This window comes from Achromobacter pestifer (assembly GCF_013267355.1).
GTDB classification, from domain to species: domain Bacteria; phylum Pseudomonadota; class Gammaproteobacteria; order Burkholderiales; family Burkholderiaceae_B; genus Achromobacter; species Achromobacter pestifer_A.
Genome location: NZ_CP053985.1, coordinates 2,476,561 through 2,924,952, shown reverse-complemented (window position 1 = coordinate 2,924,952; position 448,392 = coordinate 2,476,561). Strand labels below are relative to the sequence as shown.

The following is a 448,392-nucleotide window of genomic DNA, read 5'->3' as shown; positions in this document are numbered from 1 at the left end:
ACAGCATCGAGGCGCAGGCCGCCGCGATCCGCCACTTCGAGGCCATGCTGGCCGCCGAAGGCGTGCAGATCGTCAAGCTCTGGTTCCATTTGTCGGCCAAGGCGCAGAAAGAGCGGGCCGAGCGCCTGCTGGCCAGCCCCGAGACCTCCTGGCAGGTCAGTCCCATCGACCTGAAGGTCCACAAGAAGTACGACCGCATCCGCAACGCCGGCCAGGTGGTGCTGAACCGCACGGACAGCGGCCACGCCCCCTGGGTCGTGATCCCCAGCGCGGACGAGGGCATGCGCGCGGCGCGCACGGCCGAAGCGGTGCTGGCCGCCATGCGCCAGCGCGGCGTGCCGCGCATCCCGGCCGCCTTCGTGGCGCACGCCCGCTCCACGCGCGTCGTCGACCGCCTGGGCGAGCTGGACTACGACGCCAAGACCGACAAGGACGACTACGAATCCGAGCTGGGCCTGCTGCAAGGCCGGCTGGCGCGGGCGGCGCGTTCAAAGAAGTTCCAGGAGCGCTCGCTGGTGCTGGTGTTCGAAGGCCAGGACGCGGCCGGCAAGGGCGGCGCGATCCGGCGCGTGACGCATGCGCTGGATGCGCGCCAATTCGACATCACGCCCGTGGCCGCGCCCAACAGCGAGGAACTGGCCCGGCCCTATCTGTGGCGCTTCTGGCGCCACGTGCCGCGCCACGACCGCATCGCGATCTTCGACCGCTCCTGGTACGGCCGCGTGCTGGTCGAGCGCGTCGAAAAACTGACCGCGCCCGCCTGCTGGCGCCGCGCCTACGCCGAGATCAACGACTTCGAGGGGCAACTGGCCGCCAGCGGCGCGCTGGTGCTGAAATTCTGGCTGGCCGTGACGCCGGAGGTGCAGCTGGAGCGCTTCAAGGAGCGCGAGAGTTCGCCCTTCAAGAACTTCAAGATCACGGCCGACGACTGGCGCAACCGCGACAAATGGAAAGACTACGCGGATGCCGCCAACGAGATGCTGGCGCGCACCGACGTTGCGCATGCGCCGTGGCATCTGGTGTCGGCCAACGACAAGCGCTACGCTCGATTGCAAGTGCTGCGACACATCGTCGAAGCCATGGAAGACCAACTCTGAATCCCGCCTGGAGGCCGCAAGCCATGAGTACCGCAGAAATCCGCCCCATCGTCGCCGCCGACTTCGAAGCTTGGCTGCCGCTGTGGAAGGGCTACCAGGACTTCTACCGCGTCAGCATCGACGACGCCGTCACGCGCAACACTTGGGCGCGCTTCCTGGACCCCGCCGAACCCATGCACGCCGCGCTGGCCTACGACAGCGGCCGAGCGGTCGGCATGGTGCACTGGATCTTCCACCGCTCCACCTGGACCGCGGGCGACTACTGCTACCTGCAGGACCTGTACGTGGACCCAGACGTGCGCGGCACCGGCGCCGGCCGCAAGCTGATCGAACACGTGTACGCGCAGGCCGCCGCCGCCAACTGCTCGCGCGTGTACTGGCTGACGCATGAAACCAACGCCACCGCCATCCAGCTCTACGACCGCATCGCCGACCGCTCGGGCTTCATCCAGTACCGCAAGGTGATGCCGTGAGCGCGCGCGACCCCAACTGTCCGCTTTGCCAGGAAGACGGAGGCACGCTGCTGTGGCGCGGCCCGCACCTGCGCATCATCGAGGTGGACGACGCCGATTATCCGGGCTTCACGCGGGTGGTCTGGAACGGTCACCTGGCCGAGATGACCAGCTTGTCCACCCATGGCCGCGATCTGCTGATGCGGGCCGTGTATGTGGTGGAGGAAGCGCAGCAATCGGTCCTCGCGCCGGACAAGATCAACCTGGCTTCGCTAGGCAACATGGTGCCCCATCTGCACTGGCACGTGATCCCGCGCTGGCGCGGCGACCGCCACTTTCCCGATCCGATCTGGGCGGCGCCGCGCATCGCCGCCGGCGCGGAATCCGCCGAATGGCAGGAACGCCAGGCGCGCGTGCAGGCACTGCTGCCGCGCTACCGCGACCGGCTGGTCGAGGCCATGAACGCCCTGCTCTGGCACTGAGCCGCCGCCCGCCTCAGGCGGCGCGCGCAGCCCCCCGCAGTTCCGCCAGCCAGCCGGCATAGGCCTGTTCAACCAGACCGGCTGTGCGTTCGGCGGAAAACAGGCCTTGCCCCCGGATCAGCTCGCGGCCCGCATCGCCCATGCGGCGGCGCAACCCCGGGTCGGCCAGCAGGCTTTCCAGCGCCGCCGCCAGCGCCGCAGGATCGCCGGGCGGCACCAACAGGCCGGTCACGCCCGCCTGCATGGTTTCTGGCACGCCGCCCACGTCGGTGCCAATGACCGGCACCCCCATGGCCGCGGCCTCGATGAAGACGGTGCCCAGAGCCTCGCGCAGCGTCGGCAGCGCAAACACGTCGAAGGCGGTCAGGACATTGCCGATGTCGTCGCGTCGGCCGGTGAAATGCACGCGCCGAGCCAGGCCCAATGCCTCCACCTGCGCCTGCAGCTGCCCCGCCATGGGCTGGCCCTCGCCCACCAGCACCAGATGCGCCTGCGCAAACGTGGCGGCGATACGGTGAAAAGCGTCGATCAGGTCGCAATGCCCTTTGTCCGCCCGCATGACGGCCACGCAGCCGACCACCAGCGCATCCTCCGGCAGGCCGAGTTCACGCCTGACGCAGACGCCGCTATGCACCTGGGGCAGCACCACGGGCGAATGGATGGTGGCGATGGCCTCCGGCCGCGCGCCGCCGTCCAGCAGCTGGCCGCGCACGTAGCGGCTGACGGCGATGACGCGATGCGCCAGCCAGGTATAGGCGTAGAGGGAATTGATGGGCTTGGCCAGATGCCGCGTGCGCACGATGAGAGGCGTGCCGGCCAGGCGTGCCGCGATGGCGCCCAGGACCGTGTCGCGGCGGCTGTGCGTATTGACCACGTCGAAGCGCCCGCGGCGCAACAGCCGGCGCACGAACGCGACGCCGCGCGTGAAGTTGAGCGGGCCATCCATGGGAATGAGGTGCACCGTGAAACCGGCCTCGCGCAAGCGCGTGCCCAGTTCCGCCTCCGGCTGGCAGACCGCTTCCAGATGATGGCCGCGCTCGCGCATGGCTATCATTTCCTTATAGATGCAGAACTCCTGGCCGCCGAACGAGGTGGCCGCTTCGGTGTGCAGGATGCGCAGGCGCGCGTCGGGGCCGGGCCGGCCCTGGTGGGATTCAATGGGATTCGGCATGATCAGGTTTGGCCGCCTTGGGTGGCGTCCGCGTCGCTCCAGCAACGGCCCTGCGACAGCAGGTAGGCTTCCAGGTAGGCGATGTCTTCCTGCTCCAGCGCCGCCGCGCCCACGCTGGCGCAGTCGCGCGGGCATTCGGCAGCGTGCAGCCGGCCATCGGACCAGACGCGCGCGGAACCGGTGCGGGATAGATCGAAGCGCGCCCCGGCCCGCGCCCAGCCCAGCAGGCGTGTGCTGGGGATCAGTTGCCGGGTCTGATAGACGCCGTGAGGGCTCTGGGTCGCAGGCGCCATGAGCGCATCGCCGACATCCACCAGGCGGCTCGCGGCGCCGGGCGTGGCGGGCGTGTAGGTCAATACCGTAAGAGGGCGTAATGGCATTTGGCTAGCAAGAGTCGCCAGGCGGCCTTGCAAGCCACGGACTGGTCGGGATTCGAGGGAGAGTTTGGTCGCCGGACAAGCAACGCCAACAATTCGACGCTGATGAGCTGTTTTTTCAAATAAATGAAAGAAGTTCGACGAAGTAGAAGAATCCCGAAAAAATAATTCAGGTAAAATTCAGGAATGAAACGCGCATCTTATCAAAACGTAAGCAAGGGCGGTACTGCATGAGTTTCCAGGCCGTCCCTCCCCAAAAGCCGGTCTCGTTCCTGCAATCGTTCCTCCGCTCCGAAGCGCTGGGCGGCTATGTCCTGATGCTGGCCGCGCTGGTCGCGCTGGTGGTGGCCAACAGCCCGGCCGCGCCCGCCTATTTCAGCCTGCTGGAAACCAAGCTCGGCTTCCAGGCGGGTCCGGTCCTGCTCAAGGAAACCGTGCTGCACTGGATCAACGACGGCCTGATGGCGGTGTTCTTCCTGCTGGTCGGGCTCGAGATCAAGCGTGAAGTCCTGGACGGCCAGTTGCGCGGCGCCGCCCGCATCGTGCTGCCCGGCATCGCCGCCCTGGGCGGCATGGCGCTGCCGGCGCTGATCTACGTGCTGATCAACTATGGCAGCCCCGGCACCTTGCGCGGCTGGGCCATTCCGGCCGCGACCGACATCGCCTTCGCGCTGGGCATCCTGGCGCTATTGGGCAGCCGCGTGCCGACCTCGCTGAAGATCTTCCTGACGGCGCTGGCCATCCTGGACGACCTGGGCGCCATCGTCATCATCGCCTTGTTCTATACCGCCGAACTCAATGTGTTCGCGTTGAGCATGGCGGGCGCCCTGCTCGCCTGCCTGTTCTGCCTGAACCGCGCCGGCGTGCTGCGCCTGACGCCCTACCTGCTGATCGGCGCCGTGCTGTGGTACTTCGTCCTGAAGTCCGGTGTGCATGCCACGCTGGCCGGCGTGGCGCTGGCGCTGACCATTCCGCTGCGCCCGCAGAACCAGGGCCATCCGGGCGCGCATTCGCCCCTGCATGCGCTGGAACATGCGCTGCACAAGCCGGTCGCCCTGCTGATCGTGCCCATTTTCGGCTTCGCCAACGCTGGCGTGTCGTTCGCCGGCATGGGCCTGGGCAGCCTGGCGCAGCCCGTGCCCATGGGGGTGGCGCTGGGCCTGTTCCTGGGCAAGCAGCTGGGCGTATTCGGCTTTTCCTGGCTGGCCATCAAGAGCGGCATCGCCACGCTGCCGCGCCATGCCAGCTACATGCAGCTGTATGGCGTGTCGCTGCTGTGCGGCATCGGCTTCACCATGAGCCTGTTCATCGGCGCCCTGGCGTTCACCGATCCGGCCGCCATCGACGCCACCAAGATCGGGGTGCTGACGGGTTCGCTGGTGTCCGCCGTGGTCGGCTTCCTGGTGCTGCGCGCCTGCGGCAAGCGCGCCGGCGCCGCGGAAAATCCTTGAGCGCGGATTGAATATGGACGGCGGGCGCTAAAGTAGCGGGATCCGCCACCCGCCCTGGAGCCGCCATGAAACCGTCCGCCATCGCCGTGCAACGCGTCTACGAGGGCTTGGGCCCGGAAGGCAGCTACCGGGCGCTGGTGGACCGCATGTGGCCGCGCGGACTGCGCAAGGCGGACCTGCACCTGGACGAATGGGCGCGCGACATCGCGCCCACCCTGGAACTGTGCAAATGGTTCAGCCACATCGAGGATCGCTGGGAAGAATTCCGCCAGCGCTACCAGGCCGAACTCGCTGAACCCGAACAGCAGGCCCGCATGGCCGCCTTGCTGGAAGCCGCTGGCGAGCGCCCACTGACGCTGCTGTACGGCGCCCGCAACACCGAACACAACCAGGCCGTCGTGCTGCGCGACGTCCTGCAGGACTATGTCCGGCATCACCGCAGGCGCAAGCAGGCCTGAGCCGCCGCCCGCGTTGCGTTCAGCCTGCTCTAATCCTGCGGCGCTACCATCAAGCCATGCTCCCCGCATCCGTGGGCCACAGGGCACGGCCCGGCCCACCGGCAATCCCAACCCGGAGGTTCCAGCATGCATAACCTGAATGGAAAAGTCGCCGTCGTCACCGGCGCTGCCAGCGGCATCGGCAAGGAAATCGCCCTCACCCTCGCACGCGCCGGCGCGGCCGTCGCCATCGCGGACCTGAACCAGGCGGGCGCCGACGCCGTCGCCCGCGACATCGAGCAGGCCGGCGGCAAGGCCATGGGCGTCGCGATGGACGTCACCAGCGAAGAGGCCGTAAACCAGGGCATCGACCGCGTTGCCGCCGCCTACGGCAGCATCGACATCCTGATATCGAACGCGGGCATCCAGATCGTGAACCCGATCGAGAACTTCGCATTCTCGGACTGGAAGAAGATGCAGGCGATCCATGTGGACGGCGCATTCCTCACGACCAAGGCGGCGCTCAAGCACATGTACAAGGGCGACCGCGGTGGCGTGGTCATCTACATGGGCTCGGTCCATTCGCACGAGGCCTCGCCGCTGAAGTCCGCCTACGTGGCCGCCAAGCACGCCCTGCTGGGCCTGGCGCGCGTGCTGGCCAAGGAAGGCGCGGCGCACAACGTGCGCTCGCACGTCATCTGCCCGGGCTTCGTGCGCACGCCGCTGGTGGAAAAGCAAATCCCCGAACAGGCGAAGGAACTGGGGATCAGTGAAGAAGACGTGGTGAAGAAGGTCATGCTGGGCGACACGGTCGACGGCGTGTTCACCACGGTCGAGGACGTGGCGCAGACCGCCCTGTTCCTGGCCGCCTTCCCCAGCGCCGCCTTCACCGGCCAGTCCTTCGTGGTCAGCCACGGCTGGTACATGCAGTAGTGCGGCAAGCAACGCCTCTTGCCCCGCGGTCTTTGATACCCTAGCCCGCTTTGTGGACCGGCGCGCAATCGCGCGCCGGCAGCCTGCCTTGAGGAACCTCATGTCTTTCAGCTCCGACGCCTGGACGCGCAACGCCGCGCTGTACGAAAAAACACGCGACATGCCGTTCAATCAGGAACTGGCCAGCGGCCAGCTCGACGAGAACGCATTCAAGCATTACATGATCCAGGACGCGCACTACCTGGTGGCCTTCGGACGCGCGCTGGCCATCGCTTCGGCCAAGGCCGACGACGCCGACGGCGTGGTGCAGTTCGCGGACGCGGCCAAGGGCGCCGTCGTCGCTGAACGCACGCTGCACGCCGGCTTCCTGAAGCAGTTCGGCATTGATAGCGCCACCTTCGAAGCCACGCCGCTCACACCGGCCTGCCACCACTACACCAGCTTCCTGATCGCCACCGCCTGGAGCGCCCCATACCCGGTGGCGCTGGCGGCCCTGCTGCCGTGCTTCTGGATCTATGCCGAAATCGGCCGCGAGATCCATGCGCGGGCGGCGCAACCCAATCCCTACGCGGCCTGGATCGAGGCCTATGCCTGCGAGGATTTCCACGCCCTGGTGCGCCGGGTCATCACCACGGTCGACCGCGTTGCCGAAAAGGCGTCCGCCGAAACACTGGAACAGATGCACGCTGCCTACACCCGCGCCGCGCAGCTGGAATGGATGTTCTGGGATTCGGCATACCGGCAGGACGGCTGGCCAGTCTGAGCCGGCACAGCCCTCGGGCGCGCGTTTTCTTTTCGTACGCGCGCGCCCCCGCATCTAGAACTGATAGCGCGTGCTCAGCAGGAAACTGCGCGGCGTGCCGTAGTAATTGCCGCCATTGTTGCCCTCCAGCGAATCGAAATAGCGCTTGTCGAACAGGTTGTTCACGTTCAGCTGGAAGTCCAGCTGGCGGTTCACCCGATAGCCCGCCACCAGGTCGACCACCGCATAAGGCGATTGCGTGATCACGTACCCGGCGCTGCGGGTCAGCGACTGCGTCGTGATCTTGCTTTGCGCGCGCACCGCTGCGCCGACCCGCCACTTTTCAAACTCCCCCGGCAAGTGATACATCGCCGACACTTTGAACTGGTGCTGCGGGATATAGCTGGCGTATGGCTGGCCGGACGCGCTGTCCACGCCGCCGCTTGAGACCTTGGCCCGGGTATACGAATAGCCGATCCCCACATTCAAGCGCGGCAGCAATTCGCCGTTGATGTCGATCTCCACCCCTTCGCTCTTTACCTCTCCAACGGCGCGGTAGCAATTGGTGGCCACAAAGCACGATGGGATGTCCGTGACGGCTTGCGGCAGGTTCGTCTGCGTGGTCGAGAACAGCGCAATGGCGGCGTTGACGCGTTCATCCAGGTAGCTGCCCTTCAGGCCGATTTCGTAATTGGTGCCTTCCACCGGCTTGAGCACGGTACCGGACGTGTCCAGGTAGTACTGCGGCTTGAAGATGCTGGAATAGCTGGCGTAGACCGAATGGTTGTCGTTCAGGTCATAGGTCAGCGCGGCATAGGGCGTGAAGTGGGCATCTTCGCCGAACTTGCGCTGGCTGCTCCAGCTGCCTTGGGTCTGCTTGTTGTCGAAGTCGAACCAATCCATGCGGGCGCCCAGGATCATGCTCAATGGATCGGCCAGGCGGAAGCGGCCCGTGGCATAGAGCGAGGTCAGCTCGGAGCGCTGGTCACGCCGCCACATCGTATCTTTGACGAAGTCCTGGCGGCGAATGGAATCCGGATCCCAGGTGGAGGGGTCGACGCCCGAGACCATCAGGTAGCCGCCTGGCTCGTTCAGGTAGCTGTAGCCGTTGTCGAGCCAATGATCGTTGCGGTAGCTCGCGCCCACCGCGATGTCATGCTCGCGGCCGAACAGCATGATCGGGCCTTGCGCGGACAGGTCGAAGCTGCGCTGCTTCTTGTCGTAGTCATAGCGGCCTCCCATCACGTCGTACACGTTGCCGCTCAGGCCGCTGTCGCTGGCGACGAAGTACGCGCCGTCCAGCGACGATTTGCCATTGACGCCCCGGGCCGCCGCGCGCGCGATCCACCCGTTTTCGAAGGTGTGCTTCAGTTCGGCGAACAGGCTGTATTCGCTCTTGTCCCAATAGCTCCATGACGGCGAAAAGCGGCGCGACCGCCGGATATCCAGCGGCGACCCATCCACCGCGGTGGGCACGCCCATCCATTCGGAGCCGGGGTTGTCTTCGCGGTTGGAATGCCCACCCAGCGTCAGTACGGTGTTCGCGGTCAGGTCGATGTCCACCACGCCGTAGTACAGCTGCTTGCGGCTGCTGTAGCCGTCGGTGAAGTAGTCCCGGGATTGCTGCGACGTCACGAAGCGTCCGCGCACCGAACCGCTGTCGTTCAGCGGTCCGCTGGCGTCGAATTCGCCCGAGAAGTTGTTCCACGAGCCCGCGCGCGCGGTGGCAATGAATTGCGCGGCGTCGGTCGGCTGCTTGCGCACGAAGTTGATGGTGCCGGAAGGGTCGCCCATGCCGGTCATCAGGCCAGTGGGGCCGCGCACGACTTCCACGTGGTCGTACATGGCCGTGGTGCTGTAGGTGGACGTGTCCGTCTCGTACGACAGGGGCAGGCCGTCCATCAGGAAAGTGTTGATGGTGAAGCCGCGCGAAAAATAGCGCGACCGGTCATTGCTCCAGTGGTTGACCGTGATGCCGGTGGTGCTGTTGGCGACGTCGTCGATCGTCTGCATGGCGAAGTCGTCCAGTTTCTGCCGGGTGACCACGCTGACGGATTGCGGCGTTTCCTGGATGGTCAGCGGCAGCTTGGTCGCCGTGCTCATGGCGCCGGTGGTGTAGGAACCCGTGTCCTCGGTGATCGAATTGCCTTTGCCCACGACGGTGATGGTGTTCATCATCACGCTGTTGGCGTCCTCGCCGCGCGACACCGACACATTGCTGCCCGACCGTTCAAACACCAACCCGGACCCTGCCAGCAGCGCCCGCAAGGCCTGGTCCGGCGTCAGTTGTCCCGCCACGGCGGGCGCCTTGAGTCCCCGCACCGTATCGGGCGCATACGCCAGTTCCAGCGAAGCCTGCGTCGCCAGTTGCGTCAAAGCGCCTTCCAAGGATTGCGCGGGGATGTTCACGGACAGCGGCGCTTCCTGCGCGTGGGCCTCACGCTGCGGCATGGCCAGCGCCAGCATCAAGGACAGGGCCAGCACAGTCAGCCCGCGCGTCGGCGCGACAAGGCGCGATGTGCCGCGCAGGGTGGATCCAGAGGGTATACGGTTCACGGGACTAGCGTTCCTGGAGGGGTCTTGAGACAAGGCGCGCCAGTCAGCCCGTTACGGAAGACGCTGGCGTAGCCACGGCATCGGATCGATGCCCTTGGAGGACAAGACGCCTGTCGCGGACAAATCCCTGATGGAGAAACGCGATTGAATGGTAACCATTCGTAATTGAACCAGCTGGCGCAAGGCCTGCAGGAAGCTAGCGGCGCACGATCAGGGCCGAGCCGTCCGCGCCGCTTTGCACGCGCACAGGCGCAATCGCGGGCAGCAAATCCAGGAAGGCACCGGGATTATCGACACTGAACACGCCTGAAATCCGCATCGCGGCCACATCGTCCCCCGACACGCGGATCGGCGCGTGGCCGTAGCGGTTCATTTCGGAAACGGCTTCCGACAACGGCACGTCGCGGAATACCGCCCTGCCGCGCTGCCAGGCCAGCAGATTTGCCACGTCCAGTTTTTCGGACGGCGACAAGCGGCCATCCTGCTCCATGCGCGTGCCCTGCCCCGCAGCCAGCAGTACCTGGCTGCGGTTCCACCAAGGGCCGGCCTGGACCGCCACCGTGCCCGAATCCACGGCCACGCGGACAACGTCGCCGTCACGCCGGACGTTGAAGCGCGTGCCCGTCACGCGGATCGTCGCGCCGCCGGCCTCGACGTAGAACGGCCGGCTGGCATCCGGCGTCACCGAAAACGTCGCCTCTCCCGCCTTGAGTTCCACCACTCGCCGATCGGCATACAGCGCCACCGACAATTGCGTGGCCGTGTTCAGATCGACGAGGGATGCATCAGGCAACGACACTTGCTGACGTTGCCCCGCCCGTGTTGCGTATTGCGCCGCATAGCCGGGATCGTCTCCGCCCCATCGCGGCAACACCACCCCCGCGACCACGGCAGCGGCACCGGCCACGGCCAACCCTGCCACCAAGCGCCGGCGCCCCGGCGTGCGCCGGCGGGCCGCGGCTTGCGGCTCCCCCGTCAGCGCGCGCAGCCGATCCTGCCCCAATTGGGCGCTGGCATTCCAGATGCCGCGCGCGCGGCGCAACTCCAGATCGTGCGAGGGATGCGCCTGCCGCCATGCTTCGAACTGCCGTCGCTCGGCCTGGCTCATCTGTTGCGAATGCTCGCGGGCGAACCAATAGGCGGCCGCGTCCCGAGGATCGGTCAAGGTGTCTGGGTCGATGGGATCTGTCATTGCGCGGCGGATCAATCCGGGCAGAAGTGTTTCAGCTGTTCGCGGACTTCTCGCGTGGCGTCCATGATATAGCGCTCGACCGTATTGAGCGCCAGCCCCATCCGCATTGCGACTTCGGGCTGCGAGTAACCCTCGAGCCGGCACCAGACATAGGCTTGCCGCTTCTTCAGCGGCAGGCTCGCCAGAGCGCATTCCAGCGCGTCGGCCAATTGGCGGGCACGCACGCTGGACTCCGGGTCATGCCACTGCGCCGGATCGTCGGCCGCCCATGCCTCCAGCGACACTTCGTCCTGGCGCGTCTGCCGCCGGATCTCGCTGATCAACCGGTTCTGCGCCGCGCGGCGCAAATAGGATTTGCCATTCACCACGCCGCTGCTGCCGCCGCTCAGCAGGCCGGCCATCACATCCTGCGCGGCGTCCTCTGCATCGCTAGGTCGTGAATTGCGCTTGGCCCACGCGCCCATCAACTCGCCGTAGTGGGCGAGCCAAGCTTTCAGGCTGCTGGGGGGACGGGACATGGCGGCAAGCGCGGCGGATGTGGACGGCCGCAATATTAACAATGATTCTCACTTCGAATTTACTGATGTTGCCGCTGTGCACCGTCGGCGCGCAGTGCCTGCTATGCCAAAATCGCGCCCATGCCTACCGATAATCGCCTCATCCCGAACGCCCTCGGCGCCCAGACGTCGCAACTTCCCGACGCCTGGGCCGCCGCCTTTGCGCCTCGCGCGGTCGCCGAGGCCCTGGCCGCCGTGACCGCTCATGTGGAAAAGCGCCTGGGCGAAGGCGCGACCGTCTATCCCGCCACACCGTTCCGTGCCCTGCACGGCCTGGCTCCGGCCGACGTGCGGGTGGTGATCCTGGGACAGGACCCGTACCATGGCCCCGGCCAGGCCCAGGGCCTGGCCTTCTCGGTGCCGGACGACTGCAAGCGGCCGCCCAGCCTGCGCAATATCTTCAATGAGATCGCCCAGGAATATCCAGGCAGCCGCGTGCCCGCCGGCAACGACCTGAGCAGTTGGGCGGATCAGGGCGTGCTGCTGCTGAATACCGCGCTGACCGTGGAAGACGGCCAGCCCGCCTCGCATGCCAAGCGCGGCTGGGAAACGGTGACGGACGCGTTGATCGCCCTGGTCGCGCGCGACCCGTCGCCCAAGGTTTTCATGCTCTGGGGCGCCCATGCCCAGGCCAAGCGGGCGTTGCTCCCTGACAACAGTGGCCACTTGGTCCTGATGTCCAACCATCCCTCCCCTCTGTCCGCCAGAAGGCCCCCAGTGCCCTTCCTGGGCTGCGGCCATTTCCTGGCCACCAATCAGTGGCTGACCAACCAAGGGAAAAACCCTATTGATTGGGAGCTGGACAAAAAAATAATTCCCATGCAGAGTGAATTCGGGTTATGATCGCCGCACTGCACAAAACGAGTTCGGCATTTACCGCCTTGATTTAGCGGAAGTTTTCGCAGTTTGCCGGGTAACACAGCCCCGGCCCCATGCCGAACTATCATCGATTCCTGACCTCCTTTCCTTTCGCCCTGCGTTCCACTCAGTACACGAGAACGCGCCACGCGCACGGTTGATTCGGTCGGCACGATGCTCCATCAACCGTCGCCTGGATCCGGCCGCCTAATCCTTTGGCCCGACCAAGCACTGCGTCGCATTGATTGCGGCAAGGGAAAGTAATGTCTTTCGAAAACCTGGGTCTTGCGCCCGCTCTGTTGTCGGCCGTCCAAGAAGCTGGCTTCTCCACCCCCACCCCCGTCCAAGCGTCCGCCATTCCGCAAGCGCTGGCTGGCCACGACCTGATGGTGTCCTCGCAAACGGGTAGCGGCAAGACCGCGGCCTTCATGCTGCCGGCCCTGCACCGCATCGCCCAGATGCCCGCCAACAAGGGCGTCGGCGTGCAAGTGCTGGTGCTGACCCCGACCCGCGAACTGGCCCTGCAAGTCACGGACGCCACCGCCACCTACGGCCGCAAGCTGGCCGACCTGCGCACCGCCACCGTCGTGGGCGGCATGCCCTACGGCGCGCAGCTGAAGGCGCTGTCGCGCCGCGTGGACGTGCTGGTCGCCACCCCCGGCCGCCTGATCGACCACCTGAACTCGGGCCGCGTCAAACTGAACACCGTGCACACGCTGGTGCTGGACGAAGCCGACCGCATGCTGGACATGGGCTTCATCGAAGACATCGAAACCATCGTCGGCCGCCTGCCGGAAGACCGTCAGACGCTGCTGTTCTCGGCCACGCTGGACGGCACGATCGCCAAGCTGGCGGCGCGCATGATGCGCGATCCGCAGCGCATCGAATTGGCCAGCGCCAAGGAAAAGCACACCAACATCACGCAAAGCCTGCTGTACGCGGACGATGCCAGCCACAAGATGCAATTGCTGGACCACGTGCTGCGCGATGCCGCGCTGGATCAGGCCATCGTCTTCACGTCGACCAAGCGCGGCGCCGATGACCTGGCCGACCGCCTGGCCGACCAAGGCTTTGCCGCCGCCGCCCTGCACGGCGACATGAACCAGCGCCAACGCACCCGCACGCTGTCGCAACTGCAGCGCGGCCAACTGCGCATCCTGGTCGCCACCGACGTGGCCGCCCGCGGCATCGACGTGCAAGGCATCAGCCACGCCGTCAACTTCGACCTGCCGATGCAAGCCGAAGACTACGTGCACCGCATCGGCCGTACCGGCCGCGCTGGCCGCAGCGGCCTGGCCTTCACGCTGGCCACGCACTCCGAGCGCCACAAGGTCCGTCGCATCGAGCACTACATCGGCCAATCGATCACCCCTGAAGTGATCGCCGGCCTGGAACCCAAGCGCACCCCGCGTCCCTCGACCGGCGGCGGCAAGCCCTCTTTCGGTAAGCGTCCCGGCGGCGGCTATCAAGGCAACCGCGAAGGCCGTTCCTTCGGCGGCCCGCGTGGCGAATACAAGCCGCGTGAAGGCGGTTACCAAGGCAATCGCGACAGCGCCCCGCGCGAAGGCGGCTACCAAGGCAATCGTCCGTTCGGCGATCGTCCGGCCCGCTCCTTCAGCGATCGCCCCAGCTTCGGCGACCGCCCGCAGCGTGAAGGCGGCTACCAGGGCAACCGTCCCTTCGGTGACCGTCCCCAGCGCGAAGGCGGCTTCCGTGGCGGCGACCGCGATTCGCGTCCCAGCTTCGGCGACCGTCCCAGCTATGGCGACCGCCCCCAGCGCGATGCCCGTCCGTTCAACGAACGCGGCCCCCGTGAAGGCGGTTTCCGCGGCGGCGACCGTGACTCGCGCCCCAGCTTCAGCGATCGTCCGAGCTTCGGCGACCGCCCCAGCTTCGGCGACCGTCCGCAACGTGAAGGCGGCTTCCGCGGCGGCGACCGCCCCGAAGGCGGTTTCCGTGGCAAGCCCACGTTCGACAAGCGCCCCGGCGGCCCCGCCAAGCGCTTCGCCAAGCCGGCCGATCGCCGCGGCTAATCCGCCCGCTTGAGCCCAACGCAAACCCCGCGCCTGTCGCGGGGTTTGTTTTTTGGGAAAATGTCCGCTTGTCCACGCTCCACCCGACCATGCAACGATCCGCCCCCGCCAACCTGCCCGCCCTCGCCCCCGCCGCCCAGGAACACAGCGCCGCCGCCGCCGCGCATCTGCGCGCCACGGTCGCCGCCCATGGCGGCTGGCTGTCGTTCGACCATTGGATGGCGCAGGCGCTGTACGCGCCCGGACTGGGCTACTACGCGGCCGGCAACGTCAAGCTGGCCGAGGCCGACGGCGACGTCCGCGCGCCCGCCGGCGACTTCGTCACCGCGCCTCAGCTGACCCCGCTGTTCGCCCGCACGCTGGCGCGCCAGGCCGCCCAGGTGCTGCGCCAGACGCAGACCGACACCGTGCTGGAGTTCGGCGCCGGCACCGGCGCCCTGGCCGAAGGCGTGCTGCGCGAATTGGATGCGATGGGCCTGGCCCAGACCCGCTATCTGATCCTGGAAGTGTCGGCCGACTTGCGCGCCCGCCAGGCCGAAAGGCTGGCGGCGTTTAGCGGCCGCGTGCAATGGCTGGACGCGCTGCCCCAGCGCTTCGCCGGCTGCGTGCTGGCCAACGAAGTGCTGGACGCAATGCCGGTATCGATCTTCCGCTGGAGCGACGCAGGCGAGGTGCTGGAGCGCGGCGTGGCGGTGGACGCCTCGCAAGACTTCGTCTGGGAAGACCGTCCCGCGCCGCCCACGCTGGCGGCCGCCGTCGCCGCCCGCATGCCGGCCCTGCCGGGCTACGTGTCCGAGATCAATCTGCAAGGCGAAGCCTGGATCGCCGCCATGGGCGGCTGGCTGGAGCGCGGCGCGGTCCTGTTGCTGGACTATGGCTTTCCGCGCAGCGAGTACTACCATCCACAGCGCGCCGGCGGCACGCTCATGTGCCACTTGCGCCATCACGCCCACGGCGACCCGTTCACCGCGCCGGGCCTGCAGGACATCACCGCCCACGTCGATTTCACCGCCATGGCGGACGCCGCGCTCGAGGCCGGCATGCAGGTCCTGGGCTACACCTCGCAAGCCCGCTTCCTGATGAACGCGGGGTTGATGGATCTGCTGGCGCAGCTGGATCCGAGCGACGTGCAGCAATACGCGCAGGCCGTGGCGCCCGTGCAGAAGCTCTTGTCCGAATCGGAGATGGGCGAACTGTTCAAGGTGCTGGCGGTGGGACGCGGCATCACCGAACCGCTGGCAGGGTTCTCGCGCGGCGACCGGCTGGGCAAGCTGTAAAGATCAGGCGGCCCGACCGGGCCGCCCGGCATCACTGCGCCCGCAGGCGCTCCAGGCGCGCGACGCGCACCTGTTCCTTGATGCGCGCCGGCTCGCCGGCGCAAGCTTTGGCGATGGCCCCCGCGTCCACGCCGCGCACGACCGCCACGCGCGACTGCCAGGCCGCGCGATCCACGGAACGCAGCACGGCAGCCGCGTCCAGCAGATCCAGAAAACGTTCCGGCTTGCGCAGCGCATCGGCGCGCTCCATCAGCGCCAGTTGCGCGTCGGCGGGGTCACCGCCCTGTTCCGCGGCATCCAGCCCCGCCAGCACGTCCGGCAACAGCCGCGCGTAATCGTTGCATTCGGTAGGCACGCGCAGGCGGCGGCCCATGGCGTCGCGCTCAGGGCTAAGCCGGCACAGCAAGGCATAGCGGCCCGGCAACGACAAGCCCCGCGCGGCCGCGCGGTCCACGTCCGCCATGATCTGGTCCACGCCTTGCAACTCGGGCATCACGCGGGCCAGCGCGCCGCATTGTTCCAGGATGCGCAACATGCGCGATGGCGACCCCGCCATCAGGCCGCGCGACAATTCCTTCCAGACCCGCTCGGCCACCAGCGCATCGGCCTCGCCGGCCTCGACCATGCGGCGGCACAGCGCCAGGGTCTCGGGCGCCACGGAAAAATCGGCAAAGCGCGCCGCGAAGCGGGCCAGCCGCAGGATGCGCACCGGATCTTCTTCGAAGGCCTCGCCGACGTGGCGGAAGATGCGGTCGCGCACGTCAGCCGCGCCGCCCAGAGGGTCGACCAGTTTGCCGTCCTGCGTCTGCGCGATGGCATTGACGGTCAGGTCGCGGCGGCGCAGGTCTTCTTCGAGCGTGACGTCCGCGCCGGTATAGAACGTGAAGCCCTTGTAGCCCCGCCCCGACTTGCGCTCGGTGCGCGCCAGCGCGTATTCCTCTTTGCTGCGCGGATGCAGGAAGACGGGGAAGTCGCCGCCCACGGGCACGAAGCCGCGCCGCGCCATGTCCTCGGGCGTGGCGCCCACCACGACCCAGTCGTGGTCGCCGGGCGTCAGGCCGAGCAGCGCATCGCGCACCGCTCCGCCCACGATATAGACCTGCAGGCCGTCCGTGGCCGGATCCCGCGTCATGGAATCGAGGTGCTTTCCGCGCCCAGCGGCACGATGTTGCCCAGGCGTTCCTTCAGGGACTGGGGCTGGCCGGTGAACATGGCCGCGTAATACACCGAGTTGGACATTACGTTCTTGACGTAGGTACGCGTCTCGTTGAACGGGATGGTCTCGGCGAAGATGGCGCCTTCCACCGGGTGCGTGAAGGTCGAACGCCAGTTGTGCGGACGGCGCGGGCCGGCGTTATAGCCTGCGCTGGCCAGCATCTGCGAACCGTTCAGGTCGCGCAGCACCATGTTCAGGTAGTTGGTGCCGAGTTCGGTGTTGGTGTCGAAATCGTTGACGCTGTCGGGCGTGAAGTTGCTCATGCCGATCTTGCCCGCGACCCATTTGGCCGTGGCCGGCATCAGCTGCATCAGGCCGGAGGCGCCCACGTGCGAACGCGCGTCCATGATGAAGCGCGATTCCTGGCGGATCAGGCCGTAGACCCAGGCCGGGTCCAGGGCGATGGCGTTGGCCTTGGCGGTGACGCGGCCTTCGAAGGGCGCGATGAAGCGCTGGCTGAAGTCGAACTCTTTTTCGGTGCGGTCGGAGGTGTTGACCACGCGGTCGTAGATGTTCTCGGCGCGCGCCAGTTCGGCGGCGGCCATCAGTTGGCGGTCGCTCATGCCGCGCAGCGTGAAGTTCCATTCCGGCACGGCTTCGGCGCGCCAGCCCAGGCGGAACAGCTGGATCGCGCGGCGCAGGCCGGGATTGGCGCGGGCCTCGGTGATTTCCTGGTCGCTGATGGGCGCGGGGCGCGGCGGCACGGTGATGCGGCGGCCCAGTTCCTCGGCGGCCAGCTGGCCGTAGAAGTCGAAGCGGTCGGCAATGCTGGCGTAGGCGGTGGCGGCCTGTTCCTTGTTGCCGCGCGCGGCCTGGCCGCGCGCCTTCCAATAGATCCAGGACGAATCGGCCTGCTGCGAGGCAGGCATCTGGTCGATGGCGTCCATCACCCACTTCCAGTCGATCTTGGGCTGGCGCAAGGCGGCGCGCACCTTCCAGGCGGCGTTGTACTCCGTCATGCGGATGTGGCCGGCCTCGTGGTACCAGTCGTCGGCGCGACTGTCGAGATTCAGCGCGGCGACCAGCGCGTATTGGCCGCGGACCCAGGCCAGGTTCGACTTGGCCATGGACTTGGACCAGTCCCCGGACTTGCCCCATTCGCGGCGCAGGTAGGAATCGGCCACGCTGACGTCGGAACGCGCCAGGCGCGCCAGGGCGATGGTCACCAGTTCCTTCTCGTTGCGGCCCACTGGCTGACGGCTCTGGCGCGTCAGCCACTTCATGGGATCCTTCATGAGCAGGTCATAGGTTTTCAGGTCGCCCGGCTCGAACATGTACTGCGCAAACTTGCGCGCATCGGTCGTCTTGTTGGCCTCGATGGCGTCGCGCAGCTGGGGCTCCAGCTGTTCCCAGCCCATGATGCCGTCGGCGACCAGTTGGTCGTACAGCGCCCAGCAGGCGCCGCCCGGCGCGAACACGGCCGCGGCCTGCGCCGCCGTGGCACGCTGCCCGGTCATGTGCTTGGCATCGAGGATGGCGCACTCGATCTGCGCATTGCTGTTCTTCACGGGCGCGAGCTTGCGCACGGTTTCGAAGTCCCCGCTGCGGGCCGCGGCCAGCAGCCAGTCGCCGCGCAGGCGGTCGGCCAGATAGGCGTCGGAATTGCCGCTGATGAACTTCTGCAGGTCGGCGGTGGGCCGGCCGGTGGCGGGCGGGGTCCACAACTGGTAGCGCAGCAGCCAGTATTCGGGATACATGCCCAGCGGATCCGGCTTGGCCTGCGGCACCAGCGCGCCCAGCACGGACCATTGCTTGCGGTTCATGGCTTCGCGCGCCGCGACCACGGCGGCCAGCGCGGGCGTCTGGGAAGTCGGCGGCAGGCCGGCCAGCACCGCAGGCGGCACGGAAATGGCGGGTTGCGCAGCCTGCACGGCCGCCTGAGGCTGGGGCTGGGTGTTGACCGCCGCGCTGCGCTGCTGCGCGTCCACCGGCGCACAGGCCGCGGTGAACAGCGCCAGGAGCGGCAGCCAGCGGCGCAGGCCGGGAGCGGCTTCCAGAGTGGTGGCGGACCCGGATTTCCGCACGGTTTTCTGATACCGTCCGGGTTGCAGAGTCTGTGTCATGCCCTGTCCCTCATACACTGGCCCAGCACGGCGGCAATCCGCAAGTTCGTCCACGTTTTCGCCATCATTTGTCCATCCCTCTTACAGCCACCGCATGACTACGCAAAATACTCCAGAGGATACCGCAGTACCGCTACGCGCGCGATTGCGAAAACTGCGTGCCGAACTGCCGGAAGACCAGCGTAGCCGCGGCGGCCTGCTCATGCGGGCCCGCCTGTTCACTTGGCTGAATGTGGCGCGCGACGAAGCCGTGCGCGCGGGCCGCCCCGCGCCCGCCACCGTGGCCGCCTTCTGGCCCATGGCCGACGAGCCCGACCTGCGCCCCCTGCTCGAGCAATGGGTCGAAAACGGCGTGGCCGTGGCGCTGCCGGTGGTGCGCGAACGCAACGCCCCGCTGGCCTTCCTGCCCTGGACGCCGGACGCCGAATTGCGCGCCGGCCCCTACGGCATCCAGGAGCCGGTCGCCGGCGCCGAACTGCTGCCCGACGTGGTGCTGGTCCCCACCCTGGGCTATACCGAACAGGGAGACCGCCTGGGCTATGGCGGCGGCTATTACGACCGCACCCTGGCTGCGCTGCGCGAGCGCGGCCACCCCTTCATCGCCATCGGCATCGCCTGGAGCTGCGGCGAACTGGACGCCGGCTATGAACCCGCCGCCCACGACTTCCCGCTGGACGCGGTGCTGACCCAGGACGGCTGGGTGCCCCAGGCGCCGCTGGAACAAGGCGGCGCCAGCGGCACCACGCTGCACAGCTACCGCATGAACTGACGCACCAGCTTTGCTCCGCCGGCTTGCACCAAAACGGTGCACGGCCTAACATAGATAGCTAAGCCGGGTTCCATCCCGGCCCCATCACGCAGCACCCGCGCACCGTTGCGCGGCCCGCCTCGGCAGCGGCGCCCCCGGCGTCGCCCACCCATTCCCCCTGGCCAGGCTTTTCCGCGCCAGCCCGACTGACCCCGTTCCACCCGCCAGCCCCGGCCAGTCCGCGCCTGGCGCCCGCGCCATCCCCTGGCCTCAGCCGCCGCGGCGATGGCGCCGCGACGCCCTTCGGAGGATATTGGTCCTCAGGGGCGTCCCCGCCCATGCCGGCCAAGCTGGCACGCGGGTTGCTTAATCCATTGCAACCGGCCGGACATCGGCCGGACGGCGGCCGCGCGCAAGCCGGCTGCCGGCACCTGTACCGGAGGAGCCATGAAGGACAGATCAACCCGTCCCGCCGCCTATGACGAAATGCGCGACAGCGCTGGCGGCATACGCTCCCACTGCCAGGCTTTCGAGCGCTGGCATGACGAGCAGTCCGCGCAGGCCATGGCCGCGCGCCGCCTGGAGGCGGACCTGAGCTTTCGCCGGGTCGGCATCACGTTTTCGGTGGCGGGCGACGCGGCCGGCACCGAACGCCTGATCCCCTTCGACCTGATCCCGCGCATCATCCCCGCCGCCGAATGGCGCTTGCTGGAAGCCGGTCTGAAGCAGCGGGTGCGCGCGCTCAACATGTTCATCCATGACATCTACCACGGGCACGACATCGTGCGCGCGAACATCGTGCCGGCCGAACAGGTATTCCTGAATGCCCAATACCGCCCCGAGATGCAGGACGTGGACGTCGCCGAGGACATCTACTGCCATATCGCGGGGGTGGACATCGTGCGCGCCGGCGCGGGCGAGTTCTACGTGCTGGAAGACAATCTGCGCGTGCCGTCCGGCGTGTCCTACATGCTGGAAAACCGCAAGATGTCGATGCGGCTGATGCCAGACGCCTTCAGCCGCATCAAGGTGGAGCCGGTGGCGCACTACCCCGACCTGCTGCTGGACAACCTGCGCGAAGTGGCGCCGCACGGCGGCGACGATCCCACCGTGGTGGTGCTGACGCCGGGCATGTACAACTCGGCCTACTTCGAGCACGCCTTCCTGGCGCAGCAGATGGGCGTGGAACTGGTGGAAGGCCAAGACCTGTTCGTCGAGCAGAACACCGTCTACATGCGCACCACGCAGGGGCCCCGCAAGGTGGACGTGATCTACCGCCGCCTGGACGACGACTTCCTCGATCCGCTGTCGTTCCGCGCCGATTCCGCGCTGGGCGTGCCCGGCCTGCTGTCGGTGTACCGCGCCGGGCGCGTGACACTGGCCAATGCCATCGGCACGGGCATCGCCGACGACAAGTCCACCTACCTGTACGTGCCCGACATGATCCGCTTCTATCTGGGCGAGGAGCCGATACTGTCCAACGTCCCGACCTGGCGCTGCAACCGGCCGGACGAGCTGTCGCACGTGCTGGCCCACATGCACGAACTGGTGGTGAAGGAAGTCCACGGCTCGGGCGGCTACGGCATGCTGGTGGGGCCGTCGGCCTCGCGCGCGGAGGTCGATGCGTTCAAGGAACGGGTGCGCGCCAACCCCGCCAACTACATCGCGCAGCCCACGCTGGCGCTGTCCACCGTGCCGACCTACGTGGAATCGGGCGTGGCGCCGCGCCACGTGGACCTGCGCCCCTACGTGCTGTGCGGCAAGGACATCCGCACCGTGCCGGGCGGCCTGTGCCGCGTGGCGCTGACCGAGGGCTCGCTGGTGGTCAACAGCAGCCAGGGCGGCGGCACCAAGGACACCTGGGTGCTGGAGGAGAACTGAACATGCTGAGCCGAACCGCCGACAATCTGTTCTGGATGTGCCGCTACACCGAACGCGCCGAGAACACCGCCCGCATGCTGGACGTGAACCTGCAGATGTCGCTGCTGCCGCAGGACGCGCAGCGGCGCGAAGGCTCTTGGCTGGGCGTGCTGCGCATCTCCGAGCTGCAGGGCCTGTACCAGAGCAAGTACGCCTCCATCTCGCCGCACGACGTGCTGCAGTACATGGTGCGCGATCCCGAGAACCCCTCGTCCATCTACTCCTGCATGCGAGCCGCCCGCGAGAACGCGCGCGCCGTGCGCGGCAGCCTCACCACCGAGGTCTGGGAAACCTACAACACCACCTGGCTGGAATTGCTCAAGCACCTGCATACGGGCTTGCTGGAACGCAACCCGGGCGAATTCTTCGAATGGGTCAAGTTCCGCTCGCACCTGGCGCGCGGCGTCACCATCGGCACCATGCTGGAGGACGAGGCCCTGTACTTCCTGCGCATCGGCATGCACCTGGAGCGCGCCGACAACACCGCGCGCATGCTGGACGTGAAGTTCCACGAGCGCGGCGCCAACGGCCACGACGGCCGCGCCGAGCCCGCCGGCGCGGCCGCGCTGCAAAGCGAGTTCTACCGCTGGTCGGCGCTGCTCAGCTCGGTGTCGGGCCTGGAGATCTACCGCAAGGTGTACCGCGACGTCATCACCCCCGACCGCGTGGCCGAGCTGCTGATCCTGCACGGCGACATGCCGCGCTCGCTGCTGGCCTCGATGCGCGCGGTGGCCGGCGACCTGGCGCGCGTCTCCAACCAGCGTTCGACCGAAACCGAAAGGCGCGCCGGCATGCTGTGCGCGGAGCTGCAATACGGGCGCGTCGAAGACATCCTGGGCAGCGGCCTGCATCAGTACCTGGACCACTTCCTCGACCGCATCAACGATCTGGGCAACCGGATCAGCCAGGACTTCCTGGTGCCGCTGTCGGCCTAGACCGGAGACCGGAATGAAACAGATCATCACCCACCTCACCCACTACCGCTATACCGCCCCGGTCACCTACAGCATCCAGACCTTGCGCCTGACGCCGCGCGACGACGAGCACCAGCGCGTGCTGCGCTGGCACATCGAAGCCCCCGGCGAACTGGACAAGCAGGTGGACGCCTACGGCAACATCACGCACACGCTGACGCTCAACCAGCCGCATACCGACATCGAACTGCGCGTGGTGGGGCAGGTGCTGGTCGCGCCGCTTGCGCGCGGCCTGCTGGGCAGCGAGGACAGCCGCCTGCCAGTGCACGCCTATTGCGTGCAGACGCCGCTGACCCAGGCCGACGCCACCGTCATGGCCTTTGTGCGCGAGGCGCTGCCCGGCGGCCTGCACACGCCGGACGACATCCTGGCCCTGGCCACCGCGGTCAGCGACCGCGTCGCCTACGAACCCGGCACCACCGATGTCACCACCGCGGCCAACCAGGTGCTGGCCATGGGCCACGGCGTCTGCCAGGACCACGCCCACCTCTTCCTGGCCTGCGTGCGCGGCCTGGGGGTGCCGGCCCGCTACGTCAGCGGCTACCTGTACACCACCGCCGAACACGCGGCCAGCCATGCCTGGGCGGACGTCTGGCTGCCCGACGTGGGCTGGACCAGCGTGGACATCACCAACCGCCAGTTCGCCTCGGACTGCCACTGCCGGCTGGCGGTGGCGCGGGACTACGACTCGGCCTCGCCGGTGCGCGGCGTGCGCAGTGGCGGCGGCCAGGAATCCATGGAGGTCAGCGTGCAGGTCCAGACCAGCGCCCAGCAGTAACATCCCGCCGGCCGCGCCGCAATACAATGCGGCGTGGTTTTCCCTATTTCTGATCATGACCTACTGCGTAGCAGCCCGCCTTGATTCCGGCCTGGTGTTCCTGGCCGACTCCCGCACCAATGCCGGAGTCGACCAGATCAGCGTCTTCCGCAAAATGACCGTGTTCGAGCGCCCGGGCGACCGCGTCATGGTGCTGATGAGTTCGGGCAACCTGGCGGTCAGCCAGGCGGTGCTGAACGCGCTGGCCCGCCAGCACGACGAAGGCGGCGAAACCGTCTGGAACGCGCCCGACATGTTCGAGGCCACCCGCCGCGTCGGCGCGGCGGTGCGCGACGTCTATCACCACGAAGCCCCGGCACTGCGCGAGCAGGGCGTGGACTTCAACGTCAACCTGATCTTCGGCGGCCAGATCGGCGCCGAGCGCTGCCGGCTGTTCCAGGTGTATTCGGCCGGCAACTTCATCGAAGCCGGCCAGGAATGCCCGTACTTCCAGATCGGCGAAGCCAAATACGGCAAGCCCATCCTGGACCGCGTGCTGCGTCCCGACACCTCGCTGGACGAAGCCGCCAAGTGCGCCCTGATCTCCATGGACTCCACGCTGCGCTCGAACATCTCGGTGGGCTTGCCGCTGGACCTGCTGGTCTACGACACGCACTCGCTGCGCGTGACTCACTTCGCCAGCATCGACGAGCACAACGAGTACTTCCGCATGATCCGCGGCACCTGGGGCGAACGCCTGCGCCAGGTCTTCGCCGAAATCCCGGACCCGCTGTGGACCAACCCAGACGCCCCGGAATCCCTGGTGCCGCTCAGCCGCGTGCACCAGCCGTTGCGGGCGGAACCGGTGGACACGCTCGCGCCCAGCTACGCCGCGCCGCAGGTGTTGGCTGAGGATCCGGGCAAGGATCAGGCGAATTAGGGACGGGCTTTCACCTGCAGTTCTCGAAGGCCCGCGCGCAACTTGTTGCGGCGGGCTTTTTCACATGAAGGGCCACGCTTCCGTGTAAACCCTCCTTTCCATCAACCGAAACCCGGCTTGCGGAACCGCGAATTCTCATCCGGGCACGAGCGCGCCACACTGGTGTCCGGCCGTCATGCTTTGCCTTGGGGGCCCCGACAACACCACAAGGAGCGAGACATGCCCCCTACCTACGCGCGCGCGCTCAAGCGTGCGGCCTGGCCCGCGCTGGCCCTGTCCTGCCTGGTCTCTGGCACCGCCGGCGCGCAAGGCGCCTATCCCAACCATCCCATTTCGCTGGTCGTGCCGTTCGCGGCGGGCGGGCCGACCGACGTGGTGGCGCGCAGCCTGGGCGCGTCCATGTCCAAGACGCTGGGCCAGAGCATCATCATCGAAAACCGCACCGGCGCGGGCGGCACACTGGCATCGCAGCACGTGGCGCGCGCCGCGCCCGACGGCTACACCTTCCTGATCCACCACAACGGCATGGCCACCGCGCCAGCGCTGTACCGCAAGCTGTCGTTCAATCCGCTGACGGACTTCGCCTATGTCGGCCAGGTGGCCGACGTGCCCATGACGCTGCTGGGCCGCAAGGACCTGCCGGCGGACGGCATGAAGAACTTCATCCAGTACGCCAAGGAAAACGGCAACAAGATCAACCTGGCCAACGCCGGCCTGGGCGCGGTATCGCAGCTGTGCGGCATGCTCTTGCAGGAGGCGCTGGGCGTGCAGTTCACCACCGTGCCCTATGCCGGCACGGCGCCGGCCATGACCGCTTTGCTGGGCGGCCAGGTGGATGTGCTGTGCGACCAGACCACCCAGACCATTCCACAGATCAAGGCGGAACGCGTCAAGCTGTACGGCGTCACCACGCTGGACCGCATCAAGACGCTGCCCGATGCGCCGACCTTGCAGGAAAACGGTCTGAAGGGCTTCGAGGTCAAGGTGTGGCACGGCGTCTACGCGCCCAAGGGCACGCCGCCCGAAGCCGTCGCCAAGTTCAACGAAGCCTTGCGCGCCGCGCTGAAGGACCCCGCCTTCACGCAGAAGATGGCGGAACTGGGCGCCGAGATCGTGCCGGAATCCAAGCAGACGCCGCAGGGCCTGCAGACCTGGCTGCAATCCGAGGTGGACAAATGGGGTGGCATCATCCGCAAGGCGGGGGTGTACGCGGACTGACGGCACGGCGGGCGGTGGCGGTTGCCGCTGCCCGTTCATGAATATATATTCCCGTGCATGAGTACGAACGACGTAAAAAGCGCCAGGCGCGTCCTGGACATCCTGCAGTTCTTCGCCGCGACGCGGGCGCCGGCCACGCTGTCGCAGCTCGCCGCCGGGCTAGGCATCCCCAAGTCCAGCTGCCTGGCCTTGCTGGACACGCTGGAAGGCGACGGCTACGCGCATCAGACCGCGGGCCGCTATTACCTGACCCGCCGCTGGCTGAACGAGGCCCGCACGGTCGCCGAACATGACCAGTTGACCACCCGCATCCGGCCCACGCTGGAGGCGCTGCGCGACGAGCTGGGCGAGACCCTGATCCTGGCGCAACGGTCAGGCGACCACGTGGTCTACCTGGACGTGGCCGAACCCGAGCGCATCGTGCGCTTCACGGCCAGGGTCGGCCAGCAGAAGCCGCTGCACGCGTCCGCTTCCGGGCGGGCGCTGCTGGGCGCGATGCCGACCGCCGACCGGGAAGCGCTGGCCGCAAGCCTGACCCTGGACCGCTACACCGGCAAGACGGTCAAGACGCACAAGCAGCTGCTGCAATTGATCGAAGCCGAAGCCAGCCGCGGCTGGCATGTCAATCTGGCGGAACACCAGGCCGACACGCTGTCGGTCGCCGCGCCGCTGGTGCTGTACGGCGCGGTGCTGGCGCTGGTCGTGGGCGCTCCGCTGGACCGGTCCGCCGCCCGGGCCGACCTCATCGGCCAGACCCTGCTCGCGGCCAGCCGCGAACTCACGCAGCGCATCGACAGCCCGACGCCCCCCGTGCCGGCGTACTAGGCAAGTTCACAGACAACGGGGCCTTCAGCAGAGGCCCCGATCCCGCCCAGCGTCCTCCGCTGGCGGCGCCGTACTCCCCGCCCCCGCCTTCCGTCCCCCTTCCCTCTCAGGCTCAGCTGCGCAACCTGCACGCGCGGCGCAGCGCCGTGTCCGCCATCCGCTGCTGCGGGTTTACGACTAGCAAAAACCATTGCCCGCTTTCGTTCATGTCTATAAACTTTTGTTCAAGAGTACGAACGCAGACCGAATTTCCGGGTAGCGATCGCTCAAAATCCGGGTGACCGCCCGGCGCTCTCTTCTTGAAGGAAGGAACATGGCTGGCCTTTTTTACGAACAGTTTTCGCCCGGGCAGGCGTTCGAACATGCCTGGACCCGCACCCTGACCGAAATGGACAACGTGCTGTTCAGCTCCCTGACGATGAACGTGCAGCCGTTGCATCTGGACGCGCATTTCGCGGCGCAGACGGAGTTCGGCAAGCCCCTGGTCAACAGCCTGTTCACGCTGGGCCTGTTGATCGGCATGACGGTCAACGACACCACCCTGGGCACCACCGTGGCCAACCTGGGCATGACCGACGTGAACTTTCCCAAGCCGGTTTTCGCGGGCGACACCCTGCACGTGCGCACCCGCGTGCTGTCGGTGCGCGAGAGCAAATCGCGGCCCAACGCGGGCATCGTCGAATTCGAGCACACCGCACTGAACCATCGCGACGAAGTCGTGGCCACGTGCAAGCGTTCGGCCCTGATGCGCAAGCGCCCGGCCTGAGCCCGCCGCCCAGGAGGACCACAATGACCCGCTCCCTGTTGTTCGTGCCCGGCGATTCCGGGCGCAAGTTCGATCACGCGGCCGCCAGCGCCGCCGATGCCCTGATCCTGGACCTGGAAGACTCCGTCGCTCCCGACCAGAAGCCTACGGCGCGCAAGGAAGTCCGCGCCATGCTGGAGCGCCGCGCCGCGGCCAAGCAGCTGTGGGTGCGCATCAACGCGCTGGACGGCGGCGACGCCCTGGCCGATCTGGCCGCCGTGATGCCCGCCGCCCCCTACGGCATCGTGCTGCCCAAATGCGCCGGCCGCGATGGCCTCCTGCAACTGTCGCACTATCTGGACGCCTTCGAGGCCGCGGCCGGCACGGCGCCGGGCGCCACCCGCATCCTCGCCATCGTCACCGAGACCGCGCAGTCCCTGTTCGGCCTGCACGACTACCGCGACGCCACGCCGCGCCTGTGGGGGCTTTCCTGGGGCGGCGAAGACCTGGCCGCCGACGTCGGCGCGCTGCGCAACCGAGAGGCGGGCCGCTACACGGAGCCCTTCCGTCTGGCGCGCTCGCTGTGCCTGATGTCGGCCGCCGCCGCCGGCGTGCGCGCCATCGACACGGTCTGCGTCGACCTCGACGCCCCCGAAATCCTGGCAACCGAGGCCGCCGAGGCCTTCCGCGACGGTTTCGTCGGCAAGATGGCGATCCATCCGCGCCACGTCGACGCCGTCAACGCGGCGCTGAGTCCGGACGACAGCCAATTGCAGTGGGCCCGCGCGGTCATCGCGGCATTCGCCGCCAACCCGGGCGCGGGCACCCTGCGGTTGGACGGCAGGATGATCGACCGCCCGCACCTGCGCCTGGCGCGCCGCCTGCTGGGGGAGGACTGACCATGGCCGGACCGCTGCACGGCATACGCGTCATCGACATGACCAGCGTCGGCATGGGGCCCATGGCGACCCAGATGCTGGGCGACATGGGCGCCGACGTGATCAAGGTGGAATCCGCGGAGGGCGACGTGTTCCGCCACGTCACGCCGCAACGCCACGCCGCCATGAGCCATACCCATCTGAACCTGAACCGCAACAAGCGCAGCGCGGTGATCGACGCCAAGACCGCCGAGGGCCGCGCGCAGCTGGAAGCGCTGATCGGCGGCGCCGACGTGTTCATCTCCAACATGCGCGCGCCGGCCATGCGCCGCCTGGGGCTGGACTACGCCACGCTGCAGGGGCGCTTCCCGGAGCTGGTCTATTGCGCCTGCTACGGCTATTCGGAGCAAGGCCCCTACGCGGGACGCGCCGCCATCGACGACACCATCCAGGCCGCGTCCGGCATGGCCTGGCTGCAAGGCGGCGCGGGCGCCGAGGCGCCGCGCTACGTCAATTCCGTGGTCGCCGACAAGGTGGTGGCGCTGTACGTGGCCAACGCCGTGACCAGCGCCCTGCTGGCGCGCGAACGCGGCGCGGGCGGCCAGGCCGTGGAAGTGCCGATGTTCGAATGCATGGTGGCCTTCCTGGCGCCCGAGCATCTGGCCGGACTGACCTTCGTGCCGCCCGAAGGGCCGGCGGGCTACACGCGCCTGCTCAACGAGTACCGCCGCCCCTTCCGCACCCGCGACGGGTTCATGAGCGTGGTGCCCTACACCACGCCGCAATGGCAGCGCTTCTTCGCGCTGGCCGGCAATCCCGAGATGGCGCAGGACCCGCGCTACCTGACGCTCAACAGCCGCAGCCAGCATTTCCCCGAGCTGTACCGCTACGTCGAAAGCGTGTTGGGCGAGCGCACCACGGCGCAATGGACCGAGCTGCTGGCGACCGCCGACATTCCCTACGCGCCGGTCAACGGCTTCGAGGAATTGCTGGCCGATCCGCATCTGCGCGCCACCGGTTTCTGGCATGAATCCGAGCACCCCACCGAAGGGCGCCTGATCCAGGCGGGCCTGCCCGTCAGGTTCAGCCGCACGCCGGCCGAGATCCGGCGGCATCCGCCCGGGCTGGGCGAACACACGGCCGAGATCCTGGTTGAAGCCCAGGCCGGCCGGAGGTCCTGAGTCCAGGCCCCAAGCACGAGGAGACAAACATGAAAAACACCATTCAAACCACCCTGATCGCCGCCGCGCTGTGCCTGCCCTCGCTGTCGGGCGCGGCCCCTGGCTATCCGCAGGCGGACAAGCCCATCCATTTCGTGGTCGGCTTTCCCGCCGGCAGCACCATCGACAACGTTTCGCGCGTGGTGGTCGACGATATCCGCGCCCGCACCGGCGCGCAGATCGTCGTCGAGAACAAGCCGGGCGCGCTGGGCGTGCTGGGCGTGGACACCGTGGCGCGGGCCGCGCCCGACGGCTACACCATGATGCCGAGCTCCAGCGCCACCAGTTCGTCCGGTCCCTACCTGTCCAAGGCCTTCCAGCGCTACGACGCCATGAAGGACTTCACCCAGGTCGGGCGCGTGGTGCGCTTCGACGTGGTCATCGTCACCCGCGCCGCCGGCCAGCATGGCGATGCGCGCCAGCTGGTGGCGGCGGCCAAGGAAAAGCCGAACTCGGTGACCAGCGGCTATGGCTCGGGCACGGGCCAGGTGGTCGCGGCGGCGTTCAGCCGCGCAGCGGGCGCCGAAGTGCTGGCCGTGCCCTACAAAGGCCAACCAGCCGCCATCACGGACCTGCTGGGCGGGCGCATCGATTTCGTGGCGGCCGATCTGGGGGCCGTGCTGCCGCAGATCCGCGCCAAGAACCTGAACGCCGTGGCCCTGGTTTCCAGCAAGCGTTCGACCATCCTGCCGGCGGTGCCCACCGCCCAGGAACTGGGCATGGGCAGCCTGGACCTGACTGGCTGGATCGGCGTGGCCGGCCCCGGCGGCCTGGCGCCCGAGGCCGCGAACTGGTGGTCCGAGCAACTGACGGCCACGATGCAGCAACCCGCGATCCAGGAGAAGCTGCGCGCCATGGGCATGGAGCCCGATCTGGCCACGGGCGATCCCTTGCAGCAGTTCGTGCGCAGCCAGTACGACGCCTGGGGCCAGCAGATCCGGCAGGCGGGCATCCAGCCGGAGTGAGCGGCAGGCTTGCCCAAAGAAAAGCCCACCCTTGCGGGTGGGCTTGGCCTTCATGGTGGCGTGCAGCCGTTACGCCTGCACCGCCAGTTCCTTCCACACCGCCAGCGGCGCTTCCGCGTGGTTCAAGGTGTAGAAATGCACGCCCGGCGCGCCGTTGTCCAGCAGCGTCTGGCACAGCTCGGTCACCACGTCCACGCCGAAGGCGCGGATGGAGGCCTTGTCGTCGCCAAACTCGGCCAAACGCAGGCGGATCCAGCGCGGCACTTCCGCACCGCACATTTCCGAGAAGCGCAGCAGCTGCGTATGGTTCGTGATGGGCATGATGCCCGGCACGATGGGCACGTTCACGCCCTTGGCCTGGGCCCGGTCAACGAAGTCGAAGTAAGCGTCGGCATTGAAGAAGTACTGCGTGATGGCCGCGTCGGCGCCAGCTTTCACCTTGTTCACGAAATGGTCCAGGTCGGCCGAGGGATTGGTCGCCTGGGGATGCATTTCGGGATAGGCCGCGACTTCGATGTGGAACCAGTCGCCCGTTTCCTCGCGGATGAACGACACCAGCTCGTTGGCATGGCGCAGCTCGCCCGCGTCGCCGCCCATGCCCGAGGGCATGTCGCCGCGCAGGGCCACCACGCGCCGCACGCCGTCGTTCTTGTAGGCCTGGAGGATGTCCCGCAGGTCCTGGCGCGATGCGCCGACGCACGACAGGTGCGGCGCCGCATCGCAGCCCAGGTTGCGCAGCGTGCGCACGGCGTCCGCCGTGCCGGCGCGGGTGGAGCCGCCCGCGCCGAAGGTCACGCTGACGTACTTGGGCTGGATGGCCAGCATCTGCTTGGCCGCGCGCACCAGCCGTTCCTGGCCGGCCAGGTCGCGCGGGGGGAAGAATTCCAGACTGAAAGCGGGAGTAGTCGAGTCAGACATTAGGGAATCAGCTTCGTGAGCAGGCCAGAGATGATGCTGTACAGGATCGCACCACCCACGGCCCACCAGAACCCGTTGACCTGGAAGCCCTTCAGCACGGAGCCGACGAACCAGAACAACAAGGCGTTGATGACAATGAGGAAGAGACCGAGAGTGACGATCGTGATGGGCAGCGTCAGCAGCACCAGCACCGGCTTGACCAGCATGTTGACCAGGCCCAGCACCAGCGCGGCGATGAGCGCCGATCCGAAGCTGGCCACGGTGATGCCGGGCAGCAGATAGGCAACGGCCAGCAAGGCCACCGCGTTCAGGATCCAGACGAGTATCAATGCCATGTTCGACCTCCTGTTGTGAGCCCGCTGGCCCTGCCGCGGCGATACGTTCGCGGCAGAGGTCCTGCAGACCGGAAAGCCCGCGCCGACATGGCGCGGCACTTTCCTATTTTGCTACAACCATCAATAGCGGTAGTGCTCGGGCTTGTAGGGGCCTTGCACCGGCACGTTGATGTAGTCGGCCTGGTCCTGGCGCAGGGTCGTGAGCTTCACGCCCAGCTTCTTCAGGTGCAGGCGCGCGACCTTCTCGTCCAGGTGCTTGGGCAGCACGTAGACCTGGCCCGAGGTGTAGGCTTCGTTGCGCGTGAACAGTTCGATCTGGGCGATGGTCTGGTTGGCGAACGAGGACGACATCACGAACGACGGGTGGCCGGTGGCGCAACCCAGGTTCACCAGGCGGCCCTGGGCCAACAGGATGATGCGCTTGCCGTCCGGGAAGATGACGTGGTCGACTTGCGGCTTGATCTCTTCCCACTGGCAGTCGGCCAGGCCGGCGACGTCGATTTCGTTGTCGAAGTGGCCGATGTTGCACACGATGGCCTGGTCCTTCATGGCGTTCATGTGCTCACGCGTGATGACGTGGTAGTTGCCGGTGGCGGTGACGAAGATGTCGCCATGCTTGGCGGCCTCTTCCATGGTCACGACCTTGAAGCCTTCCATGGCGGCCTGCAACGCGCAGATCGGGTCGATTTCCGTGACCCAGACCTGGGCGCGCAGCGCCACCAGCGCCTGGGCGCAGCCCTTGCCCACGTCGCCGTAGCCGGCCACGACGGCGACCTTGCCGGCGACCATCACGTCGGTGGCGCGCTTGATGCCGTCGACCAGCGATTCGCGGCAGCCGTACAGGTTGTCGAACTTGGACTTGGTGACCGAGTCGTTGACGTTGATGGCGGCGAAGGCCAGCTCGCCCTTCTGCGACATCTGGTACAGGCGATGCACGCCGGTGGTGGTTTCTTCCGTCACGCCCTTGATCAGGGCCAGGCGGGTCGAGTACCACTTGGGATCGCGCTTGAGGGTTTCCTTGATGGCGGCGTACAGGATGCGCTCTTCGTCGCTGCCCGGGTTAGCCAGCACCGAGATGTCCTTTTCGGCCTTGGTGCCCAGGTGCAGCATCAAGGTGGCGTCGCCGCCGTCATCCAGGATCATGTTGGCGTTTTCGCCATTGGGCCATTCGAAGATCTTGTGGGTGTATTGCCAGTACTCTTCCAGCGTTTCGCCCTTGACGGCGAAGACCGGCGTGCCCGACGCGGCGATGGCGGCGGCGGCGTGGTCTTGCGTGGAGAAGATGTTGCACGAGGCCCAGCGCACTTCGGCGCCCAGCGCCACCAGCGTTTCGATCAGCACGCCGGTCTGGATGGTCATGTGCAAGCTGCCGGCGATGCGCGCGCCCTTGAGCGGCTGCTTGGCGGCGAATTCCTCGCGGATGGCCATCAGGCCAGGCATTTCGGTTTCGGCGATGGCGAGTTCGCGGCGGCCCCAGCCGGCCAGCGACATGTCGGCGACGAGGTAGTCGGAGAAGGATTTATCAGTCACAGCGTTCATGGTGTGTAGGCTCCACGTGAAATACGAACGGCGCACGATATGGCCGGACAACGCGAATACACCACGACAGTCGAGTGCTCGCCTTTCCCGCCATATGCGACAAAGGTGAGCGCCGTTGCTGTAGCGCCGCGCAAGGCGCGCCGCTTGAACAAGGATTCCTGAGCCTGGCGAGCCTGGTTCCACCGCCGTACTGGCTGGAGGGAACCGCAGGGTCGTCGCAACGCTCCTCAGGATTGCCGGGCATTGTACCCGGGAACCGTCCCGCAAGGATCAAACCCCTGGCTCCCTGGCGGGCATTTCACCGCCGGGCCGCCTGGCTGGCGCCGCCTCTTCGGGCACGCAAAACATCTCCGCGCCGCGCGCGCTCCCGTCCAGCGGCACCAGTGCAGCCAGCAGGGTCGAGGCGACCGAGTCCCAGCTGCGCGTCAGCGCGTGTTCGCGCACCGCATGACGGTCCAATGCCTGGGCCGCGCGGCAGGCGTGGCCCAGGTCTTCATCCAGGAAACCGGTGACGCCCTGGGCCACCACCGCCAGCGGCGCTTCGCTGCGGAAGGCGGCTACCGGCGTGCCGCAGGCCATGGCCTCCAGCATGACCAGGCCAAAGGTGTCCGTCAGGCTGGGAAACACGAAGACGTCGGCCGACCCGTACAAGGCGGGCAACGCCTGGTCGTGCCGCATCCCCATGAAAATGGCGCCGGGAAAGCGCTTCTTCAGCCGCGCCTCATCCGGCCCCGCGCCCACCACCACCTTGCTGCCCGGCAGGTCCAGCGACAGGAAGGCGTCCAGATTCTTTTCGCGCGCCACGCGGCCCACGCTCAGGAATACGGGACGGGGCAGATCGGGGAACGCCTGGTCGGCGCCCGGCTGGAACTTGCGCGGATCCACGCCGCGCGACCAGATCTGCAGATTCGCCAGGCCGCGCCGCGCCAGCACGTCGCGCACCGTGGGCGTAGGCACCAGCACCCGCTGCGAAGGCCGGTGGAACCAGCGCAGATAGCGCCACGGCAAGGCGGCGGGAATGCCCATGCGCGCCTGCAGGTAGTCCGGGAACATGGTGTGGAACGAGGTCGTGAAGCGCCAGCCCCGCGCCAGCGCCATGCGGCGCGCGGCCAGGCCCAGCGGACCTTCGGTGGCGATGTGCAGGGCGTCGGGCACGATGTCGCCCAGAATGCGGCGCAATTGCCGGCCGGGCTGCAAACACAGCCGCAGGTCCGGCTCGGAGGGCGCCGGCACGGTGCGGCTGCCCTGCGGGTTCACCACGATCAGCTCGTGGCCCCATTCTTCAAGGATCTGCTGCATGGTCGTCCAGGTGCGGACGACGCCATTGACTTGCGGATGCCAGGCATCCGTGACCAGGACGATGCGCATGATGGAGCCGGAAGTGGGCGATAAGCGCGATTTAGCCCGCGCCATGTGACATGCCCAAGACGGCCTGCGCGGCCGGATGCTAGTTGTTGCGGCGGGGATACCCTTGCGCCGTGATGCGCACCCAGACTTCGCGCTTTTCCTCTTCCGTCATGAAGACCCAGTTGGCGACTTCCATGGCGGTGCGGCCGCAGCCGCGGCAGATGTCGTCAAACAGCGTGGAGCAGACGGCCACGCACGGCGAATCCGTGGCCTTGAAGGCGCGTTGCGCGTCTTCGGGGTCTGGCAGTTTGGAGAGGTCGACGTGGTGCTGATTCATCGACCGTAGGTTAACACCGGCAGTATGTCCCTTTTTGGAAGGCCCTATGCCCCGCCCGGGCTTCAGCGCCAGCCCGCAGCTGGGGTGCTACACCCCGGCGGCGGCCCCGTCAGCGCCAGCCGAAAAACGCCCCCGCCTGGGCCAGCAGCGCGTCCGGGCACTCTTCCGCCAGGTAGTGCGCGCCCGGCAGCGGACCGCCGGACACCTCGTCAGCCACCGCGCGCCACAGCGCCAGCACGTCGAAGTTCCGGCCCACCGCGCCGCGCTCGCCCCACAGCACGCGCAGCGGCAGCCGCAAGCGCTCGCCGGCGGTCCGGCCGGCGCGGTCGTGCTCCAGGTCCAGCGTGGCGGAGGCGCGGTAGTCCTCGCAGAGGCCCGCAGCCCAGCCGGGCAGGCGCGCGGCGCGTTCGTATTCGGCCATCGCCTCGGCGGAAAAATGCGCCAGCCCGCCGGGCCGTCCGCCCATCACGGAACGCAGGTAGAACACCGGGTCGCGTTCGATCATGGTTTCGGGCAGCGGCGCCGGCTGGATCAGCCAGAACCAGTGGAAATAGGCCTGGGCGAAGGCGCGCGTGGTGCCTTCGTACATGTCCAGCGTGGGCGCGATGTCCAGCAGCATCATGCGGCTGACGGCGGCGGGATGGTCCAGCGCCAGCCGGTGCGCCACGCGCGCGCCGCGGTCATGCGCCAGCACCTCGAAGCGCTCGTGGCCCAGGGCGCGCATCAACCCGGCCATGTCGGCCGCCATCTCGCGCTTGGAATGGGCTGAGTGGTCCGGCGACGCGGCGGGCTTGTCGCTGTCTCCGTAGCCGCGCAGATCCGCCGCCACGCAGCTGCGGTAGCGCGTCAGTTCCGGCCAGACGCGGTGCCAGATGGCGTGGGTCTGGGGATGCCCGTGCAGCAACAGCAGCGGCGGGCCCGAGCCGTCCACGCGCGCGGCGATCTCGATGCCGTTGGCGGCGATGCGGCGCACGGGCAGGTCGAAAAATGTCGTCATACGGCCTCTCGGTCCAGGCGGTCGCGCACGCGGCGCGCCAGGTCTTTCATCCAGGGATGCCGCGCCCAATGGCGCGCCTCGAAACGTTCCACCTCGTCCAGCTGCTGCAATGATGCGCCCACCATGTCCTGCCCTTGCACATACATGCGGCGGTGCCGCTCGGGCAGCGTGAACGCCGCGGTCCAGCCGTCCGCGGCTGTGACGCGCCCAGCCGCCACGTCGATGCCGACGCGGTTGGTGGCCGTATTGGACACCCTGGCGAGCAAGGCGTCGATCTCGGCAGGCGCCAGGCTGATCAACAGCAGGCCGTTGTTCACGGCATTGAAGTAGAAGATTTCACCGAAACTGGGCGCGATCACCGCACGGATGCCGAACTGCTGCAGGCCCCATACCGCATGCTCGCGGCTGGAGCCGCAACCGAAGTTCGGTCCCGCCACCACGATGGATGCGCCGGCATAGGCGGGTTGGTTCAGCACGAAATCGGGCCTGGGCGCGCCGGCGGCGTCGAAGCGCAGGTCGTGCAGCAGGCCACGGTCCAGCCCCGCCTTGTCGATGATGCGCAAGAACTGCTTGGGCATGATCTGGTCGGTGTCCAGATTGGAGAAAGGCAGCGGCGCGGCGACGCCGTTGATGGTTGCGGTCATGCTTGTTGCTCCCAGGCGCGGACGTCGACGATGCGGCCGGCCAGCGCGGCGGCGGCTGCCATGGCCGGAGACATCAGGTGCGTGCGGCCAGCGCGCCCCTGGCGGCCTTCGAAATTGCGGTTGGTGGTGGAGGCGCAGCGCTCGCCCGGACTGAGCACGTCGTCATTCATGGCCAGGCACATGGAACAGCCGGGCTGGCGCCACTCGAAGCCGGCCTCGATCAATTGCGCCGCAATGCCCTCGGCCTCGGCCTGCGCGCGCACCGCGCCCGATCCGGGCACCACCATGGCCCGCACGCCCGCCGCGACCTTGCGGCCGCGCACGACCGCTGCCGCCGCGCGCAGGTCTTCGATGCGCCCGTTGGTGCAGGAGCCGATGAACACGCGGTCTATCGGCACACCGGCTATCGGCATGCCAGGCGCCAGGCCGATGTAGTCCATGGCCTTCTCCAGCGCCAACCGGGCCAGCGCATCCGGCTCCGCCTGCGGATCCGGCACCACGCCGTCCACCGGCATGGCTTGGTCCGGACTGGTGCCCCAGGTGACGAAGGGCGCGATCGCGGCAGCGTCCAGCGCGTGCTCCGCATCGAACACGACGTCCGCGTCCGACCGCAGCGTGGCCCAATAGGCGCGCGCCTGCGACAAGGTCTCGCCATGCAGTTCGGGCGCATGCGTGATGACGTAGGCCTCGGTGGTGGCATCCGGCGCGATCAGCGCGGCGCGGGCGCCGGCCTCCACCGTCATGTTGCACAAGGTCATGCGGGCCTCGGCGGACAGCGCGGCGATGGCCTCGCCGCAGAACTCCACCGCGTGGCCGCGCGCGCCCTGCGCGCCGATGCGGTGCACGATGCAGATCACCAGGTCCTTGGCCGTGACGCCGGCGGACAGCGAGCCGTCGACGCGGATGCGCATGTTGCGCGCCACCCGGTACGCCAGCGTCTGCGTGGCCAGCACATGTTCGACTTCGGACGTGCCGATGCCGAAGCCCAGCGCGCCCAGCGCGCCATAGGTGGTGGTGTGGCTGTCGCCGCACAGCACCACCATGCCCGGCAGCACCATGCCATGCTCGGGCGCGATCACATGTTCGATGCCTTGCAGCGGATCGGTGGTGTCGAACAGCGCGATGCCTTGCTCGTCGCAATTGCGCTTGAGGTTGAGCGCCTGGCGCGACGAGGCATCGTCGGCGATCACGCGCAGCGCCGCCGGCACCGGATGCGTGGGGATGATGTGGTCCACCACCGCCATCTGCTGCCCGGGACGCAGCACGCCGCGCCCGCGCGCAGCCAGGCCGCTGAAGGCTTGCGGGCTGGTGTATTCGTTCATGATGTGCAGGTCGACGTAGAGCAGGATGTGCTCGTCGTCGATCCGGGCCACCTCATGGCTGGCCACCAGTTTGTCGTACAGCGTCATGCCGGGCATGTCTTGCGTCCTTCGAAGTTGGGGTCTTGCGGCCCGGTCAGTTGGCCTGGATGCCGGCGTCCTTGACGATGCCGGCCCAGCGCGTCATTTCGGCGGCCACCATGGCATCGGTCTTGGCGGGCGAGGAGATCAGCGGATCGAAGCCTTCGCGGCCCATGCGCTGCGCCAGCTCCGGCGAACGCAAGGCCTGTTCGAGCTTGGCGTTCAGCGTGTCGATCACGGATTGCGGCGTGCCGGCAGGCGCACTGATGACGAACCAGGTGTTGAACTCGTAGCCGGGCAGTCCGGATTCGGCGATGGTCGGCACATCGGGCAAGAGCGGCGAGCGCGTGGTGCCCGTCACGCCCAGCGCCTTGAGCTTCTTGCCGTCGACCTGCGGCTTGGCCGCGGACAGCACCGGAAAGCTCATCTGCACCTGGCCGCTGATCGTGTCCACCATGGCGGGGCCACCGCCCTTGTAGGGCACGTGCAGGATCTGGGTCTTGGACACCGACTTGAACAGTTCCGCGGCCATGTGGAAGGTGCTGCCCGTGCCCGCCGAGCCGAAGCTCAGATCATTGGCGGGGCGCTCGCGCACATAGGCCAGCAGCTCGCTCACATTGGCCACCGGCAGCTGGTTGGTCACCGTCAGCACATGCTGAGACGTGCCTATCGTGCCGACCGAACGCAGGTCCTTTTTCGTGTCGAACGGCATGGTCTGGAACAGCGCCGGGTTAATGGCCAGCGACATGGTGTTGACGGCCAGCGTATAGCCGTTGGGCTCGGCGCGCGCCACCGCGGCCATGCCGATGTTGCCGGAGGCGCCGGCGCGGTTCTCCACCACCACGCTCTGCCCCAGGGCGCGGCCCCAGGCGTCCGAAATCAGGCGCGCGGCGATGTCCACGCTGCCACCGGGCGCGAAGGGCACGATGAGCGTCACGGCGCGCTGGGGAAAGGCGTCGGCGGCGGCCGGCTGGGTCCAACAGGATGCGGCGATGGCCGCGCACAAGACGCCGGCCGCTTTGTTGATCTTCATTCCTGGTCTCCTCGTTTGGCCGCGCCAGGCGGCTCTGTAGTGGTGAGCCCAGTGTATAAGCCGGTATTGTTCTTATAATTAATGATTCAAATAAAGCTTTATTAAATTCAATTTATAAATAAGCGCATGGATGCCCTCTCCGATCTCGCCTTCTTCTCGCTGGTGGTCAAGCACGGCAATCTGTCCGCCGCCGCCCGCGAACTGGGCCTGACCCCGCCCGCGGTCAGCACGCGCCTGGCCAAGCTGGAGCAGCGCCTGGGCGTGCGGCTGCTGAACCGCACCACCCGCCGGATCAGCGTCACGCAGGAAGGCGAGCTCTACCTGGCCGAAGGCGCACGCATCCTGACAGACCTGGAAGCGCTGGAACGTTCGGTATCGAGCGCCCGCGCCCGTCCCCAAGGCTTGTTGCGGCTGAACGCGACCTTCGGCTTCGGCCGCGCCCACATCGTGCCCGCGGTGTCGGACTTCGCGCGCCAATACCCGGAAGTGGAAGTGCAGATGCGCCTGACCGACAGGCCGCTGAACCTGATCGAGGAAGGCTTCGACGTCGCGGTGCGCTTTGGCGACCTGCCCGACGCTCGCCTGACCGCGCGCAAGATCGCCTCCAACCGCCGGCTGCTGTGCGCGTCGCCGCGCTATCTGGAAATTCATGGCGAGCCGCGCGCGCCGGGCGACCTGCAACGCCACCGCTGCATCGTGGTGCGCGAAAACGACGTGGCCTACGGCACCTGGCGCCTGGAATCGGGCCTGCGCGCGGAAACCGTGAAGGTGCGCGGACCGCTCAGTTCCAACGACGGGCAAAGCGCCTTGGAATGGGCGCTGGACGGCCACGGCATCGTCATGCGTTCGGAATGGGAAACGGCCGAGCACCTGCGAGCCGGCCGCCTGCGGGCGGTACTGGCTGACTGGCGCACGCCGCCCGCCGACATCCACGCGCTCTATCCCGAACGGCTGAACCTGCCCGCCAAGACGATAGCGTTCGTGGAGTTCCTGTCGCAGCGCTTTGCCCGGCATCTGCGCGCGCCGGGCTCGGACGACGCGGTCTGGTGAACAGGCGCTCGCGTCCCGCCCCGCCGCTGGCGGGACGGAACGTTAAGCGTCCACCCCCAACCGCGCGCCCGCGCGCACGATGCCGCAGCGCTTGTGCGCCCGCATCACCACGCCGACTTCGCTGTTCAGCACGCCGTCGAGCTCGCCCAGGCGGCGCGTCACCACGTCCCACAAATGCAGGCTGTCGCGGCACAGCACGTGCCAGAACAGCTGGGACGCGCCACTGGTGCCGAACAGGCAGCGGGTGTTGGGATCCAGCGCCAGGTGCGCGGCCAGCGCGTCCACGGCTTGCGGGCGCACCTGCACGGAGATCACCGCCTCCACCGGAAAGCCAACCAGCGCCGGCTCCACTTCCACGCGGAAACTCAGCGCGCGGCGCTCCACCATGTTGTGCAAGAGGCGCTGCGCGGTGGGTTCGCTGACGCCGGCCTGCTCGGCCAATTCGGCCAGGCTAGCGCGGCCGTCGCGCATCAGGTAGGCCACCATGCGCTGCTCGGCGTCCGTCAGCGCGGCGGGCGGCTGCGCCGCTGTGGCCTCGGCCGCAGCGCAGCCGGTCTGGGCCTGGATGCGCCATTGGCCGGCGCGGCGGAACGGCCGCAGCACCAGCCTCGCCTCCACGTGTTCGACCCCGTCTATGGAAGGCAGCACGCGCGTCACAACGTCTGGCATGTCGGCCGCGTCCGCCAGTGTCAGCTCGGCCATCAGGTCGGCCGAACCGGCCAAGGTGACCACGAGCTGGCTGATGTCCAGCCGCGCCAACTGGTCCGCCACCTCCGGCACGCGGCCCGAACGGCAGCGCACCCAGGCATGCAGCACCACGCCGCGGCCGGCGGCCAGCGGATCAAGTTCGGCGATGACACGCAAGGCGTCGGCATCCATCAGGCGCTTGATGCGGCGCGCGACGGTGCGCTCGGCAATGCCGGTGGCCGCGCCCAGCTCGCGCCAGGACGCGCGCGGGTCCGCCTGCAGCGCGATCAGGCAGGCGAGGTCGGTGTCGTCCAGCCCCGGAGCTAGGGACTTACCCTTACTTGACGTGTCCATATTCATTAAATTAACGTTCGCGCATTGATAAAAACATAAAATTAAACGGTCTTTTTGACCAAAAATAAATTCTTATTTGAGGTTTTCATGAGCAGCACATCAGCATCCCTGCGCAAGCCGCAGGGGGCAGCCGCCTCGGCCGGCCCCGCGCCCGTCTCCCGTGCACGCACCATCCTGGCCGGTAGTGTAGGCAATGCGGTCGAATGGTTCGACTGGACCATCTACGCGTCCTTCGCCATCTTCTTTTCCAGCCAGTTCTTTCCCGAAGGCAACGAAACCACGGCCCTGCTGGCGACCTTCGGCATTTTCGCCGTGGGCTTCTTCATGCGCCCGGTGGGCGGCTGGATACTGGGCATCTTCTCCGACCGCTACGGCCGCAAGGCCGCGCTGGGCCTGACCATCCTGATGATGGCCGGCGGCTCGCTGATCATCGCCCTCACCCCCACCTACGCCGCCATCGGCCTGGCCGCCCCGCTGCTGCTGACCGCCGCGCGCCTCCTGCAAGGCCTGTCGCTGGGCGGAGAGTATGCCTCGGCCACGACCTTCCTGGCGGAAATGGCGCCGCCCGACAAGCGCGGCTTCTATTCCAGCTTTGTGTTCTTCAGCGCCGCCGTGGGCATCCTGGCCGCCTCGGCCATCGGCTGGCTGCTGACCTCGACCCTGACCAAGGCCGACATGGCCGCCTGGGGCTGGCGCATTCCGTTCTTCCTGGGCGCCCTGGGCGGCCTGGCCGGCATGTGGATCCGTCGCTCGATCCCCGAAACCGAGGCGTTCTCGCACGCCAAGAAGGCCGGTGTCGAAAAGCAGCCGCTGCGCACCCTGCTGCGCGACCACCCGCGCGAAGTGCTGCGCATCGTGGGCTTCTCCATCCTGACCACGTTCGCGTTCTACATCTTCGTGGCCTACGTGCCTACCTACGCCATCCGTCAGGTGCATGCCGATCCCAAGACCGCCTTCGCCGCCAACACCGTCGCGCTGATCGTGTTCATGCTGGTGCAGCCGCTGTTCGGCATCCTGTCCGACCGCATCGGCCGCAAGCCGCAGCTGATCTTCTTCGCCGCCGGCTACCTGGTGTTCTTCTATCCGCTGATGACCACGCTGGGCCCCTCGTTCGGTTCGATCCTGGCGGTGGAACTGTTCGGCCTGGTGCTGTACGCCATGTACACCTCGATCGCGCCGGCCATCATGTCCGAGCAGTTCCCCACCAGCGTGCGCGCCGTCGGCATCGGCACGCCGTACAACCTGGTCGTGGCGCTGCTGGGCGGCACCACGCCCTATCTGCTGACCTGGCTGCAAAGCAAGGGCATGGAGCGCTGGTTCTTCTACTACGTGCTGGCGGGCGCCGTGATCACCCTGATCACCTTCATCCGCATGCCCGAGACCAAGGGCCAGACCCTGAAATAAGCAACCCCGAGCGTCACGTCCAAACGCTTTCCGGCCCGCTAAGGACCGGAGAGCTTTTTCATTTCCGATGAGACCCATGCCAGCACAAGACACCGCCCTGCACTTCCAAGACGCCCAGGCCCTGGCCGGCGCCATCCGCCGGCGCGAACTGAGTTCGCGCCAGGTCACCACTCACTTTCTGGACCGCATCGAGCGCGCCTCCACGCTGGCCGCCTACAGTGAAGTCACGGCCGAGCGCGCACTCGCCCAGGCCGATGCCGCCGACCGCCTGCTCGCCGCGGGCATTGTGCTGGGTCCCCTGCACGGCGTGCCCGTGGCGGTGAAAGACAGCGTGCAATGGGAAGGCGTCAGCGCCTGTCTGGGTTCACTCGCCCTGCAGGGTCGGATCAGCGACGTAACGGCGGCTCCGCTCTGCAAGCTGGCCGCGCAAGGCATGGTGGTGCTGGGCAAGACCCGCATGACCGAGTTCGCCTTCGGCCTGTCGGGACAGAATCCCACGCAAGGCACGGCGCGTAATCCCTGGGATGCACAGGCCGCGCGCGCGCCGGGCGGCTCGTCCAGCGGCGGCGGCGTGGCCGTGGCCGCCGGCTTGGCGCCGCTGGCGCTGGGCGGCGACACCGGCGGCTCGGTGCGCGCGCCGGCGGCCCTCAACGGCCTGGTCGGCTACAAGCCGTCCACCGGCGTCATCAGCCGCGGCGGCTGCCTGCCCCTGTCGGACACACTGGACGTGCTGGGTCCGATCACGCGCAACGTAGCCGACGCCCGCTTGCTGACGCAATTGCTGGCCGGGCCGGACATCGACGACCCGGCCACGCTGGACTTTCCCGCGAGCGCCATCGCCGCCCTGCACCAGCCGGCCCGGCGCGGCCCGGGAACGGTGGCAGTGCTGGCGCCCGACGCCTGGCCCGCGCCCCTGGCCGAAGCCGGCCTGCGGGCCTGGCGCGAGGCCGAGGAGAACCTGGCGCGGGCCGGCTACACGCCCACGCCCTGGCATCCGTCCGCGGCCCTGTCGTTTGCCCGCATGGCGGACGACAACTCCGTGGTCCTGGCCTACGAGGCCTATCGCTATTACGGCGCGCTGGCCGAAGACCTGGCCCAGCCGCTATGGGATGTGGTGCGCAAGCGCATCGCGGCTGGCGGCCGCATCGCGCAAGCCGACTACGAGGCCGCGCTGCAACGCCGCGCCGCCGACATGGCCGCGTTCGCGCAGGCCATGCAGGGCCTGGATGCCTTGCTGATGCCCGCCTGCGACCAGGCGGCGCAAACGTTGGACGCCGACGACACGCGCCACGCCGGCCTGGGCAAGCTGCTGCGCCCCGCCAACTTCCTGGGCGCTGCCGCCATCTCCCTGCCTGTGGGCTTCGATGCCGAAGGCATGCCCATGGCGGTGCAGCTGCTGGCGCCCGCGGGCGGCGACGCGGCCCTGCTGGATTGCGCCGCGGCGCTGGAGCCGGTGCTGGCGCCGGCGCCGCGCCGCCCGGATCTGTCGGCCTGGGGGCTGTAAACCCTTGCGGCAACGAAAAAGCCCCCGCAGTTTGCGGGGGCTTTGCTTTGCAGAACCAGGCAGGCTTACAGGGCCTTCTTCAGTTCCTGCACCTTGTCCGTGGCTTCCCACGAGAACTCCGGCTCGGAACGGCCGAAGTGGCCGTAGGCGGCAGTCTTGGCGTAGATCGGGCGCAGCAGATCCAGCATGTTGACGATGCCCTTCGGACGCAGGTCGAAGTGCTCGCGCACCAGCTTGGCGATCTGGTCGTCGGGGATGACGCCGGTGCCTTCCGTGTACACGGTGATGTTGATGGGCTCGGCCACGCCGATGGCATAGCTGACCTGCACCTGGCACTGGCGCGCCAAGCCGGCGGCCACGATGTTCTTGGCCACGTAGCGGGCGGCGTAAGCGGCCGAGCGGTCGACCTTGGACGGATCCTTGCCCGAGAACGCGCCGCCGCCGTGCGGGCAAGCGCCGCCGTAGGTGTCGACGATGATCTTGCGGCCGGTCAGGCCGCAATCGCCTTGCGGTCCGCCGATGACGAAGCGGCCGGTCGGGTTGACCAGGAACTTCGTTTGCGGCGTGATCAGGCCTTCGGGGAAGCTGGGCTTGATGATGTCTTCGATCACCGCTTCGCGGATGGTCTCTTGCGAGACCTCGGGCGCGTGCTGGGTCGACAACACCACGGTGTCGACTTCAGCCGGGCGGCCGTCGATGTAGCGGAACGTCACTTGCGACTTGGCGTCGGGACGCAGCCACGGCAGGCGGCCGTCCTTGCGCAGCTCGCTCTGGCGCTGCACCAGGCGGTGCGCGTACCAGATCGGGGCCGGCATCAGGTCGGGAGTTTCGTCGCAGGCATAGCCGAACATCAGGCCCTGGTCGCCCGCGCCCTGGTTCAGGTAGTCTTCGGAGCTGCGGTCCACGCCCTGGGCGATGTCCGGCGATTGCTTGTCGTAGGCGACCAGCACCGCGCAACCCTTGTAGTCGATGCCGTATTCGGTGTTGTCGTAGCCGATGCGGCGGATCGTGTCGCGCGCGACCTGGATGTAGTCGACGTTGGCGGTGGTGGTGATTTCGCCCGCCAGCACTACCAGGCCGGTGTTGCACAGCGTCTCGGCTGCGACGCGCGCATTCGGATCCTGGGTGAAAATCGCGTCCAGGATCGAGTCGGAGATTTGGTCCGCAACCTTGTCGGGATGCCCTTCGGAGACGGATTCGGAAGTAAAGAGAAAGTCGTTGTTGGCCACAGATGCGTCCTTGGTGGCCGGCGTTGCCGGCGCATAGGTTCACGAGGCGCGTTGCACCCCCGACCGCATGACATACGCAAATCTGGGCGCGACGCTTTAGCGGATTTGGCAAAAGCTGCGCAAAGCGCTACACCCTTGCCGTCGCCCCGCAAGTTGTCGGTTAACTCGGCGACTGACTTATTTTAAGCGAAAATGCGGTTCTGCCGCCAAAGCCGGGGGACGTATGCATATTCCTCCTGGCCCAGACCCACTTCCAGCCCGTCCCACTTTCCTGCCGCATGCTGCTCTTCCTGTTCAGATTGTTCGCCGCCCTACCCCTCTCCGCCGCCCACGCCGCGGGGCGCCTCGCCGGGCGGGCGATCTACGCCTGGCCGGGCAAATACCGGCGGCGGCTGCAGGCCAACGCGGCCCAGGCCGGCTATCCCGATCCAGCCTTTGCGCGCCGCGCGGCGGGCGAAATCGGCGCCATGATCCTGGAGAGCCCGCGCGTCTGGTTCCGCAATGAACAAAGCTTGGCCCAGGTGATTTCGGACGACAACGACGTGGTCAACGCGGCCCGCGCCGAGAACCGCGGCATCCTGTTCCTGACGCCGCACCTGGGCTGCTTCGAGATCACCGCGCGCTATCTGGCGCGCCAGATGCCCATGACCGTGATGTTCCGCCCCCCGCGCAAGGACATCCTCGCCCCGCTGCTGGAAACCGCGCGCAACACCTCGGCGGTCAATGCCGTGCCGGCCACCATGCAGGGGGTGCGTGAATTCGTGCGCGCCCTGCGCCGCGGCGAATCCGTGGGCATGCTGCCCGACCAGGCGCCCAGCGTGGGCGACGGCGTCTGGGCGCCGTTCTTCGGGCGCATGGCCTACACCATGACGCTGCCCGGCAAGCTCGCCACGCAGACAGGCGTGCCCATCATCCTGACCGCGGGCGAACGGCTCCCCGGCGGCCGGGGCTGGCGCATCCACTACGTGCGCGTGCCCGAACCGCTGCCCGCCGATGCCCAAGCGCAGGCCGCGCTGCTCAACGCCGCCATGGAAACGCTGATCCGCCGCTGCCCGGAGCAATATCTCTGGAGCTACAACCGCTACAAGACGCCGCGCGGCGCTCCCCCGGCGCCTGCCGCCGACACCGCGTCCCCGGCCAACTGAACCGCCGCGCTCCCGACCGCTTCACTTTCCTCACTATGACTAACTTCAAAACGCGTTCGCTGGTATCCCTGATGAAATGGTTCGCCCGCATCAAGCCGTCGACGCGGCTGCGCATCGGCGCCGGGCTGGGCTGGCTGGCGCCACGGCTGGTCAAGTCGCGCGCGCGCATCGTGCGCCGCAATCTCGAGCTGTGCTTTCCCGAGCAACCCGAACAGGTCCGCGAACAGTGGGTCGCGGACCACTTCCGCGCGCTGGCGCAATCCATCGTCGACCGCGGCGTGCTCTGGTACGGCACGCCCGAAGCTGTCAGGGAGATGGTGACGCTAAGCGGCGTGGACGAGGTCAACGCGCTGATCGCCCAAGGCCGGTCGGTGATCCTGCTGGCGCCCCATTTGATCGCCATGGACGCGGGCGGCACCCGGCTGACGATGGATATCCCCAGCGCCGCCACGATGTACACCCCGCAAAGCGACCCCAACATCGACGCCGTCATGGCCGCCGGACGGACTCGTTTCAATGAGTCCTTCGTGGTCAGCCGCAAGGACGGCGTGCGCGAACTGATCCGCCACCTGCGCGCCCCCCGCCCTGTCTATTACCTGCCCGATATGGACTTCGGCCGCCAGGGCGCGGTGTTCGCGCCCTTCTTCGGCATCCCGGCGGCCACCCTGCTCTCCACCGCCCAGCTGGCCAAGAAATGGGATGCGGTGGTAAAGCCGGTCCTGGGCTTCTGGAATCCGGATACCGGCCGCTATCACATCGAAGTGCTGCCGCCGCTGGCCGACTTCCCGGGGACCGATACGTTGGAAGACGCCACGGCGCGCCTGAACCGCGAGCTGGAATCCTGGATCCGCCGCTGCCCCAGCCAGTACTACTGGGTCCACCGCCGCTTCAAGACGCGTCCGCCGGGCGAACCCAAACTCTACTGAGTCCGCGGCTCGCGCCCCAATATGGGCGATAATCCAGTGATGAACTGGAACTTCACCAAAATGCATGGCGCGGGCAACGATTTCGTCGTGCTCGACGGGGTCCGCCAGACCATCGACATGACGCCCGAGCGCGCCCGCGCCTTGGGCGACCGGCATTTCGGCATCGGCGCCGACCAGATCCTCCTGGTCGAACGCGCCACCCGGCCCGACGCGGATTTCCGCTATCGCATTTTCAATTCCGACGGCAGCGAGGTCGAACACTGCGGCAACGGCGCGCGCTGCTTCGTGCGCTTCGTGCACGAGCAAGGCCTGTCCGACCGCAACCCGCTGCGCGCCGAGATCGCCACCGGCATCCTGGTGCTGGACCAAGGCGACGACGAACAGGTCACCGTCGAAATGGGCAGCACGCGCTTCGAGCCCGAGGCCCTGCCGTTCGACACCGCCGGCCTGGCCGCGTGCGTCCAAGGCCAGGACACGCTGTGGGAACTGGAGCTGGATGCACCCGCCGGCCTGCCGCGCACGGTCGCGCTGTCCGCCGTGGCGATTTCCAATCCGCACGCCGTGCAGATCGTGGACGACGTCGACACCGCACCCGTGTCCGTCCTGGGCCCCTTGATCGAAACCCATCCGCGCTTTCCACGCCGCGTCAACGCCGGCTTCATGCAGATCGTGGATCGCAACAACATCCGCCTGCGCGTGTTCGAACGCGGCGCCGGCGAAACCCTGGCCTGCGGCACCGGCGCCTGCGCCGCCGTCGCGGCCGGCATCCGCCGCGGCCTGCTGGACTCGCCGGTGCGCGTGCAAGCGCGCGGCGGCGTGCTGACCGTCGCCTGGAACGGCGAACAACTGCGCATGACCGGCCCGGCCGAGTCCGTTTTCACGGGGCAGGTCGATATCGACAAGCTCGTCTTCTCCATGGGGCTGAACCGATAAGCCATGACTGATACCGCTTTTACCGCTCACGACATCGCCGGTTTCCTGCAAGAGAACCCTGGCTTCTTCGACGACCACGCGGACGTCTTCGCCACCCTGCAGGTGCCGCACCCGCACGGCTCGCGCGCCATTTCGCTGGGCGAACGCCAGATCCTGACGCTGCGCGAACGCAACCGCGAACTCGAATGGCGCCTGAACGAACTCGTGCGCAACGCCACCGCCAACGAAAGCATCGGCACGCACGTGGCCAAATGGTGCTGCCGCCTGCTGTCCGAGTGCGATCCGCAGCATGTGCCGGGCGAAATCGCCCTGGGGCTGGCTGAACAGTTCGAGCTGAACCACGTGGCGCTGCGCTTGTGGGACCTGTCGGAGCTGCCGGCGACCGGCTATGGCGAACCCGTCACGCAAGACATGCGCGCCTTCACCGACAGCCTGAAGACGCCGTACTGCGGCACCGACACCGAATTCGAAGCGGCCGGCTGGCTCGACGCCAAGCCCAAGTCGCTGGCGCTGGTGCCCCTGCGCCTGGAAGCGGACGGCGCCGCCGTCGGCCTGCTGGTGCTGGGCTCGGACGACGCCGAACGCTTCACGCCCGAAATGGGCACAACCTTCCTGGAATCCATCGGCCAGCTGGCTTCGGCGGCGCTGCATCGCCTGAATCCGGCCTCGCCCAAGGCCTAGCGGCGACACGGGCGGACGCCATGCCGAAAACCACGCAAGCGCTAGACGCGGCACCGCCCGAAACGCCCCTGCCGGACGCGATGAGCGCCTGGCTGCGCCATCTGGAAACCAACCGGCGTTACTCGCCCCACACGCTGGACGGCTACCGCCGCGAACTGCATTTCCTGCGCGAGCTTGCCGCTAACGCCAAGCTGCCGCTGGACAAGATCGGCAACGGCCACATCCGCCAATTCGTGGCGCGCCTGCACGCCCAGGGCCGCGGGCCGCGCAGCCTGGCGCGCACCCTGGCCGCCTGGCGCGGCTTCTATCAATGGTGGGCGCCGGCGATCGAACTGGCCGGCAATCCCGTGGCCGGCGTGCGCGCCCCCAAGGCGCCGCGCGGCCTGCCCAAAGCCCTGTCGGTGGAACAGACCCAGGCCCTGCTGGACCGCGCCCCCGCGCAAGTGGCGACCGAACCCGCCGCGCTGCGCGACCAGGCCATGCTCGAACTGCTCTATTCCAGCGGCCTGCGGCTGTCGGAGCTGGTCGGGCTGGATCTGCGCTATGAACGTTCCGGCAGTTACGAATCGCGCGGCTGGCTGAGCCTGGAAGAGGCCGAGGTCACCGTGTTGGGCAAGGGCGGCAAGCGCCGCTCGGTGCCCGTGGGCCAGGCCGCGCTGGAGGCCCTGCGCAAATGGATCGCGGTACGGTCGCAGCTGGCGCCCTTCACGGCGCAGCCCGAAGACGCGGCCGCGCTGTTCCTGGGCGCGCGCGGACGCCGCATCTCGCCACGCGTGGTGCAGCTGCAACTGGCGCGCATCGCGCAACAGGCCGGCGTGCCCACGCACGTGCATCCGCACGTGCTGCGCCACAGCTTCGCCAGCCACGTGCTGCAGTCGGCGCAGGATCTGCGCGCCGTGCAGGAAATGCTGGGCCACGCCAATATCTCCACCACCCAGATCTACACGCGGCTGGACTTCCAGCACCTGGCCCGCGCCTACGATCAGGCGCATCCTCGGGCCGGACGCAAATCCTGAACGCGCCGGGTCCGGCGCGTTCAGCGAAAACGGATACTCAAGCCCGCTCGGCTGGCCCCTAGCCGCCTCCAGCGATCACGCCGCCCAACAACATCACGCCCAGCAACAACACGGCCAATGCCGCCAGCGCTTCCACGCCGTAACGCAGCCGCGCCGCGCCGGCGCTGGACAGGCGGCTGCCGATGCGCGTGGCCGCGCCGCCGGCCGCGACCGCCAGGCAGGCCAGCGCCGCCACCGTCAGCCCGGTACCCAAGCCCATCGCCAGGGCCGAGGCCACGCCCGCCAGGAAGAAACCCTGCGCCAGGGCGAACACCAGCACGATCAGCGCGCCGCTGCAGGGGCGCAAACCCACGGCCAGGATCGCCGTTCCCGCGCGGCGCCAATTCAGCGGACCCGAGACCTGCTCTGACGCGGGCGCATGCGCGTGGCCGCAGCCGCAATCGTGGCCGTGTCCATGCCCATGGCCGTGATCAAGCATGGCCCCCTCGGCCGCACGTCCTGCCCGGGTCCGCAACAGCGGACGGATAGCCTTGACCCACACCAGCCACGCGCCCAGCAAGGTCACCAACGCATAGGAGCCGAGCTCCAGCCAGCGCGTGGCGTTGTTCATCGTTGCCGCGGTGGCGTTGAAGATCAGCGCCAGCACGGCCACCAGCGCGATCGCCACCAGCGCCTGGATCAGCGCGGACGCCAGCGCCAGCAGCGCGCCGTTGCGCGCGGTCTGACGATTGGCCAGCACGTAGGAAGAGATCACCGCCTTGCCATGCCCGGGCCCCAGCGCATGGAACACGCCGTAGGCGAAAGACAGCCCGATCAAGGCCCAGGCCGCGCCGCCATCGGCCTGCCAGGCGCGCACCGCGCCCGTCAGTTGGCGATAGAAATGGCTTTGCCAGGCCGACACCTGACCGAAGAAGCCAGCCAGCCAGCCCGGCCCGCCCATGCCCGCGCCGCTCTCCGGAACCCCGAAGGGATGCGCGCCCTGGGCCGCGGCCGCACCCACGCCGCCCAGCAGCAGCACGGCCAACAGCGCAAGCGCTACGGGCAGCGCACCTCGATGCGGTGCGTCAGCCCCTTGGTGATGGCGAAAAGCTCGTCCGGCAAGGCGTCCGGGTCGGCCGGGATCGCGGCCAGTTGCTGCATGGTTTTCCAATCCAGTTCCTTGGGCTTGCGGTAGGCGGAGGTGCAGGCCCGGGCGTCCTGCCCGCCCAGCGATACCGCGCCGCTTTCATCAAAGGCGTAGGCCACGAAATAGGTGGGATCGTAGATGTCCACCTGCGCGCCGGCGGCACCCGGCGCCACGGGCGTGGCCAGCGGCAAAGTGAAGGACAGCGTCAGCCGCGTGGTCTTCGGATTCCAGTCGACGCGCGCATCGCGCGGGGCCGCGAAGACCGCTGTCTTGCCGTCCACGGTGACGCGGGTGAAGTAGTGCGAGATCGGCTCGCCCAGCGCCCGCATCCAGTCCTGCGCCATGCCCTGCAAGGTTTCGGCAGACAGCGAGCCGTTCTTGCCCTTTTTCAATCCCTGCGTGGCGTAGGCGCCGAACATCTCATCAAACATCCAGACCTGCCGCAGCGCCGTGATGCGCTGCTGTCCATCGATATCGATCACCGCGCGGGCATCGATCCACATATGCGGGTGCGCGCTGGCGGCGCCCGCCGCCAGCAGCATCGCCGCCGCGGTCAGGGCTGCATGGCCGCGGCAAGCTGACGTGCGTTCCATTCAAACATTTCCAGATAGATGGCGCCGGGCTGTCCGGGCTTGGACAGGGCATCGGAATAAAGCGTACCACCCACCTTGGCGCCGGTTTCGCGGGAGATCTGCTGGACCAGTTTGGGGCTGCTGATGTTCTCCACGAACACCGCCGGCACGCGCTCGCGTTTGACCTGTTCGATGATGCGCGCCACCTCGCCGGCCGCGGGCTCCGCATCCGTGGACACGCCCATCGCGGGGATGAACGTCACGCCGTAGGCGTCGCCGAAGTAGCCGAAGGCATCGTGCGAGGTCACGATCTTGCGGCGCTCGGCCGGAATCGCGGCGAAGGTCTTGCGGACCTGGACGTCCAGCGCCTTCAGGCGCGCGATGTAGGCTTGGGCGCGCTGGCGGTAGGCGTCGGCATGCTCGGGGTCGGCAGCGGCCAGTCCTTCGGCCACATTGTGGGCGTAGATGACGCCATTGGCCAGGTTCTGCCATGCATGCGGATCGGCGCCGCTGTGATGATGGCCATGTCCATGGTCGTGGTCGTGGTCGTGGTCGTGGTCATCATCATGCCCGCCGCCCGCGAACGTGCGCGGCTTCACGCCCTGGGACGCGGCCACGGTGGCGCCGGCAAAGCCCGACGCCTTCGCCAGGCGCGGCATCCAGGTCTCGAAATCCAGGCCGTTGACGAACAGCACCCGCGCGGTGGCCAGCTTCTTGGCATCGCCCGGCGTCGGCTCGTATTCGTGCGCATCACCGTCGGGCCCCACCAGCGTGGCCACGCTGACGTCGGCGCCGCCGACTTCCCGCACGATGTCGCCCAGGATGGAAAAGCTGGCCACGGCCTTCAGCGGCTCGGCGGCCTGCGCGGTTCCGAACAGCGCCGACAGGCACAGGCCTGCCATGGCGAGCAGCGCGCGGCGGCGCGCCAGGGGATGGAAACGCATGGCGTATCTCCTATAGGATGAGTCAGGCCCGGCGCATGCGGCGCCGCGCCGGCAGCAGCCCGCCTTGCGGGCCGCCCACGATGGAAAACAGGTAGCAGGCGCCCGCCGCCAGGATGATCGCGGGCGAGGCCGGCACATTGAAGTGGTACGAAATGAGCAGGCCGGCCGCTGAGGCCACCACGCCCAGGCCCGCGGCCAGCGGGATCTGGCGGGCGGCCGAGCGGACCCAGAAGCGCGCGGCGGCGGCGGGCAGCATCATGATGCCGACCACCATCAAGGTGCCCAGCACCTGGAAGCCCGCCACCAGGTTCACCACCACCAGCACCAGGAAACCCATGTGGACCCAGCCCCCGCCGCCGCCGCTGGCGCGCAGGAAACCCGGATCCAGGCATTCGGCCACCAGCAGCCGGTAGATCGCGGCCAGCGCCAAGAGGGTCACGCTGGCCGTGGCCGTGACCAGCAGCAATGCCGCGTCGTCCAGCCCCAGCACCGTGCCGAACAGCACGTGCAGCAGATCCATGTTGGAGCCCCGCAGCGACACCAGCAGCACGCCCAGCCCCAGCGATATCAGATAGAACGCGGCAAAGCTGGCGTCCTCGCGCAGCGGCGTCAGCCGCGCCACCAGCCCCGCCAGCAGTGCCACGGCCAGCCCCGTGGCGATGCCGCCCAGCATCATCGCGCCCAGCGACAGGCCGGCCAGCAGAAAGCCCGCCGCCACGCCGGGCAGGATGGCGTGCGACATGGCATCGCCCATCAGGCTCATGCGCCGCAGCACCAGGAACACGCCCAGCGGCGCGGCGCCCAGCGACAGGGCGCAGGCGCCAGCCAGCGCGCGCCGCATGAAGCCGTAGTCCAGGAAGGGCGACAGCACCCATTGCGCCAGGCTCATGCGTGACTCTCCGCGTGCCATTGACGCGCCCGCTTCAAGTGCGCATCGTTCAGGGTCTCTTCGGTGTCGCCCCAAGCCACCACCGAACCGGACAGCAGCAGGCATTCAGGGAAATGATCGCGCACCAGATCCAGGTCGTGCAGCACCGCGATCACGGTGCGGCCCTGCCCGTGCAGGCCGCAAAGCAGGGCCATCAGGTCGTCCGCCGTGTGGCTGTCCACCGCGGCAAAGGGCTCATCCAGCAGCAACACGGGCGCGTCCTGCACCAGCATCCGCGCAAACAGCGCGCGCTGCATCTGTCCGCCCGACAGCGCATCCACGCCGCGTCCGGCCGCGTCGGCCATGCCCACGGTCTCCAGCGCGTCCATGCAGCGGTCGAGTTCCTGGTACGCATACCGGCGCCATCCCCCCACGCGGCGCCAGGCGCCCATGGCCACCAGATCCAGCACCGACACCGGAAACGAACGGTCGAGCTCGGCGGCCTGGGGCAGCCAGGCCAGCTCCGAACGGCCCGCGCCACTGATGCGCACGCAGCCGGCCATGGGGCGCAGCACGCCCATGATGCCCTTGATCAAGGTGGACTTGCCCGCGCCATTGGGCCCCACCACGGCGGTCATGCCGCCCGCGGCAAAACGCCCCGACACCGATTTGAGCGCTGCATGCCCGTGCCAGCCGAAGGACGCGTCGGCCAGCTCGATGGTGACCGGCGCGTTCATCGCGGCCACCAGTCCAGCGCCCAGCCGGTCAAGGCCCACAAGACGGCCGCCGCGGCCAGGGCGGCGGCCATGCGGCGCCAGGCGGAAGCCAGGAAGGCGGAACGCGGCGGGAGGTCTTGCCGGGGCGCGGCATCGGGCCGCCGGGGCAAAAGCGTGAAATGAGACATGGAAGAAATGCGCAGACGGAAAGCGGTATAGCCAAGTTTTATTATGTTATATCATAACCAATCGGCTTGATTCCACGGCGGTCGCCCGCATCTGGATGTTTTCTGCTACCTTCCAGGCATCTCGCGCGCATCGCGCGCGTTTTCCATAGAGATAAAGCCAGCCATGTCCGCACCGCCCCGCACCCCTCGCAGCGATACCGTCGGCGCCCAGCTCAGCGTCGCCGAAACGCTGTGCGAGCAGCGCGGACGCCGCCTCACCCCCATCCGCCGCAAGGTGCTGGAACTGCTGCTGCGCCACGGCCGCAGCCTGAAGGCCTATGAACTGCTGGACGCCATGCGCGCCGTCCATCCGGGCGCCGCGCCACCGACCGTGTACCGCGCCCTGGACTTCCTGATGGACGAGGGCCTGATCCACCGCCTGGACGCGGTCAACGCCTGGAGCGCCTGCCACGACGCGGGCGGCGCGCCCCATGACCTGCTCGTCGTCTGTACGGGCTGCGGCGCGGTCGCGGAAGTGTCCGACCCCGCCATGAGCCGCCAACTGGCCGAACGCGTCGCCCAGACCGGCTATGCCTTGGCCACGCACGAAACCGAAATCCGCGCGCTGTGTCCCCAGTGCCAGCAGAAACAGCCCGCTGCGGACGCGGGCCATGGCCACCACCATCATTAAGATCTAGTGCCGGTGGGCTGCCCGCGCCGCGGGCTCTCCACCCTCTGACGCAAGCCCGCACACGGCCTGTCATCCAGATGCGCGCATCGCGCTCTTGAAATCTGGCAAACCGCCCCCAAATAGTGGTATCGCCCGATACTTGACGGCGTACGGACGCCATCTGGATGGCTACGGCCCCAGGGTTGACCCTGGGTTTGCCCCCTGCCCCCGACTGTGCTGTAATCCTGCGTCCGGCCGCTGCAGGCGGCCCATGCAGCCTGCGGCAAACACCCTCCGGCAAAGACTGGGAAACCCCATTGAAGCGTCGCAAGACGGCGTTGCAAGACAGGGTTGCGATCCCCGCCGAGAGTTCCTGTTTAACGCCTTGACTTCACGCTAGCAGCTTCGCCATGAACACCCCGCGCAGTTTGGACAAAATGGTTCCCGTCACCATCCTCACCGGCTTTCTCGGTGCGGGCAAGACCACCCTGCTCAAACGCATCCTGACCGAATACCATGGCCGCCGCGTCGCGGTCATCGAAAACGAGTTCGGGCCGGAAAGCATCGACAACGACCTGCTGGTGCAGGACCGCGACGAAGAAATCATCGAACTGTCCAACGGCTGCGTCTGCTGCACGGTGCGCGGCGACCTGATGCGCACCCTGTCCGAGCTGCGCGCCAAGCGCGAAGCCGGCGAACTGAATTTCGAACGCGTCATCCTCGAGACGACCGGCATGGCCAACCCCGGCCCGGTATGCCAGACGTTCTTCATGGATGACGACATCGCCGAGTACTACCGCCTGGACGCGGTGGTGACGGTGGTCGACGCCAAGCACGGCATGGCCACCCTCGACGCCCAGCCCGAAGCCCAGAAGCAGGTCGGTTTCGCCGACCGCATCCTGATCTCCAAGCGCGACCTGGTCAACGAAGTCGACTACGAAGCGCTGCGCCACCGCCTGGTTCACATGAACCCGCGCGCGCCGATCACGCCGGTCAACTTCGGCGAAGTCGACCTGAAGTCCATCATCGACATCAGCGGCTTCAACCTGAATTCCATTCTGGACATCGACCCGGACTTCCTGGCCGATGAGCACCCCGACGCCGCCCACGACCACGGGCACGATCACGGCCATGACCACGATCACGGCCACGATCATGACCACGAAGGCGACTGCGGGGCGCATTGCAATCATGCCCACCATCATCACCACCACCAGCACGACGACGAAATCGGCGCGTTCGTGTTCCGTTCCAACAAGCCGTTCGATCCCGCGCGCCTTGAGGAATTCCTGGGCGGCGTGGTGCAGGTCTATGGTCCCGACCTGATGCGTTACAAGGGCATCCTGTACATGAAGGGCATCAACCGCCGCATGTTGTTCCAGGGTGTGCACATGATGATGGGCGCCGAACCCGGCAAGCCGTGGACCGCAGCCGAAAAACCGTCCACCAAGATGGTTTTCATCGGCCGTAAGCTGCCCCAGGAGATTTTCACCCGGGGCTTGGAGCAGTGCCTGGCGGGGTAATCCCCCTTCCTGACGTGACGTGATGCGACGAAGGCAGTACTGTGAGGTACGAATAGCGTAGGCAACAAGTAATACGGACCGGGAATGGACGCCCGCGCCAGGATCGATTCATAGTGGAGTGTTTTCATGGCTACCAAGGCAGCAACCAAGAAATCAAGCAAGTCGACGAGCGATACGGCGATTGATCTGCCCAGCGAGAAGGAATTGCTGGCCATGCCCGAGTCCGACTATATGAACGAACGCCAGTTGGCTTTCTTCAAGGAACGGCTCAAACAACTCGAGCAGGACATCCTGGCCAACGCCGGCGAAACCACCGAGCACCTGCGCGAAACGCAGTTCGTGCCCGATCCCGCCGACCGCGCCACGATCGAGGAAGAACACGCCCTGGAACTGCGCACCCGCGACCGCGAGCGCAAGCTGCTGAAGAAGGTGCAGCAGTCCATCGCCCGCATCGACAGCGGCGAATACGGCTGGTGTGAAGAAACCGGCGAGCCCATCGGCGTTCCGCGCCTGTTGGCCCGCCCCACGGCCACCCTGTCGCTTGAAGCGCAGGAACGCCGCGAGATGCGCCAGAAGCTCTACGGCGACTGATCCGTCCCGTATTCATGCCCTACGCTGAAAGGCTATGCTGGTTTCCAGCATGGCCTTTTTTTCTTTGGCCGGCATCCAAATGGGACGCAAGCGTCCAGCCTTGATTTCTTCGGAGTCGCCCCCAGCTATTCCCTTCATAGGAAGGAACGCATGGAACAATTTCACGCCACCACCATCGTGTGCGTGCGCCGCGGCAACCGCGTCGCACTGGGCGGCGATGGCCAGGTCACCCTGGGCAACATCGTCGTCAAGGGCACGGCCCGCAAGATTCGCCGCCTGTATCACGACAAGATTCTGGCCGGCTTCGCCGGCGCCACCGCCGACGCGTTCACCCTGCAGGAACGCTTCGAAGCCAAGCTCGAAAAGCACCAGGGCAACCTGATGCGCTCGGCAGTCGAACTGACGCGCGACTGGCGCACCGACCGCGTGCTGCGCCGCCTTGAAGCCATGCTGATCGTGGCCGACGTCGAGCACACGCTGGTGCTGACCGGCAACGGCGACGTGCTGGAGCCGGAACACGGTCTGGCTGCCATCGGCTCCGGCGGCGCCTATGCCCAGTCGGCGGCGCTGGCGCTGCTGCGCAACACCGAACTGTCGCCCGAGGTCGTCGTCAAGCAATCGCTGGAAATCGCCGGCGACCTCTGCATCTACACCAACCAGAATCACATCATCGAAACGCTGGGCGACTGACGCCCGCCATGCGGCGCGCCCGTCGCGCCGCGGCCGCCCCCCAGCCCGCCCTAGCTTCAAGGATCCGCCCTCATGTCCGCATCCAACATGACGCCCGGAGAGATCGTCTCCGAACTCGACAAGTACATCGTCGGCCAGAACCGCGCCAAGCGCGCCGTGGCCGTGGCGCTGCGCAACCGCTGGCGCCGCCAGCAGGTCGCCGAACCCCTGCGCCACGAGATCCACCCCAAGAACATCCTCATGATCGGCCCCACCGGCGTGGGCAAGACCGAAATCGCGCGCCGCCTGGCCAAGCTGGCCAACGCGCCCTTCATCAAGATCGAAGCCACCAAGTTCACCGAAGTGGGCTACGTGGGCCGCGACGTCGACACCATCATCCGCGACCTGACCGAATACTCGATCAAGCAGACGCGCGAACTGGAAATGCGCCGCGTGCGCACCCAGGCCGAAGACGCCGCCGAAGACCGCATCCTGGACGCCCTGGTGCCGCCCCCGCGCGGCGCCTCTGGCGAGCCGGAACGCGGCGAGGACAACAGTGCCCGCCAGACCTTCCGCAAGCGCCTGCGCGAAGGCAAGATCGATGACCTCGAGATCGAAATCGAGGTCGCCCAGGCCGCGCCGCAGATGGACGTCATGACGCCCCCCGGCATGGAAGAAATGGCCGAGCAGCTGCGCGGCATGTTCGCCGGCATGGCCCGCGACAAGAAAAAGCCCAAGAAGATGAAGGTGCGCGAAGCCTTCAAGCTGATCGTCGACGAAGAAGCCGCCAAGCGCGTCAACGAAGAAGACCTGCGCACCGTGGCGATCAACAACGTCGAGCAGAACGGCATCGTCTTCCTGGACGAAATCGACAAGATCGCGGCCCGCCAGGAATCCGGCGGCGCGGACGTCTCGCGCCAGGGCGTGCAGCGCGACCTGCTGCCCCTGGTCGAAGGCACCACCGTCAACACGCGCTACGGCATGGTCCGCACCGACCACATCCTGTTCATCGCGTCCGGCGCCTTCCACCTGTCGCGCCCCTCGGACCTGATCCCTGAACTGCAGGGCCGTTTCCCGATCCGCGTCGAACTCGAATCGCTGACCGCCGAGGACTTCGTGCGCATCCTGTCCGACACGGACGCGTCGCTGACCAAGCAGTACACGGCGCTGATGGCCACCGAGGACCTGCAGCTTGAGTTCACGGAAGAAGGCGTGCGCCGCCTGGCGGAGCTGGCCTTCGAAGTCAACGAAACCACCGAAAACATCGGCGCCCGCCGCCTGTACACGGTGATGGAGAAACTGCTGGACGAGCTGTCCTTCGACGCCACCGCCAGCAGCGACAAGAGCGTGAAGATCGACGCCGCCTACGTCAACGCGCAACTGGCGGAAGCCGCCAGCAGCCAGGACCTGGCGCGCTACGTGCTGTAAACCCCGCAGGCGCGCTTTGCGCGCCCAGCAAAACGCCGTCCGCAGCCACCAGGCCGCGGACGGCGTTTTCATTTGGCCGGCACGCCTGGCGTGCGCGCGGCGCCTTCCAGGGATGCTAGTTGCTGATCGCGGTCACGATGTACTTGCCGTCCTTGCGGACCGCGGTAAAGCGCACCTTGTCGCCCGCCTTGATCTTGGCCAGCAACGCCGGATCCGCTTCATAGACCAGCGTCATCGCGGGCAGGTCCAGCGGCTTGATGGCGTCATGCTTGATCGTGACCTTGCCGCCGGCCGGATCCACCCGCCGCACTTCCCCGCTGGCCTCGGCCTGCTGCGCGAACGCCAGCGGCGCGGCCAGCGTGACGACGGCCACCGCCGCGGCTGCGGCCATGGGCATTGCATACTTGCGGTCAAAAATCATGCAGATATCCTCCGATTGCAGGAACGCGTGGAACCGACGTCCCCGCTTTCCATAGTGCTAGGATACCGCCCTTGTGCAACAGTTCCCCCGTCCTGACGCAACAATTCTGACAGTTGATTGCGGAGTCCGCGGGTCGCGCCGCCGCAATTCATGGTTGGACGCAAAACCCCTACCTTTCGTCACTCATTTCAGGAGTTCCCATGGCCAACCGCTTATCCGTCATCGCCACCCGCACGGGAGACGACGGCACCACGGGTCTTGGGGACGGATCTCGCACACCCAAGGACGCCCCGCGCATCGCAGCCATCGGCGACGTCGACGAACTGAACAGCGTGATCGGCGCGCTGCTGACCGAGGACCTGCCCGCCGAGATATCCGCCGACCTGCTGGCCATCCAGCACGACCTGTTCGACATGGGCGCGGAGCTCTGCATACCCGGCCACACCGCCCTGACGGACGCACACATCGCCCGCCTGGATACGCGCCTGGCCCACTACAACGCGGCCCTGCCGCCCCTGCGCGAATTCATCTTGCCCGGCGGCTCGCGCGGCTCGGCGCAGGCACATGTGGCGCGCACCGTCTGCCGCCGCGCCGAGCGGGCCGTGGTGGCGCTGGCTCGGGTCGATGCCGTGAACCCGCCGCTGCGGCAATACCTGAACCGGCTGTCGGATCTGATGTTCGTGCTGGCGCGTTGTATAAACCAGCATGCGGGACAGAAAGACACGTTCTGGGCGGGCGCCCAGGCGCGCAAGTAGTCTCGCGGCCAGCCGCAAGCGGCGCGGTTGGACCTGAGAACGCTACGAAACTGGGCAAGGGCTGCGTGAAGATCTTATTGCTAGGCAAGAACGGCCAGGTCGGCCGCGAACTTTGCCGCTCCTTGCTCCCCCTTGGAGAGGTCGTGGCGCTGGGGCGCGACGGCGCCGATCTGCGCGACCAGGATGCCCTGCTCGAGGTCCTCTCGTCGTGCCGGCCGCATGTGATCGTGAACGCGGCCGCCTACACGGCGGTGGATGCGGCCGAAACCGATTGCGGCACCGCCGCCCAGGTCAACACCTTGGCGGTCGCCATGCTGGCCCGCCATGCCCGGGCAGCCCGCGCCTTGCTGGTCCATTTTTCGACCGACTACGTGTTCGACGGCTCGCAGCAGCGAGCTTATCTGGAAACCGATAGCCCCAACCCCCTCAACGTATACGGCAGCACCAAGCTGGCGGGCGAGCAGGCCATTCAGGCCGCCGGCTGCGACGCGCTGGTGTTCAGAATCGGCTGGGTGTATTCGACGCATGGCCGGAATTTTCTGAAAACCATGCTGCGTTTGGCGCTGGAGCGGGAAGACCTGGACGTGGTTTGCGACCAGCAGGGCACGCCCACGTCGGCCGAGCTGGTCGCCGACGTTACCGCCTTGGCGATCCGGCAACATCAGGCCGGGCTGTTGCCCGCGGGCACTTACCATCTGGCCGCCAGCGGCTCGACCGACTGGCATGCCTACGCAAAGTACATCGTTGCCGGGGCCGCTGCGCGCGGCGCCAAGCTGGCGTTGAGCCCGCAGCGGATACGCGCGATTGCCGCGCAGGACTATCCCGCAGCCGCGCAACGGCCGTGCAACGCCACGCTGGATACGGCCAAGCTGTCGCGTGCGCTGGAACTGCGCATGCCATCATGGACCGAACACGTCGACCGCGCCCTGGATCAACTCATTCACCCTGGCAACCCGCCTGCATCCTGATGAAAGCCACTCCACTCGCCATTCCCGACGTGTTGCTTCTGGAGCCCAAAGTACTGGGTGACGAGCGCGGCTTTTTCTTCGAGAGCTTCAATCAGGCCGTATTCGAAGCGGCAACGGGACTTCAGCGCCGCTTTGTTCAGGACAACCATTCACGCTCGATCCAGGGCGTGTTGCGCGGACTGCATTACCAGGTGGAACAACCCCAGGGCAAGCTCATGCGTGTATGCGCGGGCGAGATCTACGACGTGGCGGTGGACATGCGGCGCGGCTCGCCGACATATGGGCAGTGGGTGGGCACGCTGCTCAGTGCGGAAAACAAGCGTCAGGTGTGGATCCCCGAAGGCTTTGCCCACGGCTTCCTGACGCTGTCCGATCATGCCGAGGTCCTGTACAAGACCACGGACTATTACGCGCCGCAGCACGAGCGCTGCATACGCTGGAACGATCCGCAACTGGCGATTGCCTGGCCCTGCCAGCAGCCGCCGCAGCTGTCCGAGAAGGACCGCAACGGCGCGTCGTTCGCCGACGCGCCGGCCTGCTGACTCAGTTCACGCCGGCGGCGTGAGCCTGTTCGTCGGCGTGGTACGAGGAACGCACCATCGCCCCCACCGCCGCATGCGAGAACCCCATCGCATAGGCTTCACGCTCGAACATGGCGAAGGTGTCCGGATGCACGTAGCGCAGCACGGGCAAGTGATGCTCCGAGGGCTGCAGGTACTGCCCGATGGTCAGCATGTCCACGTTGTGCTCGCGCATGTCGCGCATCACCTGCAGGATTTCCTCGTCGGTCTCGCCCAGGCCCAGCATCAGGCCGGACTTGGTGGGAACCTCGGGATGCAGCTGCTTGAACTCGGCCAGCAGCTTCAGCGAGTGCATGTAGTCCGAGCCCGGACGCGCCTGCTTGTACAGGCGCGGCACGGTCTCCAGGTTGTGGTTCATGACGTCCGGGGGGCCGGCGTTCAGGATGGTCAGCGCGCGGTCCAGGCGGCCGCGGAAGTCAGGCACCAGCACCTCGATGCGGGTGGTGGGCGACAGTTCGCGGATGTGCGTGATGCAATCGACGAAGTGGCCCGCGCCGCCGTCGCGCAGGTCGTCGCGGTCCACCGAGGTGATCACGACATAGGACAGCTTCATCGCGGCGATGGTGCGCGCCAGGTTCAGGGGCTCGTTGGTGTCCAGCGGATCCGGGCGGCCGTGGCCCACATCACAGAAGGGACAGCGGCGGGTGCACTTGTCGCCCATGATCATGAAGGTGGCCGTGCCCTTGCCGAAGCATTCGCCGATGTTCGGGCAGGACGCTTCCTCGCACACCGTGTGCAGGTTGTGCTCGCGCAGGATGCGCTTGATGTCGTAGAAGCGCGAGCCGGGCGCGGCGGCCTTGACGCGGATCCATTCAGGCTTTTTCAGGCGCTCGGCCGGAACGATCTTGATGGGAATGCGCGCGGTCTTGGCCTGCGATTTCTGCTTTTGCGTCGGATCGTAGACCGCTTCCGCGGGCGCAGCGGCGGATTCGTTCGAGGGGACAGGAGACTCGGCGAGCGTGGACATGGAGCACCTTCATGACCGGCGCGCGGACACGCCGGGTCTGAGACAAAAACGGCATTTTACCCTCCGCCGCCCGGATCCGCCCGGCGAGGGCCCGCCCCCGGGCGGCGCGCGTCCTCGGCCAAGGCCTGGCTGGGTTATCGTCACGCCTGACGAATCTGCCGGTTTTGCCCATGTCTTCCCTGCCCCCGCCCCGCCCCATCGCCCTGATCGCACCCCGACTGGACTGGGCGCCCGCGGCCCGCGCCATCCAGGCCTGCGCCGAATTGCTGCTGCCCGCCGGCTACTACCTGGCCGCCGGCCCCTGGCATGAAGCCCAGTCCCTGCCTCTGCTCGGCGACCTGCGTCCCGCCGCCGCTCTCACCATCGGCCCCCTGGACGATCCCGCCCTGCGAACCGTCCTGGCAGCGCTGGAAATCCCCGTGGTGGAAACCTGGAACGCGTCCCCCCAGCCGCTGGACGGCGCCGTGGTGGTCGACAACGCGGAAGCCGGCCGCATGGCGGCGCGGCATCTTGCCGCCAAGCGCCATGCGCAGGTCGCCTGCATCAGCGCCGACAATGCCTGGGAGCGCGCCCGGCGCGAAGGCTTCATCGGCAGCGCGGCCGCACTCGGACTGGACCTGGTGGCGGACATCGTGCAACCCGAGGTCCAGCACATGAACGACGGCCGCATGGCCTTCCTGCGTCTCTTGGCCACCAACACGATCTTCGACGCGGTGTTCTGCACGACCGACCTGCTGGCCGCGGCCTCGGTCTCGGAAGCCCACAACCGCGACCTGCAAGTGCCGCAAGACCTGGCGGTGCTGGGCTACTCGGACGACGGCAGCGCCGCGCAATGGGCGCAAGGGCTCACCACCCTGGGCGCCGACGCAGCCATCCTGGGCCGGCGCGCCGGCCAGCTGCTGCTGGACCGCCTGGACGGCGAACGCGGCACGGGCGAACGGGTAACGGTGGAAGTGGTTTTTGAGGAAAGGCTGAGCACGTAGGCCGGAAAACCCCGCCTACCCCTCATACAGCGCAGGAAAGCCGCTGTCCCGCAGCATGGCGTTGGCTTCCCGCAGGAAGGCAGGCGTGGCGGTCTCCGGCACGCGCGCGAGCCATTGCACGGCGTCCTGTTTCTGCCCGCGCAGCAACAGCAGCCGGCCCAGGTGGAACATGCCGCGGAAATCGCCGCCTTCGGCGCAGCGCCGGTAGCAGTCGAAGGCGCGCTCCATGTCCTGCTCGACCACCTCGCCGGCCTCGTAATAGCGCCCGACCACCCCGATGGACTTCACGTGCCCGGCGTCCGCCGCCTTCTGGTACAGAGCCAGCGCCGCCGCGGGGTTCTGCGCCACGCTGCCGCGGCCGCTGCGCAGCATGTGGGCGTAGTTGTACATGCCCCAGTCCAGGCCGCGGTCCGCCGCCAGCCGGAACCAGTAGGCTGCGACCGTGTCGTCCCGCGCCACGCCCCAGCCGTTCTCGTAGCAGCGGCCCACCATGTTGATGGCCATGGGGTGATCGGCATGGGCCGCGCGCTTGAACCATGTCAGCCCCAGCTCCGGATCGCGTTCGACGCCGGCGCCGTCCAGCAGCATCTGGCCGTAGATGGTCTGGGCTTCGATCAGCCCCAGTTCGGCGGCCGCGCGGATCCAGGCCGCGTAGTCCTCGGCCGGCCCCGCTACGCGCAGGCGCGCCAATGCTTCCGGTGTGGTCGCGGCCACGTCGGCCGCGCTATAGGTCTTCATATCTTGTTCCTTGCGCGGTCCCAGGCCTGCGCCAGATTGCGTGCGAGCGCCTCGCCGGTTTCGGTGGGCTCGCGGCGCACGCCACAGGCCGCCATGTCCACGGTGCGCAGTCCGGCATAACCGCAGGGATTGATGCCCAGGAACGGCGCCAGGTCCATCTGCACGTTCAGCGATACGCCGTGGTAGGCCCGCCCGTTGCGGATCTTGATGCCCAGCGCGGCGATCTTGGCCAGTTCGCCCCCGTCCGGGTCGGGCACGTAGACCCCCGGCGCGCCGGGCTTGCGGCAGGCGTCAGCCACGCCCATCTGCGCCAGCGTGTCGATGACCGCGCCTTCCAGCAGATTGACGTATTCCTTGACGTAGATGTCGGCGCGGCGCAGGTCGAACAGCGCGTAGGCCATGACCTGGCCGGGGCCGTGGTAGGTCACCTGCCCGCCGCGGTCGCAATGGACGATGGGGATGCCGCCAGGGTTGAGCACGTGCTGGGGCAGGCCAGCCTGCCCCAGGGTGTAGACGGGCGCGTGTTCGCAGAGCCAGATCTCGTCAGGCGTATCGGCGCCGCGCAGATTGGTGTACGCCTGCATGTCGTGCCAGACCGATAGGTAGTCGGCCGGCCGCGCGAGCCACTTGATCACAACTGTCTTGCTCTTGCGCTAGAGGACGATGGACACCATCGGATGGCCGTGCAGGGCGCGGTAAAGCGCGTCCAACTGCTCGCGCGAGGTCGCGCGCACCGTGAAGGTCAGGCCCATGTAGTTGCCGCCCTTGCTGGGCCGCATTTCCACCGTGGCGGCGTCGAACTCAGGGTCGAACTGCAGCACGACGTCGGTCAGCGTCTGCGCGAATTCGGGATGCTGCTTGCCCATGACCTTGATGGGAAAGTCGCTGGGATATTCGATGAGGGAGTCTTCGGGCGGGATCTGTTGCATGATGTGCCTATAAGGTGTTGCCCCCCAGGGCGCGGCCACTGCTCGATATTGCACCCGAGGGTGTCTGCCACGGGGCGGCCAGATCCTGGATATATGGGGGCAAACCGCCAGCCGGCAAGGCCGCCGGGGCGGCCCCGCGGGTGCCGCCCGGTGACGCCAAGCTTAGAGCGCGGCGATGCGGGCATCATAACCCGCCCGCAATTGCGCAAAAACGGGGCCGGGCTTGCCCGTACCCACTGGCTTGCCATCCAACGACACGATGGCCAGCACTTCCTTGGTGGCCGAGGACAGCATCAGCTCGTCGGCCTGTTCCACCTCTTCTCGCGAGATCGGACGCGACTCGAACGGAATGCCGGCCTCGGCGGCCAGTTCACCCATCAGGCCGTAGCGGATGCCTTCCAGGATCAAGTTGTTCTTGGGCGGCGCCAGCAGCTTGCCGCCGGACACCACCCAGATATTGGTGGACGAGCCTTCGGTCAGGTAGCCATCGCGGAACTGCACCACTTCATCGACCTGCGCATCGACCGCTTGCTGCTTGGCCAGCACGTTGCCCAGCAAGGACACCGACTTGATTTCGCAATGCAGCCAGCGTTCGTCCGGAATGCTGATGGCGCTCAAGCCGCGTTCGCGCTGCGCCGCGGGCGGCGGCGCCCAGGCCGAGATCATGCCGAAGACCGTCGGCGCCACGGGCGTCGAGGGGAACTGGTGGTCGCGCTTGGCCACGCCGCGCGTCACCTGCAGGTAGACGATGCAGGTTTCCAGCTTGGTGCGCGCCAGCAGCTGCTGGATCAGGTCGATCCAGCCTGCGCGGTCGAAGGGCTGGGCGATCCGCAAGGCGGCCAGGCTGCGGTCCAGGCGGTTGAGGTGTTCGGCCATGCGGAACGCATTGCCTTGGTACACGGGGACGACTTCGTAGATGCCGTCGCCGAAAATGAAGCCGCGGTCCAGGACGGAGACCTTGGCCTCGTCCACGCGCAAAAACTCACCGTTGAGATACACCTGGCTTTCGCCCGGCACGCCCGGAATCATGAGGCACTCCTGAGTATGAAATGGAGAGGGACGAACCGCCCGGTCCGTCCCGTGAATAGAGTACGGGCGTTTCATGCGAAACGCCCGTCGCTAGCTTACACCTGCTTGCCGCGCCCGCGGCGCGGCAGGCTTATTCGAACCAGCGCTTGACGGTGTCGACCATGCGGCCGAAGAAGCCCGCGCGCTCGACCGCGTCCTGCACCACCAGCGGTTCGCTGCGCAGCACCTTGCCGTCCAGCGTGAACTGCAGCGTGCCGACCTGCTGGCCCTTGGCCAGCGGGGCGATCAGCGGATCCGTGCGTTGCGCCACCGGCTTCAAGTCGCCAGCCTTGCCGCGCGGCACCGCGATCGACACCGGGTTGGGCGGGCCCAGCTTGACGTTTTCAGCCGTGCCTTCCCAGACGCGCGCATCGATGCCGGGCTGGCTCTTGTCGAACAGCTTCACGGTGTCGAAGTTCTGGAAGCTCCAGTTCAGCAGCTTCAGGCTTTCCTCGGCGCGCGTGGCTTCGCTGTCCGTGCCCACCACGACCACCAGGATGCGGCGGTCGCCGCGCACCGCGGTCGACACCAGGCAGTAGCCGGCCGAATCGGTGTGGCCGGTCTTCATGCCGTCCACCGACGGGTCGGCCCACAGCAGGCGGTTGCGGTTGGGCTGGGTGATCTTGTTGTAGGTGTAGCTCTTCTGCTTGTAGTAGTGGAAGTGGTCCGGGTGATCGGTGATCAGGTGCGACGACAGGATGGCCAGGTCGCGCGTGGACGTCATGTGCTGCGGGTCGGGCAGGCCCGTGGCGTTCATGAAATGCGTGTTGCGCATGCCCAGGCGCTCGGCTTCCTGGTTCATCAGCGAAGCGAACGAAGCCTCGCTGCCGCCCACGGCCTCGGCCAGGGCCACGGAGGCGTCGTTGCCGGACTGCACGATCATGCCCTGGTTCAGCTCATCGACAGTAACCGGCTTGCGCGGTTCGATGAACATGCGCGAACCGCCCGTGCGCCAGGCGCGGTCGGACACCGGCACGGTCTGCTCCAGCGTCAGGCGCTTTTCATCCAGCGCATTGAACACGACGTAGGCCGTCATGATCTTGGTGAGCGACGCCGGCTCCACCTTCATGTCCGGGTTGGAGGCGGCCAGGGTCTGGCCGCTGTTGACGTCCATCACGATCCAGGCCTTGGCCGCGATCGTGGGGGCCGGCACGGCCGAGACGTCGCCCACCGGCACCACCGCCGAAGCATTCGGAGCCGGAGCCGCGGCGCCGGTAGCTGCGGCGGGCGCCGCGGCGGGAGCCTGTTGCGCCCAGACCGGCATCGAGGCTGCCAGCATGGCTGACAGCACCGCGCCTGACAGCAGGCGGCGGGTGAAGACAACGGGGGAGTGAGCGGAGTAAGGCAAATTCTTCATCGGCAACGTGGGTCCAGTAATGACGCCCGCCGGCGCGGGGCAAGTGGCTGACAATTATAGGCAGTCGATCAGACCCGTCCGGCCCGCCCGGGGTTCCCCTGCCACTAAAACATGCAACCTGATGCAACCTGCCGGCCTCGGGGCGCGCAAACGGATCAATCAGAATCGCCGCCGTGATGCCGGCGGTACACAGCCGGCGAAACGCCCACGTGCTTGACGAAGGCGCGGCGCAAGGTGTCGACGTTGGCAAAACCGCATTGCGCGGCCGCCTGCTTGGGCGTGGCCACGCCCGCCTCCAGCAGCGCGCGGGCCGCGGCGATCCGCGTCATCTCGACCCACGCGGCCGGCGTGACGCCGACCTCGGCGTGGAACAGCCGCGCAAAATGCCGCGGACTCAGGCCCGCATGTTCGGCCAGCGCATCCACCGACAGCGGCAGCCCGGGATTGCCGGCGACCCAGCGCTGAACCTCCTGCAGCGCCGAGCGCCCGACCGGGCCGGCTTGTCCCTTGCGGCTGAACTGCAGTTGTCCGCCCGGCCGCTTGAAGAACATCACCAGCTGGGCAGCCACGTTGGCGGCCACCTCCCGGCCCAGGTCCTCCTCGACCAGCGACAGCGCCAGATCCAGGCCGGCCGTGACGCCGGCGGAGGTGCGCACCTTGCCGTCGCGCACATGCAGGGCATCCGCTTCGACGGTCACCTTGGGATAAGCCAGACGCAGTTGCGCAGCCGCGTTCCAATGGGTGGTCACGCGCCGCCCGTCCAGGAGGCCGGCCGCGGCCAGCATGAAGGCGCCAGTGCAGACGGAGCCATAGCGCCGGGCGGCCCGGGCCGTCGCGCGCAGCCATCGCAAAGCGGAGCTGCTGAGCATTGCGCTGGCGGCCTGCGGCGTGCCTGCGACAAGCAGGGTATCCAGGCGCGGCGCCGGGTCGCCAACCGTCAGGTCGGGCAGCAGGCGCGCGCCCGACGAACTGCGGATGGGCCCCGCCTCGTAGCCCACCACGCGCAGCGTGTAAAGCTCACGCCCGAGTTCGGCATTGGCCTGGGCGAACACGTCCAGGGGCCCGGAGACGTCGAGCATCTGGACGCCGGGCAGCGCAAGAATGGCTATGGTCTTGGTCATGGAATCGCGCCTGGCCACCCGGCGTCGGGAAATCGCGTATTTTGGCGGAATCTGGCGTATTGCGGTAATTGAAGCCATTCTAGTGCGGCGGGAGAATTTCTCGAACCCCTCCCCCCACCTGCAAGGACTCCCGCCATGAACCCTGTCATCGACGGCATTCAAATCCCCGACAGCAAGCTCGCCCGTGAAATCACGGAGCTGGTGCGCGACACCGCCACGCCGCTGCTGTTTCACCACTCCAGCCGGGTCTACTACTTCGGTGCGCTTGCCGGCAAGCAGCGCGGACTGAAGTTCGACCCGGAGCTGCTCTATTGCGGCTGCATGTTCCACGACATGGGCCTGACGCATCGGCACAGCAGCGACTGCTGCCGCTTCGAAGTGGACGGCGCCAACGCGGCGCGCGATTTCCTGAAAAGCCGCGGGATTTCCCAACAGGACATCGATCTGGTGTGGACCGCCATCGCGCTCCACACCACGCCAGGCATTCCGGAATTCATGCATCCGGTCGTTGCGCTGGTGACAGCAGGCGTGGAGATGGACGTGTTGGGCTTGACCTATGGCGACTATGGCGACGCCCAGCGCGAAGCCGTGGTGGCGGCACATCCGCGCGGCCCGGGCTTCAAGGAAGAAATCATCCAGGCGTTCTACGACGGCATCAAGCACAAGCCGCAGACGACCTTCGGCAACGTCAAGGCCGATGTCATCGCCGACAAGGAGCCGGCGTTCAGGCCCGGCAACTTTTGCAGCGTCATCCGCGGTTCGCGCTGGCCGGGCTGAAGCCGCTGGCGCCGCGCAAGCGGCGCCCCCGTTTCAATCCAGCGCCACCTTCAGCCGCGCCTGCACCAATTGGCGCAGCACCAACAGCTTGCCGTGGAAGAAGTGCGATGCGCCCGGCACCACCACCACGGGAATGGAACGCGGGCGCGCCCAGTCCATGGCCTCGGACAGCGGCACGACTTCGTCCTCCTCGCCGTGCACCAGCAAGGTGTCGTCCGGCACCTGCACTTCGTGCGACTGGAAGCGGTTCACGGCCGGGCCCATCAGCATCAGGGCGGACGGCAGCACCGTGTCGCCCTGCTCCGCCAGCGCGGCATAGGTCTGCGCCGCGACAGCGGTGCCGAAAGAAAAACCGGCCAGCACCCACGGCGCCTGGGCCAGTTCCGGATGCAATTCGCGCATCTGCGCGACGACCGCCAGCATGTCCTGGGTTTCGCCCACGGATTTGTCGAACGCGCCCTCGGACTGCCCGACGCCGCGGAAATTGGGCCGCACCGCGACCAGGCCGTGCTGCACGCAGGCGCGCGACAGGGTCGTGACCACCTTGTTCTCGCGCGCACCGCCCTGCAGCGGATGCGGATGCAGGACCAGCGCCCAGCCTCGCGGCGTGCCCGCCGGCCAGTCCACGGCGCAATCGATGCGGCCGGCGGCTCCAGTGAATGCGTGGGTTTCAGTGCGTGCGGACATGGAGGAACTCAGGATGCGGGAAAAACAGCGATCTTAACCGCCCGCCCTGGAGGCGGGTTTCAGCGTCGTGGCGAGCCACTGCGCCAGTTGGTCGGCAGCATCGTCGGTGGCCTGGCGCAACGCCGCCACCCCGCCTTGCGCGTCCTGCGTGGGCGCAGGCGCGCGTGCCTCGATGCGGGTCTGACCCAGCACGCTGCGGCCGCTGAGCAGCACCGCCTGCAGCAACACGCGGCCTTCGCTGGATTGGCCGTCGGCCGCGAATACCTGCTCGAATTGGGACAAGGACACCTGCAGCTGCGGCGTCTGCAGGGTAACGCGCTCGTCCAGCACCGGCCCCTGGCGCGACAGGCGTTCCGTGAGGCGCTGACGCACCAGGTCGGCCGGCGGCGAGGCCCAGCGGTAGCTGGCATAGGCCTTGGGCGCGGCGCTGTCGCCCACGCGCCAGATCACGCCGGTATCGGACAGGCTGGGCACGGCCTGAAAGACCAGCGCGATCGTCTCGCGCGCGGGCAAGGCCGGCGCCGCACGGGAGTCCAGGCCCAGGTCGAACACCGAGGGCGGAGCGGCCACGCGGCCGATGCCGCAGCCGGCCAGGGCCAGCGTCAGGAGTAGGACGGCACTACGCATCTTCATCATTTGGGCGATCTCCCGAAGCCTGCAAAGCCGGCCTCGCCGGGCCCGGGCTCGCGGGGCGCCGGGCCGAACAGGAACGATTGCGGCGTGTTGTCCACACGGCGCAGGGTAACGGTGGCGCCGCGCGCGGCCGCGCTGACGTTGGTGGCCATGCTGGTGATGGCGGGCAGGGTCTCGCCATCCAGCCGCGCGGCGGCCAAGGCGATGTCGTTGAGGCTGCTGGTGGCGGCGGACAGGGGACCGTCCGGCGCGTTCAGGCGCGCCAGCGACTGGCGAGCCTGCGCCGCCAGGTCGCCGACTTCCCGCGCGGCGCGGTCGGCCTGGCGCGAAGTCTTGTCCAGCGAATCAATCAAGGGACCGAGCTTGGCCAGCGTCGGCGCCAGATCCTGGCTGGCGCCCCTGAGCGACTGGGTGATGTCGGTGGCGTTCTGCAGGCTGGCCGTAAGCGCCTGCACGTTCTGCTCGCTCAGCACGCGCCGCAGTTGCTCGGTGACTTCCTCCACGTTCGAAATCAGCTTGCCGCCGCGCTGTTCGATGCGGTCGAGAAAACCAGGGCGCAGCGGAATGGCGGCCGGATGGGCGGCCGACGACGCCAGCCGCTTCATCGACGTGCCGTCGTCGCGCAACTCCACGTTGGAAATGCCGGTCACGCCCTGCACGCCCAGTTCGGCCCAGGTGGACTCCGTGATCGGCGTGTTCGGCGCCACGCCGATGCGGATGCGCACCTGCCCGGGCTTGTCCGGGTTCAGGGCCAGCGACTGCACCTTGCCCACCGGCACGCCCTGGTAGCGCACCGTGGACTGCGGATTCAGGCCGCTGACCGCCGTGGCGGAGATGATTTCGTATGGCTGCAGCTGAGTCCGGTCGCGTCCGATCCAGATGGCCACCAGCGCGGCTGCGGCCAGCAAGGCCAGCGTGAAGATGCCGGCCATGAGCGCATGACTACGGTTTTCCATGATGCAATCCCTTCGGCGCCAGATCTCCCAGCGCGCGCAGGCCGCGCTCGCCCAGGAAGAACGTGTGAATGAACGGGTGATCGACCTTCAGTACTTCCGGCACCGTGTCGCACACGATCACCCGTTTGTCCGCCAGCACGGCAACGCGCGTGGCCAACGCCAGCAGCGTGTCCAAGTCGTGCGTCACCATGACGACGGTAAATCCCAATTGCCGGTGCAGGCTGCGCACCAGATCCACGAATTCGTCGGAGCGCAGCGGGTCCAGGCCCGCCGTCGGCTCATCCAGGAACAACAGCTCCGGGTCCAACGACAGCGCGCGCGCCAGCGCCACGCGCTTGACCATGCCGCCGGACAGGTCCGAGGGCCGTTTATCGGCGTCGCGCGCCGACAGGCCCACCATCGCCAGCCGGCACATGACGACATCGCGCACCAGGTCTTCCGGCACCGTACGCAGTTCGCGCAGCGGCAAGGCCACATTGTCGAACACCGACAGCGCGGAAAACAACGCCCCCGCCTGGAACAGCATGCCCCAGCGATAGGACAGCCGCCGGCGTTCGGCCGCCGTCAGTTCGAACAGCGCATGGCCCAGCACCCGCACCGTGCCCGCGGCCGGCCGGTCCAGCCCGATGATCTGCCGCAGCAGCACCGTCTTGCCCGTGCCCGAGCCGCCCACCAGCACCAGGATCTCGCCTGGGAAGACGGTCAGGTCCAGATTGTCATGCACCACGTGGTCGCCGAATGCCGTGCGCAGCCCGCGCACCGTGATGACGGGCTCTACCGTGACGCCGTCCTCGGCGAACAACTTGTGCTGGGTGGCGCTGTTCATCAGATGCCCACCGAGCTGAAGATCACGGCGTAGAGCGCATCCAGCAGGATCACGCCAGTGATGGCAGTGACCACGGACGTGGTGGTGCCGCGTCCCAGGCTTTCCGTGTTGGGCTGGATGCGCAGGCCGAAATGGCAGGCGATCAGCGCGATCAGCATGCCGAAGGTCACGCCCTTCAGGATGCCGATCCAGTAATTGGTCAGCGAAATCGCGTCCGGCAGCGACTGCAGGAACCATTGCGCCGACACGCCCAGCTGCATCTGCGCGGCAAGCATGCCGCCCAGCAGCGCCATGGCATCCGTCCACAGCACCAGCAAGGGCATGGTCACGGCCAGCGCCACCACCCGCGGCAGGATCAGGCGCTGCCCATGCGAAATGCCCATGACCAGCATCGCATCCAGCTCCTGCGTCACCCGCATCACGCCGATCTGCGCCGTGATGGCCGAACCCGAGCGGCCCGCCACCAGGATGGCGGCCAGCACCGGCCCCAGTTCGCGCACGATGGATACACCCAGCAGGCGCACGATGAAACGGTCGGCGCCAAACATCTGCAACTGTTGCGCCGACAGGTAGGACAGCACCACGCCAATCAGGAATCCGACCAGCGCCGTGATGCCCAGCGCCTGCGCGCCGGTGCGGTACACCTGCGCCGAAATCTCGCGCCACGGCGCGAGCCGCGGGCGCAGCAGCATGCCGCCCAGGTCCAGGACCAGTTGCCCCAGCATGATGAGCAAGGCGCGGCCATTGTCGATAGCCTGGAAGATCGCCTCGCCCACCGCGCGCGGCCAGCTCCATGGGTCACGCTTGGGCGCCGCGGCCGGGGTCTCGCCCTTGTTCAGGGCCAGCGCATTGAAAACGTCCTGCTGGCCGGCGGACCAGCGCACGCGCTCGGGCAGCTTATGGCCCCAGGCTTCCCAGATCAGCAGCGCGCCTATCGTGTCCAGCCGGCCGATGCCGTGCAGGTCCCAGCGCGCGCCGCCATCGGTGGCGCAGGCCAGCGCCTCGCGGCGGCGCTGCACCTCGCCGGGCTCCGCCAGCGCCAGCACGCTCCAGTCGCCGGCCACATGGCATACGCCTCCTTCGAAACGGAAAGGCGCGGCGGCAGGTGCGGACGAAGCAGAAAGCGGCATAAAGGCGATACCGATGCAAAATGTATCGCCAATCATAAACGCTGGCGCCGGCCGACCGCGAGCCCGGGCTGCGTGCCCTACAATCGCCGCCATGCCCGCTCAAGCCAGCCCCATCGACCTGCCCGCGCCGGAAACCCTGGCCCGTACGCTCAGCACGCGCCTGCCCGCCTTCCAGGACATCTCCTGGATCGGCAGCACCGGATCGACCAATGCCGATCTCCTGGCGCGCGCGCGCGCAGGCGCCGGCGGCAAGCCCTGGCTGCTGGGCACGCACCTGCAGGAAACCGGCCGTGGCCGCGCCGGCCGTCCCTGGCAGAACCGCACGGGCTCCACGCTGATGTTCTCCTGTGCCTTCGACGTGCACCTGCCACCCGCGCAACTGCCCGCGCTGTCGCCGCTGGCCGGCATCGCCGCCTGCGAGGCCCTGCGCGCCGTCGCCGGCCCGCAGGCCGCCGGGCTCTGCATGAAGTGGCCCAACGACGTGCAATGGCACGACGCCAAGCTGGCAGGCGTGCTGGTCGAGACCACCCGCAATCCCGGCGGCAGTGAAGCCGGCCATACGGTCGTCATCGGCATGGGCGTGAACCTGACCGACGCCGCCCGGCTGTCGCTCGCGCTGGAGCGCGAAGTCGCCGACTGGAGCCTGGTGCAGGCGGGCGCCGCCCGCCAGGCTGCCGCCGCCGACCTGGTCTGCGCCAGCGCGATGGCCTGGCTGGAAGCGGTCCGGACGCTGGAACGCGAAGGCTTTGGCGCCTTCAGGCAGCGTTTCGATCAGGTGGACGCTTTAGCCGGCCGCAAGGTCAACGTACTGGACAAGGGCGCTATTCTTCTAGGCGGCACCGCGAGCGGCGTGGACGAGCAAGGCCGCTTGCTGGTGCAAACGCCCGAGGGCATCCAACCGATCCTGGTCGGTGAAATCTCGATTCGACGCCAAGCATGATTATTCTCATCGACTCAGGCAACAGCCGTCTCAAGGTGGGTTGGCTGGACGCCAGCAACCCCGACACGCCGCGCGAGCCCGCGGCGGTCGCCTTCGACGGCCTGGACCTGGACGCCCTGGACCGCTGGCTGGCCGCCCTGCCGCGCCGCCCCTTGCGCGCGCTGGGCGTCAATGTGGCCGGCGAGGCCCGCGGCGCGGCCATCGCCGCCATCCTGCAGAAACACGGCTGCGCGGTGACCTGGTCGCCGTCGCAGGCGATCACGCTGGGCTTGGTCAACCGCTACAAGACGCCCACACAGCTGGGCGCCGACCGCTGGGCCTCGCTGCTGGGCGTGCTGTCGCGCCTGCCCGAGGCGCACCCGCCTTTCGTGCTGGCCAGCTTCGGCACCGCCACCACCATCGACACCGTCGGCCCTGACAATGTCTTCGCCGGCGGCCTGATCCTGCCCGGCCCGGCCATGATGCGCAGCGCCCTGGCCCACGGCACCGCCAATCTCCCCATCGCCAACGGCCAGGTCGTGGCCTATCCCACGGACACACACGAAGCCATCGCCTCCGGCATCGCCGCCGCGCAGGCCGGCGCCGTCGTGCGCCAATGGCTGGCCGGACGCCAGCGCTACGGCCAGACGCCCCAGATCTATGCGGCGGGCGGCGGCTGGCCCGAAGTGCACCAGGAAATCGAACGCCTGCTGGCGGACGCGGGCGGCACCTTCGGCGCGGCGCCCGTGCCCATCTATCTGGATCACCCCGTCCTGGACGGCCTGGCCGCGGTCGCGCGCGCCACCCTGGACGCCGAAGCCTGAACGGGAGACCCCGGCCATGCGCGTGCTCTTCATCCTCATCCTGCTGGCGAATCTGGGGGTCTATGCGCTGGGCCAGGGCTGGCTGGGCACACGCCCCGAGGACGAAGGCCGCGATCCGCGCCGCTTCAACCAGGAACTGAATCCGGGCGCGGTGACCTTGGTCCCCAAGACGGCGCCTCCCCGCGCCGCGCCCTGAAGCCCCATCCGGCACGCACGCCTGCGGAAACGGGCGCTAACCCGCCTTTCCTGCCCTCAACCAAGGCGCCAGCGCGTCCAGCGTGCGCCCAGTGGCGCCGGAATGCATGCGGAACCACGCCAGCGCCGCCTCTGCCGCGCGCTGGCGGCGCGACTCGTCGGCCAGCAGCGCCATTGCCGCATCCACCGCCTGGCCGGCATCGGCCGCGCGCAACGCGGCGCCCGCCGCGATCGCGTCTTCCGCCGCCTGCTTGAAATTGAAGGTATGCGGGCCGACGACGACCGGTACGCCCGCCGCGCAGGCCTCGATCAGGTTCTGCCCGCCCAGCGGCGCGAAACTGCCCGCCACGATCGCAACATCCGAAGCGGCATAGTGGAACGCCATCTCGCCCAGCGTGTCGCCCAGCAACACCGCCGTCTGCAGCCCGGGTTCCAGGCCCTCGGAGCGCCGGACATAGGGCAGCCCGGCCTCCGACAGCAGGCGCGCGGCCTCGTCAAAGCGCTGCGGATGGCGCGGGATCAGCAGGAATAGCGGCGCGCCCGGCATGGCGGCATGGCGCTTGATGGCCTCGATGAAACCGCTGTCCTCGCCCTCGCGCGTGCTGGCCACCGCCACCACGCGCCGGCCCAGCCGTTCGCGCCAGGCCTGCCCCGCGGCAACCTGGGCTGCCGGCAGAACCAGATCGAATTTCAGATTGCCCGTCACGACGGGCGGCGGCGCCCCTGCCTGCACGAGCCTATCGGCGTCCTCGGTGGTCTGCGCCAGCACCGAGTCCAGTCCGCCCAGCGCTTCGCGCATCACGCTGCCCATCCTGCCCGCCTGCCGCAACGACGACGCCGAAAACCGGGCGCTGACCAGCGCCATGGGCACGCTCGCGCCACGCGCGGCCGCCAGCAGGTTCGGCCAGATCTCACGTTCGATGAGCAGGCCGCAGCGCGGCCGGTAGGCCGCCATGAATCGGCGGGTGGCCCCGGGAAAGTCGTAAGGTAGCCATGCTTGGTGCAACTGCCCGCGGGCGATGGCCTCCGCGTATTGGCGCGCGCCCTCGGTCCGGCCGGTGGCCGTCATGTGCGTCAGCAGCACCGGCAGCCCCCGGTCCAGCAAGGCCTGCAGCAGAGGCTGCGCGGCGCGCGTCTCGCCCAGGCTGACGGCGTGCACCCAGACGGGAGCCGTCCACGGCGCGGTAACCGCGTCAGCGGCAACGGCAGGCGCGGCGTGGCCGAAGCGTTCCGAAGAGAAGATCTCCCATTGGCCGCCCGCGCGCCGGGCGCGGTGACCCATCCAGAGCCAGACCAGCGGTGACAGAGCCCTGAGCGCCAGAGAGTAGACGCCGCGGTTCATGTCACTGGGCGGCCAAGGCCTGCTCCACCGCCGCCATCACGGCCTCGCGCGATGGCGAAGCCCCGCGGTCGCCCAGGCTGGCGGTGTAGCTCGAACCGACCAGCGGCGTGCGCACCGGCGTGGAGGCACGGTAAATGCCGATGGTGGGCCGGCCCAGGGCGGCCGACAAATGGGTCAGGCCGCTGTCCAGCCCCACCATCAGGCGGGACCCGGCCAGCAGGCGCGCCACCGCGCTCAGGTCCATGCGGGGCATCACCTCGGCGCCATCCATGCCGGCAATCAGCAACCGGGCGCGCTCGGCCTCCTGCTCGTTTCCCGCCAGCAATTTCAGGGTGCAGCCGGCCTCGCGCAGGCGGCGGAACACAACGCGCCAGTCTTCTTCCGGCCAGAGTTTGTCGTCGCGGCTGGCCGACGGCATGATCACGGCGTAGCCGCGGTCCGTATCCAGGTGGTGCAAACGCGGCAGATCGCCGACGTTCAGGCCCTCGCTGCCGACTTCCAGCACGGGGTCCGCCGCGGCCTGCGTCGCCTGGCGCGCAAAGGCCTGCAAGCCAAAATCGGGCGCGCCGGCGTATTGGTAGCCGAACGTCAACGCGGCAAGCTTGCGCTGGCGGATCACCGCCGGCTGCCAGAACTCCACCCGGTGCCGCACGTTGTAGAACAGCGACGCCAGCGGCTCGCGCGCCGAACGCCAGTCCAGCCCATGCCGCACGCCACGAGTCTGGCGCACCAGCCAGGCGGATTTCAGCAAGGCCTGCATGTCGAGCACGATGTCGTACTGTTTGGACCGCAGGCGTTCTTTCAGCGCGCGGCGCTCGGCCCGTACCTGCGCCGACCACCAGGCCTTGCGCCAGCGCCGATGGGCCACCTTGATGACTTCATTGACTGCGGGATGCCATGCCGGGATGTCCGCGAAAGCTTCTTCTGCAATCCAATCGATCTCCGCGTCCGGCACATGCCGGGCGATATCGGATATGGCGGGCAGCATGTGCACCAGATCGCCTAGCGAAGAAGTGCGAACAATAAGGATGCGTGTTGGCATTGACAAAAGCACAAAAGACCGCATGACGCGGAGTCGGAATCATCCGCCGATGCAGGGCGGCATCCGCAGCGAAGAATTTCGGCAATTTACAACAAACTGCACCAGTCATGCGGCCGCGTTTCATCAGGCCAAGAGCCGCCCTCCAGACAGGAACGCCTTGGAAAAAAAGCCGAATATCTATTTCCCTGCCGGCTCAGACAACTTCGAACGGCAAGGATCTGGGCATGAATTGCAGCGTTTTGCGGATGGAAGCGTCGTCGACCTGCAAGGTGCCCGTAAGCTGCTCATATGCGCCACGCTGGCCCGCAGCCTGCGCCAACATACGCAACATGAAAGACGGGAAGGGAATCAAACGCACTGGCCGACCGACATCCTTGGCCACGCCACGCAAAATATCCGGCGTCGAATAGTCCTGCAGATCTCGCACATGGAATACATGGCCAGGCGCATCAGGATGCTGCAAGCAAGCCAATAGCGCGGCCGACAGGTTATCCACATGCACCAAGCTGCGTTGGTTGCGCACGTTGCGCAATGGCAGCGGCACGCCGGCCCGAACCCAACGGGCCATCCGCGCCATATTGCCCGGCGCGCCCTTGCCGTAAACCAGCGGAGGCCGGACGATCACCAATTCGGCGCCATGGCGCTGCGCCAGCTCGGCCAGCTTCTGCTCCGCCTTCAATTTGGACTTGCCGTAAGGCGTAGTCGGTCGGCATTCCGTCTGCTCGGTCAACGGAGCCCCCATCTCGCTGGACGTTCCCACCGCGCCAATCGAACTGACAAACACGAAGCGCTTCACTCCGGAACGAAAGGCGGTGTCAGCCAGCCTGCAAGTCCATTCCACGTTCACCTGCTCAAACAGAAGTTCGTGGTCGGCAGGTGGGGCGCCCAGCACGTGGGCTCTCCCCGCAAGATGGCAGACCGCCTCCATCCCCGACATGGCCTCCATCAGCGCAGCTTCATCCTCCATATCCGGAATATTGCGCACTTCGACCCGCTCGTCGTCCAGAGGCCGGCGTGTCAACAAGCGCAACGAGTGCCCTTGCGCCAACAGATCCCGCACCACCCGTTGCCCGACAAATCCCGTGCCGCCCGTGACTAATATTTTGCTCATCATATTTTCGTAAGTTGTTGTTCAAAAAAATGGCACGCCTCGCCCATTGCCAATAGGACATTCGAACTTGCCGGACCGTCTCGCCGGATCTCTGCCTGCCGGCAATCCCAAGAACGAGTAATACGCCCCCATTTAATTTGCGCATCCCACTTTCCTTGATCGCCGCATATTGCAGCACCTTGGATGCCCACGTCGCGCTAGCAGTTCTAGACGCCCACGCCCGCCTGCGGCGCAGGCGCGGTTACTCTACCCCGACGGCGTGTTGATACAATCACGCACCCCCAAACTCTCTTTATCAGTCGGTGTGACTTTGCGTACCTCAATCGGTGCAGTTCGGCAAGCCCTCGTTGACCTCCCGAGATCAGCCAAAAGAGCCCTTGCCATTTCGCTGGACGCGCTGATTCTGTTTGGCGCATTCCAGTTGGCATTATGGCTTCGTTTCGAGCTGTTTTTTACGACACCAGACTATCTTTTGCTGTCATTTGCCGCCTGCGCCAGCGGCATCTTCGCGCTCATCGTATTCGGCACGTATCAATATGTGCTGCGGTACATGACGGACCGCGTAGCCCTTGTCATTGTAGGGGGCGTCCTGGTTTCGATCATGACGGTCACCGCCTGCAGCCTCTTTCTGCAGATGTCCTCGGGGCTTTCGCGCGGCGTGTTGACCATTTACGGCGTCGTGTCCCTGGTGCTGCTGCTGGGCGTACGGCTGGCGGCCATCAAGACCTTGTTTCCGCGCCACCGGCTTGGCGATGTACCGCGGGACAGCGTCGTGCGCGTGCTTATCTATGGCGCAGGTCCGGCTGGCAGCCAATTGGCGCTCGCCTTGCGCAACAGTTCGCACTACCGCCCGATCGCGCTGGTCGACGACGACCGGGATAAAACCGGCCTGATGGCCGCTGGCCTGCGCACCTACCCGACGAGCGACGTGGGCGAACTCGTGGAACGCCACAATATCGGTCAGATTTTGATTGCCAAGCCTACGGCTTCGCGCGAACAAATCAACAACATGGTGGAGATCGGTTCGCAGCACAGTATCCGGGTCCGGATTGTGCCGAATCTGCACGAAATGGTCGACCAGGCCGGTGGCCTGAAAGCTCGCGATCTTCAGATCGAAGACCTCCTGGGCCGCGATGCCGTGGCGCCGCTGCCTGCACTGCTGGGCCGATATGTAACTGGGCATGTGGTCATGGTGTCCGGCGCAGGCGGCTCCATCGGCTCCGAACTATGCCGCCAGATCCTGGCGCTGCAGCCCCGCCGCCTGGTCTTGCTGGAAATCTCTGAACCCGCCCTGTACACCATCGGCCAGGACCTCGCCGGGATCAACTCGCAGAATGTGGAGATCGTGCTGCTGCTGGGTTCCACGGGCGATCAGCGGAATTGCGCAGAACATATGCGCAAGTATGGTGTCGAGACCATCTATCACGCAGCAGCCTACAAGCATGTTCCCCTGGTCGAGCACAACATCCGCGAGGGCATACGCACCAATGCCTTCGGAACCCTGTCCTTCGCCCGCGCCGCCATCGAATCCGGCGTCAAGGATTTCGTGCTGATTTCCACCGATAAGGCTGTCCGGCCCACCAATGTCATGGGCGCAACCAAGCGCCTGGCCGAATTGGTGCTGCAGGCACTGGCGGACATTCAGACCGGCACCCGTTTCTCGATGGTGCGGTTCGGCAATGTGCTGGGTAGCTCGGGCAGCGTCGTCCCCCTGTTCAATCGCCAGATCCAGAACGGCGGACCGGTCACCTTGACACATTCGGACATTACCCGCTACTTCATGACCATCCCGGAAGCAGCACAATTGGTGCTGCAGGCAGGAGCCATGGGCGCCTCGGGCTCGGTCTTCGTCCTGGACATGGGGGAACCGGTCCGGATATACGACCTGGCCAAACGCATGATTCAACTGCATGGCCTGACCGTCCGTACGCCGGAATTCCCCGACGGCGACATCGAAATCCGGATCACGGGCCTACGCCCCGGAGAGAAACTCTACGAAGAGCTCCTGATCGGTGGAGATGTCTCGCCTACGCAACACCCTCGCATCATGCAGTCGAAGGAACATAGCATTCCTTATGACGAATTGATGAAAGAACTCGAAAGCATGGAAAATTCTTTCACTTCGGGCGATGAGATGGCCCCCAAGGCGATGCTCAAAAAGCTCGTGATTGAATATACTCCGTCCTGAATTCAATTAGACAAACCCGCTGCCATAATTAGTATATATAAGCCATGAGCAATAAAACTTTCTGCGACAAGACCTTGCTAATAACCGGAGGCACGGGTTCTTTCGGCAATGCCGTTCTGAAGCAATTCATTAATTCCGATATCGGCGAAATCCGCATTTTCAGCCGCGATGAAAAGAAGCAGGACGATATGCGGAAGCGCTTCAACAATCCGAAGTTGAAGTTCTACATCGGCGATGTGCGCGACTACACAAGCATCCTGAACGCCACTCGCGGCGTCGATTTTATTTTTCATGCCGCAGCGCTCAAGCAAGTCCCTTCGTGCGAATTCCACCCGATGGAGGCTGTGCGGACCAACGTCCTGGGCACCGAGAACGTACTCGAAGCAGCCATTGTCAATAACGTCAGCCGCGTCGTGTGCCTGAGCACCGACAAGGCCGTTTATCCGATCAATGCCATGGGCATCTCCAAGGCAATGATGGAAAAAGTGATGGTTGCCAAGTCGCGCAACCTCGACGGCAAGGGCACCGTGATCTGTGGGACCCGCTATGGCAACGTCATGGCGTCGCGCGGATCGGTCATCCCCCTCTTCTTCGACCAGTTCCGCGCCGGTACGCCGTTCACGATCACCGATCCCGACATGACGCGTTTCATGATGACGCTGGAAGATGCGGTGGATCTGGTGCTGTATGCGTTTGAGCATGGCACGAACGGCGATATCTTTGTCCAGAAGGCCCCCGCCGCCACGATCGAAACCCTGGCCGAAGCCCTGCTCGCCATCCTTAAGAAGCCTGAGCATCCGATCAACGTCATCGGTACGCGGCATGGTGAAAAACTCTATGAAACGCTGTTGAGCCGCGAAGAAATGGCTGCCGCCGAGGACCTGGGCGGGTACTACCGCGTGCCGCCCGATCTGCGCGACCTCAATTACGGCAAGTTCGTCGAACAAGGCGAACCGAAGATTTCGCAATACGAAGACTACAACTCGCACAATACCGAGCGTCTGGACGTCGCCGGCATGGTGGCCTTGCTGCGCAAGCTCGATTTCATCCAGGCCATCGAGCGCAACGACATCCCCGAAGCCGAGGGCTAAATGAAGCTGCTTATCACCGGCGCCAACGGATTTGTCGGCAAGAACCTGCGCGTATTGCTGGGCGAACGCAAGGAATTCGAAGTGCTCGCATTCACGCGCGAGCATACGCTGGGCCAACTGGAAGCCATGGTCCAGGAAGCGGATTATGTCTTTCATCTGGCCGGCTCGAACCGCCCCAAGGATCCTGCCGAGTTCAAGGAAATCAACCTGGGATTGACGCAGTCGCTGATCGATTTCGCCGCCAAGCGTCAACGCCCCTTGCCGATCGCCTACACCTCATCGATCCAGGCGGAGCTTGAAAACCCCTACGGCGCCAGCAAGCTGGCGGCCGAAGAAGCGCTGCAGGCCTATGGGCGCCAGACTGGCTCGTCGGTTCGCCTGTTCCGCCTTCCCAATGTGTTCGGCAAATGGTGCCGCCCGAACTACAACTCCGCAGTGGCAACCTTCTGCCATAACATCGCGCACGACCTGCCGATCAGCATCAATGATCCTGCGGCCAAGGTGCGCCTGGTGTACGTGGACGACGTCTGTAAGGCCCTGATTGCCTTGCTCGCAGAAGAGCCGGGACTTAACGGGTACGTGGAAGTCGAACCGGTCTATTCCACCACCGTGGGCGACATGGCCGACGAGATCCGCGGTTTCAAGGAAAGCCGCCAGACGCTCATCACGCCTCGCGTGGGCACCGGGTTCACCCGCGCGCTGTATTCGACCTACATGAGCTATCTGGAGCCGGCGCAGTTCGCGTACACCGTACCCAAATACGGTGACCAGCGCGGCGTTTTCGTCGAGATGCTGAAGACGCCCGACGCTGGCCAGTTTTCGTTTTTCACCGCGCTCCCCGGCATCACGCGCGGCGGCCACTATCACCACACGAAGACCGAGAAATTTCTGGTCATCAAGGGTTCGGCTCGTTTCGGTTTCCGCCATATCGTCACGGACGAAACGTTCGAAATCCTCACCAACGGCGACGAGCCCACCATCGTCGAGACCATTCCCGGCTGGGCACACGACATCACCAATATCGGCGAGGGCGACATGGTCGTCATGCTATGGGCGAACGAGATCTTCGACCGGCAGAATCCCGACACCATCGGCCACAAAGTTTAATTATCCAAGATGACCAAGAAACTCAAAGTCGTTACCGTCCTTGGTACGCGCCCCGAAATCATTCGCTTGTCGCGCGTCATGGCCAAGCTGGACGAATACTGTGACCACATCATCGTCCATACCGGCCAGAACTACGACTACGAACTGAACGAGATCTTCTTCAGTGATCTCGGCGTCCGCCGCCCGGACCATTTCCTCAACGCAGCGGGAGGCACCGCCGCCGAGACGATCGGCAACGTCATCATTGCCGTCGACAAGGTTCTGGCCGAAACGCAGCCCGAAGCCGTCCTCATCTTGGGTGACACCAATAGCTGCTTGGCCGCCATTCCTGCCAAGCGCCGCAAGATTCCCATTTTCCACATGGAAGCCGGAAACCGCTGTTTCGATCAGCGCGTGCCGGAAGAAACAAACCGGCGTATCGTCGACCATACTTCCGACATCAACCTCACTTACAGCAGCATTGCCCGCGAATACCTGCTGGCCGAAGGTTGCCCTCCGGACCGCGTCATCAAGACCGGCAGCCCGATGTTCGAGGTGCTGACGCACTACGCGCCGTCCATCGACGCCTCGGACGCTCTCTCGCGGCTGGGTCTGACCGAGGGCGAGTACTTTGTCATCAGCGCTCACCGCGAAGAGAACGTCGATTCCGAGGTTAATCTGCGCAAGCTCGCGGACATCTTCAATGGCCTGGCCACGACCTACGGCAAGCCCGTGATCGTTTCCACGCATCCGCGCACGCAGAAGCGTATTGACGCGCAACAGCTGCAGTTTGATCCGCTGGTGCGTCTGCTCAAGCCTCTTGGCTTCCACGATTATGTCAAACTGCAGAAAGATGCCCGCGCGGTGCTTTCCGACAGCGGCACCATCACGGAAGAATCTTCCATCCTCAATTTTCCTGCACTTAATATCCGCGAAGCCCACGAACGTCCTGAAGGCTTCGAGGAAGCTTCCGTCATGATGGTCGGCCTGGAGCTGGACCGCGTGCTGCAAGGGCTCTCCATCCTGGAGAATCAGGGCCGAGGTGCCGAGCGCAGCCTGCGTCAGGTGGCCGACTACAGCATGCCTAACGTGGCGGAAAAAGTGGTGCGGATCATCCATAGCTATACGGACTATGTGAACCGTACCGTGTGGAAAAAATACTGATCGAGCTGCTGGCGGGCAAACGGCATCGGGGCAGCCTGCCCCCAGATACCCCAGCACCTGGTTAGTTTGTCCTTCCAAGCACGACGCCACTACCAATCAGTATTTGCCCAGGCTTGTTTCCATGGACGTCGCCACGCCTCCTCAGTCCCCCCGGGCAGTCAAGAACGTATGCGATGTAGCCCTGCTGCTTTGTATCGGCTTGCTGCCGGTCCTGACCGTCAGCACTAGCCGCGGGGGCAGCGTTGCGTTCTACGCAGCCTGCGTCTTCAGCCTGGCCGGCCTGTGCCTGGCGGCGCGCCAATCCGAACCATCCCGTACGCCGTATTGGCATAGCTACTGGCCGCTGGTTGCGTCGCTGGCACTGGTTCCGCTGACGCCGCTACTCAGCTCTGCCTTGTTGGATGCGAGATTGCATGGGTCGGATCTTGAACGCGGCCTCCGCTTCTGGGCGATAGCATTGATCGTCGCCAGCCTGACGCAAATCGACCGCGAAAGGCTCAAGCTCGCTTTGTGGGGCATCGCAACAGCCGCCTGGATCGCCAGCATCAGCATCATCCATCTGGCCTGGACCACCGGCCAGCGGCCAGAGCCCGAGGAGTACAACGCTGTCTCCTACGGCAACCTGACCTTGCTCATGGGCGTGCTCATGCTGTTCGCGCTGGGATTGCGCACGACACGCTGGCCCAGGCTTGAAGCCGCCGCAAAACTTGTCACTGGCGGTGTGGCGATCTATGCCTTCGCGCTGACGTTGACCCGCGGTGGTTGGCTGGCGGTCCCCGTCTTTTCCCTGGTGGCGCTCGCGCTGGTCAGCCAACGACGCTGGATCCTGAAGGCGGGCATATTTGCCGCGGTCGTTGTGGGCTGTGCGGCTGTCCTCTACGCCAATCACGATTTGCGCAGCCGCGTGAAGCTGGCGGCCAACGAAGTCGTTCAATGCCGGAACGACAGATTGGCTGATACTTCGATATGCACACGGCTTCAGCTATGGTCTGCCGCCTGGAGAATGTTCCGCGCCGCTCCGCTTACCGGCAATGGAAGCGGCGGCCTGTTCCCAGACAAGTTGCAGGAACAGGCCGCGCGCGGCCAGGTTTCGCCGACGGTTGCGGCGAACTTTGGCGAGCCTCACAATGATCTGCTGTATGCCATGGCCAACTATGGTCTGCCAGGGCTTGCTGCGCTGCTCGCCATATATCTTGCGCCTAGCGCCTATTTCCTCAGGCGCGTGCGCCAGGGCAGCCCCGACGGCAAATGCGCTGCCGCCATGGGTCTTGTCGTCTGCCTGGGGTTTGCGACATTCGGCCTCACCGAACTGATGTTCCGGGGCATGCGCACCATCGGCCTATATGCGACATTGGCCGCGTTGTTCCTGGCCATGTCTGCGCCGGGCGGTTTCTCCGCGCATTCCGCGCACAAATCCATACCCTGAATGCGATAACGGAAAAAATCGTGTCTGAAAAAAAGCGATTGCTGCACCTGGGTTTCTTTTGCCCCCAGGCGTATTTCGACCTGCACGACAAGGCGGAGAAGAACCATCAGTACGCCGCGCGCAAGCTCGAATCCCGGATCGTAGACGGTCTGCGGCAAAACGACGTCGAGGTCGAAACGATCGGCCTGTACCCCGCGCGGATCTTTCCGCGCAACCGTACCGTCTTGCTGAAGGCATTCAAAGGCGTCGATGCCCACGGACAACAAGCCCAGGCTGTCGGCTACATCAACATGCCCTTTCTCAGCCACATGTCGCGCACCATCTCCATCCTGAGCGCGGGCTGGCGGTGCCTGCGCCAAAAACGTGAGCGCCCTTCGGCAATCCTGGTGTACTCACTGCACACTCCTCTGGTGCTTTCTGCGGCGATCCTCTCCAAGTGGTTCCGAATCCCCTTCTACATCTATGTCCCTGACCTGCCGCAATACATGAACGTCGGCGTCAAGCGCAGCCGTCTATTCAACTTCCTGAAGCGGATCGACACATCACTGGTGTTGAGCCTGAGCGACCGGGCGACGGGCATCATAGGAATCACCTCCGAGCTGGTCCAATCGCGCCCATCCTGGAGCGGCAAACGAACGGCAGTCCTGGAAGGTGTGGCGGAGGCCAGCGATGCGCCTGATGAAGCACAGAAGCAGCACGATTCCGAGACTCTGAACAAATATGGGCTGACCAAGGGCTTTGTCTTCTACGCGGGCGGGCTGGCTGAACCTTATGGCGTAGGCATTCTCATCGAGGCCGTGAAGCAACTGGGCGGTCAGGTCCACCTGGTCCTATGCGGGGCAGGCTCCATGAACGCAGCCGTGCGCCGGGCCGCGAGCGAACATCCCCAGATACACTACCTGGGGAGCATCCCACCCGAAGACGTCAAGGCGCTGTCGCGCAGCGCCAGCTTTCTGGTCAATGCGCGCATCCCGGGCGACGCCTATCTGCAATACTCCTTTCCATCCAAGCTGTTGGAATACATGGCCACGGGCGTTCCCGTAGTCTCTTCCCGCCTGCCTGGCATCCCACAGGAGTACTATGCACACCTGCTCGTTCTGGATGACGTCACCGCAGAAGGCTTGGCTGAATGCCTGCGAAGCAACGCAGGCGTGAATTACGGTGCCGCCCAGCTCTCCGCGCAAGGCGCAGCCGCCTTCTGTCGGCAGCATAAGACCGCCCTGCAACAAGGAAAAAAACTGGTCCGAACAATTTTTCAGGGTTCGGAGCAGCAAGGCCACCCGTGATGTGCGGGAGCCGCGACGACCATCGACCCTTCTTTTTTACCTAAATAGCTTTGGCATGATACGGGGCCTCTTCCTATACCTCGCAGTGAAAGTTTTCCCGGCTCTGTCCATGATCGTGTACATGGTCGCCATGTACATGAGCTTTCCGCCCACCGATTATGTAACCTATTCCGCCGCGATTGCCGCTGGCGTGATCGGCGCACAGATAGCTTCGAGCTGGATTGCCAGCGCGATCATCTTTTACTTCCCCTTGCGCAAAGGGAAAGCGGCATTCGTCACGCAGGTGATGCGGATAGCCATTATTTCGGCCTCGCTGACGGCCCTGATCACCTCCGGAATCTTTCTATCGCTGTTTCATGATCGGGCGCTGAGCACGAGCGTCTTGTTCCTGACTGCTGCGCAAGGGCTATTCTACGTAGCCGTCGCCCTATTCCAACCGGAGCGGCGAATGCGCAGTCAGGTCATCAGCGCGATCACCCTCAGCATTACTCAACTGCTGTTCGCCGCCTACGCGATCCTGTCCAACACCCATTCGCTCGCGCTGTCCGTCGCCGGTTATGGCGCGGGGTTTCTGGCCGGCCTCATTACGCTGCTTCTGTATATTCACTGGACCTGGTTTACCAGCGTGTTGCGCAAGCGCCAGCGCCGCCTGGCAGCGAAGGAACCTGCGCTTGAGAATTCCAAGCTTCTGGCCTATGGCGGCCCCATGTTCATCTGGTTTTCGCTGATGCTCGTCAACAGCTACACCGACCGCTTCTTCCTTGGGCGCGTGGAAGGGCCGGGCGTGGCGGGCTATGCTTTCACGAAAGACCTTCTGATCGGCATTTCAGGGTTCATTTCCATGCCGATCATGCTGATAGCCCATTCCATGATCTTCCGGTTGTTCCGCGAGAAAAAGCAGGAGGAGCTCTCTCAACTGATCAGGTTCTCGACCACGCTTCTGGTCGTGCTGTTTCTGTTCGCGATATTCGTCTATGCGTCATTCGCAAAAATACAATTAGCGCACTTTTCGCCTGACCTGCAGCATGTATCATTTTTCCGAGCGGTTCTCATTGGGCTCGGTATCATGTTAAGCACCCTGGCACTCTATTCGCAGAAGAAATTCGAGGTACTCGGACACCTGAAGCAATTGGTCGTGCTGGCAGCCATCAGCAATAGCGCCGCGTTTCTTGCCTACATGTACTCGTCCAGCAGCCATTCGCTCGACTATTTCGCAATTTCATATGCGGCGAGCACGCTCCTTTACTTCTGCCTGACGCTCTGGACCGGGTCGAACGCGATCCGGTTCACGATCAACTTGAAAATGATCGCCTTTGTCCTGGCCGTGCTGATCGCCATGCATTTCCTGGCACCGCCATCCATCTACAACGGACAAATGGACTGGGTAGCCGCAGGATGGGCCGTGGCCTGGCTCGGAGCCTTGGCGGCAGTCCTGATGACCTGCTTGCTCAGGCTGTATCGGTCATTGGGATCCGGCCTCATCCAGGGTTGAACTGCCCAGTCTCAAGTATCCGGAACGACGCCTTATTTGTTGCTGTGACGCACAACAGGCCCGCTTGATGCGCAGTCAGCTCGTAAAAATCTGATTTTTCAGGCCCAACTAAGTTACGTAGTTCTACAATACGCGTCACAATTTCGCGTGATACTTCCGCTTACTGTCAACTCCCCACTTTCTTAGTTCACTGTCCCGCGGGAAGGTAGTAAGGGATCACGCCCGCAACGCTATATAAAGTAACATTTAGAAGTATTTGGTAGGAATATTGAGCTTTGCGTAGCGCTCATATATTCCAAAACTCAATGGAAAGGCATCAACAGATGTTAGGCAATTTCTGGAAGCACGGAAACTTGGCGTTAGAGAGAAAAATAACTATCTCGCTGCCAACGGTTCTATATTTGTTCTCGTACTTCGTCACCACGGTTTTGGCTGCCACTGTCTATTTGATGCCTGGCGGGGCGGAATATATTACAAACAGATGGGGACCGATGGCGGCGAAGGCCTATGAGTCGATCGGTTCACCTACCTATCTTGCCCTTCTTTATCTGCCTCTCATTGTCGTCCCCATTGCGGCCTGGTTGACGGTCAAATTCATGAAGCGCCCTCTCCCGCTCTTGGAGAAAGTGGCCTCATACGATCTGAGAATTAATACCTCGGTGCTCTGGCTAATCGCGCTCACGAGCGCCGCTTATTGCCTTTTTACCCTGAACGCGGCAGGCGCCTTGGATCTTGGCTTGCTATCCAGCGGCGACTACATTGCAAAAACCACCCGGCGCCTGAATCTGCTGGAAAATACTGGCTTCGTCTTTTTTGCGTTCGCCTACGGAATTAATCTTATTATTCCGATACTGGCGTTCATCGCATACGTAAAGCAGGGTGGCAAGGCGCAAGACTTGATCCTCTTCGTGGTGACATTCGTTTTCTTCCTGTTCATCATCACTGCCACCTACTCGAAGGCTCAAATACTAATTTACCTGATCATGATGGTCGCTGCGTTCATTTTGACGCGGGCCAAATTGAAATACATGATCATCGTCACCGTAGTTTCGGTTCTCGCGTTTGTCCTCACCGGCTACGCGATGTACCCAGCCCCGCCAGAACCGGTGGAGGTAGAACTGGCCAGCACTCATCAGCAACCGGAATCTACGTCAAAAATAGAAGAACTCCCTCAGGCGATGGCGCCGATTGATATCCCGGAAACGCCCTCGGAAGCGCCTGAAGACAGCCCGCCCCCTCCAACTGCCCCTCCCGTGCCTACGCTCGTTCAACCGGCCGTCAAGCTAGATACGAACCTGCTCGCGTCCTACATAAAGCGGCTGTCCGGTGACGCACTGCATCGCATGGCGGCAGCCATGCCCTTTTACGTAGCGATTTTCGACGATGAATCGGAGCGTTGCGGCATCCAGGGAAATCTGGTCCGCAAGCTCCTGCATATGCCGGAGGCAAATTGCGTGCTACCCATCAAGGTCTTCAACGCGATGTATCCTGAGGTAGATTGGGCGCAAGGCCAGCAGCCGGCACCGGCGACGTTATCTGCATACGGTGAATTGGGAATGTTCTGGTCGATTTGCGTGATGATCCTGAGCGGCGTGTTCCTCGGGATTCTCGGCACTGTCGGCGCCGCCAGCGGCAGCCCGTTGTTCCTTGGTTTCACGGTAGCTGCTTGCTCGTTTTCCTACTACCTTACCCAAGTGCCGTTGATTGCAAGCTTCACCTACCCTCACGGCATTTTCGCCTTCATGATTCCTATTGCGATCCTGCTCTTCGTCGCCATCGGCCAACGCCGCAAAGGGGGACAAGGCGTCGACCGCCATCTGGCAAAGCTGGATGCCTGACTAGACACCTAACGCCTCGCGCCGGATATCAACTCCGGCAAAACGAAGGGGTCATCTCGCCGATGCGAGATGACCCCTTCGTTTTGCGCATGCGCTACCAGGGTTGTAACGGACTCGATAGATCCTGCGGCGCGCGCCAGAAGGTCAAGTACCTCCACCTGAGCCTATGCACCAAACCGGGGCTCCTCGAAACAAGGCCAGAATGACATCAGGATCTGACTACACACTTCGGATGGCGGGTCGGGGGTCTGGCGGGTTAGGCAAACGGGATGCTTGCGTCTGATAGCTGATCAGCCTATCTTAAGCTTCACACTTCGCTACAGTTTAGGACTTATGGACAGTACGCGGCGCGACAGCATTTGCCTATACTCCTGCAAAGACCTAGCAATCCATGGACTATAGATTGAAGAACGACACGCTACGACCCTGGATTATCAGGAACATGTCGCCCGTTATTTTTTTGGCGGCATTCTTCCTCACTGTTGTTCTTGGGAATTTGCTTTTTGCCACTCCATTCGGCCGAGAACAACTACAAAAAATTCCCAGCTACGCCATCATATACAACTTCCCGACAATATTTACGCCACTATATTGGTTATTGCTGTTTTTGCCATTCCTGATGACCCCCATTGTGGTAATTCTGGTGCGGCGCTACCTCGAAAAACCTGTGCATCGGCTTTGCGCCCGCGTTCCGGAAATCCGACGCATTGATTATCTGGTAATAACCGGCCTCGCGCTGGGCCACGTGGGATACCACTTGTGGAAAGCCAACGCATTTTCGCTCTATGGCACGGGCACCGACGCGGTCTCGTCGGTCGAAATACGGTTTCAAATACTTAGCGGACTGCGCTTCTGGACCATGGCTGTCCTGATGTCCATCCTGCCGTTCCTGGCCGTATATGCCCAAATCCGATGGATCCGTTCCTCGGCCCTGTTCTGGAAGGTGACCACGGTAGTCGTAGCCAGCTTGGTGGCTCTCTACATGGTCCTGTTGAACATGAAATGGCCGTTCTTGGTCTTTGCCGCCGCTCTGATTCTGACAGTCTTCGCGCACAGCCAGAAACGCCCATACATCAAAGCTGGAATCGGTACCATTGCGCTGTTCGCGACTTATCTGGTGATTTCCAGCCACGTATTCCGCTACGCGGACAGTTCCAGCAACGCGCCTCCTCCCGAACTCGCTGCCCCCTCGGTAATCGCGCCAGAAACATCGGCACCCGGAACACCGCCGCGCACACTGCCAGAAGTCCGCCCCGACAAAGGGGTATTGAGCGAGGCTCTGGATACTCCCAAGCTGGCATTCACCCGAGCCCCGGAAACACTATTCTCCGGCCTGACCCGCATGGCGATCCTGTACCCGTTCTACTATCAGGTGTTCACTGAAGAAGGCTATGTATGCGGCGGCATCCTAGCTCAGGCCCGCATGGGACCGGCTTGTCGCCCCAGCACCTACATCTATACCCGGGTCTTCGGCCGCGATGGCTTCGAAGGGCGTGGCACCGCACCTGCAGCCGTCCACATCTCGGGTTACTCGCTTGGAGGGTGGCCGATTGCACTCTTCGCCATGGTTTGTGCGTCCATGGTCATGGCACTGATCACGTGCCTGCCGATTACCGCAAGCGCAACGGTGGGTGCCTTTGGCATTATGGGCGCCGTTGCCGGATATCATTTTTCTCAGGTGCCCGGCGAGGGCCCCATTTTTTATGACCACGGATTGATCTGGACCTTGATTCCCGTGGTTATCTACTCAATCTTGCGATGGATCTTCAGAGACAAACGCTCTGAGAAAAGAGGCTTGCCCGAATCAATGTGAAACGCCGTCCCGGCGCAGCACCTTGACGAAAGTCATCCAGAGAATGCGGATATCGAACCATACGGACTGCCTTTCCATGTACTCGATATCCAGGCGGACCTTATCGGGGATCGGCAATTCATCGCGGCCGTTGACTTGGGCCCATCCCGTCAATCCAGGCGTGAGCGCGTCCACGCCGGCCTCGGTACGCAGAGCGATCAGATCATCCTGATTGAACAGTGCAGGACGCGGCCCGACAAAACTCATGTCGCCGACGATAATGCTCCACAGCTGCGGCAGTTCGTCCAGGCTGCTTTTGCGCAAGAAGCCTCCGACAGGCGTCAGACATGCCGCGGGATCCGGCAGCAAATGTGTCGCAACAGCCGGCGTATCCACTTTCATGCTGCGGAATTTTGGCATCTTGAAAATGCGGTTGTTGCGGCCCACCCGGTTGCTCCAGTACAGCACGGGGCCGGGCGAAGTCAGCCTGACCAAGAGCGCGACGATAATCACCGGTATCAGCAGCACAAGTGCGGCAAACAGGCTGAGCAATAGATCAAATACTCTCTTCACAATTTTCTCTTGCAGAATCGATATTGCCCGGGTGCTGGTCGCACCCGGGCGCCTTTGTCATTCAGGTTTCGGCGCCACCGAGGCGTGGCCTTTGCTTCCGTGGCCTGACAGCATCAGACAGCAGGGTCACGCCGATTTTGAGTTTTCACGCGATACCGTTTCAAGCACCTCGACCAATTGATCCACCAGCCGCTCATGGTTGAAATGCTCTTCGTAGTAGCGCCGCCCATTTTCACCCATGCGCGCACGCGCCTCTTGCGGCATATCGGCAAGGCGTCGGATGGCCGCAGCCAAGGCCTGTGCATCCTCGGCGGGCACTGCGATGCCTGCCTGCGCCTTTTCCACCAGCCGCCCGCCTTCGCCATTGAGGCACGCCAGGATAGGCTTGCCCGACGCCATATAGGCCTGCACCTTGTTGGGAACGGTAGCCGCGAAGATTTCCTGGTCGGCCAGCGTGACCAGCAATGCCGAAGCACGCTGCATGAATGCAGGCATGGTTTCCACCGGAAAGCGGCCCGGCAAGTGCAGGTTTTCCAGGCCCAGCGCCACCACCTGCTGCTGCATCCACTCCCTGCGGCTGCCTCCCCCCAGAACAACGAACTGGATCCCCTGGTGCTCGCGCAACAGCGCGGCGGCAGCGACTATCACTTCCACAGCCTGCGCAGCGCCGATATTACCCGCGAACATGACGACAAATTCACCGTCTAGCCCAGGCACCTCGGGCGGCGCCTCCGTTGGCGCCCGCGAAAAACTGTCGTCGACCGAGTTGGGATAGTACTCAATGGGTTTGCCCGGCGCGAGCTTGCGTATCGGCTCGACAAACGCTTCCGACTGGACAAGTATCAAGTCGGCCCGGCTATAAATGAACCGCACGATCCGCTCGACCACGCCCAACACAAAGCGGTTTTTGACATGGCCCGTCGCCGACAGGCTCTGCGGCCAAAGATCCAGTACCCAGATCACAACCGGCGCGCCTTTGATCTTCGCCAACAGCAGGCCAGGTATGGCCAGCAACAACGGCGACAAGGCACAGATGAAAACCGCGTCGTAGGACTTGCGGCGCATGAGCCACGGTCCGAACAACAAGCCCGAAAAAATGAACGACAGGTAATTCAGCGTCAGGCGGACTGGCCCCTTGCCTCGGGGAATCAAGGGCACCCGCGTGATATTCACATCGTGAAACTTCTCATGCTGCACGCCGAACATCCGGTACCCTGAATAGATCTTTCCTTCCGGATAGTTCGGCTTCCCCGTCAGAACATCGATTTCCATCCCGCGCTCGGCCAAGGTGCTGCTGATCTCATTGATCCGGAAGCCCTCCGGCCAGAAATACTGACTAACGATCAACGTGCGCAAACTGCACCTCCCGCGAGGGAAATGGGGCAATCGGGTCGTCCAATATTCATGTCGATGTTCATCAAGGATACAAAACTCAGGGCATTCCAGCTTCTGCGCAGCGGACGCATCGTACTGCGAAAGCCACCGCGCATGCAGGTGCGGAGCGCCCTGGCCTCGCCGGTATAATCGCGCCAGGCCAGTGACTCCATCCCCTCCGCGCATATGATAGCCAATAACAGTACGGCGCCCCGGCCTGCAGACCGCCTGGTCGCGGCGGGGGATCTGCTTTCCCTCCTGGTTCTTGGCGTCTTCGTCGCGCTTCTGATCGCGGGTTCGGGTCTGCCGCTGTACTCGGATGAAGTTGTCACCAAGTGGGGCCAAGCCCGGTTCTTCGAACCTGATGGCGTACTAGTCTCCTTCTTCCCTCAATGCCGGGCGGTGTTCAATTCCCCCCTACCTTGGGCGTTTTACCCGGGCGCCGCATTTTTTTCCGTTCTGTACGGCAACCTTTCCCCCCTGGGCCTACGGCTGGCGGGAGTCGCCACGGCGCTGGCGATAGTGGCCTGCTTCGGCCTGTGGGCGCGGCGCAGCACTCACAACGCACGCGCCACCTTGAGTCTGCTGTCCGCGCTCATGGTGCTGCCCGCCCTGGGCGTACTTCCCTTCCTCTGGGTGATGGCCCGGCCCGAACAATGGCTCACCCTGGGCCTGATGTTCTTCTGCATGACGGCTACGGCGAACCAGCAGAACGATGGAAAAATCTCATGGGTATGGCCCATGCTGTACTTTCCCGTAGCCTCCGCCTTCTTTTTTGTACATCCGAAGAGCATTTTCTTCGCTCCTGCGGTGCTGCTCGCGACGTGGTTCGTGACCCGACATCGTTCTTCGGCTATCCGCTGGCTGCTCATCACCTTTGTGTTGTGGGCCGCCTACACCACATACCGCTGGGGATCGACGCTATCCAATTGCCCGGAAGCGCCTGGAGTGCAAGCCACCTTGGCCGGCAACATCCTGAATCCCTCGCTGCTGTTCCACGCCCCGGCGGCCTTCCTGCTGGAGGGAATCGGCAATCTGTTGAGCGCGCCCGGCAAGATCGCAGAACATGTCATGTTTGCTGCGACCTTCCAATCGGGTTGGCTGCCTCCCATGGTCGTGCCATCCATGGCGACTTGGATGAACCCTATCATCCGACTCCTGATCGAGGTCGCCATTTTTGCCGCCCTGGCCGCCAGTTTGCTATGGCTGCCGGCGACCTGGCTGCGTCAAAAAGTGGCAACGCCGCAGGCGCTACTCGCCGCTGCCTTGGCCGTGGGACTTTGCGCCAACCTGTTTTTCTACAAATATTGGTTTTTCTACGGCGCCGCGCAGGTCTTGCCGCTGGTCCTCATGATGCTGTTGCTCGCATTGCCCGCGCATACGCCCAAATGGTTGCTGCGGCCTGGCCTGCAATTTGCACGTTGCGCATGCTTGTTGTTCGCGCTGGCCAGCATGTCGATCTTCGCCGCGTACCTCGCACCAGAGGTGTGGAAGCGTTCCGATCCTCCCGACGCCACAGTATCCGACCAATGGCTGTCGGTCCCTGCACTGGACTTCGACAAGCGGCGTGAAACCATCCGGGAGCTGACGAACCAATGCGGCATACGTGGCGACGGCGCGGCGCACCTGGTCGTGGACCATTTGACCTACTATGCGTTCAGCCACCTGCGTCGGCCGATACACGCGCTCTATGTATCAGAACTGGCATATGGCGGCGATCTGCCTGGCGACAAGCTCGTACGCTTTCTGCAAGCGCTCGAATCGCCAGGCGCGATCACGCAGTGCAATTACCTGCCGGCAGCGCTTTCCAGCCTTCACGTCATCCGCAAGGGCGGGTACTGCTGTGTTGCGATACCGCCCGCAAACTGATCCTGCGCTCCCGAAGGCCTGCCCGATGAACAGCACGTCGGGCCGGACAGTCCGCAGGAAAGCTACTCGGCGTAATGTGTGTCAACCCAATTTCGATGGTAGGCGCCGTTGACGATATCCTCCACCCACTGACCATTGTCGAGATACCACCGCACGGTCTTGCTCAGACCGGTGGCGAATGTTTCCGCTGGGCGCCAATCCAGCTCATCGCTGATCTTTGATGCATCGATGGCATAGCGACGGTCATGGCCAGGCCGATCCTTGACGAACGCGATCTGTTGCGTATATGAAGCGCCGTCCGCCCGAGGCCGCAACTCGTCCAGCGAGGTGCAGATTTCCTGGACCACCTCCAGGTTCTGACGCTCGTTCCAACCGCCGATGTTGTAGGTTTCACCCACGCGGCCTGCCTCTAGCACCCGGCGCAAGCCACTGCAATGGTCCTTCACGTAAAGCCAGTCCCTCACTTGCCGGCCATCGCCATACAACGGCAAGGGCTTGCCGGCCAGCGCGTTGGCGATTACCAAGGGAATCAGTTTCTCCGGAAACTGGAAGGGACCATAGTTGTTGGAGCAATTCGTCGTCAGTAACGGCAAACCATAGGTGTGGTGATATGCGCGCACAAGATGGTCGCTGGCAGCCTTGCTCGCCGAATATGGGCTGTTGGGTTCATACCGGTGCGTTTCAGTAAACGCAGCGCCATCCGCGGGCAATGAGCCATAGACCTCGTCCGTCGACACGTGCAGAAAACGAAAGCTGGCGCGCGCCGCGGAATCCAATTCGCTCCAATAGGCCTTTACCGACTCCAGCAATCGAAACGTGCCAACGATATTGGTCTGGATGAACGCTTCCGGCCCATATATGGAACGGTCCACGTGCGATTCCGCCGCCAGGTTGATGACCGCCCGCGGCCGATGGCGCTTCAACAAATCGTTGAAGAGCAAGGCATCGCCTATGTCGCCAACAACCAGCTCATGCCGTTTGTCCCCATGCAGCTCCTGAAGGCTCTGCGGGTTACCTGCATAGGTAAGCTTGTCCAGGTTGATGACGGGCTCGTCGCTGCGCGCCAGCCAATCGAGCACGAAATTGGCTCCAATGAAACCGGCACCTCCGGTAACGAGGATAGTCATAGGCAATATGCGTAAAAAAAAGGGCACCGACCGAGGACGGTGGAGAGCCTCTGATTTTACTCCGCGCACCCTGCCTGTTCGATGGGGATTCGGATCCTATCAGGCTGATATTGGCGTTTTGCGCGGATTGGGTCCACAATGAAGACGGGACTGTACCAAGCAAGGAGACAGCCATGCGCATTGCAGATGCCCAGTGGATTCCTTCGACCCAGCACCAGACTTGGGATGCTCTGACCGACCCCGCCGTATTGCAGCGATGTATTCCGGGCTGCGTGGAGGTCGCCCGCCTCAGTCCGACCGAGTACTCCGTCAAGCTGCACGCCAAGGTTGCCGGCATCGACACGGACTACGATGGCGAAATCCTGATGTCCGACATCGACCCGCACAACAGCTGCACGCTGGTCTTCGAAGGCAAGGGCCGCGCCGCCTGCCTGGCCATCGGAACCGCGCAAATCAATCTCAGCACCAAGGACCAAGGGACGCGGGTCGCCTATACCGTCGCCTGCATGACCGGCGGCAAGCTGGCGGAATACGGTGAAGGGATGTTGCTCAAGGCCGGCGACAAGATCATCCAGAAGTTCTTCGCCACCTTCATCGACTATATGGCCGACCAGCCTCGTCTTGCGCCGCCGCCCCCTCCCCCCGAACCCGAACCGCGCGGACTCTCCAACTCGCGCTGGTCCTGGATCATGGTGGTGCTGGTCATCGCGGTTTTCTGGGGCTATCACACCTTCTATAAGTGAAATCCCTGACGCGCCGGTGATATGCTCTGCGGCATGACGCCGCCACCCGCCTCACCCACGCCACCAGCCCCGCCCGCCCATACACGACGCGACCTGTTGATGGGCATGGCGGGGGTTTCGGCGACCGTCGTCCTGGCCGCGCTGGATTCCACCATCATCAGCACCACCCTGCCGCGCGTGGCCGAGGCGCTTAACGGCATGGCGTTGTATGCCTGGGTCGGAACGGGATACCTGCTGGCCACCGCGGCGTCCATCATGATTTTCGGCCGCCTGGGCGACATGTTCGGCCGCAAGCCCCTGATGCTGCTGTCGGTGCTGATCGTCGCGCTGGGCTCCATCGCCTGTGGCCTGTCGCAGACCATGACCCAGCTGATCATTTTCCGGTCGTTGCAGGGCATAGGCGGCGGCATGATGATCGCAACCGCGTTTGCCGCGCCGGCGGACCTGTTTCCCGACGCCAAGCAGCGGGTGCGCTGGATGGCGCTGGTATCGGCGGCGTTCGCCATGGCCAGCGGCATCGGCCCGGTCCTGGGCGGGGCGGCGACGCAGGCGCTGGGCTGGCGCGCGGCCTTCTTCATCGCGCCGATCGCGGCCGTGGGCGCGTTTTTCCTGCTGGCCCGCTACTTTCCCCGTATCCGGCCCATCCACGACGGCAGCCGCAAGATCGACTGGCTGGGCGCCATCCTGCTGGTGCTGGCGGTAGGCGCGCCGCTGGCCGCGTTGGAGCTGGCGTTTGCCAGCGGCGACCACGCCCACCCCATGCTGGGATTGGCGCTGGCCGTGGTGGGCGTGGCGGCCATCGCCATCCTGATTCCCACGGAACGGCGCGTAAGCTCACCCATTTTTCCGCTGCGCGTGCTGGGCGGCGCGGAATCGCGGCTGCTGAACCTGGCGGCGATGATGGTGGGCGCAGTCATGTTCGTGCTGATCTTCTACAGCCCGCTGCTGCTGCAGCAGGTGCTGAACTACACCCCCAGCGAGGCTGGGCTGCTGCTCACGCCCCTGGTTGCCGCGATTTCGGTCGGCAGCATCATCAACGGCCGGCTATTCCCCAAGCAGAACGAACCGCAGCGCCTGATGGTGTTCGGCGGCTGCCTGCTGGCGGCCGGTTCGCTGATGGTGCTGCTGATCTCGCCGGGCACCTCCGCCTGGTGGATCCTGGCCGCCTTTTTCGTCAACGGCTGTGCGCTGGGCTTTCTGCTGCCGAACCTGACCTTGTTCATGCAGATGCTGAGCGAGCGGCGCGACGTGGGCGTGGCGTCGGCGCTGGTCCAGACCACGCGCGCCATCGGCAGCGCGCTGGGGACGGCCGTGGTCGGCATCATCATTTCCCATAGCACGGTACTAAACGGAGTGCGCGCGGGTCTGGTGCTATGTATCGTCCTGTCGCTGACCTGCGCCCTGCTGGCCTACCGGGTCAAGATGAAGAACCTGGCCACAAACCGCAAATGAGCCCCACGCGGGACTGAATATGCGTCAACGCAACTTGCTGGATCTGCTGCTCCTGGCCGCCGTCTGGGGCGGCTCCTTTCTGTTCATGCGCCTTGCGGTTCCGGAATTCGGGCCGATCGCGCTGATCGAGCTGCGCGTGGGCCTGGCCGCGCTGGTCCTGCTGCCCGCCGCGCTGTGGCGCGGCAAGCTGCCTGTCATCGCGCAGCATTGGAAGGCCCTGCTGATGGTGGGCGTGCTCAACGCGGCCGTACCGTTCCTGTTGTTCGCCTACGCGGCCCAATCCCTGGGTGCGGGCTTCCTGTCGGTGGCCAATGCGGTAACGCCGGTATGGGGCGCGGTCATCGGCTGGCTGTGGCTCAAGGACAGGCTGCCCTGGATGCGATCCCTGGGGCTGATGATAGGCGTGGTCGGCATCGTGGTGCTGGTGTGGGACAAGCTGAACTTCAGCGACGGCGGCACCGGGCCGGCGGTCCTGGCGGCCGTGTCCGCGCCGGTGTTCTACGGCATCGCGGCCAACTGGACCAAGCGCTTCCTGACCGGCGTGGATGCCCTGGCCAGCGCCACCGGCAGCATGATAGGCGCGACGCTGGTGTTGCTGCCCCTGGCGGTCACCCATTGGCCCGAAGCGCCGGCATCGATGCAGGCCTGGATTGCCACCATCCTGCTGGCCGTGGTGTGCACGGGCGCGGCCTACATCATCTTCTTCCGCCTGATCGCCAACGTCGGTCCGACCGGCGCAGTCAGCGTCACTTTCCTGGTGCCGATCTTCGGCGTGCTGTGGGGATCGTGGTTCCTGGACGAGAGCATCACGCCGTCGATCGCGGCGGGCGCCGCCATCATCCTGGTCGGCACCGCACTGGCACTGGGATTGCTGCGATTTCGCCGCTCTGTCGGCTAAACCTGCTTGCGCAAAGCCGCCTCAAGCACCTCGGCCACCATATCCTGCTGCGCGGGCTTCAGGCCCACCCAGAACGGCAAGCGCAGCAGCCGCTCGGAATACTGATCGGTGACTGCCATGCTCCCTGCCACGCGCCCATAGCGCAGACCTGCCGGCGCGGAATGCAATGGCACGTAATGCGATACAGGGTAGATCTGACGTGACCGGAACTCTTCGATCACCTGCCGGCGATCGACCGAGGCCGGCAGCAAGACGTAATACATGTGCGCGTTATGCTCGCAACCGTCGGGCACGATGGGCCGCCGCAGCAGTTCCAGGGCTTCCAGCGGCCCCAGAGCGTCGTGATAGCGATCCCAGATGGCCAAGCGCTGCTCGGTGATGTCGCGCGCCGATTCCAGCTGAGCCCAGAGAAACGCCGCAATCAGTTCGCTCGGCAGATAGGACGATCCCGCTTCCTGCCAGGTGTACTTGTCCACCTCGCCGCGGAAAAAGCGGCTTCTGTCCGTTCCTTTTTCACGAATGATCTCGGCCCGCATCGCCAGTTCGGGGTGATTGACCAGCAACGCCCCCCCTTCTCCGGAGATCACGTTCTTGGTTTCGTGGAAGCTGAAGGAACCCAGATCGCCAAGGCTACCCAGCGGGCGGCCTTTGTAGTTCGCCATGATGCCCTGCGCCGCGTCTTCGACCACCCGGATCCCATGCTGCCGCGCGATAGCCAAGATCGTGTCCATCTCGCAGGCGACGCCTGCGTAGTGAACCGGCACGATCACCTTCGTTCGCGGGGTAATGGCCTGTTCCAACAGTGTTTCGTCGAGATTCATCGTGTCCTTGCGCACGTCGACGAACACCGGCACCCCGCCGCGCAAGGCGAATGCGTTCGCCGTGGACGCAAAGGTGTATGAGGGCATGATCACCTCGTCGCCAGGTCCCACGTCGCAAAGCATGGCTGACATTTCCAGGCTGGCGGTGCAGGAATGCGTCAGCAACCCGCGCGCGCATCCTACGTGCCGCTCAAACCAGTCGTGGCACAACCTGGTGAACGCGCCATCCCCGGCCAGCTTCTGGTTGGCCAACGCCTGGGCTATGTATTGCGTTTCCTTGCCCGTCAGGTAGGGTTTGTTGAAATCGAGCCGCTGCGCGCTCATTGTGCGCCTCCAAACCGTTTGGTTTCGTCCGCAACGCTGCGGAGGTAGTCCCGATACTGGCAATTGGGCAATTCGCTCACCAACTTTTCGAATGCGCTCAGGCTCAGGAATCCGCGCACGAGCGCGGCCTCTTCCGGACAGCCGATCTTGACGCCCTGGCGGCGCTCGACGGCTTCGATATAGGCGGACGCTTCCTGCAGCGCGGAGCTGGTGCCGGCATCCAGCCACGCGAAACCGCGGCTGAGCCTGTTTACCTTGAGCTTTCCCCGGCGCAAGTATTCGATGTTGACGTCGGTGATCTCGAGCTCGCCGCGAGCCGATGGCTTCAAGCCCCGCGCGATGTCCACGACATCCTTGTCGTAGATATATACGCCGGGCACCGCATAACTGCTGCGCGGCTTCACCGGTTTCTCTTCGAGTGAAAGCGCATTGCCCTTGGCGTCGAACTCAACCACGCCATAGCGCTCGGGATCCCTCACATGGTAGGCGAAAATCGCCGCACCATCGTGGAATTCCGCCATTGCCCGGGGAAAGTCACCGCCCCCCGAAAAGATATTGTCCCCCAGCATGAGCACCACATCCCCTCCGGCGATGAAATCCTCGGCGATGAGGAAAGCCTGCGCGATGCCCTCCGGCTTGGCCTGCTCCCGGTACTCGATGCTGATTCCCCAGTTGCGGCCATCTCCCAGGAGATTCTCGAACTTGGGCAAATCATGCGGCGTGGAGATCAGGCAGAACTCGCGTATCCCCGCGGCGATCAGAACGGTCAGGGGGTAGTAGATCATCGGCTTGTCGAAGACCGCCTGCAATTGCTTGCTGGTTACCTGGGTCAGCGGATACAGCCTGGAGCCGGTCCCGCCCGCAAGAATAATTGCCTTCATTGCTTTTCAATCCGTTGAGCAATCACAAAGCGGGACCCGCCCGCCGCAAAATCGACACCCGCCTTGATCAGCGAGGCCTCCCCCTTCATCACGCGGTACAGGATGGAGTTCAACTTGGGCGAAAGCTTGAACTCGTCGGTGACATCGAATTCACCGCCCTGCTTGCGCTTCTTCAGGCGCGACGCCATCATCAAGGGCAGCAACAGGGACACAAAGGAAGTGCTGCGCACGATATGGAATCCTGCCGCACGCAGCTTGGCATGGCAATCGCGGGCCGAATAGCGGCGAACATGGCAAGCATAATCATCGCTGGGACTCCATAGCCAATCGTGCTGAGGCACCGTCAGCAGGAGCATGCCCTTGGGCTTGAGCGCTTGATGAATCTGCCGCAGCACGGCCTCATCTTCCTGGATATGTTCCAACACATCGAACGCGCCGATGACGTCGAATTCCTCGGAAAACGGAATCTTGCGGGCATCCATCTGGATGAAGCTGGCCTGTGGCACACGCTGCGCCGCGAAATGCAGGCCCTGGGAGAAAATCTCGCTGCCCAGCAGCCTGGCGAATGAAAACCGCCTGGCCATGCCGGACAGCACGAATCCCGTGCCGCATCCGATTTCGAGGAAGCTCTCGCGATCAGCACAGTATTTTTCAAGGGCCCAGGCTATCAGTTCGTTCCGCGCCTCGAACCAGAAGTGCCCTTCCTCGAGGCTCGCGAGTTCGGAAAAATGGCTTTCCTTGAAGCCCCCGCCCTCGCGGGCAAGCTCCGGCGCGTAGGCTTCGAAGCCATCGACAAGAACGGGTTTCGCGTGGCACGACGGACACCCTGGCTGCTCCCGGGGAAATACGGCGCTGCACGCCAGACATTGCTTCATCCCATCTACCTTTTCGCCGTATCGGCGAACACAAACCAGCGAAGCGCGCAGAACATGAACCCGGCGACGATAAAGACGGCGGCCAGCTGAACCCATTGATGGGGTATGCCGAGGCGATCGGCGAATAGCGCCAACAGGCCAATATTGATCAAGTACCCCACGCCGTGGGCGCACACATACCGCAATGCCGGTCCGAGCATACGGCCGCTGCTCTGGAAGGTCAGGCGCCGATTTCCGAAAAATGCCAATGCCGCTGTTACGGCATAGAGCAGCGTAACCGTTATCTTGGGCGCCATGCCCAGGTGCGTGACCAGCAGATAGACCGCATATCCCAGGGCATTGCTTACCAGGCCGACCAAGGCATAGCGCAACAACTGAAAGCGGTAGCCGGATCGTCCGGAGCGCCGGTCCGGATTCAGCACGAGGACGGATCCCCTGCGGGTTGCGCCTTCACTTCCTGCCAAAACGCCTCGTCCTCCCATTCGATGCCGACGGTACCGAATGGATTGAACATGATGTCCCTGCCACATAGCCGCAGCACGCGTGCACGGGCATGCCCAGCAATACCCAGTTGGCCTCTCAAGGTCTCGAGCAATGCCAAGCAACCGGCGCGGAACACCACATCCATGACGAGATCGACACCATCGCCCGGCTCCACCGGAATCGCCGCCTGCACCAGCGGCCGGCCCGCATCGACTTCCGCCGAGACCCGATGCGCGGTCACTCCCAGTAACGTGGCCCCGTACTCCAGCGCGCGCTTGACGGGCTCAACCCCGATCACCCCGCCGAACGCCGGCAATAAGGAATAGTGCAGATTGAGCAGGGCATTCTCGTACTCCGTCACAAATTCCGGCGTCAAGATCTTGTGGACGTTCGTCACCACGGCATCGGCGGCAAGGCGTCTCAGTTCAAGTTGCACGTCCGCCTGACCCGATCGCGAAAAATCCATGCAACGCGTGGGCAAACCCTTGCTGCGGGCAAACTCGCTGGCGCCACATTCCCGGTCGGTCAGTACGCCCACAAGCCGTGCGCCTGGCAACCACCCGCGCTGCATGGCCGCATACACGAACCTGAGATTGCCGCCGCCGCCCGAGCATAGAAATACGACGCTCTTCATGGCGCGCCGTTCCGATAGACATCGCGGACTATCGTGTACGGACGTCCCTTCGCTTCCGTGTAGATTTTGGCTACGTAAATGCCGAGAACGCCAAGCGACGACATCAGCAGCCCGCCCAGCAGCCAGATGGAAGCCATGACCGATGTCCAGCCCGCCATGGAGGTGTCCTCCAGCCACCACCGCAATACCAGGAAGACGATATAGCAGCCGGCCACCAGCGATATCAGCAGCCCCAGATAGAAAATGCTGACCAAGGGCGCATTGCTGAACGCAGTGACCGAATTCACGAGCAGGGACATTTTCTTGCGCAGCGTATAGGTCGACGTCGAATTGCTCAGCTTTTCGACCTCGCAAGCCAACTGCCTGAAGCCTGTGATGAACCAAAGCCCTGCGATGAAGACTTCGCGCTCCTGATGCTGTAACAACGCCTGCACGTAGCGCCGTGACATCAGGCGCGCGGTGGTGACGTTGCCTGGCAAGGGCATGCCGGTCAGCTTCTTCAGCGTATACCAGAACAGCCGGCCCGTGATCCGTTCGAACCATGCGCCCTTGCGCTGCCGCTGCACCCCGTACACCACGTCGCTGTCGCTCTCGGCGCGCAGGGCGGCAAACTCAGCCAGCCATTCGGGGGCCTCTTCGAGGTCGGTATCGATAAGGAAAACCTCATCGCCGCCGGCATGCGCCAGGCCGGTCATCATGGCTTTGTGATGGCCGAAATTGCGCGACAGGTCCACCACGACGATCCTGGAATCAAGGGAGGCGATCTGCCTGGCGATATCCAGGCTCTCGTCGGGCGAACCATCGTTGACGAGAATGATCTCGTAGTCATCGCCAGCATGTTCTCTCGCCGCCTGCCGGATTCGACGGCAGAACTCGTCGATATAGGGCGCGGACCGATACAGAGTGGCGACAACGGAGAGCTTCATTTCACGTATCTCATGTACTGGGGGGACCCAGCGCCACAGTTGAACAACAGATCCAATACGGACACCGCATGTTCGAATTTTCCCCACAATTGAGGGTATTCCGGATACCCCGCATAGTCGAACCATTCAACGCGTATGCCTACTGCCGAAAACTCGCTTTCATCAAGATAAGCCTTGGCGGCTGGACCCGATATGTAGCGCTGCGCACCTGCCTGGCGGCAAAGGCCGACCAGTCTTCCAGTCTTGCCGGGCGTATGCTCGAAATCCGAGGAATCGCTGATCTTCGTCCCGATGCCCAGATATCCGCAGATGGCCTTGATGAAGGCGACGTTCAATTCCGATAGACGCTGATAACGCCTTTCCAGATACAAGGGTTTCAGCCAGCGCGCGACATCGTCAAAATAAGGGGCGCGCCCGTAGTTCGCAGCGAGGGTTTTCCAGTGCTTTTCAGGCCATGGGCCCGCAGGCAATTCCACTTCGCAAATGCGCCGCTGGATATCCGCGCCGACGGGAATGGAGAGCCACTGCGTACCTTGCGGTGTCTTGATCTGGTTCCGGTTGCGCCAGTCATTCTTGGTGAACTGAACCTCATCATAAATGACGAATTCATCCACCGCGGCGATCAGGTCAAAATACCCCTTCCACGGCACGTAATTCGACTGCAGGATTGCCACTGTTTTCATGACCGCGTCGCCATCGTCGGCAATCAACCGTGGTGTAGCTGTTTCCGACTCGTGTAATTTGAGGCGAATTCTACTCCAACGCCCCGCCCTCAGTACTTATCCGAAGTCCCCGTCAACGCCACTCCGATGCGCAGCAGGGTGTAGGAAACCGCGTCGACCCAGCGTCGTATCCACCCCCGGCGCTGGTACTCCAGCGGCCGGATGAAGCGTCCGCCCTCCCGGATGGCCGTCTCCAGGCGTTCCTGCAGGTCCCAGGAGAAGGGCTGGTCGTCGACGACCACGTTGGCTTCGCGCGCCAGCAGCAGGCTGAAGGGGTCCAGGTTGGACGAGCCCACCGTCGCCACGTTGTCGATGACCGCCACCTTGGCGTGCAGGTAGCTCGGCATGTATTCGTAGATCTCGATGCCATCACGCAGCAGCTGGTCGTACAGCGAGCGCGTGGCGTGGTACTGCATGCGGTATTCGACCTTGCCCTGCAGCAGCAGGCGCACGCGCACGCCGCGCGCGGCGGCCTTGGCCAGCGCCCGGCGGAACTGGCGGCCGGGGAAGAAATAGGCGTTGGCGATCAGGATGTCGCGGCGCGCGTGCGCGATGCCGTACAGATAGGCGCGCTCGAAGGTCTGGCGAAAGCGCAGGTTGTCGCGCAGCACCAACGCGGCGCGCAGGTCGCCACAGGGCGCAACGGCGGCGTGGCGCGGCTTGAGCAACCGCATGCGGTTCCAGTCGCGCGGATGGCGGCGCAGGCGCGCCCAGTTCAGCCGCACCCACAGCAGCTCCTGGGCATAGGCGGCCTCGGTGACCAGCGGTCCCTGCACCTGGACCGCGAAATCGAAGCGCGGGCCGGTGATGCCGTCCGTCGGATCCTGGTCGTCGTAGTCGTCAAGGATGTTGATGCCGCCGATGAAGGCGACGCGTCCGTCCACCACCGTGACCTTGCGGTGCAGCCGTCGCAAGCGGCTGCGCGACGGGATATAGCGCGCAAACCAGCGCGGCTCGGGGCGGAAGATGCGGCATTGAGCGCCGGCGTTGGTCAGGCGCGTGCGCAAGGGGTCGACGAACTCGGCGCTGCCGAAGCCATCCAGCACCACGCGCACCTTGACGCCACGGCGAACGGCCGCCTCCAGGCAGTCCAGCACCTGGGAGCCGGTGCGGTCCGGCGTGAAGATATAGGTTTCCAGGTGCACGCTGACCTGGGCGGCGTCAATGGCCGCGCATAGCGCGGGAAAAAAGTCGGCGCCGTTCTGGAGCAACTGGATGTCGTTGCCCACCGTCCAGTCCAGCTGGGACTGCTCTGCCCTCACGGCAGTTCCAGCTCGGCCAGTAAGGGGGAATGATCGGAAAGCCTGGCCCATTCGCGGCCGCGCAGCACGCGCGCGCTGCGCACGGCGAAGCCACGCTGGTAGATGCGATCCAGGCGGAACCACGGGAACACCGCGGGGAAGGTGCGTGGCGGCGGCAGCAGCAGGCGCGAACTGTCGCCCATGCCCAGCTGATTGGTGCGCTCCATCACGGACACGCCGCCATTGGGCAGCCCGCGCAGGGCATTGCTCAGGCGCTTGACCGAATCGCGCAGGCGCGGCAGTTCGCCGCCATGGCTGCGCGGGGCATGCGAGAACACTTCGTACAAGCCCAGCTGCTGCACGAACAGGGGCGCCAGGCGATCGCCCCAATCGTTGAAATCGCCCGCGATCAGGATGGGTTCGCCATCCGGCACCATGCGCCGGATCCGTTCGGTCAGCGCCAGGATCTGGCGGCTGCGGCTGCCGGCGAACAAGCCCAGGTGCACGACGAAGCAATGCACCGCGCGTCCGCCCAGTTCTATGCGGGCGTGCAACAGTCCACGCTGTTCCAGCCGGTGATCGGAGATGTCCAGGTTTTCGTGGTCAAGAATGGGAAAGCGCGACAACAGCGCATTGCCGTGGTCCGTCTCATGGCGGATGGCATTGCGGCCATAGGCCACGTCCAGCCGCAAGGCGGCGGCGAGGGATTCGTGCTGGGCGTCGAGCAGGGACTTCTGCTCATTGCGGCCCTGGACCTCCTGCAGGAAGACCAGATCCGGACGCAGGCCATAAAGGCCCAGACGCAATTCGTTCAGGGAGTCGCGCCGGCCCAATGCCGAGCGGCCCTTGTGTATGTTGTAGCTGACGACGCGGATGAGCGACATGGAAAATGGCGCCTTTCAAAACCGGGAAACCGCCGGCCGCAGAAAAAAAGCCCGGCCAGCGCCGCCAGACCAGGCGGCGTTTGCCAGATTACTCCAATTCAGAAGACCGTTCCCACCGTCGCGACGCCATACAGGCAACAGCCCCGTTCATTCGAACGATGCGCGCCGCAAGCAAGCAACGCCCCCCAAGCGGGGCCGCACGGATCCGGGCTCCGCCGGTCCGTAGCGGCGCCCCCCGGGGGGAAGCGCCTCCGGCGCTTCGGGGGGGGCCTTACTTCGGTTCTACGTTGCGCAAGCGGATGTGCAGTTCGCGCAATTGCTTCTCGTCGACTTCCGAGGGCGCCTGGGTCAGCAGATCCTGGGCGCGCTGGGTCTTCGGGAAGGCGATCACGTCGCGGATCGACTCGGCGCCGGTCATCATGGTGACGATGCGGTCCAGGCCGAAAGCGATGCCGCCATGCGGAGGCGCGCCGTACTGCAGCGCGTCCAGCAGGTAGCCGAACTTCTCGCGGGCTTCCTCGGCGCCGATCTTGAGCGCGCGGAACACCTTGCTCTGCACTTCCTCGCGATGGATACGGACCGAGCCGCCGCCGATTTCCCAACCGTTCAACACCATGTCGTAAGCCTTGGCGAAGGCCTTGCTGGGATCGGTTTCCAGGAAGTCTTCGTGGCCATCCTTCGGGCTGGTGAAGGGGTGGTGAGCGGCGGTGTAGCGGCCGTCTTCCTCGTCGTATTCGAACATCGGGAAGTCGACCACCCACAGCGGCTGCCAACCGGCTTCGAACAAGCCGGTCTTTTTGCCGAATTCGCTGTGGCCGATCTTCACGCGCAGCGCGCCGATGGCGTCGTTGACGACCTTCTCGCGATCCGCGCCAAAGAAAATGATGTCGCCATCTTGCGCGCCGGTGCGCTTGACCAGTTCGGCCAGGGCAGCGTCGTGCAGGTTCTTGACGATGGGCGATTGCAGGCCGTCGCGGCCCTTGGCCACTTCGTTGACCTTGATGTAGGCCAGGCCCTTGGCGCCGTAGATGCCAACGAACTGGGTGTAGCCGTCGATCTCGCTGCGCGACATCTCGGCGCCGCCGGGCACGCGCAAGGCGACCACACGGCTGCCGGGTGCCGTCGCAGCGGCGGCGAACACCTTGAAGTCCACGTCGCGCATCACGTCGGTGATGTCGGTGAACTCGAGCTTCACGCGCAGGTCCGGCTTGTCCGAACCATAGCGGCGCATCGCTTCGGTCCACGGCATGATCGGGAACGGCGACGCCAGCTCGACGCCCTGCACCACCTTGAACACATGGCGGATCAGGTTCTCGAAGATTTCACGGATCTCGAATTCGTTCAGGAACGAGGTTTCGCAGTCGATCTGGGTGAATTCAGGCTGGCGGTCGGCGCGCAGGTCTTCGTCGCGGAAGCACTTGGTGATCTGGTAGTAGCGGTCGAAACCGGACACCATCAGCATCTGCTTGAACAGCTGCGGTGATTGCGGCAGCGCGAAGAAGTGGCCGGCGTTCACACGCGAGGGCACCAGGTAGTCGCGCGCGCCTTCGGGCGTGCTCTTGGCCAGCATCGGGGTTTCGATGTCGATGAAGCCCAACTGGTCCAGGAACTTGCGCGTTTCGATCGACACGCGGTAGCGCAGCATCAGGTTGCGCTGCATCTGCGGACGGCGCAGGTCCAGCACGCGGTGCGTCAGGCGGGTCGTTTCCGACAGGTTGTCGTCGTCCAGCTGGAACGGCGGCGTGACCGACGCGTTCAGGATCTCGACTTCCTTGCAGAGCACTTCGATTTCACCCGAAGCCAGCTCGGCGTTGGCGGTGCCCGCCGGACGCTCGCGCACCAGGCCGGTGACGCGGATGCAGAATTCGTTGCGCAGGCGCTCCGCGGTGGCGAAGGCGGCGTTGTCCGGATCGAACACGATCTGCGCCAGGCCCGCGCGGTCGCGCAGGTCGATGAAGATGACCCCGCCGTGGTCGCGGCGGCGGTTCACCCAGCCGTACAGGGTGACGGTCTGGCCGAGATGGTCACGGCAAACCTGGCCGGTGTAGCAGGTACGCATGCGGGATGACTCCGTTTATGTGCTTGGTTGTAGCGTAAGGGTTACGAATCGGCGCGAGGCGCGTCTTGCGCGCCGGGAGCCGGGACGGGAGCGGCCGGCCGGTCCGCGGGCGTCGCCGCCTGGACCGGGGCGACCACGCCCATGGAAACGATGTACTTCAATGCCGCGTCCACGCTCATCTGAAGATCCATCGCGTCAGCGCGCGGGACCATCAGGAAAAAGCCGGACGTGGGATTCGGCGTGGTCGGCACGTACACGCTGATGTGGTCGCCGGGAAGCCGGTCGGCCACTTCGCCGCTGGGCGTGCCGGTAACGAAAGCAATGGTCCAGCTGCCGGCGCGCGGATACTGCACCAGCACCGCGCGGCGGAATGCCTGACCGTTGGGAGCAAGCACGGTATCGCTGACCTGCTTGACCGAGTTGTAGATCGAACGCACCAGCGGTATGCGGCCCAGCAGGTTTTCCCACTGGTCCACCATGGTGCGGCCGATCAGGTTGGCCGCGAATACGCCCGTCAGCAGCACCACCACCACGACCAGGACGAAGCGGAAGCCGGGGATGTCGATGCCGAACAGCGATTCGGACGACAAGAAGCCAGGCACGAACCCTTCGAGGGTCGCGACCAGCAAGCCCAGCACCCACACCGTGATGACCAGGGGAACCCAGATCAGCAGGCCGGTGATGAAGTACTTCTTGATGACGCGCATACGCATCGCGTGTGCTCTAGGAAGCGGCGCTACCGGCAGCGGGCGCGGCAGGGGCGGCCGGAGCTGCCGCGGGCGCGGCGGCGGGCGCGGTACTTTCAGCAGACGCCGGCGCGGCGGCCGGAGTGGCGCCTTGGCTGCCGCCGTTGCCGTTGCCACGGAAATCCGTGACATACCAGCCGGAGCCCTTGAGCTGGAATCCAGCCGCGGTCACCTGCTTGGAGAACGTGCTTTGGCCGCATTCGGGGCAAACCGAAAGCGGCGCATCGGAAATCTTCTGCAAGACGTCTTTGGCATGGCCGCAGGCGCTGCACTTGTAAGCGTAAATGGGCATCTAGGACTCCCAGGCGCGGGCCCGGCGTATCAAGAACCGCTGTGGCCGGACGCAATGTCCGGGGCCGGACCGGGTCGCAAGACCTGGTCCGAACGGAAGCGGCGGGTGGGCGAGGCCGGAAAAAATACGGGAAAGTCTTGAATTTTAGCGGTTTTTCGTGAACGGCCGGTGTCCGGCCCCGGCGGCCCGCCTCGGAGGAGGCCAGGAAGCCGCCGCCCGGGGCTTTGCCGGCCCCGCCGCCCTATACAGGAAGCAGGAACATGACCGCCGCCACCAGGGTCGGCGCCAGGGCCGACAGGAACAGCCGCCCCGACGAAATGCTGCCGTCCGGGAAGTGGTTCTTCAGGATGGCGAAGCCGGCCGGGTTGGGTGCGTTGGCGATCACCGTCAGCCCCCCGCCCGTGACCGCCCCAGCCACCAGCATGTAGCGCCAGGCCTCGTTGGTGCCTTCGACCAGCGATCCCAGGTAGGTCAGCGCGGCGTTGTCGGTGATGGCGGTGAGCGCGGTCGCGCCCCAGAACAGCACGAAGGGTTCAAGCCCGCCCAGCAGGTCCTGCAGCCACCACTTTTGCAAGCCGCCCAGCACCACCAGCCCGGCCAGGAAGAAGCCGACCATCAGGCCTTCCTTGATCATCAGGCGGCTCTGGTGACGCTTGTAGGCTTCGGTGAAGCCGATGAACATCATCAGGAGGCCCATGAAGATGGCCGGATGATGCGCGCTGAGCACCACGGCGACCAGGAAGACCAGGTGCACCAGCATGACCAGCAGCGGCACCGGCCCGCGCGCATCGCCGCTTTCGGGCGCGTCCACGCCGCCGCCCGTGCCCACCGAGCGCTCCAGCAGCGCCTTGCGGCAGACGAAGGTAAGCAGGGCCGCGTTCAGGCAGACGGCGATCGCGGCGCGCCAGCCGAAATGCTGCGCCATGAAGGTGGAATCCCAGCCGAAGGTGGTGGCCACCATCAGCACCGGCGGCGCGGCATAGGAGGTCAGCACACCGCCGATGGAGACGTTGACGAACAGCACGCCGAGCGTCAGGTATTTGAAGCCCGCGCGCCCGCTGCTGCGGAAGTAGGCGTCGCGCAGCAGGATGGCGGCCAGCGTCATCGCGGCGGGTTCGGTGATGAAGGAGCCGCCCAGCGGCACCAGCGACATCACCACGAAGAAGGTGGCGAGTTCGCGCGGCAGCGGCAGCACGCGCGCCACCAGCCGCACCAGCGTTCCCACCAGTTCCAATATGGGCCGGCTGGCCGCCACCACCATGATCACGAAGACGAAGAGCGGCTCGGTGAAGTTGCGCGTGTCCATGTATTCGATGGCATGCGAGGGGCCCGACAGCGCGGCCATCGCCACGATCAGCACGAAGGCCCAGACGCCGAACACGGCCTCGACTTCGGAGAACAGATGCCAGATGCCCGCATGCGGTCCGCCACGATGCGCGAGCCGCGCGAAGAAGGGAACCGAGAAGGTATGAAGAACCGCCACGGCGAACAGAAGAGTGGCGATGACTTCAAGTGTCTGGGGCATGTAAACGACTTCCGGAATGGGGATTCGACAGCGCGGACGCCGCCCGGCGGGCTTGCGGGACAAGGGTCGCAATATAGCGCAAGGCCCTTGCCGTGTAACGCAGGGTCAACACCAAGGCGCGCGGGTCCGCGCCGCTATTTCCGCAGGTCTTGCACCCCGGTCAGTGCGTCCTGCGCGCATGCCGGAACGGCAGCAGCCTCAGATCCAGCGCCGCCGGTCCGGGCGCGTCGACGTCGATGATCGCGGCGCACAGCGGCAGGAAGGCCGCGCGGAAGTGGTTCTTGGCCTTCACGCACAGCAGCCGCACCTGATCGAGATCGACGCCGTGCAGCGCGAAGAAGCCCGGATCGTTGGCCGGCGCCACCAGTTCGGTGACGATGACCCGCACATTGGGGCGGTCGCGCAGCGACAGCAGCACGGTGCGTCCGCAACTCGTGCGCACGCCCGTTTCCATCGGACCGGTATTGCTGAATTCACCATCGGTATAGCGTTCGACGCGGAACGCCGCGTGCACCGGCGCACCGAAGTCGCGGCTCACGCGGCCGCCCAGGGCCAGTTCGCAATCGCCGCCCAGCCCTGCCTCATAGGCGCGCCTGACCGCGTCCGGGTCCGCGAAGCTGGCGAACACGCAAGGCAGATCGATACGCGCATCCAGCAAGGCGCGGAACAGCGCCGGCGTGTCGCACACGCCGCCAGACAGCGGGTTGTCGCCCGGATCGGTGACGGCCACCAGGCCGCCCGCGCGCGCCGCTTTCACGGCTTGCGCCAAGCCCTCTTGCGGCGTCGGCAGGATGACCGCAAACGCAGGCGCCAGGCGCCGCATTGCGGCCATCATGGCCTCGGCCGCGGTCTGCGCCAGCTTGCCCGCGGCATCGCGAGCCGTGTCGGCCACCACGAGCACCGATGCGCCGGTATCGGCGGTATCCGCATATGGAAAGCCGCCGAACACCGAGACTTCGGCCACGCCTTCGCCCATCTGAGCGGCGGCGAGATCCTGCAATTCACGCATGGGGCCGGCATCGGTGCGCATGTTGAAGCTGGACAGCAGCAGGTCCGGCTTGGCCACCAGCACCCGCGGCGACAGCGTGCCGGCCTGCGTGCGCAACAGCATGTCGAGCACGCGCTGTGCAGCTTCCCGCATGTCGATGTGGGGATAAGTCTTGTAGCCGCTGGCGCAATCCAGCAGGCCGCCCAGCTCAGGAGCCAGGTTGGCATGCAGGTCGAAGCTCGCGCCCAGGGGTACCTCGGGCAGCAGAACCCGCAAGGCCCGCACGAAGTCCAGGTCGGGGGTCTGGCGCCGGTCGGTGATGGCGGCGCCGTGCAACGACAGGTAGACAGCATCCCAGCCGGCCTCGTCCGCGGCCAGCCCGGCCAGCACCTCTTCGGTAAAGGCACGGTGCACGGCGTCCTCTATCGGCCCGCCAGGCAGGGCGGACGCGCAGCGCAAGGCCACGACCTCCCAGTCCGGATGCGCACGGGCGAACTCGGCCACTTCGCCGAGTTCGGTGGCCGTGCCAGCGGCGGCGGCCAAGGCGTCGTCGCCCTTGCGCCACTCGCGCCGTTCGAAATCCGCCATGGTGCAGGGCACCGGGCAGAAGGCGTTGCCTTCGTACCAGAAGCGCGCCACCGCCAGCCTTTTCTTCATGCCCTTGCCCATGCGTTTCCCCGCTTATTCCGGACGGATGTCGGTGCCTTCGATCACCACACGGTACTTCTCGCGCTCCGTCTGCAGATGCTGCGCCAAGGCTTGCGGCGTGCCACCCATGGGCTGCGCGGCCAACGCGGCCAACCGTTCGCGCGTGGCGGGCGCATCCAGCACCCGCTGAGCGGCGGCGTTGAGCTTGTCGATGACGGGCTGCGGCGTGCCGGCGGGCGCCATCACCACGAACCACGAGGTCAGCTCGAAGCCCGGCACGGACTGCGCGATGGCGGCCACGCCCGGCGCCGCGGCGACCGGCTGGGCCGAGGTCACGCCCAGGGCCACCAGCTTGCCCGCCTTGATCAGCGGCAGGGCGGTGGGCAGGTTGTCGGCCGACAGGTCGATCTGGCCGCCCAGCAGGTCATTGTTGGCCTGGCTGGCGCCCTTGTACGGCACGTGGCGGATGTCCACCTTGCCCATGCGCTTGATCATCTCCAGCGCCAGATGGCCCGAGCTGCCCACGCCGGGCGACCCCCAGTTCAGGCGTCCGGGCTCGGCGCGCGCGGTGCGCAGCAGGTCGTCCATGGTCTTCAGGCCCGAACCGGGATGCGTCAGCACCACGTTCGGCACCTGCGCCACGTAGGCGACCGGCGCGAAATCCTTGACCGGGTCGTAGCCGATCTTCTTGTAGACGTAGGCGTTGATGATCTGCGTGCCGGGCGTGCCCAGCAGCAGGGTGTAGCCGTCCGGCTGCGCGTGGGCCACCTCGGACGCGCCCAGGCTGCCGCCCGCGCCAGCCTTGTTGACCACCACCACGGACTGGCCGAGTTCGGCGCCCAGCCCTTCCGCCATCAGGCGGCCCAGCAGATCGGTGGTGCCGCCGGCGGCGAATGGCACCACCAGCCGCAGCGGCTGCTCCGGCCAGGCGGCGCCGGCCTGCCCGGCCGCGCCCAACGCGGCAGCCGCCGCAATCCCGACAGTCCAACGACGCAACAGATGGGAAAACTTCATGACGCCCCCTTGAGCGAATGATGACGATGCAACGGCCTACGCGACAATAAAACCGTTTGGTTTATTTTTACAATAAATATACCATGTGTTTTATTTGACAAACCAGACCGCGAACCGCCGCCCCACACCATGAGCCGCATCATCCATCGCAACTCCAGCCCCCTGCCCGTCGCCATCAAGGGCGAAGGCTGCTTCATCGTCGACCAGGAAGGCCGGCGCTACTTCGACGCCTCGGGCGGCGCGGCGGTCTCGTGCCTGGGACACGCGCACCCCGAAGTGCGCGCCGCGGCCGTCGCGCAGCTGGACGCGCTGGAATACGCGCACACCAGCTTCTTCACCACGCCGGCGGCCGAAGAGCTGGCCGAGCTGCTGGCGGCCAACAGTCCCGCCGGCCTGGGCAACGCCTATTTCGTTTCGGGCGGTTCGGAAGCGGTGGAGACCGCCCTGAAGATGGCGCGTCAATACCACGTGGAGCGCGGCGAGCCAGAGCGCTACCGCTACATCGCGCGGCGCCAGAGCTACCACGGCAACACGTTGGCGGCCTTGTCGGTGGGCGGCAACGCCGGCCGCCGCGCGCTGTACCAGCCCGTGTTGATCGAAAGCCATCACGTCTCGCCCTGCTTTGCCCTGCACTACCGCGAGGCTGGCGAAACGGACGAGCAGTACACCGACCGCCTGGCCGCCGAACTGGATGCCGAGATCCTGCGGCTGGGTCCGGATACCGTGTCCGCCTTCATCGCCGAAACGGTGGTCGGTGCAACTGCCGGCACGGTCGCGCCCGTGCCCGGCTACTTCCGCAAAATCCGCCAGGTGTGCGACCGCCACGGCGTGCTGCTAATCCTGGACGAAGTCATGTGCGGACTGGGCCGCACCGGCAGCTATCACGCCTTCGAACAGGAAGGCGTGATACCGGACCTGCTGACGCTGGCCAAGGGCTTGGGCGGGGGCTATCTGCCGATCGGCGCGGTGCTGGCGCACGACCGGGTCATCGGCGCCATCAATGCGGGCTCGGGCGCGTTCCAGCACGGCTACACCTATGTCGGCCATCCGGTGGCTTGCGCGGCGGCGCTGGCGGTGCAGCGCATCGTGCTGCGCGACAAGCTGGTGGCGCGCGTGGCGGACATGGGCGCGCAGTTCGGCGCCATGCTGGCGGCGCGCCTGGCTAAGCATCCGCACGTCGCCGACATCCGCGGCCGGGGCATGTTCTGGAGCGTGGAGCTGGCCGAGGATCCCGGCAGCCTGCGCGCATTCGCGCCGCAGCGCCGCCTGCATGCGCGCATCAAGGCCCAGGCGCGCGAGCTGGGCCTGCTGTGCTATCCGGGCGGCGGCACCGTGGACGGCAAACATGGCGACCACGTGCTGCTGGCGCCCCCATACATCAGCAGCGCCGACGAACTGGCCTTCGCAGTGGACGCGCTGGCCCGCGCCATCGACCTGGCGCTGGCGGACGATACGCCATAATACGCGGCACCTTACCCGGAGCGCAGATGGATAAAGCCGCCATCGACAAACTGATCGAAGCCCAGTTTTCCGCCCTGCCGCCCAAGTTGCGGCAGGCAGCCCGCTATGCGATCGATCATCCCAAGGACATCGCCCTGGAGTCGATGCGCGCCGCGGCCGGCCATGCCGGCGTGCAAGCCGGCGTCATGCTGCGCTTGGCGCGCCAGCTGGGCTTTGACACCTACGAGGCGTTCCGCCAGCCCTACCGCGACTGGCTGGCCGCGGGCGGATCCAGCTTCGCGGGCCGCGCCACCGCGCTGCGCAAGCGCCCGCAGCACGACGCCGACGCGGGGCTGGTCGCCGACATCCTAGATGCCGAAGTTCGCAACCTGGGCAGCAGCCTCGGTCCCGCCGCCCTGCCCGCGTTGAAGGCCGCACATGGCCTGCTGGCCGACGCGCGCCGCATCTATGTCATCGGCCTGCGCAGCCTGTATCCGGCGGCCTATCACTTCAGCTATGCCTGCGGCATGTTCCTGGACAAGGTGACGCTGCTTAGCGGCGTGGGCGGCACGCTGGCCGACGAGTTGCGCCGCATCGGGCCAGACGACGCGTTGGTCGCCTTCAGCCAGGCGCCCTATGCGCAGGCAGCGGTCACGGCGGTCGAATTCGCCCGCGAGCGCGGCGCCGGCGTCATTGCGGTCACCGACAGCGCGGTGTCGCCCATCGCCCCGGGTGCCAAGGCGTTGCTGCTGGTGGCCAACGATACGCCCTCGCTGTTTCCGTCGGTGGTGCCCGCGCTATCCATCGCGCAGACGCTGGCCGCCCTGCTGGTGGCGCACAGCGGCGAGGAAAGCCTGCGCGAAATCGCCAATAGCGAAGCCCAGCTGCAGCGCTTCGGCGTGTACGCGGAAAAGCGCTGAGACCTCAGGCGATCGGCGCGGGCGCCTCGCCGCCTTGCTGCGCCTCTTTCATTTCCATCAGCAGGCTGTGCAGCATCTCGGTGGACAGTCCATGCAGCACCAGCCGGTAGCCCGCGCGCAGGGTCGACATCGGCACCAGCGGATGGTTGTTGTTGACCAGGATCAGGTGCTGCGGCGCGCCCAGCAGCTTGGCCGCATAGATGCCGATGGTCTCGTCCAGCTGCAGCGAATTGGCCGCGCGCCAGAAGTCGTTGTCGGTCAGCATCAGCTGGTACAGCGGCGTGAACAGCTCGATGGCGCTTTGCAGGTCCAGGAAATTCAGCTTGCCCTGCGGCATGTCCTCGAGCAGCAGGTCCGGATCGCGGATCATCGAGAAATCGACCCGTTCCGGCGCATGCATCTCCACGCCGGCATCACGCAACGCCTGGTTCAAACGGATGACGAAGTTGAACAGGTTCAGGTCGTGCTTAACGAAGAGTTCGTCCTTCAGATCATCGATGTTGCGCGGCTCCAGCGGCGTGGTCGCAATGCGCACCGGCGAATTAGCGGCGATGAAGGACAGGATCTGCGCGCCCAGGTGGAAGTGGCGCAGGATCAGCCAGTTGGCCTCGGGCGACACGAAGCGCTTCAGGCCCCAGGCCAGGATGCGGTGCAACAGCTTCGAATGCGACCAGCGGCGCGGCAGGAAGGTCTTGATGACCTGGATCAGGATGATGAAGGCGCGCGCCAGCGGCCGCAGAAAGGGCAGCAGGTACTGGCGCGAGGCGCAGCTGGAATCCGTCAGCCAGGCCTTCTTCACCTTGTCGGGCAAGGGCGTGCTGCGGTCCAGGTACAGCGCCAGCCAGGGACTGGGATCGGCGGGATCGTGTGGCTTGGCAAGGAATTCGGGCTCTTTGCTCATCACGCGTCGCCTTCCATCACGTGGTGGAACTGCATCAGGTACAGCGCGGCCGTGCGGCGCGCCGTGTCGACGATGCGCTGCTCGGCGCGGCCGTCCTCATCGCAGTCCAGCGCCAGCTCCACCGCCGACAACCAGCGCGCCAGGTGATGCTCGTCGTTATGGCCGTGGTATTCCAGGAAGCGGAAGGCGTCCGGCGGCAGCGTCAGGCTGGCCTTGAGCAGCGGCAGCAGCGCCGGCACGATGCGCTGGCCCGTGCCTTCGATGATGTAGATGGCGCCCAGCAGGCCGATGGGGTCGCGCGTGGCGGCCAGGCCATGCAGATAGGCGTTGAGCGCTTCGCCGCCGGGATTGCGGCGCAGGGCGTCGATGTCGGCGACCGCGCCGCCCGCGGTGCGATAGTCCTGGAACAGGATCTGGAAGTCGTTCTGCTCTTCGCCCGCATGCGTGTCGATCAGCGCCGCGAGCGGTGCGTATTGCTCCGTCAGCGAGGCCGCGCCTTCGCGCATCCACTTGCTGCCCTCGCGCACCTGCGGAATCCAGTTCTCCATCCAGTTCAGATAATCGGCGGTCTGGAATTGGCGATTGCGCAGGCGCCGCACCACGGGCGTGCGCCACACGCGCGAGCGGTAGTCGTGCCAGATCGCCGCCAGTTCGGTCAGCAGCTGGCCCAGGCCCTGGGGTGCCATGTCGGGATCGTGCGGCGGCGCGATCGCCGCGGCGTCATCGCTGTTGGCGTCCTCGCGCGGCGCTGCCGCGGAGGCGGCAGGCGCGGCCACGGCGATTTGCGGGGCGTGGACGGCCTCGGCTTCCAGCAACATGTAGGCAGCCATGAAGCGGCCCGATTCCGGGATGTAGCAGAAGATCTGCTCGCCCGGCTTCACTTCGCGCGTTTCCAGGAACTCCGCCAGCATGATCAGGATGGACGCCGCGCCGGTGTTGCCGCGCCACGCCAGGTTGCTGAACCAGCGTTCGCGCGGGATCACCAGGCCAGCCTTCTCCATCAGGTCTTCCACCACCGGGATAAACTTCTCCGACGAGTAGTGGCACAGGAAGTGGTCCACCTGATCCGGGTCCAGCCAGCCGTCGCGCACCAGCTTGGCGTACTCATGGATGCCGATGTCGAACAGGTGCGGCAGCAGGCGGATATCCTGGCGCAAGGACAGCGCACCGTCGGCCTCGGCCTCGTTCCACGAGGGATAGTCCAGATGTCCCTTGGAGCGGTCGGCCGACAGGCCGAGCTGCATGCAGACCGGATAATCGCCCGAGAACGAGCGCTGGTGCACCCACTTCAGGCGCAGGCGCACGCCTTGCGAGGCGCCCGGCAGGGGCCGTCCGGTATTGCCCAGCAGCACCGCCCCCGCGCCGTCCGACAGCATCCAGCGCAGGAAATGCGCGTCGAAGTCGGCGTCATAGCCGCGCGCCGCGAAACGCGAACGCTTGAAGAGCCGCGACGGCAGCTCGCTGGCCACGGCCAGGGCGCTGGCATGTCCGCCCAGTTCCACGCCCTGCGCGGCCGTCTGGATGGCCGATACGCCGGCCGCGCAGATGCCGTGCACCGACAGGGTTTCCATCGGATGCGCGGCCAGCTCGCCCTGGATCATGTTGGAGAAGCCCGGCATCAGCGCGTCCCCGCCCGACGAGCCGCTGGCCAGCAGCGACACGGCGGACAGGTCGCTGTCGTTGCGCCGCAGGCAATCGCGGATGGCATTGGCCGCCAACTGCGCGTTGGAGAACACCGTGGCGCCTTCCGGGTCGATCGCGTAGTAGCGCTGCTTGATGCCGTTCTCCGCCAGGATGCGGCTCTTGATGCGGCTGGACATGCGGTTCAGCGGCGCGATGTAGCTGTCCATGGCATCGTTGGACACGGGTTCGCCCGGCATGAAATAGCCGGCGCTTTCCAGGTAGACACGATGAAACGCGATGGGCATGAGTGGCCTCTGGTGGATGTATGGGGTGCGGCGCTAGCGGATATGCTCGGGCGCCATGCATGAGCGGCTGCGAAAGCGCGGCATGACGGCGCCCAGCACGAACACGCGGAACATATAGGGCGTCAAGCCGGGCTCGTTCAAGACCGGATTCACGCGGCTGCGGTATTGCTCACGGTGCAGGCGCACCAGTTCCGACCAGTGCGCCCGCGGATGCTCGTGGTGCGCCGTGTGCAGGCCGATGTTGAAGAGCAGCGGATTGACCAGGCCCTCGAAATTGCGCGCATAGTTCAGGCCCGCGACGGACCGGGGCCCGCCGTCGGCATGGGCGTGCTGCAGGTAGTTGGTGGCCAGCAGCCAGTGCAGGCCGTGCAGTTGCGGCACGATGACGAACACCAGCGCCTTCATGGGATTCACGGCCAGCAGCCCGCCCCACAGGCCCAGCCACACGCCGTACTGCGCCATGCAATAGCGCCAGGCGCCCGGCCAGTGCCGGCGCAGACGGCCCAGCCAGGCGAAGAACAAGGGGTACAGCACCCAGCCCGCCTGCAAGGGATGGAGCAGATAGCCCCATAGGTGGTTGGTGTCGCCACCGAACCGATAGGTGCGCGCCACGTCGCGCGCGCCATGCTTGTAGCGGTGATGGTTGGCCACGTGCGCCGGATAGAACACGAAGGTCGGATGGCCTTGCAGCAGCGTGATCCAGAAGTCGGTGGCGCGATTGGTCCAGCGCCCCCGCCACATGCGGATGTGCGTGTGGTTGTGGTGGATGACGCCCACGCCCAGGGTCAGGAACAGCATCAGGCCGTACAGCGGCCACCAGAACCCGTGCACCCACTGCCAGCCCGCCAGCGCGGGCAGCGCGGCCAGGTAGGCCAGGCTTTGCCAGTCGCGCCGGTTGCGCAGCGACGGCAGCCGGCGCTGTCGCTTAAGCGCGCCCGCCAAGCGATTCTCGCTGCCGGAATGCATTCAGCTGGGACTGCGCCGCCTCGGCCTTGAGGCGGGTGCGGAACAGGCGGTCCATGAAGGTGAACTGGAAACCGTAATTGCCGTTGTAGCAGGCGTGGTGCAGATGATGGCGGCGGCTGGCGGCGAACCAGTGCGCGTAGGACACGTTGGGAAAGAAATCGTAGTTGGCGTGCCCGATGCAATTGAAGAACAGGCTGAACAGCGGCACCGACGCCAGCGACCAGAAGCTGAAGTCGTGCAGCACCATGGGCAGCATGATCACATTGCCCAGCATCAGCGCCTCGATCGGATGGAAGCTGTAGGTCGAGAATGGCGTGGTCACGACCGAACGGTGATGCGGCAGGTGGAAGCGGCGCAGCAGCTTGGTGTGCAACAGGCGGTGGTTGATCCAGAAGTGCACATCGTTCCAGGCCACCAGCACCAGGATCTCGAGCGTGATCTTTTGCCAGCTGGCATCCGGGTCCAGGTGCGCCCAGCCCAGTTGCAACAGGCCCCACGGAAAAATCATGCCCGTGCCGAACAGCAGGATGGACAGCCCGGACTGCGCGAACTCGCGCCGCAGCTGGCCCGGCGCCAGCGGACGCGGATCCAGCGGGCGGCCAATGCCCAGCGCGGGCAGGATGTGCTGCGTCAGCAGCCAGGTGGCCGCGCCGAAGACCAGGTAGATGCCGGCGAAGAAGAGCAGGCCCGCCAGCATGACTTGCCAGGCGGACAAGGCTACAAAAGCTTGGGCCATGAACGTTTTGTTTCACCCGAAGAATGGCCGCATGATAAGCAATCCGTCAGCTTCCCGGTAGGACATTTATTACTAAATGAATCCGAACACCACAAAGCTGGCGGACTGCTCACCAAGTTCGGCCTACTGGCAGGGATATTGCCGGTTCAGCCCCGCCACGGCGGCGTCCATGCGCGCGGCCAGAGCCGTGCTGGCGGACGGCATGGGCATGCGCAGTTCCTCGCTCAGCAGGCCCTGACGTCCCAGCTGCGCCTTCAAGGGACCAGGATTGGGCTCGGCAAACGTCAGCTGGATGATGGGGACCAGCGCATGGAACAGCTTCCTGGCCAGGTCCAGCTGCTGCGCCTTCACCGCCTGGTGCATGGCCACGAACAGATCGGGGCGGATGTGCGCCGCCGCCGCGATCATGCCCGCGCCCCCCAGACTCATCACGGACAGCGCCTGCAGGTCCTCGCCCGCCAGCACGTTCATGTTGCCGTCGGCGATCAGGGCAATCGTCTTCTCCAGCGAGCCGCCGCAATCCTTGATGGCCGCGATGTTCGGGTGCGCGGCCAGCGCCAGCAGGGTCGCTGTATCCAGCGTCGTGCCGGTGCGATAGGGAATGTCGTAGAGCACCAAGGGAAAGCGCGAGGCATCGGCCAGGCAGCGGAAATACGTGGCGGCGCCTTCCTGGCCGGGGCGCACGTAATACGGGGCGGGCGCCAGGATGCCGGCCAGCGGGCGCGTGCCGAAGGCGGCCAGGCGCTGCATCACGTGTCCGTGGTGGTTGCCCGCCAGGCCCATGATGACGGGCAGCCTGCCCGCCTCGGTCAGCACGGCGTCCAGCACCGCCAGCTGCTCGGCGTCGTCCAGCGACGCGGCCTCGCCGGTGCTGCCGCACACGACCAGCCCGTCCACGCCCGCTGCGGCGTAATGGCGCACCAGACGGCGCAAGGCCCCACCGTCCACGGCGCCGCCGGCAAACGGCGTGACCAGAGGCACCCAGACGCCCTGGATCGGAGATTGGTGATGAGATTGCATGAGAACACTCCTTCGGTGTAAGCGGACCGTGGTTGAGGACCGTACAGAAGTGCTCGGGATACTAGGGGATGCGCGGACGGCGCAAAGCGCCGCCAGGAGGCCGCTGTTCCGTCGCCCATCTGACGGAACAGCATGCTCCGGTCAGATGAGCGGCTGTTTTTTGGATTTCAGGCCGACGCAAGCCAGCACCACGCCCAGGGCGCGGAACGGGAAAGCGGATTGAATGGCCTGATGAATCATGAATGAATTGGGTGCAGTGGCCTGCAAACGCAGATGCGGGAATCTACCGGGAGCCCGCAATGCTGTCAACGCCGCGCCTCAGCCCAGACTGTCCAGGAACACCGCGCACAAGGCTTCCATGCCCTGGCGGTCGTCTTCGTCGAAGCGGTCCGGCAGCGGGCTGTCCACGTCCCATACGCCGATCAGTTGGCCCTGGTGCACCAGCGGCACCACGACCTCGGAACGTGAGGCCGCGTCGCAGGCGATGTGTCCGGGAAAGGCGTGCACGTCGGGCACCAACTGGGTCTGGCGCTGGCTGGCGGCCGCGCCGCACACGCCGCGGTTCAGCGGGATACGCACGCAGGCCGGCTTGCCCTGGAAGGGGCCCAGCACCAGTTCCGTGCCGTCGTAGAAATAGAAGCCCGCCCAGTTCAGGTCGGGCAGGGCCTGATAAGCCAGCGCGCTCAGGTTGGCGGCATTGGCGATGCGGTCATGCTCGCCCTCGAGCAGGGCGCGGGCCTGGGCAACCAGCCCGGCGTACAGGGCGGCCTTGGAATCGGCGACGATGGGAGCGGCTTCGAACATGGGAAATGTAACTGTACAGGCGGTTATCGATGCAGGTGATTTTAGGGCTTGGCGCCATTAAGGGGGCCGGGCCGCTGCCGTGTGGGACAATAGTTTTTTGCCGAATGTTTTTTCCGCCGGGCAACCCAAGGGATTAGCCGCCCGTATTTTCCTACCCTTCTTGATCAAGAAGCACTCCATGGACAAGCCTCTCGAACCTGCGTTTTCCTTTTCGGAACGCGCCCAGCAACTCACCAGCTCCGCCATCCGCGAGATCCTCAAGGTAACCGAGCGCCCCGAAGTCATCTCGTTCGCCGGCGGCCTGCCGGCGCCCGGCGGCTTCCCGGTAGAGGTAGTTCGCGCGGCATTCGACAAGGTACTGTCCACCAACGGCCGCGCCGCCCTGCAGTACGGCCCCACGGAAGGCTTTGCGCCCCTGCGCCAATGGGTCGCGGACGATCTGAACAAGGCTGGCGCCAGCGTCGCCGCCGACCAGATCCTGATCGTGTCGGGTTCGCAGCAAGCGCTGGACCTGTTGGGCAAGGTGCTGATCGACAAGGACAGCAAGGTGCTGGTCGAAGACCCCAGCTACCTGGGCGCGCTGCAGTCGTTCAGCCTGTACCAGCCCAACTTCGTGCCGGTGCCCACCGACGAAGGCGGCCTGATCCCGGAAGCCATCACGCCTGAACTGGCCGACGGCGCCCGCTTCCTGTACGCCCTGCCCAACTTCCAGAACCCCACCGGCCGCACGCTCAACCTGGAGCGCCGCATCGCGCTGGTCAAGCGCGCCGCGGAGCTGAACCTGACCATCGTCGAGGACGATCCCTACGGCGAACTGCGCTACGCAGGCGAGCCGCAGCCCGGCCTGATCGCGCTGGCCGCCGAGTACGGCGCCAACGTCGTGCGCCTGGGCACGTTCTCCAAGGTGCTGGCCCCCGGCCTGCGCCTGGGCTACATCGCCGCCGCGCGCCCGCTCATCAACAAGCTGGTGCAAGCCAAGCAAGCCACCGACCTGCACACGCCCACGCTGACGCAGATGGCCGTGCATGAGATCGTCAAGGACGGCTTCCTGGAAGAACATTTGCCCAATGTGCGTGAAATCTACCGCGCCCAGGGCAGCTGCATGCTGGAAGCCATCAAGCAGGAATTCCCTGACACCGTCAGCTGGACCAAGCCGGAAGGCGGCATGTTCATCTGGCTCACGCTGCCCGAGCACATCGACAGCACCAAGCTGCTGGAAAAGGCCATCGCGCAAAACGTGGCGTTCGTGCCCGGCGCGCCGTTCTATTGCGGCGCCGGCAAGACCAACACGCTGCGCCTGAGCTTCGCCACCGTGCCGGAAGACAAGATCCGCCGCGGCATCGCCATCCTCGGCAAGCTGCTAAAGGCCGAATAAAGGATCCCTCCCCGAAGCGCCTCTGGCGCATCGAAGCGGCGGCCGGGCGCGATGCCCGGCCGCCGTTGTTTTATGCTCTTGGTTTTCCCATTCCGTTTCGCCGTGACAGTGAGCGCCCCCCAACCATCTCCCGTCGACCTCAGCGACATCGTCTTCACCGACTGGGTCGAACGCTGGCTGCCCAAGTCCTGGCGGCCCTACGCCCGCCTGTGCCGCCTGGACCGCCCCATCGGCACCTGGCTGACCCTGCTGCCGGCCATCGCCGCGCTGGTCCAGGCCGCGGGCGGCCTGCCGGACCTCGGGCGGCTGATCGTGTTCTCGCTGGGCGCGCTGCTGATGCGCGGCATCGGCTGCACCGTCAACGACATGTGCGACCGCAACTTCGACAAGCACGTCGAGCGCACGCGCTTCCGCCCCCTGACCAGCGGCCAGCTGACGATGAAGAACGCGGTCTGGTTCCTGCTCGGGCAGTTGCTGGTCTGCGGGTCGCTGCTGTTCTTCCTGAATGAAATGAGCCGCTGGCTGGCGCTGGCCGTGCTGCCCTTCGTCTTCGTCTATCCGCTGTGCAAGCGCGTCACCTACTGGCCGCAAGTGGTGCTGGGCATCTGCTTCAACTGGGGCATGCTGATGGCGTGGTCGGACACGCAGAACCACGTGCCGCTGGCCGCCATCGCGATGTGGGCGGGCGCGGTGCTGTGGCAGGTCGGCTATGACAGCATCTACGCCTACGTGGATGTGCGCGACGACCGCAGCCTGGGCCTGCATTCCACTGCCATGCGCTTTGGCGACCAGGGCAAACTCTGGATCGGCGGCTTCTATCTGGCCACCATCGTGCTGTGGGCCTGGGGCGGCTACGCCATCGGGCTGTCGTGGGCCTACCAGGTCGGCATGGTGGCCGTGGCGGCACACCTGGCGTGGCAGCTGAAGGTCTTCGACATCCAGCGCCCTGACCGCAACTTCATGCTGTTCCGCGCCAATCTCTGGCTGGGCGCCCTGCTGGTCGCCGCCGCGCTGGCGGGTACGCTGATCCGCTAAAAGCCGCATCAGCGCCGCACGGGTGGCCGCGCTGATGCCCCGTTGACGCCGCGCATTGCCGGCGGCGCCGACTGGGGCCATGATGTAGCCTCCGCAACGCACTACGGAGACCACGCATGCCCTCACTGCTCAAATCCCTGGCCTTGACGGCCGCCGCAGCCGCCGCGTTCGTGGCCATTCCGGCACAGGCCGCCAGCGATTGTTCGGCCCAGCGCGGCTGCGCCGCCAAGTTCTGCGCAATCGAAAACGACATCGCCGCTGCCAAGGCGCAGAACAATACCCGCCGCGAGGCCGGGTTGCGCAAAGCCCTGGCCGAAGCCAAGGCGAACTGCACCGACAGCCGCCTGCAATCGCAGCGTGAAGCCGAAGTGCGCGACAAGCAAAACAAGGTCGCCGAGCGCGAAAGCGAGCTCAAGCAGGCCCGCGCCAAGGGCAAGCAGGACAAGATCGACAAGGCCCAGCGCAAGCTGGACGAAGCCCAGGCGGAGTACAACGCCGCGCTGGTCGAACTGAACCGCTGATTCCCCTCCATGCCAGCCCCCGGGGCATTCCCGGGGCTGCGCGCACCATTCCCCCCGCCGCCAGACCTCCGCCCCTCCCGGGTGGACTACCTCCTATGGTGTCATCAAATGGAAATTCCACCATCCATGGTGCCATTTGGTTAAATAGAAACCTATTAGTCTTCTTTTTGGAAAGATGTTTTCAGAGAATCAGGGTTTATCCGGAGATGATTTGCGCCCAGAATGCATCTCATCGGGACACAGCAAGCGAACCCCAGGCAGTTAGGCCAGCGGTTCGGCTCCCAAGCTCAAGACACCGGAGGTCTGCTATGAAAACCCTTGCTACCGCTTTGATGCTGTCCATGTCCGTTCTGGCTGCCGGCGCCCAAGCCGCCGAGGCTGATCAGGGCCCGACCCGCGCTCAAGTCCAGGCCGAACTGCAACAAGCCAAGATTTCGGGCCAATACACCTTCGGCGAAGAAGGCTACCCCGCCGCCATCGCCCCGAAGTCGACCCTGACCTCGCAGCAAGTGCAAGCTGAACTGCAACAAGCCAAGAACGCCGGCGAAGTGACCTTCGGCAACCTGGACTACCCGCCCGTCGCCGCCGCTGAACAAGCCACCTCGCTGACCCGCGCCCAAGTCCGCACCGAACTGGCCCAGGCCAAGTCGGAAGGCCTGGTCACCTTCGGCAACCTGGACTACCCGCCCCTGGGCAGCTGATCCCCCCCTGGCCTCCCCGGCCAGGCAGCGCCCCGAAGCCCTCCGGCCCCAAACCGGAGGGCTTCGTTTTGACGTTTCGACATTAATTTAAGTCGATTTAACGTTACCTACAGCCGATTCGACTATTTAGTCTCTACACATCGACAGCGCCCGCGCATAGGATGAGCTCACCCACTCTCCCTTCCATGCAGGAGCCGCACCATGTCCACCGCCTCTCGCCGGCCCGTCCTACTCCTGGGCGCCGGAAAAATCGGTTTCGCCATTGCCCTGATGCTGGAACGCAGCGGCGGCTACTCGGTGCTGGTTGCCGACCTGGACCCCGAGCGCCTGCGCGTCGTGGCCGAACTGGGTTGTGAAACTCGCCAGATTTCCGATGACGACAGCGTGGCGCAATGCATCGAAGGGCGTTACGCGGTGATCAACGCACTGCCCTTTCACCGCGCCGCCGCGGTGGCCGGACTGTGCGCCAAGGCTGGCGTGCACTATTTCGACCTGACCGAAGACGTGGCCAGCACGCACGCCATCCAGGCGCTGGCGGAAAACGCCCGCAGCGTGCTGATGCCGCAATGCGGCCTGGCCCCGGGTTTCATCGGCGTGGTCGGCAACGCGCTGGCGCGCCGCTTCGATACCCTGCTGGATCTGCGCATGCGTGTGGGTGCGCTGCCACGCTACCCCTCCAACAGCCTGCGCTACAACCTGACCTGGAGCACCGAGGGGCTGATCAACGAATACTGCAACCCCTGCGAGGCCATCGTCGACGGCCAACTGACCAGCGTGCCCGCGCTGGAAGGCTACGAGACCTTCGCGCTGGATGGCGTGGAATACGAGGCCTTCAACACCTCGGGCGGACTGGGCACCCTGCCCGCCACGCTGCTCGGTCGCGCCCGCAACGTGGACTACAAATCGGTGCGCTACCCGGGCCACTGCAGCATCATGAAACTGCTGCTCAATGACCTGCGCCTGCGCGACCGCCGCGACCTGCTCAAGGAAATCTTCGAAGCCGCCATCCCCACCACCGAACAGGACGTGATCGTGATCCAGGCCTCGGCGTCCGGCCGCCGGCATGGACGCCTGGAAGAAGAGTCCTACCCCATCCGCATCTTCGGCGCGGAAGTCGACGGCCATCGCCTGAGCGCCATCCAGCTATCCACAGCGGCGGGCATCTGCGCCGCGCTGGACCTCGTGGCACAGGGCGCCTTGCCGCAGCGCGGATTCGTGGGGCAGGAGACTATCGACCTGGATGCGTTCGTCAACAACCGCTTTGGCCGGGTCTACGCGGGCAAGCCGCTGGCGCTGGCGGGCAGCGGCGCCATGGCCGACCGCTGAACCAGGACGCGCGCCCTCTGGCGTCCTGCCCCGCAAGAGCACGGGACGCTAGCTCCAGCCTTCCAGCCGCAGCGTCGCGCGCACCAGGCGCTGCTCTTCCTGCTCGATATCGGCCAGGCTCTGGCGCACGCTGTCGACGTGGTCCGCGGCCGCCTTGCGCGCCTGCTCGGGCTGGCGCGCCGTCACGGCATTGAACAGCCGCGTGTGCTGCCGGTCGATCTGGCGCTTCTCGGGTTGGCGGTGGTACAGGTTGTTGACACAGGCAAAGACCGAGCCCAGCAGCAGGTCCGTCAGCGATTGCAGCGTGTGCACCAGCACCGGATTGTGCGAGGCCTCGCAGATGGCCAGGTGAAAGGCGTGGTCCAGATGCGCGTGCGTCGCCGTATCGGTGGCCGTGCCCTGCGCCGCCACCATTTCGTCATAACGGCGGCGGATCATGATGAAGTCCGCCTCGGTGCCGCGTATGGCCGCCAGCCTGGCGGACTCGGCCTCCAGCAGCGAACGCACTTCCAGCAGATCGTAGAGCGTGCGCGGCTGGGAATTGAACAGGTGCATCAAGGGGCCCGCGTCCACCTTGGAGATGTGCGCCACATACGAACCCTTGCCCTGCGCGGTATGGATGATCTCGCGCGCGCGCAGCAGCTTCAGCCCTTCGCGCAAGGCTGTGCGCGACACGCCCAGTTTCTCGGTCAGGCGCCGTTCGGAAGGCAGCGCCTGGCCCGCCTTCAGCACTCCGTCCAGAATCAGGCGTTCGATCCGCTCGGCGACCTCGTCCGCCACCTGGCGGGGCTTTTCTTCAATTTCCGCGTACATGCACTCTCCGCACCAGTGGTATGACCAAGCGCAGCCCCAATTGGAACCCTTGCATCACACCCCCGTAAGTAGCTGATATAAAACCATAAAAAATACGGTTTTGCCCATACGGCAGTGCACAAACTGGTATGACCAGTGGGTTTTGATATGGACATTGCGGCAGGCGCGAACGATGATGTCGGGACCAGATATACGCCCGGCGCGCGGCGTCGGCCAGTCCCTTACCGCTAGAGAACCGCATGACTCAACGCATCCAGCACCACGGCCTGCAAGTGGCGGCCAATCTCAACCAATTCATCGAACAGGAAGCCCTGCCCGGCACCGGCCTGGATGCCGACGGCTTCTGGCAAGGCTTTGCGGCCCTGGTGGACGACCTGGCCCCCAAGAACCGCGCCCTGCTCGCCGAACGCGACCGCCTGCAAGCCGAACTCGACGCCTGGCACCGCGCCCACCCCGGCCCCATCGCCGACCCGGCCGCCTACCGCAAATTCCTGGAAGGCATCGGCTACCTGCTGCCGCAGCCGGCCAGCGTGCGCGCCACCACCGACAACGTCGACACCGAGATCTCGCAGCAGGCCGGCCCTCAGCTGGTCGTGCCCATGTCCAACTCGCGCTACGCGCTGAACGCCGCCAACGCGCGCTGGGGCAGCCTGTACGACGCGCTCTACGGCACTGACGCCATCCCCGCCACGCCCGGCGACACCGGCCGCGGCTACAACCCCGAACGCGGCGCCGCCGTCATCGCCCGCGCCCGCGCCTTCCTGGATACCGCCGCCCCGCTGGCCCAGGGTTCGCATGCCGACGCCCGCGGCTACAGCATCGAGAACGGCCAATTGCGCGTGGCGCTCGCCAACGGCTCGACCGGCCTGAAGAATCCCGCGCAGTTCACCGGCTACCAGGGCGAAGCATCCGCGCCCACCGCCATCCTGCTCAACAACAACGGCCTGCACTTCGAAATCCAGATCGACCGCAGCCACAGCATCGGCGCGACCGACGCCGCCGGCGTCAAGGACGTGCTGGTGGAAGCCGCGCTCACCACCATCATGGACTGCGAGGACTCCATCGCCGCCGTGGACGCCGACGACAAGGTCCACGTCTACCGCAACTGGCTGGGCTTGATGAAGGGCGACCTGACCGAAGAGGTCACCAAGGGCGGCAAGACCTTCACCCGCAAGCTCAACGCCGACCGCGACTACACGCGTCCCGACGGCTCGCCGTTGACCCTGCACGGCCGTTCGCTCATGTTCGTGCGCAACGTCGGCCACCTGATGACCAACCCCGCCATCCTGGACCGCGAGGGCCGCGAGATTCCCGAAGGCATCCTGGACGCCGTGGTCACCAGCCTGGCCGCGTTGCAGGACCGCAAGCACAAGCTGAACTCGCGCACCGGCTCCGTCTACATCGTGAAGCCCAAGATGCACGGCCCCGTCGAAGCCGCCTTCGCCAGCGAGTTGTTCGATCGCGTCGAAGACCTGCTCAAGCTGCCGCGCAATACCCTGAAAATGGGCATCATGGATGAAGAGCGCCGTACCAGCATCAACCTCAAGGCCTGCATCGAAGCCGCCGCCGCGCGCGTGGCCTTCATCAACACGGGCTTCCTGGACCGCACCGGCGATGAAATGCACTCCAGCATGGAAGCCGGCCCGATGCTGCGCAAGGGCGACATGAAGTCCACCGCCTGGATCGCCGCCTACGAACGCAACAACGTGCTGGTCGGGCTGGACGCGGGCCTGCGCGGCCGCGCCCAGATCGGCAAGGGCATGTGGGCCATGCCGGATCTGATGGCCGCGATGCTGGAACAGAAGATCGCCCATCCCAAGGCTGGCGCCAACACCGCCTGGGTGCCCTCGCCCACCGCCGCCACGCTGCATGCGCTGCACTACCACCAGGTCGACGTGCAGGCGGTGCAGCAGGAACTGGAACGCACCAAGCTCGACAGCGTGCGCGACGACCTGCTGGGCGGCCTCTTGACCGTGCCGATCGGCGACCCGTCCAAGTGGTCCGCGCAGGACATCCAGCAGGAACTGGACAACAACGTCCAGGGCATCCTGGGCTACGTGGTGCGCTGGATCGACCAGGGCGTGGGCTGCTCCAAGGTGCCGGACATCCACAACGTGGGCCTGATGGAAGACCGCGCCACGCTGCGCATCTCCAGCCAGCACATCGCCAACTGGCTGCGCCACGGCGTGACCAACCGCGAGCAGGTCATGGAAACCTTCAAGCGCATGGCCAAGGTGGTCGACGGCCAGAACGCGGGCGACGCGCTCTATCGCCCGATGGCCGGCAACTTCGATACCTCGCTGGCGTTCAAGGCGGCTTGCGCGCTGGTGTTCGAAGGCCTGACCCAGCCCAACGGCTACACCGAGCCGCTGCTGCACAAGTACCGCCTGGAGTTCAAGGCCGCCCAGGCCTGATTCCGGCGCGCTTGCCACAACAAGACCGGACAGCCAGGCTGTCCGGTTTTTTTTCGGGGCGTGACCCTGAAAAATAATAGCCGAATTTTCGCACGATCGTGCTAAATTCGCCGCATGACTGCCAAAACCGAGAAAAGCGAGCTGACCTTCGCGGCCATTGTGGACGCGGCCCTGGACATGGCCGCGGCGCAGGGCATGGAAAGCCTGTCGCTCGGTCAGGTCGCCAAGCGGCTGGGCATCAGCAAGAGCGGCGTGTTCTCGCGCGTGGGTTCGCTGGAAGCCTTGCAGCAGGCGGTGCTGGACGAATACGACCGCCGCTTCGTCGAGGCCGTCTTCACGCCGGCCATGGCTTTTCCCCGCGGCCTGCCGCGCTTGAACGCCCTGGTCTCGCTCTGGATCGAGCGCGCCAGCAATGTCGAAACGCTGACCGGCTGCATCTATGTGGCCGGCGCCTTCGAGTACGACGACGTGGAATCGCCGCTGCGCTCAGTGCTGGAAGGCAATCTGCGGCGCTGGCGCGCCGCCATGCTGCGTACGGTCAACCAGGCACTGGAGGCCGGCCACGTCAGGCCGGACACGGATCCCGAGCAGCTCGTGTTCGAGGTCTACAGCCTGATGATCGGACTGATGCACGACGCCCGCTTCCTGCGGGATCCGATGGCCCCTCAGCGCGTGCGCGCGGCTTATGAACGATTGATTTCCACCTACCGCAGTTTCAAGTACCTCGAGTAGTTGTATTTCCTAGCGCCGGCCTGTGCCGGCAATTCTTCACTTTAATTTCGCACGATCGTGCGAAATTATAAGGAGCCTGACATGTGGATCGTTATCGCAGTGATCGCAGTTTCAGCGGGGGCCAGCGTCTGGCTGCAGTGGCGCGCACTGCTCAGGCAGTTGCCGGACTGCGCCGAGCATCTGGTACTTTTCTAGAATGACATGGCCATCCCGTTCTATATTTCGAGTTCGCCTGTCCCGAACGTCGTCATGCCGCGCTCCAATCACCTCCTGATCATCGATCCGCAGAATGACTTCTGCGATCTGCCTGAGTCCTACCTGCCCACGGATCCCGTGACAGGCGCGGCGCATGCACCCGCCCTGCCGGTGGCCGGCGCCCACGCCGACATGCAGCGGCTGGCGCGCTTCATCGACGCCACCGCCCTCACCCTCACGTCGATCACGGTGACGCTGGATTCGCACCACCGCCTGGACATCGCCCACCCGACCTTCTGGTCCACCGGCGACGGCCAGCCCGTGGCCCCGTACACGCAGATCACGGCGGCGCAACTGCGCGCGGGTGCATACCGGCCGCGCCACGACGACGACCTGCCGCGCACCCTGTCCTACCTGGACGAACTGGAAGCCCGCGGCCGCTACACCCTGATGGTGTGGCCGCTGCATTGCGAGATCGGCACCTGGGGCCACAACGTCCACGCGGACGTGCGCGCCGCCTACAGCCGCTGGGAAGACGAACGCCAATTCATCGTGCGCAAGGTGCCCAAGGGCATGAATCCCTGGACCGAGCACTACAGCGCGCTGATGGCCGAAGTCCCCGACGCCGACGATCCGCGCAGCCAGCTCAACCGCAGCCTGCTGGATTCGCTGGACCGCGCCGAACTCATCCTCATCGCCGGCCAAGCCGGCAGCCATTGCGTCAAGGCCACCGTCGAGCATCTGGCCGAGCACTTGCCCGGCCGCGACCTGTCGCGCCTGGTGTTGCTGACCGACTGCATGAGCCCGGTCGCGGGCTTCGAAGAGGCGCAGGCGACATTCCAGCGACGCATGCGCGACTTGGGGCTACAGGCGCGCACCAGCGTCGACATGGCGCGGGCGCTGCTCGCGGCCTGATCCCGGCGCGTAAAGACAACGGCCGCCTGCTTGCGCATGGCGGCCGTGGTTGATGGGCTGCTTGGATCGGGAAGGAACGATCAGGCTGCGCCGCCGTGCTTGCCGTCGCACTCCACGTACAGGGCGCCGATGGCCTCGCACAACGCCGCGGGCTGTTGGAACAGGCGCGCAATCAGTATGCAGCCCTGCACCGTCGCAAACACCGCGCGGCCGGCCGCCTCGGGAGTGCCGGAGAACTTCATCGTGCCCTGCGCCGCGCCTTCTGCCAGCACTCGGGCCAGCCAGGCTTCGTGCGCGCGGAAGAACCCTTGCAATGCGCCGCGCACGCGTTCCGGCAGCGAATTGACCTCGGCCGCCAGCATGCCGGCCAGACAGAGTTCGCCCGAACCGCAGGCGCGCGACTCCATCATCGACAGATATTGATCGAGCTGCTCTTGCGCCGACAGCGAGGCATCGATGGCGCGCACCGCAGCCAGCGCCCGTGCGCTATAGCCTTCGACGGCCTCGTAGAGCAAGTCGTCCTTGCCCGGAAAGTAATAGTGGATGCTGGACGTCTTCACGCCCACGTGTTCAGCCAGGTCGCGGTAGCTGAAACCGTTGCATCCGCGCGTGCGGATCAGCTTCTCGGCATGGGCCAGAAGCTGCTCGCGAGTGGTGTTGGAAGTAGGAGTGTCCATGGCTGAATATTACCTACTAATAGGTTGATTCGTCATCGGTTCCGGCAGCGTTGCCACTGCTCCAAAACCCTTGCGGACCCCGGCCGGGAATCATCCCGCCCCCCGGGATCCGCATGTACCGGCATGAAGCTCAGCCTTGCACGGGCGGGTAGTCCAGCTCGCCGCTGCCCGTCAGGCCATGGGCGCGGGCGGCCGCCAGTTCCTGCTGCACTTGCTTGCGGGTCTTGTCGCCGGCCGCGGCAAACATCGTGGCGGCGTAGCCTTCTTCGCCAGATACCAGTTCGCCATTGGCGCGGGCCTGGGCCAACTCTTGCTGCACCTGAGCGCGGGTCACCGTGCTTTCGGTGTTCAGGGGAGGCGGATAGTCCAACTCGCCGGCTTGGGCGGCGCCGATGAAGGAAGCGGACAGGATCAGGGCGGATACGAGGGTCTTCATGGTTGATCTCCAGTAAGGATCGGATGCTGCATCAGGGTTTCGATGGAGCTATCTACTTATAGATAGATATCGAGGAAAAAAACTCAGCCTTGCACGGGCGGATAAGCCAGTTCGGCGCTGTCGGTCAGGCCTTGGGCGCGGGCGGCGGCCAGTTCCTTCTGGACCTGAGCGCGGCTCTTGTTGCCGGAATCGGCAAAGATCGTGGCGGCGTAGCCTTCTTCGCCAGACACCAGTTCGCCATTGGCGCGGGCCTGGGCCAGCTCTTGTTGCACCTGGGCGCGGGTCACCGTGCTTTCGGTGTTCAGGGCGGGCGGATAGTCCAGTTCGCCAGCTTGGGCGGCGCCAATGAAGGAAGCGGACAGGATCAGGGCGGATACGAGGGTCTTCATGGTGGATCTCCAGATAACGATTGCGTAGCGGTTCGAAAAACTATCTACTTATAGGTAGATGACTGGGGAAATAAAAAAGCGGTCCTACTGTATTTCTGGTTTCGACGTCGGCGGGTGTTTGGTTTGCTGCGTCGATGGATGAATCTTATCTACTACTAGGTAGATAGCGCAAGAGGGTTTTGTGAAACAAAATAATTCAGGCGCCGTCAGGGACGTCATTTCACCCTGCGCCTGAATGGGGCGCCCTGCCCGCCAATCGGCCTCTGGAACGCCTCGGCCCGCGCTGCCGTCAGGGCAACAAAAAACCCGGTAAATCAGGAAGTTACCGGGTTTTTGTTGAAGCCTGATGCCAGGCTGCGGCTTAGAACGGAATATCGTCGTCCATGTCCGCCAAATTAGCGCCGCTGCTGGCCGGAGCCGCCGCGGGAGCCGGGCGCTGCTGCGGGGCCGGGCGTTGGGCCGGGGCGCGTTGCTGCGGCGGACGCGAGGGCGCGTCGTCGTAGCCGCCACCGCCGCCAAAGCTTGCGCCACCGCCACCGCCGTCTTCGCGGCCGCCCAGCATCTGCATCTGGTCGGCGACGACTTCGGTGCTGTAGCGGTCGGCGCCGGTGTCCTTGTCTTGCCACTTGCGCGTCTTCAGGCGGCCTTCGATGTAGACCGAGCGGCCCTTCTTCAGGTATTCGCCGGCGATTTCAGCCAGGCGGTTGTACATGACGACGCGGTGCCATTCCGTTTCTTCGCGGCGTTCGCCCGAAGCCTTGTCTTTCCAGGTGGAGGTGGTGGCAATGGACATATTGCAGATTGCCGCCCCTTCGGGGCTGTAGCGGACTTCCGGGTCGCGCCCCAGATTGCCCACGAGTATGACTTTGTTAACCGATGCCATGCCGTTGTCCCTCTGTTGTTGACAGCCTGCGTGTGCGTTGCCGCGGACGCGCCGGCAACAACATAAAAGCGATGTTGAAGACCGGCTTCATGAAACACGCCGGTCACCGCAACGATGACCGGCGACGCCAGGTTGAAGCCTGAGTGAAGCCCTAATTTGGTACGTATTATCGACGAAAAGCGCCTGTCGCGCCAAACCGGAATGTGACAAAGCCATCCACCCCGGCTATGGGATTTTCGCGTCTGTTGGGCGCTTTTCGAGGTGGGATCCCGACTTTTCAGCTGGCCCGCGCCGACGCCTGGCGGTCCGGCTCGGGCAGCGGCCGCAGCGCCCAGGTCACCGCCAGCCAGATCGCCGACAGGACGGCGGCGGCGATGAAAACGGCGCTGGACCCCGAGCGGGCGGCCAGCCAGCCGCCCAGCGCCCCGCCCGCGAACAGGCCGGCGGCCTGGGCGGTGTTGTAGAAGCCCAGCGCCAGGCCTTTGTAGGCCTGTGGCGCGACCCGCGACACCAGCGACGGCTGCAAGGCTTCCAACACGTTGAAGGCCACGAAGAAGCCCGTCAGGGCGGCGGCCAGGGTGTAGAAGCCATGGCTGGCCGCGGGCAGCAAGGCGCACACCAGCACCAGCCCGGCCACGGCCGCGCGCAGGGCGCCGCGATGGGCGCGGCGCTTTTCCGCGACGAACACCACCGGCACCATCAGCACGAAGGAAACCAGGATGACCGGCAAATAGACCTTCCAGAGTTCGCGCGCGTCCAGGCCGCCCACCTTCGCCAGCAGGGCCGGCACCACCACGAACAGCGCCACCTGGATCAGGTGCAGCACGAAAACGCCGAAGTTCAGACGCAGCAGGTCGCTGTGGGTCAGGACTTCGCGCGGCCTGGCTGCCTGCATGGTGCGGGCCTGGGTCAGCGGCACCACGGGCACGACCCAGCCGGCCACGGCCAGGCAGATCACGCCCAGGCAGGCGATGGTCCAGAACAGGCCGGACAGGCCCCACCAGCCCACCAGCACGGGCGACAGGACCAGCGAAACGGCAAAGGACAGGCCGATCGACCCGCCCACCATGGCCATGGCGCGGGTGCGGACCTCGTCGCGGGTGGAGTCCGCCAGCCAGGCCGTGACCGCGGCGGAAATCGCGCCGGCGCCCTGGATGGCGCGGCCAATGGTGATCCAGTACACGTCGGACGCCTGCGCACAGACGATGCTGCCCGCCACGAACAGCAGCAGGCCGAACAGCACCACGGGGCGGCGGCCCCAGCGGTCGGACGCCAGGCCGAAAGGAATCTGCATGAAGGCCTGGGTCAGGCCGTACATGCCCAGCGCCAGGCCGACGCGGGCGGGATCGTCCCCGCCCGGCATGCCGGCCGCGGCCACGGCGAAAACGGGCAGCAACAGGAACAGCCCCAGCATCCGCGCGGCGAACAGGCCGGCCAGCGCCACGCTGGCGCGGCGCTCGGACGGGGTCAATTTCAGTTTTTTATCTGCCTGCATGCGAAAAATTCAACGATGACTAGGGCTCGTTCGCGCGCGTGGATGTCACACGCTCACGGTCTGATCTGGCGGTGCGGCGCCGCCCCCGGGGCTATCCAGGCTGAAGTACTGCCCCGAACGCTAGGGGATTCGGCGCGCTATAGTACCAAGTTGGCCTTTGAAACCGCTTAAAAGAGCCCGATGGACGTGACAATACGCATTCGGGGTGCGCGCACCCATAATCTCAAGAACGTCTCGCTCGACCTGCCACGCCACAAGCTGGTGGTCGTCACGGGCTTGTCCGGCTCGGGCAAATCCTCGCTGGCATTCGACACGCTGTACGCGGAGGGCCAACGCCGCTACGTGGAAAGCCTGTCCGCCTACGCCCGGCAGTTCCTCCAGCTGATGGACAAGCCGGACGTGGACCTGATCGAGGGCCTGTCCCCGGCGATTTCCATCGAGCAGAAGGCGGCGGGCCACAATCCCCGCTCCACCGTCGGCACCATCACCGAGATCCACGACTACCTGCGCCTCCTCTACGCGCGAGTCGGCACGCCCTACTGCCCCGACCACGGTCTGCCGTTGCAGGCGCAAAGCGTCAGCCAGATGGTGGACGCGGTCCTGTCCTGGACGCCCGAGACCCGCCTGGCCGTGCTGGCGCCGATCGCGCGCGGCAAAAAGGGCAGCTACGAGGACGAGTGCGCCAGCCTGCAGGCGCAGGGCTACGTGCGCCTGCGCGTGGACGGTCAGATGACCGAAATTGACGGCATGGCGCCGCTGAAGAAGACCGAGAAGCACGATATCGACGTCGTCATCGACCGGCTGCGCATCAAGCCCGAGAGCAAGCAGCGCCTGGCGGAAAGCTTCGAGACCGCGCTACAGCTGGCCGAAGGCCGCGCCCTGGCGCTGGACATGGACAGCGGCCGCGAACAGGTCTTCTCCAGCCGCTACGCCTGCCCGGTATGCAGCCACAGCCTGCCCGAGCTGGAACCGCGCCTGTTCAGCTTCAACAACCCCATGGGCGCCTGCCCCAGCTGCGACGGCATCGGCCAGGTCGGCTTCTTCGACCCCAAGCGGGTAGTCGCCTTCCCGGAACTGAGCCTGGCGGCCGGCGCCATCCGCGGCTGGGACCGCCGCAACGCCTTCACCCATTCGCTCCTGACCAGCCTGGCGGCGCACTACGAATTCGACATCGAGGCGCCCTTCGAGGAACTGCCCGAGGCGCTGCGCGACAAGGTGCTGTACGGCTCCGGCGACGAAGAGATCTCGTTCCTCTACCTGAACGAGAAAGGCCGCAGCACGGTCAAGCGCCATACCTTCGAGGGCGTGATCCCGAACCTGGAACGCCGCTGGCGCGAGACCGATTCGGCTACGGTGCGCGAAGAACTCGGCAAGTACCGCAACATCAAGACCTGCCCGGACTGCGGCGGCTCGCGCCTGCGGCCCGAGGCCCGCAACGTGCTGATCGGCCAGGATCCGCGCGGCGGCGAACGCCACGGCCAGGCCATCTACGAGGTCGAGGCCATGCCGCTGTCGACCTGCCTGACCTGGTTCCGCGACCTGAGCCTGACGGGCGCCAAGCAGGAAATCGCGCAACGCATCGTGCGCGAGATCGAGGCGCGCCTGAGCTTCCTGAACAACGTCGGCCTGAACTACCTGTCGCTGGACCGCAGCGCCGACACCATCTCGGGCGGCGAAGCGCAGCGCATCCGTCTGGCCAGCCAGATCGGCTCGGGCCTGACCGGCGTCATGTACGTGCTGGACGAGCCCTCCATCGGCCTGCACCAGCGCGATAACGACCGCCTGATCGGCACCCTGCAACACCTGCGCGACCTCGGCAACAGCGTCATCGTCGTGGAACACGACGAAGACATGATCCGCATGGCCGACTGGGTCGTGGACATGGGGCCAGGCGCGGGCGAGCACGGCGGCCAGGTGGTGGCGCAGGGCGACCCGGAGACCGTGCAGCGCGACCCGAATTCGCTGACCGGCCAGTATCTCAGCGGCGCGCGCGCCATCGCGATTCCGGCGCGCCGGCCCGTCAACGACGAACTATCCTGGCTGACCCTGTCGGGCGCCAGCGGCAATAACCTCAAAGATGTGGAACTGCGCATCCCGTCGGGCCGCCTGGTGTGCGTGACCGGGGTGTCCGGATCGGGCAAGTCCACGCTCGTCAACGACACGCTAGCGGTCGCCGTATCGCGGCAACTGCATCACGCGCAAAGCGAACCCGCCCCCTACGTGTCGATGCTGGGACTGGAGAACTTCGACAAGATCATCAGCGTGGACCAGAGCCCCATCGGCCGCACGCCGCGCAGCAATCCGGCCACCTACACCGGCCTGTTCACGCCCATCCGCGAACTCTTCGCGGGCGTGCCGGAGGCGCGCACCCGCGGCTACGACCCGGGTCGCTTCAGCTTCAACGTCAAGGGCGGGCGCTGCGAAGCCTGCCAGGGCGACGGCGTGGTCAAGGTCGAGATGCACTTCCTGCCTGACATGTACGTGCCTTGCGACGTTTGCCACGGCAAGCGCTACAACCGCGAAACGCTGGAAATCCGCTATCGCGGCCGCAACATCAGCGAAGTGCTGGATCTGACGGTCGAGCAGGCGCTGGAGTACTTCGAGTCCGTGCCGGCCATCGCCCGCAAGCTGCACACGCTGATCGATGTGGGCCTGTCCTATATCCGGCTGGGCCAGAGCGCGACCACCCTGTCGGGCGGCGAAGCGCAGCGCGTGAAGCTGTCGCAGGAACTGTCGCGGCGCAGCACCGGCCGCACGCTCTACATCCTGGACGAACCCACCACCGGCCTGCACTTCCGCGATATCGAGCTGCTGCTGCAAGTGCTGAACCAGCTGGTCGACAGCGGCAACACGGTGCTGATCATCGAGCACAACCTGGACGTCATCAAGACCGCGGACTGGGTGGTCGACATGGGCCCGGAAGGCGGCGACGGCGGCGGCCACGTGGTGGCGCAGGGCACGCCGGAAGACGTGGCCGACACGCCCGCCAGCCACACGGGACAGTATCTGGGCAAACTGCTGCGCCGCGGCGCGGGCGCGTGAACCATCACATCAACGGTTAGAGAGGATCGTCGCATGTACACCTTGATCATCGGCAACAAGAACTACTCGTCCTGGTCCCTGCGCCCCTGGATCGCCTTGCGCGCCGCGGGCATCCCGTTTACCGAGCAAAAGCTCGGCTTCTTCACCGAGGAATTCTCGCGCCGCGTGAACGCGGTATCACCGGCGGGCCTGGTGCCGGTGCTGCTGGATGGCGAATTCGCGGTTTGGGACACGCTGGCGATCTGCGAATACCTGGCCGAGCGCCATCCCGAAGCCCGCCTGTGGCCGCAGGCTCCCAAGGCACGCGCCCGCGCGCGCTCGCTCACCGCGCAGATGCACAGCGGCTTTGGCGCGCTGCGCCAGGCGCTGCCCATGAACGTCGAGGCGCGGCTACCCGGCATCGCGTTCCCCGAGGCGGCGCTACAGGACATCTCGCGCCTGCAGGCCATCTGGCATGACACACGCGCGGAATTCGGCCAGGGCGGACCGTTCCTGTTCGGCGACTTCTCGATCGCCGACGCCTTCTTCGCACCGGTGGTCTCGCGCTTCAACACCTATGGCATCGCGGCGGCGGGTCCGGTGCGCAGCTACATGGACGCGGTACTGGCGCTGCCCGCCATGCAGGAATGGACCCGCGACGCGCTGGCCGAAGCCACTTTCGTGCCCGAGGACGAGCCCTACCGCAAGCACCGCTAACGCGCGTTCAATCGCGCAGGCGCTGGGCCACGAATTCGCGCACCAGCGCCATGGCGGGCGCCTCGGTGCGGCCCGTCAGGGTCACCATCGCGAACAGCGCGTGGCTGCGCAGCGGCGGGTCGGTAGGCAGCTCTGTCAGCTCGCCTGCGGCGATGCCGACCCGCGCCGCGCCCACGATGCCCAGGAACACCGCGTCCGACACGCGTACCGCTTCCAGCACGCTGCCGATTTCATCGCAGCGCAGGCGCATCGAGGTCTGCGGGTCGGCCTCGACGCCGAAATGGTCGACCACGATGCGCACGGTATCGGCCGCGAGAAACGTGGATGCCAGGGGATAGGCCGCAACCTCCGCGAAGCGCGCCGGCCGCCCCGCCTGTGCCAGCGGATGGCCGCGGCGGCAGATGAACCCGGCGCGCATCTCCGAGATGGGCTCGATGCGCAGGTCGGCCGCCGGCACGATGCCCCGGGTATCGACCACCAGCGCATCCAGGCGCCGCTGGCGCAGCAGCGCCAGATGGGCTTCTGGCGAGCCGCGCATCACGTCCAGCCGCAATTGCGGATAGTGCTGCGCCACGTGCGCCAGCAGCGGCGTCATGAGCATGACGCCCGGCCCCGATCCCAGCCCGATGCTGATGCTGCCCTGGTCTCCCTGGGTCAGCAGTTCCGCGCTGCGGCGCAGCTCGCCGGATTCGAACAGGATGCGCCGCGCGCGGCTGGCGACGGTCAGGCCCAGCGGGGTCAGCTCCGTGCGCTTGCCCATGCGGTCCAGCAGCCGCGCCCCCAGGTCATCTTCCAGCAGGCGGATGCTGCGGCTGAGCGCCGACTGGGTCAGATGCAGATGTTCGGCCGCACGGCTGAAGGAACCGGCCTCAGCCACCGCCAGCAGATGTTCGAGCTGCTTGAGGTTCATGCCCGAGCCCCCGTACAAGTATGAGTTTTTTTTCTAGCTTCCAGAATAACAATTCGTTAGACAACTAGCGAGGCCTGTCCCTAGCATGCGGATCACGACTAGATCATTCCAAGGGGAATTTCGTGAGCATGCTTTCCAATGGTCTGCGCCTGGCCGGCTGTGCGCTGGCGCTGGGCGCGGCACTGCTGGGCCAGGGCGCCCGGGCCGCAGACTATCCCGACCGGCCCGTCATGATGATGGTTCCCTACCCGGCCGGCGGCGCGTCCGATTCCATCGCCCGGGTCGTGGCCTCGCCCGTGTCCAAGCAACTGGGCCAGCCCGTGCTGGTGGAAAACCTGGGCGGCGTCAGCGGCGCGCTGGGCGCGCAGAAGGTGCTGGGGGCCAAGGCCGATGGCTACTACCTGTTCCAGGGCTCGCCCAATGAGCTAATCCTGTCCCCCATTGCCAACCCGGCGGTCAAGCTCAAGAGCGAGGATTTCCGCCTGGTGCAGATGATAGGCATGGCGCCCCTGGTGATCGTGGCGCGCGCCGACCTGCCCGCCAACAATGCGGACGAGCTGGTCGCGCTGGCGCACTCGCGCTCGGCCACCCAGCCGCTGACATTCGGCAGCGTGGGCGTGGGTTCGCTCTACCACGTGCTGGGCGAACACATGGCCCGCACCATCGGCGCCAACATGATGCACGTGCCCTACAAGGGCGGCGCGCCGCTGATGCAGGACATCGGCGGCGGCCAGGTGGACCTGGCCATCCTGCCGCTGTCGCAGCAGCAGGTGGCGCTGGCCGAGCAAGGCCGCATCAAGCTGCTGGCCACCCTGGAGCCGCAGCGCAGCCAACTGCCCTCGCTCAAGAGCGTGCCGTCGGTCAACGAAGGCCAGCTGCTCAAGGGCTTCAACTTCACCACCTGGACCGGCTACTTCGTCAAGCGCGACACGCCGCAAGACGTGGTGTCGCGGCTCAATGCCGCGCTCAACGCCGCGATGCAGGATCCCACGGTGAAGGACAGCCTCGCGCACCAGAACATCGAAGTCTCCGCCCCCATGAGCGCGGAACAGGCCGACGCCATGTACCGCGCCGAGACCGAGCGCTTCCGCGAAATCTCCAGCCACATGAAACTGGCCGGCAGCCAATGACCCGATTCCAGGACCTATCCGACATGCATCCCATCCTGCAGGCCATGACCGCCCAGGCCGGCGAGTTCGTCTCGATCCGCCGCGACATCCACCGCCACCCCGAACTCGGCTTCCAGGAGTTCCGCACCAGCGACCTGGTGGCGCAGTGCCTGACGCAATGGGGCTATGAAGTGGAACGCGGACTGGGCGGCACCGGCGTGGTCGGGCAGCTGCGCCGCGGCAGCGGCGGCAAGCGCCTGGGCCTGCGCGCCGACATGGACGCCCTGCCCATCCAGGAAGCGACCGGCCTGGAGCACGCCAGCTGCAACGAAGGCGTGATGCATGCCTGTGGCCACGACGGCCACACCGCCATGCTGCTGGCGGCCGCGCACCACCTGGCCAGGCATGGCGACTTCGACGGCACGCTCAACCTGATCTTCCAGCCCGCCGAGGAAGGCCTGGGCGGCGCCAAGCGCATGATGGAGGACGGGCTGTTCCGCAAGTATCCCTGCGACGCCATCTTCGCCATGCACAACATGCCGGGCCATCCGCAAGGCCGCCTGCTGCTGCGCGATGGTCCCGCGATGGCCTCTTCGGACAACGTCACCATCGTGCTGGAAGGCGTGGGCGGGCACGGCGCGATGCCGCATTGCGCCGCCGATCCGGTGGTGGCTGGCGCCGCGATCGTCATGGGCCTGCAAAGCATCGTCGCCCGCAACATCGATCCCCTGCACATGGCGGTGATCACGGTCGGCGCGTTCAACGCCGGCCGCGCCAACAACGTGATTCCGCAGACCGCCACGCTCAAGCTGAGCGTACGCGCGCTGGATCGCGGCGTGCGCGACACGCTGCAGGCGCGCATCACCGAACTGGTGCACAGCCAGGCCGCCAGCTACCAGGTGCGGGCAACCATCGACTACGGCCGCGGCTATCCCGTGCTGGTGAACACCCGCGAAGAAACCGATTTCGCGCGCCAGGTCGCGGTGGAACTGGTGGGCGCCGACCAGGTGGAACCGCAGACCCGGGCGCTGACGGGCAGCGAGGACTTCGCCTTCATGCTGGAAGAGGTGCCCGGCTCCTATCTGCTGGTGGGCAACGGCGATGGCTCGGCGGAGGGCTTCAACAGCGGTCACGGCGCCTGCATGGTGCACAACCCTGGCTACGACTTCAACGACCACAGCCTGCCCGTGGGCGCGGCCTACTGGGTGCTGCTGACGCAGCGCTATCTGGCCGGCTGAAGCGCCCGCGGCCTGCGCCCGCACCTTTGCGGGCGCGGGCCTCAAGCCATCTCGAACAGGCGCTTGTGTTCGCGGATGGCGTAGCGGTCGGTCATGCCGGCGATGTAGTCGGCGATGGCGCGGGCCTGCTCGTTGAACGCCGGCCGGCGGTAGTCGGGCGGCAAGAGGCGCGGATCGTCCAGGAATGCGGCGAACAGCTCGCGCACGATGCGCCGCGCCTTGGTCGTCATGCGCAGCACGCGGTAGTGGCGATACAGGTTGTCGAAGAGGAATTTCTTCAGCTCGTCGGCCTCGCGCCGGATCTCGGGCGAGAACGTCGCCAGCAGCGGCGCACGGCGCACGTCATCAACGGTGGCGGGCGCGAACTCGCGGATGCGCGCCAGCGAGGTCCGCGTCAGGTCGACGATCAGCGTGTTGATCATGCGGCGTATGGTTTCCGCCACGGCGCGGCGCGCCGCCAGCCCGGGATAGCTTTCCAGCACATGGGCGTGGTGGCGCTCGAAGATCGACACTTCCTTCAGCTGTTCCAGCGTGATCAGGCCCGACCGCAGGCCGTCGTCGATGTCGTGGTTGTTGTAGGCGACTTCATCCGCCAGGTTGGCCAACTGCGCTTCCAGCGAGGGTTGGGTGCGGTCCAGAAAGCGCTGGCCCACGTCTCCCAGCTGGCGGGCATGCGCGGCCGAGCAGTGCTTCAGGATGCCTTCCCGCGTTTCGAAACACAGGTTCAGGCCGTTGAAGTCCGCGTAGCGTTCTTCCAGTTCGTCCACCACCCGCAGGCTTTGCAGGTTGTGCTCGAAGCCGCCGGCCTCGGGCGCCAATTCGCGCATGCAGGCGTTGAGTTCATCCTGGCCGGCATGGCCGAACGGCGTGTGGCCCAAGTCATGCGCCAGCGAGATGGCTTCGGTCAGGTCTTCGGACAGGCCCAGGCTGCGCGCCAGCGTGCGCGCGATCTGCGCCACTTCCAGGCTGTGGGTCAGGCGGGTACGGAACAGGTCGCCTTCATGGTTGACGAAGACCTGGGTCTTGTATTCCAGGCGCCGGAAGGCGCCGGAATGGACGATGCGATCACGGTCGCGTTGGAACTCCGTCCGATTTTCCGGCGGCGGCTCGGCGTAGGTCCGCCCGCGCGATTGAGACGGGTGGGATGCATAGGAAGCCAGTTCTTTCATCTGCAACACCGTCTCCTGCGTGTCTATTGGGTGGTGCGGGCCAGGACGGCGCGCACGGCGTCGTCGGGAGCCGCGCGCATCACGGCCTCGCCGATGCGGGGCATGAGCACGTAGCGGATCGAGCCGCCTTCGGTCTTCTTGTCGACCTGCATCAGGTCCAGCCAGCGGTCGGCGCCCAGGTCGGGGGCCACCACGGGACAGCCGATGGCCGTGACCAGCGCCCGCACGCGTTCCACGTCGGCGCGCTCAAAGCCCGCGACGTCGGCCGACAGCTCGGCCGCCTGCACCATGCCGCAACCCACCGCTTCGCCATGCAGCCAGGCGCCGTAGCCCAGGCCGGACTCGATGGCGTGGCCGAAGGTGTGGCCCAGGTTCAGGATGGCGCGCAGGCCGGACTCGCGTTCGTCCTTGCCCACTACCTGCGCCTTCAGCTCGCAGGAGCGGCGAATGGCGTAGGTAACGGTGTCCGGATCCAGCGCGCGCAGCTTCTGCGCGTTTTCCTCGCACCAGGACCAGAAGGCCGGGTCCAGGATCAGGCCATACTTGATCACTTCGGCCAGGCCCGCGGAGACCTCGCGCGCCGGCAGCGTGTTCAGCACGTCGGTATCTATTTCGACGGCGACCGGCTGGTAGAACGCGCCGATCATGTTCTTGCCCAACGGATGGTTGACGGCGGTCTTGCCGCCCACCGACGAATCGACCTGCGACAGCAGAGTCGTGGGGACCTGCAGGAAGCGCACGCCGCGCATGTAGACGGCGGCCGCGAAGCCGGTCATGTCGCCGATGACGCCGCCGCCCAGCGCCACCAGCACGCAGCGGCGGTCCAGGCGGTTGCCCAGCAGCGCGTCGAAGATCAGGTTCAGCGACTGCCAGTCCTTGTAGGCCTCGCCGTCGGGCAGTTCGATGCGCAGCACCCGCTTGCCGGTCCGGGCCAGCGCCGCCTCGGCGCGCTCGCCGTACAGGGCGGCGACGGTCGGATTGGTCACCACGGCGATCGCGGTGGCGTCGGCGGGGATGCTCTGGTCCAGGGCGTCCAGGCGGCCGGGACCGATATGGATCGGGTAGCTTCCGCCCGGGGTGTCCACGTGTACTACGTTCATATGCGCTTCTCGAAGGCTTGCAGTTGCGGCAGCAGCGCCTTGACCAGGGTGTGTATGGGCATGGCGCCCGTCTCCACCACCAGGTCGGCCACTTCCTTATAGAGGGGTTCCCGCAGGGTCATGAGGTCGCGCAGCGTGCCGCGCGGATCGGCCGTGGCCAGCAGGGGACGGTTGCGGTCGCGGCAGGTGCGGCGGAACAATTCGTCCACGCTGGCTCGCAGGTAGACCACGATGCCGCGCTCGCGCAGGCGCTGGCGGTTTTCCGGCGCCAGGATGGCGCCGCCGCCGGTGGCAAGAATTATGTTGCGCCGTTGGGTACACTCTTCCAAGGCGGCAGATTCCCGGCGACGAAAACCGGCTTCGCCCTCGATTTCGAAGATTACCGGCACCCGCACGCCGCAACGCGCCTCGAGCTCATGATCCAAGTCCATAAACTCGCGCCCCAGCGCACGCGCCAGGCCACGCCCTATGGTGGTCTTGCCCGCGCCCATCATCCCGACCAGGAAAACCGGCAGGTCATGCGGCAACGTGACGGCCTTGCCTGTGCACTCGAGCGTGCAAGGCAGGTTTTCGGGCGTCTCGCCGGAGGACGCCGGGTCCGGGTCAGCCTCCGGACATGAGTTAGCGGAAAAGTTCATGACGGCATTATCACATCAGCCGCCAGTTGCCCGCCTACCACACTGAACGATTTTGTTACAGAAACCGGTACCCCGTGCCAAGACGGACCCGGAGATACCCGTAAAATCGCCGCGATGAGCAAGCCCCAGAATTCCTCCAAGAAAGACAAGCCCGCCAAGAGCGGTTCCCCGATACTGCGATTCTTCGTAAAGACCGGCATTTTCTTTGCCGGCCTGTTCCTGTGCGGCGTGCTGCTGGCTGGAATGGCGTTGGCGCTGGCCTGGCCCAATCTGCCCGACCTGAACGCCATGACGGACTACCGCCCGCGGGTGCCGCTGCGCGTCTTTACGGCGGATCGCGTCCTGATCGGCGAATTCGGCGAAGAGCGCCGCAACGTGCTGCGCTTCAACGAAATCCCGGACGTGATGAAGTCCGCGGTGCTGGCGGCCGAGGACGACCGCTTCTACCAGCACGGCGGCATCGACTGGATGGGCGTCGCGCGCGCGGGCCTGACCAACCTGGTCAACATGTCGAAGACGCAGGGCGCCAGCACCATCACGATGCAGGTGGCGCGCAACTTCTACCTGTCGTCGGAAAAGACCTATTCGCGCAAGTTCTATGAACTGCTGCTGACCTTCAAGATCGAGTCGGAGCTCTCCAAGGACCAGATCCTCGAGCTCTACATGAACCAGATCTACCTGGGCCACCGCGCCTATGGTTTCGCCGCCGCTTCGCGCACCTATTTCGGCAAGCCGCTGGCGGAAGTCACGCCCGCCGAGGCCGCCATGCTGGCCGGCATCCCCAAGGCGCCGTCGCGCTTCAATCCGATCGCCAACCGCCCGCGCGCCGAGCTGCGCCAGCGCTACGTGCTGGGCCGCATGCACTCGCTGGGCTACCTGACCGAACCGGAATACCAGCAGGCGCTGGCCCAGCCCATTGTCATGAAGTCCGCGGAAGGCACGCCGGCCGGCGGCTATTCCGTCCATGGCGAATACGTGGCGGAACTGGCGCGCCAGCTGCTGTTCAACGTGTACCAGGACAACGTCTATTCGCGCGGCATCAACATCTACACCACCGTGCAGTCCAAGGACCAGGAAGCGGCCTACCGCGCCGTGCGCGAAGGGGTGCTCGAATACACGCGCCGCGCGCCCTACCCCGGCCCCGAGGAACAGCTGGACCTGCCGCCGGGCACCGAGAACAACCCGCAGGCGCTCGACGAATTCCTGGACGGCGTATTCGACAAGTTCAGCGACAGCGGCGACCTGCTGACCGCGCTGGTGCTGTCGGCCAGCCCCACTGAAGTGAAGCTGGCGCGCAGCTCGCGCGAGATCATCACCGTCACCGACAAGAAGGTGCTGGGCGTCGTGGCGCGCGCGCTGAACGACAAGGCCAAGCCCGAGCAGCGCATCAAGCGCGGCTCGGTGGTCTACATCCGCAAGTTCGGCGACAACTGGGAAATCATCAACCTGCCTTCGGTGCAGGCGGCCTTTGTAGCGCTGTCGCCGCAGGACGGCGCCATCCGCGCCATGGTCGGGGGCTTTGACTTCTACCGCGGCAACTTCAACCGCGTGACGCAGGCGTGGCGCCAGCCGGGCTCGAACATCAAGCCCTTCATCTATGCCGCGTCGCTTGAGCGCGGCCTGACCCCAGGCACGCAGATCTCGGACCAACCCTTCGAGCTGACGGCCGCGCAGACCGGTTCCAAGGCCTGGAACCCGAAGAACTACGGCAACCAGTACGAACCCATGCTGACCCTGCGCCAGGGTCTGTACAAATCCAAGAACATGGTGTCGATCCGTATCCTGCAGGCCATCGGCCCGCAATATGCGCAGGACTACCTGACCCGTTTCGGCTTCGACAAGGCCCGCCAGCCCGCCGTGCTGCCGCTGGCGCTGGGCGCGGGCTCGGTCACGCCGCTGCAGCTGGCCGGCGCCTTCTCGGTGTTCGCCAATGGCGGCTACCGCGTCACGCCCTACCTGATCGACCGCGTCACCGACAGCAACGGCAAGGTCATCATGCAGTCCAAACCGGTCGTGGCCGGCGACGCCGCGGCCCGCGCCATCGATCCGCGCACCGCCTGGGTCATGGACGACATCCTGCGCGGCGTGGCCACCTTCGGCACCGCGGCGCGCGCCCGCGTCCTGCTCAAGCGCAACGACATCGCCGGCAAGACCGGCACCACCAACGAATCCGTGGACGCCTGGTTCTCCGGCTACACCCCGTCGCTGGTCGCCACCGCATGGCTGGGCTTTGACCAGCCGAAGTCCCTGGGTTCGCGTGAAACCGGCGGCGGCGTCGCCATGCCGATCTGGGTCGATTACATGCAGACGGCGCTCAAGGGCGTGCCCGAAGAGAAACCGCGCCCCCGTCCCGACGGCCTGCTGGTCGAAAACGGCGAGTTCTACTTCTCCGAATTCCCGCCCGGACAGGCGGTGGCGCGCCTGGGCCTGCCCGAGGCCGACACGCTGGGTGAGTTCCTCAACGGCCTGAACGGCAGCACCAGCGAGGAAACCAGGATCAAAGTGGCTCCGGGCGTGGGCACGCAAGGCAACACGCCCTGGTCCCAGAAGATCCCGTTCTGACGCACAAATGACAAGGCCGGCCCGATGGGCCGGCCTTTTTTTGCCTGAGCCTGGCGTTTTACAGGCGTATCGTCACGGGCACGCCAGCTGCAGCGGAACAGATCTGCGACAGGGCATCCGGCAACTGCGGGCCGCCTCGGGTATCGTTCCAATGCTGGCCGTCATAGCGGTAGTGGAAGCCGCCGGTGCGCGCCGCGACCCACAACTCCTGCATGGCAGCCTGGCTATTCACCACCACGTGGGTGTTGTCTTCGAAAACCATCGTCAGCACATTGCCGCTGCGGCTGGTTTCGACATCGACATCGAGCGAAGCCGCCCAGTCATCGGCCTGGCTTTCGATGCTGTCCAGCACCTGGTCGATCAACGCAAGAAATTCGGTTTCGGTCATAATCGAGCCTGCAAGATTTAGGAGTTCCCAGTGTTCCACTTGGCATTTCGCCGCATGGTTCTTCGCATTGTAGCCACGCTGTTGGCGACCGGCATGGTTGCGGCCTGCGGGTACAAGGGCCCCTTGTACATGCCCACGCCGGACGGCAAGCCGCCCTCGCGTACGCAGTCGCAACCGCAGCCGACGGTCATCCCGCCGGCGCCATCGCTTCCATGACTTCCCGATTCCCCGCGCAGCCTGAACTGGCCGGTCACCCGTACTTCCAGTTCCGCAACAATGTCCTGTACGCCGAGGACGTGCCGCTGGATCACCTGGCCGAAAAGCTGGGCACGCCGCTGTACGTGTACTCGCGCGCCGCGCTCAAGGCCGCCTGGGAATCCTACCGCAACGCCGTGGGCCAGCATCCCGTGCTGGTCTGCTATGGCATGAAGGCCAATTCCAACCTGGCCGTCCTGAAGGAATTCGCGCGCCTGGGCGCGGGCTTCGACATCGTTTCCGGCGGCGAGCTCAAGCGCGCCCTGGCGGCGGGCGCGGACCCGTCCAGGATCGTGTTTTCCGGCGTGGGCAAACAGGCCTGGGAGATGCGCGCAGCGCTGACCGCCAAGGTCAAGTGCTTCAACGTCGAATCCGAAGCCGAACTGCGCCGGCTGTCGGAAATCGCCCATGGCATGGGCCTGCGCGCGCCCGTCTCGTTGCGGGTCAATCCGGACGTGGACGCGCAGACGCATCCCTACATTTCCACCGGCCTGAAGGAAAACAAGTTCGGCATCGCCATCGAGTCGGCGCTGGACGTCTACCGCAGCGCCCAATCGCTGCCGGGACTGGACATCGTGGGCGTGGACTGCCACATCGGTTCGCAGCTCACCGATATCAGTCCCTATTTCGATGCGCTGGAAAAGCTGCTGGACCTGATCGAAAAACTGGACCAGGCCGGCATCAAGATTGCCCACCTGGACCTGGGAGGCGGCCTGGGCATCCGCTATACGGATGAGATCCCGCCCTCGCCTCAGGCCTTGTTGGACCGCGTCTTCGAACGCCTGAACGCTCGCGGCTTCGGCCATCTGCACCTGGTGCTGGAACCCGGCCGCTCGCTGGTGGGCAATGCCGGCGTGCTGCTCACCCGGGTCCAGTACCTAAAGCACTCGGAAGCGCGCAATTTCGCCATCGTCGACGCCGCCATGAACGACCTGCTGCGTCCCGCGCTGTACGAAGCCTTCCACGGCGTGCGCCCCGTGCATCCGCGCGCAGGCGACGAAACCCTCTACGACATCGTCGGCCCGGTCTGCGAAAGCGCCGACTGGCTGGCCAGGCAACGCAAGCTGGCCATCCAGCAAGGCGACCTGCTGGCGGTGGAGTCCGCGGGCGCCTACAGCATGGCCATGGCCAGCAATTACAACGCCCGTCCTCGCGCGGCCGAAGCCATGGTCGACGGCGACAAGTACTATGTCGTGCGCCAGCGCGAAACGTTGGACGACCTGCTCCGGGGTGAATCCACCCTGCCCTGAGGCGGCTGGCCCTCAAATGAAAAATGCCCCGAAAGGGGCATTTTCATTGCACGGGCGGACTATTGCGTCACAGTTCGCCGTAGGAGTGCAGCCCCGACAGGAACATGTTCACGCCCAGGAAGGCGAAGCCGGTGATGAGCAACCCCATCAGCGCCCAATAAGCCGCCATGGTGCCGCGCAGGCCCTTGATAAGGCGCATGTGCAGCCAGGCCGCGTAGTTGAGCCAGACGATCAGCGCCCAGGTTTCCTTGGGGTCCCACTGCCAGTACGCGCCCCAGGCATCCGCCGCCCACAACGCGCCCAGGATGGTGGCGACCGTGAAGAACGCAAAGCCGATCGCGATGGCGCGATACATGATGTCGTCCAGCACTTCCAGCGAGGGCAGCGCCGCGGCGATGCGGCGGCGGCCCAGCAGGATGGCGCCCACGATCACCGCCCCCACGCCAAAATACAGCATCCAGGTGGCCGACAGGCCGTCGGTGCGGAACACCATGGGCTCGGCGCACAGCAGCACGCCCAGCACGAACAGCGGCGCCAGCTTGGCCCAGGACGTGGTCTGGCCATGCTGCTTGACCAGGTAGGCGAAGCCCACCATGGCGGCCAGCGAGAAGGTGCCGTAACCGATGAAGTTGGCCGGGACGTGCAGCTTCATCCACCAGCTCTTGAGCGCCGGCACCAGCGGCTGGATCTGCCCGGCGTCGCGCGTGAACGAGTACCACAGCAGGAACACCACGGCCGAGGTCACCACCAGCATCACGAAGCCGCCCAACGCGCGCGTGGCGTACTTGCGTTCGTAGTACAGGTAGAACAGCGCCGTGATCAGCGCAAAGAGCACGAACACTTCATACAGGTTGCTGACCGGGATGTGGCCCAGGTCCGGACCCATCAGATGTCCTTCGCGCCAGCGCACCAAGAGGCCGGTGACGCCAGCGAACACCGCGCCCCAGCTCAGTGCCGTGCCCAGCCACGCGGCCGTGGGGCTGAAGAAGCCGATCCAGTAGCAGGCCATGGCCAGCGCGAACAGCGCACACATCCACAGGATCGCCGATTGCGACGAGAACAGGTACTTCAGGAAGAACACCTGTTCGGCGCGGGCCAGGTCGTTGCCGTACAGCATCAGCGCCAGCCCGGCCGCGATGGCACAGGCGATCATCAGATGGCGCAGCGGGCGCCACAGCCAGCCCATCCAGGCCAGCACCGGCACGGTGCCGCACAGGATGATCTTCTCGTAGTAGTCCATCGCGTTGCTGTAGCGGGTCAGCGCGAAGCCCGCGCCCACCGACAGCAGCAGGAAGAAAACGACGTCGGTCCAGTCCGGCCTGCCGCGCTGCGCGCGGCCGTCGCCGGTTTCGGACAGGGCGTCCTGCCAAAGCTGTTCGGGCGGGGCGGCCAGCGCCTGCGGCGACGAGGGATGCGTGGTGGTCGTAGTGGACATAGAAAACCTTAAGACCTTTTCTGGCGCAGCAGCGCCTGCTTGAAGCGTTCAAACTCCTGGTTGAAGTCGAGTGTACGCTTCTGGGACGTCATGGCCGCCAGGACGCTGCTGCCGCCGCCTTGCGGCTTGATCCAGATCCAGATGCGGCGGTCTCGAATATAGAACATCGAGAACACGCCCAGGACCAGCAGCAGGCTGCCCAGGTAGACGGTGTTCTTGCCCGGCGTGCGGCTCACCTGGAACACGCTGGCCTGCACATGCTTGAAATCCGCCAGCGACAGGAACACCGGCGCCGGGTAGACGGTCAGGTCCGACAGCGCCGCCACGGACAGGCGCGACCACACGGCCGCGCGTTCCGCCTCCGGGCCCTCGGTGGCCACGGGGGGCAGGCCGGCGCGCTCGCGCTCGATGGCGCGCAGTTCGCTCATGCTGGCGCCGATCAGGCGGATCACCACGTCGGCCGCCCGCTCCAGGTCCTGGGGCGGGGTGTTGGCCTGCAGGAACGCCGCCACGGCTTGCAGGCCGCCGGAAGCAAAGGTTTCCAGAGCGCGCTCGGCGGCGGTTTGCAGAGGCTGGCGATCCGTCCCCGCAGGGCTGTTGCGTTCCGCGAAGCGGCGCGCGGCTTCCTGGCGCGCCGCAGGGTCGGCCAGGGTGGCGCGCAGGCGCATGAATTCGGCGATCGAGCTGTCGTCGTCCGCCGGAATGCGCAGGTAGCGGAACGGTTCGGAGGCGTTGTTGCGCACCCCGGCCAGGAACACGGCGGCGCCGTCCAGTTCCACGGGCAGCATGTAATTCTGGAATTCGTGGGCCTGGCCCGCGTCGTCGATCAGCTTGTATTCGACGCTGGGGCCGACGTTACGCAGATTTTCGTTCTTCTTGCCGGCGGCGCTGCCGGACACCGACGCGACGTGGTCGGCGAAGCTCTGATTGCCGCCCTTGGGATCGCCGCGGGTCAGGTCCTCGACGTTGATGGGCCGCAGGGCCGTGATCTCGATGCCCAAGCTGCGCGCGCCACGAGCTGTGTGAGCAGTTACTTCGCTGGTCTTGCCCACCGTGCCGTCAACCGCGAAGGTGGCGGCCTCAGATCCTACTAGCGGATAGCCTTTCAGCGTCACCGCGCTGCCGCCGTCGTCGAAGCTGGACTGGTAGACCGTCATGCCCTTGAAGCGCAGCGGCTCGTTGACCTCGATGGTGGAATCGAAACTCTTGCCGGTATCCGGGTCGGTGACCTCGACCTCGCTGGCAAAGCGGCTGGGCATGCCCGTGGAGTAATAGTCGACCACGAACTTCTTTAGCTTCAGCGTGAAGGGCATCGGCTGCACCAGGGCGCCGTCGCCCACCATCACCACCGCCGTGCTGGCCTGGCCGCCTTCGGGCACCAGCACGCTGGCGCGGAAGCTCGGGTTGTCGACCGACAGGCGGCCGCTTTCCGGCACTTCCGAGATCAGCATGTTCTCGACGATGGGCTTTTTGCCGCCGAACATGACCTGCAGGCGCACCGGCAACTCACTGTCCAAGAGGCCGCCAATGCAGATGATGACCATGGCCGCGTGGGCGAACACGTAGCCCAGCCGGTTGGCGCTGCCCTTCTTGGCCGCCAGCAGCACCCCGTCCGCGCCCTGGCGTTCGCGCACGGCATAGCCCAGCCGGCCCAGCAGGGATTTCAGGCCCGCGGCCGTCTGCGGCACGTCGGTCGGCTCTTCGGTCTCGACGCGATGCGGGAAGGCGCGCAGGCTGCTGGCCCGCACATGTTCGCGGAACGAGCGCGCATCGCGCAGCATCTTGGGCGCGTTGCGGATCAGGCAGACCGAGGTCGACACGACCAGGAACCCCATGATCAGCAGGAACCACCAGCTGTTGTAGACGTGCCAGATGGAGAACTTGTCGAACACTTCGAACCAGAACGGCCCGAACTGGTCGATGTAGTTGTTGGACGAGCGGTTCTGCTGCAGCACCGTCCCGACCAGGCTCGCCACGCAGATGAACATCAGCAGGCTGACGGCAAAACGCATCGAACCCAGCAATTCGAAGAAATCGCCGGGCAGGCTGCGCAGGGAGGGACGGGAGTGTGTACGGGTCGAATTCATGAAAAAAGGGGGGCCGCGCTATCGGCTACCCCCCTCATAGACAGCGCGCGGCGGAACCAGGTTCCGCTGCGCCAGGTTTTCAGAACGCGGACCAGCCGCGCGCGTGGCGGGCTGGCGCCTACCGCAGGCCGGCGGCGTAATCCGACACCGCCTTGATGTCGGCGTCCGACATGCGGTCCGCGATGGCGAACATGACGTCGTTCTTGCGGTCGCCGCTGCGGAACAGCTTCAGCTGCTCTTCGATGTACATGGGGAACTGGCCCGACAGCCGGGGGTACTGGCTGGGAATGCCGGCGCCATTGGCAGAATGGCACGAGGCGCAGGCCGGAACCTTGCGATCCGGCAAACCGCCACGCCAGATCTTTTGACCCAGATCAACCAGCTTCTCCTGGCCGGCCGTGGCGGGCTCCTTGAGCGGCTGCTGCGCCAGGTACAGCGCAATGTTCTGCATGTCGGCGGGCGTCAGGTTCTGCGCCATGGCCGTCATCGGGGTGGGATTGCCGCCCGCGCCATTGCGCACCGGCAGCTTGGCGCCAGGCTTAATCTGGAAGTCCGCCAATTGCTTGGCCAGATATTCGTGGGACTGCGCGGCCAGGTTGGGGTTCACCGGTATGGTGCTATTGCCCGCCGCGCCATGACAGGACGCACAGGCGATGATGCCCCTGGCCGCATCGCCCTGGTCAAACAGCTGTCCGCCCTTGGCGGCATCTGGTTTTACCGGGCCCGCAGCGCCTTCGGCGGCGAAACTCGTAGTAGATAAGGCGGAGGCGCCGAGCAACAGCCCGCTCGCAACCAACATCCGGGACAGCACACGCTTCATGAAGACCTCGACGATCGCATCGATCAAGGCGCAAAAAGGCGCCCACGCCTGCCCGCACACCCTGGAATACCGTATCGAACCTGTTTTGCCTATCCTGTCTGCGGTGTTGCTGCGAACTTGCCGGATAAAGCGTTCAGCAAGCTAAACAGTAAGCAAAAAAGACGGCTCCGCGCACGGGGACCACTCTTGCAAACGCCGGATTATACAATAGGGCTCGAAACCAACCGTATCCAAAGCCATCCGTGTCCCTCCTACATCGCGCCTCTTTCCTCACATCCGCAGCTCGCCTCGACCAGTTGCCGGCCGCCGGCGCTCCCGAGGTCTGCTTTGTCGGCCGCTCCAACGCCGGCAAATCCACGGCCATCAATGTGCTGTGCAACCAGCGCCGTCTTGCCTTCTCCAGCAAGACGCCGGGCCGCACGCGCTTGATCAATATGTTCGGCCTGCCCGACCCTCTGGATCCGGAAGGCCACATCGGTTTTCTCGTCGACCTGCCCGGCTACGGCTACGCGTCCGTGGCCCGCAACGAAAAAGAAAAGTGGGCCGACATCCTGGGCGGCTACCTGCGCGACCGCGAATCGCTGGTCGGCATCGTGCTGCTTATCGACATCCGCCGCGGCGTCACCGAGCTGGACCGCCGCCTTGCCAATTTCATCGCCCCCACCGGACGCCCGGTGCTGGCGCTGCTGACCAAGGCCGACAAGCTGCCCTACGGCCAGCGCATGCGTACCGTGTTCTCCGTGCGCAAGGACCTGGCCGACATCGGCGCCTTGCACACCATCCCCTTCTCCGCGCCCGAACGCATCGGCCTGGAAGAGGCCGGCGCGCATATAGAAAACTGGATTTCTCCCAAGGTCGTACCATGAACCCGCAGATCATTTCCCCTGAATTCCCGGTATCCCGCCCGCGCCGCCTGCGCCGCGACGACTTCACCCGCCGCCTGGTGCGCGAGAACGCCCTGACGGTCAACGATCTGATCTACCCCGTGTTCGTGGCCGAAGGGTCCGGCCTGCAGCAAGCGGTGCCGTCCCTGCCGGGCGTGGTCCGCTATTCGCTGGACACGCTGCTGCCCGTGGCCAGGGAATGCGTGGAACTCGGCATCCCCGTGCTGGCGCTGTTCCCCGCCATCGACCCCGCGCTCAAGACGCCCGACGGCATCGAAGCCACCAACCCCGACGGCCTGATTCCGCGCGTGGTGCGCGAGCTGAAGAAGCACGTCCCCGAGCTCGGCATCCTGTGCGACGTGGCGCTGGATCCGTACACCAGCCACGGCCAGGACGGCGTCATCGACGAGGACGGCTACGTGATCAACGAAGCCACCGTCGAGATCCTGGTCAAGCAGGCGCTCACGCAGGCCGAGGCCGGCGTCGACATGGTCGCCCCCAGCGACATGATGGACGGCCGCATCGGCGCCGTGCGCCGCGCGCTGGAAGCCAACGGCTACATCCACACGCAGATCATGGCCTACTCCGCCAAGTACGCCAGCGCCTTCTACGGCCCGTTCCGCGACGCCGTGGGCTCGGCCACCAACCTGGGCAAGTCCAACAAGATGGCTTACCAGATGGATCCCGGCAACCTCGACGAAGCCCTGCGCGAAGTGGCCGCCGACCTGCAGGAAGGCGCCGACATGGTCATGGTCAAGCCCGGCATGCCGTACCTGGACGTGCTGCGCCGGGTCAAGGACACGTTCCGCGTGCCCACCTTCGCCTACCAGGTCAGCGGCGAGTACGCCATGATCAAGGCCGCCGCCGCCAACGGCTGGCTGGACCACGACAAGGTCATGATGGAAGCGCTCCTGGCGTTCAAGCGCGCCGGCGCCGACGGCATCCTGACTTACTTCGCGATCGAAGCCGCGAAGCTGCTGAAAAACCAGCGCTAAACGCTTGCGGCATCGCGGGCCGGGCCACCATGGGCCGCCCGCGACGCTTGCCGCGGATCAGGTCTTGGCGGCCGCGCTACGGCCCGCCGCCGGCGCCCCGCGCCGCAATCCCAGCCAGGTCCCCCCCAGCACGCAGGCCAGCCCCGCGACGTGCGTCGGCGTGACGTGCTCGTCCAGGAACAGGGCTGCGAACAGCAGCCCGAAGATCGGCAGCCAGTTCACGAACAAGGCCGCGCGGCTGATGCCCAGCCGCGCGATGCCGGCATTCCAGACGATATTGCTGACGCCCGAGGCGATCACCGCCGAAAACAGCAGCACCAGCCACGGCCACCACGTCATCTGCCAGGTATCGCCCTGATAGGACGCTGGCGTCAGCGCCGCGTGCACCACCAGCATCAGACCGCCGGCCAGGTACATGTACCAGAGCATGCCCAACGGATCCATGCTGCGCGACATGCGCTGGATCACCAGCCCGCCGCACACGAACACCAGCACCGCCACGAACACGATGGCGTCGCCCCAGCCCGTCAGCCCGATCTGCGCACCGCTGCCGACCACCACCATGCCCACGCCCAAGAGGCCCAGCAAGGCGCCGGAAATGCGCACCAGCGTCAGCTTCTCGCGATAGAAGATGGCGGCCAGCAACGCCGACAGCAAGGGACTGGTCGCCATGATGAGCGTGCCGTTTGCGGCCGAGGACACCCGCAGGCCCGTCACCAACGCCATCTGGTGCGCGTACACCACCAGGAAGCCCGCCAGCGCAACCCAGCCCAGCTCCGCACGGCCCAGCCGCGGAATGCGGCCGCGGCGGGCCTTGATGATGAGGGTGACGGTGATGAACGCGATGACGATGCGCACGGCAGCCAGGGCCTGCACATCCATGTGCAGCGTCAGGTACTTGACCGAGACGATGTTCAGGCCCCATGTGGCCATCACGAACATCAATTGAAGATAGATAAGACCTGTGCGGTCCTGGCTTGCATCAACTGTCGGGGACGTCACGGGCGCCGGCCTGGAAGGGAAATGGGACGCGCCGCCCACGCGGCGCCGCGGACATGGTATCGCGCTTGCGCTCCCGACTCAATGCGCGCCGAGGTATGCCGCCCGCACGTTGGGATCGCGCAGCAATTCCGCGCCAGAACCGCTCAGCGTGATGCGCCCCGTCTCGAGCACATAGGCGCGGTCCGCGACGCCCAGCGCCTGGTTGGCCATCTGCTCCACCAGGACGATCGTCAGGCCGTCGTCACGCAGCTTGCAGATCGCCGCGAAGATGTCCTGCACGATCAGCGGCGCCAGGCCCAGCGAAGGCTCGTCCAGGCACAGCAGGCGCGGTTCGCTCATCAGGGCCCGCGCCATCGCCAGCATCTGCTGCTCGCCGCCGGACAAGGTGCCGGCCAGCTGCTCGCGCCGTTCGCGCAGCCGCGGAAACAGCCGGTAGCCGCGCTCCACGCCTTCGGCCACCGCCGCGGGATCGCTGCGCCGGATGTAGCCGCCCAGCACCAGATTGTCGTAGACCGTCTGGTCCGCGAACACGCCGCGCCCTTCCGGCGACAGCGCCAGGCCCAGGCCCACGCGCTGGTGCGCCGCCACCTGCGTGATGTCGCGTCCGTCGAAGGTCACGCGTCCGCCCTGCAGGGGCTCCAAGCCCGCCACGCCCTTCAACAGCGTGCTCTTGCCCGCGCCATTGGCGCCGATGATGGTCACGATCTCGCCCGCGCGGATCTCCAGCGACACGTCGCGCACCGCCTGGATGGCGCCATACGAAATCTGCACGGATTCTAGTTTCAGCATCGTCTTACGGCCCGTTCCTACGCCTATGGCCTGGCCTCAGGCCATGCCGGTTCCGAGATACGCCTCGATCACCCGTTTGTCCGCCTGCACCTGGGCCGGCCTGCCTTCGGCAATCTTGATGCCGTAGTCCAGCACGATCACGTGGTCGGAAATCGCCATCACCAGATCCATGTGGTGCTCGACCATCAGCAGCGTGATGCCGCAGGACGCGCCGATGCGCACCAGCAGCTGGCCCAGTTCCGCGGTCTCCTGCGGGTTCAGCCCGGCCGCCGGCTCGTCCAGCAACAGCAAGGTCGGTTCGGTCGCCAATGCGCGCGCCAGTTCCACCCGCCGCTGCAGGCCGTAGGGCAGGCTGCCCGCCGGCGTGTCGGCCAGATGCTCCAGTCCCACCATGCGCACCAGCCGATAGGCGTGCTCGCGCGCGCGCTCCTCCTCGGTGCGCGCGCCGGGCAACCCCAGCAGCGACGCCCAGAAGCCGTTCTTCATGCGGCTATGGCGGCCCAGCAGCACGTTGTCCAGCACCGACAGATCGCCGAACAGGCGCAGGTTCTGGAAGCTGCGGCCTATGCCCAGCTTGCAGATCACGTGCGGCCGCTCGCCCGCGATGTCCGTGCCCTGGAAGCGGACCACCCCCGCATCCGGCAGCACCACGCCACTGAGCATGTTGATGAGCGTGCTCTTGCCCGCGCCGTTCGGCCCGATCAGCGCGTGCACGTGGCCGCGCCGCAGGCAGAAGGAAATGTCCTGCGCCGGCTTCACGCCACCATAGGCCTTGGAGAGGCTCTCCACCACCAGCAGCAGGTCTTCCTGCGCCGGAACTGCCTGCCTGGCCACGACCGACGCCACCGCCTCGCCCCCGCCTTGCGGCCGCGCATCCGCGGCCCGGCGGGTACGGCGCGAGAACAGTCCCATCACGCCGCCCGGCATGAAGTACAGCGCAAACAGCAGCAGCGCGCCGTAGAAGAAGTGCTGCACAGACGGCCAACGCGCCAGCATGGCATCGATGATGGTCAGCGCAATCGCGCCCACGGCCGGCCCCGCCTTCGAGCCCGCCCCGCCGAACAGCACCAGCAGCAGGATGAAGATGGACAGGTTGAAGCCGATGAAATCCGAGTTGATGTACTGATTCTGCTGCGCCACCAGCGCGCCCGCGACGCCGCAGGTCACGGCCGCCACCACGAACGCGATGACCTTGGCGCGATACACCCGCACGCCGACGGAAGACGAGGCAATCTCGTCGGCCTGCACCGACAGCAACGCGCGGCCGAACCGTCCGTCCAGCACGTTACGCAATAGCAGCTGCGTCGCCACGCACAGCACCAGCGAGAACCACACCCACTGCTGGTTGGTGAACGCGTTCCCGCCCCAGGTCAGCGGCATGATGCCGAACAGGCCGGAAGGCCCGCCGAACACGTCCACCCATTCGGTGACGATCTTCTCCATGACGATGCCGAACGCCAGAGTCACCATGGCCAGGTAAGGCCCTTTCACGCGCAGCGACGGCAAGGCGATCAGCACACCGAACACGCCCGCCACCACCGGCGCTGCCGCCAGCGCCAGCCAAGGATCGACCTGCCAGCGCGAGGTCAGCAAGGCCGCGGTATAGGCGCCGGCGGCGAACAGGCCCGCCTGGCCCAGCGACTTCTGCCCCGCATAGCCCACCAGCACGTTCACGCCCGCCGCGCACAGGTAGTACACGCAAGCCATGAACACGATGCGCAGGTAGTAATCGTTGTCCACCAGGGCGGCAAATACGGCGAGCGCCGCCGCCAGCGCCACGGTGATCAGGGTCTGCCCGTGGCGCTTCATACCTTCTCCACCAGACGCTTGCCGAACAGGCCAGTGGGCTTGACCGCCAGCACCAGGATCACCAGCCCGAAGATCGCCACTTCGCGCCATTGCGATTGCCAGAGGTTCACGTAGGACTCCAGCAGGCCCAGCACAAAGCCGCCCAGCACGCAGCCGCGCGGATTCGACAGGCCGCCTATCATCGCGCCTGAAAAGCCCTTCAGGCCGATCGCCAGGCCCATGAATATCGAGGCCGATGTGATCGGCGCAACCAGAAAGCCCGCCAGCCCGGCCAGCGCCGAACTGGCAAAGAAGGCCCCCGTCATCACCGCGTTCACATTGATGCCCATCAGATTGGCGACCGCGGGATTGGCGGCCACGGCCCGCATCGCCTTGCCCAGCACGGTCCGGTTCATGACGCGGTCGAACAGCACCATGACAGCCACCGCCACCGCGAGCAGCAGCAGCTCCTGGCTGCGCACGCCCGCGCCGAACACGCGGATCACCTCATCACCGAAGGGCGCGGGCACGGTGACGGGCGCCGGTCCCCAGACCGCGAACGCGGCGCTCTGCAACAGGATGCCGAAGCCGAGCGTGCTCATGACCCATGCCATGCCCGGGCGCGAGGCGAACGGCCGCACGCCGAACACGTACAGCAGCACGCCCAGCAAGCCCATCACCAGCACCGCCGCCAGCCCGGCCAGCAGGTACTCCCAACCACTCAGTTCCAGGCCTGTGAAGGCCGCGGTGGTGACCGGCTTGCCGGCAAACAGGAACAAGGCGCCTACGCCGATGAACGCGCCCACGGACACGAACTCCCCATGCCCAAAGTTGAGCGTGCGCGTGGTGGTGAATGTGATGCTGAAGCCCAGCGCCACCAGCGCATATGCGCCCCCTACGGCTAGCCCGCTGACCAGCGCCTGCAACAATGTCGCCAACATGATGGCCTCCTGTCCCTGTCGCCTTCCTGCTTCTACTTGGCAACGGCGACGGTCACGTCATCCGCGTAGGGAACCAGCTTGCCGTCCTGCCAGTGCGCCCACTTGTAGTCGCTTACCAGCAGCGCGTCATGCACCGTGGCCGAGAACGGCTTGGTGTAGGTCTTCATCGCGCCTTCGTAGGTGCCATCCAGGTTCTCCAGCGCCATACGCACCTTGTCGCCATCGGTGGAGTTCGCCTGCTTGATCGCCATGCCCAGCAGGTTCATGCCGTCGTAGGCGTGCGCCAGGAAGCCAAACGCGGTGGGCGAAGTCATCTTGGCCGACACCCGGTCATACAGCTTCTGCTGCGCCGACGTACGGTTGTCGGTGATGGTGCGCAGGAAGAAAGGCTTCTCCGACAGCGTCTTGCCCGCCGTGTCGTAAAAGGCGATGTTGTCCGCCGCCCACGAGGTCAGCGTCAACGGGAACCAGTTGATCTTCTCCATGCTGCGGAACACGTGGGCAATCGGCGTGCTCTGCGCCCAGATCACCACCGTGTCCACGCCCGCCGCCTTGAGCTTGTTCAGCTGCGAGGTCATGTCGGTGTCGGCCACGCCGAACTTCTCGACCGCGACGGCCTTGATGCCCTGCGCCGCGCCCACTTCCTCAAGGTCCTTGAGCGCGCTCTGGCCATATCCGGTGGTCTCGATCATGAAGCCCACGTTCTTGACCTTGGGATTCTTCTTCAGGTAGCCGATCACGCCGTCCACCTGTTCGCGGTCCACCATGCCGACGCGGAACATGTAGTTGTCCGCGCCTGCGCGCATGGGCTTGGTGATGTCGGTGCCCGACCCGATGGCGCCCATGACCGGGATCTTCTTCTGGTTCGGGATGTGTTTCCAGGCCAGCGCGTTGCCCGAGTTGGTGGGACCGACGATGGCCACGACCTTTTCGTTGTCGATCAGGTCCGCCATATTCTGGATCGACTTGGGCGGCTGCGACAGGTCATCGCGCACCACCAGCACCAGCTTGCGCCCGAGCAGGCCGCCATTGGCGTTGATGTCGTCGATGGCCGTGCGCAGGCCCAGCACCGCGGCCTGCCCGCTTTGCGCGGACGGCGAGGCCGACAGATCGCCGTTGAAGCCGATCTTGATGTCCTGGGCATAGGCCTGCGCGCCAACCGCCAGCGCGCACAAGACGGCCGCCTTGGACAAGGTGGAAAAAATCCCCGTTGCTTTCATCGTTGTCTCCTGTGTTTTTCAGATGTGCTGCACGTCGATGATTCTTCTTCCTGCCCCTTGCCCGTGGAGTCTGGCGCTATACCGCGAGGTAGCCGCCATCCACCGGCAGGGACACGCCAGTCACGTACTGCGCCATCGGCGAAGCCAGGAACACGGCGGGGCCCACCAGGTCTTCGGGCTGTCCCACCCGTCCCAGCGGTATGCGTTGCATGAAATTCGCGAGGCGCGCGGGATCGTCCCGCGTGTACTGCGTCATCGGCGTTTCGATGACGCCCGGCGCGATCGCGTTGACCCGTATGCCGTCGGGCGCGAGGTCGCGCGCCATGGCCTGCGTCATCATCTTCACCCCGCCCTTGGATGGCGAATAGCCCAAGGTGGCGCCCACCCCGGCAAACGACGCGATGGAGCCGACGTTGATGATGACGCCGCGCGTGGCGCGCAGCGCCCCCAGGAAGGCATGGATCATGTTGAAGCTGCCGTTCAGGTTCACGTCCAGCACGCGACGCCAGTTCTCCGCGGCGCGCGGGCTATCTATGCCTTCACGGATGAGGAGGCCGGCGTTGTTGACGAGCACATCGATCGGCCCCACTTCCAGCTGGACTTGCGCCGCAATCGCCGCGCAGGCCTCGGGGTCCGTAACGTCAAGCGCGTGGCTCCAGGCGAGTCCGCCCGCCGCGATGATGGCGCTTGCCGTCTGCATGGCGTTGCCGGCCTGCAGGTCGGTCGCCACCACGCGCGCGCCCGCGGCCGCCAGGCCCAGCGCCAATGCCCGTCCGTTGCCCTGCCCCGCTCCCGTCATCAGGGCAAGCTTGCCCTGCAGCAGCCCCGCCGGCGCCGCGCTCATGCGGCCGCCTGCGCGGAAGCGTCCGAAGCCGGCACGTCCGCGGCCGGTGCGCCCGCGGCCGGTATGCGCGCCGCGGCCTTGCCGGTGGCGGCGATGCTCTGGCCCGCGATGTAGCCGAAGGTCAGCGCCGGGCCCAGAGTGATGCCAGCGCCGGGATAGTTGCCGCCCATGATGCTGCAGGCATCGTTGCCCACCGCATACAGGCCGGGAATGACAACGCCGAGTTCGTTCAATGCGCGGCCCTGGCCGTCGACCTTCAGGCCGGCGAAGGTGCCGATGTCGCCGATCATGACCTTGATCGCGTAGTACGGCCCCTTCACGATGGGCGCCACGCAGGGATTCGGGCCGTGCAGCGCGTCGCCTTGATAGCGGTTGTAGGCCTTGCTGCCCTTGCCGAACTGCGGATCACGTCCCAGCGCGGCCTCGCGGTTGTACGCTTCGACCGTCTGGCGCAGGCTGCCGGCATCGATGCCGGTCTTCTGCGCCAGTTCCGCCACCGACGCGCCGCGCGTCAGATAGCCCGTGTCCAGGTAGCGCTTGATGGGCAACGGGAACGGCGCAACGCTGCCCAGGCCGTACTTGCGCAGGGCCTTGTGGTCGCAGATCAGCCAAGCGCAGGTTTCGCCCTGCCCCCCGCATGCGCGCACCATCTCCTGCACGAAGTCATGGTACGAACTGCCTTCGTTGGTGAAGCGGCGGCCATTGCGCGTGACGGCGATGACGCCCGGCTTGGCGCGGTCGATGAAGTGCGGCATGTAGCCCGGACTGCCATCCTTGCGCGTCACCACGGACACCGGCACCCATGCGGCGGCATTGGGCAAGGCGGTGTTGACCTGGCCGCCCGCGCTCTCGGCCAGGCGCAGCCCGTCTCCGCTGTTGCCCGTGGGTGATGGCGAATAGTGTTCCGTGCCATTGGGCGCGTGCGCATACAGCTGCTTGCGGCGTTCGATGTCATAGGGAAAGCCGCCGGAAGCCAGCACCACGGCGCGCGCGGCGCGCACGCGCACGGTCGCGCCATCGCGCTGCACCACCGCGCCGCGCACGGCGCCGTCTTCGATGATGAGCGACCTGGCCGGTGCATTCAGCCACAGGGGCACGCCCAGCTTGAATGCGGAGGCAGCCAGCCGGCCCGCCAGCGCATTGCCGTTGGTCAATGTCATGCCGCGCCCATGCTTGGCCACGTCCAGGAAATGCCGTGTCAGGCGCTTGGCCACATACCAGGCCGAAGCCAGCGAGCGCGTGGCGCGCATGAAGTGCACGATCTCCTTGCCCGAGCCCAGCATCATGCCGAACACGGTCAGTTCCGGCAGCGCCGGCGCCAGGTCCCTGACGTGGGCGCCGAGCTTGCGGCCGTCGTACGGCCGCGCCACCATCGAACGCCCGCCCTGCTTTCCGCCGGGCGCTTCCGCGTGATAGTCGGGGAACACCAGTGGCATGTCGAACTGCACTTCGGTGTTCGACGTGAAGAAATCCACGGCGCGCGGACCATGCTCCAGAAACGCGTCCACGCGTTCGGCGTTGTAGCTGTCGCCGGCTTCGTGGCGCAGATAGGCGCGGCCTTCGTCCGGCGTTTCATGGATGCCCTGCACCTTGGCCAGCGACGTGCCTGGAATCCACAGCCAGCCGCCCGAACGCGCGGTGGAGCCGCCGAATCGCGGCTCTTTTTCAACGATAAGGACCTTCAGGCCGGCGCTGGCCGCGGTGATTGCGGCGGCCATGCCCGACGCGCCCGACCCGACCACCAACACGTCGCAGTCGTATTGACGAGAATCTTCCACGTTGTCTCCATACCCTTGGGGCGACCTGCTCCCGATCGCGAAACCGGGGCGGCCTTCTTATTCATTCGACTGTAGATAAGGCATTTGATAATGTCAATATGGTTCACGATTAGCGAAAGTACTAACATAGGCAACCTCATTCGATTAAAGAAAATGGCCACCAGATCCAGCTCCGGCAAGCGCAATGCCGATCACACTCCCGCCGCGCCGCCGCGCAGGCGCGGCATCCAGTCCATCGAAGTCGGCGGCAAGATCCTGTTGGCGCTGCTGGAACATTCGTCCTCGCTGCCGCTGGGCGCGCTGGCCAAGGCGGCCGGCATGTCGGGCGCCAATGCCCACGCCTATCTCGTCAGCTATGGGAATCTGGGCCTGGTCAGGCAGGACCCGAACAGCGGCGAGTACGAGCTGGGGCCGCTCGCGCTGCAGTTGGGACTGGCGGCGCTGCACCGGCTCGATCCCATCAAGATCGCCATCCCGATGACGCGCGAGTTCGCCGAAAGAACCGGGCAGACCATCGCCATCGCGGTGCTGGGCAACCTGGGGCCGGTCATCGTGCACCTGCACGAATCCAACTACCCCATCCACGTCAACATGCGCACCGGCACGGTCATGTCGCTGACCAACACGGCGACGGGCAAGGTGTTCGCGGCGCTACTGCCGCCGAAGAAGATCGAAAGCCTGCTGCACGAAGACCATCTGCGCCTGGGCGCGGTGCCTTCCTTGGGCCAGACCGAGAAGTTCGAACGCACCCTGCGGGAAGTCCGTCAACGAGGCGTGGCCCGCGCCGTGGGCGATCCCATCCCCGGCATCAATGGCCTGAGCGCACCCGTGTTCGATTCGAACGGCAACGTCGTGCTGGCGATCACCGCAATTGGCGCGGTGGGCGTATTCGACGTGCGTTGGACCAGCCCGCTGATCGGCGACATCAAGCGTTGCGCCGACGCCATCTCGGCGGAGCTGGGCTGGCAGAACCGCGACGTGCGCGCAACGCGCCAGGACTAGTCCCGGCCAAGACAAAATGGCCACACGGCAAAAGGCCGCTGCATGGATGCGTCCGTGCAGCGGCCTTCGTGTATTGCGGGTCAGCCTTGCGGCAGGAGTCTGGCCTTCAACGCAGCAACACCTTGTCCAGCGATTCGGTGAAGCGCTTGGCGTCCTGGAAGCCCACCACGCGAGCGTCGGGCAGCTCCTTGCCGCCCGGTTCGAAGAACATGATGCCCGGCGGGCCGAACAGGCGGAAGCGCTTGAGCAACGCGCGGTCGTCGGCGTTGTTCGCGGTCACGTCGGCCTGCACCAGCAGCATGCCCGACATGCGCTGCGCGACACCCGGATCGGTAAAGGTGAAGCGCTCCATCTCGCGGCACGACACGCACCAGTCGGCGTAGAAATCCAGCATCACCGGCTGACGGCTTTGCGCCAGCAAGGCGTCCAGTTCGGCGTTGTTGCGCACGCGCTGGAAATGCACTTCGCCGCTGCTGGCCGCCACGCCGGCGGGCGCAGCGCCGCGCGCCGCCAAATGCGACAGCGGCTGCAACACGTCACGGCCGCCGCTGGCCGCGCCGATGAGCCAGGCCGCGGCCGCCAGCGCCAGCAACAGGCCCAGGCCCTTGCCGAACATGCGCGCCGCGCCCGCGCCTTGCGGCAGGGCATCGAAGGCCCGCAGCATCACGGCGGCAACCACGGCCAGGAAGGCCCAGCCCGTCATCTGCACCCAGGTCGGTACCACCGGTATCAGCATCCACCAGGCCGTAGCCAGCAACAGCATGCCGAACAAACGCTTCACGCCGTCCATCCAAGGCCCGGCCTTGGGCAGCAAGGCGCCCGAGGACGCACCCACGATCAACAGCGGCACGCCCATGCCCCACGCCATTGCGAACAGCGCCGATCCGCCCAACACCACGTCGCCGGTCTGCGAGATATACAGCAGCGCGCCCGCCAATGGCGCCGCCACGCAGGGGCCGACGATCAAGGCCGACAAGGCGCCCATCACCAGCGCGCCGGTGTAACGCCCGCCGGGGATGCGCGCCGAGCGTTGTGACAGCCAGCCCTGGATGCCCGCTGGCATCTGGAACGTAAAGGCGTCGAACATGGCCAGCGCCAGCACGGCCAGCAGGATGGCGAACAGGGTAAGGATCCACGGCGTCTGCAGCCAGGCGGCGAGCCCCGCGCCGCTCAGCCCCGCTGCCACGCCCAGCGCGGTGTAGACCACGGACATGCCCAGCACGTAGGTCGCCGCCAGCGCCAGGCCGCGGCCGCGCGACGGCTTGGCCTGCGCCGCGCCGCCCACCACGATGGACGACAGGATGGGAATCATGGGCAGCACGCAGGGCGTGAAGGCCAGCAGCAGGCCCAGCACCAGGAATACGCCCGCGGTCTTGACCCAGCCCAGTCCGCTCAGGGCGTCCGCCAAGCCGGTATCGCCGGCATTGACCAGCGCGCCGAGCCCGCCTGACGCACCAGACGCGGCTGCCGGGCTGCCACCCGGTCCGGCCACGGCATAGCCGCCAGCCACTGGGGTGAGCTTCACGCTGCTGTCCATGGGCGGGTAGCACAGCCCCGCATCCGCACAGCCTTGCGCGGTCAGTGTCAGGGTGAAGGGTTGTCCGCCCGCGGCCACCGGCACGCGTATCACCACGTCCTGGTGGAAGACTTCCATGTCCTTCTCGAAGGTCGGGTCGTACTTGACCTCGCCCTTGGGATAGACAGCTTCGCCCAGCGTGGCGGCGCCGATGGGACTGATGGTGATGCCGAAGCGCTCGCGGTACATGTAGTAGCCGGGCGCAACGCGATAGCGCAGTTCCAGCGTTTCAGGCGCCACCATCTCGGCGCTGAAAGCGAAGGCCTTCTCGGGCTCCAGGAACTCGGCCTCGGCGCGCGCAGCGGCTTGCCAGCCCAGCAACAGCAGCATCATGGCCAGCAAGGCCAACCACTGCCTGAAGAAGGCGCGCGACGCGCGGGACTCGCGCCGAAGCGCGCCGAAACCGGCTAGTTGCAACATCAGTCTCTCTTGTTCTGCGTGACGGCCGTCTGCTCACGCACCCAGTCCAGATAGGGCGCCGCGCCGCCGATGACGGGCAGCACGATGATCTCGGGCACATCGTAGGGATGCATCTGCGCCAGGGCCTGCACTACAGCCTGATGGCGCGCGTAGGTGGTCTTGATGTGGATGGGGATTTCCTCCGCCCCTTCGACTTCTCCTTTCCACATGTAGATGGACAGGCCCGGTGCGCCAAGGTTCACGCAGGCGGCCAAGCCGTCTTCGACCAGAACATGCGCAATCCGCTTGGCCAGCAGCAGGTCGGGCGCATTGCTGATGACCAGCACAACGTCGTCATCTCGCAACATGGAGGCTCCTCGGAATACCCGTATGGGATGTAACTCGGGGTATTTTATCGGTATTGCGGCCAGCGTCCGGATCCGCCGGGTCAGAACGCGCCGCCATGCAACCCGCTTTCACCGAGGCACGCATGTCCGATAACTGCCTGTTCTGCCGCATCGCCCGCCACGAAATCCCCGCGCACGTGGTCCACGAGGACGAACGCCTGCTGGCCTTTCTCGATATCCACCCGGTGCGCCCCGGGCACGTGCTCATCATCCCGAAGCAGCACTATCCCTATTACGAGGACATGCCGGCCGATCTGGCGGGCAGCATCCTCAACCTGGGCCAGAAGCTCGGGCGCCACATGAAGCGCCTGTACGACGTGGAGCGCGTGGGCTTCGCCTTCACGGGCATCCACGTGGCGCATGCGCACGCCCACGTCATCCCCATGCATCACCCGCAGGACGTCACGTCCACCCAGTACATCGAGCAGCAGGACCTGACTTTCAAGATGCCGCCTCAGCCCGCCGCCGAAGCGCTGGCCGCGACCGCCGCGCAATTGCGCAACGAACTGCACGCCTCATAACGCATCGCGGACGCGCAAAAAACAAGGGCGGGTCCGAAGACCCGCCCTTGTCGCTTATCGAGCTACCGAAATTATTCGGCGCTGCCCTCAGCGGCTTCATCGACTTCCGGACGGTCAACCAGTTCCATGAAAGCCATGGGAGCGTTGTCGCCTTGACGGAAGCCCATCTTCAGCACGCGGGTGTAGCCGCCGTTACGGGCCGCGTAGCGCGGGCCGATTTCGGCGAACAGCTTCACCACCGCGTCGCGATCGCGCAGACGGGCAAAAGCCAGACGCTTGTTCGCGAGCGTGGGCTCCTTGCCCAGCGTGATCAGGGGTTCGATGACGCGGCGCAATTCTTTCGCCTTCGGCAGCGTGGTCTTGATGGCTTCGTGGGTGATCAACGAAACGGCCATGTTGCGGAACATGGCAAGACGGTGACTGCTGGTGCGGTTGAGCTTACGCAAGCCATTACCGTGACGCATGATAAGTTTCCTTTGAATCTAAAGATGGCGTCAGCCATCGGGTTGCCGGCTCTTCTATCAACCTGCAATCAGGCCGCGGTCCGGTAGAAAACGGTGCATTTTACGACGATTTCGCAAACCGGCCGGCGCAAGGCCGGCTGCCTGCGGGAACCGCCCCTTTTCAGGAGCGGCACCCTTTCAAGACTTAGGGACGCTCCAGGCCCAGGGGGGGCCAGTTTTCGAGCTTCATGCCCAGCGTCAGGCCGCGTGCGGCCAGGACTTCCTTGATCTCGTTGAGCGACTTGCGACCCAGGTTCGGGGTCTTGAGCAGCTCGTTTTCGGTACGCTGGATCAGGTCGCCGATGTAGTAGATGTTTTCGGCCTTCAGGCAGTTGGCCGAACGCACGGTCAGCTCCAGGTCGTCGACCGGGCGCAGCAGCACCGGATCGATCTGCGGCGTGCCGCGGACCGGGGCTTCGTAGGAATCGCCAGCGCCTTCCAGGGCGGCGAAGACCGAGATCTGGTCCATCAGGATGCGAGCCGACTGGCGCACCGCTTCCTCGGGCGAGATCACGCCGTTGGTTTCGATGTCCAGGACCAGCTTGTCCAGATCGGTACGCTGTTCCACGCGGGCGCTTTCAACGGCGTAGCTCACGCGGCGAACCGGGCTGAACGAGGCGTCCAGAACGATGCGGCCGATGGTGTGGGTGCGGTCTTCCGACAGCGCGCGCACGTTGCCCGGCACGTAGCCGCGGCCCTTTTCGACCTTGATCTGCATTTCCAGCTTGCCTGCGTCCGTCAGGTTGCAGATGGCATGGCCGGGGTTGATGATCTCGACGTCGTGCGGCAGCTCGATGTCGCTGGCCAGCACGGTGCCCGCGCCGGTCTTGCGCAGAACCAGGGTCACTTCGTCGCGATTGTGCAGCTTGAAGACCACGCCCTTCAGGTTCAGCAGGATGTCGACGACATCTTCGCGAACGCCCGGGATGGTCGAGTATTCGTGCACCACGCCCGTCATCTGGACTTCGGTCGGCGCGTAGCCGGTCATCGAAGACAGCAGGATGCGGCGCAGGGCGTTGCCCAGCGTGTGACCGTAGCCACGCTCGAACGGCTCCATCACGATCTTGGCATGGTGCGTGCCGACCGGTTCGACTTCAATGGAGCGCGGCTTCAGGAAACCTTGAGTGGACATTTACTGTGTTCCTTTTCAATACCCTCGGCTCGTTACACCGATAAGGCTGATGGACAGGGTGAAACTTGAAACGCGGACGGCGCGAAAAACACCGGCCGATACTTACCGCAAAGCCCGCTCCGCCAAAAAGCGGAAAGCGGGCTGCTGCGGGGCGTGCAAACGGGTCGCGAGACCAGCTCGCCGGCGCACTGCGAAGGTAGCGCCGGCAGGCCTGATTAACGCGAGTACAGTTCGACGACCATCGATTCGTTGATGTCGCGAGCGACGTCAGCGCGATCGGGGGCCGACTTGAACGTACCGGTCAACTTGGTCGTGTCGACTTCCACCCACTGGGGGATGCCGATGCTGGTAGCCAGGTCGAGCGATTCCTTGATGCGGCCTTGCTTCTTGGCCTTTTCGCGGACCGACACGACGTCGCCAGCCTTGACCAGCATCGAAGCGATGTCAGCCGTGTGGCCGTTCAGTTCGATGGCGCGGTGGCTCACCAGCTGGCGAGCTTCGGCGCGCGTCGAGCCGAAGCCCATGCGGTAGACGACGTTGTCCAGGCGCGATTCCAGCAGCTGGATCAGCGTTTCGCCGGTGTTGCCACGGCGGCGCTCGGCTTCAGCGAAGTACTTGCGGAATTGCTTTTCCAGCACGCCGTACATGCGCTTGAGCTTTTGCTTTTCGCGCAGCTGCAGGCCGTAGTCGGAAGTGCGGGCACCCGAAGTGCGGCCGTGTTGGCCAGGCTTGGAATCCAGCTTGCACTTGGAATCCAGCGAGCGGCGGGCGCTCTTCAGGAACAGGTCAGTACCCTCGCGGCGCGAGAGCTTGCATTTGGGTCCAATATAACGTGCCATGTGGATTCCCTTTAGATACGACGACGCTTCGGCGGACGGCAGCCGTTGTGCGGAACGGGCGTGATGTCGGCGATGGACGAAATCTTGATGCCCAGCGCGTTCAGAGCGCGGACCGACGATTCGCGACCAGGACCGGGGCCCTTGATACGCACTTCCAGCGTCTTGATGCCGTACTCCAGCGCGACGCGGCCAGCCGTTTCAGCAGCGACCTGCGCGGCGAACGGGGTCGACTTGCGCGAGCCCTTGAAACCAGCACCGCCCGACGTGGCCCACGACAGCGCGTTGCCCTGACGATCGGTGATGGTGATGATGGTGTTGTTGAACGAAGCGTGAACGTGCGCGATGCCGTCCGAGACGTTCTTCTTGACCTTTTTGCGCACGCGCGAAGCGCCGCTGGTGGAAGCTTTCGCCATAATCCAGTTCCTCGATTATTTCTTCAGGGACGCAGCAGCACGACGCGGGCCCTTGCGGGTCCGGGCGTTGGTGCGAGTGCGCTGGCCGCGCACGGGCAAACCGCGCTTGTGACGCATACCGCGGTAGGTTCCCAGGTCGATCAAACGCTTGATCGAGAGCTGTACTTCACGACGCAGGTCGCCTTCAACCGTGAACAGACCAACATGTTCGCGGACGCGTTCCAATTCAGCGTCGTTCAGATCCTTGACCTTCTTGTCAAAGGGTACGTTTGCCGCTTCGCAAATCTTGCGAGCGCGCGTACGACCAATGCCAAAAATGGCGGTCAGTCCGATCTCGGCGTGCTGTTGCGGCGGGATGTTAATGCCAGCAATACGGGCCATGACTATTCCTTGAATAAATCTGTTGCGTAGTCGCTAACCCGAGTTAGCCTTGACGCTGCTTATGACGCGGGTCGGTGCAGATAACGCGCACCACGCCGTGACGTTTGATAACTTTGCAGTTGCGGCAGATCCGCTTAACCGATGCCATTACTTTCATGGTTGACTCCTAATTTTCCGTAATCCGGTTCCGCTCATTTGGAGCGGAAAACTATCCTGGCTCGCGTCAGATCATAGGGCGTGAGCTCCACTGTGACCTTGTCACCCGGCAGGATCCGGATGTAATGCATACGCATCTTGCCGGAAATATGGCCCAACACCACGTGGCCGTTTTCGAGCTTGACGCGAAATGTCGCGTTCGGGAGGTTCTCAAGAACCTCGCCTTGCATCTGAATGACGTCGTCCTTGGACATTCTTTTGCTTACCGCATCGGCAAACCCGCGCCCTTGAAGTTAGCCTTCTTGAGCAACGAGTCGTACTGGTGAGACATCATGTAGGCCTGAACCTGTGCCATGAAATCCATCGTCACCACCACAATAATCAACAGGGACGTACCACCGAAGTAGAAGGGAACGTTCCAGCGCATCACCAAGAATTCCGGCAACAGGCACACCAACGTGATGTAGATGGCACCTGCGAGCGTCAGACGCATCAGGATCTTGTCGATGTAGCGCGCTGTTTGTTCGCCCGGACGGATGCCCGGAACAAACGCACCACTCTTCTTCAGGTTGTCCGCCGTTTCGCGGCTGTTGAACACCAGAGCCGTGTAGAAAAAGCAGAAGAAAATAATCGCGACCGAGTACAGCGTGATGTAGAGCGGTTGACGAGGCGACAGGGCCGCAGCCAGGTCGCTAAGCCAGCGCATGTTCTCACTGCTGGAGAACCAGCTCGTGATCGTGGCCGGGAACAGAATGATCGACGACGCGAAGATCGGCGGAATCACCCCTGCCATGTTCAGCTTCAGCGGCAAATGCGAGCTTTGACCACCGTAGACCTTGTTGCCGACCTGACGCTTGGCGTAGTTCACCGTGATCTTGCGCTGTCCGCGTTCCACGAACACCACAAAAGCGGTAACCAGCACCACCAGAGCCACGATGAACAGTGCCGAAAGCACGGACATCGAGTTGGTGCGGACCAGGTCCAACAGTGCAGCCAGCGCCGCGGGCAGACCCGCAACGATACCTGCGAAGATCAGGATGGAAATCCCGTTGCCCAGACCACGTTCCGTGATTTGCTCACCCAGCCACATGACGAACATGGTGCCGGTGACCAAGGTCACGACGGTCGTGAAGCGAAACAGCATGCCCGGATCGATCACCAGTCCCTGCTGGGACTCCAACGCTACCGAAATGCCCACAGCCTGCACCAGCGCCAGCACGACCGTGCCGTAGCGGGTGTATTGGGTGATCTTCCGACGGCCGGCTTCGCCCTCTTTCTTGAGCGATTCCAGCGACGGCACCACCACAGACATCAGCTGCATGATGATGGATGCCGAAATGTACGGCATGATCCCCAGGGCAAAAATCGAGAAGCGCGAGAGCGCCCCGCCCGAGAACATGTTGAACAGGCCCAGGATCCCGCCCTGGTTCTGACGGAACAAGTCCGCCAGCGCATCCGGGTTGATGCCCGGTACGGGGATGTGTGTACCCAAACGGTAAACCACCAGGGCGAGCACCAGGAACACGAGGCGGCGCTTCAAATCGCCGTACCGTGCTCCGGTTTTACCCAATGCCTGCGCGTTAGCCACTCGTCACCTCGTGATCAAGCAAGCGAGCCGCCCGCGCCTTCGATGGCGGCGCGAGCGCCAGCCGTCGCGGTAATGCCCTTGAGCACGACCTTGCGCGAGAGTTCACCCGACTTGATGACCTTGGCGTAACGAACCGCCTGGCCAATCACGCCAGCCGCCTTCAGCACTTGCACGTCGACTTCGTCGATGGGCAGGGCTTGCAGGTCCGACAGACGGACTTCGGCGTACAGGTGCTGGCCGAGCGGGGTGAAACCACGCTTGGGCAGGCGACGCTGCAGCGGCATTTGACCGCCTTCGAAGCCAACCTTATGGAAACCGCCCGAGCGCGACTTCTGACCCTTGTGACCACGGCCGGCGGTCTTACCCAGACCCGAACCGATGCCACGGCCGACGCGGCGCTTGGCGTGCTTGCTGCCCTCAGCGGGCTTCAGCGAATTAAGTTGCATATCCGACATGGTGATTCCTTAGGCTTCCGAGACGGAAACGAGATAATCCACCTTACGGATCATCCCACGCACCTCGGGCGTATCGACCAGCACGCGGCTGCTGTTGATGCGGCCCAAGCCCAAACCGCGAACCGTATCACGGTGCGATTGCTTGGTACCGATCACCGAGCGCACGAGGGTCACTTTGATCTGCTTCTGAGCCATGATTTACCCCAGGATTTCTTCGACTGACTTGCCGCGCTTGGCAGCAACATCAGCCGGGGTCATGGAGGCGCGCAAGCCGTTCAACGTGGCGCGAACCATGTTGTAGGGATTGCTCGAGCCCAGGCTCTTGGCAACCACGTTACGCACACCCATCACATCAAAAATAGCGCGCATCGGGCCGCCGGCGATAACGCCGGTACCTTCAGCAGCGGGCGAGATCAGCACGGTAGCGGCGCCATGCTTGCCAACCACGGTGTGGTGCAGCGTGCCGTTCTTCAGAGCGACCTTGAACATGCCGCGGCGGGCCTGTTCCATAGCCTTCTGAACGGACACCGGCACTTCACGCGCCTTGCCCTTACCCATACCGATGCGGCCATCGCCATCGCCAACCACGGTCAGCGCGGCAAAGCTCATGGTGCGACCACCCTTGACCACTTTGCTCACGCGGTTGACCGCGATCATCTTTTCGCGGAGGCCGTCATCGTTCTCTTTTTCCGCGGCGTTCTTGCCTTGTACTTTAGCCATTTGACAGATCCTCGCTTAGAACTTCAGGCCGGCTTCACGCGCGGCATCGGCCAGCGCTTTCACGCGGCCATGGTAACGAAAGCCCGAGCGATCGAAAGCGACCAGTTCGATACCGGCAGCCTTGGCCTTTTCGGCCACGCGCTTGCCAACCAGCGACGCAGCGGCTTTGTTGCCGCCCTGACCGGTTTGGCCGGCCAGTTGCGCGCGCACTTCGGCTTCGACCGTCGAGGCGCTGACCAGAACGCGATCGCCTTCCGGCGAAATGATGTTGGCGTAGATGTGCTGGTTCGAGCGGAAAATCGAGAGGCGATGAACGCGCAGCTCGTTGATCTTCCGGCGGGTCGGAACCGCACGACGCAAACGGGAAACTTTTTTGTCCATGATTCGTCCTTGCGTGCGCCGTTATTTCTTCTTGGTTTCTTTGATGACGACGCGTTCGTCCGAGTAACGCACGCCCTTGCCCTTGTAGGGTTCGGGTTCGCGGTACGCGCGGATTTCAGCGGCCATCTGACCGACGACTTGCTTGTTGGCGCCCTTGATGACGATTTCCGTCTGGGTCGGGCACTCGGCCTTGATGCCGGCCGGCAACTGGTGCAAAACGTCGTGCGAGAAACCGAGCTGCAGCTTAACGGCATCGCCTTGGATCGAGGCGCGGTAACCCACGCCAACCAGGGTCAGCTTGCGCTCGAAGCCCTTGCTCACGCCGGTAACCATATTGGCCACCAGAGCGCGCACGGTACCCGACATGGCGTTGGCGTGACGGCTTTCGTTGGCGGCGACAAACGTGAGTTTGCCGTTGTCCAACGCAACCGTGACGTCGCCGGTCAGGGCTTGGGTCAAGGAACCCAGCGGGCCCTTGACGGTGATCTGATCCTGCTTGATGTCAGCTTCGACACCCTTGGGCAGTTCGACCGGATACTTAGCGATACGTGACATTCGAATTTCTCCTTAGGCCACGTAGCACAGCACTTCGCCGCCGACGCCATTGGCGCGAGCCTTACGGTCGGTCATGACGCCGCGCGAGGTCGAAACGATAGCCACACCCAGGCCGTTCATGACCTGAGGAATGCTGGTACGGCCCTTGTAGATACGCAGACCGGGGCGCGAGACGCGTTCGATGCGCTCGATGACCGGACGGCCAGCGTAGTACTTCAGGGTGATCTCGAGCTCAGGCTTGGCCTGGGTGCCCTTGATTTCAAAGCTGTCGATGTAGCCTTCGTCCTTCAGCACAGCGGCAATGGCCGCCTTCAGCTTCGAGGAGGGCATGTTCACCGTAACTTTGTCCACTTGCTGCGCATTGCGAATGCGGGTCAGCATATCGGCGATGGGATCGCTCATGCTCATATTGTTTCTCCTACCAGCTGGCCTTGGTGATGCCGGGGATTTCACCCTTCATCGCCATTTCACGCAGTTTGTGGCGCGTCAGGCCGAACTTGCGGAACACACCGCGCGGACGACCGGTGACCACGCAACGGTTACGTTGACGCGTCGGGTTGGCATTGCGCGGCAGCTGTTGCAGCTTGAGCCGAGCTTGGTAACGATCTTCGTCGGTCTTCGACTGGTCGTCGATGATCGCCTTCAACTCAGCGCGCTTGGCAGCGAACTTGTCAGCCAGCTTGGCGCGCTTGATGTCGCGATTGATGAGGGAAAGTTTAGCCACGTCATCAGCCCCTTAGTTACGGAACGGGAAGCTGAAGGCCGTCAACAGCGCCTTGGCTTCTTCGTCGGTCTTCGCGGAGGTGGTGATGCTGATGTTCAGCCCACGCAGCGCGTCGATCTTGTCGTACTCGATTTCGGGGAAAATGATCTGCTCTTTCACCCCGATGTTGTAGTTGCCACGGCCGTCGAACGCACGACCCGAGATACCGCGGAAGTCGCGCACGCGAGGCAGCGCAACCGCCACCAGGCGATCCAGGAATTCGTACATGCGTTGACCGCGCAGCGTGACCATGCAACCGATCGGGTAGTTTTCGCGGATCTTGAACCCGGCGATAGCCTTCTTGGTCTTGGTCACGACGGGCTTCTGGCCGGCGATCTTGGTCAGGTCGCCAACAGCGTGCTCGATGACTTTCTTGTCCGACACCGCTTCCGACACACCCATGTTCAGGGTGATCTTGGTGATGCGCGGCACTTCCATCGTGCTCTTGTAGCCAAACTGGGCTTGCAGGTCGGCAGCGACCTTGCTCTTGTAGAGATCTTGCAAACGAGACATGTCTATCGCCCCTTACGCCTTGGCGCCGACAACGGCACCATTGGAACGGAACACGCGAACCTTGCGGCCTTCGACCTCTTGCACGCCCACGCGGTCGCCACGGCCGGTGGCCGGGTTGAACAGCGCGACGTTCGAGACGTGAATCGGCATGGTCTTTTCGACAATCCCGCCCGGGTTGTTAGCCATCGGGTTGGCTTTCACGTGCTTCTTGACGACGTTGACGCCTTCGACCAGAACGTGGTCGGCATCGACGCGCGCCAGCACGGTACCGCGACGCTTCTTGTCGCGGCCGGTCAGGACGATGACTTCGTCGCCTTTACGAATATTGTTCATCGTAGGGCTCCTTACAGCACTTCCGGGGCCAACGACACGATCTTCATGAACTTCTCGGTACGCAGTTCACGCGTAACGGGTCCGAAGATGCGGGTGCCGATGGGCTCCAGCTTGGCGTTGAGCAACACGGCGGCATTGCCACCGAAACGAATCAGCGAACCGTCTTTACGGCGCACGCCCTTGGCGGTACGAACCACCACGGCATTGTAAATTTCGCCTTTCTTGACGCGTCCGCGCGGAGCCGCATCTTTGACGCTCACCTTGATGATGTCGCCGATACCGGCATAACGGCGCTTGGAGCCACCGAGCACCTTAATGCACATGACATGACGCGCACCAGTGTTATCGGCCACATCCAGCGTGGTCTGCATTTGGATCATGATTTTTCCTGTTCCAACTTAACTGGAAATACGGTTTTCCCAACAAGGGAACACTGCAATTCCTGCCAGTTTTGGTCCCGTCAGGTCTGCCGCCCTGCTTTAGTGTTGGCATGTCTCGAGCTTTCGCCCTACTCATGCAACTGGTTGGCAACGCAACGACCCTGGGTTGAAATCCTGCGGGTATTCCCCCAACACGTCGGGCTAACCTGCATAGGCGCGGGCCAACTCGATCGACAATCTGGGAAAGCTGATAATTCTAACGTGGTTAATATTTGAGCGCAAGCACTTTGTGTGGATAACCCACAAAAGCGACGCTTTCCCCCGCGAAGGGGACACCGAAGCTATCCGCCCCCCTATTTCTGGCGGTAGTAGCCCTTCTCCCAGGCGTCATGATTGGCCTTCCCGCGACGGATCTCGTCCGTGAACGGGGCGGCCATGAGCACCAGGCGGTTCAGCCATTTTACAGGAGCGCGGCAGGGACGCTCGAAGTCCACGAAAAGCACGGCACGCAGCCCCGAGGTGTCGTTATGGACCTGGTGCGGATATAGGTCGTCGAACACCACCGCCCGGCCTTCGCGCCAGCTGTAGCGCTCGCCCCCGACCTCGATCCAGCATTGGGCGGCGGGCTCCGGCACCACCAGCCCCAGATGCAGGCGCAGGACGCCGTTGTACGGGCCTGTGTGCAGGGGGATGCGCTTGCCAGCCTCCAGGATGGAGAAAAACGCCGTGCGGATGCCCGGGATCCCCTGCAGCGCCTGGGCGGTCTGGGGGCAACGCGCCAGGTTGCGTTCGGAGCGCAGGCCGTAACCCATGAACACGAAAGTCTTCCATTGGTCGTCCGAGGTGATCTGGCCGACGTCAGGGGAAATTTCATGGAAGGCAGGCAGATGCTGGCGCTCGGAGAGCAGATCGGCCAACTCGGCGCGGATGGCGGGCGCTTGGGCCTCGAGCGCGGCGACCCAGGGAAACTGGCCGTTGTCGAAAATGGGACGGTCACCGACCAGCGAGGCCTGGGCGATGCGGTTGCGCAACCAATCTATGAAGCGGAAAAAGACGCGCGAGTAGAAACTGGGCTTGCTGGGCGGACGCGCATCGACAGGTTGCACAATAAGTAGCCGGATAGACAGCCAAAGATGCACCATTTTGTCCATGCCGGCGCAGGCACGCAAGACTTGCGCCGGCATATTGGCTCCAATGCGCCGCCGGGCATTGGCCCTCCCCGCCGCGGACAAGCTGGTTTAGACTGGCGTGGGCGACAGTGATCGCTATCCACTCCTATTTCGCAAGGGAAGACAGGCATGTATGAACAGTTGGCGCTGTATATCGACGGCGAATTCGTCGCCGGAGAGGGCAGGCGCACCCAGGACGTCATCAACCCGGCCACGCTGGAAGTTCTCGGCCAGCTGCCCCACGCCACCGAAGCGGATCTGGATCGCGCGCTAGCCGCCGCCCAGCGCGCCTTCGAGTCGTGGAAGAAATCCTCTCCCATGGACCGCTCGGCCATCCTGCGCAAGGTCGCGACGCTGTCGCGTGAACGCGCCCAGGAAATCGGCCGCAACATGACGCTGGACCAGGGCAAGCCGCTGGCCGAAGCCGTGGGCGAAGTCACCTCCTGCGCCGAGCACGCCGACTGGCACGCCGAGGAATGCCGCCGCATCTACGGCCGCGTGGTCCCGTCGCGCAATCCTGATGTGCGCCAATTCGTGGTGCGCGAGCCCATCGGCGTCTGCGCCGCGTTCACGCCCTGGAACTTCCCGTACAACCAGGCCATCCGCAAGATCGCCGCCGCCCTCGGCGCCGGCTGCACGGTGGTGCTGAAGGGGCCCGAGGATTCGCCCAGCGCGGTGATGGCAATCGCCCGCATGTTCCACGACGCCGGCCTGCCCAAGGGTTGCCTGAACATCGTCTGGGGCGAGCCCGCCAAGATCTCGGACTACCTGATCCGTTCGCCCATCGTGCGCAAGGTGTCGTTCACCGGCTCCGTGCCGGTGGGCAAGCAGTTGGCCGCGCTGGCCGGCGCCCACATGAAGCGCGTCACCATGGAACTGGGCGGCCACTCGCCCGTGCTGGTGTTCGACGACGCCGACATTGACCGCGCCGCCACCATGCTGGCCAAGTTCAAGGTGCGCAACGCGGGCCAGGTCTGCGTATCGCCCACCCGCTTCTACGTCCAGAACGGCGCCTATGAGCAGTTCCTCGCGCGCTTCTCGGAAGTGCTGAAGAACATCAAGGTCGGCGACGGCCTGGAAGCCGGCACCGACATGGGCCCGCTGGCGCACGAACGCCGCGTCCCCGCCATGAGCGCCTTCATCGACGACGCCAAGAAGCATGGCGGCAAGGTCGTGGTCGGCGGCGGCCCGCTGGACCGCAAGGGCTTCTTCTTCGCCCCCACGGTCGTGACCGATGTGCCCGACAACTCCATGCTGATGACCGAAGAGCCCTTCGGCCCGGTTGCGCCGGTGGTCCGCTTCACGGATACCGATGAAGTGCTGCGCCGCGCCAACAGCCTGCCCTTCGGCCTGTCGTCCTACGTGTTCACGAACTCGCTGCAGACGGCCACCAAGGTCTCCAACGGCCTGGAAGCCGGCATGGTCAACATCAACCATTTCGGCAGCGCCCTGGCCGAGACGCCCTTCGGCGGCATCAAGGACAGCGGCATCGGCAGCGAAGGCGGCCTGGAAACGTTCGACGGCTACCTGGTCACGAAGTTCATCACGCACATCTGACCTGGCATTGAAACTAAGCCCCGCAGAAATCCTGCGGGGCTTTTTTTTTTGCCTCTCGCCCGACAACCAGGCGGACCATCCGCGGACAAGAGCCGCTCAGGAACTTGCCCGCAAATCGCGCGGCGTCATGCCGAAGCGGCGCTTGAACAGGCGGCTGAAATGCGAGGGGTGCGAGAAACCCACCTGATAGGCCAGCTCGGCGATGCTGCGGTGGCGATGCTGCGGATTCAGCAACAGTTCGCGGCACTTGTCGAGCCGCTGGTCGAAGATGAAGGACTCCACCGACAGGCCGCCGGCGCGCAGAATACGGTGCAGATAGGCCACCGACAAGCCGCAGCCCTGCGCCACCTGCTGCGGCGACAGCGCCGGATCCGCCAGATGCTGGCGGATGTAGGCCAGCACGCGCTGCCGGTGCGCCAGCGTGACGCTGCTGTCCGACTCCGATGCGTGCCCTTGGCCTGATTGCACCAGGAACAGCACGATCAGGTCGATCAGGCGCTCGCCGAGTTCCGCCGCTTCGACGTCCGACCAGCCGTCCACCCCTTTGAACAGGTGGTCCATATAGCTGGCCAGCAGGGCGCCTCGCGGCGAACCGTCATCGACGCGCAGCTTGTAGAAGGCGCCGACGCGGGAATCGCGCTGCAATAGCGCGCTGCGCGGAAAGGACACGCTCAGGCTGCGGTAGCCCGCCGCGCCCTGCGCCGTGGCCTGGTAGGGCAGGCTCTGGTTCATCAGATAGACGCAACCGGGTTCGACCTGGAACTCCCTGCCCTGCTGCTGCACGGCCAGTGGTCCGGCCAGCGGCAGGCCGAAGGTATAGAACTCCTGGTCCAGACGCGACACATTGCCGACGGTGCGCTCCAGCTTCTGCCCCTGGTAATGGAGGTCGTTGAACTGCAGGCTGCCCCGGCGCACATAGCGCACATGTCCGGCGAAACTGTCTGGCCGGCCGCGATGTACCTCGAACGGACCGAACGCGTGCGACAGCGCCGCGCGCCATTCGTCGCGCCGGTCAGCGCCAGCGCTGGCCGAAATGGCGAATTCCGTATCGGACATGGCTAGGTCTCCTTGGACGCCGGCGCCGCCACCGGGCGCTCGTGATCCTGCGTCTACATATTCTTGACTCACCCTGCTGCGGGGTGTCCGGCGCCTTGAAGGCGCGCTTGGCGCAAGTCTATATTCAGCCCGATAAGCACACAACCTGGACAACCCGGGAGGAGACCCATGGCACCAGCGCCCGCACCGGCCGGCCGCCACGCGCCGGCTTCGCGCTATCTGCGTTGCGCAGGCCGCGAGCTGCACTACACCGAATGGGGCGCCGCGGACGCGCCCCCCGTCATCATGTGGCATGGCCTGGCCCGCACCGGCCGCGACTTCGACGACCTGGCGCAGGCACTGGCGGACGACTACCGCATCATCTGCCCGGACGCGATCGGTCGCGGCCTGTCGCAATGGAGCGCCGACCCGGCTGCCGAGTACCAGCTGGATTTCTATGCAACGCTGGCCCGCGCCCTGGTGGACGGGCTGTCGCTGGCCCGCGTGCGCTGGGTGGGGACGTCCATGGGCGGCGCCACCGGCATGCACGCCGCCGCCACCACCTTGCGCGACCGGATCTCGCACCTGGTCGTCAATGACATCGGCCCCGAACTGCCGCAGGCCGCCATCGACCGCATCGTGGCCTACGTCGGCGCGCCGCCGGCCTTCGATACGGTCACGGAACTGGAAGCCTGGCTGCGCGTCGCCTACAAGCCCTACGGCTGGCAAAGCGACGAGCAATGGCGCCGGATGACTGAAACCTCGGTGCGCCGGCTGCCGGATGGCCGCATCACCCTGCACTACGACCCGGCCATCGTCGGCCAGTTCAATAACCATCCAGCCGACTACAACCGCTGGAGCGGCTATGACTCGCTGCGCATGCCGCTGCTGCTGCTGCGCGGCGCCGATTCGGACCTGCTGCTGCCCGAGGTCGCCGACGCCATGACCCGTCGCGGACCGCGCGCGCAGCGCATCGACTTCCCCGATTGCGGCCACGCCCCTGCCCTGAACGTGGCCCCGCAAATCGACGCCATCCGACTATTCCTTGCCACGCCGGACCATACGGCGGCTGCCCGCCCCCAATAACAGGAGACTCCCATGAAACGCGTCCTGCTCGCCGCGCTCGCCGGCCTCTGCATGAATTCCGCCATAGCGGCCAAAGACTTCGTCGTGGCCCACGTCTACGACAAGACCGGCCCCCTGGAGGCCTATGCCAAGCAAACCCAGAACGGCCTGATGCTAGGGCTGGAATATGCGACGCAAGGCACCATGACGGTCGCCGGCCGCAAGATCCGCGTCATTGAAAAGGACAACCAGGGCAAGCCTGACGTGGCGCGCGCCCAGCTGGCCTCGGCCTATGCGGACGACAACGCCGACATCGCGGTCGGCCCCACCTCGTCCGGCGTCGCGTTGGCCATGCTGCCCATCGCCGAGGAATACGAGAAGATCCTGCTGGTCGAGCCTGCCGTGGCGGATTCGATCACCGGCGACAAGTGGAACAAGTACATCTTCCGCACCGGCCGCAACTCGTCGCAGGACGCCATCGCCAACGCGGTCGCCTTCGACCAGGCCGGCACCTCGATCGCGATGCTGGCGCAGGACTACGCCTTCGGCCGCGACGGCGTGAAGGCGTTCAAGGGTGCCTTGAAGAACGCCAAGATCGTGCACGAGGAATACCTGCCCGCCAACGCCACCGACTTCACCGCCGGCGCGCAGCGCCTGTTCGATGCGCTGAAGGACAAGCCGGGCCGCAAGATCATCTTCATCCTGTGGGCCGGCGCGGGCAATCCGTTCAAGATCGCCGATCTGGACCCCAAGCGCTTCGGCATCGAGATCGCCACCGGCGGCAACACGCTGGCCGCCATGACGCCGCTGAAATCGCTGGCGGGCATGGAAGGCGCCACCTATTACTACTACGGCATCCCCAAGAATCCGATCAATGACTGGTTGGTGGCGGAGCACCAGAAGCGCTACGGCCAGCCGCCGGACTTTTTCACCGCGGGCGGCATGGCCTCCGGAATCGCGATCGCCACCGCGCTAGCCAAGACCAACGGCAATTCCGACACCGACACGCTGATCAAGGCCATGGAAGGCATGAGCTTCGATACGCCCAAGGGCAAGATGACCTTCCGCCCCGAGGACCACCAGGCCATGCAGTCCATGTACCACTTCCGCATCAAGAACGATCCGTCGGTGCCTTGGGCCGTGCAGGACCTGGTCAAGGAAATCACGTCGGACCAGATGTCGGTGCCGATCCAGAACAAACGCTGAGCGCACCGTCCATACATGCTGGAAACCCAATCGCTCACGATCCGTTTCGGCGGACACGTGGCTGTCAACGAGGTCAGCTGCAGCTATGCGCCTGGCACCCTGACCGCCATAGTCGGCCCGAACGGCGCGGGCAAGACCACCTACTTCAACCTGATCTCCGGCCAGCTGCGCGCCAGCGCCGGCACGGTGCGCCTGAACGGGCGCGACCTGACCTCGCTGGCCGCGCCCGCGCGCATGCATGCGGGGCTGGGCCGCGCCTTCCAGCTGACGCAGCTGTTCCCGCGCCTGAGCGTGCATGAGAACGTGCGCCTGGCCCTGCAGTCGCGTCAGCAAGGCATGGGCTGGCGCCAGATCCGTTTCTGGCGCACCTGGAGCGACGACCGCGGCCTGATCGAACGCGCCGACGCGCTGCTGGAACGCACCCGCCTGTCCGCGCGCCGCGACCAGTCCGCCGCCGACTTGCCGCACGGCGACCAGCGCAAGCTGGAGATCGCCATGCTGATCGCGCTGGAGCCGCAGGTATTCATGTTCGACGAGCCGACCGCAGGCATGAGCGTGGACGACGTGCCTGTCGTGCTGGAGCTGATCCGCGAGATCAAGAACAATCCGACGAAAACAATCCTGCTGGTGGAGCACAAGATGGACGTGGTGCGCGAACTGGCGGACCGCATTGTGGTGCTGCACAACGGCCAGCTGATGGCCGACGGCGACCCGGCGGCGGTGATCGCCTCGCCCATCGTGCAGCAGGCCTATCTGGGCGTCAGCCCGGCGGAGAAGGCGGCATGACGCAAGCGCTGCTGGAATTGAAGGACGTGCACACGCACATCGGCGCGTACCACATCCTGCACGGCGTGGACCTGGCGGTCGCGCCGGCGGCCGTGACCATGCTGCTGGGCCGCAACGGCGCCGGCAAGACCACCACGCTGCGCACCATCATGGGATTGTGGCGCGCCTCGCAAGGCCAGGTGAACTTCGACGGCGCGCCCATCGGCGGTCCCGGCACGCGCACCTCGCCGCCCGACATGGCGCGCATGGGCATGGCCTACGTGCCCGAGAACATGGGCATCTTCGCCGACCTGTCCGTGCAGGAAAACATCCTGCTGGCGGCACGCCAGGCCAGAAACGCCAGCCAGCTGGACACGGCGCGGCTGGAATGGATCTTCGGTTTCTTTCCGGCGCTGAAGAAGTTCTGGCTGCATCCCGCCGGCAAGCTGTCGGGCGGACAAAAGCAGATGCTGGCCGTGGCGCGCGCCATCATCGAGCCGCGCCGCCTGCTGTTGGTGGACGAGCCCAGCAAGGGCCTGGCGCCGGCCATCATCCAGAACATGATCGACGCCTTCATCGAACTGAAGCAGGCGTCCACCACCATCCTGCTGGTCGAGCAGAACTTCAACTTCGCGCGCCTCGTGGGCGATCACGTCGCCGTGATGGACAACGGCCGCGTCGTCCACGCCGGCGGCATGGCCGAACTGGCCACGGACGACGAACTACAGACGCGCCTGCTGGGCCTGTCGCTGGGAAGCCACCAATGAGCACGCTCGAAATCGATACCCCGCTGCCGCGCGTGCGCGCGGACCTGCGCCCCGTCCTGCTGGTGCTGGCCCTGGCCGCGCTGGCCCTGCCCCTGGTGGGTTCCTTCTCTACCTGGGTCACCCTGACCCTGGCGGGGCTGGCCATGGGCATGATCATCTTCATCGTGGCCTCCGGCATGACCTTGGTGTTCGGCCTGATGGACGTGCTGAACTTCGGCCACGGCCTGTTCATCGCCATCGGCGCATACATGGCCGCGACCGTGCTGGGTTCGATGGCCGACTGGACCCAGTCCGGCAGCCTGTGGATCAACCTGGGCGCGGTGTTGCCGGCCATGATCGTCGGCATGCTGGTCGCAGGCGCCGTGGGCCTGGCGTTCGAACGCGTCATCGTGCGCCCCGTCTATGGCCAGCATCTGAAGCAGATCCTCATCACCATGGGCGGCATGATCATCGGCGAAGAGATCATCAAGATGCTGTGGGGTCCGCAGACGATTTCCCTGCCGCTGCCCGAGGCGCTGCGCGGCGCGTTCCTGCTGGGCGATGCCGCCATCGAGAAATTCCGCATCGTCGCCCTGTTGACGGGTCTGCTGGTGCTGGGCGGCATGCTGTGGCTGCTCAACCGCACCAAGCTGGGGCTCCTGATCCGCGCCGGCGTCGAGGACCGCGAAATGGTGGAAAGCCTGGGCTACCGCATCCGCCATCTGTTCGTGGGCGTGTTCGTCGCCGGCTCCATGCTGGCGGGCCTGGGCGGCGTGCTGTGGGGCATGTACCAGCAATCCGTGGTGCCGCAGCTGGGCGCGCAGGTGAACGTGCTGATCTTCATCGTCATCATGATCGGCGGCCTGGGCTCGACCGTGGGCTGCCTGATCGGCGCCTTGCTGGTTGGGCTGATGGCCAACTACACCGGCTTCCTCTTGCCCAAGGCCGCCCTGTTCTCGAACATCGCGCTGATGGTCGCCATCCTGTTGTGGCGGCCGCAGGGCGTGTATCCGGTCACGAACCGCTAGGAACCGCCGACATGTCCGTACGCCTGCTTTCCGGCGATCCTCCGCGCAGCACGCTGCTGGCCTTGGCGTTGATCGCCATCGTGGCCCTGCTGGCCGCAGCGCCCTTTCTCTTTCCCGGCCCCAAGTCGCTGGCGGTAGCCGCGAAGATCCTGGTTTTCGTGATCCTGGTCGCCAGCTATGACCTGCTGCTGGGATACACCGGCATCGTCAGCTTCGCGCACACCATGTTCTTCGGCATCGGCGCCTACGGCGTGGCGATCGCCAGCATCCGCATGGAACCGGGTTGGACCGCGGTGTTCGTGGGCCTGGGCGGCGGCCTGGTGGTATCGCTCGCGTTCGCCCTGCTGATCGGCTTGGCCAGCCTGCGCGTGCGCGCGATCTTCTACGCCATGATCACGCTGGCCGTCGCCGCGGCGTTCCAGACGCTGGTGTCGCAATTATCCGATCTGACGGGTGGCGAGGACGGCCTGAACTTCAAGGTGCCGCAGATGCTGCGGCCGGCTTTCCGGCCTTTCTCGGAGCCAATCTTCGGCGTCACGGTCGACGGCCGCGTGATCACCTACTACCTGATCGCCGCGGTCTGCGTGGTGCTGTTCCTGCTGTTGCTGCGCATCGTGAATTCGCCGTTCGGCCGCGTGCTGCAGGCCATACGCGAGAACCCGTTCCGCGCCGAAGCGATCGGCTACCGCACGGTGCTGTACCGCAGCCTGTCCAACCTGCTCGCCGCGGCCTTCGCCACGCTGGCGGGCGCCATGTACGCGCTCTGGCTGCGCTACAACGGCCCGGACACCTCACTGTCGTTCGAGATCATGCTCAACATCCTGCTGATGCTGGTGATAGGCGGCATGGGCACCATGTATGGCGCCGTGGTGGGCGCCAGCCTGTTCGTCTTCGCGCAAAGCTATCTGCAGGATGGGCTGCACGTGATCCACGACGTGGTGGCGGGCGTGGCCCCCTTGGCGCTGCTGTTCGAACCGGATCGGTGGCTGCTATGGCTGGGGATCTTGTTCGTGGTGTCGGTGTACTACTTCCCTACCGGGATTGCGGGCCGGCTGCGGGAACTGGCGGCGCGGCGCTGATTCCCGCGCCAGGCGAAAGCAGTTTGGCAATATGCTTACACCTGGCTGCCCTATCGCTGCGGAGTGCTATTTCACACGGCTGCGCACGTCATCCAGGCTGCGCTTCACATCGTCCAGGCGCCGTTGCAGATCTTCGATCTTGCGGCTGCTGGAATCCGAATTGCTGTTGAGCTGCGATACGCTACGCGACAGTTTTTCCAACTCATTCTTCTGGTTGTCGGCGCTGCGAGCTATCTTGTCCAGATCGCTGCGCTGACCATCGCTGCTGCGACTGCCATCGCCTTGCTTGCGCTCCAGCGCGGAGAGCTTCTGCGCCTGCTCCTCAAGCTTGCGGTTGAGCTCCTCGTTCTTGCGTCGCAACTCTGTCAGCGCGTCGGCCTGTTCGCTCAGCCGGCGGGTCAGCTTGTCGACTTCCATGCCGGTGCGTATCCGACCGTCATTGCCGACAACAAGCAGGCTCTCGCCAAAAGGCCGTTCCACGACAAAGTCCTTCAATTGCACGCTGTTGACATCGGCCCGCGCCGCCGGCACGGCCAACACCGCCAACACTGATGCGCAACCGCAAGCGGCCATGAACTTGCCCACAGATCCACCCATGTTTCGTGCTCCAACTGACGAAAACTCGAGAACGCAAAATGCGTGCCCGCGAGAGTTGTAACAGGCACATCGAGAACGAGGAATCCCCCGCGCATAGACAGTTGCTACGCTGCGTTTCGAAAGGAATGGCGGATGGCGCGATCGATCAGCGGGGCGGTTCGCGAAGCGCATCGGCGTTCCGCAGCAATCCATCAACCCGCCGCTGCATATCGTCGACCTGGCGCCGCGCATCTACGGTGCCGTCCGACCGTGAACCCGCCGGCAAAGGCGCCAGTTTGGGCATGGCAGGGACTGGAAGGTCGGCTGAGTTTCGATTCAGCGGAATTCTGCCCGAAGGCGCAGAGCGATCTTTCGGCGCCTGACCCAACAGACGCTCCAGCGCTTGCAACTGCGAACGCTGCTCATCGAGCGTGCGCTCCTGTCTTGCCAGCGCCAATTCGTCCTCATCCTGAGTGCCAAAAATGAGCGCACGGTCGCGTGATTCCGATGGCAGCCCCACGCGCCGATCGGGGCCAGCCGTCAGAACGTCGCGGCCGCGAGTTTCAGGCGCCGCAGCGGCAGGCGCGACAGGCCCCACGGCCGGTTGCGCCCAAGCAGGAAACGCGAGCAGGCCCAGGCAACAGACCGCGGCTCCCATCAACGCGGATCCCGGAAGACCCTGCTCCATGTCTTTTGCCCTTTACCCCGAAGTGCCTGGTTGCAGGCGCCCGTGCGGGCGCGCTGGACGAAAAAAAACGGCAAGGGTTTTATCCCTTGCCGTCTTATATCAGAACGGCGCGCCGTTCCGATGGACTGCTTTACTTAGATGATACGTGCGGCTTCAACCAGACGCACCACACGCCACGACTTCGAGCGCGAGATGGGACGGCCTTCAGCGATTTCAACCGTATCGCCTTCGTTGTACTGGTTCGATTCATCGTGCGCCTTGTACTTCGCGGAACGCATGATGATCTTGCCGAAGATGGGGTGCTTGACGCGGCGCTCAACGAGCACGACGACAGTCTTGTCCATCTTGTTGCTGACGACCTTGCCAACCAGCGTACGCTGGCGCTTGGCCACTTGGGTGTTTTGAGTTTCGCTCATCTTTATTTCCCTGCCTTCTCGGTCAGCAAGGTACGAACGCGCGCGATATCGCGACGCACGTTGCGCAGCTGGCTGGTGTTGGCCAGTTGCTGCGTGGCCTTCTGCATACGCAGACCGAATTGTGCCTTCAGCAGGCTTTCGAGCTCTTTGCCGAGCTCGGCGGCGTCTTTCGAACGGAGTTCGCTAGCTTTCATGTTAGTACTCCTTAAGCACCGATATGACGCGCGACGAACGTGGTCGAAATCGGCAGCTTGGCAGCGGCCAGGCGGAAAGCTTCACGCGCGATCTCTTCGCTCACACCTTCCATTTCGTAGAGCACCTTGCCGGGCTGAATTTCAGCGACCCAGTACTCAGGATTGCCCTTACCGTTACCCATACGGACTTCGGCAGGCTTCTGCGAGATGGGCTTATCCGGGAAAATGCGAATCCAGATACGGCCGCCACGCTTGATGTGACGATTGATGGCGCGACGAGCCGCTTCGATCTGGCGAGCGGTCAGACGGCCACGGCCGGTGGCCTTCAGACCGAATTCGCCAAACGACACGTGGGTGCCACGGGTCGCCAGACCGGTGTTGCGGCCCTTCTGCTCTTTGCGATACTTTCTGCGAGAGGGTTGCAGCATGGTTATTCTCCTTCAGGCGCCGGAGCAGCGTCCGCCTTGCGGGGACCACCACGACCGCGACCACCCGGACGACCGGTGCGAGCACCGTCCGGACGATCACCACGCGGAGCGCGGCGCGGACGACGTTCTTCTTCGCGCGGGGCAGCGGTTTCCGGCGGCAATTCGCCGTTGGCCAGCATGTCGCCCTTGTAGACCCAGACCTTGATGCCGATCACGCCATACGTGGTGTGGGCTTCGGAGGTGCCGTAGTCGATATTGGCCTTGAGGGTGTGCAGCGGCACACGGCCTTCGCGATACCACTCGGTGCGGGCAATTTCGATACCGTTCAGACGGCCCGAGCTCATGATCTTGATGCCTTGGGCACCCAGACGCATGGCGTTCTGCATCGCACGCTTCATGGCGCGACGGAACATGATGCGCTTCTCGAGCTGTTGCGAGATCGAGTCGGCGATCAGTTGAGCATCGGTTTCCGGCTTGCGGATTTCTTCGATGTTGACGTGCACGGGCACGCCCATCAGGCGCTGCAGATCAGCCTTCAGGCTTTCGATGTCTTCGCCGCGCTTGCCGATCACCACGCCCGGACGAGCCGAGTAGACGGTGATGCGGGCATTCTTGGCGGGACGCTCGATGATCACGCGACCGACGGAGGCGCTCTTGAGCTTCTTCTTCAGGTACTCGCGAACGCGAATGTCTTCGGCCAACATCGTGCCGAAGGCCTTGTCGTCGGCGAACCAACGCGAGGACCAATTACGGGTGACCGCGAGACGGAACCCAGTGGGGTGAATTTTCTGACCCATCGTGACTCCTTAAGCTCCGACCTTGACCGTGATGTGGCAGGTCTGCTTCTCGATACGGTTGCCGCGGCCCTTGGCGCGAGCGGAGAAGCGCTTCATCGACTGAGCCTTGTCCACAAAAATCGTGGTGACTTTCAGTTCGTCGATGTCGGCGCCGTCGTTGTGCTCGGCGTTGGCGATGGCGGACTCGACAGCCTTTTTCAGGATGACGGCAGCCTTCTTCGGCGAGAAGGTGAGGATTTCCAGGGCACGACCGACCTTCTGGCCGCGGATCAGGTCCGCAACCAGACGGGTCTTCTGTGCCGAGATGTGAACCCCACGGATAATGGCAGTAGTTTCCATCGCTTACCTCTTCGCCTTCTTGTCCGCGGCGTGACCCTTGAACGTACGGGTCAGCGCGAACTCGCCCAGCTTGTGACCGACCATGTTCTCGTTGATGTAAACGGGAACGTGCTGCTTGCCGTTGTGCACAGCGATCGTCAGACCGATGAACTCGGGCAGGATCGTGGAGCGACGCGACCAGGTCTTGATCGGCTTCTTGTCTTTGCCCGCGACGGCCGTGTCCACCTTTTTGATCAGGTGAGCATCGACAAACGGGCCTTTCTTGATCGAACGTGACATAGTGTTCGCCTCTTACTTGCGCTTGCGCCGTTGGACGATCATATTGTTCGTCCGCTTGTTGCGACGGGTCTTGAAACCCTTCGCCGGAGTGCCCCACGGGCTGACCGGTTCGCGTGCCTCGCCGGTACGGCCTTCGCCGCCACCGTGCGGGTGATCCACCGGGTTCATGGCAACGCCACGAACCGTCGGGCGGATACCGCGCCAACGCATTGCACCGGCCTTGCCGATTTGGCGCAGGCTGTGTTCTTCGTTACCGACTTCACCGATGGTGGCGCGGCATTCGATGTGCACACGGCGGACTTCACCGGAGCGCAGACGCACTTGAGCGTAGATGCCTTCGCGAGCCAGCAGGACGGCGGAAGCGCCGGCCGAGCGGACCATCTGAGCACCCTTGCCAGGCAGCATTTCGACGCAGTGAATCGTCGTACCGACCGGGATGTTGCGGATCGGCAGCGTGTTGCCAGCGCGGATCGGAGCTTCGACGCCCGACAGCAGCGTGGCGCCAACTTCCAGACCGCGCGGAGCGATGATGTAGCGACGTTCGCCGTCGGCGTAGCACAGCAGAGCGATGTGCGCCGTACGGTTGGGGTCATACTCCAGGCGCTCGACCTTTGCCGGAATGCCATCCTTGTCGCGACGGAAGTCGACGACGCGGTAGTGCTGCTTGTGGCCACCGCCACGATGACGGATCGTGATGTGACCGTTGTTGTTACGGCCAGAACCACGGGTCTTCTTTTCCAGCAGCGGCGCGTAGGGCTCACCCTTGTGCAGGTTCGGGCTGACAACCTTCACCATGCCACGGCGGCCAGCCGAAGTCGGCTTAACTTTTACGAGGGCCATTTACTTCACCTCCGCAAAGTCGATTTCCTGGCCGTCCTTGAGCGACACGTAAGCCTTGCGCTCATTGCGACGACGGCCAACGAATCGGCCAAAGCGCTTGACTTTGCCCTTACGGTTGAGGACCTGCACGGACTCGACCTGCACCTTGAAGAGCAGTTCGACGGCAGCCTTGATTTCCGGCTTGGTAGCGTCAGCCACGACACGGAAAGCGACTTGCTGATTCTTCTCAGCAACGAAGGTGGCCTTTTCGGTCACGATCGGAGCAAGAATGACTTGCATCAAGCGTTCAGCGTTCATCCCAGCATCTCCTCGAGTTGAGCGATGGCCGGCTTGGTGATCAGCACTTTCTTGTAGTGGACCAGCGACAACGGATCGGCATAACGGGGCTCGACAACAGCAACGTGCGGCAGGTTGCGGGTGGCGAGGTAAACATTTTCATCAACGCTGTCGGTGATGATCAGGACCGAGTCCAGGCCCAGGCTCTTCAGCTTGGCAGCTGCGTCCTTGGTCTTGGGCGATGCCAGATCAAACGATTCGACAACAGCGATGCGGTCTTCGCGAGCGAGCTGCGACAGGATCGAGCGGATCCCGGCGCGGTACATCTTCTTGTTGACCTTCTGGCTGAAGTTCTCTTCGGGCGAGTTCGGGAAAATCCGACCACCGCCACGCCACAGCGGCGACGAAGTCATACCGGCGCGTGCGCGGCCGGTACCCTTCTGGCGCCAGGGCTTCTTGGTCGAGTGCTTGACTTCAGTGCGATCCTTCTGAGCGCGGTTGCCGGAGCGGGCATTGGCTTGGAAAGCCACCACGATCTGATGAATCAGCGCTTCGTTGAAGTCACGGCCGAAGATCGTGTCGGGCGCGCTGAACGTAGCAGCGGCCTGACCTTGGTCGTTCAGGAGCTTGAGATCCATTTACTTACGCTCCCTTCTTGGCCGGGGCCTTGATGGCCGGGCGCACGACGATGTCGGCGCCAGCGTGGCCGGGGACAGCGCCCTTGACCAGCAGCAGGCCGCGCTCAACGTCAACGCGAACGACGTCGAGGTTTTGAACGGTGCGGGTGACATCACCCAGGTGACCAGCCATCTTCTTACCCGGGAACACGCGGCCCGGATCTTGAGCTTGGCCAATCGAGCCGGGAACGCGGTGCGAACGGGAGTTACCGTGCGAAGCGCGCTGCGAACCGAAGTGGTGACGCTTGATGGTACCGGCGAAGCCTTTACCAATGGTCGTGCCCGTCACGTCGACCTGTTGGCCGGCTTCGAACACGGATTCCACGGAGATCACAGCACCAGCCGCAAATTCAGCGGCGCGAGCGGGATCAAGGCGGAATTCTTTGAGGATGCTACCGGCTTCAACGCCGGCCTTTGCGTAGTGGCCCGTTTGCGGCTGAGCCACACGCGAGGCACGACGAGTGCCATAAGCCACTTGGATCGCGGCGTAGCCGTCGGCTTCCAGCGACTTAACTTGGGTCACACGGTTGTTCGACACGTCCAACACGGTTACCGGGATGGATTCACCTTCCTCGGTAAAAATGCGGGTCATGCCGACCTTGCGACCCACCAGCCCCAGCCGATGAGCGGCGGGCGTGGGTGTCGAATTCGACATCGTTTTCTCCATTCCCGACTGCGATTGGTCGGGGCTAATCGGGCAAAAGGTAACGGCCTTTGCCCTACGACTATGTTCAACCTGGTTCAAATTCCGGCGGAGTCCGCCTTTCTTTTCCCCATAGTTGCTCTTGCCACAAAATGGCAAGCTTCGCATATTAGCATGTTTTTTTCAGTCGGCACAAGCACTTAGCGTGCTTCGGCGGCACTGCGCAGGGCCATTTCGCCACAGTTGGCGGGTGTGGCCAGCGGCGGCGTGGTCTAGCGCACCTGGTTGCGGCAGTGAGCACACGCTAACCAAACGTTGGACGGGGCTGAACGCCCTGCCCGACTCCGGACAGGCGCCGCGCGAAGCGCGCCCAAAAACAAAATGGCCGCACTCACAAGGAATGCGGCCATTTTTTTCGTGCCTGCCGGCGAAGGTAGCAGGCCCGATACGCTTTACTGCAGCGCGATTTCGACGTCGACGCCAGCCGGCAGGTCCAGACGCATCAGGGCGTCAACGGTCTTGTCGGTGGGATCAACGATGTCCATCAGGCGCTGGTGCGTGCGGATTTCGAACTGGTCACGCGACGTCTTGTTGACGTGCGGCGAACGCAGGACGTCGTAGCGACGGATACGCGTGGGCAGCGGCACCGGGCCGCGGACAACGGCGCCGGTACGCTTGGCGGTATCGACGATTTCAGCGGCCGACTGATCGATCAGCTTGTAATCGAAGGCTTTCAAGCGGATACGGATCTTTTGGTTTTTCATGGCGTTTCCTAAAGAACGAGAGGCGAAGGCGACGAGGCCGCCCTCGCTGATTGTTTGCTACTTAAGTGATCCGGATTACTTCAGGATCTTGGCGACGACGCCGGCGCCGACGGTACGACCGCCTTCACGGATGGCGAAACGCAGGCCTTCTTCCATGGCGATGGGGGCCAACAGCTTGACCGTCATCCCCACGTTGTCGCCCGGCAGAACCATTTCCTTGTCGGCCGGCAGTTCGATCGTGCCCGTCACGTCCGTCGTGCGGAAGTAGAACTGGGGACGATAGCCCTGGAAGAACGGAGTGTGACGGCCGCCTTCTTCCTTGGACAGAATGTACACCTCGGACGTGAAGTCCGTGTGCGGGGTGATCGAGCCCGGCTTGGCCAGAACTTGGCCGCGCTGGACGTCTTCACGCTTGGTGCCGCGCAACAGGATGCCCACGTTGTCGCCCGCTTGACCTTGGTCCAGCAGCTTGCGGAACATTTCCACGCCGGTGCAAGTCGTCTTGACCGTCGGAACGATACCGACGATTTCGATTTCTTCGCCGACCTTGACGATGCCGCGTTCGATACGGCCGGTCACCACGGTGCCGCGACCCGAGATCGAGAACACGTCTTCAACCGGCATCAGGAACGCGCCGTCAACGGCACGCTCAGGCGTCGGGATGTACGAGTCCAGCGCGTCAGCCAGATTCATAATGGCTTGTTCGCCCAGTTCGCCCTTGTCGCCTTCCAGCGCCAGCTTGGCCGAACCCTTGATGATCGGGGTGTCGTCGCCGGGGAAGTCATACTTCGACAGCAGTTCGCGAACTTCCATTTCCACCAGCTCGAGCAGCTCGGCGTCGTCAACCATGTCAGCCTTGTTCAGGAAGACGATGATGTACGGCACGCCAACCTGGCGCGACAGCAGGATGTGTTCACGCGTCTGCGGCATCGGGCCGTCAGCGGCCGACACGACCAGGATCGCGCCGTCCATTTGAGCGGCGCCCGTGATCATGTTCTTCACATAGTCAGCGTGGCCCGGGCAGTCAACGTGCGCGTAGTGGCGCGCGGCCGTTTCGTACTCGACGTGAGCCGTGTTGATCGTGATGCCGCGAGCCTTTTCTTCAGGAGTCGCATCGATCTGGTCGTAGCCCTTGGCTTCGCCACCGAACTTGTTCGACAGAACGGTCGTGATAGCGGCCGTCAACGTCGTTTTGCCGTGGTCAACGTGACCAATCGTACCCACGTTCACGTGCGGCTTGGTACGCTCAAACTTGCCTTTTGCCATGATCTCTATCCTTTGACTTTCAAGGAAACTTGGATTTCTGCCGGGTCCGCCCGGATGGGCGGCCCCGGCAAGGGTTATTTACTTGGCCCGAGCGGCGATGACTTCGTCAGCGACGTTCTTGGGGGCCTCGGAGTAATGCTTGAATTCCATCGTGTACGTGGCACGGCCTTGCGTCAACGAACGCAGGTTCGTGGCGTAACCGAACATCTCGGCCAGCGGAACTTCGGCCTTGATGGTCTTGCCGCCGCCAACCATGTCGTCCATGCCCTGAACCATGCCGCGACGCGAGGACAGATCGCCCATCACGGTACCAGCGTAGTCTTCAGGCGTTTCGACTTCAACGGCCATCATCGGTTCCAGCAGCACGGGGCTGGCCTTGCGCAGACCTTCCTTGAATGCCATGGAGCCGGCCATCTTGAACGCGTTTTCGTTCGAGTCCACGTCGTGGTACGAACCGAAGAACAGCGTGACCTTGACGTCGACGATCGGGTAGCCAGCCAACACGCCCGAAGGCAGCGTTTCCTGGATGCCCTTGTCCACCGCGGGAATGTACTCGCGAGGAACCACGCCGCCCTTGATGGCGTCCACGAATTCGTAGCCACCGCCAGGAGCCAACGGCTCGACCTTCAGCACCACGTGGCCGTACTGGCCGCGGCCGCCCGACTGCTTGACGAACTTGCCTTCCACTTCGTCGCAGGTCTTGCGGATGGTTTCACGGTAGGCCACTTGCGGCTTGCCGACGTTGGCTTCAACGCCGAACTCGCGCTTCATGCGGTCGACCAGAATTTCCAGGTGCAGCTCGCCCATGCCGGAAATGATGGTTTGGCCGGATTCTTCGTCGCTGCGCACGCGGAACGACGGATCTTCCTGAGCCAGACGCGACAGCGCCAGACCCATCTTTTCCTGGTCAGCCTTCGACTTGGGTTCCACGGCCTGCGAAATCACGGGCTCCGGGAAAATCATGCGTTCGAGCAGGATGTGGGAGTCGATGTCGCACAGCGTTTCGCCGGTGGTCACGTCTTTCAGACCCACCACGGCGGCGATGTCGCCTGCCAACACTTCCTTGATTTCTTCGCGGTTGTTCGCGTGCATCTGCAGAATGCGGCCGATACGTTCCTTCTTGCCCTTGATGGGGTTGTAGACCGTATCGCCCGACTTCAGGACGCCCGAGTAAACGCGCACGAAGGTCAATTGACCCACGAACGGATCGCTCATCAGCTTGAATGCCAGAGCCGAGAACTTCTCGTTGTCATCAGCCGAACGCTTGACGGGATTACCGTCGTCGTCCATGCCGTCAACCGGGGGAATGTCCACGGGCGAAGGCAGGTAGTCGATGACCGCGTCCAGCATGCGCTGCACGCCCTTGTTCTTGAAGGCGGTGCCGCACAGCATCGGCTGGATTTCGCCAGCGATGGTGCGTTGGCGGATGGCCAGGTTGATTTCTTCTTCGTCGAGCGAACCCGTTTCCAGGTACTTGTTCATCAGCTCTTCGGACGATTCAGCAGCGGCCTCAACCAGCTTTTCGCGCCATTCGTTCGCCAGGCCTTCCAGCTCGGCCGGAACGTCTGCGTAGTCGAACTTGATGCCTTGGCTGGCTTCGTCCCAAATGATCGCCTTCATCTTGACCAGGTCGACCACGCCTTGGAACGTGTCTTCGGCACCGATCGGGATCACGATCGGCACGGGATTGGCGCGCAGGCGGTTCTTCAGCTGGTCATAGACCTTGAAGAAGTTGGCGCCGGTGCGGTCCATCTTGTTGACGAAGGCCAGACGCGGCACGCCGTACTTGTTGGCTTGGCGCCACACGGTTTCGGACTGGGGCTGAACACCGCCCACCGCGCAGTAGACCATGCAAGCACCGTCCAGGACGCGCATGGAACGTTCCACCTCAATGGTGAAGTCCACGTGTCCCGGGGTGTCGATGATGTTGATGCGGTGTTCGGGATAGTTCTTCGCCATGCCACGCCAAAACGCCGTCGTAGCTGCCGACGTAATGGTGATGCCACGCTCTTGTTCTTGTTCCATCCAGTCCATGGTGGCTGCGCCATCATGCACTTCGCCAATCTTGTGATTGACGCCGGTATAGAACAGGATACGTTCGGTCGTGGTGGTTTTCCCTGCATCGATGTGCGCAGAGATACCAATGTTGCGATAGCGCTCGATCGGGGTTTTGCGGGCCATGGTGGGTAGTCCTTAAATTACCAGCGGAAATGGCTGAAGGCCTTGTTGGCCTCTGCCATCTTGTGCGTGTCTTCGCGCTTCTTCATCGCGGCGCCACGACCTTCGGAGGCGTCGATCAGTTCGCCAGCAAGACGCAGATCCATCGACTTCTCGCCACGCTTCTTGGCGGCTTCACGGAGCCAACGCATAGCCAGGGCCAGGCGGCGCACGGGGCGCACTTCAACCGGCACTTGGTAGTTGGCACCGCCAACGCGGCGGCTCTTCACTTCGACGATCGGCTTGATGTTGTTGATCGCCAGGCTGAAAACTTCGATCGGCTCTTTGCCGGTCTTGGTTTGCACTTGCTCGAGGGCGCCGTAAACGATGCGCTCGGCGACGGCCTTCTTGCCGTCCAGCATGACGACGTTCATGAACTTGGCGAGTTCGACGCTGCCGAACTTGGGATCGGGCAGAATCTCGCGCTTGGGTACTTCGCGACGACGGGGCATTGTTGCTTCCTTGTGTCTGTTCAGTTGAACCGTGTTTCATTACACGGCCATGGCCGTCCATGGAGACGACCCCTTACGTGCCGCGCACCTTCCCATCATCTGGATGGCGCGGTCGCACTTCCCTAGTGACGGACTTCCGCCACGCGGGGGTACTGCTGACTCGTTATTAAGCCTTCTTCGGGCGCTTGGCGCCGTACTTCGAGCGGGCTTGCTTACGATCCTTGACGCCTTGCAGGTCGAGGGAACCGCGCACGATGTGATAACGCACACCGGGCAAGTCCTTCACACGACCGCCACGCACCAGAACCACCGAGTGCTCTTGCAGGTTGTGGCCTTCACCGCCGATGTACGAAATGACTTCGTAACCGTTGGTCAGACGCACTTTGGCAACCTTGCGCAGAGCGGAGTTCGGCTTCTTGGGGGTGGTGGTGTACACGCGAGTGCACACGCCGCGGCGTTGCGGGCAGTTTTCGAGCGCGGGGCTCTTGCTTTTGATGATGCTGACTTCGCGCGGCTTGCGCACGAGTTGGCTAATGGTAGGCATGACCTTTGAAATCCCTTTTACGTACCACTGGTAAGTACTTACGTACTCGTCTCCTCAAGCAGTGAACTTTCGGAGAAGGCAGTTCGCGCAAAACCGCCTCAAACGTTCGTATACGTAAAAGAGCGGGCTTGCCAACAAACTATGACAAAACGCACAAAGCTGGATGCCGTGGGGCGACGGCGCCGGAAAGACCCGACACCGCGAAGCCGTATGGCTTGAAACGAAAGGCTCGTGACGCACCCCGTTTCCAGACACCGTACTCCTGAACCCTACCGCGGCCAGTTTTTGCGCGCGAAATAAAGCAGTAAGCCCTTTAGCATAACTGAGATAAAGGCTTGCTGTCAAAGAAAATTGTAAGCTGATCGACGTGCGCGTTGCCTGAAAAAGCGCGCCAGTTAGGCGGCGCTCACAGAAATTAGGGCCGCATAAGCCGAAAATCGGGGCCGCTGCTCGCGGCAATCGGCGGGACAACGACACACAAACTTGCGGCCGGATGCGCCGCCGCTGCGGCTACCCGCTGCTGTGGTAGCCAGTGTACCCGTCCGCGCTACTGGTCGGCGAACAGGTAGCCGCTGCCGTAGACCGTGCGGATCGGCAACATCACCCCGGCCAGCTCAGCCTTGCGCCGCAGCCGGCTGACGATCACATCGATGCTGCGGGAGCCGCTGGCGCGCACGCCGCCCCCTTCGACCTGCAACTCATCGCCCAGTTCGGTCCGGCCCACGGCCTTGCCTGCCACTTCCAGCAGCGAACGCACGATCAGGCGCTCATTGGCGGACAGCGAAATGGTCGCTCCCGTAGGCGCCGCCAGGGTCCAGCCCTGGTCGCGCAGCTCCCACTGACCGTTCTGGGCCGCATCGACGAGGGACGCATCCTGCCCGGCGGGCAGGCGGCGCGCCAGGGACAACAGGATGCAGGCCAGCTCGCGCGGATCCTGCGGATCCGGCAGACAGGCGTCAGCGCCGCTTTGCAGGCAGCGCAGGCGGCTATCCACCGACATGCCGCGCCCCGTAACCACGATGCCCATCGACGACGAGCCGTGCAGGCGCGCCACCAGGGCATAGCCGATTTCACCCAAGGTCCCGACATCCAGGACCACGACGTCATAGCCGCCGCCGTTGAGCAATCCAAACAATTCGAGAGACGTCGAGCAACCGCGTGCAGAGATACCAGCTTGCAGCAATGCGGACACGGCGACGCCGCGCGCGGCTTCATCCGGTGACATCATAAGTATGCGCAATTGATTCATATCTGTTCCATCCGACCAACAACCTCGACCGGCTCCGCCCCCCGCCCTACTGCGGAGGGGGAGAACGATTGAGACAGTGTGGCGCGTTGTTACGCAACAACTCCAGTCAAGATTCGTCAACTTTGCAATGTTTGACAGTTCTTGCCATAACGTAGCCAGCCGGGGCCCCTCCCGAGTTATCATTCGTTTACACCTATATATTCCTTTCTCATCTTGCAGTAGGGCGCCATAGCGCGCGCTTGCGTAGCAAACCTTCGCGAGAACACGTCTGATGAAAATCGCGTCGCTGGAAGACGACCTGGATCAAGCACGGCGCATCCAGCAAGTTCTGACCACTGCCGGATACGTCTGCAGCAGCTATCAGCAAAGCCGGGATCTGCTGGCCGCGCTGCGCACTGAGCATTTCGACCTGGTGCTGCTGGACTGGCATCTGCCCGACATCGATGGTGACGATGTGGTGCGGTGGCTGCGCGCCAATATCGGTCCGCGTATCCCCGTCATCTTCCTGACCAACCGTTCCAGCGAGGACGATCTGGTCGAAGGCCTGCGCGCCGGCGCGGACGACTACATCGTCAAGCCCCTGCGCCCCCTGGAGCTGCTGGCGCGGGTGGCGGCGTTGCTGCGCCGCAGCCAGATCGCCGAACCCGCGGACGATGCCTTCGATGTGGCGCGCTATCGCATCGAACCCGCCGGCCGCACCATCACCCTGGATTCCGCCGTGGTGCCGCTCGCCCCCAAGGAATTCGAACTCGCGCTGCTGTTTTTCCGCAATGTCGGCCGCCTGATGTCGCGCGACGTGCTGGCCGAATGCGTATGGAACCGGGAAATTCCCGCCACCTCGCGCACCCTGGATACCCATTTGTCGAACATCCGGCAAAAGCTCCAGTTGCGCCCCGAGCACGGCGTGCGTCTCACGTCCTCGTATGCACTGGGCTACCGGCTGGAGCTCATCAGCTCGCCGGAAGACATTGCATCCCATCCGCAGTAAGCGCCTGCGCGCATCCCTGGAGAACCGATAGTCATGAGCCGCTGCCGCGCGCTTTCTTTGCTTGCCCTGATTTCCTGCCTGGCGCTGATGGCGCCGGCGCGCAGCCAGCCTGCCGGCGCACTTGGGGACGACTTCATCTACCGCGTGCGCCAAGGCGATACGCTGATCGACCTGGCGACCCGCTATACGCACAAGCAGGCCAACTGGAGCCAGCTGCAAACCCTGAACAAGGTCGTCACGCCGGAGACGCTGCCCATCGGGCTGGAGTTGCGCATCCCCCTGTCCATGATTCCCGTGCGGCCCGCCGACGCCCGCGTCGTGCACGTCAGCGGTCAGGCGAATGTGGATGGCAAGGCCCTGCGGGCCGGCGATACCGTGGCTGAAGGCAGCACGGTCGGCACCGCCGCCAATGGCTTCGTCACACTGGAACTGGCCGACGGCTCCAAGCTGACGCTGCCGGCCGGCGGCTCGGTCCAATTGACGCGCCTGCGCCAGTTCGAAGGCACGGCGCTGACGGATTCCGTGGTCCAGGTGCAAAGCGGCGGCGTGGAATCGTCCGTCGCGCCCGGCGGCCAGGGCGTGGGCCGTTTCGAGATCCGCACGCCGGTCGCGGTCACCGGCGTGCGCGGCACGCGCTTCCGCGTGCAAAGCGGCGCGCAAGGCGTGCACAGCGAAGTGCTGGAAGGCAGCGTACGGCTGCAGCCCCACGCCCCCGGATCGGCCCCGGCCAAACCGGTGGCGGTGGCCACGGGCTACGGCGCGGCCGTGGGCTCGGACGGGGTGGTGTCGGGCATGCGCGCGCTGCTGGATGCGCCGCAACTGGGCACGCCCACGCGCGCGGGCGGCGGCGCCTGGACCGCCGACGTCTCGCCGGTACCCGGCGCGCAAAGCTATCTGGTACGCGTCTCGCGCGATGCCGAAGGCGCGCTGCCGGTATCGTCGACGAGCTTCCCCGGCAACGACATCCGCTTCACGGCGCCCGGCCCCGGCACCTATTACGTGTCCGTGCGCGCGGTCGACGATCTGGGCCTGAACGGGCGCGACGCCATCGCCACCTTCGAAGGCGCGAACATGCTCCTGACCTCCGACGGCTCCGGCGTCGCCAGCGGCACGGGCGGCCTGATCACGCTGACCGACTACTAGAGCCCGCCCCATGGCCGACGCCGCCGATCCGCAGGACCGGACCTCGCGCTCAGGGCTGTGGCTGACGGTGGTTTTGGCGGTGCTAGCCGCTGTCCTGGGTTCGTTCAACGGTCTGGGACGCTTCGACCAGATCCTCTATGACCGCGCCTTGTCGGTGACGGGGCGAGCCGCCGATCCCGATATCCTGATCGTCGCGATCGACGACGACAGCATCAAGGCGCTGGGCCACTGGCCCTGGCGGCGCGCCGTCCACGCAGCGCTGCTGGACCGCCTGCAGGGGGCCCGCGCCGTGGCGCTGGACCTGATCTTCGCCGAACCGGACATGGCCAATCCGAACGACGACCGCATCCTGGCCGACAGCATCCGGCGCCATGGCCGCACGGTCCTGCCAGTCGTGCTGGACCGGCTCGACCGCCCTTCCACCGTCAACGAGCCCATCCCCGGCGTAGCGCAGGCCGCCGCCGCGAAGGGCTTCATCAACGCGCGCATCGACCCGGATGGCGTGGTCCGCGCAGCCACCCTGACCGCGCAACTGGGCGACCGCCGCTGGAACCATCTGGCCATGGCCATGCTGGACGTCGGCGGCGAAGCGGAATCGGCGCAAAAGCTGTTCAAGCGCGCCGCGCCCGATGGCAGCATCCTGATCCCCTACTCCGGCCCCACCGCGCATACGCGCACCGTTTCCTACCTGTCCGTGCTGCGCGGCGATCTGTCGCCGGAAGAGCTACGCGGCAAGTACGTGCTGGTCGGCGCCTGGGCCACCGGCCTGGGCGACGCTTACCCTACGCCGGTATCGCACGATGCCAGCGGCATGTCGGGGGTGGAGATCATCGCCAACCTGCTGCACGCGGCGCGCGACGATATCGCCTACCAGTTGCCGCCCGCCTGGTGCAACGCGCTGTTCGCGGCGCTGCCCGTGCTGCTGGCTTGCCTGGCCCTGTGGCGGCTGTCTCCCAAGCAGGCCCTGCTGGTCAGCCTGGCGCTGTTCGCGCTCATCCTGCTGGCAGCGCTGCTGCTGCTGGCCTATGCCTATATGTGGTTCGCGCCGGCCGCGGCGCTGCTGGGCGTGGCGCTGTGCTATCCGCTCTGGAGCTGGCGCAGCCAGGAAGCCGCGCTGCGCTACATGGACAACGAATTGCGCCGCCTGCAACGCGAGTACCCGCCGGTGCTGAACGAGGCCGGCGCCCAGGGCACGGGTCCCAGCGCGTCGCTGGAGAGCCGCGTCGGGGAACTGCGCCGTGCGCTGGCCCGCGTGCGCAACCTGCGCCGCTTCCTCGCCGACGGCTTGGACGGCATGCCGGACGCCACGCTGGTTTTCGATCAGGACGGCCGCATGCAATTCCGCAACCAGGCGGCGGTCATGTATTTTCAGCGGCTGGGCATGCGCCCTCCCCGCGTCGGCCGCCCGGCCACCCACCTGCTCGAGAAGACCATCTCCGATCCCGCCGCGCGCCAGCGCGTCGCCGAGGCGCTCAGCGGCCAGGGCGCGGTCGCCGCGTCATCGCCCTGGAGCGCCGACCTGGAAGTACGCGACCATGCGGGACGCGACCTGATCCTGAAATGCGCGCCCATCCATACCGCCGAAGGCAGCTTCGCCGGCACCGTCGCCACGCTGACGGACATCTCGCGCATCCGCCAGGCGGAACGCCAGCGCGAGGAAACGATGCGCTTCATCTCGCACGACATGCGCGCGCCCCAAAGCTCCATCCTCGCGCTGGTCGAAATGAAGCAGGAAGGCGGCTTGCACGAAGAGCAGAGCGAAACCCTGGGCCGCATTGCCGCGCTGGCCAACCGCACGCTGCGCCTGGTCGACGACTTCGTGCATCTGACGCGCGCCGAGTCGATGACGATCAGCGCGGTGGAACTGGATCTGGGCAGCCTGTTGCAAGACGCCGTGGACGAATTCTGGGCCTCGGCGCAGAAGCGCGGCATCGAGCTCGCCCTTGCGCTGCCGCTGCCCGCCGCCTATGTCCGCGGCGATCAGACCTTGCTCATGCGCACGCTGTGCAACCTGATCGACAACGCGATCAAGTACAGCCCGGCGCACACCCGGATCGAATGCGGCATCGACGAGGAACCCGGCTTCTGGCGCGTCAACATCCGCGATCAGGGCCAAGGCATTGCGGCACAGGATCTGGCGCGCCTGTTCGAACCGTTCTCCCGCGTGGGCGTCGAGACCCGCGGCGACGTCGGCGGGGCAGGCCTGGGTCTGGCGTTCGTGCGCACCGTGGCCGAACGCCACGGCGGATCGGTCGAGGTCAGCAGCGAGCTGGGCGCAGGTTCGGTGTTCACGCTGCGCCTGCCGATGGCGCCGGAAGAAATGCCCGCGGCATAGCCGCGGCGCTCCGCTATTGGAAGACGTGTGAGATCACGGCGGGCTTGCCCGCCTTGACCTCCAGCGTCATGCGGTACGGCTGCAAGTCGGCATTGCGCAGCACCACCTGGTACTTGCCGGGAATCAGCCGCAGTTCCTTGACCGGAGGGCTGATGCCGCGAGCCACGCCGTTGATCCAGACCTCGCCCCACGGACGGATGTCCAGCCGCACCACCATGGGAACCGGCTTGGGCTTGGGGGCCTCTTCGGCCACCTCGGCAGGCGCCTCGGCCGGCGCGGCTGCAGGCGGTGTTGCCGCAGTTGTCGGCGCCTCGGCGGGCGCCGCCGGCTGAGCCGGGGTGTCGCCGGGAGCAGGCGCGCTTCCAGGGGCCAGAGTCTGGGGCGCGGCTTCCTGCGAGGTTCGAACCTCGGGCGGCGATGGCGGCGCCACGGATGCGGCGCCGGGCGCCGGCGGCGGCGGCAAGGGATGCACGGCCGGCAGGTTCGGCTGAACCAACTCGGACCGGGTGATCAGCGCGTTGGGCGCGCCCATTCCCGACTCGAACCAGGCGTACACGCCCGCGCCGATCAACGCAGCGATGAGCAGCAGCACCAGCAGCGGATGGCGCCCGCGCGCGGGTTGGTGCGCTACGGCAGCTGCCGCTGGCGCCGCGCGGGACATTGGCGCCGCAGCCACCGGATCCGGCGCCGTCTCGACTTGCGCATCTATGCCCAGCATGCCAGCCAGATCGGCCAGCGTCTGCGGCCGGTCGGCAGGCGCCATGACCAGGCCGGCATCGATCACGGACAGGAAGTCCTGGCTGTACTTTGGCAGTCCCAGGGAGGCGAGCGGCTCGTAGGTATCCTCCGCGCGGCGCTCGGGCGCCGGCGCGGGCTTGTCGCCGATGACCAAGGCATGCATCACCGCGCACAGGGCGTAGATGTCGCTCCAGGGGCCGCGCGGCCATTCCACCGAATCCGTGTATAGCTCGAACGGCGCAAAACCGGGGGTCGGGGTGCGCGTGGCGCGGCGCGAACGCGCCACCACCAGTTCGGGCACCAGATGAGCCCGGGCGCCTTCGTCCATGCCCACCGTCTCCAGCGAAATATCGCCGCAGATTTCACCTTGGGCATGCAGCGCCATCAAGGACGGCAGCAGATCGGACAGAAGCCGTTTGATGCGGGTTTCCGGCACGCCCCCCGCCGTGCTGGCGGCGATGGCGCTCAACGGACGCAGTGCAAGCGGCGCGGCGCCGGAAAAGGGGCCACGCGGCGTCAAGAGGCCGGCGGAAGTAGACATCATCGGAACTGGCGCTGTCGCTCGACAGCTGAATTAACTGTGGAATAAGGCGAATATTATCCAATCCGCACCGCAAGGACATTGCGGAAAATGTCCGAGCGCATCAGGCTGTGGCACGATAGCGTACCGCTAAACCTCTCTACACCTTTGGAAGCCATGAAAATTCGCGTTCTGAGTAGTCTGCTCGGCTTATCGGCCCTGCTGGCGGGTTGCGCCGGCGTCTCGTCCCAAAAGCCGGAGGCGCCTGCCACCGCGGAAGCCCTGGATCAGCTGCAACAGGTACGCGACAAGTACAGCGCCGGCCGCTACGGAGAAGTCATCCGCGGCGTCGCCACCTCCGACGCCCTGGCCACTTCCACCAAGACCGTACGCATCGAGGCCTACAAGCTGCAGGCGTTCAGCTACTGTGTGAGCAAGTATCCGCGGCTGTGCGAAGACAGCTTCGCCCGCATCCTGGCCCTGGACCCCGCTTTCGAGCTGGCGCCCAACGAAGCCGGCCATCCCGTCTGGGGGCCCGTCTTCCGGCACGCCCGGGCGCAGGTCGCGCAGTAAGCGCCCTTTCCCCAAGGCAAAAAAAGGCCGCTGATTCGCATCAGCGGCCTTTTTGATTCCGGGCATGCCGCGCCGGACTGCGCGCGGCATCCCTGCCGGGTGTTTCCGCTTATTCGGCGGAATCCTCGGCGCCGAGGTCGGAAGCCGGCGTTTCCGCATCCGAGCCCACCGTGACCGGCGAGTCTTCGAACGGGTTGGCCAGCTGGCGGGCGGCTTCGCGTTCCGCGGCCTCCAGCTCTTCCTTGTCGCGGCGTGCATGGTGGTAAGCCAGGCCGGTACCGGCCGGGATCAGGCGGCCGACGATGACGTTTTCCTTCAGACCACGCAGATCGTCGCGCTTGCCCATGATGGCGGCTTCGGTCAGGACACGCGTGGTTTCCTGGAACGATGCGGCCGAGATGAACGAGTCGGTCGACAGCGAGGCCTTCGTGATACCCAGCAGCACGTTGTCGTAGCTCGCCGGGAGACGATCTTCGGCTTGCATGCGGTCGTTCGCGTTCAACAGCTCGGAGCGCTCGACCTGCTCGCCCGGGATGAACTCGGTATCGCCCGCGTCAACGATGTTCACACGGCGCAGCATCTGACGAACAATCACTTCGATGTGCTTGTCGTTGATCTTCACGCCCTGCAGACGGTACACGTCCTGCACTTCGTCGACGATGTAGGTCGCCAGCTTCTCGATGCCTTGCAGGCGCAGGATGTCGTGGGGATCGGCCGGGCCGTCCACGATCATTTCGCCCTTGTTCACCACCTGGCCGTCGTGCACCAGCACCTGCTTTTCCTTCGGAATCAGGAACTCGTGGCTCACGCCTTCCAGGTCGGTGATGACCAGACGCTGCTTGCCCTTGGTGTCCTTACCGAACGAAACCGTGCCGGTAACGTCGGCGAGCATGCCGGCGTCCTTCGGCGAACGCGCTTCGAACAGTTCGGCCACGCGCGGCAGACCGCCGGTAATGTCGCGGGTCTTTTGCGATTCTTGCGGAATACGCGCCAGAACTTCACCCACGGCAACCTGCTGGCCGTCGCGCACGGTAATCAGCGCGCCCACCGGGAACGAGATGTTGACCGAGTGATCGGTGCCAGCGATCTTGACGTCTTCGCCTTGCTCGTTGACCAGCTTGATCTGCGGACGCATGACGATCTTGCCGCCACGGGTCTTCGGCGTGATGACGACGAGCGTCGACAGGCCGGTGACTTCGTCCACCTGCTTGGCAACGGTCACGCCTTCTTCGATGTTCTCGAAGCGGACGGCGCCGCCGTATTCCGACACGATCGGACGGGTCAGCGGATCCCACGTCGCCAGACGCGCGCCAGCCTTCACGGCTTCGCCATCGCCCACCAGCACGGTCGCGCCGTACGGGATCTTGTGGCGTTCGCGTTCGCGGCCGTTGTCGTCGAAGATCGCCAATTCGCCGGAGCGCGAAATCGCCACACGTTCGCCCTTGGCGTTCGTGACATAGCGCATCGTGCTGGCAAAACCGACGTTACCGCTGGACTTGGTTTCCACCGCGCTGGCCAAGGCCGAACGCGACGCCGCGCCACCGATGTGGAACGTACGCATCGTGAGCTGCGTGCCCGGTTCGCCAATGGACTGGGCGGCGATGACGCCAACCGCTTCGCCCTGGTTGACCGGCGAACCACGACCCAGGTCGCGGCCGTAGCAGTGCGCGCACAGACCATGACGCGTTTCGCACGTCAGCGGGGTGCGGACCTTGACTTCGTCCACGCCGATGCGGTCGATGGTGTCGACCAGATCTTCGTCCAGCAGGGTGCCGGCGACGATGGCCGTTTCCTGCGTGTCCGGGTTGATGATGTCAATGGCGGCAACACGACCCAGGATCCGGTCGCGCAGCGGTTCGATGACTTCACCGCCTTCAACCAGGGCCTTCATGTTGTAGCCCTGCGAGGTGCCGCAATCGTCCTCGGTAATCACCAAGTCTTGCGTCACGTCGACCAGACGACGGGTCAGGTAACCCGAGTTGGCGGTCTTCAGTGCCGTATCGGCCAGACCCTTACGCGCGCCGTGAGTCGAGATGAAGTACTGGAGTACGTTCAGGCCTTCACGGAAGTTCGCGGTAATCGGCGTTTCGATAATCGAGCCGTCCGGCTTGGCCATCAGGCCGCGCATGCCGGCCAGCTGGCGGATCTGGGCGGCCGAACCGCGGGCGCCCGAGTCAGCCATCATGTAGATGGAGTTGAACGATTCCTGGCGCACTTCCTCGCCGTGACGGTTGACCACGGGCTCCGTGGCCAGCTGTTCCATCATCGCCTTGCCGACCTTGTCGCCGGCCTTGCCCCAGATGTCCACCACGTTGTTGTAGCGTTCCTGGGACGTGACCAGACCCGACGAGTACTGCTTGTCGATTTCCTTCACTTCGCGGCTGGCCTCGGCCAGGATGCCTTCCTTGGCGGTCGGGATCAGCATATCGCCCATGGCGATGGAGATACCGCCGCGCGTGGCCAGGCGGAAGCCCGACTGCATCAGCTTGTCAGCGAAGATCACGGTGTCGCGCAGGCCGCAACGGCGGAACGACTGGTTGATCAGGCGCGAGATTTCCTTCTTCTTCAGCGCCTTGTTCAGCACCGTGAAGGGCAGGCCCTTGGGCAGGATTTCGGACAGCAGCGCGCGGCCGACCGTCGTCTCGTGACGGCGGATCACCGGCTGCCATTCGCCAGCCTCGTCGCGCTCGTGTTCCTTCAGGCGCACGGTGATGCGCGACTGCAGTTCGACTTCGCCGTTGTCGTAGGCGCGCTGCACTTCAGCGACGTCGGTGAAGAAGATGCCTTCGCCGCGGCCGTTGATGCGCTCGCGCGTCGTGTAGTACAGACCCAGCACGATATCCTGGGACGGCACGATCGACGGTTCGCCGTTGGCGGGGAACAGCACGTTGTTCGAAGCCAGCATCAGCGTACGCGCTTCCAGCTGGGCTTCCAGCGACAGCGGCACGTGGACGGCCATCTGGTCACCGTCGAAGTCGGCGTTGAACGCCGCGCAAACCAGCGGGTGCAGCTGGATGGCCTTGCCTTCGATCAGGACCGGTTCGAACGCCTGGATGCCCAAACGGTGCAGCGTGGGCGCACGGTTCAGCATGACCGGGTGTTCGCGGATGACTTCTTCCAGAATGTCCCAGACCACCGGTTCCTGGCTTTCCACCAGCTTCTTGGCAGCCTTGATGGTCGTGGCCAGGCCCATCATCTCCAGACGATTGAAGATGAACGGCTTGAACAGTTCCAGGGCCATCAGCTTGGGCAAGCCGCACTGGTGCAGCTTGAGCTGCGGACCCACCACGATGACCGAACGGCCCGAGTAGTCGACGCGCTTGCCCAGCAGGTTCTGACGGAAACGACCGCTCTTGCCCTTGATCATGTCGGCCAGGGACTTGAGCTGGCGCTTGTTGGCGCCCGTCATGGCCTTGCCGCGGCGACCGTTGTCCAGCAGCGAGTCGACGGCTTCCTGCAGCATCCGCTTTTCGTTGCGCAGGATGATTTCCGGCGCCTTCAGCTCCAGCAGGCGCTTCAAGCGGTTGTTGCGGTTGATGACGCGGCGGTACAGGTCGTTCAGGTCGGAGGTCGCGAAGCGGCCGCCGTCCAGCGGCACCAGCGGACGCAGGTCCGGCGGCAGCACGGGCAGCACTTCCATGACCATCCACTCGGCCTTGATGCCGGACTTCTGGAAGCCTTCCAGCACCTTCAGGCGCTTGGAGATCTTCTTGATCTTGGCTTCCGAGCTGGTGGCCTTCAGTTCGCCGCGCAGCGTTTCCACTTCACGGTCGATGTCGATGGTGCGCAGCAGTTCGCGCACGGCTTCCGCGCCCATCAGGGCACGGAAGTCGTCGCCGTACTCTTCGGTCTTGGCGAGGAAATCGTCATCCGACATGATCTGGCCGCGCTTGAGCGGCGTCATGCCAGGTTCGATCACGCACCAGGCTTCGAAGTACAGGACGCGTTCGATGTCGCGCAGGGTCATGTCGAGCACCATGCCCAGACGCGACGGCAGGCTCTTCAGGAACCAGATGTGCGCGACGGGGCTGGCCAGCTCGATGTGGCCCATGCGTTCACGGCGAACCTTGGCGACGGTGACTTCAACGCCGCACTTTTCGCAGATCACGCCACGATGCTTCAGGCGCTTGTACTTGCCGCACAAGCACTCGTAGTCTTTGATCGGGCCAAAGATCTTGGAGCAGAACAGGCCGTCGCGCTCAGGCTTGAACGTGCGGTAGTTGATGGTCTCGGGCTTGCGAACTTCGCCGTAGGACCACGAACGGATCTTCTCGGGCGAGGCGATGCCGATCTTGATGGCATCGAACTGCTCGTCTTGCGAGACTTGCTTAAAGAGGTCGAGTAGCGCTTTCATTAGTTACGCTCCAAATCCATGTCCAGGGCCAACGAGCGGATTTCCTTGACCAGCACGTTGAACGATTCCGGCATGCCGGCGTCGATGACGTGGTCGCCCTTGACGATGTTTTCGTATACCTTGGTACGGCCGGTGATGTCGTCCGACTTCACCGTCAGCATTTCCTGCAGGGTGTAGGCGGCGCCGTATGCTTCCAGCGCCCACACTTCCATTTCCCCGAAACGCTGACCGCCGAACTGCGCCTTGCCGCCCAGAGGCTGCTGGGTAACCAGCGAGTACGGGCCGGTCGAACGCGCGTGCATCTTGTCGTCGACCAAGTGGTGCAGCTTCAGGTAGTGCATGTAGCCAACCGTGACGGGGCGTTCGAACTTCTCGCCCGTGCGGCCGTCGTACAGCCATGCCTGCGTACGCGAAGGCGTCAGCGCCATGCGCTTGGCGACGTCGTCCGGATAGGCCAGCTCCAGCATCGTGGTGATTTCCTCTTCGGTCGCGCCGTCGAAGACGGGCGTCGCGAACGGGACGCCGTTCTTGAGGTTCTGGGCCATTTCCATGACTTCTTCGTCGGTCAGCTCATCGATGCGGGCACCCGAACCGGTCGTGTTGTAGACCTTGTCCAGATAGGCACGGATGTTCTTGACCTGCGCGGTGCGCTCGTCGCGCAGCAGATCGGCGATGCGGTGGCCCACGCCCTTGGCAGCCCAGCCCAAGTGCACTTCCAGCACCTGACCGACGTTCATCCGCGAGGGCACGCCCAGCGGGTTCAGAACGATGTCGGCCGGCGTGCCGTCAGCCATGTGCGGCATGTCTTCCACCGGGGTGATACGCGAGACCACGCCCTTGTTGCCGTGACGGCCTGCCATCTTGTCGCCAGGCTGCAGACGACGCTTCACGGCCAGGTAGACCTTGATCATCTTCAGCACGCCCGGGGGCAGCTCGTCGCCTTGCGTCAGCTTCTTGCGCTTCTCTTCGAAGGCCAGATCGAACTGATGACGCTTTTGCTCAAGCGATTCCTTGGCTTGTTCCAGCACGACAGCGTGCGGCTCATCAGCCAGACGGATGTCGAACCACTGCCAGCGGTCCAGATCAGCCAGGTATGCCTTGGTGATCGTGGCGCCCTTGGCCAGCTTGCGCGGGCCGCCGTTGACAGCCTTGTTGACCAGCAGTTTTTCGATACGGTCGAACTGGTCGTTTTCAACGATGCGCAGCTGGTCGTTCAGGTCCTGGCGATAGCGGCGCAGTTCATCGTCGATGATGGACTGGGCGCGCTTGTCGCGCACGATGCCTTCGCGCGTGAACACTTGCACGTCGATCACGGTGCCGGTCATGCCCGAGGGCACGCGCAGCGAGGTGTCCTTAACGTCGGACGCCTTTTCGCCGAAGATGGCGCGCAGCAGCTTTTCTTCCGGCGTCAGCTGGGTTTCGCCCTTGGGCGTAACCTTGCCGACCAGCACGTCGTCGGCGCTGACTTCGGCGCCGATGTACGTGATGCCCGAATCGTCCAGGCGGTTCAGTTGCGTCTCGGCCAGGTTGCTGATGTCGCGCGTGATTTCTTCCGGACCCAGCTTGGTGTCGCGGGCGACAACCGTCAGTTCCTCGATGTGCACCGAGGTGTAGCGGTCATCGGCCACAACCTTTTCGGAGATCAGGATCGAGTCTTCGAAGTTGTAGCCGTTCCACGGCATGAACGCGATCAGCATGTTCTGACCCAGGGCGAGTTCGCCCAGGTCGGTCGATGCGCCGTCAGCCAGCACGTCGCCCTTGGCGACCTTGTCGCCACGCTTGACGATGGGACGCTGGTTGATGTTCGTGTTCTGGTTGGAACGCGTGTACTTGATCAGGTTGTAGATGTCGACGCCCACTTCACCGGCGACGTTTTCTTCATCGTTCACGCGGATCACGACGCGCTCGGCGTCAACGTGATCGACCAGGCCGCCACGCAGCGCCTGCACGGTCGTGCCCGAGTCAACGGCCACGGTGCGCTCGATACCCGTACCCACGACCGGCTTTTCCGGACGCAGGCAAGGCACGGCTTGACGTTGCATGTTGGCGCCCATCAGTGCGCGGTTCGCGTCGTCGTGCTCCAGGAACGGAATCAGCGAAGCAGCGACCGACACGATCTGCGACGGAGCCACGTCCATGTAATGCACGTTGACCGGCGACGTCAGCATCGTTTCGCCCGCTTCACGGCAAGCGACCAGGTCGTCAACAAAGGCGCCTTGCTCGTCCAGCGCGGCGTTGGCCTGCGCGATGACGTAGTGGCTTTCTTCGATGGCCGACAGGTAGTCGATCTGCTCGCTGACCTTGCCGTCGATGATCTTGCGGTAAGGCGTTTCCAGGAAGCCGTACTCGTTCAGGCGAGCGTACAGCGCCATGGAGTTGATCAGGCCGATGTTCGGGCCTTCCGGCGTTTCGATCGGGCAGACGCGGCCATAGTGGGTCGGGTGCACGTCACGGACTTCGAAGCCGGCGCGCTCGCGGGTCAGACCGCCCGGGCCCAGTGCGGAAACACGACGCTTGTGCGTGATTTCCGACAGCGGGTTGGTTTGGTCCATGAACTGCGACAGCTGGCTCGAACCGAAGAACTCCTTGATGGCTGCCGAGATCGGCTTGGAGTTGATCAGGTCGTGCGGCATCAGGTTTTCAGTCTCGGCCTGGCCCAGACGTTCCTTGACGGCGCGCTCGACGCGCACCAAGCCAGCGCGGAACTGGTTCTCGGCCAGTTCGCCGACGCAACGCACGCGACGGTTGCCCAAGTGATCGATGTCATCGATCTGGCCACGGCCGTTGCGCAGCTCAACCAACACCTTGATGGTTTCAAGGATGTCTTCGTTGGTCAGCGTCATCGGGCCGGTGATGTCTTCACCACGGCCCAGGCGGCTGTTGACCTTCATGCGGCCGACACGCGACAGATCGTACGTTTCTTCGCTGTAGAACAGGCGCTGGAACAGCGCTTCCACCGCTTCTTCGGTGGGCGGCTCGCCAGGACGCATCATGCGGTAGATGGCAACGCGGGCTGCCATCTGGTCCGCGGTTTCGTCGGTGCGCAGCGTTTGCGAGATGTACGGACCACGGTCCAGGTCGTTCGTGTAGAGCGCCTGAATGTCGTAGACGTTGGAGGCGCGCAGGGCGCCCAGCACGCTTTCCGTGATCTCGTCGTTCGCGTTGGCGATGACTTCACCGGTGTCCGGGTCGACGATGTTCTTGGCCAGCACGCGGCCGTACAGGAAGTCTTCCGGCACGGAGATGCGCTGGATGCCGCCGGCAGCCAGATCGCGCAGATGCTTGGCATTGATGCGCTTGTCTTTTTCGACAATGACCTTGCCGTCGCGGTCCGAGATGTCGAAACGGGCCATTTCGCCCTTCCAACGCTCGGGCACGAATTCCATCATCGCGCCTTCGCTCTTCAGTTCGAAATTGTCGAAGTCGAAGAAGTTGGCCAGGATGGATTCCGGCGTCATGCCGATGGCCTTGCACAGAATCGTGACGGGCATCTTGCGGCGGCGGTCGACGCGGAAGAACAGGACGTCCTTCGGGTCGAATTCGAAGTCCAGCCACGAACCGCGGTAGGGAATCACGCGGGCCGAGAACAGGAGCTTGCCGGAGCTGTGGGTCTTGCCGCGGTCGTGTTCGAAGAACACGCCAGGCGAGCGGTGCAGCTGCGAGACGATGACACGCTCGGTGCCGTTGATGACGAAAGAACCCGTGCCCGTCATGAGCGGAATTTCGCCCATGTAGACTTCCTGTTCCTTCACTTCCTTCACGGTGGGCTTGCTGACTTCGCGGTCAAGCAGCACCAGGCGGACCTTGGCTCGCAGGGGCGAGGCATAGGTCAGGCCACGTTGCTGACATTCCTTGACATCGAACACCGGTTCGCCGAGCACATAGCTCACGAACTCCAAGCGCGCCATACCGTTGTGACTAACGATCGGGAAAATCGACGAGAACGCCGCCTGCAAACCGTCGGCTACGCGATCGGACGGGGCGGTATCCGCCTGCAGGAAAGTTAGGTAGGATTGAAGCTGTGTCGCCAACAGGAAGGGAACGTTTTGAACGTCTTCACGTTTGGCGAAGCTTTTGCGGATGCGCTTTTTTTCGGTGTACGAGTAAGGCATGAGCACTCCGACTCGAGGTTGCATGGGCCGTCAACCACGGCCCCAGGTGATACGACTCCAGGAAACCCCTCTGAAAAGGCATGACCCCAGTAGGGGTTTCCTGGAAACGCAAAAGCCCGGGGACTGCAAACTGCGCTGTCCCCGGGCAAGTTGACGCAGGTCTTACTTGACTTCGACCTTGGCGCCAGCTTCTTCCAGCTTCTTCTTGGCGGCTTCGGCGTCAGCCTTGGCCACAGCTTCCTTGACGGGCTTCGGAGCGCCGTCGACCAGGTCCTTGGCTTCCTTCAGACCCAGACCGGTCAGCTCGCGCACGGCCTTGATGACGCTAACCTTGTTCGCGCCGGCTTCCAGCAGGACGACGTTGAACTCGGTTTGCTCTTCAGCAGCGGCGGCAGCGCCACCAGCAGCGGGAGCAGCGACAGCGACAGCAGCGGCAGCAGCCGACACGCCGAACTTCTCTTCCATTTCCTTGATCAGCTCGGACAGCTCGAGCACGGTCATGCCAGCGATGGCGTCAAGGATTTCAGCTTTGTTAAGTGCCATTTTTCAGAACTCCAAATATTTTGGTAATGCCAGGGTTTGGGTGTCGCTCGGTCGTTCAGCGAATTCCGGACTGCAGGGCGATTAGGCCGCTGCCTTTTGGTCGCGCACAGCCGCGAGGCCACGGGCGAACTTGGTCGGAACTTCGTTGAGCGTACGCACGAATTGCGCGATGGGGGCTTGCATGGTGCCCAGCAGTTTCGACAGCAACTCTTCGCGGGAGGGCATGGTGGCCAGGGCCTTCACGCCTTCTTGGTTCAGCAGGTTGTTGGGCAGAGCGCCCGCCTTGATGACCAGCTTGTCGTTGCTTTTCGCGAAACCTGCGAGGACCTTGGCCGCCGAAACCGGATCAGCGCTGATGCCATAGATCAGCGGACCGGACAGTTGCTCAGCCAACGGCTCGAAAGCCGTGCCGGCAACAGCACGACGGGCCAGCGAGTTCTTCAGAACACGCAGATACACGCCCGATTCACGCGCAGTTTTGCGCAGTACGGTGACAGAGGCGACGTCCAGACCACGGTACTCAGCGATAACAATCGATTGGGCCTTGGCGACTTCCGCCGAGACTTCCTCGATCACCACCGCTTTCTCTTGACGATTGAGACTCACGGTTTGAACACTCCATCAAAAGACGCCTGGGGCCTGAGCCTTGCGCGTCAACCGAATGCGGCGCCTGGTCGAGTTCTTCGTGTAAAGAAATCTTCCTGGGGACGCCGTCTACGCTGGATCCGAACCTTGCGGGCTTCGGGATTAAGCGGAGTAGTCCGATACTGCTTGAACTACCCTGCTCCAGCGGTCTTTGACAGCAACATCCGGAGGAATCCGGATGCAGCCCAAAGTACGTTTACAGCTATCGGCTTAGTTGGCCGACAGCGAGGCAATTTCCACGCGCGCACCGCCGCCCATCGTGGACGAGACGGCCAGCTTGCGCAGGTAAATGCCCTTGGCAGCTGCGGGACGAGCCTTTTGCAGGGCGTCGACCAGAGCGGCCAGGTTGGTTTGCAGCTGTTCCACGCCGAACGACGCGCGGCCGATCGTTGCGTGGATGATGCCAGCCTTGTCGGTACGGTACTGAACCTGACCGGCCTTGGCGTTCTTGACAGCGGTGGCGACGTCCGGGGTCACGGTGCCGACCTTCGGGTTCGGCATCAGGCCACGGGGGCCCAGGATCTGACCCAGGGCACCCACGACACGCATCGTGTCGGGCGAGGCGATGACCACGTCGAAGTCCATTTGACCGGCCTTGATCTGGTCAGCCAGGTCGTCCAGACCGACGATGTCCGCGCCAGCGGCCTTGGCGGCTTCAGCCTTTTCGCCTTGGGCGAACACGGCCACGCGGACCGACTTGCCGGTGCCGGCGGGCAGAACGACCGAGCCGCGGACCAGTTGGTCCGACTTCTTCGGGTCGATGCCGAGCTGCACGGCCACGTCAATGGATTCATTGAACTTGGCGACGGCGGTTTCCTTGACCAGGGTCAGGGCTTCAGCGACCGGGTACATCTTGGTGCGGTCGATCTTCTGCGCAATAGCGGCGGCGCGCTTGGACAGTTTTGCCATGATTAGATCCCCTCAACCGTGATGCCCATGCTGCGGGCGCTGCCAGCGATCGTGCGCACAGCGGCGTCCAGATCAGCGGCGGTCAGATCGGGGCCCTTGGCCTTGGCGATCTCTTCAGCTTGAGCGCGGGTCAGCGTGCCGACCTTGTCGGTATGCGGCTTGGCCGAACCCTTTTGCACGCCGGCAGCCTTCTTGATGAGGACCGTCGCGGGCGGGGTCTTCATGATGAAGGTGAAGCTCTTGTCCGCGAAGGCGGTGATCACCACGGGAATCGGCAGACCAGGCTCCATGCCTTGGGTCTTGGCGTTGAACGCCTTGCAGAATTCCATGATGTTCAGGCCACGCTGACCCAGGGCCGGGCCAATCGGGGGGGAGGGGTTAGCCTTACCAGCCGGTACTTGCAGCTTGATAAAGCCGACGATCTTCTTCGCCATGCTTTGCTCCTTGCGGGTTATATCGCTCCTGGGCGTTCAAGCCTGGGAGCTCCCCGGGGGGTTGAATCAGGTCTTTTCGACCTGACTGAAATCGAGTTCGACGGGCGTGGCGCGACCAAAAATGGTGACGGACACACGCACCTTGCTCTTTTCGTAGTTGACTTCTTCGACGTTGCCGTTGAAGTCCGCAAACGGACCTTCCTTGACCCGAACCATCTCGCCCACTTCGAACAGAATCTTGGGGCGGGGCTTCTCGACACCCTCTTCCATCTGGGAGAGGATCTTCTCGACTTCCTTTTCAGAAATCGGGGTCGGACGGTTGCCCGAGCCACCCAAAAAGCCGGTGACGCGGTTGGTGTTCTTGACCAGGTGCCACGTTTCGTCGGTCAGGTCCATTTCAACCAGGACATAACCGGGGAAAATGCGGCGCTCGGTGATCGACTTCTGACCACCCTTGACCTCGACGACTTCCTCGGAGGGCACAAGAATGCGGCCAAAAGACGTTTGCAGGGCCGCGCGCTCGATGCGCTCGTTCAGGGCCTTGTGTACGCTTTTTTCCATGCCGGAGTACACATGGACGACATACCAACGCTTACTCATTCGCCGTCCTTATTTCCAGCCCAACAGCAGGCCGTAGAGAATCCATTCGATGCCCTTGTCGAGCACCCACATGAAAAGGCCCATGACCGCCACAAACGCGAAAACGATACCCGTCATCTGGGTCGTTTCCTTGCGCGTGGGCCACGCGACCCGCTTGACTTCGTTGTAGGACTCGCTGGCGAAGCTCAGGGTGCGGCGGCCGGGTTCGCTGAACCAGGCGATCACGGCTGCGATCACGAGGCCGCCGACAAATACGCCGACACGTGCAGGCATCGGTTGCGCGCTGAGCACGGAAAACCCGACGATGCCAGCAATAACGACAAGAACCGCCAGCCCGAGCTTCACCCGGTCGGCGGTACTGGTTACGGTTTCTACGCTGGTATTAGACATATTGCGACGCGAGCCGCCGTGAATGCGTAACTCGCGATGATCTCCCGCGGGTTTATCCTGGCGGTGGCAGGGGCAGTAGGAATCGAACCTACAACCTTCGGTTTTGGAGACCGACGCTCTGCCAATTGAGCTATGCCCCTAAAACACTACTGGCTTGCACTACATTCACTGGCTTTCCGGAACCATCGTTCAAAATAGCATCAAGCTATTCGACGCAAACGATCGCGGAGCCAAACATCATAACACTTTTACGGCAAAAATGGGTAGAGGGACTTTTCGTCCACTCTACCCATCCGGGTATTGCTTACTTCAGGATCTTGGCGACGACGCCGGCGCCGACGGTACGACCGCCTTCACGGATGGCGAAACGCAGGCCTTCTTCCATGGCGATGGGGGCCAACAGCTTGACCGTCATCCCCACGTTGTCGCCCGGCAGAACCATTTCCTTGTCGGCCGGCAGTTCGATCGTGCCCGTCACGTCCGTCGTGCGGAAGTAGAACTGGGGACGATAGCCCTGGAAGAACGGAGTGTGACGGCCGCCTTCTTCCTTGGACAGAATGTACACCTCGGACGTGAAGTCCGTGTGCGGGGTGATCGAGCCCGGCTTGGCCAGAACTTGGCCGCGCTGGACGTCTTCACGCTTGGTGCCGCGCAACAGGATGCCCACGTTGTCGCCCGCTTGACCTTGGTCCAGCAGCTTGCGGAACATTTCCACGCCGGTGCAAGTCGTCTTGACCGTCGGAACGATACCGACGATTTCGATTTCTTCGCCGACCTTGACGATGCCGCGTTCGATACGGCCGGTCACCACGGTGCCGCGACCCGAGATCGAGAACACGTCTTCAACCGGCATCAGGAACGCGCCGTCAACGGCACGCTCAGGCGTCGGGATGTACGAGTCCAGCGCGTCAGCCAGATTCATAATGGCTTGTTCGCCCAGTTCGCCCTTGTCGCCTTCCAGCGCCAGCTTGGCCGAACCCTTGATGATCGGGGTGTCGTCGCCGGGGAAGTCATACTTCGACAGCAGTTCGCGAACTTCCATTTCCACCAGCTCGAGCAGCTCGGCGTCGTCAACCATGTCAGCCTTGTTCAGGAAGACGATGATGTACGGCACGCCAACCTGGCGCGACAGCAGGATGTGTTCACGCGTCTGCGGCATCGGGCCGTCAGCGGCCGACACGACCAGGATCGCGCCGTCCATTTGAGCGGCGCCCGTGATCATGTTCTTCACATAGTCAGCGTGGCCCGGGCAGTCAACGTGCGCGTAGTGGCGCGCGGCCGTTTCGTACTCGACGTGAGCCGTGTTGATCGTGATGCCGCGAGCCTTTTCTTCAGGAGTCGCATCGATCTGGTCGTAGCCCTTGGCTTCGCCACCGAACTTGTTCGACAGAACGGTCGTGATAGCGGCCGTCAACGTCGTTTTGCCGTGGTCAACGTGACCAATCGTACCCACGTTCACGTGCGGCTTGGTACGTTCAAACTTGCCTTTTGCCATGGCTGACTCCTGACCTGGATTGCGCTTCAGACTGAAGAAAAGAACTTCGAAATTTGTGGTGCCCATGGCGCGGATCGAACGCGCGACCTCTCCCTTACCAAGGGAGTGCTCTACCACTGAGCCACATGGGCATTTAAAAATCTTGGAGCGGGTGAAGGGAATCGAACCCTCGTCGTAAGCTTGGAAGGCTTCTGCTCTACCATTGAGCTACACCCGCGGCATACCCTTTCACCTTCTCTTTCCCAAACCCTTTTCAATCTAAAGCCCTGGAAAACCTTGCAGCCTTCTTTGCGAAGGTCGTTCGGCTTTCCGAGCCTTACATTTTAAATCCAGGCCAACCGCGCCTGGATTTAGGTATGGGTCTCTGGTGGAGGAGGTTGGATTCGAACCAACGTAGGCGCAAGGCCAACAGATTTACAGTCTGCCCCCTTTAACCACTCGGGCACTCCTCCAGCGGAGAATTCGAGATTATGAACACTTTCAAATCCGCTGTCAAACGCTTCGGACGAAATATTCAAAATTCTTCTTCAACCACCGCTGCGTTTCCGCGCAGAGGGGGCGAAGCTTACAGGTTTCCGCGGATTGCTGCACGAAAAAGATCGGCGTACTGCTCCGACGTGTAGTTGACGGGGTTGGTGCCCGCCGACGGGTCCTCCGCCGCCATGCGCCCTACCCGCTCCGCCTGGGCCTCGTCGATACCAATTTCCGCCAGGGTGTGCGGGATGCCCAGCGTCTCGCGCAGGCTCAGCACCCAATCCAGCACCGCTGCCGGGCCGGAATCCGGCAAGTCCAGGTAGCGCGCCAGCGCTTGCAGGCGCGGCGCCACCGCGTGCTGATTGGCTTTCAGCACGTACGGCATGAGGATGGCGTTGAGCATGCCGTGGTGCGCGTCGTACAGCGCGCCCAACGGGTGCGCCAGCGCATGCATGGCGCCCAGTCCGCGTTGGAACGCCGTCGCGCCCATGCTGGAAGCCACCAGCATCTGCAGCCGGGCCTGCAGATCGCCGCCATTGGCTACCGCCTGCGGTAAGTATTCCTTTATCAGGCGCATGCCCTCGATCGCAATGCCCGCCGCCATGGGATGAAAGAACGGCGAACAGTAGGCCTCCAGGTTGTGCGACAGCGCGTCCATGCCCGTCGCCGCCGTGATCTTCGGTGGCAGGCCAACCGTCAGCTCGGGGTCCAGAATGACGACTGAGGGCAGCATGCGCGCATGAAAGATGATGCGCTTCACTTCAGCCGCCTCATCGGTGATGACGGAGGCGCGCCCGACTTCCGAACCCGTGCCTGCGGTGGTCGGCACGGCCACCACCGGCGCCATGCCTGCCACATCGACGCGCAGGTAGTTGTCGCCGATGTCCTCGAAATCCCACAGGGGCCGCGTCTGTCCCGCCATCAACGCGATGGCTTTGGCGGCATCCAGCGCGGAACCGCCGCCGAATGCGATCACGCCGTCGTGGCCGCCTTGCTTGTATGCGCGTACGCCGTCGTCGACGTTGCGGCCGGTGGGGTTGCCTTTGATTTCGTGGAACAGGCCGCATGCCAGGCCGGCGTCACGGCAGGCTTGGATGGCGCCCGCCACCATGGGCAAGGCGGCCAGTCCGGGGTCCGTCACGAGCAACGGGCGCTTCATGCCGAGTCCGCGGCACAGTTCGGGCAGCTCCTTGATGCGGCCGGGGCCGGCCTTGATGGCAGTGGGGTAGTTCCAATTAACGCTGGGCACGGTCATGTTCGCTTCCTGAAGGCGTCGCGTCAGACGCTGCGCAGATGAAAGGATTTGGCTTGCGTGAGCTGTTCGTAGCCGACCACTGACAGGGACACGCCGCGGCCGGAATTCTTGACGCCGGTCCAGGCCAGCGCGGGATCCAGGTAGTCGCAGCGGTTCATGAAGAACGTGCCAGTTCGGACCTGCCGGCCGATATGCAGGGCCGCGTCCTGGTCTTGCGTAAAAGCCGCTGCCGTCAGGCCATACGGGCTGTCGTTCATCAGGGCTATGGCTTCTTCGTCGCTGTCGACCGCCATGATGCCCACTGCGGGTCCGAAGCATTCATCGCTCATGATGCGCATGCGATGATCGACCTGCGTCAGCAAGGCCGGCGCAACATAAGGCGAGCCTATGCTCGCTTCCTTAAAATGCGAGCTATCAATCATATTCTTGGCACCGGCGGAAACTGCTTCATCGATGATTCCGCGTATCTCGGCGGCAGCCTTCGCGCGCACGACCGGGCCCAATGTCGTTTCGGCGTGCAGCGGGTTCCCCAACACATAGCTGCGCGTCAGTTCGACGGCACGCTCGATAAATTCGTCGTACCGGACGCGCGCCACATAGATGCGCTGAATGCCGCAGCAGGACTGGCCCGAATTGAAAAATGCGCCGTCCACCAGGGTCTCGACCGCGTGTTCGATCCTGGCATCGGCCCGCACATAGGCCGGATCATTGCCGCCAAGCTCCAGGCCGGCGCCGATGAAACGCCCCGCCGCGCTCTCTTCCACGGCATGCCCGCCGCGTACGGAGCCGGTGAATGAAACGTAGCCGATCTCGGGCGCGCGGATCAGCCTGTGCACGATATCGTGGTTGGCGTGCAGATACTGGAACACGCCCTTGGGCGCCCCGGCTTCGCGGAACGCACGTTCGATGAACTCAGCGCACAAGGGCGTCTGGTCGGAATGCTTGAGAATGACGGTATTGCCCGCCATCAGCGCGGGGACGATGCTGTTCACCGCCGTCAACAGCGGGTAGTTCCAGGGCGCTATCGTCAGCGCGACGCCTATCGGCTCGCGGCTGATGAAACGCGTGAAACCGGTTTGCTCCGGTACCTGAATGGGCGCCAGCGCCTGGCCAGCGATGGCGATCATGTGGCGCGCGCGCGCCTCGAAGCCTGCCACCTCTCCCGGCGTGTAGCGCAACGGCCGCCCCATCTGGATGGTGATGGCGTGCGCAATCTCTTCCTTCGCGGCGACGAAGCGGTCGACGGCCGTAGACACGATGCGCCCCCGCGCCTCCACGCCCAGCGCCTGCCACGCGGCTTGCGCGGCCTGGGCATCGGCAAGCGCCTGCGCGATCCGCGCCTCGCTGGCATAGGGACGGCGCACGACCTCGCGCCCGTCGATGGGACTGATGGTGATGAGTTCCTGGGTCATGTCTGCCCTGCGCAAGCGGTTGGGTTTGGATTCAGATGATTTCGAAGTAGCGCGCCAGTTCCCAATCGGTCACGTGGCGCCGGAACTGCCGCTCTTCCCATTCGCGCGTGGCCGCGTAGTGTTCGACGAAGGCGTCGCCGAACAGATGGCGCGCGGCCTCGGACTCGCGCAGGCGCTGCGCGGATTCCCATAGCGTGGTGGGCAGGCGCAGATGCGCTGGAAACTTCTGCGTATAGGCATTGCCCTGCACCATCGGCTCGGGTTCGAGCCCCTGCTCGATGCCATACAGGCCCGAAGCCAGGGCGGCGGACAAGGCCAGATAGGGGTTGGCGTCAGCCGACCCGATGCGCACCTCGACGCGCTGCGATTTGTCGCTGCCCGGGATCAACCGCAACGCGGTGGTGCGGTTCTCCATGCCCCACGTGGCGTCCAACGGCGCCCAGTATCCGGGCACCAGACGTGAGTAGCTGTTGATGGTCTGCGCATACATGGCCATGAATTCCGGGAGGTAGCGCTGGACGCCGGCCATGAAGGAAGTTTGCGTCGCGCTCATGCCGTGCGGCCGGGATTCGTCGTAGAAGGCGGAGCGGTTGGTTTTCCGGTCGCGCAGCGACAGATGGATGTGGCCGCTCTGGCCGGGATGATCATGCGACCACTTCGCCATGAAGGTCGCCATCAGCCCGTTCTGCTGCGCCAGGGCCTTGGTGAAGGTCTTGAAGAGGAAGGCCTTGTCGCCCGCGGCCGCGGCCAGGTCCACCGCCAGGGCGGCTTCCAGCACGCCCGGTCCGGTCTCGGTGTGCAGGCCCTCGATGGGCATGTCCATGCGTTCGCACATGTCCAGCAGCTTGCGGTAGAAGTCGCCTTCGACGGTGCTGCGCAGAACGGAGTAGCCAAAATTTCCCGGGGTCCAGTTCTCCATGTTGCGGTAGTTCTTCGCGCGCACCGAGTGCGGCGTTTCACGGAACATGAAGAATTCATACTCGAGCGCGGCGTAGACGTCGTAGCCCATGTCCGCGGCGCGGTCCAGGGTCCGGTGCAGCAGCCGCCGCGGACAGATGGCGCCGGCGTCGCCCTCGAATTCCGCCAGGAACAGCAGCATGTCTTCGCCGCCCGGCCCCTGCTCCAGCGGCAGCCGGCGGCCGCTTTGCGGAATGATCCTGAGCTTGGCGTCGGGATAGGCCGTATGCCAACCCGTGTACTTGGTGTTGTCGTAGAGCTGATCGTCCAGATCCCAGCCGAACACCACATCGCAAAACGCCAGTCCCGAGCGCAGCGCGCCCAGGAATTTGTCGCGCCGCAAGTATTTGCCCAGCATGACGCCATCGACGTCGGACAAACCTACCTTGATGTGCGAGAGCTGGCTGGCTTGCACCAGCCGCTCCGCGTCTTCCACCGTTGCTACCCCTAGTGCATGCATGCTTATTCACCTTGTGGCTGAAGCGTTGCGTTGACCTGCGGGCGGGCGGCGCGGCGTTCAGGTCATGGCCGCCCCCAGCACCCGCATCGCCTGGCGATGCAGCTGCGGCGTGGCGGCCGCGACGACGCGGCCCTGCGATTCGAGACTGAGCGGCTGCCCCGACCAATCGGTAATGACGCCGCCAGCCCCTTCAATCACGGGCATCAGCGCCAGATAGTCATACGGTTGCAGGCCGGACTCGACCACCAGGTCGACATGTCCGCTGGCCAGAAGGCCATAGCTATAGCAATCGCCGCCGTAGCGGCGCATGCGCGCGGCCTGCGTCAGCGCCTCGAAGGCGGCCAGTTCCGCGCCGGCAAAGATGTCGGGCGAGGTGGCGTACAGAATGGCCTGGCGCAATTCGGCGCAGGCGCTGGTCCGGCAGGCAACGCCATTCAACTGCGCGGATGCGCCGACAGCGCCAACCCAGCGCTCGTCCAGCATGGGGATGTCGATCACGCCGAGCACGGGTTTGCCTTGGTGCAGCAGCGCCAGCAGCGTGCCCCACAGCGGGTTGCCGGAAATGAAGGCGCGCGTGCCGTCGATGGGGTCCAACGACCACACGAATTCGGCTTCGGCATGCGAGGCGCCGAACTCTTCACCAAAGATGCCATGGTCGGGATAGTGCTGGGCAATCGCTACGCGCAAGGCGGTCTCGACTTCTCTGTCCGCCTGCGTGACCGGGCTTTCGTCGGCCTTGGTGTCGATGTCCAGCGGATGCCGGAACCACTTGCGCGACAAGGGACGCACACGGTCCGCCAGCGTCTGGGCGAACGAGGAGTACGCGGCCAGCTGCTGCGTGGATAACGGCGGTGAAGTTTGCATCGATGAGCTCCAGGCGTGGCGCGGGAGGATGCGCCTACGCCAAAAAAACCCTTGAATACAGGTTTTTCCAGTCTAGACACGTTGCCACAAATTTGCAAACATACATAAAACTGCAACTTGCCGGATTTGTTGCAGAAGACTGCCCGCCTACGTAGCTCGCCACCGTTGCCGTGTATTCCAACCGGAGTCCCATCATGCAATGTATGAAGAAGCTTAGCCTTGTGGTTGCAGTAATTTCCCTAGGTTGGACGCAGGCTCATGCCGGCGCCATCACCGTCTACACCGCCCTCGAAGAAGATGAGATCGCGGCCTACCTGAAAGCCGCCAACGCCGCCATGCCGGACGTGAAGGTCAATGTGCTGCGGCTGTCCACCGGCGATCTGGGCGCCCGCCTGATCGCCGAGGCCTCCAACCCGCAGCAGGACGTGATCTGGGGCTTCGCCGTAAGCAACATGCTGGACCCGCGCCTGCAAAACCTGCTGGAGCCCTATGCGGCCAAGGGCATGGACGCCCTGCCCGCGCAGTACAAGGGCGCCGACCAGAAGTGGTTCGCGGCCACCGGCTACGTGGCCGCATTCTGTGTCAACACGGACCGGCTCAAGTCCAAGAACCTGCCCATGCCTACGTCCTGGGAAGACCTGACCAAGCCGGTCTACAAGGGCGAGATCGTTATCCCCAGCCCCGCGGCGTCGGGCACCGGCTATCTGCAGATCGTTGCGCTGCTGCAAGGCATGGGCAAGGAAAAGGGCTGGGCACTGCTCAAGGACCTGGACAAGAACGTGGCGCAGTACACGCCATCGGGCTCGCGCCCCTGCAAGATGGCCCGCGCCGGCGAATACGCGATCGGCGTGTCCTTCGCCTTCCCCGCCATGCAGTCCATCGAAGAAGGCTTCCCCATCAAGATGGTGATCCCGTCCAAATGGGTGGGCTACGAGCTGGAAGCCTCGGGCCTGATGAAGACGGCCAAGAATCCCACCGATGCCAAACGCTTCCTCGACTGGACGCTTTCGGCGCAGGCAGGCGGCCTATACAGCAAGTACAAGGAACTGGTGACCATCCCCGGCGCCGCGCCCAACAAGGCCGCCGAAGCCGCCGGCCTGCCCAAGGACCTGACCGCCGTGCTGTATCCCGTGGACTTCCCCAAGTCAGCCGTGGAACGGGACGCCACCATCAAGACCTGGCAGGAAACCATCAAGCGTTGACGGGTCGGCGGCCGGTGATATACCGGCCGCCGCCTGTCCTGGAGACGCCATGTATCTGGAATTACGCGGGATACGCAAGACGTTCGATGCGTCGGTAGCGCTGCAAGACATCGACCTGTCCGTGGGCGAGCATGAATTCGTCTGCCTGCTCGGCCCCAGCGGCTGCGGCAAGACCACGCTGCTGCGCATCGTGGCGGGCCTGCTGCCCTTCGACCGCGGCACCATCACGCTGGGCGGACGCGACCTGAGCGCGCTGCCGGCGCGCAAACGCGGCTTCGGCATCGTGTTCCAGTCGTACTCATTGTTCCCCAACATGACCGTGGCGGAAAACGTGGGCTACGGCCTGCGCATCCGCGGCGAACCGCGCGAACGCATCGCCGCTCGCGTGAAGGATCTGCTGACGCTGATCAAGCTTCCCGACTATGCGGAGCGCTATCCGTACCAGCTGTCTGGCGGCCAGCAGCAGCGCGTGGCGCTGGCCCGCGCGCTGGCGGTGGATCCGGCGCTGATCCTGCTGGACGAACCCCTGTCCGCGCTGGATGCGCGCGTACGCACCGACATGCGTGCCGAGATCCACGACGTGCAACGGCGCCTGAAGATCCCGACGGTGATGGTGACGCACGATCAGGAGGAGGCGCTGACGCTGGCCGACAAAATCGTCTGTATGAACGATGGGCGCATCGAACAGGTGGGCTCGCCTTCCGATCTGTACCTGCGGCCGCGCACACGTTTCGTGGCGAACTTCGTGGGCTTGAGCAATCTGCTGCCCACCGATTGGGTGCGCGAGGTCATGCCTCAGCTGTTGGCGACGCGGCCCGAGGGCGCCAGCGAGCGCTTCGAAGCCTGCCTGCGGCCAGAAAATCTGCGCATTGCCGCGGACGCGCACGGACCCGGCCGCGTGCAGGACATGACATTCATGGGCAACCTCACCCGCCTGCGCGTCGCCTGGCAAGGACGCGAACTGCTGGTGGAGCAACATGGCGCCGCCGGCCTGTCGCGCGGCGCCCCCGTGCGGCTGGAGATGGAGCCGGGCCAGTGCGCCTGGGTCAGCGTATGACGGATCGCGCCATGCAAACCGGAGTCGCCGCTTGAGCGCCGCCCACGCCAGTACTGCCATCGCCACGCCGGCCGGCCGCGCGCCCTGGTCGGCGGACCGCGTATTGTTGTGGACCTGCGTCGGCATCCCTCTCGTGGGGCTTGCGTTGTTCTTCCTTTACCCGCTGGCGACCGTGGCCTGGCGCAGCCTGGTTGAAAAAGACGGCTCGATCGGCCTGGGCAACTATGCCGAGGTCTTCGCCACCCGCGGCGTCCTCACGGCCACACTGAACAGCCTGGTCATGAGCGCTGCCACCACGGTGGTCAGCGTTGCGCTGGGCTTTACGATCGCCTACGGCCTGGACCGCAGCTGCATGCGCGGCAAGGCCGCCGTGCGGCTGGCGCTGGTGCTGCCGCTGCTGGCGCCGTCGCTGGTGCAGGGCCTGGGGCTCATCTTCCTGCTGGGACGCAACGGACTGGTGCACCGCTGGACCGGCTGGGAAATCGACATCTACGGCTTCTGGGGCCTGTTGATCTCCAACGTGTTCTACGCCCTGCCCCAAGCCGTGCTGATCCTGCAGGCGGCCTTGCGCAACATGGACGCGCGCTACTACGACGCGGCCGAAGTGATGGGCGCCTCCAGCGCTCGCCAGTTCTTCGACATCACTCTGCCCAATTGCAAGTTCGGCCTGCTGAGCGCGGCCTTCGTGGTGTTCGTCATCACGATTACCGACTTCGGCAACGCCGCCGTGATCGGCGGCAACTATCGGGTGCTGGCCACCGAGATCTACAGCCAGGTATCCGGGCAGATGAATTTCGGCATGGGCTCAGTGGTGGGCATCCTGCTGCTGCTGCCCTCGCTGATTTCGGTGCAGATCGAGCGCGTCGCCTCGCAGCGCCAGTTCGGCTCGGCCTCGCCCAGCGGGCTGAGGGTCACGCCCCAACCGGCCCGCGGGCGCGACGCGGCGTTCACGGCCGGCGTGCTGCTGGCCTGCGGCACCATCATCCTGACAGTGGCCACGGTGGTCTTCGCCAGCTTCATGCGGCTGTGGCCGTACCGCATGGAGTGGACGCTGAAGCACTACGACATCACGGTCAGCGGCGGCTACACGCCGCTCTGGACGTCGTTGTACCTGTCGCTGGCGGCGGCGGGCGGCGGCGTGCTGCTGCTGTTCTTCCTGAGCTTCGGGGTGTGCCGCATTCCGCGGGCATGGGCCAAGCTGGTGTATCTGGTGTCGGTGCTGCCGGTGGGGGTTCCGGGCTTGGTGCTGGGCCTGTCGTACATCTTCGCCTTCAACGCCCCCGGCACGCCGCTGTATGCGCTGTACGGCAGCGCCGCGCTGATCGCGCTATGCAACTTCTACCACTATCACACACAGGGTTTCCTGACGATGATGACCGGCATGCGCGCCGTGCCGCAGGCGCTGGAGGAAGCGGTGAGCTGCCTGGGCGGCGGCACGCTGCGGGTGCTGCGCGACGCGGTGCTGCCGCTGATCGGCCCGACCGTGCTGGGCGTGTTCTTCTTCCTGTTCATGCGCTCCATGGTGACCCTGTCGGCGGTGATCTTCCTGGTCACGCCATCGGTGAGCGTGGCGCCCGTTTCCGTCCTGCGCCTGGACGAAGCGGGGTTCGTCTCGCAGGCCGCCGCCTATTCAACGCTTATCATGCTGGTCGTGGGAGGTTCCCTGCTGGCATTGCGCGCGCTGATCGCCGCAGCCGCGCGGCGCCGGACATAGATTAGGAAACATCGGACATGTGGCAAGAAGAGCGGTATCAGAGAATCCGCGCCCTGCTGTCTTCATTGCAGCAGGTATCGACCGACCGTATCGTCGGCGAACTAGGGGTGTCAAGGGAAACGGTCAGGCGTGACCTGCTGGAACTGGAGGCCATGGGCGAATTGCGCCGGGTGCACGGCGGCGCCGTGCCGGTGCACAGCGAGCCGCCCATCGCGGAACGCGTGCATACGCGCGTCAAATACAAGCGCGCCATCGCGCGCGCGGCCGCGGGGCTGGTATCCAGCGGGCAGACCTTGTTCCTGGACGCCGGCAGCACCACCAGCGTGCTGGCCGACGAATTGGCCAAGCTGTCGGGCCTGACCGTCATCACCAACTCGTTCGACGTCGCCTTGAAGGTAGGCGCGGCCGGCAACGGCGCGAACCAACTCATCATGCTGGGCGGCTCCGTGGGCGGCCCCGTCTGCGCCACGGCCGGCGACCTCACGATCGCCGAGATCCACCGTTATCGAGCGGATCTGGCGCTGCTGTCGCCGGTGGGCGTGGACGCCGAATTCGGCGCCACCAACTACGACCTGCGCGAGGCCGAGGTGGCGCGCGCCATGGCGGCCAGCGCCAAGCAACTGGTGTTGCTGGCCGACTTCAGCAAGATCGGCCTGTGCAGCCGCGTGTCGTACTGCAGCGCGGACCGCATCGACCATCTGGTCACCAACTCCAGCGCGCAGAAGTCGCCCGCCTACGCCGCCCTGAAATCCGCGGTCGGCAAGATCGTGGCGGTGTAGCACGGGCGCCGACAGCGCGTCAGTCCAGCGACACGCCCGCAGTCTTCACCATGTCGGCCCAATACACGGTGTCTTCCTGCAGCCGCGCCTTGAACGCGGCGGGCTGGCTGCCCACCGCCCAGCTGCCGCCGCTGTTGATCTTGGCGATCACGGCGGGCGATTTCATTGCCTGCCCCACGGCTTGCGCCAGGTAGGCGATGCGTTCGGGTGGCGTGCCGGCGGGCGCGAACAGTCCGTACCAGTCATCGGCGGTAATGCCCTCCATGCCCGCCTGCTTGAGCGTGGGCGCTCCCTTGAAGATGCCGATGCTGTTCTCGTGGCTGAGCGCCAGGATGCGCAGCTTGCCGGCAGCCACCATGGGTTCGGCCGACGCCGGCGAAGTTATCAACATGTCCACCGTGCCGCCCATCAGGTCGGTGATGGCGGGCGCCGCGCCGCGGTACGGCACGTGCACCAGTTTCACGTCGGCCTTCTGCGACAGCAGCGCCCCCATCAGATGGCTCATGGTGCCGTTGCCGGGCGTCGCGTAGGTAATGACGCCGGGCTGCTTGCGTGCGGCCTGCAGATAGTCGTTCAGGCTGCGGTACGGACTCTCGCTGCGCGCCACCAGCACCAGCGGCGCGGAGGTGATCTGCGAGATGGGTGTGAAGTCCTTGACCGGATCAAAGCCCACGTTCTTGTACAGGCGCGGATTGACAGCCATCACGCTGGTCTGCGACATCACCAGGGTGTAGCCGTCGGGCTTGGCGCGCGCGACTTGCGCCGTGCCGACATTGCCACCCGCGCCCGAGCGGTTTTCCACCACCACGCTCTGGCCCGTGATGGCGCCCAGTTCCTGCGCCAGCAGGCGCGCGACGCCATCATTGCCGCCGCCCGGAGGAAACGGCGATACGACCGTGATGGCCTGTTTGGGATAGTCCGGCAGCGGCGCGGGCGCCTGGGCGTGGACTAGCGTTCCCCACAACAGGCCGGCGAGCGCCGCGGCAGCGGCCTTGCGTACGTGCGATGCATGGTGCTTCATCTGATTTCCCCTTGTGATGGGCGGCCGGATACTCGGCCGTCCCTTGCATTCCGGTTCGGCATGAACCGTCCGCACCCCGGCCGTGCAGGCCGGGGCGTACTTTTCGGATTGATGCGTCTGCTGTGCCGCGAAACCGGATCAGGCGGGCGCGGCGGTTCCGGTGTCAGCGGGCCGGAAAGCGGTAGCCCGCCAATTCGCGTTCGTCGATCTGCTTGACCAGATTGGTCTCCCAGGCCAGGTACTGGCGCGCGGCGGCCTTGTTGCCGTCGTGGCGGTCATGCACGAAAAACAGGTAGTCGATGCAGTCTGCGTCGGCGGGCTCGGCCGGCGTGGATGCCAAGGCGATGCCTTGCGCGGACCAGCCGGAGGGATCGCCGGTATTGGCATGGATGTCGTTCACGCCCAGCGCCCGCAGGTCCTGCGCGGCCCAGGCAGCCAGGGCAACGTCCTCGGCCAACAGCACCACGCGGCGCGTGGCGTCCAGGCACAGGCTGGCCAGACGCGGGCGGATGGACCAGCGCGCGCCGGCGATATGGCTGGCGCGATAACGCATGCTGGGACGAAGGTCGACCAGTTGCGCGCCCTGCGCAAGCGCGGCGGCAAGCTGCGCATCGTCAAGCAGGGGCAATTGCGGTGCCAGCGCCTTATCCACAGGATTTTCCAACCGCGCCTGCACGCCTTCGCGCAGCACGCTGGCGTCCCAGCCCATCTGACGCAACCAGCTGGCGACCACCGGCGCGCGCACGCCTTCGGCGTCGAACACGACGATGCGCGCGCCGCGCACGGCCAGGTACTGGTCCGTGGCCTGGACCAACTGGCCGCCGGGCGTGTGCTGGGCTCCGGGCAAGGAGCCTTGCGCATATTCTTCAGCGCTGCGCACATCGCACAGAAAGGTGCTGCGCGCCTGGTCGCGCAACCATGCCTGCACTTCTCCCGCGGCCACCATGGGCACGCCATGGATTTCGGCCAATCGCAAGGAGCGCTGCGCCAGCGCGGGCAGGTCCTGCGGCGCGATGCCGTCCTCGTAGCGGCGGCGCGCGCCGTGTTCGAGTTGCAGGTCCTCGAGATACCAGCCCTGGGTGCCGTTCTCCAGCGCGTAAACGGGATTGGGCACGCCCAGGTTGATCAGCGTCTGCGCGCCGATGATGCTGCGCGTGCGGCCAGCGCAATTCACCACGATGGTGGTCTGCGGATTGCTGGCCAGCATGTGGGCGCGCAACGCCAGCTCGCCGTTGGGGCAGCAGATGCCGCCGGGAATGCTCATCTTCTGGTATTCGGCAAAAGGCCTGCCGTCCAACACGATCAGGTCGTCACCGCGGCGCTGGCGTTCGGCCAGGTCACGCGCGCCGATGCGGGGGGTGTGGAAAACTTCTTCGGCCAGTTCGCCGAAGGTTTTGCTGGGCACGTTCACCCCGGCAAAAACGGCATAGCCATCGCGCTGCCATTGCGCGATGCCGCCGGCCAGGCGATGCACCTTGCGGTATCCGAGCGCCACCAGGGCCTGCACCGCGCGCGCAGCCGTGTCGTCGGCGCCGCCTTCGTCGTAGACCGCGATCCGCACATCGCGCCGCGGCGCGAGACGCACGATATCCACTTCCAGCCGGCTGTAGGGCACGGGCGCGGCGTAGAACAGGTGCCCCTCGCCATACTGGCCATGCTCGCGCACGTCCAGCAACGCAATCTCCGCGCCGTCATGCAGCCATTGCTTGAGCGTGTGCGGATCGACGTCGACGGCGGGCTGGTCTTGGGTGGGGTGCATCATGGTGTTCAGAGAGGACGGAAAGAGTTGGGATAGCGCTTGCTCGAGATCGGCGATGAGGTCGTCGGGATCCTCCAGGCCCACGTGCAGGCGCAGCATGGCGCCGCGCGGCGCGGGATCCGGCAGGGAACGTGCCGCGCCCAGATTGACGGGTATCACCAGGCTTTCGAAGCCGCCCCACGATGCGCCTATCCCAAACAGCTGCAGGCTGTTGATAAGTCGCTCGACGGCCTCGACGCCGACAGCGCGGGCGAATTCCACCGTCAAGAGACCATTGGCGCCGCTGCAATCGCGTTGCCACAAAGCGTGGGACGCGTCGCCAGGCAGGGCTGGACACAGGACACGCGCCACTTCCGGCCGGCCCAACAGAAAGTCGGCCACGCGCAAGGCGCTGCGAGCGTGCTGCGCCATGCGCAGGGGCAGCGTACGCATGCCGCGCAACACCAGATAGGCATCATCGGCGCCGACGGTCTGCCCTAGGTCCACGGTGGCGCGCTCCAGCGCATTCCAGGCGCGCGAGTTGGTGATCACCGCGCCCATCATCACGTCAGCGTGTCCGCCCAGGTACTTGGTGGCCGCCAGGATGGAGATGTCGGCGCCCAGCGTGAGCGGATTGTGCAGCAGTCCGGAGGCCCAGGTGTTATCCACAGCCAGCCAACACTCATGTGCACGGGCTAACGCGGCCAGCGCCGGCAGGTCGGGCATCTCATAAGTCAGAGAGCCCGGCGACTCCGCGTAGATCATGCGGGTCTCGGGACGGATAAGCGCTTCGATGCCCGCGCCGTCAGGCCGGTAGTACGTGTACGCGATGCCGAGCCGCGACAGATGCTCGGCGCAAAAGCGGCGCACAGGCTCGTATACCGCATCCGTGATCAGGACGTGGTCGCCGGCACGCAGGTAGGCCAGCAGCACGGTGGCGATGGCGGCCTGGCCGGTGGGATATAGCTTGGCGCGATAACCCTCTTCCAGCTCCACCAATGCATCTTCGAGCGCGTGCGTGCTATCGGTGCCGCGCGCGCCGTAGGACGGCAGGCGTTCCTGGTCGCGGCGGCTGCGCGTGTCGCGCCAGGCCTGCACGCTGTCGAAGACGTAGGTGCTGGCGCGCGTGACGGGGGTATTGACCCAGCCGCGATGCGGGCGGCCTGCGCGCAGCAGGCGCGTGGCGGACCGATAGGGTTTGTCCATGATCAGCGGCGCGTCTGCACGCCGATCGGCATGACTTTGCAGGTGCCGGCTGCCAGATCGAACGCCAGGCGCTCGGTCAGCGTTTCCAGCGCGCGGCCGTACATGTGCAGATGGCGGATGACGCTGTCGCCCTGGATTTCCACGGCGTGGATATCGTCCGGCATCAGCGCGATACCCGCGCCGGGACCGACCACCACGGTGCCGGTCTTCTCGAGACGCCCCACGCCAGGCACGGAGCCGTCATCGCTGCGGTCGTAGACGTAGTTGTATTCCACGCCTTCCACGGCCGCGATACAGGCCCAGGTCGTGTGGTTGTGCGGAACGATCTGCTTGCCGGGGCGCATGACGTTCAGATAGAGCGCGTAGCTCTTGTCGGCGTCTTCGGCGATCAGGTAGCGGGCCTGGCGTTCGCCGTCTTCCGGCGCGGGATAGCGGTCGGCGGCCCACCAGTCGGTATGGCCGGCCAAGCCGATCAATTCATCCAGCACGGTCTGTAGGCTGTCCCGGTTCAGCCCCTTATTTCCTACAGTTTTTTTAATATTTCCAATGGCGCTGGTGATGCCGGCCTGATGAGGATGCGCGTTGCTCACTTTGAGTTTTCCCTATTTTCATGTGCTATGGCATTGAATGTATCCGCCCTCCCCGTGAGGGACAATTTAAATTGCCTTAAGATTCCATTAGCATCACTAATACTTTCTAAACACCATGCGCAACCTGGATCTGGACCTGCTCCGCACGTTGACGGCCATCGCCCGGCACGACACCTTTTCGGAAGCCGCCAATCGGCTGCACAAGACGCAGTCCGCGGTGACGCAGCAGATGCAACGGCTGGAATCCCTTATCGGCCAGCCCCTGTTCGAGAAGCAGGGCCGCAACAAGGTGCTTTCATCGCATGGGCGCCGCCTGGTCGAATACGCCCGCCACATGCTGGCCATCAACGATGAGGCGCTGCGGGCCTTGCAGGACGGGCCGCTGGAAGGAGACCTGAGGCTGGGCGCGCCGCTGGACGTGGCGGACTCGATCCTGCCCACGCTGCTGACGCACATCGCGCGTTCGGCGCCGCGCGTGAAACTGGAAATCCGCACGGACCGCAGCCCCTTCCTGATGGATGCCCTGCGCGCCGGCGAACTCGACCTGACGATATCCACACGTTTCGACCAGGACTTCGAGGGCGTGGCGCTGCGCACCTCACCCACGGTGTGGCTGGCGTCCGCCGACTACGTGCACGACATGCATGCGCCCGTGCCGCTGGTGCTGGCCGATGAACCCAGCATTTTCCGGCGGCTGGCGCTCACGGCCCTGGAACAGGCGCGCGTGCGCTGGCACACCAACTATGTGGCGCCGACTCTGGTGGGGATTAAGGCCGCGCTGCGCGCCGGCCTGGGCGTCACCGCGCGCAGCGTGGAACTGCTGGGACCGGAAATGCGCGTGTTGGGCGAAAAGGAAGGACTGCCGCCCTTGCCGGATGTGACGTACTTCCTGTGGATAAGGCCTGATCTGATCAATCCGCTGACGCGGCAGGTCTATGACATGCTCAAGACCAGCCTGGGACTGGCGCAGCAAGCCGATGCGGCGGCCGAGCCACCGCGCATCAATAGCGGTCGAACAGATCCTGCAGGGCCGCCGGATCGCGCGTGAGCGACAGGCCCAGCATCAGCAGGATGCGGGCTTTCTGGGGATTCAGGTCGCGCGCGGCGACAAAGCCCAGGCTGGCGTCGTCGAGTTCGACGTCGCGCGCCACGAAGCCGCTGCCCGTGCGGCTGGAGCGCACCACCGCCACGCCATTGGACGCGGCACGGCTCAGGCCGTCGATGGCAAGGTCCGTGGCATTGCCGTCGCCGACACCGGCCAGCACGATGCCGTCGGCGGCATCAGCCAGGAAATCGATCAGGTCGGCCTGCAAGTTGGCGTGCGCATAGACGACATCCACGCGCGGCCAGCTGCCCTTTTCCAGCAATGCGAGTGAAAACTCGCTTTCCACGGTATGCGTGGTGGTGTTGCGCGAATAGAAAACCGGCGCGCCGCCATGCATCACGCCGGCACGGCCACGATTGGGCGAGGCGAAGGCGCACAGCCCGGCGCTGGCAATCTTCTGGATCTCGCGGGCGTAGTGCACGTCTTCGTTCATGACGACGAGCGGCCCGCGGCCGCGTGCATCGGGATGGCGCGCCAGCGCCACCGCGTTGTACAGATTGGCCGGACCTTCGGCGCCCAGCGCGGTGGCGGGACGCATGGCGCCCACCAGTACCACGGGCTTGTCGTGGCGTATCACCAAGCTCAGGAAGTACGCCGTTTCCTCAAGCGTATCCGTGCCGTGCGTGATGACGATGCCCGCCACCGAGGCGTCGCGGCACAGCGCGTCCACGCGCTCGGCCAGCGCGCGCCACACGGCGTGCGTCATGTTCTGGCTGCCGACATTGGCGACCTGCTCGGCGCGGATCTCGGCGATGCCCGCCAACTGCGGCACGGCGGCCAGCAAGTCATCGACGGAAAACGAACCCGCCTTGTAGCCGGCGGAGGTCGCATCGGCCTGGGCGCCGGCGATCGTGCCGCCCGTCGCCAGTACCGCGATGACCGGCCGCGCGCGCTCAGGCATCCACCACTCCGGACAGGCCCTGGCGCTCGAGCAGGGAATTCAGGTGTTCCCAGCCATGGAAGTCGATGACGATCTGGCCCTTTTCCTTGGCGCCCACCTTCAGCGCGACCCGCGTGCCCAAGTGGTCGGACAAGGCTTCTTCCAGGCGCGTCAGATCGCGCGATACGCCGTTGGCCTTTTTCTTGGGCGCGGCGGACGACTCGGCTTCCTTGGCGGTCTTGGCGACCAGTTTTTCGGCTTCACGCACCGACAGGCGGCGCGCAATGATCTGGTTGGCCAGCTGGATCTGCGTGGCCGCGTCCACGGCGAGCAGCGCGCGCGCATGGCCCATGTCCACATCGCCCGCCAACAGCATGGTCTGTACGGCTGCGGCCAGGTTCAGGAGGCGCAGCAGATTGCTGGTGGCCGAACGCGAACGGCCGATCGCCTGCGCGGCCTGTTCATGCGTCAGGCCGAATTCGTCCAGCAGCCGGCGCACGCCCTGCGCTTCTTCCAGCGGGTTCAGGTCTTCGCGCTGGATGTTTTCGATCAGCGCCATGACGGCCGCGTTCTCGTCGGCCACTTCGCGCACCAGCACCGGCACTTCCTTCAGGCCGGCGAGCTGGGCCGCGCGGAACCGGCGTTCTCCAGCGATGATTTCATAGTGGCCGGGCGCGGCTTCGCCCAGTGCGCGCACAAGAATGGGTTGCATGATGCCTTGCGTGCGGATCGATTCGGCCAGTTCACCCAATGCGCCCTCGTCCATGCGCGTGCGCGGCTGATACTTGCCGGCGCGCATCTTGGAAACGGGCAAGGTGGACGGCGGACCCTCGGGCTTGGCGGCGGCGACCTTGCCGATGTTGTCGATGGCAGGCGCGTCCGCGCCGAGCAAGGCGTCCAGTCCGCGGCCCAATCCCTTGGGTTTCTTGGTGGCCATAATTAAATCCTCTTTCCTTCTGTTTTTGTATCCCGAGCCTGGCTCAGGCGTCCGTCTGCTCGGCGGGCAGGCGGTACCAATACGCGTAACAGTCTTTGAAACCGTAGCGGCCATACAAGGCGCGCGCGGCTGTATTCTCCGGCTCAACCTGCAAATAGGCTGTCGTGGCGCCGCCGGCGGCGCCTGTTGCCAACAAATGTTCAATCAGGGAGGCGGCGTAGCCTTTGCGCCGCTGCCCCGGGTCGGTGACGATGTCGAACAGTCCGAGCAGGTCGCCGTCGCGGACTGCCAGGCCCGCGGCAACGCACTGTCCCTCTGCATCCGTGGCCAGCACCGGCGAGATATCCACAGCCAGGCCTAGCAGGCGCATCCGATGTTCGGCGATATGCCCGGACTCCGAGTTGCGCATTGCCCCGACCGCCGCCGCGAAGCGTCCGGTATCGACAATATTGAAAAGCAGATCGCCCCGGGCACTGGGCCTGGGAGCGAGCGGCATGCACATGACTCGGGTCTCGCCGGTAAAGGTATAACCGCGGGACTCCAGTTCGGCGTCGAGGGAAAAATCGGGACCGATGGAGGTGATGCGCAGCACCATGGGCAAGCCATGGCGCGCATACAACGATGAACAATACGCCAGCCGCTCGTCCAACGGACGTGTGGATAACCCCAGCACATTGACGCTGCGCACGCGCTTGGCGGGCGAAGGCGCGAAACGCACCAGCCAGCCATCGTAAAGCAGCTGTGCGCCAACCGCCGTCGCATTCAGCGCGGCCTCTTCCAGACGCGTGCGCAGGCGGTCGCGCGCGTCAATGCGCGGCGTACCGGAGGCTTGCGTTTCGGTCTGGGAAAAGAGCGTGACAGCGGACATGGTTACAGCCTACTTCAGATCCTTTTTCACGCGCTCGATCATTTCGGCGCCAAACGAGATATAGGCCTGCGCGCCGCGCGAGGCGCGGTCGTACACCACGCCGGGCATGCCATAGCTGGGCGCTTCGGCCAGGCGCACGTTGCGCGGCACGACGGTCTTGAATACCTTGTCGCCGAAGTGCGCCTCGAGCTGCGCGGATACCTGCTGTTGCAGGGTCATGCGCGGATCGAACATGACGCGCAGCAATCCGATGACGCGCAGATCGTCGTTGATGTTCCGGTGCACGCGCTTGATCGTGTTGACCAGGTCGGACAGGCCTTCCAGCGCGAAGTACTCGCACTGCATCGGGATGATGACGCCGTGGGCGGCGGCCAGGCCGTTCAAGGTCAGCAGCGACAAGGTGGGCGGGCAATCGATCAGCACGAAGTCGTACTGCGTGGCGACGGTGTCGATCGCGGCCTTCAGCTGGCGCTCGCGCTGATCCATCTGCACCAGGTCGATCTCGGCGCCGGACAGTTCGCGGTTGGCGGGCAGCACGTCGTAGCCGCCCGACTCGGATTTGACGCGGGCCTGCTCGATGTTCGATTCGCCAATCAACACCTGGTACAGGTTCGACTCCAGCGAATTCTTGTCGATGCCGCTGCCCATCGTGGCATTGCCTTGCGGGTCCAGGTCCACCAGCAGCACGCGTTGGTTGTGCGTGGCAAGGCCCGCCGCCAGGTTGATGGCGGTCGTCGTCTTGCCCACACCGCCCTTCTGGTTGGCAATGCAGAAAATGCGGGCGGTGGTGCTGGGGGGTATGTTCTTCATAGGGTTCCTTGACTACGGCGCATCCAGATCAGGCAGCGTTCGGCCTGCAACTCAGGCACGCGCAACGGCTGGATGTGATCGACTTGCCATTCTCCGCGCGCATGCAGCGCCTGTATTTCGTCCTCGGGGACCTTGCCCTTCATGGCGACGAGGGTACCATCGTTGCGCACATGGCGACCCGCGAGTTGCGCAAAATCGTCCAAGGAAGCGAAGGCGCGCGACGTCACGATATTGCACTCGGCGGGAGCCAAGGTTTCGATGCGGGCGTGGCTCGCCTGCAGATTGGGCAAGGCCAGCACGCCGCTCATCTGCCGCACGAAGGCCGTCTTCTTTTCGACCGCGTCCACGCAGGTCACCGACCAGTGGGGCCGCATGATCGCCAGAACGACGCCTGGCAGGCCCCCGCCCGATCCGACGTCGTAGACCTTGGCCGGCGTGTCCGAAGCGCCCAGCGCCTCGCTGAACGGCCCTACCGCAGCCAAGCTGTCGAACAGGTGCTGGATCAGCATCTGCTGCGGGTCGCGGATGGCGGTGAGGTTGTAGGTCCGGTTCCAGCGCTGCATCTGCGACAGATAATTCAGCAGCTTGGCCATCGTCGCAGCATCAGCCTCCAGCGCCAGCTGCTCGCATGCGCGAGACAGGCGGCCGGCCATGTCCGCGCCGGCCGTATCGGCGTGCGCGCTCATGCCGCTTGCTTGCGCGAGCCGTAATGCAGGCGCTTCAGATGGATCAGCAGCAATGAAATTGCAGCGGGAGTGACGCCTGAGATGCGCGCAGCCTGGCCGATGGTTTCCGGGCGGTGCGCCTTGAGTTTCTGGCGCACTTCGAACGACAGGCTGGTCACCGCCTCGTAGTCGACGTCGGCGGGTATGGCCTGCTGTTCATGCGCAAGCTGTTTCTGCACTTCGACTTGCTGGCGGTCGATATAGCCGGCGTACTTCACCTGGATCTCGACCTGTTCGGCCAACACTTCGTCTTCCATCACGCCAGGGCCGGCCAGCAGCGAACCATCGGCGTTGCGGGTGGCCATCAAGGCTTCATAGGAAACATTGGGCCGTTTCAATAGATCTGCTAGTGAGTACTCACGTTCAATCGCCTTGCCTAGTAGGGGCTCGGCGACTTCGGCGGGCAGTATACGCGGATTCACCCAAGAGGATTTCAGACGTTCGACTTCCGCAGCCACCGCATCGCGCTTGCGATTGAAGGCGTCCCAGCGCACGTCGTCGACTAGGCCGAGACGACGGCCGATTTCGGTCAGGCGCAAGTCGGCATTGTCTTCGCGCAGGCTCAACCGATATTCGGCCCGAGACGTGAACATGCGATACGGCTCGGTCACGCCACGCGTGACCAGATCGTCGACCAACACCCCCAGATAGGCCTCATCGCGGCGCGGGGTCCATTGCTCGCGATCCAGTGCGAACAATGCGGCATTGACGCCGGCGAGCAGCCCTTGGGCGGCCGCCTCTTCGTAGCCGGTAGTGCCGTTGATCTGTCCGGCAAAGTACAGGCCTGCGATCGCCTTGGTTTCCAGGGTGCTCTTCAATCCACGTGGATCGAAGTAGTCGTATTCGATGGCGTAACCGGGACGCAGGATGTGCGCATTTTCCAGGCCAGGCAGGGAATGGATCAGGGCCAATTGCACGTCAAACGGCAGACTGGTCGACACGCCGTTCGGATAGACCTCATGCGTGTCCAGGCCTTCGGGTTCCAGGAAGACCTGGTGCGACTCCTTATCGGCAAAACGATGGATCTTGTCTTCGATGGACGGGCAGTAACGCGGACCCACCCCTTCGATCACGCCGCTGTACATCGGCGAACGGTCCAGGCCGCCGCGGATGATGTCGTGGGTGCGGGCGTTGGTGTGCGTGATCCAGCAAGGCAGCTGACGCGGGTGCATGCCGACATTGCCCATGTAGGAAAACACGGGGATCGGATCCAGGTCGCCGGGCTGCTGTTCGAGGATGCTGTAGTTGATCGAGCGGCCATCGATGCGCGGCGGCGTGCCGGTCTTCAAGCGCCCCTGCGGCAGCGCAAGTTCCTTCAAGCGCTGCCCCAGGGAGATAGCAGGAGGATCACCGGCACGACCACCCGAATAGTTCTGCAAGCCCACGTGAATCAGGCCGTTCAGAAATGTACCGGCGGTAAGCACCACGGACTTCGCCCGAAACTTCAGGCCGATCTGAGCAACGGCACCGACTACGCGGTCGCCCTCCACCATCAGGTCTTCGACTGCCTGCTGGAACAGCCAGAGATTTGGTTGATTTTCCAGGCGGCCGCGGATTGCCTTGCGGTACAGCACCCGATCCGCCTGAGCGCGCGTCGCCCGGACAGCCGGCCCTTTCGAGCCATTCAGGATGCGGAACTGAATACCCGCTTCATCCGTTGCCAAAGCCATGGCGCCACCCAGGGCGTCAACTTCTTTGACTAGGTGGCCCTTGCCGATCCCGCCGATGGAGGGATTGCAAGACATTTGGCCTAGGGTTTCGATGTTGTGCGTCAACAGCAGGGTCTGGGCGCCAGTGCGGGCAGCTGCCAGCGCTGCTTCGGTGCCGGCGTGGCCGCCACCAACGACGATGACATCGAATTCGCGGGGATAGTCCATGATGGGAGGGGGGGAGGTAAGAGAGCGTTCGGTGCTCATTATAGAGGCAGGGATTGCATGTTTCACGTGAAACATGTTTCGGCGTACCAGGATGCGGCCCACGGCCAGATCGTCGTCGGCAAAAGGCAACGGGGTTCGTCTTTTGCAGGGATAAATATGTCGGCAGTTGCCACTGCTTTGGCTGTCATGTTTCACGTGAAACGTTGTATTGGCCTAGCCGAACCCCTCTCCTTCTATAAGAATGTATGTCATGGATACTCGACCAAGCCCCGCACACTCGTCTTATGCAACTCACAATCCGACTCCAAGGAGCAGAGGCCTGCGGGCAATATGTTCCACGTGAAACATTGCTGAACGCCTAGCTCGCTAGCCTCGTGGAACCTGCTGCCAAGGGTATTGTCTTGCCAAGAAATGCGACCAAAGTACCCGCACAGTCTGCCGAGAGGAGATGCCCGATTCGCAAGGGATCCCTCCTTCATGCCGGATGATCTCAAATCTATTGATGTTTCACGTGGAACATTCTCCAGGCGGGCAACACGACGGTTCGGTACATCTACTCGGTGCTTGGGATAGACAATTTCTCGTTGGCGGCGCAGCGACAACATTAAAGAATTAGAAGGACTATTAGAGCTATAGAGGGGAGTTTCCCTTCTCCCAATTCCAGCTTGCCTCCCCTCATCGATGTTTCACGTGAAACGTCAATAGCCTCTTGAGCGCAGGTAGTGTTTCACGTGAAACATGCCCATGAAGATGGGGTTCTATCGCCGAAAAGCAAATTCCCCTCAGCTAATGTTCCACGTGAAACACGTGAATGGAACTCTGAAATAGACGAACGCAGCAGCCTAAGATTCCAAATTTAACGCCACGCTCGATCGAAGGAACGTAATCGTCCTCCAGTTCCATTATCCAAGCGAATCCTCTGACGTCGATCTCATGAAGATTCATCCAAGAAAAAAGCAATTTTCAAACCCCTACCCTACCCCTTACCCAAAACAGAGTGGATTTTCTTGTTTCACGTGAAACGCGACTGACCACGAACAACCAAATAATGCCTGTCCACGAGTAGCGACATATCAGACTTCCCGCCGTAACGCGACGATCAGTCCACACTCCTGGCTCCCACCTGGTCAGATTAAAGTTCGCCGAGTCTGCATTGAAACTGGCTAAGGCCTGAAACACCATGCCCTTTCCAATTCAGAAAACAACGTTATGCCTCCCACAGTGGTCGAGAACGCATGAGCAGGCATCTCGGCCAAGAATGGTTGGATCGTGGAAAGCTCGTCAGAGCACGGCATGCAGCAGAACGCTCATCCTGACAGGCTGTGCAATTCTGCACAGCGTTATCAACAGCTACCAAATCCGCTAGCTGCGGAAATTGGCCGTTTCACGTGGAACAACTCTGGGGATAAGTCGCCGTTGGACAGCGCAGGTCGCCGAAAAAAACGGGGGCATTCAACAAAGGCGGCAAAGTGCCAAGAAGCGTGAAAAAGCACAAATGCACAACGTCTTCCCTATGACAGCAATCGATTATTTCTATTTAGGATGCTTGTCTGACTTAGGAAATTCCAAGATCAATACGCGGTCGTGCCTACGCAAAATGCCGTGGAAAACTATGTGGATAAGATCAAGCCTCGAAGCCACAACAAATTTTCGAAAACCTGCACAACAAGCTCTCACTTTTGAAACTGGCCCGGAACTCTGCAATCGCCCTTCGGTCAAAATGCCGCTCAAAATCGTGAAAGCGGATTATCCACAAACCTATCCGCGCGCTCCCGTCCTGCGGTCTGCCACTACGCGGAAACCACCGGCAATCTGGACGCTGATTCATTGACCAGACAACAATCTTGCACTGCCATGACAGCGCGCACCATCATCCTTTTGGGTGAGGTCCAGCCTTTCATGTGAATCCTGTGGAAAACTCGCCGAACGGGATCTGGGTGAAGGTTGCCTCTACTGCGGACCGAAGACCGGGTTCCGCTCCGGGCATTCAGAGTAGCGCGGCGGACGGGTAGGCCGCCGGCCGCGGCCCCATCTTCCGGAGCCTATCCCCATTTCTATCCACAGGCTGACGCCGTCGATTGGACCACCGAAGGGTGTAATTCTGTGCATAACCCGGATGGGGATATCTTTGTGAACAACCGGCCTCCATCCAGGCAAAAGCGGACCAAAGTGGCCCTGAAACAGTATGGCCGTGCAGATCGTTCGTGGCCCGGATTCGCTCCGAGAATCGCCTTAAATGCCTGTATTCCCTAGGGAAAGGCCATGTTTAAACATAACCATCGCGGCCGGTCCGGATGAGTCCAAACGCCATAGCTGCGAAGCGGCATCGTTCCAAGAAAGATGGGATAACTGTGTAAAACCCAGCGGTGGATACGCAATTGCTTCATTGCTGAGCATGAAAATGCTCACGCCCAAAAATAATTATCCACAAACTTATCCACGGCTGGAGAATATGTTAGTGAATACTAACTATCTACACGGGACAGGCAGAGCAGGCGCTTGCCGCCAAATGAAACAACGCCCCAGACCATACGGTCTTGGGGCGTTGTAGCCAGGTCGGACCTGGCAGACGGGAAATTGGGATTTCCCGATTTAGAGCGGGCGAATTTCGGCCGCTTGAGGTCCTTTCGGACCATCCTTGACTTCGAATTCGACTTCCTGGCCTTCGTTCAGGCTGCGATAGCCGCGGCCCTGGATGGCGGAAAAGTGTGCGAAAACATCGGTGCCACCAACGTCCGGCGTGATGAAACCGAAACCCTTGTCAGCGTTGAACCACTTAACTTTGCCCTTCTGAGCCATTTTTTCTAGCGTCCTGTAATTAACTCGAAATGCAATGAATCAAGGACGCCGCGAGAACTGAACGACCGGTAGTAGTACCTGCGTTGCTGCTGCGTTCCCGCCTGCCGCCTAGCTGCAGAACGAGTCCGCGCGCTGCTTGAATCAACTGCGTAATCAGCATACTCAGCACGCATTACAGACTCATATAGTTGTTTACCCCAATGTCGTATTTTTAATACTGGGCCTCGTTCCGCTAGGCCTTGCCGTTCTGTCGGCGCGCCAAAAAAGCGTAGATCGGACCGGTCACAATCACCACAAAAACCATGCGCGTAACGTGGAATGCGGTCACCACCGGAACGCCCAGCTGCAGCACTTTAGCGGTAATCGCCATCTCGGCAATGCCGCCCGGCGTGGTGCCCAGAATCAAGGTGGGAATGGGAGCAGCCGACCATAGCGACAGCAAGGCGCCAAGACCGAACGCGAGCGCCAGCGCAGCCACCGTGAAACACGCCACCGCGGCAATGAAACGTGGCGCCGCCCGAAAGAAATCCGGCCGGTAACGGTCGCCCAGCGACCAGCCGATCAGCAACTGGCCTATCTTCGGCACGTAATCAGGAAGAGCCGACAGCTCGATGCCATTGAGCGTCAGGATCATGGCGACCAGCATTGGCCCCAGCACCCAGGGATTCGGCAATCGCAGCCTCATGAAGGCGGCGCCGCCGATGCAGGTCAGCGCAACCAGCGCCGCCAGCCCCCAACCATGGACCACTTTAGGCCCGGGCACAGTGGGATCCAGACCCGCCACGCCCCACCATTGAAAGATGAATGGCACTGTGACCACAACCATCAACACACGCACGCTATGTGCCGTCGCAACGCGGTCTATGCGCGCGCCGTGGCGCTCGGCCAGGTTCGCCATTTCGCTGGCTCCACCGATGGCGGAAGAAAACCAGGCTGTCTTGAAATCGACGTCGGTGTAGCGGCGCAGGATCGCCGTGCCCATGAATGCCAGGCCTAGCGCGAACAACATGCCGACGATGATGGGCCCCGCATTGCTGCCGATGTGGCCAATCACTTGTGGCGTGAAGTACAGGCCCAGTGACGTGCCGATCACCCACTGGCCCGCATTGCGCGCCGGCCGCGGGCACGCGGTGCCCAAACCCGCGATGCGCGTCGCCGCGGTCACCAGCAACGCGCCCAGCATCCAAGGCAGCGGAATATGAGCCCACGCCGCCAACAACGCACCCGCCAATGCGAGCGCCAAACCACCCAGTACTCTCCACAACATGTTCTGACCCACCATACCGCCGCGCCTTAAGCTCATGTGAAAACCGAATTATGAGTTAGTGGGATACTTACGAAAACTCTCTCTGCTAGCAACGTTCACTCTCGCGTCCACCATGATCCGATCCAAACTTCCCGACGTTGGCACCACCATCTTTACCGTGATGAGCCGCCTGGCCATCGAACACAAAGCCATCAACCTTGGCCAGGGCTTTCCCGACTTCGATCCAGATCCCGCCTTGTGCGCCCTGGTTTCGAAGGCCATGGCCGACGGCCACAACCAGTATCCCTACATGCCCGGGGTCGCACCGCTGCGCGAGGCCATCGCCGCCAAGACGCGCGAACTCTACGGCCATGCCTACGATCCGGAAACCGAGATCACCGTCACCAGCGGCGCGACCGAAGCGCTGATGGCAACCGTCCTGGCCGCCGTAGGCAGCGGTGACGAAGTCGTCGTCATCGAGCCCTGCTATGACTCCTATCTGCCGGCAATCCGCCTGGCCGGCGGCACCGCCGTGCCGGTGCCGCTGCGCGCGCCCACCGAGGCGGACCCCTACTACCGCATCGACTGGCAACGCGTGCGCGACGCCATTACGTCGAAGACTCGCCTGTTGATGCTGAACTTTCCGCACAACCCGACCGGCGCGGTGCTGGACGACAGCGACCTGGACGCGTTGGAAGCCATCGTGCGCGACACCGGCGTGCTGCTGGTGTCCGACGAGGTCTACGAGCACATCGTGTTCGATGGCAAACCCCACGCCAGCGTGGCGCGCCGCCCGCTCCTGGCCGAGCATGCCTTCGTGATTTCGTCCTTCGGCAAGACCTATCACACCACCGGCTGGAAGATCGGCTATTGCTGCGCGCCGCGCCAGCTCAGCGCCGAACTGCGCAAGGTACATCAATTCATGGTGTTCACCGTGCCTTCTCCCATGCAGTTCGCGCTGGCCGAATTCATGCGCGACCCCAAGCCTTACCTGGACCTGCCCGCCTTCTATCAGGCCAAACGCGACCACCTGGCGCAAGGGCTGGCCAAGACGCGCTTCCGCCCCCTGCCCAGCCCGGGCACGTTCTTCCTGCTGGCCGATTACAGCCAGATTTCCAAGCAGAACGAGGCCGACTTCGCGCGCGATCTGACGGTGAATCATGGCGTCACGGTGATACCGGTATCGGCGTTCTACCGTCAGCCCGATGCGCCCGAATCCAACCACCGCATCGTGCGCTTCTGCTTTGCCAAAAAGGACGCCACGCTCGATGCGGCACTGGCACGCCTGGCGCAAGTCTGACGTTTCGCACGGATCAATCCATCGTCATTCCAATATTTCGAACGGGCTCTATCTACAAGCGTTTTTGTTGATGAATATGAATAAAAGCTCGCATAAAAAATAGACGCTCAACAACGCGAAATAAGGAACAAAAAAAGGGCGCCATAAGGCGCCCTTTGCAATCTCCAGCCCAGACCCCGGAGCGCGGCCATTGTCCTTTACGACCGCCGCGCCGCCATGGGATCAGGCCGGACCAGCGGCAAGCTTCTTCGCTGCGCGCAGGCGGCGCATGATCTGCGGCACGATCACGACCGCAGCCGCCCCCACCCACATCGAGATCGACACCGGGCTGGCGAACAACACGCCCACATCGCCATCGGTCATCGACAAGGCGCGGCGCAGGTTCTGTTCCATCATGTTGCCCAACACCACGCCCAAAACCAGCGGCGCCATGGGAACGCCGAACTTGCGCAGGAAATAGCCCAGCGCGCCGATGCCCGCCACCAACAGCAAGTCGAAGGTGCCTGCGTTGATGGCGTAAACGCCGATGTAGCTGATGCACAGGATGCCCGGCACCATCAGCCATCCCGGCACCGACAGCACCTTGGCGAAGAAGCGCACCAGCGGCACGTTCATGACGAACAGCAGCACGTTGGCCACGAACAGCGAGGCGATCAAACCCCACACCAATTCGGGCTTGGAGTCGAACAGAACCGGACCCGGCGTGATGTTGTAGAGCGTCAGCGCGCCCATCATCACGGCAGTGGTACCCGAACCGGGCACGCCCAGCGTCAACATCGGCACGAACGAACCGATGGCCGAGGCCGTGGCGGCAGCTTCCGGCGCGACCAGGCCGCGCATGTCGCCCTTGCCGAACTTGGCATCCGGATCCTTGGCCTCGATGATGCGCTTTTCCTGCGAATACGCCACGGCCGCGGCCACACTGGCGCCTGCGCCAGGCAACACGCCCACGCCAAAGCCCACCAACGAACTGCGCACCACGCTCCACCAGGTGAGCGCCATTTCCTTCAGGTTGAAGAGCTTGCGGCCGCTGGGCTTGACCTCGACGCTGTGGCCGGACATCACCTTCTCCAGCATTTCCAGCATCTCGCTGACCGCGAACAGCGCAATCACCACCACCACGAATTCGATGCCGTCAGCCAGATGCACCAATTCGAAGGTGTAGCGATACACGCCGGAATTCGCGTCCACGCCCACCACCGAAATCGACAGACCTATCATCGCCGCCAGCACGCCCTTCACGGGTTGTTTACCCAACAGGCTGGTCAGGCAGCAGAACGCAAAGATCATCAGCACGAAGTACTCGGCGGGGCCGAAGGCCAAGGCCCACTTGGCCAGCAACGGCGCGAGCAGGATGATGCCCACCACCGACACGATGGCGCCGAAGAACGCGGACCAGGCGGAAAGCGACAGCGCGACGCTGGCCAGCCCCTGGCGCGCCAACGGATAGCCGTCCAGCGTCGTCATGATGGCGCTGGCCTCGCCCGGCACGTTCAACAGAATGGCGGTGATGCGGCCGCCGTACTCTGCGCCCACGTACACGGCAGCCAGCAGGATCAGCGCGGTCTCGGGCGGCAGGTTCATGGCGAACGCGATCGGGATCAGCATTGCCACGCCGTTGACCGGTCCCAGGCCGGGCAGTACGCCCACCATCGTGCCGATGAACGAACCGATCATGGCCACCAGCAGGTTGGTCAGCGACAAGGCTACGCCAAAGCCTATCGCCAAGTGATCAAGAATGCCGCTCATATCAGGGTCTCCAGCAAACCGGTGGGCAGGACCACGTCCAGCACCTTGTCGAACAGCAAGAAAAACAGGACACTCATGACGGCGCCGCCGATGGCGCACTTGACCCAGCCGCCCCCGAACAGGCGACCGACGAATATCGTCATCAGGGTGGTCGCGATCACGAAGCCCAGCCACTGGAACAGGAAGGCATAGGCCACCACGAACGCCATCATCAGCGCGATGCGCGCATTGGCGCCAGGCGGATTGGCCTCGACCTGATGGCCGCCCTTGTAGACCAGCCACAGGCCGCACAGGCCAATGATCAACGCCAGCAGCAAGGGAAAGGCGCGCGGGCCCACCGGCTCATAGGCGAAGGGGGCTTCGATTCCCCAACCCGCCACGGTCATGAAGGCGGCCAGCGCAAGCGCCGCCACGCCCAGTATTCGATCGTTCATGATCACTTTTCCGTTGTAGTCTCATCGCGCGGCGCAGCGCTCCCCTGCCGCCGCGGCAATGCCGGCGGCGGGGAACCCTGAAAAACGCGATAGGGAGGAGAGCCTTGCGGCTTACTTCTTGACCAGGCCGAAAGAGTCGGCCAGTTCGCCGTAGGCCTTGACCTGGTTCTTCACGTAGGCGTCCAGCTCGGGACCCGTCTTGTTGAACGGGAACAGGCCCTGCTGCTGGCGCAGCTTGTCGAACTCAGGCGAGGCCGTGGCCTTGTTGAAGGCGTCGACCCAGAACTGGTAATCGCTGTCCGACACCTTCGGACCGACATAGAAGCCACGGATGATCGGCCAGACGATGTCGTAACCCTGTTCCTTGGCGGTCGGCACGGTGTTCAACTTGCCCGGCAGGCGCTGGTCGTTGAACACGGCCAGCACGCGGATGGGGGCGCCGCCTTCGAGCATGGTGAAGGCTTCCGCCGCGTCGCCCATGTAGGCCTGGATGTGGCCACCGCGCAAGGCCGTGACGGCTTCGCCGCCGCCTTCAAACGCCACGAAGCGCATCTTCTTGAAATCCACGCCCGCGGCCTTTGCGGTCAGCGCGGCCTTCATCCAGTCCTGGCTGCCCACCGTGCCGCCCGCGCCCAGCACGATCTTGGTCGGATCCTGCTTGAAGGCTTCCATCAGGCTCTTCAGGTCGGTGTACGGGGAATCGTTGCGGACCACGGCCACGCCGTAGTCGGTGCCGATGGCGGCCAGCCAGCGCACGTCGTTGACGTTGTATTTGCCGAATTTTCCCTGGGCCAGGTTCAAGAGCGAGCCGCCCGAGAACGCCACGATGGTGCCCGGTTCGTTCGGATGCTGGGCCACGATGTTGTTGTAGGCCACGGCGCCGATGCCGCCAGGCATGTAGACGATACGCATGGCAGTCTTGAGCGCGCCGCTTTGCTTCAGGCCTTCGGTGGCCAGGCGGCAGGTCAAGTCGAAACCGCCGCCGGGCTGGGCAGGCGCGATGCATTCCGGGCGGCGCGGCTCATCGGCTGCGTGGGCGGCGCCCAGGGACAGGGTAATCGCGCCCAGCGCCACGACGGCGGCCAGGCGAAGTTTCAGACTAGTCTGCATTTTTTGCGTCTCCGAGATTTATAGGTCTAGGTATGGCTGGAAGCTCTGCTCAGACGGTTTTTCCGCAATAACGGCCCCACCAGTGGACGCAACCGTACAAAAACGAAGCTTTCCAAAAGCTTTCAAATCCCGCTGTTTTCCTGGTGCGCCGCAACATCCTGGCGGTTTTCAAGGGTAAACACCAGCGCCACTCTCAGGCCCGGCAATGGCACCCGATTTTCCAGCACCAGGCGCGCGCCCAGGATCTCGGCGATGGTGCCCACTATCGCCAACCCCAGGCCGGCGCCGGGCTTGTTCTTGCCCGCCGCTCCTCGGCGAAAGCGGACGCCGGCCCGGGCGATGTCTTCGGCGGACATGCCCGGACCGCTGTCTTCGACCATCAGCCTGGCCTGCCCCGCCTCCGCCTGGACCTTCACGGTGACCTCCCCCGCCGGCGAGGTGTAGCGGATGGCGTTGTCGACCAGGTTGCTGACCGCCTCCCTCAGCAGCCAATCCGCCCCCTGGACCACGACCGGCCGGATTTCCGCCTCCAGACCGATGTCGAGCTGGCGCGCGCGGGCGGTGGGAAGCAAGCTGCGGATGACCGCGTCGGCCAGTTCGACCAGGTCCACCGGTTCGGGGCTGAAACCGCCTTCGGCCAGCGAGGCGTCCTTAGCGCGCGCCAGAGCGAGCATTTGGTTGGTGGTGCGTACAGCCCTGTCCAACCCTTCCTGCATCGCCAGAAGGGCTGTACGGACCTCCTGGGGGTCTGTTTCGCGCAGGGCATAGGCCGTCTGGGTCCGCAAAACCGACAAAGGCGTGCGCAACTGATGCGATGCGTCGTCCAGGAACTGGCTTTGGACCCTCGCCTGGGCCGCAAAACGGGCCATGTGGAGGTTTACGGCCGCGACTAGGGGTAGGACCTCACCTGGCATCTCCGAAGCGCTCACGGGGCTTAAATCGTCCGCAGAACGCCCTTCAACTTCCTGACGCAGCCTGGCAAGGGGGCGCAGGGCCATGAAAACCCCCAGGATGATCACCAGGACGCTGATCAGGATCACGGCCAAGTCCCGTTCTACCGAACGCACCAGCACCTGGTGCAGGAAGGCCTGGCGGGTATCCAGGCCTTCGGCTACCTGCACGATAACCCGTCCCCCTTTGTTCGCGTACAGCGGGGGATCCATCGGCCGGGCCAGTGCCGCAACCCGTACGGGCGTGCCCTGGTAGTTGGCATAGAAAAAGCGCGGTTCGCCGGAAACCAGGGGTTCGGCAGGCATGGGCAGGCCAGGATTGCCGATTTCGGCCAGCCCATCCTCGGTGGCGACCCGGTAGAAAACGCTGCCATTGGCCGTCAGCTCGAAAAATTCCAGCATCAGGTATGGCTGCTCCATGGCTAATCCACCGCTGGCTGTGGATATGTTGTGGTCGATGGCGCGCAGCGCTCCGGAAAGCGAACGGTCGTAGGCAATGTCGACCTGGTTGCGCAACTGGTGGTTTGACAGCCACAGGGCGCCCATCATCACGAACACCAGCGTGGGGATCAGCCACCAGAGCAACTGAGTTTTCAGGGTGCGATTGCGCTTTTTCGTCGCGAAAAAACCCTTTTTTTCCGCACTTCTAGTTGTCAACAAGGTTCTCCAGGCAGTAGCCCATGCCCCGCATGGTCACGATCTGCACACCGGTATCCGCCAATTTCTTGCGCAAGCGGTGCACCACGACCTCGATCGCTTCCAGATTGATGTCCGCATCGTCCGTCAGGATGCGGTCCAGGATCTGCTGCTTGTTGATGGGTTCGCCGCTTTTCTGGATCAGCACTCGCAGAACCGAGTGTTCACGTGGGGATAACTGCAAGGGCTGTCCGTCGACCGTGAATTTTTGAGCGGAAGTCTCGAAAACCAGGTTTCCCAGAGTGAGCCGGGGGTGTTCACGCCCGCGGCTGCGCCGGATGAGTGCGATCAATCGCGCTTCCAACTCTTCCACAACAAACGGTTTTGGCAGGAAATCGTCCGCTCCCTGGTGGAGCGTCCCGATTTTTTCGGCCAGCGAATCGCGCGCGGTCAAGACCAGGACCGGCGTACGGTCGTCCCGCGCGCGAATCTTCGCGAGCAAAGCATGGCCATCCATGCCCGGTAGTCCCAGATCGAGGATGACCGCATCGAATTCTTCCATCGCCAGCCTTCTTTCGGCGACCAGCCCGTCATCAGCCCATTCAACGACGAAACCCGCGTGCCTGGCCAGGCTTCTTGAAAGCCAGCGGGCAAGTTCGGCTTCGTCTTCTATCAGGAGGATGCGCATGGACGGAGTCCGGGGGGGGATGGCTGGGCGGAATGGGAGAGCATGTTTGGCTTTTCCTTTTTTTCTCTTTATATAAAGACTAATGATTAATAAGGCCTGTGGATAACTACCTTAACCTTGAAAACCTCTTTTTTTTCATCAGCTTGCGGCCGTTTTTGCCTGTGCAAGAACTCTGTGTGGGAAAAAAGTTGAAGTTGGACAAGATTTTGGACCCTGTCCGAAAACCCTGCTTGTTCAACTTGCCTCCACAAAATGTGCACAAGGCGTCCACTTAGGAGTTATCCACAGCCCCTTTCTGCCGAACCGGTCTCAAAAACGGCACTTTTACCCTGAAAAACGCCTCGCTGCCTACCTGCGTTCTTGCCCTCCAGGAGGCCTTCAGAGGCCCCACAAGGCGCTCACGAAACGGGGGCTTCGAGGGGAGACGCCCAGCCGTTCTTGACTGGGAACTGAACAAAAAGTGAGCAGGTTCCGCCGTAGAATCCGGCCATGGCGACAGAAATCAGAATCAAGAAATCAGGTTGGGCAATCTGGCTGAGAAGCCGTTTGTTGGCGGACAACTTGCCGGCCACGCTCTGTGCGGCAGCGCTGATGGGCCTTTTGGGCGCGCTGGCCACCGTGGTGTTCCGGGAAATGCTGGCCTGGACGCAGATGTTGCTGGGGGGCGAGGACACGCCCCACGGCATGGTGTCCTTGGCGCGGGGGCTGAGTCCCTGGCAACGCTTCCTGATGCCGGCCATAGGCGGCGCCATTGCCGGGGCCATCCTACAAATGGCGACCCGATGGCTGCCCAAGCGCGGCGCGGCGGACTACATGGAGGCGATTTCCATCGGCCGCGGAGTCATCGGCTTTCGCCAGACGGTCGCGCGCAGCCTGTCGTCGATTTTTTCCATCGGCTCCGGCGCCTCCATCGGCCGTGAGGGTCCCATGGTGCAGTTGGCGGCGATGTTGTCATCCCTGACCGGACGTTATCTGGTGCTGCCGCCCCGGCATCTGCGCTTGTTGGTCGCCTGCGGCGCCACGGCGGGGATTACTGCCGCCTACAACGCGCCCATTGCTGGCGCCTTGTTCATTTCCGAGATTGTTTTTGGCGCGATCGCTTCAGCCACGCTGGTGCCGTTGGTCGTATCGTCGGTCGTGGCGAACATTGTGACGCGCCAGATACTGCATTACGACGCGGTTTTTCATATGCCGCCCTTCACTTTCGTGTCCGGCTGGGAGGTCATCAACTACCTGGGACTGGGGGTGATCGCGGGCCTGGCGGCGCCGCAATTCCTGCGCTTTCTCGACACGGCGCGCGCCGCGTTCGGCCGCGTGCCCGCGCCGCTATGGGTGCGCATGGCATTGGGCGGCCTGGTCGTCGGCGCCTTGTCGGTGGTGAATCCCCAGGTCTGGGGCAATGGCTACAGCGTGGTCAATAGCATGCTGCATACGCAATGGGCCTGGCAGGCGGTGGCCGCCATCCTGCTTTTGAAGACGCTGGCCACCGCGGCCAGCGTCGGCTCGGGCGCGGTGGGCGGCGTGTTCACGCCCACGCTGTTCGTGGGGGCGGCGCTGGGCGCCCTGTACGGAACCGGCCTGCAGGCCTTGTTTCCGGCTGGGGATCTGTCGGCGGTATCCAGTTATGCGGTGGTGGGCATGGGGGCCCTGCTGGCTGCCACCACCTATGCGCCATTGATGTCCATCCTGATGATTTTCGAGATGACGCTCAGCTATGAAGTCATGCTGCCGCTGATGCTGGCCTGCATCACGGGCTACGTGATTGCGCATCGCATACGGCCGGACTCGGTGTACGCGAAATCGCTGGCCAGCAACCGGCGCGCGCAGCGCGTCGTCGCCAAGGATCGTGACGAATGACAGGATTTCATTAATACGAATAAATGCTCGTATTAATGAGGAGGGGGAATAGTCCTTAAAAAAGGGCTTTTTTCATGAAGACGCGCTTCAAGCCGATCTCTTCGGCGCGATGGGTTTCCACATAACCGTATCGCTTGTAGATAGCGATGTTCTCGGTCATTTTCTCCTGCGTGTAGAGACGGATGCTGGCATAACCGGCCTGGCGCGCCGCGTTTTCCGCGAATTGCATCAGGTCGCGGCCATAGCCTTTGCCCTGCGCTTGCGGAGCCACCGCAATATTGTCCAGCAACAGGCAATCGGCCTCCCGAATCAGGACCAGCACACCTTGCACGGTATCGCGCACCCGCAGCACATGGACCACGCCTTGTGCGATGCGGGCAGCGTAATCATCGAGCATCGGCCCGGGCGTCGCGCCGATGCGCGCGACATAGTGGCCGTAGGCTTGCGCGACGATCTGCTCAATGTCGGGCAGCTCGTCGAGGGTGGCTAGGCGTATGTCGAGGGGCATGCATGTTCCGGATAGCGTGCCGCCCGGCCTGGGCGGATTGCCCAGGAATATAGGACGTTCGAGCCGTCGTAGGAATATTTGGCTAATTAGTTATAAAATTTATAACTAATAGTTCGCGTACATACCCAGAAGATGATGTGCGATCACCGAAGAAAGTAGTCGAGTGATCCCGCAAAGGAGTGTCAATGGCACCAAATACGTCTTTCCCGGCGAACGGCGCGCCCGACAACCTGTGGAACGAGTATTCAAGGTTCCACGAAGCTTGTTCAGGCGTGTTGGACCGGATCGAGCAGCACAGGGATAGCGGTATTGCCTTGTCGGAGAACGAGTTGTCGGAGTTGAGAACCATGGTGCTCAACCTCAATGCATTCGGCCGGGTGCTGCATGGCAAAAGAGCGCGGGAAATGCGTCAGTTGGCCGAGCGGGCCGAACGGGCATTGGGCGAGGCTGGATCGGCTGCTGCTGCGCGGATCAAGGAAGAGAGCGAGTCCCAAGATAACTCTGCCGCAGTGACGGGCTGAGCCGGCGTGCAGAACCTTGCGTGGTCATGCGTGCCGCCGGCGCAGGATCAAGCGCCCCATCGCACCGACCATCTTGAGCGTGTACAACACGAACAAGGATCCCATAATGTCGCCGGTCAGCATTGCAATGTAGCCATCCGCGAGCGCGGCTCTTTCTCCTTGGAGAAAGAACCAGAGATGGTGAATCGTCGTGTTCATCAGCGCATAGACCACGGCGCAGACCAGCAGGCGCCAGGCGGTAAGGTTGCTCAGGTCCGGCTGCAGCCGCAGTGCCGACCTGGCCCAGCGGTAGGCCAGATAGGGAGCGGCGGCGGCCATGAGGCCGCCGGCCACCGAGCGAAGCATGTCGTCGGGAAAGTAGTAGCAGAAGCAGGCGATCCACGATCCAGCCAACAGCCCCAGCGCCGCCGGCAGGCCAAACAGCAGCGTGCATATCAGGCGCACGCCCGCTGGCAGATAGATCCAGTTGATGCCGCGCACAAACTCAAGGTTGGTAAACACCCATTCATTGACCGCCAGACTGCCCAGGAACAGCACCATCGTCACCAGGGCCCATTTACCCTGATCTAGAATGTTTTCCATACCTCGAATTCCGCCGCTTATCGGTCGCCGCGTCCATTATCCATGAAAGAAAAAAAGAGACCTGCCGACATCTACCTGCGTTTTTTGCGCCTGGCCGACGCGCTGCGCGGCCTGCCTGCGCTGCCGTCGCTCGATCCCATGGAAGAACGCATCCTTACGCTGATCGCGCGCGCATCGCAGGAACAGCGCCGCTTGTCCGTGCGCGACGTGATGGCGGTCGATAGCATCGGTTCGCCGGCCACCCTGCACGCCCGCTTGAAATCCATGCGGGAGAAAGGCTGGGTATTGCTGGTCGATACCGAGGATGCGCGGCGCAAGCAGGTCGAACTCAGCCAGGCCGCGCTGTCGCATTTCGACCGGCTGTCCGAATGCCTGGTGGAAGCGGCGCGCAAGCACTGAGTAGCAGGGCCGCGGCGCCGAAACACGCGGGAGTTCGGGTTATTTCCCGATACAGAAGCTAGAGAAAATCTCGCCCAGCAGATCGTCGCTGGTGAACTTGCCCGTGATGCTGGACAGGCTGTCGTGAGCCAGCCGCAGTTCTTCCGCAAACAGATCCAGCACCCGGTCGTCCTGTTCAGCATGCGCGCCGGCTAGCTCCAGGTGCTCCGCCGCATCTTGCAGGGCGTGCAGATGCCGTTCGCGCGCCAGCCACGGAGATTCGCCTCCGGGATTCCAGCCCGCGATGCGCAGCAATTCAGCGCGCAGTTCGTCCAGGCCCGCGCCGCGCTTGGCCGAGATGCCGAGTTCCTGAGGGCCGGGCGAAAAGGGTGTGGATAACAAGTCCACCTTGTTGAAAACCTTGAGCACCGGCGTGCGCGGCGGCAGGCGCGCGGTGATCTGGGCATCCAGTTCGTCGCCGGGCTGGGTGGCGTCCTGCAGATGCAGGATCACGTCGGCGCGTTCGATTTCCTGCCAGGTGCGCGCAATGCCTATGCTCTCCACCGTGTCCTCGGTTTCCCGGAGGCCGGCCGTGTCGACGATGTGCAGCGGCACGCCGTCGATGTGGATTTCCTGCACCACCTTGTCGCGGGTGGTGCCCGCGATCGGAGTGACGATGGCGATGTCGTCGCCGGCCAGCGCGTTGAGCAAGCTGGACTTGCCCACGTTGGGTTGCCCGGCCAGTACCACGTGCAGGCCTTCGCGCAGGATCACGCCCTGCCGCGCCTGCGCGATCAGCTTGGCGAGGTCCGCGGTCAGCGCGGCCAGGGTCGGGCGGGCTTGATACTTTTCGAGGAAGTCGATTTCTTCCTCGGGGAAATCCAGGGTCGCCTCGACCAGCATACGCAAATGGATGATGCGGTCCGACAGGTCATTCACGCGTGCGGAAAAGTCGCCCGACAGCGACGCCATGGCGCCGCGCGCGGCGGCTACCGACGAGGCCTCGATCAAATCGGCTACGGCTTCGGCCTGAGCCAGGTCCATGCGGTCGTTGAGGAAGGCGCGGCGCGTGAATTCGCCCGGTTCGGCCAACCGGATGCCCAGGTCGCGGCCGGCGGCCAGACAGCTTTCCAGCACGCGGCGCAGCACTGCGGGGCCGCCATGCCCTTGCAGTTCGAGCACGTCTTCGCCGGTATAGGAATGCGGCGCGCGGAAATAGATGGCGATGCCTTCGTCCAGCAATTCGCCCGTACCGGACTTGAACGGCAGGTAGTGCGCATGACGCGGCGTGAGTTCGCGTTGGAACAGGCGGCGCACGAGTTCGGACAGGTTCGTGCCGGAGATGCGGACGACGCCGATACCGCCTCTTCCGGGGGCGGTTGCAATGGCGGCGATGGGGGCGTAGGCGGACATATTTCGGGCAAGGCAAGGCGAGAACAATAAGGGAATATAACTGTTGCGCCGTCCCTTGTTTGCTGGTTAATGTGGCCCGGAGGTTCAAAACCCGAAACAATCCAGGGAGATCACAATGGCATCTCGGTTTTCGCGTGTCTTGGCCTGCGGCTCAGCCGCGGTGATATTGGCCTTTGGCACCTTCAGTTCGGCCATGGCCCGCGATCTGGTGATCGCCTTGAAGACCGAACCCTCCTCGATGGATCCGCAGTATCACGCACTCACGCCCAATACGCAGATCTCCCAGACCATATTCGATACGCTGGTTGCCACCGACGCGCAGCTCAAGCCGCAGCCCGCGCTGGCCGAGTCCTGGACCGTGGACGGCAAGGTGTGGACCTTCAAGCTGCGCCCCAATGTGAAGTTCTCCGATGGCACGCCGTTCACCGCGGAAGACGTGGTCTTCACTTATGCGCGCGTGCCCAAGGTGCCCAACAGTCCTTCGCCGTTCACGCTGTATCTGGGTTCGGTCGAGAAGACCGAGGCGATCGATCCCAGCACCGTGCGCATCACCACCAAGGACGTGGCGCCGAACCTGCTGGTCAATCTAGCGCAACTGCCCATCATGTCCAAGAAGGCGGCCTCCGGCCCTGCGGCTGAGGGCAAGACCACTACCGAACTCAATAGCGGCGACGGCCTGATCGGCACCGGTCCCTACAAGTTCGTGTCATGGAAGCGCGGCGCCGAATTCGTGCTGGCACGCAACGACAACTATTGGGGCAAGAAGCCCGAATGGGATCGCGTGGTCTACCGTCCCATCAGCAATGCAGCCGCGCGCGTGGCCGCGCTGCTTGCCGGCGACGTCGACATGATCGAGGATCCCCCGACCGACGACCTGCCCAAGCTGAAGGGCGACAAGAAGCTGTATGTGGAGGAAACGCCGTCGGTACGCGTCGTGTACTTGGCGCTGGACCAGTTCGCCGAGCCCTCGCCTGGCGTGCAGGGCACCGAGAAGAACCCCATGAAGGACAAGCGCGTGCGCGAGGCGCTGTCGCTGGCCATCAACCGCGATGCGCTGGTCGAGCGCGTGATGGGCGGCGTGGCGCTGCCCGCGGGCAATCTGCTGCCCTACCCCATGTTCGGTTCCAGCAAGGAGCATTCCAAGGCCCCCAAGGCCAATGTGGAAAAGGCCAAGGCCCTGCTGAAGGAAGCGGGCTATCCCAACGGATTCTCCATCACGCTGGGTTCGCCGTCGGGACGCTATGTGAACGATTCGAAGGTGGCGCAGGCGATCGCGTCGATGTGGACCCGCATCGGCGTGAAGACCAGCGTGGATGCGATGGCGCCCCCGGTGTTCTTCAAGAACCGCGACAGCTATGCGTTCTCGGCCTATCTGGCGGGCTGGTCCGTGACCAGCGGCGAGATGTCCAACGCGTTGACCTCGCTGCTGGTGACGCGCAATCCCGAAGCGGGATTGGGCACCACCAACCGCAGCCGTTACTCCAACCCCAAGATGGATGCGCTGGTGAAGGAAGCCTCGTCGACCATGGACGACGCCAAGCGTGCGGACCTGTTGTCCAAGGCCAGCAACATCGCCATGGATGACTACGCCATGCTGCCTGTGCACTTCGAGCTGTCGGTATGGGCAATGAAGAACGACATCCGCTATCAGGGCCGGCCAGACCAGGTCACGCTCGCACAGTTTGCAACGCTGAAGAAGTAAGGCGCTAGTGCTTGCAACGATCGTAAGAAGGCTGCTGCAGACCATCGTCGTCATGCTCGTCATGTCGGCGTTGGTCTTTGCCGGCATCTACATGGTAGGCGACCCGGTGTCGATGCTGGCCAGCCCCGAAGCCACCGAGGCGCAGCGCGCCGCGGTACGCGCATCGCTGGGCCTGGATCTGCCGCTATGGCGGCAGTACCTGATATTCATGGGTCAGGCGGTGCGTGGCGATTTCGGCAACAGCTTCCTGACGGGCGAACCTGCCATGAAGCTGATCCTGGAGCGCATGCCGGCCACGGTGGAGCTGGCCTGTGTGGCCATGCTGCTGTCGGTGCTTATCGGCGTGCCGCTGGGCATCCTGGCGGGACTCAAGCCCAAGGCGGTGGGTTCGCGCGCCATCATGACGGGCTCGGTGCTGGGCTTCTCTCTGCCCAACTTCTGGGTCGGCCTGATGCTCATCATGGTGTTCGCCGTGATACTGGGTTGGGTGCCGGCGGGCGGGCGCGGCCAGACCGTCAGCATCGGCTCGCTGCAGTTGAGCGTACTGACCTTCGACGGCTGGCTGAGCCTGGCTTTGCCCGCGGCCACGATCGCCCTCGCCAAGTGCGCGATGATCATCCGCGTGACGCGCGCCGCCACGCGCGAAGCCCTGCCCATGGACTACATCAAGTTCGCGCGCGCCAAGGGCCTGTCTGAAAAGCGTGTGTTGGGCGTGCATCTGCTCAAGAACATCCTGATTCCCGTGGTGACGGTGGCGGGCCTGGAATTCGGCCAGGTGATGGCCTTCGCGGTCGTGACGGAAACTGTGTTTTCCTGGCCGGGCATGGGCAAGCTGCTGATCGATTCCATCATCAATCTGGATCGTCCGGTGGTGGTGGCGTATCTGCTGTTGATTGTGTTCTTCCTGGTCATGTTGAATCTGGTGGTGGACATCATCTACACGGTGCTGGACCCCCGCGTACGCTTGGATAGCCGCCGATGAACACACCCTCCACCGCCGCCGCGCCGCCGGTTCAGGCCAAGGAGCAAACGCCCTGGCGCCGCTTCCTGTCGGATTTTTTTGCCAGCAAGCTGGCCACGCTGGGCCTGATCATGCTGGTCCTGATCGTGGGCGCCGCGCTGCTTGCGCCATGGATCGCGCCGCAGAATCCCTATGACCTGGCGACGCTGGACATCATGGATTCCAAGCTCAAGCCGGGCAGCGAAAGCGGCGACGGCAGCATGCGCTATTGGCTGGGCACCGATGGCCTGGCGCGCGACCTGTTTTCGGCCATTCTGTACGGCATGCGCACCAGCCTGCTGGTGGCCAGCGTGTCGGTGCTGGCGGCCTTCGGCATCGGCGCCACGGTGGGCCTGGTGGCGGCCTATTTCGGCGGCCGCATCGACGCCTTGCTGATGCGGGTTGTGGATATCCAGTTGTCGTTCCCGGCCATCCTGGTTGCGCTGATGTTGCTGGCGATTCTGGGCAAGGGTGTGGATAAGGTGATCATCGCGCTGATCGTGGTGCAGTGGGCGTATTTCGCGCGTGCCGCGCGCGGTGCGGCGCTGGTCGAGCGTGGCAAGGAATACGTGGAAGCGGCGCGTTGCATGTCGCTGTCCTGGGGGCGCGTGCTGTTTCGCCATGTGCTGCCCAACTGTATGCCGCCGCTGATCGTGATCGCCACCATTGACCTGGCGCACGCCATCGCGCTGGAGGCCACCTTGTCGTTTCTGGGCGTGGGCGTGCCGGTCACCGAGCCATCGCTGGGCATGCTGATCTACAACGGCTTCGAGTACCTGCTGTCCGGCCAGTACTGGATTTCCTTCTTTCCCGGCATTGCGCTGGCGCTGGCCATCATCGCCATCAACCTGGTGGGCGACCATCTGCGCGATGTACTCAACCCGCGCCACGCGAATTGAGGGCGGGCGCAATGCAGACACCTGTGGAAAAGTCCTTGGCGGCGCCCACGCCCATCCTTGAGGTGCACGGCCTGAAGACGCACTTCCACACGCGCAACGGCGTGGTGAAGGCGGTGGACGGCGTGGACCTGATGCTGGCCGAAGGCGAGATCCTGGGGCTGGTGGGCGAATCGGGATCTGGCAAGAGCATCACCGGCTTTTCGCTGATGGGTTTGCTGGATGAGCCGGGTCGCATCGTCGACGGCACCTTGCGGTTCAACGGCGAGGACCTGCGCGGCGCGACGCCCGCGCGCTGGCGCGAGCTCAGGGGCCAGGAGATTGCGATGATCTTCCAGGATCCCATGATGACCCTGAATCCGGTGCTGCGCGTCGATACGCAAATGATCGAGGCGGTGCAGGCGCACAGCAAGGTATCGCGCGAGCAGGCCCGCCAGCGCGCCTTGCAGACGCTCGCCATGGTGGGCATCCCCTCGCCCGAGGAGCGCCTGCGCACCTATCCGCACCAGTTGTCCGGCGGCATGCGGCAGCGCGTGGCGATTGCGATCGCGCTGCTGAATTCGCCGCGCCTGATCATCGCGGACGAGCCCACCACGGCGCTGGATGTGACCATACAAGGGCAGATCCTGTTCGAAGTGCAGAAGCTGTGCCGCGAGACCGGCACCGCGCTGATCTGGATCACGCACGACCTTGCCGTGGTGGCGGGTCTGGCGGATCGCGTGTCGGTCATGTATGCGGGGCGCGTGGTGGAAACCGGCACCACGCAGGCCGTCATCAGCCATCCCATGCATCCTTACACGCATGGCCTGATCGCGTCCATTCCCACGCCCGAATCCCGCGGCAGGCCGCTGGTCCCGATTCCCGGCATGACGCCGTCGCTGCTCAACCTGCCGCAAGGCTGTGCGTTCCGCGGGCGCTGTCCGCGCGCCACCGACGCCTGTCTGGTCGAGCCGCAGCCCGTGGAGGTGCGCCCGGCGCAATGGGTGCGTTGCTGGCATGCTGGAGGACCAGACACCAAATGAACGTCGCAGAACGTGATCCCGCCGTCCCCATCCTGTCGCTGCGCGAGGTCGAACTGCGCTTCGTGCAGCCCGTGGATCTGGCAGGCCGTATCGCCAACCTGCTGGGCGCGGGGTTGAAGACGCAGGTCGTGCATGCGGTGGCGGGCGTCTCCCTGGATGTGCGGGCGGGCGAAGTGATAGGCATCGTGGGCGAATCGGGCTGTGGAAAATCCACCTTGGGCCGCATTGTGTCTGGCATCCTGCCGCCGACGGCGGGCGACGTCGGCTACAAGGGCCGCGCCGTGAAGGCCATGTCGGGTCCCGAGCGGCGCGCCTATGAGCTGGGCGTGCAGATGATCTTCCAGGATCCCTATGCCTCGCTGAACCCGCGCATGCGCGTGCGCGAAATCATCGGCGAGGCGCCCGTGGCGCATGGTCTGGTCCGCGCGCGCGACAAGGCGGACTACGTAGCCGAGCTGATGCGCCAGGTGGGGCTGGATCCGGCTTTTGCACAGCGTTATCCCCACCAATTCTCTGGCGGCCAGAGGCAGCGCGTAGGCATTGCGCGGGCCCTGGCGCTCAAGCCTTCTGTCATCGTTTGCGACGAGGCGGTCGCCGCGCTGGACGTGTCGATCCAGGCCCAGGTGCTTAATCTGTTCGAACGGTTGCGCGCGGACCTGGACCTGACCTATCTTTTCATCAGCCATAACCTCAGCGTGGTGAGCCACATATCGGACCGCGTGGCCATTATGTACCTGGGCCGCGTGGTGGAGCTGGCGCCCACCGATACGGTTTTCCAGCGCGCCAACCATCCGTATACGCAGGCCTTGCTGAAGGAACTGCCGACGTTGCAGCCAGGGCGGCGCACCTACCAGCCCATCAAGGGCGAACTGCCGTCGCCGCTGGACCCGCCGACGGGCTGCGCCTTCCACCCGCGTTGCCCGCACGCGATGCCGCGCTGCAAGGCGGAGCGGCCGCTGCTGCGCGAAGTTGCCCCGGGCCAGTTCAGCGCCTGCCATCTGAACGATATGTGAATTCAACTCTTACGCTTTATCCACAGCCATGAAAACCATAGACGAAATCGAACGCGCCCACGGCGACCTCACCGCATTGCGACGGGATATCCACGCGCATCCGGAACTCGCTTTCCAGGAAACCCGCACGTCCGCGCTGGTGGCGGAGCGCTTGCGCGGCTGGGGCCTGGAAGTCCACACCGGGCTGGGGAAAACCGGTGTGGTGGGCATATTGCGCGGTGGCAGCGGCAAGAAGACCATCGGCCTGCGCGCTGACATGGACGCGCTGCCCATGCCCGAGCACAATCGCTTTGCGCACAAGTCCACCATCAGCGGACGCATGCATGGCTGTGGCCATGACGGACACACGACGATGCTGCTGGGGGCGGCGCAGTACTTGTCCACACATCGCGATTTCGACGGCACGGTGGTGTTCATCTTCCAGCCGGCCGAGGAAGGCGGCAACGCCGGCGCACGCGCCATGATGCAGGACGGCCTGTTCGAGAAATTCCCCTGCGACGCGGTGTTCGGCATCCACAACATGCCCGGCATGCCGGTCAACCAGTTCGGTTTCCGTGCGGGACCGACCATGGCGTCCAGCAACCGCTGGGACATCGTCATCAAGGGCGTGGGCGGCCATGCGGCGCAGCCGCATGCATCGGTGGACCCCATCATCGTCGCGGCCGACATGGTGCATGCCCTGCAGACGGTGATCTCGCGCAGCAAGAATCCGCTGGACCAGGCCGTGCTGTCGATCACGCAGATTCACGCGGGCGACGCCTACAACGTGATCCCTGGCGAAGCCGTGCTGCGCGGCACCGTGCGCACTTATTCGGTGGAGACCCTGGACAAGATCGAGGCCGACATGCGCCGCATCGCGACCACCCTGCCGCAGGTCTACGGCGGCACGGGCGAACTGGATTTCGTGCGCGCGTATCCCCCGCTGGTGAACTGGGAAAAGGAAACCGCTTTCGCCGCGCAGGTCGCCGAAGACGCGTTTGGCGCCGAAAATGTGCAGCGCGAGATGCCGCCTTTCATGGGGGCGGAGGACTTCTCGTTCTTCCTGGAAGCGGTTCCGGGAACCTATCTGTTCCTGGGCAATGGCGACGGCGACCATCGCATGGAAACCTATCACGGCATGGGTCCGTGCCAGCTGCACAACCCCAATTACGACTTCAACGACGCCCTATTGCCGGTAGGCGCAACTTATTGGGTGAAACTGGTGCAGGCGTTTTTGTCGTAGTCTTGAGTCACGCAAGTCATTGATTTAAAAGGCGCGGGCTCGCAACGGCCCGCGCCTTTTTTCGTTGCGGGATCTAGTTGTGCACAGGCTATCCACCTGCTATTCACCGTCTATCCACCGGGATATCCCCCGACAATCCACCGCTTTTCCCTGGCTTGCCACCAGGCTTATCCCAAGACTTATCCACAGGCTTGGCTGGGGCGATTTGCCGGCGTAGCGCTCTCGTTCCCAGGGTAAATGCGTATGCCTGCGTGGCCGGCTCGGCCTTGACGCGTTCGGGTCTATCGGCCTAGCATTGATATAACTGTGAAATATCACTGTTATTTTAAATGGCAGTTCCGCCCTTACCTCAACAGGAAATCCCATGGTCCAGAAAGTTCGCATCACCAGCCCCCACGTCGCCGAAGCCGAGCCCGGCCTGTGGTCCAACTGCCTGCGCGTGAAAGATTCGGTTTATCTGTCTGGGCTGACCGCCCGCGCCAACGACGGCAGCACCATCCAGGGCGCCAATGCCTATGAACAGGCACAGGTCATTTTTGCGAAGATGAAGCATCTGCTGGAAGCCGCAGGCGGCCAGATCGACGACATGGTCACCATGACGATCTTCCTGACCAATATGGGGGACAACCAGCAGGTGTGGAAGGCGCGCCGCGAATTCTTCAGCGGCGATTTTCCCGCCTGCGCGCTGGTGCAGGTATCCGCCTTGGCCAAGCCCGAGATCCTGGTGGAAATCCAGGGCCAGGCCCGTCTTGCGGACTGACACCATGAAAATCGTTCGCTATGCCAGCGAATCCGGCCCGGTATTGGGCCGGCTGGACGGCCAGACCATCACGCCCTTTCAGGGCGTGGCTGACGTACAGGCGCTGCTGAGCAATGTCGCGCAGGCCAGCGGCGCGGCCGTGCCGCTGGATTCGGTGCGCCTGCTCGCCCCCATCGTGCCGCAGCGCAATGTGTTCTGCGTGGGCTGGAACTACCTGAAGCACTACGACGAAAGCAAAGGCAAGCGCGAAGGGCAGGAGGTCGAGCTGCCGGATCGCCCCACCTTCTTCAGCAAACTGCCCACCACGGTTGCGGGTCCGCATGACAGCGTGCCCCTGCATGAAGCCTATACGGCCAAGCTGGACTGGGAGGTCGAGCTGGCCGTGGTGATCGGCACGGAGGGACGCGATATCGCCGAAGCCGATGCCCTAGGCCACGTGTTCGGCTACACGATCGCCAATGACCTCAGCGCGCGCGATCTGCAACGCGCGCATGGCGCGCAATGGTTCAAGGGCAAGAGCCTGGATGCGACCTGCCCGATGGGGCCGGTGCTGGTCACCGCGGACGAAATCGGCGATCCGCAGAATCTCGCCCTGGGTTGCGACGTCAATGGCGCGCGCATGCAGGTGGGCCACACCCGCAACCAGATCTTCAGCGTGGCGCGCGTGATCGCGGAGCTGTCGCAGGGACTGACCTTGCTACCCGGCGACGTCATCCTGACCGGCACGCCGGAGGGCATAGGCGCGGCCCGCCAGCCCCCCGTGTTCCTGGTCGACGGCGATGTCGTGGAATGTTGGGTGGACGGCATAGGCGCATTGCGCAACGTTGTGCGTGCAGGCCTGTGCTACGCGGAATAAGCCGCCTGGCGTGCGGCACCGATGACAAATCAAGGGGTAAACATCATGAAGAAAACCGTATTGGCCGCCGCGCTGGCGCTGGCCAGCGTGAACGCCGCCGCTGACACGTTTCCGTCGCAGCCCATGACGCTGATCGTGCCGTACACCGCGGGCGGGTCCTCGGATGCGCTGGCGCGGGCGCTGGGCAAGGCCATTGCGAAGAACTCGGGCGCCAACATCATCGTCGAGAACCGTCCGGGCGGCAGTACCGTGATCGGCGCGCAAGCCTTGCTGGGCAAGCCGGCGGACGGCAACACCGTGCTGCTGATCGCGGCCAGCTTCGTCATCAATCCTTACCTGCTGAGCCAGCTGCCTTATGACAGCGTGAAGGACTTCCAGCCCGTCACGCAGCTAGCGTCCAACCCGCATGTGCTGGTGGTCGGACCCAAGGTGCCGGCTGGCGATCTCAATGCGTTCCTGGCCTGGGCCAAGAGTCAGGGAGACAAGGCGACCTTCTCGTCGTTCGGCAACGGCTCTTCGGGCCACTTGGGCTTCGAGATGCTGAAAAAGCAGGCAGGCCTGGGCACGATGCACGTGCCGTACAAGGGCGCGGCGCCCGCCACCATGGCCGTGCTGAGCGGCGAAGTGGATGCGACCCTGGGCGATGTGGGCGTGGTCGCGCCGCATGTCCAGGCGGGCAAGCTGCGCGCATTGGCGGTGGCAGGAAAGGTGCGCACGCCCGCGCTGCCTGATGTACCGACCTTTGCCGAGGCGGGCCTGCCGGGCTTCGAATCGCAAACCTGGATGGGATTGCTGACGCGTACCGGCGTGCCCGCGGACCGCGTGCAGCGCTTGAACCAGATGTATTCGGAAGCGCTGCAGGATGCCGATGTGCGCCAGATCCTGGCGCAGCAGGGCATGGTGGCGGCGGCCTCGACGCCCGACGCATTCACGGCGTTCATGAAGGCGGAGTCCGCCAAATACGGACAGGCCATCAAGGACGGCAACGTGCGACTCGACTGAGCAAACGCTGGCCCGCCCGCACCGGTCGCTATAATCGCAGCGGTATGCGCCGGTTGCGGCGCGTGGTCAGCAACCATCACCGCATGCCCAAAACCCCTACTCCCAAGCGATTGCAGGAAGACAGCGCGCCGGCGGCTTCGCTCGGCGAACAGGCGTATATCGCGATCAAGCGCATGATCCTCACGCAGGAGCTGCGCGCCGGGGACCAGATCAATGTCGCGCAACTGAGCGAACAGCTGTCGCTGGGCCGCAGCCCCATCCATCTGGCCATACACCGGCTGGACCGCGAGGGCCTGGTGGACATCCTGCCGCGCAAGGGCATCCTGGTCAAAGCCGAAACCATAGACAGCTTCCTGGAGCTGATCTCCGCGCGCCTGCTGGTCGAACCGCACCTGACCGGCCTGGCTGTGGACAATGCCACGCCGGCGCTGCTGGAACGCTTGCAAGCGCTGGTGGCGGCAGGTTGGGAATGCCATGAGCGCCAGGACCGCCTGGGCAGCATGGAGATCGATCGCAGGTTCCACCAGACGTTGTACGAAGCCGCGCGCAATGACATCCTGGCGGAATTCGCCGGCAGCCTGCTGGACCGTTCCATGCGCCTGTGGTTCCGTCCGCCCGCGGGCAAGGCCGAAAAACCCAACGTGGCCGAACTGGAAGACCTGTACAACATGGTCGAGCGCGGCGATAAAAGGGCCGCGGTGCGCAAGATGGAGCAGCACATCGGCTCCGTGCGCGGCAAGTTCCTCTCTCGCGAATAAGCTTATAGCCGCAACGCGATGGCGCGCCATATGACGCGCAGGCTTGAACAAAGGCCGAATAATTCGTTTGCGTAGGGGTTGCGCGTTTTCATAATGGATCGTTCCTGAGCCGGCTTGGCCGGCGGCATTCGCGCAAGGAGCGATCCATGTCCCAGAGCAACGCGCTGCGCCGGTCCGAGGCGTATGCCGAACCCGCGGCGCAAGCCTTTACGATCCGCCCGCTGGCGGCCGTGACCGGCGCCGAAATCGTCGGCATCGACCTGTCGCGCGAGCTGGCTCCGGCCGATTTCACCCAGGTGCATCGCGCGCATCTGGACCATCATCTGCTGGTGTTCCGCGACCAGCGCATTACGCCGCAGCAGCACATCGATTTCAGCCGCCGCTTCGGCCGCCTGATGATCCACGTGCTGCATCAATTCCATCTGCCCGGGCATCCCGAGATCCTTATCGTCTCCAACATCGTTGAAGACGGCAAGCCGATAGGGCTGGGCGACGCCGGCAAGTACTGGCATTCGGATATCTCGTACAAGGAACTGCCCAGCCTGGGTTCGCTGCTGCACGCGCAGGAGCTGCCCGCGCAAGGGGGCGACACGCTGTTCGCCGACATGCATGTGGCGTACGACACCCTGCCCGCCGCCTTGCGCGACGCCATCGAAGGCAAGCGCGCCGTGCATTCCTATCTGGCCAAGTATGGCCAATTGCAGAAGGAAGGCGCATGGCGCCCCAATCTCAGCGCGCAACAAGTGGCCCAGGTGCAGGAAGTGGTGCACCCGGTGGTGCGCACGCATCCGGAGACGGGCCGCCGCGCGCTGTTCGTGAGCGAAGGCTTCACTACCCGCATCGAGGGCCTGCCCGAGGACGAGAGCCGCCAGATCCTGGACGAGCTGTTTGTCCACAGCATCCGGCCCGAACACATTTACCGCCACCAATGGCAGCCGCATGACCTGGTGTTCTGGGACAACCGTTCCCTGATCCATCTGGCCGGCGGCACGCCGGACCATCTGCGCCGCAAGCTGTACCGCACCACGATCGAAGGCGACGTGCCGTTCTGATCTTCAGTCCGATGCAATGCTGCGCAAACCATTTATCCACAGGGTACGCCATGGGTTTTTCTTCAGCTCTACGTGATCGCTTGGTCCAGGCCGCCACCGGCGCGGGCCTGGCGCTGATACTTGCCGTGCTGGCGCTGGCTGCGCCCACGCCAGCCATGGCGGAGGGCCGCATCCGCATCGCCGAGCAATACGGCATCGTCTATCTGCTGCTGAACGTGGCGCGTGACCAGCAGTTGATCGAAAAGCACGGCAAGGCCGATGGTGTGGATATCTCGGTCGAGTGGGCCAAGCTGTCGGGCGGCTCAGCCGTGAACGATGCGCTGCTGTCCGGGGCTGTGGATATCGCGGGGGCGGGCGTGGGACCGCTGCTGACGATCTGGGACCGCACGCGCGGCAAGCAGAACGTGAAGGGCGTGGCCTCGCTGGGCAACTTTCCCTATTACCTGGTCAGCAACAATCCCAACGTGAAGACGATCGCCGATTTCACCGACAAGGACCGCATCGCGGTGCCGGCGGTGGGCGTGTCGGTGCAATCGCGCGTGTTGCAGCTGGCGTCGGCCAAGTTGTGGGGCGACGCGCAGTTCAACAAGCTGGACAAGATTTCCGTCGCCCTGCCGCATCCGGACGCGGCCGCCGCCATCATCGCGGGCGGCACGGAAATCACGGGGCATTTCGGCAATCCGCCTTTCCAGGAGCAGGAACTGGCCGAGAATCCCAAGGCGCGCATCGTGCTCAATTCCTATGACGTGCTGGGCGGACCCAGTTCGTCGACGGTGCTGTTCGCCACCGAGAAATTCCGCAAGGAAAATCCCAAGACCTACAAGGCGTTCCAGGCGGCGCTGAAGGAAGCGGCGCAGTTCGCCGCCGCCAATCCGGAAAAGGCCGCGGATACCTATCTGCGCGTGACCGGCGCCAAGCTGGACCGCGATTTCCTGATCAAGGTGATCAAGAACCCCGACGTGCAATTCAAGCTGGAACCGCAGAACACCTACGCGCTGGCCGAGTTCATGCACAAGGTGGGCGCGATCAAGAATGCCCCGGCCAGCTGGCGCGACTACTTCTTCGACGATCCCGTCACGGCGCAAGGCAGCTGAGATGGGATTGAGCGCCGCCACCCCTGTGGATAACGCCGAAAAGGCCGCGCCTTTGCTGGCTGTGGATAAGGTGTCTATCGAATACAAGACGCGCGAACGGCGCGTGCGCGCCACGCATCAGGTCAGTTTTGACGTGCATGACGCGGAGCGCTTCATCCTGCTGGGCGCATCGGGCTGCGGCAAGTCCACACTGCTCAAGGCGATCGCGGGTTTCATCGAACCGACCGAAGGCCGCATCGCCGTCGATGGCAAAGCCGTGCGCGGCCCCGGGCCTGACCGCATCGTGGTGTTCCAGGAATTCGACCAGTTGCCACCTTGGAAAACGCTGCGCCAGAACGTGGCGTTTCCGCTGGTGGCCTCGCGCAAGCTGAGCCGGCGCGAGGCCGATGAGCGCGCCATGCACTATTTGGACAAGGTGGGGCTGTCCGCGTTTGCCGATGCCTATCCGCACACCCTGTCTGGCGGCATGAAGCAGCGCGTGGCCATCGCGCGCGCCTTGGCCATGCAGCCGCGCGTGCTGTTGATGGACGAGCCCTTCGCAGCGCTGGACGCGTTGACGCGGCGGCGCATGCAGGAAGAGCTGCTGGCGTTATGGGAAGAGGTGCGCTTCACGCTGCTGTTCGTCACGCATTCGATCGAAGAGGCATTGGTGCTGGGCAGCCGCGTGCTGCTGCTGTCACCGCATCCGGGGCGCGTGCGCGCGGAGCTGAACGCCCATGCCTTCGGGCTGCACAGCCAGGGCTCGGCGGCGTTCCAGTCGGCCGCCAGGCGCGTTCATGACCTGCTGTTCGACGTGGCGCCCGCGGAACAGCCGGCTGAACTTGCCGCAGAACGCGCTGCGGCCTGAAGGACACACACGCATGACGACTGCCCATGCGGGCTTCGTGCCCATCCGACCCGAGGTGGAGTACGAGCTGCCGCCCCTGCCGCCCCAGGCGGCCGAAGCTCCCCTGCCCTGGCATGAACGCCTGTGGCAGCACGCCAGCCTGCGCAAGCTGGCGATCCTGGCGCTGCTGGCCGCGATCTGGGAGCTGGCGGCGCGCTATACCGATAACGACTTGCTGCTGCCCAGCGCGTCGCAGACGGCGGTGGCCTTCGTGCAGGGCATGGCCGGGGGCGAGTTGCTGGCGCGCGCCGGACAGTCGTTGCGCGTGCTGGCGCAGGGTTATGCGGCCGGCGTGGCGCTGGCCTTTGTGCTGACCACGCTGGCGGTGTCGACGCGCTTCGGGCGCGATCTGCTTTCCACCTTGACCGCCATGTTCAATCCCCTGCCTGCGATCGCGTTGTTGCCGCTGGCGCTGCTGTGGTTCGGCCTGGGCGAAGGCAGCCTGGTGTTCGTGCTGATCCATTCGGTGCTGTGGGCGCTGGCGCTGAACACGTATGCGGGCTTTCTCGGGGTATCGGAGACGTTGCGCATGGCGGGCCGAAATTACGGCCTGACGGGCCTGCGCTACGTGCTGCAGATTCTGGTGCCCGCTGCCTTGCCGGCCATCTTGGCGGGGCTGCGTATAGGCTGGGCGTTTGCCTGGCGTACGCTGATCGCGGCGGAACTGGTGTTCGGCGCTTCCAGCGGCAAGGGCGGCCTGGGCTGGTACATCTTCCAGAACCGCAACGAGTTATACACAGACCGCGTGTTCGCGGGGTTGGCGGCAGTGGTGATCATCGGCCTGCTTGTGGAAAACCTGGTGTTCGACACCGTGGAGCGATTCACCGTCAGGCGCTGGGGCATGCAGCGCTGACGGCCCACCGCGTAGAGCGGCGTTGCGACCACAAAAAAAGGCGGCCCCGACGGGCCGCCTTGCGCATGGGCGCGTCGCGCTTTACAGCTTCAATCCCAGCGCCTTGGCCACGCCGGCGGCGTAGGCGGGATCCGCCTTGCGGAAGTGTTCCAGCTGGCGGCGTTGGATCTCTTCCGGCACGCCGGCCATGTGGCGGCCGATGTTGCCGAACAGCTGCTCCTGCTGCGCGGGCGTCATCAGGCGGAACAAGGCGCCCGGCTGCGAGTAATAGTCATCGTCCACGCGATGATTCCAGCGTGCCGCGGCCTGGCCGTCCAGCGCCAGCGGCGGCTCGCCCGCCGACGGGGTTTCCTTCCACTCGCCCGCGCTGTTGGGCTCGTAGTTCAGCGTGGCGCCGGCATTGCCGTCGACACGGCCCGCGCCGTCGCGGTGGAAGCTATGGAACGGGCAGCGCGGCGCGTTCACCGGGATCTGGTGATGATTGATCCCCAGGCGGTAGCGATGCGTGTCGCCATAGGAGAACAGGCGGCCCTGCAGCATCTTGTCCGCCGAAAAGCCGATGCCCGGTACCACGTTGGCGGGCGTGAAGGCGGCTTGCTCCACTTCGGCGAAGTAATTCTCGGGGTTCTTGTTCAGTTCCAGCACGCCGACTTCGATCAGCGGATAGTCACCGTGCGGCCAGACCTTGGTGAGGTCAAAGGGATTGATGTGGTAGGTCGCGGCTTCGGCTTCGGGCATGATTTGCACCTTCAGCGTCCACTTCGGGAAATTGCCCTGCTCGATGTTGTTGAACAGGTCGCGCTGCGAGCTTTCGCGGTCATGGGCGACCACTTGGGCGGCTTGCTCGTCGGTCATACAGGCGATGCCCTGCTGCGACTTGAAGTGGAACTTCACGTAGAAGCGTTCGCCGTCCTTGTTGATGAAGCTGAACGTGTGCGAACCGAAGCCGTGCTGCTGGCGCAGGTTGGCGGGAATGCCGCGGTCGCTCATCAGGGTCGTGACCTGGTGCAGCGATTCGGGGTTGAGCGACCAGAAGTCCCAGGCGGCGGTGGCGTTGCGCAGGTTGGTCTTGGGGTCGCGCTTCTGGGTATGGATGAAGTCGGGGAATTTCAGCGGATCGCGGATGAAGAAGACCGGCGTGTTGTTGCCCACCAGATCCCAGTTGCCTTCTTCGGTATAGAACTTGATGGCGAAGCCGCGCACGTCGCGTTCGGCGTCCGCCGCGCCGCGCTCGCCGGCCACGGTGGAGAAACGCAGGAACAGCGGGGTCTGCTTGCCAACTTGGGAAAAGATATTGGCGCGGGTGTAGCGCGAGATATCGTGCGTGACGGTGAAGGTGCCGTAGGCGCCCGAACCCTTGGCGTGCACCACGCGTTCGGGGATGCGTTCGCGGTCGAAATGGGCGAGCTTTTCAATCAGCCAGAAGTCTTCCAACAGCGCCGGGCCGCGGGGGCCTGCGGTCAGCGTGTTGTTGTTGTCGGCCACGGGCGCGCCTGCGGCGGTGGTCAGATGCGTCTTCTTGTCGGTCATAGCACACTCCTTATGAAATGCCTGGAATGCGGGAGCCGCTGCGGGCCCGCGCCGTGTCTGGGATAACCCCCGGCATTGCCGGCCTGAGGGCTATCACGGACACATCATAGGGGGCTTGTCCTACTGTGTGAAGTTGATTGAGCTATCAAATTTGATAAATAATAACTATCGAAAAAGACGCAGATCGGCATGATGCGTACCGTTCAGGCGAAAAAAAACCGGCCCATGTGGGGCCGGTTTCCTGTGCGGGAGCAGATATCAGCGGTTGGCCGCGGCTTCCGTCTTGCGCTGCATGGCGCGGGTGATGGACCACTGCTGCGCGATCGACAAGGTGTTGTTGACGCACCAGTAGAGCACCAGGCCGGCCGGGAAGAAGAACATCATCCCGCCGAACACCAGCGGCATGATCATCATGACCTTGGCCTGGATGGGATCCGGAGGCGTCGGGTTCAGTTTGATCTGCAGGAACATGGTGGCCATCATGATGGCGGGCAGAATGAAGAACGGGTCGCGGATCGACAGGTCGTGTACCCACAGGATCCAGGGCGCGCCGCGCATTTCCACGCTGGCCAGCAGTACCCAGTACAGCGAGATGAACACCGGGATCTGCACCACCATCGGCAAGCAGCCGCCCAGCGGGTTGATCTTCTCGGTGCGGTACATCTCCATCATGGCCGCGTTGAGCTTCTGCTTGTCGTCGCCGTACTTTTCCTTCAGGGCCTGCAGGCGCGGAGCCACCTGCTTCATGCGGGCCATGGAGCGGTAGCTGGCGGCGGCCAGGGGGTAGAACACGGCCTTGATCAGCACGGTCAGCGCCACGATCGTCCAGCCCCAGTTGCCCAGGATGGAATGCAGCCAGGTCATCAGCTTGAACAGGGGCTTGGCGATGATGGTCAGCCAGCCGTAGTCGACCACCAGTTCCAGGCCGGGGGCCAGGGCCGCCATGGCCTTCTGGTCCTGCGGACCGACCCACAGGTGCGAATCGACGCGCGTGGCGGCGCCAGGGGCGATCTCGCCGACGGCTTCGATGCTGCGGGCGGCGTACAGGTTCTTCTGCACTTCCAGCAGTTCGTTGGTGCGCGGCTTGCCCTGCGGGGGCACCCAGGCGGTGGCGAAATAGTGCTGGACCACGGCGATCCAGCCGTTGTCCGATTGCTTGATGTAGTTGGCCTTCTTCTTTTCGATGTCGCCGAAGGTGATCTTCTGGAACTTGTCCTGTTCCGAGTAGACGGCGAAACCGGTGAAGGTGTGATAGAAGCTGGACGTGTCGGCCGGGTCGTTGCCGTCGCGCTCGAGCTGCAGGTACAGGGCGGGCGACACGGGGGCGGCGCCGACGTTGGCCAGGTCGTGGCGCACGTCGACGTCATAGCGGCCGCGGTGCAGCGTGAACGTCTTGGTGACCTTCACCCCGCCGGATTCGCCTTCGAAGGCGACCACCAGGTTGTCGCCGGTCAGCTGGCGTTCCGAGGACACGATGCGGAAAGGCGTCTGGTGCGTGGGAAAGCTTTGGCCGTTGGGCGCGCCCACCACACCGGTCTGCACTACGTAGTTCAGGCCGGCGGCGCGGTCCAGCAGCACGGTCGGCTTGTCGGGCTGGCCGGTCGCCGGGTACTTGAGCAGCTCGGCGCGCACCAGCTGGGCGCCCATGGTGTCGAATGTCAGGCGCAGCACGTCGGTCGTGATGACGACTTCTTCCGAGCGCGCGGCGACGGGCGCCGTGGCGCCGGGAACGGCAGATGCAGCGGCGGTCGCGGGGACGGGTGCGCTGGGCACCGAAGGCGTCGCGTTGTTCGCGGCAGCCTGCGGCTCGCTCGTGGTGGCCGCCGGCGTGGGGCCGAACAGCGACGGCTTGCCGTTATGGATCTGCCAGTTGTTCCATAGGAGCAACAGCGAGAAGGAAAAAATCATCCAGAGGACGGTGCGTCGGATATCCATGGTGCCTACTGAAGTGAATACGGGCCAGCAAAGCCCGCCAGTTTAGCGTCAATCGTGCTCGGTGCGGTGGCTGTGGGAGCAGCACGGGGTGCCATTGGTTCCCTTGGCCGGCGGAACCGGATCCAATCCACCCGGTGACCACGGGTGGCAGCGGCCGATGCGCCGGACCGCCAGCCAGAAGCCGCGCCAGGCGCCGTGGCGCTCGATCGCTTCGATCGCGTACGCCGAGCAGGTTGGGGTAAAGCGGCATTGCCTGCCGATCCAGGGGCTCAGGAAAAACCTGTAGAACCGGATCGGGGCAATGAGTAGCGCCTTGATCATCGCGCGATCCGCTCAAAGTGAGCGTCCACTTCAGCTCTGGCCATGCGTTTAAGCGCGGTGAGCGTGGTGGGCGCGACCTTGCTATGCAGGCGCACGACGTAATCTTTTGCCGGCAGCTCCAGGCGCCGATGGCGAAACGCTTCGCGGATGACCCGCTTGATGGCGTTGCGCGTACTGGCGTGGGCGGCGAACCGCTTGGCGATCACCAGACCCAGGCGGGCACAGGCATCCTGGCCAGGGGGCAGATCATTGGGAGCGGCGCTCACAATGAAAAACGCCCCTCGGGCAAGACGCCGGCCTTTGAGGGCGGCGGCAAACTCGGAGGGGCGATGCAGCCGCGCCTCCGGGGGAAGCGTGGAGCGCGGCATGGACTGCGGGTCAGGCGTTTGCGCGGAACCGGAACAAGATTGCGAGAGGTCTTGCAATATGGCTGGTCCGTGCAAATAGTCAGGTTTCCGGATAAACCGGAAAACCAGGACTTAGACGGCCAGACGCTTGCGGCCCTTGGCGCGGCGAGCGTTCAGGATGGCGCGGCCAGCGCGGGTTTTCATGCGCACGCGGAAACCATGGGTGCGCTTGCGACGGGTAACGGAAGGTTGGTAGGTACGTTTCATGGACGATCCACAAAAAGAACAAAAGTCAGAAGGGACCTGCCCGGAAGGGTTCCAGATCGCGCATTCAGGAAGCGGGTATCTACTAAGCATTTTTGCAACAGGTGCAAAAAACAACTCGTAGACGGGGCTCTGACCGGGGAAACCCCGGGCGACCTATAGAAGCTAAAACCAGGCATTTGTGTAGGCGTAGGCATCGTTAGACACCTCCGGCAACAAAGCGCGGCTAAGCTCTCTGTGGAACCTTCTGACAGACAGAATTCGGAAAAGCCCACCATTTCAGCAAGTTTTCCCTGTCTTGTCAAACAGTTAAGCCTGTGCCGCGCGGGCACTTATGCCCTACCCTGTGGATAACCCCAGCCCAGGCAAGGTAGAATCGAGGTTTGAATAAGAGCGACATGAAAGAATTCTGGCAGACCTGCGTCAGTCGTCTTGAGCAGGAACTCCCCCCCCAACAAATCAGCGCGTGGATACGACCGCTGGTCCCGCTTGCGTACGACGAAACGCAGGCGGTGCTGCGCGTGGCCGCGCCCAACCGCTTCAAGCTGGATTGGGTGCGCAAGAACTTTTCCCACCAGATCGAAGCGTTGGCCGCGGAGTGGTTCGAGCGTCCGGTACAGGTACTGTTTGAGTTGCCTTCCCAAGGCGCCGCGCCGCGCATGCCGGTCGCGCCCGTGCGGCCTCCGCAATCCGCGCAAACGTACCCGTCCGGTGGTTCCCCTTCAGGCGGCGCACCGCCGCCAGGGCCCGCGGTAGCGCCCGCTCCGGCGCCCGCGACGACGGTGGCGGCGCAGGCTGCGCAAGCGGTGAACGCGGATGCGGCAAACATCGTGTACGAGCGCTCGCGCCTGAACACCGACCTGACGTTCGAGAACTTCGTGACGGGTAAGGCGAACCAGCTGGCGCGCGCCGCCGCGCTGCAAGTGGCCGAGAACCCCGGGACGTCCTACAACCCATTGTTCCTGTATGGCGGCGTGGGCCTGGGCAAGACCCACCTGATCCACGCCATCGGCAATGCGATGGTGGCCGCGGGCACGGGTGTCCGCGTGCGCTATGTGCACGCCGACCAGTATGTGTCCGACGTGGTGAAGGCGTACCAGCGCAAGGCGTTCGACGATTTCAAGCGCTACTACCACTCGCTCGACCTGTTGCTGATCGACGATATCCAGTTCTTCTCCGGCAAGAACCGCACGCAGGAAGAATTCTTCTACGCGTTCGAAGCGATGGTGGCCCAGCGCAAGCAGATCATCATCACCAGCGACACGTACCCGAAGGAGCTGTCCGGCATCGACAGCCGCCTGATCTCGCGCTTCGACTCCGGCCTGACGGTGGCGATCGAGCCGCCGGAACTGGAAATGCGCGTGGCGATCCTGCTGCGCAAGGCGGAATCCGAAGGCGTGCCCATGCCCGAGGAAGTGGCGTTCTTCATCGCCAAGCATCTGCGCAGCAACGTGCGCGAACTCGAAGGCGCGCTGCGCAAGGTGCTGGCCTACGCCCGCTTCCACGGCCGCGACGTGCTGACGGTGGATGTCTGCAAGGAAGCCCTGAAGGACCTGCTGTCGGTGTCCAACGGCCAGATCACCGTGGAGAACATCCAGAAGACGGTGGCGGATTTCTACAAGATCAAAGTGGCCGACATGTACTCGAAACGCCGGCCCGCCAATATCGCTTTGCCGCGCCAGGTCGCGATGTACCTGGCGAAGGAGCTGACTCAGAAAAGTCTGCCGGAAATCGGCGATCTGTTCGGTGGCCGTGATCACACCACCGTGCTGCATGCCGTACGCAAGATTTCCGACCTTCGCGCCAAGCAAGCGGAGCTCAACCATACCCTGCACGTGTTGGAACAAACTCTAAAAGGATGAACATGCAACTCGTACAAACCACACGCGATGCATTGCTGAAACCGCTATCGACTGTGGCGGGCATCGTCGAAAGACGTCATACCCTGCCCATTCTGGCGAACATCCTGATGCGCAAGGAAGGCAACAAGGTTGCTTTCATTGCGACCGACCTGGAAGTACAGATCACCACTCATGCCGACTTCGGCGTGGGCCAGGACAACGAATCCACCACGGTCGCGGCGCGCAAGCTGCTGGACATCCTGAAGGCCTTGCCGGACACCGGCGACGTGCGCCTGGCCCTGGCCAGCAACAAGCTGTCGGTACAGTCGGCCAAGAGCCGCTTCGCGTTGCAGACGCTGGCCGCCAGCGAATTCCCCACCGTGGCTCAGCCCGAGCAGTGGGACGTATCGCTGACCATGCCGCAACGTACGCTGCGCCATCTGTTCAACATGGTGCACTTCGCCATGGCGCAACAGGACATCCGCTACTACCTGAACGGCATGCTGCTGGTGTTCGAGCCGGGCCGCGTGCGCGCCGTCGCCACCGACGGCCACCGCTTGGCGCATTGCTCGACGGAAGCCGACGGCATCAGCGAACGCCATGAAGTGATCGTGCCGCGCAAGACCGTGCTGGAAATGCAGCGCCTGCTGGAAGACTCCGACGAGCCCGTTTCCATCGACGTGGCGCCGGGCCAGATCCGTTTCCGCTTCGGCGACGTGGAACTCGTCTCCAAGCTGGTCGAAGGCAAGTTCCCCGACTTCACGCGCGTGATCCCGACCAACTACACGCGCCATTTCCTGGTCGGCCGCGAAGCGCTCCAGGGCAGCCTGCAGCGCGCCGCCATCCTGACCACCGACAAGTTCAAGGGTGTGCGCCTGCAACTGGCGCAGAACCAGATGAAGATCTCGTCCTCCAACGCCGAGCAGGAAGAGGCGCAGGAAGAAATCGACATCGACTACGGCCACGAAGCGCTGGACGTGGGCTTTAACGTCGGCTACCTGCTCGACGTGCTGGCCAACGTCAAGGTCGAGAACATCCAGTGGTCGGTCATGCCCGATGCCAATGCGTCGGCGCTCATCACCCTGCCCGAAGACGACCAGTTCAAGTACGTCGTCATGCCCATGCGGATTTGATCCGCGCCCCTATCGTGGGTTTGTGCCGCTTGCGGGCCTGAGGGCCCGTGGGCGGTCCGGCCGCCAGGCCGTTCTTTAAAGCGTTATCGATACAGACATGTCAGATCAGCAGAACACCACTCCCGAGAACAGCGGCTACGGCGCTGACTCGATCAAGATGCTCAAGGGGCTGGAGGCCGTGCGCAAGCGCCCCGGCATGTACATCGGCGACACCTCCGACGGCACTGGCTTGCACCACATGGTGTTCGAAGTCGTCGACAACGCCATCGACGAAGCCCTGGCCGGCTATTGCGACGACATCGTCGTCACGATCCACACCGACAACTCGATCTCGGTCACCGACAACGGCCGCGGCATTCCCACCGACATCCACAAGGATGACGAATTCCACCGCAGCGCGGCGGAAATCGTCATGACCGAACTGCATGCCGGCGGCAAGTTCGACCAGAACTCCTACAAGGTGTCCGGCGGCCTGCACGGCGTGGGCGTGTCTTGCGTGAACGCGCTGTCCGAATGGCTGCGGCTGACTATCCGCCGCAATGGCGAAGTGCACCAGATGGAGTTCCGCCAAGGCGAGCGCGTCGCGCCCCTGGCAGTGACTGGCACGACCGACAAGCGCGGCACCGAAGTGCGCTTCCTGGCCGACCCGGTCATCTTCAACAACATCGAGTACCACTACGAGATCCTCTCGAAGCGCCTGCGCGAGCTGTCGTTCCTGAACAATGGCGTGAAGATCCGTCTGGTCGACCAGCGCCAGGGCAAGGAAGAGAACTTCGCGTTCTCCGGCGGCGTGAAGGGCTTTGTCGAGTACATCAACCGCAGCAAGACCGTGCTGCACGCGAACGTGTTTTCGGTCGCCACCGAGTCGGCGGCGGGTGGCGTGCCGGTCGGCGTTGAAGTGGCGATGCAGTGGAACGACAGCTATAGCGAAAGCGTGCTGTGCTTCACCAACAACATCCCGCAGCGCGACGGGGGCTCGCACCTGACCGGTTTGCGCGCGGCCATGACGCGCATCATCAACAAGTACATCGCCGACAACGAGCTGGCCAAGAAGGCCAAGGTTGAAACCTCCGGCGACGACATGCGCGAAGGCCTGACCTGCGTGCTGTCGGTGAAGGTGCCGGAACCCAAGTTCAGCAGCCAGACCAAGGACAAGCTGGTCTCCAGCGAAGTGCGCCCGGCCGTGGAAGAAGCCGTTGCCCGCACGCTGGAATCCTGGCTGCTTGAGAACCCGAACGACGCCAAGGCGTTGTGCAACAAGATCGTCGAAGCCGCCCGTGCCCGCGAAGCCGCGCGCAAGGCGCGCGAAATGACGCGCCGCAAGAGCGTGCTGGAAGGCGCTGGTCTGCCCGGCAAGCTGGCCGACTGCCAGGAAAAGGATCCGGCGCTGTGCGAGCTGTACATCGTCGAGGGTGACTCCGCAGGCGGTTCGGCCAAGCAAGGCCGCGACCGCAAGTTCCAGGCCATCCTGCCGTTGCGCGGCAAGGTGCTGAACGTGGAGAAGGCGCGTTTCGACCGCCTGATCGCCAGCGAACAGATCGCCACGCTGATCACCGCGCTGGGCACCAGCATCGGTCCCGATTTCAACGTCGACAAGCTGCGCTACCACCGCCTCATCATCATGACTGACGCGGACGTGGACGGCGCGCACATCCGCACCCTGCTGCTGACGCTCTTGTACCGCCAGATGCCTGAGCTGGTGCAGCGCGGCTATGTGTATATCGCCCAGCCGCCGCTGTACAAGGTCAAGGTCGGCCGCGAAGAACGGTATCTGAAGGACGACCAGGAAGAAGCGCAGTTCATGCTGCAACTGGCGCTGAAAGAGGCGGAGATCATTTCGGGCGGCAACATCATCCGCGGCGACGAGCTGAGCGACCTGGCCCGCCAGTACGTGGCGGCCGACGGCGTCATCGCGCGCCTGTCGCGCGTGTTCGACGTGGGCGCGCTGTCGGCCATGGCCGAAGGCGTGGAGATCAACCTGGAATCGGCCGAGTCCGCCGCCGACTCCGCACGCCGCCTGGCGGACGCCATGCGCGATCCGGTTAACGGCAACGGCGTCGAAGTCGTGCCGCAATTCGACGAAGCCACCGAACGCCATCGCCTGTCCGTGCAACGCATGCACCATGGCAACGTTCGGGTCAGCATCATCGACGCCGACTTCGTCAACGGCTCGGACTACGCGATCCTGTCCAAGGCCGCCAAGAGCTTCCTGGGCAAGGTCGGCGCGCGTTCGCTGGCTGCACGCGGCGAAGGTGACAAGCGCAAGGAACAAACCGTGTCCGACTTCCGCGAAGCCATGCAGTGGCTGCGCAGCGAAGCTGACCGCAGCATCTCCAAGCAGCGCTACAAGGGCCTGGGCGAAATGAACCCCGCACAGCTGTGGGAAACCACCATGGATCCGAAGGTGCGCCGCCTGCTGCGCGTGCAGATCGAGGACGCCATTGCGGCGGACGAGGTCTTCACCACGCTGATGGGCGACGACGTCGAACCGCGCCGCAACTTCATCGAGACGCATGCGCTGTCGGCGGGGAATATCGACGCCTGACGGCTCGGGATCCCGCGAGAATCCAGTTTCTTCCCGAGGGATCCGGATTCCACAAAAAGGGGCTGCCTTGCAGCCCCTTTTTCTTTGCGCAACCACGGCGGGGTTTGGTTCCCCGAACTAGCCGTGGGTTGCCTGGCTGTGCCGATGCTCCAGCCCGTCCCGGATAAGCGCCAGCGCGCGGCCCAAGCGCGTCAAAGCTTGGACGGTTGCTCGACCGGCCGCTTTGCGAGGCATTCGACGAGCAAGTCTCCCGTCGCACGGATGTGCTGCGTCAGGAGCCTACAGGCGCTGTCCACCTCGCCCTGCTTGCACATCGCCAGAAGCTCCCAGTGCTCCTGTTGCGAGCGATCCCGGTGCGTCGTGTACTCCCACGTGTAGCGCAGGTAGCGTTCGAAGCCCAGGCGCAATGTTTCGACCGTCGTCAGCGTCCTGGGACGATTCGCGGCGGCATACAGCCCCCGGTGAAAGCGCGCATTCAGCAAGATGATCCGATCGACGTTTTTTTCATCGTCCAGTTCCTTGAGCACGCGCTCGGCGGCCTCGAATTGAACCTCGGTCAGCCGGGGGATGGCCCAAGCCAAGGCTTGCGGCTCAATCAGGCTGCGCAAGGTCGTCATCTCTTCCGCCTCGTCAGCCGACATCGTCGCCACGCTGACGCCGCGACGCGGTTCCGAGACCAGGAAGCATTCGCGGATCAGGTCCTTGAACGCCTCCCTGACGACCGTTTGGCTGACCCGGAAGCGTGTCGCCACGGCATCCTGGCGCAGGCGTTCACCCGGCTTTAGCTGGCCGTGAATGATTTCTCCGCGCAGGGCGTCAACCACCGCGCCAGCGATCGAACGATCCGCCAGGGCTTCGCCCGCGGGCGGCGTTTCACCGTAGTCCATAGATTTTCTCCTCCTAGGGATTATACGGACGGATCAGGTATTGCCGATTATCGATTATCGATTATAGTTCACGGACCCCTCACTTTTCATCAAGGTTGCATATGACGCTCCGCCTTTCCGATTTCGACGCCGTGACCTTCGACGTGTACGGCACGTTGATTGATTGGGAGCCTTCGATCGCCAAGTTCCTGACGCGCTGGGCGCGCGAGAACCGCATCGAGGCTGACGCCGAAGCCCTGATCATGGCTTTCGATGGCGCCCGCGCGGCGATCCAGAAGGAACGCCCGGCGCACCTCTACCCCGACGTCCTGACCAAGTGCTTCGAGCGCATCTGCGCCCAGTTCAAGGTGGCCGTGGACCCGGACCTGCGCCGCCAGTTCGCGGCCGCGCCGCACACCTGGCCGGCATTCGCCGACAGCCATGCCGGCCTCGTGCGCCTGCAGGCGTCCGCCAAAGTGGGCGCTTTCAGCAACATCGACCAGGCCTCGCTCAATACCTCGTGCGACAACCTGGATTTCCGCTTCGACCTGGTGGTCACGGCGCAACGCGTGGGGGCCTACAAGCCCGATTGGCCGCATTTCGATACCGGCATAGGCGAACTCATGCGCATGGGCATCCCGCGCGAACGAATCCTGCACGTCGGGCAAAGCCTGCGGGCCGACATCACGCCGGCCAACCGGCTGGGCGTGCGTTGCGCCTGGGTCAACCGCCCGGGCAGGCTGCTGGGCTTGTCCGGGGAAGGCGCGGCCGAGGCGAAACCTGATCTCACGGTCTCCAGCCTCGCCGAACTTGTTGCCGCCCTGACCGGCGCCGACCAACCCGCCACAACGCTGGTCTGACCAGGAGTGAATCCATGACCACCACCACCCGTTTCATGCCCCGCGTCCTGCGCGGCGTCCTAGGCGCAGCGTTGTTGGCAGGTAGCGCCACGGCGTTGGCGCAGAGCACCGATCCCATCCTGGAGCGCATCAAGGCAAAGGGAACCATCACCCTGGGTTACCGCGAATCGTCGATTCCCTTTTCCTATCTGGACGACGGCAGGAAGCCCGTGGGTTACGCAATCGACCTGTGCATGAAGGTGGTGGATTCCGTCCGGCAGCGGCTGCAGATGCCGGCACTGAAGGTCGACTACATCGCGGTGAACCCGCAAAACCGGATCGCGTTGGTCGCCAACGGTACCGTCGACCTCGAATGCGGCTCGACGGTCAACTCCCTGGGCCGCCAGGCCCAGGTTGACTTCAGCGCCCCGCACTTCATCTCGACCACCCGGCTCCTGGTGCGCAAGGGCGCGGACATCAAGGAGGTCGAGGACCTCGACGGCAAAGCCGTGGCGCTGCCCATCAACACCACGCCAGAGCGGCTGATCAAGGCCTTGATCGAAGCGAAGAAGCTGCAGGTCCGCATCGTTCCGGTAAGGGACAACTCCGAAGGTTTTCTGGCGCTCTCGACGGGCCGGGCCGACGCCTTCTCGACTGACGACATCCTGCTCTACGGATTGCGCAAGAGCGCCCCGACGCCGGCCGATTTCGAGGTGGTCGGCCGGCCTCTGTCGTTCGATCCCTACGGTCTGATGCTGCAGAAGAACAGCACCGTGTTCCTCAGCCTGGTGAACGCCACCATTGCGCGCGGCGTGCGCTCCGGGGAACTCAACGCGTCCTATGACAAGTGGTTCGTGCCTATGGGCGTACCGCTTTCGCAGGACCTCGCAGCGGCTTTCAAGTTGGCCGCACTCCCGGAATGACGCGACCCGCTCGGGGCTCATGATGAATTACGCATGGAATTGGAACGTTCTTTTCGAGGAGCCTTACGCCGGATGGCTGCTCTCCGGGCTGCAAGCGACGGTGTTGATTTCGCTCGCGGCCTGGGCCATCGCCGTCGTGATCGGCCTGGCGCTGGGCGTGTTGGGCTCGCTGCCCGGCCGCATCCGGTGGTTACTGACGGCTTATGTTGCGGTGTTCAGGAACGTGCCGCTTCTGGTGCAGTTGTTCATCTGGTTCTTTGTGCTGCCGGAACTGCTGCCGAGCGAAGCCGGTCGATGGCTCAAACGCGATCTGCCGATGCCTGAAGTCTGGACTGCGATTGCCGCCCTGGGCCTGTTCACCGCTGCGCGCGTTGCGGTTCAGGTCCGTTCCGGCATCGCTGCATTGCCGCGCGGACAACGGCAGGCGGCCTACGCCAGCGGCATGACGCTGGTGCAGACCTATCGATTTGTCCTGCTGCCCCAGGCCTTGCGGCTGGTCCTGCCGCCGTTGACTTCGGAGTTTCTTACGGTCTTCAAGAACTCGGCATTGGCATTGACCATAGGCGTTTTCGAGATGACGGCGCAGAGCCGCCAGATCGAGAGCTACACCTTCAGCGGCTTCGAAGCATTCACCGCGGCAACGTTGGTGTACCTGTCAATCGCGCTATGCGTCACGGCGGGCATGCGCAGCCTGGAGAAGAGACTGCTGATCCCCGGCACCCAAGGAGGACGGGCATGAACGCAATGTTGGACGTCTCGGTCATCGTGAAGGCGTGGCCGTTCCTGCTGGAGGGATTGGGGCTGAGCCTGCTGTTGACCCTGGTGGCGATGGCCGGGGGGCTGGCGCTCGGCCTGCTGCTGGCGCTTGCCCGCCTCTCCGGGCATGCGCTGCTCGCGGGGGCCGCGGCCGTGTATGTGAACGGATTCCGGGCCGTGCCGTTGATCCTTGTCATCTTCTGGTTCTATTTCATGGTGCCGCTGATCGTCGGCAAGCCGGTGGGGGCGCTACCCTCGGCACTGATCGCCTTCACGCTCTTCGAGGCGGCCTACTACTCCGAAATCATCCGCGCGGGGCTACAGAGCGTGCGGCCGGGGCAGTGGCAGGCCGCGGCAGCATCGGGTTTGAGCCGTGCGCAGGCATTGCGCTTCGTGGTGCTGCCGCAGGCGCTGCGCAACATGATGCCCGTGCTCATCACGCAGGCGATCGTGCTGTTCCAGGATACCTCGCTCGTTTATGTCATCTCGTTGCGCGACTTCATGACCTCCACAAGCATCGTGGCCAACCGGGATAACCGGTTGATCGAGATGTACCTGTTCGCAGCGCTCGTCTACTTCGTGCTCTGCGCATCCCTTTCACTGGCGGCGCACCTGGCCGCCAAGCGCAGGAGCGCCGTATGACTGCAGAAAAGATGGAAGAAGCGCCCATGATCGACGTATCCGGACTGTACAAGTCCTATGGCGCGACCCCGGTGCTAAATGGTTGCGACCTGGCGATCCGCCGCGGCGAGGTGGCCGTGATCTGTGGACCCTCAGGCTCGGGCAAGAGCACGTTGATCAAGTGCTTCAACGGCCTGGAGTCGTTCCAGCGCGGCAGCGTACGCGTCGACGGCGTCGAGGTGGGCGCCGCTGCCGCCAATCTGAGCGATCTACGCAGCCGCGTCGGCATGGTGTTTCAGCATTTCGAGCTCTATCCGCATCTGACCGTGCTCGACAACCTCTGTCTTGCTCCCATCAAGGTGCTGGGCCGAACGCGCGAGGCTGCGCATCACAAGGCCCGGGAGCTGCTGGGCCGTGTCGGACTACCCGGAAAGATCGATGCCTATCCGGCCCAGCTTTCCGGCGGGCAGCAGCAACGCATCGCGATTGCCCGGGCGCTGGCAATGGACCCCATCGTCATGCTCTTCGACGAGCCCACGTCAGCACTGGATCCGGAAATGATAGGCGAGGTGCTATCCGTGATGCTGGAGCTTGCGCAGGACGGCATGACGATGGCTGTCGTCACGCACGAGATGGGCTTTGCTCGGCGCGCCGCAGACAACGTCATCTTCATGGATGCCGGGAAAGTCGTGGAGAACACGCCGACGGACATGTTCTTCGCATCGCCCCGCTCAGTGCGCGCGCAGGAGTTCCTGTCGCGGCTCGTCTCCCATTGAAGATATCGCATACGAACGCACTCCCATGACACGAAACAGACCGAAGACCAGACCTGACGCCTTCATCGCGCACGAATCGCTGGGCAAGATGCGCGTGCCCGATTTCGACGATGTGCGGGCCGCGCTCGAACGCATCAGGCCACACGTGGTCTTGACTCCACTCATTAGATCGGCCGCCTTGGATCATATTGCTGGCGCGCCAGTCTGGATCAAGGCCGAGAACCTGCAGGTGACAGGATCGTTCAAGGCCCGCGGCGCATTCAACGCCTTGCTGGGCTTGAACGAGACCGAGCGGCAACGGGGCGTCGTCGCCTACTCCACTGGCAATCATGGCCAGGCTATCGCCTGGGCAGCGCGGCGTCTCGGCGTTCCGGCCACCATCGTCATGCCAGCCGATGCGCCTCGCAACAAGATGGCTCGAGCGCTGGCCCACGGCGCGCGCGTGGTCCATTACGACCGAAGGCGCGAAAGCCGGGAAGCCATCGGCATGCGCTTGCTGCAAGAGTCGGGTGGCACGCTCATCCCTCCCGGCGATCACCCCGACGTGCTGGCGGCGCAAGGAACGGTGGCGCTGGAAGCGCTGGATGCGTTGACGCCTGTGGCCAGAGCGAACTTGGGCACGTTTGCCGCGCCTTGCGGCGGCGGCGGCCTGGTGGCCGGTTGCGGCCTGGCGCTGGACGCCCTGCTGCCGAACCTGCGGGTGGTTGCGGTGGAGCCCTGCGGGTTTGACGATACCGTGCGTTCGCTTGCCAGCGGAACCCGGGAGGTCAACGCGCCAACAGCGGTCACACTCGCCGACGCCTTGCAGGCGGTGACGCCCGCGCAACTGCCGTTCGAGATCAATCGGCACTTCCTCGATGAAGCCCTGGCCGTGACGGACGCGGAAATTTCGCACGCGATCCGTTTTGCGTTGACGGAGCTGGGTATGGTGGTCGAGCCGGGTGGGGCCGTGGCGTTGGCCGCGCTGCTGGCGGGACGGCTCCAGCTTGGCGGCAAGGACGCGCTGATCGTGTTGTCCGGCGGCAATATCGACATGCCGTTGCTGGCCCGATTGCTTCAGGAGAACGATGCAACGATCGAGATCGATCCGGATGCAGCAGTTGAACCATCACCTGTCACCCCTTCCCTTAACACGACGAGAACGCCATGAATGCGATTGAAGAAAAGTTCCTGAAGTTGGGCATTGATAACGCGCCTGGCCAGGAGGTGCGGGAAAGCCGCAGTAGCGAGGGCTTGCCGCAGGAAGGCGCAAGCCTGCCGGGCATCGCCGTCGACTTTTCGCACGGCGACGTCAATGCCGACGCGTTTGAACCCACGCCTGGGGCGCTCGAAGCCTTTGTCCAGGGCGTTCATCGCGGCGGTTCCCAGGCCTATACCGAGTATCGTGGCCAGGCGGCCATCCGGGAGAAGCTCGCGCTCGATCTGGCGGCGTTTTCGGGCCATCCCGTTTCGGGCGCTGAAGAACTCATCATCACTCCCGGTACCCAAAGCGCCTTGTTTCTCGCGGTCGCAAGCACCGTGACTGCGGGCGATAAAGTCGCGATCGTGCAGCCCGACTACTTCGCCAACCGCAAGCTGGTCGAGTTCATGGGGGCGGAGATGATCCCCGTGCGACTCGAATATCTGAACAACACGGCGCATGCCGGCCTGGATCTGCAGCAGCTTGAATCGGCATTCAAGGCGGGCGCCAAGGTCTTTCTCTTCTCGAATCCGAACAATCCCACGGGGGCGGTCTATTCCCCCAGCGAAATCGGGCAGATCGCGGCGTTGGCCGACAAGTTCGGCGCAACGGTCATTGTCGACCAGCTCTACTCCCGTCTCCTGTACGCAGGGCAGCCATACGTTCATCTGCGAGGCGCGTCGGAAGCGGGCGACAACGTCGTCACCATCATGGGGCCGTCCAAGACGGAATCGTTGAGCGGCTATCGGCTGGGGGTGGCGTTCGGCAATGCCCGCATCATCCAACGCATGGAAAAGCTCCAGGCCATCGTCTCGTTGCGCGCGCCCGGGTACTGCCAGGCCGTGCTGCAGACCTGGTTCTCCGAGCCCGCGGGATGGTTGGCTGACCGCATCGAAAAGCACCGGCAGATCCGCGACGACCTGCTGGCGCTGTTTCGTGGCGTCGAGGGCGTGGCGGTCCGCACGCCGCAAGCGGGCAGCTACCTCTTTCCGCGGCTGCCCAAGCTGCGCACGCCGTTACAGGCCTTCGTTCGGGAGTTGAGGTCGCGGGCCAGCGTCACGGTTACGCCGGGGACTGAATTCAGCCCGCATGCCAGCGACAGCATCCGCCTCAATTTCTCGCAGAACCATGAAGCGGCGGTCGATGCCGTCAGGCGCATCGCGACCGTCATCGAAGAACATCGTCTTGCCTAACCTCAATCCCCTGGAAACATGATCCGAAAAGCTTACTCCAGCGAATCGACGCCGCCGCCAGCCGGCACCTACAGCGTGGCCGTGCAGGCGGGCCAACTCGTTTTTCTCTCAGGCCAGACCCCGCGCGATCGCGACAACGTCCGGCATGGAGACAAGCCCTTTGCCGTGCAGGCGAGAATGGCGCTCGACAATCTCGAGGCGGCTGCGAACGCAGCCGGGTCGAGCCTGCGCGACGCGGTCAAGGTGGGCGTATTTTTGAGGGACATGGCCCGCGCACAGGAATTCGACGCGATCTACGCAAGCTACGTCGGCGAACCGCCGCCGGCCAGGACATTGATCCAGTCCGGATTCAGCGCATTCGACATCGAGGTTGACGCAATACTCGTTCGACGTCCCGTCTAGCCATTCAATGACGGCGCGCGCCAAACCTCCTGGCGCCGCCGCCCCGGCGCGTGCCGCGGGCCGCAAGCCCTCTACACCTGCACATCATTGGCCCAAGGCTCGGCCGTCAAGCGCTCCGCCAGATACTCAATGAACGCCTGTACCCGGGCCGGCCGGCGGCGGCCAGGCGGCGTGACGATATGCAGGGCGATGGGGTCCACCTGCCAGTCGTCCATCACGGTTTCCAGCGCGCCCGATTGCAGATCCTTCCACGCCAGGAACTCCGGCTGCAGCGCCAGTCCCATGCCCGCCTGCAGCGCCGGCGTCAGGGACTCGGCATTGTTCACGTTCAGGAGCACCGGCACGGACTGCGAAAACTCCCCATGCTTTTCATGCCGGAAGCGCCAGCTCGAGCCGTTGCGCGCATACATGTATTGCAGCGCGGCGTGCTGCGCCAGATCTTTCGGATGCTTGGGGCGTCCCGCGCGCTTGAAATAGCTGGGCGCGCCCACCAGCAGAATGCGCACGGAACACAGGCGCCGCGCCAGCAGCGTGGAGTCCACCAGGTTGGAGATCCGCAGCGCCAGGTCGAAGCGTTCCGAGACCAGGTCGGCCTGCTTGTCGCTGAACTCGATTTCCAGGGCGACGTCAGGATTGGCCTGCATGAATGGCGGCAGCATGGGCGCCAGATGCGTGACGCCGAAAGACATGGGAGCGGACAGCCTGATCTTGCCGCACAGGCTGGTCGATTTCTCCCGGACTTCGCTTTCGACCGCCTCGCCTTCCTCGAGGATGCGGGCCGCGCGCTCCAGCGCCGCGTAACCCGATTCGGTCAGCGTCATGCTGCGGGAGGTGCGATGAAACAGGGTCGTTTTCATCTTGGCTTCCAGACGGCTGATGGTCTTGGAAACCGTGGCTTGCGACAGGGAAAACTCGGCCGCGGCCCGGGCGAATGATCCGGTCTCGGCGACCTTGGCGAATATCGCCCAACCTTCCAGGTCTGGCAGCTTGCTCATCTCGTGCTCTCGGGAAATGCTCGCGCCGATGATAGCCGCTGCCTATGGCATGGACAAGAACGGTGGTGAATGCAGCGCAGCAAGCAGCTGGTCCGCCAGCATCATGCAAAAAATGGAAAGGATGGAATTCCCTGCTGCGGGTTCTCAGGACTGCGGCCTCTCCCTACTATGCATGTACCGACAGACGAGATGTACGGACCGCCTCCCGCGGCACTCCCGGCGCCGTCGTGGCGGTGCAAGCCAGGATGGTTTGCCAGCAGTACCGAATTCTTTCCTGCCGCCTCATTTGATAGTTTTTCTTAAAGAGAGTCCCGCCATGTCCGCCAACAAATACCTCGAAGTCCTGACTCTGCAGAACAGCCAGATCATCTTCATCGACCAGCAACCGCAGATGGCGTTCGGCGTGCAATCCATCGACCGTCAGACCCTGAAGAACAATGTGGTGGGCCTGGCCAAGGCCGCGCGCGCCTTCAATATCCCGACCACCATCACCACCGTCGAAACCGACAGCTTCTCCGGCAACACCTACCCCGAACTGCTGGCCGTGTTCCCCGAGAACAAGATCCTGGAGCGCACCTCCATGAACTCCTGGGACGACCAGAACGTGCGCGACGCGCTGGCCGCCAATGGCCGCAAGAAGGTCATCGTCGCCGGCCTGTGGACCGAGGTCTGCAACACCACCTTCGCGCTGTGCGCCATGCTGGAGGGCGAGTACGAAATCTATATGGTGGCCGATGCTTCGGGCGGCACCTCGGTGGACGCGCACAAGTACGCCATGGACCGCATGGTGCAGGCTGGCGCCGTGCCCATGACGTGGTTGCAGGTGATGCTGGAATGGCAGCGCGACTGGGCCCGCAAGGAAACCTATGACGCCGTCACCGGCATCGTCAAGGAGCACTCCGGCGCCTACGGCATGGGCATCGACTACGCGGTCACCCACGTGCACAAGCTCGCGGAGCGTGTGCAGCACGGCGAACGCATCGGCCCCAACCCCGCCAAGTAAACCGCCAACCGGATCGTCCAGACAGCGTCTGGCCGGTCCGGCGCCTTGCTTTTTGAAGACGGCGGGCGGCGGGACTTGCGGGTCCGCAAGCCGCCTGGCGCGATCCAGGAGAGTCCCATGCCAGACCAGAAGAATTCCGCCGCGCGCGGCACCTTCGCGCCCTTGCGCCAGTCCGTGTTCGCCGTGCTGTGGGCTGCGACCGTGTTGGGCAACGTGGGCAGCTTCATGCGGGACGTGGCCAGTTCCTGGCTGGTGACCGACCTGTCGGCCAGCCCGACCGCCGTGGCCTTGATCCAGACGGCCGCGACCTTGCCCATCTTCCTGCTGGCGATTCCCGCCGGCGTACTGTCCGACATCCTGGACCGGCGCGGCTTCCTGATCTTCGTGCAGGTGCTGCTTGCCTGTGTCAGCGGCACGCTGCTGCTGCTGTCGCATTTCGGCGCGCTGACGGTCGACTACCTGATTGCCCTGACCTTCGTCGGCGGCATCGGCGCGGCCTTGATGGGGCCGACCTGGCAATCCATCGTCCCCGAGCTCGTGCCGCGCGAAGAACTCAAGGGCGCGGTTGCGCTCAACTCGCTGGGCATCAACATCGCGCGCGCCATCGGTCCGGCGGCGGGCGGGCTGATCCTGGCCAGTTTCGGCGCGGCGGTCACCTATGGGCTGGATGTGCTGAGCTACGTGTTCGTCATCGCCGCGCTGCTGTGGTGGAAGCGTCCCGCGGCCGTCGACAGCACGCTGTCGGAGAACTTCTTCGGCGCGTTCCGCGCCGGCCTGCGCTACACGCGGGCCAGCAAGGAGCTGCACCGGGTGCTGCTGCGCGCAGCCGCCTTCTTCCTGTTCGCCAGCGCCGTATGGGCCCTGCTGCCCCTGGTGGCGCGGCAGATGCTGGGAGGCTCCTCGGGCTTTTACGGCGTGCTGCTGGGCGCGGTGGGCGCGGGAGCCATCATCGGCGCCCTGCTGCTGCCCAGGATTGGCGCCCGCCTGGATGCCGACGGGCTGGTGCTGTTGGCGTCGGTGGCCAGCGCGGCGGTCATGGCCGTGCTGGTGTTCGCGCCGCCCCAATGGCTGGCCGTGCTGATGCTGGTGGTGCTGGGCATGGGCTGGATCACCGCGCTCACCACGTTCAACGGCGTGGCCCAGGCCGTGCTGCCCAACTGGGTGCGCGGCCGCGGGTTGGCGGTGTACCTGATGGTGTTCAACGGCGCGATGGCGGCCGGCAGCCTGGGCTGGGGCCTGGTCGCGCGCGAGATCGGCGTGCCTTATGCGCTGGCGGTAAGCGCCGCCGGCCTGGTCACGGCTGCGCTGCTGTTTCATCGCGCCCGCCTGCCGGTCGGCGAAGCGGATTTGCAGGCGTCGAACCATTGGCCCGAACCGTTGGTGGCCGAACCGGTGGCCAACGACCGCGGCCCGGTGCTGGTGCAGGTCGAGTACCGCATCCGCCAAGAAGACCGCCCCGCCTTTCTCGACGCGATGAAGCGCTTGTCGCAAGAGCGCCTGCGTGACGGCGCCTATGCCTGGGGCGTCGTCGAGCACACCAGCGATCCGCAGCGGGTGGTCGAATGGTTCTTCGTGGAATCCTGGGCCGAGCACCTGCGCCAGCATCATCGCGTGTCCCATGCCGACGCCGATCTGCAAGCGGATGCGCTGCGCTTTCACATGGGGCCGGACAAGCCTGAAGTGCATCACTTCCTGGCCTTGAAGCATTGACGGGCAGCCGCGGGAGCCAACACATGAACAACACGACGCATGCCGCCACCAACCGCCACCGCGCGGCCGCGGAGACGCGCCATGATTGAGCGCCGTCCGCTTGCGAGCCTGGGCCATGAACGGCGCGGCTGGCTCGATGCCAAGCATCATTTTTCCTTCGCCGCCTACCAGGACCCCGCACGCATGAGCTGGGGCGCGCTGCGCGCATGGAACGACGAAACCATCGCGCCTGGCGCGGGGTTTCCACCCTCGCTGCATGCGGACGTGGAAATCGTCACCTGCGTGCGGGAAGGCGCGCTCACCCATGAAGACGATCTGGGCAATCGCGGACGCACGAGCGCCGGCGAGGTGCAGGTCGTGAGCGCGGGCAGCGGGGTGACGCATGCCGAATTCAATATGGAAGGCGGACCCGCGCACGTGTTCCAGATCTGGATAGAACCGGACCGCCGCGGCGCGCCGCCCAGCTGGGGCCGGAAGTCCTTTACCCGCGAAGCCTGCAAGGGACGCTTCATCACGTTGGCCAGCGGTATCGATGGCGACGACGACGCGCTGCCCATCCGCAGCGACGCGCGCGTCCTTGCGGTGGCGCTGAAGGCAGGCGAAGCCGCCACCTACCAATTCGCGCGCGGCCGCCGCCGCGGCTATCTGGTCGCCTCCATGGGCAGATTGCAAGTCAATGGCGTGGAGATCGGCTCGGGCGACGGTGCCGCCATCCGCGACGAAACCGATGTGCGCCTCATGGCCCTGGATGACGCCGAAGTCCTCCTGGCCGATACGCACGCATGAGCGGCGCCCGCTCACTACCCATCCACAACGCGAGGACGCGCATGAAGATCTATCTGCTTTCCCTGGGCGCTGGACTGCTGGTTGGCGTGGTCTACAGCCTGCTGCAAGTCCGTTCGCCCGCCCCGCCGCTGGTGGCGCTGATCGGCCTGCTGGGCATCTTGGTCGGCGAGCAGGTCGTCCCGGTGGGCAGGCAACTGCTCAACGGCACCGCCTTCGCTGCCGCCTGCGACAAGGAAAAGGCCGTCAGCCACGTGCTGGGGCAATTGCCTGGCCGCCATCAGCCCCAAGACAAGGAACACGGCTGAGCCGGTTCCCGCATCCCAGGAGATATTGCATGCCTACACGCCGCGACCTCATCGGTGTAGCTTCCGCCCTGGCGCTCAACGGTATGTTGGGGCGCCACGCCATCGCCAGTTCCAACGGAGCCCCCAACATGTCCAACGCCACGCCGGATGCCATCTTTCACAACGGCCGCATCACCACGCTGGACCGCAGCAAACCGCAGGCCAGCGCCGTCGCGATCAAGAACGGCCGCTTCGTGGCCGTCGGTTCCGATGCGGAAGTCATGGCACTGGCCGGCGCCGGCACGCGCGTCGTCGACCTGAAGCGCCGCGCGGCTTTGCCCGGCCTCTACGACAACCACACCCATGTGGTGCGGGGCGGCCTGAACTACAACATGGAGCTGCGCTGGGACGGTGTGCGCTCGCTGGCCGACGCCATGGCCATGCTGAAACGCCAGGTCGCCATCACGCCCGCGCCGCAATGGGTGCGCGTGGTGGGCGGCTTCACCGAGCACCAGTTCGCCGAGAAGCGCCTGCCCACGATCGAAGAGATCAACGCCATCGCGCCCGACACCCCGGTGTTCATCCTGCACCTGTATGACCGCGCCCTGCTCAACGGCGCGGCGCTGCGCGCGGTGGGCTATACCAAGACCACGCCCAATCCGCCGGGCGGCGAGATCATGCGCGACGGCCAGGGCAATCCCACGGGGCTACTGCTGGCCAAGCCCAACGCGACCATCCTGTACGCCACGCTGGCCAAGGGTCCCAAGCTGCCCTTCGACTATCAGGTCAACTCCACGCGCCACTTCATGCGCGAGCTGAACCGGCTGGGCGTGACCGGCGTGATCGATGCGGGCGGCGGCTTCCAGAACTATCCGGACGACTACGCCGTGATCCAGAAACTGGCCGATGATAACCAGATGACGGTGCGGCTGGCCTACAACCTCTTCACGCAGAAGCCCAAGCATGAGAAGGAAGACTTCCTCAACTGGACGTCGAGCGTGAAGTACAAGCAAGGCACCGACTACTTCCGCCACAACGGCGCGGGTGAAATGCTGGTGTTCTCGGCGGCCGACTTCGAGGACTTCCGCGTCGAGCGTCCGGACATGCCGCCGGAGATGGAAGGCGAGCTGGAAGAGGTCGTGCGGGTGCTGGTGCAGAACAAGTGGCCGTGGCGCTTGCACGCCACTTACGACGAGACCATCTCGCGCGCGCTCGACGTGTTCGAGAAAGTGCATCGCGACACGCCATTGACCGGACTGAACTGGTTCTTCGATCACGCGGAAACCATCTCCGACAAGTCGATCGACCGCATCGCCGCGCTGGGTGGGGGCATCGCCGTGCAGCACCGCATGGCCTACCAGGGCGAGTATTTCATCGAGCGCTACGGCGCCCGGGCCGCCGAAGCCACGCCGCCTGTCGCCAAGATCCTGCAGCGCGGCGTGAAGGTCTCGGCCGGTACCGATGCAACGCGCGTCGCCTCCTACAACCCCTGGGTGTCCTTGTCCTGGATGGTCACCGGCAAGACCGTGGGCGGCACCCGCCTCTATCCCGCGCGCAACTGCCTGGACCGCGAGACCGCGCTGCGCATGTGGACCGAGAACGTGGCCTGGTTCTCCAACGAGGAAGGCAAGCGCGGCCGCATTGAACCCGGCCAGCTGGCCGACTTCATCGTGCCGGACAAGGACTACTTCGGCTGCACCGAGGACGAGATCTCGTTCCTGACCTCGGACCTGACCGTGGTCGGCGGCCGCGTGGTCTACGGCGCGGGCGAATTCGCGCCGCTGGACGACAACCCGCTGCCGCCCGCCATGCCCGACTGGTCGCCTACCCGGCTGTTCGGCGGCTACGGCGCCTGGGGTGATCCGGAAGGCGCGGGACGCAATTCCCTGGGCTACCGCAACATGGCGGCCTGCGCGTGCGCCAGCTCCTGCGGTTTGCATGGACACGATCATGCCCGCGCGTGGGGCTCGAATGCGCCCAGTTCGGATCTACAGGGCTTCTTCGGCGCGCTGGGCTGCTCCTGCTGGGCCGTCTGAGGAGGCTCGCCATGAACGCTACTTTCCAATGGGAGCGGCGGCTGGCCGATATGGCCCGCCCGCTGTTCGGTGCTTCGGCGGTCCGGTTCCTGGCCTATCTGGGGTTATGCGCCGCCTACCTGCAGGGCGGCCTGGTGAAGCTTTTCGACTTTCCCGGCGCAGTGCGCGAAATGGCGCATTTTGGCCTGTCGCCCGAGCCCTTGTTCGCGACGCTGGTGATTGCGCTGGAACTAGTCGCCTCCCTGATGATTCTGGTGGGCAGGTTGCGATGGCTGGGCGCGCTGGCGCTGGCTGGTTTCACGCTGGTGGCAACAGGCATTGCGTTGCGTTTCTGGGAGATGCCGCTGGGCCAGGAGCGCTTCATGGCCGCCAACTCGTTCTTCGAGCATTTGGGGCTGGCGGGCGGATTGCTGTTGGTGGCGTGGCTGGATTTGCGCGAGTCCAAGTCCGGCGGCGCGGCATCCTGAAAGGGATGGGCAGGTCGGCGTGGCAGCATCAGGCTGTTGAGAGATCCCAGGCTGCTATCCGGGGCGATCAGACGCCTACTTACTTGCCGGCGTTGCGCGAACAATCCCGGTACTTGGCGCGCGCCGCGTCGGTCGCGATCCGGTCGCGGTCCTGGCGCGCGGCCAGCACTTCCGTCTGCAGCGCCTCGCGGCAGGCTTGAAGCTTCGCGTTGCGCTCGTCCTCGCGGGCCTTGCGTGCATCCAATTTCTGGCGTGCCGCGGCGTTTCTGTCTTGAATCGCCTGCGCTTCGATGGGATCCAGGGGAATCGAATTTCTTTGTGCGCGGGCGTCGCGAGCGATTTCGGGCGTGATGATCGCCTTGATTGGCGAGGCCTCGATGGCGCGCGCCTGCTTGTCGTCCGGCGGACACTGGTTGACTGCATGGTCCTTCAGGCGCGCGAGGCCGCTGGGATTCATGGCGAGCAGGATGGCAATGTCCTGCGGCGGCTGGCCCTGCCAGAAATAAAAAAGCGAAGTCTCTTCCTTACGGCCCGCGTACATGCAGCGCAGGACATAATTTTCAGGCTTGGCGATCCGATGATCGAATCCCCGCATCATCGGTGTTTCGCCGAAAAAAAGACGCGCGGATATCGCGCTGCCGGGCTCGATCAGTTTGCGGGCAGCGCCGTTGTGCTGAGCTTCCCAGTCGTCGTACTCGGCCTGATCCCGCAGGCGCCGGTAGGCTTCGTATTCTTTCAGGCTGCCGCCGCTGGCCAGGGCGGCAGCGGCCTTGATTGGATCCGGAGTCATTCCAAGCCCCGCCCCGACGCCGAAGCCCACGGCGGAAATCCAGTGGTTGAAGGCCTTTCTGGCGCTGGGCGGAATGCCGCCGTCGAGCGGGCGGCCATTGTTTCCGAGCGTCATGAGACTGGCCAAGCGCTGGGCCTGGTCCCCGCCGGCACTGATGCGCGGCCACGCAATCATCAGGTCCTTCTGGAACAGTAACTCGCCGAACTTGTCGCCGGCCGCGGCGCGATCCGTGGAGGCGGCGGTGAAGTATGCGCGCCGCGCTTCCCCGACCTGCGCCTCGAACTGCGCCATCTGCTGGCGCAGCTCCGCGTAGCCTTCGACGGCCCGCTGGACATTCAGGGCCAAATAGTCGCGGGCTGAGGGCCGGCCGATCCAGATGACATCCTGTCCGAAGGCGCTGGCGGCCGCCACCATACCAATCAGGATCAGGAGCCAGCGGGGCCGGCGCCAGACCCTCGGATCGGCTGTCCTGCGGACATATGCAGGTTCAGGATGGTGCATGGCAAGCTCTCCGGATGTAGTCCGGCGCAGGACGTCCGGATGGCAGATACAGCCTTTCTTGGCGGTGGAGTGCGAAAAACTATAGGCGAACGGTCAGGTGGCGTCTGTCCTCTTTTTGGATGGTGCGACGGTCCGCAGGCCATGCATATGGCCAGATCCGAACCTGATGGCCGATAGCGCGAAGTTCGCCGCATGCGGCGAAAGCGCTAGGGGAAAATACCCATATCCGCTATCTCCTGGTTGCCGGAAAATCGCAAAAATTGTTCAACAATTCTGGCGCGAAAATACCTCCGGGTATAGGGCAGACCCAATCTGGCCGCGGCTTTCAGGGCGTTCCACAGGGGAAAGCATGTTCACTCAGATTCTGGTGGCGTCGCGTCTCGGCGTCGCTCACGCACTGGCCGCGTTCATGTTGTGCACGGCAGCTCCCATGGCGTTTGCCGCCGCCACCATCAAGGCGGACAGCCTCACGGTCGGGTCCGACCTCACCTATCCGCCCTATGCCTACATGGATGGCGGCAAGCCCGCCGGATTCGACGCGGACTTTTCCCGGCTGCTGGCCTCCAAGCTGTCGCTTGCGCCGGTGTTCGTCGACACGCGCTTTCCCGACCTGATCCTGGGCATGCGGGCGCGCCGCTTCGATACTGTCGCGTCGGCCCTTTATGTCACGCCCGAGCGCACCAAGCTGATCGATTTCATCCCGTACCTGAAGACGGGCGCTTCGCTGCTGGTGCTGGCTTCCAGCCAGTATGCGCCCGCGGGGCCCGAGGCGCTGTGCGGCAAGCGGGTGGCGTCGATCAAGGGGGCGTCGTGGACGCCCAAGCTGCAGAAGGTCTCGCGCGAGACTTGTCAGCCCAAGGGCCAGGGCGAGATCAAGGTGCTGGAATTTCCGACCTCTCCCGAAGCGATGATGGCGCTGCGCTCGCAGGCGGCGGACGCGATGATCGAAGATGCGGCGGTGGTGCACGGCATGCTGGCGCAGTCCAAGGACAGCCTGAAGGTGACCTCCACCTCCCTGCTCTATCCGATCGTGATCGGGCTGGGGATCAACAAGGAATCGAAAGAGCTGCAGAGCGCATTGAACGGCGCGCTGCAACGGGCCCGCGATAGCGGCGAGTATCAGGCGCTGCTGGCCCGCTACGGGTTGGAGGAGCCGTCCCCCGCGGAGGTCCAGGCCGCCCTGGCGGGCCCGGCGCGATAGGGCCGCGAGGGAAGCCGCAACCATGCATTTCGATTGGGATTACGCCGTCAGCCTGCTTTGGGACACCGACTTCTGGAAAGCGTGTTGGGTGGTGGTGAAGCTAAGCACGGCAACGTGGGTGATAGGCGTGGCGGCGGGCTTTCTGCTGGCGCTGGGCAAGCAGGCGAAGAACCCTTTCGTCAGCCGCCTGGCGGGCCTGTATATCTGGTTCTTCCGCAGCCTGCCGCTGCTGGTGCTGCTGGTGTTCATCTACAACCTGCCGCAGGTGTTCCCCGCGGCGGGCGCGTTGCTGTCGGACCCGTTCTATGCCGGCCTGACCGCCCTGGTCGTGAGCGAAACCGCCTTCATCGCCGAGATCCATCGTGGCGGCATCCTGGGCGTGCCGCGAGGGCAGATCGAGGCCGGACGGGCGCTGGGCCTGCGCTATGCCGGCATCCAGCGCATGATCGTGATTCCGCAGGCGTTGCGGATCGCGCTGCCCGCCCTGAGCAACGAGTTCATCACGATCGCCAAGCTGACTTCGCTGGTGTCGGTGATCTCGCTGGCCGAGATCCTGCTGGTCGGACAACGTCTGTACACGCAGAACTTCCTGGTGTTCGAGACCATGCTGGCGGTGGCGCTGTACTACGTGCTGATCGTCACGCTGTTCGACAAGCTGTTGGGCTGGCTGGAGTCGCACATGAATATCCTGCGGCGCGCGCCCAAGCCGCTGGCGCTGGACGCGGACGCGCGGCGCGAGGTCCAGGAAGGACAGTCCGGCCCGGCGCTGACGGCTGCCGGCGACGCGCCCGCGCTGGAAGTGCGCCAGGCCCGCAAGCGCTTCGGCGACCATGAAGTGCTCAAGGGCATAGACCTGATGGTCAAGGCCGGGGAAGTCATCAGCATCATCGGTCCGTCCGGTTCGGGCAAGACGTCGTTGATACGCACGTTGAACGGCCTGGAGACGCTGGACGGCGGCGAGGTGCTGCTGCATGGCAAACCCTTTCTGGGATCGCCGGGGACCGGCGCTCAGGCGGGACCCGGCGACCGCATCCTTGATATCGGCATGGTGTTCCAGAGCTTCAATCTGTTTCCGCACAAGACCGTGCTGCAGAACGTGATGCTGGCGCCGGCGTACCACGGACGCGGCAGCGCCAGCGTGTTGCGCCGCGAAGCCCTGGTGCTGCTCAACAAAGTCGGCATGCTGGATCACGCGCACAAGTATCCGCATCAGCTCTCCGGCGGCCAGCAGCAGCGCGTGGCGATCGCCCGCGCGCTGGCCATGCGCCCTTCCATCATGCTGTTCGACGAACCGACGTCGGCGCTGGATCCGGAACTGGTGGCCGAAGTGCTGAAGGTGGTGGAAACGCTGGCGCGCGAAGGCATGACGATGCTGATCGTGACCCACGAGATGGGATTCGCGTTCAAGGTGTCCGATCGCGTGGTGTTCATGGAGGCCGGCCGCGTCCTGCTGGACGCGCCGCCGGCCGAGGTGCTGGCAAGCGCGGACTCGCGCGTCAAGGATTTCCTGAGCCATGTCCATGTCTCCTGAACGGCGCGGCGTTTCCCTGCGCGCGGTGTCGGCCTGCCTGGAGCGGGCGTCGGCTGACCCTGCAAGTGCGGCCCTCGCCCTGGTGGCGCGCCGCGACGAGGACGCGCTGGCCGAGGCGGGCACGCGCGACGCCTTGCGCGGCTTCGCGCCAGACGACGAGCCGCTGGCCGGCATGGTGCTGGGCGTGAAGGCCTGTTTCGACGTGCGGGGATGGACGACGCACGCGGGCTCGCGGGTGCTGGCCGACGCGCCGGCGGCGAGCCGGGACGCTGCGCTGGTGCATGCGCTGCGGCGCGCGGGCGCGGTGCTGCTGGCGCAGAACAACATGACCGAGTTCGCTTACGGCGCGCTGGGCCTGAATGCGCGCTTCGGCACGCCGCTATCGCCGCTGATGGCCGACGTGCCCCGTGTCGCTGGCGGCTCCAGCAGCGGCGGCGCCGTTGCGGTGGCGCGCGGCATGGTGGACCTGGCGCTGGCCTCCGATACGAGCGGATCGGCGCGCATTCCCGCCGCGTTCTGTGGCGTCGCGGGCTTCAAGCCGTCCCGCGGCCGCTACCAGGACGCGGGCATGATGTACCTGTCTCCCACCTTCGATGTGCCCGGCATCATCGCCGCGGACGCCGCACGATGCCTGCTTGTGGATAAGGTGCTGGCGCCTTGGGATGCCGCTACGCCGGCATCGCGCGTCCACGGCGCGACGCCGCTGGCGAGCAAGGTGTTCGTGGTGCCGGACCATGTGGAGGCGTTGTTGGAGCCCGAAGTCAGGCGCGCCTTCGCCGCAAGTCTGGAATGCCTGATGGACGCGGGCGCCGCGCTGCGCCGCGAACCCATGCCTTGCCTGGCGCTGGCCGGCAGCGTGGCGCGCGACGGCGGCATCATCGCGGCCGACGGCTATGCCTTGCATGCGTCCCGCTTGGCGACGGACGCGGCCCGCTACGACCCGCGCGTGGGGCCGCGCATGCTGTTGGGAGCGCAGGTGCCGGCGCATGCCTATATCGCGGCACAACGCCGGCTGGCGGAATTGCGCCGCGAGTACGACCACGCCATCGCGGGCGCCGACGCGGTGCTGACGCCAACGGTGCCCATGCTGCCGCCACCGGTCGCGCTGCTGGACGACAACGACATTTATCTGCGCGAGAACGCCCGGGCATTCAGCCTGACGGAATTCGCCAACCGCCTGGACCTGCCCAGCATTTCCTTGCCGGGCGATCCGGCCGCAAAGAAAGCGGTAGGCCTGATGGCGACCGGCCTGCGCGGCGGCGACCGGGCCTTGCTATTGGCAGCGGCGCAGATCGAACACGCGCTCGGATCGGCTTCGCGCCGCCGGCATTGATTTTTCTTCACCCCTCCGCGGATCCCATCCATGATAGTTATCCACAGCGACGACCTGACCGACACCGAACGCCACGCCCGAGGACCAGGCTGGGAAAGCAAGCGCATCATCGTCAAGCGCGACGGCATCGGGTATTCGGTGCACGAAACCCGGGTCTTTGAAGGCGCCGAGCTGCATCTGCACTACAAACACCACTACGAGGCGAATTACTGCATGGAAGGCGAAGGCGAGGTGCTGGACGTGGTCACGGGTGCGACGCACGCGATACGGCCGGGGACCCTGTACGCGCTGGACAAGAACGACCAGCACGTGCTGCGGGCGGTGAAGGGAGACTTACGCCTGGTTTGCGTCTTCAACCCGCCTTTGAGCGGACAGGAGACGCACCGGGAGGACGGCAGCTATGCCGAACCTGAAGCGCAGGCGCGCGCATAGGCGCTCCTGCGCGGACCGCGCCAGGCGGTCCTTACTTGGCCTGCTGCTTCAGGCGGGTCAGCACGGCCATCAGCGTGCGTTCGGAATCGTCGAGATACTCGGTAAGGGCTTGTGCGGCCAGGTCGCGCCGGCCCTCCACCAGCAGGCCGTGGATGCGCCGTTCGCGCTCGATCCAATCAGGCGTCTGGATCAGGCTTTCGTCGACCTCCGACGCGAACACCAGGCGCAGCTGGGCACAGAGCGTAAGGAAGAACTCGTCCAGCAGGCGGCTGCCCAGCTGCGCGACGATATGCTGGTGCACCTGCAGGCTCAGCGTGCCGACATTGCGCCACTTCTTCTTGGACAGCGCGCGCTCGGCCGCGTCGATGGCCGTGAGCATCTTGTCCAGCAAGGCGGGCTGCAACGGCAGGCTGCCGGCGATGGCCTGCAGTTCCAGGGCACGGCGCGCCGCGTAGATCTCGCGCAGATCCTTGCGTTCCATGCGGCGGACCACGACGCCCTTGTGGCGGATGAACGTGGCCAGCCCTTCGCGGCCCAGCTGGTGCAGGACTTCGCGTATCGTGTTGCGCGATGCGCCATAGTCAGCGGCCAGATCGACTTCGACCAGTTGCGTGCCGGGGGGCAGCTTGCCTTCCATGATGTCGTCGCGCAGCTGATGGTTGATGCGTTCGGCGATCGAGATTCCGCTGTCGCGTTCGGCGGGCATGATGGCATGGGCTCCTAGCAAGGCGCCGCGGGGTGGCCGGGCGCCTCTTGTTGTTATTTCCACTCGACCTTTTCAGGGTGCAGTCCGTGGACGCCCTTATACGGTGAAACCTCGGGCGGTGTCCAGCCTTGCAGCAGGGCCGGATCCAGTGCATAGATCTCCACCCCCAGGGGGCGGCAGACGTCGATGGGATCGCGTGCATCGGGGCCCCACATCGGCACGGAAAGGTCGCCGCCGGGGCAGGTGGACAGCGCGCAGAGCAGGTCCATTTCGGCGAAGAACTCCAGGTAGTCGCCCGGCTTGGCCGGACACGCCTTCATGAAGTACTTGTCGTCGTCGTTCAGCCCGGTGACCTGGAACACGTTGAGGACATCATGGACGTCGAACTCCGTCAGGCCGTGCGGCGCCACGGCGCGGGTCAGGTTGGAATGGCAATGGAAGTGGAAGTCCTCGCCGGTGAGCAGCTTGTTGACGTAGGGATCGCAGCGCGTGCCCAGCAGGTCGTGCACCCGTCCGCCGTCGCTGTCCGTGCCATAGCCGGCCAGCGTGTCGTCGGTGATCGTGACCATGGGGCGCAGATACGGCAGCGTGGACCAGATGCGGTCGTGGGTGCTGACGTGCGCTTGTTGCAGTTGGCGGGTTCGCGATGCCCACATGCGTTCGCGTGGGTTGTGCAGGTTCCACATATTGAAGTCCGCCACTTGCGGGCCTTCCAGCGTGACGATACGGAAGGCATGGCCGGCAGGAACCTTCCAGGCGAAGCCGCTGCGGATGGGAACGACGTGCGATTCAACCAGCTTGCGCTGCGCCGGATCGGCGACAAGTGTCCGGTAAAAATCCCGGTCCACATTCAATACCGAACCCTTGCTTACCTGATACGCCGCGGGGTAATTCGACATGGCCTGCCTCCTGGAAACGCTCCTGGATCCGAAGCCAGGATTGTTGAACAATTCTGAGGCAGTATACAGGAGCGGAAGACGCTGGGAAGCCCCCTTTTAGGCGTCCGCCGCAGCATCCGCAGGCGTGCCGCAGACCTGCTTGATCGTCTGCCGCAGCCAGCGGTGCGCAGGGTCGCTGTCCAGCCGCGGCGGCCAGGCCTGCACCACGGTGACCGGGCGCATGGCCACCGGCACCTCGAAGGCGCGCAGCTTCAGGCCCAGGCGTTCGACCCCGGGCATCAGGTTCTGGGGCATGGACGGCAGCACCAGGTCGGAATCGGCCAGTGCGAAGATCGCGGCATGGAAGGTGGGCGTGATCAGCGTGACGTGGCGCGCCAGCCCGAGTTCTTCCAGAGTGTCGTCGATCGGACCCTGAGCGCGTCCCCGGCGCGAGACGCTGACGTGGTCGTAGGCGCAGAAGCGCTGCGGGGTGATAGGCGCCTTGAAGATCGGGTGCTCCCTGCGCGCCAGGCCGCAGAACGCGGTGGTGAACAGGGTCTGCACCTTGATGTCGGCGCCGAACTTCTGGGAAGAACCGATATAGAGGTCGGCATCGCCGCTGAGCGCGTCGGCGTCGTGGTTGCCTTCGGAGACGAAACGCAGCACGGCGCGGGGCGCATAGCGGCGCAGGTGCTCGCGTAGCCGGCCGCCGTAGCCGCCCACGAACACGTCGTTGGCGCGCAGGGTGAAGACGCGCGTCAGGGTCGCCAGATTGACGTCTTCGCCGAAGGCGGTGAAGACGGCCTGCGCTTGTTCGATCACGTGGCGCAATTGTGCATGCAGGGCCAGAGCCCGAGGCGTGGGCGCCAGGCCGCGCCCGGAGCGGACCAGCACAGGGTCGCCGACAGCTGCCCGGATGCGCGCCAGGCTGCGGCTCATGGCGGGCGTGCTCAGGTTCAGGCGGCGCGCCGCGCCGACGACGCTGCCTTCCTGGATCAGCACGTCCAGGATCAATAGCAGATTCAGGTCTAGCGGTTTCATGTGACCAAGCATAGCGCGGCGGGCAAACCAGGCGGGCGCTCCATGGTTGCGTCCCGCGCACTTCTCGATTGCGCCGGACGGCATTCCCCGAGGTCCGGGCCGGGACCAAGATGCCAGCCTTGGCCGAGCGTGGGCGCAGGCCGATGAAAACCAAGGAGAGACAAATGGCGCTGGAAGTTCTGGAACTGCATCATCATGCCGTGCGCATGCCGCTGGACAAGGTCGCGGCCATGGGCGCGTTCTATGGAAACGTGTTGGGACTGGACACGGACCGTGGCCGCTGGGAGATTCCGGGTATCGCCGGCTACTTCCTGGACATGGGCAACGACTGCCAGATCCACCTGCTGGGCAGCGACGGTCCTTCGCCCTACTCGCAAGGTCCGGGCTGTGATCCTGTGGAAAACCACGTGGCGCTGGCCGTGCGCGATATCGCGGCGGCCGAGGCGGAACTGCAGCGTCTCGCCGTGGACTACTGGAAGCTGGACAATGTGGCCGCGCCCGAACTCATGCAACTGTTCCTGCGCGATCCGGTGGGCAACCTGATCGAGCTGCACCAGATCGGCCGCTGCCGCTGCAAGCGCAGCGACCGCGCCTTCGCCGACGCGAAGGCCGCGCAAGGCGCCGCGCCCACGCAGAGCCGGGACTGAGGGGCCTGGGGATAAGCCATGTTCATCGATCTGAATGACCTGGCGGGCCCGGCGCGCTACAAGCTGCTGACCGCGGCGATCGTGCCGCGGCCTATTGCCTGGATCGTGTCGCGCGACGCCGAAGGGGCGACGAACGTGGCGCCGTTTTCGTTTTTCAACCTGATGTCGGGCGACCCGCCGCTGATCTGCGTCGGCATCGGCGTGCGCGGCGACGCGCCCAAGGACACCGCGCGCAACATCGCCGAACGCGGCGAGTTCACCGTGAGCCTGGTGTCCGCCCCGCAGGCCGGCCGGATGAACGTGACGGCGGTGGACTTTCCGGCGGGCGTGGACGAGTCCCTGGAGGCTGGCCTGGAGCTATCGCCGTCGCGGCGCATCGAGGTGCCCTGGGTGGCGCAATCGCCGGTGGCGTTCGAGTGCCGCGTGCATGAACTGATGCGCATCGACCGCCGCAGCCTGATCGTGGCTCAGGTGGCGGCCATGCACGTGCGCGACGATGTGGTCGCGGACCGCGAGCATCTTTATCTGGATGGCCCCGCGATGGACCTGCTGGCGCGCCTGCACAACCCCGGCTGGTATTGCCGGCCGCAGGCGGCCTTCCAGATGCCCCAGCTGACGCTGGCGCAGTGGGAGGCGATGAAGCAGTCCGGCGAGGCCGAGCGGTATCTGGAGCGGGGTGTCGGATAGCGCTGGCGGAACCCGCGCGCGGCGTCACCGCCCCGTCCGCGCCTTCAAATCCCCCATCTCTTCCTGCATGAGCTGATGCGCGTAACGTGAAAACACGCTGACCAGCCGCGTCCGCGTGTGGTACGGCGGATAAAGCAGCGCCACCGTCACCGGCACGGCCGGGCTGAAGGGGCGGATCTCGACGTTGTGGGCGGCGTATTCCTCGCGCGCGGCCAGCGGGTTGATCAGGGCCACGCCCAAACCCGCGCCGACCAGGGCGCAGATCGACGAACCCAGGCCGGCCTCGGCCACGGTCTGCCGTTCGACCTTGGCTGTCTTGAATATCGTGTCGATCCTTTCGCGCAGCGGCGTGCCGCTGGTGAAGGCCACGAACGGCTCGCCGGCGAAGTCGGCGGGCTTGAGTTTTTTCAGCTTGGCCAGGCGATGGCCCTTGGGTAGCACCGCGACGCAGTTCATGGTCAACACCGGCTCGACCTGGATGCCGGGGGAATCTCCCGACAGCATGGCCAGGCCCGTGTCGCAGAACCCCGAGCTGATCCAGTTGTGCACCGTGCTGGCGTTGCCGGAATGGATGGACACCATCACGTCCGGGTATTCCGTCTTGAAGGCGGCGACGATGCGCGCCAGCAGGCCCCCGGCCAACCGTGGCATGGCGGCCACGCTCAGGCGGCTGGCGCTGAACGAGCGGATGCTGGCCGCCGCCGATTCCAGGCCGGCCAGGCCGATGAAGGTCTTTTCCACTTCCTGGAAGAAACGCGACCCGTCCTGCGTCGGGGTCAGGCGGCTGCCGTTGCGGTCGAACAAGGCGAACTGGGTAATGGCTTCCAATTGCGCAATTAAGCGGCTAACGTGCGGCTGCGAGGTGTGCACGCGCCGTGCGGCGGCGGTCATTGAGCCGGTCATCATCACGGCGCGGAACGCCTCGATGTGCCTCAAGCCCATCCGTGGAATGGCCATGTCAAATCCGTATAGAGGAATACTCGATTGGAACTGGATAAAACCATACCGCTAGTTGATACTTTTCGCCAGCCGCGGGGCTCATCGCGGGACGAGGCGGCTGTCAGCCTGGCTGGCGCCGTCGATCGTAAACACAAGCATGCGCCGTCCAAACGGCGCCAAGGGAATCAGATGAAAGCACTTGCTGCGATCTCCGTCGCCGCGGCCTTGTTGGGCAGCGCCGCAACCGCCCACGCCGAAGGCCCCAGCCGCCTGGACAAGATCAAGGAAACCGGCGTGATCACGCTGGGCCACCCGGAGACCTCGGTCCCGTTTGCCTATCTGGACGGCAACCAGAAGCCGGTCGGCTATACCGTGGAGATCTGCCAGGAAGTCGCCCAGTACGTAAAGGCGGCCCTGAAGCTGCCCAAGCTCGAGGTGCGCTACAACCCGACGACTTCCGCCACGCGCATTCCGCTGCTGGCCAACGGCACCATCGATCTGGAATGCGGCAATACCACCAATAACCTTGAACGCCACAAGCTGGTGTCGTTCGCGCCCACGACTTTTGTGGCGCAGGTGGTGCTGGTGGCGCGCAAGGACGGTGGCGTGGATCCCAACAACCTGGAGTCCTTCCGCGGCAAGTCCATCGCCGCGCAGGCCGGCGGCCAGACCTTCAGGCTGATCTCGCAGCTGAACGCCAAGGGCAACCTGGGTATCACCATGGCGCCGACCAAGGACACCGCTGAAACTATCCTGATGGTGGAATCGGGCCGCGCCGCGGGCTCGGCCAATGACGACGGCATCGCTTATGGCGCGGTGGCTTCGTCGAAGAATCCGGACGCCTTCGTGATCGGCACCAAGGGCCTGGAAATGGCGCCTTACGGCATCATGGAACCCAAGGACGATCCGGCCTTCAAGAAGGTGGTCGACGATGCCGTGCGCGACCTGATCAAGACGGGCAAGGTGGCCGCGATCTACGACAAGTACTTCAATTCGCCGATCCCGCCCAAGCAGATCAACCTGAAGTACCCGATGAGCGATGCGCTCAAGCGCGCGCTGGCCAATCCGACCGATTCCGGCGATCCCAAGGCGTACGAGTAAGCAGGCTGCGCGCGGGACGCCTGGCGTCCCGCGGCTTGCGCGCAAAAACACTGGCCGCCAGGCGCGGTGGGCATCGCCATCAAGGGACGGGGCATGAACTACAACTGGAGCTGGAGCGTCTTCCTGGATATGTCGCCGGACGGCGTGCATACCTTTCTGGAGACGATCTTCATCGGCGTGGGCTGGACCCTGGCGCTGGCCCTGACGGCGTGGGTGTTCTCGCTATTGCTGGGGTCGTTGCTGGGCGTGATGCGCACCGCCAGTTCGCGCCTCATGAACGCGCTGGGCGCGACCTATGTGGAGGTGTTCCGCAACATCCCGCTGCTGGTGCAGATGTTCCTGTGGTATTTCGTGTTGCCCGAGCTGCTGCCGCATGCCTGGGGCCTGGCCATGAAGCAGATGCCGCAGCCCTGGGGCCAGTTCGTGCCCGCGGTGCTGTGCCTGGGGTTCTATGGATCGGCGCGCGTGGCGGAGCAACTGCGCGCCGGCATACAGTCGCTGCCGCGCGGCCAGTTCCAGGCGGGCACGGCGCTGGGCCTGACCGAGGCGCAGGTGTACCGCTACATCATCCTGCCGGAAGCGTTCCGCATCGTGCTGCCGCCCCTGACTTCCGAGTTCATGGGCACCATCAAGTATTCGTCGGTGGCGCTGACGATAGGGCTGCTGGAGCTGACCGGCCAGGCGCGTTCGATGGCGGAATTCAGTTTCCACATCTTCGAGGCGTTTTCTGCCGCCACGGTGATCTACCTGATCATCAACGGCGTGGTGGTGCTGGGCATGCGGCTGCTCGAACGCCATGTCGCGGTTCCCGGGCTGATCGGTTCGGCGAAAAGGCCCTAGGACGAGATCATGGGCAAATTCGATTTCGACGTGATCTGGGCGGCGCTGCCCTATCTGTTCAAGACCGGCATGACCTTCACGCTGACGCTGACCGCGCTGGCGGGCGTGATGGGCCTGGCGCTGGGCACGCTGCTGGCCATGATGCGGCTGTCGCGGTTCAAGATATTGTCGGTGCCGGCGGGCATCTACGTGAACGTGATGCGCTCTATCCCGCTCTTGCTGGTGATCTTCTGGTTCTATTTCCTGGTGCCCTACATCGCCGCCTGGGTGGTGGGGTCGCCGACGCCGCTGCGCGTGGGGGCCTTCAATTCGGCGGTCATCACCTTCACCCTGTTCGAGGCCGCATACTTCTGCGAAATCATGCGCGCGGGCATCCAGTCCATCGCGCGCGGCCAGGTGTCGGCCAGCATGGCGCTGGGCCTGAACCACTGGCAGGGCATGCGCTACGTGGTGTTGCCGCAGGCGTTCCGCAACATGCTGCCGGCGCTGCTGACGCGCATCATCATCCTGTTTCAGGACACCTCGCTGGTGTATGTGCTGTCCTTGACCGACTTTCTCGGCGCGGCTGCCAAGATCGGCCAGCGCGACGGCCGTCTGGTGGAGCTCTATCTGTTCGTGGCGGTGGTGTATTTCGTGATCTGCTTCACGGCGTCCCGCCTGGTCAAGTTGCTGGAAAAGCGCACGCGAGTGCTGCGCTAGCGCAGCCCTTCCAGTTATCCACAGGTTTCAACAATGCAACTCTCTTCCAAGCCCCCGATGATAGCGATCAAGCAGGTCAGCAAGTGGTATGGCGACTTCCAGGTGCTGGACGATTGCTCCGCCACCGTGGGCCGCGGCGAGGTCGTGGTGGTGTGCGGGCCGTCGGGTTCCGGCAAGTCCACGCTGATCAAGACCGTGAATGCGCTGGAGCCCTTCCAGAAGGGCGAGATCGTCGTCAACGGCATTTCGGTGGGCGATCCGCGCACCAACCTGCCCAAGCTGCGCGCGGTCGCGGGCATGGTGTTCCAGCATTTCGAGCTGTTCCCGCACCTGTCGGTGACGGAGAACCTGTGCCTGGGCCAGCTCAAGGTGCTCAAGCGCGGCAAGGACGAAGCCCGCCAGCGTGCGCTGGCCCTGCTGGAGCGCGTGGGCCTGTCGGCGCACAAGGACAAGCATCCTGGCGAATTGTCGGGCGGCCAGCAGCAGCGCGTGGCGATTGCGCGCGCGCTGTCGATGGACCCGGTGGTCATGCTGTTCGACGAGCCGACCTCGGCGCTGGACCCGGAGATGGTCAACGAGGTGCTGGACGTGATGACCGACCTGGCCGCCGAGGGCATGACGATGATGGTGGTGACCCATGAAATGGGATTCGCCCGCCGCGTCGCCGACCGTGTGATCTTCATGGACGGCGGCAAGATCGTGGAAGACTGCGACAAGGAGCAGTTCTTCGGCGATGTGGAGGAGCGTGCGCCGCGCACGCGCCAGTTTCTTTCCAAAATCCTGCAGCACTGATAGCCATGACCCAGACCTCTTCCGCCGCCGCCCGCGCACCCGTCGACCTGCGCAGCGACACGGTCACCCATCCCACCGCGGCCATGTATGAACGCATGCGCACCGCGCCCATCGGCGATGACGGCCTGGATGGCGACCCCACCGTGCGCGAGCTCGAGGCTTATGTGGCCGCGCAGCTGGGCAAGGAGGGCGGGCTGTTCGTGCCCAGTTGCACCATGGCCAACCTGCTGGCTGTGCTGGCGCAGACGCAGCGCAATGAACAGGTGGTGCTGGAGTCGGCCGCCCATATGTATACGTCCGAACGCGGCGCGGCCACGTTCACCGGCTCGTTCTATCTGGGCGTGCCCGGTTCTGATGGCGCCATGGACCTGAACCGCCTGGAGGAAGCCTTGCAGTCTGGCGGCCACCGGTTGAAGACGGCGCTGGTGACGATGGAGACTTCGCACAACAACGCCGCCGGCGCGGTGCTGCCGCTGGACCACATGCAGGCGGTCCACGGCATGGCGCGGGCGGCGGGCGTGCCGGTGCACCTGGATGGCGCGCGCCTCTACAACGCGGCCGTGGCTCTGGGTGTGGCGGCGGGCGAGATCGCCTGCCATGCCGACACGGTGTCGCTGTGCCTGTCCAAGGGGCTGAGCGCGCCGGTGGGTGCGGTTCTGGCCGGCAGCCAGTCCCTCATGGCCCGCGCGCGCGTGCTGCGCCGCATGCTGGGCGGCACGCAGCGCCAGTCGGGCATCATGGCGGCGGCCGGCCTGGAAGGCGTGCAGTCCATGAGCGGGCGGCTGGCCGAGGATCACGTCCGCGCGCGCCGCCTGAGCGCGGGCGTCAACCGCCTGGGACCGGCCATCTCGGCCACCGAACCGCAGACCAACATCGTGCAGGTGGAGACGGCCGGCACCGGCATGAGCAACACGGAGTGGGTGACGGCCCTGCAGGCGGCGGGCCTGCTGGTGCGCCCCTGGGGCCGCACGCGGCTGCGCTGCGTGACCCATCGCCACATTGGCGACGCGGATATCGACACGGCCGTGCGGGCCTTCGAAACGGTGCTGAACGCCGGCTGATCTGCTCCGTTCCGCGGCGTTTGCGCGATGCGATAATGCCGCATGACCACGACCCATCTTTCCCGAAAAGACTATCTCTGCGCACTGGCGGTCGTGGTCATCTGGGGCACCAACTTCGTCGCCATGAAGGTCGGCATGCGGGGCCTCTCGCCCATGCTGCTGGGCGCCCTGCGTTTCGCGCTGGCGGCCTTTCCCCTGATCCTCTTCGTGCGCGCGCCCAAGCTGCCCTGGCGCTGGGTCGCGGCGTATGGACTGGTGCAGGGCCTGGGCCAGTTCGGGCTGCTGTTCACCGCCTTGAAGTTCGGCATGCCGGCCGGCATGGCTTCGCTGGTGATCCAGACACAGGCCTTCTTCACGCTGCTGCTGGCCGCGCCCTTGCTGCATGAGCGCGCGCAGCGCCATCACTGGATCGGGCTGGGCGTGGCGGCGCTGGGGCTGGCGGTGATTGCCGGCGGCCGCGGCGAAGGGCCAGGCCAGATGACCATGCTGGGCTTCGCGCTGACGCTGGGCGGTGCGTTCATGTGGGCCGTGTCCAACATCATCGTGCGGCTGGCCAGCCGCAAGTCGCCCGGTTACGACCCGTTTGCCTTCATTGCCTGGAGCAGCGCCGCGCCGGTGCTGCCATTCCTGCTGCTGGCCGTGCTGATCGACGGTTGGGAACCGGTGGTGGGCATGATCACCGGCATGGGCTGGGGCGAGATCCTGTCAGTGCTGTACCTGGCGGTGCTGGCCACCTTGGTTGCCTATACCTTGTGGACGCAGTTGCTGACGCGCCACCCGGCCGCCAAGATCGCGCCGTTCTCGCTGCTGGTTCCCGTGGTGGGGTTGTGGGCCGCGTCCATGGCCTTCGGCGAACGCCTGGAGCCGCTGCAATGGCTGGGCGTGGCCGGCGTGCTGGCCGGCCTGCTTTTCAATCAGCTGGGCGGCCGCTGGCTGCGCACGCGCTGAGCCGTCCGGCAGGCGCTTTTTCCTCTTGCGCGGCCGTATCGGCCGACCAGACTAGGCCATAACGGCTAGCAGAGGCGGCGGCCTCACAGTTGCTCGAAACGGATGTAACGCTTATCGGTGTACTCCCGGCGGGTGGTGATCTCCTGCACGCTGGCGCCCGGGGGGCCGCGCCGCAACCATTCCAGCATGTGGTCGACCTGGTCGGTGGTGCCCTGTACCAGGGCTTCGACAGTGCCGTCAGGCAGGTTCTGTACCCAGCCTTTGGCGCCCAGCATGTGCGCGCGCCGGACCGTGGCGTGGCGGTAGCCCACTCCCTGCACGGTGCCGGTGATCGTGACGTGCACGGTCTCGATATGGGTATCGGCTTTAGGGTCTTGCATCGATTCTCTCTTGGATGAGGCGCCGCGCTCGGCGATGTACGTAGACGGTAGTGACTACAGCGGATGGTCTATAGGCCCGGGGGACGCCTGGCGATACGTTAGAGCTCATGTCAAAACGTGCCAGCGGGAACACCCGTTACCAGAGCTTGGAGAAGCCATTATGGAAGAGACCAGTTTGTTGTCGGAAGCTGAGACAGCGCGCTACAGGGAAGAGGGTTACCTGGCCCTGAAGGACATGTGCCCGCAGGACGAGGTGGGTTACATCCGCAGGACCCTGCTCGACCTGTTTGCGAACAAGACCGGCTACAACGAGGGTGCGCAGTATGACTTTGTGAGCCGCGACGACCCGTCCAAACCCGCCAAGTTTCCCAGCTTGCACGATCCACGCCATTATGCCCCGGGCCTCTTGAAGACCGAGTACCACGAGCGCACCCTGGAACTGGCGCGCCAGCTGCTGGGCCCCGAGGCCGCTCTGTATGGCGAGCACGCCTTGCTCAAGCCTGGACCGCATGGGCCGGAAACGCCATGGCACCAGGATGAGGCTTTCCGCTCGCCGGACTTCATCTACAACGAACTCAGCATCTGGCTGGCGCTGCAGCCGGCCACCACGGAAAACGGCTGCATGCAGTTCATCCCGGGTTCCAACAAATGGGAGGTGCTGGAGCACCGCTCGCCGGGCGGCGACAAGACCCTGCATCCGTTGGAATGCTGCGGCGATTTTCAGCGCGACCAGGCGGTGCCGGAGCCGCTGGACCCGGGCGGCATCACGGTGCACGACGCCCGCACCCTGCACTTCACCGGGCCGAACACCTCGCAGGCGCCGCGCCTGGCCTACATCCTGATCTACAACACGCCGCCGGTCTACAAACCCGGGCGCCGGGAATTCCCATGGTTGGAGGGCCGCTGGACCGACAGCCAGACCCGCAAGAAGCAGTGGCACAAGCGCGGCGGGCTGGCCGTGGACGTGATGCGCCGCCTGCCGGGCGCGCGGTTGACCAGCCCGCGCTGGGTGGCCTGGGCCACGATCCGGGCGGTGTCCAAGGTCTGGCCGCGATAATGGGGGCACAGGGGCCGCAAGAGCCCCTGTGACTGGGGGGCGAACGAGGCCGGCAAGCGACGCTTGCCGGCCTCGGCGCGTATACTGGGCGGCGTTGCGGACCGGGAGAGGTCCGCGCAATCGCTGGAGCTGCCCGCCGCTGGCGGCCCGGCGTCTAAAAATAACCAGCCGCAGCTGGCGCCCCATCACTCCATAGACCACTCCATGACCGCTAACCTTTCTACGATCACCTGCATCGAAGATCTGCGCGCCATTGCGCAGAAGCGCGTGCCGCGCATGTTCTACGACTACGCGGATTCCGGCGCCTGGACCGAAGGCACTTATCGCGCCAACGAAAGCGATTTCCAGAAGATCAAGCTGCGCCAGCGCGTGGCGGTGAACATGGAAGGCCGGTCGCTGCGCACCACCATGGTGGGCCAGGATGTCGTCATGCCGCTGGCGATTTCGCCCACCGGCCTGACCGGCATGCAGCACGCGGACGGAGAAATCCTGGCGGCCAAGGCGGCGGCGGACTTCGGCGTGCCTTTCACCCTGTCCACCATGAGCATCTGCTCGCTGGAAGACGTGGCCGAAGCGACCAAAAAGCCCTTCTGGTTCCAGCTCTATGTGATGCGCGACCGCGAATTCGTCGCCGATCTGATCGACCGTGCCAAGGCCGCCGGCTGCTCGGCGCTGGTGCTGACGCTGGACCTGCAGATCCTGGGCCAGCGCCACAAGGACATCAAGAACGGCCTCTCTACCCCGCCCAAGCCCACCCTGCGCAATCTCATCAACCTGGCCACCAAGCCGCGCTGGTGCATGGGCATGCTGGGCACCAAGCGTCGCACCTTCGGCAACATCGTCGGCCACGCCAAGGGCGTGAGCGACCTGTCCTCGCTGTCGTCGTGGACCGCCGAACAGTTCGACCCGCGCCTGAGCTGGGACGATGTGGAATGGATCAAGCAGCGCTGGGGCGGCAAGCTCATCATCAAGGGCATCCTGGACGTCGAGGATGCGCAATTGGCCGCTAATAGCGGCGCCGACGCGCTCATCGTCAGCAATCACGGCGGACGCCAATTGGATGGCGCCATGTCGTCCATCGCTGCCCTGCCCTCGATCGCCGATGCGGTCGGATCCAAGATCGAAGTGTGGATGGACGGCGGCGTGCGTTCAGGCCAGGACATCCTGAAGGCCGTGGCGCTGGGCGCGCGCGGCGCCATGATAGGCCGCGCCTTCCTCTACGGCCTGGGCGCCCATGGCCAGGCCGGCGTGACCCGCGTGCTGGAGATCCTGTACAAGGAAATGGATACGACGATGGCGCTGTGCGGCCGTCGTTCGATCGAGCCCGGCGACCGCAGCATCCTGCTGCCCGGCACCTATCCGAACTGAACGGTTCGGCGGCCCATGAGAAAAAGCCTGGATACGGTAGCGTGCCAGGCTTTTTTCGTTGGCGCGCCGCTTCCGGAGGGCGTATGAGCCTACGCAGGAACCACCATGACGCGTAACAAACAAGATGAAGCGCGCGGCCAGCGCATGGGCAGGCCGCTGCTGGGCGCAGCCCTGGCGGCGCTGCTGTCTGCCGGGGCCGCCGCGCAGCAGACGACGCTGCACGTCGGCATGAATGGCGGTGACATGGCGCGCGTGTTCACACAGCACGTGTTCCCGGATTTCGAGCGCGCCCACAACGTCAGGATCGTGGTCGAGCCGGGCATGTCGACCGAGGTGCTGGCGCGGGCCCAGGCCGACAAGGGCAAGCCGCGGCTGCACCTCATGTTCCTCGATGACGGCATCATGGCGCGCGCGATTTCCATGGGATTGTGCGCGCCGCTCAACGACGATCCGGTGCTGAAGGAACTGTATCCCACGGCGCTGAAGAAGGACCGCATGGCCGCGGGCATCGACATCGGCATGACCGGCCTGGGCTACAACACCAAGGTGTTCGCCGAGCGGGGTTGGGCGCCGCCGACGTCGTGGATGGACCTGGCGGACCCGAAGTACAGGGGCCAGGTCGTGGTCCAGTCGGCTTCGAGCAGCACCTTTGGCCTGCACGCGTTCCTGATGATCAACCGCATCCTGGGCGGCGACGATCGGAACTACGGACCGGGCTTTGCGCAGTGGCCGGCGGTGGTCGGCCCGAACGTGCGTGAATACCTGCCGGATTCGGCGCGTTTGGCCGACATGGTGCAGGCCGACGAGGCGGTGCTGTTTCCCTGGACGCCCACGGCCATCACCCGCCTGAAGAAGCGCGGCGTGCATGTGGAGTACGCGCAGCCGCGCGAGGGCTCGATGATCCTGATGGTGGGCGAGTGCGTGGTCGCCGGCAACAGCGAGCCGGAGCTGTCGCAGAAGCTGGCGCTGTACCTGCTGTCGGAACAGGCGCAGACCAAGGCGCTGGAAATGGGCGGGCACTTCCCGTCCAACCGCAACGTGCTGGCGCCTGCGGGCCATGCGGACGCATTGCAGCGCTTCCAGGGCTATATGTCGAACGCAAAGATACCGAACTGGGACCAGATCAACGAGACCCGGCCTGCCTTCAACGCCCGCTGGAACCGGGAAATCGGACGCTGAAGGCCCCAGCTGCGGGCGCGCCAAAAAGCGCAAAATCTGCAAAGACCGGCCCGCTACATTGCTCTCCAAGGAGACCGCATGAAGCCCACAACCCTGAACCAGTACGGCCAGCGCCTGGAGCCCGTCCTGCGCTGGCTGGCCAGCCACCCCGACGCCGACCCGGACCTGTACCGGCTGGCCGAGCTGGCCTGCCTGTCGCCGTACCACTTCCATCGCGTTTATCGCGCCATGATGGGCGAGACGGTCAACGCCACCGTGCAGCGCATCCGCATGCACCGCGCGGCGGTGGCGCTGGGGAATTCCGAGGCTTCCTTGCGCGAGGTGGCGCAGCGCGCCGGCTATGAGTCGGACGCGGCGTTCAACCGGGCATTCGGCGCGACCTTCGGCATATCGCCGGGGCGCTACCGGGATGCCCGCTCCCGTCCCTTCGACCCACAGGAGCTAGGCATGTATCCCATCAAGATCGAGACCTTTCCCGGCGCGACGCTGGCGGCTCTGTCGCATCGCGGCAGCTATCAGGAGATCGGCCCGCTGTTTTCACGCGCCTTCATGCTGGCCGTGAGCCGCGGCCTCGCGCAGCCGGATTCCATCGGCTATGGCGTGTACTTCGACGATCCGGAGCAGGTGCCGGCGAGCCAGCTGCGCTCCATGGCCGGCATGTCGGTGGCGCCCGATGCCGACCTGGGCGGCGAGCTGGAACGCTTCGAGATTCCGCAAGGCCGTTGCGCCATCCTGACCTACACCGGGCCCTACAACGAGATGGACAAGCCCTATAACTGGATGTTCTCGCAATGGCTGCCAGCCAGCGGCGAGGTGCCGGCGGACTTCCCCATGTTCGAGCAGTACCTGAACGATCCGCGCACCACGCCGCCGGCGCAATTGCAGACGCGTATCTGCCTGCCGTTGAAATAGCAGGCGGACACGCGTCCGAGCCTTGCGCGCTCAGCGTGCCGGCGTCTGGAAGCTGACTTCGGCCGGGCGGCCCGGCAGGTTCAGGGTCGCGGTGGCGGGCGGCGTGGTCGCCACCACCTGGCCGGCGCGCAGCACCATCAGGCGGGTGGCGCGCAGGCGCAGCGCCTCGACCGCGTCGCGTGCCTGCAGCAGCACCAGGTCCGCGCGCTTGCCGACCGCCAGGCCGGTTTCGTCCAGGCCCAGGATCTTGGCCGGCGTGGTGGTGACGGCTTCGAAACAGGCGCGCATGGCGTCCTGGCCCGTCATCTGGGCCACATGCAGGCCCATGTGGGCCACTTCCAGCATGTCGCCCGAACCCAGGCTGTACCAAGGGTCCATCACGCAGTCATGGCCGAAGGCCACGGGCACGCCGGCGGCCAGCAGCTCGGGCACGCGCGTCATGCCGCGGCGCTTCGGATAGGTGTCGTGGCGGCCTTGCAGCGTGATGTTGATCAGCGGGTTGGCGATGGCGGCCACGCCGGCTTCCCGTATCAGCGGGATCAGCTTGGAGACGTAGTAGTTGTCCATGGAGTGCATGGACGTCAGGTGCGAACCCGTCACGCGGCCTTGCAGGCCCAGGCGTTGCGTGTGGTACGCCAGCGTCTCGATGTGGCGCGACAGCGGATCGTCGCTTTCATCGCAGTGCATGTCCACGCGCAGTCCGCGCTCGGCCGCCAGTTCACAGAGGATGCGCACCGATTCCGCGCCGTCCTGCATGGTGCGCTCGAAGTGCGGAATGCCGCCCACCACGTCCACGCCCATGTCCAGCGCGCGCTTGAGGTTGTCCAGGGCGCCGGGGGCGCGCAACACGCCGTCCTGCGGGAAGGCCACCAGCTGCAGGTCCAGGTAGGGTTTGACCTTCTCGCGCACGTGCAGCAGCGCTTCCGTGGCCAAGAGGCGCGGGTCGCACACGTCCACATGCGAACGGATGGCCAGCAGGCCGCGTGCCACGGCCCAGTCGCAATAGGCCAGCGCGCGCTCGACCAGCGCTTCCTGCGTCAGCAGCGGCTTGAGCTCGCCCCACAGCGCGATGCCTTCCAGCAGCGTGCCGGACTGGTTCACGCGCGGCAGGCCGAAAGACAGCGTCGAGTCCATGTGGAAGTGCGCGTCGACGAAGGGCGGCGCCACCAACTGGCCGGCCGCGTCCACGGTCTGCGCGGCCTCGGCCTTCAGCGCCGGCTCCAAGGCCACGATGCGGCCGCGGGCGATGCCGATGTCGATGTTCTGGCGGCCATCAGGCAGCGTGCAGTGTCTGAGTATCAGGTCGAGCATGGTGTTCCTTGCGGAAGGTTTCTGTTGTTCATGGTACTGCGCGCAACCTTCAGCGCTCTCCTTTACGGTAGGGCTTCATCAGTGCTTGCGGGTAGGCGGCGCGGCGCGCCATCACCACCAGGGCAAGGATGGACAGGACATAGGGCAGCATCAGATAGACCTGGTACGGCAGCTCCGGCAGGCCGGGCAAGGCCGCGGCGCCCTGTTGCATGCGCAATTGCAGCGCGTCGAAGAAAGCGAAGATCAGCGCGCCCAGCAAGGCCTTGCCGGGCCGCCAGGATGCAAACACGACCAGCGCCACGCAGACCCAGCCGCGGCCGTTGACCATATTGAAGAAGAAGGCGTTGAACGCCGCCAGCGTCAGGAAGCTGCCGGCCACGCCCATCAGCGCGGAGCCGGCCACGATGGCGCCCATGCGCAGGCGCGTGACCGACAGGCCCTGCCCTTCGGCCGCGGCTGGGTTCTCGCCCACCATGCGGATCGCCAGGCCGACCGGCGTGCGGTTCAGCACCCAGGCCAGTATGGGAACCGCGGCCAAGGCCAGCAAGGTCATGGGCGTCTGTCCCGCCAGCACGGGGCCGATGAACGGGATGCCGTCCAGGAACTTCATCTCTGCAAACGGCGTGATCGTGGGCGGCGTGTTTACGCTCGGGAAGGTGACGCGGTAGGCGAAGTAGCTCAGGCTGGTGGCCAGCAGCGTCACGCCCAGGCCGGACACGTGTTGCGACAGCCCCAGCGGCACGGTCAGCACCGCGTGCAGCAGTCCGAACACCGCGCCCGCAAAAGCGGCTGCCAGCACGCCCACATACAGCGGCGCGCCCAGGTACACCACCAGCCAGCCGGTGAAGGCGCCAGCGGCCATGATGCCTTCGATGCCCAGGTTCAGCACGCCCGCGCGTTCGCACAGCAGCACGCCCAGCGTGCCCAGTATCAGCGGCGTCGCCAGGCGCAGCACCGCCACCCAGAACGCCGAGGAACTCATCAGATCCATCCATTCCATGGCTCGCTCCTCAGGCCCGGTTGCGGCGCAGGCGGTACTGCGCAAATAGCGTCGCGACCAGCATGGCGAGCAACGAAGTGGCGACAATGACGTCGGCGATATAGTTCGGCACCGCGATGGCGCGGCTCATGCTGTCCGCGCCCACCAGCATGCCGGCCACGAACAGGCTGGCCAGGATCACGCCCAGCGGGTGCAGGCCGGCCAGCATGGCGACCACCACGCCGGTGTAGCCATAGCCCGGCGACATGTCGAGCGTGACGTAGCCGGTGCGGCCCGCCACTTCGATCGCGCCCGCCAGGCCGGCCAGCGCGCCCGACAGCATGGCGGTGCCCAGCATCACGCGGTTCACCGGCAGTCCCAGGAAGCGCGAGGCGTGCGCATTGGCGCCGACCGCGCGCATCTGGAAGCCGAACACGGTGTAGCGGTTCAGCAGCCACAGCCCCAGCGCCAGGCCGGCGGCCCACAGCAGGCCGGTGTGGGCGCGGGTGCGCTCGATCAGCTTGCCGAGTTCCAGGTCGCCGTTGAGCGCCACGGACTGCGGCCAGCCCATGGCCATGGGGTCCTTCATGGGGCCGTCCAGCATCATCGACACGAACAGCAGCACGATGAAGTTGCCCAGCAGCGTGGTCACCACTTCATCCACGCCCAGGCGGGTCTTGAGGATGGCGGGAATCAGCAGCAGCAAGGCGCCGGCCAGAGCCGCCGCCAGCATCATGCCGGCAAACAGCGCGGGCACGGGCAGGTCGAAGCCGGTGCCGTCGTGCAGGCCGCCCACCGCCACCGCGGCCAGCGCGCCCAGGTACAGCTGGCCTTCGGCGCCGATGTTGTAGAAGCGGGCGCGGAATGCCACCGCACAGGCCAGGCCGGTCAGCATCAGCGGAGTGGCGCGGGTCAGCGTTTCAGACAGCGCGAAGCGCGAGCCGAAGGCGCCTTCGAACAGCAAGGCATAGGTGCGCCCCACGGGGGCGCCGGCCCAGGCCACCAGCAGGGTGCAGACCGCCAGCGTGAAGGCGATGGCCGCGAAGGGCGCGAGGGCCAGCGCCAGGCGGCTGGGCTCCGGGCGGCGTTCCAGGATCAGTTTCATGCGAGTAATGCTCGGTAGGGTGTGGAGACGCGCGGGACGGTGCGGGTGTTCATCCCTGCGTGCCCGTCATGGCCAGGCCGACCGTGGCGGGCGTCCATTCGGACACCGGTTTCACGGCAATCAGCTTGCCGCCGCACAGCACGGCGATGCGGTCGGCCAGCGCGAAGATCTCTTCCAGGTCCTCGGAGACCAGCAGCACGCCGGCGCCGCGCGTGCGCGCCGCCAGCAGTTGTTCGCGCACATAGGCGACGGCGCCGATGTCCAGGCCCCAGGTGGGCTGGTCGGCCACGATGAAGCGCGGTTCGCGCGCCAGCGTGCGGCCCAGGATCAGCTTCTGCATATTGCCGCCGGACAGGCTGCGGGTGCGCACGTCCAGCGATGCGGCGCGCACGTCGAACTGCTTGGCCAGGGCCTGGGCATAGGCTTTGCCCGCGCGCGCCCGGATCAGGCCCCAGCGCGCGAAGCGCGGGTCCTTCAGGTCTTCGACGATGGCGTTTTCCCACAAGGGGCTGTCGCCGATCACACCTTCGCCGTGGCGGTCTTCAGGGATGCGGCCGACGTGGGCCGCGGTCCAGCCGGCCGGCGTGGTGGGCGCCGCCGCATGCTCAGGACCCAGGCGGATGGTGCCGTCCGTGGGTTGGCGCAGGCCGGTCAGCACCGATACCAGCGCCTGCTGGCCGTTGCCGGCCACGCCCGCGATCGCCACGATCTCGTGCTTGTGGACAACCAGGTCCAGGCTGTCCAGGCGCGGCGCGCCGTCGCGGCCGTCGCGCACCGTCACTTGCGACAAGGTCACCACGGGCGCGGCCTGTTCGGCGGCGGCCACGGCTTCGGCGTGCGGCATGACGACCTTGCGGCCCACCATCAGCTCGGCCAGCTCGGCCGGGCTGGTGCTGGCGGTCTCGCGTTCGGCGACCAGCTTGCCCTGGCGCAGCACCGCCACGCGGCCCGATACCGCCATGACTTCATCCAGTTTGTGCGAGATGAAGATCACCGCCAGGCCTTCGTCGACGAAGCCGCGCAAGGTGGCGAACAGGTCCTGCACTTCCTGCGGCGTGAGCACGGCGGTGGGTTCGTCCAGGATCAGGACGCGCGCGCCGCGGTACAGCGCCTTCAGGATCTCGACCCGTTGCTTCTCGCCGACCGACAGCGTGCCGACGCGCGCGTCCGGATCCACGCCCAGGCCGAAGCGCTGGCCCAGTTCCACCAGGCGCTGGCGCGCCTTGCCGCGGCCAGACGCCAGCTTCCACAGCGATTCCGTGCCGACCATGATGTTGTCCAGCACGGTCAGGTTGTCGGCCAGCGTGAAGTGCTGATGCACCATGCCGACCCCGGCCGCCAGCGCGGCGTCGGGCCGGCCGGCGGGCAGAGACTGACCGAAGACTTCGATGCTGCCCTCGTCGGCCACGTAATGGCCGAACAGGATCGACACCAGGGTCGATTTGCCGGCGCCGTTCTCGCCCAGCAAGGCCAACACTTCGCCCTGGCGCAGCGTGAGCGATATGTCGTCGTTGGCCGTGAGGCTGCCAAAGCGTTTGGTGATCCCCGTCAGCTGCAGGGCGAGAGGCGCTGGTTTCATCGTGCCGAGGACTTGGGTTCTTTGTCGTTGACCTTGACGCTGAAGCTGCCATCCAGGATGGCCTTCTGCTTGGCTTGCACCTTGGCGATCAGGTCGGCGGGGATCTTGTTTTCGAAGGTGCCCAGCGGCGCCAGCGAGGATCCCTTGTGCTTCATCAGCGAGTACTGGCCGTAGTCATCGGCCTTGAACGTGCCGGCGCGCACCTGCTTGAGCGCTTCGTCGATGGTGGGCTCCATGCTCCACAGCGCCGAGGCGACCACGGTTTCCGGATACTGCTGCTGCGTGTCGATGACGTTGCCGATGGCCAGCTTGCCGCGTTCCTTGGCCGCGTCCGAGACGCCAAAGCGCTCGGCGTAGAGCACGTCCGCGCCCTTGTCGATCATGGCGAAGGCGGCTTCCTTGGCCTTCGGGGGATCGAACCAGGAACCGATGAAGGTCACGGTGAACTCGGCCTGCGGGTTCACTTCCTTGGCGCCTTCGATGAAGGCGTGCATCAGGCGGTTCACTTCAGGAATGGGGTAGCCGCCCACCAGGCCGATCTTGCCCGTCTTGCTCATGCCGCCGGCGATCATGCCGGTCAGGTAGGCGGGTTCCTGGATGTAGTTGTCGAACACCGAGAAGTTGGGCTGTTGCGGCTTGCCCGAGGAACCCATCAGGAAAGCGGTCTGCGGATAGTCCTTGGCCACCTTGCGGGCGGCGGCTTCCACCGCGAAGGCCTCGCCCACCACCAGCTTGTTGCCCTGCTCGGCGTACTGGCGCATCACGCGCTCGTAGTCGGCGTTGGTGACGTTTTCCGAGAACGTGTATTCGATCTCGCCGCGATCACGGGCCGCGGTCAGCGCCTTGTGGATGCGCGACACCCATTGCTGTTCGACCGGCACCGTGTAGATGGCGGCGACCTTGGTCTTGGCGGGCGCCTGGGCCTGGGCGGCGCCCGAGAACAGCAGCGCGCCGGCGGCGGCAGCGGCCAGCTTGAGCAGGCCGCGGCGGGCGATGCCGGCGACGGACGGGGTGAAAGAGGCTTTCATGCGGGTGACTCCTGCGAAGGGAGGGAAAGGGATGGGAATTGGAGGCGATGCGCGCTGGGCGCCGGTCCGCGCGCTGCGGGTGCGTGCGCGCGGCCGCGGCCCGGTTCCATATGGCGGCCGCCGGCAGGCGTGCCGGGACTAGCGTACGGAAACGAAGGCGTGGGATCGGTCATCGGATGGGGAGCGCCAGGCGACGCGCCCCATCCGAATGGTCGGGTTCGCTGCCAGCCCTGGCGAAGCAAGTTGTATGCCATGGGGCATTCCCGCGACAAGTCGGGGAAACCTGATGGCCGGGCAGGATTATAGGCACCCTGGCGGGGATTGGTGGCACCAGAGCGGTGCGTGTCTGCCAAGGGGTGGACAGAGTGCGTAACCAGGTCGAAGTTCAGGGAGTCTGAAATTTCATCTGGGCAGGGGGCAAGAATCCTGGCGACGCTTCATTATTGAGCCTTGAACTCTGTTTGCACACTGGCCAAGGAAACAGAGCGGGCAGGAACACGCCAGTCTGAGAGAGTAGCGGCGGTGCGGGCCGACTTGACGTATCAGTCGCACAAATAGGGAGGCCCCACCGAAGTGGGGCCATCGTTCGGACCTAGTTGCATCACCAGCATTCACATCTGGGAGTGGCTTTTCTAGGGCAGCGCGTTGACTGTACCGTTTTTGAGCATGGCTTTCAACCAAGCTTTCGGCGATGCCTGCGGGAACGCCCTACTTGGAAGGGGAGAATAGGACCAATGGAATGGAAACTGCGTGAAGCGGTGTTCTCCACGCCGCGAATGGGGCGCTACCTGCATAGCTATGGTGGAGACGCGTTACGGGCGGCCGTTGCCTACGATCACAATCTCCTGCTGGCGCAGGCGCTGATGCCTGCCTTGCAGACGATGGAGATAGTCCTTCGGAATGCCATCCATCGAAGCCTGAGCAGGTCGATGGGAAGCGTCGACTGGTGGGATGGTCTGCCCTCTCCTGAGTTCGAATGGCTGCACGTGGCGGTGGGGGATGCAAGGATCAAGATCCAGCGACGCCGGGAACGCATTACCACCGACAAGATTGTTGCCGAATTGACTTTTGGATCGTGGACGCGGCTGTTCAATGCCCATCATGGGCGCACGTTATGGGGGCGTCTCCTCCTGGCCTTTCCCACTTGTCCGAAAGCCAAGCGCCGACGCGGCCCGATCAGTTCGTCCCTGAACCGCATTCGGGATTTGCGCAACCGGGTCATGCACCATGAACCGCTGCTGTGGGTAGCGCCTTCGGTGAAGGATATCCATGGCGATATCCAGGAGGTCCTGGACTGGATCGATCCGGGCATCAACCGCTGGCTTGTCCATCACGACTCCTTGCCAGCGAGATGGGCTGAATGTGCGGCGATTTGAACCGCCCAGCGCGGGCTGAACGAAATTCGTTGCATGGAACGGGCCGTTGCGGCCGCCGACACCCCCATCCAGGGCCCGCGCGCCTAAAATCGCATGTATGAGCCGCGCGCGTGTCGCGGCAAGCTGGAAGACCCCATGCAAGATATACAACTGCTGCTGGAACAGTACGGCGGGTGGCTGGTGTTCGCCAACGTGCTGGTCGAGCAGGCCGGTTTGCCGGTGCCCGCCTATCCCATGCTGATCGCCGCCGGCGCGCTGGCGGGCGCGGGCGGGTGGCTCGTGCCCTGGATGGCGGCCACGGTCGCCTGCCTGCTGGCCGACAGCCTCTGGTATGCCGCTGGCCAGCGCTACGGCTCGCGCCTTCTGGGCGTGATCTGCAAGATGTCGCTGTCGCAGGATTCCTGCATCCGCCAGACGCAGCGCCTGTACCTGCGCATCGGCGTGCGCGCGCTGCTGGTGTGCAAGTTCCTGCCCGGCGCGGGGGCGCTGTCCACCGTCATGGCGGGATTGACGGGCACGCCCTACCGCCGCTTTCTGGGCTACGACCTGGTGGGCTCCCTGATCTGGTCGGGCTCGGCCCTGCTACTGGGCGGCCTGTTCCACAACGTGGTGAGCGACGTCCTGGAGATCCTGGGCACCTATGGCGCGATGGGGCTGGGCGTGCTGGCGGCGGTGCTGGCGCTGTACATCCTGGCGCGCTTCCTGCGGCGCCGGATCCTGTTGCGCAGCCTGCGCGTGATTCCGCGCCTGTCGGTGGATGAGCTGATGCAGTGGCGGCAGGACGGCCGCAACGCGCTGGTCTTCGACGTGCGCCCCGAAGCGCTGCGCGACGAGCAGCGCATCCCTGGCGCCATCGCGGTGGACCTGAAGGCGCCCTTGCCCCGGCTCGATGCCCAGGCGCTGGAATCCGACATCGTCGTGTACTGCGCCTGCCCCAATGAAGTGTCGGCCGCGCTGCTGGCGTCGCGGCTGCGCGCCGCGGGCTATCCCAAGACCTGGGCCCTGCGCGGCGGTTACCAGGCCTGGCAGGAGCACGAACACCCGCTCCCCCCGCAAGGCGCATAATTCCGCCATCAGCCCGCGCAGACGGCGGGCAGCCTACAAGGAGAGACAGGCATGCGGATGTTGTTCTTGGGCGCCGGCGGCACCGGCGGTTACTTCGGCGGACGGGCGGCCCAGGCGGGCGCGGACGTGACCTTCCTGGTGCGCGAACCGCGCGCCGCGCGGATCCGCGAGCAGGGCCTGCGCATCAAGAGCCCGCTGGGCGACGCCACGCTGCAGCCGCAGCTGGTCACGCAGCAGACGCTGCAAGGCAGCTACGACGTGGTCGTGCTGAGCTGCAAGGCCTATGACCTGGCCAGCGCCATCGAGGCCATCCGCCCCGCGGTCGGGCCCGACACTGCCGTGCTGCCCATCATGAACGGCGTGCTGCAATACGACGTGCTGGACCGCGAGTTCGAGCCGCACCGGGTGCTGGGCGGACTGTGCCAGATCAACGCCACCCTGGGCCCCGAGGGCGAAGTGGTGCATCTGGGCAAGTACGCCAACATCGTCTTCGGCGAGCGCGCGGGCCCCGCGCGCAGCGAGCGCTGCGTGGCGCTGGAACAGGCCCTGGCCGGCGGCGAATACGTCAGCCGCCTGAGCACCGACATCTACCAGGACATCTGGGAAAAATACGTATTCCTGACCACGCTGGCCGCCGCCACCTGCCTGATGCGCGGCACGGTCGGGCAGATCGCCTCTTCCGATGACGGCATCGACATCATGACCGGGCTGCTGCAGGAATCGCAAGCCGTTGCGGCCGCCTCGGGCCACGCAGTGCGGCCGGAAGCCGACGCCTCGGCGCGCAAGCTGATTGGGGACCGTACCCAGCCCGTCACCGCGTCGATGTTCCGCGACCTGAGCCAGGGCCTGCCGGTCGAGGCGGATCATATCGTCGGCGACATGGTGCGGCGCGCCCGCACCCTGGGCGTGGATGCGACCTACCTGCGCACGGCTTACGCGCATCTGCAGGTCTATCAGGCGCAGCGCGCCGCGGCCTGAATGCCGCCCTCTCCGGCGGCCCCTGTTCAAGCGGGGTCGTCGGGAGCACACTGGCCTAGCGGCTGCGAAAGCGCCCGGCAGGCTGTCCCGGCCGTCCGCTTCGTCCGGGTTTGCCGGTTATTGGTGCATAAATTGCAAAAAATTAGTCCGATTTAACGGGTTTTTCGATCGGATTTGTACGAATAGTATGGCTTTGCCTGAGCCAAAACGCGTAGCGCCGCAAGTTGCGGCGGCCCTGGCTCCCCCTACCCAAGGAGCAAGACCATGAAAGTTGCATTGATCGGAATTACCGGCCGCGTGGGTTCGCGCGTGGCTGACGAGTTGCTCAAGCGTGGCCACCAGGTCACGGGCATCGCCCGTAACCTGTCCGACGTGAATCCGCAGCTCGGTCTGACCATCAAGCAGGGCGACGCCACCGATCCGCAAGCGCTGACCTCGTTGCTGATCGGGCATGACGCCGTGATCAGCGCATCGCGCTTCGTGTCTTCCGACGCCAAGCCGCTGTTGAGCGCGGTGAAGGACGCGGGCGTGCCGCGCCTGCTGGTGGTCGGTGGCGCCGGCAGCCTGCTGGTCGCGCCCGGCAAGATGCTGATCGACACCCCCGAATTCCCCGATGCCTACAAGCCCGAGGCCCGCGCCGGCGTAGTGTTCCTGGACACGCTGCGCCATGAAAAAGTGCTGAACTGGACCTTCCTGTCGCCCTCCGCGCTGTTCGAGCCGGGCGAGCGCACCGGCACGTTCCGCCTGGGCGACGACACCCTGCTGGCCGATGACGAAGGCAAGAGCTGGATTTCGATGGAAGACTATGCGATTGCGCTGGTCGACGAACTCGAGACGCCCAAGCATTCGCGCCGCCGCTATACCGTCGGCTACTGATCCCGCCGTCGGCGGATCGCGAGGGGCCTCGGCAAGAGGCCCCTTTTTCATTCTGGCTTAGGGCCGGGATCCATGTTTTTGTTTGTAAACTGGCGCACCGCCAGCCGGCGTTCCGACACCTGAGTTTGCCCTGTATGCGTATGAAGTTGAATTCGTTGGCCCTCTGCCTGCTGGTTGCCGCGTCCTGTCTGTCGGCCGCGCCGGCCGCCGCCGCGCCCCAGTCCAACAAGGACATCGCGGTGGCGTTCTTTCGCATGATGTTCCAGGACCGTGACATCGACGAAGCGGTGCGCCTGTACGTCAGCCCGAACTACACCCAGCACAACCCCTACATGCAGGACGGCGTCGGTCCCCTGGTGGATTTCTTTCCCGCCTATTTCGAGCAGCATCCGCAGTCCATCGTCGAGATCAAGCGCGTGATCGCCGAGGGCGACCTGGTGCTTATCCACAACCTGTGGCGCGATTCGCCGGAAGACCGCGGCCAGGCCGTGATGGATATCTTCCGCGTGGAAGACGGCAAGATCGTGGAACACTGGGACGTGAGCCAGGAAATCCCCGAGAACCCCGCCAACAAGAACGGCATGTTCTAGGAAGCGCCGCATGTCCAGCATCGAACCCGTAGACCTGTCCCGCGCCTATCTGCTGCTGAACCACGGCCCCACGGTGCTGGTGACCAGTGCGCACGGCGATGCGCGCAACGTCATGGCGGCCGCCTGGGCCATGCCCCTGGATTTCAGCCCCCCCAAGATGCTGGTGGTGGTGGACAAGAACACCTATACGCGCGGCCTGATCGAAGCGTCGGGCGAGTTCGCGCTGTGTATCCCGTCGCGCGCGCAGGCCCGCGCCACGTTGCGGGTGGGCACCGATTCCGGGCGCGATGAAGACAAGTTCCAGGTCAGCGGCCTGACGACCTTCCCCGCCAGCAAGATCGGCGCGCCGCTCATCAGCGGCTGCCTGGGCTGGCTGGAATGCCGCGTCGTGCCCGAACCGCACAACCAGCAGGCCTACGACCTCTTCATCGGCGAAGTCGTGGCCGCGTGGGCCGCGCCGGAAGTGTTTTCCGGCAACCGCTGGCATTTCCCCGATGACGAGCGCCGCTCGGTGCATTACGTGGCCGGCGGCTCCTTTTTCGCCACCGGCGAAGCCTTCAACGTTTCCGATCCGGAGTAACCATCATGCGCAGCGTATATCTGGCGGGTTTCGACGTGTTCCTGCCCGATGCGGCGGCGCACGGCAAACGCTTGAAGGCGCTCTGCGCCACCTATGGGTTCGATGGCCTGTTCCCGCTGGACAACGAGGCACCGCAAGACCTGTCGGGCCAGGCGCTGGCGCAATGGATCTACCGCGAGAACGTCGCGCTGATCCGGCGCGCGGACATGGTGATGGCGAACCTGAATCCGTTCCGCGGCGCCGAGCCCGATTCCGGCACGGCCTTCGAAGTCGGCTACGCCATCGCCTGCGGCAAGCCGGTATGGGGCTATACCGGCCAGGCCGGTTCGCTGATCGACCAAGTGGCGGTGGGCGCGGCGGCCGACGACGGCGTTTCGCGCATGGTTGATGCGGACGGCTACACCGTGGAAGACTTCGGCTTGAACCTGAACCTGATGCTGGCGTGCAGCGCCCGCATCGTCACGGGCAGTGCCGCCGACTGCCTGGCGCAGATGGCTCGGGAGCCAGGGCGCTAGCGGCCCGGCGTCGGTGCTTGCCGCCAACTTCCTGCGCTGAATGCGCGGGGGGAAAACGGCAAGGCTAGCGGTGCGCCGTCTTGGCTGCCTTACGCGGCGCGGGACGCGCGGCCGGTTCGCCCAGGTATCCCATCACCGCGTCGACCACTGCCTGTTCCAACTGCCGCGTCGAGAACCCCGCGGGCGGCTCCAGCGCCGCGGCATGCACCAGCGACTCCATGATGCGCAACACCACATAGGTCGCCAGGTCGCGGTCCTGCTGCGCGATCTCGGCGCGATGCAGTTCCAGCAGATGGCGCATGCGCCTGTGGATATCCTGGTCCGCGCGGCTGTGCTCGTGCGGCTGGTCGAACAGCGGGAACTCCCTTTCCAGCACGCGGTGCAGCGCGGGCTCCAGCATGTGGGCGTGCAGCATCGCTTCGACGATGGCCGCGACGCGCTCGCGCAGCGTGGCCGCGGGATTGCTGTCCAGGACCGCGTCGATGACGTCCAGCATCTGGTTGTCGTGGCGATTATGCAGCGCCGCGATCAGGGCGTTCTTGTTGGGGAAGTACTGATACAGCGAACCGACGCTGACGCCGGCCGTCTCCGCGATCAGATTGGTGTTGGTGCCCGCATAGCCGTGGGTGGCCAGAACGCGAGCCGTGGCTTGCAAAATCGTCTCTACGGTGTGCTGGGATCTGAGCTGGCGCGGCGATTTGCGGGGCTGTGGGATGGCGGTCATGGGTACTGTGAAAGGCGAGTATCGAATATGAGCAACGGCTCATAAAATTTCCAGCAGGCAATCCGGTTCGTCGCCCGCACACGGCGATTATGCCATTGGCGGTTTTCAAGCTGGTTCCGGTTTGCGCATCTCTCACTTAAGGAAATTCAATGTCGCATTCATCGACGGCCGGGGCCATGCCCGCGGCCCAGGGGCCCGTGCGCTCCGTCTTCGCGCAAGTGCTGCCGCTGGCACTTGCGGTATTCGTCGGGTTCTTCATGATCGGCCTGCCCATGCCGGTGCTGCCGTTGTACGTGGATGGCACGCTGGCGTTGGGTGCGCTGATTGTCGGCGTGGTGGCCGGCCTGCAGTTCGCCGCCGCCTTGTTGTCGCGCGCCTACGCAGGCTCGCTCGCTGACCGCCGCGGCGCCAAGCGCGCGGTGGTGGGCGGTTTTGTGCTGGGCTCCATTGCGGGCCTGTTCTATCTGTTGGCCGACGACCTGTCGGCGCGGCCGCAGGCGGCGCTGGCCGCGCTCTTGGCCGGACGCGCGCTGATGGGCTGCGCCGAAAGCCTCATCGTCACCGGCGCGCTGAGCTGGGGCGTGGGCCGCGTGGGGCCGCAGAACGCGGGCCGCGTGATGGCCTGGGTCGGCGTGGCGATTTACGCCGCTTACGCGCTCGGCGCGCCGGCCGGCATGCGCCTCTACGGCGCCACGGGCTTCGCGGGCATCGCCTGGGCCACGGCGCTGATTCCGCTGGCGGCTCTGGCGCTGGTGCTGCCTTTGCGCGGGGTGCGCGCGGCAGGCGGCGTGCGCACGCCTTTCTACAAAGTGCTGGGTCTGGTGCTGCTGCCCGGCGCGGGCCTGGCGTTGGCCAGCGTCGGCTTCGGCGTGATCACCGCGTTCGTGAGCCTGCTGTTTTCGCAACGGGGTTGGGATGGCGCGGCGTGGATGTTCACTGCGTTCGGCGCGGGTTTCATCCTGGCGCGCGTGTTCTTTGCCGGCCTGCCGGACAAGTTGGGCGGCGCGCGCGTGGCGCTGGTGTGCGTGCTGATTGAAGCGGCGGGACAGTGGCTGATCTGGACCGGAACCACGCCGGCATGGGCCTATGCCGGCGCGCTGCTGACGGGCGCGGGCTACTCGCTGGCATTCCCGGCCTTCGGCGTGGAAGCCGTGCGCCGCGTGCCGGCGGCCAGCCGGGGCGCGGCCATGGGGGCGTATGTGGCCTTCCTGGACGTGGCCTTGGGACTGAGCAGCCCAGCGGCCGGCTGGCTGGCCGGCGAGCAAGGCTATGGCGCGGTGTATGCGATGGGCGGCGCGTGCGCGCTGGCGGCAATGGTCGTCGCCATGGCGCTCAGGACGCGGCGCTAAAAAACATGGCGGCGCCAGTTCCGGCGCCGCCTGTGCAACGATCAGACCGTCGTGGCCATCTCCAGCACTTCGTCGTCGATCGCTTCGGCCTGGCCGTCCTTCAGCTGTTGCAGATGGTCGGCCAGTTCGGCGATGGTCAGCGCCACCAGCCCGTGCTGGGCGGCGTAACGCTCAAGCGCGGCGCCGCGCATCATCGTGCCGTCGGCGTTCATCAGTTCGCACAGCACGCCGGCCGGGCGCATGCCGGCTAGCACCGCCAGGTCCACCGAGCCTTCGGTGTGACCGCGGCGGGTCAGCACGCCGCCCGGCTGGGCGCGCAGCGGGAACACATGGCCGGGGCTGACGATGTCTTCGCTTTGCGCCGACGGCGAGATGGCGGCGCGGATGGTGGTGACGCGGTCCACGGCCGACACGCCGGTGCTGACGCCTTCGCGCGCCTCGATGGAAACCGTGAACGCGGTGGCAAAGCGGCTCTGGTTGCGCTGGACCATGGGCGGCAGTTCCAGCCGGTCCAGGGTTTCGCCGGGCAGGCACAGGCAGACGATGCCGCTGCCGTCGCGGATCAGTTGCGCCATGACCGGCACGGTCAGCTTGTCGGCGGCCACGATCAGGTCGGCTTCATTTTCGCGGTCGAAGTCGTCCATGAGAATGACGGGGCGGCCCAGGCGCAGATGATGCAGGGCGCGCTGCAAGCGGGCGGCAAAGGGCTGCGAAGCCAGGCTGGGGATGGGGGACTGCGGGGTAAGGGTAACGTTGGACATTTGAAACGCTCTCGCAAGTTGAAAGGGGCGAAAAACGTTTCAGGGCTACTCGACAGCCGAACGCAATACGGCAGTCCAGGCGCGGGTGCGCCCGGTGCTACCGCTGTGCCGGCACATCTTCTCTCATCCGGACTATGACCGTCGGCCCTGGCATCTCACCAGATCTGCTGACCCCGGTGTCCGTGAAGGACGCCAGGCGCTCGCGGGCTCGCCACATTGCATGGCATACCGCCGGTGGGGAATTGCACCCCGCCCTGAAGACGTACTGCATGTCGTGTTAACGACCTGGAGGATTGTACGCCTGTCCGGGGCGGGGCCTGGAATACGCTTGCTGCGCCTGGGGTCTTCGGCTTGGCGGGGTCCGACCCCGCCGGGGATCACGCGACGGCTTCGGCGGCTTCGGGCTCGTCGGTGTTCTTTTTCTTCTTCTTTGCCGGCAGCGCCAGCATCGTGCCGCGGCAGGGCGGCGTGCCGCAGAGACAGCGGTAGCCTTCCTTCAGCTTTTTGGTGATGCGGCCGTCCAGCACCAGGCCGTAGTCGTAAGACAGTTCGGTGCCGCGCGGGAGGTCGCGCAGCGCGACGATGTAGACGCGCTTGCCGTGCTTGCCTTCCTGGGCCTCGCAGTTGGGCTCGCAGGAATGGTTGATCCAGCGCGCGTCGTTGCCCTTGTCGCCACCGTCGATCACGCGGCCGGAGCTGAGCGCGAAGAAGAAGGTGTGGAAGGGATCGTCCGGATTGGTCGGATGGCGGCGGTCGGCTTCCTTGGCGCTGATGCGTTCGCCGCCGTACTCGATGATGCGCGTGCCCGCGGGAATCTTGCGCGCGGCGAAGACGCCGTTGCCGTGCAGCTTGGAGCGGCGGACGACATGCCAGGGCTTGATCGGGGTGTCTTCGTTGGTCATTGTTGAGTGGAAGTGGCGGTGAGACGAAACAGAATTATATCGGCGCCTATTTGACAGCTTGATGGGCGTATAGTGTGCGCCGCCCTGTCCCTCCCTGAATACGCATCATGATCGTCCGTCCGCGTCCTTCCGCGCTGGCTCTGTTCTTTGTCCTGCGCGGCTCCATCATCCCCCGCATCTTCAGCCGCATTCTTGTCATCACGCTGCTGTCTTGCGCCGTGGTGTGGATGTACCACCAGCAATGGTTTTCGCCCGCACATCTGTCGGCGGTGCCGTTTTCGCTGTTCGGCCTGGCCCTGTCCGTGTTCATGGGCTTTCGCAACAACGTCTGCTACGACCGCTGGTGGGAAGCGCGCAAGCAGTGGGGCGACCTGATCGTGCAGGCGCGCAGCCTGGCGCGCGAAAGCGCGGTGCTGCTGGCGGCCAGCACCGCCAATCCGGTGCAGGAACGCATCGTGCGGCGTTGCATCGGCTTCGGCTACGCGCTGGCGGCGCGGCTGCGGCAGGAAGACATGGCTTCTGCCGCGCGCCCCTGGGTGCAGCAGGACGAGGCCGAGACGCTTAACGGCTGCCGCAACGTGCCCGACGCCCTGCTCATGGCCATCAACCGCGACCTGGCGGCCTGCCTGCGGCGCGGCGAGCTGAGCGACATCCTGTACCAGGGCCTGACTCAGCGCGTGGCCGCCTGCGCCGCCATCCAGGCGGCCTGTGAACGCATCAAGTTCACGCCTTCGCCCTTCGCCTATTCGCTGCTGCTGCACCGCACGGCCTGGCTGTTCTGCCTGCTGCTGCCCTTCGGCCTGGTGGGCACGCTGGAATACATGATGCCGGCGGCCGTCACCATCGTGGCCTATACCTTCTTCGGCCTGGACGCCGTGGGCGACGAACTGGAAGACCCGTTCGGCTCCGACGAGAACGACCTGCCGCTGTCGGCCCTGGCCCGCGTGATCGAGATCGATTTGCTGGAAGGCCTGGGTGTGCGGCCCCTGCCCGAGCCCGCCGTGCCGGTGGACTTCGTGTTGCGCTGACGCGCGTCTATTCCGCCATGCCGGTCAGCGGCAGCTTGGTTTCCTTCAACCGGCGCAGCACGAAGCAGGATTTGCTGTGCCGGATGCCCGGGATGCGGTAGAGCTGCTCCCGCAGCAGCCGCTCGTAGTCGCGGGTGTCGCGCACGGCGATGCGGATGTAATAGTCGTAGTCGCCCGACACCAGGAAGGCTTCCAGCACCTCGGGAATCTGCGCCAGCGCCCGGCCGAACTCGTACAGCGTTTCCTCGCTATGGCTCTCCAGGGTGACGTGGACGATCACCGTGTCCATGAAGCCCAGGCTGGCCGGATCGATGTCCACGGTATAGCCACGGATCACCCCGGCGCTTTCCATGCGCTTGATGCGGTTCCAGCACGGCGTGGATGACAGGCCCACGGCCGCGCCGATGTCGTTCAGGCTGGCGCGCGCGTTGTCCTGCAGCACCTTCAAAATGGCGAGATCGAACTTGTCCAGGTTCATTTTCTTTGATTCCCTAAAATCAAAGATAAATTTACTCTGTCTGGTGGTTATTCGTGGAAAAGAAGATAAATATTCTTCCGATCTACGAATAAGATAGATAGCATGAATGATCGCCTGCACCCCACCGCCGCCGCCGCGCTTGCCGCCACTGAACGCCCCGCCGATAACGGGGCGAAAATTCTGCTCGACACGCTGATTGCCTACGGCGTGGATACCGTCTTCGGGTATCCCGGGGGCGCGGTGCTGCCGCTGTATGACGCCCTCTACGCCGAGCCGCGCCTGCGCCACGTGCTGGTGCGCCACGAGCAGGCCGCCGTGCACGCCGCCGAAGGCTATGCCCGCAGCACCGGCCGTACCGGCGTGGTCTTCGTCACGTCCGGCCCCGGCATGGCCAACACCACCTCCGGCCTGCTGGACGCCATGTGCGATTCGATCCCGGTGCTGTGCATCAGCGGCCAGGTCGCCACGGCGGCCATCGGCACCGACGCCTTCCAGGAATGCGACGCCATCGGCATCTCGCGCTCGGTGACCAAGTGGAATACCCAGGTCCGCTCGGTGGACGATGTGGCGGCCGTGGTGGCCCGCGCCTTCGAACTGACCCGCCAGGGGCGCCCTGGCCCGGTGCTGCTGGATTTCCCCAAGGACGTGCAGCTGGCGGTGCCGCGCGACGCGGATGACGATGCCGTGCCCTCGCAACAGCGGCTGGCCGCGCTGCGCGCGCGCCGCCAGGCGGGCAAGCTGGCGCCCAAGCTGCCGCAATCCGCCGTGCGCCGCGCCGCTGCGCTGATCGCCCAGGCCAAGCGGCCCATCTTCTACGGCGGCGGCGGGCTGGTGAACGCCGGTCCCGAAGCCTGCGAGGCCTTTACCGATCTGGTGCGCCATACCGGCGCGCCTTGCACTCTGACCCTGATGGGCCTGGGCGCATTCCCCGCGTCCGACCCGCAGTTCGTCGGCATGCTGGGCATGCATGGCACGGTCGAGGCCAATCTGGCCATGCATAACGCGGACCTGGTGGTCTGCATCGGCGCCCGCTTCGATGACCGCATCACCGGCAAGCTGTCGGAGTTCTGCCCGCATGCGCGCAAGATCCACATCGACATCGACCCCGCCTCCATCAACAAGGTGGTGCGCGTGGACGTGGCGCTGGTGGGCGATTGCCTGCCGCTGGTGCGCGCGCTGCGCGCCGAACTTGGCGACGACCCCATGGACGCGGCGCGGCTGGCGCCCTGGTACAAGCGCATCGCCGCCTGGCGCGCCCAGGACTGCCTGGGCTATACCCCGGCGGCCGACGCGATCCTGCCGCAGCACCTGATGTCGCGCCTGAACGCGGCGCTGGCGGACCGCGACGCCATTGTCTCGACGGACGTGGGCCAGCATCAGATGTGGGCCGCGCAGTACCTGCGTTTCGACAAACCCAACCGCTGGCTGACCTCCGGCGGCGCAGGCACCATGGGCTACGGCGTACCCGCCGCCATCGGTGCGCAAGTCGCCCATCCGGACAAGACGGTGGTCTGCGTCAGCGGCGACGCATCAGTGCTGATGAACATCCAGGAACTGTCCACCGCCATGCAGCACCAGACGCCCGTCAAGGTCGTGCTGTGCAACAACGGCTACATGGGCATGGTGCGGCAGTGGCAGGAGCTGATCCATGGCGGGCGCTACAGCCACAGCTACAACGCCTCGCTGCCCGACTTCGTGGCGCTGGCCCGCGCCTTCGGCTGGGGGGCGGCCCGCGTGGATGACCCGGCGCAGCTGGATGCGGCGCTTGCCGAATGCCTGGCGCATGACGGCCCCTACTTCCTGGACGTGGCGGTCTCGGCGCAGGAAAACTGCTTCCCGATGATGCCTGCCGGGCACGGGCATCAGAAGATGATGCTGGCCGAAGGCGTCTGGTATCAGGACGAGACGACCTGATCGCCGCAGGGCTGCGGGCGCAGCCCTGCATCCCGCTTCAAAACTGGATCGACAAGCCGCCGTCCACCACCAGCACGTGCCCGTTCACGTATGACGCCGCGGGCGACGCCAGGAACACGGCGGCGCCTGCGATTTCTTCGGGTTCGCCCCAGCGCCCCATGGGATTGCGCGTGGCGATGCGCGGGCCCACGTCAGGGTCGGCCACCATGGTGGCGTTGGTCTCGGTGGCGAAGGTACCCGGCGCGATGGCGTTGCTGGTGATGCCGTGGCGGCCGAATTCCGCCGCCAGCGCGCGCACCATGCCCGTCAAGCCTTGCTTGGCCGCGGGATAGACCGCATCGCCCGAGCGTGCCAGTTCGCCCACCACCGAGGTGATCGCGATCATGCGGCCGCTGCCCTGGCGCACCATGCGTTCGGCGGCGAACTTGGCCAGCAGCATGCCGGCGACCAGGTCCGTGTCGATCAGTTCGCGGATCTCGGCGGGGCTGGTGTCGCGCAAGGTCTTGCGGTTGCGCGCGCCGACGTTGTTCACCAGGATGTCCAGGCGGCGGTGGTCGCGGTCTATGTCCAGGAAAGCGCGTTCCATGGCGGCGTCGTCGCTGATGTCGAACGGCAGCGGATGCGCGTCCAGGCCGGCGGCAGTCAGTTCGCCCGCCGCAGCCGTGGCGGCCTCGGCATTGCGGCCGTTGATCAGCACGCGCGCGCCGCAGCCAGCCAATGCGCGTGCGATACAGAAGCCCAGCCCGCGGGCCGAGCCGGTCACCAGGGCGACTTGCCCCGTCAGGTCGAAATTACGCAAATACGGCAGGGTGTTCATGTCCATCGTCCAGAGTGCTTCGTCTCGATCAGGGCCGCGCGGATCCGGCTCCGCGGGTCCGCAGCGGCGCCCCCTGGGGGGAGGCGCGCAGCGCTGCGGGGGGATCTACCTATTCCCGGAACTCTGGCGCCCAGTGCAGCAGCCGCCGTTCCAGCCAGGTCACACAATAAACCAGCGCGATGCCGACGATGGACAGCAGCGTCACCGCCGCGAACATATCGGTGGCGTTCAGCGTCGCCAGCGCGGTGATCATCAGATAGCCCATGCCCGTCGTGGATCCCACGAACTCGGCCAGCACCACGCCGATCAGCGCGAAGCTGATGGCATTCGGCAAGGCCGCGAAGGTCCACGCGGCCGCGGTCGGGATGCGCACGCGCCACAGGATCTGGCGCGGCGAGCCGCCCAGCGTGCGGCAGAAGTCCACCAGTTCGCGCTCCACGCTGCGTCCGCCCTTGTAGGTGTTGAAGAACACCAGGAAGAACACCACGAACCAGGACGTCACCACCTTGGAGGCCAGGCCCAGCCCGAAGAACATGGTGATGAGCGGCACGAAGGCGATGCGCGGCATCGAGTTGAAGGCCACGATGAAGGGGTTGAACACATCGGCCAGGAAGCGGCTGCGGCTGAGCGTCATGCCCACCACGAAGCCGCTGCCCACGCCCACCAGCAGCCCCACCATGGTGGCCTGCAGTGTCAGCCATAAATGCGGCCAGACCGAACGCGGGCCGGGCTGCAGCCATTCCCACAGCCGCACCGCCACGCGCGAGGGCTGGCTGATGAAGAAGGGATCGAACAAGGTGTTCTGGGTGAACCAGGGGATGCGCGTAAGCGTTTCCCAGGAGCCCAGGATGACGGCAAGTATCAGCACTTGCCACAGCGTGATGCGCAGCCGGCGCGCGATGCTGGCGCGGCGGTCCAGCCGCAGCTGGTCCTGCAAGGAGTCGGCGGAATAAGTCGTGGTCATGACGCGTATCGGTTCAGGCGGCGGCGCGGAACTGCTGTCCCAGCACACTCCAGAGGCTTTGCACGTGGGTCACGAACTGCGGCGTTTCGCGCAGCGTGAAGACGTCGCGCGGGTGCGGGATGTCGATGCGTTCGTCCAGCAGCACGCGGCTGGGCGGACCTGACAGCACCACCACGCGGTCCGACAGCAGGATGGCCTCGTCCAGGTCGTGCGTGACCATGACGATGGTCTGACCCAGCTTGCGCCAGATCTCGATCAGTTCGCGGTGCAGGTGCGTCTTGGTGTGCGTGTCCAGCGCGCCAAAGGGTTCGTCCAGCAGCAGGATGCGCGGCTCGACCGCCAGGCTCATCAGCAGCGCCACGCGCCGCCGCATGCCGCCCGACAGCTGGTGCGGAAAGGCGTCGGCGAACTGGCTTAGGTGGCCCATTTCCAGCAGCTCGGCCACGCGGCGCTCGATCTTGTCGGCGGCCACGCCCTGGAACTTCAGGCCCAGCGCCACGTTTTTCCTTACGCTGAACCAGGGCAGCAGCGTGTCCTTCTGGAAGATGTAGCCCAGGGCCGGCGGCACCTGCCCGTCGACGACGCGGCCATCCACGCGGATGGTGCCGGTGGTTGGGCGCAGAAAGCCGGCGATCATGTTCAGCAGCGTGCTCTTGCCGCAGCCGGACGGCCCGACGATGGAGACGAACTCGCCTTCCGGGATCGTCAGGCTGACCTCGCCCACCGCATGCGTGGTGGCCTGGCGCGTCTGGTAGGCCTTGCCCACCCGGTCCAGCGTGATCATCAGAGGCCCCGGGCGCGGCGCACGAAGCTCATGTTCACGCAACGGTCGTAAGGCACGGTCTTCATCTCGTCGTTGGAGAACTGGCGGCCGTCGCCCATGATGGCCGTCATGCGGTCATAGGCGTCCTGGGTGATGATGTTGTCCTTCAGGAACACCGTTTCCTTGTAGACGCCCAGCGTCTTCTCGATGGCGGCGCGCGGGAAGGCGTTCAGGTAGTCGTCGTAGATGGCGTCGGTGACGGCGGCGGCGCTGTTGGCGCTGATGAAGTCCTGCGCGCGGACCAGCGCCGTCACGAAGGCCTGCACCACTTCGGGGCGTTTCTGGATGGTGTCCTGCAAGGTCAGGGCCGCGATGCCGGGCACGTCGCCGCCCATGAATTCGTTCCACGAGCTCTCGGTCGTGGCGTCGAAAATGGGCACGCCCCAGCCTTCTTGCTTGGCCTGTTCCATCATGGACATGGTGGCCATGCTGGCCGACACGGAGCCGGTCTTGAGCGCGCCCAGCATGGTGGCCAGATCGCCCAGGGGGCGGATGTCCACCTTGTCGGCCACGCCGGCCTTCTGCATCAGGTACAGCGCCATCAGCCAGGTGCTGGACTGCGGCTGGGTGGCGCCCACGCGCTTGCCGGCCAGGTCCTTCAGCGATTTGATCTTGCCGCTGTCGAAGTCCTCGCGGCGCACGATGACGTTGGCGTAGGTGAGCTTGCGGTCAAAGCCGAACACCAGCGTGGCGGGCTTGCCGGCCAGCGTCAGCGCGGGGGCGGCCGTGGCTGCCGTGGCGCCGAACACGATCTGGCCCGCGGCCAGCAGCTGGTTGGTGCGCGGACCGCTCTGCGAATTCAGGTATTCGACTTCCAGGCCGCCTTCGCCGAAGTAGCCCTTCTTCAGTGCAACATAGCCCGCGGCAAAGAACGGGTCGATGCTGCCCTGGCCGTAGACGACGCGGCCGAGCTTGGGCTGCGCGAACGCGACGCGGCCATTGACCAGGCTGAAGCTGGCCAGCGCGCCTGCGGCGGCGAGCACGCGGCGGCGGGTGGTGAAGTCGGGGCTGTTGCTCATGTCGTCCTCGGTATAGGTCTGGTTGCAGCGGTTTGGCGTAGACAATACCCCAGCCACTGGCGTCCAACAATGGAAAACGCCCGGTTGCCCGGGCGTTGTGCGCGATGGTCGGGTAGCGGCGCGTCGGACGCCGTGCCCGTTTTACGCGGCGGTCTTTTTCGGCGCAGCCTTCTTCACCGCTTTCTTGACGGCCGTTTTCGTGGCCGTTTTGGTTGCGGTCTTCTTCACAGCGGCCTTCTTGGCCGGCGCCTTTTTGGCGGCGGTCTTGGTCGCGGTTTTGGCAGCCGTCTTGGCCGGCGCGCGGCCCGGCTTTTCAGGACGCGGCTCGAACTCGAAGCCGATCTTGCCGTCCGGCTGGCGGACGAGGAAGGCCTTGAACTTGCGGTTGGTGCGGCTGGAGACGAAGCCGTCGAGCAGGTCGGTGCGGCCGTTGGTCAGCAGCTTTTCCATCTGCTCGCGCGAGATTTCCTGCTGCAGGATGACCTTGCCCGACCGGAAATCGCAGCTCTTTTCGGGGCCGACGGATTTCTCGCAGACGTAGCTCATGCCGTGCTCGAACACGCGCGACTGGCACTTGGGGCAGGAACCCACCGGCGTGTGGCCGGAGAAGTCCACGGCTTCCGCGTCGTCTTCGTCGTTCTGGCCGAAGTCGAACTCCAGCTTGAATTCATCGCTGATGCGCAGGATGGCGGCGAACGGCCGGCCCATCTTGCTGATGAAACCTTGCAGGGGGCCGATCTCGCGCTTGGCCAGCAGCTCTTCGACTTCCGGCAGTTCGAACGTGCGGCCGCCCGGGTGCTTGCCGATGGAGAAGTCGCAGGCGGTGCAGGCAAAGCGGCGATAGTTTTCCTTCACCACGGCGCCGCACTTGGGGCACGGCGTCTGCAGCGTGGCGTAGTCGCCCGGCACCGTGTCGCGCTCGTATTCCTTGGCGCGCTTGACGATGACCTGCGTCATCTGCGCGATCTCGCGCATGAAGGCTTCGCGGTCCAGGGCGCCCTGCTCGATCTGCTTGAGCTTGTGTTCCCATTCGCCGGTCAGTTCCGGCGAGGTCAGTTCGGTCACGTCCAGGCCGGACAGCAGCGTCATCAGCTGGCGCGCCTTGGCGGTAGGCACCAGGTCGCGGCCTTCGCGGCGCAGGTAGACCTCGTTGAGCAGGCCTTCGATGATGGCGGCGCGCGTGGCCGGCGTGCCCAGGCCGCGCTCGGACATGGCTTCGCGCAGTTCTTCGTCGTCCACCAGCTTGCCCGCGCCTTCCATGGCCGACAGCAGCGTGCCTTCGTTGAAGCGCGCCGGCGGCTTGGTCGACAGGCCGACGGCCTCGACGTCCTCGGTGCGTACGGTCTCGCCGTCCGCCACGGGCACCAGGTTGGCGTCTTCACCCTGGGCTTCCTTGCCGTAGACAGCCAGCCATCCCGGGCTGACCAGCACCTTGCCGTCGGTGCGGAAGCGGTGTCCCTGCACTTCGGTCATGCGGGTGGTCACGCGGTATTCCGCGGCGGGGAAGAACACCGCCAGGAAGCGCTTGAGCACCAGGTCGTACAGCTTGGCCTCGGCCTCGCTCAGATCGTGCGGGATCTGCAGCGTGGGGATGATGGCAAAGTGGTCCGACACCTTCTTGTTGTCGAAGATGCGGCGGTTCGGCTTGACCCATTGATTGCCAACCACGGTTTCCGCGTGGCGCGACAGGCCGCCCACGGCATTGGAGCCGCCCTTGGCCAGCGCGCGCATGGTTTCCTGCACCGTGGTGACGTAGTCCTCGGGCAGGTAGCGCGAATCGGTACGCGGGTAGGTCAGTGCCTTGTGGCGTTCGTACAGGGTCTGGGCCAGCGACAGCGTGGTCTTGGCCGAAAAGCCGAAGCGGCCGTTGGCTTCGCGCTGCAGCGAGGTCAGGTCGTACAGGGCCGGCGACATTTGGGTCGACGGCTTGGATTCCTCGGTGACGTTGCCCGGCTGTTCGCGGCAGGCGGCCACCACGCTTTGCGCGGCGGCGGCCGACCACAGGCGCGATTCGCGCTTTTCCGGGTCGCGGTCGTCTTTCTTGAACTGCGGGTCGATCCAGCGGCCTTCGTACAGGCCGGCGGCCGCCACGAAGGTGGCGCGCACTTCCCAGTAGTCGCGCGGCACGAAGCGGCGGATGCGCTCTTCGCGCTCGGCCACGATGGCCAGCGTGGGCGTCTGCACCCGGCCGACCGGGGTCTTGAAGAAGCCACCGTCCTTGCTGTTGAAGGCGGTCATGGCGCGGGTGCCGTTGATGCCCACCAGCCAGTCGGCTTCGGCGCGCGAGCGGGCGGCCGCTTCCAGCGGCTTGAGCTGGACGTCGTCGCGCAGGTTGGCGAAGGCCTCGCGGATGGCGGCCTGGGTCATCGACTGCAGCCAGAGGCGCTGGATCGGCTTTTTCACGCCCGCGTACTGGATGATGTAGCGGAAGATCAGTTCGCCTTCGCGTCCCGCGTCACAGGCGTTGATGATGGCGTCCACGTCCTTGCGCTTGGCCAGGCGAACCAGCAGCTTGAGCCGTTCGGCCGACTTCTTGTCGGTGGGGCCCAGTTCGAACTCGGGCGGAATCACGGGCAGGTGCGTGAAGCTCCACTTCCCCTTGACCGGATCGTTGGGCGCGACCAAGCTGAGCAAGTGGCCGATGCTCGATGCGAGGACGTAACGTTCGCTTTCAAAATAGTCGCCCTCGCGCGCAAAGCCTCCCAAGGCGCGTGATATATCAAGGGCCACCGAGGGCTTCTCGGCAATAATCAGCGTTTTATTCATGTGTATCCAGTGGCGGCAGTCCCGCCGTAGTAGCGCGGATAATAAGATCGGAGATTCGCCAGATGCAAGTCGGCACTGAAAGACAAGCGGGATCCGAACTACACGCTTGGCGTCAATTTCTGGCGCGGAGCACCCTCTGGCTAGGTGTTTTGCTGCTGGGAAGCGCCGCGGTTTGCTGGGTCGCCGCCAACTGGCAAGACATGACAAAAGTGCAGCGCTTCGCCGGCATCCAGGGCCTTTTGGCGATTTGTGCGCTGGCCGCCGCGTGGGCCGGACTGCGCCTGAGGGCCAGTCCAGGCGTGCGGCGCACCATACCGGGCGCCCTGCTCGCCCTGGCCGGCATCCTCCTGGGCGCCCTGCTCGCATTACTAGGCCAAACTTACCAGACTGGCGCCGATACCTGGGAATTGTTCGCCTGGTGGGCGTTGCTGCTGCTGCCCTGGGCGCTGGCCGCCGGCAGCCAGGCCGTCTGGCTGCTGTGGGCGCTGGTGCTGAACGTGGCGGTGGCCTTGTGGCTGGGCGAGCGGGTGTTCTCCTGGGTGCTGATATTCGGCGGCCCGGGCGTGCCCGGTCTGATGATGGCCGGCCTGAACCTGGTGCTGCTGCTGGGCTGGGAGCTGGCTGCCCGCCGCTGGCGCGCCAGCACCCTGGTCGGTCCGCGGGTCCTGGCCGCCCTGGCGATCAGCGTGCTGGTGCTGACCCAGATGCTTGGCGACTTCCTGGGCCGCGGCCTGGGCCTCTATAACGGCATCGCCTGGGTCGCGGTGACCCTGGGCCTGGGCTTCTATTATCAGAAGGGCCGGCGCGACCTGATCATCCTGGCCATGCTGGCCGCCGGCGTCATCTGCGTGTCGCTGCGGGTGGCGGGCGAATGGCTGCTGCGCCTGGAGCCCGGCGTCTGGGCGGCCCTGCCGCTGGCGGCGCTGCTCATGGCCGAGGCCGTCTTGGCCGCGCGCTGGCTGCGCCGGCTTGCCGGCGACCCGCAGACGGCGGTGGCCGCGGCCGCCGATTCCGAGCCGGCTGCGGCTTCGGCCGGCAACTCGGTGGACCCGGCCGACGCCAGCGCGCCGGTCGCGCAATTGGCGCCGGCCCCGGCGCCGCAGGCGGATCCGCCCTGGTACGTGCAGTGCCTGTTGGGCTTGAGCGCCTGGCTGTCGACGGTGTTGCTACTGGTGTTCATCGCCTTCTCGGGCTTCATCACCTCCGAAGGCGGCGCGCTGGTGGCCGGGCTGGTGCTGTGCGCGGCCGGCGTGGCGGTGCTGCGCAGCGATGCGGGCCCGTTCTGGCGCCAGTGCGGCACGGCCATGGCCTTTGCCGGGCAGATCCTGATCATCTTCGGGCTGTCCAGTTCGACCTCGTTCGCCAGCGCCTGCGTCTTCGTGCTGCTGATGGCGGCCACGGTCTACGCGGTCGGGCCCGACGTCATCCTGCGCTTCCTGAGTGGCCTGCTGATCGCGGCGGCGGGGGCGGGCCTGATCTGGCGCGGCCTGTCGCCCGACCTGGGCGGCGAAGACCTGTTGGACGCCTGGCTGGGCTTCGACGCCATGCGCGCCACCTTCGTGTGGCTGCCCATCGCCGTGACCGGCGCCTGGGCCACCGCCGTCATCTTCAGCCTGAGCCACCGCCTGGGCGGCAAGCGCGCCCACGCGCTGCAGCCGCTGGCCTGGGCCTTCCTGCTGTCGGTGCAGGGCATGGTGTGGCTGGCGGGCGGCATCTCCGCCCAGCAACTGCCCGCCATGTGGCAGCTGAATCCGCACACGGCGGTGCTTGTTATTGCAGGCGCGCTGCTGCCCGTGGGGGCCGCCTTCGCGGTGCTCTGGCCCCGCCGCCATGTGCTGACCGCGGGCGTCACCTGGGGCGTTCCGATAGCCCTGCTGATCCTGTCGCTGTTCTGGCTGCCTAGCCCGGGCGTGGGCTTCGCACTGGCCTGGCTGCTGCTGGGCTTCGGCTTGAACCAGTCGCGCGTGGTGGTGTTCGGGGTGATCAGCCTGCTGGCCTATCTGGGCGTCTATTACTACCAGTTGGACGTGCCGCTGCTGCAAAAGGCCTTGTGGCTGGGCGGCGCCGCGCTGCTGCTTTTCGTGCTGCGCGCCCTGGTGTGGCTGGTGCCGCGCCTGATGCGCACCATTGCCCCCAGCCGGCGCGCGCCTCTGCCGCCGGTGTCGGCGCCCTTGCGCTGGCGCACGCTGGCCATCCTGGGCGGCCTGGCGCTGGTGCTGGCGGTTACCAACGGCGGCATCTGGCAGCGTGAAAAGCTGCTGGCTTCGGGCAAGGTGGTCATCCTGGAACTGGCGCCGGTGGATCCCCGTTCGCTGATGCAGGGCGACTACATGGCGCTGAACTTTGCGGCCAGCCGGGAGGTCACGCGCCTGCGGCTGGGCGGCGAGCGTCCCGAGGCCGAGGAGTCGGTCATGGGCTACGAGCCGGACGGCTATGTGATGCTGCAGACCGATGCGCGCGGCGTGGGCCAGCCGCTACGCATCCAGCCCGACACCCACCCGCACAGCGAGGCGGAAGTGCCGCTGCGCTACCGCATCCGCGACAACAGCGTGCGCATCGTGACCAATGCCTATTTCTTCCCGGAAGGCCAGGCCGAGCGCTATCAGGTCGCCAAGTACGGTGAGCTGCGCGTCGCGGACAACGGCGAGGCGCTGCTCGTTCGGATGCTGGACCAGGATCTCAAGCCGCTGTAGCGGCGGGCAGCGGGAAGCGCCGCGCCCATTGGGCGGTGGCTTCCCGCAGGAAATGGCCGCGCTCCGCGGCGTCGATAGCGTCAAAGCCCAAGGCGCGCCAGGCGGCCATCAGCGCCGCCAGGGGCGCGCCGGTGTCGATGGGTGGGGCGCCGTTCTGCTTGGACAGTTTCAGGCCGCTGGCGGGGTCCAGGATCAGCGGCACATGCAGGTAGCGCACCGGCGGCAGGTTCAGCAGCCGCCCCAGCACGCGCTGGCGCGCGGTGGAGCTGAGCAGGTCCGCGCCGCGCACCACGTCGGTCACGCCCTGCGCGGCATCGTCCACCACCACTGCCAACTGGTAGGCCCACAGGCCGTCGGCCCGCCGCAAGGCGATGTCGCCCACCGCTTGCGCCACGTCCTGTTCCTGCGGACCCAGCCAGCGGTCCACGAAATGCTCCACGCCCTCCGGCATGATCACGCGCCAGGCGCGGGCCTGGCGGCCCTCCGGCAAACCGTGGCGGCAGGTGCCGGGATACGGCCGTTCACCGTCGGCGCCGGGCGTGGTCTGGCCGCGCAGCGCCGAATCGGCGATTTCGCGCCGGGTGCAGCCGCAGCCGTAGATCAGGCCGCGCGCGGCCAGGACGTCGAAGGCGGCCTGATAGGCGTCGTTGCGGCGCGATTGCCACATGATGTCGCCATCCCAGGCCAGGCCCAGCGCATCCAACTGGCCCATGATGACCTCGGCCGCGCCGGGCACCGTGCGCGGGGTGTCCACGTCTTCAATGCGCAGCAGCCAGCGTCCGCCATGGGCGCGCGTATCCAGCCAGCTGGCCAGCGCGGCAACCAGCGAGCCCGCATGTAACGGGCCGCTGGGGCTGGGGGCGAAGCGGCCGATGTAATTCACGATGGGATACCCGCGCGGCCTTGCGCGCGGGGTGGGGCAAGCGGCATCAAGCGACGCGGATGCCGGTCAATGCAGCAGGCGCACGCCGTCTTCGTCCAGCAGCTCTTCCAGGACCAGGTTGTCGATCTCGGCTTCCTGGCTCCAGAGAACCATGAGGGCGATGATCTTGATCTTGGACAGCGGCACGGGCGTTTCCGGCGAAGCCAGGCCCCGGTCGATGACGATCTCGCGCAGCGGCGCGGGCAGCACGCCGGCCGATTCCAGGAAGGCGATGAAGCCGATGGATTCGGTGCCGAGCTGCAGGTATTCGTTGTCGGTGTAGATCCGGGTGCCGGTGGCGGGCGCCTGGGCGAGATCGACGCAGCGTTCGGTGGTTTCGGCCAGGCCGTACAGCCAGCCTAGGGCGTCGTCGATGTCTTCGTGCTCGAAACCGGCGGCGGCAAGCCGCTTTGCGAGCACGTCGGCCGCAGGACAGGCTTGCGGCGTGTAGTAATTCTCGTACAGATAAACCAGGATATCGAACATATGGCGCAGTTTTGTGCCTGTGTGCACAGTCGGCCCGGAGATCGGCAGACCAGCAAACATGAATTTTACTTTACGCTGATTTAAAAGGCCGGGCAACCGCCCGGAAGGTGGAATGTTGTATGGCGTCACCTTGCGGCAACACGCGCACATTTTCACCTTAAATGCTGCCAATATTCATGATTCGGAGCAAAAAGGGGCGGGCCTCGCAGGTCCGCCCCTTTTTTTGTTTCACACCACTGGTCAGGCTGCCTTGGGCGCGCTTTCCAGCTTCAGCTGCGATAGCTGGCGCATGAATACCGGGATGCAGATCGCCAGCCCGGCCAAGCCGCTGGTCAGGCCCGGCAGGATCGTCAGCAAGGCGCCGATGGTGCACAGCCAGCGCTCCCAGCTCTTCATGCCTACCAACATGTAACGCGAGAACGCCGCCGACAGCAGCACCAGGCCGACCATGCAGCCGAATAGCGTGACGAAGAAGTCATACCAGGTGAAGCCCTGCACCGAAATCAGCAGCGAAGGCGAGAACACGAACACGAAGGGCACGATCAGCTTGGTGATGCCCAGCCTGAAGGCCGTGTTGCCGGTCTTGAACGGGTCGCTGCCCGCCATGCCCGCCGCCGCGTAGGCCGCCAGCGCCACGGGCGGCGTGATGTCCGCCAGGATGCCGAAATAGAACACGAAGAAGTGCGCCGCAATCGGCTGCACGCCCAGCTGCACCAGCGTGGGGGCGGCCACCGCCACCATGATCAGGTAGTTCGCCGTGGTGGGCACGCCGCAGCCCATCAGGATGCAGACGATGCCGGTCATGATGAGCGCGGCGATCAGCGTCAGCGTCTGCATATTGGCGATGGTGTCGGGGATCACCATGGCCGCGCCGCTGGCCAGCACCTGCGAGGCCGCGATCACGATGTACGAGATCTTGAACCCCACGCCGGTCAGCGTCACCACCCCGATCACGATGCCCACGGTGCCCGCGGCCGCGCCCACCGCCAGCGCGTACTTGGCGCCGGTCTCGAAGGCTTCGTACAGGTCGCGCCAGCGCAGCCGCTGGAACGGATTCAGCAGGCCTACGATGATGCAGCCGGTAATTCCCGCGAAGGCCGCCAGGTACGGCGTGCGGCCGCTAGCCAGCACGCCGATCAGCAGCACCAGCGGGATCAGCGTCGGCCAGCGCATCTTGAACGACTGCTTGAGCTTGGGCATTTCCTCTTCGGTCAGGCCGCGCAGCCCTTCGCGCTTGGCCTCGAAGTGCACCTGCATGAACATGCCGAAGAAGTAAAGGAAGGCCGGGAAGATGCCCGCGATGGCGATCTGCTGGTACGGAATGCCCAGGAATTCGATCATCAGGAACGCGGCCGCGCCCATGATGGGCGGCGTGATCTGCCCGCCCGTGCTGCTGGCGGCTTCCACGCCGGCGGCGAAGTGCCGCGGATAGCCGATGCGGATCATGGCCGGAATGGTCAGCGAGCCGACCGTGACCGCATTGGCCACCGACGAGCCCGACAGCATGCCGAACATGGCCGAACCGAACACCGACACCTTGGCCGGCCCGCCGGCATAGCGCCCGGCGACGGTCGAAGCCACGTCCAGGAACAGCTGGCCCAGGCCGATGCGGGTGGCCAGCACGCCGAACAGCACGAAGTGGAAAACGTAAGTCGCGACCACGCCGACCGCCACGCCATACACGCCCTGGCTGGTCAGGTACATGTGGTTGACGACCTGCGGCCAGGTGTTGCCGGCATGCTTGAGCAGGCCCGGGAAGTACGGCCCGAACATGGCGTACACCATGAACACGATGGCGATGATGGGCAGCGGCCAGCCCATGGCGCGGCGCGTGGCTTCCAGCAGGCCAATCAGCAGGATGGACCCCATCAGCACGTCCATGGGCATGGGATTGCCCACACGGAACGCCAGGTCCTCGAAGATGTAGGGGATGTACAGCACCGACAGCGCCAGCGCGATGGCGATGATCCAGTCGTACAGCGGAATGCCGCCGGGCGACAACCAGGTGGACTTGGGCTGGCGCTGGTAGTGCGACTTCGAAAAGCCGAACACCAGGAAGATCAGGCTCAGCACGAAAGCCAGGTGCACGCCGCGGTGCGTGGCCTCGCGCAGCAGGCCGAAGCCGGCCGTGTAGTAGTGAAAGAGGGACAAGGTGACGAGCAGGCCCGACACGATCCAGGTGGCCGTCTTGTCCAGCGGCCGGAAGCGGATTTCCGAATCGTACTTTTCCGCCAGCTGCTGGGTTTTTTCGTGGTCTATTTCCATCGCGGAGAGTCTCTGGTGATACAGCAAGCAGGGCCGCTCGTGGCGGCCCTGCTCAAACACGGCGAGTCAGATTGCGCCGTGATCTTTCCGTAAAAGGAGAGTCGGCTCGCTTATTTCAGCAGGCCCACTTCCTTGTAGAACTTCTCGGCGCCCGGGTGGAACGGAATCCCCGCGCCCTTGACGGCGTTTTCCTTGGTGATGAGCTTGCCCTTGGCGTGGCCGGTGTCCAGCGTCTTGCGCGTGGCGTCGCTGTACAGCGCCTTGGTCACGTCGTACACCACCTGGTCGGGGATCTTGGCCGAGGTCACCATCTGTGCGTTGACCGAAATGGTCTTCACTTCCGGGATGTTCTGGTACGTATTGGCGGCGATGACGTCAGGCGTGAAGAACTCCTGCTTGCCGCGCAGCGCGTCGATTTCCGGGCCCACCAGCGACACCAGTTCGATATTGCCCGTGGAGGCCAGTTCGGCGATCGCGCCGGCGGGGGCGCCGCCCACGAAGAAGAACGCATCCAGGCCGCCGTCCTTGAGCTTGTCGCCGGCCTGGTTGGGCTTGAGGTATTCGGCCTTGATGTCCTTGTCCGTCATGCCATAGGCGCCCAGGATCAGGCGCACGTCCACCAGGGTGCCGGAGCCCGGCTCGTCCATGGACACGCGCTTGCCCTTCAGGTCCGCCACGCCCTTGATGCCCGAGCCCTTGCGCGTCACCAGGTGGATGCTTTCCGGGTACAGCGTGGAAATCAGGCGCAGGTCCTGGGCCTTGGGCTTGCCATCGAAGGTGCCGGTGCCGCTATAGGCCCAGAAGGCCACGTCGGACTGCGTGAAGCCCGCTTCGAACGAGCCGCCGATGATGCCGTTGATGTTGGCGACCGAGCCGTTGGAGGCCACCGCCGTGGCAATGAGCTTGCCCGGCTGCGACACGGCGTTGCCGATGATGCCGCCCACCGGATAGTAGGTGCCGGCGGTGCCGCCCGTGCCGATGCGGAAGAACTGCTGGGCTTGCGCCGAACCGGCGGCGCCGACGGCGGCGGCCGCGAGAGTCAGGGCGGTGATCCAATTCTTGAGTTTCATGCGAGCTTCTCCGATTCTTGCTGACGGGTGTCGATAATGTGATTTCTGCCGTTGGGCGAATTCCCCCGGCAAAAATGTGCCTCCCCTGGGGGGCTTTCTTTATGATGAAATTCTGTCATGCCCACCCCCTGTAGCCAATGATTACAGGGCTATGGTTTTCCAGGGGGTCGCATCGCCCAAGGTTATGGGTGGTCCCGCTTTGGTTATGGTGTGCGCTTACATCTTTGCAGTGCTGATAACGGAGTTTCCAAGATGTCCCAGGAAGTCATACGCGGCATCGCGCTGCCCCCCGCCGCCCAGCCGGGCGATCCCCTCGCCCGCGTCGACACGCCCAGCCTGGCGCTGGATCTGACCGCCTTCGAAGCCAACCTGCGCGCCATGCAGGCCTGGGCCGACCGCCACGAAGTGGCCTTGCGACCGCACGCCAAGGCGCACAAGTGCCCGCAGATCGCGCTGCGGCAGGTGGCCCTGGGGGCGCGCGGCATCTGCTGCCAGAAGGTCAGCGAGGCCCTGCCCTTCGTGGCCGCCGGCATCCGCGACATCCACATCAGCAACGAAGTCGTCGGCCCAGCCAAGATGGCGCTGCTGGGCCAATTGGCGCGCGCCGCCAAGATCAGCGTTTGCGTCGATAACGCGCAGAACCTGGCGCAGCTGTCGGCTGCCATGGTCCAGGCCGGTGCCGAGATCGACGTGCTGGTGGAAGTGGACGTGGGCCAAGGCCGCTGCGGCGTATCCGACGACGCCACCGTGTTGGCGCTGGCGCAGCAGGCGCGCGCGCTGCCGGGCCTGAATTTCGCGGGGCTGCAGGCCTATCACGGGTCAGTGCAGCACTACCGCACGCGCGAGGAACGCGCCACCGTCTCCCGCCAGGCCGCGCGCATCGCCGCGTCCTACGCGCAGCTGCTGCGCGAAAGCGGCATCGCCTGCGACACCATCACCGGCGGCGGCACCGGCAGCGTGGAGTTCGACGCGGCCAGCGGCGTCTACACCGAATTGCAGGCCGGCTCCTATGCCTTCATGGATGGCGACTACGGCGCCAATGAATGGGGCGGCCCGCTCAATTTCCAGAACAGCCTGTTCCTGCTGTCCACCGTGATGAGCACGCCGACCCCGGACCGCGTGGTGCTGGACGCCGGCCTGAAATCGGCCTCCGCCGAATGCGGCCCGCCCGCCGTCTACGGCGAGTCCGGCCTGACCTGCATCGCCATCAACGACGAGCACAGCGTGGTGCGCGTGGAACCCGGCGCCACGGCGCCCGCGCTGGGCAGCGTGCTGCGCCTGGTGCCCGCGCACGTGGACCCCACCTTCAATCTGCACGACGGCTTGGTGGTGTTCAAGGACGGCGTGGTGCTGGACATCTGGGAAATTTCCGCGCGCGGCTTCTCGCGCTGAATCGACGCGCCCAAACGCAAAAAGGCTGGCGCGCCATCAGCGCGCCGGCCGTCAAAGCAGGTTGCCGGCTCAGGACTTACTGGGCCTTCTCCTGGATCTTTTCCCCGCCACGTTCGATGTCCTTGCCGGCACCTTCCATCGTGTTGCAACCGGCCGTGATGGCGGCTACCGCGAGCATCAGCGCAAGCCAGATTCGATTTGTCATTTTTTTCTCCTTTCGGCGTTTATGGGCGTAGCGGGTCATGCCGACGGCAGCCGCGCTATTTCTTGTTCAGCAAGTCCCGTGCCTGATCCTTGGCCTCGCCCACGTTGCGCTGCACCTTGCCCACGGTTTTCTCCGCCTTGCCTTCAAGCTCGGTCTCGCGGTTGCCGGTCAGCTTGCCGGCCGTTTCCTTGATCGTGCCTTTGACTTCCTTGGCAGCACCCTTGATGCGGTCGTTATCCATGTCGTCTCTCCTGGTTCCAGGTTGCGTAAAACCGCGCCGGAGCGGCCCGAGGGGCCTGGACTCCAGCTGCGGACGAACCCACTATAGGAAGCGCATGGCGTGCGCGTAAGAAGCGTGTGCATCAGTTCGGCTGGTACTTCTCTACCGAATCTTGTGGATCTGCCTTTCGGCCTGCTTGCCAGGTTGCTTTTGCTTTAGCGTTTGCTTGCGCGCCGGCTTTTCATATCCCACGATGCCGCGCTGCCGTGCCCAGATGATGGCCGCGCTGCGTCTGTGCACGTCCAGCTTGCTGTACAGCGCCGCCACATGATTGCGCACCGTGTTGCGCGACAAGTGCAGGCTGGACGCGATCTCCGGGTCCGTGTGGCCCTGGCACATCAGGCCCAGGATCTCGCGTTCGCGTGGCGTCAGGTCGGCCAATTCGCCTTGCCCCTGCGGCGTGCCTTCGGGCGCGCGGATCTGCGCCAGTTTCTCGATGACGGTGCGGCTGAACCACGAGGTGTCCTGCATGACCGTCTCGATCGCCTCCATCAGCTCCACCTCGTTGCGCTTGCGCTCGGTGATGTCCTGGATCGCCGCCAGCACGCAGGGCTGGTCCTGGATGGACACCGGCGCGGCCGACACCAGGCAGTCCAGCAGCGCGCCCTCGCGCGTGCGCAGCGCCATGTCCTGGCTGCGCACGCTGGCGCCCTGCTCCAGCGATGCCATGGCGCGGTCGTAGGCCTGCGGGTCGGTCCACAACTGCGCCAGCGCGTCCTCGTCGCGCGCCAAGGTCTTGGCGTCGTAACCCGTTGTGGCGATGAAGGCATCGTTGACTTCCAGCAGCTTGCCTGCCGTGGTGCTCAGCGTCATGGGCACGGGCGCCAGCCGGAACGCCGTGGCGAAGCGCTGTTCGCTATCGCGCAGCGCCGACTCGGCCTTGCGGCGCGGCTCCAGGTCATTGAAGGTGAACAGCATGCAGGGCTGCTCCGCGACTTCGATGGGCTGGCCCGCCACCACCACCAGCTTGGTGCCGCCGCCCTGCACCGCGATGCAGGATTCCATTTGAGGAATGGTCCTGCCTTCCTCCAGCCGTTGCAGCGCGTCTTCCCGTTGCGGCGTGTCGCCCAGCACGTCCAACTTGCGCAGGGACTTGCCCAGCACCTCTTCGCGCGTGTAGCCGGTCATCGTCAGAAAGCCGTCATTGACCTTCAGATAATGCAGGTCCTCCAGCGAGCAGATGACTGCCGGCGCGGGATTGGCGTTGAAGGTTCTTTCAAAGCGCTCTTCCGCGCTAAAGCGTTCGGTCACGTCCAGCAGCACCAGTACCATGCCCTCGGCCGCGCCCTGTGCATCGCGCAGCACCAGATTGCGCACCTGATGCATGCGGTTGAACTCCGGATCGCGCCGGCTGACCACTTCCACCACTACGTCCTTGAACGCCTCGCCCGCCAGGGCGCGGTCCAGCGGATACTGCGCCGCGCGCAGCACGCGATGGTTGCGATAGCGCAGCGCAAACGCCTTGCGGTAGCCGGCGGCGGTGCCGCCTAGCGCGGCCAGATCCGACGCGCCATGCATGGCCAGCGCCGTGTCGTTGGCCCAGACGATGCGACGGTCCTGATCCAGCAGGATGATGCCTTCGATCAGGCCGTCGATGATTTCCAGCAGATGGCGGCGTTCCGTCGTGAACGCCGTGGCGGTCTTCTTCATTCCAGCTCCTGGTTGAGCAAGAGATAGGAAGAAAGTACTAGATAAAGTCGTCCCGCGTGATCTGGGCGAACGTGAACATGGCTTCTATCGTGGGCTTGCACGATACGCGTGCCGCTGCGCGTGTAGCGCTACACGTGAATCTTCAGGAGACATCCATGAACACGAACCAGAAGCCCGGCGATCCCGCCAACCAACCCGGCATCGACCCGTCCCAGCGTCCCGGACAAGAACCCGGCGATGCGCCGGAAAAGCAGGCTCCCGGCCAGGTGCCGGGCAAGCCCGGCCCGGATGATATTGAGCCGGGCCGCACGCCGCCAGAAGTGCCCGGCAACCCGGGACAGCCTGGAGAGAAGCCCAGGCAGCCTGGCGAGCCAGGACGGCCGGGTGATCCGGCCTAAGCCGGCCCACCCATAGCTTTACCTCAGCCCATCATGCAAACCGCCCCGGCGAGGCGGGGCGGTTTGCTGCGGGCATGGCGTCTTGCGCGTCTATCAGTCGACCTGCGCGCCCGACTGCTTCACCGCCTCGCCCCACTTCTTCACTTCGCCGGCAATGAACGCGCCGGTCGCATCAGGCGTCAGCGGCATCGGCTCCGCGCCGCGGTCGCGGAAGAACTTCTGCATGTCCGGCGAATTCAGCACCTGGCCGATCTGCTTGCTCAGATAACCCGTTACCTCGGCCGGCGTATCGCGCGGCGCCAGCACCGCCGCCCAGCCGATGGCCTCGAAACCCGGATAGCCCGATTCCGCCACGGTCGGCACGTCCGGCAGCTGCGGCAGCCGCTTGGCCGTCGTCACCGCCAGCGCCACCGCCTTCTTGCTCTGCACATGCGGCAGGCCGGCAGTCACCGAGTCCACCATCAACGGCACCTGATGCCCCAGGAAATCCGCCTGCGCCGGGCCGCTGCCCTTGTACGGAATGTGGCGGATGTCGATCTTCGCCGCCGCCTTGAACATCTCGGCCGACAAATGCTGCGTGCCGCCGATGCCCGCACTGGCATAGGCCAGCTCGCCCGGATTGGCGCGGGCCTGCGTCACCAGCTGTTTGAGCGACGTGATGCCCGAAGCCGGCGTCGCCAGGAACATCAGCGGCACCGAGAACACCCCCGACACCGGCGCGAAGTCCTTGGTCAGGCTGTAATTGATCGTCTTGTACAGCGTCTGGTTCACCGCCGCGGCAGAGCCCGCGATCACCAGCGTGTAGCCGTCCGGCGTCGCACGCGCCGCCTGCTCCATCCCGATATTGCTGCCCGCGCCCGCGCGGTTCTCCACCACGATGGGCTGCTTGACGGCCGCGCCCAGCTTTTCGGCCAGCGCGCGCGCAAAGATATCGGTCGCCTGCCCGGGCGGGAACGGCACGATCAGGCGGATGGGGCGCTCGGGAAAATCGGCATGCGCGGTCGCCGTGGCCGCCGCCAGCGCCAGGCCGGCGGCAAGACTGGAAAGAATACGTTTCATGATTGGTCAGTAAAAAGCGACAAAGGGCTGCGCGCGGGGTGGCGCCTGTTGCATAAAATAGAGCGCCCGCGTTGTCAGCCCTTTTGAGGCGGCCCGGGGCAGATCGGCAGGGGGTGCGTCACAATAGCATCCCCCCGTCGGTGCTAAATTCGCCTATTGGCATCGTCCAATTACTTTCTCACCCCCTGTTCTCTCATTCCGCAGGAACCGCCATGGAATTCAGCCAGTTCAACACCAACACCCTCATGGAGATCACCTCCCGCCCGGACCTCGTGTTCGTGCGCGGCCAGGGATCCTGGCTGGAGGATCACGCGGGCAAGCGATACCTGGACTTCGTCCAGGGCTGGGCCGTCAACACCCTGGGCCACAGCGCCCCGGAAATGCAGAAGGCCCTGCTGGACCAGTCCAAGCTGCTGATGAACCCCTCGCCGGCGTTCTACAACCTGCCCTCCATCGAGCTGGCCCAGCGCCTCACCGGCGCCTCGGTCTTCGACCGCGTCTTCTTCGCCAACAGCGGCGGCGAAGCCAACGAAGGCGCCATCAAGCTGGCGCGTAAATGGGGCCAGGTGCACAAGAAAGGCGCCTACAAGATCATCACCATGAACCACGGATTCCACGGCCGCACGCTGGCCACCATGTCCGCGTCCGGCAAGCCGGGCTGGGACAAGATGTTCGCCCCGCAGGTCGAAGGCTTCCCCAAGGCCGAAATCAACGACCTGGAATCCGTGCGCAAGCTGATCGACGACCAAACCGTCGCCATCATGCTCGAACCCGTCCAAGGCGAAGCCGGCGTCGTCCCCGCCAGCAAGGAATTCATGCAAGGCCTGCGCAAGCTGGCCGACGAGCACAAGCTGCTCTTCATCGTCGACGAAGTCCAGACCGGCATGGGCCGCACCGGCACCATGTTCGCCTACCAGCAATCCGACGTCGTGCCGGACATCATGACCCTGGCCAAGGGCATCGGCGGCGGCGTGCCGCTGGCCGCGCTGCTGGCTCGCCAGGAAGTTTGCGTGTTCTCGCACGGCGACCAGGGCGGTACCTACAACGGCAACCCGCTGATGGCCGCCGTCGGCGTCGCCGTGTTCGACGCCCTGGCTGCACCCGGCTTCATGGAATCCGTCAACGCCCGTGCCAAGCAACTGTCCGAAGGCCTGCTGGCCTTGTCGGCCAAGTGGGGCATGAAGGGTGAGCGTGGGATGGGTCTGCTGCGTGCGCTGGTGATGGATCGTGACGACGGCCCCGCCATCGTCGAAGCCGCGCGCAATCTGGCGCCCAACGGCTTGCTGCTGAATGCGCCGCGCGGAAACCTGCTGCGCTTCATGCCGGCGTTGAATGTGACGGCTGAGGAAATCGATACGATGCTGACGCAGTTGGATGGCTTGATTGCGCAGGTGCGCAAGGCGTAATCGGGGTAGTTCGATAGCCAGTAGCAAGGGCCGCGTACAGCGGCCCTTGTCTTTTGAACGCCCGCGTACCCATCCAGCGACCGAAGAAGCCATGCTCGCCATGCCCATGAAAACAATCACAGTCATATCGGCTGAGCCGTTCACACCCGGCGACGAAAGCGCCTCCGTGACCTTGCGCAGCCAGGAAGGCGCGGTCGTCACGGCCTTCTGCTGGCCTTGCACAGTCAAGGTCGGAGACACCATCACGAACCGGCTGTCCGTCTTGGACGGCGAGATTCGTGCAGCATTCGGTTCCGACTGGCCCCAGCAAGAGCAGGATGCCCTGTCAGTGGAAAGCCTGGAACGGATTGGCCACTTCAAATACCGAGGAACGGGGCGTGTGATCGATCAGGATGCCGGATTGGTGGCGGTCAACGGCTTCGTCATTGAATTTGGAAGCGTGCCGTGTGATGGGTATGCTCAATTCGAAATTGACCGATTGGATATCGGAGACATCGGCGATTGAAACGTCATGGCGTTGACGAATCGACGTGCTCTGCGCGGCATGTAGCGCACCAGTAACCGCATGGCACCCAAGAATCTGAAATGAAGCAAAGCAAACGTAGAACGCCAAACCCTCAGATAGCCCCAGCCCCCACAGTGTTGAAGCGGCCCATCGTCATACGGGCCTGGCGCCTGTTCTTCTGGTTCTATGTTCTTGTCGCCGCGCCATTCGCAATATTGTTGTCCATCTATCTCTTGTTCGAGATGGCTCATGACCAATGGAATGGCTGGCTTCTGCTGGTTTGCTTACTGTTGTTTGCAGGGGTGCCGTTGTCTGTGTACGGCCTGATGCCAGCCCTGCGCGCGCAACGCAAGGTGCTGCTGGAGATCAGGAACGAAGGCCTCTGGTCACCCCAGACCGGCGCGGTGCCTTGGCCGAAGGTCAGATTCGTGGGTTTTCGCAGCTATGGCGCCACAGTGACCAGCACATGGCTGGAAGTATTCGTTTCCAGCGAGTCCGAGCCAGACTGCGCCTTTGACCTCGACGATACCAATATCTATCGGACCCGACGTTTGAGGCTGCGGCTCCAGCAGCTGACCATGGTCAAGATATTTCGCCGTGAGCTGCGGAGTTATCAGTCGGTGGAGTCATCAGGGGCGGCAACTGGAAACGCATTGCCGCGTGATGCCTCGTCGAAGATCAAGGCGGGCGTTTCCTCCGCGCCTGTTCGCCCGAGGAACAAGTAGGTGGAGATTTCCTGAACGCAGGACATGGACTAACATCAACCGGCATTCATGTGTGTGCATCACAGTATCGACCCATTGTTGAACTAACCAGATATTGGAGGTTTCCATGAGCGGTTACTACGAGTTGAAGCGCAGCGGCGATCAGTACATGTTCAATCTGAAAGCTGGGAATCATGAAGTTATTCTTACGAGCGAGCGCTACACCACTAAAACCAGCGCTCAGGACGGCATTGCGTCTGTTCGCCAGAATTCGCCGGTCGACGAGCGCTATCAGCGCAAGACGGCGACTGATGGATCACCCTACTTCACGTTGACCGCGGCAAATGGGCAATCCATTGGGCGTAGTGAAATGTATTCAGGTACAGCGGCTCGGGATAACGGTATTGCGTCTGTGAAGACTAACGGGCCCAGCACAGTGGTGAAAGACAATACCTGAATGGTCTAAGGGGATAAGCCCTGATTCGGGTCTATCGATGTCGGGACTAGAGAGCCGCAATGTTCGCGGCTCTTGTTTCGCCGGTTTGCATCAGTGCGGCCGCCCGGCGTCGCCCCATCGTTGAAAATTGTAGTCTGACACTATTATCTGTGTGAGCTGATTTGAGATCAATCGTCCCGGGGAAGGCTGCAGTACTAGCGTCCTCCGGTCATGCGCGACCGCATGGGCCGTGCTCGGCACGATGTTCGTCTGACGGTCGCGGCAGCGCGACGCGATTCAGCCGTGGCGGTTGGAAAAATATGGTGCCAGGCTGCAATTTCTTTGGGTAAATTGTAGTCTGGCACCATATTTGATATTTCCTCGAGGTGTCGAAAAGCTATGTGGCATCATCTGGCAACTACACAGGCGGCCGAAATTCTCTTTCCTCGGCCAGAATGCATATTCTGTAATGCGGATATGCTCTCCTGCCCGGCTGATAATTTATGGGACTTGAACGAAGACGCGATTCGAAAAAAGCATGATCTGCAAGTTAGGCAGAACGCAATCTATGTGGATGGCTCTTTTTTATTGCATCGCCCCATTATGTCGGTGCCTGAAGTCGTCGGAGTGGCTTTTCATTGTTGCCCTGTTTGCGGATGGTGGTGCGTTATCCGGGAGCTTCAATATGAGACGCCTGCTAAGGGGTATTCTGCGTACCAGTGGGCTGCCGGAGCGCTCACTTCAGTGTTGCCATCGCCAATTGATAGCCCAGTTGAGGAGCTAAGGAACTATCTTTGTGCCAGATATAGCGACCGTTTTTCAATAGAGCCATATCAATTTGAAAAAATCGTGACGAGCATCTTGAAGTCTCACAGGCTCGATGTGCAAATAACGAGTCGCTCGAACGACGGTGGGTTGGACGTAATCGGAATCGATGGGTCGGGCGAAGCGTTTGGGGTTCAAGTGAAGCGTTATCGTGGCGTCATCGAAATTGAGCAGCTACGTTCTTTCGTTGGTGCGCTGATTTTGCACGGTCTTCCGCAGGGAATGTTTGTGACGACGTCGGGCTTCACTTCCGGGGCAAAGTCAGTATGTCAAAAAGCGGAGTTGCAAGGAATTAAACTGAGCCTAATTGATTCGGAGAGGTTGCTTGAAATGTTAAAAATTGCACAAATAAAGGATTTTGACAAAGAGCAATTGCCGGATCTTGCCGATAGCTATTCTAAGAAAATCAAGGCTCTCAATTATGGATACTCTCATCACTTTGGGTCTTTGTAGGAATTTGTCCATAATTTGCAAATATGGTGTCAGACTGCAATTTCGCTAACCATAGCCACCCAAAATTGTAGTCTGACACCTTTATCCAGATCCCTGAGCCCGGTTTGAAATACCTGCGGGTTGGTGTACCGCTCGCCAGGGACCACTTCTCCCTCCCTTCGATGACTTTTGACGGCCTGCCAAAGTTCGTGGATATGGTGAGTGAGGCGAAGCGTCGAGAGTCAATCCTTGCCGTGCTGGAGACCGCGGGGGGCCAGAAAAAGATTCTCCGTATCGTGTGGCCCAACGTCGACGGCCATCTTCACGTGCAAGCTGCGCTTCAGAATGTGGAGACCATCAATGAACTGAAGCGTCTGACCGGGCGTGATCAGTGCCGGCATCAACAGGTAGGCACCGGCCCTCTTGTACAGATCTAAGAAGGCGCTCAGGTTAGTGTCATTAGCGGGCTCCATCGTGAGCGACCGCGATGCCATCATGGCAACTCGTGAATCGGCCGAATCTTTCGGAAATTTCGACGTGATGACCATGCCATAGTGCGCTGGATGCTCCGTTGAAAAACGACGAACGACGCCGATGTGAATCTCCTCCTTCAGGTCGATCGATCCGAATCGTTCCCGCCAGCGTTCGAAGATCTTGGCGGCCGCACCCCGATTTTTGAACATTAACGCGATAAAGGGTGGTGCCTCCGGATGCGCCACCCCATAGGCGGCGCCCGTCCACTCGGCGCGATCCCATAGGTGTACGTCGATAACGGAGTGCACTTTCATTTCGCGGTGGTCGGTCATGTTCGAGAGGTGGAAATCTCTGGAGGCCGTGTCCCCCTCCCTCGGCTCCTTACGCGCGGGGCGCTCGCGTACGACGGGAGGTCGGTTGGATCGGGCTTCGAACTTCTTGGGCGAATGTTTGTCCCAGCCCGCGAGCCGTGCGACGCCACTGAAGATGCGCTGACGGCTGAAACACAGAGAACCGATCATCGCCGCACGATCCATCGCCCCGTCAGTCTGGAATAGTTGATGCATAGCCTCCTCGAAGTTCCTCGCGAGGCAAGTCGCGGAGAAAACCGTTCCAGCCACTTCAACCAGCATATTGAGGAAGTCGCCATACACCGAGGACGTACCGGGAAAGACGCCTTTGGGCCACTTGACGACGGCCTTCATTAGGTCGAGATCAGCTTTGACCTCGAAGCGCGTGATATCCGCTTCGACAACAGAGACGTCGAAACGTTCGACGTGGGCAAAAGCGCCCCGTTCGAACGCTGTCGCGAAGAATGCTTCCACCGTGCCGACGATGGCTTCCGCGACGGTGATGGCTGTATCACTGGGCAGGTGACGTTCTCGAGAAGAAGCTCAACGGGCGGTTGCTGACGTTCCAAGACGTTGGTAAGCATCACGACCCGGTCTATGCCGGCATCCAGTTCTTCAGGATCATGGTGCTGGAGGGCCTGCATCAACGTGTCGCCGATCACTTATGGCTCCACTACATGCCTCATTTCGCCAGCCGGCTAGTCGATCGCGCCCGCGAAGTTCGCCCGGACGACGAGAACCATGAGTTCCCAACGCCGCTGGCCTACTTGCTGTACGAAATCGTTGACGCTACTGCGGTATGGGTAAGGGATGCCGAGGCTCTGACGACGCCTGGCGACAGGGTGCGTCCCGAGCAGCTCGAAGGCAATCATATTCACATTGCCTTCGAAGCCGCAGAAGCCATTGGCCGTGTCGTCAAGCCCATCCTGATGTCGCCGCGCGTAAGTCGTAGGCTCAAAGAGGAGTTGCTTGGTGTGGCGCTCACCACCCTGCGAGACCTGGAGCAGCACGCACACCTAACGCCGTTAGCCACGGTGATGCGAGCGCACCTTATCGAACCCTACGGTTTCAGGGAACAGAACAACTATCTGTATATACTGAAGCAATGCTTCGATGAACAGGACCATGTGCTTCGAGCTCATCTGGGGCACTTCAGTGACGACCTCGACGCCGCTCGTGGAGTTGAGGCCTGAGAACTACGCTGCTTGACCACTGCCAGTGTGACAGTGATCCGGTTTCGTGCTCATCATGGCATATCGCTGACATCCCACACTAGTCTCTACGTTGCGTTCAGAACGTGATCTAACTCGACGCATTCCCGACGTCTCCTTTGCTCCTCCTGATCCGAGGCTCCGAATGTCGCAAACGGGTCGAAAGCCGACGTTCTGCCTTAGTATGAGTATCGCCTTCCTGTAGCAAATTTGTCCCCCCGCCTAAATCGCATTCCCCCTTACCGTATACTCCCCCCACTACCGCACCACCGGTAGCCCGGTTTGGAAGCCGGTAGTGTCTTTGGCGGACCGCCGCCGCTTAGGCGGCATTTTCACGTCCGAACGTCTCTGCACGTCCCTATGGGCGGGCCTTGGCGAGGGTGCGTTCGCGCACGCCGGTTTCCAAAGACGCCGGTCTTCCAACCTTGCCATGTGCCCGCCCACCCCATTTGGAAGTGGGGAGCAGGCCTAACTTGTCTTTGGAGCCTGTCATGCAATCCCACCCCCTCACCCAAAACCCCTGGTCCGTCGAATCCGATCCCGAGCTCGGTGCAGTCCCCCTCTCCCATCTCCACCACATCGACCGTGCCCGTCACGCCATCGAGGCCATGGCCCGCATGGTTGGCAACAGCGCATCCGAACCCGACGCAACAGGCGGGCAGCCGTTGGACGCCTGGACAGTGGCGGCGTTGATGGGCGGAGTGGAAGGCCTGTGCGATCACCTGGGCACCTTGACCGATGCCATGTTGGCGCAGGCGCGCTTTTGCGAGGTGGATGCGGATCTCGGCGACGTCACGCACGGCGCGCCGTCGTCGATCCAGTAGCCAAACTCAAGCAGCCAGAGGCGAGGCGCTCGAGCGCCCGCCTTACTCAGCAATCGACCGAATTACCCTTGCCGGATTCCCACCCACCAGCGTATTCGCAGGCACATCCTTGGTAACCACCGAACCCGCCGCGATCACCGAGTTCTCGCCCACAGTCACACCACCAATAACGGTCGCACCCGCCGCGATCCAGACATTCCTCTCGATCACAATGGGCTTCGCAGTGACGAAGTCGCGACGCCGCGACGGTTCGATGGGATGGCCGGACGTAATGAGGCTGACGTTCGGCCCGATCATCACGTCATCGGCAATGCTCAACCCACCCAAGTCATAGAAGGTGCAGTTCTGATTGACGAAGACATTGCGCCCGACGCTGATGTCGGGACCTCCGGTCGTATAGAACGGAGGTATCAACAGAAAGCTCTCATCGACCGTCTTGCCGATCAGTTCGCTGAACAAGGCGCGGACTTCAGCGGCGTCGTTGAAGGTCAGGCGGTTTAGGGCTGCGGTGATCGTCATCGCGCGTTTGACGTTGGCCGTCATGGCCGTTGATTCGGGCGTTCTTCTGGGAATAATCAGGCTGCGGTCGTCATTTGCCATCTGCGGCTTTCCTTTGGGGTACGGCGTAGTCAGCGTCGGCGAACACAAAGCCCACACTCAACGCGGCTTCCAATTCACCCCATCCCTGGACCGATACTCCGGCGTCCCCGTGCAACACCCACCCGCGCCAAACGCCTGCCGCCCCAGGAACGCAGTCACCACCCCCTTGCTCTCGGTCAGCCGCTGCTGGACGCAGAGGGTCGGCAGCAGAGAGAAGTCGCCTTCAAGCACCAGCGTCCACTTCACGTTCTCGCCTTCGGCCGGCTCGACCTTGTACACCTTGCATTCATGCACCAGCAGATGCACGGGCTGGCCTGCCAGTACGCCCTTGAACTGCAGCTCCGGCGGCGTGTCGCGCGTGGCGATGGCTTCGGCGTTGAGTTTTGATCCGGGCGGCGCGGGTTTCAAGGACGAGGAATCGCAGCCGGCCAGCGCACCCATGGCGGCCAAGGTGATGAGAAACAGGCGAGCCAGGCGGGGCATGCCCATGCGCTTCCGTCAGGCCACGTTGGCGAAGCGTTGCTCGAGGTAGGCGATGATGTCGCTGGACTCATACATCCAACGCGTGCCTGCTGCGTCGTCGATGCGCAGGCACGGCACCTTCACCTTGCCGCCGCCTGCCTGCAGTTGCGCGCGCGCTTCGGGATCGCCCTTGGCGTCGCGCAGCGCGATGGGCGCGTTGAGCTTGTGGATGGCGCGCCGCGTCTTGACGCAGAACGGGCAGGCGTGGAATTGGTAGAGCGACAGCTTGGCCGCTTCGGTGTTGACCGTGGCCTGGCCTTGCGCGGAGCGCTGTTGCGGGCGGGGCCGCGTGAGGGCGTCGCCCAGCACGATGATTTGACCCAGGCCGACACGTAGGGCTTTGACTAGCATGGAGTAGGACTCGATACGGATGGACAGGCGGCCAGTCTACTCTGTGCGGCGTCTTCCGGTCTTGCGGATACTCTTAGCCACGCCGACGGGCTTTCACCCTGTGTCGGGTCACGATTCGTGATTCGAAGCTGGCGTGCTATTGAAACCGCATCAGGTAGCCGCAGCCGGGATAAGCAGGCCTTGCGGGCGGCCTGACGTTGCTAGATGATCTGGCGCCTGTGCATGGAGCCCAGGATTCCCGCGCAGAGTCTGATTCGGCCGCCTGCACACGCGCAGAGAGGGATCGCATGCGAATCAATGTGGCGCTCCCGGTCAAAAAAAAGTAAACCGTAACCCTGCAGCACGCCCGTCATACGCGGACTACATCCGCCAATCTCACGCCGCGCTCTCAGGAGACTCCTTTGCGCTACGCCCTGATCTTCGCCTGCATCGTAGTGGCCGCCGCCGGGACGGCTTGCTCGTCCCGCCAGTTGTATGACACTGGCCAATCCTGGCAACGGAATGACTGCAATAAGATCGCCGACAACCAGGAGCGACAGCGTTGCCAGAGCGATGCGTCCAAATCCTATGACACGTACCAGCGTCAGCGGCAGGATGTCCAGAAATAGGATCGCCCGGCACACCAGGCCTGGCCTCCTCTTCAACTAGGCCAGCAAGGGCAAGATCTGGTTTAGCGACAGCACTGTCGTCAAACCTGCGAATAAAGATGCCAGACTACCGTTACGCCAGCCACATGTAGCGAAATCGTCGTCTGACGCCTTTATTCCTGGCGATCCTCCCTGCCACGCTCCAATCTTAGAACGTGTACTTCGCCGTCAACAAAAACGACCGCGGCGCGCCGAAGTGGTTGTTGTCCTGGTTGCTGCCGATGGCCTGGTAGTAGTACTTGTCGAACAGGTTGTAGACGTTCAGGCGCAGATCCAGATTCGGGCTGGCGCGATAAGCCACCACGGCATCCCATATGCTGTAGCCGGGTTGGCGCACGTTGTAGGCAGGCAAGCTGATCGCGCTTTGCACGCGCATCGCCCCGCCCACGCGCCAGGCATTCAAGGAGCCAGGCAAGGTGTACATGGTCGAGAGCTTGAACAGATGGCGCGGGGTCTGCGTGTCATACGCTGCGCCAGCCCGGATGTTGCCCGAATCCTCCAGATACTTGGATTGGTTGTAGGTATAGCCGGCCGACACCTGCCAGCCCGGCGTGATTGCGCCTGCCACTTCGAATTCGACGCCTCGGCTTTCCACCTTGCCGGAGGGCGCATAGCATTCGATCACGCCTGGGCCGCACGAGGACGTGGTCAGGGCGACAGGACGGTTGCGCTGGCGGATCTGGAAGACCGCCGCGCTGGCGTTGAGGCGGCCGTCGAAGTACTCGCCCTTGATGCCCGCTTCCAGATTGGTGCCGATGACCGGATCCAGCGGGGCGCCGCTGGCTGATTGGTAGTTTTGCGGCTGGAATACGCTGGTCCAGCTGGTGTAGACGGAATGGTGGCGGTCCAGGTCGTAGATCAGGCCCGCGTAGGGTGTCAGTTCGTGGTTGACCTTGTAGGCCGCGGGCGGGCTGACGTAGTCGCCGGACTTCAGCGTCATGTCGTATTCGTACCAGTCCAGCCTGGCGCCCAGCATCAGCGTCAGCGGGTCCGCGAGGCTCAGGCGGGTAGTGGCGTAGCCGCTCATCTGGCGCTGGAATCCCTTGCGCGACCAGGGGTAGACGAACGCGGGCTTTTCGACGGCGCTGGAGTCCCAGTGTTCAGGATCGACTGTCATGTCATAGCCTAGCGGCCATCCGCCAGGACCGTCGTCGTCCTTGTTCTTCATGAAGCTGCCGCCCAGCACCAGTTCATGCGTGCGCCCCAGCAGCGTGAACGGGCCGCTCAGGTAGCCGTCGACGCTGTACTGGGTCTTGTCGTAGTTGTACTGGCCCAAGCCTTGCCCGAAGAACGTCGAGTTCTCCAGGGGATAGAGGTAGCTGCCCAGCATGTTCATTTTGGCGCGCAGCGTGCGGGCGGTCAGCTTGCCGGACCAGCCGTTGTCGAAGCGATGATCGAGTTCGGCGAAGAAGCTGGTGTTTTCCTTGTTCCAATAGGCCCAATCCGGTGAAAGGCGGGTCGACCGCTTGAAGTCGTAGAAGCTGCCATCCCGGCGGGTCGGCAGGCCATTCCAATCCGCGCCGGGGTTGTCTTCGCGGTTGTAGTAGCCGCCGATGCTGAGCGTGGTGTTTGCCGTGAGGTCGGCTTCGATGGTGCCGTAATAGAGCTGGCGTTGATGCTCGTAGGCTTTCTTGAAGGTGTCCGAGTCCTGATAGGCGACGACGCCGCGTGCGCGCAGGGTGCCGCTTTCGTTCAAGGCGCCCGACCCGTCGACTTCGCCGCGATAGTTGTCCCAGCTACCGGCGCTGGCGGTCACCGAAAACTGTGGCACCGCCGTCGCGCGCTTGCGCACCAGGTTGATCGTGCCCGAGGGATTGCCTGCGCCGGTCATCATGCCGGCTGCGCCGCGCAGCACTTCGATGTGATCGTACATGGCCAGCGTCGCCACGCCCTGGGTGTCGTAGTCGTAGGCCAGCGGCACGCCGTCGGCCAGGAACGAACTGATCTCGAATCCGCGTGAGAAGAACTGCGTGCGCTCGCCGCCGCCAATCTGGCGCGTGGTCAGGCCGGTGGTGTCGCGGGCCACATCGTCCAGCGACTGGAAGCCGCGGTCCTCGATCTGCTGGCGGGTCACGACGCTGACCGATTGCGGCGTCTCGCGCGGCGAAAGCGCGAATTTGGTGGCCGTGGCCATCACCGGTGTGGTGTATGAATGCGTGCCCTCGGTCACGCCCAGCGTGGCCGCCTCGACCGTCACCGGCGAGAGCGTCGTGGTGCCTGATGGCGCTACGGTCAGGCTGCCGTCCGGCGTGCGTCGTAGTTCCAGCCCGCTTCCGGTCAGCGCGCGCGCGGTGGCTTCGTCGACGGTCAACCGGCCGGAGATGGCCGGCGCGGATTTGCCTGCCACCAGTTCGGCGCGAAACGAGATCACCGCGCCCGCGACGCGCGCGATCTGCGTCAGCGCGACATCCAGCTGGCCCGCGGGCAAATCATAGTGGCGCAGCGCCTGGGCATGGGCGGTGCTGGCGGCGGCTGCGATGACGCAGGCAGCCGGAAACCTGAGGGAAAGCATGGAACACTCCGTGGATGCGTGAGCACGCGTTCCATGTATGTGCATCGGCGCCGGCAAAAAAACACCTGGCGCAGAAAATTCTTCAGGCGAGATCGATCATGACGTACCAATTGCTCAGCCGTTGCAGCCGGATGGGCAGGGTATGCGTGAGCGCCGCCAGGGCGCGGTCGCTATCGTCCAGCGGGAACAGGCCGGTGACACGCAGGCGGGACGCCTGGGGTGAGGTCCGCAGCCAACCCGGCCGATACCGGGCCAGGGCATCGACCACGGTCTGCAAGGGTTCGTCGTGGACTTCAAGCTCGCCGTTGCTCCAGGCGGCGGCGTACCCCTGGTTGTTCTGCACCGCATCGATCTGCTGCGCGTCGAACCAGACGCTCTGGCCGGGTGCCAATTGCCGGCGGATACCGGCGAGTGTGGAGACCTCGGCCGTTCCGCTCAGGGCCAGACAGAAGCTGCGTTCGGACGCGCAGCGCACCATGGCGCGCCCTTGGGCGAGGCGGACGTCGCCATGGGGCAGGCGCACTTGTAGCCCCTGGCCTGCCGCCACCTCAAAAATGGCGGCGCCGGCGGACACCTGCACGATGTGCTGCCCGTCCAGCGTTGCGGCGCTGCGCGCGTCCAACTCCATCATGTTGCCGTCAGGCAAGGCCACGTGCCGGCGCTCACCAGTGCGGGTCACATAGCCCGCCGTCAGATGCCGCAGCGGCACATAGCGGTCCGCGACACCGGCGCCGAGCAGCACGGTCCCGCCCGCCAGGACGAGCTTGCCCAACCTGCGGCGCTGCGCGAGTTGCGGCCCGACCAGCGAACGCCGCAGCGGGTTGCCGTCGGCAAGCAGTCCGGGCCGCAGGCGATGCAGCGTGCCGTCCAGCGCCGAATTCAGCCGCTGCCAGGCCGCGCCGTGGCTCGGGCTTTCCGCCAACCACCGATCGAAGGCCTTGCGGTCGGCATCGCTGGCCTGACCGCTGGACAGACAGACCTGCCATTCGATAGCCGCCTCGCGGCTGCGCATGTCCAAGGGCGTCATACGCCAAACACCTCGCAGCAACGGCGCAGGGCTTGGACGATGTATTTGCGGACCATGGTGGGAGAAACCTTCAGCCGCGCGGCGATTTCCACATGGGTCATGCCGTCGAGCTGGCTGTAGAGAAAAGCCATCCTGGCCTTGGAAGACAGACTGTCCAGCGCTGTGTCGAGCGCCTGCAAGGACTGCAGGGTCTGTACCCGCTCTTCGGCCGAGGGCTCCAGGGGTTCGGGCTGCAGGCGCAGCATCTCCAGCCAGGCTTGTTCGAGTTCACGCCGGCGCCACAGCCGCCATGTGATGCGCCGCGCGATGGTGATGAGCATCGCGCGGGGTTCGTTCAATTGCTCTAGCGCAGGAAGGCAGAGCAACTGCGTGAAGGTCTCACCGGCGATATCCTCGGCGTCTTCGCGATTGCGCAGGCCGTTCTGGAGTCGGCGCTCCAGCCAGGGATGGTCGCTCTTGTAGATGGTGGAAAAGCGGGTGTCACGCGTTGAGTCCACGGCCTGTGCTGTGAATAAATGGGAATCGTTATCAATTATCGCATGATGGGTTCTGGAAAGCCAAAGGGGATGGGGACCTCATCACGCCACGCGCCGGAACGCCCTTCGATACCCCATCGGGCTCGTCCCTACGATCCCTGTGAAATGCTCCCGCAGCGATACCGCCGACCCAAATCCCACCTCCATCGCCACCCGCTCCACCGGCAGGTCCGTCGTCTCCAGCATGCCGCGCGCGCGGTTCACCCGGGCCTGGATCACCCACTGCAAGGGACTGACGCCTAGCAGTTCCTGAAACCGCCGGTTCAAGGTGCGCACGCTTACCGCTGCCTGTGCGGCCAGCGCGCCGACGGTCAGGTTTTGCGCCAGCCTGCCCTCGATCCAGTGCAGCAGTGGTGTCAGGTCGGTGTGCGAGGCCGGCGTGGGTCGGACGATGAACTGCGCCTGGCCGCCAGCGCGTTCCAGCGGCACCACGGCAAGCCGGGCGCTGTTGGCGGCCATCGCGGCGCCGTGGTCGCGTTTGATCATGTGCAGGCACAGGTCCATGCCGGCGGCGGCGCCGGCGGAGGTGAGGATCTGGCCGTTGTCGACGAACAGCACGTTGGGGTTGACGTCGATGGCGGGGTAGCGGCGGGCCAGTTGGTCGGCGGCTTTCCAGTGGGTGGTGGCCTTGAGGCCGTCGAGGATGCCGCTGGCGGCCAGGATGAAGGCGCCGGTGCAGATGGAGGCGATGCGGGCGCCTGCGGCGTGGGCGTGGCGGATCAGATCGAGGATGTCGCGGGGCACATCGCGGCTCGGGTCGGCCAGGCCGGGCACGATGACGGTGTGCGCGTGGCGCGCCACGTCGAGGCGGGCGCGGATGTGCAGGTCAAAGGCCTGGGTCTGGACGCGAGGTTTGCTGGAGCAGACCTGTAGTTCGTAGGGGCGGCGGCCATCGAGGGTTTCGGCGAGCTGGAAGATCTCGCAGGGCGCGGCGAGGTCGCCCGCGACCAGGCCGTCGAAGGCGAGCACGGCGATGCGATGGGAGGCGTTCTTGGGCATGCCTGGGATTCCGGCGGTTGCGGCGGGCCAGATCGGCCTGATCGCACGGTTGGCGGATTTCTTTCGAAGATTGGCATTTTGGCCAATGGCAAGCGATTGCGCCAGCCCGGACAATGCCGGTTCCCTTTGCGTTGCGGTGGCCATGCCCATGAAAGATTCCGGCGGTTCGACACACTCCCTGTTCAAGTGGGCGGCGGTCCTGGAGGGGACGACGCTGCTGGCGCTGGTCTGCGTCGCGGTGCCGCTGAAGCATCTGGCCGGGGTGCCGGCGCCGGTGTCGTGGATCGGGCCGGTGCATGGCGTGGCGTTCATGGTTTACATCGCGCTGGCGTGCAATGTTGCGTCGGCGCAGGACTGGCCGCGCAAGCGGCTGCTGCTGACCTTGCTGGCGACGCTGGTGCCGTTCGGCGGCTATGTGATCGCGCGCACGCTGGACCGCGCCGCGGCACCCGCCAGCAGGGTGTGAGCGATGGGGTATCTGCTGATCAAGTCCCTGCACATCGCGCTGATGCTGTTCTGGGTCTCGGGGATGATGGTGCAGGGGTTCGTGCTGGCGGCAGCCGCAAAGCTGCCCGGGCCCGCGTTGCCGCAGGAGCTGGCGCGATTGCGCTTGCTGCGCAGGTGGGAGCGCACGCTGACCACGCCGGCGATGGTGGGAGCGTTGGCGACGGGCGTGTATCTGGCGGCCAGCGCGGGGTGGTTTGGCAGCGGCTGGTTGTCGGTGAAGCTGGCGTTGGTGCTGGGGCTGGCCGCGGCGCATGGCATGCAGGCGGGGCGGCTGCGGCGCACGGTTGAGGCTGCGGGTGGCGGTGTGGGAACGGCGCGTGTAAACCTGTTGCCGCTGGTGGCGATTGCGCTCGTGCTCATCATTGTGCTGGTGGTGTTGAAGCCGTTCTGAGGCGCGGGCGCTGGTCGGCACAGCAGCAACGGCGCCAGACTACGGTTCTGCCCGGAAAGTCGTAGTCCATACGCGCCGAGGACCTCACTTCTGGATCACTCCTGATGGACTAATCCTCGCCCAGACCGCACGGGATCGGTATTAAATGTGCGGCAGGCTTCACAGTCTCGTTAAGGTGGTTGAATAAAGCGAGGTGTACCCATGCCGCACTTTCGATTCATCCCGCAAGCCTTGGCCGCCATTGGGGCCTTGTTCATGGCGCTGGGCGCCACCGCTCAAGCACAAAGCACTGGCCAGAACGCCCCGGTTCCAATGCCGCTTGCGCCAGCGAAATACTGTGAATGTAGCTTCTCATCCGGGCAATACGAGGCCTATAGCGTCAACGGGACCTGCACCGTCCAGCGGTATGCCGCCGGACGCAAGTGCGAATACGGCTTCTCGGGTATCGGGGCCAACCGAACGGTTCTCACTTCAATACTTGGGCCGGACGCGTACCAAGGACAACTTCAATCAGCGGCGCAGATCTTCCCCCGCTATCTGGCGTTTGCGCAATCGGGAGACACGTCTGCCTTGAGTGAGAGCAGTTTCATTGCGAGCGCCCTGCCGGTCCTGGCGCGAGGCAGCCTGTTTCGACAGGCCGTCGTCATCGCGGAGTTGCCCGTCAAACAGATCGATAACGAGATCGTTGTTTTTTCCAGGAAATATAGCAACGTCATAGCGGAAGTATTCCAAGGCAAGAGGCCGCCTTTCTCGGTGAAGTGGACGGATGACTTTCAGTTCGAGATCGGGCGGGGCTATGTGCTGATGGACTACAAGCAGGCGACGCAATTGCTGGTGCTGTTCTTTTCCGATACGAAACGGTGATCGGCTATGGATTTGACATGCATGCGAGAACTGCCCGGACTGGATTGGGTCATGCTTTGCCTGGCTGTCGTAGTGGCCCTGATCTTGTTCGTGCTTGGGCTGTACCTGTTGCTTCGACCCAGGCCCTCCCCTACGCCAACCACCAAGCCCGAGGTGGAAGCGTTCATCGACAAATATGGTTTGAAAGGGCCTGTCGGTGTGTTCCTGATACTCATCGCCATCGCGCTGGTTGGAGGGCTTTATTGGCATTTGAACGGCAGGTTCGCCGCCAATGCGGAAGAATTCTCCGGGGCACCTCGCACACTGGGTTCGATCGCCGAAGGGCTGCGCCAGAAATCCGGTGCCGATATCCTGCTAAAGGGGGGAGCCGAGACGGTGGTGATCTCTCAGCCGGTCAGCGGTGCATGCTGGTCCGCGTTGGTAGACCAGCTGTGCGCGGTGTATCGGGATACGTTGACGTGCAGCCGGGATGGCAATCGGATTGTCATTGACCGCAAGCCCTGAAGCAGCGCACCAAAAGAGCGGAAAAGGTGTGGCAGACTAGGGCCATTCATGGCTATTCGGCACGAGATCCTGTACCCCCGCATGACCCTCAGCGATCGCCTGAAACTCTGGGCCAAGCGCATCAAGTGCGACGGCCTGACGCTATGGTTTGCCGGCAAGCACGCCCGCACGCCCTGGTACGCCAAGGCGTTGGGCCTGTTCGTGGTGGCCTACGCGCTCAGCCCCATCGACCTGATCCCCGACTTCATTCCCGTGCTGGGTTACGTCGACGACGTGCTGCTGTTGCCCGGCCTGATCTGGCTGGCCATCAAGCTGTTGCCGTCCGACGTGCTGCAAGAGTGCAGAGGCCAGGCGGACGCCTGGATGCAGTCGCAGACGGAGAAGCCGCGCAGCCTGGCGGGCGCGGTAATGATCGTGGCGCTGTGGCTGGGGATAAGTATTGCGGCGTGGTTTTGGCTTGCGCCGTATTTCCGGTAGCGGCCTGACCCAGATCGCTGAAGTGCGAGTTGCCCTTGTCGTGTGACATCAGGAAGGCTGCACCTTCGGTTTTGTTCATGGGTGATCAAGAAGGCGCATCCCGGAATGCACACGATTAATCCGGATTATCAGTGCTGACCATTTTGAGGGGTAGCTTCTTTCGTATTCATATGACATTATCAGAAGCTCTTAGATACATTTATCCGTTCACCCTGCGGAGGGCAGGAAGCGGCACATAACTAAGCTGATGAAGATGAATCACATGAATAAAAAGATGTTGAAGTTGGCGGCCGCTGCCGCTTGCGTCATGGCAATAGCGGGTTGCGCCAATGTTCCGATGGCGCCAGCCGAGCAAAATAAGCAGGTCAAATCGTTCCCGGCGCCGGACGAAGGAAAGTCAGGCCTGTATGTCTACCGCGACAGCTTTGTGGGCAAGGCGTTGAAGAAGGACGTGTACGTCAACGGCAAGTGCCTGGGCGAAACAGCGGACCGCGTGTTTTTCTATACTCAGGTCGCCGGCAACGAGCAGCACAAAGTCTCCACCGAGTCGGAGTTTTCGCCGAACGATCTGGTGGTGATGATGGAGGCGGGCAAGAACTACTTCGTGCGCCAATTCATCAAGCTCGGCGTATTCGTAGGCGGTGCTGGCGTAGAGCAGGTTACGGAAGAGGAAGGTCAGCGCGTGATCTCCAAACCCGAAGTCAACCTGGCCGCCGAAGGCCGTTGCACGGGCTGATCGCAGTCCGCTCCCGCCGCTGTTCTTGCCTACCTGCAATGGGAATGACGATACGTCTTGGTCTGCTGTTGGCGGTCGTGTTGTTTGCAACGACGGCCCATTCGGCGAACTATCCCTGCTCCGGAAAGAAGGGCGGCGTGGAGCGTTGCGTCGGAGAACAATTTCTGTGCCGCGACGGTTCGATCAGCGCATCGAAACGCGTGTGCTCAAGTCCGGATTCCAGCGCATCGCCCCTCATTTCCAAGCCATCCGCTGCAGGCTCCAATGGCGCATGCAGCTGCCGTGATGGCCAATACTGCACAGGGCCGCGTGGCGGAACGTTCTGCTACACCGATAGCGGGAAGAAGTCCTATCTCAGGAAATGAACGCCGCGCGGTGCGTAAGGCTCTGCGGGAATCGTTCGGAGACACATCATCGGCAGCGTGGCAGAACCCTTCGGGATCATGAAGGCAGACATTCTTCCAGCCGTCCGCTAAGCCAGCAAGGACAAGGCTTCATCCAGCGACAGCACGGTGGTGCGCGATGCAAAGGCGGTGGCGAACAGGTGTTCATGCACGATCGGGTCCGGGTCGTAGCAGCAGTCCTTGACCGTCAGCAAGCGATAGTCGGCGTCGCTGGCCTGCGCAATCGATGACAGCATCACGCCGGTCGATGCGACGCCGGCCATGATCAGTGTATCTATGCCTTGCGCGGAAAGCCGCACTTGCAGATCGGTGCCAAAGAACACGCTGGCGCGGTGGGCGATGACGATGGGCTCGTCTTCGCGCCTGCCGAGTTCCGGGGAGATGCGGTCGTGGACGAAGCGGCCCAGCTGCTTGATGCCCTGGCCGTTCTTGTTCAAGGGGCTGACTTCCGGGTAGCCGGGGCTGAAGTGGATCTTGGCGAAGTAGACGCCGACGCCTGCGCGCCGCGCGGCGTCGCATAGTTGCCGGGTATTGTTGAGCAAGCCGGGGGCGACCGACGGGAACAGTTCCATGATGTCGGTCTGGTAGTGCATGACCAGCAAGGCAGTACGCGCCGGGGTGATGGCCGGGGTCTGGGTGTGCATGCTCCGCTCCGCAAGAGGTTTGTCACGTGCACCTTGCGGGGTTCCGGCCTGCCGGCTCGGTGTCATGCGTGGCGACGTGATGGGGTGCGACAGGAAGGACGCACGACTCTACCATGGAGGCCATGGCGCAATGTGGTCCGAATAGCGTCCCGCGCAACCCCTTGCGACACCCCCGGAACTACGCCGCCGGCAACTGGTTCGTCACGCAGTGAATCCCGCCGCCACCTGACGCGATGGCGTCGATATCCAGCTGCACGACCTTGCGGCCCGGATACAAACGCGCCAGCAGATCGCGCGCCTTCGCGTCCGCTTCCGTATCGCCGAATTCCGGCGCGATGACGGCGCCGTTGATGACGAAGTAGTTGATATAGCCCGCCGCGAAGTCGGGGTTGTCGCGCAGGAACTTGCTGCGCCTGGGCTTGAGCGGCGGGCTCATGGTGTGGATTTCCAGCGGCTTGCCGTCGGCGTCCGTCGCGCGGCGCAGGATTTCCAGGTGCTTGCGGGTCAGCGCGTAGTCGTAGGACTCGGGATCCATGTCGAGGTTGGCGACGACGACGCCGGGGCGGGCGAAGCGGGCGTAGAAGTCGACGTGGGCGTCGGTGATGTCTTTACCCTTGATGCCGGGCAGCCAGATGATCTTGCGCAGGCCCAGGCAGCGCTTCAGTTCCTCTTCGACTTCCGCCTTGCTCCAGCCGGGGTTGCGGTTGGAATTGATCCAGCTGCTTTCGGTCATGATGCCGGTGCCGCGGCCGTCGACTTCAATGCCGCCGCCTTCGCCGACCAGTTCGCTTTGCAGGTATTCGGTGTCAGTGACCTCGGTGGTTTCCGCGGCGATCTTGGCGTCGGCGGCGTGGCGCTGCTTGTTGCCCCAGCCGTTGAAGTTGAAGTCCACGCCGGTGACCGAGCCTCGCCCATCGAGCACGAAGTTGGCGCCGATGTCGCGCATCCAGATGTCGTCCAGGCGGGTTTCGACGAAGCTGACGTTGTCCGCGCCGCAATGGCGTTCGGCCAGGCTGCGTTCGCGGCTGCGGCAGAACACGGTGACGGGCTGGTGCGCGGCGATGGCGCGGGCGATGCGGCCGAGCGCGGCCTGGACGTCGGCGGTGAAGTCTTCCCAGATGGCGTCCTGGGCGCCGAAGGCGATGAAGGCGCGGGCCTGGGGGGCGCCTTCGTCGGGCATGTGCCAGCCGCGGGCGGACGCGGCTTGCGCGCCGGATGCGAGGACGCCGAGGCCCAGCGCGGCAGCGGCGCGGGCGCCGAAGAGCAGGGAAGCTTGTTGGATGAGTTGGCGGCGGGTGGGCACGTCGGGCTCCTGGAATTCTGGTAGATCGATAAAAAATGGTTATGTTTGAGTCAAAGGTGCGCACCTCTTGAATTGCAGTGTATTTCCCACCTAACCGTGCGGACTAGCGATATATTTAGTGGAATTATGATTAGCAGGGCTTATCGATATGCTTAAGCAATGGCCTCCCCTGAACGTGCTGCGCGGCTTCGAGGCAGCCGCCCGGCTGGGCAGTTTCCACAAGGCGGCCGACGAGCTGCACCTGACGCAGTCGGCGATCAGCCAGCAGGTACGCAGCCTGGAGGACTATCTGGGCCAGCCGCTGTTCTTCCGCCAGGGGCGCGCGGTGTCGCTGACCGATGCGGGCTGGGATCTGCTGGGCACGACGCAGGCCATGCTGCAGCAGTTGGCGGCCGGCATCCGCAGGCTGGACCAGTACCGCAAGCCGAACCAGTTGATCGTGAACACGAGCCCGGCGTTTTCGCGGCACTGGCTGCTGCCCAGGCTGGAGGCTTTCCGCGCCCAGCATCCGGAGGCGGATCTGTGGCTGTACACCAGCGATGCCGCGCCGGACATGGCCAAGCAGACCATAGACATCGCGTTGCGCGACGACCTGGGCCCGCAGGCCGATTGCGCGTTCCGTGTGCTGGTCGAGGACCGCATGTACCCGGCCTGCCACCCTCGCCTGCTGGCGGCGGGCATGCGCGCCACGCTGCATGGCGAGCGCGAGATGGATTGGAGCCATTGGGAAACGCAGGGCGGCGCCGACGTGGGCCAGCGCGGCCAGGGCATGAATTTTTCCGACCCGGGACAGTTGCTGGACGCGGCGCGCGAAGGCCTGGGCATGGCGCTGGTCAGCAGCCTGCTGGCCGAGCGTTCGCGCGGCGACGGCTCGTTGGCGGTGTTGACGGAGCAGACCGTGCGCGGTCCGAAGTGGGCCTGGCTGGTGCATCGGGACAGCCAGGACGATCCTTTGACGCGCGCGTTCTGCGAGTGGGTGTCCGCAGAACTGGGAGCGTCGCGAGAGGACGGCGGCGCGGCGGCTTAGGCGCCGCCTCGCCGTGAGGTTGCGGTTTTTAGGGGGGTGTTAAGTTGTAGCCTCCCCGCCGCATCCGGCGTACTCCAGCGCAAGAGATTCTTCGATGTCCAATCTTCAGTGTTCGCGCCCCGTCGCGCTCGTCACGGGTTCGACCTCCGGCATAGGCGAGGCCATCGCACGCCGCCTGTCGCGGGACGGTTATGCGGTGATCGTGCATTCACGCCGTTCGGCTGAAGCCGGGCATGCCTTGGCGCGCGAGTTGGGCGAGGCGGTCTATGTGCAGGCGGATCTGGCGAACGATGCCGACCGGGTCCGGCTGGTCCGGGAAGCCGTCGCGGCATGGGGGCGGCTGGATGTGCTGGTCAATAACGCTGGAGTCAGCCGCGTCATTCCCCATGCGGATCTGGCCGCCGCCACGCCGGACATCTGGCATGCGTTGCATGAGGTCAACGTGGTTGCACCGTTTCGCCTGGTGGCCGAGGCGCAGGCCGCGTTGCAAGCGGCGGCGGCGCAAGGCCGGGCTGCTTGCGTGGTCAACGTGAGTTCGCACGCGGGCATCCGGCCCAAAGGCGCTTCCATTCCCTATGCGGCGACCAAGGCGGCGCTCAATCATGTGACGCGTTTGCTCGCGCTTTCGCTGGCGCCGCATATCCGGGTGAATGCGGTTGCGCCGGGCCTGGTGGATACGCCGATGACGGCCGATTGGACGCAGGCCCAAGCGTTGTGGCGCGACAAGGCGCCGATGCGCCGGGCGGCCAGTCCCGAGGATATTGCCCAGGCGGTCTCAATGCTGGTTGCGTCGGACTATCTGACCGGCGAGATCCTGCTATCCGATGGCGGATTGAACCTCACGTAGCAGCAGGGACAAGGTGGCCGGGTCAGGGCGTCGCAGCCACCCGGCCCATCCCGCAGACGCCGACGCAGGCTCTACTTCTGCACATACTTCTTGCTGCCCACATCGTAGGCATAGACCACCGCATCGCCCGCGCTCAGCTGTCGGGTCTTGTCCGGTCCGGAGATTTCAGTGCCGCTGCGCTTGACGGTCACGCGCGGCATGTCGCTGCCGCCGTGCGCGGAGAAGACCAGTTCGCCCGAGCTGGCCACGCAGGGCATGACGTCGCCTTCGGCGCAGGCCGCGCTGTTGTCTTCGCCGGTATTGACGCTGCCCACATAGGTCCAGCCCGCGCCTTCGTCGGGCGGCCCGGGATTGAAGACCAGCAGCGCGTAGCCGCTGAAGCTGATGCCGTTGTCGAAGCCTTCGGTGGGCACGGCCAGCAGCAGCTTGCCGGCGGGCGTGCGGTACTCCACCGGCTTGCGGCGGGTGTCCACGTCTTCCGGTTTTTCGTAGGCGCCGAACTCGCCGATGGTGTGCTCCATGCCGCGGAACTTCCAGGGGCGTTCGGGCGTGGCGCCGGTCAGGGTGAAGGTGGCTTCGGCCAGGTTGACCTGGGTGCCGGGGCCGACCTCGTCCTCGCCGGGCTTGCCGTAGCGTTCGCGCGTGTCCCAGACGAAGCCGGTGTAGTAGCGCGTGCCGCCCAGTTCGAAGGCGTGGCCGAACCAGAAGGTGGCGATGCTGCCGTTGGCGACTTCGTAGGAATCGGCACCCTTGCCGTCGATCTGGTAGATGGAATACATCACCGTGGGCGCATCCGGCGGCGCGATGGCGGCGGCCTGGGCGGTGGGTGGCAGCGCCGCGGCGCCGGCGGATTCGGCGGCGGTTGCGGCGGGGCTGAACAGCGCGGCCAGGGTGGACGCCAGCAGGCCGGCCATGGTGGTGCGGAGCAAACGGCTACGGGGGCGGGTTTTCTGAATGGTTTTCATGTGTCGGACATATTCTTGTCGGCCTTCGGCGAGAAAGCCATGTGATCGCCTGTCTCGGTCTGTGCGGCGCCATCCTAATCGTCCGTCGCAATCCGCGTCCGACAACAATTTGCCAATTGTGTCGGACTGCAATGCCTGGAGCGCCCGTGGGTAGTCTGCCACGGAATCGCCGTTCGCTCATGGATCGTAGGATGGGTGTGGCGCGAGAAAGACGTGACGGACAGAACTGTCCTGCAACGCGCTCAACCCATCGCCCGTTGCGGCACGGGGATGGGTTGAGCGCGGCGGTTTCCCTCAGTACGTCGCCCTGACGTTCAACATCACGCTGCGCGGCTCGCCGTAGTAGTTCGAGCCGTAGGCCGCCCACACGCGCTGATAGTAGACCTTGTCGAACAGGTTGTTCACCGTCAACGTGCCTTCCAGGTGCTTGTTGAAGCGGTAGCCGGCTTGCGCGGAGACGGTGGTGTACGGGCGCTGCTCGAACTTCACCGGGCCGTTCAGGCGGTACATGCTGCTGACGCTGCGCACGCCCGCGCCCAGCGACAGGCCTTCCAGCGTGCCGGTGGCGAAGGTGTACTTGGTCCACAGATTGAAGGTGTGGCGCGGCGTGATGAAGGCGTACTGCTGCGACTTCTGTTCTTCCGTGCCCTTCAAGGTCTTGGTGGTGGTGTAGGCGTAGCCGGCGGTGATGTCCCAGCCCGGCGCGGGGCTGCCGCTGATTTCGGCTTCGAAGCCCTGGCTGCGCATCTTGCCCGCGGCCATGGAGAACAGCGGATTGTCGGGGTCCGTCATGGCGCGGTTCTCGTCTTCCATGCGGAACAGCGCGGCGTGGCCGTTCAGGCGCTTGTCCAGGAATTCGCCCTTCAGGCCGATCTCGAACTGCTTGCCGGTGCGCGGGTCCAGCAGCTGGCCGTTGACGTCGGTGACGGTCTGCGGCGTGAAGATGCTGGTGTAGCTGGCGTAAGCCGACAGTTGTTCGTTCAGGTCCACCACCAGGCCCAGGTAGGGCGTGAACTTGCCGTTGATCTTGTCGCTGGTGTTGGTGAACTGGTTGAAGTAGGCGTTGCGGTTCTGCGTGCGGTTTTCCCACCAGGTGAAGCGGCCGCCGGCAATGATGGTGGCCGCGTCGGTCACGCGCAGATTGGTGCGCGCATACAGGCCGTACTGGTCGGTCTTGCTGTCGTTGCCGTTGGTGAACTGGTAGTCCGGCTTGGGGATGTTGTTGTTGGGGTGGTAGAGATTGGTGTCGGCGTTGTCGCCGCCGCCGTAGCGGAAGTTCTTGTGGACGTTGCGGTAGTCGGCGCCTACGGTCAGCTCGTGCTGGCGGCCGAAGGCTTCGAAAGGCGTGGCCACGAAAGCGTCCAGGCCATAGGTCTTCCAGTTGCTGCGGTACTTCCAGCTGACGAGGCAGGTGTCGCCGGTGATCGGGTCCACCGCGCAGTCGGACCAGCCGAATTCGCGGCTGGGCTCGTCCTGTTCACGGTAGATGCCGCTGACCTTGATGCGCCCGCCATTGGCCAGGCGGTGGTCCACGTCGGCGAAGTACTCGGTGACTTCCTCGGTGATGTGGTTCCAGCTGGGGTCCAGGTTGGTGGAGCGGCGCACGTCCAGCAAGCGGCCGTCGGTGTAGCCGGGCAGGCCGAAGAAGGGGCGGCCCTTGTATTGCTGGTACGTGGCGCCGGCGGTCAGGACGGTGTCGGGCGTCAGGTCGAAGCTCAGGGTGCCGTAGAACAGCGGCTTCTCGGTGTAGACGCCGTCGACGAAGGATTTGCGGTCGTCATAGGACGCCACCAGGCGGCCGCGCAGGCGACCGTCGCTGTCCAAGGGGCCGGTGATGTCGGCCTCGGTGTAATAGCGGTCCCAGGAGCCCGTCATGACCTGGCCGCTGAAGGCGAATTCCTTCTGCGCGCGCTTGCGCACCAGGTTCACGGTACCGCCGGGATCGCCCGCGCCCTGGTACAGGCCCGAAGGTCCGCGCAGCACTTCGATGTGGTCATAGATGGCCAGTCCGAAGCCCGAGGACAGGTCGTTGCCGGTGCTGGCCGGCGTGTTCACGCCGTCGACCTGGATCGTGTCCAGCGCGTAGCCGCGCGAGTAGAAGTTGCCATGGTTGCCGCCGATGCTGCCCGCTTCCACCGTGATGCCGGTGACCGTGCGCATGGCGTCGTCCAGCGTGGTCAGGTTCTGGTCGTCCAGCAGCTGGCGCGTCACCACCGAGACCGATTGCGGGATCTCGCGCAGGCTTTGCGCGTTCTTGCCGATGGTGACGGCGGGGGCGGTGTAGGACCCCGTGCCCTCGGTGACGGTGAGGTCCCGGCCGGTGACCGTCACGGGCGCCAGGGTGGTGGTATCGGTGGAGGATGCGTCGGCCGGCCGCCGCACCACGAAGCCCGAGCCGCTGGGCACGGCGACCAAGCCGCTGCGCGCCAGCAGGCGGTTCAGCGCGACCTGCGGCGTCATGGCGCCGGATACGGCGGGGGCGCTCAGGCCGGCGACCGTATCGGGGCTGAACAGCACCTGCAGCTGCGCCTGCCGGCCCAGCGCCACCAGCGCGTCGGCCAGGTTGCCGGCGGGCAGGTTGAAGGTCTGCGCGGCGGCGCCCTGCGCGTGGGCCGCGGACGGCGCCAGCGCCTGGACCGCCAGCACGGCGGTCATGGACAGCGCGCACAGCAGCGCGTAACGGCCGGCGCTCAGCCGACGATGAAAATGGCGTTGCGCCATGGACTTTCCCCAGTCTGGAAGTGGATCTTCAACTGGGGAAGACGCGCCAGCCGCCAAAACCCGAACCTGTCTAATTAAAAATAATTCTTAATTCTTCTCTTCAGCGGCTGCCGATCACCGCGGCGCCATCCGGTCGCCGGCTTACCGTTACCGGCAACAGGCCGGGCAGCATGTCCAGCACCGCGTCGGGCTGGCGCAGATCCAGCGTGCCAGACAGGCGCAATCCCCGTGCGCGCTCGTCGGCAAAGCGCAGCGGCGTGTCGCGGTACAGGGCAAGGTAGCCGGCCAGTTGCTGCAACGTGGTGTCGTGCATCACCGCCACGCCGCCCTGCCAGGCGCCGATCTCGCTGGCGGGCACCTGCTGGCGGCGCAACAGGCGCGCGTCGGCGCGCGACAGCAGCACCGTGTCGCCGGCCTGAAGCGTCTGCGCGGCGGGGGCGTTGGCGCCCTTCGCGTTCAGCCTGACTTCACCGCTGCGCACGCCGACCTGCAGCACGTCGGGCAGCAGCAGCACATTGAACTCGGTGCCGATGTCGCGCAGTTCCGCGTCGCCTGCGGCCACGATCAGCGGCCGGCGGTCGGGTGCGGCATCGATGTAGACCTCGCCGGCGTCGACGCGGATGTGGCGTTCGGCCAGCGTGTAGCGCACGCTCACGCGCGTGCCCACGTTGGCATGCAGGCGGGTGCCGTCGGGCAGGTCCAGGTTGCGGGTCTGGGTGGACGCGTTGGCGACGGATTCGTAGCGGATGGGCACGTACTGGTAGGCGGCGGCCGCGACCAGCAGCATCGCGGCCAGCGCACCGCCCCAACGCAGGAAGGCCGGGCGGCGGACGGGTACCGGTCGTGCGCAGGGCCAGACCGGATTCGGGCTCGACGCCTGTTTCTGCGTGTGCGTGGGTGCGGCGTCCTGGCGCGGCAGCGCCGCCATGTCCTCCCACACCAGCTCCAGCCGTTCGTACTCCCGCTGGTGCTCAGGCGATGCGAGCAGCCAGGATTGGAAGGACTGTTCGGCGCTGGCGTCGGACGCGCGTTCCCGGCGGCGCATGAACCATGCGCTCGCGGCCTCTTCGACAGCGGACAAAGGTAGGGATCGGGTCATGGCGTTTCGCCGTGGACACGGCGCTTGCAGTGCGCCAGCGCCAATTGCAGGTGCTTCTCGACCGCCCGCACGCTGATGCCCATGTGGTCGGCGATGTCCTCGCAACGCAGCTCATCATACCGATAAAGCAGGAAGGCCTCGCGCTGGCGCGGCGGCATCTCGTCGATGGCGGCTTGTAGCAACCGCAGGCGCTGGCTGGCGTCGGCGCGCGCTTCGGGTTGCAGGCCGGCGGGGGCTGCCAGGCCCATGGCCGTGGGTTCGAAACCCTGGTCGTCCAGGCTGGCCACCACGTGCTCGTCGCGCACGTTTTCGCGGCGCCAGTGGTCGCGCAGCAGGTTGCGGGCGATCTCGTACAGATAGGCGCGCGGCTTCTCCGGCGGCGCGGCGCCGTCATGCGCCGCCAGCCACTTGGCGAAGGTCTCCTGCGCCAGGTCCTGGGCGGCCTCGGGCGAACGCTTGAGCTGGCGGTTCAGGAAACCGACCAGCTCCACGTTCCACGCCTTGTACGCCTCGGCGATGACGCCGAAGAACCGCTCCCCCATGATGCCCCTGTCGATGTCCGGCGCTGGGTTCTGTGACCTGGGCGCGTAGGCATGGCTTGATCAAATGATAATGATTCTTATTGTATCAACTTTATCAAACGCTGGCAGGGGGGACCCATGCAGTGCTGTTCAGGGCGCGTGCAAGCTCCTGAGCTTCCTCAACTCCGGAAACCACCGCATCCACAACCCCGCCACGGCGATGGTGCCGACCCCGCCGATCACCACCGCCGGTACCGCGCCGAAGGCCGCGGCCATGACGCCGGATTCGAATTCCCCCAGCTGGTTGGAGGCGCCGATGAATAGCGTGTTCACCGCGCTGACGCGGCCCAGCATATGGTCGGGCGTGTTCAGCTGCACCAGCGACGAACGCACCACCACGCTGACCGCGTCCGCCGCGCCCAGCACCACCAGCGCGCCGATGGACAGCGGAATCGAGGTCGACAGGCCGAAAACCGTGGTGGCCAGCCCGAACAGGATCAGCGCGCCGAACAGCAGCCGGCCCACGTGTTCGCCCAGGCTCAGGCGGGCCAGGGTCAATGACATCAGCGCGGCGCCGCAGGCGGGGGCGGCGCGCAGCGCACCTAAAGCCCAGGGGCCGGCGTCCAGGATGTCCTTGGCGAATATGGGCAGTAGCGCCGTGGCGCCGCCCAGCAGCACGGCGAACAGGTCCAGCGACAAGGTGCCCAGCAGCAGGCGGCGCTGGAAGATGAAGGTGATGCCGGCAAACAGCGTGCGCCAGGTGGTCGGTTCCTTGCGCGGCGGAGCGCGTTCGATGACGAGCGTGGCGATGGACGCGAAGGCCGACAGGTACAGGGCCGCCGCCACGCAGTAGATCCACCCTGCCCCCAACCCGTAGCCCACGCCGCCCAGCGCCGGGCCGGCGATCTGCGCGATCTGGCCGCCGGAGGACGCCAGCGCGGTCGCGCGCGGCAGCCATTCGCGCGGCACTACGGCCGGGATCAGCGTGGCCAGGGTCGGCGCCTCAAAGGCGCGGGCCGAACTCATGATGATGATGGTGGCGTAGATCAGCGTTTTGCCGCCCACGCCATGCAGGGCCGCGATCGCCAGCACCAGCGTGGCCAGTGCTTCCAGAGCCATGCAGATGGCCACGATCTTGCGGCGGTCGTAGCGGTCGGCCACGTGGCCCACCACCAGGGTCAGCGCCGCCATGGGCAGGAACTGCGCCAGGCCGATCAGCCCCAGGTCCAGGGCGCTGCCGCTCAGTGCATAGATCTGCCAGCCCACTGCGACCGAGACGATCTGGAAGGCCAGCGATGCGCCGATGCGCGCAAACAGGTAATGCAGGAAGGCGGGACGTTGAAGCGGACTGGGGGAGTCGGGGGCGGGCATGGAGGATGGCGCGATGGGCGCGTGACGGGCGCCGGATCCCGCATTCTAGGGACAAGTCGCTGACGGGAAACTAAGAGCCTGCCATTCATGCATGGGATGGCCGCATGAATCCTATACTTCTGTTTCCAGCATAAATCGTCCGCAGCAGGGATATCCATCCATGGCCACGCTTCCCGATCTCAGCTCGCGCGAATTGCAGGCGATCAGCACGGTTGCCGAGTGCGGCAGTTTCGTCGCCGCCGCGTTGACACTGAACATCTCGCAGCCGGCGCTTACGCGCACGGTGCAGCGCGTGGAGAAGGCGCTGGGCGTCGAGCTGTTCCATCGTTCCACCCGCCGCGTCGAAACCACGCCGGCGGGCCAGGAGTTCGTGTCGCTGGCGAACCGCATGCTGTCCGACCTGCGCATTTCCTACGAGAACATGCGCGAGATCTCGGACGAGCAGCGCGGCCGCAGCATCGTGTCGGCAGTGATGTCGGTGGCCTACACGCAGCTGCCCGGCATCGTCGCCCGCTACCGCGAATCGCGGCCCCGCATCGAATTGCAGATCCGCGAGGGCGTGCACGGCACGGTGCTGGACGATGTGCGCAGCGGCGTGGCCGACATGGGCATCACCTACATCGACGGCGCACCAGATGAGTTCTCGGTGGTGGCCTTGGGCCGCGAGGCCTTTCATGTGGTGATGCCGCGCCGGCATCCGCTGTCCGCGCACGCCGGCGTCACGCTTGAGCAATTGGCGCCGTATGCGCAGGTATCGCTGCCCAGGGAATCGCAGACGCGCCGGCTGATCGACAGCCACGCTTCGGTCGCCGGCGTATCGCTGCGGCACGCGGTTACCGTCAGCCAGTTCGCCACCGTGATGCAATGCGTCTGGGCTGGCGTGGGCATCGCCATCGTGCCGGGCGGAGCCGTGCCGGCCGCACTGGGCGCCGACCTGGTGACGCGGCCGCTGACCAAGCCCGCGCTGAGCCAGGCCATCGGCGTGGTGTTTCTGAAGGAGCGCGGCCTTACTCCCAGCGCCAGCGGTTTTCTGGCGCAGCTGCGCAGCGACTGGGTACAGGCCGCCGCGCCCGCAACCCGCCGCCGCGGCGGCCGCTAGCCTTCATTGCAGCCGGATGCCGGCCAGCCGGACGATGTCGGCATAGCGCTTGGCCTCGCTGCGGCAGAATGCGTCGAAGTGCTCGGGCGTATCGCCCACCGGCATGGCCTGCGCGTCGATCAGGCGCGCGCGCACGTCGGGTTGCTTGAGCACGTTGCTGACGTTCCGGTACAAGCTCGCGATGAGATCGGACGGCGTGTGCGCCGGCGCCCACATGCCGTACCAGGAGGTCAGGTTGACGTTCGGATAGCCCAGTTCGGCAAAGGTGGGTACGTCCGGCAAGGCGGCCACGCGCTGGTCCGCGGTGACCGCCAGCGCACGCAGCCGGCCGCCCTTCACCAGGCTGATGGATGACGGCATCGAATCCAGCATGTAGGTGACCTGTCCGCCCATCACGTCGGTCAGCGCCGGCGCGCTGCCCTTGTACGGGATGTGCGTGACATCCAGCTTTGCGGCCGTCTTGAACACTTCGCCGGCCAGGTGGCCGGGCGCGCCGCTGCTGGACGATGCAAAGTTGTGCCGGCCCGGTTCGCTGCGCACCAGCGCCACCAGATCCGCCACGGAACGCACCGGAGAATTGCTGCTCACCACCAGTTGGATCGGCGTGGAGGCCAGGTTGGTGATGCCCCGGAAGTCCTTGAGCGGGTCAAACGGCATGTTGGGATAAAGCGCGGGATTGACCAGTTGGCCCGAGACATTGACCAGCAGCACATAGCCGTCGGGCGCGGCCTTGGCCACGGCATCGGCGCCTATCATGCCGCTGGCACCTGGTCGGTTTTCGACCACCACCGATTGCCCCAGCTTCTCGGCCAGCGTGGCTGCGACGATGCGGCCAACGATGTCGGTCGGACCGCCGGGCGGATAGGGAATGACGAGGCGCAACGGCTTCGACGGGTAGGCGGTCGCGGCCAGCGATCCGGCGCCGCCAGCGAAGCTTGCCAGGGCGGCGCCCGCCGCGCCGATCAGCAGCCGACGCCTGGCTGGCCTGGGCTGTTCCCCTGTTTGAGTAGATGGCTCCATGGTTTGTCTCCCTTGTCTCTTTCTTGTGTGAAAGGCACAGCTCAGGATCCGCCCGCGATCGCACCATTGCGCCGCAGTTCGGCAAGCGCCTGGGGCGCCAGTCCCAGCATTTCGCGCAGGACTGGTTCCGTATGGGCGCCCAGTACCGGAGGCGCGCTGCGATACTCCACGGGCGTCGCCGATAAATGCAGGGGATTGCCGACCAGTTCCGCACCGCCCGCCTGCGCGCCCGGCATCGGCACGCGCATGCCGCGTTGCAGGACCTGAGGGTCGGCAAAGACTTCGGCCAGGCCATTGATGGGGCCGCAAGGCACCGCCAACGATTCCAGCGTGCGCAGCCAGTGCGCGCTGGGATGCAGCGCCATCTGCGCCTGGATCTGGGGGATCAGCGCCTCGCGCGACGCCAGACGCGCGGTATTGGTGGCGTGGCGCGGATCATCCGCCAGGTCGGGGCGGCCGATGGCGCCGCAGAAGCGGCGGAATTGCGCGTCGTTGCCGATGGTGACGATGACGTGGCCATCGAGGGTGGCGAAGTCCTGGTAGGGCACGATGTTGGGATGGGCATTGCCCAGGCGCGCGGGTTCGCGGCCGCTGGCCAGGAAGTTCATGGCCTGGTTGGCCAATGCAGCTACCTGCACGTCCAGCAGGGCCACGTCGACATGCTGGCCTTCGCCACTGCGGTCGCGATGCGCCAGCGCGGCCTGGATGCCTGCGGTGGCGTACAGGCCCGTGAGGATGTCCGTCAAGGCGACGCCGACCTTCATCGGCCCCGCGCCGGGTTCACCGTCGCTTCTGCCGGTGATGCTCATCAGGCCGCCCATGCCTTGGACCAGGAAGTCGTAGCCTGGGCGGTTGGCGTAGGGGCCGTCCTGCCCGAAGCCGGTGATGGAGCAGTACACCAGGCCGGGGTGGCGGCGTTTGAGCGTGTCGTAGTCCAGTCCGTAGGCCCGCAGACCGCCCACCTTGAAGTTCTCGATCAGCACATCGCATTGCGCCGCCAGCGCGGCCACCAGCCCTTGGCCGTCGGGCGTGGCGATATCGACGGCGACGGATTTCTTGTTGCGGTTGGCGCCCGCGAAGTAGGCCGATTGCGCCACGTCGCCCCATTGCGGATCGTCGATCCACGGCGGGCCCCAGCCACGGGTGTCGTCGCCCAGGCCGGGGCGTTCGATTTTGATCACCTCCGCGCCCAGGTCGGCCAGCAACTGACTGGCCCAGGGGCCAGCCAGCACGCGCGAAAGGTCCAGCACCCGCAAGTGCGATAGTGCCCCCATCGTTCTGTCTCCCGGTCGGTGCGGCGCCGCTATTGCAAGGCCACGCGGATCTGCATCGGCGCCTTCGTGCCCTGCCAGACCTGCTGCGCCTGCTCCTTGATCTGGACGACGCGCTGCGCCACTTCCTCGGCCGTGATGGAGCTGACCGGATGCGTGATCACGACGGGTTCCAATGTCTTCATGCCTATGGCCTGACGCGTCAGCTCGGTCTCGCGCGCGAATTCCGTCGTGATGATGACCGCGCTGGGTATGCCCAGCCGCTCCAGCGCGATGGAGTCGCGCACGCAGGCGGAGCAGCAGGAGCCGCAATCGCCAATGGCGGTCAGGACCACGTCGTTCTCGGCCGCGATGCGTTCGATCAGTTCGGGCGCCGCATCCTTGGAGAAACTGTGCTTGACGTAGTAGTTCACCTCGGCGAATTCGATGTCTTCGCCCAATGCCGCCACCGCGCCGCGCAGCAGCTTGTTGGCGTTCCATTTCGAATTGTCGAGGATGCCCAGCCGCAATCCGGCCAGGCCTTTCTTGCGCGCCGATACCGGCGCGTCTTCGAAGCGCAAGGCGCCGCGCGGGTCGTACACCGCGACTTTTTCTCCGTCGTTCATCTGCATTTCCGATCTCCTGGTTGTGTCGTGTCGGGCCGTCGCGTCAGATGGCGCACGCGCCGCTGGTGCAATCGCCGCCGGCGCTTGCGCCATCGATCGCGCGCAGCACCGGCGTGCTCATGCTGCCCCAGCCCGGTATCAGCACGGAAAAGCGGCCGGCCTCGCCGCCCATCACGAACAGATGGATGTGGTCCGGGCTGTGCACGATGGGTATGCGGGTGTCGTCGTTGCGCTTGTAGTACTTGGGCAGGTTGCGGTTGTAGACCTTGCCGTAGCGGTGGCCGTAAGCCAGATCGATGAAGCGGTTGCCGTGGTTTACGTACAGGTAGTTGCGCACGTCGGCGCGCGACCAGCCGTGCTTGCCGATGGTCTGGGCGTGCTCCAGGCCCAGCACCACTGCGATATGGCCGCCCAGCACCGCGCTGTTGGACGCGATGGTGCTCATGGCCGAGCACATCGTGTCGAGAATGCCTTCGGGGTCGTTGGAGATGTGGTTGGTGACGCTGTGCGGGGCTTCAGCCGCCATCGCGAACACGGTGGAGTCCTCGGCCTTGTAGCCGTGTTCCACGTGATAGGGTGCCAGCGGACTTTGCAGTTCGTTTTCGCAGACGCAGTAGGTGTATTTGCCCGGGTGCCCCAGCGTGCTCTTGTCCAGGTCTCCAGGCCAGCCGCCGCCCACGTTCAGCATGATGAGGCGCAACGCGCGGCCGATGGTGGCGTTGGCGCGGTTGCCGGAACCGAACGCGTTGACGCCGCCGTTCATGCCGATCTCGCGCGCTATCGGCCCGTTGACGACCAGCAGGGGCGCGGCCACGTGCGTGGTGGCCTGCACGCCGTTCAGATTGAACGCCTGGTCGGTGACGGCTTTTACCGCCGCCAGCACCACCGGCGCGTACTCGGGTTTGCAGCCGGCCATCACCATATTGATGGCCAGCACTTCGCGCGTCAGCTCGCCCCAGCGCGGCGCCACCCGCGCTTCGACGAAGCTGGCATCACCGCCCAGCCGGGCCACGATCTCGTCGATCTTGTCCTGAGTCGGCGGGACCACCGGCAGGCCGTCAGTGAAGCCGCGCTCGTAGTAGTACTCCACCAGGTCCACGCCGGCCGGCACCATGTTTGCCGGCGACGCCTTCGCTTGCAGAACCGCACTCATCAGAATCTCCTCGTGGCTGTCGTATGACATTGCGAGGAGCATAGGAGTCCTTGCTTATTTATAACAAGGACAATCTATTTACTTAAATGATTGCGGAAAACGCATAAATCGCGCGAAGCTCGGACGCGCCTGCCGCTATGCCTTGGGCCAGTAAGTCCCGAAGCTCCACAAATTGCCTTCCGGATCGCGGCAGGCGAATTCGCGGCTGCCGTAGGCCGTGTCGTACGGCGGGGTTTCGATGGTGGCGCCGCTGGCCTGGACCTGCGCGTGCAGGGCGTCCGGATCGTCCACCGCCAGATACAGCGCGTCGGTGCGGCGTCCTCGCAGGTTGCCCACCAGCTTGCCATGGGCGTCGTCGCGGTCCGGGCCCAGCATCAAAAGGGAACTGCCGTAGGCCAGTTCCGCATGCTGCACGGCGTCGCCGTCGCGGTAGACGGCGTGCTCGGTGAACCCCAGCACGCCGGTAAGCCAGCGCAGCATCGCGTCCGCATCGCGGCAGCGCAGGGTTGGAAACAGGCGGGGCGCTGCGGATTCGGATGGCATAGCACTCATCATGGGTACTCCTGTGAAAATGCAGGAGCGCCCATGATGAACCCGCGGGCGGCGGGACGGGTGACGATTTTGTTACTGCGCGCCTGGCTACTCGCCGATGGCGACCAGCTCGGCCCCTTCCGTTACCTGATCGCCCACGCCGTAGAACACTTCCGAGACCTTGCCGTCGGCGGGCGCGGAAATGGTGTGCTCCATCTTCATGGCTTCCATCACCAGCAGCGGCTGGCCTTTTTCCACGGTGTCGCCGGCCTTGACCGAGATCGAGATGATCTTGCCGGGCATGGGAGCCGTGAGGCCGCCGCCGTGTTCGCCCTGCGTGTCCTGCGAATGCGCCAGCGGATCGTACAGGTCCAGCACGTGCACGCCAGCTTCGCCGAAGACGTGTGCCTTATCGGCGTGCAGCACGACAGTGCCGGCGCTTTCATGGCCGTCCAGTGTGATGCGCAGGCCGTAGGCGAGATTGGGGTTGGCGCTGGCGTGGGCGCGCCACAGGAAGGCTTGCGGGCCTGCACCGCTGTCCAGGGTCCAGGCGCCGCCCTGGCGGGCGACGGTGACGCGGCGTGTTTCGCCGTTGTCCACCCATTGCAGATGACGTTGATAGCGGTTGCCCAGGCGCCAGCCGTCGCGCGCGTCCCAGGGGTCGGCGGCGTGCTTGCCGCTGGTGACGCCTGGCTGTGCCAGGCCTTGGCGCACCAACACGGCGGCGCAGGCCAGCGCCAGCGTGGCGGGGGCTGCGGCCTGGGGCTCGGGCAGCAGCGTGGCGCGCTGGCGTTCGATCAGGCCGGTGTCCAGGTCCGCCGCGGCGAAGGCGCTGTCCTGCATCAGGCGGGACAGGAAGGCCACGTTGGTCTGCACGCCGACGGCCTGGGTCTGGGCCAGCGCTTGCAACATGCGGGCGCGGGCCTGGTCGCGGTCGGCGCCGTGCACGATCAGCTTGGCGATCATGGGGTCGTAGAACGGCGTGATGGTGTCGCCCATGCGCACCCCGCCGTCGACCCGGATGTCGCCGTTGGCGAACGCCGTGTGCGCCGGCAGGCCCAGGTAGGCCAGGGTGCCGATGGACGGCAGGAAGCCCTTCTCGGGGTTCTCGGCGTAGATGCGGGCCTCGATGGCGTGGCCCTGGATGCGCAGGTCTTCCTGGCGCGCGGGCAGCGGCTGGCCGGCGGCCACGCGCAGCTGCCATTCGACCAGGTCGTGGCCCGTGATCATTTCGGTGACCGGGTGTTCGACCTGCAGGCGCGTGTTCATTTCCATGAAGTAGAAGCGGCCATCGGGCTCGGAAATGAATTCCACCGTGCCCGCGCCCACGTAGCCCACGGCGCGCGCGGCGGCCACGGCGGCTTCGCCCATGGCGCGGCGGCGTTCTTCGGTCATGCCGGGCGCGGGGGCTTCCTCGATCACCTTCTGGTGGCGGCGCTGCACCGAGCAGTCGCGCTCGAACAGGTAGACGCAATTGCCGTGCTTGTCCGCGAACACCTGGATTTCGATGTGGCGCGGCTTTTGCAGATAGCGTTCGATCAGCACACGGTCGTCGCCGAAGCTGGAGGCGGCTTCGCGTTGGCAGGAGGCCAGCGCATCGAGGAATGCGCCCGAGGATTCGACCACGCGCATGCCCTTGCCGCCGCCGCCGGCGCTGGCCTTGATCAGCACGGGGTAGCCCATGGCGTCGGCCTGGGTCTTGAGGAATTGCGGATCCTGGTTGTCGCCGTGATAGCCCGGCACCAGCGGCACGCCGGCTTTTTCCATCAGTGTCTTGGCGGCGGACTTGCTGCCCATGGCCGCGATGGCGGAGGCCGGCGGGCCGACGAAGGCGATGCCGGCCTTTTCGGCAGCTTCGGCGAAGGCTTCATTTTCCGACAGGAAACCGTAGCCGGGATGGATGGCGCCCGCGCCGGTGTCGCGTGCGGCTTGCAGGATGGCGTCGGCGCGCAGGTAGCTGGCGCGCGGCTCGGAGCCGCCGATGTACACGGCCTGGTCGCAGGCGGCGACGTGGCGGGCGTTGGCGTCGGCGTCGGAATACACCGCAACGGTGCGGATGCCCATGCGGCGGGCGGTGGCGGCCACGCGGCAGGCGATTTCACCGCGGTTGGCAATCAGCAAAGTGTCGAACATGGATGTCATCCAGGCTGAAATTATTCTTGGGCTGCAATGGGGCGGCTGCGCCGCCCTACATGCGGAACACGCCGAACTTGGTGTCCTCGATGGGCGCGTTCAAGGCTGCCGACAAGGCCAGCCCCAGCACGCGCCGCGTGTCGGCCGGCGCAATGATGCCGTCGTCCCACAGGCGCGCGGTGGCGTAGTAAGGATGGCCTTCGCGTTCGTACTGCTCGCGGATCGGCGTCTTGAAGGCGGTTTCTTCGTCCGCGGACCATTGGCCGCCGCGGGCCTCGATGCCGTCGCGCTTGACCGTGGCCAGCACGCTGGCGGCTTGTTCGCCGCCCATGACCGAGATGCGGGCGTTGGGCCACATGAACAGCATGCGGGGCGAATAGGCGCGGCCGCACATGCCGTAGTTGCCGGCGCCGAACGAGCCGCCGATCAGCACGGTGAACTTGGGTACCGCGGCCGTGGCCACCGCCGTCACCATCTTGGCGCCGTGGCGGGCGATGCCTTCGTTTTCGTACTTGCGGCCGACCATGAAGCCGGTGATGTTCTGCAGGAACACCAGCGGGATCTTGCGCTGCGCGCACAGTTCGATGAAGTGCGCGCCCTTCTGCGCGGACTCCGAGAACAGGATGCCGTTGTTGGCCACGATGCCGACAGGCATGCCGTGGATGTGCGCGAAGCCCGTGACCAGCGTGGGGCCGAAGCGCGCCTTGAACTCGTCGAACTCGGAACCGTCCACGATGCGTGCGATGACTTCGCGCACGTCATAGGGCTTGCGCGTGTCGGCGGGGATGATGCCGTTCAGTTCGCTGGGGTCGTAGCGCGGCTCGCGCACCGGCGCGGTGGCCAGCGGCTGCGGCTTCTTGCGGTTCAGGCGCGCGACCGCGTTGCGCGCCAGTTGCAGCGCATGCATGTCGTTGGCGGCCAGGTGGTCGACCACGCCGGACAGGCGCGTGTGCACGTCGCCGCCGCCCAGGTCCTCGGCGCTGACTTCTTCGCCGGTGGCGGCCTTCACCAGCGGCGGGCCGCCCAGGAAGATGGTGCCCTGGTTCTTGACGATGATGGACTCGTCGCTCATTGCGGGCACGTAGGCGCCGCCGGCGGTGCAGGAACCCATCACCACGGCGATCTGCGAAATGCCCTGCGCGGACATCTGCGCCTGGTTGTAGAAGATGCGGCCGAAGTGTTCGCGGTCGGGGAAGACCTCGTCCTGCTGCGGCAGGTTGGCGCCGCCCGAATCCACCAGATAGACGCAGGGCAAGTTGTTCTGCGCGGCAATTTCCTGGGCGCGCAGGTGCTTCTTGACCGTCATCGGGTAGTAGGTGCCGCCCTTGACCGTGGCGTCGTTGCAGACGATCACGCATTCGGTGCCGGCCACGCGGCCGATGCCGGTGATGACGCCGGCGCCGGGGGCTTCACCGCCGTACATGCCGTGCGCCGCCATCGGCGACAGTTCCAGGAACGGCGTGCCCGGATCGATCAGGTGTTCAACGCGGTCGCGCGGCAGCAGCTTGCCGCGCGCCACGTGCTTGGCGCGCGCGGCTTCGCTGCCGCCGAGCGCGGTATGCGCCAGTTGCTGGTCCAGATCGTCCAGCTGCGCCTGCATGGCCTGCGCATTGTCGGTGTAGTCCTGCGACCGCGGATTGATGCGGGATTCGATGATGGGCATGGGGTTCCACCCGTCCTGCTTGTTGGAAATTTGAAGGCGCTCGTGGAGCGGTTTGTCTCGCTGCCCGGTGGGCCGGGCATTCTTGTCGGCTGTCGGTACCGAAGAGGGATTTCGTTGCGCCTTTCCTGCACGGCGCGCGACCGACCCGTCGCGCAACAACGCCATGCAGGAAAGGCGCAGCGGAATCCGTCGCAAGCCGGGAGGCCGAAGCCCCCCGGCATGGCGTTAGATCATTTCAATCGCCATCGCCACGGCTTCGCCGCCGCCGATGCACAGCGTGGCCACGCCGCGCTTGCCGCCGGTCTTGCGCAGCGCGCCGACCAGGGTGGCCATCAGGCGGGCGCCGGACGCGCCGATCGGATGGCCCAGGGCGGTGGCGCCGCCGTGGATGTTGACCTTGTCGTGCGGCAGCTTGAAGTCGGTCATGGCAGCCATGGTGACCACCGCGAAGGCTTCGTTGATTTCGTAGAGGTCCACGTCCTCGGCCTTCCAGCCGGTCTTGGCGAACAGGTTCTTCAGCGCGCCCACGGGGGCGGTGGTGAACCAGTTCGGTTCTTGCGAGTGCTGGCTGTGGGCGACGATGCGGGCCAGCGGCTTGACGCCGAGCTTTTCCGCGGTGGAGGCGCGCATCAGCACCATGGCGGCGGCGCCGTCGGAGATCGACGAGGAGTTGGCGGCGGTGACGGTGCCGTCCTTCTTGAAGGCGGGCTTGAGCGTCGGGATCTTTTCCGGCATGGCCTTGGTGGGGGCCTCGTCGGTGTCGATCACGGTGTCGCCCTTGCGGCCGGCGACGGTCACGGGGGCGATTTCCCACTTGAAGCTGCCGTCTTCCGATGCGGCGCGGGCGCGGCGCAGCGATTCCAGCGAGAACGCGTCCTGCTGTTCGCGGGTGAAGGAATACTTGGAGGCGCAGTCTTCGGCGAACACGCCCATGGCCTTGCCCTTGTCGTAGGCGTCTTCCAGGCCGTCCAGCGCCATGTGGTCATACACGGTGTTGTGGCCGTAGCGGTAGCCCTGGCGGCCCTTGAGCAGCAGGTAGGGGGCGTTGCTCATGCTTTCCTGGCCGCCGGCGACGACGACGTTGGCGCTGCCCGCGGCCAGCAGGTCATGGCCGAACATGGCGGCCTTCAGGCCCGAACCGCACACTTTGTGGATGGTGGTGCAAGCCACGCCCAGCGGCAGGCCGGCGCCCAGCGCGGCCTGGCGGGCCGGGGCCTGGCCCTGGCCGGCTTGCAGCACGTTGCCCATGATGACTTCTTCAACCAGCTCGGGCTTGATGCCGGCGCGTTCGACGGCGGCCTTGATGGCGATCGAGCCTAGCTCGTGCGCGGCCAGGCCGGACAAGGCGCCCAGCATGCCGCCCATGGGCGTGCGGGCAACGGAAACGATGACGATGGGATCTGACATGACTAGCTCCTGTGAGGGTCGGGACAGCTCTGGGGTTACGAGATCGCGTTGGCGCCCGGAGGGTGCTCTGGACGCAGGCGTCTGTCCGTATCGTAAGGGAAAAATTCTTCAATCCGGCCTTGCGCCACATGGGCGCGGCAGGCCTGCCACCACTCCGGTTCCAGCAGATCGGCATGGTGACGCATGAAGGCGCCGCGCACGCGCGGGTCGCCTAGCAGAAAGCGTCCGAACTCTTCGGGGAAGACATCATTCGGACCGATGGCGTACCAGGGCTCGGAAGCCAGTTCCGCCTCTTCGTTGGGGGCGGGCGGGATGCGCCGGAAATTCATTTCGGTCATGCGCTGGATTTCGTCGTAATCGTAGAAAACGACCCGGCCCAGGCGCGTGACGCCGAAGTTCTTGTACAGCATGTCGCCGGGGAAGATATTGGCCGCCGCCAATTGGCGGATGGCGTCCCCGTATTCGCGCACGGCCGGGTCCAGCAGCGCGTCCGAGGCCTGGCGCAGATAGATGTTCAGCGGTGTCATGCGCCGTTCGATGTAGACATGGCGGATGACCACCGTATCGCCGGTTTCCTCTATCAGGCTGGGCACCAGCCGGCGCAGTTCTTCCAGCAGGGCCGGCGCGAAGCGCGCGCGCGGCAGCGCCACCTGTGAATATTCCCAGGTGTCGGCCATGCGGCCGACGCGGTCGTGCAGCTTCACCATCTGGTATTTGCGACGCACGGTGGCATGGTCCATGCCGTCCTTGTCGATGCGGTCCTTGATGAGCTTGAACACGTAGGGATAGGACGGCAGCGTGAACACGCACATCACCATGCCCTTGATGCCGGGGGCGATGTCGAAGGCGTCGCGCGAATGGGCCAGGTGGTGCAGGAAATCGCGGTAGAACAGCGTCTTGCCCTGCTTCTGCAGGCCGATCATGGTGTAGAGCTCGGCCTTGGGCTTGCGCGGCAGCAGGCTGGACAGGAAGTTGACCACCGCGGCCGGCGTTTCCATGTCCACCAGGAAGTAGGCGCGCGTGAAGCTGAACAGCGTGCTCAGGTCGTCCGCGCCCAGCAGCAGCGCGTCCAGCACGACCTGGCCCGCCGGGTTGCGCATCAGCGCCACGGCAAAGGGATACACCGTGCCCTGGTTGATCAGGCGGCCGACGATGTAGGCGCCCTTGTTGCGGAAGAACAGCGAGCCCAGCGCGTGGATCTGGCAGTCGCTGGCGATGCGGCGGCCGACGTCGCGCGGCAGTATGGCGCGCAGCTGCTTGACCGCGGCGCGCGCCAGCAGCCGGGTATCGCGCGGCAAGTCTTCGAAGGGCAGCGCCAGGCCGAAGTCCGCCACCATGCGGATCAGGCTTTTCTCCAGCCCGTCCGTGGCCGGGTAGTACACCCGGTACGACGGGACGCTGCTGTCCAGGTAGTCGGTGGCGATGGCCGGGCGGACGAACAGGAAGGCGTTGTGGAAATAGTCGCGGTGCAGCAGCCGGCAGGAGACCGAATTGAAAAAGGTCTCGGCGCATTCTGGTTGGCGGTGATCACCCAGCAGGCCCACGAATTCCTGCTTGATCTGCTGCCAGTAGGCGGTCTGCTCGTCGCTCAGGGTCGGCGCGGCGCTGCCGTTGGCGCCCACCGCGCCTTCCGGCCGGCCGCGCAGCACGCCTTCCAGTTGGGTGGCGCATTCGCGCACCCGCATGTCGTAGTACTCGATGCGTTCACGCGACAGGCGCTGGATGCCGTGCCAGTCGCCGGATTCGAACAGCGCCTTGGCACGCTGGGCGCTGTAGCGGAACAGCGCGTAGTGGCGGTCGAAGCCCGCCAGGATCAGCCGTGCGACGTCCAGCGGCGAGGGCCCGGGAGCGGGCGCCTGTTCGATGTGCTGGACGTCGGACATGCGGATCATGGCGGCGCGCTCAGGCGGTTTCGTTGAACAGTTCGCGGCCGATCAGCATGCGGCGGATTTCGCTGGTGCCGGCGCCGATCTCGTACAGCTTGGCGTCGCGCCACAGGCGGCCTACCGGATATTCATTGATGTAGCCGTTGCCGCCCAGGATCTGCACGCCCTCGCCCGCCATCCAGGTGGCTTTCTCGGCCGTGTACAGGATCAGCGCGGCGCAGTCCTTGCGCACTTGGCGCACGTGTTCGGCGCCCAGGCGGTCCAGGTTCTTGCCGACCTGGTAGCAGAAGGCGCGGCTGGCCTGCAGGGTGGTGTACAGGTCTGCGACCTTGCCCTGGATCAGCTGGAATTCGCCGATGGCCTGGCCGAACTGCTTGCGGTCATGGATATAGGGGACGACCACGTCCATCACGGCCTGCATGATGCCGACCGGGCCGCCGGACAGCACGGCGCGTTCGTAGTCCAGGCCGCTCATCAGCACCTTGACGCCGCCGTTGACCTGGCCCAGCACGTTCTCTTCGGGGATTTCGCAGTCCTGGAACACCAGTTCACCGGTGTGGCTGCCGCGCATGCCCAGCTTGTCCAGCTTCTGCGCCACGGAAAAGCCCTTGAAGCCCTTTTCCACCAGGAAGGCGGTGATGCCGCGCTGGTGGGCTTCGGGGTCGGTCTTGGCGTAGACCACCAGGGCGTCGGCGTCGGGGCCGTTGGTGATCCACATCTTGGTGCCGTTCAGCACGTAGCGGTCGCCCTTCTTGTCGGCGCGCAGCTTCATGCTGACCACGTCGGAACCGGCGCCCGGTTCGCTCATGGCCAGGGCGCCCACGTGTTCGCCGGAAATCAGCTTGGGCAGGTACTTGGCCTTTTGCGCGGCGGTTCCGTTGCGGTTGATCTGGTTCACGCACAGGTTGGAGTGCGCGCCGTAGGACAGGCCGACCGACGCGCTGGCGCGGGAGATTTCCTCCATCACGATCATGTGGGCCAGATAGCCCATTTTTGCGCCGCCGTATTCCTCGTCGGCCGTCATGCCCAGCACGCCGAGTTCGCCGAATTTGCGCCAGAGATCCATGGGGAACTGGTCGCTGCGGTCCACTTCTGCGGCGCGCGGCGCGATCTCGGCCTGCGCAAAATTGCGCACCGCGTCGCGCAGCATGTCCAGATCTTCGCCCAGGTCGAAGTTCAGGCCGGGAAGGTTCATCGCTGTCTCCGTGATAGTAGGTACTTACTATTTTGTGGGCGCCTGTTTCCGGCGCCGGATTGCCGCGCGTGGCTCATGATGCGCCGATCGGCCATCGCTGCGCAATGATGCACTGCAAATATTACGTTTACGTAAACGTAAAGTGGAGTCGGGTAATCCCTAGGTAAATGCGGGTTACCCAGGGAGTTGCGCTGAGTAATATGCCAGCCGATCCTTGAATCCTGAATCATTGCGATGGAGTCTGCCGTGCTCGAACTATCCAACCTGGACGAAATTGTGGCGCTGCGGCGCGACATCCACATGCACCCGGAGCTTTGCTACGAAGAGCACCGCACGGCCAAGGTCGTGGCGGACACGCTGCGCGGCTGGGGCATCGAGACGCACACCGGCATCGCCAAGACCGGCGTGGTCGGCGTGATCAAGCGCGGCACCTCGGATCGCGCCATCATGCTGCGCGCCGACATGGACGCCCTGCCCATGCAGGAGGAAAACCAGTTCGAGCACCGCTCGCGCCACGACGGCAAGATGCACGGCTGCGGCCATGACGGCCACACCGCCATGCTGTTGGCCGCGGCGCGCCACCTGCAGGCCGAGGGCGGCTTCGACGGCACGGTGTACCTGTGCTTCCAGCCGGCCGAGGAAGGCGGCGCGGGCGGCCGCGCCATGATCCAGGACGGCCTGTTCGAACGCTTCCCCTGCGAAGCCGTGTTCGGCATGCACAATTGGCCGGGGCTGCCCGCCGGGTCCATCGGCGTTTGTTCCGGTCCGATGATGGCGGCCGCCAATGGCTTCAAGATCACTGTCCGCGGCAAGGGTGGCCACGCCGCTGCGCCCCAGGATTGCAACGACCCGGTGCCGGCGCTGTTCGCCATCGGCCAGTCCCTGCAGACCATTCTTACGCGCAGCAAGCGCCCGCTGGACGCCGCCGTGCTGTCGATCACGCAGGTGCAGGCCGGCGGCAGCGTGATCAACGTCATTCCCAACAGCGCCTGGCTGGGCGGCTCGGTGCGGGCCTACAGCACCGACGTGGTCGACCTGATCGAACGCCGCATGAACGAGATCGCCGGCAACATCGCGGCCGCGCACGGCTGCGAGGCCGACGTGTTCTTCGAGCGCCGCTATCCGGCGCTGGTGAACTCCGTGGCTGAAACCGAGTTCTGCATGGAAGTCATGCGCGAGGTCGTGGGCGAGGACCGCGCGCTCGTGATCGAGCCGGCCATGGCCTCGGAGGACTTCGCCTTCCTGCTGCAGGAAAAGCCCGGCTGCTACGTGTTCCTGGGCAATGGCGACGGTGAGCACCGCATGGCGGGCCACGGCCTGGGCCCCTGCATGCTGCACAACGCCAGCTATGACTTCAATGATTCCTTGATTCCGGCTGGCGCGTCGTACTGGGTACGCCTGGCGCAACGCTACCTGGCCTGACGGGCTTCACGTTTTTCGTTTTATCTGACGCAGTGCCACGCAACATTACTAGGACGATATGAAAAAGAAGACATTGCTGATCAAGGCCGCGGGGGCGGCCTTGGCAATCATGGGCAGCGGCGCCATGGCGCAGAGCTGGCCGGCCAAGCCCGTGACGCTGGTCGTGCCCTACACCGCCGGCGGCAGCGCCGACGCGATCGGACGCCGCCTGGGCGACGTGCTGCGCAAGGAAAGCAACGTAACCGTCATCGTCGAGAACAAGCCGGGCGCGGGCGCCTCCGTGGGCACCGATTTCGTGGCACGCGCAAAGCCGGACGGCACCACCCTGCTGTTGGCGTCCACCAGCCCGCTGACCATCTTTCCGCATCTGGCCAAGACCAACTATGACCCGATGAAGGACCTGACGCCGGTGGCCAGCGTGGCCGTGGCGCCCGTCGCCATCGTCGCCACCAAGGCGCTGCCGGTGAAGGACTTCGCCGGCCTGATCGACTACGCCAAATCGCATCCGGACGGCGTGCGCTACGGCACGCCGGGCCAGGGCACGGTGGCCCACATCGGCATGTCGGCCGTCACGGCGCAGACCGGCACCAAGATGCTGCACGTGCCCTACCGCGGCAACAGCCAGGCGCTGACCGACGGCCTGGGCGGCGTGGTCGAGCTGCTGGTGGTCAACAGCGACGTGGTGTTGCCGCACGTCGCCAACGGCGCGCTCAAGCCGCTGGCCGTGATGGCGCCCGAGCGCCTGGCCGCCTGGCCAGACGTGCCCACCATGGCGGAACTGAAGATGCCGCAGGCGCAGTACTACTCGAACTTCGGCGTGTTCGCGCCGGCCAATCTGCCGCCGGCCGTCGCGCAGCCGCTGCAGGCCGCCTTGGCCCGCGCCGTGGCCAGCGCCGAATTCCAGGAGCTGCTGGCCAAGTCCTACCTGCAGCCGGGCACGGCCACCGGCGAGGCCTTCGCCAAGCAGGTGCAGGCGGAATTCGCCAACAACGCCCGCGTCATCAAGGAAGGGAATATCAAGGCTGAATAAGCCTTGCCCAACAAAAAGCGCGCGACCCTGTGGGTACGCGCGCTTTTTTTTTCGGGCCAGCCCAAGACAGCGGGCGCTTCGAGGGGCTTTTCTTGGCGCAGGCTACGTGCTGCGTGGTCCGAACATGATCACCAGCATGCCGGCCAGGCACAGGCCCACGCCCACCCAGTCGCTGACGCTGGGACGCACGCCGTCCACGGCCCATAGCCACAGCAGCGCCATGCCGATATAGACGCCGCCATACGCCGCATAGACGCGGCCCGAAGCCGTGGGGTGCAGCGTCAGCAGCCAGGCGAACAGCGCCAGGCTGGCTGCGGCCGGCGCGAGCAGCCAGATGGAATGGCCCTTGCGCAGCCACAGGTAAGGCAGATAGCAGCCGACGATTTCGGCCACCGCTGTTAGAACGAACAGCGCCAGGGTTTGCAGGGCGGCCATGTGCGCAGTCCTAGGGCTTTTGCGCGAGCAGCTCGTGGCACTGCTGTTCCTGCTGCGAGATTTCCTGCAGCGTGTCTTCGATGTCGCGGCGTTGCTGTTCCAGCGTGGCGCGATGCTGCGCCAGCACGCTCAGGTATTGCCGCAACTGAACCGCCGTATCGCCTGGCCCGTCGTACATGTCGATCAGGGTCAGGATCTCGGACAATTGCAGGCCCAGGCGCTTGCCGCGCAGGGCCAGCTTCAGGCGCGTGCGGTCGCGCGGCCCGAAGATGCGGTTGCGCCCTTCGCGCGCCGGGCTGACGATCCCCTGGTCTTCGTAGAAGCGGATCGTGCGGGGCGTGACGTCGAACTCGCGGGAGAGCTCTGAGATGGTCCAGGTTGACGGGGACATGCGAGGTGTGGCAGTTTACGTAAACGTAAATTATGATGACTTGACCCGATCGTCAAGCGTGGAGGAGAGACAATGAACCCGAACGAACAGAAACTGCAGTATCCCTGGGGCGATTTCCAGCCCGAAGCCGGCCGTTCGCACGTGGTGGCGGAAGGGGTCAAGTGGATCAGGATGCCACTGCCGTTCGCGCTGGATCATATCAACCTCTGGCTGCTGCGCGACAACATCGACGGCCGCGACGGCTGGACCATCGTCGATTGCGGCATCACGCGCGATGAAGTGAAGACGCTGTGGGAACGCGTGTTCGAGACCGAACTGGAAGGCCTGCCGGTGCTGCGCGTGATCGTCACCCACATGCACCCCGACCATATCGGCCTGGCGCATTGGCTGTGCGAACGCTGGAACGCGCCCCTGTGGATGACGATGACGGACTTCATGGTGGCCTCGCTGTGGTCCTCGCGCCGCGGCGAAGCGGGCGGCGGTCCCGGCGGCCAATCGGCGGTGGACCACTTCGCGCGCCACGGCCTGACTGACCTCGATGCGCAGGAGCAGATCCGCCAGCGCGCCAATTACTACCCCAACCTGGTGCCGGCCGTGCCTGCGCGCTACACGCGCATCCTGCACGGCGATGCGGTGCGCATCGGCGGACGCGACTGGCGCGTCATTGTGGGCTATGGGCATGCGCCCGAGCACGCCTCGCTGTTTTCCACGGACCTGCGCGTGCTGATCTCCGGCGACATGGTGCTGCCGCGCATTTCCACCAACGTCAGCGTGTTCGACTACGAGCCCGACGCCAATCCCCTGCCGCTGTACTTGCGTTCGCTGGACGGCTACGCCGATCTGCCCGACGACACGCTGGTGCTGCCTTCGCATGGCCGGCCATTCAAGGGCCTGCACGAGCGCATCGCGCAACAGCACGAACACCACCGCGACCGCCTGGCGGAAGTGCTGGAAGCCTGTGCCGTCAAGCCGCAATCGACCACGGACATCGTGCCGGTGCTGTTCAAGCGCAAGCTGGACCTGCACCAGCTGACCTTCGCCATGGGCGAGGCGCTGGCGCACCTGCACGCGCTGTATTTCGAAGGCAAGCTCAAGCGCGCGCCGGGCGCGGACGGCATCGTGCGGTTTTCGGCCGCCTGAGTACGGCGTCGGTCCTGCGCCGAGGATCAGTCCAGCGTCACGCCTGTGTCGGCGTTCAGCTTGAGGAGGATCGGGAGATAGGTCTGGTACTCGGCCTCGGCTTCGTGGGGCAGGTTTCCGATCGGTTCCAGCTCCATCGCGAGCAGCCTGTCGCGGACCTCAGGGCTCTGCACCGTGGCGCTGATCTCGCGCCCCAGGCGCTCGACGATCTTCGCGGGCGTTTGGGCGGGCGCAAGCAGTGTCGTCGGCGTAACGGCCCGGTAAGCCTCATCGTCGTAGCCCGACTCGGCCATGCTTGGGACGTCCGGCAGGCTGCCGATCCGCTTGCTGCCAAGTACTGCAAGGGCCCGTATCTTGCCGGTGGCGAGGGGCTGCTTGAGGGTGAACACGGAGGCCAGGGCAACGTCGATCTGACCGCCAAGCAACGCCGTCATGATGGGCAGTTCGCCCTTGTAGGGCACGTTCAGGATGTCGATGCCGTAGGTCTTGTTCATGTAGTGCTGAATGATGTGCGGCGTGGAGCCCGGTCCCCACGATCCCATTCGAATCGCGCCAGGTTCCTTTCTTGCATACGCTATCAGCTCATCGATGTTTCTTACGGGTAGCGAACTGTTGATCACGATCACTCCCGTACCCTTGGCGATATCGGAGATCGGCCGCAACTCGGTACGGGGATCGTAGGGCAGCTTCTTGTAGAGCACCAGGTTGGCGGTGATCGGGGAGGCAAGCGTCAACAGCAGGGTGTAGCCGTCCGGGACCGATTTGGCGACGTAATTGGTGGCGATGATGCCGCTTGCGCCAGGCTTGTTCTCCACGAGCACGGGTTGGCCGAGCCGCTTGCCCAGGCCTTCGGCGACCGAGCGCGCGATGGTGTCGACCTGTCCGCCGACCTGGTAAGGCACGACCAGATGCAAGGGCCTTGATGGATAGTCGGTCTGAGCGTACGAGGACAAGGGCAGGATGGCCAGCGCGGCGGCAACCCACCCGGCCCGCCGGGCAACAGTGGCCCACGCCCGGGTGCCGGGTTTCCAGTACACGTGTTTGCTTTGATTCATGGCCACTCTCCTCGCGCCGCAAGGGGAGCTATCGGTATCTTGGCTATGCCTGGCCTGCGGCGATGCCGCATCTTGGACTGTCGGCGCGGGTCTGCAAACGTCGAATTTCACATATGCAAATGCAAAACAGGCATGGTGCCCGCCGCCTATTCAACGCGTGGCCGTCGCCAGCCGCACGGCCAGTCCGACGAACACCAGCGCGGCGATCCGGTTCAGCCAGCGCTTGGCCGTCACCGAGCGTTGCAGCAGTTCGCCGAACGCGCCCGAGAAGAACGCGATGGCGCCGAACACCAGCAGCGTGCACACCATGAAGACGGCGCCCAGCTGCATGGTCTGCAGGCCCACCGGACCCAGCGCCGGCGAGGTGAACTGCGGCAGGAAGGCGAAGAAGAACAGCAGCACCTTGGGATTGGTCAGGTTCATGACGATGCCGCGGCGGTACAGCGCGCCGGGCTTCATGGGCTCCGGGCGCTTGCCGTCCTCGGGTGCGACCGGTGCGCGCAGGATCTGCCAGGCCAGGTAGGCCAGGTAGGCGGCGCCCGCCAGCTTGAGCACGGTGAAAGCCATGGGCGAGGCCGCGAATACGGCGGCCAGCCCCACGGCCACGGCGGCCGTGTGCCCCAGCAGCCCCGTGCACAGCCCCAGCACCACGTACATGCCGGCCTTGCGACCCCAGATGGCGGACTGCATCAGCACGAACAGGTTGTCCGGCCCTGGAGTCAGGGCCAGCAGGACGGCAATGCCGAAGAATGCGATCAGGGTGTCGATGGGCAGCATGGGGGTACGCCTGGAACGGTTCAGCCGGCTGCGGGAGGCCGGAAGTGGCATCATAAAGGCAAAGACGTGCCCATCATGCATGCCCATGCGTCCCCGGAGGGACGCCCGCGGGCCGATCAGGAGAGACAACCGCCATGCCCACCAACGCCATGCCGCAATCCCCGAAACCCTTGCAGGACGCCGACGCGCGCCCCGACGCCGCGCTGGAGGCGTGGCTGCAGGCGCGCCATAGCTGCCGCGCCTTCCTGCCCGAACCGGTCGCGCGCGGCACCATCGAACGCATCCTGGCCCTGGCGCAGCGCGCCGCGTCCTGGTGCAACTGCCAGCCCTGGCAGGTGACCGTTACCGAGGGCGCGGCAACGGAACGCCTGCGCGGGGCGTTGCAGCGCCGGGCGGAACAGTCCGGTTTCATCCCGGATTTCCCGTTTCCACGCGAGTACCAGGGCGATTACCTGGCCCGCCGGCGCGAATCGGGTTTTCAGCTTTACAGCGCGGTCGGCGTGGCGCGCGGCGACCGCGAGGCATACCGCCGCCAGGAAATGCGCAATTTCCAACTGTTCGATGCGCCGCACGTGGCCATTGTCACCACCGACGAGGCGCTGGGCGAATACGGCGCCATGGATTGCGGCGGCTATGTGGCCAATTTCCTGCTGGCGGCTCAGGCCAATGGCGTGGCCACGGTCGCCCAGGCATCCCTGGCCATGTACCCGGAAGTGCTGCGCGAGGAACTCGGCATCGCCGCCGACCGTCGCGTGGTCTGCGGCATTTCCTTCGGCCATGCCGACACGGCGCACCCCGCCAACAGCTACCGCACCAGCCGCGCGCCGCAGTCCGAGACCGTCATCTGGGTCGGCCAATAGGACAGGCCGCGCCTGGCCTGATATGGTTCATCCTGATCGCTTTAGTTCCGCCCCTGTCCATTCGCAAGCAGTCCACTGAAGATGCCCACCAAACACATCGATACGCTTTTGCAGCACGCAGGCACCGCACCGTTCAACCCTGAAACCGGCACGGCGCCTGTGCCCCTGCCGCCGATGCGGGCCAGCACCGTGCGCTTCGAAAACCTCGCCGCGCTCGAGAAAGCCCAGCGCGGCAAGGCGGCAGGCGGCCGCGCCTCCACCTACGGGCGCATGGGCATGGACACGCATGCGGCGCTGGAAGAGGTCTTCACCCAGCTCGAAGGCGGCACGCACTGCTACCTGGCATCCTCGGGCCTGTCGGCGATGACCATGGTCATGATGGCCCTGTGCTCGGCCGGCGACCATGCGCTGATCTCGGACTGCGTCTATGGTCCGATGCGCGAGCTGGATGACGCCGTGCTCAAGCGCATGAACATCGAGATCACCTACTTCGCGGCCGGCGAAGACCTGGAAGAGCTGGTGCGTCCGAACACCAAGCTGCTGTACGTCGAGTCGCCCGGATCCCTGCTGTTCGAAATGCTGGACATGGGCGCCATGGCGGCCTTTGCGCAGAGCCGCGGCCTGGTGCTGGCGACCGACAACACCTGGGGCTCGGGCTACATCTACCGTCCGCTGACGCTGGGCGCGCAAGTGTCCGTCATCGCCGGCACCAAGTACGTGGGCGGGCATTCCGACTTGATGCTGGGCGCCGTCGTCACCAATGACGAACAGATTGCCCGCAAGCTCAATCGCACGCAGTACGCCATGGGCTATTCCGTCAGCGCGGACGACGCCTGGCTGGCCCTGCGCGGTGTGCGCACCATGCCCATCCGCATGGCCCAGCACGCGCGCCATGCCTTGCAGGTGTGCGAGTTCTTCAAGAGCCGTCCCGAGACGGTGCGCCTGTTCCACCCGGCCTGGCCGCAGGATCCGGGCCATGCGCTGTGGCAGCGCGACTGCACCGGCTCCAACGGCATGCTGTCCGTCGAGCTGCGCCTGTCGCCGGCGGCGGCGCGCGTGTTCGTGGATTCGCTGACGCTCTTTGGCATCGGCTTTTCCTGGGGCGGCTACGAAAGCCTGGTGCAGCTGGTGTCGGGCAAGGACCTGTCCAAGCACCACTACTGGGGCGAGGGCGACAATGCGCTGGTGCGCCTGCACATCGGCCTGGAAGCGCCGGACGACATCATCGCCGACCTGACCCAGGCGCTGGAAAAGGCCGCGGCCGTCCAGGGTTGAGCGCCCTCGCGGCGTGGCAGCCTCAGACGGCCGAGCCGCGTATCCAGGCGCCGATGCGGGCGGCGATGTCGTCGCTGTTGTCGTCCATCATGGGCATGTGCGAATTGCCGGCGATGCCCATGTCGGCCAGGCGCCAGGTTTCCACGCGCGCACCCTGGCGATCCAGTTCATTTGCGTAGGCCTGGCCGGTAGCGCACAGCTTTTCCCATAGCGGCGTGGCGTTCAGGTAGTCGCCATAGACGAACAGGAAAGGCTTGTCCGCCACGGCTTGGGCCGTGACTTCAGGCGAGAAGCCTGAAGGCTCGATGCCGATGACGCCGCGCACCAGATCCGGCCGCACGTGCAGAGCGCGGTAGGCGACCTCGCCGCCGTGGCTGTGCGCCATCACCAGGCACGGCCCGACGCGGTCCAGCACTGCGCAGAACCCGCGCAACGCCGCATCGTTATTGCCCAGCCAGCGCGGCACCGCGTGGCGGATGAAGGTATCGAACGCGGCGACCGGAAAGCGCTGTCCCGCGAAGGCGCGCCGCGCCGCGTAGTCCTCGGCGCGCCCGAAGCGGAACAGTGTCCAGCTTTCCTCGGCATTGCGGATGATGGGCGGTTCGGGCCAGACCTCCTTGAACGGCGCCCAGCCCGCCCGGCCGCGCTCGACGTTGTCCACCACGTACACCGCATGGCCCTGGCGCAGGAAATGCTGCATCCAGCCTGGCCTTCCATCAGGCGTCTGCTCCCACATTGCACCCGTCATGCCGCCGCCGTGCAGCAGCACGATGGGCAATGGCTGCGCCAGCCGCGCCGGGATGAAGTACTGCACGTAGGCCTGCTCGAAGTGATACAGGCCGTTCGGGTCGTAGGCGAGCGACGCGCTCTGCGTGAACGCGATATCGCGTTGCGGCAGGCCTTCGATGCGCACCTGCCGCCCGCCCGCGTAGAAGCTGCCGAAGTCGGCCAGCGTCAGCGCCTGCGTCATGGCTTGACCAGCGGACACTGGCTTTCCGACAAGGGCCAGGCCAGCGTGGCGCCGGGGATGTTGCGCACGATGTTGTAGTAGTCCCAGGGCGCCTTGGACTGCGCCGGCGTCTTGACCTGCGCCAGCATCATGTCGCGCACCACCAGGCCGTCTTCGCGGATGCGCGCATTCAGGCTGAAGGGATCGTCGATGGGCAGCGATTTCATCTTCGCCATGACGGCATCGGCGTCCACCGTGCCGGCGGCCTTCACGGCTTGCAAGTAGTGGCGCACCGAGCCGTAGACGCCGGCCTGCAGGAAGGTAGGCGGACGCCCCACGCGGGCCTCGAACTTCTTGGTGAAGGCGCGGGTGCCGTCGTTCATGTCCCAGTAGGACGGCACGGTCAGGTAGGTCTTTTGGGCCGCCTGCAGGCCCAGGCTGTGCACGTCGGTGATCAGCAGCAGCATCGCCGCCAGCTGCTGCGCCCCGCCGATGCCGAATTCCGCAGCCTGCTTGATGGCCGAAATGGTGTCGCCGCCCGCGTTGGCGATGGCGATGATCTGCGCCTTGGAGGCTTGCGCCTGCAACAGGAACGACGCGAAATCCGATGCGTTCAGCGGGTGAAAGACGGTGCCTACGACCTCGCCGCCGTTGGCCTTGACCACGGTTTCGGTGTCCACCGCCAGCTGTTTGCCGAAGGCATAGTCGGAGGCCAGGATGAACCAGCGCTTGTTGCCTTCGTTGACCACGGCGGTCGCCGTGCCGCGCGACAGCGCATAGGTGGTGTAGGTCCATTGCACGCCGTAGGGCGAGCACTGCGCCTGGGTCAGCGCCGTGGTGCCAGGGCTGGAGAACAGCACCAGCTTTTTCTTGTCGCGCGCGATGCCCTGCACCGCCAGCGCGACCGACGAATTGGGCACGTCCACGATCACGTCCACGCCGTCGGTGTCGTACCACTTGCGCGCCATGCTGCTGCCGATGTCGGGGCGATGCTGGTGATCGCCCGAGACCAGCGAGATGGGCTTGCCCAGCAGCGTGCCGCCCATTTCCTCGATGGCCAGGCGGGCGGCTTCGACCGAGCCGCGGCCGGTGGCGTCGGCGGTGACGCCCGCCATGTCGGTGAGTACGCCGATCTTCACGCCATCGGCTTCGTTGGCTTGCGCCAGGCCGGCGGCCAGCGCCAGGCACAGGCCCAGCATCGCGCGTTTGCGCGGGAGTCGCTGCTTCATTTGTCTTCCACCCATTGTGTGCCGCTGTCGCGGCGAATTGTTGTGCGGAAAGTGTAGCGCGGGCCCAGGCTGGAACCACAAAGAAAAACGCCCCGGCCTGGCGGCTCGGGGCGTTGCGGATTTCGGCTGGAAAGTATCAGTTGCGCGCCAGCGGGATCAGGCGGGTCACTTCCTTCAGCGCGCCTTCGTAGCTGTTGCCGGCCATGACCGGCGAAGTCATGAACTTGCCGCCGACGGCGAACGACGGGGTGCCGTCGATGCGGTAGGCGTCGGCCAACTGGTTGGCGCGCTGCACCTGCGTCTGCACGCTGAACGAATCGAAGACCGAATCGAATTTCTCGCGGTCCACGCCTTGGGTCGCGGCCCATTCGCCCATCGCCTTCTTGTCGAACAGGCGCTTGTGTTCGCCGTGGATGGCGGTGAAGACCTTGGGGTGCAGGTCCGGGCGGTCCAGGGCCAGCAGCGTGTAGTAGAGCTGTTGCAGCGGCTTCATGCCGGCGTTGAATGCGATCGGAACCTGCTTGAGCACCACGTCCGGCGGAGCGGTCTTGGCCCAGTCTTCAACCATGGGCTCCATGGAGGCGCAGTGCGGGCAGGTGTAGGCGAAGAATTCCAGGACCTCGATCTTGCCCGGGGTGTCCGACGGCAGCGGCGGATTGATGGCGACGGACTGCTGCGCGCCTTGTGCGTGGCTAGCCGGGCTGAAGAATGCCGTGGCGGTCAGCGCGGCCGCGGCCAGGATGCGGATTATCTTGGGGGACAGCATGGATGAGAGGTTCCTGAGTAAAGAGTTACAGACAGGCCCGGGGCCGGATAAGTTCAATGCTGGCGGTCGCCGCGGTGCGCATTACTGGCGGACCACGGCGGTTTCGATCTTGTTCTCGCCCAGGCGGCCGCGGGCCCGGTTCATGTCGTCCAGGCGGGCGAAGGGGCCCACTCTGACCCGGTTGATGGACTTGCCGTTCACTTCGGCCTTTTGCACCGCGACCGGCAGGCCCAGCAGGATGATGCGGGCCTTGAGCGATTCCGCGTCGTTTTCGCCCCGGAACGCGCCGGCCTGCAGGTAATACGTGCCGTTGGCCGCGGATGCCGTGGCGGCCGGCTTGGGAGCAGGCGTGGGGGCGGCCTTGGAGATGGGCGTGGGCGCCTGGCTGGGGGCGGCGGCCGGTGCGGCCGAGGCCACGGCGGGCGCCTTGGATGTGGGCAGGGTGGCGATCAGCGCGCCCAGGTCGTCCAGTTTGGCGGGGGTGTCGTCGCCCTTGGAGGCGGCGGGGCCCGTGGCTGGCCCGGTGACCGTGCCTGCGCCCGGCAGCGGCACGGGCGCAGTGGCGGTGGGGCCGGTGGACGGTGTGCCGGCGCCGCCATCGCGCCCGTACAGGCCGGCGTTGGGGTCCGGCGCCTGGCGCGGATCCGGCAGCTTGCCGTTGTCGCCCTGGCGGCTGGCCCGGTCGACGAAGGGTACGGGCGCCTTGGTGACGTAGAAGGCGACGGCGGCGGCCACGATCAGGCCGATGAGCAAGCCGGCCAGCGCGCCGTACAGGGTGCTGCCGCTTTCGCCGGAGGACCGGCGGGTGGTGGTTTTTCGCTTGGTTGCCATGAACCGATGTTACATCCGCTCGGGCGCCGACACGCCCATCAGCTCCAGGCCGTTGGCAAGCACCTGGCGCGTGGTCGAGGCCAGACGCAGGCGGGCCAGCTTCAGGGCCGTGTCGTCGATCAGCACGCGCTCGGCGCCATACCAGGCATGGAAGTCCGAGGCGCAGTCGCGCAGCCAGAAGGCAATGTGGTGCGGCGACAGTTCCTGCGCCGCCAGCGCCACCACGTTGGGGAATTCGGCCAGGCGCTGCATCAGCGCGAACTCGGTCGGGGCGGTCAGCAGCGCCGCGTCGGCCTGGGCCACGTCGGCGGCCGGCATGGCGGCGTTATTAATCACCGAGCAGATGCGGGCGTGCGCGTACTGGATGTAATAGACGGGGTTCTCGTCGCTCTTGGACAGCGCCAGGTCCACGTCGAACACGAATTCGGTGTCGGCGCGGCGCTGGATCAGGAAGTAGCGCACCGCGTCGCGGCCCACCCAGTCGATCAGGTCGCGCATGGTCACGTAGCTGCCGGCGCGCTTGGAGATCTTGACCTCTTCGCCGCCGCGCATGACTTTGACCATCTTGTGCAGCACGTAGGCCGGATACTCCTTGGGAATGCCCTCTTCCAGCGCCTGCAGGCCGGCGCGCACGCGCGCCACGGTGCCGTGGTGGTCGCTGCCCTGGATGTTCACGGCGCGATGAAAGCCCCGCTCCCATTTGGCCTTGTGGTAGGCCACGTCCGGCACGAAGTAGGTGTAGCCGCCTTCGCTTTTCCGCATGACGCGGTCTTTGTCGTCGCCCGTGCCCAGTTCGGTGGTGCGCAGCCACAGCGCGCCGCCTTCCTCGTAGGTGTGGCCGCCGGCGATCAGCGCCTTGACGGTCGCTTCGACGCGGCCGGAGGTGTAGAGCGAGCTTTCCAGGTAGTAGTTGTCGAACGCCAGGCCGAAGGCCTGCAAGTCCAGGTCCTGTTCGCGGCGCAGGTAGGCCACGGCGAAGATGCGGATGTCGTCCAGGTTGTCGATGTTGCCCGTGGCGGTGACGTCCACGCCATCGGAGTGGACGGTCGCGCCCGCCTGGAAATCGCGCGCGATGTCGGCGATGTAGTCGCCCTTGTAGCCGTCGGCGGGCCACTCGGGGGATTCGGTCGTCAGGCCGCGGGCGCGGGCCTGCACGCTGATGGCCAGGTTGTGGATCTGGTTGCCGGCGTCGTTGTAATAGAACTCGCGGGTGACGTCCCAGCCGATGGCGTCGTACAGGCGGCAGATGGCGTCGCCTAGCGCGGCCTGGCGGGCATGGCCCACGTGCAGCGGGCCGGTGGGGTTGGCCGACACGAATTCGACCAGGATTTTTTCGCCGGCGCGCGGCGCACGGCCGAAGGCGGCGCCCTGCTCGGCCACGGCGGCGATGACGGCCTGGCGCGCGGCGGCGGTGATGCGCAGGTTGATGAAGCCGGGGCCGGCGATTTCAGCGGACTCGATCAGGCCGGCGGCGCCGGGCTGCGCCATCAGGGCGTCAACGATGGCCTGGGCCAGTTCGCGCGGGTTGCGGCGGGCCGGCTTGGCCAGCTGCATGGCCACGTTGGTGGCGACGTCGCCGTGGGCGGCGACCTTCGGGCGCTCCAGCAGCACGGTAGCCTGGGCGTCGGGCAGGCTTTGCGCGACGGCGGCCTGGATCAGGGAGATAAGCTGTTTTTGTTGCTCGAGGAGCATGGGCGTCTGGAGAAGTTCTGAGTTAGTGACGGACGCGCCCGCACAGGCCGGGCCTGTCGGGCGGAGCGGACAGGAGGCGGCGTAGCCGGGCGGACCGCGCGTGCCGGATTCATGGCCGCGTCAGGTCCCGCTGTCACGGGAATCTCCTGAATCATAGCTTGATTTGGCCATTGGACAGGCCCGCGCCCTGGGCGGGAACGCTGCACGGACGGGTCCGGGGGACGCATGGCGCCGGTCGTCGGACATGCTACCCCAGGCCAGTTGGCAGTCCCCCTGGTGTTGCGGTAGTGTATGTAAGTAATCAATGTGGGAGACTGGAATATGCTGATCACCTTTCATTCCAAGGTCGTGGCCGAGGTTCTGATGCTGACCGACCATGCCGGAGCGCTGCTGCTGGCGGCCGGCAAGTCCTTCAAGGACAAGATCCCGGAGCGGGGCGTTTTCACCGTCGAGCAGCTGGGGCCGGCCATCAGCGGCATCGAGCGCGCCATCGACGACTACCAGAGTTCCCATGACACCAGCGACGAAGAAGACGAGGACAAGGCGCCGGCCTCGCCCATGGCCCGCATGGTGGGCCTGAAGGAGCGCGCCTTCCCGCTGCTGGACATGATGCGCCAATCCTTGGCGGCAAACGCCGAAGTCACCTGGGAGGTGTCGCGCGGCTGGTAAGCCGGCGAACCCAATGTCGCCGGGCAGACAATCTGCCCGGCGTTTTTTGCCTACCCTACTCGCCTGACGCCACCCCAAGGAACCACGACATGCGCAGCGACATCACCATCGTTTTCGATTCCCGCCGTTCGCTCGACCTCTCGGCCAGCGTCGAGCCCTCGCCGCAGCGCCAGAACGACGCGCGCGACTGGTTCGACAGCGCCTGGGAAACGCTGGGCTGCGAACCGCTGCGCCCCAGCGGCAAGGTCCTGCTGCTGGACAAGGTGCTGGGCGTGGCCGACGCGCTCGGCTACGACACCCTGTCCAACGACGAAAAGGAGGCCCGCGAGTTCGCGGAACACCTGGCGCTGGCGCTGGAGCGCCCGCGCATCACCGTGGACTTGCCTGGGCTGACGGTAGGCTACTGAGCAATCAGCGCTCATTCCAAAAAAACTGCCCCGATGAAGGGGCAGTTTTCATTTGGGCCGATGCTGCCAGTGCGTCCTAGCGGATGCCGGCGCGCATGAACGACTGCACGAACTGGCGCTGGAACAGCAGGAAGGCGATCAAGAGCGGCGCGGCCGACATCAGCGTGGCGGCCGTGATGACCGACCAGTCGATGCCCTGGTCGGTCGACGAGAACACCTGCAGACCCACCGTCAGCGGCCGCGATTCGACCGAGTTGGTGATGATCAGCGGCCACAGGAAGTTGTTCCAGTGGTGGCTGACCGACACCAGCCCGTAAGCCACGTAGATCGGCTTGGCCAGCGGCACATACACCTTCCACAGCACCTGCAGGGCGTTGGCGCCCTCCATGCGTGCGGCTTCTTCCAGCTCGCGCGGCACCGTCTTGAAGGTCTGGCGCAGCAGGAAGATGCCGAAGGCCGACGCGAAGTAAGGCAGGCCGATGGCGAACACCGTGTCGCGGATGCCCAACTGGCTCATGGAGCGGTAGTTTTCCACCAGCAGCACGTCCGGCATGATCATCAGCTGCAACAGCACCAGCATGAAGACGAAATCGCGGCCGCGGAACTCGAAGCGCGCGAAGGCGTAGCCGGCCAGGGTCGACAGCACCAGTTGCGCCGCCAGCACCATCGTGACCAGCAGGAAGGTGTTGAGGAAATAGCGCGGAAACGGCGCGGCGTTCCAGGCGCGCACGAAGTTATCCAGCGTCAGCGGCGCGAACAGGTCGAAGCGGGTTGCGTAGGCGGGCGGGTGGAACGCCGCCCACATGGCATAGGCCAGGGGCAGGATCCACAGCAGGCCAAGCGCCCAAGCGCCCAGGGTATCGAGCTTGTCTTTCATTGATAGTGCGTCCTGCGGTCCAGCCAGCGGAATTTGACCAGCGCGGTCAGCGCCAGCACCACCAGCAACACGACGGTCAGCGTGGCGGCGTAAGCCGTGTCCCAGAAACTGAAACCCACCTGGTAGATGTAGTACAGCAGCAGCGTGCTGGCGTTATCCGGCCCGCCTCGTGTCATGACCACCACGTGGTCCACCAGCCGGAACGCGTTGATCAGGGCGTTGATCAGCACGAAGAGCGTGGTGGGCATCAGCAGCGGCCACAGGATGCGGCGGAAATACTGCCAGCGCGACGCGCCTTCCAGCATCGCGGCTTCGCGCAGCGACGGCGATACCGTCTGCAGGGCGGCCAGGTAGAAGATCATGAAGAAGCCGGCTTCCTTCCAGACCGTCACCAGCATCAGCGCGGGCAGCGCGGTCTCGCGGTTGCCCAGCCAGTTCGGGCCCGTTGCGCCGAACAGCTGCATCACCTGGGCGATCAGGCCGTATTGCGGCGTGTAGAAGAACAGCCAGATGTTGGCCACCGCCACCATGGGCAGTACCGTGGGCGTGAAGTAGGCCATGCGCAGGAAACCGCGCCCGCTCAGGTTGCGGTTGACCCACAGCGCCATGATCAGCGCGATGCCGATGGACGTGGGAATGGTGCCCAGCGCGAACCACAGGTTGTTCCACAGCGACTGCCAGAACACCGGGTCGTCGCGCATGACGGCGTAGTTGTCCAGCCCCACGAAGCGCGCGGGGCGCGCGCCCTTGGGGGTGGAGAAAAAGCTGTGCCATAGCGTCGCCACCGCCGGATAATGCGTGAAGGCGGCGAGCAGCACGAGGGCTGGCAGCAACAGCAGCCAGCCATACAGCGCGTTCAAAGAGCGGCTCATCGTGCTTGTCGGCTTACTTGTAGGGACGCAGTATGCGGTCGGCCTCGCGTTGCGCGTCGGTCAGGGCCTGCTGCGGCGTCTTGGAACCCGTCAGCGCGGCTTGCAGGGCGTCGTTCAGGGTCTTGGTGACGCGTTGGTTCTCATGCGTGGAGAACTCCGCCACGCTGACTTCCAGCTGGTCGCGCGCGACCGCGGCGGCCGGCACTTCCTGCGCGTACTTCTTCATCTTTTCGGTCTGCCAGGCGGCCGGGGTCACGGCCACGTAACCCGTGGCGATGCTCCAGTCCGCGGCGCGCTCGGGCGTGGTGACCCATTGCGCGAACTTCAGCGCGGCCTGCTGCTGCGCCGGCGTGCCGCTCTTGAAAATGTAGAAGTTGCCGCCGCCGGTCGGGCTGCCGCCGCGCTTTTGCTGCGGCATCATGGCCACGCCGAACGGGAAGTCGGCGTTCTTGCGGATGTTGGTCAGGTTGCCCGTCGTGGTCCAGACGATGGCGGCCTTCTTTTCCAGGAAGTCCTTGGGCGTGGTGCCCCAGTCGATGGTGCCGGTCGGCATGATCTTGTGCTTGGCCGACAGGTCACGCCAGAACTGCGCGGCTTCCACCACGGCCGGCTTGTCCAGATAGACCTCGTTGCCGGCCTCGTTCATCAGGATCGCACCGTTGGGGGTGGTCAGCGCCTGGAACAGCCAGTAGGCGAACGCGCCGCCCGACGGGATCTCGATGCCCCACTGCGTGGTGTTGCCGGATGCGTCCTGCTTGGTCAGCTTCTTGCCGTACTCGACCAGCTCGGCCCAGGTCGCCGGCGCGCGCTCGGGGTCCAGCCCGGCGGCCTTGAACAGGTCCTTGTTGTAGTACATGACGATGGTCGAACGCTGGAACGGCACGCCCCAGGTATGGCCGCCGCTGCGGCTGTTCTGCATGAAGGCGTCATAGAAGCCGCCCAGCCACTTCTTGTCGGCGTCGCTCTTGGCGAGGCTGTCGATCGGAACGATGGCGTCCTCGTCGATCAGCGTGAACATATCGGTGGACAGCAGCACCGCCAGCTGCGGCGGCGTGCCGCCCTTGAGCGCGGTCAGCGCCTTGGCGATCGAATCCTGGTACGAGCCGGCGTAGATCGGCTTGATCTTGATGTCGGGATTTTCCTTCTGGAAATCCGCCACCATGTCGTCGACGATCTTGGTGATGGGGCCGCCGACCGCGACGGGGTAATAGAACTCCACCTCGACGGGCTTGTTCTGCGCCTGCGCGGGCAGCGACAGGCAGGCGGCGGCCAGGCTGGCGGCCAAGGTTTTCAGTACGATGCGACGCATGTTGGTTTCCTTTGCTGTGTACAGGCCCTAGCGGCCGGCGGAGTTGATGACCGCCGAATCGGCGGCAAAGAAGTGCTGCTGGCTATCCTGCCAGGACAGGCCCAGTGTTTCGCCCGCGCTGGCGCGCAGGTGGCCGCCCACGCGCACGGCCACGCCGCTGGTGTCGCCCACGCGGCAGACCACGATGGAGTCCGCGCCGAAGTACTCCACGCTTTCCACTTTGGCGGGAATGCCGTTGGCGTCGATGCGGATGTGCTCCGGGCGCACGCCCAGCTTCACGGCGCCCGCGGGAGCGCCGGCGATGGCGGGGCTCTGCGTGCCGGCGATGACCGCGGCGCCTTGCGCGGAGGTCAGGCCGATCAGGTTCATGGGCGGCGTGCCGATGAAGCGCGCCGCGAATTCGGTGGCCGGACGCGCATACAAGGCGTCGGGCGTGTCGTGCTGTTCGATCTTGCCGCCGCGCAGCAGCACCACCTGGTCGGCCATGCTCATGGCCTCGGTCTGGTCGTGCGTCACGTAGACCATGGTGATGCCCAGGTCCTGCTGCAAGGCGCGGATCTCGCGGCGCATTTCATGGCGCAGCTGGGCATCCAGGTTGGACAGCGGCTCGTCCATCAGGCAGACCGGCGCTTCGGAAATTACGGCGCGGCCCAGCGCCACGCGTTGCTGCTGCCCGCCGGATAGTTGCGAGGGTTTGCGGTCGAGTAGATGGCTCAAGCCCAGCAGGCCCGCCACGCGTTGCAGGCGGCGGTCGTAGTCGCGCGCCGGCTCCTTGCGCACCTTGAGGCCGAACAGGATGTTCTCGCGCACCGACAGGTGCGGAAACAGCGCGTACGACTGGAACACCATGGAGATGCGGCGTTTGGCGGGCGGCAACTGCGTGACGTCGCGGTCGCCGATGTGGATGGTGCCCGAGGTCGGCGTGTCCAGCCCGGCAATCATGCGCAAGGTGGTGGATTTGCCGCAGCCGGACGGACCCAGCAGAACCGTGAAGCTGCCGGCGGGAACCGTGAAGCTCACGCCATGGATCGCGGCGGCGTTGCCGTATTGCTTGGTGAGGTTATCCAGGACGATGGATGACATGCTGTCTCGAAGATCTAATAGTTAGATCCGCATTGTTGCCTGTTATGAAAACCTTTTCATTGTGCAGCGCAAACATGACGGATGTATGGCAAGGCAAACTTTCGTAGTCTAGGGCCTCAGGCGAAAGGATACGGACCGGGGTAATCCCCAATGACCGCATGATGCGTGACCAGGTTGCGGCCTTGCCACCAATGCAGCTGATAGCCCGGCGGTTCCATGATGTATTGCAGCGTCGGGCGCGGCCCCAGTTCCAGCGCGAGCTGGTGCGCGGTGCCCGGACAGGTGGACGCGATGGTGCCGCCGAAGCGCTGGAAGATCGTGCGGTGCAGGTGGCCGCAAAGCACGCGCTCCACATTGGGAAAGCGCGCCACGATGCGTTCGAGCTCGGGCGCGCCGGCCAGCAGGCCGATGGCGTCCATGTGTTCGATGCCGGTCAGGAAAGGCGGGTGGTGCATCAGGACCAGCGTGGGCCGTTCAGGCTGTTCGGCCAGGCGCGTGGCCAGCCAGTCCAGGCGGTCCTGGCAGAGCTCGCCGTGGCTCTTCATGGGCACCACCGTATCCAGCGCCAGCATGCGCAGCGGATAGGTCTCGATGGCGTACTGGATGAACGGTTCCTCGCCTTGCAGATAGGCGTGGTCCGGGAAGGCCGCGCGTAGCTGGGCCCGGTCGTCGTGGTTGCCGGGCAGCAGGAAATACGGAATTTCCAGCGCCTGCAGGTGATCGCGCAGCACTTGGTACTCGTGCGGGCGGCCCAGGTCCGTCAGGTCGCCCGTGATCAGCACGCAGTCCGGCCGCGGCGTCAGGGCATTGAGGGCGCGCACCGCGGGCGCCAGGAAGGCCGCTGGATCGATGATGCCGTAGGCCTTGTCGCCGGGGGTGCGCATGTGCAGGTCGGTGATTTGTGCGATGAGCATGACGCGTGTACAGAAGTATGGTTGTTGTGGGAAGAGGCCTTAGCGGCGTACCGGCGCGGCGGTGCCGCCGACGACGATGCAATGTGGCAGGCGGTCCGAGTGCGGCGGTTGGCCCTGGATCTGCGCCAGCAGATTCGAGCACGCGGTTTGGCCGATGCCGTCGCTGGGTTGGGCCACGGTGGTCAGGGGCGGCGTCAACAATGCGCCGAAGCGCATGCCGTCGAAGCCGCATACCGAGATATCGGCGGGCACGGAAAGCCCCAGGCCCACCAGGTCGGCGATGACCGCGGTGGCCAGCAGATCGTTGGAACAGAACAAGGCGGTGGGCGCCTGCTTGCCGCGCAGCGCGGCCTTCAGGGCATCCAGGTCGCTGCCCGTGTGCGAACTCATGGAGATGTGCTGGATGTCGTCCAGGCCCAGCCGCTTGGCGCAGGCGCGCGCGCCGGTCAGGCGGCGGCGGGCGCGATCCGATGCGGTCAGCGGACCCGTCACCAGGGCGATGCGGCGGTGGCCCAGCGCGGCCAGGTGGGCCACCATGTCGCTGGCGGCGGCGCGGTTGTCGACCGACGCGAAGGGATGGGCGCCGGACTCGTTGTAGACCAGCACGTAGGGAATGCCGGCGTGGTCCAGGTCGTCCAGCGTGGCGCTCTTGGCGGCGTCCGCGACCGTCAGGATCAGGCCGTCGACCTGGTGGTCCATCAGGCCCTGGACCGCGGCGGATTCAACCGCGGGATCGTAGCCGGTGGCGGTCAACATGACGCTGTAGCCGGATTCCCGCGCGCACCGCTCCGCGCCTTCGAAACACTCGGCGAACACGGGGTTGGACAGCGTGGGCAGTATCAGGCCGATGGTGCGCGTGCTGCCCGAACGCAGGCTGCGGCCCACGCGGTTGGGCCGGAATCCCGCGCGCTTGGCGACGTTGCGGATGTGCGCGAGCGTGTCGGGATGCACGATCTCGGGCTGGTTGAACGCGCGCGAAACCGTCGCCGGCGAAACCCCCGCCTTGCGAGCCACTTCAATGATGGAAAAGCGGGGCGTCGAGCGCGAAGCCATGGCTGGATTGTTGTTGGTTTCGGTGAAAACGTTTTCATCTTACAAGACAAATATGACCTTTGTATTGCACGGGTTTGCGCTATGCTGGCGTCGACGCAACAACACAAAGCCAAGGCGCGGCGCGCGATTTTTCCAGGAAAAACAAGGTGTTTTCGGTGTTTTTCCTAATTGACGCAACGCGCACAATGGCTGGAATGGATCTACTGGAACCTCGCGGCATGACGCCGGGCGTTGCGGGAGATCCTCGGTCAAGGGGACCGGGTGCGTAGTTCAGCCGCCGCGCGATGCGCGGCGCCGGTAAAGAGGAAAGGACCATGTCTACTGCCTTGAACAGACTTGGCGCGCTGGAAGCCGCGCGCAAGCTGCAACGGCGCGAATTGACCGCGGAGCAATTGGTGCGTGCCTGCTTTGCGCGCATCGAGCAACGCGAAAGCACCATCCATGCCTGGACCGCGCTGCAAAAGCAGGCCGCGCTGGATCGCGCGCAGGAACTGGACCGCGGTGCGCTGCGCGGCGTGCTGCATGGCCTGCCCATGGGCGTGAAGGACCTGTTCGACACTGTCGACCTGCCCACGCGCTACGGCTCGCCCATCTATGAACGCCACCATCCCGGCCTGGACGCGGCGTCCGTCGCGCTCTGCCGGGGGGCGGGCGCGATCGTCGTCGGCAAGACCGTGACGACTGAATTCGCTACCTATCAGGCGGGCCCCACGCGCAACCCGCGCAACGAGGCCTATTCGCCCGGCGGTTCGTCCAGCGGTTCGGCCGCGGCGGTGGCCGATGACATGGTGCCCTTCGCGTTGGGCACGCAGACCGCGGCTTCCATCATCCGGCCCGCGTCCTATTGCGGCATCGTGGGATTCAAGCCGACCTTCGGCAGCATTTCCCGCGCGGGCGTCAAGAGCCTGGCAGAGTCGCTGGACACCATCGGGGGCTTTGCGCGCTCGGTGCCGGACGTGGCGCTGTTCGCCTCGGTGCTGATGCGCGATCCCCGGATGCTGGACCTGGCTTACGACGGCAAGCCGCGCATCGGCATGTACCGCAGCCTGCAATGGCGGCACGCCCAGCCCGAAACCAAGGAAGCCTACGCGCAGGCCGCGGCCATCCTGTCGCGCGCCGGCGCGGTGGTCGAGGAAGTGCCGCTGCCGCCCGAACATTGCGTGCTGGTGCAGATGCATGCGGACATCATGGCGTTCGAGGCTTCGCAGGCGCTCGCCTATGAACGCCTGGAGCATGCTGCGCAACTCAGCCCCAAGATCCAGGCCGTTCTGGAAGCGGGCGCGCGGATCACCGCGGAAGATCACCAGAAGAACCTGGCCCGCGTTGTTGAATCCCGTGCGCGCGTGGATACGTGGTTCGATAAATACGATGTGTTGCTCGCGCCTAGCGCGAGCGGCGAGGCGCCGTTTGCGGACCTGGGCACGGGCGACCCGCAGTTCTCGCGCGCGTGGACCTTGTTCGGCCATCCTAGCCTGAGCCTGCCGTTCGCCACGGGCCCGCAAGGTCTGCCCGTCGGGCTGCAATTGGTCGGTGCGCGCCACAGCGACCACCGGACCTTGGCGTTGGCGGCATGGGTTCATCAGCGGCTGCTGGCCGCAACCGCGCCGGACATCGGTGCGTCCGACATGTGGCCGCGCGGCTGAGTTTCAGCCGCGATCGCGCCCAAAGAAAAAGCCAGCCCGATAAGGCTGGCTTTTTTACGCCGGGTTGCGGATCACGCGGTCTCAGCGGTTTCTTGCTCGGTTGCGGTCACGGCGCCGGCATTGATGTGGCGGTTGACGGCGCTCAGCACGGCCTGGAACGAGGCCGTCACGATGTCGCGGTCGATGCCCACGCCGAAGCCGGTGCTCGATTCGCCGACGCGCAATTCCACGTAGGAAGCGGCGCGCGTGTCGGTGCCGGTGCCGATGGCGTGCTCGTGGTAGTCCATGATGCGCACGGGCACGTCCAGCGCGGCCACGAAGGCCGAGATGGCGCCATCGCCCTTGCCCGTCACGATGCGGCGTTCGCCGTTGTATTCGAGTTCGGCTTCAATGCTGAAATGCTGGCCCTCGCCCGCCGACGGATTGCCGTCGATGCGGTGGCGCACCAGCTTCCACGGCGACTTCTGTTCGAGGTACTCGCGGTTGAAGATGGTGTGCACGTCGTCGGCCGTGACTTCGCGGCCAGTTTCGTCGGTGACGCGCTGGATGGCGCGGCTGAATTCGATCTGCAGGCGGCGCGGCAACACCAGGCCGTGTTCCTGTTCAAGCAGGTACGACACGCCGCCCTTGCCCGACTGGCTGTTCACGCGAATGACCGCGTCGTAGCTGCGGCCGAGGTCGGCCGGGTCGATCGGCAAGTAAGGCACTTCCCAGACGGCGTCGGCCTGCTGCTGGGCAAAGCCCTTCTTGATGGCGTCCTGGTGCGAACCCGAGAACGCCGTGAAGACCAGGTCGCCTGCGTACGGATGGCGCGGGTGGACCGGCAACTGGTTGCAGTACTCGGCGCAGCGGCGCACTTCGTCGATGTCCGAGAAGTCCAGGCCCGGATGCACGCCCTGCGTGTAGAGGTTCAATGCGAGCGTGACGAGGTCGACGTTGCCGGTGCGCTCGCCGCTGCCGAAGAGGCAGCCTTCGATGCGGTCGGCGCCGGCCATCACGGCGAATTCGGCGGCGGCCACGGCGGTGCCGCGGTCATTGTGCGGGTGCACGCTGAGCACGATGCTGTCGCGGCGTGCCAGGTTCTTGTGCATCCATTCGATCTGGTCGGCGTACAGATTGGGGCTGGTGGCCTCGATGGTGGCGGGCAGGTTCAACACCATCTTGCACTCGGGCGTGGGCTGCCATACGTCGGCCACGGCGTTGGAGACTTCCAGCGCGAATTCGGGTTCGGTCGTGCTGAAGACTTCGGGCGAGTACTGGTAGCGCCATTGCGTTTGCGGGTGCTGCGCCATGTACTGCTTCACCAGGCGCGTGCCGGTGGTGGCGATGTTCTTGATCTCGTCCTTGCTCATGTTGAACACGACCTTGCGGAACGCCGGGGCGCAGGCGTTGTACAGGTGGACGATGGCTTGCTTGGCGCCGGCGGCGGATTCCACCGTGCGGCTGATCAGGTCTTCGCGCGCCTGCGTCAACACGATGATGGTGACGTCGTCGGGGATGCGCTTTTCGTCGATGAGCTTGCGCACGAAGTCGAAGTCGGTCTGCGAGGCCGACGGGAAGCCCACTTCGATTTCCTTGAAGCCGATCTTCACCAATTGTTCGAAGAAGCGGACCTTGCGGTCCACGCTCATCGGTTCGATCAGCGCCTGGTTGCCGTCGCGCAAGTCCGTGCTCATCCAGATCGGCGCCTTGGTGATGCGGCGGCTGGGCCAGGTGCGTTCGGAAAAGTCGCGGGCAAAGGGCGCGAAGGGGACGTATTTGGTGGCGGGGTTGGCAAGCATCATTACTACACCTCGATCGGTTTCTTTTGAATCCCGGGAATGCTTCCCGCGGCGGCTACGCGACCGGATGACGGTCTTGTGCCAAGGTTTGCCGTGATTGACCGGCAGGATTCAGAGATAAAAGGGGGAAATCGCGTGTGGCAAGCGTGGTTGCCGAGCTACCACGGGGACACTAGGCCCGGCAACCGATCGGTAGGTATAGCGATAGCGCGTAGGTGGAGGAACGAGCGCGCAGGCCGGCAACCGGAGCGTCGAAGCGTCCGGTGGCAATCGCGAAGGGGGTGCGGTAAGCGGCCATAGGTTGCTAGTCAAACATATTTTCGTCGTAAGCGCAACTGAATACTCTTTTGTGTCGGAGCTGGTCGCGGGCTGGTGACAGCGCATTTTGCTGAAGAAAATTCAGCAAAACGGGGCTGGATGGTCGTCGGCTTACCTGTGGTGCGTGGCCTGGCTGGCGAGGGACCGAAAACAAACAGGCCGCCTATCGGCGGCCTGCTATGGGAATGGCGGGAGGACGGAGTTACCGGGCCGGGCCGATGCGAGGTTCCACGTAGCGCTCGCTGCGTCCTTCGCTGCGCGCTTCACGGCGGACGTCGTCGCGAGGATCGCGCGGCGTGCGGTCGGACGGTTCCAGGATGCGAGCCTGTTCCGCGACCATGGCGATCTTGCCGGCGCGATTGTGGCGGATTTCAGACAGAGAGCGGCGCAGATCGCCCACCGTGAAGGGTTCCTGGCGGTCGCCCCAGGTCCAGCGCAGCACGCCCAGGGTTTCCTCGGACAGGTTGGGCGCCAGGTTGGCCAGCACGCTGGTTTCGACCGGCGTGGCGCTGCCGGACGCGAGGCTGGCGGACAACCAGGCGCGCAACGTGAAGAACACGATCAGGGTCCAGATGCCAGCCACTACCCACCAGATGTAGGGATTGACCTTTTGCACCATGTCCATGGTCGGCTGCCCCAGGGAATGCAGGAACTCGTAGTTCACGGTGCGGCCGAAATTCAGTATCCAGTTGGCGGCCAGATACCAGATGACCAGGGCGACGGCGATGACAATCGCGCGCATTACGAGTCGGGGAAGCGCCAGTTTGAGCAGGGTCTGGCCAATGAGGCGGCAGTCCTGGCGGACGCTTGCAGGCGAAGTCAGATTCATCATGCAAAATATTGTACCTATGACCCGTCCAATTTTAGAACTGCGACCTGGTCAGCATCTGACGCTGACGCCACAACTGCAGCAATCGATCCGATTGTTGCAACTGTCCACGCTCGAGCTTGAAGCCGAGATTTCGCAAGTGCTGGCGGAGAACCCGCTGCTGGAGCGGCAGGACGAAGCGCCGTCGGCCGAGGCGCCGGCCGAGTCCGAGCGCGAGTCCTCCGTGCAGGACGATGAGCCTGCCGCCGAACGCGAGACGCCGGTGGACGAAATGCCGGGCTCCGGCGGGGTCTACCCCGACGAAGATTCCAGCCGGCCCGAGGCCGCGCGGCCGGATACGCTGCGCGAGCATCTGCTGGGCCAGCTTATGCTGACACGCGCCGCGCCGCGCGACGTCGCGCTGGCCGGTCTGCTGATCGACGAGCTGGACGAAAACGGCTACCTGGGATCGCCGCTGGAGGAGATCCTGGAGTGGCTGCCCGCGGAGCTGGAGCCGGACATCGACGAGCTGAAGGCCGCCCTTTCGCTGCTGCAGTCGTTCGATCCGCCCGGCATCGGCGCGCGCGACATGGCGGAATGCCTGCTGTTGCAGCTGCGCAACCCGGATCTGGATCAACTGCCCGAAGCGGCCGATGCCGCGGCCCTGGTCTGTGCCAGGCAGATCTGCGCTCAGCACCTGGCCTTGCTGGCGACGGGCAACGCTGCGCGCCTGTGCGCCGCCGTGGGCTGCGACGACGCCACGTTCCGCTCGGCCCATTCCCTGATCCTGCGGCTGGAACCGCGCCCGGGACGCGCCTGGACCGTGCCCGCGGCCGATTACGCGGTGCCCGACGTCATCGTGCGCAAGACCCGTGGCGGCTGGCAGGTCACCCTCAACAGCGCCGCCATGCCTAAGTTGCAGATCAACGGCCTGTACGCCCAGATGCTGGGCAACCAGAAGGAGTCCGCGCATGCCGGGCTGCAATCGCAACTGCAGCAGGCCCGCTGGATGATCCGCAACGTGGAGCAGCGTTTCGACACCATCCTGCGTGTGGCCCAGGCCATCGTGCAGCACCAGACCGCTTTCTTCAGCCAGGGGCCGGTCGCCATGCGGCCGCTCATCCTGAAGGACATCGCGGGTGAACTCGGTTTGCACGAATCCACCATTTCACGGGCGACAACGCAGAAGTACATGCTCACTCCGTTTGGTACGCTGGAGCTCAAGCGCTTCTTCGGAACGGGGGTTTCGACGGACGGCGGGGACGCCACCTCGGCCACGGCGGTGCAGACCTTCATCCGCCAGATGGTGGCGGATGAGAACCGGGCCAAACCCTTGTCCGACAGCCAGATCATGCAAAAGCTGGCCGATCAGGGGATAGTCATCGCTCGAAGAACGGTGGCAAAGTACCGCGAAGCGCTGCGGATAGCCCCGGCAGCGTTGCGCAAGGCGCAGGCTGCGGCCCGCTGAACCGGCTAGTGAAATGAGGGACGGATTTGCAGAAATTCGTCCCTGTTTTCAAAGACTTGCGTGACACTTTGGTTGCAAATTTATTTGCTTGCGGGGCTTGCCAGTAGCGGAATAATTTTCGATAATTATTCTCATGTACATTTGCGTATGTAATGCCATCACCGAACGCCAAGTCCGCGCCAGCGTGGATGCAGGCGCGACGACGCTTTCCGACCTGCAATTCGAGCTGGGCGTGGCCACGTGCTGCGGCTGCTGTGCGGCTACCGCCACCGAATACCTGCCAGGCGGCCGCTGCTCCAGCGTGTGCGACGTGCGCTCCATAGCCGTTCCGGTCAATCCTCCGGCCGCCCTGGTTGAGTCGGGCGCGCCTGCTGCCAACAGCAGCTTCCCGATTCCCCTGGTCGCGATCGCCTGAGGATAGTCGTTTCTTTCCGGCTCGCTGCCGTCACGCAGCGGGCCGCGTTGCTTCTTTCTCGCAGAATTCCCGGATAGTCATCGCCAGCTGACGCGCAGGCTCGCGCACCGTATCGGCCAGGCAGAGCGCCAGTTCGGTCGACGGCACCGCAGGCAGGCCCGCATCGATGATCCGATGGTCCGGCAAGAGGCAGCGCCGCTCCAGCAGCGCCACACCCAACCCTCCTGTCAATGCCGCCTGCAAGCCCATCAGGTTCGGGCTTTCGTAGGCGATGCGCCAATGCCGGCCCGCCGCTTCCAGGGCATGGATGGCGCGGTTGCGGTAGATGCAGCCCTGCGGAAACGCGACCAGCGGTACCGGCTCGGTTGCCGCGACGTCCAGTCCCGGGGCGCCGATCCAATGCAATTGCTCGGACCAGGCGGCCAGCGAGGCGCCCGCGCCGGGCTCGCGCTTGAGCAGCGCAACATCCAGGTCGCCTCGTTCCAGCGCGCGCGTGAGCGCCGAGGTCAGGTCGCAGCGGACCGATAGCCGCACGCCTGGGCGGGACCGCGCAAACTCCGACACCAGGAGGGTCAGCGTGTCGGCCGCGAAGTCGTCCGGGATGCCCAAGCGAATCACGTCCACGCGCTTGCGCCCGCTGACGGCTTCGCGGACCTCCGTGGACAGGGCCAGCATCCGCCGCGCATAGCCCAGAAGGCGCTCGCCGTCCTCGGTCAGCGAGACCTGGCGGCCTTCGCGCACGAACAGCGCGCATTCCAAGGATTCTTCCAGCTTGCGGATCTGCTGGCTGACAGTCGACTGGCTGCGGTGGACGCGTTCGCCCGCCGCCGTGAAGCCGCCGGCGTCCACGACGGACACGAAGCTGTGCAAAAGATCGAGGTCTGGCATTGGTGACTCCATGCATTCATTTTTCAAATACTTTCGATCCGAATAAAGAGTTTGTCAATGGATAGGCGTCCGCGCAGAATCCCTACATCCGCCGCAATCGCGGCTTTGCGCCACCTTCCGGACTCATCATGAAGGCCACCTCGACCCTGTCTGCTGCCGCCCTGCCTACCCAAGCCTCGCCGGGCATCAGTTGGGCGCCCATCGCGGCTTTCTGCTTCCTGTGGAGTTCGGCGTTCGCCGCGGCCAAGATCGCGGTGCGGGACTGTCCGCCGCTGACCTTGCTGACCATCCGCTTCGTGATCGCGGGAGCCTTGATGCTGGGCCTGGCGGCGGCGACCGGCCGCTGGAAAATGCCAAGTGCGCGCGACCTGGCCGCGCTGATCCTGCTGGGGGCGTTGAACAACGCCCTGTACCTGGGTTTGAGCTGGTCGGGCATGACGACGGTATCTTCCGCGTTCACCGCGGTGCTGATCAGTACCAACCCGCTGCTCATCGGCGTGCTGGCTGGCCCGGTGCTGGGCGAGCGGCTGGGCTGGCGCAAGCTGCTGGGCCTGTGCCTGGGATTGGCGGGCGTGGCCCTGGTGTTGCGCTCGCGCTTGTCGGGCATGCAGGAGGATCTGCATGGCACGCTGCTGGTCACGGGCGGCCTGGTGGCGTTGGTGGCAGGCACGCTGCTCTACAAGCGCTTGAAGCCGTCCTCGGGCCTGTGGACGTCCACGGGCATACAGTCGCTGGCCGGCGCCGTGGCCTTGCTGCCCTTTGCGCTGATGCATGAGAGCCTTGGCGATGCGCGCATGACCGCGAGCCTGTTCTGGAGCATGGCCTACATGATCGTCGCGGTGTCGATGGGCGGTTACTACCTGTGGTTCATGATCCTGGGCCGCGCCAGCGCCACGGCGGCGAGCGCGCTGCACTTCCTGATGCCGCCGCTGGGCCTGTTGTTCGGATGGCTGGTGCTGGGCGAGCACGTCTCGTGGCTGGATTTGCTGGGCATCGTCCCGATTGCGTTCGGCATCTGGCTGGCGACGCGGCGTAGCGATTAGCGCGTCTTCGCGGTCGGGGTTGCCGATCCGCAACGAAACGCCGCCGGCCGCGAGCCGGCGCGTTTCATGCGGCCGGGGGACGCATAGCCGCATGCGATCGCGTGGATCGGGCGGCGGATTCGACGGCATCGCGCGCCGTCAGGCCGCATCGTTGTTGATGCCGGCATGCAAGGCATCACGCACGCATACTCATTCTCATTGGCTTGTCGCTTTCTTGTAGCGCTCCTAAAGCGGTTTACCAAATGCAGCGCAAGGCTAGGCGCGGCCCTGCGCCTGGTGGTAGTCTGCCGGGGTTGCGTACGCGCGGCATCGTGCGCTCCTTTGTCGCGATGCATTTGCGTCGCGCCTGACTGCAAGGAGTCCATCATGAAAGGCGACAAAACCGTCATCCAGTTTCTGAACAAGCAACTGACCAACGAACTGACGGCCATCAACCAGTATTTCCTGCATGCCCGCATGCTGAACCATTGGGGCTTCGACAAGCTGGGCAAGCACGAGTACGAAGAATCCATTGGCGAAATGAAGCACGCCGATCGTTTGATCGCGCGCATCTTCATGCTGGACGGCCTGCCCAACCTGCAAGACCTGCACAAGCTGCTGATCGGCGAGGACGTGCCGGAATTGCTGGCCTGTGACCTGAAGCTGGAGCAAGGCGCCCAGGCGACCGTGAAGGAAGCGATCGCGCATTGCGAATCGGTGCGCGACTACGTCTCGCGCGACCTGTTCCAGGACATCCTGGACGATACCGAAGAGCACATCGACTACCTGGAAACGCAGATCGACCTGATCGACAAGGTCGGCATCCAGAACTACCTGCAAAGCCAGATGTCCGTGCCGGAGTAACGTTCCGGTCATGAAAAATGGCGCCCTGCGGGGCGCCATTTTTTTGGTACTGCGTGCGTGGCCTGCGTTGCAGGCCCGGTACTTATTGCGGGCGGGCCGGGCACTCGGCCATGGTGCCCCAGGCGCGGTTGGGGCCGCAGTACTTGTTGCGCGCGGCCCAGGAACACGAGGGGCGTTCGAAGAAGCCTTGCGTGGCGCATTGCGCGAGTTCGCGCTTGAGTGCGTCCTGCCAGCCCAGGGCGCCAGGCGCCTGTGCGGTGTTCGGGGGTGGCGGGGGCGCCTGCACCATTTGCGGGGTGCCGTAGCCGCCGGCTTGGGCCTGGCCGCCGTTGATGGCCGTGGAGGTGCCCGGCACCTGCAGATCCAGCGTGCTGACGTCCGACGCGCCCGAGGGCAGCGGCACTTGCGAAGCCGCCGCGATTTCGCGGGCCTGGTCCGGGCTGATGCGTTCGCGCGAGATTTTCACCGCGGGATCGCTCACGCTGTCGAACAACGAGACGGTATTGACCTGCCATTCGCGGTCGTTCGGCTTGTCGGGCACGCCCAAGGTGCCGTCGATGCGCGGTTGCGGAGGCTGAGCCACGTAAGGACGGCCGTTGGCGTCCAGCACGGGCTGCTGGGATGCCGAGGCATCCTGGCCAGGAGCAGGCGCGGCCACCGGCGCATGCGCCACCAGCCAATCACCCAGTTGAATTCCGCCCCAGGCCGACGCGCCAAGCGCGATCAGGAGCGTTGCGAATAAGAAACGCCAAGACATTGCTACCCTCATCTGCCGTGCGGAACCCGAACGGGTCTACGCTTTGTCTCCGAAAACCTTGCCGCCGTGCTCGCGCATGGCATGGAATTTCACATCGGGATACAGTTCCTCGGCCACGCGCAACTGCGCGGGAGAACCGATCAAAAACGCCGCCGCATCCACAACATCATAGGCGATATGGGCGGCATTGGCATCCATGAACTTGCGCAGCGCCTTGGGGTTTTCAGACGTAATCCAACGTGCCATTGTGTAGCGGGAAGGCAGCATCCGGGCGTCCACGCCATACTCGGTCTTCAGGCGATGGGCGACCACTTCGAACTGCAGCTGGCCGACCGCGCCCAGCAGCAGCGAGCCGCCCGAGGCCTCGGGGCGGAACACCTGGATGGCGCCTTCCTCGCCCAATTGCGTGAGGCCGGTGCGCAGTTGCTTGATGCGCAGCGGGTCCTTCACTTCCACCGCCTGGAACAGTTCGGGGGCGAAGAACGGCAAGCCGGTGAACTGCAGCGTTTCGCCTTCGGTCAGCACGTCGCCGAGTTGCAGCACGCCATGGTTGGGAATGCCGATCACGTCGCCGGCATAGGCCTCGTCCAGCAACTCGCGCCGCTGCGACAGGAAGGACACGACGTTGTTGGGCCGCATTTCCTTGTTGGTGCGGGCGACCTTCAGGCGCATGCCGCGCTCGAAGCGGCCGGAGCTGACACGCACGAACGCGACGCGGTCGCGGTGGGCGGGGTCCATATTGGCCTGCACCTTGAACACCACGCCGGTGAACTTGGGTTCCGTGGGCTGCACCAGGCGCTGCATGGACACACGCGGGCCGGGGGGCGGCGCCTGTTCGACCAGCGCGTCCAGCACTTCCTGCACGCCGAAGTTGTTGATGGCGGAGCCGAAGAACACGGGCGTCTGCTTGCCGGCCAGGAACTGTTCGCGGTCGAAGGCGGGCGCGGCTTCGTTGATGAGTTCGATCTCGCCGCTGGCCTGCTCGAAAGCGGAGCCGAAGCGTCGAGCGATCTCGGGATTGTCCAGGCCTTCGATGAAGTCGTCCGTGTCCGAGCGGCGTTCCTGCCCAGGGCGGAACACGCGCATGCGGTCCTGGCGGATGTCGAACACTCCCCCGAACGACTTGCCCATGCCTACCGGCCACGAGAACGGCACCGCGTCCATGCCCAGGTGGCCTTCGATTTCGGCCAGCAGTTCCAGCGGCTCGCGCACTTCGCGGTCCATCTTGTTGATGAACGTGATGATGGGCGTGTTGCGCGCGCGGCAGACCTGCAAGAGGCGGATGGTTTGCGGTTCCACGCCGTTGGCGGCGTCGATCACCATGAGCGCGGCATCCACCGCCGTCAGCACCCGGTACGTGTCTTCGGAGAAGTCCGCGTGGCCCGGGGTGTCGAGCAGGTTGATGACGCAATCGCGGTATTCCATCTGCATCACCGAGGACGCCACGGAAATGCCGCGCTGCTTTTCGATTTCCATCCAGTCGGACGAGGCGTGGCGCGAGGCCTTGCGCGCCTTGACGCTGCCGGCGATCTGGATCGCGCCTGCGAACAGCAGCAGCTTTTCGGTCAGCGTTGTTTTACCCGCGTCGGGGTGGGAAATGATGGCGAACGTACGGCGCCGCGCTACTTCGTGAGGAATGTTCATGATCGGAAGGATTTTACTTGGCGCCGCTGTTACGCCCGGCGCGGTCCGGTATCGGGCATGAAAAAGCGCGGGGCACGCACCGTCGCCGGCGCATGCCCCGCGCATGGGATTCAGGAATGGCGGCGGAACGACGCCAGGAATACGCCTGCCAGGATGAACAGCGAACCAAAGGTCCGGTTCATCCAGCGGATGTGCTTGGCGCTGCGCAGCAGGCGCAGCACACGCGCCGCCAGCAGCGTGTACACGCCCATGGCCACCAGGTCGGTGAACGCCAGCGTGGCGGCGATCGCCGCGTATTGCTGGGTCAGCGGCAGCGCGGTGTCCACGAACTGCGGCACCACGGCGAGCAGGAACACCGTGCCCTTGGGGTTCATGGTGTTGATCAGGAAGCCGCGCAGCACCAGTTCACGGACCGTGGCGCGCTTGGGGTCGCCCGAATCCACCGTGACCGGCGCGGCATCCGTGCGGATCTGGCGCACGCCCAGGTAGATCAGGTAGGCCACGCCCAGGTACTTGACCACGTTGAAGGCCATTTCGGACGTGGCCAGCACGGCGCCCAGGCCCACCGCCACCACGACAAACTGGAACAGGATGCCCAGGATCAGGCCAGCCGTGTTCCAGTAGCCGCGCGCAAAGCCGTATTTCAGCCCGGAGGACATCGCCGAGATCGCTCCCGCGCCGGGCGAGAACGAAATGGCCCAGGAGGCCAGGAAGAACGTCAACCAGGTGGATAAAGGCATGGCGCGGGTCCGTGAATGGCTGTTTCGGGTTTGCCGGCGATATTACTTGCTTAGCAGCGCGCCGCGCGGACCGCCCGCGGGGCGTCCCGAGCCGCCATTGCCTGCCGGGCGGGCGGAGCCTTCCGGACGGCGATGGTTCTGCTGGGGGCGGCTTTCGTTGCGGCCGGCATGGGCCGGACGGTCGGCAGGCTTGCCGTCGCGCGGACCGTGGCTGGCGCGGCCTTCACCGCCGGCACGGGCCGGGGCGGGGGCGCGGCCGCCCGTTGCGGCGCGGGGCTGGCCCTGGCCTTGGGCTGGCCGCGAGCGGCCGCCGTTGCCATTGCCGTTGCCGCCACGGCCGCCATTGCGGCCGCCGCCGCCGCGCGGGCTGCGGTTGTCTTCATCGCGTTCCTGGCGGTCGAAAGCCGCGGCGCTGGTGGCGGGCGGCGTCCAGCCTTCCACCGGTTTGCGCTCGATGGTCTTCTTGATCAGGCGTTCGATGTCCTTCAACAGCTTGATTTCGCTGCTGTCGACCAGCGACACCGCGGCGCCGGTGGCGCCGGCGCGGCCCGTGCGACCGATGCGGTGCACGTAGTCTTCAGGCACGTTGGGCAATTCGAAGTTCACCACCTGGGGCAGCTGGTCGATGTCCAGGCCGCGGGCAGCGATGTCGGTCGCGACCAGCACCGTCACGGTGCTGTCCTTGAAGCCGGCCAGGGCGCGGGTGCGCGCCGATTGGCTCTTGTTGCCGTGGATGGCCGCGGCGGTCAGGCCGTCCTTGACCAGCTTTTCGGCCAGGCGGTTGGCGCCGTGCTTGGTGCGGGTGAACACCAGCACCTGGTGCCAGCCGCTTTCGCGGATGATGTGGCTGATAAGGTCGCGCTTGTGGTGCTGTTCCACAATGTGCACCGTCTGGGTGACCAGCTCGGTGGCGGTGTTGCGTGGGGTGACCGACACTTCGCCGGGGTTGTTCAGCACGCCGCGCGCCAGGGTGCGGATCTCGTCGGAGAACGTGGCCGAGAACAGCAGGTTCTGGCGTTGCTTGGGCAGCAGCGCGAGGATCTTGCGGATGTCGCGGATGAAGCCCATGTCCAGCATGCGGTCGGCTTCGTCCAGCACCAGGATTTCGACGCCGGACAGGTCCACCGTCTTCTGGCCGCAGTGGTCCAGCAGGCGGCCGGGAGTGGCGACCAGGATGTCCAGCGGCTTGCGCAGCGCGGAGATCTGCGGGTTGATATTGACGCCGCCGAACATCACCATGGACGTCAGCGAGGTGTACTTGCCATAGGTCTGCACCGATTCCGCGACCTGCGCGGTCAACTCACGCGTCGGGGTCAGGATCAGGCAACGCGGGCGGCCGGGCTTGCGCAGCTCGGGTTTTTTCTGCGACAGCAGGTGCAGGATGGGCAGCGTGAAGCCGGCGGTCTTGCCGGTGCCGGTCTGGGCGGCGGCGAGCAAGTCGCCACCCTTCAGGACCTGGGGAATGGCCTGGGCCTGAATGGGAGTGGGTGCGGTATAGCCGGTGTCGGCAATGGCGCGCAACAGGGAATCAGCCAGCCCGAGGTCGGCGAAAGGGGAAGAGGTAGTCAAAACAACTCCAGCGGCAGCCCGTCGCTCAAGTTGAGAGACTCCAATCCAGGCGGACGAATAAAGGAGAAAAGGGAAGCGCCCTAATGGGCGAAGCTTGGCAGCGAAGGGCCTAGCGGACGTGCGCAGATTGGCAAAACGCACCGACGGATTGTAGCTGATGTGGCGTTGCAGCACCGCCCGGCCAGGACGGTTCTGTATCAATAAGCAACACATTGCAGCGCCTTTGCACGAAATAAGTGTTTTCCCTAGGCTGCAATCCCTATAATCCGTCCGCTTTCATCCATTTGAAGAATAAAGGATCGCAATGAAAAAATCGGCAATAGTGGGCGTAGTCGTCGCGCTGGGCGCAGTCTGGACCGGCACGGCTTGGTATACGGGCCAGAAGGCCGAGGCTTTCGTCAAGCAATCGATCGAGCAGGCCAACCTTGAACTGAAGAAGGTTGGCGAAAAATGGGGCGTGACCCCCGTGGTTGAGCTGGTGTCGTTCGATCGCGGCGTGTTCACGTCCACCGAACGCTACCGCGTGAAGGTCACCGAGCCCGCCGCCGATGGCAAGCCGGCCATCGAACACGAACTCGTGTTCGTCGAGCACCTGGACCACGGCCCCTTCCCGCTGTCCAACCTGAAGTCGGGCTCGTTTGCGCCCGCCATGGTCGCCAGCCGCTTCCAGCTGGAAGAGACGCCCCTGGTCAAGGAGTGGTTCGCCGCCGCCAAGGGCGCGGTGCCCCTGTCGGGCGCCTATAGCGTCAGCTACGCCAAGAACATCACTGGCAACTTCGACATGGCGCCGGTCGAGTTCGCCAAGGACGCCAACAGCCTGAAGTTCTCGGGCATGAAGGGCGACGTGACCTACGCCACTGGCAGCAAGCATGGCACGGTCGCGCTGAAGGCCGACAGCCTGACGCTGGCGGGCCAGTCCGAAGAAAGCGACATCGTCAGCATGGCCCTGACCGGCCTGACCCTGACCAGCGACATGACGCCGGCTTCGAACGACATGTACGTGGGCAGCCAGAAGGTCGGCCTGAAGAACTGGACCATCACGTCCAAGGAAAAGCCGCCGGTCCAGCTCAAGGACACCGTTGTTGCTGTCGATGTGACGGAAGCCAACTCGCTCATGGGCGTGAAGATGGCCATGGATTTCGGCATGATCAACGTGCAGGACAAGGACATGGCCGGCCTGAAGCTGGTCATGGACGCGCAGAAGCTGGATTCGAAGGCGTTCAAGGCGCTGAACGACGTCTATGAAGCCGCTTCGCGCCGCATGATGCAGAGCAAGGGCGAGGAGCAGGCTCCCCAGTTCACGGACGAAGAAATGCAGGTCGTCAAGACCAACGTCGAACTGCTGCTGGCCGGCAACCCGACGCTGGCGGTGTCGCCGCTGGAAGTGCGCACGGCCAACGGCACGTCGACCTTCAACCTGGATCTGGACATGGCCAAGCCGGCATCGCTGGACGGTGAGTTTGCCGACACGCTGAAGCAGGCGATCCGCAAGCTCAATGCCAAGCTGGTGCTGTCCAAGGGCAACCTGAGCGACCTGATGGCCATCGAGCCCCAGGTGCGCGGCGTGCCAGCCGAGCAGGCTCAGCAGACCGCCAAGGGCCAGGCTGAAATGGTCGGCACCATGGCCACCGCCATGGGCATGGCCAAGGTCGAGAACAACAACATCGTGACCTACCTGAACTACGCCGACGGCCAGGTCGACTTCAACGGCAAGAAGATGCCGGTTGAGCAGTTCCTGATGATGGTCATGAGCGGCGCGATGGGCGGCGCTCGCTAAGTCAGCGAACCCCCGTAGCGAGCTGTAATAAAGGCCGCCGCGCCCTGGGCGCGGCGGCCTTTATCGTTGGCGCGCTCCGCGCCCGTTTCACCTCAAAGCGGCAAGACGCCGGCGGCCGCTTCTCCGTTGCGCAGCACCGCCACATGGAAGCGCTTGTCGGCGGCCTTCATGATGTCTTGGGTGGGATCGCCCTGCACCAGCAGCAGATCCGCCACCTTGCCGTCGGCGATGACGCCGTGCTGATCCATGCCCATCAAGTCGTGCCCGCGCGAGGTGCCGGCGATCAGCGCATCCACGGGCGTCATGCCGAACTCCACCATGTAGGCGAGTTCCATCGCGTTCTCGCCATGCAGGTTGAACGGCGTGCCGGCGTCGGTGCCCAGCGCGATGCGCCCGCCCGCCTTGTAGTACATCTGGAACGATTCGCGGTGGCGCTGTTCCACCGCGCGCGCCTTGTCGACGGCGTAGGCGGGGATGCCGTTATCGGCGTTGGAGATGATGTTGCGGATGGCGGCGATGGTTGGCACCAGATAAGTCTGGGCGTCCAGCATCTCGCGCAGGCATTCGTCGTCCATGAAGATGCCGTGTTCGATCGAATCGATGCCGGCGCGCACGGCGTTCAGGATGCCCAGCGTGCCTTGCGCATGGCTGGCGGTGCTTTTGCGAAAGCGCTTGGCCTCGTGTACACCGGCCTTCATTTCGTCGAAGCTGTAGTGCGCGTCCATGGGGCTGACGCCCGGCGTCATGACGCCGCCCGTGGCCATGATCTTCACGAGATCGCAGCCTGCGTGGACCTGTTCTCGCACGGCCTTGATCACGTCTTCACAGCCGTCGGCGACGCGGCCGATACGGTTGCCGTGGCCGCCCGTCATGCAGATGATGCGGCCCGAGGCCTTGATCGTGGGGCCCGGGAACACGCCGCGCGCGATGGCGTCGCGCACGCCGAATTCCAGGTAGTCCTTGCCGCCGCAATCGCGCAGCGCGGTGACTCCGCCGCGCAGGCTGGCCTGGGCGTTCTCCAGCGCCGTCAGCGTGATCTGCGCGGGACCCTGCTTGCTCAACTGCGCGTTGGGATCGGCGCCGCCCGTGTAGACCAGGTGGACGTGACAGTCGGCCAGGCTGGGCATCAGGGTCATGCCGTCGGTGCGCACGGTGGCGCCGGCGTAGCCGGAGAACTCCCCGGCCGGCGCCACGCGTGTTACGTGCCGGCCTTCGACCAGCACGCCATGATCGGGCAGCAGCTTGCCCTTGCCGTCGAAAACCTTGCCGCCTATGAACAGGGTCTGTCGTGTCGCCGTCATGTCTCGCTCCGGGTGGCGCCTGGCGTTACTCCGCCACGTCCAGCCCCTCGCGGGACATGGATTGCAGGCGGGGCATGAGGCCAAGCAGGTGTTGGCTGTAGGGATGCTGCGGACGTTCGAAGAGGTCTTCGGTGTCGGCCACTTCCAGCAGTTCGCCATAGCGCATCACGCCCACGCGGTCGCACATCTGGCGGATCACCGGCAGGTCGTGGCTGATGAACAGCATGGTCAGCCCGAGTTCCTCTTGCAGGTCCTTCAGCAGATTCAGGATCTGCGCCTGGATCGACACGTCCAGCGCCGAGGTGGGCTCGTCGCAGATCAGGAAACGGGGGCGCGTGGCCAGCGCGCGGGCGATGCAGATGCGCTGGCGCTGCCCGCCCGAGAACTCGTGCGGAAAGCGTTCCGCGGCGCGGTCGCCCAGGCCCACCACGTCCAGCAGGTCGGCCACGATGCGGCGCGCTTCGGCCTCGCTGGCTGCCAGCTTGTGGAAGCGGATCGGCTCGGCCACGATGTCCAGCACCCGCATGCGCGGGTTGAGCGAGGAGAACGGGTCCTGGAAGATCATCTGGATCTGCCGCCGGAACGGGTTCAGCTGTTTCTCGCCCTTGAGCGCGGTCAGGTCGGTGCCGCCGAAATTGACCGAACCTTCGCTGGGCGTGTAAAGCCCGGATATCAGCCGCGCCACGGTCGACTTGCCGGAACCGGACTCGCCCACCAGGCCGAAGACCTCGCCCTCGCCGATGGAGAAATTGACGCGCTTGACCGCGTCCAGCGTGCGCTGGTTGCGCTTGAGCAGCGCGCTCTTCAACACGAAGCGCATGCTCAGGTCCTTGACCTGCACCAGCGGCCCGTCCGTGCGCGCGCCGAAGTCGCGGCGCTGCCCCAACCAGTGCGTGGCCAGGTCCAGCGGCTGCGCGGGCTTCTTCACGTCCTCGATGTAGGTCACCAGCGGGAAGCGCCGCAGCTTGATGTCGGGCCGCGGCACGGCCGAGATCAGGCTGCGCGTGTAGGGATGGTCGGGGTCGCCCAGGATCTTGGAGGTGGGGCCTTGTTCGACCAGCTTGCCGTGGTACAGCACCGCCACGCGGTCCGTCACGTCCGCGATCACGCCCATGTCGTGCGTGATGATGATCATGCCTACCTGCTCTTCGCGGCACAGCTTCTTGAGCAGTTCCAGGATCTGCGCCTGGATCGACACGTCGAGCGCGGTGGTGGGCTCGTCGGCGATGATGACTTCGGGTTCGCAGCACAGCGCCAGCGCGATTACCACGCGTTGCCGCATGCCGCCGGAGAACTGGTGCGGGTACTGCTTGACCCGCAGTTCCGGCTTGTCGATGCCGACCTGCACCAGCAATTGCACGGCGCGCTTCTGCGCTTCGGCGTGGGACAGGTTCAGGTGCACCTGCATGGTCTCGACCAGCTGGCTTTCCACCGTTTGCAGCGGGTCCAGCGAGGTCAGCGGATCCTGGAAGATCATGCCGATGCGGCGGCCACGCACTTTGCGCTTTTGCGCTGGGTTCAGGGTGTCGATGCGTTCGCCGTTCAGCAGTACGGCGCCGCCCGCCAGGCGGCCGGGCGCCTCCAGCAGACCGATCACGGCATTGCCTATGGTGGACTTGCCGGCGCCGGATTCGCCCACCACGCCCAGGATCTCGCCTTTTTCCAGCGACAGCGACACGCCGTCCACGGCCACCAGCGTGCCGCGGCGGCTGGGAAATTCGATGCGGATGTCTTCGATATTCAACAGGGCCATGGCTTCCTCAGCGCAGCTTGGGGTTGAGCGCGTCGCGCAGCCAGTCGCCCAGCAGGTTGACCGACAGCACCAGCGCCACCAGCGCGATGCCGGGGAAGATGGAGATCCACCACATGCCCGAGAAAAGATAGCTGTTGCCGATGCGGATCAGCGTGCCCAGCGAGGGGGCCGTGGGCGGCACGCCCACGCCGAGGAACGAGAGCGTGGCTTCGGTGATGATGGCGATGGCCAGGTGGATGGTGGCGATGACCAGCACCGGTCCCATGACGTTGGGCAGGATGTGCCGACGCAGGATGGTGATGGGGCCGATGCCGATGAGGCGCGCCGCCTGCACGTATTCCTTGTTGCGTTCCACCAGTGTGGAGCCGCGCACGGTGCGGGCGTACTGCACCCAGCCGGAGATGCCGATGGCGAAGATCAGCACGTACAGCGCAAGCTGGTCGTGCATGTCGCGCGGCAGCAGACCGCGCGCCACGCCGTCGATCAGCAGCGCCACCAGGATGGCCGGAAACGACAGCTGCACGTCGGCGATGCGCATGATGAAGCTGTCCACGCGGCCGCCGGCATAGCCGCTGATGAGGCCCAGGGTCACGCCCAGCACCATCGAGAACAGCACGGACGCGAAGCCCACCAGCAATGACACGCGCGAGCCGTACAGCACGGCCGACAGGATGTCGCGGCCCTGGTCGTCGGTGCCCAGCAGGAAGTCGGGGCTGCCGCCCTCTTCCCAGGATGGCGGCGTGTTGGCGTCCATGATGCTCAAGGAAGCCAGGTCGAAGGGGTTGTGCGGCGCGACGACGGGCGCGAACAGCGCGCCCAGCAGAATGGCCAGCGTGACGATCGCGGCGATGATGGCGCCGGGAGAACGCTTGAAACTGTGCCAGAGGTCGCTGTCGGCGGCGCGGGCGAAGAAGGGAGCGATGCGAGCAATCATGACGAGTCCTTTACTTGCTCTGCACGCGCAGACGCGGGTCCACGGCGAAGTACAGCAGGTCCACGACCAGGTTGATGACCACGAACATGAAGGCGATCAGCACCAGGTAGGCCGCCATGACGGGGATGTCCACCATGCTGATGGCCTGGATGAACAGCAGGCCCATGCCGGGCCACTGGAACACGGTTTCGGTGATGATGGCGAAAGCGATGATGGAGCCCAGCTGCAGCCCGGTGATGGTGATGACGGGCACCATGGTGTTCTTGAGCGCGTGGCGGAAATTGATCAACCGTTCCGGCAGGCCTCGGGCGCGCGCGAACTTGATGAAGTCGGCGCGCAGCACTTCCAGCATTTCGGCGCGCACCAGCCGCATGATCAGCGTCATCTGGAACAGCGCCAGCGTGATGGCGGGCATGATCAGCGCCAGCCAACCTGATTTGGTCAGAAAGCCGGTGGTCCACCATCCCAGGCTGACCACGTCGCCGCGCCCGAAGCTGGGCAGCCATCGCAGCTGCACGCCGAAGACCAGGATGAGCAGGATGCCGATGAGGAAGGTGGGCAGCGATATGCCGGCCAGCGAAATCGCCATGAAGGCCTTGGACAGCACGCCGTGGCGTTTGAGCGCGGTGTAGATGCCCATGGGTATGCCCAGGGCCAGCGCCATCACGGCGGACACGAAGGACAGTTCCAGCGTGGCGGGCATGCGCTCTTCGAGCAGTTCGCTGACGGGCCGGCGATGGCGGTACGACATGCCGAAGTCACCGCGCACGGCATTGGCCACGAAGTGCGCGTACTGCACCACGAAGGGATCGTCCAGACCCAGCTGTTCGCGCAGTTGGGCGCGTTGTTCAGGGGTGGTGTCCTGGCCGACCATGCTGGCTATCGGATCGCCGACATAGCGGAACATGGAGAACGCGATCAGCGCCACCGTCAACATCACCAGCACCGACTGGATAAGCCGTTGCGCAACAAAGGAAAGCATTATCGGGAGCCCTCGGTTTCAGATAACGCCGGGCCGCGTTTCCCGCGGGTGGCGGGAGCCGGGGCTGGGCCGGGCGCGCCCGGGCGGCATGCGCCGCCCGGGGCTCGCGTCGCTGCCGTTTACGGCAGGACGACGTCGCGCAGGTCGAGCACGTCGTCGGCGCGCTGGATGACCTTGATGTTGTCCTTCACGCCCCAGGACATGGGCTGCTGGTGCAGCGGCAGGTAGCCATAGTCGGTGCGCACGATCTCGAAGGCTTCCTTGATCATGGCGTTGCGCTTGGCCTGGTCGGTTTCCACGCCGATCTTGTCGGTGAGTTCGTCGACCTTCTTGTTGCAGTAGCCGCCCAGGTTGAACTGGCCCGCCGCGGTCTTGGCGTTGCGGCACGAGGTCAGGTTCAACAGCGTGTTGTGTGCATCGGTGGAGCTGGGCGTCCAGCCCAGCATGTACATGCTGGTCTGGTTGCCGGCCTGCAGCAGGATCTTGCCGAAGTACTTCGACTTGGTCTGCGCCAGCAGGTTGATCTTGATGCCCACGCGCGCCAGCATGCCGGCCACGGCCTGGCAGACCTTTTCGTCGTTGACGTAACGGTCGTTCGGGCAGTCCATGGTGACCGTGAAGCCCTTGGGATAGCCGGCCTCGGCCAGCAGCTTCTTGGCGCGTTCGGGATCCGGCTTGTACGGCGCGCCGAAGGAATCGTCATAGCCGTTGATGGCGGTGGCGATGAGCGAGCCCAGCGGCTTGGCCGCGCCGCGCATGATCTTCTCGTTGATGGCCTTGGTGTCCACGGCCAGCACCACGGCTTCGCGCACCTTGGGATCCTTGAAGGGGTTCTTGCCCTTCACGTCCGAGAACAGCAGCTCGTCGCGGTCCTGGTCCATGCCGATGAAGATGGCGCGCGCTTCGGGTGCGGTCAGCGGCTTGACGCCCTTGGCGTCTTCGATCCGCTTCCAGTCTTGCACGGGCACGGGCTGCACCAGGTCCATTTCGCCGGAGATCAGCGCGGCCACGCGCGTCGCTTCCTGCGTGATCGGCTGGAAGATGACCTCGTCGACATTGGTCTTGATGTTCTTGTTCCAGTAGCCGTCGTAGCGTTTGAGCACGGTCTTCACGTCGGGCTGGCGCGAGGCGAGCATGAAGGGGCCGGTGCCGTTGGCGTTGAGGTTGGCGTAGTTGCCCTGGTTGTCGCCCTTGACGTTGGTGGCTTCGGTGGTCTTGTTCTTTTCCGACCACGACTTGCTCATGATGTACAGGAACACCCATTCGCGCGGCAGGATGGGGTTGGGCGTGGGCGTGGTGACTTCGATGGTGTAGTCATCCACCTTCTTGATGTCGGAGGCCTTGGCGCCGTAGCCCTTCATGTCGGAGCCCGGGGTCAAGCTGCGCTTCCAGGAGAAGATGACGTCGTCCGCCGTGAACGGCGAGCCGTCGTGGAACTTCACGCCCTTGCGCAGCTTGAATACCCATTTCGTGGGTTCGGGGTTCTCCCAGCTTTCCGCCAGCAGCGGCGTCAGTTTCAGATTGCCGTCGTAGCCGGCCAGTGTTTCGTAGATGTTGCCCTGGAAGCCCAGCGTGAACGTTTCGTTCAGGGCCATCGGATCCATGGACGTCGCATCGCCTTGGTAGGACCAGTGAAAGGTCTTGGCGGCCGCGCCGGCGCTGAATGCCAGCGATGCAGCGATGGCAGCCGCGAGCGCAGCTTGCTTCAGGTGGGGAAAAGTACGCATAGCCCTCATGCTCCGTGTGGTGCGCGGATAGCGCGACAGAAGTGACAGGGCCCCGGCCCCATGGGGGATCCGGGGCATGGCGTTGCTGCTTACGACGAAAGACGGATTGGGGTCTGGCGGGACGCAGCGCGTGCTGCGCGCGCGCCGAAGATGGCGCTGCGGGAAATCACTGCGTAGGACTTCGACTTCACGATAGACCCAACCCCTTGTGATTATCATGACGGGGACGGACCCGCGCCTATGCAGAACGAATCTTATAGATCCATTCGTTTAAGCGTCAATCGGTTTGGATTGGGGTTAGTACTTGCTTGCCGACGGCGTGGAATGGTGCGTGCGGCAAGGCTGGCGGCTCTGCGTTCAGGCGCCGGGCGGCGGCGCGTCGGCAAGGGTTTTCGCCAATTCGCGCAGCACGCGCTTGCGGCGGTCGCTGTCTTCGTAGTGCTCGCCCAGGGCCGACCATTCGGGCCGGCTGCGGGCCTCTTGCAGCGCTTCGGGCAAGGGCCCTTTGCGCCAGGCCTCGTCCTCCGGATGGTCTAGTCTCAATGGTTCGCGCGCGGCGTGGCCGCGGCGCTCCAGAGCTTCTATCAATTGACGCTGGCGCAGGGCCAGAAGGCGCAGCACGGCGTCGTCGACGCTGATCTCGCGCCAGCCGCGCAGTTTGCCCGCGACGCGCTTGCCCAGCTTTTCCACGCCTTGCCACAGGCCGCCGGCGGCGGCGCCGATCAGCATGCCGGTGCCCAGGCTCAAACCCGCGCTGAACAGATCCACCGCGGCGCCGGCCATGGCGCCGGCGGCGGCGCCCATGCCCATCTGCACGCCCATGTCCTTCAACGCCTGAGGATGGAACAGGTCCATGCCCCAGCGCTCGCCTTGCAAGGGCAGCGCATCATCGGCGAAGTCCGCCGCGCGGAAGTTGTAGAGCGCCAGCAGGGCGTTCACGCAGGTCTGCTCGCGATGGCGCACCTGGTCGCGCAGCTTGCCCGAGGTGGCGGCGAGCGCCGTTTCGTCGCTGGCGCTGGAGACATGCAAGGCGGCCACGTCGATCAGCAGGTCAGCCAGCAGCTCGTAAGCCGAGCCGTGGCGCGCGCGGCGCTGCTCGGCCAGGTTGGCGGACAGCCGGGCCAGCGCGGGGGCGTGCCGGTCCAGCAGCACGCCGAGCTTGGCGTAGAGCTGCTGTTCGCCATCCAGCGGCGGCGCGACGGTATCGAACTCAACGACCGCGTGCAGGCCCAGCCGCGCCATGGCGGCGCGCCATTCGTCAGCGCGATGCGCGGGTGCGTTGACGAAGTTCAGCACCGGCAGCAGGGGCCGGCCGCAAGCGGCCAGGATGGCGAGTTCGTCGCGGTGCTTGCCCAGCACCGGGTCGCGCGCGTCGATGACGTACAGCGCGGCGTCGCAGTCCAGCATCTTGGCCAGCACGCGGGCCTCCTGCTCGTAGCGGCCATGCGCTTCGGGCGTGTCGAGGAAGCGGCGGATGCGCGCCGGTCCGTCCAGGCGTTCTTGCGGGCTGTCGAGTTTTTCCAGGTACTCCAGCAGCGAGATGCTGTCTTCCATGCCCGGCGTGTCGAACCATTCCAGCACGGCCCGCCCTTCCAGCCGCAGGCGCGCGCCTTCCACGTGGCGGGTGGTGCCGGGGCTGTCGGCGACTTCGCCGAAGGTGGTGTCGCGCGTCAGCGTGCGCAGCAGCGAAGTCTTGCCGGTGTTGGTATGGCCGACCAGCGCGATCTTGATGAGGTCTTCAGCCATGGCCGGACTCCAGCCACGCGTACGGGACGATGGGCGCTTGCAACACGGCGTCGGCGGGCAGGCCCAGCGCCAGCAGGCGTTCGCGCCATAGCGAGGCGCGGGGGGTGGCGGTATCGGCGCCGGTGCCGGTGCTGGCGTGGGGCGTGACCAGCCAGACGCGCGTCTGTTCCGCGTGCGCGGCCAGTTCGGCGATCAGCGACAGCGTGCCCCGGTCGGGTGTCTGGCGCGCATCGCAGGCGATCAGCATGCGCGTGGCGGCCTTGCTGGCCAGCGCGTCCAGCACGCGGTTGCGTTCTTCGCGGGTATCCAGATTGCCGGCCTGCTGGATGCCCGCAGGCATGTCCGCGGGCGGCCAGGCCAGGTCCGGCGGCAGTTCCAGTCCCAGCAGCACCGGCTGGCCGCCCAGGCCCGCCAGCGAGGGGGCGCCGACACGCGGTTCGTGCAGCGGATCCACGGGACGATCGATGCCGGTGGACAAGGCCGGCGGCTCCAGGCGGTCGCGCAGGGTGGAGAAGCCGGGCAGCGAGGGATCGATGCGCAGGCCGCGCAAGGCGCGCAGCGAGCCCGCCACGCACAGCGCGCCGGCCAGCAGCCGGGGCAGGACGCCGTAGACGACCAGCACGCCGATCAGCCAGAGCGACCACTGCACCTGCGCCTCGGCGGGCAGGGCCTGGGCGCCGTCGCTGGCGCGGATCATGGCCGCGTCGGGCATCGGAAAGCCCAGTTGGGCCGGCAGCCAGCCGATGGCCTGTGTCAGCCGCACGAAGGTGTCGGGCGCCAGCAAGGTGGTGGCCCAGATGAAGCGGTAGCTGGCGGTGGACAGAACGGCCAGCAGGACCGCCAGCGCGGCGCACAGGGCCGTCAGCCACAGCAGGTGGCTGATGCTGCCGAAGAGCCAGCGCAGGGCGCCCGCGCGGGCCAGCAGGTTCAGGAAGGCCTGGGGCACGAGCGCGCTGTCTGGGCCGCGCGCCAGCTTGCGCGTGGCCCAGAGCCAGAGGCGTCCCAGTCCCGTGACGGAGGACGCCCGCAGCAGGAAGCTGGCCAGCCACAGCAGGAAGGTGAGCGCATGCAGGCCCAGCAAGGCGCCCAGCGCCCACAGCACGTTGACCGGCCGCGATCCGTCGCCGAGCGCGCCCAGGGCGGCGGCCGCGCCGGATATTGCGGCCACGAGGAATAGCGCGGCCAGGATGGCGAGAGCGCTGCGGCGCCAGGTGTCGATCAGGGGAGCGAGGTTCTCGCGTTGCGCCAGCAGCGCGGCGCGGGCCAGGATGCGCGACGGCAGGTCGATGTCCTGCTGGCGCACGCGGCGCACGGCATCCGTGTCTTCCAGGGGGCCCCAATGCGCTTCGCGCAGGCGGATCAGCTCCGCCAGCCAGTGCGCGCGCACGGGGCCGGTGCTGACGGGTTCAGCCGCAGAGGCGGAGTCGCGAGAGGTCGGAGACGGCATCGCGTCGGGCAGGGGCACGGTCAGGCCCTAGGGGCGGTGCGCCATTGTAGACCGGGCGGGTCGGGAAACGGGGCCGCAGCGCCCTGCTCAGTGCTGGGCGCGGGCGCTGCGATACTGCCCGGGCGTGACGCCGACGGCGTCGCGGAAGACTCGAGCCAGATGGCTGGCGTTGCCGAAGCCGCTGGCCTGGGCGATGCCGGCCAGATCGCCCTTGCCGGCCGCGAGCAGCGTGCGCGCGTGCGCCAGCCGCCGCGCCCGTACCCAGGCGTGCGGCGGTTCGCCGAAAGAGGTGTGGAACATGCGGGCAAAGTGATAGGTGGACAGCGCCGCCACCCCCGCCAGCTGGTCCAGCGTAAGCGGTTCGGCCAGATGCGCGTCCACGTAGTCGATGATGCGCCGGCGCACGGCGGGCGCCAGGCCGCCGCGCAGGGGCGCCGCGGGCTTGCGCGCCACGCCCTGGTTCAGCAGATGGTGCAGCACGGTCTCGGCCGCAGTGCTGGCCGCTAGCCGGTCGGCGGGCTGGCTCCAGTCGGTGTCCAGCAGTTGCCGGCATACGTCGATCAGCGATTCGTCGTGGATGTAGGTGCGGTCGCGCAGTTCCAGCGTGCGGGGCTCGCAGTCCAGCCGCATGACGGCTTCGCGGGCCAGGCGTTCCGGCGCGATGTACAGGTGCAGGAAATGCACGGCGTCGTTCATGCTCCAGCGCGAGTAGTGTTCCGACGGCAGCACGCAGAACTTGCCGGCGCCGCCGTGCAGCGTGTCCCGGCCCACGCGGAACGACTTGTCGCCGCCGTGCAGGTAGAGCGACAGCGTGTGGTGGCCGGGGTTGTCGTAGGCCAGGGTC

At 65.1% G+C, this 448,392-nt stretch carries 433 protein-coding genes, 4 tRNA genes, 1 pseudogene and 2 riboswitches (2 of these 440 cut by a window edge); of the genes and pseudogenes, 186 read left to right on the top strand and 252 right to left on the bottom strand.

The features are described from left to right. The 3 genes in view from pap to FOC84_RS14190 are tightly spaced (at most 23 nt apart) and all read left to right on the top strand, a layout consistent with a single transcriptional unit that may run on beyond the window. Nucleotides 1-1,097 carry the 3' portion of a polyphosphate:AMP phosphotransferase gene (gene pap, locus FOC84_RS14200; RefSeq protein ID WP_173144958.1) on the top strand. 370 nt of this gene lie to the left of the window's left edge, so 1,097 of the gene's 1,467 nt are visible here — the last part of the coding sequence; its start codon lies off the left edge, out of view; it ends in the stop codon at nucleotides 1,095-1,097. A 23-nt stretch (nucleotides 1,098-1,120) separates the two neighbouring features. Beyond that, on the top strand, nucleotides 1,121-1,570 hold the full coding sequence (locus tag FOC84_RS14195) for a GNAT family N-acetyltransferase (protein WP_173144957.1): 450 nt from the start codon (nucleotides 1,121-1,123) through the stop codon (nucleotides 1,568-1,570). Beyond that, complete coding sequence (locus FOC84_RS14190) at nucleotides 1,567-2,031, top strand: HIT family protein (protein ID WP_173144956.1); 465 nt, start codon at nucleotides 1,567-1,569, stop codon at nucleotides 2,029-2,031. The genes FOC84_RS14195 and FOC84_RS14190 overlap by 4 nt, the downstream gene beginning before the upstream one ends. Before the next feature lie 13 nt (nucleotides 2,032-2,044). Here the strand turns inward: FOC84_RS14190 and FOC84_RS14185 are convergent, their stop codons facing one another. Then, nucleotides 2,045-3,202, bottom strand: a complete 1,158-nt coding sequence (locus FOC84_RS14185; protein WP_173144955.1) for a glycosyltransferase — start codon at nucleotides 3,200-3,202, stop codon at nucleotides 2,045-2,047. Between the two features lie 2 nt (nucleotides 3,203-3,204). Continuing rightward, nucleotides 3,205-3,582 carry a hydrogenase gene (locus tag FOC84_RS14180; RefSeq protein WP_173144954.1) on the bottom strand — a complete coding sequence of 126 codons (378 nt, stop codon included), beginning with the start codon at nucleotides 3,580-3,582 and terminating at the stop codon, nucleotides 3,205-3,207. Between the two features lie 227 nt (nucleotides 3,583-3,809). On the opposite strand from FOC84_RS14180, the gene nhaA reads away from it, so the two are divergent. The 4 genes from nhaA to tenA all read left to right on the top strand — a co-directional run bounded on the left by nhaA (nucleotide 3,810) and on the right by tenA (nucleotide 7,163). After that, on the top strand, nucleotides 3,810-5,030 hold the full coding sequence (gene nhaA, locus FOC84_RS14175; RefSeq protein ID WP_173144953.1) for a Na+/H+ antiporter NhaA: 1,221 nt from the start codon (nucleotides 3,810-3,812) through the stop codon (nucleotides 5,028-5,030). 65 nt (nucleotides 5,031-5,095) lie between these two features. Then, nucleotides 5,096-5,488, top strand: coding sequence for a DUF488 domain-containing protein (locus tag FOC84_RS14170; RefSeq protein WP_173144952.1), 393 nt, complete (start codon nucleotides 5,096-5,098; stop codon nucleotides 5,486-5,488). 126 nt (nucleotides 5,489-5,614) lie between these two features. Continuing rightward, nucleotides 5,615-6,400, top strand: a complete 786-nt coding sequence (locus FOC84_RS14165; protein ID WP_173144951.1) for a 3-hydroxybutyrate dehydrogenase — start codon at nucleotides 5,615-5,617, stop codon at nucleotides 6,398-6,400. A gap of 100 nt (nucleotides 6,401-6,500) precedes the next feature. Continuing rightward, nucleotides 6,501-7,163: a thiaminase II gene (gene tenA / locus FOC84_RS14160; RefSeq protein WP_173144950.1), complete on the top strand. Its 663-nt coding sequence runs from the start codon at nucleotides 6,501-6,503 to the stop codon at nucleotides 7,161-7,163. 54 nt (nucleotides 7,164-7,217) lie between these two features. Here the strand turns inward: tenA and FOC84_RS14155 are convergent, their stop codons facing one another. From FOC84_RS14155 to FOC84_RS14145, 3 genes are all read right to left on the bottom strand, one after another. Next, entirely contained in the window at nucleotides 7,218-9,608 is a 2,391-nt protein-coding gene (locus tag FOC84_RS14155; RefSeq protein WP_438800883.1) for a TonB-dependent siderophore receptor, read from the bottom strand. Between the two features lie 286 nt (nucleotides 9,609-9,894). Continuing rightward, nucleotides 9,895-10,890 carry a FecR family protein gene (locus tag FOC84_RS14150; protein ID WP_173144948.1) on the bottom strand — a complete coding sequence of 332 codons (996 nt, stop codon included), beginning with the start codon at nucleotides 10,888-10,890 and terminating at the stop codon, nucleotides 9,895-9,897. An 11-nt stretch (nucleotides 10,891-10,901) separates the two neighbouring features. Then, on the bottom strand, nucleotides 10,902-11,408 hold the full coding sequence (locus FOC84_RS14145; protein ID WP_173144947.1) for an RNA polymerase sigma factor: 507 nt from the start codon (nucleotides 11,406-11,408) through the stop codon (nucleotides 10,902-10,904). 120 nt (nucleotides 11,409-11,528) lie between these two features. Between FOC84_RS14145 and FOC84_RS14140 the strand changes: the two genes are divergently transcribed. From FOC84_RS14140 to FOC84_RS14130, 3 genes are all read left to right on the top strand, one after another. Beyond that, a complete protein-coding gene (locus FOC84_RS14140; protein ID WP_173144946.1) occupies nucleotides 11,529-12,290 on the top strand; it encodes a uracil-DNA glycosylase in 762 nt (253 codons plus the stop codon). A 278-nt stretch (nucleotides 12,291-12,568) separates the two neighbouring features. Continuing rightward, nucleotides 12,569-14,338, top strand: coding sequence for a DEAD/DEAH box helicase (locus tag FOC84_RS14135; protein WP_173144945.1), 1,770 nt, complete (start codon nucleotides 12,569-12,571; stop codon nucleotides 14,336-14,338). Nucleotides 14,339-14,427: 89 nt separating this feature from the next. After that, nucleotides 14,428-15,615 carry a class I SAM-dependent methyltransferase gene (locus FOC84_RS14130; protein ID WP_173144944.1) on the top strand — a complete coding sequence of 396 codons (1,188 nt, stop codon included), beginning with the start codon at nucleotides 14,428-14,430 and terminating at the stop codon, nucleotides 15,613-15,615. Nucleotides 15,616-15,646: 31 nt separating this feature from the next. Here FOC84_RS14130 and FOC84_RS14125 read toward each other — a convergent pair whose 3' ends face one another. Together FOC84_RS14125 and FOC84_RS14120 are read right to left on the bottom strand one after the other, a co-directional pair. Next, a complete protein-coding gene (locus FOC84_RS14125) occupies nucleotides 15,647-16,747 on the bottom strand; it encodes a CCA tRNA nucleotidyltransferase (protein WP_173144943.1) in 1,101 nt (366 codons plus the stop codon). Continuing rightward, entirely contained in the window at nucleotides 16,744-18,894 is a 2,151-nt protein-coding gene (locus FOC84_RS14120) for a lytic transglycosylase domain-containing protein (RefSeq protein ID WP_173144942.1), read from the bottom strand. Before FOC84_RS14120 ends, FOC84_RS14125 begins: the two co-directional genes overlap by 4 nt. Nucleotides 18,895-18,988: 94 nt before the next feature. Here FOC84_RS14120 and FOC84_RS14115 point away from each other — a divergent pair, with 94 nt between their 5' ends. From FOC84_RS14115 to FOC84_RS14065, 11 genes are all read left to right on the top strand, one after another. Continuing rightward, nucleotides 18,989-19,663, top strand: coding sequence for a 5-formyltetrahydrofolate cyclo-ligase (locus FOC84_RS14115; RefSeq protein WP_173144941.1), 675 nt, complete (start codon nucleotides 18,989-18,991; stop codon nucleotides 19,661-19,663). A gap of 426 nt (nucleotides 19,664-20,089) precedes the next feature. After that, complete coding sequence (locus tag FOC84_RS14110; RefSeq protein WP_173144940.1) at nucleotides 20,090-21,523, top strand: circularly permuted type 2 ATP-grasp protein; 1,434 nt, start codon at nucleotides 20,090-20,092, stop codon at nucleotides 21,521-21,523. A 2-nt stretch (nucleotides 21,524-21,525) separates the two neighbouring features. Next, on the top strand, nucleotides 21,526-22,497 hold the full coding sequence (locus tag FOC84_RS14105; RefSeq protein WP_173144939.1) for an alpha-E domain-containing protein: 972 nt from the start codon (nucleotides 21,526-21,528) through the stop codon (nucleotides 22,495-22,497). Nucleotides 22,498-22,510: 13 nt separating this feature from the next. After that, nucleotides 22,511-23,314: a transglutaminase family protein gene (locus FOC84_RS14100; protein ID WP_173144938.1), complete on the top strand. Its 804-nt coding sequence runs from the start codon at nucleotides 22,511-22,513 to the stop codon at nucleotides 23,312-23,314. A 55-nt stretch (nucleotides 23,315-23,369) separates the two neighbouring features. Then, nucleotides 23,370-24,233, top strand: coding sequence for a proteasome-type protease (locus FOC84_RS14095; protein ID WP_173144937.1), 864 nt, complete (start codon nucleotides 23,370-23,372; stop codon nucleotides 24,231-24,233). Nucleotides 24,234-24,452: 219 nt separating this feature from the next. Next, a complete protein-coding gene (locus FOC84_RS14090) occupies nucleotides 24,453-25,451 on the top strand; it encodes a tripartite tricarboxylate transporter substrate-binding protein (RefSeq protein ID WP_173144936.1) in 999 nt (332 codons plus the stop codon). A 57-nt stretch (nucleotides 25,452-25,508) separates the two neighbouring features. Then, nucleotides 25,509-26,276, top strand: a complete 768-nt coding sequence (locus FOC84_RS14085; RefSeq protein WP_173144935.1) for an IclR family transcriptional regulator — start codon at nucleotides 25,509-25,511, stop codon at nucleotides 26,274-26,276. Nucleotides 26,277-26,589: 313 nt separating this feature from the next. Beyond that, nucleotides 26,590-27,042, top strand: coding sequence for a MaoC family dehydratase (locus tag FOC84_RS14080; protein ID WP_088143354.1), 453 nt, complete (start codon nucleotides 26,590-26,592; stop codon nucleotides 27,040-27,042). Between the two features lie 23 nt (nucleotides 27,043-27,065). After that, nucleotides 27,066-27,920 carry an HpcH/HpaI aldolase/citrate lyase family protein gene (locus tag FOC84_RS14075; RefSeq protein ID WP_173144934.1) on the top strand — a complete coding sequence of 285 codons (855 nt, stop codon included), beginning with the start codon at nucleotides 27,066-27,068 and terminating at the stop codon, nucleotides 27,918-27,920. Between the two features lie 2 nt (nucleotides 27,921-27,922). Continuing rightward, the gene (locus FOC84_RS14070) at nucleotides 27,923-29,080 is read left to right on the top strand and encodes a CaiB/BaiF CoA transferase family protein (RefSeq protein ID WP_173144933.1); all 1,158 of its coding nucleotides are present in this window, start codon (nucleotides 27,923-27,925) and stop codon (nucleotides 29,078-29,080) included. A gap of 29 nt (nucleotides 29,081-29,109) precedes the next feature. Continuing rightward, nucleotides 29,110-30,084: a Bug family tripartite tricarboxylate transporter substrate binding protein gene (locus FOC84_RS14065; protein ID WP_173144932.1), complete on the top strand. Its 975-nt coding sequence runs from the start codon at nucleotides 29,110-29,112 to the stop codon at nucleotides 30,082-30,084. A 69-nt stretch (nucleotides 30,085-30,153) separates the two neighbouring features. Here FOC84_RS14065 and metF read toward each other — a convergent pair whose 3' ends face one another. From metF to FOC84_RS14020, 9 genes are all read right to left on the bottom strand, one after another. Then, entirely contained in the window at nucleotides 30,154-31,002 is an 849-nt protein-coding gene (gene metF, locus FOC84_RS14060; protein ID WP_173144931.1) for a methylenetetrahydrofolate reductase [NAD(P)H], read from the bottom strand. Further along, nucleotides 31,002-31,337 carry a phage holin family protein gene (locus tag FOC84_RS14055; RefSeq protein WP_006389784.1) on the bottom strand — a complete coding sequence of 112 codons (336 nt, stop codon included), beginning with the start codon at nucleotides 31,335-31,337 and terminating at the stop codon, nucleotides 31,002-31,004. Before FOC84_RS14055 ends, metF begins: the two co-directional genes overlap by 1 nt. A 120-nt stretch (nucleotides 31,338-31,457) precedes the next feature. Beyond that, a complete protein-coding gene (gene ahcY / locus FOC84_RS14050; RefSeq protein ID WP_173144930.1) occupies nucleotides 31,458-32,876 on the bottom strand; it encodes an adenosylhomocysteinase in 1,419 nt (472 codons plus the stop codon). A 100-nt stretch (nucleotides 32,877-32,976) separates the two neighbouring features. Beyond that, nucleotides 32,977-33,111: riboswitch (S-adenosyl-L-homocysteine riboswitch) on the bottom strand. Between the two features lie 35 nt (nucleotides 33,112-33,146). Then, on the bottom strand, nucleotides 33,147-34,244 hold the full coding sequence (locus FOC84_RS14045) for a glycosyltransferase family 4 protein (protein ID WP_173144929.1): 1,098 nt from the start codon (nucleotides 34,242-34,244) through the stop codon (nucleotides 33,147-33,149). Between the two features lie 79 nt (nucleotides 34,245-34,323). After that, nucleotides 34,324-34,560, bottom strand: a complete 237-nt coding sequence (locus FOC84_RS14040) for a DUF1289 domain-containing protein (protein WP_173144928.1) — start codon at nucleotides 34,558-34,560, stop codon at nucleotides 34,324-34,326. A gap of 109 nt (nucleotides 34,561-34,669) precedes the next feature. Next, entirely contained in the window at nucleotides 34,670-35,557 is an 888-nt protein-coding gene (locus FOC84_RS14035; RefSeq protein ID WP_173144927.1) for an alpha/beta fold hydrolase, read from the bottom strand. Further along, the gene (leuD, locus tag FOC84_RS14030) at nucleotides 35,554-36,201 is read right to left on the bottom strand and encodes a 3-isopropylmalate dehydratase small subunit (RefSeq protein WP_173144926.1); all 648 of its coding nucleotides are present in this window, start codon (nucleotides 36,199-36,201) and stop codon (nucleotides 35,554-35,556) included. Before leuD ends, FOC84_RS14035 begins: the two co-directional genes overlap by 4 nt. After that, nucleotides 36,198-37,619 carry a 3-isopropylmalate dehydratase large subunit gene (gene leuC / locus FOC84_RS14025; RefSeq protein ID WP_173144925.1) on the bottom strand — a complete coding sequence of 474 codons (1,422 nt, stop codon included), beginning with the start codon at nucleotides 37,617-37,619 and terminating at the stop codon, nucleotides 36,198-36,200. Before leuC ends, leuD begins: the two co-directional genes overlap by 4 nt. A gap of 37 nt (nucleotides 37,620-37,656) precedes the next feature. Further along, complete coding sequence (locus tag FOC84_RS14020; protein WP_173144924.1) at nucleotides 37,657-38,634, bottom strand: tripartite tricarboxylate transporter substrate binding protein; 978 nt, start codon at nucleotides 38,632-38,634, stop codon at nucleotides 37,657-37,659. A gap of 126 nt (nucleotides 38,635-38,760) precedes the next feature. Here FOC84_RS14020 and FOC84_RS14015 point away from each other — a divergent pair, with 126 nt between their 5' ends. Further along, nucleotides 38,761-39,684 carry a LysR family transcriptional regulator gene (locus tag FOC84_RS14015; protein ID WP_173144923.1) on the top strand — a complete coding sequence of 308 codons (924 nt, stop codon included), beginning with the start codon at nucleotides 38,761-38,763 and terminating at the stop codon, nucleotides 39,682-39,684. A gap of 42 nt (nucleotides 39,685-39,726) precedes the next feature. Here FOC84_RS14015 and FOC84_RS14010 read toward each other — a convergent pair whose 3' ends face one another. Continuing rightward, complete coding sequence (locus FOC84_RS14010; protein WP_173144922.1) at nucleotides 39,727-40,731, bottom strand: Lrp/AsnC family transcriptional regulator; 1,005 nt, start codon at nucleotides 40,729-40,731, stop codon at nucleotides 39,727-39,729. Between the two features lie 81 nt (nucleotides 40,732-40,812). Here FOC84_RS14010 and FOC84_RS14005 point away from each other — a divergent pair, with 81 nt between their 5' ends. Further along, nucleotides 40,813-42,129 (top strand): MFS transporter, encoded by a 1,317-nt coding sequence (locus tag FOC84_RS14005; protein WP_173144921.1) that lies wholly within the window; start codon nucleotides 40,813-40,815, stop codon nucleotides 42,127-42,129. 76 nt (nucleotides 42,130-42,205) lie between these two features. Beyond that, nucleotides 42,206-43,633 (top strand): amidase, encoded by a 1,428-nt coding sequence (locus tag FOC84_RS14000; protein WP_173144920.1) that lies wholly within the window; start codon nucleotides 42,206-42,208, stop codon nucleotides 43,631-43,633. Nucleotides 43,634-43,698: 65 nt separating this feature from the next. Here FOC84_RS14000 and metK read toward each other — a convergent pair whose 3' ends face one another. Further along, nucleotides 43,699-44,862, bottom strand: coding sequence for a methionine adenosyltransferase (gene metK / locus FOC84_RS13995; protein WP_173144919.1), 1,164 nt, complete (start codon nucleotides 44,860-44,862; stop codon nucleotides 43,699-43,701). 278 nt (nucleotides 44,863-45,140) lie between these two features. On the opposite strand from metK, the gene FOC84_RS13990 reads away from it, so the two are divergent. From FOC84_RS13990 to xerC, 5 genes are read left to right on the top strand one after another with little or no spacing between them, the layout of a single operon-like run. Further along, complete coding sequence (locus FOC84_RS13990) at nucleotides 45,141-46,007, top strand: lysophospholipid acyltransferase family protein (protein ID WP_173144918.1); 867 nt, start codon at nucleotides 45,141-45,143, stop codon at nucleotides 46,005-46,007. A 35-nt stretch (nucleotides 46,008-46,042) separates the two neighbouring features. After that, on the top strand, nucleotides 46,043-46,933 hold the full coding sequence (locus FOC84_RS13985) for a lysophospholipid acyltransferase family protein (RefSeq protein WP_173144917.1): 891 nt from the start codon (nucleotides 46,043-46,045) through the stop codon (nucleotides 46,931-46,933). Nucleotides 46,934-46,954: 21 nt separating this feature from the next. Then, nucleotides 46,955-47,866 (top strand): diaminopimelate epimerase, encoded by a 912-nt coding sequence (dapF, locus tag FOC84_RS13980; protein ID WP_173144916.1) that lies wholly within the window; start codon nucleotides 46,955-46,957, stop codon nucleotides 47,864-47,866. Nucleotides 47,867-47,869: 3 nt separating this feature from the next. Then, on the top strand, nucleotides 47,870-48,547 hold the full coding sequence (locus tag FOC84_RS13975; protein WP_173144915.1) for a DUF484 family protein: 678 nt from the start codon (nucleotides 47,870-47,872) through the stop codon (nucleotides 48,545-48,547). 20 nt (nucleotides 48,548-48,567) lie between these two features. Further along, nucleotides 48,568-49,563, top strand: coding sequence for a tyrosine recombinase XerC (gene xerC / locus FOC84_RS13970; RefSeq protein ID WP_173144914.1), 996 nt, complete (start codon nucleotides 48,568-48,570; stop codon nucleotides 49,561-49,563). 58 nt (nucleotides 49,564-49,621) lie between these two features. On the opposite strand, the gene FOC84_RS13965 is transcribed toward xerC, so the two are convergent. From FOC84_RS13965 to FOC84_RS13945, 5 genes are read right to left on the bottom strand one after another with little or no spacing between them, the layout of a single operon-like run. Then, nucleotides 49,622-50,581 carry a nickel/cobalt transporter gene (locus FOC84_RS13965; RefSeq protein ID WP_173150153.1) on the bottom strand — a complete coding sequence of 320 codons (960 nt, stop codon included), beginning with the start codon at nucleotides 50,579-50,581 and terminating at the stop codon, nucleotides 49,622-49,624. Nucleotides 50,582-50,598: 17 nt separating this feature from the next. Continuing rightward, nucleotides 50,599-51,282, bottom strand: coding sequence for a DUF1007 family protein (locus FOC84_RS13960; RefSeq protein WP_173144913.1), 684 nt, complete (start codon nucleotides 51,280-51,282; stop codon nucleotides 50,599-50,601). Continuing rightward, a complete protein-coding gene (locus tag FOC84_RS13955; RefSeq protein WP_438800875.1) occupies nucleotides 51,243-52,205 on the bottom strand; it encodes a metal ABC transporter substrate-binding protein in 963 nt (320 codons plus the stop codon). The genes FOC84_RS13960 and FOC84_RS13955 overlap by 40 nt, the downstream gene beginning before the upstream one ends. A 22-nt stretch (nucleotides 52,206-52,227) precedes the next feature. Beyond that, nucleotides 52,228-53,094: a metal ABC transporter permease gene (locus FOC84_RS13950; RefSeq protein ID WP_173144912.1), complete on the bottom strand. Its 867-nt coding sequence runs from the start codon at nucleotides 53,092-53,094 to the stop codon at nucleotides 52,228-52,230. After that, nucleotides 53,091-53,810: a metal ABC transporter ATP-binding protein gene (locus FOC84_RS13945; RefSeq protein ID WP_173150149.1), complete on the bottom strand. Its 720-nt coding sequence runs from the start codon at nucleotides 53,808-53,810 to the stop codon at nucleotides 53,091-53,093. Before FOC84_RS13945 ends, FOC84_RS13950 begins: the two co-directional genes overlap by 4 nt. Nucleotides 53,811-54,140: 330 nt before the next feature. Here FOC84_RS13945 and FOC84_RS13940 point away from each other — a divergent pair, with 330 nt between their 5' ends. From FOC84_RS13940 to hslU, 5 genes are all read left to right on the top strand, one after another. Next, nucleotides 54,141-54,647: a Fur family transcriptional regulator gene (locus tag FOC84_RS13940; protein WP_173144911.1), complete on the top strand. Its 507-nt coding sequence runs from the start codon at nucleotides 54,141-54,143 to the stop codon at nucleotides 54,645-54,647. A gap of 389 nt (nucleotides 54,648-55,036) precedes the next feature. Further along, nucleotides 55,037-56,149, top strand: a complete 1,113-nt coding sequence (locus tag FOC84_RS13935; protein ID WP_173144910.1) for a CobW family GTP-binding protein — start codon at nucleotides 55,037-55,039, stop codon at nucleotides 56,147-56,149. Nucleotides 56,150-56,275: 126 nt separating this feature from the next. Continuing rightward, complete coding sequence (gene dksA / locus FOC84_RS13930) at nucleotides 56,276-56,740, top strand: RNA polymerase-binding protein DksA (RefSeq protein WP_006216410.1); 465 nt, start codon at nucleotides 56,276-56,278, stop codon at nucleotides 56,738-56,740. 150 nt (nucleotides 56,741-56,890) lie between these two features. Continuing rightward, nucleotides 56,891-57,430, top strand: a complete 540-nt coding sequence (gene hslV / locus FOC84_RS13925) for an ATP-dependent protease subunit HslV (RefSeq protein WP_173144909.1) — start codon at nucleotides 56,891-56,893, stop codon at nucleotides 57,428-57,430. A 72-nt stretch (nucleotides 57,431-57,502) separates the two neighbouring features. Beyond that, the gene (gene hslU, locus FOC84_RS13920) at nucleotides 57,503-58,837 is read left to right on the top strand and encodes an ATP-dependent protease ATPase subunit HslU (protein ID WP_173144908.1); all 1,335 of its coding nucleotides are present in this window, start codon (nucleotides 57,503-57,505) and stop codon (nucleotides 58,835-58,837) included. A gap of 115 nt (nucleotides 58,838-58,952) precedes the next feature. Here hslU and FOC84_RS13915 read toward each other — a convergent pair whose 3' ends face one another. Further along, a complete protein-coding gene (locus FOC84_RS13915; RefSeq protein WP_088143381.1) occupies nucleotides 58,953-59,258 on the bottom strand; it encodes a copper-binding protein in 306 nt (101 codons plus the stop codon). Nucleotides 59,259-59,458: 200 nt separating this feature from the next. On the opposite strand from FOC84_RS13915, the gene FOC84_RS13910 reads away from it, so the two are divergent. The 3 genes from FOC84_RS13910 to rfbC all read left to right on the top strand — a co-directional run bounded on the left by FOC84_RS13910 (nucleotide 59,459) and on the right by rfbC (nucleotide 61,523). Beyond that, entirely contained in the window at nucleotides 59,459-60,013 is a 555-nt protein-coding gene (locus FOC84_RS13910) for a cob(I)yrinic acid a,c-diamide adenosyltransferase (RefSeq protein ID WP_173144907.1), read from the top strand. Between the two features lie 65 nt (nucleotides 60,014-60,078). After that, on the top strand, nucleotides 60,079-60,981 hold the full coding sequence (gene rfbD / locus FOC84_RS13905) for a dTDP-4-dehydrorhamnose reductase (protein WP_173144906.1): 903 nt from the start codon (nucleotides 60,079-60,081) through the stop codon (nucleotides 60,979-60,981). Next, nucleotides 60,981-61,523 (top strand): dTDP-4-dehydrorhamnose 3,5-epimerase, encoded by a 543-nt coding sequence (rfbC, locus tag FOC84_RS13900; RefSeq protein WP_173144905.1) that lies wholly within the window; start codon nucleotides 60,981-60,983, stop codon nucleotides 61,521-61,523. Before rfbD ends, rfbC begins: the two co-directional genes overlap by 1 nt. 1 nt (nucleotide 61,524) lies before the next feature. Here the strand turns inward: rfbC and lipA are convergent, their stop codons facing one another. Continuing rightward, nucleotides 61,525-62,529 (bottom strand): lipoyl synthase, encoded by a 1,005-nt coding sequence (gene lipA / locus FOC84_RS13895; RefSeq protein WP_088143385.1) that lies wholly within the window; start codon nucleotides 62,527-62,529, stop codon nucleotides 61,525-61,527. 170 nt (nucleotides 62,530-62,699) lie between these two features. On the opposite strand from lipA, the gene FOC84_RS13890 reads away from it, so the two are divergent. After that, nucleotides 62,700-63,512 (top strand): substrate-binding domain-containing protein, encoded by an 813-nt coding sequence (locus FOC84_RS13890; RefSeq protein ID WP_173144904.1) that lies wholly within the window; start codon nucleotides 62,700-62,702, stop codon nucleotides 63,510-63,512. 15 nt (nucleotides 63,513-63,527) lie between these two features. Here the strand turns inward: FOC84_RS13890 and FOC84_RS13885 are convergent, their stop codons facing one another. From FOC84_RS13885 to FOC84_RS13860, 6 genes are all read right to left on the bottom strand, one after another. Beyond that, nucleotides 63,528-64,250: a tetratricopeptide repeat protein gene (locus FOC84_RS13885; protein ID WP_173144903.1), complete on the bottom strand. Its 723-nt coding sequence runs from the start codon at nucleotides 64,248-64,250 to the stop codon at nucleotides 63,528-63,530. Then, nucleotides 64,247-64,885 carry a lipoyl(octanoyl) transferase LipB gene (lipB, locus tag FOC84_RS13880; RefSeq protein WP_173144902.1) on the bottom strand — a complete coding sequence of 213 codons (639 nt, stop codon included), beginning with the start codon at nucleotides 64,883-64,885 and terminating at the stop codon, nucleotides 64,247-64,249. The genes FOC84_RS13885 and lipB overlap by 4 nt, the downstream gene beginning before the upstream one ends. An 18-nt stretch (nucleotides 64,886-64,903) precedes the next feature. Continuing rightward, nucleotides 64,904-65,179 (bottom strand): YbeD family protein, encoded by a 276-nt coding sequence (locus FOC84_RS13875; RefSeq protein WP_173144901.1) that lies wholly within the window; start codon nucleotides 65,177-65,179, stop codon nucleotides 64,904-64,906. A gap of 162 nt (nucleotides 65,180-65,341) precedes the next feature. Further along, a complete protein-coding gene (locus FOC84_RS13870; RefSeq protein WP_173144900.1) occupies nucleotides 65,342-66,208 on the bottom strand; it encodes a D-amino acid aminotransferase in 867 nt (288 codons plus the stop codon). A 130-nt stretch (nucleotides 66,209-66,338) separates the two neighbouring features. Next, nucleotides 66,339-67,604 (bottom strand): D-alanyl-D-alanine carboxypeptidase family protein, encoded by a 1,266-nt coding sequence (locus FOC84_RS13865; protein WP_173144899.1) that lies wholly within the window; start codon nucleotides 67,602-67,604, stop codon nucleotides 66,339-66,341. A gap of 155 nt (nucleotides 67,605-67,759) precedes the next feature. After that, complete coding sequence (locus FOC84_RS13860; protein ID WP_173144898.1) at nucleotides 67,760-68,725, bottom strand: GlxA family transcriptional regulator; 966 nt, start codon at nucleotides 68,723-68,725, stop codon at nucleotides 67,760-67,762. Between the two features lie 135 nt (nucleotides 68,726-68,860). On the opposite strand from FOC84_RS13860, the gene FOC84_RS13855 reads away from it, so the two are divergent. Next, nucleotides 68,861-69,502: an HD domain-containing protein gene (locus tag FOC84_RS13855; RefSeq protein WP_173144897.1), complete on the top strand. Its 642-nt coding sequence runs from the start codon at nucleotides 68,861-68,863 to the stop codon at nucleotides 69,500-69,502. 33 nt (nucleotides 69,503-69,535) lie between these two features. Here FOC84_RS13855 and FOC84_RS13850 read toward each other — a convergent pair whose 3' ends face one another. The 5 genes from FOC84_RS13850 to FOC84_RS13830 are packed head-to-tail and all read right to left on the bottom strand — an operon-like array spanning nucleotide 69,536 to nucleotide 73,734. Beyond that, entirely contained in the window at nucleotides 69,536-70,189 is a 654-nt protein-coding gene (locus FOC84_RS13850) for an alpha/beta hydrolase (protein WP_173144896.1), read from the bottom strand. A 33-nt stretch (nucleotides 70,190-70,222) separates the two neighbouring features. Next, entirely contained in the window at nucleotides 70,223-70,822 is a 600-nt protein-coding gene (locus FOC84_RS13845; protein WP_173150147.1) for an ABC-type transport auxiliary lipoprotein family protein, read from the bottom strand. Further along, nucleotides 70,822-71,778 (bottom strand): MlaD family protein, encoded by a 957-nt coding sequence (locus FOC84_RS13840; RefSeq protein WP_173144895.1) that lies wholly within the window; start codon nucleotides 71,776-71,778, stop codon nucleotides 70,822-70,824. Before FOC84_RS13840 ends, FOC84_RS13845 begins: the two co-directional genes overlap by 1 nt. After that, on the bottom strand, nucleotides 71,765-72,604 hold the full coding sequence (locus tag FOC84_RS13835) for an ABC transporter ATP-binding protein (protein WP_173144894.1): 840 nt from the start codon (nucleotides 72,602-72,604) through the stop codon (nucleotides 71,765-71,767). Before FOC84_RS13835 ends, FOC84_RS13840 begins: the two co-directional genes overlap by 14 nt. Then, on the bottom strand, nucleotides 72,604-73,734 hold the full coding sequence (locus tag FOC84_RS13830) for an MlaE family ABC transporter permease (protein ID WP_173144893.1): 1,131 nt from the start codon (nucleotides 73,732-73,734) through the stop codon (nucleotides 72,604-72,606). Before FOC84_RS13830 ends, FOC84_RS13835 begins: the two co-directional genes overlap by 1 nt. A gap of 91 nt (nucleotides 73,735-73,825) precedes the next feature. Between FOC84_RS13830 and FOC84_RS13825 the strand changes: the two genes are divergently transcribed. Genes FOC84_RS13825 through FOC84_RS13815 form a run of 3 tightly spaced genes read left to right on the top strand, consistent with a single transcriptional unit; the run spans nucleotide 73,826 to nucleotide 75,673 of the window. After that, the gene (locus FOC84_RS13825; protein ID WP_173144892.1) at nucleotides 73,826-74,674 is read left to right on the top strand and encodes a biotin--[acetyl-CoA-carboxylase] ligase; all 849 of its coding nucleotides are present in this window, start codon (nucleotides 73,826-73,828) and stop codon (nucleotides 74,672-74,674) included. After that, nucleotides 74,671-75,477 (top strand): type III pantothenate kinase, encoded by an 807-nt coding sequence (locus FOC84_RS13820; protein ID WP_173144891.1) that lies wholly within the window; start codon nucleotides 74,671-74,673, stop codon nucleotides 75,475-75,477. The genes FOC84_RS13825 and FOC84_RS13820 overlap by 4 nt, the downstream gene beginning before the upstream one ends. A 16-nt stretch (nucleotides 75,478-75,493) precedes the next feature. Next, nucleotides 75,494-75,673 carry a hypothetical protein gene (locus FOC84_RS13815; protein WP_173144890.1) on the top strand — a complete coding sequence of 60 codons (180 nt, stop codon included), beginning with the start codon at nucleotides 75,494-75,496 and terminating at the stop codon, nucleotides 75,671-75,673. A gap of 36 nt (nucleotides 75,674-75,709) precedes the next feature. Here the strand turns inward: FOC84_RS13815 and FOC84_RS13810 are convergent, their stop codons facing one another. The 3 genes from FOC84_RS13810 to FOC84_RS13800 all read right to left on the bottom strand — a co-directional run bounded on the left by FOC84_RS13810 (nucleotide 75,710) and on the right by FOC84_RS13800 (nucleotide 79,170). Then, on the bottom strand, nucleotides 75,710-77,014 hold the full coding sequence (locus tag FOC84_RS13810; RefSeq protein WP_173144889.1) for a 3-deoxy-D-manno-octulosonic acid transferase: 1,305 nt from the start codon (nucleotides 77,012-77,014) through the stop codon (nucleotides 75,710-75,712). A gap of 1 nt (nucleotide 77,015) precedes the next feature. Then, the gene (gene waaC / locus FOC84_RS13805) at nucleotides 77,016-78,056 is read right to left on the bottom strand and encodes a lipopolysaccharide heptosyltransferase I (RefSeq protein ID WP_173144888.1); all 1,041 of its coding nucleotides are present in this window, start codon (nucleotides 78,054-78,056) and stop codon (nucleotides 77,016-77,018) included. A gap of 193 nt (nucleotides 78,057-78,249) precedes the next feature. After that, entirely contained in the window at nucleotides 78,250-79,170 is a 921-nt protein-coding gene (locus FOC84_RS13800) for an NAD-dependent epimerase/dehydratase family protein (RefSeq protein ID WP_173144887.1), read from the bottom strand. A 301-nt stretch (nucleotides 79,171-79,471) separates the two neighbouring features. On the opposite strand from FOC84_RS13800, the gene FOC84_RS13795 reads away from it, so the two are divergent. The 9 genes from FOC84_RS13795 to FOC84_RS13755 all read left to right on the top strand — a co-directional run bounded on the left by FOC84_RS13795 (nucleotide 79,472) and on the right by FOC84_RS13755 (nucleotide 92,551). Continuing rightward, nucleotides 79,472-81,355, top strand: coding sequence for a polysaccharide biosynthesis protein (locus FOC84_RS13795; protein WP_302053196.1), 1,884 nt, complete (start codon nucleotides 79,472-79,474; stop codon nucleotides 81,353-81,355). Nucleotides 81,356-81,399: 44 nt separating this feature from the next. Continuing rightward, nucleotides 81,400-82,446, top strand: coding sequence for a polysaccharide biosynthesis protein (locus FOC84_RS13790; protein WP_173144886.1), 1,047 nt, complete (start codon nucleotides 81,400-81,402; stop codon nucleotides 82,444-82,446). After that, nucleotides 82,447-83,553: a UDP-2-acetamido-2,6-beta-L-arabino-hexul-4-ose reductase gene (gene wbjC / locus FOC84_RS13785; protein ID WP_173144885.1), complete on the top strand. Its 1,107-nt coding sequence runs from the start codon at nucleotides 82,447-82,449 to the stop codon at nucleotides 83,551-83,553. 9 nt (nucleotides 83,554-83,562) lie between these two features. Then, the gene (wecB, locus tag FOC84_RS13780) at nucleotides 83,563-84,696 is read left to right on the top strand and encodes a non-hydrolyzing UDP-N-acetylglucosamine 2-epimerase (RefSeq protein ID WP_173144884.1); all 1,134 of its coding nucleotides are present in this window, start codon (nucleotides 83,563-83,565) and stop codon (nucleotides 84,694-84,696) included. A gap of 121 nt (nucleotides 84,697-84,817) precedes the next feature. Continuing rightward, complete coding sequence (locus tag FOC84_RS13775) at nucleotides 84,818-86,122, top strand: O-antigen ligase family protein (RefSeq protein WP_173144883.1); 1,305 nt, start codon at nucleotides 84,818-84,820, stop codon at nucleotides 86,120-86,122. A 20-nt stretch (nucleotides 86,123-86,142) separates the two neighbouring features. Then, nucleotides 86,143-87,408: a glycosyltransferase gene (locus FOC84_RS13770; protein WP_173144882.1), complete on the top strand. Its 1,266-nt coding sequence runs from the start codon at nucleotides 86,143-86,145 to the stop codon at nucleotides 87,406-87,408. A 109-nt stretch (nucleotides 87,409-87,517) separates the two neighbouring features. After that, on the top strand, nucleotides 87,518-88,900 hold the full coding sequence (locus FOC84_RS13765) for a hypothetical protein (RefSeq protein WP_173144881.1): 1,383 nt from the start codon (nucleotides 87,518-87,520) through the stop codon (nucleotides 88,898-88,900). Between the two features lie 305 nt (nucleotides 88,901-89,205). Further along, nucleotides 89,206-90,738, top strand: coding sequence for a hypothetical protein (locus tag FOC84_RS13760; protein ID WP_173144880.1), 1,533 nt, complete (start codon nucleotides 89,206-89,208; stop codon nucleotides 90,736-90,738). A gap of 403 nt (nucleotides 90,739-91,141) precedes the next feature. Then, a complete protein-coding gene (locus tag FOC84_RS13755; RefSeq protein ID WP_173144879.1) occupies nucleotides 91,142-92,551 on the top strand; it encodes a hypothetical protein in 1,410 nt (469 codons plus the stop codon). On the opposite strand, the gene FOC84_RS13750 is transcribed toward FOC84_RS13755, so the two are convergent. Beyond that, nucleotides 92,543-93,103: a sugar transferase gene (locus FOC84_RS13750; RefSeq protein ID WP_173144878.1), complete on the bottom strand. Its 561-nt coding sequence runs from the start codon at nucleotides 93,101-93,103 to the stop codon at nucleotides 92,543-92,545. The two genes, FOC84_RS13755 and FOC84_RS13750, sit on opposite strands and share 9 nt — an antisense overlap. A 126-nt stretch (nucleotides 93,104-93,229) precedes the next feature. Beyond that, complete coding sequence (locus FOC84_RS13745; RefSeq protein WP_173144877.1) at nucleotides 93,230-94,459, bottom strand: glycosyltransferase family 4 protein; 1,230 nt, start codon at nucleotides 94,457-94,459, stop codon at nucleotides 93,230-93,232. 204 nt (nucleotides 94,460-94,663) lie between these two features. On the opposite strand from FOC84_RS13745, the gene FOC84_RS13740 reads away from it, so the two are divergent. Continuing rightward, nucleotides 94,664-96,346, top strand: coding sequence for a hypothetical protein (locus FOC84_RS13740; protein WP_173144876.1), 1,683 nt, complete (start codon nucleotides 94,664-94,666; stop codon nucleotides 96,344-96,346). A gap of 62 nt (nucleotides 96,347-96,408) precedes the next feature. On the opposite strand, the gene rfbB is transcribed toward FOC84_RS13740, so the two are convergent. Next, nucleotides 96,409-97,473, bottom strand: coding sequence for a dTDP-glucose 4,6-dehydratase (rfbB, locus tag FOC84_RS13735; protein WP_173144875.1), 1,065 nt, complete (start codon nucleotides 97,471-97,473; stop codon nucleotides 96,409-96,411). A 173-nt stretch (nucleotides 97,474-97,646) separates the two neighbouring features. Between rfbB and FOC84_RS13730 the strand changes: the two genes are divergently transcribed. The 3 genes from FOC84_RS13730 to FOC84_RS13720 all read left to right on the top strand — a co-directional run bounded on the left by FOC84_RS13730 (nucleotide 97,647) and on the right by FOC84_RS13720 (nucleotide 100,566). After that, nucleotides 97,647-98,216 carry a CoxG family protein gene (locus FOC84_RS13730; protein WP_173144874.1) on the top strand — a complete coding sequence of 190 codons (570 nt, stop codon included), beginning with the start codon at nucleotides 97,647-97,649 and terminating at the stop codon, nucleotides 98,214-98,216. Between the two features lie 99 nt (nucleotides 98,217-98,315). After that, entirely contained in the window at nucleotides 98,316-99,668 is a 1,353-nt protein-coding gene (locus tag FOC84_RS13725) for an MFS transporter (RefSeq protein WP_173150143.1), read from the top strand. A 19-nt stretch (nucleotides 99,669-99,687) separates the two neighbouring features. Next, entirely contained in the window at nucleotides 99,688-100,566 is an 879-nt protein-coding gene (locus FOC84_RS13720) for a DMT family transporter (protein ID WP_173144873.1), read from the top strand. Here FOC84_RS13720 and rffA read toward each other — a convergent pair. From rffA to FOC84_RS13645, 15 genes are all read right to left on the bottom strand, one after another. After that, on the bottom strand, nucleotides 100,563-101,711 hold the full coding sequence (rffA, locus tag FOC84_RS13715; protein WP_173144872.1) for a dTDP-4-amino-4,6-dideoxygalactose transaminase: 1,149 nt from the start codon (nucleotides 101,709-101,711) through the stop codon (nucleotides 100,563-100,565). The two genes, FOC84_RS13720 and rffA, sit on opposite strands and share 4 nt — an antisense overlap. Beyond that, nucleotides 101,708-102,592 (bottom strand): glucose-1-phosphate thymidylyltransferase RfbA, encoded by an 885-nt coding sequence (rfbA, locus tag FOC84_RS13710; RefSeq protein ID WP_173144871.1) that lies wholly within the window; start codon nucleotides 102,590-102,592, stop codon nucleotides 101,708-101,710. The genes rffA and rfbA overlap by 4 nt, the downstream gene beginning before the upstream one ends. Next, the gene (locus FOC84_RS13705; protein ID WP_173144870.1) at nucleotides 102,589-103,467 is read right to left on the bottom strand and encodes a class I SAM-dependent methyltransferase; all 879 of its coding nucleotides are present in this window, start codon (nucleotides 103,465-103,467) and stop codon (nucleotides 102,589-102,591) included. The genes rfbA and FOC84_RS13705 overlap by 4 nt, the downstream gene beginning before the upstream one ends. A 5-nt stretch (nucleotides 103,468-103,472) precedes the next feature. Then, nucleotides 103,473-103,889 carry a GtrA family protein gene (locus FOC84_RS13700; protein ID WP_217278793.1) on the bottom strand — a complete coding sequence of 139 codons (417 nt, stop codon included), beginning with the start codon at nucleotides 103,887-103,889 and terminating at the stop codon, nucleotides 103,473-103,475. Beyond that, the gene (purN, locus tag FOC84_RS13695; RefSeq protein WP_173144868.1) at nucleotides 103,883-104,584 is read right to left on the bottom strand and encodes a phosphoribosylglycinamide formyltransferase; all 702 of its coding nucleotides are present in this window, start codon (nucleotides 104,582-104,584) and stop codon (nucleotides 103,883-103,885) included. Before purN ends, FOC84_RS13700 begins: the two co-directional genes overlap by 7 nt. Then, entirely contained in the window at nucleotides 104,581-105,510 is a 930-nt protein-coding gene (locus FOC84_RS13690) for a glycosyltransferase family 2 protein (protein WP_173144867.1), read from the bottom strand. The genes purN and FOC84_RS13690 overlap by 4 nt, the downstream gene beginning before the upstream one ends. Then, on the bottom strand, nucleotides 105,507-106,193 hold the full coding sequence (locus FOC84_RS13685; protein WP_173144866.1) for a WbqC family protein: 687 nt from the start codon (nucleotides 106,191-106,193) through the stop codon (nucleotides 105,507-105,509). Before FOC84_RS13685 ends, FOC84_RS13690 begins: the two co-directional genes overlap by 4 nt. 89 nt (nucleotides 106,194-106,282) lie before the next feature. After that, nucleotides 106,283-107,494: a cardiolipin synthase ClsB gene (gene clsB / locus FOC84_RS13680; protein WP_173144865.1), complete on the bottom strand. Its 1,212-nt coding sequence runs from the start codon at nucleotides 107,492-107,494 to the stop codon at nucleotides 106,283-106,285. Further along, the gene (locus tag FOC84_RS13675) at nucleotides 107,491-108,357 is read right to left on the bottom strand and encodes an endonuclease/exonuclease/phosphatase family protein (RefSeq protein ID WP_013396896.1); all 867 of its coding nucleotides are present in this window, start codon (nucleotides 108,355-108,357) and stop codon (nucleotides 107,491-107,493) included. Before FOC84_RS13675 ends, clsB begins: the two co-directional genes overlap by 4 nt. A 271-nt stretch (nucleotides 108,358-108,628) precedes the next feature. Continuing rightward, on the bottom strand, nucleotides 108,629-110,416 hold the full coding sequence (gene aspS, locus FOC84_RS13670; protein ID WP_173144864.1) for an aspartate--tRNA ligase: 1,788 nt from the start codon (nucleotides 110,414-110,416) through the stop codon (nucleotides 108,629-108,631). A 41-nt stretch (nucleotides 110,417-110,457) separates the two neighbouring features. Further along, on the bottom strand, nucleotides 110,458-111,123 hold the full coding sequence (locus FOC84_RS13665; protein WP_438800882.1) for a DUF502 domain-containing protein: 666 nt from the start codon (nucleotides 111,121-111,123) through the stop codon (nucleotides 110,458-110,460). A 16-nt stretch (nucleotides 111,124-111,139) separates the two neighbouring features. Then, nucleotides 111,140-111,454 carry an FmdB family zinc ribbon protein gene (locus FOC84_RS13660; RefSeq protein WP_173144862.1) on the bottom strand — a complete coding sequence of 105 codons (315 nt, stop codon included), beginning with the start codon at nucleotides 111,452-111,454 and terminating at the stop codon, nucleotides 111,140-111,142. 241 nt (nucleotides 111,455-111,695) lie between these two features. Continuing rightward, nucleotides 111,696-112,979: a putative Na+/H+ antiporter gene (locus FOC84_RS13655; RefSeq protein WP_173144861.1), complete on the bottom strand. Its 1,284-nt coding sequence runs from the start codon at nucleotides 112,977-112,979 to the stop codon at nucleotides 111,696-111,698. 160 nt (nucleotides 112,980-113,139) lie between these two features. Beyond that, entirely contained in the window at nucleotides 113,140-114,624 is a 1,485-nt protein-coding gene (locus tag FOC84_RS13650; RefSeq protein WP_254241971.1) for a M81 family metallopeptidase, read from the bottom strand. A gap of 24 nt (nucleotides 114,625-114,648) precedes the next feature. Next, nucleotides 114,649-115,629, bottom strand: a complete 981-nt coding sequence (locus FOC84_RS13645; protein ID WP_173144859.1) for a Bug family tripartite tricarboxylate transporter substrate binding protein — start codon at nucleotides 115,627-115,629, stop codon at nucleotides 114,649-114,651. Between the two features lie 129 nt (nucleotides 115,630-115,758). Here FOC84_RS13645 and FOC84_RS13640 point away from each other — a divergent pair, with 129 nt between their 5' ends. Next, nucleotides 115,759-117,090 (top strand): aspartate aminotransferase family protein, encoded by a 1,332-nt coding sequence (locus FOC84_RS13640; protein WP_173144858.1) that lies wholly within the window; start codon nucleotides 115,759-115,761, stop codon nucleotides 117,088-117,090. A gap of 26 nt (nucleotides 117,091-117,116) precedes the next feature. Then, the gene (locus tag FOC84_RS13635; protein ID WP_173144857.1) at nucleotides 117,117-117,989 is read left to right on the top strand and encodes a MurR/RpiR family transcriptional regulator; all 873 of its coding nucleotides are present in this window, start codon (nucleotides 117,117-117,119) and stop codon (nucleotides 117,987-117,989) included. A 4-nt stretch (nucleotides 117,990-117,993) separates the two neighbouring features. On the opposite strand, the gene FOC84_RS13630 is transcribed toward FOC84_RS13635, so the two are convergent. The 6 genes from FOC84_RS13630 to FOC84_RS13605 all read right to left on the bottom strand — a co-directional run bounded on the left by FOC84_RS13630 (nucleotide 117,994) and on the right by FOC84_RS13605 (nucleotide 124,344). After that, nucleotides 117,994-118,890 (bottom strand): DUF6999 family protein, encoded by an 897-nt coding sequence (locus FOC84_RS13630; protein WP_173144856.1) that lies wholly within the window; start codon nucleotides 118,888-118,890, stop codon nucleotides 117,994-117,996. Next, nucleotides 118,890-120,818 carry an iron-containing redox enzyme family protein gene (locus FOC84_RS13625; RefSeq protein ID WP_173144855.1) on the bottom strand — a complete coding sequence of 643 codons (1,929 nt, stop codon included), beginning with the start codon at nucleotides 120,816-120,818 and terminating at the stop codon, nucleotides 118,890-118,892. The genes FOC84_RS13630 and FOC84_RS13625 overlap by 1 nt, the downstream gene beginning before the upstream one ends. A gap of 33 nt (nucleotides 120,819-120,851) precedes the next feature. Then, nucleotides 120,852-121,784 (bottom strand): fatty acid desaturase, encoded by a 933-nt coding sequence (locus tag FOC84_RS13620; RefSeq protein WP_254241970.1) that lies wholly within the window; start codon nucleotides 121,782-121,784, stop codon nucleotides 120,852-120,854. Further along, entirely contained in the window at nucleotides 121,744-122,520 is a 777-nt protein-coding gene (locus FOC84_RS13615; RefSeq protein ID WP_173144854.1) for a sterol desaturase family protein, read from the bottom strand. Before FOC84_RS13615 ends, FOC84_RS13620 begins: the two co-directional genes overlap by 41 nt. 123 nt (nucleotides 122,521-122,643) lie before the next feature. Then, entirely contained in the window at nucleotides 122,644-123,540 is an 897-nt protein-coding gene (dapA, locus tag FOC84_RS13610) for a 4-hydroxy-tetrahydrodipicolinate synthase (RefSeq protein WP_173144853.1), read from the bottom strand. 318 nt (nucleotides 123,541-123,858) lie between these two features. Continuing rightward, nucleotides 123,859-124,344: a GAF domain-containing protein gene (locus tag FOC84_RS13605; protein ID WP_173144852.1), complete on the bottom strand. Its 486-nt coding sequence runs from the start codon at nucleotides 124,342-124,344 to the stop codon at nucleotides 123,859-123,861. A gap of 178 nt (nucleotides 124,345-124,522) precedes the next feature. On the opposite strand from FOC84_RS13605, the gene FOC84_RS13600 reads away from it, so the two are divergent. From FOC84_RS13600 to FOC84_RS13580, 5 genes are all read left to right on the top strand, one after another. Further along, nucleotides 124,523-125,719, top strand: coding sequence for a PLP-dependent aminotransferase family protein (locus tag FOC84_RS13600; protein ID WP_173144851.1), 1,197 nt, complete (start codon nucleotides 124,523-124,525; stop codon nucleotides 125,717-125,719). Nucleotides 125,720-125,827: 108 nt separating this feature from the next. Further along, entirely contained in the window at nucleotides 125,828-126,754 is a 927-nt protein-coding gene (gene ubiA, locus FOC84_RS13595) for a 4-hydroxybenzoate octaprenyltransferase (RefSeq protein ID WP_173144850.1), read from the top strand. Between the two features lie 116 nt (nucleotides 126,755-126,870). Further along, entirely contained in the window at nucleotides 126,871-127,275 is a 405-nt protein-coding gene (locus FOC84_RS13590; protein ID WP_173144849.1) for a DUF1090 domain-containing protein, read from the top strand. A 308-nt stretch (nucleotides 127,276-127,583) separates the two neighbouring features. Beyond that, nucleotides 127,584-127,976 (top strand): DUF4148 domain-containing protein, encoded by a 393-nt coding sequence (locus tag FOC84_RS13585; RefSeq protein ID WP_088143440.1) that lies wholly within the window; start codon nucleotides 127,584-127,586, stop codon nucleotides 127,974-127,976. Nucleotides 127,977-128,177: 201 nt separating this feature from the next. Beyond that, nucleotides 128,178-129,302, top strand: a complete 1,125-nt coding sequence (locus tag FOC84_RS13580; protein WP_173144848.1) for a saccharopine dehydrogenase family protein — start codon at nucleotides 128,178-128,180, stop codon at nucleotides 129,300-129,302. A 48-nt stretch (nucleotides 129,303-129,350) separates the two neighbouring features. On the opposite strand, the gene glcC is transcribed toward FOC84_RS13580, so the two are convergent. Next, a complete protein-coding gene (glcC, locus tag FOC84_RS13575; protein ID WP_173144847.1) occupies nucleotides 129,351-130,115 on the bottom strand; it encodes a transcriptional regulator GlcC in 765 nt (254 codons plus the stop codon). A gap of 239 nt (nucleotides 130,116-130,354) precedes the next feature. Here glcC and FOC84_RS13570 point away from each other — a divergent pair, with 239 nt between their 5' ends. The 3 genes from FOC84_RS13570 (at nucleotide 130,355) to FOC84_RS13560 (ending at nucleotide 134,371) form a co-directional block, all read left to right on the top strand. Then, complete coding sequence (locus FOC84_RS13570) at nucleotides 130,355-132,529, top strand: malate synthase G (RefSeq protein WP_173144846.1); 2,175 nt, start codon at nucleotides 130,355-130,357, stop codon at nucleotides 132,527-132,529. 114 nt (nucleotides 132,530-132,643) lie between these two features. Further along, nucleotides 132,644-133,261, top strand: coding sequence for a TetR/AcrR family transcriptional regulator (locus tag FOC84_RS13565; RefSeq protein ID WP_173144845.1), 618 nt, complete (start codon nucleotides 132,644-132,646; stop codon nucleotides 133,259-133,261). A 249-nt stretch (nucleotides 133,262-133,510) separates the two neighbouring features. Further along, nucleotides 133,511-134,371 carry a cysteine hydrolase gene (locus FOC84_RS13560; RefSeq protein WP_173144844.1) on the top strand — a complete coding sequence of 287 codons (861 nt, stop codon included), beginning with the start codon at nucleotides 133,511-133,513 and terminating at the stop codon, nucleotides 134,369-134,371. Between the two features lie 80 nt (nucleotides 134,372-134,451). On the opposite strand, the gene FOC84_RS13555 is transcribed toward FOC84_RS13560, so the two are convergent. The 5 genes from FOC84_RS13555 to FOC84_RS13535 all read right to left on the bottom strand — a co-directional run bounded on the left by FOC84_RS13555 (nucleotide 134,452) and on the right by FOC84_RS13535 (nucleotide 138,251). Further along, nucleotides 134,452-135,048: a TetR/AcrR family transcriptional regulator gene (locus tag FOC84_RS13555; protein ID WP_173144843.1), complete on the bottom strand. Its 597-nt coding sequence runs from the start codon at nucleotides 135,046-135,048 to the stop codon at nucleotides 134,452-134,454. Nucleotides 135,049-135,178: 130 nt separating this feature from the next. Beyond that, complete coding sequence (locus FOC84_RS13550) at nucleotides 135,179-135,484, bottom strand: DUF4148 domain-containing protein (RefSeq protein WP_173144842.1); 306 nt, start codon at nucleotides 135,482-135,484, stop codon at nucleotides 135,179-135,181. Nucleotides 135,485-135,567: 83 nt separating this feature from the next. Next, the gene (locus FOC84_RS13545) at nucleotides 135,568-135,873 is read right to left on the bottom strand and encodes a DUF4148 domain-containing protein (RefSeq protein WP_173144841.1); all 306 of its coding nucleotides are present in this window, start codon (nucleotides 135,871-135,873) and stop codon (nucleotides 135,568-135,570) included. A 361-nt stretch (nucleotides 135,874-136,234) separates the two neighbouring features. Next, on the bottom strand, nucleotides 136,235-136,756 hold the full coding sequence (ssb, locus tag FOC84_RS13540) for a single-stranded DNA-binding protein (protein ID WP_173144840.1): 522 nt from the start codon (nucleotides 136,754-136,756) through the stop codon (nucleotides 136,235-136,237). Between the two features lie 277 nt (nucleotides 136,757-137,033). After that, nucleotides 137,034-138,251 (bottom strand): MFS transporter, encoded by a 1,218-nt coding sequence (locus FOC84_RS13535; protein WP_173144839.1) that lies wholly within the window; start codon nucleotides 138,249-138,251, stop codon nucleotides 137,034-137,036. Nucleotides 138,252-138,437: 186 nt separating this feature from the next. Between FOC84_RS13535 and uvrA the strand changes: the two genes are divergently transcribed. Both uvrA and FOC84_RS13525 read left to right on the top strand, forming a co-directional pair. Continuing rightward, entirely contained in the window at nucleotides 138,438-141,293 is a 2,856-nt protein-coding gene (gene uvrA, locus FOC84_RS13530) for an excinuclease ABC subunit UvrA (protein ID WP_438800874.1), read from the top strand. Between the two features lie 33 nt (nucleotides 141,294-141,326). Further along, complete coding sequence (locus tag FOC84_RS13525; RefSeq protein ID WP_173144837.1) at nucleotides 141,327-141,989, top strand: glutathione S-transferase family protein; 663 nt, start codon at nucleotides 141,327-141,329, stop codon at nucleotides 141,987-141,989. 7 nt (nucleotides 141,990-141,996) lie between these two features. Here FOC84_RS13525 and FOC84_RS13520 read toward each other — a convergent pair whose 3' ends face one another. After that, on the bottom strand, nucleotides 141,997-142,899 hold the full coding sequence (locus tag FOC84_RS13520) for a LysR family transcriptional regulator (protein ID WP_173144836.1): 903 nt from the start codon (nucleotides 142,897-142,899) through the stop codon (nucleotides 141,997-141,999). Between the two features lie 128 nt (nucleotides 142,900-143,027). On the opposite strand from FOC84_RS13520, the gene FOC84_RS13515 reads away from it, so the two are divergent. Next, complete coding sequence (locus FOC84_RS13515; protein ID WP_173150139.1) at nucleotides 143,028-144,029, top strand: tripartite tricarboxylate transporter substrate binding protein; 1,002 nt, start codon at nucleotides 143,028-143,030, stop codon at nucleotides 144,027-144,029. Nucleotides 144,030-144,052: 23 nt separating this feature from the next. Further along, nucleotides 144,053-145,246, top strand: a complete 1,194-nt coding sequence (locus FOC84_RS13510; protein WP_173144835.1) for a M20 aminoacylase family protein — start codon at nucleotides 144,053-144,055, stop codon at nucleotides 145,244-145,246. A 41-nt stretch (nucleotides 145,247-145,287) separates the two neighbouring features. Here the strand turns inward: FOC84_RS13510 and FOC84_RS13505 are convergent, their stop codons facing one another. The 3 genes from FOC84_RS13505 to FOC84_RS13495 are packed head-to-tail and all read right to left on the bottom strand — an operon-like array spanning nucleotide 145,288 to nucleotide 148,009. After that, a complete protein-coding gene (locus FOC84_RS13505) occupies nucleotides 145,288-146,415 on the bottom strand; it encodes a deoxyguanosinetriphosphate triphosphohydrolase (protein WP_254241969.1) in 1,128 nt (375 codons plus the stop codon). A gap of 23 nt (nucleotides 146,416-146,438) precedes the next feature. Then, on the bottom strand, nucleotides 146,439-147,515 hold the full coding sequence (gene aroB, locus FOC84_RS13500) for a 3-dehydroquinate synthase (RefSeq protein ID WP_173144834.1): 1,077 nt from the start codon (nucleotides 147,513-147,515) through the stop codon (nucleotides 146,439-146,441). Then, the gene (locus FOC84_RS13495) at nucleotides 147,512-148,009 is read right to left on the bottom strand and encodes a shikimate kinase (protein ID WP_223283394.1); all 498 of its coding nucleotides are present in this window, start codon (nucleotides 148,007-148,009) and stop codon (nucleotides 147,512-147,514) included. The genes aroB and FOC84_RS13495 overlap by 4 nt, the downstream gene beginning before the upstream one ends. Before the next feature lie 258 nt (nucleotides 148,010-148,267). Here FOC84_RS13495 and FOC84_RS13490 point away from each other — a divergent pair, with 258 nt between their 5' ends. Next, a complete protein-coding gene (locus tag FOC84_RS13490; protein ID WP_173144832.1) occupies nucleotides 148,268-150,715 on the top strand; it encodes a penicillin-binding protein 1A in 2,448 nt (815 codons plus the stop codon). 58 nt (nucleotides 150,716-150,773) lie between these two features. On the opposite strand, the gene cyaY is transcribed toward FOC84_RS13490, so the two are convergent. Next, nucleotides 150,774-151,103 (bottom strand): iron donor protein CyaY, encoded by a 330-nt coding sequence (gene cyaY / locus FOC84_RS13485; RefSeq protein ID WP_062838804.1) that lies wholly within the window; start codon nucleotides 151,101-151,103, stop codon nucleotides 150,774-150,776. A gap of 54 nt (nucleotides 151,104-151,157) precedes the next feature. Here cyaY and lptM point away from each other — a divergent pair, with 54 nt between their 5' ends. Both lptM and lysA read left to right on the top strand, forming a co-directional pair. After that, nucleotides 151,158-151,319, top strand: a complete 162-nt coding sequence (lptM, locus tag FOC84_RS13480; protein ID WP_367949488.1) for an LPS translocon maturation chaperone LptM — start codon at nucleotides 151,158-151,160, stop codon at nucleotides 151,317-151,319. Then, on the top strand, nucleotides 151,316-152,608 hold the full coding sequence (gene lysA / locus FOC84_RS13475) for a diaminopimelate decarboxylase (protein WP_173144830.1): 1,293 nt from the start codon (nucleotides 151,316-151,318) through the stop codon (nucleotides 152,606-152,608). Before lptM ends, lysA begins: the two co-directional genes overlap by 4 nt. 67 nt (nucleotides 152,609-152,675) lie before the next feature. Here the strand turns inward: lysA and ccsB are convergent, their stop codons facing one another. The 3 genes from ccsB to FOC84_RS13460 form a co-directional block, all read right to left on the bottom strand. After that, entirely contained in the window at nucleotides 152,676-154,043 is a 1,368-nt protein-coding gene (gene ccsB / locus FOC84_RS13470) for a c-type cytochrome biogenesis protein CcsB (protein WP_173144829.1), read from the bottom strand. An 8-nt stretch (nucleotides 154,044-154,051) separates the two neighbouring features. Continuing rightward, complete coding sequence (locus FOC84_RS13465) at nucleotides 154,052-156,130, bottom strand: cytochrome c biogenesis protein ResB (RefSeq protein WP_173144828.1); 2,079 nt, start codon at nucleotides 156,128-156,130, stop codon at nucleotides 154,052-154,054. 118 nt (nucleotides 156,131-156,248) lie between these two features. Beyond that, nucleotides 156,249-156,950, bottom strand: a complete 702-nt coding sequence (locus tag FOC84_RS13460; protein WP_041656906.1) for a c-type cytochrome — start codon at nucleotides 156,948-156,950, stop codon at nucleotides 156,249-156,251. Between FOC84_RS13460 and FOC84_RS13455 the strand changes: the two genes are divergently transcribed. The 3 genes from FOC84_RS13455 (at nucleotide 156,949) to hemB (ending at nucleotide 158,829) form a co-directional block, all read left to right on the top strand. Then, nucleotides 156,949-157,095: a hypothetical protein gene (locus FOC84_RS13455; protein WP_173144827.1), complete on the top strand. Its 147-nt coding sequence runs from the start codon at nucleotides 156,949-156,951 to the stop codon at nucleotides 157,093-157,095. The genes FOC84_RS13460 and FOC84_RS13455 overlap by 2 nt on opposite strands. Nucleotides 157,096-157,192: 97 nt before the next feature. After that, on the top strand, nucleotides 157,193-157,816 hold the full coding sequence (gene yihA, locus FOC84_RS13450; RefSeq protein WP_013396987.1) for a ribosome biogenesis GTP-binding protein YihA/YsxC: 624 nt from the start codon (nucleotides 157,193-157,195) through the stop codon (nucleotides 157,814-157,816). Then, nucleotides 157,813-158,829 carry a porphobilinogen synthase gene (gene hemB / locus FOC84_RS13445; protein ID WP_173144826.1) on the top strand — a complete coding sequence of 339 codons (1,017 nt, stop codon included), beginning with the start codon at nucleotides 157,813-157,815 and terminating at the stop codon, nucleotides 158,827-158,829. Before yihA ends, hemB begins: the two co-directional genes overlap by 4 nt. Before the next feature lie 57 nt (nucleotides 158,830-158,886). On the opposite strand, the gene FOC84_RS13440 is transcribed toward hemB, so the two are convergent. The 7 genes from FOC84_RS13440 to FOC84_RS13410 all read right to left on the bottom strand — a co-directional run bounded on the left by FOC84_RS13440 (nucleotide 158,887) and on the right by FOC84_RS13410 (nucleotide 167,131). Beyond that, nucleotides 158,887-159,771 carry a DMT family transporter gene (locus FOC84_RS13440; protein WP_173150135.1) on the bottom strand — a complete coding sequence of 295 codons (885 nt, stop codon included), beginning with the start codon at nucleotides 159,769-159,771 and terminating at the stop codon, nucleotides 158,887-158,889. A gap of 138 nt (nucleotides 159,772-159,909) precedes the next feature. Then, nucleotides 159,910-160,620: an ABC transporter ATP-binding protein gene (locus tag FOC84_RS13435; protein ID WP_173144825.1), complete on the bottom strand. Its 711-nt coding sequence runs from the start codon at nucleotides 160,618-160,620 to the stop codon at nucleotides 159,910-159,912. 36 nt (nucleotides 160,621-160,656) lie between these two features. Then, nucleotides 160,657-162,429, bottom strand: a complete 1,773-nt coding sequence (locus tag FOC84_RS13430) for a branched-chain amino acid ABC transporter ATP-binding protein/permease (RefSeq protein WP_173144824.1) — start codon at nucleotides 162,427-162,429, stop codon at nucleotides 160,657-160,659. Then, complete coding sequence (locus tag FOC84_RS13425) at nucleotides 162,426-163,349, bottom strand: branched-chain amino acid ABC transporter permease (RefSeq protein WP_173144823.1); 924 nt, start codon at nucleotides 163,347-163,349, stop codon at nucleotides 162,426-162,428. Before FOC84_RS13425 ends, FOC84_RS13430 begins: the two co-directional genes overlap by 4 nt. Nucleotides 163,350-163,381: 32 nt before the next feature. Next, nucleotides 163,382-164,569: an ABC transporter substrate-binding protein gene (locus tag FOC84_RS13420; protein WP_173144822.1), complete on the bottom strand. Its 1,188-nt coding sequence runs from the start codon at nucleotides 164,567-164,569 to the stop codon at nucleotides 163,382-163,384. A 76-nt stretch (nucleotides 164,570-164,645) separates the two neighbouring features. Then, entirely contained in the window at nucleotides 164,646-165,413 is a 768-nt protein-coding gene (locus tag FOC84_RS13415) for an SDR family NAD(P)-dependent oxidoreductase (protein ID WP_173144821.1), read from the bottom strand. Then, nucleotides 165,410-167,131: an FAD-dependent oxidoreductase gene (locus FOC84_RS13410; protein WP_254242014.1), complete on the bottom strand. Its 1,722-nt coding sequence runs from the start codon at nucleotides 167,129-167,131 to the stop codon at nucleotides 165,410-165,412. The genes FOC84_RS13415 and FOC84_RS13410 overlap by 4 nt, the downstream gene beginning before the upstream one ends. A 213-nt stretch (nucleotides 167,132-167,344) precedes the next feature. Between FOC84_RS13410 and FOC84_RS13405 the strand changes: the two genes are divergently transcribed. Beyond that, a complete protein-coding gene (locus FOC84_RS13405; protein WP_173144819.1) occupies nucleotides 167,345-168,193 on the top strand; it encodes an IclR family transcriptional regulator in 849 nt (282 codons plus the stop codon). Between the two features lie 106 nt (nucleotides 168,194-168,299). Here the strand turns inward: FOC84_RS13405 and dsbD are convergent, their stop codons facing one another. Beyond that, nucleotides 168,300-170,189, bottom strand: a complete 1,890-nt coding sequence (gene dsbD, locus FOC84_RS13400) for a protein-disulfide reductase DsbD (protein WP_173144818.1) — start codon at nucleotides 170,187-170,189, stop codon at nucleotides 168,300-168,302. Beyond that, complete coding sequence (gene cutA / locus FOC84_RS13395; RefSeq protein WP_054457254.1) at nucleotides 170,189-170,536, bottom strand: divalent-cation tolerance protein CutA; 348 nt, start codon at nucleotides 170,534-170,536, stop codon at nucleotides 170,189-170,191. The genes dsbD and cutA overlap by 1 nt, the downstream gene beginning before the upstream one ends. Nucleotides 170,537-170,658: 122 nt before the next feature. Here cutA and FOC84_RS13390 point away from each other — a divergent pair, with 122 nt between their 5' ends. After that, nucleotides 170,659-171,096: an HIT family protein gene (locus tag FOC84_RS13390; protein WP_173144817.1), complete on the top strand. Its 438-nt coding sequence runs from the start codon at nucleotides 170,659-170,661 to the stop codon at nucleotides 171,094-171,096. A 71-nt stretch (nucleotides 171,097-171,167) separates the two neighbouring features. On the opposite strand, the gene rplQ is transcribed toward FOC84_RS13390, so the two are convergent. The 19 genes from rplQ to FOC84_RS13295 form a co-directional block, all read right to left on the bottom strand. Continuing rightward, nucleotides 171,168-171,560 carry a 50S ribosomal protein L17 gene (gene rplQ, locus FOC84_RS13385; protein WP_088143468.1) on the bottom strand — a complete coding sequence of 131 codons (393 nt, stop codon included), beginning with the start codon at nucleotides 171,558-171,560 and terminating at the stop codon, nucleotides 171,168-171,170. A gap of 184 nt (nucleotides 171,561-171,744) precedes the next feature. Next, nucleotides 171,745-172,731 (bottom strand): DNA-directed RNA polymerase subunit alpha, encoded by a 987-nt coding sequence (locus FOC84_RS13380; RefSeq protein WP_006216514.1) that lies wholly within the window; start codon nucleotides 172,729-172,731, stop codon nucleotides 171,745-171,747. Nucleotides 172,732-172,946: 215 nt separating this feature from the next. Continuing rightward, the gene (gene rpsD / locus FOC84_RS13375; protein WP_088143469.1) at nucleotides 172,947-173,570 is read right to left on the bottom strand and encodes a 30S ribosomal protein S4; all 624 of its coding nucleotides are present in this window, start codon (nucleotides 173,568-173,570) and stop codon (nucleotides 172,947-172,949) included. An 11-nt stretch (nucleotides 173,571-173,581) separates the two neighbouring features. Beyond that, a complete protein-coding gene (gene rpsK, locus FOC84_RS13370) occupies nucleotides 173,582-173,983 on the bottom strand; it encodes a 30S ribosomal protein S11 (RefSeq protein ID WP_006216516.1) in 402 nt (133 codons plus the stop codon). A gap of 15 nt (nucleotides 173,984-173,998) precedes the next feature. Continuing rightward, nucleotides 173,999-174,364, bottom strand: a complete 366-nt coding sequence (gene rpsM, locus FOC84_RS13365) for a 30S ribosomal protein S13 (RefSeq protein ID WP_006216517.1) — start codon at nucleotides 174,362-174,364, stop codon at nucleotides 173,999-174,001. 43 nt (nucleotides 174,365-174,407) lie between these two features. Next, complete coding sequence (gene rpmJ / locus FOC84_RS13360; protein WP_003806928.1) at nucleotides 174,408-174,521, bottom strand: 50S ribosomal protein L36; 114 nt, start codon at nucleotides 174,519-174,521, stop codon at nucleotides 174,408-174,410. A 34-nt stretch (nucleotides 174,522-174,555) separates the two neighbouring features. Continuing rightward, the gene (gene infA, locus FOC84_RS13355) at nucleotides 174,556-174,774 is read right to left on the bottom strand and encodes a translation initiation factor IF-1 (protein ID WP_003806927.1); all 219 of its coding nucleotides are present in this window, start codon (nucleotides 174,772-174,774) and stop codon (nucleotides 174,556-174,558) included. A gap of 8 nt (nucleotides 174,775-174,782) precedes the next feature. Beyond that, nucleotides 174,783-176,108 carry a preprotein translocase subunit SecY gene (gene secY, locus FOC84_RS13350; protein ID WP_013397001.1) on the bottom strand — a complete coding sequence of 442 codons (1,326 nt, stop codon included), beginning with the start codon at nucleotides 176,106-176,108 and terminating at the stop codon, nucleotides 174,783-174,785. A 14-nt stretch (nucleotides 176,109-176,122) separates the two neighbouring features. Beyond that, nucleotides 176,123-176,563: a 50S ribosomal protein L15 gene (gene rplO / locus FOC84_RS13345; protein WP_013397002.1), complete on the bottom strand. Its 441-nt coding sequence runs from the start codon at nucleotides 176,561-176,563 to the stop codon at nucleotides 176,123-176,125. A gap of 9 nt (nucleotides 176,564-176,572) precedes the next feature. After that, a complete protein-coding gene (gene rpmD, locus FOC84_RS13340; protein ID WP_006216520.1) occupies nucleotides 176,573-176,758 on the bottom strand; it encodes a 50S ribosomal protein L30 in 186 nt (61 codons plus the stop codon). A gap of 3 nt (nucleotides 176,759-176,761) precedes the next feature. Continuing rightward, nucleotides 176,762-177,283 carry a 30S ribosomal protein S5 gene (rpsE, locus tag FOC84_RS13335; protein ID WP_013397003.1) on the bottom strand — a complete coding sequence of 174 codons (522 nt, stop codon included), beginning with the start codon at nucleotides 177,281-177,283 and terminating at the stop codon, nucleotides 176,762-176,764. 15 nt (nucleotides 177,284-177,298) lie between these two features. Beyond that, on the bottom strand, nucleotides 177,299-177,664 hold the full coding sequence (gene rplR / locus FOC84_RS13330; RefSeq protein ID WP_013397004.1) for a 50S ribosomal protein L18: 366 nt from the start codon (nucleotides 177,662-177,664) through the stop codon (nucleotides 177,299-177,301). A 21-nt stretch (nucleotides 177,665-177,685) separates the two neighbouring features. Beyond that, complete coding sequence (rplF, locus tag FOC84_RS13325; RefSeq protein WP_013397005.1) at nucleotides 177,686-178,219, bottom strand: 50S ribosomal protein L6; 534 nt, start codon at nucleotides 178,217-178,219, stop codon at nucleotides 177,686-177,688. A gap of 12 nt (nucleotides 178,220-178,231) precedes the next feature. Next, nucleotides 178,232-178,627 carry a 30S ribosomal protein S8 gene (gene rpsH, locus FOC84_RS13320; RefSeq protein ID WP_006392029.1) on the bottom strand — a complete coding sequence of 132 codons (396 nt, stop codon included), beginning with the start codon at nucleotides 178,625-178,627 and terminating at the stop codon, nucleotides 178,232-178,234. A 10-nt stretch (nucleotides 178,628-178,637) separates the two neighbouring features. Continuing rightward, nucleotides 178,638-178,943 carry a 30S ribosomal protein S14 gene (gene rpsN / locus FOC84_RS13315; protein ID WP_173144816.1) on the bottom strand — a complete coding sequence of 102 codons (306 nt, stop codon included), beginning with the start codon at nucleotides 178,941-178,943 and terminating at the stop codon, nucleotides 178,638-178,640. A gap of 12 nt (nucleotides 178,944-178,955) precedes the next feature. Beyond that, nucleotides 178,956-179,495: a 50S ribosomal protein L5 gene (gene rplE, locus FOC84_RS13310; RefSeq protein WP_173144815.1), complete on the bottom strand. Its 540-nt coding sequence runs from the start codon at nucleotides 179,493-179,495 to the stop codon at nucleotides 178,956-178,958. A 12-nt stretch (nucleotides 179,496-179,507) separates the two neighbouring features. Beyond that, complete coding sequence (gene rplX, locus FOC84_RS13305; protein ID WP_173144814.1) at nucleotides 179,508-179,828, bottom strand: 50S ribosomal protein L24; 321 nt, start codon at nucleotides 179,826-179,828, stop codon at nucleotides 179,508-179,510. Between the two features lie 11 nt (nucleotides 179,829-179,839). Next, nucleotides 179,840-180,208, bottom strand: coding sequence for a 50S ribosomal protein L14 (gene rplN, locus FOC84_RS13300; protein WP_006216531.1), 369 nt, complete (start codon nucleotides 180,206-180,208; stop codon nucleotides 179,840-179,842). Between the two features lie 353 nt (nucleotides 180,209-180,561). Continuing rightward, nucleotides 180,562-181,314, bottom strand: a complete 753-nt coding sequence (locus tag FOC84_RS13295) for an aspartyl/asparaginyl beta-hydroxylase domain-containing protein (protein WP_254241968.1) — start codon at nucleotides 181,312-181,314, stop codon at nucleotides 180,562-180,564. Nucleotides 181,315-181,506: 192 nt separating this feature from the next. On the opposite strand from FOC84_RS13295, the gene FOC84_RS13290 reads away from it, so the two are divergent. Then, entirely contained in the window at nucleotides 181,507-182,934 is a 1,428-nt protein-coding gene (locus FOC84_RS13290; RefSeq protein ID WP_173144813.1) for an NAD-dependent succinate-semialdehyde dehydrogenase, read from the top strand. A 96-nt stretch (nucleotides 182,935-183,030) separates the two neighbouring features. Here the strand turns inward: FOC84_RS13290 and FOC84_RS13285 are convergent, their stop codons facing one another. Continuing rightward, entirely contained in the window at nucleotides 183,031-183,990 is a 960-nt protein-coding gene (locus FOC84_RS13285) for a helix-turn-helix domain-containing protein (RefSeq protein WP_173144812.1), read from the bottom strand. A gap of 168 nt (nucleotides 183,991-184,158) precedes the next feature. On the opposite strand from FOC84_RS13285, the gene FOC84_RS13280 reads away from it, so the two are divergent. The 6 genes from FOC84_RS13280 to FOC84_RS13255 are packed head-to-tail and all read left to right on the top strand — an operon-like array spanning nucleotide 184,159 to nucleotide 189,858. After that, entirely contained in the window at nucleotides 184,159-185,055 is an 897-nt protein-coding gene (locus tag FOC84_RS13280) for an alpha/beta fold hydrolase (RefSeq protein ID WP_173144811.1), read from the top strand. A 12-nt stretch (nucleotides 185,056-185,067) separates the two neighbouring features. Continuing rightward, nucleotides 185,068-186,240, top strand: coding sequence for a substrate-binding domain-containing protein (locus FOC84_RS13275; protein ID WP_173144810.1), 1,173 nt, complete (start codon nucleotides 185,068-185,070; stop codon nucleotides 186,238-186,240). A 15-nt stretch (nucleotides 186,241-186,255) separates the two neighbouring features. Then, entirely contained in the window at nucleotides 186,256-187,026 is a 771-nt protein-coding gene (locus FOC84_RS13270) for an ABC transporter ATP-binding protein (protein WP_173144809.1), read from the top strand. Beyond that, nucleotides 187,023-187,772 (top strand): ABC transporter ATP-binding protein, encoded by a 750-nt coding sequence (locus FOC84_RS13265; RefSeq protein WP_173144808.1) that lies wholly within the window; start codon nucleotides 187,023-187,025, stop codon nucleotides 187,770-187,772. The genes FOC84_RS13270 and FOC84_RS13265 overlap by 4 nt, the downstream gene beginning before the upstream one ends. Continuing rightward, nucleotides 187,769-188,779: a branched-chain amino acid ABC transporter permease gene (locus tag FOC84_RS13260; protein WP_063641552.1), complete on the top strand. Its 1,011-nt coding sequence runs from the start codon at nucleotides 187,769-187,771 to the stop codon at nucleotides 188,777-188,779. Before FOC84_RS13265 ends, FOC84_RS13260 begins: the two co-directional genes overlap by 4 nt. A gap of 11 nt (nucleotides 188,780-188,790) precedes the next feature. Further along, nucleotides 188,791-189,858, top strand: coding sequence for a branched-chain amino acid ABC transporter permease (locus FOC84_RS13255; protein WP_173144807.1), 1,068 nt, complete (start codon nucleotides 188,791-188,793; stop codon nucleotides 189,856-189,858). A gap of 66 nt (nucleotides 189,859-189,924) precedes the next feature. Here the strand turns inward: FOC84_RS13255 and FOC84_RS13250 are convergent, their stop codons facing one another. From FOC84_RS13250 to FOC84_RS13165, 18 genes are all read right to left on the bottom strand, one after another. Continuing rightward, nucleotides 189,925-190,443, bottom strand: a complete 519-nt coding sequence (locus FOC84_RS13250) for a hypothetical protein (protein WP_173144806.1) — start codon at nucleotides 190,441-190,443, stop codon at nucleotides 189,925-189,927. A gap of 157 nt (nucleotides 190,444-190,600) precedes the next feature. Continuing rightward, the gene (locus tag FOC84_RS13245; RefSeq protein WP_254241967.1) at nucleotides 190,601-191,122 is read right to left on the bottom strand and encodes a hypothetical protein; all 522 of its coding nucleotides are present in this window, start codon (nucleotides 191,120-191,122) and stop codon (nucleotides 190,601-190,603) included. 134 nt (nucleotides 191,123-191,256) lie between these two features. Continuing rightward, a complete protein-coding gene (gene rpsQ, locus FOC84_RS13240) occupies nucleotides 191,257-191,538 on the bottom strand; it encodes a 30S ribosomal protein S17 (protein ID WP_006216549.1) in 282 nt (93 codons plus the stop codon). Nucleotides 191,539-191,540: 2 nt separating this feature from the next. Next, nucleotides 191,541-191,732 (bottom strand): 50S ribosomal protein L29, encoded by a 192-nt coding sequence (rpmC, locus tag FOC84_RS13235; RefSeq protein WP_003806912.1) that lies wholly within the window; start codon nucleotides 191,730-191,732, stop codon nucleotides 191,541-191,543. 11 nt (nucleotides 191,733-191,743) lie between these two features. Beyond that, nucleotides 191,744-192,160 carry a 50S ribosomal protein L16 gene (rplP, locus tag FOC84_RS13230; protein WP_006216552.1) on the bottom strand — a complete coding sequence of 139 codons (417 nt, stop codon included), beginning with the start codon at nucleotides 192,158-192,160 and terminating at the stop codon, nucleotides 191,744-191,746. Nucleotides 192,161-192,162: 2 nt separating this feature from the next. Beyond that, on the bottom strand, nucleotides 192,163-192,957 hold the full coding sequence (rpsC, locus tag FOC84_RS13225) for a 30S ribosomal protein S3 (RefSeq protein ID WP_006216553.1): 795 nt from the start codon (nucleotides 192,955-192,957) through the stop codon (nucleotides 192,163-192,165). A 9-nt stretch (nucleotides 192,958-192,966) separates the two neighbouring features. Next, the gene (rplV, locus tag FOC84_RS13220) at nucleotides 192,967-193,296 is read right to left on the bottom strand and encodes a 50S ribosomal protein L22 (protein ID WP_006227021.1); all 330 of its coding nucleotides are present in this window, start codon (nucleotides 193,294-193,296) and stop codon (nucleotides 192,967-192,969) included. A gap of 3 nt (nucleotides 193,297-193,299) precedes the next feature. Continuing rightward, nucleotides 193,300-193,575: a 30S ribosomal protein S19 gene (rpsS, locus tag FOC84_RS13215; protein ID WP_006216555.1), complete on the bottom strand. Its 276-nt coding sequence runs from the start codon at nucleotides 193,573-193,575 to the stop codon at nucleotides 193,300-193,302. 12 nt (nucleotides 193,576-193,587) lie between these two features. Further along, entirely contained in the window at nucleotides 193,588-194,415 is an 828-nt protein-coding gene (rplB, locus tag FOC84_RS13210; RefSeq protein ID WP_013397018.1) for a 50S ribosomal protein L2, read from the bottom strand. Beyond that, on the bottom strand, nucleotides 194,416-194,712 hold the full coding sequence (gene rplW / locus FOC84_RS13205; RefSeq protein ID WP_006216557.1) for a 50S ribosomal protein L23: 297 nt from the start codon (nucleotides 194,710-194,712) through the stop codon (nucleotides 194,416-194,418). It lies immediately after the preceding gene. Continuing rightward, nucleotides 194,709-195,329 carry a 50S ribosomal protein L4 gene (gene rplD, locus FOC84_RS13200; protein WP_013397019.1) on the bottom strand — a complete coding sequence of 207 codons (621 nt, stop codon included), beginning with the start codon at nucleotides 195,327-195,329 and terminating at the stop codon, nucleotides 194,709-194,711. The genes rplW and rplD overlap by 4 nt, the downstream gene beginning before the upstream one ends. A 4-nt stretch (nucleotides 195,330-195,333) precedes the next feature. After that, nucleotides 195,334-196,023, bottom strand: a complete 690-nt coding sequence (gene rplC, locus FOC84_RS13195; protein WP_173144805.1) for a 50S ribosomal protein L3 — start codon at nucleotides 196,021-196,023, stop codon at nucleotides 195,334-195,336. 440 nt (nucleotides 196,024-196,463) lie between these two features. Then, nucleotides 196,464-196,775, bottom strand: a complete 312-nt coding sequence (gene rpsJ / locus FOC84_RS13190; RefSeq protein WP_003806903.1) for a 30S ribosomal protein S10 — start codon at nucleotides 196,773-196,775, stop codon at nucleotides 196,464-196,466. Between the two features lie 75 nt (nucleotides 196,776-196,850). Continuing rightward, nucleotides 196,851-198,041, bottom strand: a complete 1,191-nt coding sequence (tuf, locus tag FOC84_RS13185) for an elongation factor Tu (RefSeq protein WP_173144793.1) — start codon at nucleotides 198,039-198,041, stop codon at nucleotides 196,851-196,853. Nucleotides 198,042-198,119: 78 nt separating this feature from the next. Beyond that, nucleotides 198,120-200,222, bottom strand: coding sequence for an elongation factor G (gene fusA, locus FOC84_RS13180; RefSeq protein ID WP_173144804.1), 2,103 nt, complete (start codon nucleotides 200,220-200,222; stop codon nucleotides 198,120-198,122). 17 nt (nucleotides 200,223-200,239) lie between these two features. Continuing rightward, a complete protein-coding gene (gene rpsG, locus FOC84_RS13175) occupies nucleotides 200,240-200,710 on the bottom strand; it encodes a 30S ribosomal protein S7 (protein WP_006216561.1) in 471 nt (156 codons plus the stop codon). A gap of 166 nt (nucleotides 200,711-200,876) precedes the next feature. Then, nucleotides 200,877-201,254 carry a 30S ribosomal protein S12 gene (gene rpsL, locus FOC84_RS13170; protein ID WP_005017264.1) on the bottom strand — a complete coding sequence of 126 codons (378 nt, stop codon included), beginning with the start codon at nucleotides 201,252-201,254 and terminating at the stop codon, nucleotides 200,877-200,879. 547 nt (nucleotides 201,255-201,801) lie between these two features. Further along, on the bottom strand, nucleotides 201,802-202,482 hold the full coding sequence (locus FOC84_RS13165; protein ID WP_438800873.1) for a response regulator transcription factor: 681 nt from the start codon (nucleotides 202,480-202,482) through the stop codon (nucleotides 201,802-201,804). Nucleotides 202,483-202,774: 292 nt separating this feature from the next. Between FOC84_RS13165 and FOC84_RS13160 the strand changes: the two genes are divergently transcribed. Genes FOC84_RS13160 through FOC84_RS13150 form a run of 3 tightly spaced genes read left to right on the top strand, consistent with a single transcriptional unit; the run spans nucleotide 202,775 to nucleotide 206,969 of the window. Then, complete coding sequence (locus FOC84_RS13160) at nucleotides 202,775-203,491, top strand: response regulator transcription factor (protein WP_173144802.1); 717 nt, start codon at nucleotides 202,775-202,777, stop codon at nucleotides 203,489-203,491. A 33-nt stretch (nucleotides 203,492-203,524) separates the two neighbouring features. Further along, nucleotides 203,525-204,634: a FecR domain-containing protein gene (locus tag FOC84_RS13155; protein ID WP_173144801.1), complete on the top strand. Its 1,110-nt coding sequence runs from the start codon at nucleotides 203,525-203,527 to the stop codon at nucleotides 204,632-204,634. A 10-nt stretch (nucleotides 204,635-204,644) separates the two neighbouring features. Continuing rightward, complete coding sequence (locus tag FOC84_RS13150) at nucleotides 204,645-206,969, top strand: CHASE2 domain-containing protein (RefSeq protein ID WP_173144800.1); 2,325 nt, start codon at nucleotides 204,645-204,647, stop codon at nucleotides 206,967-206,969. 13 nt (nucleotides 206,970-206,982) lie between these two features. Here FOC84_RS13150 and FOC84_RS13145 read toward each other — a convergent pair whose 3' ends face one another. Further along, nucleotides 206,983-208,248 (bottom strand): serine/threonine protein kinase, encoded by a 1,266-nt coding sequence (locus FOC84_RS13145; RefSeq protein ID WP_173150129.1) that lies wholly within the window; start codon nucleotides 208,246-208,248, stop codon nucleotides 206,983-206,985. A gap of 156 nt (nucleotides 208,249-208,404) precedes the next feature. On the opposite strand from FOC84_RS13145, the gene FOC84_RS13140 reads away from it, so the two are divergent. Beyond that, complete coding sequence (locus FOC84_RS13140; RefSeq protein ID WP_173144799.1) at nucleotides 208,405-208,800, top strand: TssQ family T6SS-associated lipoprotein; 396 nt, start codon at nucleotides 208,405-208,407, stop codon at nucleotides 208,798-208,800. A 109-nt stretch (nucleotides 208,801-208,909) separates the two neighbouring features. Here the strand turns inward: FOC84_RS13140 and rpoC are convergent, their stop codons facing one another. From rpoC to hisN, 17 genes are all read right to left on the bottom strand, one after another. Further along, on the bottom strand, nucleotides 208,910-213,154 hold the full coding sequence (gene rpoC, locus FOC84_RS13135; protein WP_173144798.1) for a DNA-directed RNA polymerase subunit beta': 4,245 nt from the start codon (nucleotides 213,152-213,154) through the stop codon (nucleotides 208,910-208,912). Continuing rightward, entirely contained in the window at nucleotides 213,154-217,266 is a 4,113-nt protein-coding gene (rpoB, locus tag FOC84_RS13130; protein WP_173144797.1) for a DNA-directed RNA polymerase subunit beta, read from the bottom strand. Before rpoB ends, rpoC begins: the two co-directional genes overlap by 1 nt. 162 nt (nucleotides 217,267-217,428) lie before the next feature. Further along, nucleotides 217,429-217,809: a 50S ribosomal protein L7/L12 gene (gene rplL / locus FOC84_RS13125; RefSeq protein WP_006216571.1), complete on the bottom strand. Its 381-nt coding sequence runs from the start codon at nucleotides 217,807-217,809 to the stop codon at nucleotides 217,429-217,431. A gap of 81 nt (nucleotides 217,810-217,890) precedes the next feature. Beyond that, the gene (rplJ, locus tag FOC84_RS13120) at nucleotides 217,891-218,415 is read right to left on the bottom strand and encodes a 50S ribosomal protein L10 (protein WP_173144796.1); all 525 of its coding nucleotides are present in this window, start codon (nucleotides 218,413-218,415) and stop codon (nucleotides 217,891-217,893) included. A gap of 249 nt (nucleotides 218,416-218,664) precedes the next feature. After that, a complete protein-coding gene (rplA, locus tag FOC84_RS13115; RefSeq protein WP_173144795.1) occupies nucleotides 218,665-219,363 on the bottom strand; it encodes a 50S ribosomal protein L1 in 699 nt (232 codons plus the stop codon). Nucleotides 219,364-219,365: 2 nt separating this feature from the next. Next, on the bottom strand, nucleotides 219,366-219,797 hold the full coding sequence (gene rplK / locus FOC84_RS13110; protein ID WP_006227005.1) for a 50S ribosomal protein L11: 432 nt from the start codon (nucleotides 219,795-219,797) through the stop codon (nucleotides 219,366-219,368). 66 nt (nucleotides 219,798-219,863) lie between these two features. Continuing rightward, the gene (gene nusG / locus FOC84_RS13105; RefSeq protein ID WP_056571943.1) at nucleotides 219,864-220,397 is read right to left on the bottom strand and encodes a transcription termination/antitermination protein NusG; all 534 of its coding nucleotides are present in this window, start codon (nucleotides 220,395-220,397) and stop codon (nucleotides 219,864-219,866) included. 9 nt (nucleotides 220,398-220,406) lie between these two features. Then, nucleotides 220,407-220,787 (bottom strand): preprotein translocase subunit SecE, encoded by a 381-nt coding sequence (gene secE, locus FOC84_RS13100; protein ID WP_173144794.1) that lies wholly within the window; start codon nucleotides 220,785-220,787, stop codon nucleotides 220,407-220,409. Nucleotides 220,788-220,851: 64 nt separating this feature from the next. Continuing rightward, nucleotides 220,852-220,927, bottom strand: a tRNA-Trp gene (locus FOC84_RS13095). A 164-nt stretch (nucleotides 220,928-221,091) separates the two neighbouring features. Continuing rightward, entirely contained in the window at nucleotides 221,092-222,282 is a 1,191-nt protein-coding gene (gene tuf / locus FOC84_RS13090) for an elongation factor Tu (RefSeq protein ID WP_173144793.1), read from the bottom strand. A 56-nt stretch (nucleotides 222,283-222,338) separates the two neighbouring features. Next, a tRNA-Thr gene (locus FOC84_RS13085) sits at nucleotides 222,339-222,413 on the bottom strand. 12 nt (nucleotides 222,414-222,425) lie between these two features. Beyond that, nucleotides 222,426-222,499 (bottom strand) — tRNA-Gly (locus tag FOC84_RS13080). Nucleotides 222,500-222,647: 148 nt separating this feature from the next. Then, nucleotides 222,648-222,734: transfer RNA gene (locus tag FOC84_RS13075), tRNA-Tyr, on the bottom strand. Between the two features lie 113 nt (nucleotides 222,735-222,847). Further along, nucleotides 222,848-224,011 (bottom strand): iron-containing alcohol dehydrogenase, encoded by a 1,164-nt coding sequence (locus FOC84_RS13070; RefSeq protein ID WP_173144792.1) that lies wholly within the window; start codon nucleotides 224,009-224,011, stop codon nucleotides 222,848-222,850. Between the two features lie 23 nt (nucleotides 224,012-224,034). Further along, a complete protein-coding gene (locus tag FOC84_RS13065; RefSeq protein WP_173144791.1) occupies nucleotides 224,035-225,423 on the bottom strand; it encodes an aldehyde dehydrogenase family protein in 1,389 nt (462 codons plus the stop codon). A 31-nt stretch (nucleotides 225,424-225,454) separates the two neighbouring features. After that, nucleotides 225,455-226,840, bottom strand: coding sequence for a glutamine synthetase family protein (locus FOC84_RS13060; RefSeq protein WP_173144790.1), 1,386 nt, complete (start codon nucleotides 226,838-226,840; stop codon nucleotides 225,455-225,457). A 57-nt stretch (nucleotides 226,841-226,897) separates the two neighbouring features. Then, nucleotides 226,898-227,704 (bottom strand): histidinol-phosphatase, encoded by an 807-nt coding sequence (gene hisN / locus FOC84_RS13055; protein ID WP_173144789.1) that lies wholly within the window; start codon nucleotides 227,702-227,704, stop codon nucleotides 226,898-226,900. A 194-nt stretch (nucleotides 227,705-227,898) separates the two neighbouring features. Between hisN and FOC84_RS13050 the strand changes: the two genes are divergently transcribed. Genes FOC84_RS13050 through FOC84_RS13035 form a run of 4 tightly spaced genes read left to right on the top strand, consistent with a single transcriptional unit; the run spans nucleotide 227,899 to nucleotide 232,456 of the window. Next, on the top strand, nucleotides 227,899-228,906 hold the full coding sequence (locus tag FOC84_RS13050; protein WP_173144788.1) for an ABC transporter substrate-binding protein: 1,008 nt from the start codon (nucleotides 227,899-227,901) through the stop codon (nucleotides 228,904-228,906). Between the two features lie 49 nt (nucleotides 228,907-228,955). Beyond that, nucleotides 228,956-229,963: an ABC transporter ATP-binding protein gene (locus FOC84_RS13045; protein WP_173144787.1), complete on the top strand. Its 1,008-nt coding sequence runs from the start codon at nucleotides 228,956-228,958 to the stop codon at nucleotides 229,961-229,963. Between the two features lie 31 nt (nucleotides 229,964-229,994). Continuing rightward, nucleotides 229,995-231,677 (top strand): ABC transporter permease subunit, encoded by a 1,683-nt coding sequence (locus FOC84_RS13040; protein ID WP_173144786.1) that lies wholly within the window; start codon nucleotides 229,995-229,997, stop codon nucleotides 231,675-231,677. Nucleotides 231,678-231,694: 17 nt separating this feature from the next. Next, nucleotides 231,695-232,456, top strand: a complete 762-nt coding sequence (locus FOC84_RS13035) for a DeoR/GlpR family DNA-binding transcription regulator (RefSeq protein WP_173144785.1) — start codon at nucleotides 231,695-231,697, stop codon at nucleotides 232,454-232,456. Between the two features lie 19 nt (nucleotides 232,457-232,475). Here the strand turns inward: FOC84_RS13035 and FOC84_RS13030 are convergent, their stop codons facing one another. The 4 genes and pseudogenes from FOC84_RS13030 to FOC84_RS13015 form a co-directional block, all read right to left on the bottom strand. Then, complete coding sequence (locus tag FOC84_RS13030; RefSeq protein WP_173144784.1) at nucleotides 232,476-233,477, bottom strand: Bug family tripartite tricarboxylate transporter substrate binding protein; 1,002 nt, start codon at nucleotides 233,475-233,477, stop codon at nucleotides 232,476-232,478. A 163-nt stretch (nucleotides 233,478-233,640) separates the two neighbouring features. Then, nucleotides 233,641-235,239, bottom strand: a complete 1,599-nt coding sequence (locus FOC84_RS13025; protein ID WP_173150127.1) for a rhodanese-like domain-containing protein — start codon at nucleotides 235,237-235,239, stop codon at nucleotides 233,641-233,643. Between the two features lie 87 nt (nucleotides 235,240-235,326). Then, a pseudogene (gene metC, locus FOC84_RS13020) lies at nucleotides 235,327-236,421 on the bottom strand (cystathionine beta-lyase); the annotation flags it as partial. Nucleotides 236,422-236,423: 2 nt separating this feature from the next. Next, nucleotides 236,424-237,011, bottom strand: coding sequence for a cysteine dioxygenase family protein (locus FOC84_RS13015; protein ID WP_173144783.1), 588 nt, complete (start codon nucleotides 237,009-237,011; stop codon nucleotides 236,424-236,426). Between the two features lie 115 nt (nucleotides 237,012-237,126). On the opposite strand from FOC84_RS13015, the gene FOC84_RS13010 reads away from it, so the two are divergent. Next, complete coding sequence (locus FOC84_RS13010) at nucleotides 237,127-238,059, top strand: LysR substrate-binding domain-containing protein (RefSeq protein WP_173144782.1); 933 nt, start codon at nucleotides 237,127-237,129, stop codon at nucleotides 238,057-238,059. Here FOC84_RS13010 and FOC84_RS13005 read toward each other — a convergent pair. From FOC84_RS13005 to FOC84_RS12970, 8 genes are all read right to left on the bottom strand, one after another. Further along, nucleotides 238,013-239,017, bottom strand: coding sequence for an asparaginase (locus tag FOC84_RS13005; RefSeq protein ID WP_173144781.1), 1,005 nt, complete (start codon nucleotides 239,015-239,017; stop codon nucleotides 238,013-238,015). The two genes, FOC84_RS13010 and FOC84_RS13005, sit on opposite strands and share 47 nt — an antisense overlap. Beyond that, complete coding sequence (locus FOC84_RS13000; protein ID WP_173144780.1) at nucleotides 239,010-239,933, bottom strand: ParB/RepB/Spo0J family partition protein; 924 nt, start codon at nucleotides 239,931-239,933, stop codon at nucleotides 239,010-239,012. Before FOC84_RS13000 ends, FOC84_RS13005 begins: the two co-directional genes overlap by 8 nt. Nucleotides 239,934-239,976: 43 nt before the next feature. Continuing rightward, nucleotides 239,977-240,801 carry a GNAT family N-acetyltransferase gene (locus FOC84_RS12995; RefSeq protein ID WP_173144779.1) on the bottom strand — a complete coding sequence of 275 codons (825 nt, stop codon included), beginning with the start codon at nucleotides 240,799-240,801 and terminating at the stop codon, nucleotides 239,977-239,979. A gap of 9 nt (nucleotides 240,802-240,810) precedes the next feature. Continuing rightward, nucleotides 240,811-241,611 carry a ParA family protein gene (locus tag FOC84_RS12990; RefSeq protein WP_088143518.1) on the bottom strand — a complete coding sequence of 267 codons (801 nt, stop codon included), beginning with the start codon at nucleotides 241,609-241,611 and terminating at the stop codon, nucleotides 240,811-240,813. Beyond that, complete coding sequence (gene rsmG, locus FOC84_RS12985; RefSeq protein WP_173144778.1) at nucleotides 241,608-242,297, bottom strand: 16S rRNA (guanine(527)-N(7))-methyltransferase RsmG; 690 nt, start codon at nucleotides 242,295-242,297, stop codon at nucleotides 241,608-241,610. Before rsmG ends, FOC84_RS12990 begins: the two co-directional genes overlap by 4 nt. Next, on the bottom strand, nucleotides 242,294-244,213 hold the full coding sequence (gene mnmG, locus FOC84_RS12980) for a tRNA uridine-5-carboxymethylaminomethyl(34) synthesis enzyme MnmG (RefSeq protein ID WP_173150125.1): 1,920 nt from the start codon (nucleotides 244,211-244,213) through the stop codon (nucleotides 242,294-242,296). Before mnmG ends, rsmG begins: the two co-directional genes overlap by 4 nt. A gap of 2,592 nt (nucleotides 244,214-246,805) precedes the next feature. Then, on the bottom strand, nucleotides 246,806-247,012 hold the full coding sequence (locus FOC84_RS12975; RefSeq protein ID WP_008157480.1) for a cold-shock protein: 207 nt from the start codon (nucleotides 247,010-247,012) through the stop codon (nucleotides 246,806-246,808). 232 nt (nucleotides 247,013-247,244) lie between these two features. Further along, nucleotides 247,245-248,294 (bottom strand): AbrB family transcriptional regulator, encoded by a 1,050-nt coding sequence (locus tag FOC84_RS12970; RefSeq protein WP_254241966.1) that lies wholly within the window; start codon nucleotides 248,292-248,294, stop codon nucleotides 247,245-247,247. A gap of 97 nt (nucleotides 248,295-248,391) precedes the next feature. Between FOC84_RS12970 and FOC84_RS12965 the strand changes: the two genes are divergently transcribed. After that, entirely contained in the window at nucleotides 248,392-249,558 is a 1,167-nt protein-coding gene (locus FOC84_RS12965) for a pyridoxal phosphate-dependent aminotransferase (RefSeq protein ID WP_173144776.1), read from the top strand. 222 nt (nucleotides 249,559-249,780) lie between these two features. Here the strand turns inward: FOC84_RS12965 and FOC84_RS12960 are convergent, their stop codons facing one another. The 5 genes from FOC84_RS12960 to FOC84_RS12940 all read right to left on the bottom strand — a co-directional run bounded on the left by FOC84_RS12960 (nucleotide 249,781) and on the right by FOC84_RS12940 (nucleotide 255,125). Continuing rightward, on the bottom strand, nucleotides 249,781-251,307 hold the full coding sequence (locus FOC84_RS12960) for a tripartite tricarboxylate transporter permease (RefSeq protein WP_173144775.1): 1,527 nt from the start codon (nucleotides 251,305-251,307) through the stop codon (nucleotides 249,781-249,783). Beyond that, a complete protein-coding gene (locus FOC84_RS12955; protein WP_173144774.1) occupies nucleotides 251,304-251,741 on the bottom strand; it encodes a tripartite tricarboxylate transporter TctB family protein in 438 nt (145 codons plus the stop codon). The genes FOC84_RS12960 and FOC84_RS12955 overlap by 4 nt, the downstream gene beginning before the upstream one ends. A gap of 111 nt (nucleotides 251,742-251,852) precedes the next feature. Next, nucleotides 251,853-252,851, bottom strand: a complete 999-nt coding sequence (locus FOC84_RS12950) for a Bug family tripartite tricarboxylate transporter substrate binding protein (RefSeq protein WP_173144773.1) — start codon at nucleotides 252,849-252,851, stop codon at nucleotides 251,853-251,855. 122 nt (nucleotides 252,852-252,973) lie between these two features. Further along, a complete protein-coding gene (locus tag FOC84_RS12945; RefSeq protein ID WP_254242011.1) occupies nucleotides 252,974-254,350 on the bottom strand; it encodes a sensor histidine kinase in 1,377 nt (458 codons plus the stop codon). 97 nt (nucleotides 254,351-254,447) lie between these two features. Continuing rightward, nucleotides 254,448-255,125 carry a response regulator gene (locus FOC84_RS12940; protein ID WP_042795869.1) on the bottom strand — a complete coding sequence of 226 codons (678 nt, stop codon included), beginning with the start codon at nucleotides 255,123-255,125 and terminating at the stop codon, nucleotides 254,448-254,450. 489 nt (nucleotides 255,126-255,614) lie between these two features. On the opposite strand from FOC84_RS12940, the gene FOC84_RS12935 reads away from it, so the two are divergent. Next, complete coding sequence (locus tag FOC84_RS12935; RefSeq protein WP_173144772.1) at nucleotides 255,615-256,982, top strand: ClcB-like voltage-gated chloride channel protein; 1,368 nt, start codon at nucleotides 255,615-255,617, stop codon at nucleotides 256,980-256,982. A gap of 55 nt (nucleotides 256,983-257,037) precedes the next feature. On the opposite strand, the gene FOC84_RS12930 is transcribed toward FOC84_RS12935, so the two are convergent. Then, nucleotides 257,038-257,490 (bottom strand): GNAT family N-acetyltransferase, encoded by a 453-nt coding sequence (locus FOC84_RS12930; protein WP_173144771.1) that lies wholly within the window; start codon nucleotides 257,488-257,490, stop codon nucleotides 257,038-257,040. Nucleotides 257,491-257,675: 185 nt separating this feature from the next. On the opposite strand from FOC84_RS12930, the gene FOC84_RS12925 reads away from it, so the two are divergent. Next, entirely contained in the window at nucleotides 257,676-258,011 is a 336-nt protein-coding gene (locus FOC84_RS12925; RefSeq protein ID WP_173144770.1) for a hypothetical protein, read from the top strand. 24 nt (nucleotides 258,012-258,035) lie between these two features. Here FOC84_RS12925 and FOC84_RS12920 read toward each other — a convergent pair whose 3' ends face one another. Continuing rightward, nucleotides 258,036-258,593, bottom strand: a complete 558-nt coding sequence (locus tag FOC84_RS12920; protein ID WP_173144769.1) for a hypothetical protein — start codon at nucleotides 258,591-258,593, stop codon at nucleotides 258,036-258,038. 42 nt (nucleotides 258,594-258,635) lie between these two features. Here FOC84_RS12920 and FOC84_RS12915 point away from each other — a divergent pair, with 42 nt between their 5' ends. Further along, nucleotides 258,636-258,992, top strand: coding sequence for a MarR family transcriptional regulator (locus FOC84_RS12915; protein ID WP_088157094.1), 357 nt, complete (start codon nucleotides 258,636-258,638; stop codon nucleotides 258,990-258,992). A gap of 39 nt (nucleotides 258,993-259,031) precedes the next feature. On the opposite strand, the gene mnmE is transcribed toward FOC84_RS12915, so the two are convergent. Then, on the bottom strand, nucleotides 259,032-260,384 hold the full coding sequence (gene mnmE / locus FOC84_RS12910) for a tRNA uridine-5-carboxymethylaminomethyl(34) synthesis GTPase MnmE (protein ID WP_173144768.1): 1,353 nt from the start codon (nucleotides 260,382-260,384) through the stop codon (nucleotides 259,032-259,034). Between the two features lie 115 nt (nucleotides 260,385-260,499). On the opposite strand from mnmE, the gene FOC84_RS12905 reads away from it, so the two are divergent. The 14 genes from FOC84_RS12905 (at nucleotide 260,500) to FOC84_RS12840 (ending at nucleotide 274,500) form a co-directional block, all read left to right on the top strand. Next, nucleotides 260,500-262,086, top strand: coding sequence for an ABC transporter substrate-binding protein (locus tag FOC84_RS12905; protein WP_173144767.1), 1,587 nt, complete (start codon nucleotides 260,500-260,502; stop codon nucleotides 262,084-262,086). 7 nt (nucleotides 262,087-262,093) lie between these two features. After that, a complete protein-coding gene (locus FOC84_RS12900) occupies nucleotides 262,094-263,068 on the top strand; it encodes an ABC transporter permease (protein WP_173144766.1) in 975 nt (324 codons plus the stop codon). Further along, nucleotides 263,065-263,985 (top strand): ABC transporter permease, encoded by a 921-nt coding sequence (locus FOC84_RS12895; RefSeq protein ID WP_173144765.1) that lies wholly within the window; start codon nucleotides 263,065-263,067, stop codon nucleotides 263,983-263,985. The genes FOC84_RS12900 and FOC84_RS12895 overlap by 4 nt, the downstream gene beginning before the upstream one ends. An 11-nt stretch (nucleotides 263,986-263,996) precedes the next feature. After that, complete coding sequence (locus tag FOC84_RS12890; RefSeq protein ID WP_173144764.1) at nucleotides 263,997-265,004, top strand: ABC transporter ATP-binding protein; 1,008 nt, start codon at nucleotides 263,997-263,999, stop codon at nucleotides 265,002-265,004. Further along, the gene (locus FOC84_RS12885) at nucleotides 265,001-266,017 is read left to right on the top strand and encodes an ABC transporter ATP-binding protein (RefSeq protein WP_173144763.1); all 1,017 of its coding nucleotides are present in this window, start codon (nucleotides 265,001-265,003) and stop codon (nucleotides 266,015-266,017) included. The genes FOC84_RS12890 and FOC84_RS12885 overlap by 4 nt, the downstream gene beginning before the upstream one ends. Before the next feature lie 28 nt (nucleotides 266,018-266,045). Beyond that, the gene (locus tag FOC84_RS12880; RefSeq protein WP_173144762.1) at nucleotides 266,046-267,239 is read left to right on the top strand and encodes a M20 aminoacylase family protein; all 1,194 of its coding nucleotides are present in this window, start codon (nucleotides 266,046-266,048) and stop codon (nucleotides 267,237-267,239) included. Between the two features lie 364 nt (nucleotides 267,240-267,603). Beyond that, a complete protein-coding gene (locus tag FOC84_RS12875; protein ID WP_173144761.1) occupies nucleotides 267,604-267,999 on the top strand; it encodes a RidA family protein in 396 nt (131 codons plus the stop codon). Between the two features lie 4 nt (nucleotides 268,000-268,003). Beyond that, nucleotides 268,004-268,855 carry a fumarylacetoacetate hydrolase family protein gene (locus FOC84_RS12870; protein ID WP_173144760.1) on the top strand — a complete coding sequence of 284 codons (852 nt, stop codon included), beginning with the start codon at nucleotides 268,004-268,006 and terminating at the stop codon, nucleotides 268,853-268,855. Between the two features lie 45 nt (nucleotides 268,856-268,900). Further along, nucleotides 268,901-269,857 carry a Bug family tripartite tricarboxylate transporter substrate binding protein gene (locus tag FOC84_RS12865; protein ID WP_173144759.1) on the top strand — a complete coding sequence of 319 codons (957 nt, stop codon included), beginning with the start codon at nucleotides 268,901-268,903 and terminating at the stop codon, nucleotides 269,855-269,857. Between the two features lie 83 nt (nucleotides 269,858-269,940). Continuing rightward, complete coding sequence (locus tag FOC84_RS12860) at nucleotides 269,941-270,615, top strand: GntR family transcriptional regulator (protein WP_173144758.1); 675 nt, start codon at nucleotides 269,941-269,943, stop codon at nucleotides 270,613-270,615. A 146-nt stretch (nucleotides 270,616-270,761) separates the two neighbouring features. After that, nucleotides 270,762-271,667, top strand: a complete 906-nt coding sequence (locus FOC84_RS12855; RefSeq protein ID WP_173144757.1) for a TauD/TfdA dioxygenase family protein — start codon at nucleotides 270,762-270,764, stop codon at nucleotides 271,665-271,667. 50 nt (nucleotides 271,668-271,717) lie between these two features. Beyond that, a complete protein-coding gene (locus tag FOC84_RS12850) occupies nucleotides 271,718-272,761 on the top strand; it encodes an ABC transporter substrate-binding protein (RefSeq protein WP_173144756.1) in 1,044 nt (347 codons plus the stop codon). 1 nt (nucleotide 272,762) lies between these two features. After that, on the top strand, nucleotides 272,763-273,608 hold the full coding sequence (locus tag FOC84_RS12845) for an ABC transporter ATP-binding protein (protein WP_173144755.1): 846 nt from the start codon (nucleotides 272,763-272,765) through the stop codon (nucleotides 273,606-273,608). A 13-nt stretch (nucleotides 273,609-273,621) separates the two neighbouring features. Further along, nucleotides 273,622-274,500 carry an ABC transporter permease gene (locus FOC84_RS12840; protein WP_173144754.1) on the top strand — a complete coding sequence of 293 codons (879 nt, stop codon included), beginning with the start codon at nucleotides 273,622-273,624 and terminating at the stop codon, nucleotides 274,498-274,500. An 81-nt stretch (nucleotides 274,501-274,581) separates the two neighbouring features. Here FOC84_RS12840 and FOC84_RS12835 read toward each other — a convergent pair whose 3' ends face one another. The 5 genes from FOC84_RS12835 to rpmH form a co-directional block, all read right to left on the bottom strand. Beyond that, entirely contained in the window at nucleotides 274,582-276,030 is a 1,449-nt protein-coding gene (locus FOC84_RS12835) for a catalase (RefSeq protein ID WP_173144753.1), read from the bottom strand. A 258-nt stretch (nucleotides 276,031-276,288) separates the two neighbouring features. Next, nucleotides 276,289-277,965: a membrane protein insertase YidC gene (gene yidC / locus FOC84_RS12830; RefSeq protein ID WP_173144752.1), complete on the bottom strand. Its 1,677-nt coding sequence runs from the start codon at nucleotides 277,963-277,965 to the stop codon at nucleotides 276,289-276,291. A gap of 48 nt (nucleotides 277,966-278,013) precedes the next feature. After that, nucleotides 278,014-278,286: a membrane protein insertion efficiency factor YidD gene (gene yidD / locus FOC84_RS12825; protein ID WP_173144751.1), complete on the bottom strand. Its 273-nt coding sequence runs from the start codon at nucleotides 278,284-278,286 to the stop codon at nucleotides 278,014-278,016. Continuing rightward, a complete protein-coding gene (locus tag FOC84_RS12820) occupies nucleotides 278,283-278,654 on the bottom strand; it encodes a ribonuclease P protein component (protein WP_173144750.1) in 372 nt (123 codons plus the stop codon). The genes yidD and FOC84_RS12820 overlap by 4 nt, the downstream gene beginning before the upstream one ends. Before the next feature lie 111 nt (nucleotides 278,655-278,765). Further along, nucleotides 278,766-278,900 (bottom strand): 50S ribosomal protein L34, encoded by a 135-nt coding sequence (gene rpmH / locus FOC84_RS12815; RefSeq protein WP_003816025.1) that lies wholly within the window; start codon nucleotides 278,898-278,900, stop codon nucleotides 278,766-278,768. Between the two features lie 395 nt (nucleotides 278,901-279,295). Here rpmH and dnaA point away from each other — a divergent pair, with 395 nt between their 5' ends. The 3 genes from dnaA to gyrB all read left to right on the top strand — a co-directional run bounded on the left by dnaA (nucleotide 279,296) and on the right by gyrB (nucleotide 284,416). Then, nucleotides 279,296-280,759, top strand: coding sequence for a chromosomal replication initiator protein DnaA (gene dnaA / locus FOC84_RS12810; RefSeq protein ID WP_173144749.1), 1,464 nt, complete (start codon nucleotides 279,296-279,298; stop codon nucleotides 280,757-280,759). Nucleotides 280,760-280,761: 2 nt separating this feature from the next. Continuing rightward, nucleotides 280,762-281,871 (top strand): DNA polymerase III subunit beta, encoded by a 1,110-nt coding sequence (gene dnaN, locus FOC84_RS12805; RefSeq protein ID WP_173144748.1) that lies wholly within the window; start codon nucleotides 280,762-280,764, stop codon nucleotides 281,869-281,871. Between the two features lie 97 nt (nucleotides 281,872-281,968). Continuing rightward, nucleotides 281,969-284,416 carry a DNA topoisomerase (ATP-hydrolyzing) subunit B gene (gene gyrB, locus FOC84_RS12800; RefSeq protein WP_173144747.1) on the top strand — a complete coding sequence of 816 codons (2,448 nt, stop codon included), beginning with the start codon at nucleotides 281,969-281,971 and terminating at the stop codon, nucleotides 284,414-284,416. A gap of 191 nt (nucleotides 284,417-284,607) precedes the next feature. Here the strand turns inward: gyrB and FOC84_RS12795 are convergent, their stop codons facing one another. After that, nucleotides 284,608-285,303 (bottom strand): GntR family transcriptional regulator, encoded by a 696-nt coding sequence (locus FOC84_RS12795; protein ID WP_173144746.1) that lies wholly within the window; start codon nucleotides 285,301-285,303, stop codon nucleotides 284,608-284,610. Between the two features lie 101 nt (nucleotides 285,304-285,404). Here FOC84_RS12795 and FOC84_RS12790 point away from each other — a divergent pair, with 101 nt between their 5' ends. The 8 genes from FOC84_RS12790 to FOC84_RS12755 are packed head-to-tail and all read left to right on the top strand — an operon-like array spanning nucleotide 285,405 to nucleotide 291,972. After that, on the top strand, nucleotides 285,405-286,142 hold the full coding sequence (locus tag FOC84_RS12790; RefSeq protein ID WP_173144745.1) for an HAD-IA family hydrolase: 738 nt from the start codon (nucleotides 285,405-285,407) through the stop codon (nucleotides 286,140-286,142). A gap of 14 nt (nucleotides 286,143-286,156) precedes the next feature. Beyond that, nucleotides 286,157-287,044, top strand: coding sequence for an amino acid ABC transporter substrate-binding protein (locus FOC84_RS12785; protein WP_173144744.1), 888 nt, complete (start codon nucleotides 286,157-286,159; stop codon nucleotides 287,042-287,044). Between the two features lie 22 nt (nucleotides 287,045-287,066). Continuing rightward, nucleotides 287,067-287,783: an amino acid ABC transporter permease gene (locus FOC84_RS12780; RefSeq protein ID WP_173150121.1), complete on the top strand. Its 717-nt coding sequence runs from the start codon at nucleotides 287,067-287,069 to the stop codon at nucleotides 287,781-287,783. After that, nucleotides 287,780-288,442 carry an amino acid ABC transporter permease gene (locus FOC84_RS12775; protein WP_173144743.1) on the top strand — a complete coding sequence of 221 codons (663 nt, stop codon included), beginning with the start codon at nucleotides 287,780-287,782 and terminating at the stop codon, nucleotides 288,440-288,442. The genes FOC84_RS12780 and FOC84_RS12775 overlap by 4 nt, the downstream gene beginning before the upstream one ends. Before the next feature lie 11 nt (nucleotides 288,443-288,453). Continuing rightward, entirely contained in the window at nucleotides 288,454-289,197 is a 744-nt protein-coding gene (locus tag FOC84_RS12770; protein WP_302053201.1) for an amino acid ABC transporter ATP-binding protein, read from the top strand. Nucleotides 289,198-289,222: 25 nt separating this feature from the next. Next, a complete protein-coding gene (locus FOC84_RS12765; RefSeq protein WP_438800872.1) occupies nucleotides 289,223-290,347 on the top strand; it encodes a threonine ammonia-lyase in 1,125 nt (374 codons plus the stop codon). Next, entirely contained in the window at nucleotides 290,344-291,570 is a 1,227-nt protein-coding gene (locus tag FOC84_RS12760) for a pyridoxal phosphate-dependent aminotransferase (RefSeq protein WP_173144742.1), read from the top strand. Before FOC84_RS12765 ends, FOC84_RS12760 begins: the two co-directional genes overlap by 4 nt. Nucleotides 291,571-291,588: 18 nt before the next feature. Continuing rightward, nucleotides 291,589-291,972, top strand: a complete 384-nt coding sequence (locus FOC84_RS12755) for a RidA family protein (protein ID WP_173144741.1) — start codon at nucleotides 291,589-291,591, stop codon at nucleotides 291,970-291,972. 71 nt (nucleotides 291,973-292,043) lie between these two features. Here FOC84_RS12755 and FOC84_RS12750 read toward each other — a convergent pair whose 3' ends face one another. Continuing rightward, the gene (locus tag FOC84_RS12750) at nucleotides 292,044-292,967 is read right to left on the bottom strand and encodes a LysR family transcriptional regulator (RefSeq protein ID WP_173144740.1); all 924 of its coding nucleotides are present in this window, start codon (nucleotides 292,965-292,967) and stop codon (nucleotides 292,044-292,046) included. Between the two features lie 316 nt (nucleotides 292,968-293,283). Here FOC84_RS12750 and FOC84_RS12745 point away from each other — a divergent pair, with 316 nt between their 5' ends. The 6 genes from FOC84_RS12745 (at nucleotide 293,284) to FOC84_RS12720 (ending at nucleotide 299,253) form a co-directional block, all read left to right on the top strand. Beyond that, entirely contained in the window at nucleotides 293,284-293,970 is a 687-nt protein-coding gene (locus FOC84_RS12745) for a hydrolase (RefSeq protein WP_173144739.1), read from the top strand. 117 nt (nucleotides 293,971-294,087) lie between these two features. Continuing rightward, nucleotides 294,088-295,680, top strand: a complete 1,593-nt coding sequence (locus tag FOC84_RS12740; protein WP_173144738.1) for an MFS transporter — start codon at nucleotides 294,088-294,090, stop codon at nucleotides 295,678-295,680. 81 nt (nucleotides 295,681-295,761) lie between these two features. Next, nucleotides 295,762-296,466: a pirin family protein gene (locus FOC84_RS12735; protein ID WP_173144737.1), complete on the top strand. Its 705-nt coding sequence runs from the start codon at nucleotides 295,762-295,764 to the stop codon at nucleotides 296,464-296,466. A 41-nt stretch (nucleotides 296,467-296,507) separates the two neighbouring features. Beyond that, nucleotides 296,508-296,771 carry a XapX domain-containing protein gene (locus FOC84_RS12730; RefSeq protein WP_173144736.1) on the top strand — a complete coding sequence of 88 codons (264 nt, stop codon included), beginning with the start codon at nucleotides 296,508-296,510 and terminating at the stop codon, nucleotides 296,769-296,771. A gap of 128 nt (nucleotides 296,772-296,899) precedes the next feature. Continuing rightward, entirely contained in the window at nucleotides 296,900-298,786 is a 1,887-nt protein-coding gene (locus tag FOC84_RS12725; RefSeq protein ID WP_217278810.1) for an amidohydrolase, read from the top strand. 11 nt (nucleotides 298,787-298,797) lie between these two features. Beyond that, complete coding sequence (locus FOC84_RS12720; RefSeq protein ID WP_173144734.1) at nucleotides 298,798-299,253, top strand: DoxX family protein; 456 nt, start codon at nucleotides 298,798-298,800, stop codon at nucleotides 299,251-299,253. Nucleotides 299,254-299,332: 79 nt separating this feature from the next. Here the strand turns inward: FOC84_RS12720 and FOC84_RS12715 are convergent, their stop codons facing one another. Further along, on the bottom strand, nucleotides 299,333-300,544 hold the full coding sequence (locus tag FOC84_RS12715) for a hypothetical protein (protein ID WP_173144733.1): 1,212 nt from the start codon (nucleotides 300,542-300,544) through the stop codon (nucleotides 299,333-299,335). Nucleotides 300,545-300,893: 349 nt separating this feature from the next. On the opposite strand from FOC84_RS12715, the gene FOC84_RS12710 reads away from it, so the two are divergent. Genes FOC84_RS12710 through FOC84_RS12695 form a run of 4 tightly spaced genes read left to right on the top strand, consistent with a single transcriptional unit; the run spans nucleotide 300,894 to nucleotide 305,041 of the window. Then, the gene (locus tag FOC84_RS12710; protein ID WP_173144732.1) at nucleotides 300,894-301,745 is read left to right on the top strand and encodes a transporter substrate-binding domain-containing protein; all 852 of its coding nucleotides are present in this window, start codon (nucleotides 300,894-300,896) and stop codon (nucleotides 301,743-301,745) included. A 22-nt stretch (nucleotides 301,746-301,767) separates the two neighbouring features. Beyond that, a complete protein-coding gene (locus tag FOC84_RS12705) occupies nucleotides 301,768-303,276 on the top strand; it encodes an amino acid ABC transporter permease/ATP-binding protein (protein ID WP_173144731.1) in 1,509 nt (502 codons plus the stop codon). Further along, on the top strand, nucleotides 303,260-304,609 hold the full coding sequence (locus FOC84_RS12700; RefSeq protein ID WP_173144730.1) for an amidase: 1,350 nt from the start codon (nucleotides 303,260-303,262) through the stop codon (nucleotides 304,607-304,609). The genes FOC84_RS12705 and FOC84_RS12700 overlap by 17 nt, the downstream gene beginning before the upstream one ends. 30 nt (nucleotides 304,610-304,639) lie before the next feature. Beyond that, entirely contained in the window at nucleotides 304,640-305,041 is a 402-nt protein-coding gene (locus FOC84_RS12695; protein ID WP_173144729.1) for an ectoine synthase, read from the top strand. Between the two features lie 31 nt (nucleotides 305,042-305,072). Here FOC84_RS12695 and FOC84_RS12690 read toward each other — a convergent pair whose 3' ends face one another. The 3 genes from FOC84_RS12690 to FOC84_RS12680 all read right to left on the bottom strand — a co-directional run bounded on the left by FOC84_RS12690 (nucleotide 305,073) and on the right by FOC84_RS12680 (nucleotide 307,666). Further along, nucleotides 305,073-305,747 (bottom strand): GntR family transcriptional regulator, encoded by a 675-nt coding sequence (locus FOC84_RS12690; RefSeq protein ID WP_173144728.1) that lies wholly within the window; start codon nucleotides 305,745-305,747, stop codon nucleotides 305,073-305,075. A gap of 53 nt (nucleotides 305,748-305,800) precedes the next feature. Continuing rightward, entirely contained in the window at nucleotides 305,801-306,646 is an 846-nt protein-coding gene (locus tag FOC84_RS12685; protein WP_173144727.1) for an urea carboxylase-associated family protein, read from the bottom strand. 96 nt (nucleotides 306,647-306,742) lie between these two features. Continuing rightward, complete coding sequence (locus tag FOC84_RS12680; RefSeq protein ID WP_173144726.1) at nucleotides 306,743-307,666, bottom strand: LysR family transcriptional regulator; 924 nt, start codon at nucleotides 307,664-307,666, stop codon at nucleotides 306,743-306,745. Between the two features lie 164 nt (nucleotides 307,667-307,830). On the opposite strand from FOC84_RS12680, the gene FOC84_RS12675 reads away from it, so the two are divergent. Continuing rightward, nucleotides 307,831-308,313, top strand: a complete 483-nt coding sequence (locus FOC84_RS12675) for a VOC family protein (RefSeq protein WP_173144725.1) — start codon at nucleotides 307,831-307,833, stop codon at nucleotides 308,311-308,313. 18 nt (nucleotides 308,314-308,331) lie between these two features. Further along, a complete protein-coding gene (locus FOC84_RS12670; protein WP_173144724.1) occupies nucleotides 308,332-309,000 on the top strand; it encodes a flavin reductase family protein in 669 nt (222 codons plus the stop codon). 24 nt (nucleotides 309,001-309,024) lie between these two features. On the opposite strand, the gene FOC84_RS12665 is transcribed toward FOC84_RS12670, so the two are convergent. Next, a complete protein-coding gene (locus FOC84_RS12665) occupies nucleotides 309,025-309,957 on the bottom strand; it encodes a LysR substrate-binding domain-containing protein (RefSeq protein WP_173144723.1) in 933 nt (310 codons plus the stop codon). Between the two features lie 171 nt (nucleotides 309,958-310,128). On the opposite strand from FOC84_RS12665, the gene FOC84_RS12660 reads away from it, so the two are divergent. The 6 genes from FOC84_RS12660 (at nucleotide 310,129) to FOC84_RS12635 (ending at nucleotide 315,380) form a co-directional block, all read left to right on the top strand. Next, nucleotides 310,129-311,040 (top strand): amino acid ABC transporter substrate-binding protein, encoded by a 912-nt coding sequence (locus tag FOC84_RS12660; protein ID WP_173144722.1) that lies wholly within the window; start codon nucleotides 310,129-310,131, stop codon nucleotides 311,038-311,040. Between the two features lie 93 nt (nucleotides 311,041-311,133). After that, complete coding sequence (locus FOC84_RS12655; RefSeq protein WP_173144721.1) at nucleotides 311,134-311,880, top strand: amino acid ABC transporter permease; 747 nt, start codon at nucleotides 311,134-311,136, stop codon at nucleotides 311,878-311,880. Nucleotides 311,881-311,889: 9 nt separating this feature from the next. Beyond that, nucleotides 311,890-312,579 (top strand): amino acid ABC transporter permease, encoded by a 690-nt coding sequence (locus tag FOC84_RS12650; protein WP_013390797.1) that lies wholly within the window; start codon nucleotides 311,890-311,892, stop codon nucleotides 312,577-312,579. A 57-nt stretch (nucleotides 312,580-312,636) separates the two neighbouring features. Next, a complete protein-coding gene (locus tag FOC84_RS12645; protein WP_173150115.1) occupies nucleotides 312,637-313,371 on the top strand; it encodes an amino acid ABC transporter ATP-binding protein in 735 nt (244 codons plus the stop codon). Nucleotides 313,372-313,376: 5 nt separating this feature from the next. Further along, entirely contained in the window at nucleotides 313,377-314,432 is a 1,056-nt protein-coding gene (locus FOC84_RS12640) for a threonine aldolase family protein (protein ID WP_173144720.1), read from the top strand. Nucleotides 314,433-314,474: 42 nt separating this feature from the next. Further along, entirely contained in the window at nucleotides 314,475-315,380 is a 906-nt protein-coding gene (locus tag FOC84_RS12635) for an EamA family transporter (RefSeq protein WP_173144719.1), read from the top strand. Between the two features lie 83 nt (nucleotides 315,381-315,463). Here the strand turns inward: FOC84_RS12635 and FOC84_RS12630 are convergent, their stop codons facing one another. Then, complete coding sequence (locus FOC84_RS12630; protein WP_173144718.1) at nucleotides 315,464-315,760, bottom strand: acylphosphatase; 297 nt, start codon at nucleotides 315,758-315,760, stop codon at nucleotides 315,464-315,466. A 160-nt stretch (nucleotides 315,761-315,920) separates the two neighbouring features. Here FOC84_RS12630 and FOC84_RS12625 point away from each other — a divergent pair, with 160 nt between their 5' ends. From FOC84_RS12625 to FOC84_RS12610, 4 genes are all read left to right on the top strand, one after another. Next, nucleotides 315,921-316,817 (top strand): phytanoyl-CoA dioxygenase family protein, encoded by an 897-nt coding sequence (locus tag FOC84_RS12625; RefSeq protein WP_173144717.1) that lies wholly within the window; start codon nucleotides 315,921-315,923, stop codon nucleotides 316,815-316,817. 204 nt (nucleotides 316,818-317,021) lie between these two features. Continuing rightward, the gene (locus tag FOC84_RS12620; RefSeq protein WP_173144716.1) at nucleotides 317,022-318,185 is read left to right on the top strand and encodes an alpha-hydroxy acid oxidase; all 1,164 of its coding nucleotides are present in this window, start codon (nucleotides 317,022-317,024) and stop codon (nucleotides 318,183-318,185) included. 105 nt (nucleotides 318,186-318,290) lie between these two features. Next, nucleotides 318,291-319,364 carry an extracellular solute-binding protein gene (locus tag FOC84_RS12615; RefSeq protein WP_173144715.1) on the top strand — a complete coding sequence of 358 codons (1,074 nt, stop codon included), beginning with the start codon at nucleotides 318,291-318,293 and terminating at the stop codon, nucleotides 319,362-319,364. A gap of 78 nt (nucleotides 319,365-319,442) precedes the next feature. Further along, complete coding sequence (locus tag FOC84_RS12610; protein ID WP_173144714.1) at nucleotides 319,443-320,276, top strand: AraC family transcriptional regulator; 834 nt, start codon at nucleotides 319,443-319,445, stop codon at nucleotides 320,274-320,276. 30 nt (nucleotides 320,277-320,306) lie between these two features. On the opposite strand, the gene FOC84_RS12605 is transcribed toward FOC84_RS12610, so the two are convergent. Genes FOC84_RS12605 through FOC84_RS12585 form a run of 5 tightly spaced genes read right to left on the bottom strand, consistent with a single transcriptional unit; the run spans nucleotide 320,307 to nucleotide 326,278 of the window. Beyond that, the gene (locus FOC84_RS12605; RefSeq protein WP_173144713.1) at nucleotides 320,307-321,587 is read right to left on the bottom strand and encodes an amidohydrolase family protein; all 1,281 of its coding nucleotides are present in this window, start codon (nucleotides 321,585-321,587) and stop codon (nucleotides 320,307-320,309) included. Between the two features lie 49 nt (nucleotides 321,588-321,636). Continuing rightward, complete coding sequence (locus FOC84_RS12600) at nucleotides 321,637-322,587, bottom strand: ABC transporter permease (RefSeq protein WP_173144712.1); 951 nt, start codon at nucleotides 322,585-322,587, stop codon at nucleotides 321,637-321,639. 10 nt (nucleotides 322,588-322,597) lie between these two features. Continuing rightward, nucleotides 322,598-323,671: an ABC transporter permease gene (locus tag FOC84_RS12595; RefSeq protein WP_054455738.1), complete on the bottom strand. Its 1,074-nt coding sequence runs from the start codon at nucleotides 323,669-323,671 to the stop codon at nucleotides 322,598-322,600. Between the two features lie 49 nt (nucleotides 323,672-323,720). Further along, on the bottom strand, nucleotides 323,721-325,250 hold the full coding sequence (locus FOC84_RS12590; RefSeq protein ID WP_173144711.1) for an ABC transporter ATP-binding protein: 1,530 nt from the start codon (nucleotides 325,248-325,250) through the stop codon (nucleotides 323,721-323,723). Next, on the bottom strand, nucleotides 325,247-326,278 hold the full coding sequence (locus FOC84_RS12585) for a BMP family protein (protein WP_173144710.1): 1,032 nt from the start codon (nucleotides 326,276-326,278) through the stop codon (nucleotides 325,247-325,249). Before FOC84_RS12585 ends, FOC84_RS12590 begins: the two co-directional genes overlap by 4 nt. 734 nt (nucleotides 326,279-327,012) lie before the next feature. Between FOC84_RS12585 and FOC84_RS12580 the strand changes: the two genes are divergently transcribed. From FOC84_RS12580 to FOC84_RS12550, 7 genes are all read left to right on the top strand, one after another. Beyond that, complete coding sequence (locus tag FOC84_RS12580) at nucleotides 327,013-327,654, top strand: hypothetical protein (RefSeq protein ID WP_173144709.1); 642 nt, start codon at nucleotides 327,013-327,015, stop codon at nucleotides 327,652-327,654. 135 nt (nucleotides 327,655-327,789) lie between these two features. Then, nucleotides 327,790-328,719, top strand: a complete 930-nt coding sequence (locus FOC84_RS12575) for a DedA family protein/thiosulfate sulfurtransferase GlpE (protein ID WP_173144708.1) — start codon at nucleotides 327,790-327,792, stop codon at nucleotides 328,717-328,719. Between the two features lie 51 nt (nucleotides 328,720-328,770). Continuing rightward, nucleotides 328,771-329,697, top strand: a complete 927-nt coding sequence (gene panE, locus FOC84_RS12570) for a 2-dehydropantoate 2-reductase (protein ID WP_173144707.1) — start codon at nucleotides 328,771-328,773, stop codon at nucleotides 329,695-329,697. Between the two features lie 264 nt (nucleotides 329,698-329,961). Beyond that, complete coding sequence (locus FOC84_RS12565) at nucleotides 329,962-330,573, top strand: NAD(P)-dependent oxidoreductase (protein ID WP_173144706.1); 612 nt, start codon at nucleotides 329,962-329,964, stop codon at nucleotides 330,571-330,573. A gap of 134 nt (nucleotides 330,574-330,707) precedes the next feature. Further along, nucleotides 330,708-331,163: a nuclear transport factor 2 family protein gene (locus tag FOC84_RS12560; protein WP_173144705.1), complete on the top strand. Its 456-nt coding sequence runs from the start codon at nucleotides 330,708-330,710 to the stop codon at nucleotides 331,161-331,163. A gap of 10 nt (nucleotides 331,164-331,173) precedes the next feature. Beyond that, nucleotides 331,174-331,743, top strand: a complete 570-nt coding sequence (locus FOC84_RS12555) for a flavin reductase family protein (RefSeq protein WP_173144704.1) — start codon at nucleotides 331,174-331,176, stop codon at nucleotides 331,741-331,743. Nucleotides 331,744-331,748: 5 nt separating this feature from the next. Further along, the gene (locus FOC84_RS12550) at nucleotides 331,749-332,258 is read left to right on the top strand and encodes a nucleoside 2-deoxyribosyltransferase (protein ID WP_173144703.1); all 510 of its coding nucleotides are present in this window, start codon (nucleotides 331,749-331,751) and stop codon (nucleotides 332,256-332,258) included. A 64-nt stretch (nucleotides 332,259-332,322) separates the two neighbouring features. Here the strand turns inward: FOC84_RS12550 and FOC84_RS12545 are convergent, their stop codons facing one another. Beyond that, nucleotides 332,323-332,982 carry a TetR/AcrR family transcriptional regulator gene (locus tag FOC84_RS12545; protein ID WP_173144702.1) on the bottom strand — a complete coding sequence of 220 codons (660 nt, stop codon included), beginning with the start codon at nucleotides 332,980-332,982 and terminating at the stop codon, nucleotides 332,323-332,325. Between the two features lie 149 nt (nucleotides 332,983-333,131). On the opposite strand from FOC84_RS12545, the gene FOC84_RS12540 reads away from it, so the two are divergent. After that, a complete protein-coding gene (locus FOC84_RS12540; RefSeq protein ID WP_173144701.1) occupies nucleotides 333,132-334,331 on the top strand; it encodes an arabinose transporter in 1,200 nt (399 codons plus the stop codon). 41 nt (nucleotides 334,332-334,372) lie between these two features. Here FOC84_RS12540 and ribB read toward each other — a convergent pair whose 3' ends face one another. Beyond that, nucleotides 334,373-335,092: a 3,4-dihydroxy-2-butanone-4-phosphate synthase gene (gene ribB / locus FOC84_RS12535; RefSeq protein WP_173144700.1), complete on the bottom strand. Its 720-nt coding sequence runs from the start codon at nucleotides 335,090-335,092 to the stop codon at nucleotides 334,373-334,375. 111 nt (nucleotides 335,093-335,203) lie between these two features. After that, nucleotides 335,204-335,358: riboswitch (FMN riboswitch) on the bottom strand. Between the two features lie 111 nt (nucleotides 335,359-335,469). Then, nucleotides 335,470-335,994: an SET domain-containing protein gene (locus FOC84_RS12530; RefSeq protein WP_173144699.1), complete on the bottom strand. Its 525-nt coding sequence runs from the start codon at nucleotides 335,992-335,994 to the stop codon at nucleotides 335,470-335,472. A gap of 107 nt (nucleotides 335,995-336,101) precedes the next feature. Here FOC84_RS12530 and FOC84_RS12525 point away from each other — a divergent pair, with 107 nt between their 5' ends. Further along, entirely contained in the window at nucleotides 336,102-337,022 is a 921-nt protein-coding gene (locus tag FOC84_RS12525) for a bestrophin family protein (RefSeq protein WP_173144698.1), read from the top strand. Between the two features lie 7 nt (nucleotides 337,023-337,029). On the opposite strand, the gene FOC84_RS12520 is transcribed toward FOC84_RS12525, so the two are convergent. After that, nucleotides 337,030-337,500, bottom strand: a complete 471-nt coding sequence (locus tag FOC84_RS12520; RefSeq protein WP_088155027.1) for an Lrp/AsnC family transcriptional regulator — start codon at nucleotides 337,498-337,500, stop codon at nucleotides 337,030-337,032. A gap of 93 nt (nucleotides 337,501-337,593) precedes the next feature. Between FOC84_RS12520 and ilvB the strand changes: the two genes are divergently transcribed. Continuing rightward, nucleotides 337,594-339,414: a biosynthetic-type acetolactate synthase large subunit gene (ilvB, locus tag FOC84_RS12515; protein ID WP_173150113.1), complete on the top strand. Its 1,821-nt coding sequence runs from the start codon at nucleotides 337,594-337,596 to the stop codon at nucleotides 339,412-339,414. Nucleotides 339,415-339,451: 37 nt separating this feature from the next. Here the strand turns inward: ilvB and FOC84_RS12510 are convergent, their stop codons facing one another. The 5 genes from FOC84_RS12510 to FOC84_RS12490 form a co-directional block, all read right to left on the bottom strand. Then, nucleotides 339,452-340,231, bottom strand: coding sequence for an SDR family oxidoreductase (locus FOC84_RS12510; RefSeq protein ID WP_173144697.1), 780 nt, complete (start codon nucleotides 340,229-340,231; stop codon nucleotides 339,452-339,454). Between the two features lie 109 nt (nucleotides 340,232-340,340). Continuing rightward, nucleotides 340,341-341,195 (bottom strand): ABC transporter permease, encoded by an 855-nt coding sequence (locus FOC84_RS12505; protein ID WP_173144696.1) that lies wholly within the window; start codon nucleotides 341,193-341,195, stop codon nucleotides 340,341-340,343. 13 nt (nucleotides 341,196-341,208) lie between these two features. Then, nucleotides 341,209-341,979, bottom strand: coding sequence for an ABC transporter ATP-binding protein (locus FOC84_RS12500; protein WP_173144695.1), 771 nt, complete (start codon nucleotides 341,977-341,979; stop codon nucleotides 341,209-341,211). Next, nucleotides 341,979-343,037: an ABC transporter substrate-binding protein gene (locus FOC84_RS12495; protein ID WP_173150111.1), complete on the bottom strand. Its 1,059-nt coding sequence runs from the start codon at nucleotides 343,035-343,037 to the stop codon at nucleotides 341,979-341,981. Before FOC84_RS12495 ends, FOC84_RS12500 begins: the two co-directional genes overlap by 1 nt. A gap of 141 nt (nucleotides 343,038-343,178) precedes the next feature. Continuing rightward, entirely contained in the window at nucleotides 343,179-345,803 is a 2,625-nt protein-coding gene (locus FOC84_RS12490; RefSeq protein WP_173144694.1) for a DNA topoisomerase III, read from the bottom strand. A gap of 62 nt (nucleotides 345,804-345,865) precedes the next feature. Here FOC84_RS12490 and FOC84_RS12485 point away from each other — a divergent pair, with 62 nt between their 5' ends. Further along, the gene (locus tag FOC84_RS12485; RefSeq protein ID WP_173144693.1) at nucleotides 345,866-348,496 is read left to right on the top strand and encodes a GDYXXLXY domain-containing protein; all 2,631 of its coding nucleotides are present in this window, start codon (nucleotides 345,866-345,868) and stop codon (nucleotides 348,494-348,496) included. Here the strand turns inward: FOC84_RS12485 and gluQRS are convergent. From gluQRS to FOC84_RS12465, 4 genes are all read right to left on the bottom strand, one after another. After that, nucleotides 348,483-349,379 (bottom strand): tRNA glutamyl-Q(34) synthetase GluQRS, encoded by an 897-nt coding sequence (gene gluQRS / locus FOC84_RS12480; RefSeq protein ID WP_173144692.1) that lies wholly within the window; start codon nucleotides 349,377-349,379, stop codon nucleotides 348,483-348,485. The two genes, FOC84_RS12485 and gluQRS, sit on opposite strands and share 14 nt — an antisense overlap. 66 nt (nucleotides 349,380-349,445) lie before the next feature. After that, nucleotides 349,446-349,904 carry a DUF494 family protein gene (locus FOC84_RS12475; RefSeq protein ID WP_173144691.1) on the bottom strand — a complete coding sequence of 153 codons (459 nt, stop codon included), beginning with the start codon at nucleotides 349,902-349,904 and terminating at the stop codon, nucleotides 349,446-349,448. 240 nt (nucleotides 349,905-350,144) lie between these two features. Beyond that, on the bottom strand, nucleotides 350,145-352,169 hold the full coding sequence (locus FOC84_RS12470) for a TRAP transporter permease (RefSeq protein ID WP_173144690.1): 2,025 nt from the start codon (nucleotides 352,167-352,169) through the stop codon (nucleotides 350,145-350,147). A gap of 110 nt (nucleotides 352,170-352,279) precedes the next feature. Next, the gene (locus FOC84_RS12465; protein ID WP_173144689.1) at nucleotides 352,280-353,239 is read right to left on the bottom strand and encodes a TAXI family TRAP transporter solute-binding subunit; all 960 of its coding nucleotides are present in this window, start codon (nucleotides 353,237-353,239) and stop codon (nucleotides 352,280-352,282) included. 252 nt (nucleotides 353,240-353,491) lie between these two features. On the opposite strand from FOC84_RS12465, the gene FOC84_RS12460 reads away from it, so the two are divergent. Beyond that, nucleotides 353,492-354,631, top strand: a complete 1,140-nt coding sequence (locus FOC84_RS12460) for a DSD1 family PLP-dependent enzyme (RefSeq protein WP_173144688.1) — start codon at nucleotides 353,492-353,494, stop codon at nucleotides 354,629-354,631. Nucleotides 354,632-354,707: 76 nt separating this feature from the next. On the opposite strand, the gene FOC84_RS12455 is transcribed toward FOC84_RS12460, so the two are convergent. The 3 genes from FOC84_RS12455 to FOC84_RS12445 all read right to left on the bottom strand — a co-directional run bounded on the left by FOC84_RS12455 (nucleotide 354,708) and on the right by FOC84_RS12445 (nucleotide 356,766). Further along, the gene (locus FOC84_RS12455; protein WP_173144687.1) at nucleotides 354,708-354,836 is read right to left on the bottom strand and encodes an entericidin A/B family lipoprotein; all 129 of its coding nucleotides are present in this window, start codon (nucleotides 354,834-354,836) and stop codon (nucleotides 354,708-354,710) included. 55 nt (nucleotides 354,837-354,891) lie between these two features. Further along, nucleotides 354,892-355,077: a CsbD family protein gene (locus FOC84_RS12450; protein ID WP_173144686.1), complete on the bottom strand. Its 186-nt coding sequence runs from the start codon at nucleotides 355,075-355,077 to the stop codon at nucleotides 354,892-354,894. A gap of 141 nt (nucleotides 355,078-355,218) precedes the next feature. Then, nucleotides 355,219-356,766: a PAS domain S-box protein gene (locus tag FOC84_RS12445; protein ID WP_173144685.1), complete on the bottom strand. Its 1,548-nt coding sequence runs from the start codon at nucleotides 356,764-356,766 to the stop codon at nucleotides 355,219-355,221. Between the two features lie 155 nt (nucleotides 356,767-356,921). Between FOC84_RS12445 and FOC84_RS12440 the strand changes: the two genes are divergently transcribed. Beyond that, nucleotides 356,922-357,164 (top strand): hypothetical protein, encoded by a 243-nt coding sequence (locus tag FOC84_RS12440; protein ID WP_173144684.1) that lies wholly within the window; start codon nucleotides 356,922-356,924, stop codon nucleotides 357,162-357,164. A gap of 93 nt (nucleotides 357,165-357,257) precedes the next feature. On the opposite strand, the gene FOC84_RS12435 is transcribed toward FOC84_RS12440, so the two are convergent. Then, the gene (locus FOC84_RS12435) at nucleotides 357,258-358,223 is read right to left on the bottom strand and encodes a Bug family tripartite tricarboxylate transporter substrate binding protein (RefSeq protein WP_173144683.1); all 966 of its coding nucleotides are present in this window, start codon (nucleotides 358,221-358,223) and stop codon (nucleotides 357,258-357,260) included. Nucleotides 358,224-358,435: 212 nt separating this feature from the next. Between FOC84_RS12435 and FOC84_RS12430 the strand changes: the two genes are divergently transcribed. The 5 genes from FOC84_RS12430 (at nucleotide 358,436) to FOC84_RS12410 (ending at nucleotide 362,552) form a co-directional block, all read left to right on the top strand. Further along, a complete protein-coding gene (locus FOC84_RS12430) occupies nucleotides 358,436-359,629 on the top strand; it encodes an acetylornithine transaminase (protein WP_173144682.1) in 1,194 nt (397 codons plus the stop codon). A gap of 91 nt (nucleotides 359,630-359,720) precedes the next feature. Next, nucleotides 359,721-360,134 (top strand): hypothetical protein, encoded by a 414-nt coding sequence (locus FOC84_RS12425; RefSeq protein ID WP_173144681.1) that lies wholly within the window; start codon nucleotides 359,721-359,723, stop codon nucleotides 360,132-360,134. Between the two features lie 80 nt (nucleotides 360,135-360,214). Continuing rightward, nucleotides 360,215-360,859, top strand: a complete 645-nt coding sequence (locus FOC84_RS12420) for a hypothetical protein (protein ID WP_173144680.1) — start codon at nucleotides 360,215-360,217, stop codon at nucleotides 360,857-360,859. A 106-nt stretch (nucleotides 360,860-360,965) separates the two neighbouring features. Continuing rightward, nucleotides 360,966-361,295: a YegP family protein gene (locus tag FOC84_RS12415; RefSeq protein WP_173144679.1), complete on the top strand. Its 330-nt coding sequence runs from the start codon at nucleotides 360,966-360,968 to the stop codon at nucleotides 361,293-361,295. A 378-nt stretch (nucleotides 361,296-361,673) separates the two neighbouring features. Then, a complete protein-coding gene (locus tag FOC84_RS12410; RefSeq protein ID WP_173144678.1) occupies nucleotides 361,674-362,552 on the top strand; it encodes a restriction endonuclease in 879 nt (292 codons plus the stop codon). 221 nt (nucleotides 362,553-362,773) lie between these two features. On the opposite strand, the gene FOC84_RS12405 is transcribed toward FOC84_RS12410, so the two are convergent. Then, nucleotides 362,774-363,829, bottom strand: coding sequence for a hypothetical protein (locus tag FOC84_RS12405; RefSeq protein ID WP_173144677.1), 1,056 nt, complete (start codon nucleotides 363,827-363,829; stop codon nucleotides 362,774-362,776). Nucleotides 363,830-363,909: 80 nt separating this feature from the next. Here FOC84_RS12405 and FOC84_RS12400 point away from each other — a divergent pair, with 80 nt between their 5' ends. Both FOC84_RS12400 and FOC84_RS12395 read left to right on the top strand, forming a co-directional pair. Continuing rightward, nucleotides 363,910-364,548 carry a hypothetical protein gene (locus tag FOC84_RS12400; RefSeq protein ID WP_173144676.1) on the top strand — a complete coding sequence of 213 codons (639 nt, stop codon included), beginning with the start codon at nucleotides 363,910-363,912 and terminating at the stop codon, nucleotides 364,546-364,548. A gap of 509 nt (nucleotides 364,549-365,057) precedes the next feature. After that, nucleotides 365,058-365,390, top strand: coding sequence for a hypothetical protein (locus FOC84_RS12395; protein WP_173144675.1), 333 nt, complete (start codon nucleotides 365,058-365,060; stop codon nucleotides 365,388-365,390). Nucleotides 365,391-365,432: 42 nt separating this feature from the next. Here the strand turns inward: FOC84_RS12395 and FOC84_RS12390 are convergent, their stop codons facing one another. The 7 genes from FOC84_RS12390 to FOC84_RS12360 form a co-directional block, all read right to left on the bottom strand. After that, nucleotides 365,433-365,990 (bottom strand): sugar O-acetyltransferase, encoded by a 558-nt coding sequence (locus FOC84_RS12390; protein ID WP_173144674.1) that lies wholly within the window; start codon nucleotides 365,988-365,990, stop codon nucleotides 365,433-365,435. Nucleotides 365,991-366,047: 57 nt separating this feature from the next. Beyond that, on the bottom strand, nucleotides 366,048-366,473 hold the full coding sequence (locus FOC84_RS12385; RefSeq protein ID WP_173150109.1) for a hypothetical protein: 426 nt from the start codon (nucleotides 366,471-366,473) through the stop codon (nucleotides 366,048-366,050). Nucleotides 366,474-366,488: 15 nt separating this feature from the next. Then, the gene (locus FOC84_RS12380; protein ID WP_013390852.1) at nucleotides 366,489-366,863 is read right to left on the bottom strand and encodes a glutaredoxin family protein; all 375 of its coding nucleotides are present in this window, start codon (nucleotides 366,861-366,863) and stop codon (nucleotides 366,489-366,491) included. 795 nt (nucleotides 366,864-367,658) lie between these two features. Beyond that, nucleotides 367,659-370,022, bottom strand: coding sequence for a TonB-dependent siderophore receptor (locus tag FOC84_RS12375; RefSeq protein ID WP_173144673.1), 2,364 nt, complete (start codon nucleotides 370,020-370,022; stop codon nucleotides 367,659-367,661). An 82-nt stretch (nucleotides 370,023-370,104) separates the two neighbouring features. Continuing rightward, nucleotides 370,105-371,049, bottom strand: a complete 945-nt coding sequence (locus FOC84_RS12370; protein WP_173144672.1) for a FecR family protein — start codon at nucleotides 371,047-371,049, stop codon at nucleotides 370,105-370,107. Further along, complete coding sequence (locus FOC84_RS12365) at nucleotides 371,046-371,546, bottom strand: sigma-70 family RNA polymerase sigma factor (protein WP_438800871.1); 501 nt, start codon at nucleotides 371,544-371,546, stop codon at nucleotides 371,046-371,048. Before FOC84_RS12365 ends, FOC84_RS12370 begins: the two co-directional genes overlap by 4 nt. Before the next feature lie 81 nt (nucleotides 371,547-371,627). After that, nucleotides 371,628-372,584 carry a GlxA family transcriptional regulator gene (locus FOC84_RS12360; protein ID WP_173144671.1) on the bottom strand — a complete coding sequence of 319 codons (957 nt, stop codon included), beginning with the start codon at nucleotides 372,582-372,584 and terminating at the stop codon, nucleotides 371,628-371,630. A 148-nt stretch (nucleotides 372,585-372,732) separates the two neighbouring features. On the opposite strand from FOC84_RS12360, the gene FOC84_RS12355 reads away from it, so the two are divergent. The 6 genes from FOC84_RS12355 to FOC84_RS12330 all read left to right on the top strand — a co-directional run bounded on the left by FOC84_RS12355 (nucleotide 372,733) and on the right by FOC84_RS12330 (nucleotide 376,063). After that, a complete protein-coding gene (locus FOC84_RS12355) occupies nucleotides 372,733-373,050 on the top strand; it encodes a DUF3817 domain-containing protein (protein ID WP_173144670.1) in 318 nt (105 codons plus the stop codon). Nucleotides 373,051-373,053: 3 nt separating this feature from the next. Continuing rightward, nucleotides 373,054-373,482, top strand: coding sequence for a CopD family protein (locus tag FOC84_RS12350; protein ID WP_173144669.1), 429 nt, complete (start codon nucleotides 373,054-373,056; stop codon nucleotides 373,480-373,482). 201 nt (nucleotides 373,483-373,683) lie between these two features. Then, on the top strand, nucleotides 373,684-374,346 hold the full coding sequence (locus FOC84_RS12345; protein WP_173144668.1) for a hypothetical protein: 663 nt from the start codon (nucleotides 373,684-373,686) through the stop codon (nucleotides 374,344-374,346). Nucleotides 374,347-374,367: 21 nt separating this feature from the next. Next, nucleotides 374,368-374,850 carry a hypothetical protein gene (locus tag FOC84_RS12340; protein WP_254241965.1) on the top strand — a complete coding sequence of 161 codons (483 nt, stop codon included), beginning with the start codon at nucleotides 374,368-374,370 and terminating at the stop codon, nucleotides 374,848-374,850. Nucleotides 374,851-374,931: 81 nt separating this feature from the next. Beyond that, entirely contained in the window at nucleotides 374,932-375,327 is a 396-nt protein-coding gene (locus tag FOC84_RS12335) for a YkvA family protein (RefSeq protein WP_173150105.1), read from the top strand. A 247-nt stretch (nucleotides 375,328-375,574) separates the two neighbouring features. After that, entirely contained in the window at nucleotides 375,575-376,063 is a 489-nt protein-coding gene (locus tag FOC84_RS12330) for a DUF2846 domain-containing protein (protein WP_254241964.1), read from the top strand. Nucleotides 376,064-376,535: 472 nt separating this feature from the next. Here the strand turns inward: FOC84_RS12330 and FOC84_RS12325 are convergent, their stop codons facing one another. Both FOC84_RS12325 and FOC84_RS12320 read right to left on the bottom strand, forming a co-directional pair. Further along, a complete protein-coding gene (locus FOC84_RS12325; RefSeq protein WP_173144666.1) occupies nucleotides 376,536-377,111 on the bottom strand; it encodes an isochorismatase family cysteine hydrolase in 576 nt (191 codons plus the stop codon). A gap of 178 nt (nucleotides 377,112-377,289) precedes the next feature. Continuing rightward, entirely contained in the window at nucleotides 377,290-378,414 is a 1,125-nt protein-coding gene (locus FOC84_RS12320; RefSeq protein WP_173144665.1) for an agmatine deiminase family protein, read from the bottom strand. A gap of 148 nt (nucleotides 378,415-378,562) precedes the next feature. Here FOC84_RS12320 and FOC84_RS12315 point away from each other — a divergent pair, with 148 nt between their 5' ends. After that, the gene (locus FOC84_RS12315) at nucleotides 378,563-379,441 is read left to right on the top strand and encodes a LysR substrate-binding domain-containing protein (protein WP_173144664.1); all 879 of its coding nucleotides are present in this window, start codon (nucleotides 378,563-378,565) and stop codon (nucleotides 379,439-379,441) included. 94 nt (nucleotides 379,442-379,535) lie between these two features. Next, nucleotides 379,536-380,288: an SDR family NAD(P)-dependent oxidoreductase gene (locus FOC84_RS12310; RefSeq protein ID WP_173144663.1), complete on the top strand. Its 753-nt coding sequence runs from the start codon at nucleotides 379,536-379,538 to the stop codon at nucleotides 380,286-380,288. A gap of 71 nt (nucleotides 380,289-380,359) precedes the next feature. Here FOC84_RS12310 and FOC84_RS12305 read toward each other — a convergent pair whose 3' ends face one another. From FOC84_RS12305 to FOC84_RS12285, 5 genes are all read right to left on the bottom strand, one after another. Then, complete coding sequence (locus FOC84_RS12305) at nucleotides 380,360-381,253, bottom strand: hypothetical protein (RefSeq protein WP_173144662.1); 894 nt, start codon at nucleotides 381,251-381,253, stop codon at nucleotides 380,360-380,362. Nucleotides 381,254-381,547: 294 nt separating this feature from the next. After that, entirely contained in the window at nucleotides 381,548-383,974 is a 2,427-nt protein-coding gene (locus FOC84_RS12300) for a TonB-dependent siderophore receptor (protein ID WP_173144661.1), read from the bottom strand. A gap of 100 nt (nucleotides 383,975-384,074) precedes the next feature. After that, the gene (locus tag FOC84_RS12295; RefSeq protein ID WP_173144660.1) at nucleotides 384,075-385,073 is read right to left on the bottom strand and encodes a FecR family protein; all 999 of its coding nucleotides are present in this window, start codon (nucleotides 385,071-385,073) and stop codon (nucleotides 384,075-384,077) included. Next, nucleotides 385,070-385,615 (bottom strand): RNA polymerase sigma factor, encoded by a 546-nt coding sequence (locus FOC84_RS12290; protein WP_173144659.1) that lies wholly within the window; start codon nucleotides 385,613-385,615, stop codon nucleotides 385,070-385,072. Before FOC84_RS12290 ends, FOC84_RS12295 begins: the two co-directional genes overlap by 4 nt. A gap of 129 nt (nucleotides 385,616-385,744) precedes the next feature. Further along, on the bottom strand, nucleotides 385,745-386,965 hold the full coding sequence (locus tag FOC84_RS12285) for an MFS transporter (RefSeq protein WP_173144658.1): 1,221 nt from the start codon (nucleotides 386,963-386,965) through the stop codon (nucleotides 385,745-385,747). Nucleotides 386,966-387,125: 160 nt separating this feature from the next. On the opposite strand from FOC84_RS12285, the gene FOC84_RS12280 reads away from it, so the two are divergent. Then, nucleotides 387,126-388,064, top strand: a complete 939-nt coding sequence (locus FOC84_RS12280) for a LysR family transcriptional regulator (protein WP_173144657.1) — start codon at nucleotides 387,126-387,128, stop codon at nucleotides 388,062-388,064. A gap of 3 nt (nucleotides 388,065-388,067) precedes the next feature. Here the strand turns inward: FOC84_RS12280 and FOC84_RS12275 are convergent, their stop codons facing one another. From FOC84_RS12275 to FOC84_RS12230, 10 genes are all read right to left on the bottom strand, one after another. After that, complete coding sequence (locus FOC84_RS12275; protein ID WP_173144656.1) at nucleotides 388,068-389,084, bottom strand: Bug family tripartite tricarboxylate transporter substrate binding protein; 1,017 nt, start codon at nucleotides 389,082-389,084, stop codon at nucleotides 388,068-388,070. A 41-nt stretch (nucleotides 389,085-389,125) separates the two neighbouring features. Next, complete coding sequence (locus tag FOC84_RS12270; RefSeq protein ID WP_173144655.1) at nucleotides 389,126-390,358, bottom strand: CaiB/BaiF CoA transferase family protein; 1,233 nt, start codon at nucleotides 390,356-390,358, stop codon at nucleotides 389,126-389,128. Nucleotides 390,359-390,387: 29 nt separating this feature from the next. Beyond that, a complete protein-coding gene (locus FOC84_RS12265; RefSeq protein ID WP_173144654.1) occupies nucleotides 390,388-390,966 on the bottom strand; it encodes a UGSC family (seleno)protein in 579 nt (192 codons plus the stop codon). A gap of 37 nt (nucleotides 390,967-391,003) precedes the next feature. Further along, nucleotides 391,004-392,113 (bottom strand): hypothetical protein, encoded by a 1,110-nt coding sequence (locus tag FOC84_RS12260; protein ID WP_173144653.1) that lies wholly within the window; start codon nucleotides 392,111-392,113, stop codon nucleotides 391,004-391,006. Between the two features lie 135 nt (nucleotides 392,114-392,248). Next, nucleotides 392,249-392,668: a VOC family protein gene (locus FOC84_RS12255; RefSeq protein WP_173144652.1), complete on the bottom strand. Its 420-nt coding sequence runs from the start codon at nucleotides 392,666-392,668 to the stop codon at nucleotides 392,249-392,251. Nucleotides 392,669-392,752: 84 nt separating this feature from the next. Continuing rightward, nucleotides 392,753-394,777: an acetyl/propionyl/methylcrotonyl-CoA carboxylase subunit alpha gene (locus FOC84_RS12250; protein WP_173144651.1), complete on the bottom strand. Its 2,025-nt coding sequence runs from the start codon at nucleotides 394,775-394,777 to the stop codon at nucleotides 392,753-392,755. 55 nt (nucleotides 394,778-394,832) lie between these two features. Further along, complete coding sequence (locus FOC84_RS12245; protein ID WP_173144650.1) at nucleotides 394,833-396,440, bottom strand: carboxyl transferase domain-containing protein; 1,608 nt, start codon at nucleotides 396,438-396,440, stop codon at nucleotides 394,833-394,835. Between the two features lie 225 nt (nucleotides 396,441-396,665). Continuing rightward, on the bottom strand, nucleotides 396,666-397,847 hold the full coding sequence (locus FOC84_RS12240) for an acetyl-CoA C-acetyltransferase (RefSeq protein WP_173144649.1): 1,182 nt from the start codon (nucleotides 397,845-397,847) through the stop codon (nucleotides 396,666-396,668). Nucleotides 397,848-397,882: 35 nt separating this feature from the next. After that, on the bottom strand, nucleotides 397,883-399,739 hold the full coding sequence (aceK, locus tag FOC84_RS12235) for a bifunctional isocitrate dehydrogenase kinase/phosphatase (RefSeq protein WP_173144648.1): 1,857 nt from the start codon (nucleotides 399,737-399,739) through the stop codon (nucleotides 397,883-397,885). A 10-nt stretch (nucleotides 399,740-399,749) separates the two neighbouring features. Continuing rightward, nucleotides 399,750-400,928, bottom strand: coding sequence for an isovaleryl-CoA dehydrogenase (locus FOC84_RS12230; RefSeq protein ID WP_173144647.1), 1,179 nt, complete (start codon nucleotides 400,926-400,928; stop codon nucleotides 399,750-399,752). Nucleotides 400,929-401,174: 246 nt separating this feature from the next. On the opposite strand from FOC84_RS12230, the gene FOC84_RS12225 reads away from it, so the two are divergent. Then, on the top strand, nucleotides 401,175-402,350 hold the full coding sequence (locus FOC84_RS12225; protein WP_173144646.1) for a M20 aminoacylase family protein: 1,176 nt from the start codon (nucleotides 401,175-401,177) through the stop codon (nucleotides 402,348-402,350). Nucleotides 402,351-402,408: 58 nt separating this feature from the next. Next, on the top strand, nucleotides 402,409-403,380 hold the full coding sequence (locus FOC84_RS12220) for a Bug family tripartite tricarboxylate transporter substrate binding protein (RefSeq protein WP_173144645.1): 972 nt from the start codon (nucleotides 402,409-402,411) through the stop codon (nucleotides 403,378-403,380). Nucleotides 403,381-403,482: 102 nt separating this feature from the next. Here FOC84_RS12220 and FOC84_RS12215 read toward each other — a convergent pair whose 3' ends face one another. Together FOC84_RS12215 and FOC84_RS12210 are read right to left on the bottom strand one after the other, a co-directional pair. Beyond that, nucleotides 403,483-403,815: a YnfA family protein gene (locus FOC84_RS12215; protein WP_173144644.1), complete on the bottom strand. Its 333-nt coding sequence runs from the start codon at nucleotides 403,813-403,815 to the stop codon at nucleotides 403,483-403,485. A 10-nt stretch (nucleotides 403,816-403,825) separates the two neighbouring features. Next, nucleotides 403,826-404,206 carry a MerR family transcriptional regulator gene (locus tag FOC84_RS12210; protein ID WP_173144643.1) on the bottom strand — a complete coding sequence of 127 codons (381 nt, stop codon included), beginning with the start codon at nucleotides 404,204-404,206 and terminating at the stop codon, nucleotides 403,826-403,828. 72 nt (nucleotides 404,207-404,278) lie between these two features. Here FOC84_RS12210 and FOC84_RS12205 point away from each other — a divergent pair, with 72 nt between their 5' ends. Then, on the top strand, nucleotides 404,279-405,346 hold the full coding sequence (locus FOC84_RS12205) for an MBL fold metallo-hydrolase (protein ID WP_173144642.1): 1,068 nt from the start codon (nucleotides 404,279-404,281) through the stop codon (nucleotides 405,344-405,346). Between the two features lie 26 nt (nucleotides 405,347-405,372). On the opposite strand, the gene FOC84_RS12200 is transcribed toward FOC84_RS12205, so the two are convergent. Both FOC84_RS12200 and FOC84_RS12195 read right to left on the bottom strand, forming a co-directional pair. Then, a complete protein-coding gene (locus tag FOC84_RS12200) occupies nucleotides 405,373-406,401 on the bottom strand; it encodes a Bug family tripartite tricarboxylate transporter substrate binding protein (protein WP_173144641.1) in 1,029 nt (342 codons plus the stop codon). A 150-nt stretch (nucleotides 406,402-406,551) separates the two neighbouring features. Beyond that, entirely contained in the window at nucleotides 406,552-407,178 is a 627-nt protein-coding gene (locus tag FOC84_RS12195) for a LysE family translocator (RefSeq protein WP_173144640.1), read from the bottom strand. A gap of 134 nt (nucleotides 407,179-407,312) precedes the next feature. On the opposite strand from FOC84_RS12195, the gene FOC84_RS12190 reads away from it, so the two are divergent. Together FOC84_RS12190 and metC (FOC84_RS12185) are read left to right on the top strand one after the other, a co-directional pair. Beyond that, the gene (locus tag FOC84_RS12190; protein ID WP_173144639.1) at nucleotides 407,313-408,038 is read left to right on the top strand and encodes a nitroreductase; all 726 of its coding nucleotides are present in this window, start codon (nucleotides 407,313-407,315) and stop codon (nucleotides 408,036-408,038) included. A gap of 81 nt (nucleotides 408,039-408,119) precedes the next feature. Continuing rightward, nucleotides 408,120-409,313 carry a cystathionine beta-lyase gene (gene metC / locus FOC84_RS12185; protein WP_438800870.1) on the top strand — a complete coding sequence of 398 codons (1,194 nt, stop codon included), beginning with the start codon at nucleotides 408,120-408,122 and terminating at the stop codon, nucleotides 409,311-409,313. A 22-nt stretch (nucleotides 409,314-409,335) separates the two neighbouring features. Here the strand turns inward: metC (FOC84_RS12185) and FOC84_RS12180 are convergent, their stop codons facing one another. From FOC84_RS12180 to argS, 5 genes are all read right to left on the bottom strand, one after another. After that, on the bottom strand, nucleotides 409,336-410,283 hold the full coding sequence (locus FOC84_RS12180) for an alpha/beta fold hydrolase (protein ID WP_173150099.1): 948 nt from the start codon (nucleotides 410,281-410,283) through the stop codon (nucleotides 409,336-409,338). Continuing rightward, nucleotides 410,280-411,491 (bottom strand): ABC transporter substrate-binding protein, encoded by a 1,212-nt coding sequence (locus tag FOC84_RS12175; protein ID WP_173144638.1) that lies wholly within the window; start codon nucleotides 411,489-411,491, stop codon nucleotides 410,280-410,282. Before FOC84_RS12175 ends, FOC84_RS12180 begins: the two co-directional genes overlap by 4 nt. 136 nt (nucleotides 411,492-411,627) lie before the next feature. Beyond that, nucleotides 411,628-412,257 carry a thiol:disulfide interchange protein DsbA/DsbL gene (locus FOC84_RS12170; protein ID WP_173144637.1) on the bottom strand — a complete coding sequence of 210 codons (630 nt, stop codon included), beginning with the start codon at nucleotides 412,255-412,257 and terminating at the stop codon, nucleotides 411,628-411,630. Between the two features lie 81 nt (nucleotides 412,258-412,338). Next, nucleotides 412,339-413,088: an SPOR domain-containing protein gene (locus FOC84_RS12165; RefSeq protein WP_173144636.1), complete on the bottom strand. Its 750-nt coding sequence runs from the start codon at nucleotides 413,086-413,088 to the stop codon at nucleotides 412,339-412,341. Nucleotides 413,089-413,097: 9 nt separating this feature from the next. Next, nucleotides 413,098-414,780: an arginine--tRNA ligase gene (gene argS, locus FOC84_RS12160; protein WP_173144635.1), complete on the bottom strand. Its 1,683-nt coding sequence runs from the start codon at nucleotides 414,778-414,780 to the stop codon at nucleotides 413,098-413,100. A 321-nt stretch (nucleotides 414,781-415,101) separates the two neighbouring features. Here argS and FOC84_RS12155 point away from each other — a divergent pair, with 321 nt between their 5' ends. Beyond that, nucleotides 415,102-415,449, top strand: a complete 348-nt coding sequence (locus FOC84_RS12155; RefSeq protein WP_173144634.1) for a DUF1840 domain-containing protein — start codon at nucleotides 415,102-415,104, stop codon at nucleotides 415,447-415,449. Between the two features lie 89 nt (nucleotides 415,450-415,538). Continuing rightward, on the top strand, nucleotides 415,539-415,856 hold the full coding sequence (locus FOC84_RS12150; protein WP_173144633.1) for a hypothetical protein: 318 nt from the start codon (nucleotides 415,539-415,541) through the stop codon (nucleotides 415,854-415,856). A gap of 76 nt (nucleotides 415,857-415,932) precedes the next feature. Here the strand turns inward: FOC84_RS12150 and FOC84_RS12145 are convergent, their stop codons facing one another. The 6 genes from FOC84_RS12145 to FOC84_RS12120 all read right to left on the bottom strand — a co-directional run bounded on the left by FOC84_RS12145 (nucleotide 415,933) and on the right by FOC84_RS12120 (nucleotide 421,964). Then, the gene (locus FOC84_RS12145; protein WP_013390895.1) at nucleotides 415,933-416,733 is read right to left on the bottom strand and encodes a carbohydrate ABC transporter permease; all 801 of its coding nucleotides are present in this window, start codon (nucleotides 416,731-416,733) and stop codon (nucleotides 415,933-415,935) included. Next, entirely contained in the window at nucleotides 416,730-417,605 is an 876-nt protein-coding gene (locus FOC84_RS12140; RefSeq protein ID WP_173144632.1) for a carbohydrate ABC transporter permease, read from the bottom strand. The genes FOC84_RS12145 and FOC84_RS12140 overlap by 4 nt, the downstream gene beginning before the upstream one ends. A gap of 13 nt (nucleotides 417,606-417,618) precedes the next feature. Then, nucleotides 417,619-418,914 carry an ABC transporter substrate-binding protein gene (locus FOC84_RS12135; protein ID WP_173144631.1) on the bottom strand — a complete coding sequence of 432 codons (1,296 nt, stop codon included), beginning with the start codon at nucleotides 418,912-418,914 and terminating at the stop codon, nucleotides 417,619-417,621. A gap of 27 nt (nucleotides 418,915-418,941) precedes the next feature. After that, nucleotides 418,942-419,997, bottom strand: a complete 1,056-nt coding sequence (locus tag FOC84_RS12130) for an ABC transporter ATP-binding protein (protein ID WP_173144630.1) — start codon at nucleotides 419,995-419,997, stop codon at nucleotides 418,942-418,944. Nucleotides 419,998-420,113: 116 nt separating this feature from the next. Beyond that, nucleotides 420,114-420,911: a phosphodiesterase gene (locus FOC84_RS12125; protein ID WP_173144629.1), complete on the bottom strand. Its 798-nt coding sequence runs from the start codon at nucleotides 420,909-420,911 to the stop codon at nucleotides 420,114-420,116. 39 nt (nucleotides 420,912-420,950) lie between these two features. Next, nucleotides 420,951-421,964: a LacI family DNA-binding transcriptional regulator gene (locus FOC84_RS12120; protein ID WP_173144628.1), complete on the bottom strand. Its 1,014-nt coding sequence runs from the start codon at nucleotides 421,962-421,964 to the stop codon at nucleotides 420,951-420,953. A gap of 314 nt (nucleotides 421,965-422,278) precedes the next feature. Between FOC84_RS12120 and FOC84_RS12115 the strand changes: the two genes are divergently transcribed. After that, nucleotides 422,279-423,607: an amidase gene (locus FOC84_RS12115; protein ID WP_173144627.1), complete on the top strand. Its 1,329-nt coding sequence runs from the start codon at nucleotides 422,279-422,281 to the stop codon at nucleotides 423,605-423,607. Nucleotides 423,608-423,678: 71 nt separating this feature from the next. Here FOC84_RS12115 and leuA read toward each other — a convergent pair whose 3' ends face one another. Together leuA and FOC84_RS12105 are read right to left on the bottom strand one after the other, a co-directional pair. Beyond that, nucleotides 423,679-425,391, bottom strand: coding sequence for a 2-isopropylmalate synthase (gene leuA / locus FOC84_RS12110; protein WP_173144626.1), 1,713 nt, complete (start codon nucleotides 425,389-425,391; stop codon nucleotides 423,679-423,681). A 517-nt stretch (nucleotides 425,392-425,908) separates the two neighbouring features. Continuing rightward, the gene (locus FOC84_RS12105; RefSeq protein WP_173144625.1) at nucleotides 425,909-426,538 is read right to left on the bottom strand and encodes a hypothetical protein; all 630 of its coding nucleotides are present in this window, start codon (nucleotides 426,536-426,538) and stop codon (nucleotides 425,909-425,911) included. Between FOC84_RS12105 and rpoN the strand changes: the two genes are divergently transcribed. Together rpoN and FOC84_RS12095 are read left to right on the top strand one after the other, a co-directional pair. Then, entirely contained in the window at nucleotides 426,537-427,982 is a 1,446-nt protein-coding gene (gene rpoN, locus FOC84_RS12100; RefSeq protein WP_173144624.1) for an RNA polymerase factor sigma-54, read from the top strand. The genes FOC84_RS12105 and rpoN overlap by 2 nt on opposite strands. 133 nt (nucleotides 427,983-428,115) lie before the next feature. After that, nucleotides 428,116-428,397, top strand: coding sequence for a (2Fe-2S)-binding protein (locus FOC84_RS12095; RefSeq protein WP_054455575.1), 282 nt, complete (start codon nucleotides 428,116-428,118; stop codon nucleotides 428,395-428,397). Between the two features lie 30 nt (nucleotides 428,398-428,427). On the opposite strand, the gene FOC84_RS12090 is transcribed toward FOC84_RS12095, so the two are convergent. Next, nucleotides 428,428-429,285 (bottom strand): LysR substrate-binding domain-containing protein, encoded by an 858-nt coding sequence (locus FOC84_RS12090; protein WP_173144623.1) that lies wholly within the window; start codon nucleotides 429,283-429,285, stop codon nucleotides 428,428-428,430. Nucleotides 429,286-429,413: 128 nt separating this feature from the next. On the opposite strand from FOC84_RS12090, the gene FOC84_RS12085 reads away from it, so the two are divergent. Continuing rightward, nucleotides 429,414-430,328, top strand: coding sequence for a DMT family transporter (locus FOC84_RS12085; protein ID WP_173144622.1), 915 nt, complete (start codon nucleotides 429,414-429,416; stop codon nucleotides 430,326-430,328). Nucleotides 430,329-430,694: 366 nt separating this feature from the next. Further along, nucleotides 430,695-431,171: a bacterioferritin gene (gene bfr, locus FOC84_RS12080; RefSeq protein WP_013390908.1), complete on the top strand. Its 477-nt coding sequence runs from the start codon at nucleotides 430,695-430,697 to the stop codon at nucleotides 431,169-431,171. A gap of 82 nt (nucleotides 431,172-431,253) precedes the next feature. On the opposite strand, the gene FOC84_RS12075 is transcribed toward bfr, so the two are convergent. From FOC84_RS12075 to FOC84_RS12060, 4 genes are all read right to left on the bottom strand, one after another. After that, nucleotides 431,254-431,940, bottom strand: a complete 687-nt coding sequence (locus FOC84_RS12075; protein WP_173144621.1) for a hypothetical protein — start codon at nucleotides 431,938-431,940, stop codon at nucleotides 431,254-431,256. 24 nt (nucleotides 431,941-431,964) lie between these two features. Further along, nucleotides 431,965-433,572 carry a peptide chain release factor 3 gene (locus FOC84_RS12070; RefSeq protein WP_173144620.1) on the bottom strand — a complete coding sequence of 536 codons (1,608 nt, stop codon included), beginning with the start codon at nucleotides 433,570-433,572 and terminating at the stop codon, nucleotides 431,965-431,967. A gap of 110 nt (nucleotides 433,573-433,682) precedes the next feature. Continuing rightward, the gene (locus tag FOC84_RS12065; protein ID WP_173144619.1) at nucleotides 433,683-434,312 is read right to left on the bottom strand and encodes a LysE family translocator; all 630 of its coding nucleotides are present in this window, start codon (nucleotides 434,310-434,312) and stop codon (nucleotides 433,683-433,685) included. A gap of 42 nt (nucleotides 434,313-434,354) precedes the next feature. Continuing rightward, nucleotides 434,355-435,881: a DEAD/DEAH box helicase gene (locus tag FOC84_RS12060; protein ID WP_173144618.1), complete on the bottom strand. Its 1,527-nt coding sequence runs from the start codon at nucleotides 435,879-435,881 to the stop codon at nucleotides 434,355-434,357. A 304-nt stretch (nucleotides 435,882-436,185) separates the two neighbouring features. Here FOC84_RS12060 and FOC84_RS12055 point away from each other — a divergent pair, with 304 nt between their 5' ends. Then, nucleotides 436,186-437,658, top strand: coding sequence for a YdgA family protein (locus FOC84_RS12055; RefSeq protein WP_173144617.1), 1,473 nt, complete (start codon nucleotides 436,186-436,188; stop codon nucleotides 437,656-437,658). Nucleotides 437,659-437,750: 92 nt separating this feature from the next. Here FOC84_RS12055 and FOC84_RS12050 read toward each other — a convergent pair whose 3' ends face one another. From FOC84_RS12050 to FOC84_RS12015, 8 genes are all read right to left on the bottom strand, one after another. Beyond that, on the bottom strand, nucleotides 437,751-438,959 hold the full coding sequence (locus FOC84_RS12050; RefSeq protein WP_173144616.1) for a metal-dependent hydrolase family protein: 1,209 nt from the start codon (nucleotides 438,957-438,959) through the stop codon (nucleotides 437,751-437,753). A 25-nt stretch (nucleotides 438,960-438,984) separates the two neighbouring features. After that, complete coding sequence (locus FOC84_RS12045; RefSeq protein WP_173144615.1) at nucleotides 438,985-440,712, bottom strand: dipeptide ABC transporter ATP-binding protein; 1,728 nt, start codon at nucleotides 440,710-440,712, stop codon at nucleotides 438,985-438,987. Nucleotides 440,713-440,719: 7 nt separating this feature from the next. After that, a complete protein-coding gene (locus FOC84_RS12040) occupies nucleotides 440,720-441,646 on the bottom strand; it encodes an ABC transporter permease (RefSeq protein ID WP_088143680.1) in 927 nt (308 codons plus the stop codon). Nucleotides 441,647-441,656: 10 nt separating this feature from the next. Continuing rightward, nucleotides 441,657-442,628, bottom strand: coding sequence for an ABC transporter permease (locus FOC84_RS12035; RefSeq protein ID WP_173144614.1), 972 nt, complete (start codon nucleotides 442,626-442,628; stop codon nucleotides 441,657-441,659). Nucleotides 442,629-442,747: 119 nt separating this feature from the next. Then, complete coding sequence (locus FOC84_RS12030) at nucleotides 442,748-444,355, bottom strand: ABC transporter substrate-binding protein (RefSeq protein ID WP_173144613.1); 1,608 nt, start codon at nucleotides 444,353-444,355, stop codon at nucleotides 442,748-442,750. Nucleotides 444,356-444,712: 357 nt separating this feature from the next. Then, nucleotides 444,713-446,101, bottom strand: a complete 1,389-nt coding sequence (locus FOC84_RS12025; RefSeq protein WP_173144612.1) for a GTPase/DUF3482 domain-containing protein — start codon at nucleotides 446,099-446,101, stop codon at nucleotides 444,713-444,715. Further along, nucleotides 446,094-447,548, bottom strand: coding sequence for a DUF2868 domain-containing protein (locus FOC84_RS12020; RefSeq protein ID WP_173150097.1), 1,455 nt, complete (start codon nucleotides 447,546-447,548; stop codon nucleotides 446,094-446,096). Before FOC84_RS12020 ends, FOC84_RS12025 begins: the two co-directional genes overlap by 8 nt. A gap of 87 nt (nucleotides 447,549-447,635) precedes the next feature. Next, nucleotides 447,636-448,392: the 3' portion of a helix-turn-helix domain-containing protein gene (locus FOC84_RS12015; RefSeq protein ID WP_173144611.1), read on the bottom strand. It continues 134 nt past the right edge of the window; only the last 757 of its 891 coding nucleotides appear in the window; the start codon falls outside the window, past its right edge; the stop codon is at nucleotides 447,636-447,638.

Coding starts and splice junctions, on each gene's coding strand:
- FOC84_RS13030 (WP_173144784.1), bottom strand. CDS start 233,477: ATGAAGCACCATGCATCGCACGTACGCAAGGCCGCTGCCGCGGCGCTC.
- FOC84_RS13690 (WP_173144867.1), bottom strand. CDS start 105,510: ATGAAGCTCTCCGTTGTCGCCACTCTGTATCGGTCCGCGCCCTATATC.
- FOC84_RS13560 (WP_173144844.1), top strand. CDS start 133,511: ATGCCGCGCTCCAATCACCTCCTGATCATCGATCCGCAGAATGACTTC.
- mnmG (WP_173150125.1), bottom strand. CDS start 244,213: ATGGACTATCCCCGCGAATTCGATGTCATCGTCGTTGGTGGCGGCCAC.
- FOC84_RS14120 (WP_173144942.1), bottom strand. CDS start 18,894: ATGACACAGACTCTGCAACCCGGACGGTATCAGAAAACCGTGCGGAAA.
- FOC84_RS14010 (WP_173144922.1), bottom strand. CDS start 40,731: ATGAATATGGACACGTCAAGTAAGGGTAAGTCCCTAGCTCCGGGGCTG.
- FOC84_RS14180 (WP_173144954.1), bottom strand. CDS start 3,582: ATGCCATTACGCCCTCTTACGGTATTGACCTACACGCCCGCCACGCCC.
- FOC84_RS13885 (WP_173144903.1), bottom strand. CDS start 64,250: ATGAAGACCTATAGCGCGGCCGACGTGGCCGCGACCACACCGGAAGCA.
- FOC84_RS12065 (WP_173144619.1), bottom strand. CDS start 434,312: ATGCCTTTATCCACCTGGTTGACGTTCTTCCTGGCCTCCTGGGCCATT.
- FOC84_RS12705 (WP_173144731.1), top strand. CDS start 301,768: ATGCATTTCGATTGGGATTACGCCGTCAGCCTGCTTTGGGACACCGAC.
- FOC84_RS14130 (WP_173144944.1), top strand. CDS start 14,428: ATGCAACGATCCGCCCCCGCCAACCTGCCCGCCCTCGCCCCCGCCGCC.
- FOC84_RS14000 (WP_173144920.1), top strand. CDS start 42,206: ATGCCAGCACAAGACACCGCCCTGCACTTCCAAGACGCCCAGGCCCTG.
- metC (WP_438800870.1), top strand. CDS start 408,120: ATGCCCACCAAACACATCGATACGCTTTTGCAGCACGCAGGCACCGCA.
- FOC84_RS12950 (WP_173144773.1), bottom strand. CDS start 252,851: ATGCAGACTAGTCTGAAACTTCGCCTGGCCGCCGTCGTGGCGCTGGGC.
- FOC84_RS14195 (WP_173144957.1), top strand. CDS start 1,121: ATGAGTACCGCAGAAATCCGCCCCATCGTCGCCGCCGACTTCGAAGCT.
- FOC84_RS12905 (WP_173144767.1), top strand. CDS start 260,500: ATGGCATCTCGGTTTTCGCGTGTCTTGGCCTGCGGCTCAGCCGCGGTG.
- FOC84_RS13765 (WP_173144881.1), top strand. CDS start 87,518: ATGATCGTGTACATGGTCGCCATGTACATGAGCTTTCCGCCCACCGAT.
- mnmE (WP_173144768.1), bottom strand. CDS start 260,384: ATGTCCGCCTACGCCCCCATCGCCGCCATTGCAACCGCCCCCGGAAGA.
- xerC (WP_173144914.1), top strand. CDS start 48,568: ATGCCGAAAACCACGCAAGCGCTAGACGCGGCACCGCCCGAAACGCCC.
- rplR (WP_013397004.1), bottom strand. CDS start 177,664: ATGGACAAAAAAGTTTCCCGTTTGCGTCGTGCGGTTCCGACCCGCCGG.
- FOC84_RS13600 (WP_173144851.1), top strand. CDS start 124,523: ATGGACAAGCCTCTCGAACCTGCGTTTTCCTTTTCGGAACGCGCCCAG.
- FOC84_RS12955 (WP_173144774.1), bottom strand. CDS start 251,741: ATGAACGATCGAATACTGGGCGTGGCGGCGCTTGCGCTGGCCGCCTTC.
- tuf (WP_173144793.1), bottom strand. CDS start 222,282: ATGGCAAAAGGCAAGTTTGAACGTACCAAGCCGCACGTGAACGTGGGT.
- FOC84_RS13525 (WP_173144837.1), top strand. CDS start 141,327: ATGTACACCTTGATCATCGGCAACAAGAACTACTCGTCCTGGTCCCTG.
- FOC84_RS12150 (WP_173144633.1), top strand. CDS start 415,539: ATGCGCAGCGACATCACCATCGTTTTCGATTCCCGCCGTTCGCTCGAC.
- FOC84_RS12785 (WP_173144744.1), top strand. CDS start 286,157: ATGACCACCACCACCCGTTTCATGCCCCGCGTCCTGCGCGGCGTCCTA.
- rpoN (WP_173144624.1), top strand. CDS start 426,537: ATGCAAAATATTGTACCTATGACCCGTCCAATTTTAGAACTGCGACCT.
- FOC84_RS12085 (WP_173144622.1), top strand. CDS start 429,414: ATGAAGGCCACCTCGACCCTGTCTGCTGCCGCCCTGCCTACCCAAGCC.
- FOC84_RS12695 (WP_173144729.1), top strand. CDS start 304,640: ATGATAGTTATCCACAGCGACGACCTGACCGACACCGAACGCCACGCC.
- FOC84_RS12135 (WP_173144631.1), bottom strand. CDS start 418,914: ATGCGTCGCATCGTACTGAAAACCTTGGCCGCCAGCCTGGCCGCCGCC.
- hisN (WP_173144789.1), bottom strand. CDS start 227,704: ATGCAAACTTCACCGCCGTTATCCACGCAGCAGCTGGCCGCGTACTCC.
- FOC84_RS12415 (WP_173144679.1), top strand. CDS start 360,966: ATGAGCGGTTACTACGAGTTGAAGCGCAGCGGCGATCAGTACATGTTC.
- FOC84_RS12375 (WP_173144673.1), bottom strand. CDS start 370,022: ATGCTTTCCCTCAGGTTTCCGGCTGCCTGCGTCATCGCAGCCGCCGCC.
- panE (WP_173144707.1), top strand. CDS start 328,771: ATGCGGATGTTGTTCTTGGGCGCCGGCGGCACCGGCGGTTACTTCGGC.
- FOC84_RS14045 (WP_173144929.1), bottom strand. CDS start 34,244: ATGCGCATCGTCCTGGTCACGGATGCCTGGCATCCGCAAGTCAATGGC.
- FOC84_RS12395 (WP_173144675.1), top strand. CDS start 365,058: ATGCAATCCCACCCCCTCACCCAAAACCCCTGGTCCGTCGAATCCGAT.
- FOC84_RS13585 (WP_088143440.1), top strand. CDS start 127,584: ATGAAAACCCTTGCTACCGCTTTGATGCTGTCCATGTCCGTTCTGGCT.
- FOC84_RS12220 (WP_173144645.1), top strand. CDS start 402,409: ATGAAAAAGAAGACATTGCTGATCAAGGCCGCGGGGGCGGCCTTGGCA.
- FOC84_RS13065 (WP_173144791.1), bottom strand. CDS start 225,423: ATGACCCAGGAACTCATCACCATCAGTCCCATCGACGGGCGCGAGGTC.
- FOC84_RS12745 (WP_173144739.1), top strand. CDS start 293,284: ATGTCCGCCAACAAATACCTCGAAGTCCTGACTCTGCAGAACAGCCAG.
- FOC84_RS12340 (WP_254241965.1), top strand. CDS start 374,368: ATGCGAGAACTGCCCGGACTGGATTGGGTCATGCTTTGCCTGGCTGTC.
- rpsD (WP_088143469.1), bottom strand. CDS start 173,570: ATGGCACGTTATATTGGACCCAAATGCAAGCTCTCGCGCCGCGAGGGT.
- FOC84_RS12240 (WP_173144649.1), bottom strand. CDS start 397,847: ATGTCAGATCCCATCGTCATCGTTTCCGTTGCCCGCACGCCCATGGGC.
- argS (WP_173144635.1), bottom strand. CDS start 414,780: ATGCTCCTCGAGCAACAAAAACAGCTTATCTCCCTGATCCAGGCCGCC.
- FOC84_RS13830 (WP_173144893.1), bottom strand. CDS start 73,734: ATGCCGCTTTCTGCTTCGTCCGCACCTGCCGCCGCGCCTTTCCGTTTC.
- FOC84_RS12170 (WP_173144637.1), bottom strand. CDS start 412,257: ATGCTGTCCCCCAAGATAATCCGCATCCTGGCCGCGGCCGCGCTGACC.
- FOC84_RS13955 (WP_438800875.1), bottom strand. CDS start 52,205: ATGCGTTTCCATCCCCTGGCGCGCCGCCGCGCGCTGCTCGCCATGGCA.
- FOC84_RS13425 (WP_173144823.1), bottom strand. CDS start 163,349: ATGTTGGCGACATTGTTGCAGGCGCTGGTCAGCGGGCTAGCCGTAGGG.
- FOC84_RS13510 (WP_173144835.1), top strand. CDS start 144,053: ATGCATCCCATCCTGCAGGCCATGACCGCCCAGGCCGGCGAGTTCGTC.
- FOC84_RS13420 (WP_173144822.1), bottom strand. CDS start 164,569: ATGAAAGCAACGGGGATTTTTTCCACCTTGTCCAAGGCGGCCGTCTTG.
- FOC84_RS14085 (WP_173144935.1), top strand. CDS start 25,509: ATGAGTACGAACGACGTAAAAAGCGCCAGGCGCGTCCTGGACATCCTG.
- FOC84_RS12105 (WP_173144625.1), bottom strand. CDS start 426,538: ATGATGAATCTGACTTCGCCTGCAAGCGTCCGCCAGGACTGCCGCCTC.
- FOC84_RS13390 (WP_173144817.1), top strand. CDS start 170,659: ATGTCCGATAACTGCCTGTTCTGCCGCATCGCCCGCCACGAAATCCCC.
- FOC84_RS12740 (WP_173144738.1), top strand. CDS start 294,088: ATGCCAGACCAGAAGAATTCCGCCGCGCGCGGCACCTTCGCGCCCTTG.
- FOC84_RS12525 (WP_173144698.1), top strand. CDS start 336,102: ATGATCGTCCGTCCGCGTCCTTCCGCGCTGGCTCTGTTCTTTGTCCTG.
- FOC84_RS13550 (WP_173144842.1), bottom strand. CDS start 135,484: ATGAAGACCCTCGTATCCGCCCTGATCCTGTCCGCTTCCTTCATCGGC.
- FOC84_RS13060 (WP_173144790.1), bottom strand. CDS start 226,840: ATGCATGCACTAGGGGTAGCAACGGTGGAAGACGCGGAGCGGCTGGTG.
- FOC84_RS12780 (WP_173150121.1), top strand. CDS start 287,067: ATGAATTACGCATGGAATTGGAACGTTCTTTTCGAGGAGCCTTACGCC.
- FOC84_RS12165 (WP_173144636.1), bottom strand. CDS start 413,088: ATGGCAACCAAGCGAAAAACCACCACCCGCCGGTCCTCCGGCGAAAGC.
- FOC84_RS12345 (WP_173144668.1), top strand. CDS start 373,684: ATGCCGCACTTTCGATTCATCCCGCAAGCCTTGGCCGCCATTGGGGCC.
- FOC84_RS13520 (WP_173144836.1), bottom strand. CDS start 142,899: ATGAACCTCAAGCAGCTCGAACATCTGCTGGCGGTGGCTGAGGCCGGT.
- FOC84_RS12245 (WP_173144650.1), bottom strand. CDS start 396,440: ATGCCCATCATCGAATCCCGCATCAATCCGCGGTCGCAGGACTACACC.
- rpsQ (WP_006216549.1), bottom strand. CDS start 191,538: ATGAGCGAAACTCAAAACACCCAAGTGGCCAAGCGCCAGCGTACGCTG.
- FOC84_RS12580 (WP_173144709.1), top strand. CDS start 327,013: ATGGAATGGAAACTGCGTGAAGCGGTGTTCTCCACGCCGCGAATGGGG.
- FOC84_RS12465 (WP_173144689.1), bottom strand. CDS start 353,239: ATGAAACTCAAGAATTGGATCACCGCCCTGACTCTCGCGGCCGCCGCC.
- FOC84_RS13010 (WP_173144782.1), top strand. CDS start 237,127: ATGCGCAACCTGGATCTGGACCTGCTCCGCACGTTGACGGCCATCGCC.
- FOC84_RS12215 (WP_173144644.1), bottom strand. CDS start 403,815: ATGGCCGCCCTGCAAACCCTGGCGCTGTTCGTTCTAACAGCGGTGGCC.
- FOC84_RS14185 (WP_173144955.1), bottom strand. CDS start 3,202: ATGCCGAATCCCATTGAATCCCACCAGGGCCGGCCCGGCCCCGACGCG.
- FOC84_RS12735 (WP_173144737.1), top strand. CDS start 295,762: ATGATTGAGCGCCGTCCGCTTGCGAGCCTGGGCCATGAACGGCGCGGC.
- FOC84_RS12040 (WP_088143680.1), bottom strand. CDS start 441,646: ATGATTGCTCGCATCGCTCCCTTCTTCGCCCGCGCCGCCGACAGCGAC.
- aceK (WP_173144648.1), bottom strand. CDS start 399,739: ATGATCCGCATGTCCGACGTCCAGCACATCGAACAGGCGCCCGCTCCC.
- FOC84_RS12250 (WP_173144651.1), bottom strand. CDS start 394,777: ATGTTCGACACTTTGCTGATTGCCAACCGCGGTGAAATCGCCTGCCGC.
- FOC84_RS13625 (WP_173144855.1), bottom strand. CDS start 120,818: ATGCCCATCGCGTTTCATCGTGTCTACCTGGAAAGCGCCGGCTATTTC.
- FOC84_RS13000 (WP_173144780.1), bottom strand. CDS start 239,933: ATGGCCACCAAGAAACCCAAGGGATTGGGCCGCGGACTGGACGCCTTG.
- FOC84_RS13655 (WP_173144861.1), bottom strand. CDS start 112,979: ATGCCCCAGACACTTGAAGTCATCGCCACTCTTCTGTTCGCCGTGGCG.
- FOC84_RS12485 (WP_173144693.1), top strand. CDS start 345,866: ATGCAAGTCGGCACTGAAAGACAAGCGGGATCCGAACTACACGCTTGG.
- dnaA (WP_173144749.1), top strand. CDS start 279,296: ATGAAAGAATTCTGGCAGACCTGCGTCAGTCGTCTTGAGCAGGAACTC.
- FOC84_RS13870 (WP_173144900.1), bottom strand. CDS start 66,208: ATGATTCCGGGCGTGCCGGGCGAAAGCCAGGTGTATCTCAACGGTGAG.
- rsmG (WP_173144778.1), bottom strand. CDS start 242,297: ATGAGCGCGCACGCCGATACGGCCGGCGCGGACATGGCCGGCCGCCTG.
- FOC84_RS12760 (WP_173144742.1), top strand. CDS start 290,344: ATGAATGCGATTGAAGAAAAGTTCCTGAAGTTGGGCATTGATAACGCG.
- FOC84_RS13025 (WP_173150127.1), bottom strand. CDS start 235,239: ATGATGCACCCCACCCAAGACCAGCCCGCCGTCGACGTCGATCCGCAC.
- FOC84_RS13145 (WP_173150129.1), bottom strand. CDS start 208,248: ATGTCTACTTCCGCCGGCCTCTTGACGCCGCGTGGCCCCTTTTCCGGC.
- FOC84_RS12850 (WP_173144756.1), top strand. CDS start 271,718: ATGGGTTTTTCTTCAGCTCTACGTGATCGCTTGGTCCAGGCCGCCACC.
- FOC84_RS13605 (WP_173144852.1), bottom strand. CDS start 124,344: ATGTTCGAAGCCGCTCCCATCGTCGCCGATTCCAAGGCCGCCCTGTAC.
- FOC84_RS12670 (WP_173144724.1), top strand. CDS start 308,332: ATGTTCATCGATCTGAATGACCTGGCGGGCCCGGCGCGCTACAAGCTG.
- rpoB (WP_173144797.1), bottom strand. CDS start 217,266: ATGCCTTACTCGTACACCGAAAAAAAGCGCATCCGCAAAAGCTTCGCC.
- FOC84_RS12380 (WP_013390852.1), bottom strand. CDS start 366,863: ATGCTAGTCAAAGCCCTACGTGTCGGCCTGGGTCAAATCATCGTGCTG.
- FOC84_RS13730 (WP_173144874.1), top strand. CDS start 97,647: ATGCGCATTGCAGATGCCCAGTGGATTCCTTCGACCCAGCACCAGACT.
- FOC84_RS12500 (WP_173144695.1), bottom strand. CDS start 341,979: ATGATCACGCTGGACCGGGTGGGCAAGGCCTACCAGACGCGCCAGGCC.
- FOC84_RS12310 (WP_173144663.1), top strand. CDS start 379,536: ATGTCCAATCTTCAGTGTTCGCGCCCCGTCGCGCTCGTCACGGGTTCG.
- rpsS (WP_006216555.1), bottom strand. CDS start 193,575: ATGTCACGTTCGATCAAGAAAGGCCCGTTTGTCGATGCTCACCTGATC.
- FOC84_RS13460 (WP_041656906.1), bottom strand. CDS start 156,950: ATGAAGCGTGTGCTGTCCCGGATGTTGGTTGCGAGCGGGCTGTTGCTC.
- rplC (WP_173144805.1), bottom strand. CDS start 196,023: ATGTCGAATTCGACACCCACGCCCGCCGCTCATCGGCTGGGGCTGGTG.
- FOC84_RS12790 (WP_173144745.1), top strand. CDS start 285,405: ATGACGCTCCGCCTTTCCGATTTCGACGCCGTGACCTTCGACGTGTAC.
- FOC84_RS13940 (WP_173144911.1), top strand. CDS start 54,141: ATGTCCGCACCGCCCCGCACCCCTCGCAGCGATACCGTCGGCGCCCAG.
- FOC84_RS13915 (WP_088143381.1), bottom strand. CDS start 59,258: ATGATTTTTGACCGCAAGTATGCAATGCCCATGGCCGCAGCCGCGGCG.
- FOC84_RS12675 (WP_173144725.1), top strand. CDS start 307,831: ATGGCGCTGGAAGTTCTGGAACTGCATCATCATGCCGTGCGCATGCCG.
- FOC84_RS12605 (WP_173144713.1), bottom strand. CDS start 321,587: ATGCTCGACCTGATACTCAGACACTGCACGCTGCCTGATGGCCGCCAG.
- FOC84_RS13760 (WP_173144880.1), top strand. CDS start 89,206: ATGGAAAGGCATCAACAGATGTTAGGCAATTTCTGGAAGCACGGAAAC.
- lipA (WP_088143385.1), bottom strand. CDS start 62,529: ATGTCCACGCTCGCCGAGTCTCCTGTCCCCTCGAACGAATCCGCCGCT.
- FOC84_RS12020 (WP_173150097.1), bottom strand. CDS start 447,548: ATGCCGTCTCCGACCTCTCGCGACTCCGCCTCTGCGGCTGAACCCGTC.
- FOC84_RS13270 (WP_173144809.1), top strand. CDS start 186,256: ATGCTGGAAACCCAATCGCTCACGATCCGTTTCGGCGGACACGTGGCT.
- FOC84_RS12920 (WP_173144769.1), bottom strand. CDS start 258,593: ATGGAAAACATTCTAGATCAGGGTAAATGGGCCCTGGTGACGATGGTG.
- FOC84_RS12070 (WP_173144620.1), bottom strand. CDS start 433,572: ATGAACATTCCTCACGAAGTAGCGCGGCGCCGTACGTTCGCCATCATT.
- FOC84_RS13665 (WP_438800882.1), bottom strand. CDS start 111,123: ATGCGCGTCATCAAGAAGTACTTCATCACCGGCCTGCTGATCTGGGTT.
- FOC84_RS12530 (WP_173144699.1), bottom strand. CDS start 335,994: ATGACCAACGAAGACACCCCGATCAAGCCCTGGCATGTCGTCCGCCGC.
- FOC84_RS13890 (WP_173144904.1), top strand. CDS start 62,700: ATGTCTTCCCTGCCCCCGCCCCGCCCCATCGCCCTGATCGCACCCCGA.
- rfbB (WP_173144875.1), bottom strand. CDS start 97,473: ATGACTATCCTCGTTACCGGAGGTGCCGGTTTCATTGGAGCCAATTTC.
- FOC84_RS12120 (WP_173144628.1), bottom strand. CDS start 421,964: ATGGCTTCGCGCTCGACGCCCCGCTTTTCCATCATTGAAGTGGCTCGC.
- FOC84_RS12130 (WP_173144630.1), bottom strand. CDS start 419,997: ATGTCATCCATCGTCCTGGATAACCTCACCAAGCAATACGGCAACGCC.
- FOC84_RS12390 (WP_173144674.1), bottom strand. CDS start 365,990: ATGGCAAATGACGACCGCAGCCTGATTATTCCCAGAAGAACGCCCGAA.
- nusG (WP_056571943.1), bottom strand. CDS start 220,397: ATGAGTAAGCGTTGGTATGTCGTCCATGTGTACTCCGGCATGGAAAAA.
- FOC84_RS12970 (WP_254241966.1), bottom strand. CDS start 248,294: ATGGTGGGTCAGAACATGTTGTGGAGAGTACTGGGTGGTTTGGCGCTC.
- FOC84_RS12720 (WP_173144734.1), top strand. CDS start 298,798: ATGAACGCTACTTTCCAATGGGAGCGGCGGCTGGCCGATATGGCCCGC.
- FOC84_RS12045 (WP_173144615.1), bottom strand. CDS start 440,712: ATGGCCCTGTTGAATATCGAAGACATCCGCATCGAATTTCCCAGCCGC.
- FOC84_RS13275 (WP_173144810.1), top strand. CDS start 185,068: ATGAAACGCGTCCTGCTCGCCGCGCTCGCCGGCCTCTGCATGAATTCC.
- FOC84_RS12125 (WP_173144629.1), bottom strand. CDS start 420,911: ATGCTCATCGCACAAATCACCGACCTGCACATGCGCACCCCCGGCGAC.
- FOC84_RS12640 (WP_173144720.1), top strand. CDS start 313,377: ATGACCCAGACCTCTTCCGCCGCCGCCCGCGCACCCGTCGACCTGCGC.
- FOC84_RS13720 (WP_173144873.1), top strand. CDS start 99,688: ATGCGTCAACGCAACTTGCTGGATCTGCTGCTCCTGGCCGCCGTCTGG.
- FOC84_RS13245 (WP_254241967.1), bottom strand. CDS start 191,122: ATGGAGCAGGGTCTTCCGGGATCCGCGTTGATGGGAGCCGCGGTCTGT.
- FOC84_RS14115 (WP_173144941.1), top strand. CDS start 18,989: ATGACTACGCAAAATACTCCAGAGGATACCGCAGTACCGCTACGCGCG.
- infA (WP_003806927.1), bottom strand. CDS start 174,774: ATGTCCAAGGACGACGTCATTCAGATGCAAGGCGAGGTTCTTGAGAAC.
- FOC84_RS13455 (WP_173144827.1), top strand. CDS start 156,949: ATGAAGACCTCGACGATCGCATCGATCAAGGCGCAAAAAGGCGCCCAC.
- FOC84_RS13635 (WP_173144857.1), top strand. CDS start 117,117: ATGGATAAAGCCGCCATCGACAAACTGATCGAAGCCCAGTTTTCCGCC.
- wbjC (WP_173144885.1), top strand. CDS start 82,447: ATGAAGCTGCTTATCACCGGCGCCAACGGATTTGTCGGCAAGAACCTG.
- FOC84_RS14005 (WP_173144921.1), top strand. CDS start 40,813: ATGAGCAGCACATCAGCATCCCTGCGCAAGCCGCAGGGGGCAGCCGCC.
- FOC84_RS12575 (WP_173144708.1), top strand. CDS start 327,790: ATGCAAGATATACAACTGCTGCTGGAACAGTACGGCGGGTGGCTGGTG.
- FOC84_RS12355 (WP_173144670.1), top strand. CDS start 372,733: ATGAAAGATTCCGGCGGTTCGACACACTCCCTGTTCAAGTGGGCGGCG.
- FOC84_RS13545 (WP_173144841.1), bottom strand. CDS start 135,873: ATGAAGACCCTCGTATCCGCCCTGATCCTGTCCGCTTCCTTCATTGGC.
- FOC84_RS13960 (WP_173144913.1), bottom strand. CDS start 51,282: ATGGAACGCACGTCAGCTTGCCGCGGCCATGCAGCCCTGACCGCGGCG.
- FOC84_RS12290 (WP_173144659.1), bottom strand. CDS start 385,615: ATGGGGGAGCGGTTCTTCGGCGTCATCGCCGAGGCGTACAAGGCGTGG.
- FOC84_RS12700 (WP_173144730.1), top strand. CDS start 303,260: ATGTCCATGTCTCCTGAACGGCGCGGCGTTTCCCTGCGCGCGGTGTCG.
- FOC84_RS13380 (WP_006216514.1), bottom strand. CDS start 172,731: ATGTCCACTCAAGGTTTCCTGAAGCCGCGCTCCATTGAAGTCGAACCG.
- FOC84_RS12585 (WP_173144710.1), bottom strand. CDS start 326,278: ATGAAAGCCTCTTTCACCCCGTCCGTCGCCGGCATCGCCCGCCGCGGC.
- rplB (WP_013397018.1), bottom strand. CDS start 194,415: ATGGCCCTCGTAAAAGTTAAGCCGACTTCGGCTGGCCGCCGTGGCATG.
- FOC84_RS12190 (WP_173144639.1), top strand. CDS start 407,313: ATGCCCACCAACGCCATGCCGCAATCCCCGAAACCCTTGCAGGACGCC.
- FOC84_RS12545 (WP_173144702.1), bottom strand. CDS start 332,982: ATGACCGCCATCCCACAGCCCCGCAAATCGCCGCGCCAGCTCAGATCC.
- FOC84_RS14135 (WP_173144945.1), top strand. CDS start 12,569: ATGTCTTTCGAAAACCTGGGTCTTGCGCCCGCTCTGTTGTCGGCCGTC.
- FOC84_RS12560 (WP_173144705.1), top strand. CDS start 330,708: ATGCGTATGAAGTTGAATTCGTTGGCCCTCTGCCTGCTGGTTGCCGCG.
- FOC84_RS12175 (WP_173144638.1), bottom strand. CDS start 411,491: ATGAAGCAGCGACTCCCGCGCAAACGCGCGATGCTGGGCCTGTGCCTG.
- FOC84_RS13950 (WP_173144912.1), bottom strand. CDS start 53,094: ATGAGCCTGGCGCAATGGGTGCTGTCGCCCTTCCTGGACTACGGCTTC.
- FOC84_RS13570 (WP_173144846.1), top strand. CDS start 130,355: ATGACTCAACGCATCCAGCACCACGGCCTGCAAGTGGCGGCCAATCTC.
- FOC84_RS12715 (WP_173144733.1), bottom strand. CDS start 300,544: ATGCACCATCCTGAACCTGCATATGTCCGCAGGACAGCCGATCCGAGG.
- yidC (WP_173144752.1), bottom strand. CDS start 277,965: ATGGATATCCGACGCACCGTCCTCTGGATGATTTTTTCCTTCTCGCTG.
- FOC84_RS12095 (WP_054455575.1), top strand. CDS start 428,116: ATGTACATTTGCGTATGTAATGCCATCACCGAACGCCAAGTCCGCGCC.
- FOC84_RS13630 (WP_173144856.1), bottom strand. CDS start 118,890: ATGAGCAAAGAGCCCGAATTCCTTGCCAAGCCACACGATCCCGCCGAT.
- rpsC (WP_006216553.1), bottom strand. CDS start 192,957: ATGGGTCAGAAAATTCACCCCACTGGGTTCCGTCTCGCGGTCACCCGT.
- FOC84_RS14095 (WP_173144937.1), top strand. CDS start 23,370: ATGACCTACTGCGTAGCAGCCCGCCTTGATTCCGGCCTGGTGTTCCTG.
- FOC84_RS14150 (WP_173144948.1), bottom strand. CDS start 10,890: ATGACAGATCCCATCGACCCAGACACCTTGACCGATCCTCGGGACGCG.
- FOC84_RS14155 (WP_438800883.1), bottom strand. CDS start 9,608: ATGCTGGCGCTGGCCATGCCGCAGCGTGAGGCCCACGCGCAGGAAGCG.
- FOC84_RS12300 (WP_173144661.1), bottom strand. CDS start 383,974: ATGGCGCAACGCCATTTTCATCGTCGGCTGAGCGCCGGCCGTTACGCG.
- FOC84_RS13285 (WP_173144812.1), bottom strand. CDS start 183,990: ATGTCCGATACGGAATTCGCCATTTCGGCCAGCGCTGGCGCTGACCGG.
- FOC84_RS12325 (WP_173144666.1), bottom strand. CDS start 377,111: ATGCACACCCAGACCCCGGCCATCACCCCGGCGCGTACTGCCTTGCTG.
- FOC84_RS13650 (WP_254241971.1), bottom strand. CDS start 114,624: ATGAAGAAAAGGCTGGCGGTGGCGCGCTTCTGGTACGAAGGCAACGCC.
- FOC84_RS13990 (WP_173144918.1), top strand. CDS start 45,141: ATGCTGCTCTTCCTGTTCAGATTGTTCGCCGCCCTACCCCTCTCCGCC.
- rpoC (WP_173144798.1), bottom strand. CDS start 213,154: ATGAAAGCGCTACTCGACCTCTTTAAGCAAGTCTCGCAAGACGAGCAG.
- FOC84_RS14075 (WP_173144934.1), top strand. CDS start 27,066: ATGACCCGCTCCCTGTTGTTCGTGCCCGGCGATTCCGGGCGCAAGTTC.
- FOC84_RS13590 (WP_173144849.1), top strand. CDS start 126,871: ATGCCCTCACTGCTCAAATCCCTGGCCTTGACGGCCGCCGCAGCCGCC.
- FOC84_RS12440 (WP_173144684.1), top strand. CDS start 356,922: ATGAACACGAACCAGAAGCCCGGCGATCCCGCCAACCAACCCGGCATC.
- rplX (WP_173144814.1), bottom strand. CDS start 179,828: ATGAACAATATTCGTAAAGGCGACGAAGTCATCGTCCTGACCGGCCGC.
- FOC84_RS13150 (WP_173144800.1), top strand. CDS start 204,645: ATGGCCGACGCCGCCGATCCGCAGGACCGGACCTCGCGCTCAGGGCTG.
- FOC84_RS12055 (WP_173144617.1), top strand. CDS start 436,186: ATGAAAAAATCGGCAATAGTGGGCGTAGTCGTCGCGCTGGGCGCAGTC.
- ribB (WP_173144700.1), bottom strand. CDS start 335,092: ATGTCCAACGTTACCCTTACCCCGCAGTCCCCCATCCCCAGCCTGGCT.
- FOC84_RS12995 (WP_173144779.1), bottom strand. CDS start 240,801: ATGTCCGCTGTCACGCTCTTTTCCCAGACCGAAACGCAAGCCTCCGGT.
- FOC84_RS12730 (WP_173144736.1), top strand. CDS start 296,508: ATGAAGATCTATCTGCTTTCCCTGGGCGCTGGACTGCTGGTTGGCGTG.
- FOC84_RS13435 (WP_173144825.1), bottom strand. CDS start 160,620: ATGCTGAAACTAGAATCCGTGCAGATTTCGTATGGCGCCATCCAGGCG.
- FOC84_RS13985 (WP_173144917.1), top strand. CDS start 46,043: ATGACTAACTTCAAAACGCGTTCGCTGGTATCCCTGATGAAATGGTTC.
- hslV (WP_173144909.1), top strand. CDS start 56,891: ATGGAACAATTTCACGCCACCACCATCGTGTGCGTGCGCCGCGGCAAC.
- FOC84_RS12620 (WP_173144716.1), top strand. CDS start 317,022: ATGACCGCTAACCTTTCTACGATCACCTGCATCGAAGATCTGCGCGCC.
- FOC84_RS13050 (WP_173144788.1), top strand. CDS start 227,899: ATGCAATGTATGAAGAAGCTTAGCCTTGTGGTTGCAGTAATTTCCCTA.
- FOC84_RS12610 (WP_173144714.1), top strand. CDS start 319,443: ATGAAGCCCACAACCCTGAACCAGTACGGCCAGCGCCTGGAGCCCGTC.
- FOC84_RS12945 (WP_254242011.1), bottom strand. CDS start 254,350: ATGATGGGCGCCCTGTGGCTGTCAAACCACCAGTTGCGCAACCAGGTC.
- FOC84_RS12895 (WP_173144765.1), top strand. CDS start 263,065: ATGAACACACCCTCCACCGCCGCCGCGCCGCCGGTTCAGGCCAAGGAG.
- FOC84_RS12600 (WP_173144712.1), bottom strand. CDS start 322,587: ATGGAATGGATGGATCTGATGAGTTCCTCGGCGTTCTGGGTGGCGGTG.
- FOC84_RS12090 (WP_173144623.1), bottom strand. CDS start 429,285: ATGCCAGACCTCGATCTTTTGCACAGCTTCGTGTCCGTCGTGGACGCC.
- FOC84_RS13620 (WP_254241970.1), bottom strand. CDS start 121,784: ATGCATTCCGGCAGCGAGAATCGCTTGGCGGGCGCGCTTAAGCGACAG.
- FOC84_RS12295 (WP_173144660.1), bottom strand. CDS start 385,073: ATGACCCGATCCCTACCTTTGTCCGCTGTCGAAGAGGCCGCGAGCGCA.
- FOC84_RS13875 (WP_173144901.1), bottom strand. CDS start 65,179: ATGCAACAGATCCCGCCCGAAGACTCCCTCATCGAATATCCCAGCGAC.
- dsbD (WP_173144818.1), bottom strand. CDS start 170,189: ATGTTGCAACTAGCCGGTTTCGGCGCGCTTCGGCGCGAGTCCCGCGCG.
- FOC84_RS12475 (WP_173144691.1), bottom strand. CDS start 349,904: ATGTTCGATATCCTGGTTTATCTGTACGAGAATTACTACACGCCGCAA.
- FOC84_RS12265 (WP_173144654.1), bottom strand. CDS start 390,966: ATGCAGATGAACGACGGAGAAAAAGTCGCGGTGTACGACCCGCGCGGC.
- rplK (WP_006227005.1), bottom strand. CDS start 219,797: ATGGCGAAGAAGATCGTCGGCTTTATCAAGCTGCAAGTACCGGCTGGT.
- rfbC (WP_173144905.1), top strand. CDS start 60,981: ATGAAAGCCACTCCACTCGCCATTCCCGACGTGTTGCTTCTGGAGCCC.
- FOC84_RS13555 (WP_173144843.1), bottom strand. CDS start 135,048: ATGGACACTCCTACTTCCAACACCACTCGCGAGCAGCTTCTGGCCCAT.
- rplL (WP_006216571.1), bottom strand. CDS start 217,809: ATGGCACTTAACAAAGCTGAAATCCTTGACGCCATCGCTGGCATGACC.
- ahcY (WP_173144930.1), bottom strand. CDS start 32,876: ATGAACGCTGTGACTGATAAATCCTTCTCCGACTACCTCGTCGCCGAC.
- FOC84_RS12565 (WP_173144706.1), top strand. CDS start 329,962: ATGAAAGTTGCATTGATCGGAATTACCGGCCGCGTGGGTTCGCGCGTG.
- fusA (WP_173144804.1), bottom strand. CDS start 200,222: ATGGCCCGCAAAACCCCGATCGAGCGCTATCGCAACATTGGTATCTCT.
- FOC84_RS14170 (WP_173144952.1), top strand. CDS start 5,096: ATGAAACCGTCCGCCATCGCCGTGCAACGCGTCTACGAGGGCTTGGGC.
- FOC84_RS12210 (WP_173144643.1), bottom strand. CDS start 404,206: ATGTCCCCGTCAACCTGGACCATCTCAGAGCTCTCCCGCGAGTTCGAC.
- FOC84_RS13725 (WP_173150143.1), top strand. CDS start 98,316: ATGGGCATGGCGGGGGTTTCGGCGACCGTCGTCCTGGCCGCGCTGGAT.
- FOC84_RS14080 (WP_088143354.1), top strand. CDS start 26,590: ATGGCTGGCCTTTTTTACGAACAGTTTTCGCCCGGGCAGGCGTTCGAA.
- FOC84_RS14065 (WP_173144932.1), top strand. CDS start 29,110: ATGAAAAACACCATTCAAACCACCCTGATCGCCGCCGCGCTGTGCCTG.
- FOC84_RS13910 (WP_173144907.1), top strand. CDS start 59,459: ATGGCCAACCGCTTATCCGTCATCGCCACCCGCACGGGAGACGACGGC.
- FOC84_RS13645 (WP_173144859.1), bottom strand. CDS start 115,629: ATGAAGTTTTCCCATCTGTTGCGTCGTTGGACTGTCGGGATTGCGGCG.
- FOC84_RS12965 (WP_173144776.1), top strand. CDS start 248,392: ATGATCCGATCCAAACTTCCCGACGTTGGCACCACCATCTTTACCGTG.
- FOC84_RS12145 (WP_013390895.1), bottom strand. CDS start 416,733: ATGAAAGACAAGCTCGATACCCTGGGCGCTTGGGCGCTTGGCCTGCTG.
- FOC84_RS12490 (WP_173144694.1), bottom strand. CDS start 345,803: ATGAATAAAACGCTGATTATTGCCGAGAAGCCCTCGGTGGCCCTTGAT.
- FOC84_RS12765 (WP_438800872.1), top strand. CDS start 289,223: ATGACACGAAACAGACCGAAGACCAGACCTGACGCCTTCATCGCGCAC.
- FOC84_RS14070 (WP_173144933.1), top strand. CDS start 27,923: ATGGCCGGACCGCTGCACGGCATACGCGTCATCGACATGACCAGCGTC.
- bfr (WP_013390908.1), top strand. CDS start 430,695: ATGAAAGGCGACAAAACCGTCATCCAGTTTCTGAACAAGCAACTGACC.
- FOC84_RS13005 (WP_173144781.1), bottom strand. CDS start 239,017: ATGCCTGAGCGCGCGCGGCCGGTCATCGCGGTACTGGCGACGGGCGGC.
- FOC84_RS13045 (WP_173144787.1), top strand. CDS start 228,956: ATGTATCTGGAATTACGCGGGATACGCAAGACGTTCGATGCGTCGGTA.
- FOC84_RS12630 (WP_173144718.1), bottom strand. CDS start 315,760: ATGCAAGACCCTAAAGCCGATACCCATATCGAGACCGTGCACGTCACG.
- FOC84_RS13405 (WP_173144819.1), top strand. CDS start 167,345: ATGGCCACCAGATCCAGCTCCGGCAAGCGCAATGCCGATCACACTCCC.
- FOC84_RS12270 (WP_173144655.1), bottom strand. CDS start 390,358: ATGGGGGCACTATCGCACTTGCGGGTGCTGGACCTTTCGCGCGTGCTG.
- FOC84_RS13615 (WP_173144854.1), bottom strand. CDS start 122,520: ATGGCCCAAGCTTTTGTAGCCTTGTCCGCCTGGCAAGTCATGCTGGCG.
- FOC84_RS12645 (WP_173150115.1), top strand. CDS start 312,637: ATGATAGCGATCAAGCAGGTCAGCAAGTGGTATGGCGACTTCCAGGTG.
- FOC84_RS12510 (WP_173144697.1), bottom strand. CDS start 340,231: ATGAACACCCTGCCGTATTTGCGTAATTTCGACCTGACGGGGCAAGTC.
- FOC84_RS12260 (WP_173144653.1), bottom strand. CDS start 392,113: ATGAGTGCGGTTCTGCAAGCGAAGGCGTCGCCGGCAAACATGGTGCCG.
- FOC84_RS13495 (WP_223283394.1), bottom strand. CDS start 148,009: ATGATGGGCGCGGGCAAGACCACCATAGGGCGTGGCCTGGCGCGTGCG.
- rplA (WP_173144795.1), bottom strand. CDS start 219,363: ATGGCAAAACTGTCCAAGCGCGCCGCCGCTATTGCGCAGAAGATCGAC.
- FOC84_RS12655 (WP_173144721.1), top strand. CDS start 311,134: ATGAACTACAACTGGAGCTGGAGCGTCTTCCTGGATATGTCGCCGGAC.
- FOC84_RS12690 (WP_173144728.1), bottom strand. CDS start 305,747: ATGCCCGCCGAACGCGACAGCGGAATCTCGATCGCCGAACGCATCAAC.
- FOC84_RS12750 (WP_173144740.1), bottom strand. CDS start 292,967: ATGAGCAAGCTGCCAGACCTGGAAGGTTGGGCGATATTCGCCAAGGTC.
- FOC84_RS12230 (WP_173144647.1), bottom strand. CDS start 400,928: ATGAACCTTCCCGGCCTGAACTTCGACCTGGGCGAAGATCTGGACATG.
- gyrB (WP_173144747.1), top strand. CDS start 281,969: ATGTCAGATCAGCAGAACACCACTCCCGAGAACAGCGGCTACGGCGCT.
- FOC84_RS12275 (WP_173144656.1), bottom strand. CDS start 389,084: ATGGAGCCATCTACTCAAACAGGGGAACAGCCCAGGCCAGCCAGGCGT.
- FOC84_RS13840 (WP_173144895.1), bottom strand. CDS start 71,778: ATGGAAAACCGTAGTCATGCGCTCATGGCCGGCATCTTCACGCTGGCC.
- FOC84_RS12875 (WP_173144761.1), top strand. CDS start 267,604: ATGGTCCAGAAAGTTCGCATCACCAGCCCCCACGTCGCCGAAGCCGAG.
- FOC84_RS12680 (WP_173144726.1), bottom strand. CDS start 307,666: ATGAAACCGCTAGACCTGAATCTGCTATTGATCCTGGACGTGCTGATC.
- FOC84_RS12030 (WP_173144613.1), bottom strand. CDS start 444,355: ATGCGTACTTTTCCCCACCTGAAGCAAGCTGCGCTCGCGGCTGCCATC.
- wecB (WP_173144884.1), top strand. CDS start 83,563: ATGACCAAGAAACTCAAAGTCGTTACCGTCCTTGGTACGCGCCCCGAA.
- FOC84_RS14125 (WP_173144943.1), bottom strand. CDS start 16,747: ATGACGCGGGATCCGGCCACGGACGGCCTGCAGGTCTATATCGTGGGC.
- rpsM (WP_006216517.1), bottom strand. CDS start 174,364: ATGGCCCGTATTGCTGGCATTAACATCCCGCCGCAACAGCACGCCGAG.
- FOC84_RS13535 (WP_173144839.1), bottom strand. CDS start 138,251: ATGCAGGCAGATAAAAAACTGAAATTGACCCCGTCCGAGCGCCGCGCC.
- FOC84_RS12360 (WP_173144671.1), bottom strand. CDS start 372,584: ATGCCCAAGAACGCCTCCCATCGCATCGCCGTGCTCGCCTTCGACGGC.
- FOC84_RS13815 (WP_173144890.1), top strand. CDS start 75,494: ATGCGCGTGCTCTTCATCCTCATCCTGCTGGCGAATCTGGGGGTCTAT.
- aroB (WP_173144834.1), bottom strand. CDS start 147,515: ATGAACGTAGTACACGTGGACACCCCGGGCGGAAGCTACCCGATCCAT.
- tenA (WP_173144950.1), top strand. CDS start 6,501: ATGTCTTTCAGCTCCGACGCCTGGACGCGCAACGCCGCGCTGTACGAA.
- FOC84_RS12775 (WP_173144743.1), top strand. CDS start 287,780: ATGAACGCAATGTTGGACGTCTCGGTCATCGTGAAGGCGTGGCCGTTC.
- FOC84_RS12840 (WP_173144754.1), top strand. CDS start 273,622: ATGACGACTGCCCATGCGGGCTTCGTGCCCATCCGACCCGAGGTGGAG.
- FOC84_RS12025 (WP_173144612.1), bottom strand. CDS start 446,101: ATGGCTGAAGACCTCATCAAGATCGCGCTGGTCGGCCATACCAACACC.
- dapA (WP_173144853.1), bottom strand. CDS start 123,540: ATGCAATCTCATCACCAATCTCCGATCCAGGGCGTCTGGGTGCCTCTG.
- FOC84_RS14015 (WP_173144923.1), top strand. CDS start 38,761: ATGGATGCCCTCTCCGATCTCGCCTTCTTCTCGCTGGTGGTCAAGCAC.
- FOC84_RS12725 (WP_217278810.1), top strand. CDS start 296,900: ATGTCCAACGCCACGCCGGATGCCATCTTTCACAACGGCCGCATCACC.
- FOC84_RS13855 (WP_173144897.1), top strand. CDS start 68,861: ATGAACCCTGTCATCGACGGCATTCAAATCCCCGACAGCAAGCTCGCC.
- FOC84_RS12990 (WP_088143518.1), bottom strand. CDS start 241,611: ATGAAGAACATACCCCCCAGCACCACCGCCCGCATTTTCTGCATTGCC.
- waaC (WP_173144888.1), bottom strand. CDS start 78,056: ATGCCAACACGCATCCTTATTGTTCGCACTTCTTCGCTAGGCGATCTG.
- FOC84_RS13810 (WP_173144889.1), bottom strand. CDS start 77,014: ATGAACCGCGGCGTCTACTCTCTGGCGCTCAGGGCTCTGTCACCGCTG.
- FOC84_RS12520 (WP_088155027.1), bottom strand. CDS start 337,500: ATGAACCTGGACAAGTTCGATCTCGCCATTTTGAAGGTGCTGCAGGAC.
- FOC84_RS13155 (WP_173144801.1), top strand. CDS start 203,525: ATGAGCCGCTGCCGCGCGCTTTCTTTGCTTGCCCTGATTTCCTGCCTG.
- FOC84_RS13430 (WP_173144824.1), bottom strand. CDS start 162,429: ATGAAGCGCCACGGGCAGACCCTGATCACCGTGGCGCTGGCGGCGGCG.
- FOC84_RS14165 (WP_173144951.1), top strand. CDS start 5,615: ATGCATAACCTGAATGGAAAAGTCGCCGTCGTCACCGGCGCTGCCAGC.
- FOC84_RS14040 (WP_173144928.1), bottom strand. CDS start 34,560: ATGAATCAGCACCACGTCGACCTCTCCAAACTGCCAGACCCCGAAGAC.
- ssb (WP_173144840.1), bottom strand. CDS start 136,756: ATGGCATCGGTTAACAAAGTCATACTCGTGGGCAATCTGGGGCGCGAC.
- FOC84_RS12930 (WP_173144771.1), bottom strand. CDS start 257,490: ATGCCCCTCGACATACGCCTAGCCACCCTCGACGAGCTGCCCGACATT.
- FOC84_RS13860 (WP_173144898.1), bottom strand. CDS start 68,725: ATGACCAAGACCATAGCCATTCTTGCGCTGCCCGGCGTCCAGATGCTC.
- FOC84_RS12885 (WP_173144763.1), top strand. CDS start 265,001: ATGAACGTCGCAGAACGTGATCCCGCCGTCCCCATCCTGTCGCTGCGC.
- FOC84_RS13975 (WP_173144915.1), top strand. CDS start 47,870: ATGACTGATACCGCTTTTACCGCTCACGACATCGCCGGTTTCCTGCAA.
- FOC84_RS13260 (WP_063641552.1), top strand. CDS start 187,769: ATGAGCACGCTCGAAATCGATACCCCGCTGCCGCGCGTGCGCGCGGAC.
- FOC84_RS13835 (WP_173144894.1), bottom strand. CDS start 72,604: ATGAACAGCGCCACCCAGCACAAGTTGTTCGCCGAGGACGGCGTCACG.
- rplO (WP_013397002.1), bottom strand. CDS start 176,563: ATGTCGGATATGCAACTTAATTCGCTGAAGCCCGCTGAGGGCAGCAAG.
- FOC84_RS12505 (WP_173144696.1), bottom strand. CDS start 341,195: ATGACCACGACTTATTCCGCCGACTCCTTGCAGGACCAGCTGCGGCTG.
- FOC84_RS12205 (WP_173144642.1), top strand. CDS start 404,279: ATGAACCCGAACGAACAGAAACTGCAGTATCCCTGGGGCGATTTCCAG.
- FOC84_RS13165 (WP_438800873.1), bottom strand. CDS start 202,482: ATGATGTCACCGGATGAAGCCGCGCGCGGCGTCGCCGTGTCCGCATTG.
- FOC84_RS12665 (WP_173144723.1), bottom strand. CDS start 309,957: ATGGCCATTCCACGGATGGGCTTGAGGCACATCGAGGCGTTCCGCGCC.
- FOC84_RS13565 (WP_173144845.1), top strand. CDS start 132,644: ATGACTGCCAAAACCGAGAAAAGCGAGCTGACCTTCGCGGCCATTGTG.
- FOC84_RS12755 (WP_173144741.1), top strand. CDS start 291,589: ATGATCCGAAAAGCTTACTCCAGCGAATCGACGCCGCCGCCAGCCGGC.
- purN (WP_173144868.1), bottom strand. CDS start 104,584: ATGAAGAGCGTCGTATTTCTATGCTCGGGCGGCGGCGGCAATCTCAGG.
- leuA (WP_173144626.1), bottom strand. CDS start 425,391: ATGATGCTTGCCAACCCCGCCACCAAATACGTCCCCTTCGCGCCCTTT.
- FOC84_RS12140 (WP_173144632.1), bottom strand. CDS start 417,605: ATGAGCCGCTCTTTGAACGCGCTGTATGGCTGGCTGCTGTTGCTGCCA.
- FOC84_RS12285 (WP_173144658.1), bottom strand. CDS start 386,965: ATGCCCGCCCCCGACTCCCCCAGTCCGCTTCAACGTCCCGCCTTCCTG.
- FOC84_RS12495 (WP_173150111.1), bottom strand. CDS start 343,037: ATGAGCAACAGCCCCGACTTCACCACCCGCCGCCGCGTGCTCGCCGCC.
- FOC84_RS12460 (WP_173144688.1), top strand. CDS start 353,492: ATGTCCCAGGAAGTCATACGCGGCATCGCGCTGCCCCCCGCCGCCCAG.
- FOC84_RS13640 (WP_173144858.1), top strand. CDS start 115,759: ATGAGCCGCATCATCCATCGCAACTCCAGCCCCCTGCCCGTCGCCATC.
- FOC84_RS12445 (WP_173144685.1), bottom strand. CDS start 356,766: ATGAAGAAGACCGCCACGGCGTTCACGACGGAACGCCGCCATCTGCTG.
- FOC84_RS13800 (WP_173144887.1), bottom strand. CDS start 79,170: ATGATGAGCAAAATATTAGTCACGGGCGGCACGGGATTTGTCGGGCAA.
- FOC84_RS13465 (WP_173144828.1), bottom strand. CDS start 156,130: ATGAATTCGACCCGTACACACTCCCGTCCCTCCCTGCGCAGCCTGCCC.
- FOC84_RS12880 (WP_173144762.1), top strand. CDS start 266,046: ATGAAAACCATAGACGAAATCGAACGCGCCCACGGCGACCTCACCGCA.
- FOC84_RS13415 (WP_173144821.1), bottom strand. CDS start 165,413: ATGAGCGCGGCGCCGGCGGGGCTGCTGCAGGGCAAGCTTGCCCTGATG.
- FOC84_RS12435 (WP_173144683.1), bottom strand. CDS start 358,223: ATGAAACGTATTCTTTCCAGTCTTGCCGCCGGCCTGGCGCTGGCGGCG.
- rplD (WP_013397019.1), bottom strand. CDS start 195,329: ATGGATCTCAAGCTCCTGAACGACCAAGGTCAGGCCGCTGCTACGTTC.
- FOC84_RS12255 (WP_173144652.1), bottom strand. CDS start 392,668: ATGATGAGTGCTATGCCATCCGAATCCGCAGCGCCCCGCCTGTTTCCA.
- cyaY (WP_062838804.1), bottom strand. CDS start 151,103: ATGACCGAAACCGAATTTCTTGCGTTGATCGACCAGGTGCTGGACAGC.
- FOC84_RS13440 (WP_173150135.1), bottom strand. CDS start 159,771: ATGTTCGTGATGGCCACATGGGGCCTGAACATCGTCTCGGTCAAGTAC.
- rplP (WP_006216552.1), bottom strand. CDS start 192,160: ATGCTGCAACCCTCTCGCAGAAAGTATCGCAAAGAGCAGAAGGGCCGC.
- yidD (WP_173144751.1), bottom strand. CDS start 278,286: ATGATCAAGGCGCTACTCATTGCCCCGATCCGGTTCTACAGGTTTTTC.
- FOC84_RS13820 (WP_173144891.1), top strand. CDS start 74,671: ATGATTATTCTCATCGACTCAGGCAACAGCCGTCTCAAGGTGGGTTGG.
- FOC84_RS12660 (WP_173144722.1), top strand. CDS start 310,129: ATGAAAGCACTTGCTGCGATCTCCGTCGCCGCGGCCTTGTTGGGCAGC.
- FOC84_RS13660 (WP_173144862.1), bottom strand. CDS start 111,454: ATGCCCATTTACGCTTACAAGTGCAGCGCCTGCGGCCATGCCAAAGAC.
- rplE (WP_173144815.1), bottom strand. CDS start 179,495: ATGTCTCGTTTGCAAGATCTCTACAAGAGCAAGGTCGCTGCCGACCTG.
- FOC84_RS12410 (WP_173144678.1), top strand. CDS start 361,674: ATGTGGCATCATCTGGCAACTACACAGGCGGCCGAAATTCTCTTTCCT.
- FOC84_RS12195 (WP_173144640.1), bottom strand. CDS start 407,178: ATGCTGCCCATCGACACCCTGATCGCATTCTTCGGCATTGCCGTCCTG.
- FOC84_RS12430 (WP_173144682.1), top strand. CDS start 358,436: ATGGAATTCAGCCAGTTCAACACCAACACCCTCATGGAGATCACCTCC.
- FOC84_RS12685 (WP_173144727.1), bottom strand. CDS start 306,646: ATGTCGAATTACCCCGCGGCGTATCAGGTAAGCAAGGGTTCGGTATTG.
- FOC84_RS12770 (WP_302053201.1), top strand. CDS start 288,454: ATGGAAGAAGCGCCCATGATCGACGTATCCGGACTGTACAAGTCCTAT.
- FOC84_RS12625 (WP_173144717.1), top strand. CDS start 315,921: ATGGAAGAGACCAGTTTGTTGTCGGAAGCTGAGACAGCGCGCTACAGG.
- FOC84_RS12865 (WP_173144759.1), top strand. CDS start 268,901: ATGAAGAAAACCGTATTGGCCGCCGCGCTGGCGCTGGCCAGCGTGAAC.
- FOC84_RS14145 (WP_173144947.1), bottom strand. CDS start 11,408: ATGTCCCGTCCCCCCAGCAGCCTGAAAGCTTGGCTCGCCCACTACGGC.
- FOC84_RS12795 (WP_173144746.1), bottom strand. CDS start 285,303: ATGGACTACGGTGAAACGCCGCCCGCGGGCGAAGCCCTGGCGGATCGT.
- FOC84_RS12315 (WP_173144664.1), top strand. CDS start 378,563: ATGCTTAAGCAATGGCCTCCCCTGAACGTGCTGCGCGGCTTCGAGGCA.
- FOC84_RS13490 (WP_173144832.1), top strand. CDS start 148,268: ATGAGCAAGCCCCAGAATTCCTCCAAGAAAGACAAGCCCGCCAAGAGC.
- rplW (WP_006216557.1), bottom strand. CDS start 194,712: ATGAACGCTGAACGCTTGATGCAAGTCATTCTTGCTCCGATCGTGACC.
- FOC84_RS12555 (WP_173144704.1), top strand. CDS start 331,174: ATGTCCAGCATCGAACCCGTAGACCTGTCCCGCGCCTATCTGCTGCTG.
- FOC84_RS12200 (WP_173144641.1), bottom strand. CDS start 406,401: ATGAATCAAAGCAAACACGTGTACTGGAAACCCGGCACCCGGGCGTGG.
- FOC84_RS13675 (WP_013396896.1), bottom strand. CDS start 108,357: ATGTCGCTCATCCGCGTCGTCAGCTACAACATACACAAGGGCCGCTCG.
- cutA (WP_054457254.1), bottom strand. CDS start 170,536: ATGTTGCGAGATGACGACGTTGTGCTGGTCATCAGCAATGCGCCCGAC.
- FOC84_RS13255 (WP_173144807.1), top strand. CDS start 188,791: ATGTCCGTACGCCTGCTTTCCGGCGATCCTCCGCGCAGCACGCTGCTG.
- FOC84_RS12615 (WP_173144715.1), top strand. CDS start 318,291: ATGACGCGTAACAAACAAGATGAAGCGCGCGGCCAGCGCATGGGCAGG.
- dnaN (WP_173144748.1), top strand. CDS start 280,762: ATGCAACTCGTACAAACCACACGCGATGCATTGCTGAAACCGCTATCG.
- FOC84_RS12710 (WP_173144732.1), top strand. CDS start 300,894: ATGTTCACTCAGATTCTGGTGGCGTCGCGTCTCGGCGTCGCTCACGCA.
- FOC84_RS12845 (WP_173144755.1), top strand. CDS start 272,763: ATGGGATTGAGCGCCGCCACCCCTGTGGATAACGCCGAAAAGGCCGCG.
- rpsJ (WP_003806903.1), bottom strand. CDS start 196,775: ATGAAAAACCAAAAGATCCGTATCCGCTTGAAAGCCTTCGATTACAAG.
- FOC84_RS12330 (WP_254241964.1), top strand. CDS start 375,575: ATGAAGATGAATCACATGAATAAAAAGATGTTGAAGTTGGCGGCCGCT.
- FOC84_RS13580 (WP_173144848.1), top strand. CDS start 128,178: ATGTCCACCGCCTCTCGCCGGCCCGTCCTACTCCTGGGCGCCGGAAAA.
- rffA (WP_173144872.1), bottom strand. CDS start 101,711: ATGAGCGCGCAGCGGCTCGATTTCAACAAACCCTACCTGACGGGCAAG.
- FOC84_RS14105 (WP_173144939.1), top strand. CDS start 21,526: ATGCTGAGCCGAACCGCCGACAATCTGTTCTGGATGTGCCGCTACACC.
- hemB (WP_173144826.1), top strand. CDS start 157,813: ATGAACCCGCAGATCATTTCCCCTGAATTCCCGGTATCCCGCCCGCGC.
- FOC84_RS12540 (WP_173144701.1), top strand. CDS start 333,132: ATGTCGCATTCATCGACGGCCGGGGCCATGCCCGCGGCCCAGGGGCCC.
- FOC84_RS13705 (WP_173144870.1), bottom strand. CDS start 103,467: ATGAAGCAATGTCTGGCGTGCAGCGCCGTATTTCCCCGGGAGCAGCCA.
- FOC84_RS13825 (WP_173144892.1), top strand. CDS start 73,826: ATGCCCGCTCAAGCCAGCCCCATCGACCTGCCCGCGCCGGAAACCCTG.
- rpsH (WP_006392029.1), bottom strand. CDS start 178,627: ATGAGCATGAGCGATCCCATCGCCGATATGCTGACCCGCATTCGCAAT.
- FOC84_RS12180 (WP_173150099.1), bottom strand. CDS start 410,283: ATGACGCAGGCGCTGACGCTGGCCGACTTCGGCAGCTTCTACGCGGGC.
- FOC84_RS13070 (WP_173144792.1), bottom strand. CDS start 224,011: ATGACCGTGCCCAGCGTTAATTGGAACTACCCCACTGCCATCAAGGCC.
- FOC84_RS14110 (WP_173144940.1), top strand. CDS start 20,090: ATGAAGGACAGATCAACCCGTCCCGCCGCCTATGACGAAATGCGCGAC.
- FOC84_RS13740 (WP_173144876.1), top strand. CDS start 94,664: ATGATAGCCAATAACAGTACGGCGCCCCGGCCTGCAGACCGCCTGGTC.
- FOC84_RS12370 (WP_173144672.1), bottom strand. CDS start 371,049: ATGACGCCCTTGGACATGCGCAGCCGCGAGGCGGCTATCGAATGGCAG.
- FOC84_RS12455 (WP_173144687.1), bottom strand. CDS start 354,836: ATGACAAATCGAATCTGGCTTGCGCTGATGCTCGCGGTAGCCGCCATC.
- tuf (WP_173144793.1), bottom strand. CDS start 198,041: ATGGCAAAAGGCAAGTTTGAGCGTACCAAGCCGCACGTGAACGTGGGT.
- FOC84_RS13505 (WP_254241969.1), bottom strand. CDS start 146,415: ATGAAAGAACTGGCTTCCTATGCATCCCACCCGTCTCAATCGCGCGGG.
- FOC84_RS12075 (WP_173144621.1), bottom strand. CDS start 431,940: ATGAGGGTAGCAATGTCTTGGCGTTTCTTATTCGCAACGCTCCTGATC.
- FOC84_RS12860 (WP_173144758.1), top strand. CDS start 269,941: ATGCCCAAAACCCCTACTCCCAAGCGATTGCAGGAAGACAGCGCGCCG.
- FOC84_RS12635 (WP_173144719.1), top strand. CDS start 314,475: ATGACCACGACCCATCTTTCCCGAAAAGACTATCTCTGCGCACTGGCG.
- FOC84_RS14100 (WP_173144938.1), top strand. CDS start 22,511: ATGAAACAGATCATCACCCACCTCACCCACTACCGCTATACCGCCCCG.
- FOC84_RS12650 (WP_013390797.1), top strand. CDS start 311,890: ATGGGCAAATTCGATTTCGACGTGATCTGGGCGGCGCTGCCCTATCTG.
- FOC84_RS12590 (WP_173144711.1), bottom strand. CDS start 325,250: ATGAAACCAGCGCCTCTCGCCCTGCAGCTGACGGGGATCACCAAACGC.
- FOC84_RS13945 (WP_173150149.1), bottom strand. CDS start 53,810: ATGAACGCGCCGGTCACCATCGAGCTGGCCGACGCGTCCTTCGGCTGG.
- rplQ (WP_088143468.1), bottom strand. CDS start 171,560: ATGCGTCACGGTAATGGCTTGCGTAAGCTCAACCGCACCAGCAGTCAC.
- FOC84_RS13850 (WP_173144896.1), bottom strand. CDS start 70,189: ATGTCCGCACGCACTGAAACCCACGCATTCACTGGAGCCGCCGGCCGC.
- FOC84_RS14055 (WP_006389784.1), bottom strand. CDS start 31,337: ATGGCATTGATACTCGTCTGGATCCTGAACGCGGTGGCCTTGCTGGCC.
- aspS (WP_173144864.1), bottom strand. CDS start 110,416: ATGCGTACCTGCTACACCGGCCAGGTTTGCCGTGACCATCTCGGCCAG.
- FOC84_RS12450 (WP_173144686.1), bottom strand. CDS start 355,077: ATGGATAACGACCGCATCAAGGGTGCTGCCAAGGAAGTCAAAGGCACG.
- FOC84_RS12975 (WP_008157480.1), bottom strand. CDS start 247,012: ATGGCTCAGAAGGGCAAAGTTAAGTGGTTCAACGCTGACAAGGGTTTC.
- FOC84_RS12280 (WP_173144657.1), top strand. CDS start 387,126: ATGGCCACGCTTCCCGATCTCAGCTCGCGCGAATTGCAGGCGATCAGC.
- FOC84_RS13935 (WP_173144910.1), top strand. CDS start 55,037: ATGAACACCCCGCGCAGTTTGGACAAAATGGTTCCCGTCACCATCCTC.
- metF (WP_173144931.1), bottom strand. CDS start 31,002: ATGTCTGACTCGACTACTCCCGCTTTCAGTCTGGAATTCTTCCCCCCG.
- FOC84_RS12915 (WP_088157094.1), top strand. CDS start 258,636: ATGAAAGAAAAAAAGAGACCTGCCGACATCTACCTGCGTTTTTTGCGC.
- rplV (WP_006227021.1), bottom strand. CDS start 193,296: ATGGAAACTACTGCCATTATCCGTGGGGTTCACATCTCGGCACAGAAG.
- FOC84_RS13685 (WP_173144866.1), bottom strand. CDS start 106,193: ATGAAAACAGTGGCAATCCTGCAGTCGAATTACGTGCCGTGGAAGGGG.
- FOC84_RS12855 (WP_173144757.1), top strand. CDS start 270,762: ATGTCCCAGAGCAACGCGCTGCGCCGGTCCGAGGCGTATGCCGAACCC.
- FOC84_RS12890 (WP_173144764.1), top strand. CDS start 263,997: ATGCAGACACCTGTGGAAAAGTCCTTGGCGGCGCCCACGCCCATCCTT.
- rpmC (WP_003806912.1), bottom strand. CDS start 191,732: ATGAAAGCTAGCGAACTCCGTTCGAAAGACGCCGCCGAGCTCGGCAAA.
- lptM (WP_367949488.1), top strand. CDS start 151,158: ATGGTTCTTCGCATTGTAGCCACGCTGTTGGCGACCGGCATGGTTGCG.
- leuD (WP_173144926.1), bottom strand. CDS start 36,201: ATGACCGCAACCATCAACGGCGTCGCCGCGCCGCTGCCTTTCTCCAAT.
- FOC84_RS12870 (WP_173144760.1), top strand. CDS start 268,004: ATGAAAATCGTTCGCTATGCCAGCGAATCCGGCCCGGTATTGGGCCGG.
- rfbA (WP_173144871.1), bottom strand. CDS start 102,592: ATGAAGGCAATTATTCTTGCGGGCGGGACCGGCTCCAGGCTGTATCCG.
- rpmD (WP_006216520.1), bottom strand. CDS start 176,758: ATGGCTCAGAAGCAGATCAAAGTGACCCTCGTGCGCTCGGTGATCGGT.
- FOC84_RS12925 (WP_173144770.1), top strand. CDS start 257,676: ATGGCACCAAATACGTCTTTCCCGGCGAACGGCGCGCCCGACAACCTG.
- FOC84_RS13140 (WP_173144799.1), top strand. CDS start 208,405: ATGAAAATTCGCGTTCTGAGTAGTCTGCTCGGCTTATCGGCCCTGCTG.
- FOC84_RS13410 (WP_254242014.1), bottom strand. CDS start 167,131: ATGGCCGCCGCAATCACCGCGGCCAGCGCCGGCCTGAAGGTCCTTATC.
- FOC84_RS12155 (WP_173144634.1), top strand. CDS start 415,102: ATGCTGATCACCTTTCATTCCAAGGTCGTGGCCGAGGTTCTGATGCTG.
- nhaA (WP_173144953.1), top strand. CDS start 3,810: ATGAGTTTCCAGGCCGTCCCTCCCCAAAAGCCGGTCTCGTTCCTGCAA.
- FOC84_RS13280 (WP_173144811.1), top strand. CDS start 184,159: ATGGCACCAGCGCCCGCACCGGCCGGCCGCCACGCGCCGGCTTCGCGC.
- rpsE (WP_013397003.1), bottom strand. CDS start 177,283: ATGGCTAAAGTACAAGGCAAGAACGCCGCGGAAAAAGAGAACGATGAC.
- FOC84_RS13865 (WP_173144899.1), bottom strand. CDS start 67,604: ATGAAGAATTTGCCTTACTCCGCTCACTCCCCCGTTGTCTTCACCCGC.
- FOC84_RS14140 (WP_173144946.1), top strand. CDS start 11,529: ATGCCTACCGATAATCGCCTCATCCCGAACGCCCTCGGCGCCCAGACG.
- glcC (WP_173144847.1), bottom strand. CDS start 130,115: ATGTACGCGGAAATTGAAGAAAAGCCCCGCCAGGTGGCGGACGAGGTC.
- ccsB (WP_173144829.1), bottom strand. CDS start 154,043: ATGTCCACTACGACCACCACGCATCCCTCGTCGCCGCAGGCGCTGGCC.
- rpmJ (WP_003806928.1), bottom strand. CDS start 174,521: ATGAAAGTAATGGCATCGGTTAAGCGGATCTGCCGCAACTGCAAAGTT.
- FOC84_RS13845 (WP_173150147.1), bottom strand. CDS start 70,822: ATGAAGATGCGTAGTGCCGTCCTACTCCTGACGCTGGCCCTGGCCGGC.
- FOC84_RS12115 (WP_173144627.1), top strand. CDS start 422,279: ATGTCTACTGCCTTGAACAGACTTGGCGCGCTGGAAGCCGCGCGCAAG.
- FOC84_RS12050 (WP_173144616.1), bottom strand. CDS start 438,959: ATGACGGCGACACGACAGACCCTGTTCATAGGCGGCAAGGTTTTCGAC.
- FOC84_RS13035 (WP_173144785.1), top strand. CDS start 231,695: ATGTGGCAAGAAGAGCGGTATCAGAGAATCCGCGCCCTGCTGTCTTCA.
- FOC84_RS12470 (WP_173144690.1), bottom strand. CDS start 352,169: ATGGAAATAGACCACGAAAAAACCCAGCAGCTGGCGGAAAAGTACGAT.
- FOC84_RS12335 (WP_173150105.1), top strand. CDS start 374,932: ATGACCCTCAGCGATCGCCTGAAACTCTGGGCCAAGCGCATCAAGTGC.
- FOC84_RS13515 (WP_173150139.1), top strand. CDS start 143,028: ATGCTTTCCAATGGTCTGCGCCTGGCCGGCTGTGCGCTGGCGCTGGGC.
- FOC84_RS13290 (WP_173144813.1), top strand. CDS start 181,507: ATGTATGAACAGTTGGCGCTGTATATCGACGGCGAATTCGTCGCCGGA.
- FOC84_RS13265 (WP_173144808.1), top strand. CDS start 187,023: ATGACGCAAGCGCTGCTGGAATTGAAGGACGTGCACACGCACATCGGC.
- FOC84_RS14035 (WP_173144927.1), bottom strand. CDS start 35,557: ATGACGACATTTTTCGACCTGCCCGTGCGCCGCATCGCCGCCAACGGC.
- FOC84_RS12550 (WP_173144703.1), top strand. CDS start 331,749: ATGCGCAGCGTATATCTGGCGGGTTTCGACGTGTTCCTGCCCGATGCG.
- rplN (WP_006216531.1), bottom strand. CDS start 180,208: ATGATCCAAATGCAGACCACGCTGGATGTGGCCGATAACACTGGTGCG.
- FOC84_RS12035 (WP_173144614.1), bottom strand. CDS start 442,628: ATGCTTTCCTTTGTTGCGCAACGGCTTATCCAGTCGGTGCTGGTGATG.
- rplF (WP_013397005.1), bottom strand. CDS start 178,219: ATGTCACGTATCGCTAAGTATCCGGTCGAACTGCCCAAGGGTGTCGAA.
- rpsK (WP_006216516.1), bottom strand. CDS start 173,983: ATGGCGAAAGCTTCCACCAGCGGCGCTTCGCGCGTGCGCAAAAAGGTC.
- FOC84_RS12935 (WP_173144772.1), top strand. CDS start 255,615: ATGGCGACAGAAATCAGAATCAAGAAATCAGGTTGGGCAATCTGGCTG.
- FOC84_RS14020 (WP_173144924.1), bottom strand. CDS start 38,634: ATGAAGATCAACAAAGCGGCCGGCGTCTTGTGCGCGGCCATCGCCGCA.
- FOC84_RS12835 (WP_173144753.1), bottom strand. CDS start 276,030: ATGACCGACAAGAAGACGCATCTGACCACCGCCGCAGGCGCGCCCGTG.
- FOC84_RS13790 (WP_173144886.1), top strand. CDS start 81,400: ATGAGCAATAAAACTTTCTGCGACAAGACCTTGCTAATAACCGGAGGC.
- rpsG (WP_006216561.1), bottom strand. CDS start 200,710: ATGCCCCGTCGTCGCGAAGTACCCAAGCGCGAGATTCTGCCCGATCCC.
- FOC84_RS12940 (WP_042795869.1), bottom strand. CDS start 255,125: ATGCGCATCCTCCTGATAGAAGACGAAGCCGAACTTGCCCGCTGGCTT.
- FOC84_RS12420 (WP_173144680.1), top strand. CDS start 360,215: ATGAAGCAAAGCAAACGTAGAACGCCAAACCCTCAGATAGCCCCAGCC.
- leuC (WP_173144925.1), bottom strand. CDS start 37,619: ATGCCCGGCATGACGCTGTACGACAAACTGGTGGCCAGCCATGAGGTG.
- FOC84_RS12425 (WP_173144681.1), top strand. CDS start 359,721: ATGCTCGCCATGCCCATGAAAACAATCACAGTCATATCGGCTGAGCCG.
- FOC84_RS12385 (WP_173150109.1), bottom strand. CDS start 366,473: ATGCCCCGCCTGGCTCGCCTGTTTCTCATCACCTTGGCCGCCATGGGT.
- FOC84_RS12350 (WP_173144669.1), top strand. CDS start 373,054: ATGGGGTATCTGCTGATCAAGTCCCTGCACATCGCGCTGATGCTGTTC.
- dapF (WP_173144916.1), top strand. CDS start 46,955: ATGGGCGATAATCCAGTGATGAACTGGAACTTCACCAAAATGCATGGC.
- FOC84_RS13775 (WP_173144883.1), top strand. CDS start 84,818: ATGGACGTCGCCACGCCTCCTCAGTCCCCCCGGGCAGTCAAGAACGTA.
- rpsL (WP_005017264.1), bottom strand. CDS start 201,254: ATGCCTACCATTAGCCAACTCGTGCGCAAGCCGCGCGAAGTCAGCATC.
- FOC84_RS12305 (WP_173144662.1), bottom strand. CDS start 381,253: ATGAAAACCATTCAGAAAACCCGCCCCCGTAGCCGTTTGCTCCGCACC.
- hslU (WP_173144908.1), top strand. CDS start 57,503: ATGTCCGCATCCAACATGACGCCCGGAGAGATCGTCTCCGAACTCGAC.
- lysA (WP_173144830.1), top strand. CDS start 151,316: ATGACTTCCCGATTCCCCGCGCAGCCTGAACTGGCCGGTCACCCGTAC.
- FOC84_RS12595 (WP_054455738.1), bottom strand. CDS start 323,671: ATGAAACTGATCCTGGAACGCCGCCCGGAGCCCAGCCGCCTGGCGCTG.
- secE (WP_173144794.1), bottom strand. CDS start 220,787: ATGTCTAATACCAGCGTAGAAACCGTAACCAGTACCGCCGACCGGGTG.
- FOC84_RS12960 (WP_173144775.1), bottom strand. CDS start 251,307: ATGAGCGGCATTCTTGATCACTTGGCGATAGGCTTTGGCGTAGCCTTG.
- dksA (WP_006216410.1), top strand. CDS start 56,276: ATGGCTACCAAGGCAGCAACCAAGAAATCAAGCAAGTCGACGAGCGAT.
- FOC84_RS13160 (WP_173144802.1), top strand. CDS start 202,775: ATGAAAATCGCGTCGCTGGAAGACGACCTGGATCAAGCACGGCGCATC.
- rpmH (WP_003816025.1), bottom strand. CDS start 278,900: ATGAAACGTACCTACCAACCTTCCGTTACCCGTCGCAAGCGCACCCAT.
- FOC84_RS12820 (WP_173144750.1), bottom strand. CDS start 278,654: ATGCCGCGCTCCACGCTTCCCCCGGAGGCGCGGCTGCATCGCCCCTCC.
- FOC84_RS14090 (WP_173144936.1), top strand. CDS start 24,453: ATGCCCCCTACCTACGCGCGCGCGCTCAAGCGTGCGGCCTGGCCCGCG.